Source organism: Arenibacter antarcticus, assembly GCF_041320605.1.
Classification (GTDB): domain Bacteria; phylum Bacteroidota; class Bacteroidia; order Flavobacteriales; family Flavobacteriaceae; genus Arenibacter; species Arenibacter antarcticus.
Genome location: NZ_CP166679.1, coordinates 230,685 through 692,057, shown reverse-complemented (window position 1 = coordinate 692,057; position 461,373 = coordinate 230,685). Strand labels below are relative to the sequence as shown.

Below are 461,373 nucleotides of genomic sequence, written 5' to 3'. Positions count from 1 at the left end.
TAGCATAACTGTAAATGGCGACCTTGATCTGGAGCCGAATGAAACCTTTACAGTAACAATTAGCAATCCTTTTCCTGCAACTATAAATCTAGGCACTACTGCGGCCATTGGAACTATTGAAAATGACGATAGTGGCATTTCGCTTGACGGTCCTATCACATTGGACGAGGGCGATGCAGCTGCTACTGCGTTTGTTTTTGGTGTTACCCGTACCGGAAATCTCACTGGTCTTGCTAGTGCCGATTTTGTGGTAACGGGGAGTGGAACTAGTCCGGCCGATACGGCGGATTTTGGTGGCGCCTTTCCTTCTAGTACTGTGAGTTTTGCAGATGGAGTTGATACCGCTACAATTACGATTAATGTTAGCGGTGATATTAATGCAGAACCCGACGAAACTTTTACTGTAACCCTATTAAATCCTGTTAATACGAGTATCGGAACAGCTACTGCGATCGGTACTATTACTAATGACGACAGCAATGTAATAACCATTGGGGACGATGTATCCCAAAACGAGGGTAGTTCGGGTCCTAATTCCTTTAACTTTATAGTCTCACGAACTGGAGATACAAGCTTAGCTGCTAGTGTTACGTATACTGTTGCAGGTACAGGTGGCCTAGGCGTTGCTGCCACTGCTAATGATTTTGTTGGAAACGCCTTTCCCACTGCTCAGGTAGATTTCCCAGCGAACTCGTCAACGGTCACAATTACCATAAATGTAAATGGCGATTCTACCGTAGAGCAAGACGAAACTTTCACGGTGACCCTTAGTAATCAAAGTACAGGCTATATTTTAGGCACGGCAACGGCACAGGGCACAATTCTTAACGATGACAACGAAATAATAACTATAGGGCCAGACGTGGTTGTCGAGGAAGGCAATTCCGGTACAACGGCTTTTGCATTTACCGTTACGCGTACAGGGAGTACCACCGCAGCTGTAACGGTAAATTATAGTGTGACTGCTGGTCCAACAAATCCAGCCAATGCATCTGATTTTTTTGGTAACACACTTCCAACTGATATAGCGTTGGTAATTCCTGTCGGGGAGACCTCCGCTAGCATTGTTGTCAGTGTTAACGGCGATACCCAGGTGGAACCCAATGAAACCTTTACAGTAACCCTCAGCACGCCCGGTTCGGGATATGGGCTTGGTACTAGAATTGTTGCACAGGGTACCATAACCAACGATGATGCTAATACCATATCTATAGGTGGTAACTTGGCGTTTAATGAAGGGAATCCAGGTGCTACGGCCTTTAATTTCACAGCAACACGTACTGGAGTTCCAACTTCCCCCGCAACTGTAAACTATACTGTTACACCAAGTGGTAGTAATGCCGCAAGTGGAAGCGATTTTGTTGGTGGGACTTTTCCTTCTGGTCAAGTTACCTTCCCTGCTGGTGCTGCAACCGTTCCAATTGTTATAAATGTCAATGGAGACCTTGCCGTGGAACCTAATGAAACCTTTACAGTTACCTTAAACACTCCCAGTTTTGGGTATGTCATTGGGAACCAAACGGCACAGGGTACCATTGTAAACGATGACAGCTACACAGCATCTATCACGGCTACAAGTCCAAATGCAACGGAAAATCCAGTTACATCAGGAGTTCTTGACGTACGACTGAATACACCGAATACTACAGGAAATGATATAGTAATAAACTATACCGATCAAGGTGGGACGGCCACATCAGGCTCCGATTATATTCCACTTTCCGGAACTGTGTCTATATCCCCCAACCAAATAAGCAGTACTATAACCGTCACACCAATCAATGATACCGAGGTGGAGGCCAATATTGAAACCGTGTTTGTCGCTCTAGATCCAGGAAGTGGTTATAGTATTGGAGCACCTAACCGGGCCATAGTAAATATTGCAAGTGATGATACCGCTGGGGTTTCCATTAACAACATAACAATTAGTGAAGGTGGTGGGAATGCAATCTTTACAGTCACTTTAAATGGAGCTGTTTTAGGGGGGACTATTGTAAGCTATACCACTGTCAATAATACAGCTATAGCAGGTATCGATTATAGAAGCACCTCATTTCCTCCACTTGCGTTCTTAGGGTTTGATGGGGAGGAGCGGCTCATAACTGTGGAAATAATTGATGATAATGTCGCTGAGGGCACGGAAACTTTTTTTGTGAATCTAACCAATGCCACCGGTTTTGCACAAATTGACAAGGGAGTAGGAATCGGTACTATAACAGACAACGATAACTGTATAGAGGCACCATTGATGAATGTTGATACTTCCACTGTATTTTGTGAGGACTTCAGTCAGGATCTAAATGCCTATAACAGTAGCGATATCCCCTTAGGTTTTGCTTTAATTTGGAGTAGTAGTGATGATTTCGCTAATTTAAACGCCAGATTAGCCAGTAGCATTGTAAGTATTTCTGCTACCTTCTATGGCTATCTTTATAATTCTGGGACTGGTTGTGTGAGTCCGCCATTAGAGGTCACCTTGGTACAGAACAGCCCTCCTGAAATACTGGAGACCACGGGAGCATCTATTTGTGGCTCGGGACAGGCAACCCTTACCGCATCGGCGTCGGATGACGGCAGCTTATTTTGGTATTCGTCTAATATAGCTACAACTCCCCTTGGGCAGGGCAGTAGTTTTACGACCCCAAATAATACAGCTACAACAGTCTATTATGTAGAAGCTACCGCTAACGGCTGTGTTACAGGTAGGGTTGCAGTTACTGTTACCGTTGAAGCTCCTTTAGTTGTCGGTACTACCGAAAATACCTTTGCCTGTAGTATTGCAGGCGAAGGCCCTACAACCATAGACTTGGATAATACAAGGATAAATGGACTAGCTACTGGGGTATGGAGCGTTGTAGGTACTCCTCCGGGTACGGTGAGTATAGCGGCAGATAATAATGTGAATTTTGAAGGCGTTGCTGACGGGGATTATGTGTTTAGGTTTACTACCAACTCCGCCGTTGCCCCTTGTGTGAATATAAGTGTAGACGTTACCATCTCGGTAAGCAACTGCTTGGTAGATACTGATGGGGATGGTCTGTTTGATAGGGATGAGTTAGTACTAGGACTAGATCCAAATAATCCCGATACGGACGGGGACGGAATAAGCGATGGTGTAGAAGTAGGTCCGGATATTACGAATCCAATAGACACGGATGGGGATGGAATAATAGATGCCCTGGAATCCAATATTTTGGATGCCGATAATGATGGGGTAGTGGATCAATTAGATCCCGCTAATGACAATCCCTGTGTTCCCAATATTTCCGATACCTGCCTAGTTGATCTAGAAATTGTAAAAACAGTGGATAAAGAGACCCAATTGGTAGGTCAGAATATAACCTTTACCATTACTCTGACAAACCTAAGCTCCATTATGGTGACCAATGTGAGGGTAAACGAGCTTATAAATCCTGGATTAGGATTTGTATACGTGAGTAGCAGCGTTACCAAGGGTAACTATGATGAAGTTGCCGGAGTGTGGCAATTGGACGAAATAATGGGCGATGAGGTGAATACGCTTACCATTGTAGCTACTGTGCCACAGCAAGGCAGTTTTCAGAATATTGCTTCCATGGTAGACAGCTTTCCCGAAGACGGAAATACCACTAATAACACCGCTACGGTGACCGTAACGGTAGTAGCACGGTCTACAAACGAATGTGGATTTATTTTTAATATGATTTCGCCCAATGGAGACGGTGATAATGATATGTTAGTTATAAACTGTATCGAGCAATACCCTAATAATACCCTTCAGGTCTATGATCGTTATGGAAATGAGGTCTTTGCCCAAAGTGGCTACGATAATTCTTGGAGGGGGACAGGTAAAAATGGTGATTTACCAAAAGGAACTTATTTTTATATACTTAATCTTGGAGATGGGACGGCCATTAAAAAGGGTTGGCTCCAAATCATTAGATGATAAAACCTATGCACTACAGAGTTAATAGTATACGATATTGGAAAGCCTGGTGTTCTGGGCTTTTGTTGTTGGCTACCCTGATGGGTTATGGGCAGAAGGAACCCCAATACACCCAATATATGTATAATATTGGAAGTTTTAATCCCGCCTATGTTGGTTCGGTAGAAACACCGGATATTACTGGACTGTATAGGGTGCAATGGTCTGGAATTCCCGGTGCGCCTAGAACCCTAAGGTTTGGTGCAAATGTTCCCCTTGCGAATGAAAAGCACGGGTTGGGACTTAATGTTGTTAGCGACCAATTGGGGCCTACTTCCCAAACCTATATAGATTTCGCCTATTCGTTTCAAGTGAAATTATCGGATGAGACCAAGTTGTCTTTTGGAATAGACGCAGGAGGATCGCTCCTAGATGTGGATTATTCCAAAGGTGATTTTGAAAACCCTAATGAACCCTTATTAAATGGACAGGATACTTTTAATAAATTTTACCCAACCATTGGAGCCGGGATGTTCATGTATCAGCAAAATTGGTATTTCGGTCTGTCCGTACCCAATTTTCTGACCAACGGTATTTATGCAGATGAGGTGGCCAATATTGTGGAAGATAAGGTCCAGTTTAATTTTATTGGAGGGTATATATTTGAATTGTCGGAGGGTTTAAAATTTAAACCTGCATTTTTGGTCAATTACCTAAATGGTGCCCCCCTAAATGTAAACCTATCCACCAATTTTTTAATTAATGATATAGTTACCTTGGGAGCATCCTATAGATGGGAAAATGCTGTTAGTGGATTAGCGGGATTACAAATATCTAGCGGTTTGTTTTTGGGATATTCCTATGATTATAATACCAATGGATTAGGAGACTATAGTCAAGGTTCACACGAGGTAATCTTAAAATTTTATTTAGGGAAAGGTGGATCTAAAGATTTGAAAGACAAGAAGCGCGAATCAAATGGGAAACCTAAGCAGATTGATAGTCCCAGGTTTTTCTAATATTATATATAAATCATCATGAGATTCTGGAGTATATTCCTATTTTTATTAATTTTTCCTTACACAAGTTTTGCACAGCAAAAGAGGTCCAAGGGAGATATTTCATTTTTTGAATACTCTTATCGAAAAGCCATAAAGGAATATCAGAAAGAGTTGGAAAAAGGATCACTTACTAGCGACCAGTACCTAAATCTTGCGGATTCTTATCTTAAAGTAGGTAACTTTAAAAATGCCTCTAAAATTTATGTGGATATTTTTAAGAAAGACACTATAATGACTGCGCATCATTTTAATATGTTGCTGCAGTCCATTGCTAGGACTTCTGGTATGGAAGAGGTAAAAGCATTTCTGGGTGAAAATAAGCAGAAATTTTCACGGGAATTATTGGAAAATACCGAATTTAACTATGAGCTCCTTCAACTCAAAAATGAGCTGGCATTGACCTATGAGATTTTTAATGTCAGTAGCAATAGTCCTCAGGCCGATTTTTCACCTGCCTTTTTTAAAGACAAGGTTTTGTTTTCTAGTGCTCGGCCAGGGGGATCTAAGAAGGTCTATAGTCCATCGGGCGAGTCCTATTTAAATATTTACGAAGCTGAAGTTGATTCTAATGGGGACATGAAAGCACCAAGAGAATTTGGTGGCCTAAAGACCTCAAAATTTCATAAGTCCACCCCTTTCTATAGCGAGGAGTTGAAAAGTTTATTTTATAGTCTTTCTAATGCAGTTGGGTCAGAGTTGCTTTTTAGCGCTAATGGGAAAAATTCTATGTCTATTGCTATGAGTAGTGGTTCGGATGCCTATAAGTATATTCTTCGTGATTTGGATACTTCCTTTTATTACCCTTTTTATGAAGCTGCGACAGGGCGTCTCTTTTTTGCGGCAAATTTTGAAGATAGTTATGGGGGGACCGACCTTTATTTTGTGTACACCAACGATGGAATTATAATGTCCTCCCCCGTTAATTTAGGACCTCGGATTAATACCCCGGGGAATGAAATTGCACCGTTTATTTTCGAAAACACTCTCTATTTTGCGTCTGATGTTTTCTATGGCTTAGGTGGGATGGATATCTATAAATCCAATTTACAAGACTACAATAATTTCAGTATTCCCGTAAATCTAGGGACAGATATAAATTCTAAAGAAGACGATTTTGGTTTGATTATTAAAAATAATGACACCAATGGGCTCTTGGGTTATTTTGCTTCAAATCGGTACGGGGGAAAGGGAAATGATGATGTTTACGGATTTAAAGTGGATGAAAAACCTGGTCTTAAGACCTTGGCTTTTAAGGGAAAGGTTCAAAAACCAAATGATGGAATAGGAATTGGCGGAGCGGTGGTTACCCTATCCGATGATGAAGGGACCGTTCTTAAAGAGGTAACGACAGATGGGTATGGAAATTATCAGTTGGAAATTCCTTGGCGCCACAAAATTAGTTTGAAAGCTGAAAAAGAGCGTTACTCCACCTATTTGATGGATTTCAATTCAGAGGAACTTGATAAAATGAGTACTTCTAAATTTAACCTAGAATTGGTGCTTATAGACGATATCCTATCGGAGAGTGAAGCCCAGGTTGTGATTAAAATGAATAAGTTCTACTTTAACAAAGGGAGAGCGGAAATATCACCTGAGATAGCCATGGAGCTGGAAAAGGTAGTTGCCGCTATTAAAAGTTTTCCCAAATTACAATTAAGGATAGAATCCCATACGGATAGTAGGGGAGGAAGCAGCTACAACTTTACCCTTTCGCAAAAGCGATCGAATGCCATTGAAAATTATTTATTGGAACAAGGCGTGCCTAAAAGCAATATACTATACGCTGTTGGCTATGGGGAAGAAAAAATACTGAACAATTGTAAAAATGGGGTCTTCTGCCTAGAAATGTTGCATAATAAAAATGAAAGATCCCTTGTGGTGGTCCTAAATTATAACGTTTTATTCTAATATAAAGCACATTATAACGTATCACATAATCCACTTTAATTTGTCCGCCATTCTAGGTGTTACTGCAAAGAAAATTAGCCCCATTTTAAAATAAGGCCTTAAAACTTGTTAGGAAAACTACTACTTCAGCTTTATTTGTTCAATACGCATTTGTCGCAATCCTTTACTTTGCCGTAATAAGTTTCTCGGTACTTGTGGAGGGTATTGATGGGAATAATACCCAAAACAACTTTTTTAATGTAGGTTACTTTGGTATAAAGGATGCCCATCTTTTGGTTAAACCTTTTTTCTTGTTTAGTGTTTCTGGTAATTGTAATCAGTTTCATTTTAATTCACTTATCATTGAAGACAAAGATTATAGTTACAAGGCCCAATTACAAATTAAGAATGTTAATATTTAGTTAAAATATGATTATTTTAGTTGATAATCAGTTGTTTGTGAGTTTTAATTGTTCAGGGTAGTAGCTTGTTAAAGCAAATGAAAGTGGTAAAGCAGCGTCATATAGAAAGAATTAAAACAATACCATCCAGCAATAATAAATAGAAAATAAGGAAAGGAATACGATCCCCGTATAGGTCAATATTTGAAGATTTCTTTTAGGGCGATATATTTCTGGTATTTCATGGCTCATCACGTTTTTTAGATTCATATATCCTATTATAGGAGCTACAACAAAGGAAACAAAGGTGGCAATTGCGATAAGCAATCCCATATTTGCAGAAAAGATAGTGATTACCACAAAATTGATGATTGCCAAAAGTATAATGGCAATGGGGATTCCTATTTTCTTAATGCCTTCTACCTTAGGAAGTAACAGACCCAAGGTGTCCACACTAACCCTCGAAATAGCATCATGAGCGGTCATACAGGTGCTAAACATAGTGGCAAACGCAGAAATAGCAATAAGTGCATATGCCCAAGCTCCAATACTATTTGTGAATATTTGCACCAATTGGTCAGCAAAAATAACCGCATTTCCACTAAGTTCAGTTTGGGTTCCATACAGGGTATACCACCCTATTAAAAGGAAAAATACGGCAAGCAGCGCCGTGATAAAATATCCGAATTTAAATTCTGCTAAAGCTTCTTTTAAGCTTGGCTTCTTGCGGGATAATTTAAATTTTTCCACGGTCCATAAGCTAATCCAACTAGAGGCTTCTACCGTGGTGGGCATCCACCCCATTAAACCGATTAAGAAAAGGATGCCTAGCTCATTAAGAATTGGTGGCGCTATAAAATTTGGGGCGGTAGCTACTTTTCCATTCATTATTACCAATACGGTTGTGGCCAACAAAGCCACAAATAAAATTGTCACCACGTATTTCAGGGAAATTTCCAGAAACCGATAGCGTCCTAGAATAAGTAATATGGAGATAAGTATAAAGAGTCCTCCAGCAGCCATGCTTACAGAAATATGGGGTAATTGAAACAAGTTGATCAATAATCCGGCCGTTACCACATATAATGCCGCTAGGATGGTGAAAGTAGTTATAAAGGTAATAATGGCGTAAAAGATAAGATATGGCATCCCTCTATTTAAATACCCTTCAATAAGTGTTTTATCGGTAATATTGGTGTAGCGTACCCCAAATTCGAAAAACGGATATTTAAGAACATTGGCCAGAATAATTGGGATGATCATAATCCATCCATATTGCGCCCCTGCCTTGGTGGATAATACCAAATGGGAAGTGCCTATTGCCATACTTGCAAAAAGTAGGCCCGGACCTAGGTTTTTAATGAGCTTTTTTAAAGCGGACATGGTTGGTCTTTCAATAAGTAAATTTAAATAATTCTTATTAACCTATCACTAAGGAGTTTTGTAGAAAGTTAAATTAAAATTGCTGTTTTCGTATAATACCATCGGAATTGGTACTTATTTGGAAAAGAAGGTCCAGTATAGCTATAAACAATATCGATCCACAGTATTAAAGATTGGAATATGGATTCTAGTAGGGTGTAATTTTACCTTTTATTCTATCGTAATATGTTCGCCGTAAAATTTGGGTTGTATATTCAGGGCTATATCAATAAACACTTTTACCCTAGCGAAATACTCCCTTATTTTAATTTTTAGCCCATGTTTCAAGGAGGGGTTCTCCGCATTATATCCAATAGCCTTTAACCCCTTTTTTTCTGCCAGATAAATGGCTCGTTTGTTGTGAAACTTTTGGGATATTACAGTAACCTGGTCCAGACCAAAAATCACCTTAGCACGAACCATGGAGTCTAAGGTTCTAAATCCTGCAAAATCCAAGAAAATGCATTCTTCGGGAATTCCTCCTTTTACGAGATCCTTTTTAAAAACAATCGGTTCATTGTAATATGGCGTGCCATTATCGCCGCTCACTAGAACATAATCTATTTTCCCAGCTTTAAATAATGAAATCGTGGCAGTTATTCTGTTGGTGTAATAGGGGTTGGATTTTCCTCCTAACAATTTATTGGAGGTTCCAAGGACCAAGCCCACTTTATTCTTGGGTATTTGATCAATATCCCCATAGGTTTTCCCCATAGTCCCCAATTCTATGGTCATATTGCAAACAATTAAAACGAGAGAAAAGCTTATCAGAATAATAAGACAAGCATAGCCAATTTTCTTTTTCATTTCTCCTATAAATCATCTTTAAAGGTAATGATTATCTTTGGATAACTGGGCGTCCAAGTCAGGTGAGGCTAGTAAGACGTTTCTTGCTTTGCCGTATTTAACTTTACAAAAATAAACCTTGTAGAGGTAGTAATTTTCTTGTAAAATCTGTCTGTCAGTAAATTACAAAAATAAACCCCGACCATTTAAGTCAGGGTTTATTTAAATTATTTTCAGGGTATTGAGTGGTTTATTCTAAGTAAGTCCTAGTTGAAATTGGCTCCAATATTGCCCTGTGCTAGAATTATTTCAAGGTGGTCGGCATTTTGATGAATACTTATATGGGCATCCAATTTTAAAAGTTGTTCATAGGTAATGGCGGTACCATCGTCCATAGTTTTAATAACAGTACTGCTAGATTCACAATCACAATCGATATACTCTAAAGTAATTGCCACTGCTCCTGGGTTGGTTTTGTCACCTAAGTAAATAAAAGCAGGATGAATGTCTAAGGAAGCGCCATTGATTTCCAAGAGGACGGTTGTAGATCCGTTTTCATTTTTTGTAAATGTTACCTTTCCTGAAATATTGGAATTGGCAACGGCATTAAGAGGGAATACCTTAACGCTTGTGGTGGGGTCGGAAGAATCATTATCCTTGCTACACCCTGATAATACTAGCGCCATCGTTGAAAGTAATAGATAGATATATTTTTTCATATTCTCGGAGGATTAAATATTTATACCCAAAGGTTATGAAATATTAACGTTATTCTTGTTTTAAAACTTTAAACGGTTTATATATTCGATAAACTAATCTAAAATGCCTCAGAGTGGTCTAGATAGCGTAGCTAATTGACAGGTATACCCCTAAAGGATAAGTTTATATTCTAGAAAATAAAATAGCTCAATAGTAAGTATTCGCATTTGTATAGGTCCAATTATTATAGTTATCTAAGTATCTTAATATTAATTGAATGATATAGTTTATATAAACTTTTATTAAATTGGTATGACGCAAGTCATTTCGTGTTTCCAATGGTTTAGTTACCTTTAAAGAATAGGGGGGGTATGCAAGATAATTGAAATTACTGTTAACCATTTTAAACTGCCCAGGATGATCAAGGATATGAAAGAACAGCAGTGCCTTTTGTTATTGCAGAATAACTATTTGGGACATTTGGCTTATATAGGTCATAATTCTCCTTATATTCTTCCGATCACCTATTATTATGACCCAGAAAAACATTGTATAATAAGTATTTCCGGAGAAGGGCACAAAATAGAAAGCGTCCGGGAGCAACCTTTGGTCTCCTTGAATGTAAGCAATATTTTATCGCTCAATAATTGGCAGTCCGTCCTTATTCATGGAGAATATGAGGAGTTAAAGGGTATCGATGCAAAGTATCAGCTCCATCATTTTCTGCAGGGTGTAAAAAGAATATCTGAAATTAAAGAGAAATTAAACCTGCAATTTGTCGGTGATTTTTCCAGCAAGATCACGTCGGATGAAACCACTTTGGTCTTCCGAATTAAAATTGTGGATATAACTGGTAAGCAGAGGACACCCAGCTAGGAAAAGCTATGGGAGTAGTAGTGGGGTGAGACTAATTATTTCTGGTCTAATCCTATTTTATATTATGATCTTAAACTGAATCTTAAAATTGAACACATGGAATATTATTTTGACAAAACGCTATCCAATATAACTTTCGATCAAGCTGTGGAGAAAACCAAGGAAGCTTTAATGAAGGAAGGTTTTGGCGTACTCTCTGAAATTGATTTAAAAGCTACCTTAAAGAATAAAATTCAGGTAGATTTCTACAACTATAAAATTTTAGGGGCCTGTAATGCACCATTTGCCTATAAGGCGCTTCAGGCCGAGGATAAAATTGGGACTATGCTCCCATGTAATGTCATTGTACAGGAAAGGGAAGCCGGCTTTATTGAAATTTCGGCTGTTAATCCAACCGCATCAATGCAGGCGGTCATTAATTTAGATCTGATGGAGATCGCTGATGAGGTTTCGGAAAAATTGAAGAACGTGATCAAGAATATTAAATAAATAGGGGCTTTAGGTAATGTTAAGGGCTATTTCTATCATATTGCCAAAAGTAGATTCCCGTTCTATAGTAGTAGATTTTGCACCTGTCACCAATGAATCGGATATGGTAAGTATGGCCAACGCATTAACTTGATGCTTTGCGGCTAAGGTATACAGGCCTGCAGCCTCCATTTCCACACAAAGTACTCCAAATTTCGCCCACAGTTTGTACTCATCTTCATCGTCGTTATAGAAAATATCCGAAGAAAGTACATTTCCAGCCTTTATGGGTATTTTCATTTTTTTTGCATAATCCGCAGCTTTAAGTAATAAATTGAAATTGGCTGTTGGCGCGTAATAGGAATTCCTAAATATTTTATTATTGATGCCAGAGTTTGTAGATGCCGCCATGGCTAATACAATATCCCCTAATGCTAGATCTTTTTGTAGGGCGCCCGCTGTTCCTACCCTAATTAAATTTTTGGCACCGTAGTGGTTGACCAGTTCGTGATAATAGATCATTGCTGATGGGATGCCCATACCGCTACCCTGCACCGAAACAAGTTTCCCTTGATAAGTACCCGTGTACCCCAACATCCCCCTAATGTTATTGTAGCAGTAAGGGTTTTCCAAAAAAGTTTGGGCAATCCATTTTGCACGCAGCGGGTCTCCTGGTAATAGTACGGTATCCGCAATCTCTCCTTCTTTCGCTTGTATGTGTAAACTCATTATTTTTTCTTTGTTCTAGCAGCCAACATCAATGTTCCAGAGGAAGTCCCAATTCTGGAAGCGCCCAGTTCTATATATTTAAGCGCTGTGGCCCTATCTTTTATTCCTCCAGAGGCTTTTATCTGTAACGAATCCCCAACCGTTTGTTTTAATAATAGAACGTCTTTAAAAGTTGCCCCTGCAGGACCAAAACCGGTAGAGGTCTTAACAAGGTCGGCATTAGCCTCCATTGCCAATCTGCAGGCTATTTGCTTCTCCTCATCCGTTAAATAGCAGGTTTCCAAGATTACCTTTAACACCTTAGTCCCTATCCCAGATTTTACTTGGGCAATATCTTCCTTCACCTGTATCAATTTACCCGATTTTAGCCAGCCGATATTGAGTACCATATCTATCTCATCGGCGCCTTGGTCACTATAATCCTCTGCCTCCATGACTTTGGACTTTGTAGTCATGGCGCCTAACGGAAATCCTACTACAGCAGCTATTTTAATAGGAGAGCCTTTTAACCTTGACTTCACTAATGGTATATGGGCGCCGTTTATACAAACGGCATAGAAATTAAACTTTAGTGCTTCATCGCATAGCTCAAGGATATCTTTCTCGGTAGCTGAAGCCTTTAAAAGGGTGTGATCTATATATTTTTGAAGCTGCATGTAGTCTTTTGCTTGTGGCTTTTTTGATGTATTAGATTCAAAGCTAGGTATTCCGTTGTACTATTTATATGATAACCATCAGCTGTGTAAAAGTATTTTAAGACTGACCAAAATCATGTTTTTTGACATGGTAATTACCTACTTTGTTGTGAAGGAATGAATGTTATACTCCCAATCCCCTACGGCAATGATCTTGTGGACAATTCAGTGGTAAGTTGATTTGGTTTTTGGAGCTTACATCCATTTTTATCCCACTTAAAGATTGGGAGTTTAACTACTAATAAAAAAAGCGATGAAGATAATTCTTTTGCCCACCGATTTTTCAGATAGTGCTTGGAATGCTATGTTCACTGCATTGAAGCTATATGCCGATCTGGCTTGCCATTTTATTATTTTAAACTCCTATGAGCCAGATTTCGCTAATATTCTGGGGGACAAGGGAAAACAACGATTAGGGGTGATTTATGACTCCATGGGAAAACAATCGCAATTGGAATTGGATAAAATCCTTGAGTATTTAGGACAGCATCACAAGAATCAAAATCATACTTTCGAAAAGGTTTCTATTGCAGCTAATCTTTTAACCGCCATTAAAGAAACAATGGTTGCTAAACATATTGATTGTATAGTGATGGGTACCACGGGAGCAACTGGGGCAAAGGAAGTATTTATGGGTAGCAATACAGTAAAGGTATTAAATGCAATTAGAAATAGGCCCCTAATAGTGGTTCCTATTGAGTATAATTTCCAAAGTCTAAAGCGACTTGTTTTTCCAACTAATTTTCTCAAGTACTTTGAAGCTTCAGAACTAAATCCCATGTTGGAATTGGCGAAAATGTGGGAGGCAGAAACTTTTATTTTTCAGGTTGGAACGGACTTTTTACTAAGCGATTTCCAGCTGTCAAACCAATCAGTGTTGAAAAAATATTTTGGTTCACTTTCCCATAGTTTTTTTACGGTTAAATGGAAGGTTAACGTGGCTAAAACCATAACTGGTTTTGCAATGGAGAACAATGCTGATATGATTTCCTTGATCCATTATGGCCATAGCTTTTTTGAAAAACTAACCCGGGAGGCGGTAGTGAAAAAAATGGGCTTTCATACCTCTATTCCTCTTTTGGTATTATCAGAACGATAATCATATGAAGACCATAATGAAAGCTGATTTGGTGGTTCGACTTTAACTTTTAGGGAGTGATTTGGGTCTAAAAAGGGAAAAATTGTAATTGTTGTCAGGGGTATTTTTATTAGACAGGAAGAGGATATCTCTTATGCTAAGGTGCCATGGTCCTTATCCATTCCACTATGAAGTAGGGGAATGCGGTTAGGAAAGGAATAGGACATTATGGGGAGTCCTGCTTCCAATAATTTTTTTTCTACCATTGCCAAGACCATGCGACTATTGTAGTTAAAAAGGAGGAGCCCCTTTTCCAAATCAAGGTCCAATACCTGAATATCAAAAATAGGATTCAAGGCGGTAAGGATAACCTCATTTTCCTTTGGTGTTAGGGGACTTTTTAAATGTGCCATTGCTTTCATAAGGTTGTATCTGGTATGAAGTTAAGCTAAAATTATCAAATAATTTACGATTGGGTGTACGTGATTTTAACCTTAGGGTACCACTAATAATTTTTGGTCTCCTATAGATTATTGATATTTAATTCTAGGGAGGTTGTTCTAAACAGTATTCAGTAGTCCTGACAACTTATAGCTTTGATAATGAAAAGTGCTATGACCAAAGTCATTGTTCCCTTAACTATAATCGAATATTTTTAAAGTATTAAAATTTTCATTATGATGAATACTGTATTTTATGCTACTGATAGATCGGAGAGAGAGGTTCCGGTATTAAAATTCGCTTATAATCTTAGTAGGGAGATGGGAGCCAAACTCATTGTTTTATATGTGCATAAAATGGAGCCTCTAAGGGTTTCGGTCAGCCGTCCGTTAGAACAGATAGCGTATCATGTGATCCAAGAACAAAAGGAGATCCTTAAAGCTTATTGTGAAAAACATATCGGTTCAGGTTTAGACCCTGCAAACATTGTATTGGAAGTGGTTCAGAGAGACTCCATTACCAATGCAATATTAGAGGCATCCAAAGAATTTAAATCAGATTTAATTTTAATAGGTAGAAAGGACAAGCATTCAGAACGTGGTTTATTAGTAGGTGATATAGGAAAGGAGCTTCAAGATAAAGTAAGCTGTCCGCTGTTGATCATTCCCAACACTAAGTTTTCAAAAGCGATTGATACTATTCTGTATGCCACTGATTTTGAGGAAGCAGATATCTTGGCCATTAAAACATTGGTACCCATGGCCAAATTGCTAAAATCGAAAATAGAAATCATTCATATTTCTACGGAAAAGGAATACGCTGGAAAAGAACAAATGGAGTGGTTTAAAGAAATGTTGGAACAGCAGGTAGATTATGAAAATATAGGCTTTCAACTTATTTTCTCTGATGCTATTGAAGAAAAACTCAAGACGTTTTCCGATGAGATCGGAGCAGATATACTGGTCTTATTGGAAAGGAAGGAAAAAGGATTCTTTCAGAAAATATTTCATAAAAGCTTGGTAAAAAAAATGGAATCACATATCTCCATTCCGTTGATGAGTTTTAATGAGGTTAACCTTTAAACGGGTACGCAAAATACAACTTGCTAAGATTAGAAAGGACACTTAAATCTATGGATGGAAAGGGGGGCAGGTGTGTTGGTGATCCATTGTGGCTTATGCAACAGACGTACCTGCGGTCGGTCGGGTTTTGGGAATCCATCTAACGTGGTATTGAAAGACCCTAGGATAGCGTGATTTTCAACTTGTTCAGGAGAATCAGTTCAGATTTGTTTTTATGGGCATAGGAGGAGGCAATGTCGTCTGCTGTTTTCCAAATGAGTTTTTTTATTTGCGGACTAAAAAAATTGGGATGCTCCTCGTAAAAATCCATAAATTCCGTAAAATATTCATCGCCTTCTTTTTCTTGATCCTGCAGCCAGTCAAAAACAATTTCTATTTGGAATGCGGCATCGGTGCCAAACTCGTCCTTACTATCGTCTATAGCGAGCCAATATCTTTTCACATCCTTTCTTAAGGAATCAATTTCGTTCGGCATGATTTTCTTATCGGCCATGGCTATGGCATAAAAGAGTTTGCCCAAACATTGATAAAATTCCTTGATCTGTTGTTTTGTTGGTGACATAGATTGTGGTTTAGGAACGTTCATGTCTTCCAAAGAAAGCTTATTAAAAAATTTCCGCTATGTTGCTATTCCTTGGTAATTCTGGTGTGTAAATGGTCTGCCTAAGCTCCACATACAACTTTTTTTATGATCGCCTTGATTCAGTATTAAAAATAGCAATGATTATTTTATTCAGATTTAAAGTCGCTATTTATCTCCGTGGTGGTACTTTATTTGCAATTAAAAGTACAAAATGATTTTAAGAGTTACTACAATTAGGGAAGGAATCACACTTTTAGGCGGTTTTAAAGAATCTGTTGTGGACTTAAGGAAATACGAGTTCGGGTGTAGTTTCACTTTGCTACAGCTAAAGGGACTAGGACGAAATCTATAAAACTTCGTAAATTAATGTAACTTTATCATATGCGTGCATTTGAGAAAAGCAAGAATGTTTTAAAACTGTTGTCCGAGGCCGTATCCGAAGGGATTTTGTTGGTGAGTGAACAACAGATCATTATTGGGACCAACACCCGTACCAATGAAATGTTCGGTTATGGGGAGGGGGAATTAAAGGGGCAACCTTTACATCTGTTAATTCCTGAAAGTTTTCACAATGCACACGATAAATACGTGGAAGATTTTCATAAAAAACAAGGGCAAAGGAGAATGGCCCATGGGAGAACGCTTTTTGGAAAACGCATGAACGGTGAGGAATTCCCAATAGAGGTAGGCCTCAATCCGTTTTCGTTGTTGGGGAAAACGTATGTTATGGCCTTAGTCATAGATGTCTCGGAAAAAAAAGAACAGGAACGGCAGATAAGGGAACTAAATTCGCGATTGGAAGAAAAGATCGAGGCCCGTACCAAGGAATTGGAGAAAACCGTGGTTAAACTTACCAGGGAGATAAAGTTGCGGGAGAATGCGGAGTCAAAAATAAAGAGTGCACTGCATAGGGAACGGGAATTAAATGATCTTAAAACCGAATTTCTCTCTTTGGTTTCCCACGAGTTTAAGACTCCGTTGAGTGGGATACTGACATCGGCTACACTAGTAGGGAAATACAGTAGGGATGATCAGCAAGATAAACGGGAGAAACACTTAAATACAATTATTAGTGGTGTACATCATCTAAATGGTATACTAAACGATTTTTTATCTGTGGAGAGATTGGAGAAAGGGAAAGAAGTGTACAGGTATACCGATTTTTCACTAAGCAAAGTAGTGAACGAGGTAGTTTATAATGCCAATATGCTATTAAAGGACGGACAGAAAATAATTTATCCTGAAAACATTGATGAGATCGATATAAATCAGGATGAACGAATAGTTTCCTTAGTCTTGACCAATCTTTTGCACAACGCTATAAAATATTCCCCAGAGGAGACTGATATAGATATTAAAGTGGAATTGCTTCCAAGTAAAATTGTATTCCATATAATTGATCTAGGGATAGGGATTCCCGAAAAGAATCAGAAGCATATTTTTGAAAGGTATTATAGAGCAGAAAATGCACGACTTATTCAAGGGACTGGCATAGGATTGAATATTGTAAAAGTTCATGTGGAGAACATTGGTGGGGCAATTTACTTTAAAAGCAAATCAGGTAAAGGAAGTGTGTTTTCGGTAGAATTCCCCCTAGAACATAATGCAGGGTAGTTAACCAATACGCATGATATGTGATAAAGGGCGGTACTTATTTAAATACAGCAATAGATGAAACGAGTGTTGATCATAGAGGACGATTCGGTTTTGCGGGAGAATACGGCCGAGCTTTTAGAATTGAGCTATTTCCAGGTGTATACCGCCTCCAACGGGAGTAAGGGATTACTGCTGGCCAAACAACATTTGCCAGATTTAATCATCTGTGATATTATGATGCCCGAATTGGATGGATATGGGGTGCTAATGGCGTTATCCCAAGAAGAAACAACCAAGCAAATTCCCTTTGTTTTTCTTTCTGCCAAGACCGAAAGGCAGGATATTCGTAAGGGTATGGACCTAGGAGCAGACGATTATATTACCAAACCCTTTACAGAATCCGAACTATTGGGAGCTATTAATAGTAGGTTAGCAAGAATGGCAATTGTTAGGGAAAATAGTGGTTTGGGTAGATCCGTTACTGAAGTTGGCAGTTTGGGGATGCAGACCATTAATCAACTTAAAAATTATATAGTAGATGAGGGACGTACCTATGAATTTGTCCTTGGGGATGTTATTTACAAGGAAGGAAGTAACTCCAACCTTATTTATTTGGTTCTTAATGGAGTTGTTAAAACCCATAGATTGGATGAATGGGGCAAGGAATTGATTACCGAAATTTATAAAGCCGATGATTTTTTTGGTTTCACCTGTTTTAGCAAAAATCTTACGTATCAGGAATTTGCAACGGCAATGGGAGAAGTAAGATTGGTAGGGCTGGGAAAAGATGAATTTAAAGTCGTGCTCGAAGAAAATCCCCAGTTAACGATGGAGCTCATGGCAATATTGACAGAAAATCTATCTGAGACCAAGGAACAATTATTGGAAATGGCATACGGGTCTGTGAGAAAAAAAACGGCAACTACAATATTGAAATTTGCCAATAAGCTTGAAAAGGACTCCCAGGGGAGATTACATATTCTGCGGAGCGATCTGGCCAGTGTTGCTGGTATGGCAACGGAGACATTAATTAGGACGTTGTCTAGTTTTAAAAAAGAAGGTTTAATTCGAATAGAGAATAAAAACATCCAAATTCTAGATATGGAAGGCCTTAGTAAGGTAAATTAATGACTTAGGGAGAAAGGCTAGCCCCTAGGTTTTACGTTCCCAAAATATGGGATTGTAGGTTAATTAAACTATTTATTTCACTTTTGCTGCTTTTTGTAGTGGGTACATGATATTGGTCATTTAGATTGCGGTTTTTGCGACTTAATTTTGGAGGAGTAAAGCAAAACTCGGTTGAAATGAAAAATATTTTAGTTCCTACAGATTTTTCCGAAAATTCCTTTAATGCGGTGAAATATGGGTTGGAGCTGTTCCAAGAACACAGATGTACCTTTTATATGTTACACGTTAATCCCGTGCCTAGTTATTCTGGTACAGAATCCAATTTAAAATCCTCCATAGCTAATTTTCAGGATGCTTTGTTATCCGATAGTCGCGAGCAATTAAAGAAACTGATCAAAAGAATTGAAGAGTCTGCTCCAAATTCCAACCATACTTATGTGCCCATCGCAGTTTATGATTATTTTGTTGACACGGTAAAGCGAGAGGTTCAAAATAAGAATATCCAACTAATAATTATGGGGACCAAGGGGGCCACAGGATTTAAAAAAGTGGCCATAGGGAGCAATACTGGAGATATTATTACCAAGGTAAAATGTCCGTTATTGGCGATTCCTGAAAAAGCTAAATTTAGTAAGCCCAAGGAAATTGCCTTTCCAACCGATTACCATATTGGGTACGACATAAATGTTTTGGACAACCTTTTGGAAATGGCGGAAATCAATAAGTCTGCCCTAAGTATACTTCATATTTCTAAAAAAGGGGAGGAGTTAAGTCAGGAGCAATTGACTAATAAAGAGTTTCTGAGTGACTATTTTAAAGATGTAGCGCATAGTTTTCACTCACTAACAGGTGCGAAATTGGAAACGGCGGTTCAATGTTTTACAGAGAGTAGAGAAATTGATATGATTGCTATGGTGGCCAAGAATTTGAATTTTTTTCAAAGAATTTTGTTCAGGCCTGCAGTAGAAGAGATAAGTTATCATACCAAAGTTCCATTTCTGGTACTTCATGAATAGGAGGAGCTTAATTTAAATGAATTTGAAAAGATACCTTTGAGATGGTCCAATAGGAATATGTCAGGAATTGTTTAAGTAAATCACAAATACTATACTTATGAGAAAAGTTTTAGTGCCCACAGATTTTTCGGAAAATGCCTTCAACGCACTAAAATATGCCTGTCAGGTATTTAAGTATGAAAAATGTGAATTTTTTATTGTTCATACCTATGCGGATGAAGTCTATAGGAAAGCAGCAGAAATGGCCCAAGACCATGTAGACGAATTAAAGGAAGCAACTCTTCGGAAATCTGATAAGTCGATGAAACGAGTTTTAAAGGACTTAAAGGAATATTCTCCAAATCCACATCATAAATTAAAGGAAATCACAATTTTTGGTGACCTTGTGGACGAGGTAAATGACCTTGTTAACCAAGAAAATATCGATATTGTTGTTATGGGTACCCGTGGCGCTACCAATGATAGTAGGCTGACTTTCGGCAGTAATACCCTGCATCTTCTAAAATACGTTCATTGCCCTGTGCTTGCCATCCCAGAGGGGTATGAATATCATCCTCCCAAAGAAATACTTTTTCCTACCAATTTTTTGGTGCAAAATAGACGAAGGGAACTAAAATTGCTGTGTGATATGACGGGGTCTTTCCGCTCTACGGTACATATATTGCACATAGATCCGATTACAAATTTATCCTGGCGACAGCAAGACAATAAGGAATTTTTGAAAAATTGCATGCGAAAGCCCAAACTCACCTTTGAGACTACTTTGGAAAAGGACAAAACTACCGCTATCACTAAATACATTGTCCATCACGCCATTAATATGTTAGTTTTGGTGAATTCCAGACACTCCTATATGGAGGATATGTTATATTTATCTACGATTGATAAAATAGGGTTGCATATCAAGATCCCTTTTATGGTGCTTCAAAACGTATCCAGATAATTTAATAGTTACCAAATGAAACGAATTGTATTGCCTACCGATTTTTCGGAGAATGCTTTTAATGCTATAAAGTACGCCCTTCAGCTTTTTAAGGATGAGGAGTGTACTTTTTATCTATTGAATACGTATTCTCCAGCAGCCTATCAGTCGGAATATATTTTGTTTAGCCCTGGACAAATTGGATTGGGAGATGTATATCAGGTTAATTCCACGACCCGTTTGGAGAAGTTAAAGTTGCGTCTAGAAAATGATTTTAAAAACCCTAAGCACCATTTCATACTGCGCTCGGCCTTTAGCCAGCTTGTAGATGAAATTGTACAGACCGTTGCCAAGGAAAATGCAGACCTAGTAATTATGGGAACCCATGGGGCTACGGGGGCACAAGAAATTTTTATGGGCACCAATACCGTTCACCTGATCAAGAGCGCGAATTTTCCAGTTATTGCCGTGCCTGCGCGATACGATTATGTGCCACCTAAGGAAATTTTATTTCCAACAGATTATGAGGTTTCCTATTGTGAAGATCAATTAAAAGCATTGTTGCAGTTGCAACAATTACACCAGTCCCATGTAGAAGTGGTGCATATTTCCAGGGGTTATGAGCTGGCTGAAAACCAATTAAAAAACAAACAAAAATTGGAGGTTATAATGAAAAACACCTCCCATCTGTTTCACAACCTGCCCGATCAAGGGGTTATTGAAGGCATAAATAATTTTCAATTGAATAGAAAATTAAACCTGTTGGTGATGATCCAAAATAAGCATACTTTTTTGGAGCGACTATTTATTGAGCCAGTTATTAAAAAGATTGGGCTTCATGTGAGTATCCCATTTATGGTGCTGCAGGGCTAATTCCATTCGGCATTTTTTTTAACCCCGTTTTGGGATCCAACCTATAAGGGCGGCCCTTAAAGTGGATCCCGTCGTTTTAGGACTTTCCGATCTAAACTGATTTTAATCATGCCTAGACTGGAATTTGTCGGTTACATTAGTACTGTTGTAAACGATATAAACAATATGCCTAAACAAATATTAGTACCGACGGATTTTTCTAAAAATGCCCTAAACGCCATTAATTATGCCCTAAAACTTTTTAAAGGGCAAGAGTGCGACTTCTACTTGTTGAATGTTTTTGGGGTAAGTGGATATAGTTTGGATAATATGATGGTGCCCGAGCCTGGGGAAATGGCCTATGAGGCTGCAAAAAATAAATCTGAAGAGGAGCTCCAGAAATTGTTGCGCCAATTGCAGTTTTCCTCGGAACATACCTTTCACACCATTTCGGTTTATAACTCCCTTTTAGATGCTATTAGACATACTTTAACAAATCAAGAAATAGATATGATAGTAATGGGGACTAAGGGCAGTAGCGGTGCTGCACGTGTGTTTTTTGGATCTAATACTGTTGAGGTTATGGAGAAAATAACTACAAGTCCTGTATTGGCCGTACCCGAGAATGAAATGATTGTAGTTCCTGAGGAGATAGTTTTTCCAACCGATTTTTTAACTGGTTTTAAACACATTGAATTGCAATATCTCCTAGAAATTGCCATGCTGCAAAAGGCCGTTATAAAGATCCTCCACATAGGTCTAGAATCTGATCTGAATAAGGCACAACAAGAAAATAGGGCTTTGTTGGAATCCTTATTTCAGGAAGTTGAACATACCTTCCATTTCCGAGATGGGAATAAAATCTCCGCTGAGATTAAGGATTTTATAAAAGATAGTGGGTGTAATATGCTTGCATTTGTGAATAGGAAACATGGTTTTTTTGAGAACATCTTTTATAAACCCTTAGTAAAGGAAATAGGTTATCAATCAGAAATACCCATTTTAGCGCTGCACGATTCACCTTAAAACTATAACAATGAAGAAAGTAGGGATTTGGATGGATAAGGAAAAGGCGTACATCGTTCGTTTAAAAGAGACTGGCGAAAAATTTGAAACATTATTTTCCAATCTAGAATTTTTTAGTTTAAAAAACGGATCAACATCAAGAATGAAATCTAGTGGTGCACAGCAAATTATACATGAAAGCCGCTATTTGGAACGGGAAAAACATCAATTGCGAACTTACTTTTCTGAATTGGCCTTTAAAATCAAAAATGCAGAGGAAGTTGTTGTTTTTGGTCCCGGGGATACCAATGAAAAATTCAGGAAATCATTATTAAAAAACTATAGATCCATTGCTGCTAAAGTCAAGGTGGTGGCCAAGGCAGATAGTAAGACCGAGAACCAGATAAGGGCATTGGTCAGGAAGTATTACCATGCAAAGTAATACCTGTAACTAACAATACTAAACTAAAAAGAAATAACTGTGGATGAAGTTCTTATAGATATCATTAAATCTTCTGGGGAGAAAGATAAATTCTCCACAAGTAAGTTGCGCAATTCCTTAAGGAAGTGTGGTGCGGGGGAAGAATTGGTTGAACAAATAGTTGGGCAGGTAAGGGAAGAGCTTTATAAAGGGATAACTTCCAAGGAAATTTACAACCGTGCCTTTGCATTGTTAAAGAATAAAGGGGCAATTTTTGCAGCCAAGTACAAGTTAAAAAAAGCCATATATGAATTGGGACCCACTGGATTCCCATTCGAAAAATTCGTTGCGGCCATTTTGGAGTATTCGGGCTATAAAACAAAAGTCGGCAAAATTATGCCTGGCCTATGTGTAACCCATGAAATTGATGTTTTTGCGGAGAAAAATGGTGAGCTGTACCTTCTGGAATGTAAATTTCATGGAGAGGAAGGGCGCAATTGTAATGTGAGGGTTCCACTTTATATCCATTCGCGTTTTCAGGATGTAAAACAACAATGGGAAAAAAATGGGAAGCATGATGTAAAGTTGGTAAGTGGAGGTGTTGTTACCAATACCCGTTTTACTGAAGATGCCATTAAATACGGTACATGCATAGGATTGCACTTATTGAGTTGGGATTATCCCAAAGACAATGGTCTAAAGGACCGTATTTATCGGCTGGGCCTGTATCCCATTACCGTATCTCAGTTATTGACCAAAAGGGAAAAGCAGTTTTTATTGAGTAGGGATGTGGTGCTGTGTAGGCAGCTTATTAAAGATCAATTTTTTCTGGATCATTTGGGGATTTCCAAGACTCGAAAACAAAATATAATTAGGGAACTAAGCCAACTCAGCAGTCATGGGAGCCACTGAATAAAGGGTTGAGCTGGGCAAATTAGTGCATTTAATTTCTAAGGGTTTATTTTCTAACAAACAACAGTTTAAAGTCACGCTAAAACAGTATTTATGAACAAGGTAAAGATTCATTTTTTGGGTGCTTCGGGTACGGTTACAGGGTCCAAGTTTTATCTTGAAACCCCTGAACAGAATATATTGGTAGACTGCGGAATGTTCCAAGGCGTAAAGGAATTACGGGAACTTAACTGGGAACCTTTACCAATAGACGCTTCCAAAATAAATTGCGTGCTGCTGACCCACGGTCATCTAGATCATACGGGGTATTTACCCCGCCTTGTGAAAGAAGGTTTTAAGGGAGATATAATAGGGACGCCACCCACCTTGGCCATTGCTGGTATCATCCTAAGGGATAGTGCCAAAATACATGAGGAAGAAGCGGAAAGAGCCAATAAAGAGGAATATAGCAAACATAATCCCGCACTGCCTTATTACAATCATAAGGATGCTGAGAAAACTATAGGGATGTTTTCATATAGTGAAAAGGACGAATGGATCCCATTGTCCGAAAACATCAGGTTTAGGTTTAGATATAACGGTCATATTATTGGAGCTACTTTTATAGAGGTGGATCTCTATGGTAAAATGTTTGTATTTTCTGGAGATGTTGGTCGTAGTGAGGATTTGTTGTTATTTCCGCCAGAACGTCCGGAATGGGCAGATTATCTGTTTTTGGAAAGTACTTATGGCAATAAGCTGCATCCCGAAGAGGATGTGGAAAATATACTGGCAGAGTTAATTACTAGAACCATTAGAGAAGGCGGAAATTTAATTATACCGTCCTTTGCCGTAGAACGACTGCAGTCTTTAATGTATCTATTGTGGAAGCTGTACCAGGAAAATAAAATTCCCAATATCCCTATTTTCATCGATAGTCCCATGGGGAATAATGTGTTGTCGGTATTTGAAACTTATCCGCAATGGCACAAATTGTCTATAAAGGAATACAAGGCCATGTGCAATCATTTCAATATAATTACATCTTATGGGGATACTTGGAAAACCATAGACGACCCTAGACCAAAGGTGGTTATTGCTGGAAGTGGGATGGTAACCGGAGGTAGGGTGCTTACGTATCTTAAACAGATGGTGGACAGGACTTCTACAACGGTTTTGTTGGTGGGCTATCAGGCCGAGGGAACTAGGGGTAGGCAATTGTATGACGGGGCCCATGAAATAAAAATATTCGGAAAATATATCCCGGTCAAAGCTACGGTCAAACATCTAGAAAGTCTGTCGGCACATGCGGATCAGAATGAATTATTGCACTGGATCCAGAAAATTAAAAATATTCCAGAACGCACTTTTTTAATACATGGAGAACCCGCATCCCTAGATGCATTTAGAGTTAAAATTAAAACGAGCAACGGTTGGCAAGTTCATGTGCCCCACCTTCATGAAGTAGTGGAATTGTCTCTTTGATCCAAGCAATTCCCTAGTGGCACTACCGAGTTTTCGTAGTTGCTTTTACCAACACCGTTAATGCTTCTGGGGCGGGAGGGAGGTGAAGAAAGACCATGTGGAGGGGTATGTTGGTCGTAGAGGAAGGTCAATTTGTATTGAACGGTACTTGAAATGATATGCAAATAGGAAAGCACTAAAGCTATTATTGAGCTCAACACTATTATAAGTTAGCCTAATACTTGTAGTTGTGCCTATATTAAAAGATATTTATAACCAAAATTTAGAAAGTTGAAAAAATTAGTGGTATTTGCAATCGTATGCTTAATGGGATGTTCCTCCGTAGAGATGGTGGAAAATTATAAGAATCCGGATATTGTATTGTTTGATGCCTATAAGGTGCTGATTGTTGGGATGGCCAACGATAGTGCCGTTAGGCAAGATTTTGAGACACGTCTTAAAAAGGAATTTGATAAAAGAGGCGTGGAGGCTATGAGAAGTATAGACCTCTTTGACGTGGCCTTTACGAACACCAAAAAAACGGAGAAGGAGCTAGACAGATTGGAGGAGCAGTTATTAGACAAGGATTTTGATGCTATATTATTTACCAAGGTGGCCGGTACTGAAGATAAGCAGACTTTCCGTAAAATTATGTCCAATCTCAATAATTTCTATGGCGGATTTAAGGACGATTATATGGGTAGCCAAGGTATTTATTATGACCAGGATTATTATGATCAATTTAAGATCTACCATGCAGAAACCTCTTTGTATTGTATATGTGTAGGCAAAGAAAGATCATTGATATGGAGAGGGGCCTTAGATATTAAGGACCCAAATAATATTGGTAAGACCATGGATGATTATATTAAATTGGTAGTAATAGCAATGGAAAAACAGGACCTTGTATTCAGAAATAAATAAAATCCTTTTTTAGGGAGCATTACAACGAAAAGAACCTCCCAGAAAGGGAGGTTCTACACTACTATTTTTATTTGAAATCTTACTGTTGTGGAATGCGTTTTTCAGCCATTAATTTGTCAATGGCTTGCTGAAGCTTTACTGGATCATCCGCAACTTTCTCCAAGTTTACTATTTCGACTTTTCTGAAGTCTACTGGATGACTTTCACTTTGAAGGGAAATAGTACCACCTTTTAATAGTTGTCCTTCCTCTTCACCTTTTACAGGGTCTAACTGGGGCCTGTTGTAGCGCATTACTTCTTCACCATTGGCGTAGTGTACAATTAAGGAATCGTTCAAAACCAATACTTCTACCCGTACCCATTGGTCACCCTGAAAGGTTTTGGAGGTAGAATTGGCGCAATGTGGTTTCATTACTTTGCCATCTTTTACATATTGGGTTCCGGGGGTACAAAGGTTGGCATTAGAGCGCTCGTCCTTTCCGTTCCCACCCAATAGCTGTACTTCTATGGAATTTGGAAAATCTTGGTCTAAGGTCATTTCTGCGGGATCTTGGCCGTGTACCATTATCCCACTATTCCTATAGGCCCAACCAGGACCTCCCTTCACTTGATCCCCAACAAAGCGGTACTCTACACCTATGAGATAGGAAGAAAATGGCTTCTCGTAGAACAGATGTCCAAATTGCTCATCAAAATTGGTGTATTCATCGTAACGCACTTGTATGTTTCCATCATTTACCTGAAAAGTATTGGCGAAATTATCACCCAATTCATGGTTCCTGATCTTAATTTTCCAATTGCTTAGGTCTTTCCCATTATACATTTGCTCCCACTTTAAATTAGACGCAGTACCACAGCTATTTAGAAAGAGAGATAGCACCATAATTAAAGTTAGCACCGGAACAGAATTGTAAAAGTTGTTTTTCATGGATAAGGTTTAAAAATATTCGATTTAATTTATTGATTTGTGGCCCCCAAGGGAATTCTCTAAACGATAAAATTATCATTTTTAATTGGAAATACCCCCAATTGGTAGGTTTGTGATCTATAAAAATCATATGTTAGTATGAAAACTGCCAATAATCACCTTTTTATATTTAATCGCTATTGCTTTCCAATTAAATTTCAAACTGGATGTTCGGGAATGCCTATCCCTTCAAAGCCTAATTTCCCTATGTATTGGTCAACATCTGTGCTATTCTTCAGATCATGGCGCCAAGTTTCTCCTGGGATTATCGTGAGCGGGTTTACCATGGATAATGATGTTTCCCATATAATTTTCACATGGGATCAATGAGATAAGTAGCAACTTATTTTATGTAAAAGGGCCATTCTGTACAGAATGGCCCTTTTACATTGACATTTATTTTTGACTATCTCTTGCAATTGGCAACCCAATTCTTGCCGTCTTTGTTGTAGCCAATGAGCAAGGTACCTTCGTCAATTTTGATCGCACCATCTAAGGATAGAAGTACACTTTGATTTTTCTCCATTTTTATTCCTTTTAAGCTCGGAATACCGTCCGAAAAATCAAAATTATAAGTATCACCTACCTTAACGAGTGTAACCTTCCCGTCAGAGGTGGAGATGGTAGTATCGCTGTCTGACTCTGAGAAGCTTACCGATCCTTTATATGTTCCAACAAAAAAATTGTCATCCACAGGGTCATTTTCTTTGCTACACGATGCAACTAAAATTGTTGTGATAAACAGTAGGCCTAAAATTTTTATCGATTTTTTCATATTCATATTTTTAATTATTCTACAAAGCTATATCCTTCATTTAAGATATGAAACACCCTATTGTTATTGTGTTAACCTTTTATGCATTGAAGCTAGAATGCGAGTTGCAATTGTTGCGAAGTGAATTGGTTTTCCCGTTTCTATGTTCTTATCAGATCAGGGTTTGGGGGCTTACTCTGGAGACGCAAGTAAGCGTTTTGAGAAGCTCAATAGAATAGTTTCAAAAGTACGATGGGAACGCCTATTTCCCTACATGGGTAATCTCGAGATTGCGGTGTATTCCATGACATATATCATTTATTCTGCCAGTCTATACCACTACCTTGATAGGTGAGATATCTGCCTATTGGAGATGGTCAAAATAAGCATCGTTCCATTTACTCCTTCACCTTGGGGAATAACCTGTAGTATAGGTATCTAGTTGCACGTTAAGAATAATTATAAACAATAAATACATAAAAATATGAAAGCATTAGTTTATTATGGCGATCATAATATCGCTTTGGAAGAAAGACCAAAACCTACGATCCTTAAGCCCACAGATGTAATTGTAAAAGTATTAAAAACAACGATTTGTGGAACTGACTTAGGTATTTACAAAGGTAAAAACCCAGAAGTTGAAAGTGGACGTATTCTCGGCCACGAAGGTGTGGGTATTATTGAAGAAATTGGGGATAGTGTTTCTCAGTTTAAAAAGGGAGACAAAGTGATAATTTCATGTATTACTTCTTGTGGTTCTTGTGAATATTGTAAAAAACAAATGTATTCACATTGTAAAGATGGAGGCTGGATTTTAGGTTATATGATTGATGGGGTACAAGCGGAATATGTTAGAATCCCACATGCCGACAATAGTTTGCACAAAATACCAGCAACTATTGATGATGAAATAGCAGTTTTACTAAGTGATATCTTGCCAACAGGTCATGAAATAGGCGTTCAATATGGTAAGGTGAAACCTGGAGATGAAATTGCCATTATTGGCGCAGGCCCTATTGGTATGTCTGCCCTTTTAACAGCACAGTTCTACTCTCCTTCTAAAATCATCATGGTCGACCTAGATGATAATAGGCTTAAATTGGCCAAAGAACTAGGTGCTACACATACCATTAATTCTGGAACTACAGATGTAGAAGCTGCTATTAAAGCAATAGTTGATGGCGATGGTGTTGATGTTGCTATAGAAGCTGTTGGAATTCCTCAAACTTGGGATATTTGCCAAAAAATAGTAAAACCAGGTGCTCACATTGCCAATGTAGGAGTACATGGCAAAAAGGTAGATTTTGAAATCAACAAACTATGGATTAAAAATCTTACTATAACCACTGGACTTGTTAACACGAATACAACTCCTATGCTATTAAAAGCGGTTTCTACGAATAGTTTGGATCTAAAGAAAATGATTACACATCATTTCCCGCTTTCAGAGCTTGAGCATGCTTATCAAGTGTTTTTAAACGGTGCCGAAGAAAAAGCACTGAAAATTATTATTACCAATGAATAACTATTGCTAATAACTAAGAAGCGTTCGTGCGGCCATTGAAGCCTAACATGAACGCTTCTTAGGTATTAGCATACATCTATTTGGAGTCTTTTAGTGGTTTAAAGTCCTGATTGCTGAAAGGAGAACTATCGGGTGTTTTCACTACATTATATCCTAAGTCCACTGCTTGATGACATTTATTACAACTAATTGTCAGTAAGGTGTAACTATTTTCGAATAACACGGGATCTTTCTTTTCAATGGCATTGTTGATACTATCTAACGCAGGATTTATCATTCCTATCATTTCGGTTTCCTTTCGGCCAGCTTGAAATTTCTGAATGTCTTCAATGGCTTCCATTATTTCGTGCACTTCAAAGTCGGCAAGTTTCCAGTTTTGGTTTTGTCCTGCAAACCATAGTTTAGAGTGATGTGCCTGTATGCTACTCATAAAGTCTCCGAAGCCAGGTTTGTACGTATTTGCGATTTTGATTTCCAAACTGTCAATACGGTTTTGTAATATTTTTGTGTTGTCTTTCTGCTGGTTACAGGCAAAAAGTCCAAATGTCAATAGAATTAAAAATATCTTTCTCATTTTGGTGTCTGTTTAATGTTTGCACTAGCATTATGCGGAACAATGGGATAAAATTAATCATCACCTTATATTTGTATACGAACATAGTAAATCAATACTGATTCCTAAAAAAAAAGAATGGATGAACCTCCATTCTGAACTAAATAGGCTCCAATTTTAATTTCCAAATCACCTTTTTACCCGTAATCGGTTAGGAAAGTGGCTTTGGGCGAGCCAAACTTCATCCGCACTCCAGTCCGTAGTAAGCGTAGCCGACTACTTACTTATATAGGAAGCCTTTAAAATGTGCTTTAAAGTTTCAATTCTGTGTTCATAATTTGATCGACCGCTTTTCTGTATTTTATTGGATTATCAGCCTTTTTTATGGCTTTGTATGTTTTTTGTGGGTTTGAGGTAGATTGGGAAAAGTACTCCCAAAAACCTAGCATTTTCATTTTTATAGGTGTTGGCCCAGATAAGTACTCGTCGTATTGCTGGTAAATGGTGTCATGAAATTCCGAAAAAATAGACCATCGGTTTTTGGGATATTCCGTAGTGTTATTTTTTATCATACTTGGTAAAAATGGATCGGCAATTAAACCACGACCAATCATAAAATGATCGATATTAGGAAAACGTTTTTCAATGGCTTTAAAAGCAGAAACGCTAGTAATGTCCCCGTTATAGTACAACTTGTGTTTGGTGCTGCTGATGCATTTTTCAAAAGCATCCAAGTCTACTGGTCCTTTGTAGAGTTGTTTTCCAATTCTTGCGTGAATAGCGATGTTTTTAAGCGGGTATTGATCTAAAATAGGAAAGGCGTCTAGAATTTCTTCTGCGTTTTCGTATCCCATTCTCATTTTCATAGAAACCAAAATATCTGTTTCGTTATGTGCTCTGTGTAAAACCTCGTTAATTCTATTAGGATTGCAAATTAAGCCAGAGCCCATTCCAGATTTAGTAACCATTGGATAAGGGCAACCTAAATTCCAATTTAATTCGTTATAGCCTAAACTCTGTACGTATTTGGCAACATATAAAAACTCGTCTGGATCGTTAGTGATTACCTGGGGAATTACCTCTAAAGTAGTATTGTTTTCTGGTAAAAGGTCGTTTTGATAGGATTGCTTAATTTTTAGCTTTCCATTTAACCTAATGTAAGGGGCGTAAAAAGTATCTATACCACCAAAGTAATGATTGAAGGCATTACGAAACCTGAAATCTGTAAAGCCTTGTAAAGGGGATGAAAGTAGAGTAGGAGCCATCTTGTTGTTTAGCTGGACAAAGATAGGTTAATTGGTTGATGGTTTTGACTTAGGTTTACTCCCTATTGTGCTTTTTCCAGGTTTTATAAGTCATTTCAAATTTTATTTCGCCAATTCCGTGAGTCCCAATTTCTGTCCATCCAGCCTTTCTGTAAAATGTTTCCGCTCTTGTTTTTGGAGACGTTCCTAGCCAAAGGCTGGATTTTGTTTGTTTAAAATACCAATGGAGCATTATACCGAGAAGCTTTTTCCCGATACCCTTTTTTTTAAATTCGGGGCTTATAAATAACGCCCAAACATTCTTTTCTTTTAAATCCACTATGGAAAAACCTACAATCTGATGGTTAATTTCACATACCCATCCTTTGCCTCTTTTTGTTATAAATGCTAAACATTCTTCATCTGTTACTAAATCGGGATTTGATAACGTGTTTTCGGTCACAGAGTTCCTTACTACTTGCATCTGTTTTATGTCATTCACTTTTGCCGCTCTAAAAATCATTCTAATCGAAAGTTTATTTTTAAACTAGGTTGTTCGGTATCGGTAGGTTGAACTTTAGTAAAATGACTTATAAGGCACTAGCGGAGCAGTTGTATGCCGACATAGGCAGGCTCACGTAGCTTTGGGCCCTCCAAATGCTGCTATACCCAATTATATTCTTAGAAGTCCTGAATGTTAGAATGTAAATACGATGAAATTAGCTACTTTAAACAACTCATAGTTGTATTACTAGCAATACACTAGTTGCCATATAGGTCTATAAGAATTAAAGAAACCATCATATTAATAAAAATTTTGAAATTATTCCGAAAGCTTTGTTAACCTGAAATATATAAAAATGAAATTTAAAACCATAGGTAGTATCGTAATTTGTTTCTTGTTAGCCTTGGTGTCTTTTTCTCAATCTTTGGATACTAAGGAGCCCAAAAAAGTCTTAGCTCTAAATCCTGGATTGGATAATCCACGCAATAGTGAAGGTGATTTTATTACTTTAAAAGACGGCACTATCATGTTTATATATAGTAAGTATTATGGAGAATCGACCAGTGATCATGCTCCGGCATCCTTGGTTGCAAGGTATTCAAAAGATGAAGGTGATTCCTGGTCTACAGAAGATAAAACTATTGTACCGAATGAAGGAGGAATGAATGTGATGTCGGTTTCATTGCTCCGTTTACAAAACGGCGAAATTGCACTTTTTTACTTGCTCAAAAACTCCACGAAAGATTGTATTCCCATGATGCGGATTTCAAAGGATGAAGGAATAACTTGGAGCAATCCTATAAAATGCATACAGGATAAACAAGGATATTTCGTACTCAATAATGACCGGGTCATACAACTTAAAGATGGTCGACTAATGATGGCCGTGGCATTGCACAGTGTTCCTGGGGGCGGGGAGTTTAAAAATAAGGGTGATTTATATACCTATTATTCGGATGATAACGGTAGGTCTTGGACTTCGAGTGGGAACGTACCCAATGCAATGGATATAATCACTCAGGAACCTGGTTTAATAGAGATGAAGGACGGCAGGGTAATGATGTACATTAGAGCCAGTGGAGGTTTCCAGCAATTGTCATTCTCTTCAGACAGAGGACATTCTTGGAGTCCTATTCAGTCTAGTACTATTCCTTCCCCTTTGTCACCTGCTACCATCGAAATAATTCCGGCAACAGGGGATTGGCTAATGGTATGGAACAATAACGACGGCAGCAACACTAATTTAATTGGGAAACGAACACCTTTAACAGTAGCGCTATCGAATAATGAAGGTGCTACTTGGAAATATGTAAAAAATATAGAAGATGATCCGGATGGATGGTATTGTTATATGGCTGTTCATTTTATAGAAGGAGGTGAAAATGTGTTGCTGAGTTACTGTGCCGGAGACAAACCTTCGGGAACTGGGCTTTCAGTTACCGATATCACAAAACTAAATATCGACTGGATTTATGAAAAATAATTGTTTCTCCAATTTATTCTTGTGCCCATTTTATCGGCTTGTAGCGCAAATACAGCGTTGACCTTGAAAAGTTGGGGACTTTTTAATTATATGAATTGCTTTAGAGGTATAACAACAGGACTAGATTTACGATATAGGGCGTAATTAGGGCGGTCAGCAACCCATTTACACACATGGCTAATCCAGCATAGGCCCCTGGAAGCTTTCCTTCATCCAAGGCTCTGGCGGTACCAATTCCGTGGGCAGCAGTTCCTAGGGCTGCACCTATTGCATTTTTGTTATTTATTCCCATACTGCGTAAAATGGCTGGGCCAAAAGCATTTCCAAAGATTCCCACTGCAATAACTATACCGGCGGAGATGTAGGGGACACCACCAATTATTTTAGCGATTTCCAAAGCTATAGGTGTTGTGACAGATTTTGGGGCGATAGATCTTATAATCGGTTCTGAGGCACCTAGTACTAGTGCTATGGCACACACTGAAATAATACTTATGGTTCCTCCAATAACTACAGCAGAGACAAAAGGCAGCATATTTGCTTTTATCTGTTCATATTTTTCATAAAAGAGAACTCCTAGAGCTACAACCGTAGGCCCTAATAAAAACCCTAAATATTGCCCACCAATATTATAGGCTTCAAAATCAATCTCAAAAATGACTAAAAAACAAATTATAGATACTACAGAAAGTAAAACTGGATTAAAAAGGACAAATTTCCATCTGCGTCCTATGAGTTTGGACAGTTGAAAAGCCAGTAGGGTAATAAAAATTCCGAAAAGAGGTTGCAGATAGATTTCACTCATTCTTTCCAAATTTTTGTAAAAGGATGCCAGTTATATATAGAGTTAGAATGGTACTTATAATTGTGCTGACAACAATGGCGAGCCAATGAATTTTTAGTACGTCATAAAAGGTCATTAGCCCCACCCCGTAAGGTATAAAAAATAATACCATATACTTTATAAACTGATCAGAGGCGGGTTTAACATCATTCAACTTTATGACCTTCAACTTTAGGGCCATGAAAATTGCTACCATACCCACAATGTTACCTGCTATTGGAAGATTAAATAGATATACTATTAATTCTCCGATCACTAGGAATAAAAATATGAATAGAACTCCTTTAAACATTTTTAATTTTTTGAATCGTTCTAGATGAAAATATGTTTTATAGTAATAGTGAAGAGCAATATAATAAGCTAAAGGTTGATTTATGTGTTTTTTTTGAATTTTGAACGGTACCGTTTATAGATGGTAAAATTAATCATCTGTTAATCAGTATTTTGAACATTTTTGTTGATGTGATTTATTTTCAGAAGTAGGTGAATTACAATCTTACTTTTTGCTGTTTTGACCTTTCTATATTTTCCTATATAGGCACGGGGATAAATCTATAGTTTTAAATTTTCACGGTTTATAAGATAGTTCGTTGTAGTAATATTATCGACTTTTAAAAGTCGAAATAAACCCAAAATTACTTTACCACAATGCTACGTTCAATTATGTAGTCCGCACCCTATAATTTACTACCTTTCTATACTCAATATTTTAATTGGTGTTTATGAAAGCAGCTTGTTTGGTGAAATATGGGTCATCCCATACTGCATTTGAAATCAGGGAAGTGGATATTCCCCAACCATCTTCCGAGGAAATACTGATCAAAGTGGAGGCATTTGGGCTTAATTATGCAGATGTTATGGCTCGCTTGGGCCTCTATAAAGCAGCGCCGCCTTTACCCGCGATACTAGGTTATGATGTGGTAGGGTATGTGACTAAATGTGGTGCAGATGTTCAAAATATAAAAATTGGGGATCGTGTTACCGCACTTACCCGTTTTGGAGGATATGCAGAATATGCAATCGCTAAAAATGAAGTCGCAAATATTATACCAGATTCAATGGAAGCAGGGGTTGCAGTCGCATTGGCAACGCAGTATGCCACCGCGTATTTTTTGGCATATGATATGGCCAATCTTCAGGAAAACGATACCGTTTTGGTACATGCTGCTGCAGGTGGAGTCGGTACAGCCCTAGTTCAAATGGCATTAGATAGAAATTGTACTGTTTTTGGTACTTGTAGCTCAGCTGAAAAGATAGACTATCTAGTTAAAAATGGGGTGCATCATCCTATAAATTATCTGGAAACCGATTTTGGATCCAGTGTTAAAACTATACTTAAAAAAAAGGGATTAGACGTGATTTTTGACCCAGTAGGTGGAAAATCAGTAAAAAAGGGATATCAACTACTAGCCTCAGGAGGAAGGTTGTTTTCATTCGGGGTGTCGTCTATGAGCAAGGCAAAATCTATTTTCGGAAAATTAAAGGTATTGGCTCAATTTGGTATATACCATCCGCTTCAATTTTTAGGCGGATCCAAAGGAATTATCGGAGTGAATATGCTAAAGATCGCTGATGAAAATCCCGAAAAAATTGGAAGGGCTATGAAAGCCGTTATCCAACTAGCGGAGCAAAGTGTGTTGAAACCACATGTAGGTGGTGAGTTTGAAATTCATCAATTGACAGAAGCACACCAATTATTGGAATCGCGACAATCCATGGGAAAAATTGTAGTTAAATGGTAATTATAACATTGATATACCGATGACTAATTAGCCCTTCAAAAACAAGGTTGCCTTGGTAAGTGGGGCTATTTGCCCAAAAGAAAAAATGTAAGTCTGGCAAAACTACAATCTGAAGGCGGGAAGATGGCCTAACTGTATCCTTCCTAAAAACAGGACTATTTAAATTTTAAAACTCAAAGATAATTCCTATTGTAGGAAGAGGATGCCCGCTTTTATTATCTAAAATTACAGGAATGGCATTGCTTCCATCCATTTGAATGGGTTGACCGTCTGTTGTTTGAAATCCTGTGTTATCAGCATTGCGTTGAAAGGTATAATCTGGATTTGATTCATTCTTCTGAATCAATAAATTTTGAACATCCAAATAGGCCACAAGCGAAGTTTTTTTGAAATTGAACTTTTTATCTACTCGTAAATCCAACTGATTATAATTTGACAACCTGTTTTGATTCAGCAAATCAACATCTGGTACGCCTTGGCCCAGCAGTAAGTAATTTTGTTGGGAAGCAGGCATGTTAAATGGGGTAAACGGGTTCCCTCCTGCGAAGCGATATTTTAGACCTAGATCCCAGTTATTATTGAATTGATATCCCAGTGTTGTAGAGAATAAATGACGATTATCCCATGATGATCGTTTTAAAACGCTATCAGAACCAGAGAATTTGCTCACCACATAGGAGTAGCTTGCCACGTAAAATAGTCTGTCTGTCATTTTTTGTTGCGCGAAGAATTCTACTCCATAGGCTTGTCCGTTGCCTATAGATAAAATGCGTTCGCTTCCTACAGATCCAAATTGGGTACCTTGATTTGCTAGAGATACTCCTGTGGATTCTGATACTGGATAATCCGAATAACGCTTAAAGTACCCCTCAAATGTAAATCTCAAAGATCTATTTGGAAGATATTCCGTACCCAATACGTAATGCGTTGAACGGGTGTATTCTAAGTCTTTATTTATAAAATTACCTGCTTCATCTTTAAAACCCAATGTGGTGTAAATAGGTGCCTTGAAATATGTGCCTATAGAACCGTTAAGGTTCCATTGCTCATTTATGCCATAAGACGCAGACAAGCGCGGTGATAGCGTTTTTAAAGGATTTTTGCCTGTATTCGTAAAACTATTCATATCACTACGAATACCGCCAGAAAGCAGTAATCTATCATTATAGAAGCGCTTGGCTGCTTGTGCAAATAGGCCATATTTCAAGAAGTCTATTTGGCTGTCAAATACAATTGTCCGTTCAGGCGAAATAACTGTGCCAGTATCGTCTTTGATCTCGTTACTTATTTTATTAAATACGTCTCCAGAATATGTAACATACTGCGCATCTAAGCCTGAAGAAAAGCGCCATCCGTTCACAAATTTATTGTAATCGAATCTAAATTTATTTTCAATTTCATTAGAGTTAATTAATAAAGTCCGATTTTGTTCTATTTTTTGCTCATCTTCATATTTGTCAATAGTAGTATGAAACATATTTCTGCTGAGCGCGAAATTCATATAACCATTTTTGATTTTTCTATTGAGATTAAAACCTGTGGTATAGGTCCATTGATTAATATATGGAGTTGAGCGAAGCACATAAGTGTCCTCTGGAGTAGACTCCTTGGTGGGAGCAAAGCTAAAATTATCTATCGCACCAATGCCAATAGCGGTTAAGGTAGTTTTGTTATCAAACTCATGGTTTACCTTGTACTGAAAATCGTAAAAATCTGGACGAATTGGCAAATCAACGATTTTGAAAAGTAAACCTAAATAGGATTTTCTAACAGAGCTTAAGAAAGTAGTTTTAGGGGATAACGGCCCTTCCAATGTTAAGGCAGTTTCTGTTAAACTCACACGAACATTTCCAGAAAATCGATCAGGATTTCCATTGCGTTGTTTAATGACGAACGTAGAGGAAAGAGCATCGCTATACTTGGAGTCAAAGGCAGATGTAGTAAGTTTTAAACTCTCAATAAAAGACACATTTAAGATGCCTTGTGCACCCCCCGAACTTCCTTGGGTTTGAAAGTGGTTTAAAACTGGAATTTCTATGCCGTCTAAATAGTAAACATTTTCATTTGGCGCCCCTCCGCGAACTATAATATCGTTACGTTCTCCTACTCCATTACTAAGACCAACACCAGGCAAGGTTTGTACAACTTTAGAAACATCAAAGTTGCCTCCCGGATTGGATTTGATTTCTTGGGAAGTCAATTGCTGAACAGAAAGCGGAGTGATCATATCCGTAGTTTTTACCGATGTATTTCTGTTATAGCTAATCACAACACCTTCTAGTGCTTCCGATTCTGGCTCCATTTCAAAGTTAATAATACGATCATTCCCAGAGGTTAACTCGATATTGTATAAGGTAGCTGTTTTATACCCTAAAAAAGATGCGGTAACAGTATATGTTCCAACCGGTAACATTAAATTAAACCGTCCAGTATCGTCTGTTATAGTTCCCAGCGAAGTTCCTTCGATAGATATATTAACACCAATAAGTCTCTCCAAAGTATTTTTATCCTGAATATTTCCAATAATTCGGCCGTTTTTTTGTGAAAAACTAGAAAAGGTGAGCAATAAAAAAGAATAGAAAAACAAGACATATTTATTCATAACCAATTAACTTTAGTGAAATGTAAAATAAATGCTCTAAATAATTAATGTTTAATCGCTTTTAAAGGGAAGTGACGAGAGTAGATTAATTCACTGATAATAAATAATTAGTCATATTTCAGCACTTAGAACCTACCCTTTTCATCTTCTATACCTGTATCCTTACTTCGCTCTTTTTTGATATCTTTTCTGCCAAAATTATAAATCAAGTTAAATTGGACCTGTCTGCTACCACCCTCCATTTTTACATCACCAGACTGAGTAGTGCCTCGCCACGATGACGTATAAAGGATAACAATAAACCCTTGTTTTGTAGAAAGTTTCTCGTCAAAAAAACACTTCTGGAATGCCATATTTAAACCCCTAATACTTTTAGTTTTAAAAGTTCTATTCCAAAAGGAAAGAGAACTATACCAAGCTGAAAATTCAGCATTAAAACTTTTGACAATTTTAAAGGTGTTTTGCGCAAACATACTTAATGTATTTTGTTCAGTTGAAAGAAAGTCCTCTTTTGTTGCCTCATAGATACTTCTAAACGCGTTTACGGGTGGAAAACATGTACTAAAATACCTACCCCTTCCAATCATTTTTAATTTTATTATTAAAAATATTTATTCGTCTATTTTTTTGCATAGATTTGCACTGTATTAGAAAAACAATGAAAAATATAACTATAATTTCTTCAATTATTAGTGCAATTGTGATTATCGCATCTGCAGAGGGAAAGCTATAGATATATTTTTAATAAAAATATAAAAAAGCCTCCCGAGAAATCAGGAGGCTTTTTTATTTATCCAAAATCAATAAATGAAAACCAGTGCCATCATTAGTATCATTATTATTTGCCCATCTGGGTGAGTCAGGCTGGTATTGTCCAATTTTAAGCCTTTCTCATTCATTTGAGAAAGGCTTTTTTTATTTGATGAAGTAGCAATTACATCAATGTGTTTCATGTACCACCACAGGTTGTGGAACCGATAATTAATTTTAATAGAATAATAAATGAACTCAATAAAAACAACAGGTGCACAAGCGGTAATGAAATCGTTAGTAGCGGAGCAAGTGGATACTATATTTGGATATCCTGGAGGAGCGATTATGCCCATTTATGATGCTTTGTACGATTATGTGAGTACTATAAATCACGTCTTGGTGCGTCACGAACAAGGTGCTATTCACGCAGCTCAGGGCTACGCCAGAACTTCCAAAAAGACAGGTGTGGTGTTTGCAACTTCGGGCCCGGGTGCTACTAATTTAATAACTGGGCTGGCTGACGCCTTAATTGATTCAACCCCATTGGTTTGCATTACCGGACAAGTGGCTTCCCATCTTTTAGGTAGCGATGCTTTTCAGGAAACGGATGTGGTAGGAATTTCCATGCCTATAACAAAGTGGAATTGTCAAGTTACCAAGGCAGAAGAAATTCCTGCTGCCATAGCAAAAGCATTTTATATTGCACGATCCGGTCGGCCAGGTCCTGTGTTGGTCGACATAACCAAGGATGCACAATTTGGGGTAATGGAGTTTCAGTATGAAAAACGTACCCGTATCCGAAGTTATCGAGCGAAACCCAAGATAAGTAAAACAAACGTTGAAGCAGCAGCATTATTAATCAATAATGCCCAAAAGCCGTTCTTATTAATTGGTCAGGGAATTATGTTATCCAATGCAGAAAAGGACTTATTAAGATTTGTTGAAAAATCTGGAGTTCCTGTTGCATCAACATTGTTAGGATTAGGTGCATTCCCAAATAATCATCCACAATATGTTGGATTTTTAGGAATGCATGGTGATTATGCACCCAATATTAAAACAAATGAATGCGATGTGCTTATTGCCATAGGGATGCGTTTCGATGACAGAGTTACAGGTGATGTTTCTAGGTACGCCAAGCAAGCTAAGGTTGTGCATATTGATATTGATGCCTCTGAATTGAATAAAATTATCCATGCAGATGTTGCTGTTCATGCCGATGCGAAAGAAGCCTTGTCAATATTATCTGAACTGGTACAAGAGAAACAACATACTGCTTGGTTGCAGGAATTTAAAGACGCTAAAAAAGTTGAAGTTGAAACCTTACAAGTAAGCGCGAAGGAATTACACTCCGAAGAGATCAAAATGGACGAAGTCATCAAAATACTTTCAGATATAACTAATGGAGAAGCGGTTGTAGTGACAGATGTTGGCCAACATCAGATGATGACTGCGCGCTATTATCAATACAACAAAACAAAAAGCAATGTTACATCTGGAGGCTTGGGTACTATGGGATTTGCACTTCCCGCAGCTATTGGAGCAAAATTTGGCGCTCCAGAAAAACCTGTGGTAGCAATCATTGGAGATGGAGGTTTTCAGATGACGTTGCAAGAATTGGGGACTATTTTACAAAGTAAAGTAGATGTGAAAATTATCATTTTGAATAATAGATTTCTCGGAATGGTGCGTCAATGGCAACAAATGTTCTTTGAAAAACGCTATTCCTTTACTGAAATGATAAGTCCCGATTTCGTAGCTCTTGCCAAAGCTTATAGTATTGAAGCCTCGAAATTTGAAGCAAGAACAGATTTAAAAGAAACCTTAGTAAAAATGCTGAACCATAAGGGATCTTACTTATTGGAAATCATGGTTGCAAAAGAGGAAAATGTTTTCCCAATGATACCCACCGGAGCATCCGTATCAGAAGTACGTTTAAACTAATTGAAAATGGAAAAAACATATACAGTATCGGTCTTTACAGAAAACAGCATCGGGATGATGAATCGCATTACTATCATTTTTACGCGCAGACATTTAAATATTGATAGTATCACAGCGTCGGAATCGGAAATAAAAGGAGTTTTTCGATATACTATCGTATTAAGAACTAGTAGAGAGCAAGTAGATAAAGTAGTTGGACAACTGGAAAAATTAATTGATGTTTTTAAAGCCTTTGTACACGAAGACTCTGAAATAGTGCATCAGGAAATTGCATTGTATAAGATTAGAACGGAAACCTTGACCAATGGTGATGTAGAAAAAGTGATACGGGAACATCACGCAAGAATCCTTACGGTGGATCCTAAATTTATGGTCATCGAAAAAACAGGACACGTTGAAGAAACACAATTGCTATTTGAAAACTTACAGCCCTACGGGGTGCTAGAATTTGTACGCTCGGGAAGAGTAGCGGTAACAAAACCTATGAAGGAATTAAGTGCCTATTTAGAAGAATTATAAAATCTAAATAACGATTAATAACAACAAAGTATAAACAATTAATACTAAGAATTATGGCAACCATAAATTTTGAGGGAGTATTGGAGATGGGGTTTCTAGATAAAGTATATCAAGCAAAAGAGCGAATAAAAAACGTTGCGATACATACACCATTGATGAAAAATGAAAACCTGAGCGAAGAATTTGCTGCTGAGGTTTGGTTAAAACGAGAGGATTTACAGCCTGTTCGCTCCTACAAGCTAAGAGGTGCATACAATAAAATTTTTTCCCTTTCAGATGTCGATAAAAATAAACAAGTTGTTTGTGCCAGTGCCGGTAATCATGCCCAAGGCGTTGCTTATGCCTGTTTTAAGCTCAATATAAAGGCAACTATATTTATGCCGGCTACTACACCTCCACAAAAAATAAAACAAGTAAACCTCTTTGGCAAAGATAAAGTTGAGGTGGTTTTAAAAGGAGATACATTTGATGAAGCATTTCAACACGCAAGGAAGTATTGTGAGGAACAATCCGCAACCTTCATTCACCCATTTGATGATGAAAAAGTAATTGCCGGACAAGGAACTTTAGCATTAGAATTATTGGATGATCAACAAACATCGATAGATTATTTGTTTGTCCCCATTGGCGGTGGTGGTTTAGCGGCGGGTGTATGCACGGTATTTAAACAACTAAGTCCACATACCAAAATAATTGGAGTGGAACCTGCCGGTGCCGCATCAATGGATACCTCCATAAGAAATGGGGTTAATACCTCATTGGAAAATGTCAATAAATTTATAGATGGAGCGGCAGTAAAGCGTGTTGGTACTCTAACCTATGAAATATGTAAGAATTATTTGACCGACATTATTCTGGTTCCTGAGGGTAAAGTGTGCACAACCATTCTGCGATTGTATAATGAGGAAGCCATAGTGGTAGAGCCTGCCGGAGCATTAACCATTGCCGCACTTGATTTTTACAAAGAAAAAATAAAAGGAAAAAATATAGTATGCGTTGTTAGCGGAGGGAATAATGATATTTCCAGAACCGAAGAAATAAAAGAGAGATCATTGTTATATGAAGGATTGAAGCATTATTTTATTATCAACTTCCCGCAACGCCCCAGTGCGCTAAAAGAATTTGTGAATTCGGTTTTGGGCCCCGATGATGACATAACCTATTTTCAATTTTCTAAAACGAATAATCGTGAAAGTGGCCCTGCAGTAGTGGGAATTGAATTGAAAAACCACAATGATTTTCCTAAGATTGAAGAACAATTAAAATATAGAAAATACAATTATCAATACTTGAATGAGAATGAAGATTTGTTTACACTCCTTATTTAATACCTAAAATTAAAAGTATTCTGTTTTAACACAACGCAAGAAATTATGCGGAAAATGACAATGTTTTAAAATGTAAAATGAAGATATGTGTTTAGCTTGAATGGATGTTTAGGAATTAGGGCATATATAAAATAGGATAGGCACTTATATAAATTGCACGAGTAGGACGCCTGTCTGCTGGCATAGGCAGGCTCGCTCCAGCTGGCAGTCCTAAATCTACACCCTAATCTCCCTGTTTCTTGTTTGTAACAAGTCTAAATAAGCTTACCTTTGTGGATTAAATAAAAACAAAAATAATGAGTAATAGCTTAAAATTTGGTTTTATACTGATCCTGATGACTTTTTTCGTGGCATGTGGGGATTCTACAAATTCCACGGAAGTGGTCAATGTCTATACGCACCGACATTATAAGGCCGATGACGAACTTTTTTTCAAATTTGCGGAAGAGACCGGTATTAAGGTCAATATTGTAAACGCCAGTGCTGATGAACTTATCCAACGATTGGAAACGGAAGGGAAAGATTCCAATGCAGATATTCTGATTACCGTGGATGCGGGCAGACTTTATCGCGCTCAGTCAAAAGATCTATTGCAGCCCATCCGTTCTAAGATCCTAGAGGCCAATATTGGGCCTAAGTTTCGGGAGAAAGAGGGGTACTGGTACGGGCTTACCTACAGGGCAAGGATTATTGCCTATGCCAAAGACAGGGTGAATCCAGAGGATATTAAAACTTATGAAGATCTGGCAGATCCAAAATGGAACGGTAAAGTAGTAATCCGTTCTTCCGAGAATGTTTATAACCAATCTTTGATGGCTTCTATAATTTTGGCCGATGGCGAAGAAAAGGCCAAGGAGTGGGCAGAAGGGGTAGTCGAAAATATGGCTAGAAATCCAAAGGGCAGCGATCGTGACCAAGTAAAGGCAGTGGCTTCCGGAGAGGGAGATATAGCAGTGGTAAACACTTATTATATTGGACTGATGTTGAACGATGAGAACGTGGAAGAGCGCAAGGCCGGAGAGAGTGTAGGGATTATTTTCCCGAACCAGGACGGAAGAGGTACCCATATTAACGTTAGCGGGATAGGGGTGACCAAATATGCACCAAATAAGGACAATGCCGTTAAGCTTATGGAGTTCCTTTCAGGAGAAAAAGCTCAGCAAACCTTGGCAAACTTAAACTACGAATACCCAATTAATCCGAAGGCCGCTAAGGCTTCCATTTTAAAGACCTGGGGTGATTTTAAAGCAGATTCCGTGGAGCTCTATAAACTTGGGGAATACAATAGCAAGGCCGTTATGATTTTTGATGAGGCTGGCTGGAAATAATAGGGAAAAGGGATTAAGATCTAGGGAAGTGGGTTTGTTTCTTGTTTGTATTGATATAGACCTGCCTTGATTTTTATCTAAAAGTATTAAATGTTTTGGTTTTCTAATAGAAGCCCAAAACAATGATTCACATAATTAAATGGCAAAAAGAACCACCTATTGGTGGAATAAGTGGACGGGAGGGGCAATTGTAATATTGCTTCTAGTACTGACCCCAATCTTCACTATTCTGATCAAGCTCTTCGATAAGCCCGGAGAGCATTGGGGGCATATTGCGTCTAATTTATTGCCCTCTTATTTCATCAATTCCTTTCTTTTATTGCTCGGGGTAGGCGTCTTTACTTTTCTTATCGGGGTGAGTATGGCGTGGTTGGTCTCTGTGTACGATTTTCCCGGACGTAAGTATTTTGAGTGGCTTTTAATTCTTCCCCTTGCTTTTCCTTCCTATATGATGGGTTATAGTTATGTGGGAATATTGGAATATACTGGACCAATACAGGCGTTTTTTCGCAATAACTTCGATATACATTTTAAAGGGGCCATCATCGATATCATGAATATGCCGGGGGCCATTTTTATTCTTTCTATAAGTCTGTTCCCCTACGTTTATGTAATTTGTAGGGCATCTTTTATGCGCCAATCCAGTGCCATGCAAGAGGCGGCCTTTCTTTTGGGCAGCAATCGGATGCAGATGTTCGCAAAGATTGCCCTTCCTATGGCCAGACCGGCAGTAGCGGGAGGAATAGCCTTGGTGGGTATGGAAGTTTTAAATGATTACGGTACGGTGAAATACTTTGGGGTAGATACTTTTACCTCCGGGATCTTTAGGGCCTGGTTTTCTTTTGGGGACATTAATACCGCTATTTATCTCTCCGCAATTTTGACCGTAATAGTTTTAGTGCTGATCTGGTTGGAGAATATCCAAAGAGGGCGTCGGAATTGGAATGCTGGCAGTGCTGGTACCAAGCCGGCAATTAGGATCATGCCTAGACGTAAAAGTACACGATGGTTGTATACAGTCCTGTGCATGGTAGTTTTACTGATTAGCTTTATTTTTCCACTGTCACAACTTTTTTATTGGGTATCCCTTACCTGGCGCAATGTGGTGGACTCTGAATTCGGTATCTTAATTTTCAGAAGTTTCTCCCTAGCAATCGGTTCCGCGGTGGCCATTGCCGTTATTTCCATATTTCTATTGTATGCCACCCGACTAAGTCCCCTGAGATGGACTAAACATATTGCGCGTACCGCTTCCTTGGGCTATGCTATCCCTGGTGCGGTTATTGCAGTTGGAGTTATGATCCCGATGATGGGCCTAGATCGGAAAATTAACTGGGCAATATCACATGAGCTAGGGATGATTTTATCGGGAACATTGTTTATCTTGGTGGTGGCGTATATTGTTCGGTTTATGGCGGTAGGTTATAACGCTATTGACGCAGGTTTTCAGAAAACTGGGGCCTCGGTAAATGAGGTGGCACGATCCTTGGGCGCTTCACCCCTAAGGACCTTGTGGAAAATAGATTTACCTTTGATAAAGAACAGTATTGCAGGAGCGGTGTTATTGGCCTTTGTAGATATATTAAAGGAACTCCCGCTGACCTTGATTTTGAGACCATTCAACTTCCATACCCTAGCGACCAAAGCTTTTGATATGGCGACCAATGAGATGATAGCAGAATCGGCAAACGCTTCCCTGGTGGTGGTGTTAACGGGAGTGATACCTATTATAGTGCTGAATAATATGATTAGTAGAAAGGAATGATAGGAGGAGAAGGAGGGACAATAGCTTTTGATGAAAGACGATACGAAGGAACAGCTGCTTTCTTATCGGAAGACAAAAGCAGATAAAACGAATGAAAATGGCGATTATTGAATTAAATAATATTAGTAAACGATATCAGAACGCCGACACCTATGCGGTGGATGAGGTGTCTTTTTCATTGGAGAAAGGGGAGATATTGGCGCTTGTTGGAGAAAGCGGTTCGGGGAAAACAACCTTATTGCGGTTGATTGCAGGACTGGAGCATCCCAATTCGGGAACTATTCAACTGAGTGGAGAAATTATTGTGAGCGGTCGTAAATCCTTACCCGCCAATAAGCGAAAAACGGGGATGGTTTTTCAAGATTATGCCTTGTTCCCACACCTGACCATTTTTGAAAATGTTGCATTTGGATTAAAAGGTCTCAAAAAAAAGGAGGCCGAGCAACGGGTTTATGAAACTATTAATCTGACCGGTTTAAAGGAGGATGTAAAAAAATACCCCCATCAACTTTCTGGGGGTCAGCAGCAACGAGTTGCATTGGCTAGGGCACTTGCGCCAAGACCAGAACTGTTGTTGATGGATGAGCCATTTAGTAATTTAGATACTATTCTGCGCGATCAAGTACGTGAGGAAGTGCGACAGATAATCAAAGCCATGGGTATCACCGCCATCTTGGTGACACACGATACTAAGGATGCCTTCTCTACGGCCGATAAAATTGCGGTAATGCTGAACGGGAAATTATTGCAGATAGATACCCCGGATGCTTTATATAACGACCCTAACTCTTCCTATGTAGCGGAGCTGTTCGGGAAATCGAACAACGTGGTGGCTACCGTTGCGCCAGGAGGATTTAAAACTCCCTTTGGTTTTGTGTCGGGACCAAAGAATTGTCCGCTATCGGTAAATAGAGATAAGGTGAATTTGTTTTTTAGGGCCGAGGAAACCGATTTTTGCAACGCAGAGGAGCCACACCTCTGTGGGATGGTAGAACAGTGTATGTACCTGGGCGATCATATGCAGTTAAAAGTATGCTGTAACCGATGTACTAGTTGTGCCAACGATTGCGAGGGCACCACAATGGACGATACGCAGCGTATTTTGCTGAGGTCTTCAGTACAATCTTGGAAGCCTGGGGATATAGTGCGGTTTAAACTCAAGAATTTTAAGGTCAAAGAAACCGAATCCTAATACCCATTTTAAGTTGAGCCCTGTTAGTCTAGTTTTTAGATACAGCAGCACATCTCATTCCCTCCCCCTGCATGAGCTTCATGGAACCCGTGGCCGTTGCGTATTGACGCCGGTAATGTTCCTGTCATTTTTTTCTACGACATAAGTCTTGGTTAATTTATCCTATAAATTTTGATTTTTATCATCCCAAAGAACCCAAATAATGGGAAGAACATTGTGGAAAAAAATAATAAACGCCAAAAAGTTATTGATATATTACATACCTTTGTAGGATTATGAAATCATTTTTCCATAAAATGTTATCTGTAGCTATGGCGACCCTAGTGTTATTTACCACTATGTCGTTCGCACTGGATATGCATTATTGTGGAGAGACTTTGGTTGATTTTTCTTTGGCCCAAAATACCCATACCTGCGGGATGGAGATATCACAATCTGAAAATGATTGCGAAAGTGAGGTTCCCGAACAATCCTGTTGTACAGATAAACAAATAATTGTCGAGGGTCTGGATAATCTTAAACTTTCATTTGATAAATTATCTTTCGAGCAACAAACTTTCGTTGCTACTTTTTTCTACTCGTATATAAATCTTTTTGAGGATCTGGACAAAAATACCATTCCGTTCAGGGATTATAAACCTCCATACCTCATACAGGATATACAAAAACTTCACGAGACCTATTTAATTTGATTTTAAACAGTTTCCGGTCCGATAACTAATCGGATTGGAAAAATTGCCCTGTGGTTCCTGCCATTTTGGGCTTATTTCGTTGTCCTTAATTTTCTGATGTTATCAGGATCTTATTCAATGTTTAACTGTTTAACAATTGATTCAAATGCTAAATAAAAGCATCAAATTTCTCATAGAGAATAAACTTATTGCCGTATTACTACTTGTTTTGTTTGTAGGGTGGGGAGTCATAAATGCGCCCTTTGATTGGAATACAGGTCCATTGCCACGTAACCCTGTAGCCGTAGATGCCATCCCTGATATTGGTGAAAACCAACAAATTGTATTTACGAAATGGGATGGCCGTTCTCCACAAGATATTGAGGACCAAATTACCTATCCGTTAACCACATCGCTTTTAGGAATTCCAGGAGTTAAGACCATACGTAGTTCATCTATGTTCGGTTTTTCAAGTATCTACATCATTTTTGAAGAGGATATCGAATTCTACTGGAGCCGAAGCCGAATACTGGAGAAGTTAAATTCACTCCCAGCAGGACTACTACCTGATGCAGTGAATCCGGCACTAGGACCGGATGCTACTGGACTTGGCCAAATATATTGGTACACGCTCGAAGGCCGGGATGAAAACGGAAACGTAACAGGTGGCTGGGATTTACATGAATTGAGAAGTATCCAAGATTTCTACGTGAAATATGCACTGTCTTCGGCAAGCGGTGTATCTGAAGTGGCCTCTATTGGGGGTTACGTTTTGGAATACCAAGTGGATGTCAACCCAGAGTTGATGAAACAGTACAAAATCGGATTAGATGATGTTGTAAAAGCAGTTAAACAAAGTAATAAGGATGTAGGTGCCCAAACCATAGAAATTAATCAGGCGGAATATTTGATACGTGGTTTGGGCTATGTTAAATCCATTGCCGACCTGGAAAATGCTGTGGTGACATCAGAAAATTTCACCTCTATACGCTTAAAGGACATTGCAAAAGTTTCTCATGGACCCGCTACAAGAAGAGGAATTTTAGATAAAGAAGGGGCAGAAGTTGTAGGTGGTGTTGTGGTGGCGCGTTATGGTGCCAACCCAATGGAGGTCATTAATAACGTTAAGGAGAAAATAAAGGAGCTGAGCTCAGGCCTTCCCTCTAAAGTTTTGAGTGATGGCAGGACTTCCCAGCTTACCGTGGTTCCCTTTTATGACAGAACGGAGCTCATTCAAGAAACATTGGGAACGTTGGACGAGGCACTGTCATTGGAGATTTTAATCACCATTTTCGTAATCATTATAATGGTATTCAATTTAAGGGCTTCGGTGTTAATATCCGGTCTCTTACCAGTAGCTGTATTGATGGTTTTTATTTCCATGAAACTGTTTAATGTAGATGCCAATATTGTTGCGCTATCCGGTATTGCAATTGCTATTGGTACCATGGTTGATGTGGGTGTTATTCTTACGGAAAATGTGCTGCGGCATATCGATGAAAACGACGATGATGTACCCATGAATACCGTTGTGTACAATGCAACTTCCGAAGTTTCAGGGGCTATATTGACAGCGGTAATGACCACTATTATAAGTTTCATTCCAGTGTTCACTATGATCGGTGCTGAAGGTAAATTATTTAGGCCGTTGGCATTTACTAAAACAGCAGCCCTAACCGCATCCCTGATCGTGGCCTTATTTTTAATACCCCCGTTTGCAGCCTATTTGTTTAAAAAGCGCAGCTTAAAGACTTCCTTTCGTTATATGCTTAATGGAGCAATGATAATCGTAGGTGTGTTGGCTGTTATTTTTGGATACCCTCTTGGATTAATATTAGTGGCATTTGGTGTAGTAGGCTTCCTATCGTTAAAGGAAAAGATTACCCCAAAACGTGCCAATGACGTTAACATATTTGTGTCTGCCCTTGCCATTATATTTTTATTGGCAGAATATTGGAGGCCCTTGGGAGTAGATCGAAGCTTCTTTATAAATTTAATTTTCGTAGGTCTCATCTGTTTTGGTCTTCTTGGAGTGTTTACACTTTTTAGAAACTATTATGTGCGAATTTTAAATTGGGCATTGCGCAATAAATTGTTATTTCTTTCCGTACCCACAGCCATAGTAATTTTTGGTGTGTTGATTATGCGTAATACCGGTAAGGAATTTATGCCATCCCTGAATGAAGGCTCTTTTCTGTTGATGCCGACTTCCATGCCGCATTCTGGCGTTGAAGAAAATAAACGGGTATTGCAACAATTGGATATGGCAGTAGCTAGCCTTCCTGAGATTGAAACTGTTGTTGGTAAATCCGGTCGTACGGAATCGGCATTGGATCCAGCACCCTTGTCGATGTATGAAAACATAATCCAATACAAATCAGAATACATTCAAAATGAGAAAAGGAAAAGACAGCGATTTAAAGTAAATGAAGATGGATTATTTGTTCTCAAGGATGGAAGTTTGGTTTCAAATCCAAATAACGAAATAGGGGAGGAGAATGCTAATTACGATACATCTAAATTAAAGGACCCATTTTCTGTGGGCAGTTCACAACTTATTCCAGATGATGATGGGGAATACTTTAGAAACTGGCGGCCAGAGATAAAATCCCCAGATGATATTTGGAAGGAAATTGTTAGAGTCACAAAGCTTCCCGGGGTTACCTCGGCGCCTAAATTACAACCTATTGAAACACGATTGGTGATGTTGCAAACAGGGATGCGGGCTCCTATGGGTATTAAGGTGAAAGGGCAAGATTTAAAGGAGATAGAAGCCTTTGGACTGCAGTTGGAGGACATATTAAAACAATCTGAAGGTGTTAAGAATGAAGCGGTCTTTGCTGATCGTATTGTAGGGAAACCTTATCTGTTGTTGGATATTGACAGAGACCGACTTGCCCGATATGGAATTACCGTAGAGCAGGTGCAACAAGTCATACAAGTGTCCATTGGAGGAATGGTGCTTACACAAACGGTAGAAGGTAGGGAGCGTTATGGTATTCGAGTTCGCTATCCAAGGGAATTGCGCGCAAACCCAAATGATCTGAAGGATATTTATGTTCCCGTAGAAAAGGGAAGTCCGGTCCCCTTAAGTGAGCTTGTTACTATTAGATATGAGCAAGGGCCGCAAGTCATAAAGAGTGAGGATACTTTCCTGGTGGGGTACGTTCTTTTTGATAAAATTGATGGTTTTGCCGAAGTAGATGTGGTGGAGAATGCGCAAGCGCTTATCCAGGGAAAAATCGATTCAGGAGAACTGATTGTGCCTAAAGGGATCAACTATCAGTTTACGGGAACCTATGAAAATCAATTACGAGCGGAGAAAACCTTATCGCTTGTGGTGCCTTTGGCCTTGGCAATCATCTTCTTGATCTTGTATTTCCAATTCCGATCGGTAGCCACATCCTTAATGGTTTTTACAGGGATAGCAGTTGCCTTTGCAGGAGGATTTTTGATGATCTGGTTTTACGGGCAGGACTGGTTCCTAAACTTTAACTTCTTTGGAGAGAATTTACGGGACTTATTTCAAATGCACACCATTAATTTAAGTGTCGCCGTTTGGGTTGGTTTTATTGCTTTGTTCGGTATTGCAACAGATGATGGTGTGGTAATGGCAACCTACCTGACCCAAACCTTTGATAGAAATACGCCCGAAACAAAACAGGAAATAAGAGCCTCTGTAGTTGAGGCTGGAGAAAAACGTATTCGTCCTTGTTTAATGACCACGGCAACAACCATATTGGCACTATTACCGGTTTTAACGTCCACAGGACGTGGAAGTGATATTATGATTCCTATGGCAATTCCAAGTTTTGGAGGTATGCTTATAGCATTGATGACCCTATTTGTGGTTCCGGTATTGTATAGCTGGAGAGAAGAATTAAAAGTGAAAAATTAAAAGTGAAGAATTATGGGTAAGAGTATTCTAACAGATAAAAGTTATGCCTTTGCGATCATGGTGGTTAAGTTGTCTCAATATTTAGTTTCTAAAAAAAGGGAATTAGTATTAAGCAAACAGTTTTTAAGAAGTGGTACGGCGATTGGAGCATTAATTAGAGAAGCTGAATTTGCTCAAAGCAAAAAGGATTTTGTAAATAAAATGAGCATTTCCCTCAAAGAAGCTAACGAGACTTTGTATTGGTTGGATTTGTTGAAAGATACTGGTTATATAAAGGAAGAAGAGTATCAAATACATTTTGGTTTAAATAAGGAATTAGTTGCCATGTTAGTAAGTTCTATTAAAACCTCAAAATTAAATATTCAAAAATGAAACAGTTTAAATACATATTAAAAGCAGCTAGTTTTGGTTTTTCATTTTTCACTCTTCCTTTAAGAGGTGTGTTAATTTTAAGTTTTTCACTTTTCACTTTTCACTTTACAAGTGCTCAACAACTAGAGAACCTTATTGAGGAAGCATTGACCAATAATCCAGAGATTCAAAAGTTTGATTATCTGTATCAGATCGCTTTCGAAAAAGTAAATGAAGTGAACAGCTTGCCAAATACCGATTTTAATTTTGGGGTTATGGCCATAGCTCCTGAAATGGATATGCCTATGGAGCAATTTAATGCATCTGTAATGCAAATGTTACCGTGGTTTGGAACCATATCGGCAAGGGAAAATTATGCTATTTCAATGGCAGACGCCCAATTTGTTGAAGTAACCATTGCCAAGCGAAAGTTAGCGCTTTCCGTTTCCCAATTCTATTACCTGCTCTATGAAATAAGAGCCAAGCAGGAAATACTTGACAAGAACATAGCGCTTTTGGAAACCTATGAACGCCTTGCACTCACCTCCTTGGAAGTGGGCAAAGCATCGGCAGTGGATGTATTGCGATTACAGATCAGACAGAACGAGCTAAAACAAGAGAAAGATGTTTTAATGGAGCAAAACAAAGGCATACAGGCCGCTATGAACAGTTTAATGAATCGGGAATATGATATAGAGGTATCTGTGGTTTCTTTATTGGAAATTCCGGAAGACGACAATTTCTTTAGCTTCGAGAGCCTGGCTATAAACCCGGAGTTGCTTAAATATGACAAGCTCTACCAATCTGTTGATCAGGCCGAGTTGTTAAACCAAAAGGAAAGTGGTCCAATGGTAGGGGTTGGCGTGCAATATATCAATCAAGAAAATAGTCCCATGATAACCAGTTCCTATAAAGATATGGTTATGCCCATGGTCTCCTTATCCATCCCTATTTTTAATAATAAGTATAAATCCCAAACCAAGCAAAATGAATTGCGAAAGCAAGAGATACAATCTCAGAAAGAGGTGCGTTTGAACGTGCTAAAGGCAGATTTGTCCAAAGCCATTGCTCAGCGTAATCAGTCGCGAATTAAATTCAATACACAAGACAAGAACCTGAAACAAGCTGAATATGCCGAAGAAATCCTTATCAAGAATTATGAAACAGGAACTATTAATTTTAATGATGTCTTAGACGTTCAGGAATTGCAATTGAAGTTTCAAATGGCACAGGTTGAAACCGTAAAGCAATATTACGTCCAGTCCGCTCTTATCAATTATTTAACGAATTAAAAATTATAGGATTTGAAGTAATCAGAAGAAATAATTTTTAAAATATAGAAAATGAACAACTATAGAATACATAATTCTATTGATTCTAATACTATTGAACAATTTTATATAAACAAGTATTAACCTTAACGTAAATTAAAATGAAAAAAGTAAAATTAACGACAACAATTATGGTAGTGGCTTTTGTAGGCCTAACAACAATGTCTTGTAAGGACAGTAAAAAAGAAAAAGCAACAGATACCCACTCGGAAATGGGCCACGATGAAATGAGTGCATCCCATACTATGAAGGATTCCGATGCACAAAATTCTGCATCCAAGCAGGTATTAGCAGATTATATGTTACTTAAAGATGCATTAGTAGCGACCGATGAAGGTGCTTCTGCAAAAGCTGGTGAGAAGCTTGAAGCTACATTAAAAGATTTTAATGTAGACAACTATACTTCTGAAGAGCAGAACGAGTTGAATGAAATCATTGAAGCTGCAACAGAGCACGCCGCGCATATAATGAAGAGCGACATTGCCCACCAACGTGAACATTTCCAAATGTTGACTAAGGATATTACAGATATGGTGGCTATTATAGGGACGGACAATACACTATACCAACAATTTTGCCCTATGTATGCGGATGGTGGTGCATGGTTAAGTATGGAAAAGGAAATTAAAAACCCTTACTTCGGTAGTAAAATGATGAATTGCGGTAAAGTACAAAAAGAGATTAACTAAGTGAAGATTGTAAAGATCATAGCATTGGTATTATTGGTAGCGTTTGTGGGAATTCAATTTATTCCCACAGAACGCAATCAAAGTGATACGGTTCCAGCAACCGATTTTATGCTGGTTAATAAGGTTCCGGTAGCTATTCAAAAGAAGTTACAGGTTTCTTGCTATGATTGCCACAGTAATAATACCCAATATCCTTGGTATAATAGGATTCAACCTGTCGCTTGGGTTTTGGAAGATCATATTAAAGAAGGAAAATCCGAGCTTAATTTCAGTGATTGGAAGGGGTATTCTAAACGAAGAAAAAACAGCAAACTAAAATCCATCATCAGCCAAATTAAAGATGATGAAATGCCGCTTTTCTCTTACACGTTGCTACATAGGGAAGCTGTGTATTCGGATTCTGAAAAAGCATTAGTGATAAACTATATTAAGCGGATAAAAGATAGTTTATAGGAAAGCTTAATTTAAGAGACAAGGTTCATTCTCATTTGTGAAAGACCTGCTGAATTTTTAGCGTTGAATGGATTGTTTGATATTGTGTTGGAGAAAGTAGATTTATCTCAATTCAGATTTTTAAACTTTTTCATTACAATTTATTTGAATAGGAATAAAATAGACCACGCATGATTCCACCAAACTAGGTTTTATAAACATGTTTGGGGATTTTAGAAAAATCAGTTATAGTGCGGTTCTTTATGCGAAAAAGGTATCAAAACAAGAAATAGAAATTGCAGAAATAAAAGCAATAATAACACGATTGGAGAATAACAAATAAATATACAAACAATGAAAAAGAATATCATTTACATAGGTGTTGCCTTGATTGTTGGGCTGTTGGGTGGCTATCTCCTTTTTGGGGGTGATGCTTCGGATAGGGCTGCAAATTCTAAAGACAACCACGATCATACAGAAGAAATAGCTTCTAACCAAATGTGGACCTGCTCTATGCACCCACAGATTATGCAACCAGAACCAGGAGATTGTCCTCTTTGTGGGATGGATTTAATACCGGCCGAAACTGGTGCAGATGGTCTTAGTGCCAATGAAATTAAAATGACCGAAAATGCAATGGCTTTGGCCAATATCCAAACGTCGGTAGTAGGACAGGGCCAAATGGGAAAGAATTCCCTTAAATTGTCTGGAAAGATAAAAGCCAATGAAGAGACAAATGCCGTACAGGTTACCTATTTTGCAGGAAGAATTGAAAAACTATACGTAAATTCTACAGGGGAACGTGTTGGCATAGGGCAACGCTTGGCCACCATTTATTCCCCAGAATTAGTTGCAGCACAGCAAGAGCTACTTACCGCTTCCTCTTTAAAAGAATCGCAACCAGAACTGTACAAGGCTGTTAGGAACAAGCTTAAATTATGGAAACTTTCGGAAAACCAAATTAATGCAATAGAAGCTGCTGGAAAAGTCCAGGAGAACTTTCCTGTATTTGCAACAGTATCAGGAACAGTAACGGAGAAAATGGTGGAAGAGGGAGATTATTTAAAGCTAGGACAACCCTTATTCAAAATTGCCAATCTTAACACAGTATGGGCAGAATTTGATGCCTACGAAAACCAACTTTCTTCCTTGAAAAAAGGACAAAACATCAAAGTAACTACCAATGCTTATCGCAATGAAGTATTTGATGCCAACGTTACGTTTGTTGATCCCTTATTAAATTCAGCTACAAGAACGGTAGTGGTAAGAGCGGTCTTGAAAAATAAGAATGACCTCTTTAAACCAGGAATGTTTGTTGAAGGTATTATCGAAGGCACGCAAACAAGAACCGAGAATACCGTTTCTGTACCCGCAACAGCTGTTATGTGGACAGGTGAACGCTCTTTAGTATATGTTAAAACAAATCCTAATGAGGCTATTTTTGAAATGAGGGAAGTTCTATTAGGCGATACCAATGGAGACACTTATACGATCCTTAAAGGGCTAGAAAATGGGGATGTAGTGGTAACTAATGGGACCTTTACGGTAGATGCAGCAGCGCAGTTACAAGGGAAAAAAAGCATGATGAATACAGAAGGAAAATTAGAGATAAATCCTATAAATCATTTAGCTGATATAAAAAGATTGGTAGTGCCATCTAAATTCCAAGTGCAGTTAAAAGCAATTTTTGATGATTATATGGTTATTGAAAAGGCTTTGGTCCAAGACAATGCAGAAATACCACAAAAGGCTGCCAGTGCCATGCTTAAGAGCATTCAGAACGTTGACATGAAACTGATAAATGAGGATCCAGCTCATAGTCGTTGGATGCTTTTGGATGAAGAACTTCAGGAATCGGCCACTGCAATATCCAATACTTCAGATATTAAAATGCAGAGGAATCATTTTATTTCACTTTCGGCTCATTTAATTAATGCAGTTAAAACTTTTGGTATTAGCCGAAAAGTCTTTGTGGATTATTGCCCAATGGTGAATAATGATGTAGGAGCGTATTGGTTGAGCACTGAGGAAGAAATCCTAAACCCCTATTTCGGGGCAAGTATGCTTCGATGTGGGGAGGTTACAGATGAAATAAATTAATCCCTAAAAAGGTCCTAGAAGGTGTTGGGATTTTAAATTTCTAATACCTTTTAAGACCTTTTTAAATATCAAAATTTCACCAGACAATCATCGCAATTAGTCCCTAATAATTGATTCTTCCCATGTGGTTGACTGGACAAGTGAAGAAGATTATCAGCCCTAGCCTATTGACGGAGCTATACTTCATAACTATTAAGAGTATTATGAGCTTCTTTTACTTCTAACAATTTTTACAACACGGTTATATACGATCTCCGTTAAATTCCAAGTATATCCTCCACTTGTACTTACAAACTGAACAACGACCGCATCACTATCTTTGTGATACCTTGCAATACTAGAGTATCCTGGCAATAATCCTGTATGTTCATATTCATAAATGGACGAATAAATAGCTTGTTCCTTATCATTTAGCAAAGAACCATCGTTCAATGCTCTCAAGAATATCCCCACATCCTCTGCTGTGGCTACCATTGAGCCTGCAGGGTTTATAAAATCATGATACTTTAGATCACCATCATAACCAACATCATACCCGCTCATAACATCGTCTAAATCCACTTCACTAAGCAAACTGTATGTATTGTTCAGCCCAAGCGGCATCAAAATTTCCTTTTTAATATATTGGTGATGGCTATATCCCAATGTTTTATCAAGGATTTCACCTATCAATAAATAATTCGTATTGGAATACCTATATTTTTTATCAGGTTCAAAGTCCGCAGGGGTATCCAGCACCAACTCCAGATTTTCTCTATTGGTTCTAGGTGGGTGTTGCCAATAGCCAGGGGTGTCGGTGAAATTGGGAATGCCACTCCGATGTTGCACCATCATTCTCAGGGTGATTTTATCTGCATTTTCAATCCTTCCCGCAATTTCTGGAAGGTAGCCAGCGAGCGTTTTATCTAATGACAATTGGTTGTCATTAACCAATTTAGCGACGGCAACAGCGACATATAACTTGCTGATACTAGCAATTTTGAATAAAGCGTGCGGATTGGCGGGTATTTTGTTTTTTCGGTCGTGCCAGCCTGCGGCATAAAACTCCGGTGGCTTCCCTGCTTGGTCTACATAAACAATCATTCCATCAAATCCATGATCAATTGCTTCATTGACTTGTTCCTGAACCGTATCGGGTAGTGGAAAAATCCAAGCTTTTACCAAAATCCATGGTACGAACCACAAAGAGGATATGCTTGCAATAATAAATATTATTCTGAGAATTCGTTTTGATTGTTTCTTCTTCATAATATCATATTTCTTAAGGATGATACACTTTTATTAAATAGCTCAGTACCTATTGTGTTCCTAATAATATAAAAGCTTTCCCTTAATATTTTTCGGGTAAACGTATGTTGGTGTTCTTTTTATATGTTTCGGAAAAGTCTTTCAACGCTAAATCTAATGGATTATCTAAGTTCAGCATATCTTTTCTACTTGATCTATTTAATTCTAATTTTTGCTTGTCTACCATGTTGAATTTCCATGACAGATTCTTAAGTCCAAACAAAGGTCTTAAAAAACCGATTCTTCTGATAATGAACTCATAAATGAGGTAACAAGCTAAACCGGTAAAAGCAACAATGCTTATAAATTTTAACATGATGGGTATGTCCATTGGTAATATGAATATGGCCCCTGCATATAATACAAACATGTGAATGATGTAAACTGGATAGGCAGCTTGACTAAAATAGCTTAGGGTTTTACTTGGTTTGTTCAAGTACTTATAGTCAAAGCCAAATACTCCAAAAATCCAGCAATTGGATTCTATAGCCATGAGATACCCCGGTGCTTCCGTTTTAAATAGCACGAATCGAATACTATACAGAATAACGGCCAGACCAACATACAACCATCTCCATTTCAAAGCGGTTTGCCAGAACGTTTTACCACTATACACTAAAAGAAAGCCATTCAGAAACCCATGCCAAGTCTGGGCATACAATGCAAACAACTGGGGCTTTACCAGCAAAACTTCAATGACAAAAAATAGGGTTATCAACAAATTCCCACCAGGATGGCTCATTAGAGCCGATAACGCTCTTTTGATTTTACCATCCTCTTGCTTCTTCAGATAGTAATATAACGGTAAAAGTAAGAGTACATACACAAAGATATTTAACAGAAACCATAAATGGCCTTGATGGGGATAATAGCCCAAGGGCATATTATAGTATTCTTGAAAAATAAAAATATGCAGTGGAACAATGGCCACTATGCCAAAGGTAAAGGGCAACAAAATTCGTTTTGTCCGTTCCAGAAGCAATTGTTTCCAGTTTCGTTTGCGTATGGCGAAATAGAGCCCCATTATTGAAGGTAAGGTATACTGTGGCACTTTAATAACTGGAACCGTAACACAAACCAATTATATGCTAATACTAATTCAGAGTAAGAATGCCACATTTTAAGTAAATAAGATAATTGTGGTGGGTAACTGTGAAGGAAATGTTTTGCAAACTAGCCGTTTTTAAGTAAATATAGCATCATACTATAATGTGGTAAAACAGACTATTTCAAATCATAATTTAACAATAAATTCACCTATTTTTAGTCTAAGTAACTTTTAGGGCAAAAAAAGTATTGTAATTTGATTGTTGTTTAGTTGACTCACTAAAATAGACCATTTACTTTTGAACACCTCATTTTACGGATGTCTTTCAAGGAGTGTCCTTCAATAGTAGTATTTAGGGCTAGAACCAATCCTTGAAAAAGCGAATTTAATCCATTTGTATTTAACGAGCAGGGCTATAAAAATAGTAACACGATAAATCACTTAAAAAAAGGATGACTATGAAAGCACATTAAAAAAATGAATATTAAAAAAATCACTTCTATAAAAATAGCCGAAAAATGCTCCAGCATTTTTCGGCTTATGCAAGTGAATTAAATAAAAATAATAAAATCACCAAAACTGACGAGCAATATGAAAAAAATAAAAATGCGCAGGCCTTTCCAAGCAAATTGGTTGCGTCAAAAAAACCTAACAATGAAACTCACAACACTATTAGTGGTAGTTTCCATGTTTAAAATTGAGGCGAATACCTATGCCGAGAATACCAGTCTCACATTAAATCTAGAAAACACAGTTCAACAGCATCAGGTAGGTGGCGCCATTACCGATGCTGATGGCACTCCCCTCCCTGGTGCAAATATTGTAGAAAAGGGTACCGCCAATGGAGTAACAGCTGACTTTGACGGTAATTTTTCCATTTCTGTAGCGAGCGAAAATGCTACACTAATTATTTCATACATTGGGTTTGCCACTAAAGAAATTGCCCTAAATGGGCAAACGAGCATTTCTGTTAATTTAGCGGAAGATGCTGCTGGGTTGGATGAAGTGGTAGTAGTAGGTTTTGGAACACAGAAAAAGGTCAACCTAACCGGCTCTGTAGCAACAGTAGATGGGGAAACCTTGACCAAAAGACCCGTTACAAATGCCGCCTCAATGTTACAAGGCCAAGTGGCTGGATTAAGAATAGTTCAGGATACAGGAGAGCCAGGAAATGAAGGATTATCCATACGTATAAGAGGACAAGGTACATTTAGTAACGCCGGCTCTAATCCATTAGTTTTAATAGATGGGGTGGATGGGAATCTAAGTGACTTAAACCCAAATGACATCGACAACATCTCTGTCTTAAAGGATGCCGCATCAGCATCCATTTACGGTTCCAGAGCAGCAAATGGGGTTATTTTAGTAACCACCAAATCTGGTAAGGCAGGGGAGTTTACCGTGGAATATAATGTAAATACTGCTATACACACTCCTACCAAACTCTTTGATGTCATTAGTAATTCTGCTGAATACATGGAATTGTGGAACGAAGCAAGAACAAATACGGGGATCACTACGGGGCATTATCCACAATCCGAAATAGACCTGTACAGAAATGCAACGGATCGTACGCTTTATCCAAATGCCGATTGGCTAGATATTATGTTCAATCCGGCTTTTGTACAATCACACAATATCGGGATAAGCGGGGGTAAGGAGGAAACACATTACAAGTTATCCTTAGGCTATGTGGATCAACCTGGCGTAATGAAAGGTTTTAATTATAAGAAGTTCAATGCCCGTTTAAATTTAGGCTCCAAGATTAATGACTTTATTAAAGTAGGCGCGAACATTGGATTAAAAAAGGGGAATTTGTCCAGACCAAGACAGGGGTCCAACGATTTATTCCTGTCAACCATGTCACAAGCGCCCACTTATTTACCAAAATTACCTGATGGGCGCTATTCCTATAAAGCATATGATTTTGAATCCAATAACAAAAATCCTTTGGCCTTAGTAGAGAATGAAGCGCTAAGAACAATTATAGATTACTCTGTTAACGTACAAGGTTGGGCAGATGTCAATTTAACCAAATCAATAAATTGGTACTCTAAAGCTGCAATAGTAGGTGATTTCGAGAAATGGAAAGATTGGAGGCCTGCTGTCCCGCTTTACAACTACCGTACCGGGGAGTTTGCGACCGATTTGGACGTAGGAGGACGTGGATTACAAGTAAATAATAGTCAAAATATTTTTACCAATATTTTTACTTACCTTAAATTTGAGGATGAGGTTGTTGACGGGCACAACCTAACCGCCCAAGTGGGTTACAGTGAAGAATCTAATAAAGAAGAATACCTGCGTGGATATAGACGAGATTATGCTGGTAACAACCTAAGGGAACTGGACGCTGGTAGCCCGGCCGTACAAAATGCCAATGGATCTACCTATGAATGGGCCTTAAAATCATTTTTTGGTCGCTTAGGCTATAATTTTAAGGACAGGTATCTATTGGAGTTAAATATGAGGTATGATGGATCTTCCAGATTACATAAAGATTCCCGATGGGGAGCATTCCCTTCCATCTCCGCAGCGTGGAGGTTATCCGAAGAGTCTTTTATGAAAAATGGAAGAATGGATTGGCTCAACAGCCTAAAGATCAGAGGGTCTTATGGAGAACTGGGGAACCAGAATATTGGTAATTATCCGTATCAGGACATCCTTGGCTTAACTGGAAACTATTCCTTTAACAATGCTAACCTGTCCTCTGGGGCAGCACAGACAGCTTTGTCTAATCAGAATATTACTTGGGAAACCACAACTATTACGGATATAGGTTTAGATATGACCGTGTTTAACGGACTTTCGCTCACCTTTGACTGGTACAGAAAAACAACCTCGGATATTCTTAGGGGATCCCAGGTTACGGGGCTTGTAGGTTTAGACGCTCCAACCATAAATAATGGTACCATGCAGAACACGGGGATAGAGTTAAATTTACAGTACCGTAATAATGTTAGATCTGGTGTATTTGAAGGGCTAAACTACAATGCAGGGTTTACTATTGATCGCTTTAAGAACGAACTTACCGAATTTGGGGAACGTGAAATTGGTGGCAATACAATTAAGGAAGAAGGCCGTTCTTGGGAAACCTTCTATATGTTGGAATGGGCAGGAATTTTCCAGACCCAGGCCGAGGTAGATGCTGCGCCTAAACAGTTTAATGATAATACCGGACCTGGAGACTTAATTTATAAGGATCAAAACGGGGACAATGTTATAGACGATAAAGATCGAACGTTTATTGATGGGCAGTATCCAGATTTTGAATATGCCATGAACTTTAATGCAAACTGGAAAAACTTTGACCTCTCCCTATTTTTTCAAGGAGTAGAAGGTAGAAGTATTTATGTTAGCGATTGGGGAACCATTCCCTTTGTTCAGGGATCACCCCCAACAACAGATTGGAGAGGTAGATGGACAGAAGATAATCCATCCACCACAATGCCTAAAATTTATTGGGGATTTAATGCCCCGGATAAAGTTAGAAGGACTTCCAGTTACTTTCTACAGGATGCCTCTTACTTAAGGTTAAAGAATATTTCTATAGGATATAACTTACCTAACTCATTAATAGAGAAGATAAAGCTTAAAAAGTTAAGGATTTATCTTTCTGGAGATAACCTTTTGACCTTTACCAATTATCCTGGTCTAGACCCTGAAAGAGGAGGAAGTGGTCGTTTTGTTAACTATCCGCAAAACAAAATATATTCTCTAGGTCTTAACGTTCAATTTTAAAGATAAAATCATGAAAAGATATATTTTACAAATAGTTTTAAGTATCCTCTGTATCAGTTTTGTAGGATGTGAAAAGGATGCACTGGACAAAAATCCCTTGGATAAATTATCTAGCGGTGATTTTTGGAAATCCCAACAGGATTTTGACATGGCGCTTACCGCAATATACGGAGAGATGCAAAATGGAATGTTCTCAGTAGGAGCGCCCAACTGGGATGTTCTTACCGATAACGGATATGGACAACATAGTTATTGGGGTAGTCAGGCAATTGTGCAAGGGAATATTTCGCCAACTTCTGGTGGCTATATTTCTGATGTTTACGGTAGCAGCTATAAGGGAATTGCACGAATCAATATTTTTCTTGAGCAACTAAATAATTTTCAAGGTGATGAAATAGATAGTGCAACCAAATCTAAGTATGAAGGTGAAGCTATGTTTATGCGTGGTTTCTATTATTTTCAACTGTACTCCAATTACGGTTCGGTCCCTATTGTAACCGAACCCCTAACGCTGGAAAATCAGATTCAGCCCAAAGCTCCGGAAAATGAGGTTTTGGCTCGGTCATTGGCCGATCTTGATACCGCAATTGCTAACTTATCTTCTGAATTATATGCAGATAATGGCGGACATGTAGTTAAGTCGTCCGCACAAGCCTTAAAACTTAGGGTGTTGCTATTCGCTGCCTATGGAGACACTGGAACAGCAGATTCTGGAATAATGACCCAAGCAAGAGATCTAGCATTGGAAATAATGGGCGCGGGGTATGAATTAAGCGAAAATTTTGAAGATGTCTTTAGGGACGGAACCCAAGAAGGAAATCCAGAAATTATCTTTTCCATCAAATTTTTGGCACCGGACAATTCTACTTCTATGGATCAATGGTATGGAGATTGGGTGGTAATTAGCCCCCTACAGAATTTAGTGGATGCCTTTGACCCACTAGACCCTAGATTGGATAAAACCATATATGCCGATGAAGTGAATTTTGATGGCAATATTCACAACCCTTCCAACGGCCTGCCCACCGGATATGGGGTGAAGAAATTTCTTAGCCCTAGTCTAATGCCTTATGGTTATTCTACCCAAAGTCAGCAAGATTGGGTACTGTTGAGATATGCGGACGTATTGTTGATGTATGCTGAAGCACAGAATGAACTTGTTGGCCCAGACCAATCTGTTTATGATGCTATTACGGCAATCCGTGATCGCGCTGGTATGTTGGATATCACAGTAGGACTAACAAAAGATCAGATGCGGGAGATTATCCGTTATGAACGGAGAATTGAGCTGGCTTTTGAGGGCTTAAGATATTATGACCTTAAAAGATGGAGAATTGCTGAAGAAGTATTGAATAACATATCGGACGGTGTGCTGGATTATACTTTTGAAGAACGGTTTTATCACTGGCCTTTACCACAATCTGAAATTGATAAGAGCCAAGGAGTGTTGGAGCAGAATCCGGACTACTAAGTTTCTATACAAATACTACTTTCCCTTTTAAACTAGTTTTATAATAGGGAGTTTCAAGATAGTCCAGGAATCTTTTTAGTTCCTGGATTATCTTTATTACGGAGTAAAGCAAAACTAGAATTCCTAGCGATAAATAATTGTTTTTTTTCGGATCGAATTCTACCAATAATTGTTTCCAGCGTATCTGGAAATAATTGTACAACGAAAATGAATATTAAATTGGACTAATGAACTTTAAAAAACGTAGCTATTTCAGCGCCCTTATTACAATCGTTCTTTTTACCACTTACAACCTAGTAGGACAAACAAATGAGCCATTAAAGCTTTGGTATAATCAGCCGGCACAAAAATGGATGACGGAGGCGTTGCCCATCGGTAACGGCTATATGGGAGCCATGATCTTTGGAGGCATAGAGGAAGAACATATCCAGTTTAACGAAGAAACCCTATGGACGGGAGGGAAAGGCGAATGGGACCAATATAACGGAGGCAATCGGGAAAATGCTTATAAACACCTACCAGAGGTTAGACGCTTACTTAATGAGGGTAAATATCAGGAAGCTCATCAACTCGCAAATAAAGAACTTACCGGAATAATCAAGGCCGATGCTGGGAATGATGTTTTAGAAGGGTATGGGGCCTATCAGCCTTTTGGGGACCTGTTTATTAAACCTGCACAAGAGGGGGAGCCAAAAAACTATAAAAGAACACTGGATATTTCCAAAGCGATCTCGGCCATTACCTATACCGTAAATGGAGTGGACCATAAACGTGAGTATTTTGCTAGCTATCCTAGTCGCACTCTGGTTTTCCATTTTGAAAATGACAGTCCAAACGGTATCGATTACGTCATCAAACAAACTACAGTCCATAAGAACGTTTCAATATTTTTGGAAGGTAAAGAACTCGTTATGTCCGGAAGTCTGGAGAATAACGGGATGGGATTGGAAAGTAGGATGCTGATCGATTCTGATGGTAAAAAACTAAGCTTTACAAATGGCGAACTACTGGTGAGATCAGCAAAGAAGCTGACGTTGTACCTAACCGCCGCAACCGATTATAAAAATGAATATCCCAATTATAATGGAAGGGATTATAAGGCGTTAAACCAAAAAACAATTGAAGCCTTAAAAAAGAAGAACTACCACCAACTTTTATCGGAACACATAGAAGATTACACCAACCTATTTTCACGGGTAAATTTTGAATTGGAATCCTCGGACCAAAATAACATTCCCACGGACGAAAGGCTAAAAGCGTACGCTGCAGGCAACGAAGACTCTGCCTTGGAAACCCTATATTTTCAATACGGGCGTTACCTTCTTATCAGCAGTTCCAGACCAGGTACCATGCCTGCCAACTTGCAGGGCAAATGGAACAATAAGACAAATCCGCCCTGGGCCAGCGATTATCACGCTAATATCAACATTCAAATGATCTATTGGCCTGCGGAAATCACCAATTTATCAGAAAGCCATGAGCCATTAATAGACTATATAGATAAATTAAGGGCTCCCGGCCGAAAATCGGCAAAGGACTTTTTCAATGCCGAGGGGTGGATGGTGAATACCATGAACAATCCATTTGGATTTACCGCTCCGGGATGGGATTTTCCATGGGGCTTTTTCCCAGGAGGCGCGGCCTGGTACGGCCGACATGTATGGGAGCATTATGAATTTTCCGGAGACCGTACCTATCTAAAGGAGAAGGGGTATCCCATAATGAAAGAGGCCGCCCAATTTTGGTTGGACTATCTTACTAAAGATGCCGATGGATACTTGGTATCCTCTCCCTCGTATTCTCCCGAACATGGGGGAATTTCCACTGGGGCGTATATGGATATAGAAATTGCATGGGATATCTTTACCAATTGTATTAAGGCCAGCGAAGTTCTGGGTGAAGATAAGGCTTTCAAAGAGAAACTAGTTGCCGCAAAAGCACAGCTTTTACCACTGAGAATAGGGAAGTGGGGCCAGTTACAGGAATGGAAGGAAGATTTGGATGATCCTAATAACAAACACCGCCATGTTTCCCATTTATATGCGCTGTATCCAGGGAGTCAAGTGAATACTTTGGAGACCCCAGCTCTAGTAGACGCTGCAAGAGTATCATTGGATGCAAGAGGCGACGACGGAACCGGATGGTCCATTGGATGGAAAATTAATTTTTGGGCCCGTTTGTTGGATGGAGATCGGTCCTATAAATTGCTGAGAAGGGCCATGAAGTTAGTCCATGAAGATGGCGTAAACATGATGGACGGAGGTGGAGTCTATACCAACTTACTTTCCACTCACCCACCCTTTCAATTGGATGGGAATATGGGGGCAACAGCAGGAATGGCAGAGATGCTCCTACAATCACATTCCGGAGAAGTTCATCTGCTACCGGCGCTTCCCAAGGCATGGCCATCAGGAAAGATTTCTGGGCTGAAAGTAAGGGGTGGAATCCAAGTGGATATGGAATGGAAAGAAGGTGAATTAACCCTGGTGAGATTGTTATCGAATGTAACCCAATCCAAAAAGGTAAAGTATCAAGATAAAACAGTTGAAGTTAATTTAATAGGAGGGCAAGTATTGACCCTGAATGGGGAACTGCAACCATTAAATTAATAAAGGACCGACCACTATCTAAATATTGGAGATTTTATGAAAGTAATTTTTGTTCCCAAGGTATTATTAGAGGTTTCCCGATGGGGAGTGTTCCTATTAATTCTGGGAGCTGCCAATGTGTTGAAAGCCCAAAAGATTATTGATCTTAAGGATGATGCACTTGTATTAAATAGCTCAGTACCTATAATGTACCTAATAATATAACAGCTTTCCCCTTAATATTTTTCGGGTAAACGTATGTTGGTGTTCTTTTTATCTGTTTCGGAAAAGTCTTTCAACGCTAAATCTAATGGGTTATCTAAGTTCAGCATATCTTTTCTACTTGATCTATTTAATTCTAATTTTTGCTTGTCTACCATGTTGAATTTCCATGACAGATTCTTAAGTCCCAACAAAAGTCTTAAAAAACCGATTCTTCTGATAATGAACTCATAAATGAGGTAACACGCTAAACCGGTAAAAGCAACAATGCTTATAAATTTTAACATGATGGGTATGTCCATTGGTAATATAAACATGGCCCCGGCATATAATACAAACATGTGAATAATGTAAACTGGATAGGCAGCTTGACTAAAATAGCTTAGGGTTATACAAACGGTAATATTTATTTGACTATTAATCTAAGACTGAATTATTCGTTTTTCTAAATTCTGTATTTTTATTAGAAAAACTAACAAAAACAAATATTAATGAAACCCATAGATAGAATTGAACTCATTATGAAACCAATATTTCCAACTTTGAAAAGGCTATTGGGGCATCCAACAATAGTATAGGGATTGCTATTAGAAGAAAATCCGCGGTAAAGGACTACAGAACAGTATTTTAAATGGATATCAGGAAATAAGTGCTGAATGGCTATTAACGGGAGAGGGGGAGATGTTAGGAGGTACTGAAACAAGTATCTTAAATGATGTTGAGAATAGTAAAAAGGTGCTGGATAAGTTCAATAATATTACTCCTGAGGATGTAGCCAATTATCTTGTTGCTAACTTTGATGAGCTAAGGAAGAACCCGTTAATAGATTTATTTATTGAAAAGGAGGTTTGGAAAATCAGGTTGAAAAAGGTGTAAATCATACATCAAATGACTAATCTCGGATGTAATTATGTGGGGAAAACATAAGGGTGTAAACTAAAAAACCCTTGAAAATCAGTTGATTAACAAGGGTCTTGGTACTCGAGGCGGGACTTGAACCCGCACGGACTAATGTCCATTGGATTTTAAGTCCAACGTGTCTACCAATTCCACCACTCGAGCCTCTGCTTTATACAGCGTTTCCACATTTGGTAGAACGTGGAAGTTAAATGAGCGAAAAACGGGATTCGAACCCGCGACCTCCACCTTGGCAAGGTGGCGCTCTACCAGCTGAGCTATTTTCGCGTTTTGTTTTATGAACGTCACATCCTACTCGAATGCGGGAGCAAATTTAATATAATTCTCCAAAAAGCAAAGAACTTTTTGCTAAAAAGAATCAAAATAATTGTAATCCCCGCAGGTTGAATATTTTATGATATAAATACTCGCTTTTTAACGCTCGCCTAAAAACCTTAGGCGTTCTTCTTTTTGGTGAGCAATCGCTGTATCTCACTAAGTTTCATCAAGGCTTCTACAGGGGTTAATGTATTGATATCCAAATGGGTAATCTCTTCTTTGATCTGTTCCAATAAGGGGTCGTCCAAGTTAAAGAAGCTAAGTTGCATCTCACTCTGCACCAACTGCAACTTATCTGTAAGCTCCTCACTGGAATGTGATTTTTCTAGTTTCTTTAAAATCTTATTCGCTTTTTGGATCACTTGTTGGGGCATTCCCGCCATTTTAGCAACATGAATCCCAAAGCTATGCTCACTTCCCCCCGGGGTCAGCTTACGTAAAAAGAGCACATTGTCCTTTAATTCCTTTACCGAGACATTGTAGTTTTTAATCCGGTCAAAAGTATTGGTCATTTCGTTCAGCTCGTGGTAATGCGTAGCAAAAAGTGTTTTTGCCCTCGCCGGATGTTCATGCAGGTATTCCGATATGGCCCAGGCGATAGATATACCGTCATAAGTACTGGTCCCACGACCAATCTCATCCAACAGCACCAAACTGCGTTCAGAGAGGTTGTTAAGGATAGAGGCCGTTTCGTTCATTTCTACCATAAAAGTAGATTCGCCCATAGAAATGTTGTCACTGGCTCCTACACGGGTGAATATTTTGTCTACATACCCAATTTTGGCAGAATCAGCTGGTACAAAACTGCCCATCTGCGCCAATAGCACTATAAGGGCGGTTTGTCTTAGTATGGCCGATTTACCACTCATGTTCGGACCTGTGATCATTATAATCTGCTGCTCGTCCCGGTTAAGGGTAACGTCGTTGGTAATATATTGCTCTCCCAAGGGCAATTGTTTTTCAATTACCGGATGGCGACCACCAACAATAGACAGTTCGGTGGAATCGTCCATGACGGGGGCAACGTAGTTATTTTCAATAGCCAATTGGGTAAAACCGCATAGGCAATCTAACTGCGCCACCAAATGGGCGTTATTTTGTACAGGGGCTATATATTCCTGCATCCAAACTACCAGTTGGGAGAATAATTGTTGTTCCAACCCTAGGATTCGTTCCTCCGCACCTAAAATTTTCGCTTCGTATTCTTTGAGCTCCTCAGTGATGTAGCGTTCCGCATTTACCAAGGTCTGCTTGCGGATCCAATCTGCAGGGACCTTGTCCTTATGAGTGTTTCTAACTTCTATATAGTAACCAAAAACGTTGTTGGAAGCTATTTTTAGGGAGGAGATCCCTGTGCGCTTGGTTTCGCGTTCCAACATTTTGTCTAAATAATCCTTTCCTGAAAATGCCAAACCTCTTAGCTCGTCCAATTCTGGGGAATAGCCTTTGGCAATAGTGCCCCCCTTTACCAAATTAACAGGTGCCTCTTCATTCAGCATTTCCTTAATCTTGCTGCGGAGCATTTCGCATCCGTGCATCTGATCCCCTAGGAGGCCAAGGGCCTCGTTCTTGGTTTTTACGGTAAGCTGCTTTATAGGAACAATAGCTTCCAAAGAGTTTTTTAACTGTACCACCTCCTTGGGATTTATTTTGCCCGTAGCCACCTTGGAAATTAATCGCTCCAAGTCCCCAATCATTTTAATGGCGTTCCTCAATTTCTGAAGAATGATCTCATCTTTCTGTAAGTGGGAAATAACCTGATGCCTTCTCCTAATTTTCTCAATATTTTTAAGCGGAAGGGCAAGCCAACGCTTTAACATACGACCTCCCATTGGGGAAAGGGTTCTGTCTATCACCTCTAAAAGGGTAACCGCATTCTGATTGTTGGAGTGGTAGAGTTCCAAATTTCGGATCGTAAACCGATCCATCCAAATATGCTCCTCTTCCGCAATCCGCTGTAGACTGCTTATATGTTTTAATTGTCTGTGCTGAGTGTCGGACAGGTAGTGCATTATTACCCCTGCCGCCACAATCCCATGACTTAAATGATCCACTCCAAACCCCTTTAGGCTTTTGGTTTTAAAGTGATTGGTGAGTGATTCCAGTGCATAATCGTCCTGAAATACCCAATCTTCGGTAAAAAAGGTGTGGAACTGGGTGCCGAAAACCGCTAAAAATTCTTTTTTGTTCGCCTTGGAGACCAATACTTCGTTAGGCGAGAAATTCTGAAGTAATTTGTCAATCTGTTCCTCATTCCCCTCTGAGGTAAGAAACTCCCCCGTGGAAATGTCCACAAAGGCAATGCCCAAGCGATTTCGGCCAAAATGTACCGCACACAGGAAATTGTTGCTTTTTGCGGTTAAAATATCATCGTTCATGGCCACCCCTGGGGTTACCAATTCCGTTACTCCCCTTTTTACAATGGTTTTGGTGAGTTTGGGATCTTCCAATTGATCGCAGATCGCCACGCGTTGCCCAGCCTTTACCAATTTGGGTAGATAGGTGTTAATGGAATGGTGAGGAAACCCTGCCAATTCTGTCCGGACCCCGCCATTATTCCTGTGTGTAAGCGTAATTCCCAATATCTGAGTCGTCTTAACGGCATCTTCCCCAAAAGTCTCATAAAAATCGCCCACTCTGAACAATAGCAGAGCATCGGGATATTTCACCTTTATGGTATTGTACTGTTTCATTAAAGGCGTAACCTTTTTTGTCTTTCCTGAGTCTGCCAAAAGCGATTTTATTAACTTATTTTTGTATCCGAATTATAGGAACGAAAGTAAGGTTTATCTATTGGAATGCCTACTATTGTTGATATTTTAGGGATAACTTTGTGGAATAATATGCCGTTTTTTCTTTCTGAAAGTGAGGAGAATTGGTTGATAATTTAAAATTGAGAATGCGTAAATTAGAAAATAGTGAATTAGACCGACTTAATGTAGAGGAGTTTAAACAGCACAAAAAGACTCCCATCTGTATTGTGTTAGACAATGTGAGGAGCCTTAACAATATTGGTTCTGTTTTTAGAACCGCCGATGCTTTTTTGATCGAAAAAATTTATCTCTGTGGTATTACAGCTACCCCGCCACATAAAGAGATCCATAAGACTGCCCTTGGGGCTACGGACAGTGTGGCCTGGGAATATCATGAGGATGCCTTGGAATTGGTGCAGGATTTACAAAAAAATGGGTATCAGGTATATTCCGTGGAACAGGCAGAGAATGCGCAAATGTTGAGCGACTTTGAATGTGAGCAGGACAAAAAATATGCTGTAGTCTTTGGAAACGAGGTGAAGGGTGTTTCTCAAAAAGTAGTATCCCAAAGTGATGGGGTATTGGAAATCCCCCAATACGGGACAAAGCATTCTTTAAATATTTCGGTAAGTGTTGGGATCGTGGTTTGGGACCTTTGGGCGAAATTGCAGGCGAAGTGATAATTTTGGATGATGCAATACTAGCTCAAAGCGCTAATTTTACCGCATAGGTCTGGATCTTGCTTAGGATTTGTTCGTAATCGGCCGTGTTTTCAATAAAATCCATCTCGCTAATATCGATGAGAAGATTGTTTTGCTCCGGAAAACTCTTGATGTAATCCAAATATCCTTTGTTTATTTTTTCTAAATAGGACGGTTCAATATTCTGTTCATAACTTCTTCCCCTTTGTTTGATATTTTGGAGCAACCTTTCGGTATTCTGGTATAAATAAACAAACATTCTTGGTCTTTGAGCTTCCTTGTACATCATTGTGAACAGCTTTCGGTACAATTTAAATTCCTCTTCTTGAAGGGTTACCTTGGCAAAAATCAGGGATTTATGGATGTCGTAATCACTTATCATAAAATTCTTGAACAAGTCGTACTGCGAAGTGTCGTCCATAAATTGCTGGTACCTATCTGCCAAAAAAGACATTTCCAAGGGGAAGGCAAATCTAGCCTGATCTTCATAGAATTTTGGAAGAAATGGGTTGTCCGCAAATCGTTCCAACACCAACTTTGCATTGTAGTCCTGGCCAATCATAGTGGCCAATGTGGTCTTTCCAGCACCAATATTTCCTTCAATGGAAATAAAATGTAGCTGGGAGAAAAGCTGTGTTCTGTTGGTGAAAAGTTTGTGCGAGGTCCGTAATATTTCACTTTTATCCTGACACTCCTGCAGGAGGTTTCTACTGTCTTTATCAAGTATCGGATGATAATATTGTGGCGCTATATCGGCCAAAGGCCTAAGGACGAATTTTCTTTTAAATAGATTTGGATGGGGAATTTCCAAGCGATCGGTTTTAAGGATTTCCCGGTCGTAATAAATAATATCCAGATCTAGGGTCCTAGAAGCATATCCACTGCTTTGCTTTCGTTCCCTACCTAATAAAATTTCAATCTTTAACAATTCCTCTAGTAGGTCTGAAGGCGATAAATGGGTTTCCACGGAAATGCAGGCGTTGTAAAAAGGCTCCCCTTCAAAACCCCAGGCTGGAGTTTCGTAAAGGTGAGAGGTCTTCGTTACGGTGCCAATTCGGGCATTTATTTGGAATATACCCTCTTGCAAATGATTTAATCGGTCTCCAAGATTGCTCCCTAAGGATAAATATGTTGTTTTCGTTTGGTTCATAACAAGCAGACAAAGTAAATAAAAGAAATCTACTTCATAAAAGGAATGTTATGAACAAAGCGTGAATTTTTAAGATAGAACCCCTTCTAGTTAGTGTCAATTATCAATAAATAGACGGTATTTGTTGAGACTATTTACTTTAGAACCATAATTTGGGACAGGAAATATTAAGTTGAAATTATAATAGCATAAATGTCGTATTGGTTATCTTTGTCTGTTATAGTAAACACCAAGTTGAAATGAACTTTTTAAGAAATTTATTGGCGTCCATTATAGGTGGACTTATAGCATTCGGGATCTTATTTGTAATGTTTCTAATTTTAGCTGCCTTGATGAGTAAGGGCGATGGCGCTGTTGCGGTAAAGGATAATTCCGTCTTGGAGTTACAGTTGCAATATCCGATCAATGATTATGTGGGAATGGATAACGCTGACCCGTTTGCCGGACTTTTTAATATGAATCAAGGTTTAGACGAGGTTTTGCATGCCATTCGCGTTGCCAAAGAAGACGATAAGATAAAAGGGATTAGTATTGCTAATAATGTAATAATGGCCGGACTCTCCCAAACCCATGCTATACGGAATGCGTTAAAAGAGTTTCAGGAAAGCGGGAAGTTTATATATGCCTATGGGGATTTCTTTACGCAGAAAGACTATTATTTGGCCAGTGTTGCTAGTGATATTTATCTTAATCCCGTTGGAGCAATGGAGTTTAAGGGGTTGTCTACTGAAGTCCTATTTTTTAAGGACCTACAGGAGAAATCAGGGATTAAAATGGAGGTGATCCGACACGGGAAGTACAAAAGTGCGGTGGAGCCATTTTTAGCCAATGAAATGAGCGATGCCAATAGAACCCAGATTAAAGAATTACTGGAGGGACTTTGGGCAACCATGCTTTCAGATATTTCTGAGAGTAGGGATATAACTGTGGAAGACCTTAATCAGATTGCGGATACCTTAGGGACAAGAACCACTGAATATGCAACTCGATCTGGACTGATAGACCAGGTGGCTCATTTTGATGAGTATGAAACAATGATGAAGGAAACCTTAGAGATGTCAGAAGACGAAGATATAAATTATGTGGCCATAGCCGATTATATCCATGCCGCTAATAAGAAAAAACTGAACACTGGTAAGGATAAGATTGCCGTGATATATGCCCAAGGAGAAATATGGTACGGTGAGGGCGGACCCAATGTTATTGGCCAAGGAATTATTAACGAGGCGATAAAGAAGGCGAGGGATGATAAGGATGTTAAGGCTATAGTGTTAAGGGTGAATTCCCCAGGTGGTAGCGCCCTGACCTCCGATATTATCTGGCGGGAATTAGAAATTACAAAAGAAGTGAAACCGGTAGTAGTCTCTATGGGAGACGTGGCTGCCTCTGGAGGATATTATATTGCCGCAGGAGCCAATAAAATATTTGCAGAACCAACAACAATCACTGGCTCTATAGGGGTATTCGGTACCATCCCTAATTTAAGTAAATTGGCAGAGAATATTGGCATTAACGCAGAGCAGGTAGGGACCAATAAAAATTCGGTCGAATATTCCCTTTTTGAACCTATGCAAGACAATTTTAGGGGTAATGTACAGGAGGGAATAGAGCAGGTGTACAATACATTCTTGGACAGAGTGGCCCAAGGTAGGGGGATTACTATTGCTCAGGCCGACAGTTTGGCACAAGGCCGCGTTTGGAGTGGTGTTGATGCAAAACGTCTGGGATTGGTAGATGAATTGGGAGGATTGGATGATGCTATTGCCGAAGCAGCAATAATGGTAGGGTTGGAGAAATACAGTATACAGAGATTGCCAAAATACAAAACCGGCTTTGAAAAATTAATGGAAGATATGGGGGGTGCCGGTGCACGGGGCAAGGAAGCTATGATACAAAAAGAAATAGGGGTAGAGGCCTATACCATTTTAAAAGAGGTGCGTTCCGCAATGGAAAACAAAGGAGCGCAGGCACGTATGCCATTTACCTTGCGGATCCAATAAGTTGTGGTAGGTGCGGATTTGAGGATAATGATGAAATAAAACGGACCTTTTGGGGTTATATACAAGATGTTGTATTGCAGTTGTGGATAGGTGTGTAATGACTGAGGTGTCGGTCCGAAAATAGGCGAGATGTTGTAAGTGGTAGGTCGACTTAAAAATGCGTGTTATAAGAACCAAATGAGCCATAATTATAATGAAAATAGGCAATAAGGGGTGTTGTTACAGTGTATATTGTCGAAAATTAAGAAGTGTAAAATGAAAAAAAAGATTGTAAAGATTGTAGGGGGGATTATTTTAGTAGTGGTTTTACTGCTTATTGCGACTCCGTTTTTCTTGAAGGGAAAAATTGCGGACATCATTAAAAATAAAGTCAATAACAGTATTAACGCCTCCTTCGATTTTGCCGATGCAGACCTCACCCTGTTTAGCAGTTTTCCGTACGCAAAAGTAACCTTAACAGATCTTACCATAATAAATAAAGCCCCATTCTTAGGAGATACCCTGTTTGCCGCCAAAGAGGTAGCTCTTAATATGTCTATAAAGGAATTGTTGAAAGATGCCTCTGAGCCTATAGCCCTAAAAAGCCTAAAGGTAGACGGTGGGCTACTCAATATAAAAGTAGATAAGGAAGAGAATGCTAATTACGATATTGCATTAGAGCAAGAGAGTGGGCAAGTAGCGGGTAACGAAGATGCTTCTCAAGCCGGATTTACCTTATCCTTGGAATCCTATGAAATTCTGGATGCTTTAATAAAATATGGGGATGCCTCTACGGGTATTTACCTTACTATAGAGGAGATGAACCACAAGGGGAAGGGAGACCTTTCCTTGGATACCTCAGAGCTGGATACGGAGACCAGTGCCTTAGTGTCTTTTGAGATGGATAGCACCAAGTACCTAAATCGAAATCCAGTGCAGCTAAAGGCGCTTATAGGGGTGGATCTTAATGAGAGTAAATATACTTTCCTGAAGAACGAAGCCTTGGTAAACCAACTGGCCTTGGTTTTCGATGGTTTTGTAAAGTTGAACGAAGACAATCAGGAGGTGGATATTAGATTTAAAACACCATCATCGGATTTTAAAAACTTTTTAGCAGTAATTCCCGAGACCTATTCCAAAAATATAGAAAATGTGACCACTACGGGTAATTTTACGGTTTCTGGTGAATTTAATGGAGTGGTTGATGATACACACATTCCCAAGTTTAAAATCGATATTAAATCGGATAACGCTTCTTTTAAATATCCCGATCTGCCAAAAGCGGTAAGAAACGTTTTTATTGATACGGAAATCACCAATACAACGGGAATAACCGAAGATACCTTTGTGGATATTAGAAGGTTGTCCTTTATGATCGATGAGGATAAATTTAATATGGTGGCCAAAATCCGTGATCTAATGGGTAATACCAAGGTAGATGCACAGGTAGATGGAAGAATGAACCTAGCAAATATATCCAAAGCGTATCCAGTACCTTCAGATTTGGATTTGAAGGGAATCTTAAATGCCGATATTTCTACTGCCTTTGATATGGCTTCAATAGAGCGTAAGAAATATGAAAACACCAAGACCAAGGGGACACTTCAATTAAAAGATTTTGAATATAAATCAGCTGAAATACCCAATCCTGTGTTGTTGAGTTCTACCGCAGTTACTTTTAATCCTACCACGGTTAACCTTACCGAACTTAAGGGGAAGACCGGGAATACGGATTTTGATGTTACCGGTACAATCGATAATCTCTTGGGCTTTATGTTCAATAATGAAAAGGTGGAAGGAAGGTTTAATTTAAAATCGAACACTTTTGATATTGGCGATTTTATGGTTGCTGAAACCGGGGAGGGTAAGCAGAACGATGAGAAATCGGCTTCAACTTCGTCAGTGCCTTCCGCAGAAAAAATTAAGATTCCATCCTTTTTGGACTGTACTATAAATGCAAATGCAAATACGGTAATCTATGATAACCTTCGGTTGAAAGAGGTGAAGGGAACATTAGGTATAAAAGATGAAAAAGCAACGCTTTCCAATATGACCTCCACCTTATTTGATGGGAAATTGGCGCTTAATGGAGAGGTGTCCACCAAGGGTGATACCCCAACTTTTGCAATGAATTTAGGAATGAACAGCTTTAAGATTGAGGAAACCTTTAAAGCGCTGGAATTATTTAGAACGTTAGCGCCCATTGCCAAGGTGCTTCACGGGACCTTAAATTCCGATGTTATTATTTCAGGGAATTTGAAGGACGATTTTACTCCGAACCTAAGTACTATTTCGGGAAATATATTGGCAGAGCTTTTGACTGAAAAAATTGATGCAAAAAATGCTCCCTTACTTTCGGCTTTAAATAGTAAACTGAACTTTTTGGACCTAGAAAAGCTAGATTTAAAGGGGTTAAAAACTATCTTGAACTTTGAGGATGGGATTGTAAAAGTAAAGCCGTTTACAATTAATTATAAGGATTTCGCTATTGATGTTGCTGGGAGCCATTCTTTTGATGAGACCCTTAATTATACTGCAACCATACAGGTGCCTGCCAAATATCTGGGTACTGAAATCAACCAACTTATGGCTAGGATAAGTGAGTCTTCTTTAGAAGCGCTTACTATTCCTGTTACCGCCAATATTGGAGGAGCATATACCAATCCAACAGTTACTACGGACCTTACCTCTGGGATTAAAAATATAACCGCCCAATTGGTGGAAATAGAAAAACAAAAATTGATCAATAAAGGAAAGGACAAGGCTAAGGACGTTATTGGCGATATTCTTGCCAAGAACCAAAAGACTACCGATTCTACCAAAAAGGAGAATGCGGACAAGGTGAAGGATGTCTTGGGAGGACTTTTGGGTGGTAGTGCCAACAAAACCGATTCTACTAAAAAAGATTCTGTTGGCTCCGTAAATAAAGAATCGCAAAAAGATGCTCAGAAAGAAGCTGCTAAAAAAATATTAGGCGGAATCTTTGGGAAGAAAAAGGAAGCAGAGGAACCTAAAAAAGATTCTATCAACTAATTTCTAGTCCAATTACATAACCCTCGTTACTGCGAATATTGAAGACCGTATTGTCTTCAAAAATAAGATACTGCCCCTTAATTCCCTTTAAGATTCCTTGGTAAACAGGGGTTTTATCCAAATTGAGACTTTTTACTTTTGTGGGATATTGAAGCACGGGAAACTCTAAATGGGTTTCCTTGTTGTTTTCAATAAAATAATCGGTGGCCTCCTTGGGAATATATTGTCTAAGCTTGTTCCTTTGTTCCACTAAGTCCTCATCCACTACATCGTTGGTAAGCATTTTTCTCCAATTGGTCTTATCCCCAATATGGTCTTTTAGGGCTACTTCCGTAATTCCTGCCAGATACCTATTGGGAACCTCTACAATTTCTATTGCTTCGTGCGCACCCTGATCTATCCATCTAGTGGGGACTTGAGTTTTTCGGGTAACGCCTACTTTTATAGTACTGGAATTGGCTAAATACACGATATGTGGTTGTAGTTGCACCTTTTTTTCGTACTCTAGATCGCGGTCTTCCTGATCCAGATGTGCAGTACTTAACTCGGGGCGCATAATCCAATCCCCCGCTGAAGGAATATCGAAAAAACAATTTTTACAAAATCCTTGTCTATAAATTGGGCGATCTTCCCCGCAATTTAGGCATTGGTGACCTATAAAGCGTATCTTCAGGTTCTTGTTGATTACCTGGTTGAGGTTTAAGAAATCGCCATCAAATAGTAGGTAATATTGAATGGGGTTCCCGATTTCAGTTTGCATTTTTCTTAAAACTCCTTGGTACTGCATATATTTTTTCTTGGTGTAAATTCTATTTGATTATGAGTTCAATTAAAACTAATTTTAGCTAAAATAAAAAACAACGACCCGATCTAAAAATCTGGATAAAGATACCTAAAAATGCCAATACCATTATTTAATTCAATTGCTTCCTGGTTATTAAAAAAGCGATATCACCAGATAGAACTTTTTTTAAAATACCCTGAGGAAGTCCAAGATGAGGTATTGCACCAGTTGCTGTCCTTCGCCGAGGATACAGAGATTGGTAAGAAGTACGACTTTGAATCCATACCCAATTATGAAACCTTTGTAGAACGGGTGCCAATAACGACCTATGAGGAGGTAGAACCCATGATTGAGCGAACTAGAAGGGGGGAACAGAATATTTTTTGGCCTACTACTATAAAATGGTTTGCCAAAAGTAGTGGTACTACCAACGCCAAAAGTAAATTTATTCCCGTTAGTTCGGAAGCTTTGGAGGATTGCCATTATAAATCGGGCAAGGATTTACTCTGTTTGTATTTGAACAATAATGAGAACTCTCAGCTCTTTACAGGTAAGAGCCTTAGGTTGGGAGGAAGTAAGGAACTGTATCAAGATAACGGCACCTTTTTTGGCGATTTATCCGCAATCTTAATAGATAATATGCCCTTTTGGGCAGAGTTGAGCAGTACCCCTAGCAATAAAGTGTCCCTTATGAGTGAATGGGAGTCCAAGTTGCAGGCAATTATAAAAGAGAGTATCCAAGAAAATGTCACCAGCTTGGCAGGAGTGCCTTCATGGATGTTAGTGCTGTTGAACAATGTTTTGGAAGAAACGGGTAAGGAACATTTGTTTCAGGTCTGGGAAAATCTGGAGGTGTATTTTCACGGAGGGGTTAGTTTTAATCCGTATATGGATCAGTACACTTCATTATTGCCCAAAAAGAGTTTTAATTACTATGAAATCTATAACGCTTCTGAAGGCTTTTTTGCCATTCAGGACAGAAATAATGCTGATGATCTTTTGTTAATGTTAGATTATGGAATATTCTACGAATTTATTCCAATGGATACTTATGATAGCCCAGAAGAGCAAACCCTTCCGCTGTGGAATGTTAAAATAAACACCAACTACGCTATAGTGATCACTACTAATGCGGGACTTTGGCGCTATAAGATTGGGGATACCGTACGCTTTACTTCCATAAATCCCTATAGGATTAAGGTTACTGGAAGAACAAAGCACCATATTAATGTGTTTGGGGAAGAGCTTATCATAGAAAATGCAGAGGAGGCTTTAAAGCAGGTCTGTAAGAAGACGGGGGCAGAGATTAAGGACTATACGGTAGCCCCAATTTTTATGGTCGGCAAAGATAAAGGAGCTCACGAATGGATTATAGAATTTAGAAAGGAACCGGAAAAGCTTAGTTTATTTACCGAATTTTTGGATAATTCGCTAAAAGCATTAAACTCCGATTACGAAGCAAAACGCTATAACAATATTACCTTAAGGATGCCCAACGTGCACACTGCTAGGGAGAACCTCTTCTATGATTGGCTTAAGTCTAAAGGGAAATTGGGCGGTCAACATAAGATTCCCAGACTGTCTAACAAAAGGGATTACATCGAAGAATTACTCCAGATGAACAAATAAATAAGGATTATAATCCAAAAATGTGGACCTTGTCCGTCATTATCACTCCCCTGTTTTATTCATTAATTTAACAATTTAAATAGCAGTGTTATGACGAAAAGATTAGTAATACTTTCGGACATGTGGGGTTCTAAAAAGGGCTTATGGATTACTTCCTATTTAGGGTATTTGCAACAATATTATGATATTACCTTCTATGATTCCCAGCAATTGGCTAACATTCATTTATCGGTAGATTCTGGGGAGAATATTGCGAAGGAGTTTGATTGTGGTGGAATAAATGTCGCAGCAACCCACTTGTTGAAAAGTGAAAAGGAACCCAGTAATTATTTAGCTTTTGGAGCCGGTGGAGCCATAGCTTGGAAGGCGGCATTAAATGGTTTGCCCATGAAATCCTTATATACCGTTTCCAGTACTAGGTTGCGATTAGAGTCCCAGCAGCTGCATAACGATATTAAATTGGTTTACGGGGAGCACGATAAATTTAAGCCTTCACAACTGTGGATAGAGCAAATGGGGGTAACAACCGAAATAATTAAGAATTTTGGTCATGATCTATACACCGATGAAAAAATTATAATTAAAGTCTGTCAAGACCTACTGGCTAAGGTGACGCAAAAGAAATATGTAGCGTAGGCAAATAAAGGTGATAGCTTAAAAGTGATGCCAGAATAATAATCAGCAAAAAAAAAGCAGTCTTAAGAGACTGCTTTTAATTTTTTGATCGTATCATAGGATAATTTTTCCTCTGCATAAGGCCTTGTAACCTTAAACGAGGTTTCATCCGTGCTTGGCATTTCGAACATGGCATCCGTAAATATGGCTTCACATAGGGAGCGGAGTCCCCTTGCACCTAATTTATATTCGATTGCTTTTTCTACGATATATTCTAACGCCTGTTCCGTTATTTCAAAGGAGATATCATCCATCTGGAACAATTTCTCATATTGTTTGATAATGGCGTTTTTAGGCTGGGTTAATATCGCCCTTAATGTTTCCTTGTCTAATGGATTCATATGGGTAAGTACAGGGAGCCTTCCTATTATCTCAGGAATTAAACCAAATTCCTTTAAATCCTTAGGTATTATGTATTGAAGAATATTCTCGTTGTCTACCTTCTCTTCCGCTTTGGAAGCGCTATAGCCAACAGCTTGCATATTCAATCTTTTTGTAATGTGGCGTTCAATACCATCAAATGCACCCCCAGCTATAAATAGGATATTTTCCGTATTGACCTCTATAAATTTCTGGTCTGGATGTTTTCTACCTCCTTTGGGCGGTACATTTACAACAGTGCCTTCCAAAAGTTTTAGAAGACCTTGCTGAACCCCTTCGCCAGAAACGTCCCTAGTAATGGATGGATTGTCGCTCTTACGGGCTATCTTATCTATTTCATCGATAAAAACAATTCCGCGTTGCGCTTTTTCCAAATTGTAATCCGCTGCTTGTAGTAATCTGGTTAAAATGCTTTCTACATCTTCCCCTACATAACCTGCTTCGGTAAGTACGGTGGCATCAACAATGGCCAAAGGAACATTGAGCATTTTGGCAATGGTTTTGGCCATTAAGGTTTTACCGGTCCCAGTTTGCCCTACCATTATAATATTACTCTTCTGGATTTCTATATCGTCCTCTTTGCTCTTGGGTTGCAATAGTCTTTTGTAATGATTGTATACTGCAACGGACATCACTTTTTTGGTTCTGTCCTGTCCAATAATATAAGTGTCCAAAAATTCCTTTATTTCCAAAGGTTTTTTTAGGGTCAATTCGGAAGAGAGGTCCTGATTTTTTGTCTGCTTGGATTCTTCTGCAACTATACCGTGTGCCTGTTCTATACAACGGTCACATATATGTGCGTCCAAACCTGCGATCAATAAATTGGTCTCCGGTTTTTTTCTTCCACAAAAGGAGCATTCTAAATTTTCTTTTGCCATATCATTTTATCACTTTCAATAATAAAAACGAAATAGTTCGTTTTTTATGTTCCGCCTGTTTTGGCAAAACTGTAACTTCATAGCGTTTAGTCGTTGTTATTCGCTACCCCTTACCAAGATTTCGTCAATCATGCCATAGTTCTTGGCTTCATCGGCTTTCATCCAATAATCTCTATCACTGTCATCGCTAACTTTTTCAAGGGGCTGACCAGAATGTTTTGAGATTATTTGGTAAAGTTCATCTTTTAATTTTATAATTTCCCTTGCCGTAATTTCAATATCACTGGCCTGACCTTGGGCTCCTCCCATGGGCTGATGGATCATTACTCTGGAGTGGGTAAGTCCACTGCGTTTGCCTTTTTCACCTGCACATAACAGTACGGCGCCCATAGAGGCGGCCATTCCAGTACAGATTGTGGCTACGTCTGGCTTTATGAACTGCATAGTGTCATAAATACCCAATCCTGCATATACGCTGCCACCAGGGGAATTAATATATATTTGAATGTCCTTGGACGCATCGGTACTTTCTAAAAATAGCAATTGCGCCTGAACAATATTTGCTACTTGGTCGTTAATGCCGGTTCCCAAAAAAATAATCCTGTCCATCATCAATCTAGAGAAAACATCCATTGCAACTGCATTTAGCTGTCTCTCTTCTATAATGTTTGGGGTTAGGTTGGTGGGGTACATGCTGCTTAGAATGGTATCATAGTACATGCTATTGATCCCTTGGTGCTTAATAGCGTAGTTTTTAAATTCTTTCCCGTAATCCATATTTTTAATCGAGGTTTTATAAGATAAAAAAAGTGTCGAAAATAAGTTCTCCGACACTGTAAATATACTTATTTTTCGTGAAACTTGGCTTTAACACCTGTTAAGGAAGGGCCAAATCTTGGTGGTTATCTGGCCTTTCCCAACTAGAGCATTAGTATTGTTAAGTATCGGGTTAATTACCCGTAAACTTCCTTTACAAAGTCTTCATAAGTAACTTCCTTGGTCTTTAAATTGGCCTTTTCCTTGTATAAGGACAATAATTTCTGACTCATCAGTTGTTCGCTCAATCTTTTTACTTCGTCTTGATTAGAAAGTACCCTTGCGGCTATACTGTCTAACTCTTCTTCTTTTGGGTCTAATTGACCAAATTGGGCCATCTGTTGCTTTATAAATCCTTTGGCAAACTCCTTAAGCTCGTCAAATTGAATCTGGATCTCATTATCTTGGATGATCTTTCCTTCGATCAACTGATAACGTAATCCTTTTTCGGATTTCTCAAATTCTTCAGACGCCTCATCTTCGGACAAAGGTTTATCGCCAGTGGTCCTAATCCATTTGGTCAAGAATTCAGTAGGAAGGTCGAACTTGATGTTCTCAATAAAAAATTCCGTAACATCATTTAACAACTTTTGATCGGATTGTTGTTCAAATTGCTTTTCAGAATCTTCCTTGATTCTCGCTTTCAATTCTTTTTCAGAGGTAATTGTATCCTTTCCGAATAATTTATCGAAAAGATCCTGATCGATATTGGCCGGTTCCTTTTCGTTAATTTCCTCTATGGTAAAGTTTACTTCAATAGCCAATTCCTTGGCTCTGTCTGCCTCTATGTCCAAAGCGCTTCCCAACAACTGGTCTTCTTCAAACAAATCCTTGGTGTTAAGGGTAACTACATCCCCAACTTTTTTGCCTAATAGGCTGTCCAAGGCTTTTTTATTTTTTATTTTCCCGATCTCTATAACGGTCTTGCTATCTATCTCCTCAGCTTCGTTGGTGAAAACCCCATTAACTTCGTCTTTCTTACCAACTTCAGTTTTGCTGATCAATTTGCCATATTGCTTCTGAATGCGCTCTATTTGCTCGTTGATCATCTTATCGTCTGCAACGATCTTGTAATGTGTTAATGCCTTTTCGGTTTTTAAGTCAACCTCAAAGCTAGGAGCAAGTCCCAATTCAAATTCAAAAGCAAATTCTTCCGAATCCCAATTGAAATTGTCTTGTTGTTTTGGTAAAGGATTTCCTAGTACGTCTAGTTTTTCTTCTGTAAGATATTTGTTTAAATTGTCTTGCAAAAGCTTGTTTACCTCATCTACCAAAACAGCTTTTCCATATTGCTTCTTGATCAATCCCATAGGCACTTGGCCTTTTCTGAAACCGGGAATATTTGCTTGCTTTCTGTAGTCTTTTAATATTGTTTCTACCTTGTCGAAATAATCCTCCTTGGATACCGCAACTTTTACTACTGCATTTAGTTCGTCAATCTGCTCTTTAGTGATATTCATTTGTTATCTGTATTTTGCTAAAATAAAATGGGATGCAAAAGTACTATATTTTATAATCTTCAACAAGTTTTTAAACTACTGAATGTCAAAAAGGTATCTTAAAGTTTTTTGTCATCCTTTAGAATTGAAAATAATATAGATTGCAAAAAGGATAGTAGTAGGCTGAAAAGTAATGCCCACCATATATTGTCTACCTGAAAACCATCAATTAAATTATCTGCCAAAAGTATGATAATGGCATTGATTACTAGGAGGAAAAGTCCAAGAGTTAAAATGGTTACCGGTAAGGTGAGGATGATCAGGATAGGTTTTACTATAAAATTTAATAAGCTCAAAACTATTGCTACTATTATGGCGGTGGTGTAGCTGTCTACGCCAACTCCAGGCAAAATGTTTGCTAAAATAACTACGGCAACCGCACTAAGGAGTATTCTCAATAATAAATTCATAGGATGTGATTTATGGTTAGATTAGATGGATTTGTAAAATATTTTCGTCTTATAAAATTAATCAATTATATATAATGCTGGTAGATTCGGTTCCTGTTAGACAAAACTTAGAAACTTCTCAATAGTCTATTCCTTAATGAAGGGGATGGATTTTGCCAGAAATTGTTTCGGATTCTCAGCATGCAGCCAATGGCCGGCATTGGAGATGGTGACTAAAGTTGCCCTAGAAAAGTGATTTTTAATTTCCGTGAGATCCGCATCGGTGATATACTCGGATTTATCGCCCCTAAGAAAAAGAGTAGGACCAGAATAAGAATCGGTTGTTCCAATATTTTCTCCAACCTCATCCATTCGCTCACTAAGTACCTCCAAATTAAATCGGAAACCTAGGACTCCTTTCTCTACCCAATATAAATTCTTTAGTAAAAATTGTCGCACGCCCGTTTGTTTTAGGTATTTGGCCAATTGTTCATCTGCCTCCTGTCTAGAACTTATATCGTGGATTTGGATGGCATTTAATCCGTTGATGATGTCCTGGTGGTGTGGTGGATAAAATTTTGGAGCAATATCTGCAACCAGCAATTTTTTTACCATTTCCGGGTGTTTACACGCAAATAACATTGCGGTCTTGCCGCCCATACTATGACCTAGAATTATGGCATTAGGTAGCTTATGATATACCATATAATGGTTTAGGTCCGCTGCCATTACGTCATAATTAAATTGTTCAGAATGGAAGCTTTTTCCGTGGTTCCGCTGATCAATCAAATGGACTTCAAAACCTTCCTCGGCATATTTTGTGCCAATGGATTTCCAGTTGTCTAGCATTCCTAAAAATCCGTGCAGGATCAAGATCGGGTCTCCCTGGCCAATAATGTTGGAATGTAAAATTTGCATTATTTTAATTTATTTATATACATGTTAATTACGTTCTCCAAACCTAAGTAAAGAGATTCTGAAATTAGGGCGTGCCCTATGGAAACTTCTAAAAGATTTGGTACACTTTCCTTGAAAAATTGAATATTGTCCAAGCTTAGATCGTGCCCTGCATTGATTCCCATGCCTAATTCGTGTGCGGCTTTTGCAGCTTCCACGAAAGGAGTTATCCCCGTTTTGTTGCCATTTGCATATGCAATGGCATAACTTTCGGTGTACAACTCTATGCGGTTTGCCCCTGTTAATGCGGCTCCTTGGATCATCTTAAGGTCTGGGTCTACAAAAATGGAAGTCCTTATTCCGTTGCTCTTAAAGGTTTGGATAATCTCTTTAAGAAAATCCATGTGTGTTATAGTGTCCCATCCTGCATTGGAGGTAATAGCGTCTACACCATCTGGCACCAAAGTAACCTGGGTAGGCTTTAGTTCCAAGACCAGCTCCATAAATTTGGGAATTGGATTGCCTTCTATGTTAAATTCTGTGGTGACCACCTTTTTTAGGTCCCTGGCATCCTGGTAGGTGATGTGCCTTTCGTCCGGTCTTGGATGTATGGTTATCCCTTGTGCTCCAAACTCTTCAATGTCTTGGGCTACTTTTATTAGGTTAGGGACGTTTCCTCCCCTCGAATTTCTTAAAGTCGCAATTTTATTTACGTTAACGCTAAGCTTTGTCATAACAAACATCTATGTTTAAGTGGCAAAAATACAAATTAGGCATACCTTTTGATATTTTTATAGTGAAAGAATTTATCCAGCACGAACCTAATTGGTGCATTTTTGGGAATAGGTTATTAAAGTGTACTGCTGGGATGGTTAAGATAGGAGCGCTCCCTTATTTATATTGGGCATTAAGTTTATTCTTTGCGGAATAATACTTGTCTCTAATTTCGTGCTAAGAATATTTTATTAGTAATTTGCGTTATAATACAAACATAGTCATGCATATTCAAGACAGCATATTAACAACATTACCTGTTTTTAAAGTAACGGACTCTTTAAAGAAAGTGATCCAGTTCTTTGAGCAGGCTACCTATTCGCATGTGGCGGTGGTAGATAATGAGGTGTATTTGGGAGTGTTGGAAAAAAATGACCTAGACACTTTTGAGGAGGATAAACAAATTGAGGACTATAGGTATCAGTTAGCTACTTTTTTTGCGAGACCTGAAGCTTCTTGGTTAGATGTGTTGGAGGCTTTTTCGAAGAATGACGCCAATATTTTGCCTGTGGTGGAGGATAGTGGTAAAGTGGTAGGGTATTATGACCTGATAGATGTAGTGAACCTTTTTATTGAAACGCCATTTTTTACAGAACCAGGCGGTATTTTGGTCCTCGCCAAGGGGATTAAGGATTATTCTTTTAGCGAAATCGCACAGATAGTAGAAAGCAATAATCTAAAACTTATTGGTGCTTTTATTACGGATAGTAGGAATGATGTTATTCAGATAACCATTAAAATTGGGGCTACCCATTTAAATGAGGTGATCCAATCCTTTAGACGTTATAATTACACCATTCTATATGGCAACGATGATGATCAGTTTTTAGAGGATTTAAAACAAAGGTCCGATTATTTGGACAAATACCTTAACGTGTAATAATTATGAAGGTAGCCATTTACGGACTAGCTTATCAAGAATCTGCATTGGAGTACGTACTGGAGCTTATAGAAGAGCTTCAAAATGAAAATGCGGAAATTTACTTTGAAGAATTATTTTTTAACTCTCTTTCTTTACGGCACAAGTTGGGCGATTACCCCACTTTCACCGATTTGGTCGGGCTAGATCGAAGCTTTGATATGTTTGTAAGCTTTGGTGGGGATGGTACCATATTGAGGGCAACTACCTATGTTAGGGATTTGGATATTCCAATAGTTGGAGTAAATACTGGTCGCCTTGGGTTCTTGTCCACCTTTAAAAAAGAGGATGTTCGGAAGGTGGTTCGGGAGTTCGTTGCAGGCGCATATACTATTGAGGAAAGGAGTTTGGTTGAAGTGGCTGAGTCTTCTGATATTCCAGAATTTAAAACTTTAAATTTCGCCTTAAATGAAATTACGGTAAGCAGAAAGGATACTACCTCTATGATTACGGTAGAGACTCATCTGAACGATGAATACCTAACGTCGTATTGGGCAGATGGATTAATAGTGTCTACGCCAACAGGTTCTACGGGTTATTCTCTAAGCTGCGGTGGCCCTGTAATGGCGCCTACGGTAAAATCGTTGATTTTGACTCCTATTGCTCCACATAACCTTAATGCAAGGCCATTGGTTATTTCTGATGACACCTTAATCCGACTCAAAGTGTCGGGAAGGGCAAAAAGCCATTTGGTGTCTTTAGACTCTCGGATTGCTACTGTGCCCAACGGTAAGGAAATTTTGGTACGGAAAGCTCCTTTTAATATTAAAATGATAGAATATACTTCCGAGAGCTTTCTGAAAACCTTGAGGAATAAATTGTTGTGGGGTGAAGACAAACGCAATTGATTCTTATCTTTCCAAACAATAAATAAGTACAAAATCTGTTTATCAGGAGAGAACTAAAATATAATTATTTGCTGTCTAAGGGATGGGATTGGTTATATTTGCAAACATTTATAATAAATGCGGTTATTCCTTGTAGTGCTTCTTATGTTTATTTTTGCCGAAACAAGTGGGCAGACCTATGAGGTGGGTCTATTTGCTGGTGGAGCCAATAATATTGGTGATGTGGGAAGATCTAATTTTATTCTGCCTTCGGGACCAGCTTTCGGTGGAATCTTTAAATGGAACAAGAGTAAGCGGTACGCATGGAGAGGAAGTGTTGTTTATGGCGAATTTACGGCTGATGATGCAAAATCTGATATTTCATCCAGACAACAGCGTAACTATAAGATGGACAATAATGTTTTGGAGGTGTCCGCAGGCCTGGAGTTTAATTTTGTAGAGTACAACCTGCATCAGCTAGGACCGGCATTTACACCTTATCTATATACTGGTATTACGTATTTTAGATACGGGTATCATTATTTTAATGCCGGGCAATTACAGGATATAGAACAGAAAGATGGGGCCTTTGCCATCCCCATGACCGTAGGTGCTAAACTCAGGTTGAGTCAGTTTTTTATTTTAGGGGCAGAAATAGGGGCTAGGTATACCTTTACAGATAATTTGGATGCTAGTAACCCCTCTGGGTCCAATTATAAGAACTTTAGATTTGGAAATATTTTCAGTGATGATTGGTATGTTTTTTCCGGTATAACTCTTACGTATACCTTTGGAAGAAAACCTTGTCAGGATTGCTTCGACTAACATATATATGACTACCACAACAGAAGAGAACAAAAAAGCGCTGCCAAAACATATTGCCATTATTATGGATGGTAATGGTAGGTGGGCAAAGCAGCAAGGTAAATTGAGGATTTTTGGCCATGAAAATGGAGTGAAGACCGTGAGGAGGACCGTGGAAGACTGTGCGAAATTGGGCGTTGAATTCCTCACCCTATATACCTTTTCTACCGAAAACTGGAACAGGCCCAAACTGGAAGTGGATATGCTGATGCGTCTATTGGTTTCCTCTCTTAAAAAGGAGCTGGCAACGCTTAAGAAGAACAATATTAGATTAAATACTATTGGGAATATAGCCACTTTGCCAAAAAGGGCTCATAAGGAATTATTGGATGTGATGTCCAAAACCAGCGAAAATACAGGAATGACCTTGACCTTGGCGCTGAGCTATGGTGCACGGGAAGAGCTGAAGAATGCCATTCAGCAGATAGCTATCAAAGTTAAAAATAATATAATTTCTCCTGAAATTATTGATGAAACCATTATAAATAACCATCTTTACACGCATAATTTGCCAGATGTAGACCTCTTGATACGCACTAGTGGCGAGCATAGGATCAGTAATTTTCTACTTTGGCAGATTGCATACGCAGAATTATATTTTATTGATGTATTTTGGCCAGATTTTACGGAGCATCATTTATTGGAAGCCATTAAAAATTACCAGAACAGAGAACGACGATTTGGAAAAACAAGCGAACAACTTATCTAGAGGCATGAAAAGAATCATAGCCCTAAACCTTTTTACTGCATTAACCTTCTTTTTTTTTACTTCCATAAACCACGCTCAGGATCCTTCCTATGAGGACGGGAAGCAATATATTCTTGGCGGTTTGGAAGTCACTGGACTCCAAAGTTATAATGAGCAGACTGTAAAGACCTATACTGGACTAAGGGTAGGACAACCAATAACTGTGCCTGGCGATGAGATCAGTGCGGTAATTAGTAAGCTGTGGGGCTTGGAGTTATTTACGGACATAACCTTTTATATCACCAATATTGAGGGTGAAAATGTGTTTTTGGAACTAAATATCATAGAGCGCCCAACACTTACAGACGTTACTGTATACGGAGTTAAAAAGAGGAAGATTGCCGAAATCCTAAAGGATGCTGATCTTAAAAAAGGCAAGAAAATTACCGAAAGTTTAATTGCCAATACCAAAAATTACCTTCAGAATAAGTACAAAAAGAAAGGCTACCTCAATGCCAATGTTAATATTGCCACTGCAAAGGATACGGTAGATACCAATACCCAGAGTATGGTGATCAATATTAAAAAGGGCGAAAAGGTAAAGGTTAACGATATTGTTTTTGAAGGCAACGAAAAATTGTCAGATAAGAAACTTAGCAAGGCCTTAAAAAACACCAAAAAGAAGAAATTTTATCGTTTCTGGAAAAAATCCAAATACATAGAAGAAGACTACAAGGAAGACTTGGTTACTTTGGTAGATAAATATGCTGAAAAAGGATATAGAGATGCTAGGGTAATTTCTGATACTTTTGTTAGGGTTGGTGATAATCTTATCGATCTAAAAATAAAAGTGGAGGAAGGTAACAAATACTATTTTGGAGAAATAGATTTTGTAGGGAATACCGTGTATAGCGATCGCCAATTGGCCAGAGTATTAGGGCTGAAAAAGGGAGATACCTATAATGGGGTGTTGTTGAGAAAGCGTATAGCGGACGCCTCTGACCCAGATGCTACCGATTTAACCAATGCCTATCAGAACAACGGTTATTTATTTTCTAGTATCAATCCAGTAGAAATGTCTGCTGAAAATGATACCATCAATTTTGAGATTAGGATCATAGAGGGGAAAGAGACCTTCTTGAATCATATAACTGTTGCCGGAAACGATAAGACCAACGATCACGTAATTTTCAGGGAATTGCGAACTAGGCCTGGGCAGCGCTATAATAAATCAGATATTATAAGGAGTATTAGGGAATTGGGTCAGTTGGGCTTTTTTGATGCCGAGCAAATTACACCGGACATCCAGAATCCAAATCCAAATGAAGGAACGGTAGACATCGCTTATAACTTAGTGGAGTCGGGCTCTAGCCAGATCGAATTGCAAGGTGGCTACGGAGGCGGTGGTTTTATTGGTACCTTGGGACTTTCCTTTAGCAATTTCTCAATAAAAAACTTATTTAATGGCGAGGCTTATAAGCCGGTGCCTATGGGTGATGGTCAGACATTTGCCCTGCGTTTACAAGCCAGTAGAACCTATAGGGTGTACAGCCTTAACTTTTCTGAACCTTGGTTGGGAGGCAAGAAGCCCGTGCGTTTTAATATGTCGCTTTCTAGGACCCAGCAATTTTATTACAATCCCTACGTAAGTAGAAAGCCAGATAAAAACAGAACCTTTTCCATTACGGGTATAACCGTTGGTCTGGCAAAAAGGGTGCAATGGCCAGATGATTTCTTTACCATTTCACATTCTATAGGATATCAGTTATACGATTTTAAAAATTATAATTTAGGACTATTTAACTTTGGTAACGGACAATCTAACTCTATAGCTTATAGCTTGGGGATTTCTAGAAATGCGACCGGTGGAGGACGAATTTTCCCTAGATCTGGTTCAAATTTTGAAATAACTGCAAAATTTACGCCGCCATTCTCCTTGTTCAATAACAAAGACTATAAGCAGTTAAATTCCGATTTAAAGATAGCTGTTAAGGAAAAGAACAATGCAGAGGTAGAGCGAATAGACCAAGAGCGATTTAAGTGGTTAGAATTTTATAAGGTAAACTTTAAAGGAGACTGGTATACTACTCTAGTAGGTAAATTAGTACTTAGGACCAATGCCGAATTTGGGTTTTTGGGCAGCTATAACGAAAGAGTGGGCAAAGTGCCTTTTGAGCGTTACTATATTGGAGGAGACGGAATGGGAACCTATACTTTGGATGGTAGGGATGTGATTTCTTTGAGAGGTTATGAAAACCAATCATTAACTCCATATAGTGTAGATCCAATTTCTGGTCAACAAATACAAGACGGTGGAATCGTGTACAATAAATACTCCTTGGAGTTAAGATATCCACTTACCCTAAAACCATCAGCGTCTATTTATGGCCTGGCGTTTTTAGAGGCCGGTAACGCATTCAATACTTTTCAGGACTTTGATCCGTTTGAAATAAAAAGATCGGCCGGGGTGGGTCTGCGAATTTTTATGCCAGCATTTGGACTTTTGGGAATCGATTTTGGTTATGGATTTGATCAAGATTACAATCCAAACTCCGCTGGACCTAGTGGATGGCAAACGCACTTTATTATAGGACAACAGTTCTAATCAATAAAATTAATGTAGCAGTTTTATGCGTTTTAGGGCTCGTTTTAGGATAATTCATTATTTTGGCACGATATTTTCTATAGTATAAAACGAAGATATTATGAATAGTAACGGAAAATTACTTTTAGTCCTTTTGATGGTCATAACCACCGCTAGTCTCACTGCCCAAAGAGGCGTAAGAATAGGGTATGTGGATATGGAGTATATCCTAGAAAATGTAGAGGAATATAGGGAGGCTAACGAGCAATTGGCCAATAAAGTTCATAAGTGGAAACTTGAACTGGAAAAGGAAAAGGCCGTAATAGATCAAATGAAACAAGATCTTATGGCGGAGAAAGTGCTGCTGACGTCCGAATTGATTTCAGAGCGGGAAGAGGAAATACAGATCTTGGAAAAGGAGATGTTGGAATATCAACAAAATAGATTTGGACCTTCTGGCGATTTGGTCTTGCAAAAAAGAAGATTAATACAGCCCATACAAGATCAGGTCTTTAATGAAGTACAGAAAATTGGTGCCAATAAAAAATATGATTTTATTTTTGATAAATCGGCAGATGTTGTAATGTTGTATTCAGAAAAAAGGTACGATATTAGCGACTTGGTATTAAGAGGGATCTCTAGAACTAGGAAAATTAGCGCCCCAAACAGGAAGGACTCTAGAAATAGTTTTGAAGATTTTGAGGACGAAGAGGCTGAAGAGGAGATTAGCGATGCGCTATTGCAACGGCAAGAACTAGCTAAGCAAGCGGAGGAAGCAAGAAATAAAACCGCTGAGGAAAAACGGGAAGAGCAACTAAGGATTAGAGAAGAACGGAAGAAAGCTTACGAGGCAAGAAGAAAACAATTGTTGGACGAAAGAGAGGCTAAAAGGAAACAGGAAGCCGAAGAGAGAAGCGGGAGAAAGGATATCGACGATATAAAAGACAAATAATAGAATAAGGAATCATTACAAACATTTATATAACTAAATTTTTAAAATTAACACTCAAACATTGATGAAAAACATGAAACAAATAAAGAAATTTGCGGTAGCCTTAGTTTTGTTCGTAGCAGCTACTGGTTTTGTAAACGCACAGGCAAAGATTGCTCACATAGATGTACAGAAATTACTTTCTGAAATGCCAGAGATGAAAGCCGCCGATGCGGAACTTAAAAAGTTACAGGAAACCTATAGGGCCGATATCGAGAGTTCTATGACAGAATTGAGAAATAAGTACACTCAGTACTCTAATGAATCCGCTTCTAAATCTGAAGAGGAAAATCAGAAGAGAGCTGCTGAATTGCAAGGATTTGAAAAAAATATTGGAGAGGCTCAACAGACTGCGCAACAAGAATTGCAAAAGAAGCAAGGAGAGCTTTTAGGACCTATTACTGAAAAGGCCAAAAAAGCTATTGAGGCAGTAGCCGCTGCTCAAGGAATAGATTACGTAATGGACGCTACCCAAGGGGGTGGACTTATCGTAGCCAAGGGAAAAGATATTTTACCAGAGGTTAAGAAACAATTGGGTTTCTAAACTAACGGAATTAGAAGAGTAGTAAATAAGAGCCATGCAATTGCATGGCTTTTTTTATTGTTTAGGTTTTTCATTATCGGTAGTATAGCTGATTTGGTTAAATATGGGGCTGTTCAAGAAGCATTTTCCGTTTGGGTGCCTATATCCTATGCCTAGGGTACCCAAATAACCGATTCATATTATTCGTGATAGAAAAGTATTAATAATGTAACTTTAAGCTCTTAAATTTTGTTCAATGAATAAAGGTCCAATAGGTATTTTTGATTCTGGTATTGGTGGCACCTCTATATGGAGGGAAATCCATAAACTGCTTCCGAATGAATCTACCATCTATTTGGCAGATAGTAAAAATGCCCCTTATGGTGAGAAATCACAAGAACAGATCTTAGCGTTGAGTATTAAAAATGTTGACTATCTTATCGGTAAAGGGTGTAAGTTAATTGTGATTGCTTGCAATACTGCCACTACCAATGCCATAGAAGAACTCAGGGCAAAGTACGATCTGCCGATTATTGGAATAGAACCGGCAATAAAAACTGCTGCCCTAAATTCCAAGACCAAAAAAGTGGGGGTCTTGGCAACTAAAGGTACCTTGTCTAGCCGTCTTTTTCATAGTACTTCCGAGAGCCATGCTAACGGGATACGGATTCTGGAACAGAAAGGTACCGGTCTGGTAGAGTTGATAGAGAATGGAGAGCTTACTTCTCTAAAAACAAAGACGCTATTGGAACGCTATTTGGCGCCAATGCTTCAAGAAGGCATAGACCAATTGGTTTTGGGATGTACACACTACCCGTATTTAATCCCTTTGCTTACTAATATTTTACCAAACCATGTCAAAATTATAGATTCCGGAGAGGGGGTGGCTCGTCAAACAAAAAAAGTTTTGGAGAATTATAATTTATGCACACCTCTAACTTCCAAAGCAAAATTTCAATTTTATAGCAATAAGGATGTTGAGGTGTTGGAAAGTTTTGTCAAACCGACGGGTGTGGCCTATGAAATTCGTTTTTTGGATTTTTAAATCGATGTGTTTACTGTGTCCCTTTTAGAATTTATATCCTATCTCCCCGATGCTCAACATAGTTGATTTTCAATAAAGGATATAAATATCCTAAATATGACAGAAGTCATTTTCTGTTCTTCTTGCTACCATTAGGTTTGTATTGGACATTGACTCCCCAAAATGGATATTAAACAAAAAATTCAATTGCTTAAGGCAAAAAAGAATGCGGTTATCTTAGCGCATTACTATCAGCGGCCAGAGATTCAGGAGGTAGCAGATTATGTGGGAGATAGCCTTGGATTATCGCAAAAGGCGGCTGCGGTAGCGGCCGATATCATAGTTTTTGCTGGGGTTCATTTTATGGCAGAAACGGCCAAAATACTTAATCCGACCAAAAAAGTATTATTGCCCGATTTAAACGCTGGATGTTCCTTGGCAGATTCCTGTCCCCCAGATGCTTTTAAACGCTTTAGGAAGCTATACCCAGACCATGTGGTGGTAACCTATATTAATTGTTCCGCAGAAATCAAGGCCATGAGCGATTTGGTCTGTACTTCCTCTAATGCGCTTAAGATTATTTCTTCGATCCCAGAGCATAAACCAATACTATTCGCACCCGATAAGAATTTGGGGAAGTATATTATTAAGAAAACGGGGAGGGATATGTTATTGTGGGACGGAAGTTGTATTGTTCATGAAGCTTTTTCCATAGATAAGCTTTTAAAAGTTTCCCGTCAAAATCCAGATGCCATCATAATTGCGCATCCAGAATCGGAGGAGCATATCCTTCAAGTTGCTCAATATGTCGGATCTACCGCAGGGATGATCGCCTTTGTAAAACAACGTCCATACAATAAATTTATCGTGGCCACAGAGGTTGGTATTTTGCATGAAATGCAGAAGGAAGTACCCAAGGCAACATTGATTCCCGCTCCCATAGAAGAAGATAATACCTGTGCCTGTAGCGAATGTGCATTTATGAAAGTCAATACCATTCAGAAACTTTACGATTGTCTTTTGTTTGAAACGCCTGAAATAACCGTCACTGAAAGAATTAGGAAGAAGGCACTTATCCCCATAGAGAGAATGTTGGAAATTTCTAAGTAGAAACCTATGCGCACTACAGATTATTTAGTGATTGGTTCTGGTGTTGCCGGACTTACATTTGCCATTAAAATGGCTGAAAAACATCCTGATAGGTCTATTTATATCGTTACCAAACAATCGGAGGACGATTCCAATACTACCCATGCCCAAGGTGGTGTAGCTATCGTAATGGATCAGGAAAAAGATTCCTTTAAAAAGCACCTAATGGATACCCTGATCGCAGGTGATGGATGTTGTAATGCCTCTGTAGTGGAGATGGTAGTTAATGAAGGCCCAGAAAGACTGATGGATCTAATGGCTTGGGGCGCAAATTTTGATAGGGACAGCAAGGGTAGGCTAGATCTCGCCAGGGAAGGGGGACATTCAGAAAACCGAATTGTACATAACAGAGATACTACAGGTAGAGAGATAGAAACCATACTGTTGAACAAGGTGCGTCAATTGGCCAATATATCAATCTTAAACTACCATTTTGCCATTGATCTTATCACCCAGCATCACTTAAAAAACACTATAGAAGAAGCACCGGCCTGTTACGGAGCCTATGTCATGGATCAAAAAACGGAAAGGATCTATCCTATAAAAGCAAGGGCTACCATATTGGCTACTGGCGGGATAGGAAGGCTTTATGGGCATACTACCAATCCAATGGTTGCAACGGGAGACGGTATTGGTATGGCGTATAGAGCAAAAGCAAGAATAAAGGAGATGGAGTTTGTTCAGTTTCACCCCACCGCATTATATGAGAAGGTCCAAGGTCGTTTATTTTTAATTTCTGAGGCAGTTAGAGGGTTTGGCGCCTATTTAAGGGATGGTGAAGGGGAGCGGTTTATGCTAAAGTTTGATAAACGGGCGGAACTCGCTTCCAGGGACATTGTATCCCGAGCTATTGATACCGTATTGAAAAAAAACAAAACGTCTTTTGTTTACTTGGATTGCACGCATTTGGACATGTCCGATTTTAAGGTTCATTTTCCGAACATTTTTAACGAATGCCTAAAGCGAAATATAAATGTAGAAAAAGATTGGATTCCCGTAGTTCCAGCTGCCCACTATCTATGTGGAGGTATTGTCGTGGACAAAAATGGGGCTACAAACCTCAAGAATCTTTTTGCATTGGGAGAATGTTCCCGGACAGGATTGCATGGGGCTAATAGGTTGGCATCCAATTCGCTGTTGGAAGCGCTGGTTTATGCACATAAATGCGATACCTATCTTTCCGAAAATGAACCTCAGTTCATGGAAATGGATCAACCCCATTGGATCGAAGTCAATACCCATACCGATAAAAACTTGGGATCCATAATTTTGGATATAACGGAAAGATTACAAGAATTAATGAGGCGGTATGTAGGTATTGTTAGGTGTAATGAGGGCCTTTTAAAGGCTAAAGGGCAATTGGATGAAATTCACAAAGAGGTGGAGGCTCTTTATCATGGATCCAAATTGAATACCCAATTGTGTGAGCTACGCAATATGGTAAATGTGGCACATCTAATTATTGAACAATCCTTAGAGAGAAAAGAAAATAAAGGCGGCTATTTTAACCTGGATTATTTTTTGCATCACCTAGAAGTAACAGCGCATTAATAACGAAATAAAATTATAAAATAATGCAAAACCAATTGATTGAGAAAAACATGGATCAGGCGATGAGTTATAAAGCCTATATTTTCTTGGTAAACAATTTAGTTGCCGAAGAAAAGAGCACAGGTGACGAACAAACCGAACAGCGGATAGAATTCACCAAATTAAATAGCGCTAGAATGCGCAGACTAGATAAGACCATAACTATTCTTGAAGAGGATATGGCCGTATTTAAAGAAATAGGGGAGAAACAAACCTGGTTGGTTCTTTTGGAAAGTTGGTGTGCCGATGGCGCTCAGACCATTCCGATCTTAAATAAGATTTGCTCTGGTATTGACAATTTGGATCTTAAAATAGTATTACGCGATGATAATCCAACACTGATGGACCTATTTCTGACCAATGGGACGCGTTCTATTCCAAAACTTATGGTCCTGGATCGTGATTATGAGGTGGTAACCAGCTGGGGACCTAGATCTACAGTAGCCACAAAGATGGTGGTAGATTATAAGAATGAGAACGGTGCAATAGATACGGCCTTTAAACTATCGCTCCAGAAATGGTACAATAAAGATAAAGGAAGGTCCATTATTAAAGATTTGAAGGAGTTGGTCGCCAAAATGAAGGTCAATTCATAATACCGATAAGACCCTCCGCTATTTTTAAGGGAAACTGGCCTACGTCTTTTTTACGTAGGTTAGATAGGTAAAATCATAATCATGTCGTTCGTCTTTTGGGTGGAATTCCTTTTGGGTAAGTATCCATTCCTTGTCGTTAAAGTTCGGGAAAAAAGTGTCCGCTTCAAAAGATTCATGGACCCTGGTAAGCTCTATTTGATTGGCGTATTCCATTCCAAGATGGTAGATTTCTCCACCGCCAATAATAAAGGAAAGCGATTCGTCTTTTACCAGTTCTAGGGCTTCTTCAAGAGAATGTACCACTATACAATCAGTGAAGGGAATGTGGTAGTTCGGATCTCTAGTAATAACAATATGCACCCGGTTGGGTAGGGGTTTAGGGAAACTTTCAAAAGTTTTTCTTCCCATAATTATTTTATGACCGGAGGTGCGTTTTTTAAAATACTTAAAATCGTCGGGCAAATGCCATAAAAGGTCATTGTCTTTTCCTAGAGCATTGTTTTCAGCTGCTGCAGCTATCATGGATATCGTGTGCACTATTCTATTTTTTTATTGATGCGGGACAATGGGAAGTCCGTTTCTATTTCTTTCTGAATTTCGGCAATTTTTTGTTTCTGTTTTAAGACCAATCTTTCCCTTTGAACCCTTTCCCATTCTGGACCCATGAATTTTGAGGTAAAATAGACGTTAAAGGCATGTATTACAAATAAAAAGGCCCAAAGTACAATTGCCCAGATAAACCAGTCATACGTTTTACCGTAACCTAGAATTTTATTGATCAAGATAAAAAATACACCTCCCACCAAAAAAAACACAAAGTGATTAAATAAACGCTTCTTTTGCTTTATTCTGGCCTGAGCATATTCCAACAGTTGGTGCTGCTCTAAATCTATTTTAAAATCCTTTTTATTTTTGCTGAACATGCTAATAGTTATCTTTAGGGCAAAGATACCAAAATTCAAATTTTTACCACTTCGACTATGAAAAACATAATTAAACAATTCCCTGTTTTAAATCAATATTGCTATGCGGATACGGCCACCTCAGGATTGCTTTACGATGGGCTGTTAGACTGGCGGCAAGAACACGATCTAGATGTACTGATTGGAGGTAGAAAGCTTAGTTCTAAATTGGGCAAAATAGTGTCCGAAACTAGAAATACAGTGTCCAAGTTCTTTAGCTGCAAGAGCGAAAATGTAGCCTTAACTCCCAATTTCTCTATTGGAATCAATCTTTTATTGGAAGGGTTGGGTAAAAAAGAAAAGGTGTTGCTTCTGAAGGGAGATTATCCTTCGGTAAACTGGCCTTTTGAGTCTAGGGATTTTAGTATTTCTTATGTGGATATATCGGCAGATCTAGAGGAGCATATTTTTAATAAGATTAAATCTGACAAGATAACACTACTGGCCTTAAGCTTGGTGCAATGGCTAAATGGCGTTAAAATTGATGTAGAATTCTTAAAAACCTTAAAAAAGGAATATCCAGACTTGATTATTATCGCAGATGGAACTCAATTTTGTGGAACAGAGAGTATAAATTTTGACACTTCAGGTATCGATGTACTTGGTGCAAGTGGCTATAAATGGTTGTTGGGAGGTTCTGGAAATGGTTTTATGTTGTTTTCTGATACCGTAGCTGGGAGATTTAACTGTCCTACCATCGGGTTTAATGCTGCTAGGGGAAATTTGGATGGCAAGGATGCAGTTTCGTTTTCCAATAGGTTTGAACCTGGACACCTAGATAGCATGGCTTTTGGAAGTCTAAACTATTCCCTGAAATTTCTTTCTGAAATTGGTATGGACGTAATATCTGAACAAATAAAGTTACTTTCTAATAAGGCGCTATCAGAATTTGGAAACCTAGGCCTTTTGGAGTCCTATATAATAGATAGAAACGTTCACAGCTCCATATTTAATATAGCAGGGGGAGATAAAGAATATTCGAAATTAATGCAGAATGATGTTTTGTGTGCACAGCGCGGAGGTGGTATACGGCTTGCTTTTCATTTCTATAATACAGAAAATGAAATAGATAGGATTGTGAAAATCTTAAAGTAAGGCTGAGTATTCCGGGTTAATGAAAATTGAGGGGGCTTATTTATAAATGTAGCCCTAAGAGCAATTTTATTTTAAGAAATTGATAAAACTGATTATGGTCATTGGCAAGGAGAAGTTTAATGGTGTAAGTTTGTAAAAACTTAAATAGTAAGGTTATGGCAATTTCTAAACAATATTTAAAAACTAGACCAGTATGTAAAGTTACTTTTTCCGTACCAGCTGAAAAGGCTGTAAAAGTAGCTGTTGTAGGTGATTTCAATGATTGGAGTTCTGAAAAGAGTGTTTTAAAGAGATTAAAGAACGGAACCTTTAAAGGTACATTCGAATTCCCAAAAGATAAAACCTATGAATTTAAGTATTTAGTAGATGGTGAATTTGTGAATGAACAAGAGGCTGACCGTTTACAATGGAATGAGTACGCGGGTACCGAAAATTCAGTGTTGGAATTGTAATCTCCCAATTAAAAATTTTTAAGCCTAGTGTCCTGAGTGATCAATAGGATGATTTTCTCACCAAGTGAGATTTGAATACTGCAAGGCTTGGGTAGAAATGTTATCGGTAGTTTCTGTCCGATGCCTCATGGGCTTGCCTTGAGGTAATTGATTTAAAATTCTGGAATTTCCCCCAATTCCAGATTAAGGTAGAAGTAGAAAAGTAGGGGCGTATTTTAGTTGCTTTAGGGGCAGTTTATAATTCCTAAGCAATAGGCCATTTACAACTCATAAATTGGTCATACTAAAGGTTTACTTCTTGATAAGGATATAGTTTTTGAAATAATTCTTGTCATCCGAAAATTGGGTAAGTATGCGTAGCCCAGCTGCTTGGGCTAAATCTGCTATGTGTGCATCGTCATATTTTTGTGATATTTCTGTATGTATGGTTTCCCATGCCTTAAAATCAATTTCAAGATCCAAACTTTCAATTGTAACCCTTTGAGCAGTTTTGGAAACTAAATAACTTTTTGCGGTTCCTGATTCGGGGTCATAAACCTCCCAGTGTATAAAGTTATCCAGATTAAAATTGGCATTTAAATCCTTGTTTATACGTTCCAATAGATTTTTGTTAAAGGCTTCGGTTACGCCATGTGGGTCGTTATAGGCATTTAATATGGTCTGAGGGTTCTTTTTTTGGTCGCAACCTATAAAAATCATATCGTTTCCATGCATTCCTTTTGCTAATTTGGCTAGAAAAATAATGGCTTGATCACGCGTAAGATTGCCAATGTTGGACCCCAAAAATAGGATTACATTTTTTATGGTTTCGGAAGATTCGATGGTTTCCAACATATTAAAATAAGTACCTTGCTTAGGGATTACTTTTATATTTGGAAATTCCAAGGATAGGGAATTCTTAAGTTTGGCAAGGGCATTATCACTGATATCAATCGGTACATACCTGAATTCTCTATTTGTTTTAAGGAGTTGCTTTAGGATTATTTTCGTTTTCTTACCATTACCGGCCCCTAGTTCCACAAGATTTAAGGAGGCGGCATTTTGTAAGAATAGAGCGGTAATCTGTTCCTTGTTTTTATTCAATATATCAAATTCGCATTCTGTTAAATAATACTCCGAGAGTTCCATAATACGTTCAAATAACATATCTCCTTTCTGGTTGTAGATATATTTGGAGGATAAATGTTTTGGAGAAGCCATAAGTCCGTCCTTCACATCTTGAGCAAACTGAGCCTGGGTTTTTGATATTGTATTTTGTTCCATAGGTGAGTAGTATAATTTATTGGGCCAATCTTACGCCCGTGTATTGCCATCTTAACTTAGTTTGAAAAAAATTGCGATAGCTAATTCTTGCGTGGTTTACAGATGTGGCAACCGAGCTACCTCTCAGTACTTTTTGGTTCACCATAAATTTTCCGTTGTACTCCCCAAGGGCCCCAGCTGCTTTTTTGTAATTGGGGTAGGGCAGGTAAGCGCTTTCTGTCCATTCCCAGCGGGTGCCCCAGTTAAAGTTGGTTGCGGCTATTTCCCATTCAAATTCGGTGGGGAGTCTACAGCCTTTCCATTGGGCAAAAGCAAATGCCTCAAAATAAGATATATGAGTCACGGGCAGGTCTAGCTGTAGTTCTTTTATCCCGCCTAAAGTGTAATGATGCCATTTTCCGTCTATCTGGTGCCAATACATGGGCGCATTTATAGGGTTGCTATTTATCCAGTCCCAGCCTTCAGAATGCCAAAATTGAAATTTGTTATAGCCGTCGTCATTTATAAATTCCAAATATTCCTTATTAGTGACCAATTTATTGGATATGGAATAAGGATGTAGATATACTTTATGTCTTCCTAGTTCATTGTCATAACAGAAACTATTGTCCGAATGACCAATCTCGTAAACCCCTTCTGCTATAGATATCCATTGCTGTTCTTGACCTTCGATAGGATGTTCTTTAAATGAAGTTTCGTAAATGGGGAGCAAGGGGTTATTGCCCAGTATGAATTTAATATCGGTGAGCAATAATTCTTGATGTTGTTTTTCGTGGTGGATCCCTATTTCGGTAAGCTGTAATATTTCCTTGCTAGGTTGGTTGTTTAATAGGGCTTCCATTTGTGAAGTTACAAATTCGCGATACTCATATATCTTGTTTACGGAAGGTCTAGATAGGTTGCCGCGATCGGCCCTAACAACCCTTTTCCCCATGCTTTCATAATAGCTGTTAAAAACAAAGGAATAATCTGGGTCAAAAACTGTGTAATCCTTTATATGGTTTTTAAGAATAAATTCCTCGAAAAACCATGTTGTATGTCCTAGATGCCATTTGGGAGGGGAGACATCCACAATGGGCTGAACCACATAATCTTCAATCTCTAAGGGATTGCATATTTCTTTGGTATGGGTCCTTGTCTCTAAAAAAAAGGTGGTGATATCTGTAGTCTTGGCCATAACGTATTGTTTGTCCTTTAAAATTACGGAATAATGTGAAGATAAGATCGATCTAAAAAAAATAGGATTGACTCAAACAAAAAAATGGGTCATTATCGTTAAAGGATAATGACCCATTCGTTTTGCTAAAGCGATTTAAGGTGTTGCGATATTTAAATGGCGACTGCGCCTTTAATATGTGGGTATGGATCGTAATCTTCTAAACTGAAATCCTCAAACTTAAAATCAAAAATATCCTTTACTTCTGGATTAAGAACCATTTTGGGCAGTGGGTTTGGGGTACGTCCCAATTGAAGGTCCACCTGCTCCAAGTGGTTGTTGTAGATGTGGGCATCTCCAAAAGTATGTATAAAATCCCCTGGTTCCAAGTCACATACCTGGGCCATCATTAGGGTGAACAAGGCATAGGAGGCAATATTGAAGGGAACACCCAAAAATATGTCGGCACTACGCTGGTATAACTGGCAAGATAATTTTCCGTCAGCTACATAAAATTGGAAAAATGCATGACAAGGGGGTAAAGCTACTTTACCGTTGGCTACATTCTCTGCAAAAGAAACGGAGGTATCTGGTAAGACACTTGGGTTCCATGCAGAAACCAACATACGTCTGCTATTGGGGTTGTTTTTAAGAGCGTGAACAATTTCTTTTATTTGATCTATTTCTTCCCCGTTCCAATTTCTCCATTGATAACCGTAAACTGGACCTAGGTTTCCATCTTCATCAGCCCATTCATTCCATATTCTAACGCCATTTTCCTGTAAATATGAAATATTAGTATCGCCCTTTAAAAACCATAACAGTTCGTGAACAATGGATTTTAAATGCAGTTTTTTGGTGGTTACCATGGGGAAGCCTTCGGCTAAATTAAACCGCATCTGATAGCCAAACACACTTTTTGTGCCTGTTCCTGTGCGATCCCCTTTTTGGTTACCGTTTTCCAAAACATGTTTTAGTAAATCGTGGTACTGTTTCATATGCTTATCCTAATTATACTTTTAATCCACTGTAGCCCTAATTTCAGTTGTTACGGCTACAGTGGTGCAAATTAATAAAATCTGTTCTTATAGGACGTTTTGAGCGCCTCAAGTTATCATAAATTATCAACGGGTATATAAAGGAGTTTATGGCATAGTTGGTGTGTACTGGAGAAAGCTATTGCTTCCGTTCGTTGGGCTTAATAATCATTCTAAAGGATTGATCTTTATAAATGTAATACCCAATCCAATTGTACAAGGTCCGTAGTTTGTTTTTAAAATTGACCAATCCCATGATATGGACAAAAATCCATATAAACCAGGCAGAAAATCCTTTTAGAAAGTATTTTTGTTTAGGGGAATCCATAACGGCTTTATTTCTACCTATAATGGCTAAAGAGCCTTTGTCCTTATAGCTAAAGGGTTTCCAGTCCGAACTGTCTAGGCTTAGGTTATAAGCCAAATTTTTAGCCTGTTGGAGGGCTGGTTGAGCCAGTTGAGGATGGCCTTCTGGATAGTGTTCATCTCCAGAGACTAAAGCGCTATCGCCCAACGCATAAATAGTACTATACCCACTGACCAAATTAAAGGCATTGGTTTTTAACCGTTTTCCTTTTCCATAGCTATCCTCCGAAAAACCTTCAAATGTTTTTGCGGAAACTCCTGCCGCCCAAATTAAGTTCTTGGTCGGTATTTCGCCTCCGTCCGACAAATATACGGTCTCATTTTTAAAATCCTTGACCAAGGTATTGAGTCTTATTTTTACGTTCAATTTGGAGAGTTCCGCATGGGTATAGTTTTGAGATTGTTTGGACATGGGGGCCAAGACCGCATCCTGACCGTCTATTACGTAGATGTCCCCCAAATCTTCCTTACTTAATTCAGGGTAATCTTTTCTTAGGATAAACGATCTCATTTCTGCCAATATACCCGATAGTTCCACTCCAGTAGGTCCTGCACCTGCGACCACGAAAGTGAGCAGTTTTTTGCGTTCTTCTTTGTCGCTTAAACGAGTTGCACGATCTAATCTGGTGAGGATTACATTTCTAAGGGAAAGGGCATCACTGATTGTTTTCATTGGTAAACTCCTTTCCTCAATGTTCTTGTTGCCAAAAAAGTTGGTTTCTGCTCCAGTAGCCATAACCAGGATATCGTACTTTATTACGCCATTGTTTAAAATGATCTTATTTTCTGATGGAACTACCTTTATCATTGCCCCTAGTCTAAAGCGGACACTCTTTTTATCCCTCAAAATTTTCCGAAAGGGATAACTGATGGCAGAAGGCTCCATAAAACCTGTAGATACCTGATAGATTAGTGGTGGAAAGAAGTTATAGTTATTGCAATCCACTAGGATGAGTTCGTATTTGCTGGAATTCCCCAATCTTTTTACAAATTCCAGCCCTGCAAATCCACCTCCTACCACTACAATAGTTTGCTTTTCTTTCATATTGTGACATTATATATAAAGGTAGTGGCAAATACTGAAAAAGAACCTAAAATGAGATTATAATTGTGACTCAATTAATTTTCAAGTGGTTTAGAAGTAGCTATAGGTAAGCGTATTTAAGCATTAAACAAAGCGAATAGTAATTCAGTGCGCTCCAAATAAAACACCTAAATTTAACGGAGGTTTGTTGACCGGTTTAAATTCTATTGGGTTTTGCGAATCAGAATCATGCTATTGACCTAGCAAACCAAACGTACGTCAGAATGAATATAACCTTAGCAGAATATATCAAAAGAAGGAATGGGGTATCGGCTGGAAAGCCAAAATCGTTGAGGAACAATCTTTATCGTTCTTTGGGGGCTAAAAATTTTTCTACTTTTTGGAATTATTGGAACCCCATTTTCGGATATTATTTGGGGAAATATATTTTTAAACCGCTAAGAAAAACCTTTCCGGTTTCTATTTCATTAGTTTTTACCTTTATTTTCTGTGGCTTGATTCACGATACTGTCACCTCAATCTTCCGATCAAATATATCACTGTTTTTTACGACTTGGTTTTTGTATATGGGTTTTGCAGTCTTATTGACAAGGATGCTGAAGCATAACTTTTTAAAGCAAATCTGGATGGTACGAACATTAATTAACCTGAGTATAATTAGTGTTTGTCTTGCATTAGCGATCTATAGCAAATATTTAATATTGTTTTACTTTTAACCCAATATCATGCCAGCGATAGCTGCGGAAAGTAGCGATGCCAAGGAGCCACCTAATACGGCTTTCATTCCAAACTCGGAAAGGGTCTTTCGTTGCCCTGGTGCCAAGGAGCCTATGCCGCCAATTTGAATGCCAATAGAGGCGAAATTAGCAAATCCACATAGCATATAGGTCGCCATTATAATAGATTTGTTATATGTGAAATGGGTTGCACTGGTGATATCCTTTAGGTCTGCCAATTGTATGTATCCTATAAATTCGCTTGCAGCAAGTTTAATTCCCAATAACTGTCCCATCAACATAATGTCTATAGATTCTACTCCAATTAGCCACATTAGGGGAGCAAAAAGAGTTCCGAGAATGGCTTCCAATGAAAAATTCTCATAGGGGGAATTGGCAGTTATCCATGAGTTTAGGTCCGTAATTTCTCCGGTCCAATTTAAGATGCCGTTGATCATTGCAATAAAGGCTACAAAAACCAGAAGCATAGCACCGACGTTAACGGCTAATTTAAGGCCCTCGGTAGTACCATTGGAAATAGAATCCAGAATGTTGGTGCCAATTTTTTCGTTGGAAACATGAACATCTGTATTTATGGCTTCGGTCTGTGGGTATAAGATTTTAGAGATGACAATTGCGCCAGGTGCCGCCATAACGGATGCAGCTAAAAGGTGTTTCGCAAACTGAAGTCGCAGAAGTGGGTCATCGCCACCAAGAAAACCGATATAGGCTGCCAATACTGCCCCTGCAACAGTGGCCATACCTCCAATCATTACCAATAGTATTTCTGATCGGGTCATTTTTTCTAAATAGGCCTTGATCAACAAAGGCGCCTCTGTTTGTCCTAAAAAAATATTACCGGTTACGCTTAAACTTTCTGCCCCCGAAATTCCTAGGGATTGCGACAATAACCAAGCCAATGCCTTTACTACTTTTTGAATTATCCCCAAATAGAATAAAACAGAAGTTAGGGCCGAAAAGAAAATAATAGTGGGAAGGACCTGAAATGCGAAAATAAACCCGAAGGTATCCATATCTATTACCAAGCCTTCGAAAAGAAACTTGCTACCTGCTCTTGTAAAGTCTAAAATGCTAACAAAAATTTCCCCTCCAAACTCAAAGATTTTGGAAACGAAGCTGAGGTCAAATCTATATCCAAAGGCATTAAATCCTATTTTTTCACCAATTAGGATGCAAACGGCCAACAGGAGTTGGATTAATAGGCCAATTCCCGCAGTTTTCCAGTTTATAGCTTTTTTATTGTTACTAAAGAGGTAGGCAATAAAAATCAACGAAAACATTCCTAAAATCCCTCTCCAAATACTTTGGAAAGAAAAACCTTGGTTAGGAATGAAGCCAACCGTTTCTACAATTGCGCTCTGAGTGCTGCTTTCTTGGGCTAGGGAGGGGGTTGCGATACAGAATAAAATAAGGAGTACCCAGAGCTTGTTTCTCATTAAGTAATGTTTGGACTATTTGCGTTTGGAAATTTCATCCCTAAGTTTTGCAGCCTTTTCGTAATCTTCGCTGGCAACCGCTTTGTCGAGTTCTGTATACAGTTCCTCCAAGCTAAGTTCTAGGTACATGTCCTTAGAACCAGGATTTATCTCTACTGTTTCCCCTTCTTGTAGTATCTCGTCCACCATAATACTATCATCAGATTCATCCTTTTCCTTTTCTTTGGAAGAAAATTTAAGGAAAATTCCCGCCTTGTCTAGGATGGTCTTATAAGTAAAAATAGGGGCGTTGAACCTAAGGGCCAAAGCAATGGCATCGCTGGTTCTGGCATCTATAATTTCTTCTATTTTATCTCGCTCGCAAATAATACTGGAGTAAAAGACACCATCTACCAATTTATGTATAATGACCTGTTTGATGACAATGTCAAATCGGTCGGCAAAATTCTTAAAAAGATCATGGGTCAAGGGCCTGGGAGGCTTAATTTCTTTCTCCAGAGCAATGGCAATGGATTGGGCTTCAAAGGCACCAATAACAATAGGCAATTTTCGATCACCCTCCACTTCATTCAATATAAGGGCATAGGCACCATTTTGCGTTTGGCTATAGGAAATCCCCTTTATTTTTAATCTAACTAGACTCATAAGTATATAAACTAAAAAAAGGCTGTACAAATTACAGGAAGGACCTAGTGGATTTGCACAGCCCTTTAAGGGGCACAATTTAACGAAAATTAAGCGTTTTGAGTCTTAAATTTCTTTAATTTTTCTATTAGCGTGGGAACTACTTCAAAAGCATCCCCTACCACACCGTAGTCTGCAGCCTTAAAAAATGGGGCTTCAGGGTCGGAGTTGATGACTACTTTTACCTTGGAAGCACTTACTCCTGCCAAATGTTGAATGGCGCCAGATATGCCTATTGCAATATATAAGTTGCTGGCTACCGGCTTCCCAGTTTGCCCTACGTGTTCCCCATGTGGCCTCCAGCCTAGGTCAGAAACAGGTTTGGAGCAAGCAGTAGCAGCTCCTAGTACTTCGGCCAATTCTTCTATCATTCCCCAGTTTTCTGGACCCTTAAGACCTCGTCCACCAGAAACAACAATATCGGCATCAGCGATGGTTGCCTTGCCAACTACCTTATCTATAGATACTGAAGTAGTGCCAAAAATATTCCCATCTAGCGAAGGACTAAAGCTCTCTACGGTGGCAGTGGTCTTGTTTTCAACACTTCCAAAGGCATTGTTGGAAACACCAATTACTTTAATATCGGATTTAAGTTCCGTATGTGCAAAACCTTTGTTACTAAATACGGTTCGCTTTACCTTAAATGGAGAAATACTATCGGGTGCCGCTACCACGTTAGGAACATATCCACCTTTTAGAAGCGCCGTTAAAATTGGAGCCAAAAATTTGGTGTCTGTACTGGAGCTTACTATAATGACCTTGGCACCTTCTTTTTCGGCAGCCTGTTTTAGCACATGGGCGTAGGCCTGAGCGTTAAAGGTCTTTAATTTTTCGTCGGTAACATTCAAAACCTTGGATATCCCATAGTCTCCCATGTTTCCCGAGTCGTTGGCATTGATGGAGACCGCTGTGGCGGTAGTATCCATTTGTCTGGCCACCTCATGGGCGAAAGAGGCTACTTCAGTGGCATTCTTTTTAAATTTTCCGTTTTCGGACTCCGTATATACTAGAACTGACATAGTTGTTTTATTTTTTATTTTTTTAAATCGATTTTGGTAAAAACTCCAATCGATGCATTATTTTATTATGATACCCCATCAATTGGTAAGCTCTATTTTAGATTACCTTGGCCTCGTTGTGCAAAAGATTGATCAACTCGTCCAAATTATCGGCCGCTACCAGTTTGATACTTCCTTTTGGAGCCGGTTTGTCAAAAGCAACATCTTCTGTCGTGATTTCGGTTCCAACGGGTTCTACCACATTTAGTTTTTTCTGTCGAGCCATCATTATCCCTCTCATATTGGGAATCCTAAGGTCGCTTTCGGCCACTAAACCTTTTTGTCCTCCAATAACCAAAGGAAGGCTAGTGGTTAATTTTTCTTTTCCGCCATCTATTTCCCTTACCGCAGTTGCTGTCTCTCCTTCAATTTCTAAACTGATACAGGTATTTATAAAATTCATGCCCAATAAAGTAGCCAATATCCCAGGTACCATACCGCCATTGTAATCTATAGATTCCCTACCGGCAATCACTAGGTCATAGGCCCCGTTTTTTACTACGGCTGCCAATTGTTCTGCAACAAAATATCCGTCTAAGGGTTCCGCATTTACCCTAATGGCCTCGTCCGCTCCAATGGCAAGTGCCTTTCTTATGGTAGGTTCCGTAGTAGGCCCACCTACCGTGGCAACATGTACAGTTGCTCCTTGTTTTTCTTTGAACCACATGGCCCTTGTAAGGCCAAATTCGTCGTTTGGATTAATTACAAATTGCACTCCATTACTATCAAACTTGGTGTTGCCATCGGTAAAATTAATTTTAGACGTAGTATCGGGGACATTACTTATGCATACTAAAATTTTCATATGAATATATTTTTTAAATCGGTTTTTTGAAACATTGCTAAGATACTCAATAATTTTTGAATTACTATGCATGCATAGTATATTTTGAAGCATTTTTAATAATTTACCTCTTAGTATTGATATATTATTTCCTATTTTTGCTTGCACTTTTAGAATTTTAACAAAAGAATTCAAGTTTACAGATGAAAACACTACAGTTTAGGGAAGCTATTCAAGAGGCAATGTCCGAAGAGATGAGAAGGGACGAGTCCATTTACTTGATGGGAGAGGAAGTTGCGGAATACAACGGAGCCTATAAGGCTTCTAAGGGAATGTTGGATGAGTTCGGCCCCGAGAGAGTAATTGACACGCCTATATCAGAGCTTGGCTTTTCAGGTATTGGAATAGGTTCTGCCATGACCGGTAATAGACCCATTATAGAGTTTATGACCTTCAACTTTTCCTTGGTAGGGATAGATCAAATCATAAACAATGCTGCGAAGATCAGACAAATGTCAGGTGGTCAGTTTAATTGTCCTATTGTTTTTCGTGGACCAACCGGTTCTGCAGGGCAATTGGGAGCAACGCATTCACAAGCCTTTGAGAGCTGGTTTGCAAACTGCCCTGGACTAAAAGTTGTGGTTCCCTCCAATCCCAAGGATGCCAAAGGATTGTTGAAATCGGCCATACGTGACAATGATCCGGTTATTTTCATGGAATCCGAGCAAATGTATGGCGATAAAGGTGAGGTTCCTGAAGGGGAATATACCATACCTTTAGGTGTTGCAGATATTAGAAGGGAAGGAACAGATGTTACTATAGTTTCTTTTGGAAAGATAATTAAGGAAGCGGACAAGGCTGCCGATGAATTGGCTAAAGAAGGTATTAGTCTAGAAATAATAGACTTGCGTACGGTAAAGCCATTGGATTACGATATGGTGTTGAAATCCGTAAAGAAAACTAATAGATTGGTCATTTTGGAAGAAGCCTGGCCCTTTGGGAATGTGGCAACTGAAATCACCTATTACATACAAGCAAATGCATTTGATTACTTAGATGCACCGATCGCCAAAATAAACACTGCCGATACTCCGGCGCCATATTCTCCCGTGCTTTTGGCAGAATGGTTGCCTAATCATGAGGACGTGATCAGAGCAGTGAAAAAAGTAATGTATAAAAAATAAGCTACCATTTAAACAAGTTTTTTAGCTTCGTTAGCGTTCAATTATCGTTGACGAAGCTTTTATACTATAAGTATTCCAGTAAAATAAAGTAGGTAGCTGCCGTTTTACCCACCCCTTTCTTTTTTGACATTTCGGCATAATTTTGGTAGGTTTTACAAATAAGACCATGAGAACAATCCTTTTATTCATACTTTTTGGAGCGCTTCAATCCACCTTTTCCCAGACCAAGGTAGGTGGTGTGGTTGTAGATGAAGATGGAGAACCTGTGGCCTTTGCCAATGTCTTGTTCAAAAATTCTTACGAAGGGACCATTACCAATGATAATGGGAGGTTCTATATGGAATCAGACACTACCCATGACACCCTGTTAATTTCGTTTATTGGATACGAATCCCAAGAGATTCCACTTACCAAGAAGGTAACTGTTGCGATGCGAATTGTAATGCTCGAAGCCAGTGAGCAACTCAATGAAGTAGTGGTGTATGTAGGAAAAACAGATAAAAAAAATAATCCAGCCATCGATATCCTTAAAAAGATCTGGGCTAAAAAACGGAACAATGGATTGTATATGTTCGATCAATATCAATACGATAAATACGAAAAGATAGAGTTCGACTTAAATACAATAGACAGTGCTTTAATGAAAAGTAGGGTCTTTAGGGGGTTAGAATTCGTTTTTAATGATTTAGATACTTCTAGGATAACGGGAAAGACTTATTTGCCCATATTTCTGAATGAAACCTTTTCCAAAGTCTATGGGGACAATGTTTCCAAATTGGTGAAAGAGGACGTACTGGGTAGTAAAAACTCGGGATTTAACAATAATCAAGCAATCATCGCCTTTATCGAGGATCTGTATTCAGATTATGATATCTATAATAACTACCTGAAATTTTTTGATAAAAGTTTTACAAGCCCTTTGTCCAGAACGGGTGTGGATACCTATAATTATGTATTGTCCGATAGTGCCTATATCGATAATAAATGGTGCTATAATATTGTTTACTATCCTAGAAGAAAGAACGAATTGACCTTTAAGGGTAACTTTTGGGTAAACGATACCACCTATGCGGTTAAAAATATTAATCTGGCGGTGACCAAGAGCGCCAATATCAACTGGGTCAAGGAAATCTATATAGAACAGGAATTTGATGTGGTAAACGATTCTGTATTCTTGTTGAAAAGGGATCATATGTTGTCCGATTTCAGCTTTTCTAAAAAGGAGGAATCTCGTGGAGTATACGGAAAGCGGACTACCGTGTACGACAATCACCTTTTTAATAAGGCCAATCCAAAAGAATTTTATAAGGCTAAAACCGATCCATTTGATCCCCTAGTGCTGAACAAGGAGGATTCCTTTTGGGAAGCCAATCGATTAGAGTCCTTAAATAAGGATGAAAAGGGAATCTATAAATTATTGGATACCTTAAAAACGGTTCCCAAGTTTAAGAGCTACTATAATTTGGTGAGTATATTGGGTTCCGGATATGTTGAAATAGACAAATGGAACTTGGATTTAGGGGAAGTATTCGGTGTATTCGGGTACAATGAGGCAGAGGGAGTGCGTCTTAGGGCAGGGGCAAGGACCTATTTTGGACAAAATGACCCCTGGCGACTAGAAGGATATATGGCCTATGGTTTTGGGGATGATAAAGTGAAATATGGATTTTCAGCAAAATTCTTGGTAGATAAACGCAGTCGTTTAATACTATCTGGGGGTAACCGGAGGGATGTAGAGCAATTGGGACTTAGTTTAACCGCTACCAACGATGTGTTGGGGCGAAGTATCGCATCGTCTTCGGTCTTTACAGTAGGCTCTAATGACCGACTTACCAATATCAACCTGTCTACCTTTAATATGGAAATGGAGCCGGTCACCAACCTGAGGATCGGTGTGGGTAGTAGCTTTAGAACACTAAGTTCAGCCCTGCCAGAGGTGTTTAGTTTGGATTATTTAGATCCGTTGTCTCCAACCGGGGTGTCTTCGGAAATTAAACAGTTTGATATCAACACCGTTTTAATCTATACCCCCGGAAAACGAACAATAGGTAATGGGGTGGAAAGAAGAAATATCAACGATAATTATAGTACCCTGTTCTTGTCCTATACCAATGGGGTGAAGGATGTTTTGGAAAGCGATTTCGACTATAAGAAAATTCAGTTCAGCTATACTCAGCCTTGGCAGGTGGGAGGCTATGGTAGGTTGTTGAGTACGGTAGAATTAGGAAAGACCTATGGCGAAGTACCCTTGGGTCTTTTAAATGCCATTCCTGGAAATCAGACCTTTTTCTCGGTGTACAATACCTTTTCTAACCTGAATTTTTATGAATTTATTACCGATACCTATGCGTCGGTACATTTGGAGCATAATTTTAATGGGCGACTTTTTTCTAGGATCCCCGTGATTAGGGAATGGAATTTAAGGGAGATAATAGGAGTGAGAGGAGTATGGGGTGAATTGTCTGATGAAAATAAAGTATTGAGCGGCCCGGTAAATATTCCGTTAATGGCGCCCTCAGGTACTCCTTATTGGGAATATTCCGTTGGAGTAGGTAATATTTTTAAGTTCTTGAGGATCGATTTTAATTTTAGGGGCAACTATTTGAATGCTCCCGATGCAAGGCCTTTTGGAGTGACCGGATCGTTTGGGTTTCATTTCTAAATAGATTTTTAAGGGTTGCCAAAGAATTATTTATTAAATTGAAATATAAAAATTAAATAGTATAAAAATAAGCTTATGAATAGTGATGAGATTACCTCGTTCGACGTATTGATTGAAATTCCAAAAGGTAGCAGGAATAAGTATGAATACGATTTTGAATTAAAGAAGATTCGTTATGATAGGATGATATTTTCCTCTATGATGTATCCTGCTGATTACGGTTTTATACCGGAAACACTTGCATTGGACGGAGATCCGTTAGATGTGTTGGTGTTAGTTACAGAGGCCACTTTTCCCGGATGTGTTATGGAGGTAAAGCCAATAGGTGTATTTCATATGACCGATGAAAAAGGTCCGGATGAAAAAGTAATATGTGTACCAGTATCTGATCCCGTGTGGAATAGGGTCAATGATTTAAATGAGTTAAATCCACATCTTATAAAGGAGATTGAACACTTTTTTAAGGTGTACAAGGATTTGGAAAAAAAGAAGGTAGATGTTGGCGGATGGGGGCAATTGCAAGATGCTAAGGATATTGTGGCCAAATGTATACAAAGATTTAAGGATAGTGATGTTCCAGTTAAAGATGTGAGCATAAAGTATTAAACCTTAAAATTTAAATAGTTTTAAAGCAATATTGTCTAAATAATATTGCTTTTTTTATTCTCGCTTATTTTATTACTTTTATCCCCCTAAATAATCAACTAATAATCAATAAATGGAATCAATAATTATTTATGTGCCAATAATAATGGCATTGATCGGCCTCGTCTTTATGGCGGTAAAAAGGTCTTGGGTATTAAAACAAGATGCCGGGGACGGTAGAATGAAAGAAATTTCAGATTATATCTATGAAGGTGCCCTAGCTTTTTTGAAAGCCGAATATAAATTATTGACATACTTTGTAATAGGTGCCAGTATTGCCTTGGCGGCAGTGTCCTTTATTGTGCCAACAACCCATATACTTATTGTTGTGGCCTTTGTTTTTGGAGCATTTTTCTCTGCACTTGCAGGAAACATGGGGATGAAAATAGCTACTAAGACTAACGTTAGGACTACACAGGCCGCGAGGACAAGTTTACCACAGGCCCTAAAGGTGTCCTTTGGTGGAGGAACCGTAATGGGACTTGGTGTTGCCGGATTGGCGGTATTGGGATTGACAACTGCATTTATTCTTTTGTTCCAGTACTTTATGAATGGTACTTGGAGTTCTACTGAGGATATGACGATAGTGTTGGAAACCTTGGCAGGATTTTCCCTTGGGGCAGAATCCATTGCCTTGTTCGCTAGAGTTGGAGGTGGAATTTACACCAAGGCTGCGGATGTTGGGGCAGATTTAGTAGGTAAGGTAGAAGCTGGTATCCCGGAAGACGATCCGCGTAACCCTGCTACCATCGCAGACAACGTAGGAGATAATGTGGGCGATGTGGCCGGTATGGGTGCAGATTTGTTCGGTTCCTATGTGGCTACCGTTTTGGCGGCCATGGTATTGGGGAACTATGTGATAAAGGATATGGGGGGTGCTATAGATGATGCCTTTGGTGGGATCGGACCTATTTTGTTGCCTATGACCATTGCTGGTTTCGGAATCTTATTTTCCATAATCGGTACTATGTTGGTAAAGATTAATAGTAATGATGCCAAGGAAAAGCAAGTACAAGGTGCTTTAAACGTGGGGAATTGGGTTTCTATAGCGCTTACTTTAATCGCTTCCTATGTGTTGGTAACCTATATGTTGCCAGAAACCATGAAAATGGAATTTTTTGGTGAAGGGTTAAAAGATATTTCCTCAATTAGAGTATTCTATGCTACTGTGATTGGTTTGGTCGTAGGTGGTGTTATTTCCTCTATTACGGAATATTATACTGGTTTAGGTACAAAACCCGTATTGGCAATAGTTCAAAAATCGAGTACTGGAGCGGGAACCAACGTTATTGCTGGTCTGGCTACCGGGATGATTTCTACATTCCCTACAGTATTGGTTTTTGCTGCTGCAATATGGTCTTCTTATGCCCTAGCAGGTTTCTATGGGGTGGCATTGGCTGCCTCCGCTATGATGGCAACAACAGCTATGCAATTGGCTATTGACGCCTTTGGCCCTATTGCCGACAACGCAGGAGGTATTGCCGAAATGAGTGAGCAAGACCCCATTGTAAGAGAACGTACAGATATTTTGGATTCCGTAGGGAATACCACAGCAGCAACTGGAAAAGGATTTGCAATTGCCTCAGCGGCATTGACCTCCCTAGCCCTATTTGCAGCCTATGTAACCTTTACCGGGATAGATGGGATAAATATTTTTAAGGCACCTGTATTGGCGATGCTTTTTGTTGGGGGAATGATTCCAGTAGTATTTTCTGCATTGGCAATGAATTCTGTAGGGAAGGCCGCCATGGACATGGTTTATGAGGTGCGAAGACAGTTTAAAGAAATCCCAGGAATTATGGAAGGAACTGCGAAGCCGGACTATGCTAAATGCGTGGATATTTCTACCAAAGCGGCTTTGCGCGAAATGATGTTGCCTGGAATATTGACTATCGGATTTCCTATCGCTATTGTGCTTTTGGGAAAATTGGTCTATGGTAGCGACAACCAATTGATCGCAGAAATGTTAGGAGGATATATGGCAGGTGTTACCGTATCTGGTGTGTTGTGGGCCATATTCCAGAACAACGCTGGTGGTGCTTGGGACAATGCTAAGAAATCATTTGAAGCTGGAGTGGAGATTAATGGAGAAATGACCTATAAAGGATCTGAGGCACATAAGGCTGCTGTTACTGGAGATACTGTAGGAGATCCTTTTAAAGATACTTCCGGTCCTTCTATGAACATCCTAATAAAACTTACCTGTTTAATTGGTTTGGTTATTGCACCTATTTTAGGAGGTCATGAAATTGAGACAGGCGTAGCCAAGAAAGAAGTGAAAGTTGAAATGCTTTCGGAATCGGAAGATGTAGCGCAAGCTATTGTAAGTTACACTACCCTTAAAGATGGCAAAGAGCTAAAAGAAGAGACAACCTTTAGGGGAACTCGGGAAGAAGTAAGGGCACAGTTGGAAGCCTTTGAAAAAACTACCGTTATTGGTGACGATGTCAATATTAAAGTTGTTATCGATAAGGTTGAAATTGAAAAGTAAGTTGCAGAATTTATAATTTGATACTATATTAAAACCTCGTTTAAAAGACGGGGTTTTTACTTTTGTAAAGGAAATTTAAATGAACTATAATGATCTAGTAACCCTGGGCATCGCTTTTGGATTGGGGCTCCTAGTGGGACTTCAACGTCAAAAGGCTAATGATGAAATGGCCGGTGTACGTACATTTACCTTAATCGGTGTGCTTGGGGTCCTTTCTGGATTTCTGACCAGAGATTATGGTAATCCATTCATATTGCCAGTTTTAGGGATGGCGGTAACCGCTCTTTTGGTAATCGCGAACTTTATAAAATTAAAATCGATTGCTCAACCAGATGTTGGGCAGACTACAGAGGTAGCGGCCTTATTGATGTTTGCCATTGGGGCATACCTAGTGATGGGCGATAGGGTTTTAGGGGTGATAATCGGAGCCTCCATGGCGGTATTGCTACACCTTAAGGACTGGCTCCATGATTTTATAAATCGATTAAAGGATAAGGATATTGCCGCCATAATGACTTTTGTGGGCATTTCTTTAGTGGTTCTGCCCATTTTGCCCAACAAGACTTTTGGACCCTATGGGGTGTTAAATCCACAGAATATCTGGTTGATGATAACCCTTATAGTGGGGCTAAGCGTATTGGGATATTTTATTTACAAGTTTGTTGGAAAAAAGGTCGGAATAATTTCTAACGGGGTCCTTGGAGGTTTAATCAGTAGTACAGCAACTACGGTGAGCTATGCTAGGAAAACAGCGGATACCGCAGGTATTGGAAAGTTGGCGGCCTTTGTAATCACTACGGCCTCTACTATTGCCCTCGCTAGGGTTATGGTAGAAGTAATCGTTGTTATACCGGAAAAGATTTCTGTAATGCTATTGCCATTAATTTCACAATTTGTGCTAATGGCACTGATCTGTGTAGTTTTGTATTACAATATAACCAGGGATTCCACAGATGAAAAGATGCCAGAACCCAGTAATCCGGCTCAATTTAGGAGCGCATTGGTTTTTGGGTTGCTCTATGGGCTAATTTTGTTGGCTGTGGCCTTTGCAAAGGAAGAGTTTGGTAATGAAGCTTTGTATACTGTTGCTATAATAAGTGGACTCACCGATGTGGACGCTATTACGCTGTCTTTATCTCAACTTATTAAAGGTGGTGCCTTGGAGGTTTCCACAGGATGGCGATTAATCTTGTTGGCCTCACTCTCCAATCTGATCTTTAAAGGGATTTTGGCAGCGATTTTGGGAACAAGGCTATTGGCTAAATGGATTGCCTATTCTTTTGGGGTAGCTGTTATTGTGGGAATATGCATAATTTGGCTGTGGCCATCAACTTGGCATTTTTAGGAAATGGGCTGGTTTACTACAAAAGATCCCTTGCAGATCATCGCTTTTCAGACCTATGGCACTTCTCGGCAATTGTATATAAAAGGTCGTGCGTTAGAAGATGAGAATATAGACCTTTCCAAAAAGAATATTTTTCATCTATTGATTAATTCATGGAAGCGATTTGAAACAGATGTAATTGGGAACGCCAAGCTGGTGCTGAAACTTTCTAATGGGTTGGAATACGAGTTTGAAACGGATAAGGAAGGTTATTTTTTGGAAAAAATCCAAGTTGAGGAGCATCCTTTTACATGTAATGAAGAAGGATGGTTGGCGTACGAACTTTCCTTTTTAGATACCGAACTGAAGAGGGAAATTCAGTTAGAAAACAGGTTCCCTGGTGAGATGTTGGTGCCCTCCGCTACTTCAGATTTTGGGGTTATCAGTGATATAGATGATACAATTTTGCATACGGGATTAGTTTCCCTATTAAAATGGCGGGTAGTGTACAATACATTGTTTGTAACTCCAGGGAAACGATTGCCCCTTGCCGGAGCTGCGGATTTTTACCACCTTTTGCATAGGGGGGCATCGGGAAAGGCTTCAAACCCTATCTTTTATGTGAGCAACAGCCCGTGGAACCTGTATCGCTACCTCGAATTTTTTCTAAGAAACAATAATTTTCCAAAAGGCCCTATTTTATTAAGGAGCCTAAGTTCTTTCTTTAAAAGACGCAAGGTGGAAACTGAGGAGAGCCAGTCCCACAAACCCCGTGAAATAATGAATATTCTTAAGAATTATCCGGAAGTGCCCTTTATTCTTATAGGAGATAGTGGGGAGCGTGATGCTGATATTTATATGAAAATTGCACAACGCTTTCCAGATAGGGTTAAAGCCATATATTTACGGACTGTGTCCCATAAAAAGAAGATGATTAGGGTTAAAAGCTTGTATGCAGATTATAAAACAGTGCCAGTGTTGTTGGTGGCTGATTCCGATCAGGCTATAGCACATGCTAGGGAGCATGGATTTGTCCGTTAGGAATTATTATGATATAATCACAGCTTACCAAGGAGCTAAAAACCCTTTACTAAAATGTGGTAAGAGAAGTTAACCCCGGGAATGTAGGGGCTAGAATAATCCGTTTATCTCAGCGTCGATTTTGTTGATGACCAAGCCGAGATCCTCCGGCTCGTCCACAAAGTTTAGTTTATCTACATCTATTACCAGAAGATTGCCTTTTTTATAGCTTTGTGCCCAAGCTTCGTATCGTTCGTTCAACCTACTTAGATATTCAATGGAAATTGTGTTCTCATATTCCCTTCCTCTTTTGTGAATCTGGTTTACCAAATTGGGAATAGAACTTCTTAAATAGATCAATAGATCTGGAGGTTGTACCAAAGTTTCCATCAACTCAAAAAGACTGGTATAATTTTTAAAATCCCTATTGGTCATTAAGCCCATTGCATGTAGGTTGGGCGCAAAAATATGGGCATCCTCGTAAATAGTACGATCTTGGATGGTTTCTTTGCCACTATTTCTGATCTGCAAAATCTGCCTATACCTATTATTAAGGAAATATATTTGGAGATTAAAACTCCAACGTTCCATCTGATTGTAAAAATCATCCAAATAGGGGTTGTCCTCAACATCTTCATATTGAGCCTCCCATTTGTAGTGTTTGGACAAAAGTCTGGTCAAGGTTGTTTTACCAGCTCCAATATTTCCAGCGACAGCAATATGCATAGGTAAGTATGTATTATGGTTAGTGTTTATGGGCACATTTGATTAAGCGGTACAATATACGAGATATAGTGTGCATGTTAAAATCTTTAAGTTAATATCCGATGAAAACCTGAGGAAATAGAATTAAAACTTACTTACTCCTATTTGGATTAAACCAAAACGCTTTTCAATAGTCTTAACTACAATTATAAAATTATAGTATTATGAAGGTTTTATCTTTTTTGCCATTGCTACTGTTTGCGTTTCATTTTGGTGTCCATTCCCAAGACTTTCAGGGGGAGGCAACCTATTTCAGTAAAACTACGGTGGATATGGATTTGGATGGAAGACAGATTCCGGAGGATCGAAAAAAGCAAATAATGGAGCGCATTAAACAAGCCAATGAGCGAACAAATATTTTAACCTTTGATAAGTCTACCTCAATCTATAAGGAAGAAGAGCGTTTGGAGCAGCCAGGTAGCGGAAGGGGAGGCATGAGGTTTGGTATGATGGGCGGTGCAGGTGGAGATTATTACAAAGACGTGAAGGAAGGAAGGTATTTGGTGAAAAATGAGCTTTTGGGGAAGGTATTTTTGGTGGAGGATGAATTGCCCAAATTGGAATGGAAACTGGGAGGAGAAACAAAACAGATCGGGAATTATATGGCCTACAAAGCTACCGCCTTAAAAACGATTAAAAGACCAAACATGAGGGCTGCTTTTCGTAGGGGCAATGATAATACGGAAAATAAGGAAGAAGCATTTTTGGAAAAGGAAGTGGAAGTAGTGGCCTGGTATACGCTAGATATCCCAGTTAATCAAGGTCCAGGTGAATATTGGGGGCTTCCAGGCCTAATCTTGGAGGTAAGTGATGATGTTACCATAACCCTCTGTACGAAAATAGTGCTAAATCCAACAGAGAGGAAAGAAATTAAGGCCCCTACTGGAGGCAAGAAAGTGACGCAGGAGGAGTATGATAAGATTTCTAAGGAAAAGATGTCTGAAATGCGAGACAATTTCCGTCGAGGAAATGGGAACAGGGGAGGAAGGCGACAGTAGGTTTTAAGATCCATTTGGTATTTAAATTTTATAGATGTACAAAAAAACTTGTTTTTCAGTAGTTGTGGTTTTTTGCATTTTTTTATCGGCCTTTGGGCAAGAAATAACATTGACGGGAACCGTTAAGGATACTACTGGATTGGGAGTCGATATGGCGAACGTTATCGCTATAAACTCCGATACCCAAGTATTGGAAGCCTATGGGATTACCAATCATAACGGGCTGTATAAACTGTCCTTAAAAGTGGGTTCAAATTTTAAGATCCGCGTTTCCTATTTGGGGTTTAAAACGGAGGAATTCGCCTTTACGGTGCCATCAGGGAATGTAGAAAAGGACGTTGTGCTATACGAGCAAACCAATGAATTGGACGGGGTAGAGGTTACCTATGAGATGCCAATTTCGGTAAGAGGGGATACCATAGTCTATAATACGGATTCCTTTCTTACGGGGACAGAGAAAAAACTGAAGGACGTGCTCGCAAATTTACCAGGAGTAGCAATAAATGAAGATGGACAAATAGAGGTGGAGGGGAAAAGGGTGACCAAAGTAATGGTAGAGGGAAAGGATTTTTTTGATGGAGATTCCAAACTGGCGTCAGAAAATATCCCAGCCAATGCATTGGATAAAATAGAGGTGTTGAGAAATTATAACGAGGTGTCGCAAATGAAGGGCCTAACCAACGATACGGATAATGTAGCCATAAATATAAAATTAAAAGAAGGAAAGAAGCGGTTTTGGTTTGGGGAAATTACAGCGGGTTATGGAACGGAGGATAGTTATTTGGCGCATCCAAAGTTATTCTATTACAGTCCGGATTACAGTATCAATATAATAACCGATTTAAATAATATTGGAGAGGCGCCCTTTAACCGAAGGGATTACCAGAATTTTACCGGCGGATTTCGGAACCTAGGCAGTGGTAGTGGAAGCGCTATTGATATTGGGGGTGATGGATTGGGTTTGTCGAACCTACAAAACAACAGGGCAAAGGAACTAGACACTAAATTTGCGGCTGTAAATTTTAGTTATTCCCCAAAGGAAAACTGGGATTTAAGCGGATTTGCAATTTATTCCTATACAGCGACTTTAATGGAGAACCAAACTCGAAGAGTGTACATATCCTCCAACGAAACAGAAGATGCTGCAAGGGCAACAGATCAGACCGTGCACTTGGGATTGGTAAAGTTTAGCTCCCTATACAAGCCACATGATAGACTTCAAATTGATTATGATGTGCTTTTAAAGCAATCCGATGACAAGGAGATGGAAAATGTACGTTCTATTTCCAACGTCACCGATGAAATCACAGAAAAAAAGAAACAGAAACCTACATCTGTTAGTCAGAATGCCAATCTGTATTACACCTCTTTAGATTCGAAACATATCTTTGCCTTAGAGGCACAATATATTTATCAGGATGAAGATCCTTTTTATAATGCGGTACGAGATAATTTTGCGTTTGGGGATATTTTTCCCGTAGACCAAGATCAATCTAGTTACAATTTAAATCAGTCCAAAAATACCATTACCAATAAAGTGGATGCCAAGCTCGATTATTATTGGGTTACCGGCCTTAAAAGTAATGTAAACCTTACTTTGGGAACTACTCAAAGCCATCAGAACTTTAATTCTAATATTTTCCAGATATTGGATGGAGGTGATGGGTTAGATTTTACGGAGGATGAATTTAACAATGAGGTGGCTTATAGCATTTCGGATCTATATATGGGAGTGCATTATAAGGTAATATCTGGGATCTTTACTTTTAATCCAGGGGTTACCTTGCATCAATACGGAACTAAAAATAAGCAGTTGGGAACCTCCGTATCGGACAATTTAACTGCTCTGCTGCCTGATTTGTATATTAACGCACAGCTTAAGAAATCGGAAAACATAAGGTTTAACTACAGGGTTACTCGGTCTTTTACGGATGTGAATAAATTTGCAGGAGCATTTGTTTTAAATAACTACAATTCTGTTTATTCTGGAAATAGAGATTTGGAAAGTGCCCTAAACCATAATCTCTCTTTAAATTTCTTTAGTTTTAACATGTTTAATCTCACCAATATTTTTGGAAACCTCACCTATACCAAAAGAATGGATGCCCTTAAAAGTGCATCGGAGATTATTGGAATAAATACGGTTGGCACCACCATAAATTCTAATTTGGAAGACCAGTCCCTTAGTGCTAATGGGAGGTATCAGCGTACTTATGGGAAGATAAAGGCATCGGTAGGGGCTAATATTTATTGGTCTACCACCAATAATTTGGTAGATATGCAACCAAGGAAATCGGAATCTTTTACGCAGAATTATTCCTCGTCCTTGGCAACCAACCTTAAAAATGCTCCTAATTTGGAATTGGGGTATAGGTACACCATCAACAATTATGATAATGGAGGACGGGCCACTACCTATTTTACCAATAGGCCTTTTGCCAAACTTGATGCTACCTTGCTGAAAAGTTTTATTTTCACCTTGGATTATGATTACTATAACTATAGTGACAAGGAAAATACCATTGAGAACACCTATAGTTTTTTGGAGGGTAATTTATCCTATCAGAAAAAAAGCAGTCCTTGGGAATTTGGAGTCAAGGGAACAAACCTTTTAGATACAAAAACTTTGGATAGAGATAGTACTAATGAACTGTTTTTTACCACCTCTTCCTATTTTATCCAGCCGCGATATGTGCTGTTTACTGTAAAATATGATCTGTAGGCTTTTTGGGACCACATTTTAAAATAGTTGTTAAACCAGTTTTGATACCTCAGTATTTCTTGTACTTTTGTACTTGATAATTTAGGAGGAAGGATTTGACTGATTGCAACCTCTGAAGGCCAATAAGAAAATTGGTGTAACAAAATGCTAAAGCAGTTTATGTTGTTGGTGGTTTTTATAACTCTTACATCACCTCTTCTCTAGGCTTCTTCAAATCCTTGTCCTTATTTAGTTATACAACGAATATGGCATATTTATTTACTTCAGAATCGGTCAGTGAAGGACATCCTGACAAAATCGCAGACCAGATAAGTGATGCACTTTTAGATAATTTTTTGGCCTTCGATTCGGATAGCAAGGTAGCTTGTGAAACTTTAGTGACCACAGGTCAGGTGGTATTGGCCGGGGAAGTCAAGAGTCGCACTTATTTAGATGTTCAGCAAATTGCTAGGGACGTCATCAATAGAATTGGTTATACCAATGGCGATTATAAATTTAGCGGCGATTCTTGTGGGGTTATTTCCTTGATCCATGAACAATCCAAAGATATCAATCAGGGTGTAGATAGGGGCTCTAAAGAAGAACAGGGAGCCGGTGACCAAGGGATGATGTTTGGATATGCTACTAAGGAAACCGACAATTACATGCCATTGGCTCTGGATATTTCTCATAAAATCTTACAGGTTTTGGCCCAATTAAGACGGGAAAATACACAGATCGATTATCTAAGACCTGATGCAAAAGCCCAAGTTACCATTGAATATTCCGATGATAATGTGCCGCAGCGGATAGATACTATTGTGGTTTCTACCCAGCACGATGAGTTTGATGCGGACGATGAGGTGATGTTGGCTAAAATTAAAAAGGACATTGTTTCCATTTTAATTCCGAGGGTAATGGAACAAATGCCGGAAAATATCCAGAAATTATTTGATGATAAAATAAAATATCATATAAATCCAACGGGGAAATTTGTCATTGGAGGTCCACATGGCGATACCGGTCTTACTGGTAGAAAAATCATTGTGGATACGTATGGTGGAAAAGGTGCCCACGGTGGAGGCGCGTTTAGTGGTAAGGATCCAAGTAAGGTAGATCGTAGTGCTGCCTATGCGGCAAGACATGCGGCCAAAAACTTGGTGGCTGCAGGTGTTGCGGATGAGATGTTGGTGCAGGTGAGCTACGCCATTGGTGTGGTAGAACCTACCTCTATATTTGTGGATACCTATGGTACTTCAAAAGTTGGTTTAAGCGATGGGGAGATTGCCGGAAAAGTGGCTCAATTGTTTGATATGCGACCATTTGCCATAGAAGAACGACTAAAACTGAGAAATCCGATTTATTTGGAAACCGCTGCCTATGGCCATATGGGAAAAGAATCCATCAAAGTGACCAAAGTATTCGAATCCCCTTATAATGGGAGAGTGGAAAAGGAAGTAGAATTGTTTACATGGGAAAAATTGGATGAATTAGATAAAGTAAAAAAAGCATTTAATCTATAATTTTATGAAAATAGTAGGAAAAAGAAATTTTCCCTACCTATATTTGCATACCTAAAGTTCAAACACTTATTGAATTGTTATCAAGAAAGGTGGAGGGAATAGACCCTTTGAAACCTTAGCAACCCTTTGACCCATATGTCAATGAAGGTGCTACATTCTACCTAACCACAACATTATGCCCTTTGGGTTTTAATGTGGCCCAGGCAGATAACACAAACGATTGCTTCGGCAATTGACTTTCTTTTTAACTTTTTGATTTTATAATAGTGGACTGTCTGCACTATTTGCTTTGGATTTTTATTTGATATTTTAATATTTTAATAATTTAATAAAAAACAAAAAAGATCATGAGTACTCAAAAATTTGCTACCAACGCCTTGCACGCAGGACACGACACAAAATTAACAGGAGGGACTAGAGCGGTGCCAATTTACCAGAATACGGCCTATGTCTTCAACAATACAGATCATGCCGCAAATTTATTTAACTTATCCGAACCGGGATTTATCTATACTAGATTGAACAATCCTACCAACGATATCTTGGAAAAACGATTGGCCACTTTGGAAGGGGGAATTGCTGGGGTAGTTACCGCCACGGGAACTGCTGCTATTTCCACTGCATTATTGGTGCTGTTAAAATCTGGGGATCATATTGTAGCCTCAAGTAGTTTGTATGGGGGTACTTATAACCTATTGGCAGTAACGCTCCCAAGATTGGGAATCACTACTACTTTTGTAGATGCTGGGGATGAGGAAAACTTTAGCAAAGCCATAAAAGATAATACCCGTGCCATTTTTGTGGAATCTTTAGGGAATCCTAAATTGGACGTATTGGACTTAAAAGCCATTTCCGTGGTTGCTAAAAACGCCAAAATTCCATTTATCGTAGACAATACGGTTGCCACAAGTGCTTTGGTGAAACCAATAGAGCACGGAGCCAACATCGTGATCCACTCCCTTACAAAATACATTAACGGAAACGGTACAGCTATGGGAGGTGTCATTGTAGATGCCGGGACTTTTGATTGGAGCAGTGGTAAATTTCCTGAGTTTACGGAACCGTCACCGGGGTATCACGGATTGGTGTATCATGACGTTTTGGGTGCAGCAGCTTTTATCGCCAAAGTGAGGATAGAAGGATTAAGAGATCTTGGAGCTGCATTAAGTCCGTTCAATGCATTTCAAATAATCCAAGGATTGGAAACCTTGGAAATCAGAATCAAAAAGCATAGCGAAAATGCCTTAGAATTGGCAAAATGGCTTCAAGATAGGGAAGAAGTTGCTTGGGTGAATTATCCTGGACTTCCATCGAGCCCTTACTACAAGCTGGCACAACAATACCTTCCAAAAGGGCAAAGTGGTATAGTTACATTTGGAGTTAAAGGAGGATATGAATCGGCCAAAAAAATAGTGGACGAAACAAAACTATTTTCTCTTTTGGCAAATATTGGGGATACCAAGTCTTTAATTATCCATCCGGCAAGTACCACCCATCAACAATTGGATGACAAGGCACAACAAACAACAGGGGTAACCAAAGATATGGTACGCCTTTGTGTTGGATTGGAAGATATTGAAGATATCAAGGCAGATTTAGAGCAGGCATTCGCCGTTTTGGATAAATCGGTTTTGTCCTAATATTTTTTACATCCATACTACTATTCAATATTTAAGGGAGATATGGAGCGCAATTTAAGTGTCCTATCGGCATAGCGCTCCTATATTTTAAAAGACCCCAGACCCGTTATAATTAGAAAATTTATTTTCAATCTTATTTTATGCTACATCAACTTTCAATCCAAAATTACGTTACGGAAAGCGGTTACAAACTGGATATTAATTTGTCATATGAGATTTTTGGACTTCCATTACATACAGCTCCTATAATAGTGGTGAACCATGCACTCACGGGTAATTCTAATGTAGCTGGGGAACAGGGATGGTGGAATTCACTGATTGGAGATGGAAAGTGTATCAATACTAAAAAATACACCATCCTCTCCTTTAATATTCCAGGGAATGGGTATGATAGCTTTGTAATAGATCGTTATAAGGACTTTGTTGCAAGGGATATCGCTAAAATATTTCTTTTGGGATTGGAGGCCCTAAAGGTAAGTCGACTCTATGCTCTTATTGGAGGTTCTTTGGGAGGTGGTATTGCCTGGGAAATGGCTGCCCTCGATCCTAATTTAACAGAGCATTTAATCCCTGTAGCTTCCGATTGGAAGTCTACGGATTGGTTGATTGCCAATTGTCAGATTCAGGAGCAATTCCTGGTGAATTCCAAGCAACCGGTACACGATGCCCGTATGCACGCCATGTTGTGCTATAGGACTCCCGAATCTTTTACAGAGAAATTTAAAAGGAGTACCAATGAGGAGCAAAAGGTATTTAATGTAGAAAGTTGGTTGACACACCATGGCAATAAATTGCAGGAACGGTTTCAGCTCTCGGCTTATAAATTAATGAACCAGTTGTTGAAGACCATAGATATTACCCGAAATGGGGAAGAGGCCTTTGTAGCACTTCAAAATAGCAACACCAATATCCATATTATCGGGGTAGATTCCGATCTTTTTTTTACAGCGAAGGAGAATAAGGATACCTTTAAGAAATTGGCCCAAGCCAATAGCAATGTAACCTATGGAGAAGTTCAGTCCCTACATGGTCATGATGCATTTTTGATCGAATTTAACCAGATGGAAGAACTGTTGAAGGGAATCTTCGATCTAAATGGAATATCCAAAAAGATAAAGGTCCTAAAGTTTGGTGGGAGATCTCTAGCAAATGGAAAAGGCCTGAATTCTGTTGTTCGCATAATATCGGACAAGGTAGCTGCAGGAGAAAATATGGCGGTAGTGGTCTCAGCTAGGAATAAGGCGACTGATGAATTGGAAAACATCCTTGATAAGGCTGCAAGGGGAGTTGATTACAACAAGGATTTTAAAGATTTTGAAAAATATCAGAAACACCAATTTAATACTATCGACAACTCCGAGGAACTAAAAGGATTGTCCAAATTGTTTGAAGGTGTAGCCATGCTTGGGGATTTTAGCCCCAAGATAAAGGATCAGGTTTTGGCCTATGGAGAAATTTTATCGGCTAAATTACTTACCCAATTGTTACAGGAAAAGGGAATTAAAGCACGGTTTGTAGATACCCGAAAGTTAATAAAGACCGACAGTAATTTTGGAGATGCAAAAGTACTGGATACCCTATCCAAGGAAAATGTTGTACGTGAATTTGGAAAGCAGGATACGGATACGGTTTCCATTGCCACCGGATTTATCGCATCCAACCAACTTAATGAAACCACCACCTTGGGAAGGAACGGTAGTAATTATTCTGCAGCTTTATTGGCCAATTATTTAAATGCGGAAGAGTTGCAGAATTATACCCATGTGGATGGGATTTTTACTGCCAATCCTGATTTGGTGGCCGAAGCGAAGCGAATTGATGAATTGTCCTATAGTGAAGCCAGTGAGTTGGCCAATTTTGGGACCACAATTTTACACGCAAAGACCATCATCCCTCTGATCGAAAAAAATATTCCACTGAGGATCCTTAATACTTTTAATGATGATAATAAGGGGACTTTAATCAGTGCAAAAACAAATAAAGAAGGAATTAAGTCCTTATCTGTCATAGAAAACATGGCCTTGATTAATTTGGAAGGGCGTGGTCTTTTGGGCAAGGTTGGGGTAGATGCCCGTATTTTTAGGACCTTGGGGAATAACAATATCAGTGTGAGTATTATTTCACAGGGATCCTCGGAAAGGGGAATCGGACTAGTGGTGGCCGCTAAGAATGCTGCGCTGGCAAAATCGTCTTTGGAAGAGGAATTCCAAACCGATTTTAAGTTACAGGATATCAATAATATCACCGTGGTAGATCAAGTTTCCGTTATATCTATAGTAGGACAGGACTTGAGTACCTTTCACAAACCGTACAATGCCTTAATCAAAAATCAAATTGTACCACTATTGTTCAACAATACCATTACTGGAAAAAATGTGAGTTTGGTCGTTAAAAAATCGGACTTGCACAAGGCGCTTAACGTTATGCACGGGCAGATTTTCGGGATCAGTAAAAAGGTGAATATCGCCATTTTTGGCCATGGAAACGTGGGTGGAACACTTATAGATCAGATTTTGAAATCTAATACAGCCATTGAAAAGCGAAAAGGAATTCATCTCAATGTTTTTGCAGTAGCCAATTCCAAAAAAGTGTTGTTGAACAGGAACGGAATTTCCAAACAATGGAAAAAGGCTATGGATTCTAAAGCGATTCCCTACCAATTGAAGGATATTTTTAAATATGCCAAGGAAAACCATTTGGAAAACCTTATTGCGGTGGATAATACCGCAAATGAGGAGTTTGTAGCTTCTTATTTGGATTTTGTAGCCAACGGATTTGATCTAGTGTCTTCCAATAAGATTGCCAACACCCTTGGGTTTGATTACTATCAATTATTAAGGGCGGAGTTGGTAAGGAATCAAAAGCAGTATTTATATGAAACCAATGTTGGCGCTGGTTTGCCATTGATTGATACTATAAAATTGTTGCATCTTTCGGGTGAGAACATCACTAGGATAAAAGGAGTGTTTTCGGGATCTTTGAGTTATATTTTTAATACTTTTTCGGAGAAAGACGCCTTGTTTTCAGACATATTAAGGGAAGCAATGGACCAAGGATTTACGGAGCCGGACCCTCGAGAGGACCTTTCTGGGAATGATGTGGGTCGAAAATTACTGATTTTAGCAAGGGAATTGGATCTGTGCAATGAATTCTCCGATATAAAAATAGAAAATCTTATTCCTGAAGCCTTGCAAAATGGATCAGTAACGGAATTTTTACAGCAATTGTCTGTATTAGATGAAAAGTTCAGTACAATCAAAGCAGCCCAAAAATCAAATCATGTGTTGCGATATGTAGGAGACCTTTCAGGGGACCTACAAAAAGAGAAAGGGAATTTGGACGTAAAATTAATTTCCGTTCCTAAAGAGAGTGCGTTGGGGCAGATTAAAGGCTCCGACTCCATCATTGAAATCTATACCGAATCTTATGGTCAAAATCCTTTAGTCATCCAGGGAGCTGGCGCAGGTGCCGCCGTAACGGCAAGGGGAGTGTTCGGAGATATTTTGCGGATTGCAGAGAAGGGATAATTATGTGGTGACTTCGGCGCCGCCTACCTCTAGGTTTGTCAGAGATTGAGCTTGCCTGCCGTTAGGGAGGCGTAGTTGAAATCGGATTGTGAAGAGAAGGAAGGCCTATACGAAATCTGATGGGGTTGGATAGAAAAAATAATATCAGAAAGAATTAGTTAGAAATAATAATCATGGCGAAACAACATAAATTTGAAACTGAAGCAATAAGGACCCAAACAGAACGGAGTCAGTTTCTGGAGCATTCTACGCCACTTTACTTAACGTCCAGTTTTGTATTTGAGGACGCTGAGGATATGCGGGCTTCCTTTGCGGAAGAAAAGGAACGCGATATTTATTCTAGATATGGAAACCCCAATTCCACCGAATTTATTGATAAGGTGTGTAAAATGGAGGGGGCAGAGAATGGTTTTGCATTTGCGTCGGGAATGGCAGCAGTCTTCTCTACTTTTGCAACCTTACTGGATAGCGGAGACCATATTATTTCTGCCCGAAATATTTTTGGATCTACCCATAGCCTTTTTACGCAGTTTTTCCCGAAATGGAATATAGACCACAGTTATTTTTCCATTAATGAGTTGGATAAAATTGATGCACTGGTAACGCCGAAAACTAAGATTTTATATGCAGAATCACCTACCAACCCAGGAGTAGACGTTATAGATCTTGAAGTATTGGGGCAAATTGCTAAAAAACACAACCTGATCTTTATAGTGGATAATTGCTTTGCATCGCCCTACTTACAGCAACCCATAAAATTTGGAGCCGACCTAGTAATTCATTCAGGTACTAAATTAATGGATGGACAAGGAAGGGTGTTGGCCGGGATTACTGTTGGAAGTGCTGACCTGATCGATAAAATTTACCGTTTTTCAAGAATGACGGGTCCATCATTATCCCCTTTTAACGCCTGGGTGCTCTCCAAAAGCCTGGAAACCTTGTCGCTGAGAGTGGACAGGCATTGTGAGAATGCCCTTAAACTAGCTCAATTTTTGGAAGGACATCCCAAGGTAAATTGGGTGAAATATCCCTTCCTAAAATCTCATCCTCAATACGAAATAGCAAAGCGGCAGATGAAGGCTGGAGGTTGTGTGGTGGCTTTTGAAATAGAAGGTGGTGTGGGGGCAGGGCGCAACTTTTTTGATGCCATTAAGATGCTATCCCTTTCTGCAAATCTAGGAGATGCCAGGAGTATTGTGACCCATCCCGCATCTACAACCCATAGCAAGCTTTCTACCAAAGATAGGTTGGCAACTGGAATTACGGATGGAATGGTCCGTGTATCGGTAGGTCTAGAGCATATAGACGATATTATTGCCGATATAGAGCAGGCTCTGGATAGCTAGTAGCATTGTCAATGAGGTGAATTAAGGATATTTTTAGCTCTTAATGTTTTACGGGTTTAAATATCCAATTTTCCTTATCTTCGCTCCATGCTTTCAAAAAAAACTAAATACGGTTTAAAAGCGCTTACCTTTCTTGCGACGCAAAAAGGGCGACAGCCCGTTCAAATTTCAGAGATAGCGAAACAGGAGAACATCTCACAAAAATTTTTAGAGAGCATACTTCTCACCCTAAGAAAGACCGGCATCCTTGGTTCTAAAAAAGGAAAGGGCGGTGGCTACTACCTTATTAAGGATCCCAAGGATATTCCCATGACCACCGTGATGCGGGTATTGGAAGGACCTATAGCCATGGTGCCTTGCGTAAGCTTAAATTTCTATGAAAAATGTGACGATTGTCCAGATGAAGCAAACTGTTCGGTACACATACTAATGCTTAAGGTGAGGGATAGTACCTTGGAAGTGTTTAAGAACAATACCCTGGCAGATCTAGTGTCATAAAAGGGAACTTTATTAAATTTTAACGAATAATATTTATCAACTTCCTTCCAAAGGATAGTAAATCTGCATTTTTTTTACTCATTTTTTATTAATCTACTAAAACTATAGGGTAATTGGAAAAATGTTTAGGAATTCATATAAATTTTTTCAAAATAGTTCTATTTTTGCTTACTCTATTAAATCGATAGGATAATAAACTATAAGTATTTTGCCACATGATCGCAGACCAGTTGATTGCCAATAATAACAGTACGGTTTCAAAAAGCTACAAAGCGGATAGTCGATCGGAGAATCCGAAGCGGAGTATCGTTAAGTCTATTAGTTGGAGATTTATTGGGACCTTGGATACCATTATAATTTCATGGTTGGTTACAGGAACCTTATCAGTGGCATTCTCTATCGGGCTGGTAGAGCTTTTTACGAAGATGTTATTGTATTTCTTTCACGAAAGAATTTGGGATAGAATCAATTGGGGGAGGTAGTAGAATAAGATAACGAGGAACAAAATAATTAAGCAATGGCATTTACAGAGCAACAAATACTCAATTTAAATCAGCAGTTTAAAGGTATTCCGCCCGAAGAGATTATTTCATGGGCTATTCAATATGCACAAAGGCCATTGGTGACAACAAACTTTAGACCCTATGAAGTGGCTATTTTAAATGCGGTTACCGAAGTGAGTTCCAATATTCCGGTAATCTGGTGCGATACAGGATACAATACCCCGCAAACCTATCAACATGCCGAGGAATTGATAAAGCGATTACAATTAAACATTAAGTTGTATGTGCCGAAGCAGACATCTGCACATAGGGATGCTATTATGGGAATTCCAGGGATAGATGATCCAAGGCATGCCCTCTTTACGGAACAGGTGAAGTTAGAGCCATTTAAAAGGGCGATGGAGGAACATGGTCCAGATGTCTGGTTCACCAATCTTAGGAAAGGTCAGACTGCACTAAGGGATTCTTTGGATATTTTAAGTCTTAGTAAGGATGGGGTGTTAAAAGTAAGTCCGTTTTATCATTATAATGACAGTCAATTGGACAGTTATTTAAAATTAAAAAACCTCCCCAATGAGCATAAATATTTCGATCCTACCAAGGTTTTGGAACATAGGGAATGTGGATTGCATACATAATAAGAGATTAATAACGGTTGAAAGAAGCTTTTTTTAAAGGTGAAAATAAATCAAATAACAATACTATTTTGAGCATAATAGAATCAGATTTGGACACAGAAATAGACGTTAATCAGTCTAGGGTGCTAGAGGTACTTATAAATAACGATTTGGAGAGCGAGGCTATCTATATTCTTAGGGAGGTAGCGGCGCAATTTGAAAGGCCTGTCCTTTTGTTTTCAGGAGGAAAGGATTCCATTACCTTGGTGAGATTAGCGCAAAAAGCATTTTTCCCCGCAAAGATCCCATTTCCCTTGATGCACATAGATACGGGGCACAATTTTCCAGAAACCATTGCCTTTAGGGATAAATTGGTGAAAGAGCTCGGGGTAGAATTGATTGTAAGGAATGTACAAGATTCTATAGATCAAGGAAAAGTGGTAGAAGAATCTGGTAAATATGCGAGTAGGAATATCTTACAAACGACTACTTTATTGGATGCTATTGAGGAGTTTAAGTTTGATGCCTGTATAGGTGGTGCAAGAAGGGATGAGGAAAAAGCACGTGCCAAGGAACGCATTTTTTCCGTTCGGGACGATTTTGGGCAATGGGATGAAAAAAACCAACGCCCAGAAGTGTTCGATATGTTGAACGGTCAGATTGAGTTGGGACAGAATGTAAGGGTATTTCCTATAAGCAACTGGACGGAATTGGATGTTTGGAGCTATATCCAAAAAGAAGAAATTGAAATTCCATCGATTTATTTTGCGCATAAACGTAAAATATTTTTAAGAGATGGTTTTATCTGGTCTGCAGAAGATGAGGTGGTTTTCCGTGCCAAGGACGAGCTTGTAGAAGAGCGTATGGTCCGTTTTAGAACCGTAGGGGATATGAGCTGTACCTCTGCCGTACTTTCCCATGCCGATACAATAGAAAAGGTGGTAGGGGAAATCAGGGAATCCAAGATTTCGGAAAGAGGGGCTAGAATAGATGATAAACGATCTGAGGCCGCCATGGAAAAAAGAAAGCAACAAGGATACTTTTAGAAGTTCCTATAAGCACAAACAAGAGGAACACTATAAGCTGCTTGACAGATTAATTATACCTCTCAATACTCAATACTTAAGACTGAATAATGGAAGTACTAAAAATAGCAACGGCAGGAAGTGTGGATGATGGTAAAAGTACCCTGATCGGACGATTGCTGTACGATACCAAATCCCTTACCGATGATAAATTGGAGGCCATAGAAAAAACCAGTAAGCAGAAAGGATATGATTATCTGGACTTCTCCTTGGTGACCGATGGTCTAGTGGCCGAAAGGGAGCAGGGAATTACCATAGATGTTGCCCATATATATTTTTCTACCCATACCAAGAGTTATATCATAGCCGATACCCCTGGACATGTAGAATATACTAGAAATATGGTTACCGGTGCCTCTACCTCTCAGGCAGCAATTATACTAATTGATGCTAGAAAAGGAGTAATAGAACAGACCCATAGGCATTTTTTCATCAACAACCTTCTGAGGATTAAAGATGTAATAGTAGCCATAAACAAAATGGATCTTGTAGATTTTTCAGAGGAACGATACCAGGAGATCAAGACCGATTTTGAGGAGCTGATGGGGAAACGTGATTATCAGGATCAGAAAATCACTTTTATTCCAGTTAGTGCCCTAAAAGGCGATAATGTGGTTAACCGCTCAGATCGGATGACTTGGTATAAGGGGCAGACCTTGTTGGAGCATTTTGAAGGCTTGGATAGAGCGGATATTTACAATGTAGGTACTCCAAGATTTCCGGTACAATATGTAATCCGACCTAAAACCGAGGAATTTCACGATTTTAGAGGGTTTGCAGGGAAAGTCTACGGAGGGGAATTGAGTGTTGGTGATGAGGTGGTAGTGCTGCCATCTATGACCAGATCTAGAATAAAGGATATTTATTTCTATGATAAGAAGTATCAAACTGCTACACGAAGGTCCTCTGTTACCATCACATTGGAAGATGAAATTAATGTAAGTAGAGGGGATATGTTGGTGAAAGCAAACGATTTGCCTAAGGTTGAAAAGGAATTTACAGCCACGGTTTCTTGGATGGACTCCAGAGAATTAAGTGTTGGCAATAAGTATGTACTACAACACGGGGTAAACAAAGTATTGGCCAAAGTAGAAAATATCCATCATAAAATAAAGCCAGACTATTCCGGAATAGAAAAAGGAATAAGTGCTTTGGCAATGAACGATATTGCACAAGTAACCTTTAGATTAAACAAGCCTATTTTTTACGATACGTTTAAAGAGCACCGTACCAACGGTTCTTTTATCCTAATAGATAATCAGAGCAATAGTACGGCAGGGGTAGGATTTATTGAGTAAATAACCTATGCCTATCTAACGTGGTAAGGCTGCTTTATAGTAATCTATTATTTCTATAGAGATACTATATAATTAGAAAGTAAATCATTATTTGAATTCATAAAACAAGGATCATGCAGAGTTTCAGGACAGAATTGGAAAACCCGGTAGTAGAAAAGGATATCATTGCCTTAGCTAATAAGATCCATGAATTTCAAGGTGGAAAATTAGACGAGGAAAAATTCCGTAGTCTACGTTTGGCCAGAGGAATTTACGGACAAAGACAACCTGGGGTCCAAATGGTCAGGATAAAATTGCCCTATGGAAAAGTTACTTCCCAACAGCTGAGGAGAATTTGTGAAGTGTCCGAGGAGTATTCCACGGGACGTTTACATATTACTACGCGTCAGGATATACAGATCCATTATGTGGATATTAATCGCACCCCGGAATTATGGGCCCAGTTGGAAAGAGATGCCATTACTATCCGTGAAGCCTGTGGTAACACGGTGCGTAATGTTACGGCTAGCGAAACGGCGGGAATAGATGTAAGTGAGCCATTTGATGTTTCTCCTTATGCCGATGCCTTATTCCAATACTTTTTAAGAAACCCAATAAGTCAGGAAATGGGAAGGAAATTTAAGGTTTCTTTTTCAGCCTCGGATACCGATACTGGACTTTCCTACATGCACGATCTTGGCTTTATTGCTAAAATTGAGAATGGCGTAAGGGGATTTAAGGTGATGTTGGGCGGCGGCTTGGGCTCCCAGCCAAGACTTGCAGATGAAATGTATTCTTTCCTTCCCGCAGATCAAATCATTCCATTGATGGAAGGTGTGGTGCGTGTTTTTGACCGTTATGGGGAACGTAAGAGCAGGGCGAAGGCCAGAATGAAATTTCTTTTGAAGGATATTGGACTGGACGGATTTAAGAAATTATTGGAAGAAGAACAACTGGCTGTTCCATTTAAAACCTATGAAATTGACCCAGAATCCTATCCCAAGATCAACGTAGCAGAAACTGAAGCTCCAAAGGCAATCATAGAGGACCATAATAGTTTTGAACTTTGGAAATCTACCAATTTGGTGCCGCAAAAGCAACAGGGGTATGTTGCAGTCGGAATTAAAGTATTGTTGGGTGATTTTTATATTGATAAGGCAAGACAGTTGGCCGATTTGGTAGAAAAATATGCCGCTGGTGAAGTCAGGTTAACCTTGCGTCAAAATATATTGATTCCCCATGTTAAGGAATCTATATTGCCTTTCTTTTATCAAGAACTAAAAAAACTCGATTTTGTCGAAATCGGATACAATACTGCAGTAGATATCACCGCTTGTCCAGGAACTGATACCTGTAACCTAGGAATTGCCAGTAGTACTGGAATTGCCGATAAATTGGAAAAGGTGATTAAGGCAGAATATCCACATTATATTAATAATCCGGATGTAGTAATAAAAATAAGCGGATGTATGAACGCTTGTGGACAGCACAATATGGCCAATATTGGATTTCAAGGCATGTCGGTGAGGACCAAGAATAAATTAGTAGCGCCTGCCCTACAGGTACTTTTAGGCGGCGGTAATTTGGGTGATGGCAATGGTCGTTATGCAGATAAGGTAATTAAGATCCCAAGTAAACGAGGACCTCAGGCTCTGCGATCAATTTTGGACGACTTTGATCTAAACGGGAATGGGAAGACCTTTGTGGAGTACTACGAAGAAAAAGGACAAATGTATTTCTATGAGTATTTAAAGCCTTTGTCCGATGTGGAAAACCTAAGCCCTTCAGATTTTATCGATTGGGGTAACACGGAAAAATATGAACAGGCTATTGGAGTAGGGGAATGTGCAGGAGTGGTCATCGATTTAATAGCGACCCTATTATTTGACAGTCAGGAAAAATTGGAAACGGCAAAATTGAATTTGGAAGAAGAAAAATGGGCGGCAAGTATTTACCACTCCTATTCTTCTATGGTTAACACTGCAAAAGCGCTTTTGACCTCCGAAAATACCAAGGTAAATACCCATATCAGTATTATTAAAGATTTTGACAAACTGTTCGTGGCCACTGGGAAATTTAAATTGGAAAAAGGATTTGAGAAAACGGTGCTTCAATTAAAGGAGAACGCACCAACGGAATCTTTTGCAAAGTCGTATTTAGAAGATGCAGGGACATTTTTAAGCGAAGTGGAAACGTATAGACAACTAGAACTGACAACAGCCTAAGCGCATGATAAGTAAAATTGAAAACATAGAAACTATACATGCCTTACCCGTACAAGGTTCCAATAGGGTTAAGCGATTGACCGTTGTAGGCGCAGGGCCTGGAGATGTGGAACTCATTACGCTTAAGGCAATACGAGTTTTAAAGTCGGCCAATGTGGTCCTTTATGACGCCCTTGTAGATACTTCCTTGTTGGAATATGCCCCAGATGCCGAACATATTTTTGTCGGGAAAAGAAAAGGGTGTTATGCTTATCAGCAAGATCAAATAAATGAGCTAATTGTTAGCAGGGCATTTTCGCATGGGCATGTGGTTAGATTAAAAGGTGGCGACCCCTTTGTTTTTGGAAGAGGGGCCGAAGAAATGGACTATGCAGCCAGCAAAGGATTGGAAGTAGCCATGATCCCGGGAATCTCATCATCAATGGCAGTGCCAGCATCACAACATATCCCAGTAACGAAAAGAGGAGCTTCTGAAAGTTTTTGGGTGATCACGGGAACTACCAAGAATCATAAAATATCGGCAGATGTGGCCTTGGCCGCGAAATCTAGCGCAACGGTAGTAATACTTATGGGAATGGGGAAGCTTGGCGAGATAGTGGATTTGTTTAAAGGTGAAGGAAAATCGGGACTCCCAATCGCTATAATCCAAAACGGAACCTGTAAAAATGAAAAGGTAGGTATCGGTACCATAGGGTCGATTCAAGAAATAGTAGCCAAAGAGGAATTGAGCAATCCGGCTATCATTATCATAGGCGAGGTAGTAAAACACAGATCCATAGTGATGGACCACGCCAGAAACATAGTAAGTAGTTCGCAACATCAACAAACATTAGTGTAAGAAAAGGTATTGATATAATAGGTGCTAAGTTAAAGCAGATATGACACAAAAGACGCATTGGATTATGCGACACTCTTAACTTAACATTAGATTTAAAAAAAGTAGTATGATAAAGACAGATATACTAATAATAGGAGCTGGACCAACAGGTTTGTTTACCGTTTTTGAAGCAGGATTGTTAAAATTGAAAACACATCTAATAGATGCATTGCCACAACCCGGTGGACAATGTTCAGAAATATATCCCAAAAAACCTATTTACGATATTCCGGCATTTCCCGAGATATTGGCAGGAGATCTAGTTAAAAACCTAATGCAACAGATTCAGCCTTTCGAGCCAGGGTTTACACTTGGCGAGCGAGCAGAAACCTTGGATAAATTGGATGACGGGACCTTTGTAGTAACTACAAACAAAGGCACCAAGCATCATGCGCCTGTGGTGGTTATTGCTGGAGGATTAGGTTCTTTTGAGCCAAGAAAGCCTCTAATTCCATCTTTGGTAGATTTTGAAGACAAGGGAGTAGCATATATCATAAAGGATCCTGAAGTATATCGCAATAAAAAAGTGGTGATTTCGGGTGGAGGAGATTCTGCCCTAGATTGGGCCATTTTCTTAGCCGATGTGGCTTCCGAAGTTTCTCTGGTACATAGAAGGGACGAATTTAGAGGAGCATTGGATTCTGTGGAAAAGGCTGCTGAACTGGCTAAATTGGGAAAAATAAAATTATTTACCCAAGCTGAGGTTGTCCGTCTATATGGGGATGACCATTTGGAAGCGGTAGTGGTAAAGCACAATGATGAGGGGAAAGGGGAATCCTATGTGGAAACAGATTTCTTTATTCCTTTATTCGGTCTGTCGCCTAAATTAGGTCCCATTGGAGATTGGGGATTGGAAATAGAAAAGAATGCCATTAAGGTGAACAATGCCTATGACTATCAGACCAATATTCCAGGAGTTTATGCCATAGGGGACGTAAATACGTATCCTGGTAAACTCAAATTGATCTTATCCGGTTTTCACGAAGCGGCGGTAATGTGTCAAAGTGCTTATCAATTGATCAATCCAGGGAAACGCTATGTTATGAAATACACTACCGTAGGTGGAGTGGAAGGATTTGACGGAAGCAAAAAGGAGGCGAAAAAAGAAGTCGTGCAAAGTATATTGGCTTAAGCTAAAGATTCTCTGGCAGCTATGTCTCAAGACGGGAGTCAGGGATTTTAGGAGAGGCAAAATAAGACCCGTTGAATTGTGATAATCCAACGGGTCTTTATGGTTCCATACCTACCTAACTAGGTCAAAAAAAACTGAGCTTTCCTTGCTTTTACAATTACTGTTACGTTACTTTGTACCCTGTTCATTATCAATTTGAAAACGTTATCAAGAAAGGCGGAGGGATTAGACCCAATGAAGCCTTAGCAACCCTTTGTTTCTCTCCCAATCTTTTAGGAAGTATAAAGAAGGTGCTACGTTCTAATCTGTGTCTAAGACGATAGTATCCGTTTTTTATCCGGAATAGATAACTGAAAGAAAGACCTTGGTCTTAAACTCTTCCTTACTTGATTATACTCCACCCAATTAGAATGTTGGGATTTTAGGAGAATTTATTTTTTAATATTCCTGGACGGTCCAGGGCGATTTTTAATTTAAGGTTTATGCCAAGTGGGCAGCTTATATTTATAAAGTAGATGAAGAATATTCAGGAAGTATTGAAAGAACGTATTTTGGTGTTAGACGGAGCTATGGGTACCATGCTTCAACGCCATAAATTTACGGAAGAAGATTTTAGAGGAGAACGCTTTAAGGATTGGCCCAGTTCATTGCAGGGGAACAATGATCTTTTATCACTAACCCAGCCTGAAGCTATTGCAGAGGTGCACCGCCAATATTTTGCTGCTGGGGCCGATATTGTGGAGACAAATACCTTTTCCAGCACCACAATCGCTATGGCAGATTATGGGATGCAAGAGTTGGTGTACGAATTAAATTATGAGTCGGCCAGATTGGCCAAAGAGGTGGCCAATAAATTTACGGCCAAAGAACCCCATAAGCCACGTTTTGTTGCGGGAAGTATTGGCCCAACCAACAAAACGGCAAGCATGTCACCAGACGTTAACGATCCCGGATTTAGGGGTGTTACCTTTGATGAACTGCGAGTAGCTTACAAATTACAAGTAGAAGCCCTAATAGACGGTGGATCCGATATTTTATTGGTAGAGACCATATTTGACACCCTTAATGCCAAGGCAGCATTGTTTGCCATAGAGGAGGTTAAGGAGGAAAGGAACTTGGATATCCCGATCATGGTAAGTGGCACCATTACCGATGCCTCTGGGCGTACCTTGTCGGGGCAGACAGCAGAAGCATTTTTAATATCCATAAGTCATATCCCTATTTTATCAGTGGGATTCAATTGTGCCTTAGGGGCAAGTCAGTTAGTGCCACATTTGGAGGTATTGTCCGCGAAAACCGAACATGCCGTATCGGCACATCCCAATGCCGGATTGCCAAATGCTTTTGGAGAATACGATGAAACCCCAGAGCAGATGGCCTCCCAAATTAAGGAGTACGCCGAAAAGAAACTGGTAAATATTGTTGGGGGTTGCTGTGGAACCACCCCAGAGCATATTAAGGCCATGGCGGACATAGTAAAGAATTATAGTCCTAGAACACTCAATACTTTGATTACAATAAATTAATGATACCCACTAGAGAAATTATCCAAGAGGCTGGTAATCGCATAGCGCCGTTTGTTCATAGAACTCCGGTGCTTAGCTCTCGTTTATTGGATGACATTTCTGGCGCACAATTATTTTTTAAGTGCGAGAATTTCCAGAAAATGGGGGCTTTTAAAATGAGAGGGGCTATTAATGCCATTCAGCAATTAACGGAGAAGGAGAGAAATGCAGGGGTAGTCACTCATTCCTCAGGAAATTTTGGGCAGGCACTGGCACTTGCAGCAAATAACTTAGGAGTGACCGCTTATATTGTAGTGCCTAGCAGTGCTCCTGCCGTTAAGATTGAAGCCGTTAAGGCCTATGGAGGTAAGGTTGTGATTTCCGAGCCTACACTAGAAGGAAGGGAGCGGGAAGCTAGCAAGATCGTCGCTGAAAAAGGGGCTGTATTTGTACATTCTTCCAATGACCTTAATGTTATTGTAGGTCAAGGTACTGCAGCTATGGAAATGTTACAAGATCAACCTGATCTGGACTATCTATTTAGTCCGGTAGGGGGCGGTGGACTCATTGCCGGTACAGCACTTGCTGCCCGTTATTTTGGACAAGGGTGTAAGGTAATAGGAGGTGAACCCTTTGGGGTAGATGATGCCTACAGATCCCTGAAAAGTGGGAAGATTGAGGTCAATATTACCACCAATACCGTTGCCGATGGTTTAAAAACACAGCTAGGAGATATAAATTTCCCCATTATTAAAGCCTTGGTTTCGGAAATTATCCGAGTAGAGGAACCAGAAATTATAAGTGCAATGATGTTGATTTGGGAACGGATGAAAATTGTAATAGAACCTTCCAGTGCCGTTCCATTTGCTGCATTGTTAAGGGAAAAGGAGCGTTTTAAAAATAAAAAGATAGGAATTATCCTCTCCGGAGGAAATGTGGATTTATTAAAATTACCGTTTTAAGGTTGCCATAGGCAACATTAAGAATACATTATATAAGAATACATGGGCTATACTAAGGAACAGAATACTGCTGATAGATATTTAAAGCTCTCCGGACTGGAGCCATTAGTGGTTACCCCGGAAAGCAATTTTGTAAATGTTGGGGAGCGTACCAATGTGGCAGGTTCCAAGAAATTCCTCAGGCTAATTAAAGAGGAGAAGTTTGAAGAAGCTTTAAATATTGCCAGGGAACAGGTAGAAGGCGGGGCACAGATCATAGACGTGAATATGGATGATGGCCTTATTGACGGTAAGGAGGCAATGGTTAAATTTCTGCACCTTATCGTTTCGGAACCAGATATTGCTAGGGTTCCTATCATGATAGACAGTTCTAAATGGGATATTATTGAAGCAGGTCTTCAAGTGGTTCAAGGAAAATGTGTGGTGAATTCCATCAGCCTTAAAGAAGGGGAGAAAGAATTTGTCCATCATGCCAAATTAATTAGGCGGTATGGTGCCGCTGTAATTGTGATGGCTTTTGATGAGCTTGGTCAAGCCGATAATTATGAGCGGCGGTTGGAGATTTCACAGCGTTCCTATGATATCCTGGTACACCAAGTAGGATTCCCGCCTGAGGATATTATTTTTGACCTTAACGTGTTTCCTGTGGCCACGGGTATGGATGAGCACAAGCTTAATGCCTTAGATTTTATTAAGGCCACGGCTTGGGTTAAGGAAAATTTACCCTATTGTAATGTCAGTGGGGGAATAAGCAATGTGTCCTTCAGTTTTAGGGGGAATAACCCTGTACGGGAAGCCATGCATTCTGTTTTTCTGTATCACGCCATAAAAGCGGGTATGAATATGGGGATCGTAAATCCCAGTATGTTGGAAGTATATGACGATATTCCAAAAGATCTTTTGGAGCGTGTTGAGGATGTTATTCTTAACCGAAGAGACGATGCAACGGAACGTTTGTTGGATTTCGCAGAATCGGTAATTGGAAAGGCCAAAGAAAATAAGGTAGACCTGTCTTGGCGGGAGGAGCCCTTACAAAATAGAATTACCAGGGCTTTGGTAAAGGGGATAGATCAATATATTGTAGAGGATGTAGAAGAGGCAAGGTTAAGTGTGGAAGCAACAATCCACGTAATTGAAGGTCATTTAATGACGGGGATGAACGTGGTTGGCGATCTGTTCCAAAGTGGTAAAATGTTTTTGCCTCAGGTGGTTAAATCGGCTCGGGTAATGAAAAAGGCAGTGGCCTACCTATTACCATTTATTGAAGAAGAAAAGCTAAAGAACCCCTCCGAAGGAAGTAGTTCGTCTGCCGGAAAAATTTTAATGGCAACGGTAAAAGGGGATGTACACGATATTGGAAAGAATATCGTAAGTGTGGTCTTAGCGTGTAATAACTATGAGATTGTGGACCTAGGGGTAATGGTGCCACCCGAAAAGATCATAAATGCGGCCAAGGAACATAATGTGGATATTATTGGGCTAAGTGGACTGATTACTCCTTCTTTGGATGAAATGGTCTTCCTGGCCAAAGAAATGGAACGGCAAAACTTTACCGTTCCCCTGCTAATTGGCGGGGCAACCACCAGTAAAGCCCATACGGCCGTTAAAATAGATACCCATTACAATAGTGCGGTGGTGCATGTGAACGACGCTTCACGGGCCGTGACCGTTGTGGGGGATCTGCTGCAAAAAGATGGATCCACCAAATACAAGGAAAATATTAAATTGGATTATGCCGATTTTAGGAAGAAATTCCTAAATAGAGGCAAGCATAAAGAATACCTAAAACTAGCAGATGCTAGGGCAAATAAATATCAAGTGGATTGGACAAATTCTACTATTGTGAAGCCCAAAAACTTAGGGATACAGATAATTGAAGATTTAGACCTGCGTAAATTGGAACCCTATATAGACTGGTCTCCTTTCTTTAGAAGTTGGGAATTGCATGGCAAATATCCCGATATTTTAGAAGATGAGGTGGTTGGACCACAGGCCAAAGAGCTGTTTGCCGATGCTGAGGTTATGTTGAAAAAGATTTTGGATGAAAACCTTTTCCAAGCGAAGGGAATTTTCGGCCTGTTCCCTGCAAACATGGTCCATGACGATGATATAGAACTTACCCATAATGGGAAGGAAATACATTTTAGGACCCTGAGGCAACAATCCAAGAAATATGTAGGCAAACCCAATTTTGCCCTGTCCGATTTTATAGCCCCTAAAGACAGTGGTATTGAGGACTATATGGGATGCTTTTGTGTTTCCACTGGATTTGGTACCGATGAATTGGCCGATACTTACCGTGAGAACCTAGACGATTACAACAGTATAATGGTAAAAGCCTTGGCCGACAGATTTGCTGAAGCCTTTGCGGAGTATTTGCATAGGGAAGTGAGAATGGAGCATTGGGGCTATGCTTCAGATGAAGGTCTCACGAACGAAGAATTGATCAAGGAGTCCTACAAGGGGATTCGGCCAGCACCAGGATACCCTGCTTGCCCAGACCATTTGGAAAAATTGACCATTTGGGAACTGTTGCAGGTAGAGGAAAAAATAGGGGTACAATTAACGGATAGTTTGGCTATGTGGCCTGCGGCCAGTGTTAGTGGCTATTATTTTGGAAATGATGAAGCCCGATATTTTGGGGTAGGGAAAATAAAAGAGGATCAGGTGGCAGATTTTGCTGCACGAAAAAATATGCCCTTGGAAGAAGCCAGTAGATGGCTGGCACCCAATATTGCGGATGATTAATGTGTAAATCTGTTAATTAGCTAATGTGAAGATTTGTCGATGTGGAAATGAGGTTAGAAATACATTTAATAGGTATATGACCAACGGTGAAGTTTTACTGCGTTAGGGATAGGAGCGATATCTTTTTTAGGTGTTTAATCTAAAAAAATTAAGTGGATAGCCCGGTCCCATTTGGGAAACGCCATAATCTATAATCGGTTTGCCAGGGCCAGTTATTATTTTTCCCATTGTGGGAGCGTAATGATCAAGAGAATATTAAATAATAAAATAAGTTCCCTCTTTTTTGGAGGGCATTGGGAAAGACCATGAAAGTAACAGAGCATTTGGATAACGCAAAGGGAAAAACCTTGTTTTCGTTTGAGATCATTCCGCCAGTTAAGGGGAGAAATATTCAGGAATTGTATAACAATGTGGATCCGTTGATGGAGTTTAAACCGCCATTCATAGACGTTACCACCTCTAGGGAGGAGTATGTGTATTTGGAAAAAAATGGGTTGTTTGATAAAAAACTGACCCGTATGCGACCAGGAACAGTGGGTATTTGCGCTGCCCTACAGCATAAATACGGGGTAGATACCGTGCCCCATGTGCTTTGTGGAGGTTTTACCAAGGAGGAGACCGAATATTTGCTGGTAGATTGCCATTATTTAGGAATAGATAATGTAATGGCCTTAAGGGGAGATGCACGGAAAGAGGAGCAGTATTTTAACCCTACTCTCGGTGGGCATTGCTATGCTACGGAATTGGTAAAGCAGATCCAAAACCTTAATTCCGGAAGTTATTTGCACGAAACCGTGGAGAGCGATAATTGCGCTAATTTCTGTATCGGGGTAGCCGGGTATCCAGAGAAACACATGGAAGCCCCTTCCTTAAAATCCGATCTTAAAAGGTTAAAGGAAAAGGTAGATGCCGGTGCCGATTATGTGGTGACTCAAATGTTTTTTGACAATAAGCGCTTTTTTAAATTTGTAGAGGAGGCTAGGGAAATGGGAATTCAGGTGCCTATAATACCAGGAATTAAACCGCTTGCCGTAAAAAGACATTTACAAATACTGCCCCAGGTTTTTAAAATAGACCTGCCGCAAGACCTAATAGATGCTGTTGATGCTTGCGCTAACAATGTCGCAGTGAGACAAGTGGGTATTGAATGGGCCATTCAGCAATCCAAGGAGTTAAAGGAGGCAGGGGTTCCAGTACTGCATTATTATTCCATGGGGAAATCTGACAATATTAAAGCCATTGCCGAAAAGTTGTTTTAGGGTGGCTTTTTTTATATAATTTCATCATTTTTTATAAAATTGTCCAGTTTCAAGCGCCTTCACAGGAGGGTTTAATGTAGCATCTTTACGATATTTATGAAGCATAAATGAAGCAGTTTATCAATCATAATTGGGCTAAAGCCCTAGTGGAGATAATCTCTAATCGGATCACGGCCTAAAGGCAAGTGGCCATTTAGTCCTTGCTATTTTTTAATAACTCCCGTATTTATCCGGGAGCTTTAGGGGAAAGAACACACAGGGGTTTTAGGACAAACCCGGCATAGGTAGATCTTCTTGGCCCATGGGTATTTCCAGTTATGGTCTATACGCTTAAATCAAATCATTTTTTAAAATCGCCCATTTTTAAATTTTCCCTACATTTGCTGCTCATGAAACTACGCTTATTTCTCTTATGCTGTCTTTGGACGGCATTTTGTATTTCACAGGACCGTAAAGAAACCAAGAGATATACCTTGGATGTCAGCCAGTATTACGGTTCGGTGCTCTTGCACAATAATTATATTTCCCATTTAATTACTTCACATCCCGGCGGACTTATAGCAGGCTTTAACCGTAAGAACTATGGAGACAAGGAATGGCATCAGATCTTTAATTATCCGGATACGGGGGTTTCTTTTGTGTACCAAAATATGAACAATAGTACCCTGGGGGAGAATTTTGGACTGTATGCGCACTATAATTTTTATTTTTTAAATAGGAATCTACAGTTTAGACTGGGGCAAGGGGTGGCCTATAATACCCACCCTTTTGATAAGCATAAAAATTTCAGGAACAACGCTTATGGAACGCATTTGTTGAGTTCTACCTATATTATGCTGAACTACCACAAGGAAAATATTTTTGAGGGCTTGGGGTTTAAGGCTGGTTTGTCGGTAATCCATTATTCTAACGCTAATGTAAGGGCACCTAATACGTCTACAAACACACTTGCGCTTAATGTTGGGCTCACCTATGATTTGGATGGTGGTGTGGAAAAAGAGTATCTAAGAACTACAGATAGGGCAAAAGTAACGGAGCCAGTAAAGCTTAATCTTGCGTTTAGAACTGGGATAAATGAAAGCGATGTAGTAGGTTCGGGTCAATATGCATTTTATGTTTTTTCGGCCTATGCCGATAAACGTTTGGGAAGGCTTAGTGCCATCCAGTTGGGAACCGATGTGTATTTTTCCAATTTTTTAAAGGAATTGATACGGTACCAATCGGTTGCCTTTCCGGAATACGGCGTTCAACCCGATGACGATTTTAAACGTGTAGGGATATTTTTAGGGCATGAATTGTTTGTTAATAAAATGTCGGTGATTTCCCAGGTGGGCTATTATGTGTATTATCCTTTCGATTTTGAAGGAAGGGTGTACAATAGGATGGGATTAAAACGATATTTTTCAGACAAAATCTATGGTGCCATCACCCTAAAATCGCACGGAGCCAAGGCCGAAGCAGTAGAATTTGGAATTGGGATAAGGCTTTAACAAAGCTGTTGTTCCGGAGGGAATAAGAGGGATAGAAGGGCCAAGGAAAACCTAAAGCTCTTGATATTAGATGAGTAAGCCCAATAAAGGACTCGAAAATAATGGTGAACTAGATTAGGATTTAATCAGCCCAGTGCTTTATAAGTGCCTAATTTATTTTAATTTGAATATGACGAATTTACATATAAGGGATTTTTTTAGATGGAGTGTGTTGATGGTTCTTCCTATTTTAGTATGGAACTGCAACAGTGAAAATGCGTCCGACTGCTTTCAAAATGCTGGATCCATCACAAAGGAAACTGTGGAAGTGCCCGAATTCACCAAAATTACCGTCTACGAAAATGTGCAACTTACCATAAAACAGGGGGCAACCACAAAAGTTGAAGTAGAAACAGGAAAATATTTACGGAATGATGTTTCTGTTACGGTAGAAGAAGGGCGATTACTACTTCGGGATACCAACTCCTGTAATTTTACCCGTAAATACGGGATTACCCATGTTTATGTTACCGTGCCTAATCTTACAGAGGTTAGAAGCAGTACGGGGATGGCAATTAAAAGCGATGGGGTGTTGGCCTTTCCTAATCTGGAGCTCATTTCGGAGAGTTTTAACGATCCAGAAGCTAAGTTTACCAGTGGGGAATTTAATTTGGATCTGGATACCCAAAAGGTGAGTATCGTTTCTAATGGTATCTCCTATTATAATTTACGGGGGAAAACCAATAATTTAAGCATTCTATTTGCCGCAGGGGATTCGCGCTTGGAGGCGGAATCGTTAATGGCAAATACAGTAAATTTTAACCATAGGGGCTCCAATGATATGCGTATTAATCCCCAAATATCCTTAAAAGGTACCTTGCGAGGTACTGGGGATGTAGTAAGTTTTAATAGGCCAGCCGAAGTAGATGTGGAGCAATTGTATAAAGGAGCGCTGATCTTTATAGACCAAGAGTAGGACTTATATCCAAATTGGTGTGATTGAGGTGTATCCTGTTCCGGAATTCAAGTAGAAAAGCAGAGGAGCGAACAGCTTTTCTTGAGGGAAACGGGGTCTTAGGTTTGTAAAATAACCCAATTAAACCGATCTGATAATCATCAAAATAGCGTACTAATTCATTAGTCATCACATGAATCCCATTCTGAAATATATACGGAATATTTTTGCTTCCCAACGGGAAATGGGAAGGGATGCGCACTTATCGGGAAAAGAGAAGGCAGATTTATTACTACAACAACTTATTGAAGATAAATGTGTTCCCGGGCTTGCAATTAGTGTGCGTAAAAACAATCGGGTTTATTTTCAAAAAGGCTATGGATTTGCCAATTTGGAACAGGAAATTCCAATAGACCCCCTAAAAACGGTATTTAGGGTGGCCAGTGTTTCCAAACCCATTGCAGCAACTGCCTTGGCCACTATGGTGGCGGACAGAAAATTGGATTTGGATGCTTCTTTTTATAATTATGTCCCCTATTACCCTAAAAAAGAATATGATTTCACCCTACGCCAATTGGCGGGGCATACTGCTGGAATTAGAGGATATAGAGGTGCGGAATACGGACTGAACCTTCCTATGGGAATTAGGGAGAGCCTTAGCCTATTCCAAGACGATGCGCTTGTTTTTAAACCGGGAACCCAATACCTTTATTCGAGTTATGATTGGGTTTTAATTTCCTTGGCCATCGAAGAAGTCAGTGGAATTCCTTTTGCAGATTATGTTCAGGAGAAGGTGCTAAAACGCTTCGAGTTAGTGGACACGTTTCCCGAAATTCCAAGGGAGAACTTTTCCAATAAGGCAACTTTCTATTCTAGGTACAGACTGGGGTTTAGAAAGGCCATTCAAGTAGACAACCGTTTTAAATTGGCCGGAGGCGGATATTTATCCACCTCGTCCGATGTCGCGCATTTTGGGCAGGCATTTTTGGATGCTTCCCTAGGTGAAGATCCAGTGATGTCTCAATTTCTCGCCGCTACGTTTATCAACGGCGAATCTACTTATTACGGATTGGGATGGCAGGTGAGCGAGGATAAAATGGGTAGGCCCTATTTTGGTCACGTAGGTAATGGTATAGGCGGATACGCTGTGTTTTATGTGTATCCAGATGAGGATATGGTGTTTTCTATTCTAATTAATTGCACCAACCCGAGAGTAGAAGAAATTTTGGAGGAGGCAGTGTCCTTGTTGATTTGTGGAAAAAAGGGTTAATAATCTTTTATCATTAATGGGATTAAAAAGAATTTTAATAATAATCGGTGCCTGCGCAACCCAATTGGAAGATAATCGTCTATAGAAGGAACAATATTCAATACTTCCTTTAAATGGAATAGGACAAAGCATCTTTTAGGAGGTTATAATGGAAGGTGTAAAACTCAATTGAAATAAATACAAAATACATGATAAAGCGTTGGATGCTATTTTCTTTGATAGGCGGCTTGGTGATTTCCTGCCATAATAGTGAGGATAACTTCTCGGAAATAAAACAGATTGGTTATGGCACCTCCTTTGGTATGTGTGTTGGATATTGTACTATGAATATACAATTAACACCAGAGAAGGTGGTTTATTCCCGCTCTGGATGGAATGATCAGGTAGCACCTATTAGCTGTTCGGATAACGTGACTAAAGCTAGTTGGAATTCCCTTGTAAATGGGATTGATTTTAAAGAGATAGTTACACTTCCGGAAATTATTGGTTGTCCCGACTGTGCCGATGGAGGTGCGGAATGGGTGGAGCTTGAATTCTCCTCTGGGCAAAGGGCGAAAATAACCTTTGAATATGGAAATGAGCCTGAAAATTTAGAAATGCTTATCAACAAATTACGGGAGCAACAGGAAAAGGCTATCAATTGTGGTGAATTTTTAAAAAAGGAGTAGTGCATTTTGGTTTGTTGGGCAATGCAATTTTAGAATCGAATTAATTTACCAATCCTTAAGGTAGGTTTCTTGGCTAAATTATTTATCTTCATGGCTTGGTTAAAAATTAATAGAAATAAACATGAAAAAAATTATTGCCCTATTTGTATTCGCTCTTGCGATATCTTCTTGTAAAATGAATCCCAAAACGGATTCCGACAAAACCACAGTTGAAACCACAGCGAAAACCGAATCTGAGGATTGGATCTATCTTTTCGACGGTACTACTACTGAAGGATGGCGTGCCTATAACGGTGACTCCTTGCCTCCAGGTTGGGTTGTAAAGGATAGTACGTTGACTTTTGATACCGAACTGGGATTGGAACAGGATTATACCGGTGGAAAGGATATTATCTATGGTACCGAAGAATTCGACAATTTTGAGTTGTATGTGGAATGGAAATTGCCAAAAGGTGGCAATAGTGGTATTTTTTATCACCTAAAAGAAAATATACCCAATGAAGGTCCAGCAACTATTTCCCCGGAATATCAGTTAATCGATGATGAAAATTATGCTTCGATTCACGACCTTACCGAATATAATTTAAGCTTGGGGAATACAGAGAATCCAGCTGCGCTACAGCCGCTACAACAGACAGCATCTGACTATGCCATGCATGCTGCAGATCCGGCTAAAAAAGTTCTGCACCCAGTTGGGGAGTGGAATACTACCAAGATAGTTTTTACCCCAGAAAAAGTAGAACACTGGCTTAATGGACAAAAAGTATTGTCGTTTGTGCCTTGGTCTGACGAGTGGTACAATAAAAAAAATACAGGAAAGTGGAAAAATGCTGAAAACTATGGTCGATTTAAAACTGGCTATATTGGTTTTCAAGATCATTCCAGCCCTATATGGTTTAAGAATGTAAAAATCAGAAAACTATAACCGCAACTTTAGGAATACCGGAGAAAGAGGATACTGAAGGACGTCGACTTTCGTAAAAAAATTGGTTTACGATAATAAGAAGTCTAACCACTAGTACAACTATCCCCACCTATTGATACCAACTAATAATTTCAAGAAATGAAAAAAAGAGACTTTCTAAAAAGCACCGCAGCACTGGGTTTAACAGCGCTTTTGCCTACCTCGCTCTGGGCCTTGTCTAAGAATGGACGACTAAGGACCGCACATATAGGGGTTAGTAATATGGGGGGAGCAGACCTTGCTTCTATATCCTCCCATCCTTTGGTAGATGTAGTTGCCTTGTGCGATGTGGATGCCAATGCTTTGGCCGAGGCCAAAAAATTACACCCCAATGCAACCACCTATAAAGATTATAGGGTGATGTTAAAAGAGTTGAAGAGCGGCATTGATGCTGTTATTGTATCTACTCCGGACCATACCCATGCTCCTGCCTCTATGATGGCTATGGAGATGGGGAAGCCAGTCTACTGTCAAAAACCCCTTACCCATCATGTGGTGGAAGCAAGGGCAATGCGCAAAATGGCAAAAGAAAAGAATTTGGTAACCCAAATGGGAATCCAAGTGCATTCTTTTTACGATTATAAATTAGCTACCTTATTGATCCAATCCGGAATCATCGGAAAAGTAAGCACGGTAAGAGCTTGGTCACCAAAAAATTGGGGTTATGACGGTCCAGAGCCCAAAGGGTCGGATCCAGTACCTGAGAATTTAGATTGGAACCTGTGGTTGGGGACTTCCGCAGAGCGACCTTACAAAGAAGGTTACTACCATCCAGGAAATTGGAGAAAATTGTTGGACTACGGGTGTGGTACCTTGGGAGATATGGGTGTGCATATTTTTGATACTCCTTACAATGCCTTGCAATTGGATGTTCCTATGACCATTACAAATAAATGTAGGAAACCTAATGGATTTGGATTCCCTGAGAAAAATACAGTTACCTATACCTTTCCCGAAACCCCGTATACCGCAGAAACATTAAAATGGGTCTGGTATGATGGCGCTGGAGCCCCCGAAAAGCACAAGGACCTTGTGCTGCCCAATAATGATAAACTTCCAGAACAGGGAGCCATGTTTATAGGTGAAAAAGGAAGCTTGTTGTTGCCTCACTTTATGGAGCTTCCGCGGCATATTGTAGATGGGAAATATCAGGAACTTGATCTTTCTGTTATAAAGGAATCTGACAATTTGGGCGAACCAGTCAAGAGTTATGATGAAGAAGGGAACAAGCATTACCATCAATTTGTGGATGCCTGTTTGGGTAAGGCGGAATGCAGTGCCCCTTTTGAGTACTCGGCGCGACTTACAGAAACTATTTTGTTGGGCGTAATTGCCGGGCGTTTCCCTAATAAAACATTACATTGGGATAGCAAGTCGGCTAAATTTTCAGAACCAGAGGCAAATAAATTTTTGGATGCCCCATACCGGGAGTTTTAATTTTTTATTGCATAATTAAGAAACAGTCCAAATTTAAGGCTTGGTATGCTATCCTTCTAAAGGAAGTGTACCAAGCTTTTTTTGTTCTAGAATTATTGGGATTTCGAAGGCTATGCTGCTATAGCGCAGCCTTTAGTTTACTCGGTTTATCGAAATTTATTATTGTAATTTACATCAAATTTAAATTATGTATCAACTAACGTATCAGTCAACGGCTATGTCGCATATTTCAGAGGAAGACATTAAAGCCATATTGGAATCCGCGCGAAATAGAAATAATATTTTGGAGGTAACTGGTTGTTTGGTATTTCATAATTTTAGATTTGTACAAATCATAGAAGGAAAAAAGAAACAAATCAAAACTTTGTTTGCGGATATTGAGCGAGATAAAAGACACTTCGATGTGGAGTTATTGTGGGAAGGCAATATTCAAGAGAGGGGTTTTAGTGATTGGAATATGGCCTATTATAAGCCTGCTGAGAAGAAGGTAAACGAGTCGGATCTTAGAAATTTTGAACGAAACTTATTGTTGCTTTCAGAGCTTTCAGAATCTACCACTGCAACTTTGGGTATGTTTTGGGTTGGGGTGCAAAAACTTTTAGTAGAGAATGCACATTAAACAGGAGGCCTGTTTTTTAGTCTTAAACTATAATTTGCTTAGTTTATACAATACAATAGAAGAATAGAATGAAGAAAGGGATCAGGTCTTTTTTCTTGTTGGTAACTGCTATCTGGTTTGGAATAGGTTGCCAAGATAAGGACCCAAATAAAATAACAGTTGCTGCCGCTGCCAACATGCAATTACCAATGGAGCAAATTGTGAAAAAATACACCGAGACTTACGGTATTGATTGCGATTTGATCATTGGATCCTCTGGTAAATTAACGGCCCAAATTGTTGAGGGTGCCCCTTATGATATTTTTGTAGCTGCCAATATGAAATATCCTGAAGCGGTATATGCAGCAGGCAAGGCCAAGGATCTACCTAAAATATATGCAAACGGTAAATTAGTGTTATGGTCTTTGACCCATGAAAGCCCTATTTCTATAAACACCCTTAAGGAACCGCAAATAAATCATATTGCTTTGGCGAATCCCAAAACAGCACCCTATGGGGTTGCGGCAAAGCAGGTGCTTCAGTATTATGGCCTTTATGATAGTCTAAAAGACAAACTGGTATATGGTGAGAGCATTGCCCAGACCAATCAATTCATCACCTCTAAAGCGGCGCAAATTGGATTTACCGCTATGTCTACCGTAATGTCACAGGCTATGCGGAACAAGGGGATGTGGGTGGCGATGGACCCAGAGCATTACACTTTAATAAGTCAAGGGATAGTGCTAATAAAAAGAGAAAGGGATAATGAAATGGAGGTACAAGGGTTTTATGACTTTCTTTTCTCTGAGGAAGCCAAAGAGGTATTGAAAGATTTTGGATATTTGATGGATGAATAGTTTTCAGGGCAATATTTCAAAAATAAAAACCAAAGGCAACCTGTCCTTGGTTACGATTACTCTTGGTAATCAGGTAGACTGGGTATCTGTAGTTTTGGATACGCCTAGCACTGCGCCGTATATGATTCTTGGAAATGAGGTGAAAGTGTTGTTTAAGGAAACTGAAGTAATCCTTGGTATTCAGCAAAGGAACCAAATCAGTGTAGAGAATTGTATAGAGGGGATCCTTAAGAGTATAGAAAGAGGGGAAATTTTAAGTAGATTGGTAGTGACTACAGCTATTGGCGAGCTGGTTGCGGTAGTGGGTTCCAATAGTGTAGAAAGATTAGAGTTAGTGGCTAACCAGGATGTAACAGCATTGGTAAAGATGAATGAGATTATACTAGCACCATAATGGATTGGCAACCTCTAATACTAACATTTAAATTGGCCGTTGTTACGACCATTATTCTCTTGGTGCTTTCTATTCCCATCGCCAGTTGGTTGTCCACTACCAAATCCAAGATCAAACCAATTGTAGAAACCTTGGTGAGTATGCCATTGGTGTTACCGCCTACGGTCTTAGGTTTTTATATGCTGGTAGCTTTCAGTCCCTCTAATTTTTTTGGGAACTGGTTAAATGAATGGCTGGGGATAAGACTTATTTTTTCTTTTGGGGGGCTTGTAGTGGCTTCTATAATTTATAGTTTGCCCTTTATGGTACAACCTATTCAAGCTGGGTTGTCTTCGCTTCCAGTTACTTTAAAAGAGGCAGCCTATACTATGGGGAAATCCAAACGTACTACCTTGTTTAAAATATTATTGCCCAATATTAAATCCTCACTATTAACTGGGATTGTGTTGACTTTTGCCCATACGGTGGGCGAATTTGGAGTGGTCCTGATGATCGGGGGCAATATGCCCGGGAAGACCAAAGTGGCATCCATTGCCATATATGATGAGGTAGAAGCCCTTAATTACACCGCCGCCAATAATTATTCTATGATTCTCTTTGCGATTACCTTTATTATTCTGCTCCTGGTATACCTTACTAATGGGGGCTATCTAAAACGCTTTGCCCGATGATTGAAATTAGTCTGTCCAAAAAATTACAATCCTCGGGAGGGAGTATGCTCTTGGATTTGGAATTGAAAATTGAAAAGGGGCAGTTTGTTACGTTGTACGGAGTTTCAGGAGCTGGAAAAACCTGTACCTTACGATTGCTGAGCGGCCTGCTGACTCCAGATAAAGGTCGTATCGTAGTTCATGGAACCCCTTGGTTTGATGGGGAAAAGAAAATAAATCTGCCGCCCCAGCAACGAAAACTAGGGTATGTATTTCAAGATTACGCCCTTTTCCCCAATATGACGGTCCGAGAAAATTTGGAGTTCGCCCTTCAAAAAGGGCAACCTAAATCCATAGTACGGGAATTGGTAGACATTGTGGAATTAGGTGAATTTTTAGATCGAAACCCCAGTAACTTATCTGGAGGGCAACAACAACGAGTAGCACTGGCCAGAGCCTTGGTGCAGCGTCCGGAAATTTTGATTCTGGACGAACCTCTATCCGCTTTGGACCATAAAATGAGATTTAAGCTTCAAGAATATTTATTAAAAGTACATAGTGCATATAACCTGACTACAATTTTGGTTAGTCATAATATTGGGGAAATTGTAAAGCTCTCCGATTTTGTTTACGAGCTGCACAACGGCAGGGTTATTCGTGAAGGAAAGGCCCTGGAGTTTTTTAGTTCGGAAAGGAGCAGTGCTAAATTTCGGTTTACAGGGGAAGTAATACAAATAGAAGAGGAGGAGGTGATCTATGTAGTTTCCGTTTTGGTGGGCAATTCGGTGGTGAAAGTAGTATCCGATAGGGAGGAAGCCCTAAAATTAAAATTGGGGGACCAAGTATTTGTAGCGTCCAAAGCTTTTAATCCACTTATAGAACGGATATAGGCAAGAACTGAAGTACATCTAGTCTCAGGGGATAGGGGAGGAATACAACTGCGTCAGTTGGTGATACTCTTATGAAAATTATCGTTTTCTATGGGCAGTACGGAACCTATTGTGTCAATTCGCTAAAGAGGCTTTCCAAGTTTTTGTTTTTTCTGATTAGCTGTAAGGTTTTAAGTTGGTTGTCATGGGCAAAGTCGAATACCGCTGGCCGCATATCTTTTTGGGTGTCAAAGGTGATTTCATAAACAAAACCTCCTATATTCTTGACTTTTACCGCCTGTTCCAAGTTTTTCAAGAAAGCCTCTTCAACCCTAAAGTCGAACTCCACCACCAAGACTTGTTCTTCCTCCTCTCTAAGGTCCGATAGGGTTTTGTCGGCCACTATTTTTCCCTTGCTAATAATGATTACCCGATCACATACCGCTTCCACTTCTTTCATGACGTGTGTGGATAAAAAAATGGTTTTGTCCTTTCCTATTTCTCTAATCAGATTTCTAATTTCCAGCAGTTGGTTAGGATCCAGTCCGGTAGTAGGTTCGTCCAGTATCAATACCTCGGGGTCGTGCAATAGTGCAGCAGCCAAGCCAACTCTTTGTCGGTATCCTTTGGAAAGTTGCCCTATTTTTTTATGTGCTTCGGGCATTAATCCGGTCTGTTCCAATACTATTTGGATTCTTTCCTTGTCCACTTTGTATACATCGGCATTAAAACCGAGGTATTCCTTTACGTACATATCTAGATAAAGCGGATTGTGTTCTGGAAGGTACCCAATACTTTTTCGAACGTTTTTGGCCTCTGTTGTCACGTTATGGGAATTCACTTCCGCGCTGCCTTGGTCCGGGCTGTAATAGGTGGTCAAGATCTTCATCATCGTAGATTTACCTGCCCCGTTTGGGCCCAAAAAGCCAACAATTTCTCCCTTGTTAATGGTAAACGAAATATCGTTTAATGCTAATTGATCGCCAAAGGATTTAAAAATGTTTTTTGTTACAATAGACATAAAGTTGCTTTTTATCAAAAATAAGGCAAATTCGCCAATCCCTGTTGTTTAGGTGAATTGATCCGTTAAGTTTATCAATAAATTCCCATTGATTTTGCTCTGACGTTTGTCTGTTTTAAGAAGTTTTTTGTTTGGGAAGGGGATGGTAAATATTGGAAATAAGACTATTATGAAATAGTGTAGGTGTGGGATTCGTAATTTAGGTGGGAAATAGGGGCTGATTCCCTAAATTTGCATCCCTAAAACTTATAAATGTAAAAAAAGAATATTTTTGACGCGGAGTTTTAGAATTAATTACTACTTTAGCCCAAGTTTTACGAGAAAATGACAAAGCAATATTTCTGGAATGGTTTTTATTTTTACTTCTTTTTTCAAAGAGGCATGGGACTGTTCTAGCGTATTTTAAATGTATATATAGATAGAAGTCCCGTGAAAACCGGGACTTTTTTTTTGGAATTAACTAGAGTAAATTTTTCTTGGAAATAAATATAAATGGCATTAAAAATTGCAATACAGGGTATAAAGGGTTCTAATCACCACCAAGTGGCCAAGGACTATTTTGGGGATAACGTAGACTTTGTGGAATGTTCTTCCTTTGATGATTTAGTAGATCATTTATTGTTGAAAACTGCAGATAGTGGCGTAATGGCTATAGAGAATTCTATAGCGGGATCCATTATTCCTAATTATGCACTGGTATTCAGTAAAAATTTGCATATAATAGGGGAGCGCTATTTAAAGATTCATCACCATTTAATGGCCTTAAAAGGTCAGACTTTGGAGGATATCAAAGAAGTGCATTCGCATCCAATGGCCTTATTGCAATGTAAGGAGTTTTTTAGGGATTATAGGCATATAAAGTTGGTAGAGGATGTAGATACTGCCGAGACTGCTAAAAGAATCCGAGAGAACCAGTTAACGGGAATTGCTGCCATTGCGCCAAAAGTGGCTGCAGATCTCTACGATCTAGAGGTTATTCAGAGTGATATACAGACCATTAAAGAGAATTCTACACGGTTTATAATTGTTAAAACACAGAACAAGGTTTGGCCAGAAGAGGAGATAAATAAAGCCTCTATACGTTTTTTAACGGATCATAAAAGAGGAAGTTTGGCAACGATTTTAAATGTGATGAGCGATTGTAATCTCAACCTCACCAAAATCCAGTCCTTGCCAGTTATTGAGATGCCGTGGAAATATTCCTTTTTCGTGGATGTGACCTTTGAAAAATTTAAAAACTTTGAAAAAGCAAAAACCTTACTAGAAATTATGGCAGATGAATTTAAAGTATTGGGGGAATATAAAAATGCTAGAGGGTTATGAAAATCGCAGATAGGTTAAATTCGATCGAGGAATACTACTTTTCTAAAAAATTAAGAGAAGTTAGGGGATTAATGGCAGAGGGTAGGCCAGTGATAAATATGGGAATAGGGAGTCCTGATATGGCGCCTTCCCAAGCTGTTTTAGATGCAGTTACGGAGGCAATTGTCCATGAAGGGGCACACCAATATCAGAGTTATCAAGGATTGCCCGAACTTAGGGAATCGTTTGCTGGGTTTTATCGTAATAAGTTTAATGTGACTATAGACCCCCAAACTGAGGTATTGCCATTAATGGGCTCCAAAGAGGGAATTATGCACATCAGTATGGCCTTTTTAAATAAGGGAGATGAAGCGTTGATCCCCAATCCTGGATATCCCACCTATACCTCAGTTACCAACCTTGTAGAGGCTGTACCTCGTTACTATGATCTAGTGGAGGATAATGGATGGTTCCCAGATTTAGTAGCCTTGGAAGCCCAGGACCTTTCCAAAGTAACCATAATGTGGACCAGTTACCCGCATATGCCCACTGGGGCTACGGCTACTGTTGCCCAATTGGAGGAATTGGTGGCCTTTGCTAAAAGGAATGATATTTTATTGGTAAATGACAACCCCTATAGCTTTGTGTTGAACGAACACCCTATCAGTATTTTGAGGATTGAGGGAGCTAAAGAGGTGGCTCTAGAGCTAAACTCTCTTAGTAAGACCTTTAATATGGCTGGATGGAGAGTAGGGATGGTATTGGGAGGTGCTAACCATATCGATGCTATTTTAAAAGTGAAGAGCAATATGGATTCGGGGATGTTCTACGGTATCCAAAAAGGAGCTATAGCTGCCTTGAACAGTGATGATACTTGGTTTCAGGAATTAAGCAGGGTGTATAACGAGCGCAGGGAGCTGATGTTTAAGTTGGCAGATAAATTGAACTGTGTATATGACAAAAATGCCGTTGGAATGTTTGTTTGGGCAAAATTGCCCGAAGGAATCTCCTCAGCGGAAAAATTTATAGATGAGGTGCTTTACGAGAAAAATATCTTTATTACTCCAGGGACTATATTTGGGAGTAATGGGGAGGGGTATATAAGATTCTCCCTTTGTGTATCGACCGATAAAATTAAAGAGGCAATAAATAGATTTTAAAACTTAAAAATAAATGAAGTTGGGTTGGTGATGTGTTAGATGACATTGATCTAGTTTTGTTTGTAGAGGGTATAAGTAACATAGGTATGAATGTATTTGTAGTAGGAATTGGATTAATTGGAGGCTCTTTCGCTAAGGATATTAAGAGAGTGCGACCTAACGTCCGTATTTTTGGGGTAGATACCAATGAGCGTCATTTGGAGGAGGCATTGTCTCTTTCCTTGATCGATGAAAAAGCGGATTATAGTCGACTAGCCGAGGCGGATTTTGTAATTGTGAGTATTCCTGTAGATGTTATGGTGCGGGAACTGCCCATTATTTTAGAAGCCATAAATGAGGACACCATAGTTATGGATGCAGGTTCTACAAAATCGTTAATATGCAAAACCTTGGAGAACCATCCCAATAGAAGGAACTATTTGGCCTGTCATCCCATTGCAGGAACAGAATTCTCTGGGCCCTCTGCGGCAATTGAGGGGTTGTATCAAGGGAAGACGAATATTATTTGCGAGATAGAGAAAACGGCTTTCAAACAGCAGGAAAGGGCGTTAGAGCTGTTTCAGCAGTTGGGAATGAGAATTAGATATATGAATCCCGAAGCGCATGACAAGCATATTGCCTATGTTTCGCATTTATCACATATCAGTTCCTTTATGTTAGGAAAGACGGTTATAGACAAAGAGAGAAATGAACGTGATATTTTTGACATGGCGGGAAGTGGATTTGAAAGCACTGTGCGATTGGCAAAAAGTTCGCCAGCCATGTGGACCCCGATTTTTAAGCAGAACCGGGAAAATGTAATTGAAACCTTAGGAGAGTATATAGGGAACCTAAAACTCTTTAAAAAAATGTTGGAAGAAGATGATTACGAAGGCATTTATAATGAGATGTGCAATACCAATAGAATAAAGGAAATATTAAACGGAATACCACTTAATAAACAATAAGTATAGAAATGGAAAATTCAAAACAAATGAGAACTTGGTTGGACGATATGAAATTGGACCATCCATTAGTAATCGCCGGACCTTGTAGTGCGGAGACGGAAGAGCAGGTAATGCGAATTGCCAACGAATTAAAGGATACCGATGTTAATTACTTTAGGGCCGGAATTTGGAAACCAAGAACGCGTCCTGGTATGTTTGAAGGAGTAGGAGCTTTAGGTTTAAAGTGGTTGCAAAAGGTGAAAAAGGAAACCGGAATGAAAACCGCTACTGAGGTAGCTAACCGAGCACACGTAGAATTAGCTTTGGAGCACGATATAGATTTGCTATGGATCGGAGCCCGTTCTACGGTAAGTCCATTCATTGTTCAAGAAATTGCAGATGCCTTAGAAGGAACTGATAAAATAGTATTGATCAAAAACCCAGTAAATCCAGATTTAGCCTTGTGGTTAGGTGCAGTAGAGCGCTTGTACACGGCTAATATTAAGAACTTGGGAGTAATACACAGAGGGTTTTCTACCTATGAAAAGTCCAAATACAGAAATATCCCTGAATGGCAAATGGCTATTGAATTGCAGACCAAATTTCCAGATCTGCCAATAATCAATGATCCTTCCCATATTACAGGTAAGCGCGATATGATCTTTGATGTTTCCCAAACTGCATTGGACCTCAATTTTGATGGTTTAATGATTGAGACCCATTACGATCCGGACAATGCTTGGAGCGATGCCGCACAGCAAGTTACTCCAGCCAAATTAGTTCAGATAATGAGAGACCTGAAGATTAGGAAGGAAACCAACTTGGAAATGGATTACACAAATAACTTGAACAACCTTAGGGCACAGATAGATGTTATTGATAATCAAGTAATCGAAATTCTTGGAAAAAGAATGAAGATTTCCGACAGTATTGGAGCCTTGAAGAAACAAAAGAATGTTGCTGTATTGCAAAGTAATCGATGGAATGCCATCTTAGGAAATATGATCCTAGAAGGAGAATCTAAAGGGTTGAGCGAAGAGTTCATTTTAAAGATGTTCAAAGCAATCCACCAAGAATCTATTAATCATCAAGAAAAAATCATAAACTTCTAAGTGTTGAGGTAAAGCTTATAAGACACACATGACAAGCGTGGATTAGGTGTCGATTTTAGCGGAACTAAATGCTAAATTTTTGATTTTTAGAGTCATAAAAAAACCCGCTTTTTGCGGGTTTTTTTGTTGGTGGGCATGGAGTTTAGTGGTAGCCGTAAAAATAGAGGCGCCTTTATTAGGGAGCCCTATATTTCTTCAATGGATCCGTTTGTTGGAGATCTGACCAATAACAGCCACGTACCCCAAAAAAAGTTAATTCTTTCCTTAATAAAGTGTAACAAAACAACTTTTGTTACATCTTTATCAAAAATATTAAGTACAAAAACTGCTAAGATTTATTTCTTGGGTAGGTAAAATAGAAGACTATGAAAATAAAAAGTTTAGTTGTTCTGGGTGTAATGTTGGTATCCTTTACCATGGTTTCTCAGCGCATAGTGGAAAAGGCTGTTGGAGATTTTAACGAAATAAAAGTGTACGATCTTATTGCGGTGAACCTTATTAAATCTGATGAAAACAAAGTGTTGATTAAAGGAGATAATGCAGATGACCTACAGCTTATAAACAAAAATGGGACCCTTAAAATAAAAATGGTATTGAATAAAATATTTCATGGGGAAAATACTTTTGTTGAGGTGTATTTTAAGGAGATCGATTTGATCGATGGCAATGAAGGTGCTAGAATTACAGTAAACGAAACTCTCGTTCAGCAGTCTATAACCTTAAAGACTCAGGAAGGGGCTAAAATCAAAGTCGGGCTAAATGTAGGTCAGGTCGACTCAAGATCCGTTACCGGAGGAATTGTGGAGGCATCTGGGAAAACCAAAAATTTAAAGGTGGTACTTAATACCGGTGGTATTTTTGAAGGTAAACCACTGTTGAGTGATAAGGCGAGTGTTAAAATCACCGCTGCTGGGGAGGCTACAATCTATGCCACAGATAAGGTAGATGTAAATGTGAAAGCTGGTGGAGATGTTGTGGTTTACGGAAATCCTAAAGAGGTGAACAAGAATACCTTCGCAGGAGGTAGAGTGAAAATCATGAATTAATTTGCCTAGCAATTGGTAGTGTTTTCAACAAAGGTGTTTGTGTAAGGCTTTTATCGAAAAGGCATAACTAGCGGTATTATAAAACTAAAGTTGTTTCTTTGTAAAATAAAAGTCTAATGCATTTATGAAAGGAACCGTTTATAAATCTACCGGCAGTTGGTACACCGTAAAATCCAAGGAAGGAGTCTTCTATGAATGTCGGATTAAAGGGAAATTTCGACTTAAAGGAATAAAGAGCACCAATCCTATTGCGGTTGGTGATGTGGTAACTTTTGACGAGGATCTCTCTGCAGAAGCACAAGGAGTTATAACGGACATTCAGGACCGCAAGAACTACATTATTAGAAAATCGGTTAACCTTTCCAAGCAAACCCATATTATTGCGGCAAATCTGGATCAGGTGTTCCTAATCGTAACCTTGAATAATCCTACGACATTTACCAGTTTTATAGATCGATTTTTGGTTACGGCAGAGGCCTATCATATCCCCGCAATTTTACTTTTCAATAAGATAGATACCTATACTACTGAAGAACTGAACGAGATTAGATACCTAGCTTCACTTTATAGGGAAGTGGGGTATCAATGTCTCGGTATATCTGCAATTACTGGGAAGAATGTAGATCAAGTGAAAGAAATGATGTTGGGGAAAACAAGTATGTTCTCTGGGCATTCCGGGGTAGGTAAATCTACCTTGGTCAATGCCATAGAACCAAAATTGGACCTAAAGACAAAAAACATATCTAGTCAGCATTTACAGGGACAACACACAACAACTTTTGCGGAAATGTTCGATCTGGAAATAGATGCGAAGATAATAGATACTCCGGGGATCAAAGGTTTTGGTATAGTGGATATGGAGAAGGAGGAGATTGGTGATTACTTTCCAGAATTTTTTAAATTGAAAGGCGAATGCAAGTTTAATAACTGCCTGCACATAGACGAACCCCAATGTGCGGTAAAAGATGCCCTAGATCAGGATAAGGTGGCCTGGAGCAGATATAAAAGCTATGTGCAGATGATTAAAGGGGAAGAAGAGAATTACAGAACTGATATATACGGCGAAAAATAATGAGGGCAGTAATCCAAAGGGTGTCACAAGCAAGTGTTACCGTTGAGGGGAAGTTAATTTCTGAGATTTCCAAGGGACTTCTAGTGCTTTTGGGGATAGAGGAGGCTGATGGGGAGGAAGATGTTGTGTGGCTTTCTAAAAAAATGATAAACCTGAGGGTTTTTGACGATGTCGAAGGGGTGATGAATGAATCCTTATTACAAGTAGATGGTGGGCTGATCATAGTGAGCCAGTTTACCCTTCAGGCCGCTGTAAAAAAAGGGAATAGGCCTAGCTATTTAAAGGCAGCCAAACCCGATATCGCCATTCCACTATATGAGCGTTTTATAGCACAAGTGGAAGCGGACCTAGGTAAAAAAGTAGGAACGGGAGTTTTTGGAGCCAACATGAAGGTGGCCTTAATAAATGATGGTCCCGTAACCATACAAATAGATACAAAGAACAGGGAATAAGTAACTTCTTCGTTTTGTTTTTGTTTATTTTTTGAGAAATGAAAATGAACGAAAATGTAATTTTGTCTAAAAATTTAAAATAATGAACATAAAGGATGCACAGCTAGCAGTTGACGAATGGATTAAGGCCCATGGGGTCCGTTATTTTAATGAGCTTACCAATATGGCCCAACTTACAGAAGAGGTAGGGGAGGTAGCCCGAATCATCGCTAGGAGATATGGGGAACAAAGTGAAAAAGAATCAGATAAAAACAAGGATCTTGGGGAAGAATTGGCAGACGTGCTTTTTGTGGTTCTGTGCTTAGCCAACCAAACTGGTATTGACTTACAGGAATCCTTTGATAAGAAATTAGATCTGAAGGCAACAAGAGATCACGATCGTCACCACAGCAATAAAAAGCTGAAATAATAGTATATTTGTAGCTTGCGTTTTTTGACCCTGATCAAAAGCCACAAAAATAATTACTATTCAGTTGTACTAAATCCCATAAAATTTGAAACTACATTTATCTGCTCCATCCAACACATTAATAAAAACAGAGGTAAAGATAACGGGATCTAAAAGTGAGTCCAATAGACTATTGCTTTTACAAGCCCTCTATCCCGCTATCACGATCAATAATCTTTCCAACTCGGATGATGCCGAGGTAATGCAGAAAGGTCTTAAAATTGAGAAAGGGGTAGTAGATATTCACCATGCGGGTACAGCCATGCGTTTTTTAACCGCCTATTTTGCTTCCCAAGAAAATAAGGAAGTCGTTTTAACGGGATCTAAACGAATGACGGAGCGCCCCATAAAAGTGTTGGTAGATGCCCTAAGAGAATTGGGTGCTGATATCACTTATGAAAATAATGAGGGCTATCCCCCGATAAAAATTAAGGGAAAAAAGCTCGTACAAAATAAAGTAAGCCTCCCTGCCAATATCAGCAGTCAGTATATATCCGCACTGCTATTGGTCGCGCCAAAGTTGGAAAATGGATTGGAGTTGGAGCTGATTGGTGAAATTACGTCTGTCCCCTACATAAAAATGACCTTGGGCCTACTTACCCAAATAGGTGTAGAGAGTTCGTTTAATGGAAATACGATTAAAGTTCTGCCACAAGAAACGCTGCCAGCAGCTACCCTAGTGGTGGAGTCCGATTGGAGCTCCGCATCCTATTTCTACAGTATTGTTTCCCTATGTGAGGTGGGAACGGAAATTACCTTGTCTGCCTATAATAAAAATAGCCTGCAAGGAGATAGTGTGTTGGCTGAAATTTATAAGGATTTTGGGGTTGAATCAACTTTTGGGGAGCATCAGGTAATTTTGAGGAAAACAACATCAACAGTGAACAAAACGATCGAAATTGATCTTGCCAATGCTCCAGATATTGCGCAAACCATAGTAGTGAGCTGTTTCGGTCTTGGAATAGGGTGTTATCTTACAGGGCTACATACCCTTAAAATCAAGGAAACGGACAGGCTGGAGGCCTTAAAGGAGGAATTGGGCAAATTGGGCGCACCAATCTCGGTGACCGACAAAACCCTAACCCTTAAGCCTTCAGATAAAATAAATAAAGATATTGCAATAGATACTTATAATGACCATCGGATGGCTATGGCGTTTGCCCCTTTGGCTCTTAAAACTTCCCTGTATATCAATGACGCGGAAGTAGTGTCCAAATCCTACCCCGATTTTTGGAAGGACATGGAAAGCCTAAAATTTCAGGTGCAAACTAGCTGATTATTATTTAATTGCCAATTTACTTGACATCCCCTATCCCAGCATCGTATATTTGCAGCCGCTTATGTTTAACTAAAATCAAGGAAAATACTAAATGAAATTATCGCACTTCAGTTTTGAGCTTCCAGACGAATTATTGGCAGAGTACCCTGCAGAGAACAGGGATGAATCCAAATTAATGGTGGTACACCGGGAAACTGGCAAGATAGAACACAAGATGTTTAAGGATCTTATAAATTACTTTGATGAGGGAGATGTAATGGTGATCAATAATACCAAAGTATTTCCAGCAAGATTATACGGAAACAAGGAAAAAACTGGTGCTAGAATAGAAGTTTTTCTTCTGCGCGAGCTAAATGAGGAACAGCGACTTTGGGACGTACTGGTAGACCCAGCACGTAAAATAAGGATTGGTAACAAACTGTATTTTGGAGACGATGAGACTTTGGTTGCGGAGGTAATCGACAATACAACCTCTAGGGGAAGAACATTGAGGTTCTTGTATGACGGTTCTTATACCGATTTTAGGAGAAAATTAAAGGAATTGGGAGAAACTCCATTGCCGAAATATATCAAGAGACCCGTAGAGCCGGAAGATGAAAAGCGTTACCAGACTATTTATGCCAAGCATGAAGGGGCTGTTGCCGCACCAACTGCTGGCTTGCATTTTTCCAAACATCTTTTAAAAAGATTGGAAATTAAAGGAATCGATTTTGCCGAGGTTACTCTACATGTAGGTTTGGGAACTTTTAATCCGGTGGAGGTAGAAGACCTTTCCAAGCACAAAATGGATAGCGAGGAGCTAATTATAGATGAGAAAGCTACCGAGATTGTGAACAATGCCAAGCTTAAGAAACGCAGGGTGTGTGCTGTAGGTACCACGGCAATGCGTGGTTTGGAAAGCGCGGTTTCTTCACAACATACCTTAAATACGTTTAATGGTTGGACAAACAAATTTGTTTTCCCTCCTTACGATTTTAGTATTGCAAATGCGATGGTGACCAATTTCCATTTGCCGAAATCTACACTTTTAATGATGGTATCGGCCTTTATGGGGCACGACTTGATGAAGAAGGCGTATAAGGAGGCGATTATGGAAAACTATAAGTTTTATTCTTATGGTGATGCCATGCTGATTATATAACAGACATTAAAATTAGTAGGAAATCCCGTCATTAATGCAGAATAACCTGGATTGACGGGATTTTTTGTAGAATAAATTATCTTTGAACGGTGCAAATGGCAAAGAACAAAAAAGATATTAGGGCGTTTACCAAAGACCAACTCAGGGAGTTCTTTACAACTCAGGGAGACCAGCCTTTTAGAGGCAATCAGGTCTATGAGTGGTTGTGGCAAAAATCGGCCCACAGTTTCGAGGATATGACCAATATCTCCAAGGAAACGAGGCAAATGATGGAGGATAATTTTGTAATCAACCACATTAAGGTTGATCAAATGCAGCGCAGTAGCGATGGTACCATTAAAAATGCGGTTCGTCTACACGATGACCTTATTGTGGAATCGGTATTGATCCCTACCAAATCTAGGACCACGGCCTGTGTATCTAGTCAAGTAGGGTGTAGTCTGGATTGTAAATTCTGTGCTACTTCCCGACTCAAGCGCATGCGAAATCTTAATCCCGACGAAATCTATGATCAGGTTGTGGCCATTGATAATGAAAGTAGGCTGTATTTTGATAGGCCCTTAAGTAACATCGTTTTTATGGGGATGGGAGAGCCATTAATGAACTATAACAATGTATTAAAGGCTATAGATAAGATTACTTCCCCGGAAGGCTTAGGTATGTCGCCAAAGCGGATAACTGTTTCTACCTCGGGTGTCCCTAAAATGATTAGAAAAATGGCAGACGAGGCGGTTAAATTTAAACTAGCCGTTTCCTTACATTCTGCGATAGATGAGATTAGAACCTCTATTATGCCCTTTAATGCCACGTTTACGTTAGCAGATTTACGAGAATCACTGGAATACTGGTATGAGAAGACTAAAAGTAGGATTACCTATGAATATGTGGTTTGGGAAAACATAAATGATAAGCAAAAAGATGTGGATGCCTTAGTGGACTTCTGCAAATTTGCTCCTTCCAAAGTCAATTTAATAGAGTACAACCCAATTGATGACGGACAATTTCAACAGGCCAATAACAAGGCTATTGATATGTATGTAAATACCTTGGAAAGAAACGGGATAACGGTAACCGTTCGTAGATCTCGCGGCAAGGATATAGATGCTGCTTGCGGACAATTGGCCAATAAATCGTAAACCACTGATGCTAATCTTGGCAGCTGCTTTTAAAAATTATGTAACTGCAATACTTTAATCCTTTAAGATTGCCCTTATATTGCCAAAGGGCCACTTTTATTACTTTTTTTGTCTAATTTTACCGCACTGAATCACCAATAAAAAACAGTCCTATCTACCCTTTGAAAATTGTATCCCAAATAAAGGAACCGATAAATATGGAAATGGAACTTTTTGAAAAAAAGTTCTACGAATCCATGTCTTCCAAAGTGGCATTGTTAAATAGGATTACCTATTATATTGTTAACCGTAAGGGAAAGCAAATGCGGCCTATGTTCGTATTCCTAACGGCCAAACTATTGAACAATGGTGAGGTAAATGAAAGGACATATAGGGGCGCATCAGTAATAGAGTTGATTCATACCGCTACCCTTGTCCATGACGATGTAGTAGACGATAGTAATAAACGCAGGGGCTTTTTCTCTGTAAACGCCTTGTGGAAGAACAAGATTGCGGTTTTAGTAGGGGATTATTTGCTTTCCAAAGGTTTGCTGCTCTCTATAGATAATGGAGATTTTGATCTGTTACGGATTATCTCTGTGGCCGTTCGCGAAATGAGCGAAGGGGAACTGCTACAGATAGAGAAGGCACGGCGCCTAGATATTACGGAAGAAATATACTACGAGATTATCAGGCAAAAGACTGCTACCCTTATCGCGGCATGCTGCAGTTTGGGAGCATGTTCCGTTAAACCGGATTCCGAAGATGTAGAAACCTTTAGAAAGTTTGGGGAGCTTATCGGGATGGCCTTCCAGATCAAGGATGATTTGTTCGATTATGGAGAAGAGCGCATCGGGAAACCTACAGGAATCGATATTAAAGAACAAAAAATGACCCTGCCCCTAATATTTGTTCTAAACCATTGTTCCAAGGCAGATAGGAAGTGGTTGATAAATTCCGTCAAGAATCACAACAAGGATAAAAAACGGGTAAAACAGGTAATTGCTTTTGTAAAAGAAAACGGTGGCTTGGATTACGCGGTGAAAAAGATGCTCGCCTACAAGGAAGAAGCTCTGGCTCTATTAGAAACTTACCCTGATTCTGATTACAAAAATTCACTGATCCTAATGGTGAATTATGTAGTGGATCGGAAGAAATAAACCACACTACCCTTATTGTCTGAATTTTCGCCTTTTTTCGAAAAACTTCTTCGGGCTGGGCAACTATTGTGGAACTTGGTTATGCATGGAGAACCAGGGTTTTTAAAAATTCTAATTTCCTAAGGGTCAACTATGGGGTCTCTTTCCAGTTCAATGGTTTAAAGCCAAAGAATAATCAATATTTTGTGAATAACGGAGATCAGACAACCTTGGAAGAATTTCAATTTGATCTGGATAAATCCAAATTTAGGATGGATAATTTGGTTTTCCCTGTGCATTTGGAATTTGGACCCTCAAAAGTTCATAGGACAGAAAAAAGCATTCGATACACTAACCACCATCAATTTAGATTTGGGTTGGGTAGCTATGCTGGATTTAATATAGGGACGAAACAAAAGTTAAAATATAAAAGGGATGGGGATCGTGTAAAGGACAAAATAAAAAGAGATTACAATACCAACAATTTTGTCTATGGTCTAAGTGCGTATACAGGGGTAGGCGGAGCTTTGCTTTATGTGAAGTACGATTTAAATTCTATTTTCAACAATGCCGATGTTGAGCAGCGAAATATATCCGTAGGATTGCGATTTGAACTGTAAGTTTGCCACATTACCCGTTTAAAATATAACTGCGACTAACTTTCCATGCCCTGGATCATTTCAGTATTAAATTCATCCTTAAAATAGGTTTTTTTGCAATGCGAACAGCTTATGGTTGTGCTGGTGCCAATTCGAAAAAGGGAGATCCAGAATAGATGAAAATAGTTGGTAGTGGTTACTGCCATTAAGGTGTTGCGTTGTTCGCAATAGGGGCAAGCAACGTTCGGAATTACTTTGGAAGTGGTTTTCCCCGGTTTGGTTCCTAAAAATAAAATCATGCTATTTTTCGCGTGTTAAAATGAACCGAAAGGTAAGCATTTTGGATATTAAATGAATAGTTTTTCCCTTTTTGAAGGAGCTCTAAATGTAGTATCTTTAGCCATCCTAAATTGTGTGATTTGATTTCGAAAACTACTATAGACAAAGTATATGAGACCGCCAGAGTAGAGGAGGTGATCGGAGAGTTTGTGCAACTAAAAAAATCCGGTTCTAACTTTAAGGGTTTAAGTCCGTTTAGCGATGAACGTTCCCCAAGTTTTATGGTTTCTCCCGTAAAGCAGATCTGGAAGGATTTTAGTAGTGGGAAGGGTGGCAATGTGGTTGCCTTTTTAATGGAACACGAGCATTTTACGTATCCGGAAGCCATAAAATATCTTGCAAAAAAGTACAATATAGAAATAGAGGAAACCCTTCAAACCGATGAGGAGAAGGAGAAAACCAATGAGCGGGAAAGCATGTACTTGGTTTCTGATTATGCTCAAAAATATTTCTCAGAAATTTTATGGGAAAGAGAGCAGGGGAAAGCTATAGGGTTGAGCTATTTTAAGGAGCGTGGCTTTACGGACGATACAATCAAGAAATTTGATTTGGGCTACTGTTTGGACCAATGGGACGGATTTACTAAAACGGCATTGGGTAAAGGGTATCAATTGGATTTCCTAGAAAAAACAGGACTCACCATAGTAAAGGAAGACCCAGGAAATCCTGATAACAAAAAAACATTTGATCGTTTTAAAGGAAGGGTCTTGTTTCCTATTCATAGTATGAGTGGTCGCGTTTTGGGGTTTGGGGGTCGTATTCTTACTAGTGATAAGAAGGCGGCAAAATATGTAAATTCCCCGGAAAGCGATATCTACCATAAAAGTAAGGTGCTCTACGGTATTTATTTAGCCAAACAAGCAATTGCCAAAGAGGATAATTGTTTTTTGGTAGAAGGGTATACGGACGTAATTCAGTTGCACCAGCGTGGGATACACAATGTTGTGGCTTCCAGTGGTACGGCCTTGACTTCCGATCAGATTAGATTGGTCAATAGATTGACCAATAATATTACGGTTTTGTTTGATGGGGATGCGGCCGGCCTAAGGGCTTCATTGAGGGGTATAGACCTTATTTTGGAACAGGGCATGAACGTAAAGGTGTGTACCTTTCCTGCTGGAGATGATCCGGATAGCTTTGCCAAGAACAATGAATATGAGGATGTGGTAGAATATCTTCAGAATAATTCCAAGGATTTTATTCAGTTCAAGGCATCACTGCTGGTGAGCGAAGCTGCAAACGACCCTATTAAAAGAGCTGATACGGTTAGGGATATTGTACATAGTATTTCTAAAATTCCCGATAGGATAAAAAAGGAAATTTATATTCAGGAATGCGCCCAGATCATGAATATATCCGAAGCGGTCCTTTTTAATACCTTGGCCCAGATCGGGAAAAAGGACACTGCCGATTCCCAGAAAATGGCGAAACAGCAGCAGCAGAGCTTTAATGTGGTGAAAAACGAGCCGCAACAACAAAAACTAGATGTACAGTACGAGTTAGAGCGGAAAATTATTGAAATCTTACTGCTCTATGGTACCTTGGAGGAAGAATTTGAGGACCTTGTATTAAAGGAAAATGAGAAGGGCGATTTGGAACTGGAACCCGAATCATTAGGAGCAAAGGTTTTTCAGAAAATATTTTTGGATCTTCAGGATGATGAAATAGAGTTAGCCAATGAAGGCTTCCGTAATATCTACTACAAGTTGATAGAAGAGATGAATGGGAAAGAGAATTTTTCCATCACTTCGTTTATGGCGGGATTAGATCAAGGGTTGGCATCGGAAATATCTTCGATTTTAATGGAAGAAGAAAAATATACCTTACATCAATGGGAGCGCAAGGAAATTTTCCCAAAGGAGAAGAAGGTTGGGGTATCCCAGTTGGTCAGTGAAACGATACTGACATTAAGGTGCTATCTGATTAAGAAAAGGATAGGGTCACTACAGGAAAATACTATGAATAACATGGCAGAAAACACGGAGACCTTGGAGGAAATAATGAATTATATCCAATTAAACGTGCTTCTAAATAAAAAATTGAATAGGGTTTTTTCTTAGGAATTAATCTACTACAAAACAGCGGTTTAAAAGGGAGTGTTATTGCAGGATAACAGACCCTTTTAAACCGCTGTGTATTTTGGTGGACGCTATGGGCTTAATACAGTTCCAATGCTTTGGCTTGCTGAAGAAGATCTACAAGGTTGTCCACATTTAATTTACGCATCAATCGCGCCTTGTAAGTGCTTACGGTTTTCTCATTTAAATTTAACCCTTGTGCAACCTCTTTGTTTCGTTTTCCGCTGGCCAATAATTTAAGGACCTCCACCTCCCTTGTGGAGAGTTTTCTAAAGAACCTTCTTGGCTTTTGAGTACCCTCGTCAAAGGCAAGTCGTTGTGCCAATTCATTGGTAATAAACATATTGCCCTCGCTTACTTTTCTAATGGCACTAATAATATAATCTACATCGGAAGATTTAGAAAGGTAACCAAATGCGCCTGCACGAATAGTGCTTAAGGCATATACGTCTTCAGATTGCCCACTATAGATTAATACCCTTATGCTAGGGTATTCCTTTTTAATTTTTCTAAGTGTAGCAATACCGTTAATTTCTGGAATATCCATCTCTAAAAGGACAATGTCTGGAGAAGTACTATCCAATAGGTTGAATAGCTCGGATGTAGTACTGACATCACCTACTACTTGAATATCAGAAATTGGTTCTAGAACCTGTTTCACCCCTAGTCTTACAATGGGGTGGTTATCTGCAATTAATATTTTAATCATGTTAAATTAGTTTTGTGAATGACAATTTCTTCAATTGCGTCAAAAAATACTGACAAACAATATCAAATACTGACAAGCAACGTCAGGTTTAATTATACGGGTTGTTAAACAAAGCTCACTTATTTTATTGTAAATCGAAAATTTCGGGGATTTTATTCGACTTAACTACTTTGTTCTTAGGTAAGAGGTCATTTTAGGTCAATTGGAACTTCACAAATGGGGATTGGACACATTTTGTGTTGATTTGCTTTATTCAATGTAATAAAGATACGCATAATTTCCTTTTCCCGTCCAGAAAAATCCGCTTCTGTTTTTTCTTCTTCTGCCATTTGCATTGCCCACTCTAGTTCTGGATAGGTAGCTCCTAGCTGATCTTCATCCGTCCTGTCATCTCCCCAAAGGCCATCTGTGGGAGCTGCGCGGATAATTTCGGGCTTAATGCCTAGCACTTTTGCTATTTCGTATACTTCAGATTTTAGCAGGTCTGCAATGGGGCTAAGATCTACTCCGCCATCGCCGTATTTGGTGTAAAAACCAACTCCAAAATCTTCTACTTTATTACCGGTACCCGCAACCAATAGTTGGTCTAGTGCAGCAAAATAGTACAGGGTGGTCATTCGTAATCGCGCCCTAGAATTGGCTAGGGACAGGAATCGGTCATCTTCTTGAGCAACAGCTGGTAAAGTGCCTACAAAGCTGTCGAACACAGGGGTGAGGTCAATAGTATTGCTTCTTACCTTACTGTAATTCTCTTTAAGCCAATCAATATGTGCTGCTGCACGTGCTTCCTGATTTGCCATTTGATGAATGGGCATTTCCAAGCAAAGTAATTCCAATCCGGTCTTTGCGCACAAAGCAGAGGTAACCGCAGAATCTATACCGCCAGAAATTCCGATGATAAATCCCTTCATTTTCGCCTTTTCGGCATAATTCTTTAGCCAGGTTACAATATGCTCTATAACTTTTTCAGATTGCATCTAAAAGGTTTATAAGGTTTAAAAACTTAACTTTGCCCGTTTGCTTGGCAAAAATAACGCCAAAGGATTGAAATAGAAAACAATAACCGAAATAGTTAAAAATGCGAAATCCATTATGGCTCATTTGCTTACTTTTAATAACCTTTTTAGGTTGTAAGGAAACAGATAAAACAGCTGAAGAAGTTGCGAAAATAGAAGTGGAACTGGAAGTGTACAGGTTCGATAGGGAGTTTGCCGAAGCGCAACCTAAGGATATTCCCCAATTGAAGAAAAAGTACCCCTATCTTTTCCCAACGAGCTATCCCGATAGTGTTTGGGTAGCTAAAGTTCAGGACACTCTTCAGGTGCAACTCTCGCAAGCAGTGGACTCTGTATTTCCAAATTTTAAGGAAGAAGAAAGGGAGTTGCAGTCCTTGTTTCGCCATATAAGATATTATTACCCCAACAGCCCGTTGCCTAAAGTGATAACCGTTACATCGGATGTTGATTATAATAACCGGGTTATTTTAACCGACAGCCTTTTGCTTATTGGTCTCGATAACTATTTAGGAACTTCGCACGAGTTTTATAGTGTTATTCCTAATTACGTTGCCAATGACCTAGATAAGAAATTTTTAGCAGCTGACGTGGCAAGTGCCTTTGCTAAAAAAGTGGTTGCGACATCAACAGAGAGAACGTTTTTGTCTCAAGCGGTCTATTATGGGAAGGAACTGTATTTAAAGAATAAATTAATGCCACAGGTGACAGATGATATAATTATAGGGTACACCCCTGAGCAATTGGATTGGGCACATGTTAATGAGGAGCAGGTTTGGCGGTATTTTGTTGAACGTGAACTGCTGTACAGTACCGATAATAAATTGGGACCGCGATTTTTGGATCCTGCTCCTTTTTCTAAATTTCAGTTAGAGCTGGACAATGAATCCCCGGATAGAATAGGGAGATATGTAGGTTGGCAGATTGTAAGGGCCTTTATGAAAAACAATGAGGTAGCACTTCAAGAAATGTTGACCATACCAAGTGAAGAATTGTTTAAAAGATCAAAATACAAGCCTAGAAAATTAGACTAGATCAACTCTTTTAAAAAATATAAATAAATTAAAGCATGGCAAAATTACATACATCGGAAATTAATTTGACAATTTCTTTGGATGAAAACCGAGTACCGGAAAAATTAATATGGTCTGCTGAGGATGGTGGAATCTCTAATGAGGAAGCGAAGGCAGTATTATTATCCGTTTGGGATAGTAAAAATAAAGAATCCTTAAAAATAGATTTATGGACCAAGGATATGCCGGTTGATGAGATGAAGATATTTTTTCATCAAACCCTGGTTTCCTTATCGGATACTTTCTACAAGGCAACCCAGGATGAAAAAATGACGGCTACCATGAAAGATTTTTGCGATTATTTCGCCGAAAAGTTAGAACTTAAAAAGTAGTTTTGTTTTTTCAAAGCTTAAGTGGTCTAATGGATTTAGGTATGGTGTTGGAAAGGTTTAGCTAATGTGAGCGACTGAAAGGCGTACAATGAATCCAATTCATGTTATGGAAAATACAACGAACAAATACTTTGTCTTTGTGTACAATGCCAAGAGTGGCCTAGGGAATGCACTTTTAGACGGTGCCCATAAAATCCTTAGTCCCGATAGTTATTCATGCTCACTCTGTTCCATAACCCACGGTGCTTTTTCGGAAAATAATCGATGGAAAGAATTTAGGGAAAGTTCTGGAATTAAGATGGAATTTCTGCATAAGGACGAGTTTCTAAGGAAATATGCGGACAAGGTAAAGGAGGGGGAGGTCCATTTTCCCATAATATTTGAAGTGGAAAATGGCAGCTTTAAGACATTTTTAGACAGGGAGAATATCGATGGGCTTGGGGACCAAGATGCCCTTATCCAGATTATTCAAAAGCAATGGGTAAAATAGCTTTTAAGCTAGGCCTGTTTTGTATGCTATAATGTTTCCTTAAAAAAACTATCATTAAGCCCATCAATATAGGTGAGCAGTTCTTCTTGACCCATCCCGTTAGAGGCAGATGTAATAAAATACTGGGGTGCTTCTTCCCAAATTCCTTCCAGTAATTTCTGGATATAGTGGTTTACGTGATTTTCGATTGCTTTGGGCCTTAATTTGTCGGCTTTTGTAAAGATTATACAGAACGGAATCTGATTTTCCCCCATCCATTCCAAAAATTCCAAATCTACTTTTTGCGGCTCGTGCCTAATATCGATCAAAACAAAGGCACATACCAATTGTACCCGTTCTAAAAAATAATCGGTAATATATTTTTGAAAGGTTTTTTTGTCTTTTTTGGAAACGCGAGCATAACCATAGCCAGGTAAATCTACCAGAAACCAATTTTCATTTATTTTAAAATGATTAATCAATTGGGTTTTTCCAGGTCTTCCCGAAGTTTTGGCTAGTCCCTTTCTTTGGGTAAGCATATTGATAAGGGATGATTTCCCAACGTTAGATCGACCAATAAAGGCGTATTCAGGTAGGGTGTCTTTTGGGCAATTTGTTACGTTGGAATTGCTCATAACAAAGTCGGCCGACTTTATTTTCATAGGTAGATATTTATTGTTTTTTAACGGTCATATGCGATTCGCATATCTTCATTCGTATTTGCGACCAGATTTCGGTCATGCTCATTTCATAGGTAGGTATTTATTGTTTTTTAACGGTCGTACTTCGGCTGCCCTCAATACAAATATATAAACCTACCTACAGCAGGTAAACTTGCCTTACGGCAGTCAGGTTCACATAACTTCATTGGTATTTGCGACCAATCTTCGGTCATGCTCATTTCATAGGTATAAATGTTTTAATTCCTTAAAAATAATAAAAAACGGACAGGATCACTGCCTTGAAAATTAATTGAAAACAAGAAGCCTTTCCCTATTCGCTAAAAAACAATTTATGAATGATGTATTTTAGCTACTTATTTATGGGGAAATGTACTGTTTAAAAGTTTCGCTTCGTTAACCATGAATCCAAGATGGAGTTAAATTCCATAGGATGCTCCATCATAGGGGCATGTCCACATTTATCAATCCAAAACAATTCTGAATCGGGGAGTAGAGATTGGAATTCCTCTGCTACATTAGGAGGAGTAACACTATCGTTTTTTCCCCAAATAATACAAGTTGGAGTCAGCATATGTGGCAGATCCTTGGACATATTATGTCTTATAGCACTTTTGGCAATGGCCAATGTTTTCACCAATTTAATTCGATTATTAACGGTAGCAAAAACTTCGTCAACAATCTCTTTGGTCGCTACTTCGGGGTCATAAAAAACATCCTGTGCTTTTTTCTTTATAAACTCGTAATCGCCTCTTTTTGGATAACCATCCCCCATAGCGCTTTCATATAATCCGGAACTACCGGTAATAACCAAAGCTTTTACATTTTTTGGGAATAATTTGGTGTGCAATAATCCAATATGTCCACCCAGGGAATTTCCCAAAAGAATTACATCCTTTAGGCCCTTGTGTGTTATAAATTGATCTAAATACTTGGCAAAGCTCTTGACGTTGGTCTTGAGCAAGGGCATATCGTAGATGGGTAGTTCGGGAACAATCACCTTGTATTTCTTGGCAGGAAAGTGATCCATTACGCCGTGGAAATTGCTTAATCCGCCCATAAGTCCGTGGAGAATTATGATCGGTGCTCCTTCACCTATTTCAATATAACGATATTTTCCCTCCTTAATAATTCTTTTTTCCATCCACGATTTCTTGTGATCTTATGTTGGCAAATATAGGCATTTCATTATTACGCAATGGCTACCGAATTATTAAGGAGGAATAATTTTTTGAATTTTACGATTTTTCCATTGTTCGGGCCTTATTCATAAACAGGAGAATACGACTTGTTTTTTGTCACAATTTAGCTTGTGAAGCGGAATTTATCAACAAAGTGGTATTTTGTGGTAAAATGTGGTAATAAATTCTATATATTTGAGTTATCAAATTATAACCCAGCTACTTTAGTGATAAATTTCATCGGAACATATGATTGTAAGGCAGATACCAAAGGAAGGGTCATGCTTCCGGTGGCGCTAAAGAATCAAATGTCACCGATACTTAACGATGGATTCGTGCTTAAGCGATCCGTTTTCCAACCTTGTTTGGAATTGTACCCTATGGCGGAGTGGAATTTGTTGATGCAGAAAATGAAAAAAATGAATCGTTTTAAGAAAAAGAACGACGATTTTATTCGAAGGTTCTCTGCGGGGGTAAAGATAGTGGAAATTGACGCAACGGGACGGCTGCTGATCCCTAAAAATTTGGTGGAAGTAGCAGGGATTACGAAGGAAGTTGTGTTGAGTTCGGCGATTAATATTATAGAGATTTGGGATAAAGACGGTTATGAAAAAGTGTTGAATGACACGGCCGAGGATTTTGCCGGTTTGGCTGAAGAAGTAATGGGAGGGGATGACTATGAGCTATCATAATGCAGTATTGTTAGAGGAGTCTGTAGATGGACTTGGCATAAAGCCAGACGGTGTATATGTGGATGTCACCTTTGGTGGCGGAGGTCATTCTAGGGAGATCTTAAAGCGTTTGGGGGATAAAGGTAGGTTAATAGCTTTTGATCAAGATGAAGATGCTTTGCGCAATACTATTCCTGATGAACGCTTCTTATTGATAAATGAAAATTTTAGATATATAAAACAGTTTTTAAAGTTTTATGGAATTAAGAAAATAGACGGGGTGTTGGCGGATTTTGGAGTTTCATCCCATCAATTTGACAAGGCGGAAAGAGGTTTTTCTACACGTTTTGATGCTGATCTGGATATGAGGATGAGTAAAAAGAACAGTGTGTCGGCCTATGAAGTGGTAAATGGCTATGATTATGATGAATTAAGACGGGTGCTGTTTGAGTATGGCGATCTGCGAAATGCCAATGCGATGGCAAAGACCATTTTGACCCATAGGGAAACCGAGCCTATAAAGACTACCGAGCAATTAAAGCTGGTGCTTGCGGCTTATCTGCCAATACATAGGGAGCATAAGATCTTGGCGCAAATCTATCAGGCCATCAGGATAGAGGTAAATCAAGAAATCCAAGTGATAATGGAGTTCTTGGAGCAGCTTCCTGAAATAATGGAGGAAGGCGGTAGGCTAAGTGTGATAAGTTATCATTCCCTTGAAGATAGGTTGGTAAAGCGATTTGTGAGATCGGGTCGGTTTGAGGGAGAGCCAGAAAAGGATTTCTATGGCAATATAAATGTTCCCTTTAAAAAGGTGGGCAAATTGGTCACCCCCGCCAAGGCAGAGATAAAGCAGAACAATAGGGCGAGGAGTGCCAAGCTTAGGATTGCAGAGCGGATTTAATTTGCGAGCATTTTCTAAATAGAGGTGATTGGTCTTGGAGGGAATTGGAGGCGTGTAATATATAAGGTATAAAACTGTGCGAAAAGGAATATTGGATCTGTTGAAAGGAAAGTTTTTGGTGAGCGGTAGCGCTCCCAAGAATTGGATGTTTATCATTTTTATTTCTTTTTTGGCGACTGTTATGATCGCTAGCTCCCATAGTGCTGATAGTAAGGTGCATAGGATAGCGTTTCTCAATGAGCAAGTAAAGGAGTTGCGAAGCGAGTTTGTGGATGCGCGCTCGGATATGCAAGAATTAAAACTGGAGTCTACCATCTTAAGGATCGTGGAACACAAGGGTTTAATTCCGTCGGAAACCCCTCCCCAGAAAATAAAAGTTAAAACCGTAAAGGATAAATAGTGTCGGTAACAGAAAAAAACATATTAACTAGGTTATATATAGTGGCAGGATGCCTATTTCTGTTTGCCATTGCGGTATTGGTGAAACTTGTCAGTATACAAATGGTAGATGGTGATAAGTATAGGAAACTTGCCATGGAGCGTACGGAGAGAATTTTCACCATTGCCCCAAAAAGGGGAAATCTTTATTCGGATGATGGAAGTTTATTAGCAACATCGGTCTCTAGATATACGATACGATTTGATGCTGTAACCGTAAGAAGCAAGGATTTTGAGGAAAACATTAAACCATTGTCCGATTCTTTGGCGAAATTGTTTGGGAAATCTTCCTCTTATTACCAACAGGTATTACGAAAAGCCAAGGTAAATAAGAATCGATATGCTCTGGTGGCCAGAAACTTAGATTATTCGGATTACGTTGCCGTAAAACAGTTCCCCTTATTTAATAAAGGCCCCTATAAAGGTGGGTTAATCGTAGATCAAAAAATTGTACGGGAACATCCCTTGGGAAAGATTGCAGAGCGCAGCGTAGGGTATGAAAGAGTAGATGAGGACGGATATTACACTAGGGTGGGACTGGAAGGTGCTTTTGGGGAATACCTGAGAGGAGAAGAAGGAAAGCGCTTAAAACAAAAAATAGCAAAAGGACAATGGAAGCCAATTGGCTGGGATAACATTAAAGAGCCTAAAGATGGGTATGATGTGGTTTCAACCATAGATATCAATATACAGGATATTGCGCATCATGCTTTATTGGGGCAATTGGAGAAATATGAGGCAGAACACGGAAGTGTAATTGTAATGGAGACCAAGACAGGGGAAGTCAAGGCTATTTCTAATTTGGGTAGGACTTCCGATGGGAAATATTATGAGCGGTTAAACTACGCCATAGGAGAGTCGCACGAACCTGGGTCGACCTTTAAGTTGATGTCCATGGTAGTGGCTTTAGAAGATAAAGTAATAGATACAAGTACTGTTATCGATACGGAAAATGGATTGTATAAGGTCTATAACCGGACCGTAAGGGACTCTAAATGGGGTGGTTATGGCAAGATAAGCATGGGAAGGGCATTTGAAGTTTCTTCCAATACAGCATTTGCTAAGGTTATAAACACAAACTATAAGAGCAATCCAGAGAAATTTGTAAACCGCTTGATGAATATGAACCTTCATCGCAAATTGGGATTGCCTGTAAAAGGAGAGGGCGAGCCGGTAATCCGTTATCCAGGAGATAAGGGTTGGTCTGGAGTTTCTTTGGCATGGATGTCCTATGGGTACGAGGTGTCATTGACACCATTGCAAACACTTGCTTTTTATAATGCCATTGCCAATGATGGGGAATTGGTGAAACCAAGATTGATTAAAGAGGTAAGGGAATGGGATAAGACCATCATTAAATTTGAGAAAGAAGTCATCAATCCGTCTATATGTTCTAAGGAAACGGCAGCCAAGGTTAGGCAACTGCTAAAGAATGTAGTGGAAAAAAAGCACGGGACGGGACACAAATTATATTCTCCCAATTTTTCTATGGCCGGAAAGACAGGGACCACTCAAAAAAATTACTCGTCCAAGGACCCTGATAAGCTTGCATACATATCTACTTTTGCTGGGTATTTCCCTGCAGATGATCCAAAATATTCCTGTATTGTGGTGATCCACGAGCCAAACAAAAGTGTAGGTTACTACGGGGGCGACGTTTCTGGGCCAGTCTTTAAGTCGGTGGCTCAAAAGATCTATACCAGTTCTCCGGTAGTAGACGAGGTAGATATAAATGAAGCAGGGGATGAGAATTTAAATGAAGCCTATCAAGAATTTTATGCTGCGGCAAATAAAAATTATAACCAAATGCCAAACGTAGAAGGGATGAGCGGTATGGATGCCGTTTCTCTTCTTGAAAATTTGGGTGTAAGGGTTGAAGTAAAGGGAAATGGAAAAGTGAAAAGACAATCCATTTCAAAAGGGACCGACCTAAAAAAGGTCGATAAAATTGTATTAGAGCTATCATGAAGTCTTTAAAAGACATATTGTACGGGGTTGGTCTTTCGGCTGTAAGTGGTTCCACTTCGCAGTCGGTCAATAAAATATGCTTCGATTCCAGAGAAGTTGGGGTGGAGGATGTTTTTGTGGCGATAAAGGGCGTTTTGGTAGATGGACATAAGTTTATTGACAAGGCAATCGATGCAGGGGCAAGATCCATAGTTTGTGAAACACTTCCTGAAAAATTAATCAACGGAATCAGTTATGTTGAGGTAGATAATGCTTATAAGGCATTGTCTATTATGGCGTCAAACTATTACGGTAGCCCTTCCAAGAATCTAAAATTGGTGGGTGTTACGGGTACCAATGGGAAAACCACGATCACTACCCTACTGTATCAATTATTTAAAAAAGCAGGATTTAAGGTAGGTCTACTATCGACCATAAAAATATTGGTAGATGAAAAGGAATTCCCTACCACCCATACTACCCCAGATTCCCTTACCATAAATAAGTATTTGCACTTAATGAACGAGGTGGGAGTAGAGTTTTGTTTTATGGAGGTGAGTTCGCATGGCCTGCATCAAAAAAGAACAGAAGGACTTGTATTTGAAGGAGCAATTTTCACGAATCTCTCCCATGACCATTTGGATTACCATGCCACGTTTGCAGCCTATAGGGATACTAAAAAGATTTTGTTCGATGGGCTTCCGAAAAGAGCTTTCGCACTTACCAATGTTGATGATAAGAACGGTTTGGTGATGATGCAGAACACTAAGGCAAGAAAAGTGACTTACGCCTTAAAATCCTATGCTGATTATAGAGCTCAAATATTGGAAAACCAGTTTGATGGACAATTGTTGAAAATAGGCGACAATGAGCTTTGGTCAAAATTGATAGGTGATTTTAATGCTTATAATATGTTGGCCATCTATGCGGCGGCGGATTTATTGGGATTGGAAAAACTGGAAATATTGAGGCTATTAAGTGAATTGGAGAACGTTGCCGGAAGGTTCCAGCATTATAGATCTCAAGAGGGTATTACGGCAATTGTGGATTATGCCCATACTCCAGATGCCTTGAAGAATGTACTCGAAACGATCAATAAATTAAGAACTGGAAATGAAAATGTCTTCACTGTTGTGGGTTGTGGTGGTGACAGGGATAAGTCTAAACGTCCGGTTATGGGGCATATAGCGAGCACCTTGAGCAATACAGTGATCTTTACCTCTGATAACCCTAGGACAGAATCTCCCTCTAAAATTATCGAGGAAATGGAGGCAGGAGTGGAACCCCAGAATTTTAAGAAAGTCCTGTCTATTGAAAATCGGAAACAGGCTATAAAAACGGCCTGCCAATTGGCAAGGGCTAAAGATATTATCCTTATTGCGGGCAAGGGGCACGAGACGTATCAGGAGACGAATGGGGTGCGTATAGATTTTGATGATTTTAAGATAGTGGGGGAGTTTTTAACCGAGATGGGAAAATAACCTCCTATGAATAGATCAATGGAAACTAGAGTAGTATTTATTAAAAACAAGACCGTAAAACAGTAAAACACAGACCAAAGAATGTTGTATTATTTGTTCGAATATTTAGATAAAGAACACGACCTAATAGGAGCGGGACTCTTCCAGTACCTCTCCTTTCGCGCTTCCTTGGCGGTTTTGCTGTCGTTGCTGATTGCGACGGTCTATGGAAAGAAAATTATAGGGTTTCTACAGAAGCAGCAGATCGGTGAAACTATTCGGGATCTTGGTCTTGATGGGCAGCAGCAAAAGGCTGGTACTCCTACTATGGGAGGACTTATCATTATTTTGGCTACCCTAATTCCCGTGCTCCTATTTGCCGAACTGGGAAATGTGTACGTTCAATTGTTGATAGTTACTATGCTGTGGATGGGTGCTATTGGATTTTTGGACGATTATATAAAAATATTTAAGAAAGATAAGGAAGGATTAAAGGGGAGGTTTAAGGTTTTGGGTCAGGTAGTATTGGGCCTTATTGTAGGTGCTACCCTGTACTTTCATCCAGAGGTGACCATGAAGGAAAGGGCTCATACAGTAATCGTTGAGAATGTGCAGGGAGTGCCAAAGCTGGGGGCAGAAATAAAATCGATTAAAACAACCGTGCCCTTTATTAAGAATAATGAGCTTGATTATACCAGTTTTATTTCTTGGATGGGTGCTGGGGCAAAAGATTACGCTTGGTTGATATTTATACCTATCATAATTATTATAGTAACTGCCGTATCTAATGGAGCCAATCTTACGGATGGTATAGATGGATTGGCGGCAGGGACATCGGCCATTATAGTGGTGACTCTTATGATTTTCACTTGGATTTCCGGGAATATAATTTTCTCCAATTATTTAGATATCATGTTTATTCCACGAGTGGGTGAACTGGTAGTTTTTACCGCCGCATTTGCAGGTGCCTTGGTAGGGTTTTTATGGTATAATGCCTATCCTGCCACTGTTTTTATGGGAGATACTGGTAGCCTCACCATTGGTGGTGTTATAGCGGTAATTGCTATAATTATCAGGAAAGAACTCCTTATTCCTGTGTTGTGCGGGATTTTCTTTGCCGAATCTATTTCGGTGATGTTGCAAGTGGGGTATTTTAAATACACCAAGAAAAGATTTGGAGTAGGGAAGCGCATTTTTCTAATGGCACCTCTGCATCATCATTATCAGAAGAAAGGATATCATGAGAGTAAAATTGTCACCCGGTTTTGGGTGGTGGGTATTCTTTTAGCAGTACTAACCATAGTAACCTTAAAATTGAGGTAAGATGGGTAGGTTGGTGATATTAGGTGGGGGAGAAAGCGGTGTAGGAACCGCAATATTGGCAAAAAAAGAAGGCTTTGATGTTTTTGTTACCGATAAGGGAAACATCAAGGAAAAATATAAAAACGTTCTAAATCATTTTGAGATCAATTGGGAAGATCAGCAGCATACGGAGTCTAAGATTCTAAATGCAGATCTGGTTATGAAGAGCCCAGGTATTCCAGAGACCATTCCATTGGTTGTTGCTATAAGGAAGGCAGGTATTTCCGTTGTTTCGGAAATAGAGTTTGCTTCTAGATATTCCAACGCTAATATCATTGGTATTACGGGTAGTAATGGAAAAACCACGACTACCATGCTTGCTTACCATGTTTTAAAGGAAGCTGGATTGCATGTGGGGATGGCGGGGAACATTGGGGATAGTTATGCTAAAATGGTGGCCGAAAATAGCTTTGACCACTATGTGTTGGAGATAAGCAGTTTTCAATTGGATGATATCGTTCAATTTAGACCGCACATTGCAATCATTACCAATATAACTCCAGACCATTTGGATAGGTATGATTACCAATTTGAAAAATATATAGCGTCTAAATTCAATATAACAAAGAATCAGACGGAGGAAGATTATTTAATATACGATGCAGATGATGAAGTAATTGTAGAGAGGTTGAGGACCAACCCAGTGAGATCAAAATTATTGCCCTTTTCCATAGAAAAAAAGTTATCGGAAGGGGCGTTTATCGAGAATGGAAAAATAATTATTAAAATACAAAATAACACTATAGAGATGAGTACAGAAACTTTAGCCTTGGAGGGTAAGCACAACTTGAAGAATACCATGGCAGCTTCCACAGCGGCTAAATTAATCAGCATCCGAAAGGATACTATACGTCGCAGTATAGAGAACTTTCAGGGAGTAGAGCATAGGTTGGAGAAGGTGCTTAAAATTCACCATGTACAATATATTAACGATTCCAAGGCAACCAATGTAAATGCGGCTTATTATGCGCTGGACAGTATGAAAAGTCCTACTGTTTGGATTGTTGGAGGCGTAGATAAGGGAAATGATTACAAGCAGTTGATGTCTTTGGTGCGCGAAAAAGTAAAGGCGATTATATGTTTGGGGACAGATAATTCAAAGATAAAGGATGTTTTTGGCAATGTAGTGGACCTGATAGTGGAAACCTATGATATGGAGCAGGCTGTAAAGGTGGCCTATAAGATTGCCGAGCGAGGGGATACGGTTTTATTATCGCCTGCTTGTGCCAGTTTTGATTTGTTTGAAAATTATGAGGATAGGGGAAATCAGTTTAAAGAAGCAATAAAAAAATTATAACCTGTGCTGGGACTCTTAAAAAATATTAATGGGGATAAGGCTATTTGGGCAGTGGTTGCCCTATTGTCCTTATTTTCTTTTTTGCCGGTCTACAGTGCCAGTAGTAATTTGGTATATGTGGTGGGCAACGGGACCTCTATTGGATATTTGGTAAAACATGCTATCCTATTGCTTATGGGGTTTGGAATAATTTTTGGAGTCCACCGGATACCTACCCACTTTTTTAAAGGCTTGTCCTTGATCGCCATGCCTATAGTATTGCTTTTATTGCTGTACACCATGGCACAGGGAAATGTGATAGAAGGGGCCAATGCCAGTAGATGGATTCAAATCCCCATAGTTGGATTTACCTTTCAGACTTCCAACTTAGCAGCGGTAGTATTAATGATATATGTGGCGCGGTACCTGACCAAGATTAAGGACCGGACCATTACTTTTAAGGAGAGCATATTGCCACTGTGGCTGCCTGTTTTTTTGGTGATTATACTCATCTTACCGGCAAATTTTTCCACCGCAGCAATTATTTTTTCCATGGTATTGTTATTGTGTTTTCTAGGAGGATACCCCTTTAAATATCTATTGGGTATCGTTGGAGCTGGTATTTTGGGATTAACGCTATTTATCCTTATTGCAAAGGCGGCACCAGATCTGTTCCCGAACCGTGTGGATACCTGGATAAGTAGGATAGAAAATTTCACTAACCCCGAAGATACTGAGGCCGATTATCAGATTGAAAAGGCGAAAATTGCCATTGCAACAGGTGGTATTATGGGTAATGGTGCTGGAAAGAGTGTTATGAAACATAGTTTACCACAGAGCTCTTCAGATTTTATCTATGCCATTATCGTGGAAGAATATGGTTTGGTAGGCGGCTTTGTATTGATGTTTTTTTATATGCTGCTCTTGTTTAGAATTGTGGTCGTGTCCAATGGTGCATCCACTGTTTTTGGGAAATTATTGGTATTGGGAGTAGGGCTCCCAATCGTGTTTCAAGCCTTGATTAATATGGCTGTAGCGGTGGAGCTTTTTCCGGTAACCGGACAGACCTTGCCATTGATAAGTAGTGGAGGAACCTCTAGTTGGATGACCTGTTTGGCAATTGGGATCATTCTTAGTGCCAGTAATAAAAATACGCCTAAGGAATCCGAGGCAATAGATGCAGATAACCCTTTAGAAATATTAAGTGGACAATTATAGATTTATTCTTTCTGGTGGGGGTACGGGCGGACATATTTATCCGGCAATCGCGATTGCCAATGAGTTAAAGGTTCGCTATCCGGATGCAGAGTTTTTGTTCGTCGGAGCAAAAGATAGGATGGAAATGGAAAAAGTGCCACAGGCGGGATATAAAATTGAAGGTCTATGGATTAGTGGCTTACAGCGGAAGCTGAGCCTGACTAATTTAATGTTTCCTTTTAAAGTAATCAGTAGTTTGATGAAAGCAGCAGAAATAGTAAAAAGGTTTCGACCCCATGTAGTGGTGGGGACTGGTGGTTTTGCCAGTGGCCCAATGTTGAGGGTGGCTGCGGGGAAGGGGATTCCCTGTCTCTTGCAGGAACAGAATTCCTATGCTGGGATTACCAACAAGCTACTTGCCAATAAGGTCAGGAAAATTTGTGTGGCCTATGACGGGATGGAAGCGTTTTTTCCAGCTCAAAAAATAGTGAAAACTGGAAACCCAGTAAGGAGTGACCTAGTTTCAATTGGGACGGATGCGTCCGAAGCGATAGCGTTTTTTCAGCTTCAGCCAGGTAAAAATATCGTTTTGGTTCTCGGCGGGAGTTTGGGAGCAAGACGGATAAATGAATTGATAGCGGAAAAATTGCCACTATTTAAAAGTATGGGGATTCAGCTGATATGGCAATGTGGAAAGTTGTACTATGATGAATATATAAAGCATGAAAGCGAAGCGGTGAGGGTCTTCTCCTTTATCAATAGGATGGACCTTGCTTATAGCGCGGCAGGTATTATTATCTCTAGGGCAGGGGCAGGTGCTGTTTCGGAATTGAGCATTGTGGGTAAGCCAGTAGTATTTATACCTTCTCCGAATGTTGCCGAAGATCATCAAACAAAAAATGCCAATTCATTGGCCGTAGTAGATGCAGCAATCTTGATAAAAGAAAAGGATTTAGAGGCTGAATTTGATACTGTGTTTTCCCGTTTGGTGGAATCCAAGGAATATAGGGAAGAGCTGGGGAATAATATTAAAAAATTAGCCATGCCCAACGCAGCAAATGATATCGTAAACGAAATAGAGAAATTATTAAAATAATAGGATTTCATTGTTGGGATCTATAAGGAGCAAAATGAATATAAAAGATATACATAACGTCTACTTTATTGGAATAGGTGGCATAGGTATGTCTGCCCTTGCCAGATATTTTAAATTTATTGGGAAGGCTGTGGCTGGATACGACAAAACAAGTACTCCATTGACCGAGGACTTAATGTCGCACGGAATCGATGTACATTATCAGGATGATCTTGGTTTGATTTCCAAGGATTATTTGGATCCAGAAAAAACGCTTGTGGTTTATACCCCTGCGGTACCTACAGATCATCAAGAGTACATTTATTTTGTCAACAATGGCTTTCAGGTAAAAAAACGTTCAGAGGTGTTGGGGATGATTACAAAGGATACCTTTTGTTTTGCAGTTGCCGGAACCCATGGAAAAACGACTACTTCCAGTATTTTGGCACATATTTTAAAAGAGACTGGAACGCCATTGACTGCTTTTTTGGGAGGTATATCGGAAGATTTTAACAGTAATTTTTTGCTCGAAGGTACGGCGTATTCAGTAGTTGAAGCGGATGAGTTTGATCGCTCTTTTCTCCGCCTGTCCCCTACAATTGCCTGTATAACTTCTATGGATGCGGATCATTTGGACATCTATGGAAATAAGGAGGAATTGGAAAAATCCTTTAGGGATTTTGTAGGTAGGATAAAACCTAACGGTAAGTTGTTTGTGCGCAACGGTTTGCCTCTTGAAGGAATTACTTATGGCATTGAGGACGATTCGGATTATTGTATTGTTAATTTGAGAATAGAAAAGGGTAGTTATCTTTTCGATATTCGGACCCCAGATTCAACGGTTAAGGAAGTGCGATTCAATAAGCCTGGGCATCATAATTTGTTGAACGGATTGGTAGCTTTTGCAATGGCAACACAAGCAGGGGCACCTTTAGGTTCATTAGCAGATGCCTTGGCCACCTTCAAGGGGGTGCAAAGAAGGTTTTCATATCAGATCAAAACGGAAAAATTTACATATATAGATGATTACGCCCATCATCCCACAGAGATAGATGCAGTATATCAAGCGGTTTCAGAAATGCATCCCGGTAAAAGGGTGTTAGTGGTCTTTCAGCCACATTTATTTTCTAGGACCAGAGATTTTATTGAGGATTTTGCTATTAGCCTATCCAAATTTGATAGTGTATTGCTTTTAGATATTTACCCTGCCAGGGAAAAACCAATTGAAGGAGTTACTTCCCAATGGTTGCTAGATAAAATAGAAGGAGCAAATAAGAAGCTAATTGATAAGAGTGGATTGATCGCGGAGATAAAATCTCAAAACCCCGAGGTGCTGGTAACCATTGGGGCAGGTGATATAGGATTGGAAGTGCAAAAAATTAAAAAAGAGTTACAATGAGGCTAAATCTAAATTTCCTAAAAATAGGAGTCTTGTTACTGGTTGTAATGGGGCTTTATGCGTTTTCAAATGCTAGGAATGGCCAAAAAAGGATTGGAAATGTTCAAATAGAGTTTGTAGGGGATCAAAACCTATATATGACCCAAGAAACGGTTGATAAATTGTTAATACAAAGTTATGGCGACCTGACAAACTTGACCAAAGAAAATATAGTTTTGAATACAATAGAAAAAGCGATCGAGGCCAATGAAATGGTTAAAAAAGCTCAGGTTTACCTTACGGTAAACGGGGACCTTGTTGCTAAGGTTGCACAGCGGAAGCCAATAGCAAGAGTAGAAGGGAGTGCAAAATACTATTTAGATGAAGATGGGGAACATATGCCTTTTTCTAGGCATCACTCTGCCAGAGTGCCATTGATTACGGGAAATATAAATGATACATCCCTAAAAGATGTATATAGGATTTTAACATACAGCAATACAGACGAATTCCTGAAAAAGAATATTATAGGGGTTCATATTACCGGGGAGCAAAAATACCTGCTAAATTTTAGGATGGAGAATTTTGTGGTTGATCTTGGAGGTGTGGAGGGTTTGGAAAAAAAGTTCAGCAATTTTAGGGCTTTTTATGTAAAGGCGTATAAGGATAAATCGTTGAACGATTATCATACAGTGAGTTTAGCATTTAACAACCAGGTAGTGTGTACCAAAAATTAAGTTATGGAAGAAGGTAATTATTCAGTTGGGTTGGATATAGGGACCACAAAAATTGTGGCCATTATTGGAAAGGAGAATGAATACGGCAAGATAGAGATTTTGGGTATTGGTAGGTCTAAAAGTTTGGGCGTACACCGCGGGGTAGTGAACAATATTACACAAACTATAAAATCCATACAGCAGGCCGTGGATCAGGCCGAGGCCAATTCTGGCTTAAAAATCAGTTCTGTGGTGGTTGGTATAGCTGGTCAGCATATAAGGAGTTTGCAGCATAGTGATTATATCACAAGGGCAAAATCGGAGGATGTGATCAACGAAGATGATGTTGATAAGCTTTGTAATCAAGTATATAAGCTAGTAATGTTACCTGGAGAAGAAATTATCCATGTACTGCCCCAAGAATTTAAGGTAGATGGGCAGGCGGAGATAAAACAGCCTATGGGAATGTACGGGGGTAGGTTAGAAGCTAATTTTCACGTAGTGGTTGGGCAAGTTTCTTCTATTCGAAACGTGGGCAGATGTATAAAAAGTGCTGGCCTCAATTTGGCCAATATTACGTTGGAACCCTTGGCATCTGCCAATGCGGTTTTAAGTCAGGAAGAAAAGGAAGCTGGAGTGGCCTTGATTGATATAGGTGGAGGTACCACGGACCTTGCAATATTTAAAGATGGAATTATTCGCCATACGGCAGTTATTCCTTTTGGCGGTAATGTAATTACAGAAGATATAAAGGAAGGTTGCTCTATTATAGAAAAACAGGCTGAACTATTAAAAATTAAATTTGGATCCGCTTGGCCGGGGGAGAACAAGGATAATGAAATTGTATCCATACCCGGATTAAGGGGTAGGGAGCCCAAGGAAATTACCTTGAAAAATCTCTCAAAAATTATTCACGCACGTGTAGTGGAGATTGTGGAGCAGGTTTATGTAGAGATAAAAAATTACGGGCACGAGGAACAAAAGAAAAAATTGATCGGTGGAATTGTACTTACTGGTGGAGGTAGTCAGCTGAAGCATTTAAAGCAGTTGGTAGAGTATATCACCGGTATGGATACCAGAATTGGATATCCTAATGAGCATTTGGCGGGCGATTCTGATGAGGAAATTGCCAGCCCATTGTATGCTACCGCAGTTGGTCTTTTAATGAATTCGGTGCAGAACAAGCCGAAGGTGATAAGAGAGCAGCAAACAGAGGAAGCAAATGAGGGTACAGATAGCAAGTCTAAGGAACAGGAGAATCCCATCAAGACAAAACCTGTTGTAAAAAAGGAACGAAGTACCATTTTTGATAAATGGTTTGAAAGGTTCAAAGATTTTTTGGATAATGCAGAATAACGCATAGAGTAAGGACAAAGAAAAGTAAACCAGTAAATTAAGAAAAATGAGCAAGAACACAGAATTTGAAAATATATCCTTTGATTTACCCAAGAATCAAAGTAACGTAATAAAGGTCATTGGCGTTGGTGGTGGAGGTAGTAATGCTATCAATCACATGTTCCAGGCCGGAATAAATGGGGTAGATTTTATTATTTGCAACACGGATTCGCAGGCTTTGGATAACAGCCCTGTGCCCTATAAGATTCAGCTAGGGGTTTCATTGACCGAAGGATTGGGGGCTGGTGCCAACCCAGAGGTAGGTGAACAGGCTGCTATAGAGAGCATGGAAGAAATAAAGGCCATGTTGGATACCACTACAAAAATGATATTCATTACTGCCGGTATGGGCGGGGGAACAGGTACTGGTGCTGCCCCTGTTATTGCCAAGATGGCTAAGGAAATGGATGTTCTTACCGTAGGGATCGTCACCATGCCGTTTTTATTTGAAGGTAAAATGCGTTGCCAACAAGCTCAGTTGGGAATAGAGAAATTACGTGCCAATGTAGATTCCTTAATTGTCATCAATAATAACAAACTTAGGGAAGTATATGGTAATCTTGGGTTTAAGGCCGGCTTTTCCAAAGCAGATGAGGTCTTGGCCACAGCTGCCCGTGGTATTGCTGAGGTAATTACCCATCACTATACCCAAAACATCGATTTACGCGATGCAAAAACGGTGCTGTCCAATAGTGGTACCGCTATTATGGGCTCTGCCACCGCTTCAGGTTCTTCAAGGGCCAACGAGGCGATCATGAGTGCACTGGATTCGCCGTTGTTAAATGATAATAAGATTACCGGGGCGAAAAATGTGCTATTACTTATTGTTTCCGGTTCTCAGGAAATTACGATAGACGAAATTGGAGAGATCAACGATCATATACAAAATGAAGCCGGCTTTGGGGCTAACATCATTATGGGTGTTGGTGAAGATGAAGGGCTAGGAGAGGCAATCGCTGTAACAGTGATTGCAACGGGTTTTAATATAGATCAACAGGATGATATTGTAAATACGGAAACAAAGAAAATCATTCATACGTTAGAAGATGAACAAAAAGCAGAACAAGTTCTGACTTCAAAGCAGGTTGTTCACCAGTTGGTCGAGGAAGTAGAGGAGATTAAACCTGTGGCCGTTAAAAAAGAAGAAGTACAACAAAAATCCAATATGGATCTGATACCGACATCCAATTATATAAAAAACTTCAATGTGTTTTATGAGGAGGTGATCGCAGAACCGGCTGATAATGATTTTATTTTTATCAATGCAACAGAAGAAATAAGGGATATTGATGTAGTAGATCCGACCGTTGTACCTAATAAGGCAATTGCGGAAGATCAATTTGAATTTAGTTTTGATATGCCCTTGGCTAAAAAGCCAGTAGAGGAAGAGGAAGAACAGCATACCATTACTTTCGACCTAGAGGAAGAAGTGAAGGAAATGAAGGTGAGAGATCACGTAGAGGTAGTTCCAGTTTTGGAATATAATAAAAACGGGGAAAAACGCTACAGTTTGGATGATTACATGGAACTGGAGGACAAGCTTACAGGAGCCAAATCCAAGTCCGATAAATCTGATTCCCTTCCTGTAGATGAAGAATTGGTTTTTAGAAGAAAAACAGTTGAAGAGGAGGCCCCAGCACCAGTTAGAGCTCGGCCAGAGGAAATAGACCCTATAAACACCCCTTTGGAGTCTCTTTTAAAGGAGCGTGCCGATGAGCGCCGGAGGAAATTGAAGGATTTTAATTATAAATTCCAGAACAGCCTTAACAATCTAGAGGAAATATCCAAACAACCAGCCTATAAGCGGCAGGGGATTAACTTAAACGATAATCCAAGGGAGAATAAGGTGTCTAGGATGAGTTTGGGAGAAGACAGTAATGATGATATCCAATTGCGATCCAATAACTCTTATTTGCACGACAATGTAGATTAAATTAATCGCAATATTTAATAAAAAGTTTAAACCCGAAAATACTATATATTTTCGGGTTTATTTTTTATCTTCGCAGGGCGAAAAAATAAGCTATGGGATTACAGCAACGGTTAATGGATGATTTGAAGGTGGCAATGAGAGCTAAGGATACCTTAGCCTTAGAATCGTTACGTGCCATTAAATCGGCCATATTGCTTGCGCAGACCGAGACGGGACCTGGAACTGAGCTCTCCGAAGAAGAAGAGGTGAAGTTGGTACAAAGACTTGTTAAGCAGCGTAAGGATAGCGCCGCAATCTATACAGAACAGGGACGTGAAGATTTGGCGGAACCCGAGTTGGCACAGGCTGCTATTATTGAGAAATTTTTGCCGGAGCAATTGTCCGAGGAAGAAATTGAAAAAATAGTAGCACAGATCATAGTTGCAGAAGGAGCTTCAGGAATGAAGGATATGGGAAAAGTAATGGGAATGGCTTCCAAGGAATTGGCTGGAAAGGCAGATGGTAAGACTATTTCCAATATAGTAAAGTCAAAATTAAGTAGTTAATAAATTTAATACGATCATTTAGGTCTATTATTGGCCCCGTGGCGCAATTGAATAGCGCATCAGATTTCGGCTCTGAGGGTTGGGGGTTTGAATCCCTCCGGGGTCACGAATAAACCACAAAAAAAAGTGGTTGTGCAAGCGAGCTTCAAAAATGAAGCTCGCTTCTTTTTTGAAGTGAATCGCAGCATACCTTTTTGTGGTTTTCAAAGCGGAGCTTTGTAGGGAAATGCGGAGCCAATCCCTCGTATCATTATTCCTTAAATAGGGTTGAGCGTGGAGTATAAGCTCGCTTTTTTTTTAAATTGACCTTTCTAAATACAAATTTTAAAGTAAAAAAAGGGATCATGACTAATTGTTGTGTTTATGCAAAATAAAATGCAAGTTATGTGTAAATACAAATTTTACATTTCAAATACCTTTAACAGTGTTTTTATTTGATTGTTCTTTCATTTTACTCAAGGTGATTTTTATTGTTTTTTATCGGTTTTCGTGAATCTCCGATTTCTTTGCTTGTCCGATGAAACCGACGTAGGAGGTTCATGAATACCTTATTATAAAATAACAAGCAATGAATAAAACGAACAGGGCCTTTAAAGCGAAGGTACGGTGTACCTTTGTTTTAAGGAGCCGGCCGTTGCGAAGGCCAACGCACCAACTGGCCCCTTGATGTAAATGCAAATCGTTGCATTCACATCTCGGTCCTCTACGGATCAGGAAAGACAGGCGAGTAGCTTTCAATAAAGGAGAAAGCAGCCTAGATTTTTTTGAATACTTTTTTATTCATATGCTTATCTATTGTTTTTTAATGGAATTCATGAATGCTAAGCATTTCATCAATGGAAAAAGTATTGAAACTCGTAAAAACAAGAAAGATCTTTCAATTGTAACTACCTAACAATTTTATGCACACACAACTTTTGAGCTTGATCCAAAAAAAGTCAGAATAAAAAAGCTTAAAAATATACTACTACATTTTAATTAATTGTTCCTCATGTTTTGGGAGATTCTTAGGATAGAGAATTCCGCAGGTCGTGTTGTCGCTATGCCTATTTCCAGAATCAGCTTCCCTTCGTCCAAATCCTGATCCATCATGGTTTCTCCCAAACCCACCCTCACATAATATGCTTCTTCTTGTTTAGTCCCGTTTAAGGCACCCTCTCGCCATAGACTATGTAGGTAATTTGTGGTCATTGTCTTTACAATATTCCAAGTATTGGCGTCATTAGGCAATTTATCTAAACGCTCCAAAGCATTCCTTACCGATGTTTTAATAGTCAACCCTAATCGACTAGCCTGGATATATTTCCAGTCGTTATCATTGCCAGCCATAGTGCGAGCTCCCCACACCATTATTCCTTTCCCTTTGAAACTTCGAATAGCATTAATGGATTTTCCAGAGCTGTCAACATTAAGGTAGGCTTGTGCGTTATTGTCAATTTCAAGTTTTAGCGCTTTTACTTTGTTCAAAGAAACATTAACCGGTGCTTTCCACACCCCTCTCGAAGCATCTGACTCAACATAGACCCCTGCAATGGCGGCACTGGGAGGTAATTCAAGATTTTTTGCATTTATGATCTGTTTTATTTCTTGGTATCGCTGCCTGTATTTTCCATTTTCAGCATGATACAAGGATTCCTCAGTTTTATTTGAGTCTCTTGATATTGATGCCTCAGTATACCTCAATACGAAGATTTTATGACTATTCTTTAGTTTTACTTGAATCATGTCTTCAGAATAATTGTAATTAAGCGTGGTATGTAAGGATGGAAAGTAAGCAGCGCCATATTTGAGGTTTTCGGTGCCAATAGAAAATCGAAATTTCTCAGCCGATTGTGCAATATCATTATTAGACTCCTCTACATCACAGATAAGAAATCGATCTTTTCTTTCGGCACATTGCGCAAGTGCTGCCTTATAAAGTTCTGCCGGATCGTCAATGTTTTTAGAGCTTGTAGCATCTGGAAAAAGTATAAGAGTAGGTAGGTCTTCATTATTAAGTAATGTGAGTCCATTTAGCATTTTTTCATTTCTGATTGAATTTTCAGTATCATAATGACCTACCGAGGTTATAAAACAATCGCCACCTCCATTAGCAAAAAACAGTTCAAGCATATAATACATCCTATATTTTGGGGTGGTCAATATACTTGGGGAAGTGATTGTCCCGTCACTGTTTATATAAAATTCTCCTATGTCTTCATTGGAAGCACCACCAAATTTATTCCTATAATCTTCCATAGAACTAATCTTTGTGGGATTAATGGAACCTTTTTCGGTATATCCTATAAAGGCAGGAATAGCTGTTTCTACCTGAGCTATTTTATAGTTAGAGCTCGGGACTTCGTGGGAGTATACTTCAGGAGTGCCGGGTCTTTCCAAATCGATTGCCCGCTTAATGTCATGTATTTTGTTTGCTTTCATGACATTCCTTTTAGGAATTCTATGCTCATTTTGGACCTTTTCTTTAATCACCTTATTATTTACTTGGGAAAGGATGGGATAGGAAAAAACAAAAAAAAGGAGAAAACTAAGTGCAAATCGTTTATTCATAATACAGTATTTTAGGTTATGTGATATCTATTTGATGCACCTGTTAAAATTGTAATTGAAAACTTGCTCAATTGTGTTTCATAAAAACTAAAACCAAAACCTCCGGGCCTGATGGTTTTCCTTGATGTCGTTGATGTGTATACTCATCAGGAATCTCCTCAAGTTTTAATGTAGTAGCATTAATTTGAATGATCCTATATTCTGTGATCGGTGGAAATGGACTGTCTTGATTAGGACCACTATTAGCCAAATTAATCTTTAAAGTGTTGCCTTCCACATGGTATTGCCCAATTGAATAATGATTTATCATGCAATTTTCATCATACCAACGCAGGGACATTTTATTATCTGACGAAAAATGCAGTCGATCACTCTCGTTATAACACACATTCCTATAGTCATAAAGATGTTCGTTTGAACCGTTTATTATGGTGCCTGTTTTTATAAACGTCCAGTTACCCCAAAGGCTACCGGGTAATGGTTGCTGCAAAGTGATACAACTCAAGGTCATACTTCCAATAAACATTATTAATAGTAGGCACCTAAATTTCAAGCTTTTCATATTGTGAATTTTTATGTTATTAAAGGCAATATGAATTCTAACCACAGCTGTGCCTTTTTCTTAATAAATCTATCAAAATGGTTAAACTCACCATCAAAAAATAAAGACCTGTAACACATTAAGACCTCTTGATGACAGATGGTTCTTCCTAGATTTTAGACTTTGACCGGAGATAGAAACAAGGTTCAACTTTTTTAAGGAGTCTCAATACGCAGATTTTTACCAGGAAATTTTTATAGCTCACAACCCTAGTTATTACATCAGGCTTAAAAATAAATTGAGCTATGAAAATACCATTAATTTAATTTAGCTTCGAACAACAGAACCTAACGTGTAGGTGGTGTCTTTGGGTACAAGATTCTTTCCGTTTAAAGTGCCCTAAGATGGGTAGCTAAAAGTAAATCCATAATTTTAATAGCTACTGCTTTACGATTTAGAAGTTGTGTATATCATAATGTTAGATTGATTTTGAGGTTATTTCTTCTTGTTTAAAGGGTCCCTTTAGTAAGTGACGGGTATTGTTGTAATACTTTGCTTTTAAAAATACAGATTAGAGTTTCTTTACAATGAGTTTTGCTAGATGAATTGCTTTTGCTTTGTTAGAAGCTGCATCTGCTGACGTTCTCGCATGCACGTGAAATAATTTTCCTTTGTATAAAGAGGTAAGCTGGCTCCTTTTTTTACTCCAGGTGGCCATATCCCCTATGCCAGCTTCTTCTTCGCCATCTTTATAAAATGATACAGAGGTCTCATATTGTTCTTTATTGACATTGGCAACGAGTACAATGCTCAATTCGGCATGATATTCCGCCATCTGATTCCCAATAACTTTATAAGGCCAGGTAATAGATTCCCATTTGTAAAAGCAGGAAGGGAAATTGGTGCTTTTATCTTTCATACTCGTTTTAGTGTCTACCGGGATGGAAAGTGCTTTTTTAATCTCTGTTTCCGTTAATAATTCGCATGGAGACTGAGCTGTGCTTTTACTTAAGGATTTTCCTTTTTTTTCTGTAGACGATTTTTCAGAATTGCCACAAGATAATATGCTTAATAAAATGACGAATAAGAGGAGTGTTTTTTTCATTGTTTAAGATTTAAATGTGTTGCGTATCTAATGGTTGTTTTGATGGAGGCAGGGAGTAATGGTTAATCTGATTTTATAATTGGTCAGGTTCTCTGTTGCTAGTTAGGCAGGAACCGCCAAAAGGAGCGTAAGCGCTACATCGGTATCTTTGGTTTTGAGGCACCATTGTTTTGTTAGAGGCATTCCTTGCGGCATGGTCGTGTAGGTAATGTCTGACTTGAACTAGGTCTTTGCTAGCTTTGTGGACTACAATCTCTTGTGTATCATTTTGAGTATGGCCATCACTGCTATAAGCTGTAAAAATAGCTATGGATGGTAGGAACAATAAATATTGTTTCATTTGAAGCATTGACGAGATCATGTTTAATTTTTTCACAAATTAGGAGTTTAAAGGCGATGCTTTTAACTCATTTCTTGAACGGGGGATTCAACGCTAAAATGCGATACTTAATCTATTCGTAATCGGTTTTAAACTATACTAAAACTCAATTACTAATTCTGTGTTTTAAGAAAGTAAATGGTACTTGTTCCTAACAAATATAGTAGACGTGCTTTCCTATACAATACCAAATCAGAATTTAGCATAGGGTACTTAGTATTTGATGGGTTTGACTTAGAATTCAGTTCTTGGCTATTCTGTAGAATGAGTCCCTAATGCTTGAAAAGTGAATTAAAAAGTGGGTTTTGAGCCAAAAATTCTTAACTAATTCAATCAACTAAAAGCTTTATTGAAAACGGAATCATTTTCGCATTACCACAACAAAAGATAGGTGTTTATCTACTTAAAGCGGATCATAGTTTTTAGTATTTCACTGATCTGTTTTCCTTTCTGTCTTGAAACTGGGATTTCTACGTCGTCATGCATTATAAGACTGCCACCATCTTGCTTTAAGATGCCTTTTACAAATTGTGGATTTATTAAGTGCGATTGATGTATCCTAACGAAACCATGGTCCTGTAAAAGTTCTGCTATTTCTTTTAAGGTTCTACTGATTAAAATTTTGTTTCCATCATTACAGAAAACATAGGTGTAATTGCTATCGGATTGACACCTGACAATATTTTGAATGTCCGAAATCTTATAGCCAACCCCCGTAGGTAATGCAATTTGAGAACAATTTTTATTGGAGTTTTTTAAATTATTCTGTAATAGTTGCCACTGCTCTAAGGTTGTTTTTTTGCGTTGTTTTTCCCAATCGGAAAGTGCTTTTACAATATTTTTTTCGGTTATCGGTTTTAATAGGTAATTCATCGCGCTGTATTGAAAGGCTTTAATAGCATACTGATCATAGGCCGTAGTGAAAATGACATCAAAATCAATAGGCAACAGATTATCCAATAGTGCAAAACCATTCAGGTTAGGCATTTCTATATCTAGAAATAATAGATCTGGTGGATTATCTTTTATGAAATCCAATCCGTCAAGTGGATTTGTGAAAATGCCAATCACCTTATAATCAGGATGGACTTTATTGATTAAATTTTCCAAGACATTAGTACAATGGTCTTCATCGTCTATAATTATTATGTTTGCCATGTCTCAATAGTTATAAGTTAATGTAATGCGTGTTCCTAAAGCTCTATCCTCTTCTTCAAGATCCGTAATTTTATAATAAATAGCGTGGTCATTCAAATGATTATACAATGTCAACCGGTCCTGTAGAATAGTTGTGCCCATTGAATTGTGCAATTTTTTCTTCTTAGCACTTTCTTTTCTGCCTATGCCATTGTCTTCTATGATAATCTTTAAATCGTTGGTAGTATCGAAAAAGATGGTCAATTTTTTTTCACCTCTTAAACTAGGGTGTAGCCCATGCCAAATAGCATTTTCCACAATCGGCTGTAATAATAAGGGTGGAATTTCGTATTGCGAAAGACCCTCCCTTGAATTGACTTGTATGGTGTAGTTAAAATTCTTACCCATCCGACTCTGTTCTAAGGAGAGATATAATTCTAAAACCCCCAATTCTTCTTCCACAGTAATTTTTTTGCGATTACTATTTTGCAAGATCCCACGAAGTAGGCTAGCAAAATCGTCCAGGTAGGTTATAGCGTCGTCATTTCGGGAAGTCATAATTAGATTTTTAATAGCGTTCATGCTATTGAAAATAAAATGAGGATTCATTTGCGAGCGCAAAGCTACCATTTCTGTTTCCTTTAGTTTTTTGTTAAAATTGTCAATGTTTTTTTGATTTCGTTCCCTTTCTATTTCAGAATAGAGTTGAATGAGCTCACTTGTCTTTTCTTGAACCTTTCCATCGAGTTCACGATTCATAGTTTCCTGCAAGTATTGGTTTTCCTGCAGTTGATTTATTAAGGCTGTATTGGCTCGTTCTTTTTCTTTTTGAAGCAGATACACATTCTTACCTAATGCCAATGAGAAACAATATACTTCCGCCAATAATCCGATTTGAAAAATAATATTTGGGGCTTCTTTGAAATTAAAAAGATGGTCTGGAATTAAGTTTATCTCAGAATATGCCACATATGTGCTCAATAATGCTCCAATAAAAAAGAAAGATTGCCCAACTATAAAATAAATCAGTAAGGGGTGCTTTACCTTATATATAATCCAAAAAATTAGAATAAAATTAGTGGGAAGAATAATATAGCGTACGATATAAAAAATTTGGTCGGTGTATTTTCCATTAAGTAAGAAATAGCTAAAAGCAAAATTCGTGAGGGCATATAAAAAACAGAATAGTCCCAAGTAAAAAAGGATCTTCGCGAGTAACTTATCATATGTTTTCACGGTTAAAAGCTGCAATATGAAAAAAATATAAAACCCTATGAAAATAAATTGAATGGGTTCTAGTAAATCAAAAGCAAGACTAGGATTATATTCAAAATAATTGCCGATTGGTGCCATGGTGTTGCGGAGCACCAAAAGGCCATAAACTAGTTGGAAAAATAAATATCCTAAATAATAGAGGTAAAGCTTTTTGCGCAATCGTAACCGAAAAACGAATGCAAAAATAAAAATCGTAATGAGTGAAATAATGTAGAAATAAATAAAAGCTATGGTGTAGGTTTGACTTTTATAATTGCTTGTAGAAGCGTTCCAATAGCCTCTTTCTGAATAGATAACGGGTGTGTCTCGGGGTTTTGAATTATGAAAGTCAAGTCTTATATATAGCAATGATTTTTGAAAAGGTATGAAAATTAATTCGGTGAAAGAACGATCCGATTCATTTGCTCTTTCGGGTAAGGGGATATAAGACCCATTCCTTAGTTTTATATAGTCTTGGCCTATTTGACGATGAATAGTAGTATAATCATACGGGCTATTGAGATAAACCTTAACAGTATTTTGCGATTGGTTTTCAATTTCAAATTTGAGCCAAATAGATGTTTCTATCGTTGCCTCAATTGCGGAATCATATGGCTTCCAAGCTGTTTGTCGCTTTATGTCTTCAAAAGTCCCTTTTCTATCAGATTTTAGGGCTTTGACATTTTTATTGCCGACCAAGTTGATCTTGACTGGAATGACATCGGCCATAATCTGTCCCGAAAGATGCATAGCACCCAATAATAAATAACAGATTATAAAAGTAAAGGAATTCATAATAGCTAAAGTACCATTCTATTTTATAATGCTTAACTAAGGTTTAGTATTCTGCTACTTTGATTTAGTATTTGGTAGGATATTCCTTTTTATTTGCATTTTAAACCATTTTTGGCCTTCCTCTTTAATAGGACATTAAAAATTTCGATGAATTCCATAAAAAGAATTTTTAATCATTACCTGAAAGACGGGAATGAAATTTAAATACAGCCTGTAAATGATACTGTTTTTGATGAAGGTATGTCAGATAGAGTTGGCTCAATAAACCTAAAAGTGTAGTTCTACATGTTTTCTTTATAATTCTGTCATTAAAAAAACGGTGATAGAAATCCCTCGATGATTTTATTTATCAGAGGAGTATAGCCATTTCAGAAATTAAAAGGACGGCTATAAAAACCATAAACATTTAACGACTTTTTCTGGCATATAAGAAAAGAATTAAATTAAGGCTGTCCCAACCCAGAATGTTATAATTAGGTACCCTATAAATCGAATGGTTTTGTATAAGAAATAGTCCAGCATGGTATCATTTGCAGATTTTAATTCTTATCCCTTTTCTTCTTCCTCCAAAGGATATAAAAAATAATCAGTAATACAGGTAGGATTATATAAGTAACAACATCAAACGTGTTTGTAAGATCAATTGGTGAATTGTCATCAGGATTACGTGTCCCTATAGGCAATTGAAGCAGTAAAGAATATAGTTTGTTTAGCATTGTTTATTTTTTGTATGACTATTATGTAATTTACGAAATATATAGTAAGGTTAAAAAACATCGCTACTTCTTTTCATAGGCTAGAGAGTTAGCTCATTTTTTTATTTTCGATATTAACTTTATCGTTCTGTATTTTTTATGAGAATAATGTATATGAAGAGATTCGTCTCTAATCCTACTAATATGATTGTGTGTTTTTTTAAAATTTTAAGGTCCGCTAAACCAATCAATTGTTTACGCTATTTAGGGAGGCCTGGGTGCATATACCTCGCGGCCATTGCCTATAATCTGAAAGACAGACCACAATAGGAGCTGGAAGTTATGAAAAGGAAATGTTATAGTTGGATGGCCATACGTAACAAAATGGAATAATGCATATTCATAAAAGGTCCATAAAAATTGGAGGAGGGCAAGCTTTTCAGATCTTATTAGAATTTGTTAAATCATTCGTATAGCTTTTGGACCAAAGACGATCAACATGACCAATTCGTACTTATTCCCTAATTTTTCCCGTAGGAATTTGAAAGCCTTTGTTATTTGATTTTCGACTGTCTTACTGGATATGGCCAAATATTCGGCAATTTCAATATTATCTAAACCTTCCTTTTTACTTAATAGAAAAATCTGTTTGCATTTTGGGGGAAGGTCATTAATGGCATCCATTACTAGGCTCATTATTTTATCGGTCTCCTCCACTTCTGGTTCCATTTCGAACTGAAAAAGAGTATCCATATACATTTCTTCCAATGCCAGTAAGGATTTGGTGCTCCTGTATTGATCTATAAACTCGTTATGGACAGCGCGGTACAAATAGCCTTTTATTGAAAAACTTTTCTTAAGGCTTTTCCGCTTATTCCATGTTTTTAGAAATACATTCTGGACAATATCCTGTGATCTTGCCGGATCATTCACCAAACTGTTGGCATAAACACATAACCGATGATTATAGTTTTCCACCAAATAGGAAAATGCCTTTTCATTCCCTTTTTCCAGCTGTTCTATTAATACAGAATTAATCTCAAAATCAAAATTCATATCAAAATATACTTCAAGTGTCACTTCAAATATGATAATTTATTTTTAAAAATAATAGGGGACTTGTAAAACGGTTCCGTAATAGGTGAAGAGATGATAAGTTATGAAGTCTAATTATTTTGATAATCTAGTAGTGAAATACCTCAACCATTCTATCAAGGAAGATGAATTGGATGAGCTAATCTTATGGCTAGAGGAGCCAGGGAATAAAGAGGTATTTACAGATTTTGCAAAAATTAATTATTCATTGGATTATAAGTTGGGGCATTACGATACAGAAGGAGTTAAAAGATTCTTACAAGAAAAAATTCGGAAAGATAAAAAATCGTATAAGAGAAGAAAGGTTTTTAGGATTTCTAAATACGCAGCAATATTGGTTGTTGCAGTGGGAGTGCTATTCCTATTTGTAAAGGAGAAACAGGCTGCCTCCATTTCGGAGCCATTTCATAATGAACAAAGAACAACCTTAGAATTGGAGAGAGGACGTTCGATAATTTTAAAGGAGGAAGCTACTCAGGATATTGTTTCGGAAAAGGGAGAAGTAATTGGGAAACATAATCAACAAGGTATCCAATATGAAAAGACTGAATTATCCAATTTAGTTTTTAATACCCTTAAAGTTCCTAAGGGCAGGAAATTTAGGGTAACTCTTTCTGATGGTACCAAGGTGTTCTTGAACTCTGATTCCAATTTGAAATTCCCTGTAAACTTTATTTCTGGTGAGAACCGTACCGTTTTTCTATCGGGAGAGGCATATTTTGAGGTGACAAAAGGTGAATCCCCTTTTGTAGTAAAGGCAGATAATTTGGATGTTCGGGTATTGGGGACTCAATTTAATGTATCGGCTTATTCAGATGACGAAACTATGCGCACTGTATTAGTGGAGGGTTCAGTGGAGCTTCTTTCAAAAAGTTCCAAGAACAATACTAAAACACTTCTTATGCCAGAACAGGGGGCTACTTGGGACAAAGTTAATGAAAACATATCGGTTGCAAAGGCCGATATAGCCTCCACTACTGCTTGGATGAAGGGCCAATTGATTTTTAATGGAGTGCCTTTTAAGGATATTATAAAAAAATTGGAGCGGAGTTATAACTGTACGATAGTGAATAATAACCTGGCTTTAAATGAAGAGGTATTTACTGCAACCTTTCATGTAGAATTGGAAAGCATTGAACAGGTGATGGCCTATATTTCTAAAAACAGCCCTTACCAATATAGTATTGACCAAAACAGAACAATCACCATAAACTAAATCAAGCTAATGAAGTAAAATTTAAAATTAAAATTAGGGATTGTTTTATCACATTAAACGGGGAATGTACGACCATTCCCCGAATTGAGGTAATGTGATTTAACATAGATTATTGTTAAACCGATTAACCAAACAAAAATATGAAAAATATCTGTTTTAAGGGATGGGGTATGCCCAATCCTTTCAAAATAACCCTCAAAATGAAAATTACCACCTTATTGCTTATAGTTTCGCTTTTTAAAATTCAAGCAAATTCTTATTCGCAGAATACCAAGATTTCAATAAACCATGATCAAATTGCTATCGCAGAGGTATTTAGGAATATTGAAAGTAAGAGCGAATTCAAGTTTTTGTACAAAAACAAGGAAATAGATCTTACTAGAAAAGTTTCAATACACGCTAGTAAAGAAACTATCTATAATATCCTAAATCAACTTTTTAAGGGGACTCCTATAGGGTATGAGGTGATGGACAACAGGCAGATTGTACTTACCAAACAACATAAAAATATCCTAAAAATAGTGGAGAGTGTTCCTATTGGGATGTCAATCCAACAATTCACCGTTAATGGAATTATACAAGATGATGAGGGAAGACCACTGTCGGGAGCTAATGTGGTTGAAGCAGGTACAACCAATGGAGTAACTGCGGATTTTGATGGTAACTTCACTATAAATGTTAAAAGTGATAAAGCAATCCTGCTAGTGTCCTATATAGGGTTTGCTACTAAAGAAGTCCCTGTAAATGGACGGGAAAATCTTAGTATTGTATTGGAGGAAAGTGCTGCTGGTTTGGATGAGGTAGTCGTTGTAGGGTATGGAAAACAGAAGAAAGAAAGTGTAGTTGGAGCTCAATCCACGTTGAAAAGAGCAGAGCTTAAGTCTCCAGTCGGAGACCTTACCACTGCTATCGCGGGAAAATTAGCCGGAGTCGTTGCAACTCAGCGTGGAGGTGGTCCTGGAGCTGATGGAGCCACACTATTTATTAGAGGTATTGGTACCTTTGCTTCTAGCCCTCAAACTCCTTTATTGGTGGTTGATGGGGTACCCGACCGTGATATCAATAATATTGATCCAGAGGACATTGAAAGTTTTACAATTTTAAAAGACGCCACGGCCACTGCGGTATATGGTACCAGAGGTGCTAACGGTGTAATTCTTATTAATACCAGGACAGGGAAAAAGGGAAAACCTACTATAAATGTGGAGTTAAACCACGCTGTAACACAATTTACGTCATTGCCTGAATTTGTTGATGGCCCCAACTTTATGAGGTTGTATAATGAAGGATTAGAGGTCCGGGGTAGAAGCCCATTATATACAGAAGAAACCATTAATAAACACGAAAGCGGAGAAGATCCAGATCTATATCCAAATACGGATTGGTATGATGTGCTTTTTAATGATTACGGGAGTAATGATAGAGTTACTGTAAATATTAATGGTGGATCAGAAAATGCAACTTATTATCTCTCGACGGGATACTTTGGGGAAGTTGGTCAATTCAAGAAAGATAGAATACAGGCTTACAACTCGGAATTAATGCTTAATAGGTTTAATTTCACCAGTAACCTTAATCTTAAAATTTCAAAATCCACTAAATTAGATTTTGGAGTGAATGGTTATATTACGGATTACAACAGACCGGCATATGGAGTTAACCAGATCTTTAGCTTAGCATCAGCAACAGCACCTCATATTATTCCACCTCAGTACAGTAATGGAGAATGGCCACAATTAAAGGGAACTCTTGAAAGTCCATATATGGCATTAACTCAATCTGGGGTCACTAATCAATCAAAAAACACCATTCGCTCTAACCTAAGAATATCTCAGGAATTGGATATCCTTACAAAGGGTTTAAGCGCTACAGCTATGTTTGCTTACGATGTGAACAATAGTAACTATTTAACAAGATCAAGAAGCTTGCAGACTTACTTTGCAAACGGACGAGATGATGAAGGAAACCTTATAACTGAAATTTCATCCCCGGGATCTAAGGAGCTAGGGTTTAGTCTGAATCGCTATGGCGATAAAAGATTTTATCTAGAAGCTGCAGGAAATTATTCTCGAAGATTTGGGTTGCATGATGTATCGGCAATGACCCTGTTTAACCAATCGGATTATAGGGATGCATCGGAGCGGGTAAAAAGTTACAAGGCAGCGATTCAGTACCGACAAAGAAATTTTGTAGGCCGTGCAAATTACGGATATGCTGATAAATATTTTGCTGAAGCTAACTTTTCCTATTCGGGATCAGATAATTTTGTGGAAAGCGAACGATATGGATTTTTCCCTTCGTTTGGAGCGGGCTGGATTGCTTCTAAAGAGAAATTCTTTGAGCCACTTGAAGACTTGATTTCACATTTTAAACTCCGCTATAGCTATGGACTTTCTGGTAATGCGGCTGTGAATAACCCCGACCTACGTTTCTTGTATTTGACGACCATTGGAGAAGGCGGGAATTATACTTTTGGAGCACCTGGCTCTCAGCGGAATTTTAAAGGGTATTATGAATCTAGGGTCGGAGGTAACGTACGCTGGGAAACATCTTATCGGCAGAATTTAGGGATTGAACTCAATTTTTTAAATAATAATTTAGAGCTTATAGTTGAGCTATTCAAAGAAAAACGAGAAGGGATTTTACTCCCCAATTATGTAATTCCTTATGCATCAGGTTTTACAACAGGTAATATTCCTTATAATAATATCGGTAAAACCGAAAACAAAGGAATTGATGTAACTGCGGAGTATAACAAAAATTGGGGTACCGATAATTTCTTCTCTTTTAAAGGAACCTTCAATTACAATGAAAATCTCGCGGTTTTTGACGGGCTTCCAGAATGGAAATACCCGTATTTGAACAGGATAGGACAACCCATTAGCCAACGCTTCGGCTATATTGCTACTGGACTATTTGAAACTGAGGATGAGATAGGTAATGCAGCCACTCAGGCTGGAGATATACGTCCTGGAGATATACGCTACAAAGACTTAAATGGAGATGGTGTGATAAATAGCAATGATCAAACCGCTATTGGATATGGAAGCATACCAAAAATTGTTTACGGTCTAAGCTTTGGAGGAGGATTTAAGGGATTTGATATCAGTTTGTTTTTTCAAGGGACAGGTTTGGTTGATTTTAATTATTCCAGTGGTTTTGCAACAACTCCATTTCCAGAAGGAGCAACCTATGGCAATATGTACAGTATGATGTTGAATAGGTGGACCCCCGAGAATCCAAACCCCGATGCATTTTATCCCAGATTATCAACAAGTAGAGATGTTACAACAAATTATTACACTAGCACTTGGTGGATTAAGAGAGCAGACTACTTGAGGCTAAAACAGGCTGAAATAGGATACTCTTTCACCAATAACAGGTTTTTAAATAAATATGCAATCCAGAAACTAAGGGTATTCACTAGTGGAACAAATCTGTTCACTCTAACTCCTTGGAAACATTGGGACCCAGAACTCGGAGACGGGAGAGGGGCCGTTTATCCCAATATTAGTACTTATAACATTGGACTTCGTATTAACTTTCAATAAAAAAAATGAAAAACATAAAGCCAACAAATAAGATAATGGTTTCATTACTAATTATCTTAAGCATTCTTACCGGATGCGATAATGACTACTTTGAAACTCAACCAGACAATCTTTTGTCCATAGATGAGATTTTTACCAACAGGGGCCAAACTGAAAGATGGTGGGCCGGATTGTTTTCGGAAATACCAGATATGTGGGGCCAGCCATATGGTGGATATTATTATAGTATTTCCACAGATGAGTTAGACGCCAGTAATCATTCCAATCCAGCTATTAACAGTGGGGCACTTAATGCAAGTACAACCCCGGTTAATCATTCTGTTTTATATCAGAAAATAAGATTGGCAAGTATCTTCTTGGAAAGAGTAGATGATAATGAAGAAATCTTAAGTCAAAAAGGGGGAGTAACCATTATTCGTCAATATAAAGGAGAGGTAAGATTTCTTCGAGCTTATTACTATTGGCTTTTAATGAAGGAGGTAGGTCCCGTAGTTATTGTTCCAACAGAACCCGGTACTCCAGAATCTGATTTTCAAATTCCAAGAAGTACTTGGGATGAATCTGTAAAGTTTGTATTATCAGAAATTGAAGCTGCCAAAAATAATTTGCCAGATGACTATTACCTAGAAGGAACCACCGTAGATGGAACACAAATTGGTAGAATTAACAAAATTATTGCGACTGCTGTAGAATCACAAATTTTACTTTATCATGCCAGTCCGCTTTATAATGGAAATTCTGAAATGACTGATTTCCGGAATCCTGATGGGACCCAATTGATTAACTCTACTTATGATGCGAGTCGTTGGGAGACGGCAGCTATAAAAGCCAAAGAAGCGATTGATATTGCTGAAGCTGCTGGTAAAGGTTTGTTTGAGGTTGAGGATACGGATCCTTTTAGGGCAGCCTTTCTCTCGGTACGTAACTTATACTGGGATGGCTGGGAAAAAGAAGGGATATGGATAAGACCTTCTTCTTACACTTGGGGTTGGGAAACTAGAACTGCTCCAAGGTCTACACCTGGGACCGCCTTTAACTATCAAAGTCCCGTGCAAAGATTGGTGGATGATTATCGTATGAAAGATGGAACTTCCATTGACGAAAGTCCATTGTATAATGAGAATAAATTTACCAATAACGGAACTCAGTATTATGATAAAGGAACTAATCTGATGTTTACAGAAAGGGAAGCGCGTTTCTATGCTAATATTACTTTTAATGGCGCTAAAAATCCAGGTGCTTCCAAGGCTGGAGACAGTAATTCCCGTGTAGAATTCTTTAGTTCAGGTTCTTCTGGTAAAGCTTCGGCACCTAGGGATTGGCCTACTACTGGTTATACCGCAAGAAAAAATATACATCCTACTTTTAGTGTAAATCCGAAAATTACGGTAAATAGACCTGGGATGATAATTCGTCTAGCTGAATTATACCTGAATTATGCAGAAGCTCTTAATGAGGCAGATCCTGGCAACCCAGACATTACTAAATATTTGAATATGGTACGTTCCCGTGCAGGGTTACCTGAGATAACAACATTGATAAGCCAAGATAGGATGCGCGATGAGATTCGTCTTGAGCGACGGATTGAACTAGTATTTGAAGGTCACCGTTTTTTCGATGTGAGAAGGTGGATGATACCCAATGAGCCAGGTTCTAATCAAGGAGGGCCTTTCTTTGGGATGAATATGGATGCCGGAAGTTATTTATCCGACCCAGACTTTCATAAAAGAACTCATGCTTTCAGTAGAACTGCATGGCAGCGTAAATTTTATTTTATGCCTTATGGCCAAGCAGAAATGGATAGAAATCATCAATTAATAAACTTTCCTGGTTATTAAAATAATAAAATTATGAGAATTATGAAAATCAATAGTTTCGTTGCTCTTCTTATATTATCTGTAGGATTGCATTCCTGTAATACAGAAACTCCAGCTTATGAAAGACTTACCACTTCTAAAGAAGGAGCACAGGTATTTCTAGCCAAAGGTGGCAGTGAATATCATTATTTAAATACGTATTCCCGGGAAGACCAAACTGTATCAGCCCCAGACTCCATTAAATTTAATGCGGGGTTTGGAGCATTAGGGTTACCTGCTAATCCAATTAATGTTAAGCTCACCCAAAACTTGAATGCGATAGATAGCATCAATGAAATTCGAGAAATGAATGGAGAGGCGCCCTACCTGCCATTTCCCGAAAATGCTTATGATATTAATCAACTTAACTTGGATATTCCTTCTAGAAGTGAATATTCAAATTATGCTACTTTGAAGTATTATCCTGAAAAGTTCGATTTTGATAATAACTATTTGTTGGCTATTAGTGTTGATGACGCATCCGGATATGCCATAAACCCTGAGAAAAGAACAATTTTCTTTGCTGTTTCTGAAGTTAAAATCATTAAACCTGGAATTGACCTTACTATTATGTCTTACGGTATTGGTAGTGGTAATAAGAATATGCAAAGTTTAGCCGTTGATATTAACGAATATAATCCAGATTTATTGATCGTAAGGGAAATTGATAGAAATACGACTAGGAGCGGACCCTCAGATTTGCCTGAGATTCTTTCCTCATTAATAGACATGCCTCATTATATTTATGCTAATGGCCTTAATTATCAGGGAGGCGAATATGGAACGGCAATATTTTCCAAATTCCCAATCAACAGTAGTAGCACCGCAATGCTGCCCACTTACGTTAGTGAAAAGGGGCCTTTAGGTATAATAAATGTTCAAATTAATGAACAGGAACAATTAATTTTTGCAGGGACTCATTTAAATGCCATAGAAGATAGAAGGATTACACAAACGCCTGTTTTGGTTGATAGCATGAACAATTATAAATCAATCCCAGTGATACTAGGAGGTAATTTTAATACTCCACCTGGAACTGGTGATCCTTATCAATTGTTATCCGACCAATTTAGTTTTCCTTGTACCTCTTGTCCGCCTAATTTCCCGGCTGATAATCCAGCTTCTTATACTGATTTTATAATGTTTTCTCATCCAGAAAGGTTTGACATCATAAACTATAGAGTGGGAGTTACGTCTGCTAGTAGGCATTTGCCTGTAATTTTAAAAGTACGACTGGAATTTGAGTAAATTCCTATGAAGAGATAAACAATGAAATATATACTAAACCTTAATATCATGAGACTGATGAAAATTCCATTTCTGATACTTTTATTTGGATCTTTAAGTAGTCACTCTTGTAGTAGTGATAACCAAGACCCTGAACCTCCAGCAGAGAATAATCCTGTTGTAAAGGTAATGTCATATAACATTCATATTGGGAACCCACCCTCTAAAGAGTCCGATTTTCGTGACCTTCAGGCAATAGCATATGTTATTAATCTGGCTAAACCTGATCTAGTTGCATTAAGTGAAGTGGACAATAAAACTAGAAGGTCAGGAATTACTATACATCAGGCAAAAGAGTTGGCTAAGCTGACGGATATGCACTATTTTTTCACGAAAGCCATAGATTATCAAGGAGGGGAGTACGGTGATGCAGTTCTATCAAAATTACCTATATTGGATAGTACAAGATATGAATTACCAACTACGGCAAGTAATTTTGAAGCTAGATCCGTTGCCATGATAACCGTGGAAAAAGAGGGGCATAAATTTCATTTTGGTTCCACCCACTTGGACCATACCTCTGATGATGCGAATAGAGTACTACAGGCAAAGGAACTTAACAAGATTATAGAGAAATTATCTCTTCCGGTTATTATTGCAGGCGATTTGAATGCTCTGCCAGATTCAAAACCAATTGAGATTTTACACCAGACTCTTACGCCTACATGTAGGACAAGTTGTCCTTTAACTTTTCCTGCCATAAAACCCAATAGAACTTTGGATTATATTATGTATAGGCCAAAACAGAAGTTTAATGTAGAATCTTTGAAAGTGTTGAATGAAACCTATGCTTCCGATCATTTGCCAGTCCTAGCAGAGCTGAGTTTAATGAGTAAATAAGATATGCTTTGAATTATAGGTAAGAAAAGGTACTAAAGGAAAGCCAGATGATTTTATAATATGGCTGTGGAACTAGCTTTTAAAGTGCTAGTGAACAACTCCGACGCTGAACCCTAGAATTAGCTTTTAACATGGTTACATTTAGGAGTATGCATATCATTATTATCTTGGCATAATAAATCCCGTCGTTTCATTATTCACGGGATTTTTTATGATTTCATTTTTCAAGAAGTTTTAAATTATATTGTTTTCTAAATCGTATTTATAATTATTTAATTTTTTTTATGTCAAAGACTAACTTAGGAAAAACGTGTTTACTGTTTTTCGTTCTTATGATTTCGTTCGCTCAGGCAAAGGCTACCGATATCATACCAAAACCACAACAATATGCGCCCAATGGGGAGGTTTTTTTGCTAAACCAAAAGACAACAATACAGTATGATACTGGATTGGAAGCCCTAGCAGATTATTTGGGAGAAACGCTTTCCCCTGCTACCGGTTGGGATTTTGAGCTATCTTCATCAAATAGGTCTAAAAAAAACAGCATTCACCTTGCCATTGATCCTAAAGGGGATATTGAAGAAGGCTATCGCCTTTTAGTGACCTCTAAAAGAATTGAAATTATTGGTAATAGTGAAGCGGGGGTATTTAACGGTATACAGACGCTTCGGCAAATGCTTCCCGTCAAAATATTCAATTCGAAAAGACAGAAAGATGTAGATTGGACTATAGAAGGAGCCTACGTAGAGGATTACCCAGCGTATCCTTGGCGTGGAATGATGCTAGATGTAAGCCGATATTTTTATGAGGTGTCTTATGTAAAGCAATTGGTAGATATGATGGCGATATATAAAATGAACGTATTACATCTTCATTTGATCGATGATGCTGGATGGCGGATTGAAATAAAAAAATACCCAAAGTTAACCTCTGTAGGCGGATTTAGGGGTGAAGGAGACAAGAGAACAGGGGGGTATTATACTCAAGAGGAAATAAAGGAAATTGTGGCGTATGCGGCCCTAAGAAATATAGAGGTAATCCCTGAAATAGAAATACCTGCTCATACCTTACCAGCCATTGCCGCGTATCCGCATTTATCGTGTACCGAGGCTCCTCAGGTAGTGCAAACCCAACACTCCATTAGTAGGGAACTGTATTGCGTGGGAAAGGAAACTACTTTCGACTTTTTAGAAGATGTGTTTAAAGAGGTTATTGCGTTGTTTCCATCGAAATATATCCACATTGGAGGAGATGAAGCTCGCTACGATCGATGGGAGAAATGTCCACATTGTCAACAGCGGAAAGCAGATCTTGGGTTGGAGAAGGAAGCAGATTTACAAGTGTATTTTACGAATCGGATTCAGAAAATTCTAAAGAAAAGTGGAAAAACCATTGTGGGCTGGGATGAAATCATAGAAAGAGGGCTAGATGATAAGGCCGTTGGAATGGTGTGGCACAACAAGGAAAAGGCCATTTTGGGTGCTCAAGCGGGACATGATATGGTGATGGCACTGTCTAGCCATGCCTATTTTGATGTAGCGGAAAGTAATATTCCTGGAGAGGTTAAAGCTGCAACTTGGTTACCTCCTATTAGTTTAGAGAAGGTATACGGAATGGATCCTATGGTTGAGGGGTTGAAAGAGGAATTCCAATCACAGGTTTTGGGAGTTCACGCTACTCTATGGTCAGATCAATTTATCCATGGTACCATTTTACAGGAAATAAAGCCCATAAATGAAAACCGATCAGAGAAGTATTTTGATTACCTGACCTTTCCGAGAATGGCGGCCTTGGCCGAAGTTGCTTGGACCGAAAGAAGCCGTAAAGATTGGTCAGATTTTGAAGAAAGAATGCGTCAGCATTACAACAGGTACGATGAAGCCGGCTATGGTTATAGAGTGCCACAACCCAAATTGTTGGAAAAAAATGAAATTGATGGGGGTGTAGTGGTTACTTTAGAAAATGTGGTAGAAGGAGCCCATATACGCTATACCGTAGACGGTAGCCAGCCTAATACTTATTCGGAAATTTATAAAGAACCAGTTACAGTGGACAAATTGTCCGATTTAAAGGCCATTACAGTGGTGAACCGTCATCAGTATTCCTTACCGCTATTCTATCTAGATAAAAATCATCAATACAAAGAGTTCGGAACACAGTTGGGTGAATGGAAACCGGCACTTATTAAGGGTGTAGAATTTGGAGAACTAGAAATAGACGCCACCGGAAAAATTAACCGTAATGGGACTTATGAAGTAACTTTTATTTATACTTCCGGAACCCATAAACTGGAGATTGAAGGAATATCTATATATAAAAATCGACAGTTAATTGCCGAAGACAAGCATTTAGGATCTACAGGGATTTATTCTATTGAGAATACCTATCGATTTAAGATCGATGAATATGAAACTGGAGCTGAATTTAAAATTAAGGCTATGGTTAGAGGAGATATCGGGAATAATTCTAATGGAGTGATACTGATAAAAAATAAGGATTAGGAAAAATTGAGTTCTTAGGCGAGAGGCTAAAATCTGAAATAAAAGCCATATTTTTAGTGAGATTTTGGTTGCATCTGCATAATTGGAATAAAAAAAGAGGGCGGAAATCAATTCTGATTTCCGCCCTCTTTTTTGTCATTATTTTGAAGTAACTCCTGTCGTCATTGGTAATTATAGTGTCTTTTTTAAGGCTGTTGAAATCACTTGCCATTGACCCAGTATTTACGGATGTCAATCATAATATTCGGGCCGTATCCTTTTTGTTTTTGGAGAAATATACTCCAGAAGCAACGATTATGGTTTGGATAGGATAGAAAAATCTGATAATTTTCCTTTCTAATTCTCAAATGGCAAGTGATTTATAGTCTATTTCCTCTGTAGTTTTTAAATGCTGTTAGAGGGGTAATTACAGTAGTTATATCTTGGCCAGAGGTTCAAGAAATTTGATCAAATGATTTTTGTCGAAATAAAATAAATAGTATCCCATGGACTTTTTCATCAAGCGATTTTCTTAAAATAAAAAACGCCTTGGTAATATGCGCTTCAACAGACTTTACTGAAACATTCAAATATTCTGCTATTTCTATATTTGTAAGGCCATCCTGTTTGCTCAATAAAAATGTATGCCTACATTTTGGAGGTAGTTTTTCAATTTCTTTTTTGACCATGTGACTCAATTTTTCAAGAGAGTAATCATCATAATCTTCCATTACAGAAGTTAGAGCCTCTAGATGCTTTTTTTCTAGAGGAAGCATATTTTTTTGTTTTCTATATTGATCAATAACCTCATTATAGACTGATTTATATAGGTAACTTTTTAATACCAAATCTCCCTTAAGAGCATTCCTTTTTCTCCAAATATTCATAAATACATTTTGAACAATGTCCTCGGATAAATCGGAATCATTGGTTAAGCTAAAAGCATAAACACAGAGCTTATGATGATAATTATTTACTAAAACAGTATAGGCTTTTACATCGCCTTTTTTTAAGGCATTTAGTAAGGTGAAATCATTGAGGTTTTTAGCTTTCATTTTAGAAAATGATAGTTTGTAATATTGAATGCTGCTAATAAACAAAAAAAAACACAGTTAAAGTTAGGGTTATGCAAATGACTAACGTTTTAGTATTATAGAGTAAACTTATGAGTTCAGAAAATATTAAAAATAGTATAGTAAAGTACCTTACTAAGCAAGCTTCTAATTCAGAATTAGAGGAATTGGAGGAGTGGTCAAGAGATGACTCCAATAAAAGGGAGTTTTCTGAATACGTGAAAGTAAATTACTTAATTAGCTTAAATGCTAAAAAGTTTGATACCACCCAATCTAACAAGAGTTTACTTGAATTTATTCATAAAGAAAAAAAGGTAAAGAGATTAAGGTTATTGTATACTGGTGTAAAATGGGCAGCGGTAATTTTATTGATTTTAGGAGTGGGTTATGTGTTGACTGAAACTGTTTCTAAAAACACTTTGGAAAATAATCTAATTATTGTTGATAGGGAAATACACCCAGGTACAGATAAAGCAACCCTGACCCTAGAGGATGGCACTAGTGTGGTTTTGGTGAAAGGAGATTCTATAAATACAAATAACGCAACAAGTAATGGTGCTCAACTGGTTTATACCTCCACTAATAATACGACTTCGAAAGAAGTAATGAATTATTTGACAGTGCCTAGAGGTGGGGAATTTTTCATTCAGTTATCGGATGGCACCCAAGTATGGCTTAATTCTGAATCTCAGTTGAAATATCCTGTAAATTTTGTTTTAGGAGAAGAGCGAGAGGTTGAACTAGTGTATGGAGAGGCTTATTTTTCGGTATCTCCTAGTTCAGAAAATAAGGGTTCTAAGTTCATAGTACTGAATAAATCACAAGAAATAGAAGTTATAGGAACGGAGTTTAATGTAAAGGCCTATAAGGACGAAACAAATGTATTTACAACTTTAGTTGAGGGAAGCGTCAGTATAAATGTGGACAACCAACAACTAAAGTTGCTGCCCAATCAGCAATTGAATCTTGATTTAAAAGACAGCTCTTTGACGGTAAATACGGTTGACATATTTAATGTTGTATCATGGAAAGAGGGTGTTTTTAGCTTTGAAAAAAAATCCTTAATAGATATTATGCAAGTCTTATCGCGATGGTACGATATTAAAGTTGTTTTTACCAATGATGCAATAAAACACAAGAGGTTTAATGGGGTTCTGAGTAAGGATCAGGATATAGCCGAGATACTTTCAATTATTAAAAATTATAAAATCATCAAGGATTATGAAGTAAATGGTAATACAATAGTATTGAAATAAGAGAAGGGACGAAATTTAAAAATTTGACCGGTTCTAAATTCGTCCCATTAATCATGTATTAATTAATATTTAACCAACACAAATCAAATTTATGGAATTTAAAATTAATGTTCGTACTCTTTTACGAGCACGGCTACCTCTGGCTATTATGAAGGTATTTATCTTTTTTTTATGTGCAGTTTCTTTTGGTTTTAGCCCTGTAACTAGTTTTTCACAAGAAAAAATAACGATTGATTCGGATAAAGTGGTTTCAGTTGATGAAGTCTTTAGGATTGTAAAGCGTCAAACTGATTATCGTTTTCTCTATCCTGAGAACTTATTTGAAAATGCCGCTTTAGTAAAATTGAAAAAAGGAAAAATAAGTTTAAAGGATTTATTGAATCAAAGCCTTTTGAATGGAAACTATAAGTACAGTCTGACAGGTAAGCACACAATTGTTATAGAGAAAAATAAGATAGTACCAATAGCTAAAGCGGTAAATAATCAAGAAATTGAAATCTATGGAATTGTAACGGACGAAACGGGGCATCCTTTACCGGGAGCGAATATTCTCGAGAAAGGAACTCTTAATGGCACGCAAGCCGATTTTGGGGGAAACTTCACTTTAAAGGTGAAAAATGATAATACATTTCTTGTAGTGTCTTATATTGGATTTGCTACCAAAGAGATCCCTGTTAAGGGTAAAAGCAATATAAGCATTGTATTGGTAGAGAGTGCCGCAGGTCTGGATGAAATTGTTGTTGTTGGTTACGGAACTCAAAAGAAAAGTAATTTGACTTCGGCAATATCCACTATAAGTGCCGAGAAGATAATTACTACCACTAGTTCAAGTTTAGCACAGAGTCTGCAAGGTAAAGTGCCTGGGCTTCAAATTCGGCAGCAAAATGGAGAGCCAGGAAGTTTTTCTTCCTATATAAACATTCGCGGTTTTGGAGAGCCCTTGTATGTCATTGACGGCGTTGTTAGAGATGGAGGCTCAGAATTTCAGCAACTGAACCCTAACGATATAGAAAACATTACAGTTCTTAAGGATGCTTCAGCTGCGATCTATGGTTTGAATGCAGCGAATGGAGTGATTCTTGTTACTACTAAATCAGGAAGAATTGGAAAGCCCACCTTCAGCTATACTATGACTACAGGATTCCAGAGACCTACAGACGTTCCAAAAATGTCCAGTGCCTCGCAATACCTGGAAATGTACAATGACGCGGTCTTCTATCGCGATGGGAGGCATTATATAGCGCAGGAAGAATTACAGAACTGGCGCAATGGCGGGCCTGGTTATAAAAGCACCAATTGGTTTGACGAAACTTTTAAAGATCAAGCCATGCAGCAGCAGCATAATTTCTCCGTTCGTGGCGGTAATGAAATGGTGGATTATTTTATAAGTATTGGAACCTTTGCCGAGGATGGCCTTTTCAAAAGCAATGATCTTAATTACAATCGGTACAACTTCCGTAGCAATTTAGGGATCAAGTTATCCAATAACCTAAAAGCTGAGGTGATGCTGTCTGGGAGATACAGTGACAGAGAGTTTCCTGGAGGAGATGGTTTTTTATGGATGTATAAGGGAACTATTATAAGTCTGCCAAATGAACAGCCGTACATAGACGGGAATCCAGATTATCCGGCAAATATTCGTAATCAGCAGAATCCAGTATTGATGTCCCAAAAGAAATATGCCGGTTACACTACAAACGAGAACAAAGACTTTAATTCTACGATAGGACTTATCTGGGATATTCCATTTTTGGAAGGCCTACAAGCCAAAGCCAATTTGTCATATGACAGTAGGAATATGTTTAATAAGAACGTATGGAAAAATTATACGGTATACTCTCAGGATCTTTCCCCCCAAATTATCAATCCGCCAAGAATTGCCAACGCCATTGATGATGTAAATAGGATTGTGTTTCAAGGACAGCTGACCTATGAGAACACTTTTAATAATGTACACAATATAAGTGTAACCACAGTTTTCGAACAAAAACACTATGAGCGGAGATACGCCTACCTTAAAAGGGAATACGATTTTTTCACAACAGATGTTATAGATTTTGCAGGAGGTCAGCAAACGAATTGGGGAAATGAAATAGAGGAGGCTAATATGTCCTATATCGGACGGCTAAATTACAATTACGCTGGGAAGTACCTTGCCGGTCTTGCATTTAGATATGATGGTTCTTACCGGTATGCTCCGGGCAAACGATGGGGTTTTTTCCCTTCAGTATCAGCGGGTTGGAGGATTTCCGAAGAGAACTTTATAAAGGGGAATGTGGATTTTATCAACAATCTTAAAATTAGGGGATCTTACGGAAAGATCGGGGAAAATGTGGGAGCACCCTTTCAGCACGTAATGGGATTTAATCCCGCTCCCAATATGGGTGCAGAATTCTACAATGGAACTGTCACAGGAGGTTTAACCGCACCAGGAGTCATAAATCCCAATTTCACGTGGGTGCAATCCGCAATTACGGATATTGGAATTGAAGCAAGTTTGTTTAATAACAAACTAAGCTTTGAGGCAGACTACTATGAGAGGGAAAAAACAGGAAAACTTAAAATTAGGGAAGGTGGACTCCCCAACACTTTTGGAGGAGATATGCCTATAGAGAATTTGGAAAGTGAACTTACCAGGGGTTTCGATTTTATCCTATCGCATCAAAACAAAATAAACGACTTTAAATACGATGCAAGTTTTAACCTCAATCTTGCTCGTACGATGCATACCGTTGTAGATAAACCAGAGGCGACCAGTAGCTGGGACAGTTGGAGGTATGGCTACCCCAATAGATGGAGAGATTTTGTTTGGGGATATAATAAAACTGGACAATTCCAAAATACCGAAGAAATCAACCAAGGTATTATACACGGTGGAAACAATGGAAATTCAGCAATATTGCCAGGAGACTTTACCTATGAAGATGTTAATGGGGATGGATTGGTGAACAATAAGGATATGATGCCAATATTCCAAAATGGAACACCAAAATTGTTCTATGGATTTAGTCTTTCTGCTTCTTATAAAAATTTTGATATAAATACGGTCTTTCAGGGAGCAGGTCTATATACAATTAGGTTCAATGAAGTTTATAGTCAGATGTTCTTTAACGATGGAAACGTACCTGCTTATTTCCATGACAGATGGCATTTAGCCGATCCATACGATTCAAATTCTGAATGGGTGTCAGGAAAGTGGCCTGCCAACCGATTCTCGGAATATATGCACTCGTCTTATAGAGATAGTGATGCTTGGAGAATGAAGGCAGATTACCTTCGAATGAAGAGCATTGAAATCGGATTTACAATTCCTTCGGAAATTACAGGGAAATATTTTATTGATAATCTTCGGATTTATGCAAATGCACACAATCTATTAACTTTTACCGATTCCTTTTTAAGGCAGTTTGACCCAGAAAAATTTGAAGGCGATTATCAAGCTGGATATAACTATCCGCTAATGCAAAGTTTTAACCTAGGATTGACTGTTTCCTTTTAAAAAATATAATGATGAAAAAAATAATTTTTACATATATGCTTTTTGTAATTCTGTTAGGAACTTCCAGTTCTTGTAGTGATTACCTAGAGGTGGAGCCTAAGAACAAAGTGTCTGCAAATGCGGTGCTTTCAGATCCCGATGGGATTAGGGGCTATTTGGCCAATCTTTATTACCAACTTCCTATTGAGGATTTTGTTTACTTCCCACGTGCTGGATATAATGCTAGGGGAAATACCGGTTCACTATCACTTTCACAGTATAGTTTGGAAGCTATTCACTCTGAGTGGCCTAATTGGAATGAATTCAACAATCAATGGTGGGATAAGGGTTATAAATTAAACCGGAATATTAATTTGCTGGAAGAATCTATTCTTACTGTGGATTTTTCAGAAGCAGAAAGAACTCAAATTGAAGGTGAAATTGCTTTTCTAAGGGCATACACATATTATGGGTTGGTAAAACAATACGGGGGAGTTTCCATTATTACGGAAAATCAAGAGTATACCACAGATTGGGAGAGTTTACGTGTCCCAAGAAGTACCGAGAAGGTGACCTGGGATTTTGTATTAAGTCAGCTTGACATTGCAATTGATAAATTGCCAGAAAGTCGGCATAATGAAGATGAGACAAAAAGGAGAGGAACCAAATGGGCTGCGGCAGGATTAAAAACCAGAGTTGCCCTTCATGCTGCTTCCATAGCGAAATTTTGGAATCAGGCCCCATTGTCCGGAGAGGCAGTTTCTAAAGGTCTAGTGGGAATGAAGGCCTCCGAGGCGGAACATTATTATAAGGAAACCATCGAAGCAGCAGAAATGATTTTAAACTCAGGTAGTTTCAATTTGTATATGCCAGAACCGGCAAGTCCATTGGAAGCTGCAATTAATTACCAGAATTTATTTATGAATCCAAATGTCGCTTCTACTGAGATGCTTTTTATGAGGGGATATGGACATGCTGGCGGACCCTTGGCACACGATTACGATGGATGGAATAATCCAAATCAAACCGGAGAAGGATTCCCTCATGTCGGACGTACCAATCCAGTGCTGGGACTTATAGACCTGTATGAGAACTATAACACTCCAGGTGAATCTTCCCCTATCATTACTACAACCGATGGACAGTTACATGACGGGGAATTTAATGATGCTATACCGTATAAAAGATTCTCCTCTCCTGAAGATATTTTTGAAGGGAAGGATGCGCGTTTATTTGCTTCCATTATTTTCCCAGGATCTATTTGGAAGGGGACTGAAATAGTAATTCAGGGAGGGATCGTAAAGCCAGACGGAAGCGTCATTGGCAGTAAAGACTCTTATGAGCATAATGGGGTTACTTATTATACCTATGGAGCGGAAACTCCTAACAGGTATTCTGGATTTGATGGAACACCTAATATGACTAGAACAGGTTTCTTAATGAAGAAATTTCTCGATGAAGGTTCCCGTATCAACACTTGGTTGCAATCTACCACAGATTTTGCAGATATCCGTTATGCAGAGGTATTGTTAAATTACGCAGAAGCTGTGGCCGAAAGTGGGTATGGGAGCATATTGCTTGCCACTAAAGCACTAAATGATATTCGGAAAAGAGCAGGGCATACAACCATCATCCCTTTAACCTTGGAAAATGTGTTAAGAGAGCGAAGTGTAGAACTGGCTTTTGAAAATAAGGATTATTGGGATTTGATTAGAAGACGTAACTACCACACGATTTTTAATAATTTCATAAAAACAGCCTTAGTGCCGATGATCGACTTACGTGGACCTGAACCAGCGTTTATCTTTGTCAGAAAAAATGTTCCTGGGGCACAGCCCAACACTTTTTCCGAAAGAGATTTTTACCGATCTATTCCAAGAATAAACAATAATGGTCTTATCCAAAATCCGCAACATTAATAAAATAAATATGAAAAGTATTAGAACTTTTAGTATCGCATTAATTGGCCTACTCCTTTTAAACAGTTGTGAACTGACCGAACTGGATAATTATAATGGTCCAAATGCTACCATTCATGGAGGGGTTTATGATCAGGAAACAGGGGAACTCGTCCAACAGGATATCATAAATGGAATGGCAATTGAATATATTGAACATGGCTATGACAATCCCCATACCCAATATATTGTAGTGAAGAACGATGGAACGTTTCGTAATAACATCATGTTCTCTGGAGATTATACCATCCAACCAGTGCGGGGTAATTTTGTGCCGATAGAATCTGTAGAGATTAAGGTAGAGGGCGATAAAATCCAAAATTTCAATGTACAACCCTATATTAGGATTAGGAACGTAGTGATTCAAAAACAGGATAATAAGGTCGTGGCTACTTTTAACCTTGCTCAAACGGTCACAAACAATGTAAATACCATTGGGCTTTTTGCTCACGCGGAAATGAATGTCGGGGAGCCTTTGAATTTGGTGGCTGCCAAAATCAATATTAATGCGGTCTCCAATGATGTATTTCAATATCGTTTGGAAATCAATCTTGAGGCAAATAGTAGTACCCTAAAGTCTGGTAAGGAATATTATTTTAGGGTAGGAGCACTTATAGACGCACCAGAAGCAAAATATAATTATGCTCCTGCATTGAAAATCGCAATATAACACACCAGTCAATAATTATATATCAATAAAATAATTCAGATAATTATGAATAGATTATTTAAGAATAGTAAAGGTATTATACTGAGTTTGGCGGTTGTTGTTTTTTCCTTAACTCTGTTCTCTTGTGATAACGATGATACCGATCAAGTTGTTGAGCAATCTGTAGTGGTTAACATGGATTCCTCGACACTGAATATTGGGGATCAACTAACTGTTAAACCTACTTTTTCGCCAAATGTAAGGCCCCATCGGACTTATAGTTGGGTCACCAGTAACCCTAATGTAGTGGGAATAAAAATGAATGACGACTATTCGGCTACCCTTTCGGCTAATAGAAAGGGTAATTCCAGTATTACTTTTTCTTCATCCGATGGAGATTTGAAGGCAAGTTTCGTTATTACTGTTCCAGGAGTTGATGATGATGGAGTAATTAAAGTTTTAGTCCTCGGAAATAGTTTCTCTGAAGATGCCATTGAGAATTATCTTCACGAGCTGGCCGCAGCAGAAAATTTACCCATGGTAATCGGAAACTTATTCCTTGGCAACGCTTCCCTAGACCTGCATTTGAATAATGCTCAAGAAAATGCCACTGCTTACGAATACAGAAAGATTAGCGAAAATGGGACTAAAACCAATAGTCCAGAAACTTCCATCGAAATTGCGGTTAAGGATGAAAATTGGGATTATATAGGCTTCCAGCAGTTAAGCGGAAATTCTGGAGAATATGAAACATTCGTTACCCCATTACCTACTTTGATCAGTTATGTTAAGGACCGTAGCACTAATCCTGACGTGCAATATATCCTTCATCAGACCTGGGCTTATACGAAGAATTCAAATCATCCTGCTTTTCCAAACTACGGTAACAATCAGGAAGTAATGTATGGCGCCATAGTGAATGCTGTGCGAAAAGCTAAGATTGCCTTTAATATGGACTATGTTATTCCTGCTGGAACCGCCATTCAAAATGGCAGAGCTACCCTGATTGGGGATAATTTTAATCGGGATGGATATCATCTCGATAAGGGAATAGGAAGCTATACCGTTGCAAGCACTTGGTTTGAAGCACTTACTTCCATTAATGTAGTCGGGAACACCTTTAAACCAGATGTTCTTTCTGATATAGATGCTGAAATTGCAAGGCATTCCGCTCACGCTGCTGTCCTTAATCCAGATAAGGTGACGCTACTTTCCGATTATACCGCAGGGGGACCTCAACCATTGGAAGCTCCTGTGCTGATCAATTTTGGAAATAGAAATCCTCCGAAATGGAATACGTTGGACGACTATCTTGAAGGCGCTTCCATTTCCAATTTGAAAGATGAGAATGATGCCTATACTAATATAGAACTGACTTTAATTCAAAGGTTTAGTGGGATTAACGATGCTGGAGAAGGCGTAACCAACACGGACTTTGATATGACTGCTGATATATCTTCTCAATCCTTTTATGGCAATAGTAGAGGGGTGTGGCAAAATGGGGAAATTAGGCAAGGTCAGGTTTCACTTTCTGGTCTAGATGTGAATACCACCTATAATTTGTGCTTCTTTGGATCTCGGTCTGGGGTAGGGGACAATAGAGAAACTAAATTTATTGTCTCTGGTGAAAATTCAAAAACTGTGAACGTGCAAACATCAAATAACACTTCAGAAACAGCCTGTGCTACTAAAATTAAGCCCGATTTTAATGGGGATATTACGATAATAGTAACGGCTGGTGATAATAATAACAACAGTTTCGGTTTCTATTATATTGGAGCTATGAAGCTCTCTCCCGGAGAATAATTTTTTAAATGTTTCAATAAAGCCAGACTAATATTTCTTTTGAAATTTTAGTCTGGCTTTATTATTGAGTATCTTAGACTATTCCAAAAACACAGCAATAGGTGCTCAATGGAAAGGTGGTTTTACTAAACCAAACGACTGTAATACAGTATGACACCGGCTTGGAAACCTTGGTAGATTATTTGAGAGAAAGGCTTTCCCTGACTACTGGTAGGAATATTGAGCTATCTTCATCAAATAGGTCCGAAAAAAAGTATTTACGATACCATAGATCCTAAAGCGGATAAAAAAGAAGGCTATCGCCTTTCGGTGACGTCCTAAAGAATACAAATTTTCGTTAATAGTGAAGCGGATATATTTAACCCCCTCCGATTACCTGCTCAGATAGGATAAAAACAACTTACCCTTTCTACTTCTATTCCTTAGATGTAAACCAACTTCTAGGTTTGCTTTAACGATATTGGATCTCAAGATTTATCTGGATATTTTCCATGGATATCCTTAAGGCCTTTCTTTGCCACTTTTAAGGCTCTTAGTGTGTTCTTGGATTTTTGGGAGTGCGCTTCCATTCTGCCCAATACATTCTTTAAGGTTTTGGTGGCCTCTACAATATAAGGGCCCTTGTTGAGCATTACGCATTCCGCTTGGGCACTAATAGTGGCATCTGAAATCTCTGCCCTTGTTGCCACTCCCTTTTTCGCCATGGTGTCCAAAACCTGGGTAGCCCATACGACCGGAATCTGTGCAGCTTCACATAACCAAAGGATTTCGTTTTGCACCTCGGAGATCCGCTCAAATCCAACCTCCACAGCTAAATCTCCTCTAGCGATCATTACTCCGATCTTTGGCCTGGTCATAGCCCTTAATAGAATTGCCGGTAAATTATTAAAAGCAGTACTGTTCTCTATTTTAAAAATAACTCCGGTATTTTCATCTCCTAATTTTTCAAGTTCCTTATAAAGTAGGGATACATCATCAGCATTCCTTACAAAAGAATAGCCAATCATATCCGAATGCTTTAAAATAAAGGGGAGCAAATCTAAATCCTCAGGAGTTAAGGAGGGGAGGTCTAAATTAGTGTCTGGTAAATTTATCCCCTTTCCAGGCTTTAGCTTTTTCTTATGTGCTTTTTTTATACTTATACTGGCTGCATTGTTTTTTATAGACTCTACCTTGGCCTCAAAAGTACCATCATCAAAAAATACCCGTTGGCCAACTTTAAGATCGTCTATAATCTGAGGTAGGGAGACTTCGATTAAAGGGATTTCTTTGGACGATGTTTGCTTGGATAATAGTGGAGAATCTGGTTTTATTAGCAATAATCGCGATTTCTTTTTCAATTCTATAAAGGGAGTTGCCTCTAGGGGTAGCCCGGGCTGTTCTCGCACATAAATAGTGCTGATCCGTATTTTAGGTCCTGGAAGGTCCATATAAATATGGATTGGAAGATTAAGCTCCTTCTCAACACTTTTAAGTTGCTTCACTATTTTTTCCCATAGTTTTTCATTACCATGACTTAAGTTTAAACGGGCAATACCCATCCCTGCTAGTCTCAGTTTATTTAGTAGGTTTTTGTCTGTAGCTGCTTCATCTGGCATGGTTACCATAATCTCGGTATCCCTAACCTCACTTTCAGATTTAAAAAGGTTATTGGCATGTTGTATCAATAGTTCCTTACTGCCAGAAAAGCCAATGGCTTCCATATTGGTGTTTTTCTCCCAGGTTTTACCGTTTAATAATTTTATCAGTTTTAGTGCTCCGGAAATATTGTTATAGACATATCCTGCTCCACTTCCCAATGAGGATATTCCCAATTCAGATAAGCTGCTTTGGATTTTCCGAATATCGGTACTTCTCAATAGTAAATAGCGATACAGATTTTTTGAACTTGATCTATATTGAGGGTGTACAGAAGCTGCAATAGCATTGGCAACTTCCTCTTTTTCCAGAAGGGTTGTATATAACTTCTCTAGTTCGCTTTCCAGTTTTTCCAGCTTCATAATGATTACCGATTTTGACTATTTTAAAATTACACTTACCGAATGGCAAAGTTGAGATTAATCCCATTTAAAAACACTAATATAAGTCATGTTTTTATAGCTAAATTGCGATAATGATTAAGGCGAATTATACTTTTAAGAGATCTGATAATTGACAAACCCGAAGGAATTATTTTTGCAATAAAATGTCTAGTGTTACTTTTTATTGACTTATTTTTATTTCCGATGATGTTTCAGGTTTTGGAAATCATTTAAATGGCTATATGAAATTATTTCGTACTAAAGTGGGATTGAATAAGGTTGGTAAGATGTTGATGAATAAATGGTTGTACATTTTAAAATATCCCATTAAGTCGGTCTTAATTGCTTTGATGGGAGGGGTGTTGGGTTTGGTTCTCCTGTTTATGTCCATCTATCTCGGACTATTTGGGAAACTACCCACCAAAGCTTATCTCAAAGGTCTGAAAAATCCGGTCACTTCTACTATTTATGCTTCCAACCAAGAACAAATAGGATTCTATTATCTTCAAAACAGATCTAATGCGGATAGTTCACAAATAGGACCTTCACTAAAGGATGCCTTGGTGGCAACCGAGGATGTTCGTTTCTATGAGCATGGGGGTATAGACTATAGGAGTTATGGGAGGGTTTTTGTGAAATCTATTATTTTGCAGCAAAATGCAGGTGGAGGAAGTACAATAACACAACAGATTGCCAAAAATTTATTTGGTCGGGAGGAACAGTTTTTTCTATCTACCCCAATAAATAAGATTCGTGAACTGTTTATCGCTAGGAGACTTGAAAGTATTTATGATAAAGAAGATATACTATTGCTATATTTCAATACGGTTTCCTTTGGTGAAAATACCTACGGTATTGAAAAGGCGTCCCATAGATTTTTTAATAAACTGCCAGAGGAATTGTCCTTACCCGAAAGTGCTACCTTGGTAGGGCTGTTAAAGGCCCCTTCGTACTACAACCCTAGGAAATTTCCCGAACGCGCGGAGCAACGGCGATACGTGGTACTGTCACAAATGTTTAAATACAATTTTATCACCAAAGAGGTTTTTGAAGCGGCTAATACTCCTTTAAAGCTCAACTATCAGTTACCCCAGAAAACTTCTTCCTTTTCCGCCTATTTTAAAGACTATGTGGCAACTGAATTTGCGGTATGGGCAGCTGCAAATCCGGCTCCGGATGGGCATATCTACGATCTAGAGGCAGACGGACTCAATATCTATACAACCTTAAATGCTTCCATACAGAAGTATGCCGAATCGGCACTACAACGTCAGGTAGATAATTTGCAGAAACTTATGGATACCTATTGGGCGGCAGCAACAACAGAAGGAGGGAAGGAGATGTTGCTAAAAAAATTAATAGCCGACAATAAGGAGGTGAAGCAAATGCAACAAAATGGTAAAACCGAAGCCGAAATCGATTCTTTTGCCCAAGTGAAACGAAACAGGAAATATTGGGTGATTGGAGATGGGTATAAAGATCAAATGCAGTCTTTGGAAGATTCCATTGCCAAAAGTATTAATAGGTTGCATGCTGGATTATTAGTGATGAGTAGTGTTTCTGGAAGGATAATGGGGTATGTGGGTGGTATCGATTACGGATTTAGTCAGACAGACAATGTCATTACCCCTCGGCAAGTCGGCTCCACTTTTAAGCCAATCACCTATTTGTCGGCCATGGAATCGGGTGCGGATCCTTGCGATTATTACGATAATAATCTGGTGACCTATTCTAAATATGAGGATTGGAGACCTAGAAATGCCAATAATAAATACGGGGGAAGTTATAGTCTGCACGGGGCCTTGGCAAACTCTATAAATACTGTATCTGTTGCTCTACAGCTTAGGACGGGTGTAGAAAGGGTACATGAACTGGCGAAGAAAATGGGTATAGAGACAGATCTTCCCAGTGTTCCTTCTATTGTACTTGGTACGGCAGATATCAGTTTATTGGAAATGGTGACGGCATATGCCAGTATATCTAATGGGGGTAGTAAAATTAAACCCTATTCCATAGAACGCATTGTAAACGAACAGGGAACAGTTTTGTATGAGGCTAAACCTAAATATGAAGGTCGTGTAGCAAGTTCCCAGAATATTAAAAATCTGCAAAAAATGATGGGTGAAGTGATCACCGAAGGGACAGGAAAACGCCTATTGGGATACGAGATTCCCTATAATATTATTGGCAAAACGGGTACCACTCAAAATAATGGGGATGGTTGGTTTATTGGAGCTTCGCCTGAAGTGGTTATCGGTGCTTGGGTAGGCACCTTTGACAAACGGGTGCAGTTTGCCTCTACCAGTATGGGGTCTGGGGCCAATACAGCACTTCCTATGGTAGCGTCCATATTTAAAAACCTTAGCTATTGGAAACGACCCATTGTGACCAATTTTGAATACGATTTCGATTATTTTCCCTGTATACCCTTTAGCGAATTAAATGCCCAGGAAGCCTATGATTTTGCCAAGACAGATTCTACCTATTTACGACGGTTACAAATCCGTGATACCTTAAATATATTGGTAAATGAACCCATCGCGATCGATTCTGTGCAAGGGATAGTACCCGGAACATCATTGGATTCTATGGTTAAGGATAGTCTGTCCATAGAGTTAGAGATCCCTAAGATATAGAGAAATATGGGTGATTTTTAAAAAATGGTCTCGGGTATAAGTAATGTTTTATCAAACTTTTATGTTTTCGTTAAATTTATTCACTAAGTGAGATTGAAATGCTACGACGTTTGCCTGCCCGTTCCGTTCTGGCGGGCGTCAAAATGTTATTGCTAGTTTCCGTCCAATACCTCATTGGCTTGCACCGAGGTAATTGACTTTTATTTGTTTTGTTGAAGTTTCGATTTACCTATGAAAGGTTTGCCTATATTCAGGAGGTTAAGGTGTTAAATGAGGCGATCCGATATAATTATTTGGCTGAATTTGAAGCCGGTATAAATTGTGCTTTCAAATCGGGTTGTGTCATGGTACTATCCAATGGAAACATAGGTCTATTGATGCGTTTATAGCCCAATCGATGAAGGTTTTGGTCAACACCACCTGGGGTTAAGGCCATAATCCAATCGCCACGCATATCATAGAGTTCTGGCACCAAGTACCCTATCTTTACTACAACGATTTCCGTTTGCTTAGGATTCAAGCCTAAGTTGGTAAAATCCCTTAAGTAATGGTACGGTTTTCTTTTCTTGGTAACGATTACTTGGATACTTCCAATCTTAACAACTACCTCCACTTCTGCGTTCCGATCACCTTCCTTAATTGCTTCTATGGTTCCTTCCAGTTCCAAGGGGCCAGAAAATCGATTATCAACTGCAGCTCCAGCCATTGCCTTAATTTTTCCGCCAACACCTATTTCAAGGGCTTTTGCAACAAATTCAGGACCTGGGATTGAGGCGTAAATTAAAGAAGGGCCTTGGTCCGATTTAAATTCTGGCCGAGCCAATAATTGTTGTAAAGTCCAAGTAACGTCACCCGCACCACCAGCGGTTGGGTTATCTCCCATATCACTGATCATAAACGGATGTTTTTCGCTGGCTAAAGCCATTTTTAAACTTTCTTCCAAGGTGGTCGTTGGGGCAACAAATTCAAATTTATTTCGAACATCCCAAAAGCTTTGCGCCAAGGTTTCTGCTCCTTTTTTAACCTTCTCCTTATCATCACCTGTAACCATTACTACAGCATGGTTGCGCGGTTCATCTGCCCATGCGTAACCAATCCAAATAGCGGCATCGATAACACCTTCTTCATTGGCTACATTGGGGACTTTCGCGTAAAGACTTTTTCCCGGTTCAATACGGGTACTGGTTTTTTCGCCAGGCAATAATATTGGTACAGGAATCCAAGCCTTATATTTCGGTTTGCCTTTGCCATTTTCAAGGCGTTCCAAAAGATTGTCGACTGCTCTTTTCTTGGATTGTATTGCATCCTCGTGGGGTGCCATTCTATAGCAAGTAATTAAATCGGTATGTTTGGCCAATTTTTCAGACACGTTTCCATGTAGGTCCATCGAGGTGGATATAAGTACCTCGGTCCCAATTACGTTTCTAATTCTCTCAATTAAGTCACCCTCTGGGTCATCTAATCCAACCACACTCATCGCCCCATGTATATCAAAGAAAAGTCCGTCATAGGGGCCGTTTTCTTTTAATAATTTCAAGGTTTTGGTTGCCAAAGATTCGTAAGCTTCCCTAGTTACAGTACCTCCTGGCAATGATTTCCCAACTAAGGTAGGCACCCAATTGGCCCTGTTTCTATTTAAAGAATCAATTTGCAGAAATGGGTATTTTGCATATATGGAATCTCCTTCTTTGGCATGAAAAGCTTCTTCATGGGTTAAGGCAGGTGAAAAGGTGCTACTTTCTATTCCTAGACCTGCAATTGCAATCTTTGGCAGTTCTTTTGTTTCTTTTTTCTTATCAACTTGTTTGCATGAGGTTAGAAGGACTAATAGTAAAATATAGCAACTGTAAAGTGGTCTCAAATTTTTTGTTTTAAGTTGGTTAAATGATAAAAAATTAGAAAGAGTTGTAATGTTTCCCTTAATAATCTAAATATAGGATTCGAATATAAGGATTTAAGGAATAGGTTTTGGAATGAATAGTAAACAAAGTTTCATATTCAAAAGACAATTATATTCCCTTAGTGAATCGGTATTGAATATAAAACACGAATTTCATAATAGACACCTTATCTGTTAATTGCAAGGAATTCGGTGAATGTTTTGGAAAAATAAAAGTACTAGTCATATGGTACCTTGTAAAATAATACGCCCTGTAAATCAGATGATTATATAGCTTTTGTATCTAATAGTATTTAGTAGGTGGAGCTGGGGCGGCCAAGCGTTTAGAAAAGGTCAAGTAGACCTTTTTAGCCCTTCGACTCCGCTCAGGACAGGCTCTGGAGCGAGCTGAAGCGTTGGCCTGCGAATCTTGTAGACAAAACAACAAACCAAACTACAGTAGTTTGTTAGGTAGTCCGGGGAGAATACCTGCGGTGTTCACCCCCCTCTACGTCCTGTAAATACAGTTATCTGTCCTTACAGGCCAGGTGTCTAAAAACAACAAAACCCAATCAAGTAAACTTGTTGGGTTTATAATGTTTTAATCCACACATTAACTGTGCTTAATCGTGGAGCCGGGGAGAATACCTGCGGTGTTCACCCCCTCTACATCCTGTAAATACAGTTATCTGTCCTTACAGGCCAGGTGTCTAAAAACAACAAAACCCAATCAAGTAACCTTGTTGGGTTTATAATGTTTTAATCCACACATTAACTGTGCTTAATCGTGGAGCCGGGGAGAATACCTGCGGTGTTCACCCCCTCTACATCCTGTAAATACAGTTATCTGTCCTTACAGGCCAGGTGTCTAAAAACAACAAAACCCAATCAAGTAAACTTGTTGGGTTTATAATGTTTTAATCCACACATTAACTGTGCTTAATCGTGGAGCCGGGGAGAATCGAACTCCCGTCCAAACAAGCAATTACAATGCCTTCTTCATGCTTAGTTCCTAATTAATTTTCGATGCGTACCTGACTAGGAACAGCCCAATACACACTTAGCTTCTTAAGTTTTAGTGATAGTGCCAAAGCTTCACTACCCTTGTGTTGACTTTGATGGTGCTTCTGATAGGGACGCCGTCAACAAGGGCTTCCCAGAAACATCTCGCTTCCCTACCTTGTAGGGACGAGGCTAAATCCTACTGTGATTCGGATTAAGCGGCAAGAGCGTAATTATTTTCGCCAATTAAAAAGTGTGGAAAATGAGATTAACGAGCTGTAGCCCAGCGCTCGGCATGCTTACATTCCAATTGGTCTCGCTGTCAAAACCAGTCGGCCCCTTCAATGAGATAGGTACGCTTTGCGTACCGTAATCGAATTGAATCCCGCTACCAGCGGGATATTTCTATCCAAATCTGTCTGCCTTCAGGCAGGTTGAATCCCGCTACCAGCGGGATATTTCTATCCAAATCTGTCTGCCTTCAGGCAGGTCGAATCCCGCTACCAGCGGGATATTTCTATCCAAATCTTTCAGCCTTCAGGCAGGTTGAATCCCGCTACCAGCGGGATATTTCTATCCAAATCTTTCAGCCTTCAGGCAGGTTGAATCCCGCTACCAGCGGGATATTTCTATCCAAATCTTTCAGCCTTCAGGCAGGTCGAATCCCGCTACCAGCGGGATATTTCTATCCAAACCTTTCGGCCTTCAGGCAGGTTGAATCCCGCTACCAGCGGAATTTCACTCTCATCTTTTTTGTCAATGAACAAATAAAAATCTTAATCTTTAGTTGGGCGTTCCCCTTCGCACCTAATTTACAAGATCTATAGCGACCTTAGGCATGTGCTCCGGGTCGGGCTTTCGGCAGTACAGGCCTGCTTTTTGGCAGGCAGGGTACTTACCTCTATCCCTAACGCGGGTACAAAGGTAGTTCAAAAACTATTCCAAAAAAAGTTTTGTTTCACATGCTGCCAATTGATACATTTACAACTAATAACTTTCCTTAAGTTGTTAAAATTTAATTGAATGAAATTCGGAATTATTAGAGAACGTAAAAATCCACCGGACAGAAGGGTGGTCTTTTCCCCTGAGGCCTGTAAAAAATTATCAGCTACGTTTACCGATGCCCAACTTATTATTGAACCATCACCCATTAGAGTATTTTCGGATGCAGAATATACTACTGCTGGGATTGAGGTAGCGGATAAAATGGAGGAATGTGATGTGCTTATAGGTGTAAAGGAGGTGCCTATTGCCAATTTGATTCCGAATAAAAAATACTTTTTTTTCTCACATACCTTTAAAAAACAGCCCTACAACAAAGCGTTGTTACAAGCTATTTTAACGAAACATATCGAGCTCTTCGATCATGAGGTTATTACTGGTGTCAAGGGGCAGCGATTAGTGGCTTTTGGACGATATGCAGGGATTGTTGGAGCCTATAACGGAATTAGAGCATACGGTCTAAAGTTTAATCTCTTTGTACTGCCCAAGGCGGAAACCTTGGTAGACCAACAGGCGCTTATTGCAGAATTACGGAAAGTTGAACTTCCCAACATAAAAATCCTTCTAACCGGAAAGGGTAGAGTAGGGAATGGGGCAGAAGAGATGCTAAGCGCTATGGGCTTAAAAAAAGTAACTGTTGCCGATTACCTGAATAATGAATTTACACAACCGGTATACTGTCAGATAGACGCCGCCGAATACAATAAGAGACAAGATGGTGTACGAGGTAGTAAGAGCGACTTTTTTAATAATCCAGAAGCGTATAAATCTAACTTCTTTCGCTTTGCAAAGGTTACAGACCTATTTATAGCCGGACATTTTTTTGGGGAAGGTGCTCCCTATCTTTATACCCGAGAAGATGCAAAGAAGTCCGATTTTAAAATTAAGGTAGTGGCCGATATTAGCTGTGACATAGATGGCCCAGTAGGAACAACCATTAGAGCAAGTACCATAGCTGACCCAGTATATGGGTACGACCCGATTACCGAATCCGAGGTCCATTTTAGAGAGCCAAATGCCATTGCAGTAATGGCCGTAGATAATTTGCCCTGCGAATTGCCTAGAGATGCCAGTGTGGGATTTGGGGAGTCTTTTCTAAAATATGTAATTCCCGCTTTCTTTAATGGGGATAAGGATGGCATTCTAGAAAGGGCCCGGATGACCAAAGATGGTAAGCTTACCCAAAAATATGCCTATTTACAAGATTATGTTGATCACGATACAGTGGCTAACTAGGGGGGTAAAATACTTCGGTGGCAGATTTAATAGCATATCCCTAATGTCTTAGATTTTTAGGACAATTAGGGATATGGTATAAGTTATAGGTCTAGCAGTAGGGCTTTAACTTTAGTTGAAAAAAGCATTATTATATTTCTTGCAATTTTATTGCATATTGAAAAAGAGCCACTTATAAACTATTAACGGTTTTACGGATGGCTGTTAGATTGGTCAATAACTTCTCTAAATAATCCAAGTGTAACATATTAGCACCATCGCTTTTTGCATTGGCGGGATCAAAATGAGTTTCCATAAAAATTCCATCTACTCCTGTGACAATTCCTGCGCGGGCAATAGTCTCAATCATATCCGGTCTACCGCCCGTTACACCTGAAGACTGATTGGGTTGTTGTAGGGAGTGGGTAACATCAAGAACTACTGGGGCAAATTGTTTCATGGTGGGTATGCCGCGGAAATCCACAATCATGTCCTGATAGCCGAACATAGTGCCTCTATCGGTTACCATAACTTGTCCATTATTGCTGTCCAAAACCTTTTGTACGGCATGTTTCATGCTTTCTGGACTCATAAACTGTCCTTTTTTAAGGTTGATTACCTTCCCTGTTTCAGCTGCGGCTACTACCAAATCGGTCTGACGAACTAGAAAAGCGGGAATTTGAAGGATATCTACATATTCCGCGGCCATTTTTGCATCAGAAATTTCATGGATATCCGTAATGGTAGGTACCTTAAAAGTCTCGGAAACTTTCCTTAGGATCTTTAGCGCCTTTTCATCCCCAATACCGGTAAAGGAATCTACCCTACTGCGATTTGCCTTTTTAAAGCTTCCTTTAAAAACATAGGGAATATTCAGTTTGTCGGTTATGGTTACCACTCTCTCCGCAATACGCATGGCCATATCTTCCCCTTCAATGGCACAGGGCCCACAGAGGAGGAAAAAGTTATTGCTTTGGTGGTGTTTAATTTGAGGTATTAACGCTAGATCCATTAGTTTTTATTTTGTGGCAAAGATAGGGATTTGATCCCTGTAATTTATTTCAATATCGTTCACTAGCCTCAGATTTTGTAAATTAGGATTGACGCAATGTATTTTTTTAGCACTTTTTAGGTATTAAAACTCGACTAAAAATCGTAAATTAATGGGATAATTATAAAACGGAACATCATGGAGCTGCAAGAATTATTAATTCCGGAATTAAAACACGAAGTAGCAATTACCGAAAAGTTTCTAAAACGTATCCCAAAGGATAAATTGGACTGGAGTCCACACGAAAAATCCATGACACTAAAGGAATTGGGAAGTCATTTGGCAGAAATACCCAGTTGGGTAATTGGTACAATGGTTCATGATGAGATGACGATGGATAAATATGTTCCCCAGATAAAAAACACGGTTGATGAAATGGTTAAAACCCTTAATGCCACTACCGAAGAAGCTATTAATTCTTTAAAAGTGCCCAATGAAGAATACAATAAGAATTGGAAAATGATCCAGGGCGGAAAAACGATAATGGAAATGCCGAAATATCAGGTATTGAGAGCAGTGGTCCTCAATCAACTTCCGCATCACAGGGCACAATTAGGTGTTTATCTTCGATTATTGAACCAATCGGTTCCAGCAACTTATGGGCCTTCCGCCGACGAACAACAGTAAATGCGAATGCATGTCTTTTGGAGTGTAAGTTTTTGGAAAACAGTATTTTATGATGGAATAGGGCTTGGGGTTGACAAGCTTGCGGTACCTTGAAAATCGATGTGGAAAGACTATTGAACCTATTCATTATCAAACAGATAAGAAAAATAAACCTTTTCTAGCAGTCTTAAAAAAAATGAGTATCTTTGCGCCCGCATTTAAGTTACTTAAGTGCAAATAAAAATCATTTATGGCAGCAACAAAAAACATAGCTATTATTGCCCACGTTGACCACGGTAAAACAACCTTGGTAGACAAAATTATGTACCATTGCCAACTGTTCCGGGAAAACCAGAACCATGGCGATCTAATATTGGATAACAACGATCTGGAGCGTGAACGAGGAATTACTATTACCTCTAAAAACGTTTCTGTTATCTACAAGGATACAAAGATCAATATTATTGATACTCCTGGTCACGCCGATTTTGGTGGTGAGGTAGAGCGTGTTCTAAACATGGCCGATGGTGTTCTTTTGTTGGTAGATGCCTTTGAGGGTCCTATGCCGCAAACCCGTTTTGTACTTCAAAAGGCGATAGATTTGGGTCTAAAACCTTGTGTGGTTATCAATAAGGTGGACAAGGAAAACTGTACTCCAGAGGAAGTGCACGAGAAGGTTTTTGATCTTATGTACGAATTGGGTGCTGAAGAATGGCAATTAGATTTTCCAACTGTGTATGGTTCTGCAAAGAACAATTGGATGAGTGATGATTGGAAAAACCAGACTGAAAATATTGAGCCTTTGTTGGATATGGTTATTGAGCATATCCCAACTTTTGAACCTAAGGAAGGGAATACGCAATTGCTGATCACTTCTTTGGATTTCTCTTCTTTTACTGGTAGGATCGCTATTGGTAGACTTCAAAGAGGTACTCTAAAGGAAGGACAGCAAGTTTCTTTGGTAAAAAGGAACGGAGAAATTGTAAAGACAAAAATTAAAGAACTATATACCTTCGAAGGAATGGGCCGATTAAAGGTTCAGGAGGTAGTTGCTGGAGATATTTGTGCCTTGGTAGGTATTGAAGGTTTCGAAATTGGCGACACCGTTGCCGATATTGAAAATCCTGAACAATTGCAAACAATCGCTATTGATGAGCCTACAATGAGTATGTTGTTTACCATTAATGACAGCCCATTTTTTGGTCAAGATGGTAAATTTGTTACCTCTAGACATATCAACGACCGTCTTAAAAGGGAATTGGAAAAGAATTTGGCCTTAAGAGTGAATGCTACTGATAGTGCTGATAAATTTTTGGTTTTTGGACGTGGGGTATTGCACCTTTCTGTTTTGATAGAAACTATGAGAAGGGAAGGATATGAATTGCAAATTGGGCAGCCACAGGTTATCATTAAAGAGGTTGATGGTGTTAAATGTGAGCCAATTGAGCAGTTGACTATAGATCTTCCTGAAGAAGTTTCTGGAAGGGCAGTAGAAATGGTTTCGATGCGAAAAGGTGAGATGACCAGTATGGAAGCTAAAGGGAATCGTATGATTTGTGAGTTTTTAATTCCGTCAAGAGGAATTATTGGTTTGCGAAATCAGTTGTTGACGGCTACCGCTGGTGAGGCAATTATGTCGCACCGCTTTTTGGAATATCAACCCATGAAAGGAGATATTCCACAAAGACAAAATGGTTCCTTGGTTTCTATGGAAAGAGGAAAATCTATTCCTTATTCTATTGATAAATTACAGGATAGAGGTAAGTTTTTCGTTGATCCAGGTGAGGATATTTATGAAGGACAGGTCATTGGAGAAAACTCTAGAGGTGACGATATGACGGTTAACATTACCAAAACCAAGAAGATGTCCAACGTTCGTTCTTCTGGTGCGGATGATAAAGCTAAAATCGTTCCTGCCATTAAGTTTTCCTTGGAGGAGGCGTTAGAGTATATTCAGAAAGATGAGTATGTGGAGGTGACACCAAAACATATCCGTTTAAGAAAAATATATCTAACGGAAAATGAACGTAAACGAAATAAAATAGCCTAGTCTATTAAATCGTGTGTACTAATATAAATCCCAAGGTTAAAACCTTGGGATTTTTTTTTGTACTACTTGAAAGGTTGGACGATAAAAATCGACAAAAACCTTCTGAACGTAATAGTGATGATTATGAATAAGAGTTTACTTTTTATTGTTTCTGGATTGTTGTTGACTGTAGCTGGCTGTAAAGAGCAGCAAAAAAACACTGATGCGGTTGTAGTGGAATCAATATCCAAATACAAAATACCGGAATCTTGGGTACAAAATAGAGTGGATAAAGCCAATAAGCGACTACATGCTACCGAGGCTGGGAAAGTTGTGTGGAAATCGATGGAGGCGCATGGAGGCTTGTATAAATGGTATAGTAATGGCTATTTGTCCTTTAGATTTAACTATCAGCCATTAGATGGCTCAGAACCCCGAGATACATATCAAACCATTGATACATGGAGTAACAAAGCAAGGCATGTTAATGTAGCCGATAGTACTGCCATCTTTGGATGGGATGGGGAAAATGCTTGGGTAAAGGCGAAGGACAGCACTGCGTTTAAATATAATATGCGTTTCTGGGCCTTAACTCCTATATACCTAGCTGCGCAACCCCTTGTATTGGATGGGGAGGGTGTGAATTTGGAATTACTGCCAGGAATTGAATATAAGGGGGTGCCACAGGATGTAGTAAAAGTAACCTTCGTTTCCGGAACTGGTGATGCCCCGGATGATTATTATATATTATACCTAGATGCCAAAACACATTTGTTAAGTGCACTTCGCTATATTGTTTCCTATCCAGGTTATTTTCCGAATGGTGGAAATAATCCTGAAAAATTCATGGAATTGGTCAGTCGTAAAACAATTAATGGTATTACTCTACCATTAAAATTTAATACGTTTTGGTCAACTTCTGGCGGACAGCCAAAAGGAGAGCCTGTTACAACCATCGAATTGAGTAGGATTGAATTCCAAAATCAATTAGAGGAGGATTTTTTTAAACGTCCAAATGGAGCCAAACTGATAGAAGGTTTGTAAATAAGTGTATAAAAAAGGTGGTTACCAATGACTGGAAACTACCTTTTTTGTATATAAATTTAGTAAGTAGTAGGGATGCCTAATTCGGTATTGCCTAAAGATTATTCACCCTAGGAATAATGAAATAGGTTAATTTAGTTTAGCTCGCCTTACTCTACTAATGCTTTTTTATTGTAGGCCGCCGCCGCCGCTCCTATTATTCCGGCGTGATTTTGTAATTTGGCAGGAATTATAGGGGTGTCTATGGTGATATACTCCTTAAACTCTTCCCAGTCTTTAGAAGTCCCCCCTCCCAAAATTATGAGGTCTGGGGAAATGATTAGATCAACATACTCCAAGAATGTATTAAACCGTTTACCCCATTTTTTATAACTGAGTTTCTCCCGTTCTTTTGCAGAAGCCGCCGCCCAAAGTTCTATTTTGTCATGTTTTTTATAGGGAATTTGGCCCAATTCAAAATTAGGAATTAGTTTTCCATTTAAAAAGGCTCCACTTCCTAGACCTGTGCCAATGGTGATCATGACTACCAATCCCTCCTTGTCCTTGCCTACACCATAATTCATGGTAGCATAGCCAGCAGCATCTGCATCGTTTACCACGGTTACCGGTAGTCCAGTGGCTTCGCTAAAAAGCTCATCCACTTTTACTCCCTTCCATTTTTCATGCAGGTTGCCAGGAGTCATGCAGACACCTTTTTTTATTACCGTTGGAAAACCACAGCCTATCGGACCTTTATAGTTGAAATGGGCAACAATTTTCGCAATAACCTTTGCCATTGCCTTAGGTTTACGGGATTCTGGAGTGGGGATTCTAAACCTTTCCGTAACCATTTCACCAGTTTCCATATTCACTAAAGCACCTTTTATACCTGAGCCACCGACATCTATTCCTAGAATTTCCATGTAATTATTTATAATATTTAGGGGCAAAGTAACAAAAAAACTTTTTGTAATACTATAAGTCCCATGTTAGTGTATGTATTCGCTTTCCTTTAAGAAATCGAAAATTAATTTATCAACCTCACTTAACTTTTCCCTATCGCTGTAATTTAACCACACTACCTCAGTATTTAAAGGGTCGGGGGTAATAATTCCAGTATAATTCGCGCTGTAGCAGGTTTTTCGATCTATCAATACTGGTTTTTTAGAAGCGGTCTGGGCCTCAAAAATACCCAAGTACTCCATGTTGGGAATCTCCAAATCGATATTTAATTTTTCCTTGATATGCCAATGAAGTACAGTGGCGTCTGGCTTTCCTTTTATCTTTCCACCTCCGGGAAGGCTGAATGTGCCCTTGTTTTTATCGAAGAGTATCAGAACCTCAAGGTCTATAATATGGATCCAGCTTAAAAGGTCTAAAACCTCCGGGGTTGGTTCAATATAATAGTCAATAGAGTTTAAGGAATGATCCTTGTCTATTAGGTTAAGGAGGTTATCAATAAATTTCCCCAAAAAGGTTAAGGTTCCCAACTTATTATTTCTGCCCAAGGCGCTGGAAATAGTTTCGTCCCTATTTCCAAATTTGTACCCGCTTTTTTTAATCCAAAACACATTCAAGAAATGTTGCATGGCAACGTTGCCCAATTGATCTATAGAAATGGCCATTTTTAAAAGATACTCCCCAATACCTATGATTCCTTTTTTGTAAATAGAATGAAATAGTCCGAATACAAAACCTATGGGAGCTGTAGCTAGGAACAAGATTATGGAGATAAGGAATAGTAGTATTCCAATTAACGGATTGGCTTTTTTGTCAGCGCTATAAACTTGTTTTTTTATAATCATATAGGGCGGTAGTTAGACGTTGTTTTAAAATATGATCAGTAGTGGTCCTAATAAATTTCCCAGGTCAATGCGGTCGTAAGAGTCGCTATTCCAATATGGTGTTTAGCGATTATAGATCAATATTACTAGTGGTTATTGACGGTGATTCCCCAATTAAATTTCTTGAATACGTGTATATCCTTACATGGTTTGAATTTTTTAAAATATGGTAAACCTAGGGTTGAAAAACTGAAATTAATACTATATTTGAAAGGTTTTATAAGAAAACATAATAAATACAGTAAATTTTCCGCTGATATTTCAGTCAAGATACCAAATATGTTTTAAAACTGCGATGTAGATTAAATCCATCTAAATAACCACCTTAATATTTTTTAAATGAAAAACTTTTTTGCATTATTTCTTTGTCTGTTCGTTTTATTGCTCGCTGGATGCGATAGTAAAAAACGGGAGGGCGAACCCCGAGTGCTTGTATTTTCTAAAACAATGGGTTTTAAGCACTCCTCTATTCCAGCCGGAATTGCCGCAATTCAAAAATTGGGGAAAGAAAATCAGTTTATAGTAGATACTACTAAAAATGCAGAATTATTCACCGATGAGGAGCTTAGGAAGTACTCGACTATTATTTTTTGAGTACAACTGGAAATATTTTGGACGCCAAACAAGAAGCTGCGTTTGAAAGGTACATTCAGGCTGGAGGCGGTTTTGTAGGAGTACATGCAGCAGCGGATACCGAGTACGATTGGAACTGGTACGGCAAGTTGGTGGGTGCCTATTTCCAAAGTCACCCTGCAGGGACGCCAGAAGCCGACTTTATTATTACAGATTCTAATTTTAGTGCGACCGAGATGTTTACGGATTCTATCTGGCATCGGGAAGATGAACTTTATAATTTTAAGAAAATTAATCCGGAGGTGAAGGTGGTTATGACCGTCGATGAAAAGAGCTATAAGGGTGGCGAAAATGGATCTCATCATCCTATGAGCTGGTATCACAAATATGATGGAGGTCGTGCATTTTACACCGCATTAGGTCATACAGAAGCCAGTTTCTCCGATGCGTTATACCTAGAGCACCTATTAGGAGGTATTAAATATGCTATCGGAAAAAATGAAAAACTCAATTACGACAAGGTTAGTACGCAGATTCCTCCAGATACGGATCGTTTTACCAAAGTGCCATTAAATGTTGGTGGGTTTTTTGAACCAACCGAAATGGCTATTCTTCCCAATATGGATGTATTGGTATCTCAGCGAAGGGGAGAGGTTATGTTGTACAAACCGGCTACAGGGGAACTGACCCAAGTTGGATTTTTAGATGTTTATCACAAAACATTGAATACTCCCGATGTAAATGCCGAAGAGGGATTGATGGGATTGCAAAAGGATCCGGATTTCGCCAACAACCATTGGATCTACCTTTTTTACAGCCCTTCCGGTGATAAATGGGTGAATAGGTTGTCTCGATTTAAATTTGAGGACGATCTGCTTCAGATGAATTCCGAACAAGTGATTTTGGAGGTGGAGAGTCAGCGCGAGATTTGTTGCCATACAGGGGGATCTATAGCCTTTGGACCAGATAATATGCTTTATTTGTCAACTGGTGATAATAGTACTCCCTTTAATGAAAAGGGTGTTAAATACACGAACAAAGGTTTTGCACCCTTGAACGATATACCGGGACATGAACAGTACGATGCCCAAAGATCTTCGGGCAATACCAATGACCTACGCGGTAAGATATTGCGTATAAAAGTTAATGAAGACGGAAGTTATAGTATCCCAGAAGGAAACTTGTTTCCCAAAGGGACTCCAAAAACGCGTCCCGAGATTTTTACCATGGGGCACCGAAATCCGTATAGGATTTCCGTGGATCCTAAAAAAGGCTATGTGTATTGGGGCGATGTTGGTCCTGATTCGCGAGTAGATAGCTTGCAAACTAGGGGCCCTAGGGGTTATGATGAATTAAACCAGGCGAGGGAAGCAGGAAATTTCGGATGGCCTTTGTTTATTGCTGATAATAAACCATACCGTGCCTACGATTATGAGACTGGAATTAGTGGAGAGGCATTTGATCCCGAAAAGCCTATTAACAACTCCAGAAATAATACTGGGCTTAGGGAGCTTCCCAAAGCCATGCCAGCCTATGCTTTTTATCCCTATGTGGAATCCGAAGAATTTCCACAAACAGGTACAGGGGGCAGAAACGCCATGGCGGGACCCGTGTATTACACTGATCTCTATAAGGGAGAAAATGCGCTGCCAAACTATTATGACGGTAAAGTTTTTGTCTACGATTGGATAAGGGGATGGATGAAGGCTGTTAGCCTCTTCCCTAACGGCGAATTTAACAAAATGGAGCCCTTTGCAGACCAGATAAAATTGAACAACCTTATAGATATGGAAGTTGCGCCAGATGGAAGGATTTACCTTTTGGAATACGGTAGTGGTTGGTTCTCGAAGAATGATGACTCTGCCTTGAGTTATATCGACTATAATGGCGGAAACCGACCTCCGCTGGTTGAAAATTTAACGGTTGATAATACCTCCGGAAAGCTGCCTCTAAATATTGTGGCTAAAGTAACTGCGACGGATAGGGAGAAGGATGCAATGACCTATATGTGGGATCTTGGTAACGGAGAAGTCCAAGAGACCACTGAACCGGAAATTGCGTATGTATATAAGGAAGCAGGAGATTATTTTATTTCAGTTGAAGTGAAAGATGATAAGGGTGCCGCTGCCAAGAGCAACGCCGTTTCTGTAGTGGCGGGGAATTCCAGACCAGTAGTATCCATAGATCTGAAGGGCGGAAATTCTTCCTTTTTTATTCCTGGTGTACCAGTAAATTATAAGGTTACAGTTACTGATCCTGACGGTTCCCAGATAGTGGAGGATAATATTTTTGTTTCAGTAGATTATTTGGAGAGTATGGATGAAGTGTCCCTTTCTTTAGGGCACCAAGAAGTTTCTGCGGCAGTAACCGGTAAAGCACTTACTCAGGCTATGGATTGTAGAACCTGTCATAAGGAGTTGGAAAAATCTATTGGTCCAATGTATGACGAGATCGCAAAAAAATATAAGATGGATAAAAACGCAGCTGCCTATTTGCAAGGAAAAATAATTGCAGGTGGTAGTGGTGTTTGGGGAGAGGTTACTATGCCAGCACATCCCAAAATGACCCAGGACGAAGCTCGACAGATTACAGCCTATATCCTTTCTCTAGTGGATACCGGCCAAAAACAAAAATCCCTACCACCCTCGGGTTCTATTGTGCCTAAGAAGGAAGAAGGCGCCAATGTAATGGTAATTACAGCCTCTTACACAGACCAAGGGGAAAACAATGTTAAACCGCTTACCGGCACAACCTCAGTTGTGTTAAAAGGTAATTCTGTTCCGTTCAGTGCCACAACCAAGGTAGATGCTTTTGAACCTGTCTCTTATAATGGGATGGATCTACTGGTGGTTCCCAAAAAAGAGGGTTGGTTTGTGCTTCCAAAGTTAGATCTTACAGCTGTGAACACCGCCACTATAACCGCGGTTTGGCAAACAGTGCCCAATTATGAACTCGATTTTGAAATGCGATTAAATGCTCCTGATGGGAAATTGATAGGAACAGGAAACATGCCTAAACCGCAAAGTGGTGCGGAAATGGGGAGGATTGCATTAAAGTTGACAGAAACAATAAATGAAAGTGTAGAAGAAGTTTATTTTGTCTACAAACCAACAGCCCAGGCCGCAGAAGCGGAGGGGATGGTGGCCTTGCGCAATGTGCAGTTTTCTAAAAAGTAAGCGTTGTTATTTTGGAAATTAAATCACAGGCTCTATAGGTGTATAAAACTTATGGAGCCTGTTGTTTAATGAAGTGTTAATGGCTTATTGATTCATCCAGTTCTTAAACTCTGACGATTTTGCCCTACTCACTACAATCCTTTCGTGAGAAGGAGGGGTCACATTAACGATAAGCTTGCCATTAAAATACTGTTGTATGCCTTTAATAGCATCTCTTCTAACGATAAACTGACGGTTTATCCTATAGAAAATCGTAGGGTCTAAGTCGTTTTCCAAATCCTCTAAATTTTGTTCCATGGTATAGGTCTGATTTTTATCGGTCACTGCTTTTACAGTGCCGGTTTCAATGTACAGATACGCAATGTTTTCGGTCTTTAAAGGAATCATTTGGTCCCTGTGATTTACCAAGTACATGGACTTATAGGTAGTCTTTTGTTTGTTTATTAGATTTAATAGTCCCGCCACCTGTTCGGTATATAGGCCTTTTCCTTTAAATTGTCCCTTGTACTGTTCCAAGCTTAAAGCTAGCTCGTCTTCGTCTATAGGTTTTAGGAGGTAATCAATACTATTTAGCTTAAAGGCCTGTAGGGCGTATTGGTCATATGCCGTGGTAAAAATAATGGGAGCCTCTATCTCTATTGAATCAAAAATTTCAAAAGAAAGGCCATCGGCCAAATGAATGTCCATAAAAACCAATTCCGCCTCATTGCTTTTGGAAAAGTACGCTATGGATTCCTTTACGGAATCTAGTACAGCTAATATCTCAATGGAGTCTTCTATATTTTTTAGTATAAAAGCAAGATTTTCACTTGCCGCTAATTCGTCTTCTACAATTACAACTTTCATAGCATTTTGTTCAATGGGAGTTTTACACGAAAAAATTCAGTATTCCTATCTATCACTATTTGCTGCTTTCTTATCATATAATAGCGTTTGTATAAATTTAAAAGACCAGTACCAGTTCCTTCTGCCAAAGTGGTTCTTATCCTTACTTTGTTTTCCACAAAAAGAGACTCATTTTCAGAGTATATAGTCACCTTTAATGGATTGGTCTCAGAGATTTCATTGTGTTTTACGGCGTTTTCAACCAATAACTGTAATGCTAAAGGCGGAATTCTTCGCTCCAGATATTTTTCGTCGATATTAATATCAATAAGAAAACGGTTGCGGTACCGTGTTTTTATTAAATAGGTATAACTCTCCAAAAATTTGAGCTCTTCTTTTAATTGTACCAAATCGCGATCACCACTCTGCAAAATATAGCGGTACATAAATGAAAGCTTCTTAACGAACATGGTGGCTTCCTTATTATCGCGAATCAGGTAGTTGAGCGAATTTAAGGAATTGAAAAGAAAGTGCGGATTTATCTGATTTTTTAAAGCTGTAAGTTCGTTTTCGAGGTTCTGTTGTTTTAAATATTCGTTTTCCAAAATACTCTCCCGTTGTATGATCTGAAGACGTAATATTCTAGCAATAAATATGATGATGATATGGACTACGAAAAAAATAGTATTTACAAATCCAGCTTCCCGTTCCGAAATCGCCTTGTCTACAAAATAGGGGTATAGCTTAGTTAATAATGTAGTTGTAATGACCAGTAATAATAGATTTCCTATAAATCTAAGCCCTAAATCTATAAACTTGCTTTCTTTTGGGATCCTATAGATCCAATTGGTATTGAACTGTAATGTAGTCCATGAAAACAAAAAGAAAAACAGCAATTTTAATATAAAATCGTTAAACAAGTCATTGGAGAAAAGTTCATCCGTAAACCAAACTGTTTTAAATAAGCTTAGGGTTAAAGGGAGTGTTACTAATACTGCTATAAGGATAGCGATTTTCGTAATTTCCTGTAAATTAACCTGTTTGTTTCGCTGCATATTTACATTGTAATTTTTAAAGATACCGCTTTAATCTAAATAATTCCACGAGGGTTATAATGCGGACTTAGCTGATATTATACGGAGTTTCCGAATTTACCCATCCTTGGATTTCGATGGCTAAGGCAGGGTAGGAGCACTATTTTGTGGACGCCCTAGAACTTTTTGACGCAACATAGAATGGGCAAGGTAACATCCCTTTAAATTGCAAATGGGAGGCGCTTCAGTTGAAAGCGAAAGGCCTCTGGCAACTTGCCAAAGGCCTAACTTTACTAACCAACTAACCTAGTAAACTAATTTTTATCTGGTGTATGGGTCAAATCCTACAGGTAGGTAATTTTTGACTTCATCACCAAGTTCAATTTCTTCTTCCAACTCCTCTACTACAATATCATTTAGGTCTAACTCCATTCCACTATAGGCGTTAAAACCAATAGGCAGGTATTCTGCAGTATTAAAATTCAGAACTATTTCTTCTTCCAGCTCCTCTACTACAATATCATCTAGGTCTAACTTCATTCCGCTATAGGCGTTGAAACCAATAGGCAGGTAATTTGCAGTATTAAAATTCAGAACAATTTCTTCTTCTGATTCTTCTATTGTTATATCATTGAGGTCTAGATTCATTCCAGCATAGGCATTAAAGCCAATGGGGAGGTATTCTGCGGTATTAAAATTCAGAACAATTTCTTCGTCTTTTTTTTCTACTACCAAGTTATTGATGTCTGGCTCCGTTCCGGCATAGGCATTAAAACCAATGGGCAGATATTCTGCCGTATTAAAGTCAAGAACAACGTCTTCTTCAAGGTCAATTACGGAAATTTCTTCAGGAGATAATTTTCTTGCTGCCTCATCTTTCGAAAGTGTTTCTTCAAAAAGTCCGTAGGTTTCTGTTGTGCTAGAAAAAGTTCCAATATGGCCAACGGATTCTCCGTATTTATTATTAGTGGTAAAGGAAAGAAGAAGGGTAGATAACATCCCAACTCCTAATAGTATATGTATATTTTTCATCTGATCTATATTTTTAATTGTACTCTTTAATTTCATTACAAGTACAAAGATAGCATCATGTATTGCTGATTTCGACGGGAATTGAGTGAAGTGTGGAAATTTGCAAGTGAAACGACTTTAAGGAAAGTTGAAATGTATTTGTCCTGTAAACTATGGGGTTGGCGAGGGGTATCCCGACAAAGTTTTACAGAAATAAGTTGCGGATAATCGTTTTATAAAAATGAACGACTGTAGATAAAATCTGTTTGATATGATGATCGCTCTCGGTGAAAGATCGACATACAATTTTAGTGTTGTACGTGCCTTCAGTCTAAAGATTCCTACGCTTATAATGTACACATACCCGTTTATGGACCTGGTTTTTCGATTAGTCAAAATACAAAATTCCGAGAAATATACTAGTGATTAAACTGCTCTTTGGATTACCTCGAAAACTTTATTGCCATCGCACTTAAGGGTCTTGGAAGGATATTTCAAGATCAGGGCGTAATCGTGTGTAGCCATTAAAATGGTTCTTCCTGTCTTATTTATTTCTTGGAGCACCTTCATAACCTCCACACTGGTCTGCGGATCAAGGTTTCCAGTAGGCTCGTCGGCCAAAATAAGATCGGGGTCGTTCAATAAGGCGCGGGCAATGGCGATCCGTTGTTGTTCCCCACCTGATAATTCGTGTGGAAATTTAAAGCCTTTGGTTTTCATGTCTACCTTTCCCAAAACTTCCTCCACTTTGGCATTCATCAAGCTCTGGTCTTTCCAACCAGTAGCCTTGAGTACAAAGAATAGATTGTTGTTTATATTTCGGTCTGGTAGCAATTTAAAATCTTGGAAAACCACTCCTAACTTTCGCCTTAGATAGGGAATGTCCTTTTCCTTTAATGTCTTAAGGTCAAAATCTACAATGGAACCACTCCCTTGCTTTAAGGGTAGGTCTCCGTAGAGCATTTTCATAAAACTGCTTTTCCCGCTTCCGGTCTTTCCTATAAGATATACGAATTCACCTTTTTTAATTTCTAGGCTTATGTCGTTTAATACTAAATTTTCTCCCTGAAATACTGCTACATCCTTCAGCTTCAATATGCTCTCGCCCATAGTTCTCAATGTTGATATAAATGTAATAAGTTCCTTTGGATTATGGCCCATTCTACTTAAAAAATCTTTTTCTTTATAATATACTTGAGAACAATATTTATCGTTATCTAAATTAATAAACGGTAACTCTTAACTATTAGAGAACATTATGCTAAGAAAAAAAACCGCTGTAATACTGTGCTTTGTCGGATCCATGTTTTATGGTGTTTCCCAAGAGTCAAAAATTTATACGCATGACCAAAAAGACTATCAAGAGGCTTTGGCATTGTATAACAACAAACAGTTTCAAGCAGCACAAACAATCTTTGAATCGGTGCAGCGCAATACTAGGGATGTGGAGACACAGGCCAACAGCGCTTATTATGCGGCAAATGCTGCTATTCGCCTAAATCAGCTTGGTGCGGATAGGTTGATGGAGGATTTTGTAGAAAATTACCCCACTTCAACCAAACGCAATTCGGCCTATATAGATGTAGCGGATTACTATTTTGAAACGGGGAAATATCCCTATGCCTTAAAATGGTATGCCAAGGTAGATCAAAATTCCCTGTCTCGTAAGGATATGGAACGGTTTAACTTTAACAATGGTTATGCCTTGTTTTCCTCAAATAAGCCGGAAGAAGCAGAACGATACTTAAACAAGGTGACCACTTCGCGGACCTACGGTTCCCAAGCGAAGTACTACTTGGGGTATATAGCGTATCAGGAAGACGATTATGTAGGGGCCAATCTGCGTTTCGATCAAATTGCCGACCAGGACATTCTGGACGAAAAATTGTCGTACTATCAGGCAGATATGAACTTTAAACTAGGTAAGTTTGAGGAGGCTATTACTTTGGCCAAGAAGCAATTGGCGAAATCTGACAGGACAGAGGTATCGGAACTCAATAAAATTATTGGGGAGAGTTATTTCAACCTTAAACAGTATGAAAATGCCGTTCCGTATCTAACTGAATACAAGGGGAAAAGAGGTAAATGGAGCAATACGGACTATTATTTGTTGGGCTACTCCTATTATATGCAAGGCGATTATGCCAATGCAATACAGCAGTTCAATAAGATTATTGATGGTAACAGCGATGTTTCGCAGAATGCCTATTATCATTTGGCAGAGTGTTATCTTAAATTGCAAAAAAAGCAGGAAGCCCTGAATGCATTTAAAAATGCTTCCCAAATGGATTTTAATAAAGAAATTCAGAAGGATGCCTACCTAAATTACGCCCGCCTAAGCTACGAGATAGGAAATGCCTATGAACCGGTACCTAAGGTGCTGACCACCTTTTTACAAAAATATCCGAACGGACCACATAAGGAAGAAATTCAGGATCTCTTGGTGGACTCTTATATTACCTCAAAGAATTTTGAAGGGGCTATGTTGCTTTTAGAGACCAACAAAAATTATGCAAGCAAGGCTACCTATCAAAAAGTGGCATTTTATAGAGGCGTAGAATTGTTTTTGGAAACCAATTACGAAGGTGCTTCACTGGCCTTTAAAAAATCCTTGGACAATGCAGAGGATCAAAAATTTAAAGCGAGGGCAAGTTACTGGAAAGCAGAATCCGATTTTTCCATGAACCACTTCGAGGAAGCTGTAGCAGGATATATGGCATTCAAACAAAATGCCGCCTCAAGATCTACCCCAGAATATAAGGATGTAGATTATAATTTGGCCTATGCCTATTTTAAACTGAAAAATTACACTGGGGCAATCACCGCCTTTAGCAATTATGTGGAGGCCAACAGGGCTGAGGTTGAAAAATTAAACGATGCCTATTTGCGTTTGGGCGATAGCTATTTTGTAAGCAGCAAATATTGGCCAGCAATTGAAACCTATAACAAGGCTATAGCCAGGAATATTCCAGAGCGGGATTATGCCGCTTATCAAAAAGCATTGAGTTATGGATTTGTGGATAGAAGTGCCACAAAAATAGAGGAGCTTACCAATTTTGTTTCCAAATATCCCAATTCTACCTTAAAGGATGATGCGCTTTTTGAATTGGCAAATTCCTATATACGTGCTAACAACATAGAGAAGGGATTGCAGTTATACGACCAGTTAATCCGGGAGTATAGAGGAAGTTCCCTAGTGCCTCAGGCAATGATGAGACAGGGATTAGTACATTATAACGCCAATAGGAACGAAGAGGCTTTGGTGAAATTCAAAACCGTGGTAAGAGACCATCCCAATAGCCAAGAAGCACTACAGGCAGTAACCACGGCCAAATTGATCTATGTTGACCTAGGAAGGGTAAATGAGTATGCCCAGTGGGTAGATGGGCTCGACTTTGTAGAGGTGACCGATGCAGAATTGGACAATGCTACCTTTGAATCTGCTGACAAACAAAATATGGAAGGCAAGTTAGATGCCGCTATTAAAGGGTATGAGGGATATGTAAAACAATTCCCTAATGGATTAAATGCCTTAAAGGCCAATTTTAACCTTGCACAACTATATTTTGGGAAAGGACAAAAAGATAAGGCCTTACCGTATTTTAAGAATGTTGCAGGAAAAGGGAACAATGAGTATGCCGAGCAGGCACTTACGCGGGTGTGTGAGATTTATGCAGGCAAAAATGATTATGTAACCGCAATTCCTTATTTAGAGCAATTGGAGGCTAGTGCGCAAATTCAACAGAACGTTACTTTTGCCCGTTCCAATCTTATGAAAGGGTATTATGAGCAGTCCAATTTCAATAAAACGATAGAATATGCGGGGAAAGTATTGGCAACCTCAAAAATTGACAACCGTATTAAGAGCGATGCCCATATTATGATTGCGAGATCGGCAATTAAGACCAATGATGAAAATAGAGCTAAAACCGCTTATGCGGAAGTGCTTAAAATTGCCACTGGCGATTTGGCTGCAGAAGCACTGTTCTATGATGCTTATTTTAAAAATAAGACCCAAAACTATGAGGCCTCCAATGCCTCGGTCCAGAAATTGGCGAAGGATTATGCCGGGTATAAGGAATGGAGTGCAAAAGGCTTGATCCTTATGGCTAAAAACTTCTATGCTTTAGGAGATGCTTTTCAGGCGACCTATATTTTGGATAGCGTAATCGCAAACTTTGGGGAGTATCCTACCATCGTTGATGAAGCTAAAAAAGAGTCGGTCATTATTAAAGCAAAAGAAGCCCAAAGTAATTCCTCAATAAACCCGAATGGGAACTAGAAAATCCCAGCAAAAAGAACATTATATGCACAATTATATAAAATTAAGCCTGTTTGCCTTGGTCGGAGTTTTTCAGACCTCACAAGCACAGGACGAAGACAAAAAAGACATTGGAACAGAGACGGTCACCGTTATTAAAGCGTACACCCCATCAATTTCAGATGCCTTTAAGATCAAGTCCCTCCCAAGCTTGAACGATTCTATAGTACTACAAAAGAAACCAATTACCTATAGTATCTTTTCGGTACCTGTGGCATCAACTTTTACACCTTCCAAGGGGAAGGCTACTGGCGTGAAGAAAACGCCTCCACCAAAATTTTTTAATACCTCAGCCTCCATTGGTTTGGGGAATTATAACAATGCCTTGCTAGATTTTTATACCAGTAGGGCGTTAAATAGGGATGAACGTTTGGATATTTCCCTAAATCATCATTCTTCTCGAGGCGAAATAGATGGTACTGCCTTGGATAATGTGTTTTATAATTCTAAGTTAGATGGTAAGTATTCCAAATACGATAGGGACTTAAGTTGGGGTGCCAATATGGGTTTTCAACATCAGATGTATAACTGGTACGGTATTCCCAATGGGTATTATACTGAGGAATTGGTAAGTGCTATGGACGAAAAACAAAACTATTTTAATGTCCATGCCGGTGCCTATGTTTCTATGGAAGATTCTTTTTTCAAAAGTGCACACCTATTGGTAAGGCGGTTCTGGGATGCAACAAAATCAGGGGAAAATAGAGCTGTTTTAGAGCCTGTTTTAGAAGCCCCAATTGGGGATGAGTTGCTGACTATTAAAACTAAGGTAGATTATTTGGGAGGTAATTTCAAAAATGCTGAGGTTAGTAATGATACCAAAACTCCGGAAATAAAATATTCCTTCTTACAGGTGGGATTAAATCCGAACATCAATATTTTAAAGGACGATTTAACCTTGAATTTAGGGGTAAATCTAGTATATGGGATGGATTTAGAAAATAAAGAAAATAATTTTTATATCTACCCCAAAGTAACTGCGTCCTATAGAATGCTAGATGATGTGGCTATAATCTATGGGGGAATTGAAGGTGGATTAAACCAAAATTCGTTTTACAGTTATGTGGAAGAAAATCCATATGTCTCCCCCACTTTGGAAATTCAGCCCACAGACCAACAATATGACGGATATATTGGGCTTAGAGGTCAATTGTTGCCCAACCTAAGCTATAATATAAAGGGGTCGTATTCCGCAGAAAATAGAAAGCCTTTATTTATGCTGAATCCTGAGAATACCACTAGGGATGATAATAAAGGATATTATTATGGGAATAGTTTCCAGGTCTTTTACGACGACGTAAAAACCTTGGGGATATTTGGGGAATTAAATGTGGATATTAACCGTAATTTCAGCCTGGGGGTCAATGCTCAAGTATATGATTACGATACCGAAACCGATAATCCCGCATGGAACTTGCCCGCATTAACCAGCTCTTTATTTATGGATTATCAGATAGGGGAGCAGTGGTTTGCTGGAGCCAATTTGTTTTATGTAGGAGAAAGGGATGATTTGTACTCCGTGGCATCGCCAGGTACCCAGCCCCAAGATTTTACCATGACATCAATTAGCTTAAAAAGTTATTTTGATGCCAATGCACATGTAGGTTACCGTTTTAATGAACAGATGTCCGTCTTTGTCAAGGCCAATAATATAGCGGATCAAAATTACATGCGTTGGAACAATTTTAAAGTACAAGGTTTTCAGATTTTAGCGGGAGCTACCTACAAATTTGATTTGTAGCTTGGATTTTCTGCTTTAGTGCAGAAATACTTTCGGTTACCGAACAAAAAGTTAAGGGCGTATTTGGTGAATTCCATGTACGCCCTTTTTCTATTTAAAGGTTTGCAAAGCGGGCTAATAGTTACCTGGGTACACCCTTTTTATCATAGCCTTTTAGCCTAAGGAACTTGGGCCTACCTACTTTTTAAGTCCAACTGGAGTTTCCAGAGCAGCTAGGCAAAGCTAATGCCTACTCCCCGTTTATCACAGCCAAAGGTCTTTTGGTCACAGAATTTTGTAAACCGATACGTTATTTGATAGAATACCGTTGTTTTGTTTTAAAGTCAATAACAAACTTAATATAAATACATGATGAAAAAATTTGGACAATTATTTTTTGCAGTTACGTTTTTTATGCTGACAAGTGTCTCCCTTATGGCGACAAACAAAACCAATCCGGTCCCCCATTATTTGGATAGCCCTGAAGTGGAGGCGATAGCCCCAAATACCTTTGTTGGCACTTGGGAATATACAGTAGCAGATGTTCCTTATGAGTATAGTAAAGGCCTTTTAATAATAACTAAAGAAAACAAGGAGTATGTAGTAAAGGTGAAATTGCAATACGATACCAAGCAGGCTACCGAGGTTTCGGTGAATAAAAATAAAATGAACTTTTCAGTTATGGTGGAAGGTGAAAAGGTAATGGTTGCCTTGGAAGTAAAGGATAATTCCATAGCTGGAAAGGCCAATTCTTCGCAAGGGCAGATGTCATTGGCTGGTAAGCGAAGTAAATCCTAATTCCTCCCCATTGTAAGCAAGGAGGTTGTTTTTAAGGCGATTTAAATACAGCACCTAGGCGTTAGTCCGTTCCATTAATGGTACGCAAACATTAAACCTATAATGAACAATAGTGATGCGCACGTTAGCACACTAAAAGGGAGGGTGGAAATCACGATTACTAAAAAAATAGAATACAAGACCTCATCACTTATTGTGCCAAATAATTTTAATAAAAACAGAAAATTTTTCAGTTTAAATGATTGTGGTTCAAACTTTTGGAGCTATATTTGGTTGACAAGTTTTAATTAATTTAATTTTTAGTAATGAGTAGAGGAATAGTAAAATTTTTCAATGATGCCAAGGGATTTGGATTCATCACCGAAGAAGGTTCTAACAAAGAACATTTTGTACACATCTCTGGTTTAATCGACGAAGTTCGCGAAGGCGATGAAGTTGAGTTTGAACTAAAAGAAGGAAAAAAAGGATTAAATGCGGTAAACGTTAAAGTTATTTAATAAGTACTTTTTGATTTCTTAAGACCTAGAGCCTGTCCGTTGGATAGGCTTTTTACGTTTAATAAGGGTTATAAGAACCTTTAGACTCAATCTTTGTTAACTTAAACCCCAACGTAAATATGGGGGCATCCGATTCCTCTTTCCAAATACGCGCAATCAAGTTTTAATCCATTTTTTTTCTATCATTTAAATAGGGAGCTATTTTAAAAGGCGGAAAAACTTCTGCCAATTTCCTTCAGATTATTTTGTTATTTTTAAGCAATTAGATACTTACTTATGAAGAATTTAAAATTTTTACTGTCCTTACTTTTGGTATTGGCGGTATTTTTTGGATTGAACACAAAATTTGGCAGTATTCCCCCTATTGGAAAGTTCTTGGATCCCGTACATGGAGCTTGGCAAAATGAGCATTCCGAAACGGGGGAGGATAAAGAGTTGGTGTTGGAGGGACTTAATGAAGCGGTATCTATAAGCTATGATGCGCAGTTGATCCCGCATATTTTTGCCCAGAACGATACTGATCTTTACAAGGCGCAGGGGTATATAACGGCAAAACACAGGTTGTGGCAAATGGAGTTTCAGACTCATGCTGCTGCAGGAAGGGTTTCCGAAATTGTAGGCGATGCTGCCTTGGAATTTGACAGGGCACAAAGGCGAAAAGGAATGGTGTTCGGAGCAGAAAACAGCTTGATTAAAATGCAGGAAGATCCAGAAACTATGAGTTTTCTGGAAGCCTACAAAGAGGGGGTAAACGCCTATATTGATCAGCTAAAGCCAAAGGACTATCCCGTGGAATATAAATTGCTAGATTACAGCCCCGAACCATGGACCATAAAAAAGACTGCCCTTTTGCTTATGTATATGACCGATATGTTGGCAGGCGGGGATTCCGATTTGGAATACACCAATTTTTTAAACACCTATGGGAAAGAAAGGTTTGATCTTTTTTATCCCGATTTTTTTGATATTGTAGATCCAGTGATTCCCAAAGAGGTAGGATGGGACCATTGGCAGGTAACCTTAAATGAAGTGCCCACAGGTTCGCTTCCCCAAGACTATTTTGTGGAAACTATGGAAAAACCACATCCAGATAACGGTAGTAATAACTGGGCAGTGGGGCCCCAAAAATCATATTCTGGTAATGCGATCCTTGCCAATGATCCTCACCTAGGCCTTAAACTACCTTCTATTTGGTTTGCCATGCAGTTGGCTACTCCCTCTAAAAATACTTATGGAGCAACGCTTCCGGGTGCATTAGGGATAATTATTGGTTTCAATAACGATATTTCATGGGGAGTTACCAATGCTACTAGGGATGTTAAGGACTGGTATAAGATCCAGTTTAGCGATGCAACAAGAACGAAATACCATTATGATGGCCAGTTAAAGGATAGCGATAAACGAATAGAAGCTATTAGGGTGAGGAATAAGGCTACGGTGTATGACACGGTGATCTATACCCATCATGGGCCGGTTAGCTATGATGTCAGTTTTAAGGGCAATGAACAAAAAGTTGGGTATGCTATGAAATGGGTGGGCCATATAGGAGGAAATAACCAACGCACTTTTTTGGATCTGAATAAGGCCAAGAATTACGAGGATTATACATTGGCACTTACCTATTATGTAGCCCCGGCCCAGAATTTTATATTCTCTTCCAAGGATGGGGATATTGCCCTGTGGATTCAAGGTAAATTTCCCAATAAATGGAAAGGACAAGGCAAATTCTTGCTAGACGGTAGTAGACCGGATCACGAATGGCAAAATTTTATTCCCCAAGAGTACAACGCCCAGGTAAAGAACCCTTCTCAGGGGTTTGTGAGTTCAGCAAATCAGCATCCTACGGATGAGTCCTATCCGTATTACGTATTTAATGACGGTTATGAAACCTATAGAAATAGGGTGATCAATGATTTTTTTAGGTCTAAGGAAAAGTTCAATGTTCAGGATTTTAAAGATTTGCACAACAATAATTACAACCTTATGGCCGCGGAATTGTTGCCCCATATGTTTTTGAATATGGATACCAGCCTATTAAGTGCCACTGAAAAGCAGTTTTTAGAGGAAATAAAAACGTGGGACTTTTTTAATGATATAGAGAAATCTGGTCCCAGTATTTGGGAAGCATGGTGGCAGAAATTAAAGGTGCTGCTGTGGGACGAATTTGAAGGGGGAGAATTGGCTATGGATCCACCTTTTAATTATCAGGCCATATATTTACTAAAGAACTATCCGGAGGACGATTTTATGGATCTAAAGTCTACCCCAGAAAAAGAAACAGCAAAAGAGCTGTTTGTAATATCCTTTAAGGAAGCGGTAAATGATTTGGAAAAATGGAAACAGGAAAACGGCAGTTATAATTGGGGAGCCTATAAAGCTACTTTTGTGGGACACCTGCTTCAGGCATTACCGGCATTTTCCCGTTTTAACCTTCCTATAGGAGGGAATAAGAGTGTTGTAAATGCTACTTCCAAAGACCATGGTCCCTCGTGGAGAATGATCGTGGAGATGAGTACGCCTCCTAAGGCATGGGGAATTTATCCTGGGGGACAATCGGGGAATCCAGGAAGTAAATACTATGACGATTTTATTGATAGGTGGGCTGCGGGCGACTATCTGGAACTCAATTTTATGCAAGATAAAAATCAAACTGAAGGAATTATTTTCACCCAAACCCTAAGTCCGTCAAAATGAAAAATAACCTTATAAATTTCGCAATTACCGTATTATTGGCGGTGCTCTTATCCCAATTTCTTCCATGGTGGTCCGTGATGGTCGCTGCGTTTATAACCTCAATTTTTATAAGCTTAAAACATAGCGCAGTCTTTTTTGTGCCCTTTTTAGCCGTAGGGGTGTTTTGGCTGGCTTATGCATGGGGGTTGGCCAATAACAACAATTTTATATTGACACAAAAATTGGCGACCCTATTTCAAATGGAGGGGAATGCTACCCTGTTATTGCTGATCACTGCGCTAATTGGAGGTGTTGCTGCCGGTGTTACCGCAATCTTTGGAAAACAATGTCGCCAATTGGTGATGGGGGATAGGTAGTAGGTAACTCAAAAAAGCAAGTCCACTTTCATTTGTTTTTATATAGATAGGTTTTTTGTAGAAAGCATACTATTTTGATGATAATCAAGCTATTGTAAATAAATAAATTCCCTGATAATTTCATGTCGTACGCTTTTATTTATGACGTAAATTTGTGGAAAATTATAAATGACCATAGAATTTAGGGTAAAGGCAGTCGAGGAATTGTTTGCAGGGTTGGATAAGGAAATTGCGACCTTCCAAACCCAGACAGGATTGGGCTGTAAGGCTGGTTGCGGTAGGTGTTGCACGCATCCTGATGTTGAGGCCTCTCCACTTGAGTTTTTACCTTGGGCTTTCCATGTATTTCTAAATGGAAAGGCAGAAGCCACTTTGGAGGAATTAAAATTAAACAATAGCTCTATCTGTCATTTATACCGACCCCTATCTGTCTTGGATCAAAAAAGCGGTAGGTGCGGAGATTATAAGTATCGTGGATTAATATGTAGACTTTTTGGATATGGTGCCAATAGGGATAAGTTTGGGGAATTGCGTTTGGCAACTTGCAAGATTATAAAAGAGGGGCAGGTAGAAAACTATAACAGCGCTGTGGAGGCTATGAAAAATGGATTGTATGTTCCTATTTTTACGGATTATTATATGAATCTCAATCAAATCGATTTTAAGCTGGGGAATTCTATTCTTCCGATCAATAAGGCCATGAAGGAAGCTCTTGAGGAAGTTCTCCAATATTACGCCTACCGTCCTTTTCCTAATGGATATAAGGATATAGCTTAGGGAAAGGCTAAAATTAACTCGCTCCTTAGTACAGACTTAAGAACTCGGATTTTATCTAATATGGATTTTGGAACCAGAGATTTAATTTGCCTTCCGTTAGGGAGGTGGCGATGAAAACACCCCCCATGAACAATATTTATCTATGTGACCCTTCCGGCCTTTATTCTCGAAAAGAGAACAAAAGCCACATTTTCTTATAGTTCAACTTCGCTCAGCACAGGACAAGGGAAGGCGCTATCTGAATTCCTAAAGGCTTAGCCTTTTAAATCCATTTCTTTTAAGCTCTCGATCCTATTTCGCACTAAAAAGGCATCAATAGTCTCAAAGTGTTCAATAACTCGTTTCTCCTTAAATTCGAAGACCTTTTGCGATAGCCCTTGAAGGAAATCACGGTCGTGGGAGACCAATATCAAAGTACCGTCAAAGGCCAAGAGTGCCTCTTTTAGCACATCTTTAGATTTTAGGTCCAAGTGGTTAGTAGGTTCATCCAAGATCAATAGGTTAACAGGTTCCAAAAGTAGCTTTACCATAGCCAGTCGGGTTTTTTCCCCACCTGATAAAACGCTTACTTTTTTCTCCAAGTCGTCCCCACCAAACATAAATCGGCCTAGAATATTCTTGACCTGTGTTCGTACATCTCCTTCTGCAACCTCGTCCACGGTTTGGAAAATAGTAAGATCTGGGTCTAAAAGAGAGGCCTGGTTCTGGGCAAAATAGCCCACTTTCACATTATGGCCCAAGGTGCAACTTCCTTCTATTTCAATCTCTCCTAATATGGCTTTTATCATGGTAGATTTACCTTCCCCATTTCTTCCAACAAAAGATACTTTTTCTCCTCTGGTGATGGAGAAATTGGCGTTTTTAAATACTACCTGATCCCCATAGCTTTTGGAAAGATCTTCTACGCGTACGGGATAGTCTCCCGATCGGATAGAGGGTGGGAAGCGCAGTTTTAAGGCCGAAGTGTCTATTTCATCAATCTCTATTATCTGTAGTTTTTCTAACATTCGCTCCCGGGAGTTCACCTGATTGGTCTTGGAATAGGTCCCTTTAAAGCGATCGATAAATGTCTGATTATCAGCTATAAATTTTTGCTGCTCCTGAAAGGCTTTTATTTGATGGCTTCGTCTTTCTTCCCGCAATTGTAGGTAATGGGAGTAATTGGCTTTATAATCATAGATTTTACCCATGGTAACCTCTATGGTCCTATTGGTAATATTGTCTATAAAGGTCTTGTCGTGGGAGATGACCACCACCGCCTTAGCCTTGTTCAGTAAGAAATCTTCTAACCAGATCACCGATTCTATATCAACGTGGTTGGTAGGTTCGTCCAATAAGATGAGGTCCGGTTTTTTTAATAAAATTTTCGCCAATTCTATCCGCATTCGCCATCCACCACTAAATTCACTGGTAAGTCTGTGGAAATCTTCTCTTTTAAACCCAAGTCCGCGCAAGGCCTTTTCTACTTCAGCCTCATAGTTAATGTCATCTAGGGCATAGAATTTCTCCCCAAGATCGGAAACCTTCTCTATGATCTTCATATACGAGTCCGATTCATAATCCGTACGGGTTTCCAATTCCTTGTTTAAGCGCGACATTTCATCACGCATTTCAAAGACTTCCTTAAACGCCTTTGATGCTTCCTCAAAAACGGTACAGTTATCATCGGTTAGTAAATGCTGGGGCAAATAAGCGATAACGGCATCCTTTGGATAACGTATATGGCCCCTAGTGGGCTTTTGCTCCTCTGCAATAATCTTCATCATGGTGGATTTTCCCGCCCCATTTTTACCCATCAAGGCAATTTTATCATTCTCATTTATTACAAATGAAACATCACTGAATAAGGTATCACCACTAAACTCAACCGCTATTGCGTCTACAGAAATCATAATCGAATATTAAGTGTGCAAAACTATAAAAAAGGAGCATACGACTGTAAAATAATTATGGGGGATAAGTATTCCCTTCCCAGATGAGGAATCCCTATGGGTTTAATAGTTTTAATTGCTTTTTCCAACTAGATTAATGTGTAATTTTGGAGGCTGAATTTAATGTTATGGAACGTATTTCATTGTCCTCTATATCGGATCCCTATTTTTTGGAAGCATGGCAATTATATGAGACGTCATTCCCTAAGGAGGAAAGGAGGACCTTGGCGGTGCAAGAAAAAATCATGAATTATAAGGCGTATAATTTTGATCTTATACTTTCCGAGGACCTAGTCGTGGGCTTTTTACTTTGGTGGGGCTTTGAAGATGTGGTGTTTGTAGAGCACTTCGCCACCAGCCCTGAACTAAGAGGGCAGGGATATGGTAAAAAGATCTTACAAGGGTTTATAAAGGGGGAAGGAAGACCGGTAATCTTGGAAGTAGAATTGCCAGAACCGGGAATTAAGTTGCGAAGAATAGAATTTTATAAAAGATTGGGCTTTACGTTAAATACGCACCATTATGTGCAACCTCCGATGCAAAAGGCTTGTGGGGCCATACCATTGTACCTCATGTCTTATCCAGAGGAATTTACCGAGGAGTCGGTGGCCCATTTTGTCACTAATTACCATCCGCTGATCTACGACCAAACATTACTTTGATTTTTGTTTCGTCCTTGTTCTTCGCATAAGTTTGGAGATGCGATCCTTGTAATACGCTTTTAATTCCTCTAAAAAGTGCATTGGATTGTCGTATTCCATAAGGACTTTGTAAGTGTGTTTGTTTTTGGCGTGATGTAATTCTTTCTGGAGTCGTTCTAATTCCATCGTTAAAAAGTCGATCCCAGAACCCGTTATCTTTTCGGGCTGTGAGGTTGCGGGTAATAGGGTATTTCCGCTAAAGATATGTGCGTGATACGCTTGGAGGGTTGCTAAGTCACCTTGTTCGTAGATCTGGATCAATTGAGTGGTAATTTCGGTGGCTAGTTCCTGTTTATCGGTTTGCATAGAAAACTTATCCGGATGTACAAACAACATAGCTTCGCGATACAACCGTTTTTTCTGCTGTTGTTCCTCTATATTTTTTACTGGGAGTGGTTCTTTTATGGCAAGTGGGAGATTAGCTGTTGGCCGATAATTTTTCCCGCGTTGTTTCTGTTCCCAACGCTGTTCTTTTTTAGCTTGCTTCTGTTGTTTGTAGCGCAACGAAAGTTCCTGTTCCAAAATTAATTCGTCCTCTATTTTGGAAACCAACAATTTTTCAAATGCCGATGTTCTGTCAACAATATCTTGGAGCTCTAATTGTATGGCCTTTATCTCCTCCTCTAACTTTAGGTTTGGGGAGTGAGGGAAATCGGGGAGGTTTAAATTCATGATTTTTGAATTGCAGTACGATGCTTAATGGACAGCAAAATTAATCATTTCTCTTAATTGAATAGAAGTAGTGTTTGAAGCTTGGGTTTTTAGTAAGTGATTTTTAAAATTATCCCAGAATTGGATGGAATAGGTACGGGGGATTTAAATTCTATAAGTTGTGCAATCCCCCTTTGATAGTATTTTATGTACATTTATCCTTATTGAATAATTGGTCATTAAAAATTTCGATAAGAAAAAATTTGTTACTGTTTTGAAACATACAACGTTTATGCTGGTATTTCTTTTTGGGATCTCCCTCTCTGCCAATAATTATGCGGAACCCAACAAAGAACTATATATACTGATCTCTGACACTATTGGAGAAAAGGATTTTGTGGGGAATTGGCAATATGTCGCCGAAAATGTACCCGTAGAATATAGTGAGGGTATTATCCATATCACCAATGCAGAAGGACCTTTAAACGTGGAGGTAGCCTTGGTGTCGGTTCGGTTTTGGGGCCAGGAAGTCAAAGTAGAAGGGGGCACTTTAAATTTTAAAATTAATGTAAATGGACAGGATGTTGCCATTAAATTAGTTGTCAAAGGTAATAAGATCGGTGGGGAGGGGATGACTCCTGAAGGATTCTTTGCCTTAAGTGGAACAAAACGGGAAGAATCGTAAGGAGTTTTTATTTTAGGGTAAGGAAATTGACAGTGCCTTTAATCACTGCTTTCGATCCCTGCCCTTTATCAATATAAAATTAATAGAGAAGGCTCTAGTTTAAAATAGTGGTGTTATGATTATTTGCCCAGGCGGAGCAAATCTCCTTATCCGCAGAATAGTGGTCGAAAGCTCCGAGAACAGGAGCGGAGGAACGTAGCGACGCGGAGTTTCGTCCACGGTTTTTCGACCTTGTTGTCGAAAAAATTCATCGGAGAAGGCGCCTTTTTTTTTGTTTCGTTTCTTTTGGGCGAGCAAAAGAAATGAAAGGCGGGCAAAGGAGGATACATTGCTTTGGGCTGTTTAAAAAGCCAATTAAAAACCAAAACAAAGCTAAACTAGAGCCATAGAAAACATAAACAGCTACATATGAAATGAGCATGACCGAAATCTGATCGCAAATACGAATGAAGATATGCGAATCGCATATGACCGTTAGAAAACAATAAGCAACTACATATGAAACAGTATTTATTAATAGGATTGGGATTATTAGGCATGGCTTGTGAGGTGCCCAAGGAACAGGCAGACTTAATAGTGCTAAACGCCAATATTTATACTGTGGACGATTCCTTTTCCAAAGCATCAGCTTTTGCCGTGAAGGATGGGAAGTTTATAGGGGTGGGTTCTTCTGAAGAAATTGAGAAGAAATATTCTTCCGATCAAATTATGAATTTGGAAGGAAAGACCATTGTACCCGGTTTAATAGATGCCCACTGTCATTTTTATGGATTGGGCCTTAACCAGCAAGTGGTAGATTTATCGGAGACCACTAGTTTTCAGGAAATATTGGATAAGGTTACGAATTTCCAAGACCAAGACCCAAAAGATTTTATAGTAGGCAGGGGATGGGATCAAAACGATTGGGAGGTAAAGGAATTTCCTACCAAAGAAAAGTTGGATTTACTTTTTCCCGATACTCCTGTAGCCTTAAGGCGTATAGACGGGCATGCGCTTTTGGTTAATCAGAAGGCCTTGGATATGGCTGGAATTACCAAAACCACTAAGGCAGTAGGAGGTGAAATTATTCTAAGAAACGGGGAGATGACCGGAGTATTGGTGGATGGCCCCATGGAATTGGTAGATGCTATTATTCCTAAACCCAACAGGGACACAAAAATTGCGGCGCTAAAGAAAGCCGAGGAGATCTGTTTGGATAACGGTTTAACTACCGTGAACGATGCAGGCTTAGATAGGTCTACCATAGAACTTATTGATAGCTTACAACAGACGGGGGCTCTTTCCATTAGGGTATACGCTATGGTAAGTGCCTCCCAGAAAAATTTGGATTACTATTTACCAAAAGGGATCATGAAGACCGATAAACTAAATGTGGGTTCCTTTAAAGTGTATGGAGATGGAGCATTAGGGTCTAGAGGGGCAGCGCTTAGGGAACCTTATTCCGATCAGGCTGGGCATTTTGGAGCAATGGTTACTCCTGTAGCCACTATAGGCGATATTGCAAGACAAATTGCGGCATCGGACTATCAGATGAATACTCATGCTATAGGTGACTCCGCCAATATTGCGGTCCTTAGGGCGTATAAAGAGGCCTTGCAAGGTAAAACAGATCGCAGATGGAAAATAGAACATGCGCAAATAATTACACCACAAGATTTCGATTTTTTTGCGGAAGGGATTATTCCTTCTGTACAGCCTACACATGCGACTAGCGATATGTATTGGGCCGAGGATAGGATAGGGGAAGATCGACTTAAAGGTGCTTACGCCTATAGTTCGTTGTTGAATAAGGCTGGCGTAATTGCCTTGGGAACAGATTTCCCTGTAGAACAGGTGAGTCCCTTTTTAACGTTCTACGCGGCGGTTGCTAGAAAGGATGTGAAAAATTTTCCAGAGAACGGCTTTCAGATCAAAGAAGCACTTAGTAGGGAAGAGACTTTAAAAGGGATGACGATTTGGGCCGCTTTTTCCAATTTTGAAGAATCGGAAAAAGGAAGCATATCGGTAAATAAATTTGCGGACTTTACTGTTTTAAGTGATGATATTATGACTGTTCCCCTACAGGAAATTCCACAAATTAAGGCTGAAAAAACCTTTATAGGAGGGAAAACAAAATAATTTTCTAAACTTTAGAAGCGGGCTGCCTTATACAGCACACCGATTTCTATATTTCCTAGAGGCAGTCTCCAGTTTTTCAGCCAAATCTTTCAGCCATATTAATTGGTTGTAGATTAAATGTGCCTCTTGAAGGTTCGATAGCATTTCTTCCTCAATGTCAATATTTCCCTGTTCAATTTCAGTTTCACGCTCCTTTACCAGATTATCATAGGAGAATTTTAAATTTTCTTTGGCGTCATCAACATTTTTGGGGCGTTTACTGGGGTTTACCTCAATCTTATCGATCTCTTTTGCAGCATTTTTCAAGGTGAGATCTATATAAATCACCATCTTTCTAAAATGAACCGACGCCTCGGTGGTTTTATGATGCATGATAAAGGTTCCCAAAGAGGCCAAAGTAGAAAGGATGGTATTGTTAAGGGCTACCATTTCATAGATCAAATCCGAGGATTTTTGTTTCGATTTTGGGTCTTGGGTCATCCGCTGAAAGGCAGCATTTAAATTGCTTACCGATAAAAAGGCTTCCTTTCTGGGAATTTTATAATCCAATTCCGTAGTTTGTTTGTTGTGATATAAATGCCGGATGGCAATAAGATATTTGGCATTGGCACGAATGCTGGAAGTGAGGAATTTATCCAAGTTCATAGCTTCCCAGCTAGGCCAGAATAGGTAGTTGGCAACTACCGCCAACACAGCTCCCAAAACGGTGTCTAGCACTCGATACTGAATAACTTCAAACGCATTAGGAGTTATAAGTGAGTAGACAAATATTACATTGATAGTGATGAAAGCAGCGGCAGACCGGTAACTTTGCTGAATTAGAGAGAAGGCAATGGTCAGAGATATTGCAGCTAGCACTCCATACACAACGGGATTTTGCGTTAAAAGGATAATGATCGTTGCAATGACGGCACCGGCTAGGGTCCCTATAATTCTATTGATAGATCGTTCCTTGGTAAGTCCATAGTAAGGTCTCATGATCACAATAAGCGTCAGTAAGATCCAATAGGTGTTTATGATCCCTAGGGCGGTCCCAGATATATAGGCAAGTATTATCGCAGTGGTCAGTCGGAGGGAATGCCTGAAAATCGGCGATTTAATACTCAGGTTTTCAAGGACGATATTGAAGCTATACTCCTGATCAGTGATAAACTGATGGGCATCCTTACTTTTTAAGGATAGTTTGGAATCGTTCCTTACATTGGTAAGTGCCCTGCGAACAGTCCGTATTTTTTGGAGTTGCATGGCCTGATAGTCGTGCAGGTTCTTTAGCATGAGAGCGCCTTCCCTAGCCTGTGGAAGTTTTACCTCGTTTACAAAGTCTGCTATAGCGCGGTTTGCAGCAGATAAGGCCTTGATCATTGGTGCCTTGGAAGGAATGTCCTGTTTTGTGATAATGCAATCCGATAATACTTTTAGCTGCTCACTAAAAACACGATTTACTTTTATGAATTTTTTCAGGGGTTTTTCCTGTCCCTGAAACAAACTGTCAAATTTATGGTAGTCCAAGCTGTTGGCTAAGGCAAGTTCCAAGATATCTACAAGAGATATAAAGATCATTAGATGCTTTTCATCAAAATGGGATCTATTTACCCTTCTTTCCTTAGTAAGTAGTAGCTCTCTCAGAACCTCGTGTTTTTCGCTAATTTCCGATTGTAGCTTAAACAACTTTCGCGATAGTTCATCTCTTTTCTCTGTTTGGGCCAGTAATTGGCCCCTTACCTCCAGATAATCCCCAGTAAGGTCAAGGGTGTCCGAAAGCAATTGGTCTTCATCCTTTTTGGGTATTATTCTATGGGTCAATAGGGAAACGGCCAGATAAAATAGTCCTCCACCCCCGAGCAATAAAACATGCATCCAAAGGGCAATGGAAGAGATCCCATGTGCAAGGCCCAGTACCATTGCCAGAAGTCCTGAAAATGCTACAAGAGAACCTCTAAACCCATAAACGGCTAGCAGGGAAATTGAAAAGGCAAGCAGGGTAATTACAACTAGTAATAACCAGAAGTGTGGTTGGGAAAGGCTAACGATTAAGGTGACCCCCATGGTGAGGGCTATACTTATTAGAATCCCATAGACCTTTCTTTTTAAACTCCCAGGAATATCGCTGGGGGCATTTAAAAATACCCCAATGGCAATAGGTACCGCAAATTCAATGTATCCCAACAGTCCAAGGGTGACTAAAGGCAGCAATACCGCTACGGTAAATTTACAGGCACGGAAAAAGTAGGCGCTTCTAAAATATAGGGAAGATAATCGTAGCCAATCCTTAATCATCCTACAAAAATACGTGCAAAATTTTAGTTAACGGGGTTAATGGGGAATAAGAAGATGAGAAGGAATAGTTTTATTGTAGTAGGGAAGTTTCCTGAAAACATAAAAAACAGAAGACCGAAGTAGCTACTTCGGTCTTTACAAAAGAATTTAATCGTAATACTTCCCCGATGGTTATGCCTCGAGGATAGTCGGTTTTAAAAAACTTCTTATTTAAAATACGATGGGAAGAGATACTCTTGTATTTCCCCATCCTAAGACCAAGTTGGTGCCTTTGTCCATATCTTTATAAGCAATGGAAAACGCATCCAAAGACTCAGAACCACGGCTTACCGTTGCAGGTACCCTAAGGACATCTGCACTTTCTTGGTAGGAATAGGCTCCCCATTGGTTTAAGTTCTTGTTCAAAATAACGGTCCACTCTTTTTCCCCAGGAACTGTAAATAAGGAATAAGTGCCTGCGGCTAACGTCTTACCAGCAACAGTAGCATCTTTGTAAAATGTAATTTCTGCTGCCTCGTTGGCTCCAGTACGCCATACTTTTCCAGCAGGTGCCAATTCGGAGATAGATCTTCCTTTTAGTTGAGGTCTGCTATAAGTAACCTTGATCAACTTGTCTGATACTTTATAATCTGAAGGATAAGAGGCTATGTCGGCTGGACTTTTATCCAATCCGCTAAATTTTTGTGCATTCGCGCCTGTGGTAAAACTCATGGCAATAACCATAAGTGTAATTGTAAAAAGATTTTTCATTTTTGAAATTTTAGTGATTATCAAATTTAAGTAGTATTCCCTATAAACTTGAATTAAAAGTCGCTATTTTTTCAACAACTTACAAAAATGTGTATTAAGTCATTAAAAAGGATGAATTTTATTTTTAATTGATTGTAATATTGAATTTATGGTTTCAAATCATAACCAATATATCAAATTAGCTTTTAGAAATAAAACATAAGTGGGATATTTGCTTTATAATTGATATAAATATTAAATTATGTGTGGAATTGTTTGTGCCTTTGATGTAAAGGAAAGTACGGAGGCTTTAAGGCCCCAGCTTTTAGAAATGTCCAAAAAGATTAGACATAGAGGACCGGATTGGAGTGGTATATTTTCGAACGATAAGGCGATATTGGCCCATGAACGTTTGGCAATTGTAGACCCTGCTTCCGGAAAACAACCTTTGTTGAGTGAGGATGGGAAATTGATCCTTGCAGCAAATGGAGAAATATATAACCACAGGGAGCTGCGTAAACAATTTGAAGGCAATTATAATTTTCAGACCGAATCTGATTGCGAGGTAATTTTGGCCTTGTACAAGGAAAAAGGTGTCGACTTCCTTGATGAAATGAACGGGATTTTTGGCTTCGCCATTTACGATACGGAGAAGGATGAGTATTTTATTGCCAGAGACCATATGGGGATTATTCCACTGTATATTGGATGGGATATTAACGGTACTTTTTATGTGGCTTCGGAACTAAAGGCGCTGGAAGGTACTTGTAGTAAAATACAGTTATTCCCTCCAGGACACTATTTGCACAGTAAGGATGGCGAATTTAAGAGATGGTATTCCAGGGATTGGATGGAGTATGATGCGGTAAAGGATAATGAGACCAGTATAAAAGCTTTAAAAGATGCATTGGAAGCTGCCGTGCACAGGCAATTGATGTCCGACGTGCCTTATGGTGTATTGCTATCCGGTGGATTGGATTCGTCCATTACCTCGGCCGTAGCAAAAAAATATGCTCAAATGCGAATAGAATCGGATGATACTACAGAGGCATGGTGGCCACAATTGCATTCTTTTTCAGTAGGCCTAGAGGGATCTCCGGATCTTGCCGCTGCCAGAAAAGTTGCGGATCATATCGGTACCATCCACCACGAGATAAAATTTACCATCCAGGAAGGATTAGATGCCATTAAAGATGTTGTCTACAACCTGGAAACTTATGATGTTACTACTATTAGGGCCTCTACACCTATGTATCTTATGGCCAGAGTCATAAAGTCTATGGGCATAAAAATGGTATTGTCCGGAGAAGGTGCAGATGAACTTTTAGGGGGGTATCTTTATTTTCACAAGGCGCCAAGCCCAAAAGATTTTCATGAGGAAACGGTACGGAAATTAGATAAGTTGCATATGTACGATTGCCTAAGGGCCAACAAATCTTTGGCTGCTTGGGGTATAGAAGGCAGGGTGCCGTTCTTGGATAAAGAATTTATGGACGTAGCCATGAGGATCAATCCCCAGGATAAAATGATTAATGGCGAACGTATGGAGAAATGGGTGTTGCGTAAGGCTTTTGAGGATATGTTGCCCCCAAGTGTGGCCTGGAGACAGAAAGAGCAATTCTCCGATGGGGTTGGCTACAGTTGGATAGACACTTTAAAAGAAGTGGTGAAAGTTGAGGTTACCGATGAGCAATTGGCAAATGCCAAGTATAGGTTCCCCTTGCAAACCCCTACTTCAAAAGAGGAGTTTTATTACCGTTCTATCTTTGAGGGACATTTTCCATCAGATGCCGCAGCATTATGTGTTCCACAAGAGGCCTCAGTGGCCTGTAGCACCAAAATTGCCCTAGAATGGGATGAAGCATTCAAAAACATGAACGATCCATCAGGTAGAGCGGTGTCTAACGTACACGCTGATGCCTATGTAAAATAAAACCGACTTTATTTTAACGAAACACAAGATTGGTAATGATAATTCTGTTGCGTTAGTTTTTATTTTAATTCGTCAAAAAGAAGCACCCGATAATACCAATTCATTTTGGTGTGAGGGTGCTTTTTTAGTAGAGAAAAAGTGGATTTGGAAATGGGTTAATTGGAAGATTATGAAAGCTGGTGTTCCCTTAGAAGAAAGAGGAAAGTTGATTTGGAAATGGATATGAAGATTCGGTATTGCGATATTATTCCTTCTTACCCATATAAAAATAGTAGTTAGATTTTTCAATATAAAACCAAACCCAAGTCGAGACAGAAGAAATTGCCTGCGGAATACCATGATTTTAGCGGTTTAATGGGATTTTATGCACTACTGATCTCAATTTTCACTCGATAAATCCCGAAGGGGGGTAAACCACCTGTTTTGCACAATTTTTGTTGATAACTTACCAACTAATAGTTGTATCGGCCTTATATTCTACGGGGTATTGCTTATATTTGTAGGATTGCTAAAATTATAATGAAATAAGTATTAATTTATGAGCGAAGAAGCAAATAAAGACGAGCAAAAAAAGCATAATTATTCCGCAGATAGTATCCAGGCCCTAGAGGGAATGGAGCACGTACGTATGCGCCCTTCCATGTATATTGGGGATGTAGGACTAAGGGGATTGCATCATTTGGTCTATGAGGTAGTGGATAACTCTATTGATGAGGCAATGGGCGGCCATTGTGATACAATCGAAGTCACCATAAACGAAGATAATTCTATTACTACCAAGGATAACGGTAGAGGTATTCCAGTAGATTTGCATAAAAAAGAAGGAGTTTCCGCATTGGAGGTCGTTATGACCAAAATTGGTGCTGGAGGTAAATTCGATAAAGATTCCTATAAGGTTTCTGGTGGACTCCACGGTGTTGGGGTATCCTGTGTGAATGCATTGTCTAAGCACCTTAGGGCCACCGTTCACAAGGATGGTGTGGTTTGGGAGCAGGAATACAGCAAAGGAAAGGCACTCTATCCTGTAAAAAGTATAGGGGAGACCGATATTAGAGGTACTGTAGTAACCTTTACTCCTGATGATAGCATTTTCACTCAGACGGTAGAATATAGCTATGATACCTTGGCCAACAGAATGCGCGAGCTTTCGTTCTTGAACAAGGGACTGACCATTACGCTTACCGATAGAAGAACGGTGGATGAAAAGGGGGAGTTCTTAAGTGAGCGTTTCCATTCCGAAGAAGGCTTAAAGGAATTTATACGATTTTTGGACGGAAATAGAGAGATGCTAATTTCTAGCGTAATCTCTATGGAAGGCGAGAAAAACGATATTCCCGTTGAGGTTGCCATGGTGTATAACACTTCTTATACCGAAAACCTTCATTCCTATGTGAACAATATTAACACCCATGAAGGGGGAACTCACTTGTCTGGTTTTAGAAGGGGGTTAACAACTACTCTTAAGAAATATGCCGATGCATCGGGCATGTTGGATAAATTGAAATTTGAAGTACAGGGAGACGATTTTAGAGAGGGATTAACCGCTATTGTATCCGTAAAAGTACAGGAGCCTCAGTTTGAGGGACAGACCAAAACCAAATTGGGAAACCGTGATGTCTCTGCAGCTGTTAGTCAGTCTGTTTCCGAAATGTTGACCAATTATTTGGAGGAGCATCCAGATGATGCTAAGATTATCGTTCAAAAAGTAATTTTGGCCGCACAGGCAAGACATGCCGCTACCAAAGCGCGGGAAATGGTCCAGCGTAAAACGGTAATGAGCATAGGAGGTCTACCCGGGAAATTATCGGATTGTTCCGAACAAGATCCAACACTTTGTGAAGTATTCTTGGTGGAGGGTGATTCGGCAGGGGGTACCGCCAAACAAGGTAGGGATCGAAATTTTCAAGCAATTCTTCCGCTAAGGGGTAAAATTCTTAACGTTGAAAAAGCAATGACCCATAGGGTTTTTGAAAATGAGGAAATAAAAAATATATATACTGCATTAGGGGTTACCATCGGAACAGAAGACGATAGTAAAGCCCTTAACTTGTCAAAATTGCGATACCACAAGGTAGTGATTATGTGTGATGCGGATGTGGATGGTAGTCATATTGAAACCCTGATATTGACGTTTTTCTTCAGATATATGAGAGAGTTGATTGAAGGAGGGCATGTGTATATTGCCACCCCACCACTATATTTGGTTAAAAAAGGAACCAAAAAACGGTATGCGTGGAGCGATAAGGAACGCGATGAGATAGCAGAAAGCTTTAATGGTAGTGTTGGTATTCAACGATACAAGGGTCTTGGGGAGATGAATGCGGAACAATTGTGGGATACCACAATGAATCCAGAATTTAGGACCTTAAGGCAGATTACCATTGAAAACGGTACCGAAACAGATAGGGTATTTTCTATGTTGATGGGGGATGAAGTTCCACCACGACGTGAATTTATTGAGAAGAATGCCGTTTATGCGAATATTGACGTATAGTATTCCGGCTTTTCACAACATAAACTCGCACATTTAGTGCGAGTTTTTTATTTTAAGCAATTAAATTTAATTATTATGAAGTATGTAATTGCAAGTGCATTCTTGTTTTTTGGTTTTGCTGGTTATTCCCAGTCAAATGTAAATGAGGTATTAGCAGCGGGATTAAATGATGCTGAAAAGTTTACCGATAACTATCTGGCTCCAGTTTCCGAAGGTGCTATTTTTAGCTTGGCTAATGGATGGTACAATACGGCCGATTCCAAACCCTTGGGCGGATTTGAAATTTCTATTATTGGAAATATGACCTCCTTTAAAGGTAAGGAAGATAAAATGACTTTTGTATTAAATACTGCCGATTATGAGAACCTAAAGTTCCAGGATGGCAGTGCTTCCAAAGTGGTGTCTACCGCCTTGGGCGATTTAGAAGGTATTGGCGTGTATGTGGAAGGAGAAGTTTTGGGGCTTCCTACCAGAGAAAATTTTGATCTTCCCACGGGATTGGCTTCCGAAGGAATCAATTTTATTCCTACCGGTTTTGTACAAGTAAGTGTGGGACTGGTAAAAGGTTTGGAGGTAAAAGCTAGATTTTTGCCTAAGATAGATACCGATGATGTGAATCTAGGCTTGTACGGGATAGGGGTGCAACAAGAAATTACAAAATGGTTTCCTATAGATAAGATTTTACCAGTGGCTATTTCTGCAGTGGTAGGATATACGCATTTAGATGCAACCTACGATTTTACCAATTCCAATATTGTGGACGGTAGTGATCAGCGGTTAGAAGTGGATATGAACGTATGGAACTTTCAGGCAGTAGCGGCTACGAAATTAAAAATCATCAACTTTTATGGGGGTATAGGATATGTCTCTGGGAAATCTGTTACCGATGTTTTAGGAACCTATAACGTGCGTTCCGGACTATTTCAGCAGAAACCCTATGTTGATCCTTTTAGTTTTACTAAGAAAGCCAGCGGTGTTGCTGCTACCTTGGGAACAAAATTGAAACTTGGTTTCTTTAGGCTAAATGCAGATTACACCTTTGCAGAGTTCAATAACCTTACAGTGGGAGTGAATTTCGGATTTAGATAAAACCTTTCGTTTACAAATTTATAGCACCGATCATGGGAATACTGTGATCGGTTTTTTATGTTAGTATTGAGCCCCGCACTCGGGTGGGTTACACGCCTCATTCTATGATTTTCGATGTCTGTTCTAGTCGCAGTCGAGAACACCTTTTTTGGTTGTTGTGGTTATTAGTAAACACTATCCAGTGCGCAGGATTCAGTAGGCATTGGCGTAATAATTTCAACGTTTAATGTCCAAGGTTCAAATTTGTACTTACTGAGTTATCCTCTTGAGAGGGGTTAGGGGTGTGTACGGTAAACAGCACCTCCCCCGCTAATCGCGGGACTACCCTGCAAAATGACTTTTTGTGACTTTATAGTATAACAAAGAGAGACCCTTACAGACCTTGTATTATGCTGCTGCTAAAAAGCCCATTAAACAGTAGTCAGTTCAAATGAACGATAGTGAAGAGAACTCACACAAGTAGCGGAACGCCCCATTATTGGAGGTGTAATTTGTCTCTCAGTACAATATAGGAATTGTGATTGCAATTGAAAACAGCGTATTAAGTAAGCATATATAGTTACTTTTCATATTTTTAGTAAACAAATATGTTTACTTTTTGTTATATTTGTAATCAGATTGATTTACTTTTTAAATAATAAGTAAACGTAAGTCGTTACAAATAAGATCATGAGAAATAAGAAACAGCTCTTACTTGAACAATTAGACCAAAAACTAAAACCATTTCGCAAAACTGAAATGGTACTGGTCCCGGATAGGGGATGGATAAATACTATCAGAACAGCCCTCAATATGACAATGGCCCAACTTGGGGCAAAAATCAATATAACGAAACAAGGGGTAAAAAGGATTGAAGAAAGTGAGGCAAAAGGCTCAATATCAATAAATTCCTTAAAAGAAATAGGCAATGCTTTGGAGTTGAAACTTGTTTATGGTTTTGTTCCAAAAGACGGAACCTTTGACAATTTAATCGATATAAAAGCGGAGAAATTGGCGAAAAAGATAGTGCTGAGGACAAACCAAAATATGACATTGGAGGACCAAGGAATTGGTGATGAAAACATCCGTAAATCCATAAAAGAATTGTCCCATGAAATAAAAAGAGAAATGAGAAAGTCGCTATGGGATTAGAATTTCAATATGCGCAAGGACAAACACCACTAGATGAAGAAGAAAAGGAAGGTCTAAAGATAAAGTCCATAACTACGCAACGAGAACTCGATGAATTTGAGCAATTAAATATTGAAAAGGCGGTTGAATGGACAATACACGCCAATTTAAAACTTGAAAAAATATTGACCGAAAAATTTATCAAAAACCTACACAAAAGAATGTTTGGTGATATTTGGAAATGGGCTGGGGAATTTAGAAAGTCTGACAAGAATATCGGCGTAAAATGGACCCAAATTGACATAGCATTAAGGACGCTATTGGATGACACAAAATATTGGATTGAAAACAATACTTTTTCACCAGAAGAAATATCCATTAGATTCAAGCACCGAATTGTAGCAATCCATTGTTTTCCAAATGGGAATGGTAGGCATTCAAGAATGATGGCTGATATCTTTATGGAATCTATTTTTGGAAAAGAACTGTTTTCTTGGCATCAATCGAAGATGCTTAAAGCGGACGATATACGAAAAGAATATATTGCTGCCTTGCGGAAAGCGGACAATGGAGACCTAAACCCACTCATCCAATTTGCTATGAACTAAAGCCCAGATGGTGATGCATCGGAGTCGAAATCACGTTATAGTAAACGGTGAACCGGATTCAGGATTCATTTTTTTTCTGCCTATGTCGGTCAGAATTGCTGTCGAGACCTCCTTAGTAATTAGATTTTACGACCAGCTATAAGGGGTACTTATATTAATTTTAACTATCTTACTCGGTTGAAATTTAAAGTAGGGAGGGTGGGTGTAAAGAGGATTAATCTGCTGTGATTTCAGGTGATTAAAGCTTCCAGATTTCAGGATTGAAATTTTCAAATTGAGTTTTCTAGTATCCATTGGAATTATCAGTATATTTAGTCTATGAATTGTAGGGGGAACAAATACATAAAATTGATGAGGTGCCATCTTGTGTACTTCATTTAAAATATAAGCGCTAACAGAAAGCCTGTTAGTGTTTAAAACAGGAAAATTAAAAACAATTAATTAAAAGCTCATATCATGGCAAAAAGTCAAGACGCAAAGAAAAACGTAAAAAAAGAAGCCGCTAAAACTCCAAAGGAAAAAAAAGCGGAAAAGAGAGATAAGAAATCTAAAAGAGATTAAGGAAACGACACTGAAAAGCATCCCGAGTTGTTAGCTCTAAGCTAATCGGCACAATGGGTGTGCATCTTATGGCACTCCTAATTTTTGGTTGAATAAAGGTGGTTTCCATAATGTGTTTGGCAAGGATCATTCAGTAGTTAGACCTAATTAGACGACTTCACAAATGTAAAAAATCCCGAAAAATAACTTTTCGGGATTTTTTTTTGCTTCCAGAGAAGGGTGCCATGGTTTTTCTCCCCACCTAGGTCTACAGGTTTTTGGGGCTTTTACAAGTGACGTTGGTTATAAATAAATAGAATTTTTAGTGTTCTGCCTCAAAGAAGCCTGCCTAATTTTATTACCTTGTTCGGTGATAGGCTAAGCGTGAAAAGGTGGCGTAATGGGAGCGATTCCTGTAGCTTAACCACTTAATAATTAATGATAGATAATGGGATTTAATATTGTATTGATAGAGCCGGAAATACCTATGAACACAGGGAATATTGGTCGACTAAGTTTGGGTTCTGGATCTAAATTGCATCTCGTAAAACCGTTTGGATTCGAGTTAAATGATACCCGATTAAAGCGGGCCGGATTGGATTACTGGAAACATATTTCTCTCTTCATTTATGAGAGTATTGATGACTTTTACGAAAAAAATAAAGGAAAAGATTTTGTGTATTTCTCCAGTCATGGTACTCAAGATTACTGTGCAATTGACTACAAGGACGAGCTATTTCTGATTTTTGGGAAAGAATCCAATGGATTGCCCGAAAATATAGTAACAGAAAATGCTGATTTGGTCTACAATATCCCTATTTACAGTCCTCATATTCGAAGTCTAAACTTGGCCAATGCGGTGAGTATAGTAGTATATGAAGGTATCCGAAATTTAAAATCCCAATAACGAACTACGTTTTAATATACTATAAATAAATCCCCTTCCCTTGGGGGGCAGCTCCTCGGACAGGGTGATGGCTAGTGAATTTATAAGCATAACTAGGAATTTATTCTCTTTCGACCTTTGACTTATAGCTTATGTAGGATTTATAGCTTTTCATAAGTAAGAGGTGTGCTTTATTTTGTTAACTTGTTCAGTTGAAGTTTTGAATGTCTTATAAGCTGTAAGATACGATACAACTTAGAGGTATGTTGAAGTTGCAAGTAGAATAAATTTGATTTAGGCAATGGATGAGAATATCATCGAAATGACTTAAGAAGCGAATAAATATTCAAACGATAATATTCACTTACTAAAGCATATAAAATATTTATAGATTTCGCCAGAGGTCTAGTGAAGCTAAATCACTCAGAATATTTTAAAACTAAATAAGTATAAAGCATTATAATATTATAATAATGATTGAAGTAGTTTGCGCTGTAATATTAAAAGATGATAAAATTCTAATCGCCCAACGAAGTGAAGAGATGAAATTGCCTTTAAAATGGGAGTTTCCTGGAGGTAAATTAAATAAAGGAGAAGACGAAGAACGGGCTATTGTAAGAGAGATTAAAGAAGAATTAAATATTGAAATATCTCCTCTAAAAAGAATATCATCTAATATCCACGATTATGGTTCAATAAAAATAAAATTAACTGCTTATTTATGCGATTATATTGCAGGTGAAATTAAACTTTTAGAACATAAAGACTTCAAGTTTGTAGGCTATGAAAATTTAAAGGATTATGATTTAGCTGATGCTGATATTCCCTTTATTGAGAATTTAAAAACACTTGTGTAATGATTGAAGGTATTTATGAGCAATTAGTAACCAAGATAGTCTCCTCTAAACTTGAAGATCTTAAAACAAGTCAATATTATATAAAAGATTCAGCAATAGACAAAGAGGAAGCGGCACAAGTTTTATCTAAGCACCTTAATAGTACAATTGGTTATGCGCTATCATTAATTAAGGGTGAACATGCAATTGAAAAACAAATTGAGATTGCTAATAAAATTATTCGAGTTTTAAAAGAGGAAATAGACAATGACCTTATTGAAGATGATCTTGTAAAAGCAGAAGGGCGAATTCTAAAAGCTGTTTTCGAAAAAACTGATGCGCATTTTTCTGATTTAGAATTGCACTTAAAAGAAATAACTCCATATACAAGACTAACACACAGTGAATTATTTACAGGTGGTAACGTCGGATTATCTTTAGAAAGCGAATTAAAAAAGGAAATTTTGTCTTCAAACCGAGTAGATTTACTCGTATCTTTTATTAAATGGAAAGGAATAATAATTCTTGAAAGGGAACTTAGAGATTTTACAGAAAGAGGTGGGCAGTTAAGAGTAATCACTACCACATATATGGGTGCAACAGATTATAAAGCAATCCAATTACTATCCAACCTACCAAATACTGAAGTTAAAATTTCATATAATACTGGTAACGAAAGATTACACGCAAAAGCATATTTCTTTTATCGAAATTCAGGATTTCACACAGGCTATATTGGTTCTTCTAATTTTTCACGAACTGCATTAACAGACGGTTTGGAGTGGAATCTTAAAATAACAACCAAAGAAGTTGGGCATATCATTGATAAATTTCAAAAAACATTTGAAGCTTACTGGCAAAATGATGAATTCGAATTATTTGATGACAATACTCATTCTGAAAAATTGATTAGGTCCTTAGGGTCTGGAAAAATGGCTCAACATGGTGTCAACAATTTTGCCTTTTTCGATTTAAAGCCTTACCCCTACCAAAAGGAGATTTTGGAAACACTAGAAGTTGAACGCACTGTTCACAATCGACATAAAAATCTTTTGGTTGCAGCAACTGGAACTGGAAAGACTGTTATTTCAGCATTTGATTATAAAAAGTTTAAAGAAGAAAACAAATCAGCAAAACTTCTATTCGTAGCCCACAGAAAAGAAATTTTAGAACAGGCTGCATCGACCTTTCGAGGAGTTCTAAAAGACAATAATTTTGGTGAGTTATGGGTAGATGGTATGCAACCAGATAAATTCGATTTTGTATTTGCATCAGTTCAAACGTTAAAAAATAAAATCGAGGAACTTTCTTTAAGTTCTACATTTTATGACTTTATCATTATTGATGAAGTTCATCACATTTCTGCTTCAAGCTATCGTCTCATTCTTAATCATTTTTTGCCAACAGTTCTTTTAGGGTTAACTGCTACACCTGAGAGAATGGATAATGAAAATATTTTAGAAGATTTTTGTGGTAGGATTGCCGCAGAAATACGCTTACCTGAAGCCTTAAACAGAAAACTTCTATGTCCATTTCAATACTTTGGAATTTCAGATAGTATAGACTTGTCTAAAGTTAGATGGGAAAATGGAAGATATGTACCAAGCGAATTAACAAAGTTGTATTTAGCTAATGACAGGCGTGTGGGGGAAGTGATCAACAACGTAGAAAAATATTTGAGAGATATTAATGATGTAAGAGCTCTCGGGTTCTGTGTGACTATTGAGCATGCAAAATATATGGCTGAAAAATTCACCTTAGCTAATTTAAAAGCTCATTATCTAACCAGTGAAAACTCAAGAGAAAGAGAAGATATAAGGAGGAAGTTAGGAAGTAAAGAAATCAATTATTTATTCGTTGTGGATATTTTTAATGAAGGAGTTGATATTCCTGAAATCGACACAGTGCTTTTCTTAAGACCCACGGAAAGTTTAACGGTTTTTCTTCAGCAACTGGGTAGGGGACTTAGATTATCTGAGGGAAAAGAATGTTTAACTGTATTAGATTTTGTCGCTAATGCAAGACCTGAATATAACTTTGAAAATAAATTTAGGGCCTTGATAGGTAAAACTGCAACACCCGTTCAAAAAGAAATTGAGGACAACTTCCCTCACTTACCATTGGGATGCTCAATTGTTCTCGAAAAAAAGGCGAAGCAAAGTATTCTAGAGAATATTATTGCTGCAACTACTGTAAATAGAAGACAGCTTATACAAAGGATTCAGAATTTTGAACATCAGACAACCTTACCTCTTACGCTAGCTAATTTTATATCCTTTAATAATCTTAGCCTACAGACAATTTATAAAAGGGGAAGTTGGAATAGGCTTCTTCATCTGGCTGGAAAACACGAAGATTTTGATAGCCACAACGAAAAGAACATTGTTTCTACTATTCTAAAAAAATGGCTATCAACTAATTCCACTAATTATTTTCAATTCTTATTAAAGCTGGCAAATGAAAACTTTAAGCCGGATTTCAGTTTATTTAATGAGGAGGAAAAAGTTATGCTACTGATGTTGCATTACGATGTTTGGAAAGGTTCTGAAGGTTATGGATCATTAAGAGATAGTATTGAAGCAATTGGAGAAAATAAAGTTTTAGTAAATGAAATCATTGATGTTTTGGAGATTCTTCTTGATAAAATTACTTTCAAAGAAATAGATATTCAATTACCATACAAGCAACCTTTAAAATTACATTCAAGATATACTAGAGAACAAATTTTAGCAGCTTTCAGGCTTAGTACATTTAATAAAAAATCAACTAATAGAGAAGGTGTAGCTGAGAACAAAACACTTAATACTGAAATCCTGTTTATAGACCTCATTAAATCTGAAGAAGATTTCTCACCTACCACAATGTATAATGATTACGCAATTAGTGAGACGCTATTTCATTGGCAAAGTCAAAATCAAACAAGAGTTGACCAAGGAAAAGGATTAACTTATATTAATCATCAGCAGCTTAAAAAGAAAATTCTACTCTTCGTACGCGAAAAAGCAAAAGACGAGTTTGGAAATACCATGGGTTATGTGTTTGTAGGAGAGGGTAGCATTCAAGATTATTATGGCTCTAAACCAATAAGTATAAATTGGCATTTAAGTGAACCTCTGCCTCAATATCTATGGAAAGCATCTGCTAAAATGGCTGTCGGGTAGTTTCTTACCCCTCAAAACCTCTAACCCCAACCTCTAAAATCAAAAATGCGCCATAGAAAAGAAAGCCTAAGTTGGTGATTGTTATTAAAACTTTTCTCGAAGCTGGGTTTATCTAGGAATTCAAATGCCCTTATCCGATAAACCTATCTCTAAGGGCCAGCCAATCTATTTATTTAACGCGTTTAGCCACAACAGGTAGGCATTTTGAACACGTTGCCTGATTTGAAAATGGCGTTCCCTTACAATCCATTCTGAACCATATTTGACAGCTTATGGTAAAAGTGTTTCAAATTATGGAAGTACTGCGGGGGTTGCATTTACTTAGTATCTTCGCGAAATTTATTAGATATGGGGGTTCGGGCTATAATAACTGCTCTTTATATTCTTAATGATGGACGGATATCAGGTTGTAAGTAGTATAACCGTATCCTATGGATTAATAATTAATTTAAGGGCATAATTGAGTAGAAGAGTTAGGCGAAAAAGGATAGGGCAGAAGCTGAAAAGAAACATAAGGATCACTAGGTATGTTATCTACAAAGAAACTTTGGTGGATTTTAGTGAGCAGTTTTGGTCCTTTGTGGGAGCGTTTTTTGGAATTGGACTTATTGCTTTGCTTCAAGCTTCCGTTCTAAATACAACGGACCATATTTTCCTTATCGGTTCTTTTGGGGCATCTAGTGTAATTGTTTTTGGAGCTATCCAAAGTCCCATGGCGCAACCGAGGAATCTTATTGGTGGCCATATCATATCGGCCATTATTGGGGTAACCATTTTTAAAATATTTCCCGATATCCTTTGGATTACGGCTCCGCTTGCTGTGGCAACCTCCATCATTGTGATGCAGGTGACCAAAACTTTGCATCCCCCCGGGGGAGCCTCCGCACTTATTGCTGTTACCGGAACAGCAGAATTAAAGGCATTGGGCTATTTTTATGTCCTTTCACCGGTTCTTTCAGGTGCGATGATACTGATGATTGTTACATTTATTTTCAACAATATGACCAAACAACGATCCTATCCCACCAATAGTAAGTTGACCCGGATTTTTAGGACTAGGGGTAACGCTTGATGCTAACAGGTTGGTGGTCCCTAAAACCTTGGTCTTAACTAATGGAAAAGTTCATTATTTATCCAGGGACTTAATTAATGTCGCGGGTTTTCTTTAATAAGGAAGTCGCCGCGTTAGGGGCTGTAGTAAAACCCCCAACGAAGTACAAGAGTAGTCTTGAAACGGATGGTCTGGCCCGTAGGGAAACGCCCAAAAAAATTGAAGACTTCCTCAGAAGTCACAGGAATAGTAGGTACCTTACAGTTAAAGTATTGGCAATGAAAACAACCCCCGAACATAACGAACGGATAGCAAGTATGACCTTCTCTTCCGTATTTCCACACTATGTAACCAAAGTGGAGAAAAAAGGCAGGACGAAAGAGGAATTGTATGAAGTAATCCAGTGGCTTACCGGATATGATGCACAAGCAGTACAGGAGCTTATTGCGGAGAAAGTTACTTTTGAAACCTTCTTTCAGAACGCAAAATTAAATCCCAACGCCCACCTTATTACGGGAGTGATTTGTGGCTATAGGATAGCGGAAATAGACAATACCTTAACGCAGCAGGTACGGTATTTAGATAAGTTGGTGGATGAATTGGCCAAGGGTAGAAAGATGAACAAGATTCTACGAGAGGCCTAAAACCCATGCAACTGTGCAGGAATATTTTTGGTATGTAATAAGTTATTGGTATGACAACGATAATCGCGAAATGGATTGTATTAGTATTTGGATCGTTTATAATTGTCGTGGGTTTTCTTATGCTTTTTGCCCCAGAAAAAGCCAGAGCAACTTTGAGGAAAGCCGGAAGTACCACCTTTATTAATTATGCGGAAATTACCCTCCGATTAATTCCGGCAACAGCCATGATACTGTATGCCAATTCTTCCAAGGTGCCACTAGCTTTTACCATCTTTGGAGGTTTTATGATCATCACCTCCTTGGTGCTTTATTTTGTGCCAAGAAAAACCCATCACAATTTCTCCTTACAAAGTGCTGCCGTACTTAAGCCAAGCTATTTTCAATGGATCTCGCCATTGGCATTTCTTCTAGGAGGACTAATAATTTTCAATACAGTAGGTCCCTAGTACCCTAAACAGAAAGAAGACTTTTTACAAAACCGATAACACTGGCACAAAACGAACCGAAATGAGTCTGGTCACTAGTCAAAAGTGGCACAAAACGAACCGATATACTCAGCTATCAAATTTCTGCGTTAGGGATAGCAGTGAAAAGCCCGCAACGAGGAACGAGGGCGGACTTGTAGCGCATAGCCCGGCCCGTAGGGAAACGCCCAAAAAACAACACAGACACAAATACCAATACCTCATTAGAAAAGTGATCTAATGGGGAGTATCGGCTTTACGGCACAACCCGTATTAAGAGGGCTATAACTTAACTGTATTGTGGGCTTTAAATATTGTATATTACACCTATTGGCTATTCGCCTTTAGACTTTAGACTTTAGACTTTGGACCTTTGACTTTAGACTATCTGGTATCTATTCGCGTATCGCGAAAATAGATCCTTTGGTGTAACTAAGCACGGTGATGCTATCGGAACTGCTGATACTTACCACATCTTCCTTCCGATCTAATCCTGGGTAGGAAATGGTATAGGCGTTGTCCTTATGCGTCCATTTGAAATCTGAAATAATCGTTAATTCGCGGTTGCTGTAACTGTGGTACCGACCAAGATAAGCGTCGTTAAAGATCCATTCTTCTTTTACCGTCTGCTTTTGCGTTTTACTATCGCTTCCAGTGGTTATATTAGACCATATCCCGATGACAGGATCATTGTTTTCCGCTATTCTTGTGCATTTGCTGGAAAGTAGGATGCCTATAAGGATCAAAAATATATAGAGCTTTCTCATTATGTAGGTTTTTTCCGATTTGGGTGCTATTGTGTTTAACGCATAGTTGCAGGGATCTATTGTATTCTATCGTTGTATGGTGGAAAGTTTTAACTTTTTGGGTGAAATAGTATGATCAGCGTAATCGGTTGGTTTTTTAGGAGCTATTCCCAATACCAGTTTCCATTCCTATTTTTTAGCTTCAAATTGCTAAGTTGACTATACTATGCGAAATTTTAAGTGGTTTCTGTAAACTACCTAACCGTTTTCTGTTTAAAATCTGTATTTTTGGGAGATTAAAATTAATCTTAAAAAAATAATCTTATAATGAAAGTTACCATAGTTGGGGCAGGTGCTGTTGGCGCAAGTTGTGCAGAGTACATCGCAATAAAGAATTTTGCATCGGAAGTGGTTGTATTGGATATTAAAGAGGGTTTTGCCGAAGGGAAGGCCATGGATCTTATGCAAACGGCTTCTTTAATGGGTTTTGATACCAAAATTACTGGAATTACCAACGATTATAGTAAAACGGCTGGGAGCCATGTTGCTGTAATTACTTCAGGAATTCCCCGTAAACCTGGCATGACTCGTGAGGAATTAATCGGGATTAATGCAGGGATCGTTAAAACCGTAGCTGCTAACCTTATTGAGCATTCGCCAAACGTTATCCTTATAGTAGTGAGTAATCCAATGGATACCATGACCTACTTGGTTCATAAGTCTACCGATTTGCCTAAAAACAGAATTATAGGTATGGGCGGAGCTTTGGACAGTGCCCGTTTTAAATATAGATTGGCAGAGGCCATGGAAGCACCCATTTCCGATATAGACGGAATGGTAATAGGTGGACATAGCGATACCGGAATGGTGCCGTTAACCGCACACGCAACCAGAAACAGTATTAAGGTATCCGAATTTTTATCCGAGGAACGCTTAAACCAAGTGGCCGAAGATACTAAGGTAGGTGGTGCTACATTAACCAAGTTGCTGGGTACTAGTGCATGGTATGCGCCAGGTGCTGCAGTCTCTTCCATGGTTCAGGCAATTGCATGTGACCAGAAAAAAATGTTTCCTTGTTCTGCCTATTTGGAAGGGGAATATAATTTGGAAGATATTTGTATAGGGGTGCCAGTACTTTTAGGCAAGAATGGCTTGGAAAAAATTGTAAACATAGAACTAACTGCAGCTGAAAAAGCTAAAATGCAAGAAAGTGCAGAAGGAGTAAGGAAAACAAACGACCTCCTAGAACTATAAAACACGGGCGCTGATAAAAATTCAGGGCATCCTTTCTATTGGTTTCCGATAGGTGTCGGAACAGAGAGGATGCCCTTGTTTTATAAATTCTCCAAATATATTGTTAATTCCTATGGGAAATAATATATTTGCACGCTATTTAAGAATACCATTTTATAAATTATACAACCAATGCAGAATAAAGGACTTATAAAGCTTTTCGCTTTTTTGTTTGGGCTAGTTAGTATTTATCAGCTATCCTACACTTTTATTACCAATAAAGTAGAAAAGGATGCGACTGTCTTTGCTACCAACCAAGTTTCGGAGTCCGACGAGGATTATCTGGAAAAAAGGGAAGAGCTAGAAGCGCAATATTTAGATTCTATAGGGGATAATTCCATTTTGGGATATACAAGCTATAACGATTCCAAGAAAAAAGAACTTAATAAAGGTCTGGATTTAAAGGGAGGTATTAACGTTACCCTTCAGATTTCTGTTAAGGATATTTTGAAAGGACTTGCTAACAATTCCAAAAATCCGGTTTTCAACAAGGCCTTGGCCGATGCAGATGCCGCTTCAAAAAGTAGCGATGCTACCTATGTGGACCTGTTCTTTGAGTCTTTTGATAAAATAAAAGGAGATACTAAATTGGCTTCTCCAGATATTTTTGCCAATAAGACCTTAAGTGATGTCATTAATTTTCAGATGACAGATGAGCAGGTAAAACCAATCATCAGAACAAAAATTGATGAATCTATCGTTTCTGCTTTTGAAGTATTACGGGAACGTATCGATGGTTTTGGAGTTACTCAGCCAAATATCCAAAGGGAAGGAAAGTCGGGTCGTATCTTGGTAGAATTACCAGGAGCCAGAGACATCGCAAGATCTCAGGATCTGCTATCTAGTACTGCCCAATTGGAATTTTGGGAAACTTATAAGCAAAATAATCCTAGCCTTGGAAGCTTTTTACAAGCTGCCAATGAGCGTTTAAAAACATTGGTTAAGGTTGAAAAGCCTGAAGTAAATGTAAAACCAGAATCTGAATTAGATTCTTTATTGTCCGACGTTTCACAGGGCGAAGATGATTTCTCACCAGCAGCAAATCCACTTTTCAGTTTATTAATGCCGGCTAATCCTAACGGAAATGCCCTAGTTAGTGCTGCTATTAAGGATACTGCTACAATAGGCGAGTACTTAAGGATGAAAGAAATCCGCAGGTTGATTCCTTCGGATGTACAATTTGTGAAATTCCTATGGGAGCGCCCAAGTGAAGGTTCCGAAGTGGTAGAATTGTTCGCATTAAAATCCAATAGGGAAAACTTGCCGAGGATCAGTGGAGACGTTGTTTCCGATGCCTCTGATGTCTTTGACCAATTTAATAAGCCCGCGGTTTCCATGACCATGAATACTAGGGGAGCCAAGGAATGGGAGAAATTAACAGGGGATGCCTTTAATAACCAAACAGGAATCGCTATTGTATTGGATAATAAGGTGTATACCGCTCCAGGTGTTTCTTCAGGTCCAATTTCTGGTGGTCGTTCAGAAATCACAGGAAATTTCACCATCAACGAAACTAAGGATATCGCCAACGTATTAAGAGCTGGTAAATTACCTGCCTCTGCAGAGATAATCCAATCAGAAATTGTAGGTCCATCTTTAGGACAAGAAGCGATTAGTAGTGGTTTCTTCTCCTTTATGATTGCCATGGCAATTGTATTGTTATGGATGGTTTTCTACTATGGTAAGGCCGGTATTTTTGCCGATATAGCCTTATTGTTAAACATCTTATTAATTTTTGGGGTACTGGTTAGTTTAAATGCCGTGCTCACACTCCCTGGAATTGCAGGTATCGTGTTGACCATTGGTATGTCCGTGGATGCCAACGTACTTATATTTGAAAGGATCAAAGAAGAACTTGCTAAAGGCAAAGGCCGTAGCCAAGCTATTGCAGATGGATTTGCAAATGCACTTTCCTCTATTTTAGATGCCAACATTACCACAGGTCTTACCGCACTTATCTTATTCATATTTGGTTCTGGTCCTATCAAAGGATTTGCCACAACCTTACTTATTGGTATCGTAACCTCTTTATTTACGGCCATCTTTATTACTAGGTTGTTAGTAGATTGGTATTCTTCAGGAAAAGGAAGGGATTTGGATTTCTCTACAACGATTACCAAAAACCTATTTAAGAATATCAACATAGATTTCTTGGCTAAAAGAAAGATTTCTTATGCGGTGTCCGCCATTTTAATCGGAGTTGCCTTGTTCTCATTGTTTACGAAAGGATTACAGGAAGGTGTCGATTTTGTTGGAGGTAGATCATATACTGTTCGATTTGAAAAGGCAGTGAATCCTTCAGAAATCGCTTCCGAATTGAACGTCGTATTTGGTAGTGGTACCAATGTGAAGACTTTTGGGGATGCCAATCAGATAAAGATTACTACGCCTTATAAAGTAGAGGTGGAAGGAATTGAAGTGGATAACGAAATTCAGGATAAATTGTATACTTCGCTACAGAAATACATGCCAGATGGTACAAGCTTTGATAATTTTATTATCGGTAGTAGTGTCGGAGAGAAGCCAATTGGTATCCTGCAATCTGTAAAGGTAGGTCCTACCATTGCTGATGATATTAAAAATAACGCCTTCTTGGCAATCATTGGATCCTTGGCAGTAGTATTCCTTTACATCTTGTTAAGGTTCCGTAAATGGCAGTTCTCATTAGGAGCGGTTACCGCGGTTATACATGATATATTGGTTGTACTTGGGGTGTTCTCTATCTTTGGAAAACTAATGCCTTTCAACATGGAAATAGACCAGGCATTCATTGCAGCGATACTTACCGTTATTGGTTACTCCCTGAATGATACCGTGGTAGTGTTCGACCGTATTAGGGAGATTGTCGCGGAAAAAGGATGGAAAGCTGGTGAGAATACCAACTTGGCCTTGAATAGTACGCTAAGTAGAACCTTAAATACTTCCTTAACCACTTTGGTGGTATTATTAGCCATTTTCATCTTCGGAGGGGAATCGTTAAGAGGATTTATGTTCGCTATGATCATTGGTATCATAGTAGGTACTTATTCTTCCTTGTTCATCGCAACACCAGTTATGTACGATACCTTGACGAAGAAAGTCAAAGAAGGTAATGAAGACATAGTTGCTTAATAAGAAGCATTAATTATTGTTATAAAAGAAAGGCCGCTAATTTAGCGGCCTTTCTTGTTTTAAAGGGGTTTCCAAATGATTCTCCAGATCTTTTGGGCGTTCCCCTATCGGGTCGCTTCTTTCGCTTATATATTGATACAATTTTCGTTATCCTGAGCCACAGACTGTGCCGAAGTCACAATTAATAGTATTGAGATATGAGTTTTGAGTATTAAGTATAAAGTATTGAGAAACCTTCCCCTAAGTAGGGAGGTCATTAATACAAAAATATCTGGAGAATACTAGGGATAAGCTTTTTGAAATTTGGAGTACATAAATAATATTCCCGCTTAATCTCGCTTTAAACTTTAAGATAGGTATTCTTTACTCTATTTAATCAATTATATAGGTCTCTAAATCAGGTTTCATTTATTGTTCTATATAATGTGTCCAACTGAGCCGTTGGGTGTTGCGCTTAGTTCGTAGGTGTATGTTGGTTTTAGGCCAGGTTCCGTTCTATGGGATACAAAAACAATGGCGGTCTTGCTCTCTTCGGCAATTTTATTTACCAATGCAATGAACAGAGTGGCGCTCTCGTCATCCAATCCCGCTGTTGGTTCGTCCAAGATCAGTAAGGGTGGGTGTTTAACCATGGCTCTAGCGGTCATTATTAAACGTTGCTGACCTCTGGTCAGTTCGGCAAAGTTAACGTCCCTGAGATGCCATAGGTTCAGAATTAACAGCCATTCCTTGGCCAAGGCTATCTGGTTCTCTGTCGCCCTTAGATACAGTCCAATGGAGTCGTTCATTCCGGAAATGATCATGTTTAGGGAGGTGTGAAGACCAGAAAAATTATCGGTCATGGCAGGAGTGTAATAGCCGATGTTCTTTTTAATATCCCAAACACTCTCCCCACTGCCCTTGCGCTTTCCAAATAAATAGAGTTCCTGTCCGTATCCCTTATGGTTGTCGCCCGTAATCATGGATAATAAGGTAGATTTCCCGCTGCCGTTACGGCCTTTTAATTGCCAAAATTCCCCAAGTTTGATGGTCCAGTTGATATTGTTTAGTATTTTTTTATCGCCATAGGAAACTGAAATATTTTTACACTGGATTAATATGGGCTCCTGTTGTTCATTGGAACGGTAGGGCACAGGGATTTGTCCTTTAAAATGGACTAGATGCTGTCCTTGCGTCTTTGTGGCTTCTTGGTGGGTGTTGTATGGTTTTAGTTGAGATCGTTCTAGAAATAAACTAATGTCGCAAAACGGAAGGAGATCTGTCTTCCTGCTTAGTAGCTGTATGATCGGGGTGTGGCTGGCAACTTCTTCCAAACTCTTGCGTAGGCTAATTTGAGATTCCTGATCTAGATTGTCGAACGGATTGTCTAGAATTAAAAAGCCGGGTTTTATATGGAGCAGGTACTGCAATAACGCCTTCTTTTGTTCGCCGCTAGACATGGTGCTCAACCGTTGATCGGTGTCCAATGTAATTATTTTCCGATCGTGTTTTTCTTCCTCGTCTATAAATTCCTCCAATGTAATTTTAGAAAATAAGGCTCCTTCCTTATTGGTGAGAAAGGCCAGCTCCTCAGGAAACTTCCCTTCCATTAAACGTTCAATAAGCGGCCCCTTTTTGGAATTGTTGTCGGTGAAGATGGCCCAATGGCTATTAGGAATCATACATAATTTCTTTTAAACGTTGTCATTAATACATTTTCATCGCGTGGCTTTTGTGCTAGATGACTCGCCTTACTTGTTAAACCAATAGGTGAATTTTAAGGTCAAGGCCCAATTTCTGCCTTCAAATGGTTCAATAAGGTAATTGTTGCTATAGACCAAGAATAAGTCGGACGCCGGCTTATAGCGCCATTGAAACCTAGAGTTTAAATTAAAATTCTTCGATTGTTCGTTGTATTGGAATAGGGTGGCGAAAAATAATTTATTGGTAAATGTGATATCCACTTCAGAGCCAATAAGCCAAAACTCTGTATTGTTCCAAGGAGCCGGTAGGTGAATGTGGTTAAAGCTGATATTACTGCTTAAACTGACAAAGGGTTGGAAACGATATCCCACTTCGCTGATTAGGCTTGTTCTGTTACCACCAGAATAGTATCCTCCAAAACGACTCCCCAAGGAATAGGTGAACATGCTTTGTGGTTTGGAGACAAAATCAATCATGTAGGCGTTCCAGTGATGCTTACTGCCAATGTCCAAGGTGGCCTTGTTTGCCCGTGTAGGGTCAAAAGGAGCTAGTAGTTCCACATACTCATCGGACAGGGATAAGTTTAAGCTAGAACGGTCTCGAAAACTAAAGAGATACTCAAATAGGTTGATATTATCTGTGCGTTCCAACTTCTCATTAAAGAAATAACTAGTACGTATTTTGGGTCCGTGGCTCAAGATGACACTTTTTTCGGGAAAGAAGAGGTGCCCTAGATACGAAGAGATGTTTACATAGCCGTTTCTAGGAACAAAGCCAACCTCGGCGGTATAGTCTTCCTCAACCGATTCTTCCTGTATGCGCCAATTCCATTTTCGACTCTTATATTCCAAGTGGGCAGCTTGGGTAATCCCATTGCCCTCCTTTTTTGGGGCAAAGGATTTTAGTAAAAATGCTTTGCCCGTCCATTGATTATTGGGGGATGCCAAATTGTATTCCAATCCTATATTTCTATTAAACTTAGGGAATGCTGTTCTAAGAGAATCCGTGTCCTGGGGGTAATTTATAGCTTGCTTGTTTACCACTATTAACCCAATGCTGGAGCGGGAAAAAATTCTTCGTTGTAAGGAGAGGACCCCAAAATTATGGCTCGGGAGCCCTGTTTCCTCCACACTGGCGGTTTGCATGTCCATTAGCCCCATTCGCCACTTATTGTTAAGGTTGCCACTGACCCTTGCTCCAGCCTGTATGGGCACGCCCAAACCTATTCTCCTCGAGAAAAATGGGCGTATGGTGGCGTAACCGAAGTTGGCAAATAGATCACCATTTTCTAAAAAGAACTGCCTCTTTTCGGGGAAAAATAGTTCAAATCGGTCAAGATTGGTTACCTGCCGATCTACCTCTACCTGAGAAAAATCGGGGTTTATTGTTAAATCTAAATTTAAAGAGGTGCTTAGGCTAAACTTAATGTCGCCACCAATTTTTTTGTCGAATTCAGTGTCCTCCCCATTTTCTAAATTCCTATTTACACTTGCAGATACATAGGGAATGACAGAAAAATTGGTACGGGGAGATGGGGGAGGTGCATCCCAGACCAATGTTCCTGTATAGGCAAGGGATGCTGTTGGGAACTGCCGTGGAATGGGTGTCCAACTCGATTTTTCGCCCGACTTCAGATCTAAACGACTAAAATTAATGCCCCATTCAGAAACACCCTCTTCATAGCGTATGGATTTGAAAGGAATGGCCATCTCAAACACCCATTTATCATCATCGCTTGTTACTTCTGAAATCCATTTGCTGTCCCAATTTAAGTCCACACTTCCACCGTCGTACATGGTGCCGTCCCATTGTGCACCAGCGGCATTGGAACCAAAGGAATAGCCCGTGGTCTGGTTGTTAAAGGGGTCTATAAACAGTAAGAAATTGTCGTTTTTGCCAAAACTAAAATCCCGTCGCAATGATTCTACATAGTACGGCCCTTTGGTAGTGTTGTAAAAGGTGGCTAATAGGTATAAGTTGTTTTCGTCATAGGTCATGCGAATTTCCGATGGTTCATTGGCTTTTCCGGTGTCCATGGGCAATACCATAAAGAAATCGGTTGTTACATCAGTATCCTGCCAGGCCTTATCATCACCTATGCCATCTATGGTAATAGGGAGGGAAGTTTTTTTAATGTTAAGTCGAAATGCGCCATTTTTTTTCTGGGCATAGAGAGGAAGGGAAAGAATGACAATCAGAAAGCTTAGCGATATACTTTTTTTCGTTGTCAATGGTCGGTGTTATTTATGGGTTAATTTCTAACTAATAAAATAATAATGGTGGGGGTATCCAAACCATAAGTCGGGATAACCCTTTATTGTCAATAGATAGCCTTGTTTTAAGGGGCTATGGTGTTTTTTCGTATGCGATGGAATCGCCAATAGCTAACTTCCATTTATCGGACATTCCTGCATTTATTTCCAATACGTACTTGGCGGGAACTTTTGAACTTAGCCCCGATTCATTAAAGGGCTGTGCATTTTTTTGAAAACTGACGATCTTTTTGTTATCATCAATATAGAGGATGTCCAACGCTATCTCGGTATTTTTCATATAAAATGAGCGCATGGCCACATCCTCGAAGATAAATAACATGGCTTGCTTAGCCTCCATGGAGCTCCTGTACATCAGTCCTGTTGCAGTCTCATACTCGTTATCGGCAATCTCTATGTCTAGGCTAGCCAAAATAGAATCGGTTTCCTGTTGCACTATTTTGAGGGAGCCTTCTTTTTTAAATGCGATGGATTCCGTTTTTATGATTGCCTTTTCGTCCTCTTTACAAGAAACCACTATCGTAAAAATAGCAATCAATATGAATACTACTTTGCTATACTTCATCTGTTTCACCTTAATTATCCGTAATTGGGTAATGTTAATAATTTTAAAATTTGTTTAGACAATGTGCTCCAATTCCGTTCATTTTTCCTGACTATTTGGAACAAAAAATTCAATTGCCACTTAAATCATTCGAATAGCCACGGGGCTTTAGCCCGTGGAAAACTTTGTGTCCTATCTTGGCATTAGTCAAACTCTTCCTCAATTAAGCCTTGGCTACTTTGCGGTTGTCGATGTGGGTCGGAACATAAAATAAAGACCTACCAGGATAAAGGGGATGCTCAACCATTGTCCAGTAGATAATAGCCCCAAGGATTCCTCAAATCCACCTTGACTTTTCTTAACGAACTCCACAAAGAACCGAACGGACCATAACAATACAAGGAACAATCCAAAAAGATATCCTAATTTGTTTTTCTTGTTGGTTTTCCAGTATAGATAATACAATATGGCAAATACAAAAATATAACAGACTCCCTCGTATAATTGTGCTGGATGCCTGTAGGGGATTGCCTCTAAATATTCGACGAAACGCGGATCCTTTTCTATAAGATCATAAGCTGCATTTACCGTTTTTTCCTTGGTAATGGCCAAGGCTTTTGCTGGGTGTAAATCATCGGAATCCCTGATAAAACGGGTAGCGAATAAAAAAGATTTGTCTACTATTTTACCATTGATCTCGGAGTTGAAAAAATTCCCCAATCGCACGCAAAAAGCACCTATGGATACGGGAATTACAATGCGATCCAAGATCCAAAGTATTTTAAATTCAGGGTATTTCCGAGTATAGAGATACATGCCTATGATAATTCCAATGGCGGCACCGTGACTTGCCAAGCCGGTGAATCCTGTAAATTCATAGCCGTTAATGATCCCGAAAAGCGCAGTTCCCTCAGTTTCCCGTATAGGAAGCAATATTTCCAACAAATGATTTTGATAATAGGCCCAATCATAGAAGATGACATGTCCCAATCTGGCGCCCAACATGGTGGCAAGGACGGTATAGATGAATAGGGAATCTAATTGTTCTATGGATTTGTTCTCCTTTACAAAGATTTTTTTCATGATATACCACCCTAGTGCAAAGGCAGTTATCCAAAGAAGATTATAATATTTTATTTGTAATACCCCAATTTGAAACAAAGTGTCGGCGGGATTCCAGGTGAAACCTAAAAAATACATTGGCAATTTTTTTTAAGGGACTAAGATAAGTAAATAGTGGGAAGTATCATCCCTAGATAATTAGTAATTAATGGAAGACCGAAGAATTGGGTTTTACCTCCATTTAAGTTTAATAAACAGGTGTTGATAATAGCGGGCTACGGGTAGGGTAAACTAACGGAGTATACATCTAAGCAAGGAGTCAGTTGGTGCGTTGGCCTTCGCTACGGCTGCCTCTTCTACACTTAGGTGCACTATACCTCAGTTTTTAGACCCTGAGTGCTATGGATATGAAAAGAAATTAGAGATTCACGAAAACCTAAGGTACTGGATCATATCCGCTGCCACCCCAGGGATGACAACTAAATATTCTTTTCAACGCCAACCATCCGCCCTTGAACAAGCCGTGTTTTTTAAGCGCTTCCAGAGTGTATTGGGAGCAGGTAGGGGAGTAGCGGCAACTTGCCGGGGTAAAGGGCGATATGAGCGTCTGATATGCTCTTACCAAAAACACAAATGGGGCAATTAGTATTTTTTTCATAAATGCCTTGGTGTTTTTAATGTTGGTCCTTTTTAAGATAGATTAAAGGTGGTGCCGTCTTTCCCGTCCTTCAGCTGAATGCCCATTTCTGCCAGTTGATCTCTAATTTGATCCGAGGTGGCAAAATCCTTATTGGCACGCGCTTCGTTTCTCATTTGTATTAAAAGACCTACCACATTGGATAGTTTATCCGAATTCAACACAGCAGTATTTAGATTCTCCAAACCTAGGATATCATATACAAAACTGTGCAAGGCCTCGGTTAAAACAGTTTTGTCTGTTGCAGATATACTTTCTTTTCCCTCCTTTATTAAATTGATGTATTTAACTGCCTCAAAGAGGTTTGCTATTAGGATAGGGGTATTAAAATCATCGTTCATAGCATCATATCCCTTCTGTACCCATGCGGACACATCAAAACTTGAGCTAGTTCCTGTTTCCAGTTTTTCTAAGTTATTAATGCCTTCCATTAATCTATGGTAGCCCTTTTCCGAGGCTAAAAGTGCATCATCGCTTAGGTCCAAAATACTGGTATAATGTGCCTGCATCATAAAGAAACGCACCACTGGAGGCGCGTATGGTTTGCTGAGCAGGGGATTTTCTCCGGAAAACATTTCATTGGGTAAAATGTTGTTACCAGTAGATTTTGCCATCTTCTTTCCGTTCAAAGTCAGCATATTTGCATGCAACCAGTAATTTACCGGTGCCTGTCCGTTCCATGCTTCTGCTTGGGCGATCTCACACTCGTGATGCGGAAATTTAAGGTCCATTCCACCGCCGTGTATGTCAAAGGTTTCGCCAAGATACTTGGTGCTCATTGCTGTACATTCTAAATGCCAGCCCGGAAAGCCGTCGCCCCATGGTGATGGCCATCGCATAATATGCTGGGTCTCGGCCTTTTTCCACAAAGCAAAATCCTGTGGGCTCTTTTTCTCGTCCTGTGCGGTAAGCTCCCTAGTATTGGCGATCATGTCCTCCAATTTTCTACCGCTTAACTTTCCGTATTCGTTGGTCTTATTAAATTTTTCTACATCAAAATATACAGATCCATTTATGGCATACGCAAAGCCCTTGTCTATAATGGCTTTTATAATTTCAATCTGCTCAATAATATGTCCGGTTGCCGTTGGCTCTATACTAGGGGGTAGAAAATTAAACTTGTTTAATATGTTGTGGAAATCCAAGGTATATCGTTGTACCACCTCCATGGGTTCCAATTGTTCCAAACGTGCTTTTTTGGCAATCTTGTCCTCACCTTCCTCTCCGTCGTTTTCAAGATGCCCGGCATCGGTGATATTCCGTACGTAGCGTACTTTGTAGCCAAGGTGTTTAAAATACCTAAAGATCATGTCAAAGGACATAAAAGTACGGCAATTGCCCAAGTGTACATTGCTGTAAACAGTAGGGCCACAGACATACATTCCTAAATGTCCTTCATTTATAGGTATGAAATCTTCTTTTTTTCCAGAAAGGGAATTGTATATTTTTAATTTTTGTGTTTGGTACAACTGCATCTTTTAGACAGGCCGATTAAAACTTAGTATCAATATTTATATAATCCAAAAATTCGCGCCTTACAGCCTCCTCTTTAAATCTACCGCCATATTCTGCGGTTATAGTACTGCTCTCAATATCGCGAATTCCTCTGGAGTTTACACATAAATGTTTGGCGTCCATAACGCAGGCAACATCCTCGGTCCCTAAAACTCTCTGAAGTTCCCTAACGACTTGAATATTTAAACGTTCCTGTACCTGGGGCCTTTTGGCATAATAATCCACAATTCGGTTCATTTTGGATAAACCTACCACACTTCCGTTGGAGATATATGCAATATGTGCCTTTCCTACAATAGGAAGCAAATGGTGCTCACAGGTGGAATACAGAGTGATGTTTTTTTCTACCAACATCTCACCATATTTGTATTTGTTGTCGAAAGTAGAGGACTTTGGCTTGCGATCTGGATGTAGGCCGCTAAATATCTCGGTTACAAACATTTTGGCCACCCTGTTAGGGGTGCCTTTCAGGCTGTCATCTTCTAGGTCTAATCCTAGCGTAAGCATAATTTCAGTTACGTTGTTTTTGATAAGGGCTATCTTTTCCTCATCGCTAAGAACAAAGGCATCTTTACGTAAGGGAGTGTTTTCTCCTGCAGAAGCGTGATCGTCTCCCAAGTCTTCAAAATGCTTTTCCAATGCGTTGTCTATTTTCATTAAAATATGGCTTTTTAAGGCAGCAAAGATATACATTATATGCCACTTTATACCAATTTCGCTTAGTTACACAACATAAATTAGTGTTAACTAAGTCTGAAGCTTAGTTTTATTATTCTCGGATTTTTGGATTGATAAATGAAGCAGTTGGTTATTGTTTATGTGGTGATTTGTTATTTTGGCACTTGTTTGGCCATGGGACAGGTGGCACCAGATTGTAGTAATGCAGTGCCCATCTGTAGTAATACTCCCATTAATGGAGGAACTCTAGGATACGGTATTGACGATTTTGGCGGGGAAACCAAATCTGGCTGTTTGGAAAAAACGCTGGACTCTGGAGTCATAGAATCCAACTCTGCCTGGTACCGATTTAGAACGGGAGCCTCTGGGAAATTGGGCTTCAATATTGGTATTGATCCCAATGAAGATTGGGACTTTGCTTTGTATAAGGCCAGTCATTGTGGTGCCTTGGGAACTCCTATAAGATGCAATTTTTACGACAATAGAGAAAAGAACAGTTTTCTTGGGGTGGGCGAAAATCCTACAGCACCTAAGGTTAACGTTCAATACGAAGCGTGGTTAGAGGTGCAACCCGGGGAAGATTATTACCTATTGGTAAATAATTTCAGTAATATCAATTCTGGTTTCTCCATTCAATTTACAGGGAATATTTTTGTCACCAACCCTTATAATGCCTTGGATTGCTCCATTGTAAGCAATCTGTTGGGGCCGCCCATTTCAGCTTGTGAGAATGAAAATGTGGTACTGGATGCTACTACCCAGAATGCAATTTCCTATGCTTGGTACAAGGATGTAGGGAGCGGATATTTCCTTATTCCAAGTGAAAACTTGGCAACCCTGCCCGTGTCTGAGGCCGCGTATTACAGGGTAGGGGTCTTTGTTCCGCCACAGAATACAATTATTAGCGATGTGCAAGTGGGTTTTTTCCCAGCCCCGACGAGCAATTTTGTGACTTCGGAAAGTATGTGTCTCGATCAGGGGTATATGGATTTAAATAAAAAAGATCAAGAAGCCTTGGGAGGGCAATCACCAGAAAAGGTGCTGATTACCTATCATACCTCCAGTGCAGATGCCTATGAAGGAAAAAATGCCCTAGATAAAAATCACCAATTGCAGGCAGGGGAACAGACTATTTATATTAGGGCTACCGCTGCGCAAAATCCGACCTGTATAGAGGCTTCTCAAAATTTTAAAATAAATGCCTATCAACCTTATGTAGTTGATTTTCCTTTGGAGATATTTCTCTGTGAAGGAGAGCCTACGGTAGTCATAGGGGATACCTCGCCAAATCTCGATTACGATTATCAATGGAATACCGGAGCACAAACATCCAGCATTTTGGTTTCAGAGGCGGGAAAATACAGTGTAGTGATTAGAGATAAGCTTGGTTTGGGAGTCTGTGACGCCTCCATTGTTGTTGCCGTCTATTCCTCTATGCCGCCCAGTATTAGCGAGGTCCTTATCGATGAATTAAAGGATTTAAATACAATTACTATAATTATGGGGTCGAAGGGGGATTTTGAATACCAATTAAATGATGGGCCCTATCAAGAAAACAATGTGTTTTATGGGGTGCTTCCCGGGGAGCATCGGGTTACCGTAAATGATTTAAATGGTTGCGGTGCCATTACCGAGACTGTAATAGTGGTTGGCTATTTTAAATTTTTCTCCCCAAATGGGGACGGAATTAATGACAGTTGGAGTATCCAAGGTATTTCTAACTTGACGGAACCTCTAGTTTCAATTTTTGACCGATATGGTAAATTACTAAAACAAATTACCCAGAATAATAAAGGTTGGGACGGTACTTATAATGGCCTGTCCATGCCAGCCGATGATTATTGGTTTAGCTTGAGTTTTGTGGATAGGGACGGAAATCGCATTATGGCGAAATATATCAACAATCATTTTGCCTTGAAACGCTAGATCTACCTAGCATAGGGTATACCCATTATCTCCTGTATTGTGTGCAAATGTCCATTTTAATTCTTAGATTGCTGTTAAGCTGTAGTATGATTAAATGAAGTCATGTGAGCCCTCACCCAAAATGAAACTGCTGATAATCCCATCGGTTGCATGATTTTCGGCTTTGAGAAAGTTTATTTAGTAAAGGTTGATTAGTAATATAAAAGGCCTGATGCAATATTGATTTTATTTTGCCATTAACCAGTTTTAATTTATACTATTTCTTTTCTAAAAGAGTTATTATAAGTGATTCAAATTTATAACTAGCCTCCATTGTCAATGCGAATACTTAGCTATTCTTTAGGTATATTATTACTATTTATGGGCAGTTTATATGCGCAAAACTCACCCGATTGTAGGACTGCCATCCCCGTTTGTGCGGATGCTCCTATAGCTGGGGTAGCAGATGGTGGTGGAATCGATGATTTTGACCCGGATTTTGTTAGGTATTCGGGATGCTTGGAGAAAGGAAGTAATACCTCAGAAAACATAGAGAACAATACTTCTTGGTATGTGTTTCGGGCAGGTAAGGACGGACAGATAGGTTTTAATATAAAGGCTTTGCCAGTAACGGGTGGACCCAATATTGTTACCGCGGAATGGGATTTTGCCGTTTATGGTCCAGATGTAGATTGCTTGGCTATAGGAGCTGGCATTATAGACCCTATCCGTTGCAATTTTGAAACTAATGACACTCCGTATACTGGAATTGGGATCAATCCCGAAAATGGGGAAGTGGGTGCGCCCTTTGTAAAACAAAGTCGAAATACTTATGACGAGTGGCTAGAGGTGCAGGAAGGGGAAATCTATTATATCTTGATCAATAATTGGAATACCAATTTTGATGACGAAGCGGAATCTTTTGAACTGACTTTTACCGGTAGTTCCGTGGATGCCGACCAGAACAATGCGCTGGATTGTACCCTTAGGGACGAGTTTTTGGGATTGGATATCACAGTCTGTGAAGGTGATCCACCTATTGTCTTGTCTGCGCGAAATTCACCAGCTGGAACTGATATTGCCAATATTACCTGGTCTGTTGATTATGAAGATGATGGTATTATAGATAATCCTAATCTTGCTTCAGGACCTACGGAATTTGAGTATACGGTAACTAGTCCCAATGCTGGGCGCTATTTTGTGGAGATAACAACTGTTTCAGGAACTCCGCCAACAGTGGAAGATGATATTTTGATCACCTTTTTTAAAAACCCGAGGTGGTATTTTCAGGAAGTAATCTCTCGGGATGATCTTTCCGATAATAATATTGTGGAAATTGTAATGGCTAACCCTGATGGGGATTATGAATTCGCCATAAATGGAGGTGAATTCCAAGACGACCCCATCTTTGCCAATGTGGCTCCAGGGGAAAATACCGTTATAATAAACGATAAATACGGTTGTGGTACAACCGAGTCTATTCCATTTCTAGTGGTGGGCTATCCCAAATTCTTTACTCCAAACGGCGATGGGATTCATGACCATTGGAACGTTCTTGGGATATCGACCCTGATTAACCCTGTAGTGTCTATTTTTGATCGATATGGGAAACTATTGAAGCAACTAGATGAGACTAGCATAGGATGGGACGGCACCTTTAACGGTAAACCTATGCCTTCTTCCGACTATTGGTTTAGAATGGATTATTTTAAGGATGCCAGTGGAATTATAGTAGCGAGGTCCGTTCGAACGCACTTTACCTTAAAAAGATAGGCTGCAGTTTAAATTTAGTGCTTGGATCAAGGCTCTGAAATAGGATAATAAGTGATTATAAAAAAGTCGGAGAATTCTCCGACTTTTTTATGTGCTATAGTTTTCTGTATTTAGAAATTTAAGGTATACCCCAAACTGATTACAGAATTTTTATTGGTGATGTTGGCAGGGGTAGGAAACCCTGTCTCATAAAGTGACTTTCTGGTATCCTGTGAGGCATAGCTATAGGATAGGTCCAGTCTGCTTCCTCCAAAATTATAACCCAATCCACCAGAATATCCATTTAGGTCTCCTATGGTATTCCCGTTGGCGTACGGACTTTGTTCAAATCGGTACCCGGCTCTTAGGCTTAAGGCGGCTAATCGGTATTCGCCACCCAACCTAAGTGAGGAGACTGCACCTAATTGATCGGCAATAAAAGCGTTTTCCGTTGCGAAGCTGGGATCTGTGGAAGGTTTTAACTTTGCATTTGACATGTCCTGGTAGCCATAGTCAACACTAATAAGTCCTTGTTTTCCTAGAACTAAGGCTAAACTACCCGTTAATTTAGCGGGGGTTTGGATAGTGTAATCCTCAAATATATTTATGATGTTAAAATTGATAAAGGAGATGTCCTCGTCCGCTAAATCCGAATTTATTTTTTGTGAGGTTTCGTCAGATAGTCGGTACCAAGTAGGGGATTGATAGCTACCCCCAACCCTAACATAGTCATTTAATTTGGCTATGGCTCCAAGGCTAAAGGAGAATCCAGCTCCTTGGGTCCTGAGTAAATTGTCAAAAGAAATGTTCTGGATTTCCGAATCGGAATCGAAACCACGCTCAGTAAGCTGAGTTAGTTTTTCATATAAAATGTTGTGAACGTTCAGTGAAGCACCCAGATAAATGTTATCACCATATTGAGAGGCTACATTGGCAGTGAATTTGCTATTGTACCCTGTGGTGTTCTGCAAAAAGCGCTGGTTAACGGTGCTGTACTTGGCATTGGAAATATATTGGGTGTTGTTATTGTTAGATTCGTCCATGGGGTCTATGACGCCCCCATAATAACCCAAAAATGCCTGTTGGTCCATATATCCAAAGCTAGAGCCTATGTCCAGATAAGCGTCCTCAATAAACTCGCCGTCCTGTAGGAGTATGTCTCCAAAGGGGAGACCACCGGCATAATCTAAAAAGAAATTGTCTACTCCTTGGTCACTATTTCCAGTTACAAAAACTTCGTCATCAAAATTTTTGGCCAAATCGTAATTAAAGGCCAAGGAAATCTTTTTCCAGTTAGAATCGTTGCTTTTAAAAACGAAAACTCCACCAACTTGATTTAGATCAAAGGAATTTAGCGAAGTAGTACTGTTTGTTGAAAAATAGGAAGCATCGTTCTTTTGGTGATAATTGGATGCGGTAACGGAGAACAGTCCATTGTTGAATACTGCAGATCCGGCCGGATTGACGTTTAGTGAGGAAAGATCGCCTCCAAGTGCGCCAAAAGCACCACTCATACCTTGAAATCGAGCTGTACCCTGAAGGGATTCGTTGCTATATCGCAATACATCGTTTATGTTCTGAGCGCTTACGAATGCGCATGCCAAGAATAGAATGAAAGTATGGTATCTCTTCATCTTTTTTTAATTTTTGAAATTTTCAATTGGATTGCAGTTCAGAATTATTTTAGTTACCACGACTTCTTCCACCAGACGATCTTGTAGAGGAACTACTGCTCCTTACGCTTCCGGATGAGGATCTAGATGGACTGCTTGTGCTTCTGATAGTACTGCTAGAAGAACGTGTGCTGCTGGAGCTTCTCACGTTACTGCTAGATGGCCTATTTGTGCTAGTAGAACTTCTTGTAGTAGTGGTTCTCGGAGCAGTGGTGCTTCGACTACTTCTATACGTGTTGTTGCCGGGTTCAGATCTTTTATAAGTCTGACTGCTACGTGTGCTGGTAGGTGCCACCCTAGTACTTCTGCTGGTCCTGTAGGAGCTGTTTCTTTCCTGAGCATCGACTCCAACCTTTCTGGTACTGGCGCTAGTCCTATAGCGACTGGTGTTATTGGTGGTGCTTCTATTTACATTGCTGCGGTTTGCGGTGCTCCTATATCTAGAGGTGTTGCTATTGGAATTTAGGGTAGACCTTCCTCTTAAAGCATTACTGTTAAGTTGTGAGTTAGATCGGTAAACTCCTCTTCTGCTGGAATTATAGGCATAATTTCTGTTGTAGTAATTGTAACCGGGTCTGTAATTATTGTAATAATAAGGTCTGTAATAAGGGCTGTAATGATGTCCCCATCCATAGCTATAGCCATAACCACCCCAACCCCAATTGTTGTAGCCGTAGCCTGGATATCCGTAATGACCATAACCGCCCCATCTCCATGGATTGTACTGGCCATAGTAACCGCCGTAGTATCCGCTGTAGTACCAAGGGCTTCCCCATCCGTAATTATATCCTCCGTACCCCACATTGTCGTAGATGTTAATGTTCACGCTGGTAGGATTGTCTCCCCAAGCGGCATAACCCCTATAATCATTGTTGGCGTCATACGTGTCCATGTCGGCATTTGCATTTAAGCTGTCGCTTTCCATATTACCATAATACCCATCAATATCGGTAAATACTTCGCTCTCCAGAATTTCCCCAAATTCATTAGCTCTTTGTCCAAAATATTCTCCATAGCTATTTTGTTCAGGCTGAGCTTGCTGCCTATTTGGCTGCTCAATAACCTGAACTCTCTGATTGCCTTCCGTTCCGCCTGCATATATGCCGTCATTGTCATAATAGGAAGCCGATTGGTACGAGCCGCACGATACGGCGAACAGACCTAAAAGAACTAGGGAAATCGATATACGTATTCTTTGTTGGGGTAGAGAATGTATCATGGTTTTAAATTTAATTGTTGAACATAGTAAAAATAGTTAGTTTTGTTGAACTATTTTATATTAATATAAGGTCGCAAGTTTTGTGCCAAACTTACTAGCATGGGTAAAAATTTAACGAAAAGAGCAGAGGACTATTCTAAATGGTATAACGAGCTGGTGGTAAAGGCAGATTTAGCTGAGAATTCGGGAGTTAGGGGATGTATGGTCATTAAACCTTATGGCTATGCCATTTGGGAGAAGATACAGGCACAATTAGATAAGATGTTTAAGGAAACCGGGCATGAAAATGCGTATTTTCCCTTGTTTATCCCTAAATCCTATTTAAGTAAAGAAGCAAGTCACGTTGAGGGCTTTGCCAAGGAATGTGCCGTGGTTACTCATTATAGATTAAAAAATGCTGAAGATGGCAGTGGAATTATTGTTGATCCCGATGCCAAATTGGAAGAGGAATTAATTGTGAGACCTACCTCCGAAACAATTATATGGGATACCTATAGAAGGTGGATCCAGTCTTATCGCGATTTGCCGCTTTTAATCAATCAATGGGCCAATGTGGTGCGTTGGGAAATGAGAACGCGACTTTTTCTTAGAACGACAGAATTTTTATGGCAAGAAGGCCATACCGCACATGCAACGGAAAGTGAAGCCATAATCGAAGCGAAGCAGATGATGGATGTCTATGCTGAATTTGCAGAAGAATATATGGCAGTTCCCGTGATAAAAGGGACCAAAACTGCCAGTGAACGATTTGCTGGTGCCTTGGAGACCTATTGTATAGAAGCTTTAATGCAGGACGGAAAAGCTTTGCAAGCAGGAACCTCACACTTTTTAGGGCAAAATTTCGCGAAGGCCTTTGATGTGAAGTTTGCGAACAAGGAAGGGAAACAAGAATATGTGTGGGCTACCTCATGGGGGGTTTCTACTCGCTTAATGGGAGCCTTAATCATGACTCATAGCGATGATAATGGTCTGGTATTGCCTCCGAAATTGGCACCCATCCAGGTGGTTATTGTTCCTATCTATAAAGGAGAGGACCAATTGGATGCAATCTCTGAAAGAGTGGCTCCGTTGGTAAAAGAATTGCGTTCCAAGGGAATTTCGGTTAAATACGATAATAGGGATACGCATAAACCTGGGTTTAAATTTAACGAGTATGAGTTAAAAGGGGTGCCTGTGCGTTTGGCTATTGGTCAACGCGATATGGATAACGGTACTTATGAGGTGGCAAGAAGGGATACCTTTGAAAAAGAAACCGTTTCTGCCGATGCAGTTGTTGCTAAAATTGAGTTTCTAATGGAAGATATCCAGGAGAATGTCTATAAAAAAGCATTGGCGTATAGGGAATCCCATATTACTGAAGTGGAGTCTTATAAAGAGTTTAAAGAGGTCTTAGAGGCTAAAGGTGGGTTTATCTCTGCCCATTGGGACGGAAGTGCAGAAACAGAAGAGCTTGTTAAAGAGGAGACTAAAGCAACTATCCGTTGCATTCCAATTGCAAGTGAAAATGAGGATGGAGTATGTATGGTTACGGGAAAACCCTCAACAAAAAGGGTGCTTTTTGCAAAGGCATATTAAAAAATTAAAAATTTTTTATTTAGGGCTTGCGATAGTTAAAAATAATTGTATTTTTGCATCCGCAATTAAGTAGTAGAATGGTCCGTTCGTCTAGGGGTTAGGACGCCAGGTTTTCATCCTGGTAACAGGGGTTCGATTCCCCTACGGACTACTAAGATTGTTTTGAAATATTAATATTGGATTTTGGTGATGCTTAGGTAGTGCCAGATCTTTTATTAAAATGGTCCGTTCGTCTAGGGGTTAGGACGCCAGGTTTTCATCCTGGTAACAGGGGTTCGATTCCCCTACGGACTACATAGTGAAGTTAAGGGCATGTCCCAATAAAAAAAACATAATTAGATAGAAATGGCAAATCATAAGTCAGCATTAAAGAGGATTAGAAGAGACGAAGCAGTGCGTTTACGTAACAGGTATCAGCATAAAACTACCCGTAATGCAATTAAAAAATTGCGTAGCGAGGAAGACAAGAAAGCTGCTGAGACTTTATTGCCAAGTGTAGTAAGTATGATCGATAGATTAGCGAAACGCAATATCATTCATACCAACAAGGCTTCAAACCTAAAGAGCAAACTTTCCCAGAAGGTAGCTGCACTTTAAGTGCTTATAAAATATTGGATTAACGCTCTTTCTTTTATAAGAAGGGGCGTTTTTTATTGATTTTTTTTAAGCTTTGGAACCTGTTTTGATTAAATCCAAAATTTGCGCCTCATCCTGTATAGGCCTATTATAAAGCAGGAATAGAGTATGCATATCAGAAGCAAGTGAATTCTCCTGAGGTGGATATATTCATTTATTTTATATAAATAATTGTAATATCTAGAAGCCTTTATGGGAAGGTATCCTAGGTAAAATATAAATAGACCTATACTGATCCATTTAATACTGGCATACCTATAATTGTGCTTTTCTTGTATTTTTTTTCGTTCCAAAAAGAAAAGTATAGTGCAGTAAATAATAAGTAGCCCCCCAACCAAATAACTATAAAGCTGAGATTCCAGTGTAAAGCTCTCAAAAGTTGTGTTTATTACGGTTATGATTAAAAACAATACGCCGCCATAAAGGATTTGATTCTTATACTTTTTATTGTCGATATAGCTCCAGTACACATAGAAAAAATAGCAGAAAAATATGATATTGTAAATATTGTATATAATGACGTTGTATTCTACGAAAGTTGAAAAAAGGGAGATGTTGTAAACCTCATAATTTTTAGTAATGTATCCCAATATCTCTGTTAGGAGGGTGTACATAAGTATTACGGGAAACAGTCCTAAGGGTGTGTTGTAATATTTGGGGTATTTAACTAATGCAATAAGTACCGAAAGTGCATATAGGGGTTTGTATAAATTCTCTAGCAAAAGGTCTAAAAATTCCATTTTGGTTTAAAAGGATAATTGGTTAAGTCCCTGGTTAAAATTAATTGGCCTTATAGGGTGGTGGAATCATATCCCCCTCGTTTAGGATTAAGCTTTTGTCTTTGGCGTACATCAGGCTGGTAGAAATACTGGGTATAAAGGAGGCTTCCGATTTTTGGCTTGCTGCTCCTTGCTCGGTGTCCATATTTTCCTGTTTTTTAGGATTTAGGTTATCGGTGAGTAACATGGGTGTATTTCTACCATTGTCATCTTCACGAATGTAAAAAGCATAGTCCCCATTATTGCCCTCTTTTATAGTTGGGATCATAAAGAACGAATTTTGTCTGGGATGTTTAATTTCCCTTCCATTTTCAAAGGTTTTTTGGTCGGGATAATTGGAGAAATAAAAGCGAAGTGTGGAGATTTCTACGTTGGCATTTTTAGCTTCTTGTTCAATATAGGCCAAATATGTTTTAATAGTCTTATAATCATAAGATCCGAAACGTGCTACATCGAATTTTTTTTCCGGACTTTGTTCATTCTCAAATTTCTCTATTAGTCCTACCCTTCGTTCCCCATAGGCATCGTACATGGTCTTTGCTTGTGCAACAGTTACAATTTGTGCTGGAGCCTTAACGGGTGCAGGTTCTGGGGCCGGTGTAGGCTCTTTTTCTTTTTCTGGTTTACAGGAGGTGATGCCGAAAACTAGAATGGCCATCAGAAATAATAAGCGCGCTGCTCTTTTCGAATTTTTCATAGGATTGGTTTATTTGATTTGTTAAAATATAAGGGATGGGGGAAAACCCTTGTTAAAGTACTGATAAAAAAACGTTCCTATAAAAATACTAAAAAATAATTAGGGACTAATTTAATTGTACATCCCTATTTTTTCATCAATATTCAGTGATCTTGGCTGCTATAAGAGGTTGTTGGCTTTCTTTTGAGGCTTGCGCTCCACGATTGATGTAGACGAACTTTAAGGCAACAAAAAACTCCCATTTGACATTTGTCAAATGGGAGTTTTTTAGTATTGATGGTTCAAAAACTAACCGCTACTGATTCATGGTCAGTAAAAACTCTTCGTTGTTCTTGGTTTGTTTAAAACGTCGTTCTATAAATTCCATGGCTTCTACAGGATTCATATCGGCCAAATACTTTCTCATGATCCACATACGCTGAATGGTATTCTCATCCAATAATAGGTCGTCCCTTCTGGTGCTCGATGAGGTAAGGTCGATGGCTGGGAAAATTCTTCTATTCGATATTTTTCTATCCAATTGCAATTCCATATTACCAGTTCCCTTGAATTCTTCAAAGATCACTTCATCCATTTTAGACCCAGTTTCGGTAAGTGCTGTAGCAATAATGGTTAAGGAGCCTCCTCCTTCAATATTACGTGCTGCACCAAAGAAACGCTTTGGTTTGTGAAGCGCATTGGCATCCACACCCCCACTAAGGACTTTTCCAGAGGCAGGTTGAACGGTATTGTACGCTCGGGCAAGTCGTGTAATTGAATCTAATAAGATAACCACATCGTGTCCACATTCTACCAATCGTTTTGCTTTTTCTAAAACAATATTGGCAACTCTTACATGTTCTGTAGCTTCCTTGTCAAAAGTAGAAGCAACGACCTCACCGCGAACATTACGCTGCATGTCTGTAACTTCCTCAGGACGTTCATCTATCAAAAGAATAATTTGGTACACTTCAGGATGATTGGCTGCAATACCATTGGCAATATCCTTTAAGAGCATGGTCTTACCAGTTTTAGGCTGGGAAACAATCATACCCCTTTGTCCTTTTCCAATAGGAGAGAACAAATCAATTATTCTCGTGGAAATGGTGCTTTGTCTTTCAGCAAGATTAAATTTTTCCTGTGGGAATAAGGGGGTCAAGTGTTCAAATGAAACCCTATCCCTTACTATCTGAGGGTCAATTCCATTTATTCTATTCACCTTTATAAGTGGAAAATACTTTTCGCCTTCTTTTGGTGGACGTACATTTCCAAGTACAGTATCGCCAGTTTTTAGTCCAAATAATCTTATTTGAGACTGGGATACATAAATATCATCTGGAGAAGAAAGGTAGTTGTAATCCGAAGATCTTAAAAATCCGTAACCATCTTGCATAATATCCAAGACCCCTTCGCTTTCAATAATACTATCGAATTCAAATTCTGGTTCCTTGTATTTATTTTTTAAATCCTTATCAAAATTACTGTTGATTTTGTCAACGGTCGACTTTTGATGTTGGGGGCTTTTTTTATGCTGTGGTTTGTTGGGTTGGGAAGTGTTCTGGTGAGTGGTGTTTTGCTGGGCAGAACTTTTTTGATGCTCCCTTTTTATAGGACCAGCGGTGTTTTGCACGCGAGGATTTCTTACAGGCTTAGTTTTTTCCTGTTTGTTTTCCTCTGTGGGTGGTTTTGATGGAATCTCACGTTTCTTTTCTTCGACTACCACATTTTCACCTTCCGATTTGATCGGGGCGGGATCATTTTTCACCACTGGAGCAGGTTTTTCTTTAACGACTCGCGAACGCTTTACCTTAGGAGTATTATCTTCTGGTATGGTTGCAGGAGTGTTTTCTTGAACAATCTTTGGGTTTGAAGCCTGTACGTCCAATATTTGGTAGACCAAATCTAGTTTTTTCAAGGTTTTAAACTTGGCTACATTTAGGCCTTTGGCTATTTCCTGAAGCTCAGGAAGCTTTTTTGATTTTAAATCTGAAATCTCAAACATTAAGTTTTGAATAAATTATACTTATTTCGAAAATTATGAAGTGTACTGTACTTGTTTTTTGGGTAATAAAAAGGACATGAAAGCCCTTGTTGGTAAGTAATCTGACTTATAATAGAGCAATATTACAAATTTTTTTCAATATTTAGTCGATAAATTTTAAAAAGACGCTTATTTTTGTCTTTCAATTAGTGCGAAAAAACATGATTCAAAGAATTCAGACTGTTTATTTAATCGTTGTTATCATTCTTGGGGCCGTTTTGCCCTTTTTTGTGAATCTTTGGTCAGATGCAGCTGGGAATGAAATATTTTCAGACAATGCGGTGTTTATTTCATTGGTTTTTTACGGAAGCGCAGTTTTGGCGCTAGTCGCTATGTTATTGTTTAAAAATAGGAAAAATCAATTTGTGGTAAACAGATTGAATATGATATTGAATCTTTTTTTACTAGGATTTTTCGTTTATCGATCACTAAATTTATCCGGAGAAACTACGGTTTCAGAGAAGGGTATTGGGATGCTGATTCCTGTATTTTCTATCGTTTTTTTAGTCCTGGCCAACAGGGCAATAAAAAAGGATGAAGATCTTGTAAAATCTGTGGATCGTTTGCGTTAAGCCTAACATCTTAGTAGTATTAGTGCGTTAAACCCGGGGTTGTTCCCGGGTTTTTTATTATTGAAATTTTGTTTTAATAAATTGCTTTGAAACAAATTTATAGCTGTTAATTGAACCAATCTCGCTTTTTTAACGGGTTATAGTGGTTTAAAACTTTAGTATTATAGAGGTCCCTAAGAATTATCCTCTTTTTCCGAGCTCTATAATCTCCAGGTCTTTTATTTCTTCCTTGTCTATAACAAAGCGGAGCATGGTTCTGATCTGATGGAAACCATGGATGCCACATGCACCTGGGTTCATGTGAAGCAGGTTTAATTTTTTATCCCACATTACTTTTAATATATGTGAATGTCCCGAGATAAATAATTTCGGTGGATTTGCTTTTATTTGCTCCCGTACCCTTGGATTGTATCTGTTGGGATAACCCCCAATATGGGTAATCCAAACCTCCACTCCTTCGCATTTAAATCTATTGTCCAAAGGGAATTCTAGCTGAATTCTGTTTTCGTCTATATTGCCATAAACCCCTTTTAAAGGTTTTATTTTTTGAATGGTATCGGTGACTTCTAGGCTTCCAATATCGCCAGCATGCCATACTTCGTCTGCCTGCTTTACATATTTTAATATCTTATCGTCCATATGGCTATGGGTGTCGCTCAGTAGTAATATTCTTGTCATTGTTGTTCGTTTTGTGTTTTTGGAAATCCCATTATTGCTAATGTTCTTCAATTTCCTATTAAATACCATGATAGGGCGGTGAACCGGTATTACGGTTTTTTAGATATTACAAATGAATCTATTGTTGCTCTTATATAGATACTCTAGCGTATCTTTTTTCTATTTTCTAATACAGAACAAGTATCTTTGTGAACCACAAAACTAAATCATTCAGTTGAGATATTTTATCCAATTTGCATATCACGGTAAAAGGTATCACGGTTCCCAAATTCAACCAAATGCTATTACAGTGCAAGAGGTTTTGCAAACCGCTCTGTCCCTGATCTTAAAAGAATCCATACAGATTATGGCTGCCGGAAGAACAGATGCCGGAGTGCATGCAAGAGTAATGTATGCCCATTTTGATTTTAGTTCAGTATTGGAAAGTGGTCCGTTGTTATATAGGTTAAATGCATTCTTGCCCGCTGATGTAGTGGTGCAGCAAATTTTCCCTGTACCGGATGATGCGCATGCGCGTTTTGATGCCGAGGAGCGTACCTATGAATATTGGGTGACGGGCAAGAAAGATCCTTTTTTGTTCGACGCAGCCTATTATGTGAAATATCCGTTAAATATTGCGGAGATGAACAAAGCGGCCACTATTTTAGTGGGACATAGGGATTTTCAGTGCTTTTCGAAATCAAAAACCGATGTAAGGACCTATATATGTGATCTGCGTAGCGCAATTTGGACAACGGATGAGGAGAAAATGGTATTTACAATTAGAGCGGATCGGTTTTTGCGAAATATGGTGCGTGCCGTTGTGGGAACGTTGATCAATGTAGGGACGGGTAAAACGCCCTTGAAGGATATTCCCGCTATTATAGAAAGTAAGGATAGAAGTAAGGCAGGGATATCAGTGCCCGCAAAAGGATTATATTTAACTGCGATAAAATATCCAGATAATATTATTAATAACCATGGATAAGGATACAGGTAAAGCTTTTGATTTTAGATTATTCAAGCGTTTGTTAAGGCATGTAAAGCCTTATTCGGGAACCTTCTATGGGGTGGCTTTGGCGGCCATATTGTTGTCCGGATTCGCCGTGCTTACCCCTGTTTTAGTGGGTGAAATCGTGGACAATGCCATTACCAACAAGGATAGTGAAAAGTTGCTCATGCTTATCTTGGCCATGATCGGAGTTTTGTTTGGGGAGGTAATATGTCAGCTGTTGTTTAATTACTATGCCAATTGGTTGGGGGAGTCGGTAATTAAGGATATTCGCATTAAGCTCTTTAAGCATTTGATGGGGTTTAAGATGAAATATTATGATAATTCCTCCATTGGGTTATTGGTGACTAGGGCTGTTACCGATATGCAAAGAATAGGGGAAATTTTTAGTGAAGGCTTCTTTGTTATAGTTTCCGATCTTTTGAAAATGGTGGTAGTAGCAGCCGTTATGGTTTATTCCAATTGGAAATTGTCCTTGATCGTTTTTGCGGTCTTACCAATAATTCTCTACGCCACCCGATTGTTTCAAAAAGCCATGAAAGTTGCTTTTATTGAGGTAAGGGCGCAGGTTTCCAATTTAAATTCCTTTGTGCAGGAACGTATTACGGGAATGAAAATAGTCCAACTATTTACCCGCGAGGAAATTGAAAAGGAAAAATTCAGGGAAATCAACGAAAAACACCAAAATGCCTGGCTAAAAACTGTGTGGTACAACTCTATCTTTTTTCCTATCGCAGAAATAGTGTCTTCTATTACGGTAGGGTTGATTGTTTGGTATGGAGGTCTTCAGAATGTGGCAAATATAAATAAAGAGGAATATGGAACTATCTTTATGTTCATCTTACTCTCCAGCATGCTTTTTAGACCCCTTAGGCAAATTGCAGACAAATTTAATACCCTTCAAATGGGGATGGTAGCCGCCAATCGTGTGTTTAAAATTTTGGATACCGAAAGTAATATTGAAGATTTGGGTACGGTAGACAAGGAACATATAAAAGGAGATATTGAATTTTCTAATGTCCGTTTTGGGTATTTGGAGGATGAGGAAGTATTGCACGGGATCTCATTCAAGGTAGAGGCGGGGGAAACCATTGCCATTGTAGGGGCAACAGGTGCCGGAAAATCGACTATAATTAATTTGCTGAATCGTTTTTATGAAATTAATTCGGGCAGTATTAAGGTAGATGGAGTAGATATTAAGGAGTATAGGTTAAACTCCCTGCGGTCAAAAATAGCAGTCGTTTTACAAGATGTGTTTCTTTTTGCCGATACTATTGCCAATAATATCTCCTTGAAAAATGATGAAATTACAGAGTCGCATCTAGAGCAGGCGGCCATACAGATTGGGGTGCACGATTTTATCATGAGTCTCCCTGGGGGGTATAGTTACAACATTAAGGAGCGCGGGACCATGCTTTCTAGTGGTCAGCGGCAACTTATCGCATTTTTAAGGGCTTATGTAAGCAATCCCAGTATTTTGGTGCTGGACGAAGCTACCTCTTCGGTAGATACTTATTCGGAACAGTTGATACAACGAGCCACGGAAAAAATAACCGAAGGCCGCACATCAATTATCATAGCCCATAGATTGGCTACTATTAGGAAGGCCGATAAAATTTTGGTAATGCACCAGGGTGAAATTGTGGAAACGGGTACCCATGAGGAGCTTTTAAAGCAAAAGGGGTATTATCAGAATTTGTACGAAGCACAATTTTTGGCAGAGGAAGTTCTGTAAGAGAATTGGAAGCTTGCGTCAGACTTTGCTTTATTCTAAAAAAATAGAGGCAATTCTTAATCTAGCGGATTAAATAAGATCCTCTTTAATAAGACTTGCCAACTCAGAAAGGTCATTGAACAGAATAAACTCACCATTTTTAATATAGGAGATCAGTCCTGTTTCTTCACTGACAATCAATGCTAACGAGTCCGTTTTTTCAGTTATGCCCACTGCTGCTCTATGCCTTAAGCCAAAACGCAAAGGAATGTTGCGTTCATTAGATACAGGTAGAATTACACGGGTAGCCACTATATAATTATCTTGGATAACGGCAGCACCATCATGTAGGGGGCTGTTCTTGTAAAATATACTTTCAATGATAGGCTGTGTAATTTCAATATTCATCTTGTCGCCCGTGACCTTTACAAAATCCAAGGAATTATTCCGTTCAATTACCAAAAGCGCACCCGTTTTTGTTTCACTCATTTTTTCACAGGCACCTAAAATAGCATCCACATTGGGTCCGGTAGTAAGACCATCTTCGCGCGTAAATTTAAAGTGTTTTAGAAAGTTGCGCTTGGAAGCGAAATTGGTGGAGCCAACCATCAATAGGAATTTTCGAATTTCTTGTTGAAAGACTATAATAAGGGCAATAAGACCCACCTGCATGAAGCCTCCGACCATGCTGCTGATCATTTTCATGTCCAGGACTTCTGTTAATTTCCAAAAAGCCCAAACAATTACGATCCCAATAAAAATATTGATCGCTACCGTTCTGCGCACTAACTTGTAAATATAATACAACAGTATGGCCACCAGAAAGATGTCTATGATGTCGGTAATGCTAAAATCTAAAAAGTTTAAAAAATCCAATCTTTGGGGTTTTTGTAAAATTAGGAAATAAGGGATAACCACAAATTAATTTCATAAAAAATGTTTAATCCCTTTTGGCACCCATAATTATGGATCGATTTAAGGAGGTTTCTTGGGGTCGTTGCCTATTAGTATTGATGGCATTGTATAGGGTAATGCACTCTACAGCCTCCTTAACATCGTGTACCCGTAATAGGTTGGTTTTCTTTGAAAGCGCATACATATTAAGGGCGGTACTGCCATTTAAAGCCTCACTTGGGCTGGTGTTAAGAAGTTTGTAGATCATGGATTTTCTGCTGATTCCAGTTAAGATGGGTAATTCTAGCTGATGTAGCAATTCCATTTTCTGAAAGATCTCATAATTCTGTTCCAAGGTTTTGGCAAAGCCAAATCCAGGGTCAATTATAATATCGTTTATTCCTGCCTGCCGTGCCAAAAGGATTTTTTCTGAAAAATAGTATAAAATTTCACCCAGTAAATCTTGGTAATCTGTTTGTTGTGCCATATTCCTAGGGTTTCCCCTGGTGTGCATCAAAATATAGGGCACTTTGTGCGCTCCTACTGTAGCTAACATTTTTGGGTCTAAGGCACCTCCTGAAATGTCGTTTATCAAGGCAGCGCCTTCCTGTAAGCATTCATGAGCTACCCTGCTCCTAAAAGTGTCTATAGACAGTAAAATATTTGGAAAGGAACTTACAAGAAACTTTACTATCGGTACAATCCGTAGGCATTCTTCTTCTTCACTGATATGCTGGGCTCCTGGTCTGCTGCTATAGGCTCCTAAATCTATAAAAGTGGCCCCATCGGTAAGCATTTTATCCACCTGGGCCTTAATTTCACTGTCATTTTTGTATTGTCCCCCGTCATAAAATGAATCTGGGGTAACATTTAGGATTCCCATCACTTTAGGAGTGCTAAGATCCACTAAATTTCCATTGCAATTAATAGTCATTTCTTTAATAAGATAAAAGGGCTTAAAACTTTGGGAAGTAAACTAAAAACCCGATTTTTGATTACTTTAATAATTTAAGCGAAATTTACACAAATTAGATCGATTACATGCATAATACCTCTGAGCAATACGATGCCGTAGTAAAAATTTGTAGGGACCTGTTCCAGAAAAAAATGCAAGATTACGGAAGTGCATGGCGAATTTTGCGCCTTCCATCCCTTACCGATCAGATTTATATCAAAGCGCAACGTATTAGAGGTTTGCAAGAGAATCTTGTGCGTAAGGTTGATGAGGATGAGAGGTCAGAATTTATTGGAATCATTAACTATTCCGTAATGGCACTGATCCAACTGCAAAAAGGAGTGGTGGATCAACCCGATCTTTCTGCTTCCGAAGCGGTTGCCCTTTATGATGAGCACATATCGGTAGCCAAAACCTTAATGGAGAATAAAAATCACGATTATGGGGAGGCTTGGCGAGATATGAGGGTTAGTTCCTTAACGGATCTAATTTTGCAAAAATTATTACGGGTAAAACAAATAGAGGACAATAAGGGGAAAACATTGGTGAGCGAAGGTATCGACGCCAATTATCAGGATATGATCAATTATGCGGTATTTGCAATGATCCATCTTGATGATAAGGAATAATAGAATGTTGCATTTATAAATTGATATGAAATATTTAGTAGGATTTAGTCGAGCTGTTGTTGGGTTGTTATTTATCATCAGCGGATTTATAAAATTGAACGACCCCGTTGGATTTTCCTTTAAACTGGAAGAATACTTTAGTAGTGGGGTTTTAAATCTTCCATTTTTGGAACCTATAGCCTTAGAGATTTCCATTGCCGTGGTTATCTTGGAAGTGCTGCTGGGAGTTATGCTCTTGGTAGGATTCCGAATTAAATTTACAATATGGAGTCTGTTGGTGATGATTGTTTTTTTCACCTTCCTTACCTTTTATTCGGCCTATTTTAACAAAGTTACAGATTGTGGCTGTTTTGGTGATGCTATTAAACTTACCCCTTGGGAGTCCTTTACCAAGGACGTGATATTATTGGTGCTTATCATAATCTTAGTAGTTGGGGTAAATACCATTAGGCCTATTTTAAGGAATGGCGCAAAAAGAGTTATTGTAGGGATTACTTTATTTGCATGTGCTATCTTTGCATATCACGTGCTCCATCATTTGCCAGCAATAGATTTTAGGCCCTATAAAATTGGAGCCAATATAGAGGATGGAATGAATGTTCCTGAAGATGCACCGGTGGCAATTTTTGACTATGCCTGGAAATTTAAGGTAGATGGGGAGGAAATAATAATAGTAACTCAGGGCGATTACCCAACTGTTGAGGGAGAGTTTATAGGTGTGGAAACTACGGAAGTACAGAAAGGGTACGAGCCGCCAATCCACGATTTTACCATAGAGCAAGAGGGAGAAGATTTTGCGGTAACCCTTTTACAGGAGCCTAAGTTGGTAATGATAGTGGCCTATGACCTAAGAAAAAGTAACCTCAATGTTTTTGGGGATATTAAAACCTTGTCGGATAGCGCAATTAAAAGTGGGTATAAAGTAATTGGAGTGTCTGCTTCTGGACCGGAGTATACTGAAGATATTAAAAATAAATATCGATTGAATTTCGAATTTTATTTTACCGATGAAACGACCTTAAAAACCATAGTAAGGTCCAATCCAGGAATTTTGGTCCTAGAGAAAGGTACCATACTGGAAAAAGTGCATTATAATGATATGAAGAAACTTAAGTTTGATTAGATTTTTGTTCCTGATATAAACATACAAATAGAATACCAACATAATTAGAAAGAAAATGAGAAGTAAAATTGTAGCTGGAAATTGGAAAATGAATATGAACTTGGTGGAAACCGAAGCGTTGTTGGCCCAACTTTCCGCTAAAATGCCGGATACTAAGGCAGAAGTAATGGTAGCGCCTACCTATGTTAACTTAACCGCTGCTAAACAAGCTTTGAAAGCCTCGGCTATACAGGTAATTGCCCAAAATATGCACTTCGCCGAAAGCGGTGCCTATACAGGAGAGATTTCTGCTGATATGTTATTGGGAATAGGAGTAGATACGGTAATTATTGGGCACTCCGAAAGAAGGGCCTATTTTGGGGAAACCGATGAAATTCTCGCAAAAAAGGTTAAGGCTGCCTTGGCCAAGAATATGAGGGTTATGTTCTGTTTTGGTGAAGAGCTGGCAGACAGAAAATCCGACAATCATTTTGCAATCGTAGAAAGTCAGTTGAAAAATGCTTTGTTCAATTTAGAAGCCTCGGCCTGGAGTAAGATAATTTTAGCCTATGAGCCAGTTTGGGCCATAGGAACAGGTGAAACCGCCTCCGCGGAACAAGCACAGGAAATGCACGCTTTTATACGTACATCCATCACCAAAGCGGTAAACGCAGATGTGGCTAACAACGTATCCATTCTCTATGGTGGTAGTGTGAAACCTGGCAATGCGGTAGAAATTTTTTCTAAGCCCGATGTAGATGGTGGATTAATTGGAGGAGCTGCATTAGTAGCGGACGATTTTATAGCGATCGTCAAAGCCATATAATCTATAACTCATCCGACTGCTATGCTTAGTAGATAGTCAGTTTAAAGGAATTATATGTTTAGGGTGATATAAGAAGATTGGTCCAGGTGAATGCCAAATCGGTTCGGAGGTTAAGCTTTCCGTAGGATTGGTTTTATTTGGACCACTAGTTACATTTGCCCTTAATAATTCTGTATTTGATGCCCGGATAGGGAGAAAACCAGATTCCGAACAACTAAATTCATTAAGATATTGCTATGTCCAATTCCATTTATATAGAATACAATTTTACGGTAACACCATTGCAGCCTGCATCGGATATTTTGATCGCCGAATTGGGTGAACGCGGTTTTGAAAGCTTTTTGGAAACCGAGGAGGGAGTACAGGCATATATAAAAAAGGAGGAGTGGAATCCTGAAATCCTAACAGGTCTTGCTATTCTTGAGAATTCTTTGTTTACCATTGTACACAACTATGTAGAGATTGAACAGGAGAACTGGAACGCCACTTGGGAAAAGAATTTTAATCCTATTCAAGTAGGGGATAAGTGTGTGGTGCGTGCCCCTTTTCACGATAAGCCCGATGTACAATTCGATATTGTTATTGAGCCTAAAATGAGTTTTGGGACTGGACATCATGAAACTACCCATATGATGATGCAGCATATTTTGGATCACGATTTTAAGGATAAATCGGTCTTGGATATGGGGAGCGGTACCGGAGTGTTGGCCATTTTAGCTGCCAAGAAAGATGCTAAAACCATTGATGCCATCGATATTGATAATTGGTGCTACCTAAATGCCCTAGAAAATGTAGAGCGGAACAATTGTAGCCATATCAAGGTTTATGAAGGTACGGCCGACTTATTGGTGGATCAGAAATATGATATTATCATAGCCAATATTAACAGGAACATCCTTTTAGAGGATATTCCTTCTTATGTAAAATGTCTAGCAAAGGACGGGATGTTGTTTTTAAGCGGATTTTATGTACAGGATATTCCCCAAATCACTAATAAGTGCGAGGAAGTAGGACTGAAATTCGAAAATAATCTAGAAAAGAATAATTGGGTTGCAGTAAAATACGTATTTTAGATAGTTATAAAAATTGATTCTATGAGTACCAGGGAAAAAGTCTCGGAAGAATTACTTTTGGAGGAAGAGACGGTTAATCAGAATGAAATAGTGCTATTTAATGATGAGGTCAACACTTTTGACCATGTTATTGATACACTGATCAGTGTTTGTGAACACACACCAGAACAGGCAGAGCAGTGTTCTTTAATTGTGCATTACAATGGAAAATGCACTGTTAAGACAGGTGAATACAAAGACTTGGAGCCTAAGTGTACCATGCTTTTACAAGCTGGGCTAAGTGCCGAAATCATGTAGGAATCCAATTGTCAAAATCATCATTTTTATCTTATGGACAAGGCTATTCTATGCAACTTTCCTAAATTCTAACGGATTGGGTAGAAGTTTAGGGGTTTTAATAATCTTAAAAAAGGTCAAAACCCCATCCCTCCTAATTATTCCCGTTAATGTGGTAATTTGTTTTTTAGAACTCCATAGGCAAAGGTGCCTAAAACCGCTGCAGCAATTACAATGAGCATACTGAATACCCCAGTGCCCACTAACACATACATTGGTCCGGGACATGCTCCTGCCAAGGCCCAACCCAGGCCAAAAATGGTGCCACCAAGTATATAGCGGGTAAACCCCTTGTCTTTGGGCTGTAGGTTAATTTCCTTGCCCGCTACGCTTTGTACTTTATATTTCTTAAAGAGCCATATAAATAAGATGCCCAAGGATACTGCTGACCCAATGATGCCATACATGTGGAAGGATTGAAATTTAAACATTTCAAAAATCCTGTACCAAGAGACGGCTTCAGATTTAACCAGTACAATTCCAAAGAAGATGCCGACCAATAAAAATTTTAGATATTTCATTTTTAGAATATTAGGGGTAGAATAAAAAAGGTCATAATGAGTCCGCCAATAAAAAATCCGATAACGGCTATCAAGGAGGGCAATTGGAGATTGCTTAAGCCTGTAATGGCGTGTCCAGAGGTACAACCCCCAGCATATCTAGTGCCAAAACCAACTAAAAATCCCGCTATGATCAAAATAGACAAACCCTTTATAGATAATACATAATCCCAACTAAAGATTTCAGGAGGTAGTAAGGTCTCCCCAATTTGAGTAAATCCAAATTCCGATAAATCTGAAACCGTTTCTGGATTTAAGGCCATAGTGGAGCCGTCGGAAAGATATTGGGTGGCTAAAAATCCACCAATGACAGCGCCAAGAACTACGGTAAGGTTCCACCGCTGATCACGCCAATTGAACCTAAAGTAATCGGAATATTTTCCCGCACCTGCAATACTGCAAAATGTACGGAGATTGGACGACATGCCAAAAGTTTTTCCAAAATAGACCAATAATAACATGGTGGTCGCAAGTAGTGGGCCCGATATGTACCACGGCCATGGCTGCAAGATTACTTCCATTTTAAAAAATGTTTTTGCAAAGATAGAGATTCAAATATTAGTATGGCAATTATTGCATTAGGGAGGGAGTTGTAGTTTTGTGAATAGGAGTGTTGGACTGTGCAAAGTATAGTTCATTTGGGATTAAAATTGTTACTTGCCCCATTTGAAATTCCCGTTTACTCACTAAGTGAGGATTGAATGTTCTGACGTTTGCGATAAAATTTTATCAGTGGTTTCTGTCCGATGCCTCATGGGCTTGTCTTGAGATAATTTATCAGGTATTTATCGTTTTTTGTAAATCGCTAATGGCTATATTGTTGTTAATTGCATAATAAATTATTGGAGTAGCCTATACTTATTGGAGTAGCCTATATTTAAGGATATAAAATATTTATGTTATGAGGAATTTAGTTAAAAATAAAAGTGGATGGTGGATGGTCCTTTTGTTCGTCCTTTTAGGGATTTTCGCAATAAATGCCCAAAATATTCCAAGAAGTTATATTGCTTATAATACAAATGATGTAATGGTAATTGATGGGAAAATGGATGAAAACGCGTGGAAACTAGCGCCATGGTCTGAGGATTATATTGATATTGAGGGCGAATTGACACCTACCTATACAACCCGAATGAAAATGTTATGGGATAATAACTATCTGTATGTTTTGGCCCAAATGGAGGAACCCCATATTTGGGCGACCTTAAAACAACGAGATACGGTTATATTTTACAATAACGATTTTGAAATCTTTATTAATCCTGATGGAGATACCCATAATTATTATGAATTTGAAATGAATGCTCATAACACCCTGTGGGATCTTTTTATTACTAAACCCTACCGAAATAATGGTAATAAGGTCATAGATAGTTGGGATATTCAGGGGATTAAGTCCGCCGTGGACATTAGAGGGACTCTTAATAATTCTTCTGATACGGATGAAGGATGGACGGTAGAAATTGCCCTTCCTTGGAGTGTCATTACAGAGGCTTCTAAGGATGGTAAAATTCCAGAAAACGATTTTTGGCGCCTAAATTTTTCAAGAGTGAATTGGGATTTTGATATTACCAACGGCCGCTATTCAAGAAAAAAAGACGCTAAAGGAAGCTACATGCCAGAATACAATTGGGTTTGGTCCCCGCAAGGCGTTGTTAATATGCATGAACCCGAACATTGGGGCTATGTTTATTTCTCTTCTGAACCAGCGGGAGGCAAGGCCGAGTTCACAATTCCTCAGGACGATCATATTAAATGGTATCTGTATTCACTTCACAGAGCGGTGTTACACAAGGAGAAGGATGCCGAGAAACGTATTGTACAACCTAAGGAGATTTTGGGCAGTGTTCTGATGCCACGTATGGAAAAACACAAATCAGGATGGAATATTTGGGTTAAGAGTCCATTTACTGGAAAGATTTTGTTGGTAAAGGAAGATGGACAGTTTCAGAGTCTTGAGGGGAATAAGTAAAAAATTAATCAATACTTTTTGTCATCGATCTGAAACAACTACCATTAGACATATTAATTTGGTAGATATTAATTTGGGAGCGCTTCTGGCCGATAAGGAAATGAGGATTTTTAGCAAGGAAATTCTCTAAGGATTCCTAGAACTTACAATGCAAACAAAATCCACAAAAACCCAAAAGTGGAGTTGGAAGTAGTATTTAACCATAAAACCCAATCACAATGACTACGGCAAAAGATCTTGCAGATTACCATCAGTTGGTTTCGGACCTATTTAATTGGCCCAATAGAGAAGAAGAATGGGAGCAGTATAAGCTGACCACTAATCAGATTGCTCATTATAATGAGTATGGATATGTGTCAGGAATTAAATTATTGGAAGAATGGCAAGTAGATGTACTCAGGGGGGAGTTAGCACAGCTAATGGACCCTAAACACCCAGCCCATCATTTGTTCTATGAGTTTCACAGTAATGAGTCCGAAGATCCCAATTCCGTTTTGTTCCATTCCTTAGGGCATTGGCGAATTGCCAAAGGGTTCCATGATGTGCTCTGGAATCCTGCTTTTGTAATGGCCGCTCATCAATTATTGGAGAATAAGCCAGTTCGTTTTTGGCACGATCAATTATTCTGTAAACCTGCCTTACACGGTGGCGTAGTGGCTTGGCATCAAGATTATTCCTATTGGACCAGAACCGTGGCCATGCAACACCTTACTTGTTGGACTGCATTAGATGATGCCAATGTAGCTAACGGATGTCTGCAATATATCCCCAAGAGCCATAAATGGGGTTTATTGCAAAAACCTGCCCTGGCTGGTGATATGGATGGATTAAAACAATTTCTTTCTCCTGAACAAAATAAAGCCTTTAATCCTGAAACCATAGAATTAAAAAAAGGATATGCCACTTTTCATCATCCTTTGATGGTTCATGGTTCCTATGCTAACAAATCCGAAAGGAGCAGACGTGCCTTTGTGTTGAACGTTTTTGCTGATGGTACCTTAAGCAATACCAATGATGAACTGCTACAAGGTGTTCCCGCGATTCCCAAAGGGGGAAAAATGCAGGGAAAATTCTTTCCTTTACTGCAATAATTATTCTTTGAGGTGGACTACAATTTGGAAGCTTAATAATTGATCTCCTATTCCTAATGAAAAAGTTTATTATCTTGGAGAAATGTTAATCGGTGCAACACCTCAATTGGTAATCCACTTGGGGTATTATTCCAAGATAAGATAGATCTAAAATCTCGATAGATATGGAAGAGAACAGTGAAAAAAAACTCCGGAGCAGTAATTGGTTTGGCCGTAGTGGTAAGGACGGATTTATTTACCGTGCTTGGATGAAGAACCAAGGAATTCCGGATTCTGAGTTTAATGGGAAACCGGTAATCGGTATTTGCAACACCTGGTCTGAATTGACGCCCTGTAACGGTCATTTTAGGGAACTGGCAGCCTCCGTTAAAAAAGGAATTTTGCAGGCTGGTGGCTTTCCGGTAGAATTTCCCGTAATGTCTTTGGGAGAAACCCTTATGAAACCCACCGCAATGTTATACAGAAACTTGGCCAGTATGGATGTGGAAGAAAGTATAAGGGCGAATCCCTTGGATGGGGTAGTATTGCTATGCGGATGTGATAAGACCACCCCTTCCCTAGTCATGGGAGCGTGTAGTGTGGACATCCCCACTATTGTGGTATCCGGAGGTCCTATGTTGACGGGGAAATACAGAGGTAAAAATATTGGTACCAGTGATGTCTGGCGCTATCATGACGATGTTAGGGAGGGCAAGTTGCAATCCTCGGAGTTGCGGAATATTGAAGCGGCTATGTGTAGAAGCGATGGACATTGCGCCGTTATGGGCACCGCCTCCTCTATGGCTTGTATGGTAGAAGCCTTGGGAATCACCCTGCCTGAAAATGCGGCTATTCCTGCTGCAGATGCCCGTAGAAAGGTATTGGCTCAGTTGTCAGGACAAAGGATTGTGGAGATGGTGAAAGAAGATCTAAAACCTTCCGATATTTTGACCCTTAAAGCTTTTGAAAATGCCATCAAAGTAAATGCGGCTATTGGGGGGTCTACTAATTTTGTAATCCACCTTCTTGCCATTGCGGGAAGGGTAGGGGTGCCTCTTAAGTTGGATGATTTTAATCGCCTGTCAAAAAATATTCCCCTGCTTGCTAATCTTCAGCCGTCCGGAAAACATTTTATGGAAGACCTTTTTTATGCCGGTGGTTTGCCAGCAGTTCTCAAAGAACTTAGGGGTATCTTACATAATGAATGTATTACCGTAAATGGAAAAACAATTGAAGAGAATTATAAAAATGCCGAGAACTATGATACGGATGTAATAGGAAGTTTTGATTGTCCCTTTAATGATGCTACAGGATTGGCAGTGCTGCATGGGAACGTTTGCGAAAATGGAGCGGTAATAAAGCCTTCAGCAGCCAGTGCCCATTTAATGGTGCATTCGGGAAAGGCCGTGGTCTTTGAGAATATCGAGGATTATAAGGCCAGAATAGATACGGATGACTTGCAAGTTGATGCAAATAGCATTTTGGTGTTGAAAAATGTAGGACCTAAAGGCTATCCAGGGATGCCCGAAGTGGGGAATATGGGACTGCCTAAAAAGCTATTGGAAAAAGGGGTTAGAGATATGGTGCGTATCTCAGATGGACGTATGAGTGGAACTGGTTTTGGTACCGTTGTACTACACGTATCTCCAGAAGCTGCTATGGGAGGGAACTTCTCGGTTATTCAAAATGGGGATGTCATTACGCTAAATGTAAAAGAACGCAGCCTAAACATAGCTCTTACCGATGAAGAGTTAGAATTGCGGAAACGGAATATCACATTGTCTTCTCCATTAGTGGATAGGGGATATGTAAATTTATATATCAACCATGTAGAACAAGCACATTTGGGGGCTGATATGGATTTTTTAAAAGGAAAATCGGGGGCAAATGTGCCTAGGGATTCCCACTAAGTTAAAATATAAGCGTATGAATCTTAAGAATAAGGTGGCCATTGTAACAGGGGCTGGTCAAGGTATAGGATTGGAAATCTGCAAGCAATTGTTGACTCATGGTGCTATGGTAGTTTTGAACGATATTGATACCGTATTGGCAGAAAAAACTGTTATTTCCCTCCAATCTAGTGGAAAGTGCACTGCCGTGGTTGGAGATTCTAGTGATTTGGCCATTATCCAAAAAATGGTTGATATAGCGGTAAGCACCTATGGGAAATTGGATATCGTTATTGCAAATGCTGGAATCACCCATTTTGGAGACTTTCTGACCTATTCAGCAGAATCCTTTTTTAAAGTAATGGAAGTCAATTTGGGTGGAAGTTTCTTTTTGGCACAGGCGGCAGCCAACCAGATGAAAGAGCAGCGCAGTGGAGGAGCAATCGTGTTTATGTCTTCCGTAACCGCACATCAGGCCCATAAAAATTTGTCCGCTTATGGGATGAGTAAAGCGGCACTGGAAATGCTGGCGAAAAACCTGGTGATCGAATTATCACCTTATAAAATAAATGTCAATACCGTTGCACCCGGTGCTACCCTCACGGAACGTACGCTTAAGGAAGAAAACTATTCCGAAACATGGCAAGGATTGACCCCTTTGGGAAGAGCGGCAAATGTGCAGGATATTGCGCAGGCAGTTTTATTTTTGGTATCGGACAATGCTAAACATATTACAGGTCAAAGTCTTATCGTAGATGGTGGTTGGAGTTCCTTAAGTCCATCGCCTTACCAGAATTAAATAATCAACCATAAATAAATAATAATGAGATCAGTAGAGGTTGTATGTGACCAAAAAAGTGAATTGGGAGAAGGGCCTGTCTGGGATGTGGCAAGAGGACTTATCTGTTGGGTGGATATTTTAAATGGCCATATTCATGAATGGGATGCAGAAGGAAATTCGTTGAATACCATAAAAGTAGATCAAATGATCGGAGCTATAGCGGTCTGTGTCGATGGGAATTATGTGGCGGCACTGAAAAATGGATTTGGGATTATTGATTGTAAAAGCGGGAATGTTCAGATGATCGCAGATCCAGAAGAGCATTTGCCTGAAAATAGGTTTAACGACGGAAAATGTGATCCTTCAGGACGATTTTGGGCAGGAACCATGCCACTCTCGGAAGATAAAGCTTCTGGGAGCCTTTATGTGTTTAATAAAGATAGGTCCGTGATAAAAATGGAAGATAATATCACTATTTCCAATGGATTGGCTTGGAGTAAGGCAGAAAAAGCCTTCTACTATATAGATACCCCTACCTTAAAAGTGGTGCGTTATGATTATGCAGCGGAAAATGGAACTATTACCAATAAAAGAACCGTCATCCATATCCCTAAAGAAGCGGGATTCCCCGATGGGATGACCATTGATCGGGAGGGAATGCTGTGGATTGCACATTGGGGGGGCTGGCAGGTGACGAGGTGGAATCCTATAACAGGGGAACAGTTGACTTCCTTTAAACTCCCAGCATCAAATATTACTTCTTGTACCTTTGGAGGTAGCGCCTTTAAGGATCTATATATTACATCGGCAAGGAAGGGGCTCAGTGAAGAGGAATTAAAGCAGCAGCCGTTGGCTGGCTCCCTCTTTGTTATTCGCAACTGTGGGTATACTGGGGTTCCAGCAAATGAATTTAAGAATTGAAAAAATACAAAAGGTCCATGAAATTTTATTCATGGACCTTTTGAAAGAATGATCTAACGAAATGAAAAGCATTATATTCCCAATAGTGCTAGACTCTGGATTTACGTTTTTTCATTTGTTTGTCTTCCATTTTTTTTAATATTTTATCTTGTTTTTTAGCTTTTACATCCGCTTTGGATTCTTTCATCTTTTTGGCCACGATAGAATTATTTAATGATTGAAAATAGTTGAAATAAGATTATCCAATGTAAGGTAACTTTATGCAACGAGTAGACCATTTCGAACAACTGGGTTGCTGGAATAGGGAATTAAATAAAGTTAATAGGATAATTGGAAGCACACTCGTCGGTGCTTGTTAATTCGGGAAGATAATTTTCATTTTGTTGGATTTAACGGGCATAAAATAAAGGTTAATATAAACTCCCATAATTGTATTGCAATGGTGGTTTAAAATAAAATTTTTAATGTCGAAAATCATACTGGTAATCACTTTGTTGTTGAAAAATGAATCACACTTTCTACAAAAAATGAAGATAAGGATATATATCCCATTTACCTAATATTGAGGGATTTCCTATAGGCTTGGAGGAGCGTAAAGGGATTCTAAAAATGATAGAGTCAAAAGGTGTTTCTGCCATGGAATATCGATATGATATATGAGGCTAGAGGTTCAGGGAACGGAATTTTAGCCACTTTATTGAGGGATTTGGATTGTGGATAATCACCCAAGTATGCGCGTTTCCAATATATTGTATTTAAATGTATAATAGTGGGTTAAAAATTCTTAGGATTTCAAAAAAGATATGATATTTGTAAAAAATTTGGCAGCATACCATGGATGTCGCAATCTTGAAGATTTTTGGAACCTAAAAATTGAGGGATTGATAAATATGGCTGGTGTTGGTAATTCCAAAAGGTGCTTTAGACAGGTTGGCTTGGATGAAATATTAGCAGCTAATGGAGTTTTTATATAATGCCATATATTCAGCAAACTAGGTTGTAATATGTTTAGGGTGCTTGGATATTGATATCTAGTGTTTTGATTAAATTAATAACTTTTAAATTATACCTATGAAAGTTCGTGAACGGTTTATGATTATCTCAGTGATCGTGATTGTTATTATTGCTGGCGTTGCCCTATTTTGGCCCCCAATTTTATGGATTTTACTGATAGTCGGTCCCTTGGTTGTTATGGGAATCTTTGATATTGTCCAGAAAAAGCATACCATTAGGCGAAATTTTCCACTTATTGGCCGTTTCAGATATATGCTGGAGTCGATACGACCCGAAATCATGCAATATTTTGTGGAAACCGATACACAGGGAAGGCCGTTGAATAGAATATTGCGGTCCTTGATTTATAGGAGGGCGAAAAAGCAGACCGATACCGAACCTTTCGGTACTCAAATGGACCTGTACCACGCAGGTTATGAATGGATGGAACATTCTATGTATGCGAAACATAACCCTAAGGAAATTGGAGAGTTCCCCAGATTAGTGATCGGAGGAAAAGACTGTAAGCAGCCTTATTCTTCCAGTTTGTTGAATATTTCTGCCATGAGTTTTGGATCCTTAAGTAATAATGCGATCCTCGCCATGAACAAAGGGGCGAAAATGGGGAATTTTGCGCACAATACTGGAGAGGGAGGTATCAGTGATTATCATTTGGAACACGAGGGAGATCTTATCTGGCAGATTGGTACTGGATATTTTGGGTGTAGGAATGATGATGGAACCTTTAATGGAGAGAGTTTTAGAGAAAGTGCATTACGGCCCCAGGTGAAGATGATTGAGATTAAATTGTCCCAAGGGGCCAAGCCTGGTCATGGAGGTATATTGCCTGCTGCTAAAAACACCGAGGAAATAGCCAGAATCAGACATATAAAACCTCACATGGCAGTTCATTCGCCTCCAGCTCATAGTGCTTTTTCGGATCCGATTCAATTTATGTACTTCATTAAGAAATTACGTGAACTTTCCGATGGTAAACCTATTGGATTTAAGTTATGTATTGGTAGGAAACAAGAATTTATGGATTTCTGTGAGGCCATGGTTTATACAGGAATTACCCCAGACTTTATTACCGTAGATGGTGGGGAAGGGGGTACTGGTGCCGCTCCGGTGGAGTTCTCGAACAGTATGGGGATGCCTTTGAGGGAAGGTCTCGTCTTTGTGCATGATACCCTAGTAGGGTTTGCCCTTAGAAAGGAAATAAAGGTGATTGTTGCAGGAAAAATCATTACAGGATTTAGTATGGCGCGTGCTATTGCCCTTGGGGCCGATGGTTGTAATAGTGCTAGGGCCATGATGATGGCAGTAGGTTGCATACAGGCACTACAATGTAATTTAAATACCTGCCCCACAGGAGTGGCCACCCAGAATAAATCCTTGGCAAAAGGTTTGGTAGTAGAGGATAAGGCCCCAAGGGTATATAATTATCATGAGGCTACCATTCATAGTTTCTTGGAGTTAATAGCAGCTGCTGGCTTAGATGGTCCTTACGAGTTAAGTCGTGAGCATATCAGTAAGAGAATTGGCATGTATAACGTTCGTACCTATGATGAAATCTATCCCTATATGGAAGAAGGTTCGTTATTGAAGATAGATACCATACCAGAACACTACAAGCGTTATTATCAGTTGACTAGGATTATGAAATAAAGTATTTAGGAACCGATTTTGTTTCGTTTCAAGAACCAAATTTGGTGGTATTGAGTGAATTTAAGTTTGCGTATACAGTACTTTGCTGGCAAGGGCGTAAGCTTTTGGTGTTATTGGCTGGTCAGACACCGCAACGTTTTATTGATGGTATGGTTTTACCTATTTTTCTGATTTAATCCTTAATTTTAAGGTAATTTCACTTAGAAATATATACTTTAATGGCGGCTACATGGGGAAGCAATTAAAAATAGGGACGATTAAAATATTGACAGTAGTAGGACTGCTTTTGGGGCTGTTGGCAATATTTATGGGATTTAGTAGAAATTGGACGTCAACTGATCCCATAGAAACCTCCTATGAAATATTGCAAAAATGGGAACTTCCTCCCCAATTACGGGAAATATCGGCTATTGCATGGTTGTCCAACGATAAAATTGCAGCGGTTCAGGATGAAGTGGGAATCATTTATGTCTATGACCTAAAAACAAATAGGGTAACAGAGGAGTATAAATTTGGTGATTTCGGAGATTATGAAGGGTTGGCGGTTTACGGTGAGGATGCCTTTGTACTGCGCAGCGATGGGGCAATATTTGAAGTGAAGAAATTTAAGGGCCCAAGACCTGAGGTAGTGGTTTATAAGACCGCTTTTTCAAGTAAAAATAATATGGAAACCTTGGTCTTTGATAAGGAACGCAATAGCCTGCTACTGGTGCCGAAAGACCGGGATTTGAAATCGGACAACTACAAAAGGATATACGCCTTTTCCTTGGATACCTATGAAATGGCTGCGGAACCTATATTAAAAATAGACCTTAAGGACGTAGCACTTAAGCCGTACTTTCAAAAAAATAAATTTAAGACGTTTAGACCATCGGCTATGGCCATTCATCCAGATACAGGGGATATGTATATTTTGGAGGCTACTAGACCAAAATTGATGGTAATGGATCCTAGTGGTAAAATTAGTGCCATTTACCCTTTTGATCGTCATCTATTTCCTCAGCCAGAAGGTATTACCTTTGGAGATGATGGAAGCCTCTACATTTCTACTGAAGGTGAAAAAAAATCCCGAGGAGTGATTTATAAAGTGAGTTTAAAATAGGAATAGGTTTATAAAACCTACCCTTACTGAAGCTTAGAAATCCGGCTGCTATTGTATATTTTTTCAAGAAAGAATAAAGAAAGTTATTTTCACAGTGGACGAAGGTTTCGTTACTTTATCTAAGATCATTTTAAAATTAATGACGGGGAATATCTGGTAGAGTTTACTACCGGATAGACAGGCGCTGTCGAAACCTTAACTGAATTGTCTGGATCTTTTTAGTAAAAGCTCCGCTTTGAAAATCAGCAAAAAACAACTTGACTTACTCCAATTGCGACATTTTCGGACGATTTCCTGCTGAGGTGCTGTTCTTTTAGAGGCTTTATATCGTGCTAATTACGGGCAATCATAATCAAATACCACAACATCTTCCTCGGTCATAATCCCGTCTGGGTTGTATGGGTTCACGGCATTGTACTGTACAAATTGTATGGAATTAATCTCACCCTCTAAATATGCCCTAACAAACATTTCATCATAATCCAACGGAACAACTACTTCATACAATAATTCGCCCCAAAGGAATATTTCGGGGTATCGATATCTATCTACTTCCACCGTTACTTGGTGGATGCATTCGGGGTCGAGCACCGCAAACCATAAAGATTGTACCCGCATGGGATCGAAGCCTCCATTTATCAAGCCTTCTAAATCGGGTGCAGGATGTTGGTCAAAGCAAAATACAGTTCCGTTTATCGTTTCTGTTCCGGCTACCGTTATGTCTATAGGCAGCGTTGTGTCCCAATAAGGGGATAGTTGTAGTTCGTCTACCGTTGGCAACGCAAATATAGTGTCGTTCCCATTCATCAATGACACATTGTTTACCCTGTAGTTTCCAAACAAAATGGGATTACTGGGATTGCTTACATACCTATTTCCTATCTTTTCTAAGGTTGAGGTATAGGTGTAGTCTTCGCCCCGTGAATTTGTTACGTTGTACCAAACTTCAGTTGGGTCTATATCCTTACAGGATGGGACCTTTGATGTAGTGTTGGCCTTTAAGGTTGGTGTACCCATCGAAAATTGCAATGTCCCTATGCCTCCCGGTCTTGCGGTCAGCTCGTCCTTTTGACACCCGAAAGCTGAGATTGCCAGCAATAAGATCAATTTTTTCATTGATTCTATTTTTTAGTGGGTCCTCTATTTCATCTCTAAATGATATTTAGAGTAGCATAGTGTCTCCATTAGTTATTTTCGGGAACATTTTATCAAACTGGAGGAGTAAAAGAAAAATAGTTTTACGTTTGATAATTTTAACTATTTAAATATATGATATTTATTTCGTTTTTCGCTAACTTACTTGCTTTATCTTTCTCAATATCAGGCATCTATTGGGGTGTCTGAGTAGTGGGGGATGCTAAAATAAAAGCCTTAAGGGCCTAGTTCAGAGGGGTCAGGAATATAGAATTCTTCCTATTTTGGTTAACGCAACTATTTGCAAAAATATCTCGCTGCGCTAAGTCTCCAGACTTAGTGCCGACTTTGTGCCGGCTTAGTGCCGGATTCACTTCCTACACTGGAAAATGTAATCCTGTATAAGAATGGAAACCAAAACAAGCTATGGCTTGCTATTTTTTGTTTTTCTTCCGGCTAGTGTGATTCGTTGAAAACTCGCTGCGCTAAGTCTAGTGTCGTTCCCATTCATCAATGACACATTGTTTGCTCGCTGCGCTAAGTCTCTCGACTTAGTGCCGACTTGATCCGTTATTGATCCGAAATTAAGTAGTTGCAAATTGCTTTAAATAAAAAAAAGTTAAGCGCTAACTTAACTTTTTTTTTGTGACCGGGCTGGGGCTCGAACCCAGGACCCTCTCCTTAAAAGGGAGATGCTCTACCAACTGAGCTACCAGGTCATTCTGTGTTTTAAATACAGTATTGTTTGGGGCTGCAAATATAAAATCATTTGTTTGTTTTGCAAAGTTTTTATTGTTTAAATTAAATTTGGAGATTTGGAGTGGTTTAAAAATGAAAAAAGTGCGATTAAATAATAAACCGTTAGCCTAAATAAAATTTAGTGCTAACGGTTACAGTGCCCACGACTAGATTCGAACTAGCACATCCTTGCGAACACTACCCCCTCAAGGTAGCGTGTCTACCAATTTCACCACGTGGGCTTTTTGATAATGTATTTGGAATTCACTTTAATGCTGATTCTAAATACAAAATTAAGTAATTTCAAATAACTTTAAACAAAAAAAGTTAAGCGCGAACTTAACTTTTTTGTGACCGGGCTGGGGCTCGAACCCAGGACCCTCTCCTTAAAAGGGAGATGCTCTACCAACTGAGCTACCAGGTCAATATGTGATGCAAATACGTGTTGTTTGCGGGTGCAAATATAAAATCATTTGTTTGTATAACAAGGCTTTTTTATTATTTTTTTATTTTTTTTTATTTACCACCAATTTAAGCCAAATTTACAAAAAATTTGAACCGTGAAAATAGTATTGATAGGGTATATGGGTAGTGGGAAGTCTACCATAGGGAAATTGTTGGCTAAGGAATTGAAATGTAGATTTTTAGACTTGGACGATGTCTTGGAAAACAATCTTGGGACCTCCATTTCTGAGCTCTTTAAAACCAAGGGAGAAGTGTTTTTTAGGAATAAAGAGCATCATTTTTTAAATGAACTTTTAACTGAAGATTCCAACTTTATTTTGTCAACTGGGGGTGGAACTCCATGTTATTCCGGAAATATGGACAGTATGTTGCAATATGCAGATGCTGTTTTTTACCTAAAAGTTTCCATTCCGGGATTGATTGAACGATTAATACCTGAAAAGGAACACAGACCCCTTATCAAGGATATTGCGAATGAAGACCTGCCAGAGTTTATTGGCAAGCATTTATTTGAACGCAATAACTTCTACTTAAAAGCAAATCATATTGTGGAATGTGATAATAAATCGCCTCAGCACATTGCTGATGAGATTATCGGCTTACTCGGATAGGTACACGGAATCGTTATTGTTTTTGAATTCTACAATAATGTGTTCCAGTAATGATGTAGAAAGGGAAATTCCTTTATAATCGGCTTTAACGGGATATTTCTTGTGGTTTCTATTGACCAATACCGCCGTTTTTAGCTGTTTTAATGGGACTTTTAAAAAATGGTGCACTCCATAGATCAGGGTAGTGCCAGAGTTTAATACGTCGTCTACTAATACCACAGATCGATTCGTGTACCCAGATTCAGGGATAGAGGTGCTTACCCCGCTGTTTAACGGGTTCTTTTTGTCCATATGTACTTTGCACAAGGTAATATTGGCATCGGTTATCTGTTGTAGTACAGATTGAATTTTTTTCGCAAAACTCAATCCGCCGCCTTCTATACCTGCAATAATAATCTCCTCCTCATTTACATTGGCCTCGTAGATCTGATAGGCAATGCGTTTAATTTTGTGCTGTATTTCTTCGTGGGATAATATTCTGTTGGACATAGTACTTCTTATTTGGATTCAAATATAAAAAACAGTTCCTTATCTTCTCTCGGTTTTATAGAATTGTAGGCAGTTTCCAATACCTTAAATTGGAAATAGTCCGAAAAATGAGCCTTGTATTCGGTTATACTTCCCCCATAGGGTGGCCCTGACTCGGTTAGTGGGAAAGTAAAAAACAATCCTACCAGCTTGCCCTTTGGCCTTAAAAGTTCTTTTATTTTAAGTACATATTGCGGTCTTAAGCTGGGAGCTATGGCACAAAAAAAAGTCTGTTCTATAATTAAATCAAAACCCGTCAGGTCTAGGTCAAAGAAATCACCTTCTATAAGTTGGTCCTCGGGGTAATTGGGTAACTGCATTTTTATGCGGTCTAGGGGTGCTTTGGCAATATCAACAATATATACGTTCTTAAAGCCATGTTGAACCAGATATAGGAGTTCGTATGCGTTTCCAGCACCGGGGATAAGGATTTTTATATCCTTGTTGGGCAATTGGTCCAAATAGGCAGTAAGGGGAGGGGAGGCGTATCCAATATCCCAACCCAAATTCCCGCTGTTGTATTTGTTTTCCCAGAAATTCTTATTCTGTTCCTTCATCAGTTTTTTTTACTGGTCCATCTACTGGATCTTCCTCCAAGTAGTCCGTAATATCTCTTCTATCTTTTTTCGTAGGTCTGCCCATCCCTTTTTTTCTATAGTAATCCTTGGAATACTGTAACAGCTCATTGTGCTCAAAAGCCTCCTTAGGCGTGGTATCCTTTCTATAGATATCCACTAATTTGGCGCCAACCCTGCTTGGTGGGATGTCCAAGACGGTAAACTGATACTTAATCTGGTTTTTCCTAACCACAATCTTATCTGTGGGATACACCTCCCTAGAGGGTTTTACCACCTGCTCGTTTATTCTAATATGGCCCTTTTTACAAGCTTCGGTTGCTATATTGCGGGTCTTATAATAGCGGGTGCTCCATAAGTATTTGTCAATTCGCATAAACTATTCAAATTCTTTGTTAAGGTCTCCTACAAAAATAGGGGAAAATTGTATCTTGCCGCCTTTAAATAAGAAATCAATGATTTTAAAGAGAGTTCTGTTGTTCGCTTTTGTATTTGTTACTATTTGGTCCTGTAAGAAGGATGACGGCCCCTCAGTAGTGGTGGTGCCTCCAAAGAATTTGGAGGAAGTGATTCCACTAGATGACACTAGTATTAAAGATTTTTTGGAAACACATTTCTATAACTATGAGGAATTTGAAAGTCCTGCTGAAGGCTTCAATTTTAAAATAAAGATAGATACCCTCGCTGGGGACAATGCGGATAAGACAAGCCTAATGAGCCAGGTTACTGCTAAAACCATTTCCGTACCTGCCAATAGGTTTGGATCGGAAGGAGAAGGTATGGTAGACCATACTTATTATTATTTGGTAGCCAGAGAAGGAGTAGGTAAAGCAATTACCGTAGCCGATTCTGCATTTGTTAGATATGAGGGAATGTTGTTGAATGGTAAAAGATTTGATGCTTCCGGTAATTCACCGGTATGGTTCGATTTGGCTGGAATTCAAGGAGGAGGTGCACGTGGATTTGCGGAAGGGACATCCCATCTTAAGACAGGGGGAGCGCCTATAATTAATGCGGATGGAACCTTTTCTGTGGAAGAGTATGGAGTAGGGTTGGTTATTTTTCCTTCAGGATTGGGTTATTATAACTCTAGTGTTCCCAATATTCCAGCTTATAGCCCTTTAGTGTTTACAATCGATCTTTTTGCAATGAGTCAAATTGACCATGATAATGATGGGATTCCGTCATTTATGGAAGATTTAAATGGAAATGGGTATTTGTATGACGATAACACAGATATAGAGAAAGAGATAAAAGATAAGGTTCAATTTACAGCCAACTTTATGGACCCCGATGATGACGGTGATGGAAAACCTACAAGAGAGGAGATTCTTATAGATGCGGATGGAAATATAAGCTTCCCTGATACCAATGGAAACGGAACTCCGGATTATTTGGATCCCACTACCAAATAATCCAAAATTAAAATTCACTAAAAACCGACTTTTGAATCTGATTCAGGAGTCGGTTTTTTTATTCCTTTTAGTGATGTTCTCATGGTTTTTTATTTAATGTGGCATCCTACATCAAGGAAGTGTAAATGGATAAATGTCAAACTTGCTTCTGGATACATTTTTATTCCGCTGCGCTCCATAAAGCCACTCTAAGTAACGGGGAGGTTTAAATAGAATATTTTATTAATGTAAAAATGCACCAGTTAATTAATTTACTAATGTGTTGATATGTCAATTTGGAAATGTGCCTATAAGGGAAGCATTCAGGCTTTGGCTAAAGCCGTTTTTCTGATTCGTTAGTAATCCCCGTGATAAATCACGGGGCAATTCAATTCGATCAGCATTGTTAAAAGGGTATGAAGATGCGGAGTATTGAAGTTACGGAGGGAATACTATGAAAATATAACAATTTGTTAATTTGCTAATGTGTGGAATTGTCAATTTGGAAATGTTTTACGTCATTTCGAAATGAGCCTTATTTTTGGGCGATTGAGAAATCTCACCTTCTAGGGTGAATTGTTAAAAGGTTATGAGAATACGGAGTTATCAAGTTATGTGGTAGAGGTCCAATTGAATTGGTTGAGCTATATCAGGGAAATATAACGGACACAATACTGAATACTCAGAACTGTGTACTTAATACTAATCTCTGCGTTAGCTTGTGCAGCGGCATCCTTTTTTGATCTTTTTGGACTTGTATTTCCTAATCCTGCAAGGTTTAGCAAACCTTGCAGGTATTGTGGACAATGCCTAAATAGAGCCACATAATGGATGGTGTAGAGCGACAATCAAAAAAGATATAGCGAAAAAAGCGACCCAATAGGGGAACGCCCAACATAGAATTGATTTTTTAAATGATTTCCCGGTTAATGAGGTCTAAAAAAAAACCGTCCATCAAATTAATTTGATGGACGGTTCCAATAACTTTTAAGCAAGTAAAACTCTAGTGCGACTTCTTGCTAAGTACTATTAAAGGCTAATTCCCAAGCTCAAGATCAATTGATCGGGTCTGGTGTCGATTCTGTCTCCAGAAAATACACCATCAACTACAGTTACCTCATTCTCGCTAAATCCTCTTTCATACCTTAGATCGATTCCGAATTTTCCGAATGCGATTCCAACGCCCACATTGAGTCCTACAGTGAAATCATCTTCTACATCCCCTATAGTGATACCATCGTAATCTGTATCCAAAATATACTGGAACGCAGGACCTGCGAAAACTTGAAGTGGCCCAATAAGGTTAACGCCTAATAAAAGGGGAGCATCTAATTTGCTCATCGCCAAACTATTGTTGTCATAATCCGATTTGGTCTTGGTATATACCAATTCGGGACGGAAATAAATTTTGTCCCCCAGCTTGCCGAAAATCCCAACATGGTAGCCCACGTTGCTCTTGGGGTCCTTATATGCGTTTTCGGTAGACTCAAAATAATCCCCGTTGGCGCCATAGTTTAGACCTGCCTTTATTCCAAAGCCCGGATCTTTTTGTGCGAATGCAGTTATACTTATTAAAGCAAAAGCTGCCAATAAAACTGTTTTTTTCATCATAGGTGTGTTCTTTTAAATTAGAAAACATTGTACAATTATAGGCACAATATTTTTCATGGTTTATCTCAAAAAAAAATATACTTGACACAAAAAAAGTGGTGGACTATAAGATTGCCTTAGAGTAATACTCTTTAATAAAGTATTGTCTCTTTGTTGCGCTCTTATGTATTCACCAAATTTTAGATCAAGCGATGTCATCTACCCAAGGGCATTAGAATTACTTTCTTTTTAACACTTTTAAAACGGCTTTTTCTATGGCTTTAGTATCCAAACCATACTTAGCCATTAATTCTTCTGGGGTGCCACTTTCTCCAAAAGTATCTTTTGTCCCAACAAATTCCTGGGGCGTAGGATGCGTAGTAGCAAGGTATCCGGCAACACTTTCACCAAGTCCTCCCAAATAGTTATGCTCTTCCGCACTCACGACACAGCCGGTTTTTTTAACAGACTTTAACACTGCTTCTCCGTCAAAAGGCTTAATGGTATGTATGTTGATGACTTCTGCAGAAATTCCTTGTTTCTCCAAATTTTCGGCAGCGACCAATGCTTCCCAGACCAAATGGCCGGTGGCAACAATGGTTACATCGGTACCTTCACTAAGCATAAGGGCCTTCCCAATTTCAAATTTCTGATCTACAGGGGTGAAATTAGCTACTTTTGGACGACCGAATCTCAGGTAAACTGGGCCTTCGTGTTCCGCAATGGCAATAGTAGCTGCTTTTGTCTGGTTGTAATCACATGGATTGATAACGGTCATTCCAGGTAACATTTTCATCATTCCCAAATCCTCCAAAATCTGGTGTGTGGCACCGTCCTCACCTAAGGTAACTCCAGCATGGGAGGCACAGATCTTTACGTTTTTACCAGAATAGGCAATAGACTGGCGGATTTGATCGTAGACGCGTCCAGTAGAAAAATTAGCGAAAGTTCCTGTAAAAGGTATTTTCCCTCCTATAGTGAGTCCCGCTGCAATGCCCATCATATTGGCCTCGGCAATTCCTATTTGGAAAAATCGCTCTGGATTTTCCTCAATAAACTTTTCCATTTTTAGGGAACCAACCAAATCTGCACATAAAGCAACTACATTGGGGTTGCTTCTGCCAAGTTCGGCTAGTCCGGCACCAAATCCACTTCTTGTATCGTTTTTTCCTTGATCTATATATTTTTTCATCGTGTACTTTCTTTATCGTTAATAGAAATGGGTTGGATTAATAATCTCCGAGGGTTACTGGATTTTGTGATAGGGCGTTCTCCAATTGCTCATCATTGGGAGCCTTTCCGTGCCATGCGTGGGTGTACATCATAAAGTCTACCCCATGTCCCATTACCGTGTGTAACAAAACACATACTGGTTTGCCTTTTCCAGTCCTGCTTTTGGCCTCTTTCATTCCTTTTATAACGGCTTCTAAATTGTTGCCTTCCTCAATGTCAACAACATCCCAGCCAAATGCCTCGAATTTCTTTCTTAAATCGCCCATTGGCAAAACGTCTTCGGTTGCCCCATCTATCTGCTGTCCATTGTAATCAATGGTAGATATAAGGTTGTCTACCTTTTTACCAGCAGCATACATAATGGCTTCCCAGTTCTGTCCTTCCTGTAATTCACCGTCACCGTGTAGGGTATACACTAGTTTGGGATCCTTATTTAGTTTTTTAGCCTGTGCCGCGCCTAAAGCTACGGACATACCTTGACCTAAAGATCCGGAGGCAATACGCACCCCAGGTAACCCTTCATGAGTAGTTGGGTGACCCTGTAAACGCGAGTTGATAAGTCTGAATGTATTTAATTCATCAACAGGAAAATATCCTTTTCTTGCTAAAACACTATAGAATACTGGGGAGATATGGCCGTTGGATAAAAAGAATAGATCTTCTCCTTCCCCATCCATATCAAACCCATCCTTAAGCTCCATAATGTCATTGTATAGTGCTACCATATATTCAGTACAACCCAATGAACCTCCTGGATGTCCGGAGTTAACCTTGTGGACCATTCTCAATATGTCTCTGCGTACCTGAACGGTCAAATCTTGTAATTCTTGAAGTTTTGGCATTTTTGTCTATTTTTTTAAACTCCCCCAAAAGTAGTGGCTATCTTTTGTGTATACAAGTAGGAGTTGTTATATTTTGTTAACTTTAGCAATGATTAGGCCAACTTTATTTTTTTGTTGGCAACTTAATGACAAGGAGTTGACTATATTTGCGGCTTTAAATCACTTTTTTTTGAAATTCACTTTACAGCACTCAGATACTAGAACAAAGGCCAGGGCCGCAGAACTTATTACGGACCACGGTAAAATAGAAACCCCCATATTTATGCCTGTAGGAACAGTTGCATCGGTAAAGGGAGTTCATCAAAAGGAACTTAAGGAAGAGATAAACCCAGATGTAATTCTAGGGAATACCTACCATTTATACCTTAGGCCTAAAACTAATATTTTACAACAGGCAGGGGGACTCCATAAATTTATGGGCTGGGACCGGAATATATTAACCGATAGCGGGGGATACCAAGTGTATTCCTTATCCGAGAACAGGAAGATCAAGGAGGAAGGGGTTAAGTTTAAATCCCATATAGATGGATCCTACCATGTGTTTACCCCAGAGAACGTAATGGAAATCCAAAGGGTGATAGGGGCCGATATTATTATGGCCTTTGATGAATGTACACCTTATCCTTGCGATTATAATTACGCCAAAAGATCTATGCATATGACGCATAGGTGGTTGGATCGATGTATAAAACATCTAGATAAAACCCCTTTAGCCTATGATTATGAGCAGACTTTTTTTCCTATCGTTCAAGGCTCTACCTATAAGGACCTTAGAAGGCAATCTGCTGAGTATATCGCCGGAGTGGGGGCAGAGGGGAATGCTATAGGTGGATTATCTGTAGGGGAGCCCGCAGATGAAATGTACGCTATGACCGAGGTTGTATGCGATATTTTACCTGAGGACAAGCCTAGATATCTTATGGGAGTAGGGACGCCTATCAATATTTTAGAAAATATTGCGTTGGGTGTTGATATGTTTGATTGTGTGATGCCTACTAGAAATGCAAGGAACGGGATGCTATTTACCGCTCATGGCACCATCAATATAAAAAATAAAAAGTGGGAGGACGATTTTTCTGCCTTGGATGAAATGGGTACTACTTTTGTAGATAGAGAGTACTCCAAAGCCTATCTAAGACATTTATTTGCTGCAAACGAATATTTGGGGAAGCAAATTGCTACTATTCACAATCTCGGATTTTATATGTGGTTGGTGCGTGAAGCAAGAAAGCGTATTATAGCAGGAGATTTCTACGAATGGAAAACCATGATGGTAAAACAAATGGATAAAAGATTATAGGTGCTGACCATAATAGATAAATACATATTAAAACGCTATCTGGTAACCTTTTTTGTGATGTTAATGTTATTTGTGCCGATAGGCATAATGGCAAATTTGGCAGAACAAATTGGAAAGATGATAGACAATGAAGTTCCGTTAGCGGAAATTATCATGTATTACTGGAATTTCACGCTGGTTATTGGAAACTTATTGTTCCCTATCTTTCTTTTTTTATCGGTAATTTTCTTTACGTCCAAATTAGCTAACAATACCGAGATCGTGGCTATATTAAGTTCCGGGGTTTCTTATGGTCGCTTCTTAAGACCTTATATGATAGGGGCTACCATAATTGCGCTTATCATGTTTTTTATGAATATGTTTATTGTACCTCCGGCAAGTGTAGGGTACAACGAATTTAAATTTGAATATTTAAAAAAGGGGAAACAGGATCGGGTTACCACTAATATCTTCAATCAATTAAATGAGACCGATTATATCTACGTGAGTACTTTTGATCCGGCCAGACAAATTGGTTATAATTTTACCATGGAGCGTTTTAACCCGGACAATACACTAAATTTTAAGATATCCGCAGCCAATATTAGGTGGGTGGAAAAGGATAGTGTGTACAGACTTACATCTTACTCCAAACGAAAACTGGTCAATGGTACCGAAATAATGGAGACCAAGAAAAGGTTGGATACCCTTTTTAATTTTAAAATAGACGATCTAACCCCCGTTTCCTACATAGCGGAGACCAAAAATATGTTTGAGTTAAACAAATTTATTGAGGCACAAAAAAGAAAGGGAGCTTCCAATATTAACAGTTATGTATTGGTGAAATATAAGCGATGGTCATTGCCTATTGCGGCCTTTATACTTACCATTATTGCGGTTGCTGTATCCTCCGTAAAAAGACGGGGTGGCATGGGAGTAAACTTGGCTTTTGGAATAGGGGTAGCATTCATCTATATCTTTTTTGATAAGGTATTTGGAACCTTGGCAGAACAGTCGGGCTTTTCCCCCTTATTGGCGGTTATTATCCCCAATGTGTTGTTTGGTATTATTGGTTTTTACTTATTGAAAAATGCCAAGCGTTAAACTAAAAAACTACTTTCACCTCCATTTTATTGTTTTTATATGGGGCTTTACAGCTGTCTTGGGTAAACTAATCACCTTAGACGCCCTTCCATTGGTCTGGTATAGAATGGGTATCGCCCTTTTATTGATCTTGGCATACGTGCTTCTTCGGAAATTCCCCTTAAAAGTGCCGCCAAAAACCTTGTTATTATTATTGGTTGCAGGGGTAGTGATTGCTCTACACTGGGTTACTTTTTTTATGGCCATAAAGGTGTCTAATGTATCCGTTGCCTTAGCTACTATGTCTACGGGAGCTTTCTTTGCGGCATTGTTGGAACCTATGTGGTACGGTCGTAAGATGATATGGTACGAGCTTGTTTTCGGTTTGGTGGTGATGCTAGGGCTTTATGTGATGTTCAATGTAGAGACTAATTACCTCTATGGTATTGTACTGGCATTGGTTTCAGCATTTTTATCTGCGGTCTTTACCTTGATCAACGGCAAACTTACCCAAACCCAAAAACCCGCTATTATATCCTTGTACGAATTGGGAAGTGGAGTGTTATTGCTCACTATATATCTTGCTTTTAGAGGGAGATTTGTCCCAGAGTTTTTTGTATTATCTGCGGCAGATTGGCTTTATATGTTTATTCTGGCCTCTGCCTGTACCGCATATGCTTTTATTGCATCGGTGAAGGTAATGAGGTTTATTAGTCCCTATACCGTTATGCTGACGACCAATATGGAGCCCATATATGGGATTTTTCTAGCCTTCCTGATTTTGGGAGATAGTGAGAAAATGAATTCCTTTTTTTATATCGGTGCCTTAATTATCCTAGCAACAGTAGTGGCTAACGGTATTTTAAAGAATAGAAACAAATTAAAAAAAACGTCTAAGGAGGTAGCTTCCCTTTAAAGTTTTATATTTGCATGTTGAAAAGAACTAAACCTTTAAACCTATGGAGTATTTAGATTTTGAACTTCCCATTAAGGAGCTCGAAGATCAGTTTGATAAGTGCATGATAATCGGTGAGGAAAGTGAAGTTGATGTTTCGGAAACCTGTAAGCAGATACAGAAAAAATTGACTGATACTCGAAAGGAAATATATAAGAACCTTACTGCTTGGCAACGAGTGCAATTATCCAGGCATCCCAATAGGCCATATACCCTAGATTATATTAGGGCTATCTGTGGCGAAACATTTTTGGAATTGCATGGAGATCGCAACGTAAAGGATGATAAGGCCATGATTGGTGGTCTTGGTAAAATTGGCGATCAAACGTATATGTTTGTTGGGCAACAAAAAGGCTATAATACCAAAACAAGGCAGTTCCGTAATTTCGGAATGGCGAACCCTGAAGGATATAGAAAAGCCTTGAGGCTCATGAAATCGGCGGAGAAATTTGGTGTTCCAGTGGTCTGTTTAATAGATACTCCTGGTGCCTATCCCGGTATAGAAGCCGAAGAAAGGGGACAAGGGGAGGCCATTGCAAGGAATATTTTGGAAATGACCCGTTTAAAAGTGCCGATTATTGTTGTCATTATAGGTGAGGGAGCCTCTGGTGGTGCCTTGGGAATAGGTGTAGGGGATAGGGTATTGATGTTGGAAAACACATGGTACTCCGTTATTTCTCCGGAATCTTGTTCCTCCATTCTGTGGAGAAGCTGGGAATACAAGGAGCAAGCGGCAGAAGCCTTAAAACTTACGGCAATCGACATGAAGAAAATGAAATTGATCGATGAGATTGTAAAGGAACCTGTAGGTGGAGCGCATTCTAACCGCGAAAAGACTTTCGAAATCGTAAAAAATAAAATTACTTCCCATTTCGAGGAATTAAAAAAGTTATCACCAAAAGAACTGGTAGATAATCGAATGGATAAATATGCCAACATGGGTGTATTCAACGAATAGCATCCCTTTTTGTGTAGCCGAAATAAAACTGGAGCGGTAATTCTCCAGTTTTTTTATGCTTATAAACAAATTCCGTAACTTATCAACAAGGTAATTGTTGAGCAATTGTTAATATCCCGAACAGCGATTTAATTCTTAATCCTTAATTTAGTACTCATGGAAAAAACGAACCCAGTTATTGGTCATCGGATCGACAAATCTACAATCATTAGCCTTGAGAAGGGAAAAATACCGCCTCAAGCAGTTGATTTAGAGGAGGTTGTATTGGGTGCGATGATGATTGATAAAAAAGGGGTCGATGAGGTGATTGATATATTACATCCCGATGTATTTTATAAGGAAGCCCATAAATACATCTATGAGGCGATATTTAAGCTGTTTGAGAACTCCGAACCGGTGGATTTATTAACCGTTTCCTCACAACTAAAAAAAGACGGACGCCTAGAAAGTGCAGGTGGGGATTTTTACCTCATAAAACTCACTCAAAAGGTGGCTTCATCTGCGCATATTGAATTCCATGCGCGTATTATTCTCCAAAAATTTATACAGCGGAGCCTTATTAAAATCTCCAATGAGATAATTGAAGAGGCATATGAAGATTCTACCGATGTGTTTGATCTTTTGGATGCTGCGGAATCCAAATTATACGATGTTACCCAAGGTAACCTAAAGCGTTCTGCCGAAACGGCCCAGAACTTGGTGATCCAAGCGAAGAAAAGAATAGAGGAAATTGCCGGGAAAGAAGGGTTGAGTGGAATCCCTTCTGGGTTTGATAAATTGGACAAACTTACCTCTGGCTGGCAGCCCAGTGATTTGATCATTGTTGCAGCACGTCCAGGTATGGGTAAAACCGCTCTTACCTTGTCTATGGCTAGAAATATTGCGGTTAATTCCAATATTGGAGTGGCATTCTTCTCCTTGGAGATGTCCTCTGTGCAGTTGATTACTAGGTTGATATCTTCCGAAACTGGATTGTCTTCAGAAAAATTAAGGACCGGTAGGTTGGAAAAACACGAATGGGAACAGTTGAACGTGAAGGTGAAATCTTTGGAATCTGCTCCATTGTTTATAGATGACACCCCTTCCCTTTCTATATTTGACCTTAGGGCAAAGGCAAGACGATTGGCTTCCCAGCACGATATAAAGATGATTGTTATAGATTACCTTCAGCTGATGACAGCAGGAGGCACCCAAAAAGGGGGTAACCGTGAACAGGAAATTTCTACCATTTCCCGAAACTTAAAGGCTCTGGCAAAGGAATTGAGTATTCCAGTAATAGCGCTATCACAGTTGTCTCGAGCAGTGGAAACTAGGGGAGGGAGTAAACGTCCTATTCTTTCGGATTTAAGGGAATCTGGAGCTATTGAACAGGATGCGGATATCGTTTCCTTTATCTATAGGCCAGAATATTATAAGATTGATGAGTGGGACGATGAGGAACGCTCCCCAACAGCAGGTCAGGCGGAATTCATTGTTGCAAAACACAGGAATGGTGGCTTGGAGAATATCAGATTGAAGTTTATTGGTAATTTAGGTAAATTTGATAACTTGGATGATTTTGATTCTCCCTTCGAATTTCAGTCCAAAATGAATGCAGAAGATGATAATCCATTTATAACCAAAGGATTGCCCAATGCTAATGAGGCTTTCGGTAGTGCAATGAACAACGATTCCATACAAGACGAAAACGATGTGCCGTTTTAATGGGATTGAAAGTTAATTTATAAAAGAGTTCCCTTTCCTAATTGATTGGGTATTATAATTATTTCAATATATAGTGTAATGGAAAATAGTATTCGGCCCCAGATTTCATTTGGTGGCCTTTTTTTTTTAATTTTTTGTTTTCTATGGTGTAGCTCTATTTACGGGACCAATATCTTAATTCCAATGGATGCCGAGGGTCAAAAAAACCATTTAAAGGCATATGGAATCACGTATTGGGTGTTGGCAAAACAACAAAAAGTGCACTGGTTGCTAAATTATAGAGGTGGTTCATTTTTGCTACCCGATGGGGAGAATATTCGTAAGGAATGCCAAATAAGGGGCGTTTCCTATGAAATACTGTCGGAGTCGCAGACCCGGGAAATATTGGACGGAATTAGTAGTCCCTCCCAGAACCAAGAAGCGGTAGTTTTGGAGAAGGCACCTAAAATTGCGGTTTATACGCCCAAGGATAATCCTCCATGGGATGATGCCGTTACAATGGTGCTTGCCTATGCGGAAATTCCCTATGAAAAGGTGTATGACGAAGAGGTGTTGCAAGACCAACTGGTGCTTTATGATTGGTTGCACCTTCATCATGAAGACTTTACGGGGCAGTACGGGAAATTTTATGGTGCCTATAGGGCTGCCCCATGGTATATTGAGGGGAAGTTGAATGCGGAGTCTATGGCGCAAAAATTAGGATATGATAAGGTTTCCGAACAGAAGGGAGCAGTAGCTCAAAAAATTAGAAAATATGTAATGGGGGGAGGTTTTATGTTTGCCATGTGTTCCGCCACAGATAGTTTTGATATTGCCCTAGCTGCAGAAGGAGTCGATATTTGTGAGCCAATGTTCGATGGAGATCCTTCGGATGCCAACTATCAGGCCAATTTGGATTACGGTAATACTTTTGCATTTACCAATTTCACCTTGGAGCGTAATCCGTTGACTTATGAATTTAGTTCCATAGATATGACTAGGAAACGAAGTAATGTTCCTAAGGAATCTGATTATTTTTCTTTGATGGAGTTCTCTGCAAAATGGGACCCAGTACCTACTATGTTGTGCCAGAACCACACTTCATTAGTCAAGGGGTTTATGGGACAGACCACAGCATTTACCAGAAATGAGATCAAACCAACAGTGTTGGTATTGGGGGAAAATAAAATTAATGGGGAGGCGCGTTATATTCACGGGATTAAAGGGAAGGGCTTCTTTACATTTTATGGGGGGCACGACCCTGAAGATTACCAGCATAAGGTAGGAGATCCAAAAACGGAACTGGAATTGCACCCTTCATCACCAGGATACCGACTTATCTTAAACAATGTACTGTTCCCGGCCGCAAAGAAAAAAAATCAAAAAACCTAATAAGAAGATTCTAGGCTATATACTGTGATCGGATTGAGTATTTAGAGTTGAAGTAAGTGTGTTTTTAGTTGCTAAATATTTGGTGCTATTCCGATCCTGTATGGAACTAAACTTCACCTCCTACTTAAAATCCAATAAGTCCCCATTTCTTTATAATCCCAATACGGGTAATTGTTTCACCTTATGATAGGTTAAGGCTGTAGAAATGCAGGTTTTTAATGCTTCTTGTGGTATAGTATCTTCCATTTTAAAAATAATGGCCCTATTTCCTTCGAAAGTAAATAGGTCTTTGAAAACCAATTTGAAGGTTGGCACCAATCTGCTAGAACAGTTGAAGTACATGGCATATTCCTCTGGTTTATGTTGCTTCCAATCTATTCTAATAGTGCTGCCATTTTTTGTTAGATAGCTTGGTTCTCCCCACTTTAAGGTTTCTTCCAAAGCCGTTATTTCTTCAATGTTGTTGGCTGACTCTAAGACCAAATTTCTTAAATTCATTAGCTTTTTTCGTACCGCATCGGGATAGGTGTTGAAAATTAACGCTACCTCAGGGTTTGTTATTACTTTTAAGCTCTTCATATGGGCCCATTTAAAAATTATGGATTCAGCTACCTTGTCCGAAATATTTTGATAATAAGGGTATAACCCTTGTGCTTTACTCACTAAGTGAGAGTTCAACCTCCTACTCTTACGTCGAGATTTTATAGGTAGTTTCCCTCTGATGCCTCATGGGCTTTACCAAGGGGTATTGACTATAGGAAGCAGCTTTAATTCCCTAAGGTAAAGCTGCCATTGATCCTGATTATGAGTAATTCTGCTCGCGAAATCTGTAAGATACAACAGAGTTGCTAGTTACTAAGATAATAAATACCTAGGAATATCTAGAACGAACTACAGTACTTGATGACCTGTAGTCGGAGATTCTTATGCTCGGTAGGTTAATGTACGGTAGGGCATTCACAAATTCCCTTCCCAGAATTAGCTTTTGTCATTTGAAAGTGTTGATTTATAAAAAAAATCCCCGAAAGCATTGCTTCGGGGATAGGTAATTTCTGATGATTTCGTATTGATGAAAATTTGCCCTACGGCGTATTGGTGTAGGAGGCGTTTTTGGTTTTACTTAAAACTAGCTGTTCCAATACTCGTTCTACCCCAAAATCGTCGTTGCTGCTGGTCATAAAATTAGCAGTTTCAATCACGTTGGGATGAGCATTGGCCATTGCAAAACTAAAATGTCCCATTGTCAACATTTCTAGATCATTGTTATAATCGCCAAAAACCATGGTTTCTTCTTTACTTATCCCATATTTCCGCTGCAATTGTTCCAGGGCATATCCTTTATGGGCATTCATATTGGAAAGATCTAACCAATTTTCTCCAGATACTTTAACTTTTAGTTTACTCTCTAAATGTTTTACTAAGGGGTATATATGCTTCTCTGAGTTTACAGAATGATAGAGGGCAATCTTTAGAATCTCACCTTTAAAGGTAGACAGGTCATCTATGATGCTGAATTCGCTATAATACTCCTTTAATTTAGTCCGAAACAATTCAGATTCACCGTCTATATAGGCGTTTTCCTTACCACAAAGGACAGTATGGATCCCGGAGGTATCTTTCAATATATCCAAAACCTCTTTAATTGTTCCATTCTCCAAGGGAGTAGCAAGCATTTCCTTCTGCTGTTTCCTGATATAAGCGCCATTTTCTGCTACCACAATGATATCATCCTTAATGGCATCCAATTTTTCTACAATACTATTGTATTGGCGTCCGCTGGCTGCTACAAATATTATGTCTTTCTCCTTTAATTGTTGGAACAGGGTAAAGAATTTAGAGCTTACTTCATGGTTAGTATTTAATAAGGTGCCATCCATGTCTGTCACCACCATTCTTACTTTTGATAAATCCATTCATCTTCATTTTATCTGCAAAGGTATTGGATATATTCTACATGGAGCCCTAGTTGTTATAAGTTTCACATATGGCACTATCACCCATTTTTATGGTATGTAGAAAGCCTGATAGCTTTAGGTTGTAATCTAATACTCCATAAAATAATCTACCTTGAGAAAGGATTTATAAGCTGTAGAATTATTAAATGGTTCTTGATTTATGATTGTGGATTATTCTATGATTATCCCGAAATTAGCGGTCACTAACAAAACACATCAAATGCATTTTTATCAGAAGGAAATTATCTTACGTCCTCGCAAAAGGGGATTTCATATTATCACCGAAGAGGTTTTGAACACTATGTCTGAGTTGAGTCGGATTAACCAGGGGATGTTACAGGTATTTATAAAACATACTTCGGCTAGTTTAACTATAAATGAAAATGCGGACCCTACGGTTAGGACCGATTTTGAATCTCATATCAACATTATGGTCCCAGAAGATGCGCCTTATTATGTTCATAATTACGAAGGGTCTGACGATATGCCTGCTCATATTAAATCCTCATTGATGGGGGCATCCGTACAGATTCCAGTTACCAATGGAAGGCTTAATCTGGGAATATGGCAGGGGATATATTTATGCGAACACCGTGACCATGCCAGTGGAAGAAAGTTGGTGGTGAGTTGTTTTGGGGTGTAATGGTTGTGTAATAAACTATTAATCCCCATTTGAATTATGGGTAAAAAAAAATCCTGCTCCGAAACGGAACAGGATTTTATAAGCGAGAGATGTTATTTAATCTATTTTACTTTGTTTACGATAGCCTTAAAAGCGTCTGGGTGGTTCATAGCCAAATCTGCCAATACCTTACGGTTTAGCTCTATGTTGTTGGCTTTTACCTTACCCATAAACTGGGAATAGGACAATCCGTGCAATCTGGCCCCGGCGTTGATACGGGTAATCCATAGCGAACGGAAAGTTCTTTTCTTGTTTCTACGGTCTCTGTAAGCATATAACATTGCTTTTTCAACCGCATTTTTTGCAACTGTCCAAACGTTTTTACGTCTTCCAAAGTAACCTTTGGCTTGCTTCATTACTTTTTTTCTTCTAGCTCTAGAAGCAACTGCATTTACTGATCTTGGCATAATTTTAATTGTTTTTTGTAGTAGGCGGTCAATTATTGACACTTTTATGTTTATTTAAGTCGTAAAGAATAATTCTACGATCGTAAATTGTTTGGCCTATCTCCAGGGTTAATAATTACCGAATAAACGATTACGTTAAACGCAATTGTTCTTTAATACTGTTAACGTCTGACTTGTGAACAAGACCAGAATGGGTTAACGCTAGCTTACGCTTTTTAGACTTCTTCGTTAGAATGTGGCTTTTATAGGCGTGCTTTCTTTTAATTTTACCTGTACCTGTAAGCTTAAAACGCTTTTTGGCACTGGATTTTGTTTTCTGTTTAGGCATTTGATTCCTATTTATTAATTATCTCGCTTACTATTTTCAATCCGACATTAGCCGGTAATTTTCCATTTATATCCCCTATTTTAAATAGGTGGATTTACTTTTTGGTCTTGGGAGCAATGAACATTGTCATCCTTTTGCCTTCCAATTTAGGCATCTGTTCTACCTTGCCTAAATCTTCCAATTCGGAAGCTAATTTAAGTAAGAGAATTTCACCCTGATCTTTATAAACAATAGATCTTCCTTTAAAGAATACATAGGCCTTTAATTTAGCACCATCCTTCAAGAATTTCTCGGCATGTTTCTTTTTAAATTCGTAGTCGTGATCATCAGTTTGTGGACCAAATCTAATTTCTTTTACGATAACCTTAGTAGCTTTGGCCTTCATGACCTTTTCACGCTTCTTTTGTTCGTATAGAAACTTCTTGTAATCTATAATTTTACAAACTGGTGGATCGGCCTTAGGGGAGATTTCAACCAAATCCAATTCCAATTCCTTGGCCTTGGTTAAGGCATCCCTTGTGCTGTACACTCCTACTTCAATATTGTCGCCAACCAACCTTACTTTGGGCGATAAAATTTTCTCATTAATATTATGGGGATTTTTATTCTCCCTCCTAGGCTGTGGTCTAAAACGTTTTCTTATTGCTATGACTCTGCTTTTTTAATTAAACTTATATATTTTTTTAAAACGACTTTAAGGTACTGTTTATTTCACTATTTACCAAGTCGGAAAAGGCTTCTAGGGTAATGGAGCCAAGATCTTCACCACCATGACGTCTAACAGAAATGGTTTCCTCTTTTTCTTCATTCTCACCAACAATCAACATAAATGGGATCTTATTCATCTCTGCTTCCCTTATTTTTTTGCCAACTGTCTCATTTCTATTATCAATGAGGGCGCGAATGTCGTTATTTTCCAAGGAATTTAAAACTTTTTTCGCATATATTTCATGTTTTTCGCTTACTGGAAGGATAATTGCCTGTTCTGGCATTAACCAAAGCGGGAAATTTCCACCCGTATGTTCAAGTAATAAGGCAATAAATCGCTCCATACTTCCAAAGGGTGCACGGTGGATCATAACAGGTCTATGCAACTCATTATCGCTTCCTTTATAAGTAAGGTCAAACCGCTCAGGAAGGTTGTAGTCTACCTGTATAGTTCCCAACTGCCAATTTCTACCCAAGGCATCCTTCACCATAAAGTCGAGCTTTGGCCCGTAAAAGGCGGCTTCCCCACTTTCAATTACGAAATCCAATCCCTTTTCCTTAGCGGCATTTATGATGGCATTTTCTGCCTTTTCCCAGTTCTCAAGGGACCCAATATATTTTTCAGGTTTTTCCAGATCTCTTATGGAGACTTGGGCGGTAAAATTATCAAAGCCCAATGAACCTAATACATATAAAGTAAGGTCTATAACATTTTTAAATTCGTCTGCCAATTGGTCTGGAGTACAGAAGATGTGGGCATCATCTTGTGTAAAGCCACGTACCCTGGTTAAACCGTGAAGCTCTCCGCTCTGTTCATACCGGTATACGGTACCAAATTCAGCATACCTCTTCGGTAGCTCCCTATAACTAAAAGGTTTGGCGTTGTATATTTCACAGTGATGTGGGCAATTCATTGGTTTTAACAAAAACTCCTCACCTTCTTTGGGTGTTTTTATAGGTTGAAAACTATCTTCCCCATATTTTTCGTAATGCCCAGAGGTGATGTAAAGCTCCTTTTGACCGATATGTGGGGTGACCACCATTTCATAACCGGCTTTTTTTTGTGCCTTTTTAAGAAATTGTTCTAGTCTGTCGCGTAACGCTGCCCCTTTTGGCAACCATAGCGGAAGACCTTGACCCACTTTTTGGGAGAAGGTAAATAGTTCCAATTCCTTTCCTAATTTTCTATGATCGCGTTTTTTGGCCTCCTCCAATAGTTCTAGGTACTCGGTAAGCTCTTTCTGTTTTGGAAAGGAAATGCCGTATACCCTAGTTAATTGGTTATTCTTTTCGTTCCCTCTCCAATAAGCACCTGCTACGCTTAATATTTTAATAGCCTTAATGATACCTGTATTTGGGATATGGCCCCCTCTACATAAATCTGTAAAGGTGTCATGATCACAGAAAGTAATGGTGCCATCTTCTAGATTTTCAATAAGTTCTACCTTGTATTGGTTTCCCTGTGAGCGGTAGAGGTCTAGGGCTTCTGCCTTAGAGGCCGAACGCATTTTAAATTCGTGTTTCCCCCTGGCGATTTCCAAGGCTCTTTTTTCAATCATCGGGAAATCCTTTTCCGATATTGTGCCCTCCCCTAAATCAACATCGTAATAAAATCCGTTTTCAATAGCGGGACCAATGGTTAGTTTTACACCTGGATATAATTCTTCCAATGCCTGTGCAACCACATGGGAACTGGAATGCCAAAAGGCAGTTTTTCCTTCCTTATCGTTCCAGCTAAAAAGAACCAAGGAGCCATCTTCATGTAAGGGGCTAACGGTCTCAACTGTTACACCATTGAATTTTGCAGAAATAATATTTCTTGCCAAACCTTCACTAATGCTTTTGGCCACCTCTAATGGAGAGGTTCCTTTTGCGTATTCTCTAACACTTCCGTCCGGTAGAGTAATTTTGATCATAGGATTCTTTTTAACAGTTGCAAAGATATTGTAAAGGGATTAGTTGGGCAACGTTGTATTGGATTGAATTTTGTTTTTTAGGAGAAATTTGCTGTTTTGAATAATTCATTGTGCTGGTAAGCTAAAGTCGATTTGAATATTAGGGGTATATTTATGTTTTTGTCTTAGACCTATTATAGTGACATAGATAGTCAAAAGATAAAGTTGTTACTTTTGTGTATTTATGGTGCGTTATCAAAAACTTGGATTCTAAATTATGAGAAGTCAAGAGGCAAGAAAATCCACTACCAAAAAACCTATAATCGACCTATTGATAAGTTTATGAAACATATCTTTCTATTGCTATCACTTTGTATCCTCTTTTCAAGTTGTGTTACTTCACGTCTCATCAAGCCAATTAAGAATTCAGAAGTATTTAAACAAGGGTTTACAGGCATTGTTATTTATGATCCCAATAAGGATAAGGTGCTATATGCACAGAACGAGGATAAGTATTTTATTCCTGCATCCAACACCAAAATGTTTACCTTTTATACCGCTTATAAAATCCTAGGCGATACAGTAAATAGCCTTAATTATAGGGAAACAAAAGATTCACTTGTATTTTGGGGTACTGGGAACCCTGCCTTTCTGCATCCTGATTTTAATGATGTTAGTGCATTGGAATTGTTAAGGTCTACTAATAAAAAGTTGTATTGGGCCGATAATTCGGAGGAGGTTACGGCTTACGGTTCGGGTTGGTCCTGGAATTGGTATAAGTATTATTACGGACCTCAAAGAACAGCGCTTCCTATGTATGGTAATATCGTTCGCTTCACAAAAGGCGCGGGGGATAGAGATCTCAGCTATTCGCCCCATTTTTTCGCAAAGGATATTCGACTCAACAAAGATATGTCTACCCTTAAGTATACTATAGATAGGGATAGTGATGCCAACCTTTTCCAATATAATATTGTTTTGGATACGGTGGAGATAGAAACCGACAGGCCATTTGCCACTTCGTCGGAACTGACTTTAGAAATGCTAATGGACACTCTTGGTAAGGAAGTGCATAAAATAGAGTACAAATTGGTAGCGGGGCTTCCGCATACTAAATTAAAAGGAGTGGAGACCGATTCCTTATTTAAGCAAATGATGACCATTAGCGATAATTTCCTGGCGGAACAATTATTGGTATTGGCATCTGATAAATTGTTCGATTCTTTAAATATTGGAAAGGTAATAGAGTATGCTGAAAAAAATTATTTAAGTGATCTGCCAGATAAGCCTGTATGGGTAGATGGATCTGGACTCTCCAGTCATAATAAATTTACGCCAAGAAGTATCATAGCCCTCTTAAAGAAAATACGGGAAGAAATACCCGAAGAAAAGATCTACGCCTTTTTTCCTGCCGGCGGAAAATCAGGAACCATAAAATCCTGGTATGCCTCGGGGAATGCAAAACCATATATCTATGCTAAGACTGGAACCTTAGACGGAACGCATTGCTTAAGTGGATATCTCCTTACCAAAAGCAATAAGATGCTCTACTTTAGTTTTATGCACAATAACTATATAATAGGTACCAATGCGTTGAAACAGGAAATGCAAAAGCTGTTGTTTCCTTTTTATGAAAGATATTAAGGCCTTGTTGCTGTGTAGATGGCGTTTTTGAACTTACCTGCGGGCTATGTATTAGTGTTTATTTGGGCGTTCCCTCCTTCGTCGGGTCGGGCTTTCCGCTGTATCCCTTGCGATGCTTCGGGGATGCCGCTTCAATCCCTGCCTATCGGCTGGCGAGCCTAACGCGGTGCGTTTAACGTTTCCGCTCCGCGATTGTCTATCTTCTTATAAAGTAGTTGCTTCATTACTTGATGTGGTGTGATTGATGTTTGACCACTATGCGGCCGTGGCAGGCCACAGGGCGCTTTGCTTTGGGGGTGGGGCGTATAATGTCCCAGGTGTAATTCCGCATCCTAAGCTCGCCATGCCTATTCAACACCTATATATAGATGTCCTAGGCTTTTCTTAGTATTGAAAAGACAGCTCGCTTTAGCGACAACGCCTAGGTCGCGCATCATCCAAAGCCCTGTTCCGTACATCTGTCTCAATACTCAATACTAATATCTCAATACTTTAGTATTGCAAAAACCTGTTTTACAGTCTTTTGTGTTGTGGTATTAAAAAAAGGAAAAAAACTTATTAAAAAAGCTTGTGGGATTTAAAAAGGGGTGGTAGATTTGCACCCCGCAAACGAAGTGAAAGTGAGTGAGCGGCAGGTGAGCAGATCACCACGTTATTTGAAATTCCTGATTCGAAGTTGCCGAGTAAAAAAAGAAATTAATTTTTCTCAAAAAAAAGCTTGTCAATTTAAAAAAGGGTTGTACATTTGCAGCCGCTTACGGAAACGGAGTGAAGGAAAATAAAGAGATTAAAAGTTCTTGGACATATTGTAAAGACAGCGTATCATGATCTGGCGACAGATTGTGATACAGAAAAGAAAACCGAAAATACGGGCCGGGCATTCTACTCCTGATGGTTGATCGAAGTAATTTAAGAATCAACGATGAAGAGTTTGATCCTGGCTCAGGATGAACGCTAGCGGCAGGCCTAACACATGCAAGTCGAGGGGTAACAGGGAGCTTGCTCCGCTGACGACCGGCGCACGGGTGAGTAACGCGTATAGAATCTGCCCTTCACTGGGGAATAGCCCGAAGAAATTTGGATTAATGCCCCATGGTCCCTTAGTATGGCATCATATTAAGGGTAAAGATTACGGTGGAGGATGACTATGCGTCCCATTAGTTAGTTGGTAGGGTAACGGCCTACCAAGACTGCGATGGGTAGGGGCCCTGAGAGGGGGATCCCCCACACTGGTACTGAGACACGGACCAGACTCCTACGGGAGGCAGCAGTGAGGAATATTGGACAATGGGCGAGAGCCTGATCCAGCCATGCCGCGTGCAGGAAGACGGTCCTATGGATTGTAAACTGCTTTTGTACGGGAAGAACAAGGGGCACGAGTGCCCCTCTGACGGTACCGTAAGAATAAGGATCGGCTAACTCCGTGCCAGCAGCCGCGGTAATACGGAGGATCCAAGCGTTATCCGGAATCATTGGGTTTAAAGGGTCCGTAGGCGGGCCATTAAGTCAGGGGTGAAAGTCTGCAGCTCAACTGTAGAATTGCCCTTGATACTGGTGGTCTTGAGTTATAGTGAAGTAACTAGAATATGTGGTGTAGCGGTGAAATGCATAGATATCACATAGAATACCGATTGCGAAGGCAGGTTACTAACTATATACTGACGCTGATGGACGAAAGCGTGGGGAGCGAACAGGATTAGATACCCTGGTAGTCCACGCCGTAAACGATGGATACTAGCTGTCCGGCAGCAATGCTGGGTGGCCAAGCGAAAGTGATAAGTATCCCACCTGGGGAGTACGTCCGCAAGGATGAAACTCAAAGGAATTGACGGGGGCCCGCACAAGCGGTGGAGCATGTGGTTTAATTCGATGATACGCGAGGAACCTTACCAGGGCTTAAATGTGGTCTGACAGCTTTAGAGATAGAGTTTCCTTCGGGCAGATCACAAGGTGCTGCATGGTTGTCGTCAGCTCGTGCCGTGAGGTGTCAGGTTAAGTCCTATAACGAGCGCAACCCCTGCCGTTAGTTGCCAGCATGTAATGATGGGGACTCTAACGGGACTGCCGGTGCAAACCGCGAGGAAGGTGGGGATGACGTCAAATCATCACGGCCCTTACGTCCTGGGCCACACACGTGCTACAATGGCCGGTACAGAGAGCAGCCATGCCGCAAGGCAGAGCGAATCTATAAAACCGGTCACAGTTCGGATCGGGGTCTGCAACTCGACCCCGTGAAGCTGGAATCGCTAGTAATCGGATATCAGCCATGATCCGGTGAATACGTTCCCGGGCCTTGTACACACCGCCCGTCAAGCCATGGAAGCTGGGAGTGCCTGAAGTCCGTCACCGTAAGGAGCGGCCTAGGGCAAGATCGGTAACTAGGGCTAAGTCGTAACAAGGTAGCCGTACCGGAAGGTGCGGCTGGAACACCTCCTTTCTAGAGTATTTGCCATTGGGAGTAGGGCGCAAGCGCCCGTTTATTCGGTTTTCTGTTTTTACATATACTAATATAGTGAGTCTCATAGCTCAGCTGGTTAGAGCGCTACACTGATAATGTAGAGGTCGGCAGTTCGAGTCTGCCTGAGACTACAAATTACAACGTAGGCGAGGTGCGGACAAGAAGTTCATACTGCTGTAAGCAGTAAGTCTGCCTGAGACTACAAATTACAATTTTGTTCTTCGGGACACACGTTCATTGATTGAAAGTATTGAATTAGGAAATTCTAGAAGTTGGGAAACCTGACGACTGTAAAGTGGCATCTGCCGACTTATAGAACACGGGGGATTAGCTCAGCTGGCTAGAGCGCCTGCCTTGCACGCAGGAGGTCATCGGTTCGACTCCGATATTCTCCACCAAAACGCCAAAGGTGCAAACCTATGGCAGAGAACGGCAAGTTCTTGGTCTTTTTTTTTAGACCATGGGCGAACTGTTGGAAAGTTCATTGACATATTGGGACAGGGTGCGCAACAGATTCAGGTCTTTGCGTACACTGAAAAAGAAACACAAAAGTAAAGTAAAGTACAAGTACAAGAGTGTCCCCTAAGGCAGCCGCCAAGGGGGGCGTATAATATAAAAGGTCTGGCGACAAGCTAGATAAGGGCGTATGGGGAATGCCTAGGCTCTCAGAGGCGATGAAGGACGCGATAAGCTGCGAAAAGCTGCGGGGATCGGCACACACGATATGATCCGCAGGTATCCGAATGGGGCAACCCACCATATTGAAGATATGGTACTCCGCAAGGAGGGCAAACCCGGTGAACTGAAACATCTAAGTAGCCGGAGGAGAAGAAAACAAAAGTGATTCCGTAAGTAGTGGCGAGCGAAAGCGGATTAGTCCAAACCGATGTTGTTCCGGCAATATCGGGGTTGTAGGACCGCGACATTTAATGTGTAATGAATCAGAATCCTTTGGAAAGAGGAACCATAGAGGGTGATAGTCCCGTAAGAGCAAAGAGCATAATTGATAGCGGTATCCTGAGTAGCGCGGGGCACGTGAAACCCTGTGTGAATCCGGCGGGACCATCCGCCAAGACTAAATACTCCTGAGAGACCGATAGTGAACCAGTACCGTGAGGGAAAGGTGAAAAGAACCCTGAACAAGGGAGTGAAAAAGATCCTGAAACCATACGCCTACAAGCGGTCGGAGCCCCTTCGTGGGGTGACGGCGTGCCTTTTGCATAATGAGCCTACGAGTTACTTTTACTGGCAAGGTTAAGCACTTCAGGTGCGGATCCGTAGCGAAAGCGAGTCTGAATAGGGCGCCATAGTCAGTAGTAGTAGACGCGAAACCGTGTGATCTACCCATGGGCAGGTTGAAGCAGTGGTAACACACTGTGGAGGACCGAACCCGTTGACGTTGAAAAGTCTTGGGATGACCTGTGGGTAGGGGTGAAAGGCCAATCAAACTCGGAAATAGCTCGTACTCCCCGAAATGCATTTAGGTGCAGCGTATACATAGTTTTATAGAGGTAGAGCTACTGATTGGATGCGGGGGCTTCACCGCCTACCAATTCCTGACAAACTCCGAATGCTATAAAATGTTTGTGTGCAGTGAGGGCATGGGTGCTAAGGTCCATGTCCGAGAGGGAAAGAACCCAGATCACCAGCTAAGGTCCCCAAGTATATACTAAGTTGATATAACGCGGTGGAACTGCATTGACAGCCAGGATGTTGGCTTGGAAGCAGCCATTCATTTAAAGAGTGCGTAACAGCTCACTGGTCGAGCGGTTCCGCATGGATAATAATCGGGCATAAGTATATCACCGAAGCTGTGACTTCCATTAATTTGGAGGGGTAGGGGAGCATTCCAGGGGTGTTGAAGCGGATCTGTAAGGCTCCGTGGAACGCCTGGAAACGAAAATGTAGGCATAAGTAACGATAATGCGGGCGAGAAACCCGCACGCCGAAAGACCAAGGTTTCCCCAGCTATGCTAATCAGCTGGGGGTCAGTCGGGACCTAACGCGAACCCGAAGGGGGTAGTGGATGGACAACAGATTAATATTTCTGTACCTGCTCACATTAAAAGTGACGGGGATGTGGCGTTGGTGCGTACTGACGGAATAGTACGTTGAAGGGAGCGGTAACGCCCCGATAGTACACCGAGGCTTCGGCCAAGGTGATAATCCAGCTTAACATCCTCCGAGAAAACCAAGTGAAGCAGCCCGTACCGCAAACCGACACAGGTGGTTGGGATGAGTATTCTAAGGCGCTCGAGAGATTCATGGCTAAGGAACTAGGCAAAATAGACGCGTAACTTCGGGAGAAGCGTCGCCCCCCTCCGGGGGGGCCGCAGTGAAAGAGTCCAGGCGACTGTTTATCAAAAACACAGGGCTCTGCAAAATCGAAAGATGAAGTATAGGGCCTGACACCTGCCCGGTGCTGGAAGGTTAAGAGGAGATGTCATTCCTTCGGGGAGAAGCATTGAATTGAAGCCCCAGTAAACGGCGGCCGTAACTATAACGGTCCTAAGGTAGCGAAATTCCTTGTCGGGTAAGTTCCGACCTGCACGAATGGTGCAACGATCTGGACACTGTCTCGGCCATGAGCTCGGTGAAATTGTAGTATCGGTGAAGATGCCGGTTACCCGCAGTGGGACGAAAAGACCCCGTGCACCTTTACTATAGCTTCGTATTGACCTTGGGCAACCAATGTGTAGGATAGCTGGGAGACTTTGAAGCTGCGCCGCTAGGCGTGGTGGAGTCATTGTTGAAATACCAGCCTTTGTTTGTCCGGGGCCTAACTCCCTTATGGGAGGACAATGCGTGGTGGGTAGTTTGACTGGGGTGGTCGCCTCCAAAAGAGTAACGGAGGCTTCTAAAGGTGCCCTCAATACGGTTGGCAATCGTGTGCAGAGTGCAATGGCACAAGGGCGCTTGACTGAGAGACATACAGGTCGATCAGGTACGAAAGTAGAGCATAGTGATCCGGTGGTTCCGCATGGAAGGGCCATCGCTCAAAGGATAAAAGGTACGCCGGGGATAACAGGCTGATCTCCCCCAAGAGCTCATATCGACGGGGGGGTTTGGCACCTCGATGTCGGCTCGTCACATCCTGGGGCTGGAGAAGGTCCCAAGGGTTGGGCTGTTCGCCCATTAAAGTGGCACGCGAGCTGGGTTCAGAACGTCGTGAGACAGTTCGGTCTCTATCTACTGTGGGCGTTAGAAATTTGAGTGGACCTGACCCTAGTACGAGAGGACCGGGTCGGACTGACCGCTGGTGCACCAGTTGTTCCGCCAGGAGCATCGCTGGGTAGCTATGTCGGGATGGGATAAGCGCTGAAAGCATATAAGCGCGAAACCCGCCACAAGATGAGATTTCTTTAAAGGGCCGTGGGAGATGACCACGTTGATAGGCCATAGGTAGAAGTGCAGCAATGTACGTAGCCGAGTGGTACTAATTGCCCGTTGGCTTGCGCAAACGTCGCCCCGTGGGAAACTGCGGGGCGCAACAAACCTTTTTTTTTCAAGAACAAGTACCTTACCTTATATTTGCCGTTTCCAGTGTCATCCTGTCCCTTTAATATGTCAACGATATTGCGCCCTAGTGGCGCGGTGAACACCTCCCGTAATAGCGGGTTGTGCTAACCAACGATTTAAGGTGGCCATGGCGACGGGGCCCACCCCTTACCATTCCGAACAGGGAAGTTAAGCCCGTCTGCGCCGATGGTACTGCTACACTAAGTGGGAGAGTAGGCCGCTGCCTTTTTTTAAGAGTCCCTTCATGATTTCATGGAGGGACTTTTTTTTTGTTTTATAATTCTTATAGTGGCACGCCCTTGGCGTGATCAGTTCCTGTGGCCCTTTGTGCTTCGCTTCGCTTGCACCCAGGGACAGTCACTGATGGCTAATTTTATCTATTTATGGTTTAACTTATAATGGCACGCCTTTGGCGTGATCAGTTCCTGTTACCACCTCTACTGCGTTTCACTTGTAGATGTGGACAGTCACGGATAGGCCGCTGCCTTTTTTTAAGAGTCCCTTCATGATTTCATGGAGGGACTTTTTTTGTTTTATAATTCTTATAATGGCACGCCCTTGGCGTGATCAGTTCCTGTTACCACCTCTACTGCGTTTTACTTGTAGATGTGGACAGTCACGGATAGGCCGCTGCCTTTTTTTAAGAGTCCCTTCATGATTTCGGATCAAGCAATATTTTTGGGGAGTGCCATAAATTAGGCATATAATTTAGTTAGTCTAAACAAGAAAAACCTAACATCTCTTACCCCTCTGAACATTGCCCTGAACTCTTTAATTTTTGCATTAAAAGATTCCGCAGAAGCATTGGTACTCCTATTATTAAAATAGTTCAAAATCGGTTTGTAATGCATTTGTATAGACCTTGCTATGGTATTGAACGACTTAAAGTTTGAGTTTTCTACTTCGTTATACCAATGTGCCAATTTTAGTCTTGCTACATCCTTGTTCGTATTGTTTTCATAGATAAAGCATAATGCTTGGGCCAACTTATAAGCTTTTTCAATACTTGGGTATAGTTGAAATAATACTTCCGCTCTTTCTATTTGTCCCACAGTCCATTTGGTCTTTGATTTAAATAACAGATATCGACTTCTGGTCAGCAACTGTCTATGGGTATCTCCGTTAGTGAGAAGTTCTGGTCTATATGTTTTTTCTGTTTTCCGAGCTTCCTCAATGGCTTTGTTTTCCACTTCTATAACTTCCCATCTTAATCGGATACGTTCTTCCTGGACGGCTTCTGAGGCTAGTTTTTGAACATGAAAATACTTGCATGGTAATCTGTATGCACAATAGCCCGGACAGGAGGGGTTGTGAAATTGTTTTATACCGGCAAATAGGAGATTTGGTCTTTTTTGCAGTACCAAATAAAGGCGTGCTAAATAGGATCAAGCAATATTTTTGGGGAGTGCCATAAATTAGGCATATAATTTAGTTAGTCTAAACAAGAAAAACGTGACATCTCTTACTCCTCTGAACATTGCCCTGAACTCTTTAATTTTTGCATTAAAAGATTCCGCAGAAGCATTGGTGCTCCTATTATTAAAATAGTTCAAAATCGGTTTGTAATGCATTTGTATAGACCTTGCTATGGTATTGAACGACTTAAAGTTTGAGTTTTCTACTTCATTATACCAATGTGCCAATTTTAGTCTTGCTACATCCTTGTTCGTATTGTTTTCATAGATAAAGCATAATGCTTGGGCCAACTTATAAGCCTTTTCAATACTTGGGTAAAGTTGAAATAATACTTCCGCTCTTTCTATTTGTCCCACAGTCCATTTGGTCTTTGATTTAAATAACAGATATCGACTTCTGGCCAGCAACTGTCTATGGGTATCTCCGTTAGTGAGAAGTTCTGGTCTATATGTTTTTTCTGTTTTCCGAGCTTCCTCAATGGCTTTGTTTTCCACTTCTATAACTTCCCATCTTAATCGGATACGTTCTTCCTGGACGGCTTCTGAGGCTAGTTTTTGGACATGAAATCTATCGGTCACGATTTCTGTTTTAGGGAAACATTTTTTAGCGATCAAATTCATATTTCCGGCCATATCGACAGTAACTTCTTTGACCATATTTCGTCTTTCCACAGGGATTTTATCAAGTACATTGATGACGTCATCCGCTTTAGTTCCCTTGATAATGGCCACTATACAACCTTTCTTTCCGTTAGCTCCTTTATTGGTTAAAATCGTGTAGAGCTCACCGTTGGACAAAGAGGTTTCATCCAAACTTAAATAGTAGCCTAAATTTTTTCCAAAGAGCAACCAATCTTGTGAATGTTTCTTTTGTGGCCAATCCTTGAAGTCGCTAAGATGGTTTTTGTAGTGATACTGTAGGGTTTTGCCATTAATTTTATAATAGTCGCCAAACCGTTTAGCGCTTACGGCATGGGTGTCAAGCGATACCTTTTAAAAAAGAGGCAAACTCGCTGGTTATCCGAGTGCCTTTAGCTATTAAATTCCAATCTCTTTTTATGATCTTTCCCGTATCCATAAGAGTCCAGCGCCTACGCTTTATATGGAGCAGTACCGATTTACCTCTTAAGGGGAAGTCCTCAACTGTTATCTCTGGCAGGAAGCCTTTGGACTGGGCTATTTCTGATTGGTGCTCTTTGGGGAGCACGTTCTTTTCTTCTAAGTAAAAATGAATCTTACCTTCTGATGATTTATGGCCTACAATTTCAAAGTAATCCAAAACGCCTTCTGGCAATAAATACCGCACTAATTCTATATCCAAGATCTAATCTCTTTGTTGTCAAAGATAAAGATTCTCCCCAAGTTTTACACTTGACGCGCTAAATAGTGTTCGATTTGGAGACCTTATTAGTAATTTCACGGCCATTTTTTAGCGGACTAATCTGAACCTAGGGATAATATTTTATACCATTGAAAATATATGATATATTCTTTTTATGGGACATTATGATATAGTCGCTATGGCTTAATGATATCCTCAAACTCCGTATAAAAAGCTTCTATTTTCAACATAGTATCCCTTAAGAACTCCATAGTCTCTTGCCAAGTGTTTTTGTTGTGTATAGAAACATTGGTTTTAGTAACCCATATTCTGGAGATTTCCTTCCCATTTTCAAGGATGATACTATCATTAAAATTGGCATTTGGTAGGTATTCCATAATTAAAATGGAACGAAGGGATTCTAATTTTTCCCATAACTCTATTCGCTTTTCCAAATCCTGATTTTCAACATCTATGGAAACCATGGCCTGTTTCTGGTCAAAGTGGAACTTAAAAGAGAAATCTTTTATAGTGGTTTGATATAAGGTCCATTTCCTGGGAAACGATTTTCCAAATGAAACCCAAAATTCTTGTCGTAGCTGTTTAGATTCTTCCTTGCTGAACATAAAGTGTTAAATTAAAGCTGAAATGACACACAAGGTAATCATGGATTTTTGGTAAATCTAGGCAAAAAATCATCGCATGGCCGTAGCTGATGACTTGTTTTTTAACGATGATAACCCGCAAAAAACGTATTGGATTAGGGGTAACTTAGGCTTAATGTAACACTAGAAAGCATAGGCGATTGCAATCCCAATAATGATGACTAACAATTTGCGTAAGTTAAATTTATGAGCCTCTGAGCTTTCAAATAAGATGACCGTTGAAATATGTAAAAAGACTCCTATTACAAGTGAATTTAGATAAACGGCATAGGTTTCCACGAAGGTGAAATTTGCCGCTATCAGGGTTCCAAGGGGTGTCATCAATGAAAAGAGCCCAATAAATAATATGGAGGGGACCAATTTAATTTTGGAAGCCAAAAGGAATATACTTAAAATGATTGCTATAGGGATCTTATGTACTAAAATCCCGTAAAGAATGTTGTGGTGGTTTTCTATGGGTAGCCCTTCTAATAAGGAGTGTATTGAAAGGCTAACGAATAACATCCATGGAAATTCCTTGTTATCTGGGTCCAAATGTACATGGCCGTGTTCTGCTCCTTTGGAAAAAAACTCTAAGAATATCTGTAATAATATACCTAGCATAATAAAAACGCCAACCATTTTGGAATCGGTATCAGTATATACTTCAGGGAAAAGTTCAAAAACGGTCAATGCCAATAAAAATGCACCGCTAAACGCAAGTAATAATTTAAAGACTTCTTTGTTTTTTGGTTTGGTGATATAAACAAATAGAAAACTCAACATTACCGCTAGTATGGGTAGTAAATAATTCATGGACGATTAATTAGGTGTTGTACTAATTAGGGAAATTGCCTAATGGGGGCTAAAATTAATGTATTTTTGCGGTAATTTTAAAGGTAGGTATGAACAATAATTTTAAAATGGTTGCTAAAACCATGTTTGGATTCGAGGAAATGTTGGCAAAGGAGTTGCGGAACCTCGGTGCCAGCAACGTAGAAGAGGGGATAAGAAGCGTTTCTTTTGAAGGAGATACAGGATTTATGTACAAGGCTAATTTGTGTCTTAGAACCGCTATTAAGATTATAAAACCAATCTACTCTTTTAAAGTTAGGAACGAAGATGACCTTTACAAGAAAATCTACGATATGGATTGGTTTAATTACCTCTCCATTGATACTACATTTGCTATTGATGCCACGGTGAATTCGGAGAATTTCACACATTCCTTATATGTTTCCCAAAAAACTAAAGATGCCATTGTAGATAGGTTTAGGGATACGGATGGCAGTAGGCCAGATGTTGATATTAAATTCCCAGATGTGCGAATCAACATACATATCCAAAATGATCATTGTAACGTATCCTTGGATTCTTCAGGGAGATCCTTGCATCAACGTGGATACAGAACGGCAACTAATATTGCACCTATTAACGAGGTGTTGGCAGCTGGCTTATTGTTATTGAGTGGTTGGGACGGGCAATGCGATTTTCTAGATCCAATGTGCGGTAGCGGTACCTTATTGACCGAAGCGGCCATGATTGCCTGTAATATTCCAGCAAACATAAACAGAAAGGAATTTGCATTCGAAAAATGGCACGATTATGACGAAGCACTTTTTGATAAGATCGTGGAGAGTAGTCTTAATAGAACTAGAGATTTTCATCATAAGATCATTGGGTATGACAAAGCCCCATCCGCAGTTAGAAAGGCCATTGATAACGTTGAAAACGCCAATTTATCTGAATATATCACAATAGAGAGAAAGAATTTTTTCGACACGGAAAAATTCACAGAGAACCATTTGCATATGGTATTTAATCCGCCTTATGGAGAGCGATTGGATATTGAAATGGAAGATTTTTATGCCGATATTGGTAATACCTTAAAAAGAAATTATCCTGGTACCGATGCCTGGTTTATAACCTCTAATTTGGAAGCTTTAAAGTTTGTGGGATTGCGTCCTTCTAGAAAGATAAAAGTTTTTAATAGTCATTTAGAGTCGCGCTTGGTGAAATACGTTATGTATGAAGGGAGCAAGAAGGCTAAATTCAATAAAATGGAGTAGCCTGTAAACATTTTTAAATTAATACCATTCGTATCTTGAAACCAAAACACAAAGCATTTCTTTATAATTTTCTAAGCTTCGCAATTTTATTTGTAGCAGGCAGATTACTACTCGGCATGTTTTTGTCATTAGACACTCTTGTGCTGGCGATAATAGCTGCGGTAGTGGCTAGTATACTGGCACCTAAGTTTGCAGTTGTTAAAACTCAAACCGGGAAAAAATTAATGATGAAATGGATCTTTCTAAAAGGGGTGCGGGAGATATAAATTAATTTAAGGGGGCTTCTTCCGCTGTTTTAGTTTTCTTCTTTTCCTCTTTATTTTTTTTCGCTTTTTTGTACAGGGGCAAGAAGTAGGTCAGGGTGTAGTTATATCCTACCCCAAAATTACTGTCGTCGGTAACCTTGTTGAAGCCGGGTATCCATAAATTGCGAAAACCTTCGGGATCCTTATTAGTAACCAAATAACCTATCCTTACGCTGGCACCCAAGAATATATTGGCAAAAAGTTCTGCCTTGACACCTATGACAGCTTCCAGCCAACTAGCATTTAAGCTGCTGAATTCTTGTGCAACATTAGATCCAATTGGAAAATCGTTTGTGGCATTCGGGTCTGGGTCAATTTGATAGGCTGGATTGGACCAATATCGGTTGGAATCAAATATTTGGTAATTGTTAAGGGTCTGGCTAAAGCTACTAAGGGCATACCTTCCCCCAACGTGGATAATATTGTGCATCCCGTACCAATTACCATAAGTATTGTAATCTGCTCCTAATTTTAGATAGCTTCCGGAGGTAGTAAAATTAAAAAGGTCTTCTTGTTTGGTGTTCTTTTCATTTCCCAACTCTGCCGCCAAATACCAATTATTGGTAAGGCGATAATCTCCTACTATTTCCACGCCGGTATAATCCTCCTTTAGTGTGGATAAAAGGAGTTTACTGAGATCTATACCTACCCTGATTCCATAAGGGTCGGTTCTACTCACCGTATCCTTGGGTTGAAGATCTAGGGGTTTTGTTTGTGAATGCCCCAAAAGAAAACCAAAGAATAAAAAACTACTAATGATATATTTTAACATGGGCTTCGGTTGAATTATCTACCAAGGGGGTTATAAATTCGATGTCCTTTATCCAATTTTCACTTTCCAATTTTAAATCGCTACTTAGATTTTCGTAATTAGCAATATGACCACAGGCTCTGGAAACAAATTTCTCTGTCCTATTGTAATTAAAATACAAGCTATCTATGTCTCCGCCCTCGACCTTTATAGGTTCTCCGTCCGAGTCCTGGGTATCTACATCTGCTGAATTGGCAATAAAATAAAAACCAGTAGTGTTTTCAGTAACTTTTAAGGGTATGGCAATGGAATCCAAATCGGACCGATCAGCAATTCCAATAACTGTAGTGTTCTGACCTATGCCTACTATCCTAAAACTGGGTACTTTTTTTAATTCAGTCCTATTGGCCACATCATAAAACCGCACAACCAATAATGGAGTGCTTCCATCTACACATATATCGTCTTTTTCACAACTTAATACAGTTATGGTGAAAACAACGATAAGGCCCAGAAGGAGCGCGAAGGGCAGTTTAGTGCTGATCATTACGATTGAATCGGGTTTTTGCGTTTTTTCAAAAGTACAACATTTTCCACATGGTGGGTCTGGGGAAACATGTCTACAGGCTGTACCTTGGCAACTTCATAATCATCCTTCATCAGCTCTAGATCCCTTGCCTGTGTGGCACTGTTACAACTTACGTAAACCACTTTTTCTGGGGAAATATTGAGGATTTGTTGCACCACATCCTTATGCATTCCATCCCTTGGGGGGTCTGTGATTATAATATCGGGCTTGCCGTGGGTAGCAATGAAGGTCTCATTGAAAACATTTTTCATGTCCCCGACAAAAAACTCTACATTGGAAATGTTGTTTCTTTCTGCATTTGCTTTTGCATCGGCAATCGCCTCTGGGACGGATTCTATACCAACTACCTTTTTGGAATTTTTTGCTACAAATTGGGCTATAGTACCCGTGCCGGTATAAAGATCGTATACCAACTCTTCTCCCGTGAGAGCAGCAAATTCCCTTGTTATTTTGTATAGTTCAAAGGCTTGGTCCGAGTTGGTTTGGTAAAAAGATTTTGCAGTTATCTTAAACTGAAGACCTTCCATTGCCTCAAATATATGATCTCTTCCTGCATAACAGACAATTTCTTGATCGTAGATGGTATCGTTTTGCTTCGAGTTAACAACGTAAAGTAATGCCGTAATCTCTGGGAATTTGGCGGCGAGATGATCCATTAAAAGCTGACGCTTTTCTTGGTCATTCTCAAAAAATTGGACCAATACCATAATTTCACCAGTAGATGACGTACGTATCATAACTGTTCGTAATAAACCATGCTGATTTCGTGGATTAAAAAATGAAAGGTCATTTTCTATCGCAAATTCTTTAATGGCCAAACGAATGGCATTGGATGGGTCATCCTGTAAATGACATTTTTTAATGTCGAGAATTTTATCCCACATGCCTGGAATATGGAAGCCTAAGGCATTCTTATCTTCGATATCTTTACCAGAATTTATTTCCTCCAAGGTTAACCATCGGCTATCCGAAAAAGAAAATTCCATTTTATTTCTATAGAAATATTGTTTTTTGGAACCTAAAATTGGCAGGGTTTCTGGGAGTTCCAAATGCCCTATCCTACGTAAATTATTTTCCACCTCTTTTTGTTTGTAAAACAACTGGTGTTCATATCCCATATCCTGCCACTTGCATCCGCCACAAACCCCAAAATGCTCACATACGGGGGTTGTTCTTTTTTGGGATAAGCTGTGAAAATGGATCGCTTCACCCTCAAAATAGGCTTTTCTTTTTTTTGTGGTCTGTACGTCTACAACATCACCGGGAACGGTATTGGTAAGGAAAATTACCCTGCCATCAGGAGCTTTGCCTATAGTCTTGCCTTTTGCTCCGGCATCTACCACCTCTACGTTTTCAAAAATCTGTCTTTTATTCTTTCTGCGCATGGCGCAAAAATAGGGGAATTTTTCAGGATTTAATCCCATTTCAGATGAACTTTAAGTAATTTTGGGAAGATTGCATTTTTATTAATAATTACTCCTAATTGCCAAGAATATTTGATGCTGCATTTCGCAGTAGATTGCGGAAGTTATTTTAAAATGGCAATTTAGTTCAATTTGGATGTTGTTTTGACAGTATTCTACCTGTAAAACTCTCTTTTTATCAGAAAGAATGGTAATGTGGAAATTTAATATTTTGTAATTTAGCAGCACTACGAAGGATGATTTCTCTCCCCAAGAAGGAATTGCTATAGTTTTATTTAAAAATTTATAAATTCATGTCAGTATTGGAAAAGTTATCTTCTAGCGATGCAATAGCATTGGAAGAAAAGTATGGAGCACATAACTACCATCCGTTGCCTGTAGTTTTAAGCAGGGGAGAGGGAGTGTATGTATGGGATGTTGAAGGAAAGAAGTATTATGATTTCTTGTCGGCCTATTCTGCTGTAAACCAAGGGCATTGCCATCCTAAAATTGTAAATGCCATGACAAGTCAAGCGCAAACATTGACTTTGACCTCTAGGGCGTTTTATAATGATATCCTGGGGAAATTTGAAAAGTATGCTTGTGAAACCTTTGGCTACGATAAGTTGCTGCCTATGAATACGGGGGCAGAAGCGGTTGAGACTGCTTTAAAAATTTGTAGGAAATGGGCCTATGAGAAAAAAGGAGTGGCAGAGAACGAAGCTGAGATAATAGTTTGCGAGAACAATTTTCATGGCCGTACCACCACTATAATCTCCTTTTCCAACGATCCTATAGCGAGGAAAAACTTTGGGCCCTACACCAAGGGATTCATTAAGATTGAATATGATAATTTATCCGTCTTGGAAGAGACGTTGAAGACCAATGATAATGTAGCTGGATTTTTAGTGGAGCCCATTCAAGGGGAAGCGGGAGTTTACGTCCCCTCCGAAGGGTATTTGGCTAAAGCTAAGGCACTCTGTGAAAAATACGATGTTCTCTTTATTGCCGATGAAGTACAGACTGGGATTGGCAGAACGGGAAAGATGTTGGCGGTGGATCATGAGAACGTTAAGGCTGATATCTTAATTTTAGGAAAAGCACTTTCTGGAGGTGCCTACCCTGTATCTTGCGTATTGGCAGATAATGAAATCATGGATGTGATTGGGCCTGGAAACCACGGGAGTACATTTGGAGGTAACCCAGTAGCTGCGGCTGTAGGTATTGCCGCGTTGGAGGTTGTTAAAGAGGAAAAATTGGCGGAAAATGCACAGGTATTGGGTGCACTTTTTAGAGCAGCGCTAAATAAATTTATACCTAGTAGTGCTATAGTGAATGCAGTAAGGGGAAAAGGTCTCTTAAACGCCATTCTGATCAATGATACCGAAAACAGCTCTACTGCTTGGGATATTTGTTTGGCTTTACGAGATAATGGTCTATTGGCAAAACCCACCCATGGGAACATCATTAGATTTGCACCGCCTTTGGTGATGACACGGGAGCAATTGTTGGACTGTGTGGCGATAATTATAAAAACCCTAAACAAGTTCGAAAAATAAAAGGATTAATGTAGTAATTTTTAATAAAGGCCCGCTAATTTTAGTGGGCTTTTTTTATCCGGCAGGAGCAAGGAGGGAAAATGGAAACAAAGGAATGTTTCTAAAAATCGTGAAGAGCACCACGATCAAAAAAACAATTACCGGTGTTTTGGGGTGATAGACAATATCAGGATATTTTTTGCTATTCTTAAAGGGAAAGTATTTTATGGTCCAATGGTAAGCGATCAATAACAAAGCCGGGATGAAAAGGGCATTGTGCCTCATTACACCGGCAATATCCAAGTGTAATAAATTATGAAGTGCCCTTTGGCTGCCACATCCCGTACAGTAATATCCGGTAATATGGTAGAAAGGACATTTTAGGAAATATGGAGAACTACTGGGGTCCATAAAATAATAAAGGAGTACTATTCCTGTGATTAGTACTCCCAAAAGTATAATTATTGGTTTTTTGTACGTTTTAGAAATCACCACTACTCATTAAGCCACCAATAATGGCGAATCCGAAAATGGCAATATAGATTATCCAGAAAAACACTGCAATCCCGATGCTAACAAGGGCCCATGTTTTTGCATTTTTAGATGCCTTTTCGGCAGCTTCATAATTTTCAAGGGCATAAGCTTCATTTACTTTAGCAGCATGGACTATGCTGACAATGCCAGGGATTATACAGCATAGGACCGTACTAAATATGGCTAGAATCAAATAGTTGTTTGGTTTTGGTCTTTGAATGTTTTCCATTGGTTTGGTTGAATTTATTTTTATATAACGAATAAGATTACTCCATATTTTGTAGGTAGTCTTCCAGTCGCTCTCTCATTAGCTCCTCATTTTGCATGGAGTCCCAGCCGATGATAGAAATTATCCAAATGAAAAATATAACTACCAGAATATTTAATACAATACCTATAATGGATAAGGTTTTTCCCAGCTTCACATTGTTGTACCCTTCATATAATGCCGGATCTAGAGCGTATATATTGGTAGCCTTGTTCGCTAGTACCAAGCCTATTATTCCGAAAATAAGTCCAATAATACCGTAGCAACAGCAGGTTACTATTGAAATTATTCCAAAGACCAATATTAGCGTTGCATTGGGTAGTTTTTGTTGTTCCATAGTTTTAGTTTAATAGATTATTTGTAGCATTTTAAATATATAACTAATGATCATGATACCCGCATTTAGGTACAATAAGTATAACTTTATTTTAAAGCCATTTTTCACTTCAAAAACTAGGCTAAATCCCAAAAAGGCTATCAATAATAAAATGGTGTAAATAGCGGGAAACATTTTAAAGGCCGCTATAAAATCACCCTCAAGAATAAAGGAAATAGATCGTTGTATACCGCAACCTGGACAGTCAATACCAAAAACTTGCCTGTTTAAACAAGGTAGCATGTAGTTCTCCATCTGTGACAGGGGTATCATTATATACCTTTTTTTAAGTGCTAATATAATTGTTTGCGGAAAATTACTATTATTTTTGGGCAATGAAAATAAAACGAACTATTTATTTAGTGCTGGTCATAATAGGAGGGTTAATTGCCGGTTATGGTGATAAGTTTATGGAAGAGGAGTTTGCGTTGATGATTGGTTTTGTATTATTAATGTTCGGACTCTATAAATCTACCCAACTGTGGAGTAGTGTACAATTGGATGAACGGGAACGGAATAAAGAAGATGGCGATGGATTTTAAGAAAGGGGACAAGGTAGAAGCCATAGACGATACCGTAAGCGGAACTATCGTAAGAATTGAGGGTGAGGAAATTACTGTGGAAAGTACCGATGGATTTCTATTAAAATATTCTTACAAGGAATTGCTTTCCATACCCGATGATCAGGAAATATCAGTTTCCAATTTTGAGGTTGCCCAAATTAAAGCCGAAAAGGAGGTTCCCAAGCGGCGTAATCGGCCGGTGTCTAAACCCAAAGAACGCAATGCTCCCAAAATGGAAATAGATCTCCATATAGAAAAGTTAACCACTAAGGCCAAAGGGATGTCCAATTTTGATATAATGAATATTCAGTTGGAAACGGCAAAAAGACAACTGGATTTTGCCATGCGCAAACGAATTCAAAAAGTTGTATTTATCCACGGAGTGGGAGAAGGGGTGCTAAAAGAGGAACTCTATTATTTATTCCGGAAGTACGAGAATGTAAAATATTACGATGCCGATTACCAAAAATACGGGATGGGTGCCACGGAAGTCTATTTTTATCAGAACTAATATTTGTCTGTAATAGGAGCCTTCTTATTTGGTAGTGACCGTACCAAATTCGTTTATTCTCAGATCTGTAATACGTTGATCGTTGCTCTTGTTTACTAGCGATATTTCACTTAATCTTATGGTGTGTTCGTAAGTGGTAGTCTCGCCTTCTATCTTGGCAGTGGTCGTTATTAATACAAATCCGCCTTGAGCTTCAATTTCTTGGGTTACGGTAGGAGTGGTTGGTGGAACTACATCACAAAAGTAATTTTTGCTCAACTTATCTGAAAAGATGCGATACGTGACCTTAGTGTCTCCAGATACTGGATATTGTACCTCCCCATCCGATGCTTCGTTTTTTAAAGTGCCGCTTTTTATTGTAAGAATCAATGCCTCATTGCCCGCTATTTTAAAAAATAGGTCGCTAGAGGTGGTTGGAGCACTTTCGCAAAATTGGATTTCACTATCGTCAAAATTTATCGTTTCAATCTGTAGGTCTCCATCGTCGCAGGAATAAAGGCTTATCAATAAAACGAATAACAAAATATTTTTCATGCTTCAAATTTAATCGAAATTTAAGTTATAAACCTAGACCTCTACCCGTATTTTACAGTAAATTAACTTTATTTCAAGTATTTTTGTACTCCTGTATTTTGGTATGGGAATTTTTATGAATTCAATATTTTTCAATGAAAAGAGTATATTTGGATAGCGCCGCAACAACCCAGGTTAGGCCAGAGGTAATAGTGAAAATGCAGGAAGCCTTGACGAACTGTTATGGGAATCCTTCTTCTTCCCACAGTTTTGGCAGATCCGCAAAAACAGGTATCGAAAAGGCTAGAAAAACGATTGCAAAACAACTTAATGCCCATCCATCCGAAATTATTTTCACCTCTGGTGGTACCGAGGCAGATAATATGGTGCTGCGTTGTGCGGTGAGGGATCTTGGGGTTAAAACCCTAATCACTTCAAAAATAGAGCATCATGCGGTCTTGCATACGGCTTGGGAATTGGAGCAGGAGTATGGGATTAGCCTTCAATATGTGGAATTGGACGAATTTGGTAATCCAGACTTAGGACATTTAGAATCTTTGCTAAAAAAAGACGACCATAAAAAACTGGTTAGTTTAATGCACGTGAACAATGAGATTGGAAACGTGCTGGATATTGATGCTGTAGGGAAGCTTTGTGCGCAATATGAAGCCTTGTTTCATTCCGATACCGTGCAGTCTATTGGTCATTTTTCTTGGGACTTGCAGAAAACACATATTCATTTTCTTACGGCTGCTGCTCATAAATTTCATGGACCAAAAGGAATTGGCTTTGCTTATATCAAAAGAAATTCGGGTCTAAAACCTATGATTTTGGGCGGTTCCCAGGAACGCGGATTTAGGGCGGGGACAGAACCGTTTCACAATATTGTGGGCTTGGAAGAGGCTTTTGTTTTGGCGTATCAAAATCTAGTGGAGGAGAGAGAATATATAAGTAGTCTAAAGCAATACTTTTTGGAGAAATTACAGGCGGCCATTCCAGAGGTGCAATTTAATGGGCATTCTGGTAAAATGGTAAAAAGTACGTATACGTTGGTAAATGTCTGTCTTCCATTTGATCCAGAAAAGGCCCTGATGTTATTGTTTCACTTAGATATCAATGGAATAGCGTGTTCCGCCGGAAGTGCTTGTCAGTCTGGAAGTAATCTTGGTTCGCATGTGCTTATGGAGATACTTTCTGCGGAAAATAGTAAAAAGCCCTCCTTGAGATTCTCATTTTCCAAATACAATACCAAGGAAGAATTGGATTATGTGATCCAAGTATTGCAAGAGTTTGATAAAAACTAGCTCTTTCTTCTATCCCGTGGACGTTCCCGATCATACGGGAACTTCCTTGTGGTCATTTTCATCATTTGTTCTATAAGATCGGTAGTGTTTTTGCCCGATTTTTTATTGATCTGTTTTTCGTATTTCCAAAGTAATTTACCTGTGGATCCATCGCTTATTTTTACCCCTATCCTACCGTAATTGGCATCTCCGTTAATATAGTCCATTAGTCTAAAATCTGTAGAGACCCCTTTAGATAAAAGTACGTTGAGATCTAGACTGCCGCTGATAAGACCATCTACCCCTAAAATTTCGCAGAGCTGTTTTACGGTATAGATGTCTATATTTTCATAGGTTATGTTCTCCTGATTTAATAGAGCGTTGGTGTTCTTGGTGTTTTGAAATTCCACTGAGAATTTCTTTTTTTTCTTTCTTTTGGAAAAATAGGTCTCTAAGGCATTTTGTACCTCGTAGCCCTCTTTTTGTTCCAAGTGTTTCAATTCTATTGCTGAAATTTTGTCTTTGAGTTCCAAATTCGTAATAAAGGGGATAATAGCCAAGGTTTCGTGCTTTTGGCTAAGCTCGTCAAATTTATCGCTCTCGTATATGTTCTTTTGGGCATTTAGGCTGAAACATATTAGGGCAAATAGGAATAGAAACTTATTTTTCATCCGAAGGTTTTATTTTAAAAGTTTTTAATACGATCCCTATTTTGGACAGCCCAATTAAGTATGGAAAGTGAGTTGCTGAAATAGATCTTCATTTTATTTCTTTCCCTCTCCTAAAGGGAAAGCTCATTTTTAGGAATAGAATTTATGCAATTGCAAAAATATGGGAATTTCCTAAACCAATTCCCTAATGATTTCTTAATGTATTCATTTAAAAACGGTGCGCTTTAGAAATTAAAACCCTTGTATGGCTAAAGTTATTTAGTTCCACTTTTAAAAGTTGTCCAAATTTCCTTTAATTTTTATTTTCGATAAAAGGTACTGGTAAATGTGCTGCTGTTGCCTACGTTATCGGTAACGATAACTTTTAAGTCGCACTGTTTCTTATCCAGAATAACATCATCAAAGTTATAGGTTATGGTATTGTCCTTTGGTTCATACTCCATAAGTATCCACTCCCCGTTTAAGGTAGCTGTATACGTGTCTATCCCGCTTAAATTATCGTCTATTCTAAGGCTTAAATAATTATAATTGGTAAGCCACTGCTTGTCCTTAAAATTTTTCGGACGTATCCTAGGGGCTACGGTATCCTTTGCAAGTGTATACGTCCCCAAATTTCGTGTCCTAGATGTAAAGGTATTCCCTCGTTTATAGGTGGATGAATAATTAGGGGTTAGGTTCTTGTCCAATCTGCCTATAAACATCTGACTTCTTTCTTCATTGGAGTATTTTGAAACGTCAAAAGTTATTGTAAAATTCCTATGTACGGGAACTTTGCTATTGTGGATAGTTACCGTATCCTTTCCTTTCTTTAGGTCGATATAGAAATTATCATAGAAGGTATTGGCAGGGAAATATACCTTGGCGCCATCCAGGTCAAAATTATTCGGTTTTTTGGCAATGATGTAAGTATCAGTCTTTTCGTCCTTTCTTGGGATTTTAATTTCTTGAATTTTCCCTTCCACCGGAATAATCAATTTTGTCGTATTTCCCGCCAAATCACTGATGTGAATTTCCACATTGTATGAAAGTCCTTCGGTAATTGCTATTTTTCCGTCGTTGTAAATAGTATTGTAAATGCTCAATAAATTACTGGGGTCTTTATAGCATTTTTGAATCCTTTCTTGATGCGTTGCATAATGGGCATAATCTATAAGCGTATTTATGTATCTCCCTTCGGGAAAGGAAAAGGTTTCAAAAGCATAATCCGTGTATAATTTTCCATTCACAAATTGTTTTATTGAATATGGTCCATTCTTGTTCGCGGCCAGATCCTGTCTATCGTAGGTGTTTATTCCAAATCCTAGGAGTCCGGTAGCGGTTACCTTATCTGCCAAATAGGAACCGTCTGCCTGGCGGTGGTACATTAATTTCACCTTGTCCCGACTTTGGTTTACCTGCGCATCATCTGATAAAGGATAGGCATAGGCGGCAAGCAGGGTGGGGTTTGTGGCATCACGGACCTCTAACCCGTAAAGTAAGGGATTTGTGGGCATCTCCGACGCGCTGCTTCTAATTTCGAAATGGAGATGGGGCCCGGCAGATCCACCTGTATTTCCAGAATAGGCAATAAGCGACCCTTTAAGGAGTGGTAGTTCGGTTATTTCGGGAAATATCTCAACGGCGAACGACTTTTTTTGGTATTGTACTTTCTTTACATAAGCTTCAATTTCTGGAGAAAACTTTTGAAGATGGCCGTAGACCGAAGTATAACCATTGGGATGGGCAATATAAATGGCCTTGCCGTACCCCCATGGTGAAACCTTTATTCTAGTAATCCTTCCGTCACCAATGGAGTACACAGGGATTCCTTCTCTTTGTTGTGTCTTTATATCTACCCCAGCATGAAAATGATTGGATCGTAATTCCCCGAAAGTTCCCGATAAAATTATGGGAATATCCAATGGGGGCCTAAAAACATCCGTAGGATATTCTGCTTGTCCATAACCAAAAAGTGCAAGTAATAAATAAAATCCTAAAATAGTCCCTCTCATAGTATTTCTAAATTGAAGCGAAAGTAATTAATACCTTTCAAAATCAAAAAAAAGTCTTAGTTTTAAATAAGTTACAAGTTGCATAGATAGGGTAGTTACAAGTTGTTGAATTATTACTTTCAGAATAATCGAAAAAAGAATTGCTTAGTAGAGCGAGGTATATTAACTTTGTGTAAAATGCATTGCTATTTGCATATGAGTGAATTGGTTGATATTGTAGATTCTTTAGAGAATAAAATAAGTAAGTTGTTGCACCAGCTAACGCTTTTACAGCAAACGAACCTTAAATTAGAAGAGGAATTGCTTGCTGTTAAGAATGATCACGAAGCAACAACAGCTTCGGTAGTTGAATGGCAGGAGAAATACAATTCACTGAAGTTGGCAAGTACAATGCTGGGCAGTGATACAAATAAAACTGAAGCGAAGCTTAAAATAAATACATTAATAAGGGAATTGGATCATTGTATTGTACAACTTTCGGAATAATGTAAATCGATAATATGGCAGAAAAGCTCAAAATTAAGCTTTCTATAGCAGATAGGGTATATCCGCTAACCATAGACCCCTCACAAGAAGAGGGTCTAAGAAAGGCCGCTAAGAATATAGAGCAGTTGGCAAAGAAATTTGAGCAAAACTATGCTGTACGGGATAAACAGGATGTGTTGGCCATGTGCGCACTACAGTTTGCCTCTAAGATTGAGCAAAAGGGAATAGATGAAATGGATGGTGTGGCGGAAACCGCTGAGCGACTCAAAGCATTAGACCAGTTGATAGATTCCAAGCTAGGGATAAAATAACGTTCTTTAAAATAAATATAGTTACTGCCCACATTGGTAATTAATTTTTGACAAACTCAACACTAATTTGTTTGAAAAGGGTGAGTTTAGATTGTAAAAGCAAGCCTTACTAGTATAAGGATCCTTGATCAGTCTGGTAGCCCTAAACCTGTTTATCGGGGTTTGTACAAATCTTCCGTCAATGTGGGCTTTTTTTTTATTAAATTTTAACATATATATGGAGAGTATAGCAATAATAATGGGTTTGGTTGGACTGGTGATCGGTTTTGCCATTGCAAAGTTTATGGAGAAGGGCAAGGGGTCCAAGATCATTTCCAACGCAAAAAAAGAAGGAGCCAACATCGTTAAGGAGGCTCAAATTGAAGGTGATAATATTAAAAAAGACAAAATTTTCCAGGCCAAAGAAAAGTTTTTGGAGCTTAAGGCCGAACATGAAAAGGTTATAATAAACAAGGATAAAAAGATCTCCGAAGCAGAAAAACGCACAAGAGATAAAGAATCTCAAGTGAGTAGTGAACTTGCTAAGGGGAAGAAAATGAGTGATCAACTGGAAAGCAAGTTGAAAGAAGTCGATTATAAAAGCGAGTTTTTCGACAAGAAACAATCCGAGTTAGAAAAACTTCATAAAAGCCAAGTGCAACAGTTGGAAGTTATTTCTGGATTGTCTGCAGATGATGCGAAATCACAATTGTTGGAATCCCTAAAGGAAACCGCCAAATCCGATGCCATGTCCTTTATACAGAACACTATTGAGGAAGCTAAACTTACGGCGCATCAGGAGGCTAAGAAAATTGTAATAAATACGATACAGCGAATTGGAACTGAAGAGGCCGTTGAAAATTGTGTCTCTGTGTTTAATTTGGAATCCGATGATGTTAAGGGTAGAATTATAGGCCGTGAGGGTAGAAATATTAGGGCTTTGGAAGCGGCAACAGGCGTAGAGATCATTGTAGACGATACCCCAGAGGCTATTATCCTTTCGTGTTTCGATTCCGTTAGAAGGGAAGTTGCCCGACTATCACTTCATAAATTAGTTACCGACGGAAGGATACATCCGGCACGTATTGAGGAGGTCGTGAAAAAGACAGAGAAACAGATAGAGGAAGAGATAGTTGAAATTGGTAAACGTACCGTAATCGATCTTGGAATACATGGACTGCATCCAGAATTGATTAAAGCCGTGGGGAGAATGAAATACAGATCCTCTTATGGTCAGAATCTTTTACAACACTCTAGAGAGGTAGCTAAACTCTGTGGAGTTATGGCGGCCGAACTAGGTTTAAACCCAAAATTGGCAAAACGTGCAGGTCTATTGCACGATATTGGTAAGGTGCCCAACACAGAAGCCGAAGTAGAGACCCCACATGCTATCCTTGGAATGCAATGGGCGGAGAAATTTGGTGAAAAAGAAGATGTTTGCAACGCTATAGGAGCTCACCACGATGAGATTGAGATGAAGACCTTGATCGCTCCTATCGTACAGGTGTGTGATGCTATTAGCGGTGCCAGGCCGGGTGCAAGAAGACAGGTGTTGGATTCCTATATCCAACGTCTAAAAGACTTAGAAGAGATCGCTTTCGGATTTGGTGGGGTGCAAAAAGCATATGCCATCCAAGCGGGGAGAGAACTTAGGGTTATCGTGGAAAGTGAAAGAGTTAGCGATGACAGAGCAGCAGAACTTTCTTTTGAAATTTCTCAAAAAATACAGACCGATATGACCTATCCTGGGCAGGTGAAAGTTACCGTTATCCGGGAAACAAGGGCTGTAAACGTCGCTAAATAGATGATAGCAGGTATCCTTGAAGGAGCAGCTTAAAAGCGTGTAAATCGCTTAATTTAAGACTACATCAAGTCATTCTTAATGTGTGGGTTTCCCCGCATTTAGAGTGACTTTTTTTATTGTGTTTAATACATAGTACAAAGTATTTCCAAGAATGGGAAAGTGTAATGTCTCTAACAAGTTAGAAGAGGTGGTAGGAGGTGTCTAAAATAAAGCAAAACTAGTGGGCTGGTGTATTGCTGCTACCTCATTTAAATATAACACCCCATTTACCGACGGTAAATGGGGTGTTTGTACATAATTGTGCACAGATCCTTGCTTATCGCAATGGACCCGGTTCAACCAAATTAGGCCTCCTCTTCGGTTGCGCTTTGCTCCCCCTCCGATTCTTCGGCTTCCTTGATTAAATTATTTTCTAATATATTCAATTTCTTGAGCTTTGCCTTCCAAGTGGCCAATGAATCTTTGTGGTTATTTATGTTTTTAATAACCTCCTTGACTACAGGGTTGTCCTCGGAAGCATTGGAGAAGAACTGAAGGTTATTCTCCAATTGCCTGATCTCGTTCTTGCTGTCGTCTATTTTTCTTCTTATAAAAGTACGCTCGTTAGAAATAGCATAGTCGTTGTCATTGTTGGCCAACTGCTGAATCTTGTTTCCGTATTTTAGAAGTTCGGCCTCTTGTCGGTTGATGTCCAATTTCTTGAAAATGGCATCCAAAATCTTGTTGAACTTAGCATTAATGCTCTTTTTGTTGTAGGGTACTTTGCCAGATTCCTTCCATTCGGCAATTAATTCCTTAAGGGTGGTCAAATCCTTGTTCTTGTTACCGCTCAATTCAAATTGCTTCAATTTTTCCAAGCAGGCATTCTTAAGGTCAAAATTTTCGGCTTCCTCCTTATGTGCCTCATTTTTTAAGGCGTGGAAACGATCAAAATAATGGTTGCAAGCAGTTTTGAATTCTTTCCAGATTTTATCGGAATATTTTCTAGGTACGTGTCCAATTTTTTTCCATTCATTTTGGATCCTTTTCATTTCTTGGGTCGTGCTATCCCAATCCTCGCTTTCCTTAAGGGATATGGCAAGGTCTAATAAGGCCCTTTTTTTATCTAAATTAACCTGTTGTTCTTTCTTTAGATTTTTATAATAGTTGTTCTTATTCCTATTAAATTCTCGAACAGCATCCTTAAAATTTGCCCAAGTTTGTTCGTTTACCTTTTGTGGGACCTTTCCAGCTTTAAAAAATTGATCTCTGAGTTTTTCTATTTCCCCGATCTGCTGTTGTAGGTCTTTGTGTTTGGTGGCAATATTGGAGACTATATTTTTTATGGATTCGATTATTTGGTTTTTCTTAACCAAATTAACCTCATAATCCTTTTCGAGTTCCTTGTAGTGTTCCTGCCTTCTTTGGTGAAGTTGTTTTGTAGCCTTGCTAAAGCGATCCCATATTTCCTCTCTATTCTCTTTTCCTACAGGCCCAATATCTTCTTTCCAAATCTTGTGAAGGCTTTGTAACTCTTGAAAGGCTGCACTTAAGTCCTCTACCGTTACTAAAACTTCGGCACGTTCTACTATTTTTAATTTTTCTTCATAATTATGCTTAAAGTCAAGGTCCCGAAGCTCCCTGTTTAAATGAAGAAAATCATAAAATATTTCAATATGATGTTGATAGGTTCGCCAAACATCGTTGTAGTTGGTACGTGGTATTGGTCCTGCAATCTTCCATCGTTCCTGAATGTCCTTGAAATTCTTATACGTAGTGTTGATGTCTTCCTCAATATTCACCAACCCTTTTAAATCATTTATGATTTCTAACCTATTGGCTAAATTAGCTTTCAGTCCTTGTTCTAGGTTTTTATAATATGTATTTCTCTTTTCCCTGTAATCTGAATAGACTTCGTTAAATTGTCTTTTGGTTACGGAATTATATCTGAAATCTATTTCGTTACCACCACTACTGATGAACTCTTCCTTTTTTTCGTCAATAAGCTCTTGGAATTTTAAATCGAATTCATATTTAATTCCATCTACATGCTTTTTTATGGCCTGCACCTTTTCATTCCGCACCAAGCGCTGTAGTTCCCCTACCAAGTTTTCCATGGACATGGAATGGTAGTCTGGCATATGGATCTGATGACGTTGTTCATTATCCTTGTCCTCGGCATCCTCTGCATTGGATTCGTCAATTTCCTCCAGTACATCTTCTTCTTTTTCCGTGGAGTCCAACTTAGGACTGCTCTGTGGAGAAGATTTTTCTGTTGCGGAATCTGAATTGTCCTTTATCGCTGAGGGTTGAGTGCTTTCAACATCATCGTTTTTAGGTGATGTTGTCTCCTTTTCTTCTTCTACTTCTATACCTTCACCTACATTGGTTGTGTCATCTTCCGGCTTTGCCGTTAAATTTTGGTCTCCAGAATCTTCATCGCTACCAGATCCCTCATTTTCATGGTCCGAAATAGCGGGTGTTACCTCACTATTAGTCAAATTATTTGAGGTTTCAGTTTTCCCTGGATTTTCCTCTTCACCTACATTATTCTGTAGTTTATCTTCTTTGTCTTCTAACATTTTATGAATGTTTATAGCTATTTGGGCGTAATGTACAATAATATAATTACAACCTATTTATTAACAAAGATAATGAAACTTCTGTTTAGGGCTATTATAACAACACTTTTGAGGGCTGTTATTTAGGAATCAATGGTTTATTGGTCTGTAGCTGATAAATTCCAGATTTCCCAAGCTTTTTCAGCCTGGAATTCTAGCATTTTGGATCCATTGCAGATTCTTGCACCCTGTAGTTCTCCTTCCAGTAAAAATGCCGTTTTTTCGGGATTATAAATAAGATCAAATAATAGGTGTTTGGTCGTAATGTTCTTGTAGGGAATATTAGGTTTGTCCGTTATATTTGGAAAAGTTCCCAAAGGAGTACAATTAATTATGAGGGTATTTTTTTGCAACAATTCCGCATTTAGTTCACTGTAGTTTAATTGGCCCTTTGCTGGATTTCTGGATACAAATACATAGGATATCCTTAATCTTTCAAGAACATAAGATATGGCCTTAGAGGCTCCTCCTGTACCTAAAATCAATGCATTTTTGTGATGTTCCTCTAAGTGTGGGGCAATGGATTTATAAAAACCGTAAGCATCTGTGTTGTAGCCTATAGTTTGGCCTTTCACTATCCTTATGGTGTTTACCGCTCCGATAGCTTTTGCCTCTAAATCTATTTTGGTTAAAAATGGCATTATCTTTTCCTTGTAGGGAATGGTGACATTAAACCCTTTAATATTTTTGTTCTGGCTCATAATATCTGGGAACTGTTCAATGGTGTCCAGATCAAAATTCTCATAGGAATGAGTATGCAAACCTAATCCTGAAAATTTTTCAGTGAAATATCCTTGGGAAAACGAGTAGGAAATATTTCTTCCTATCAATCCATATCTATGCGTCTTTTGCTCTGTTTTTTCCATACCAATCCAAGGCTAATAAAATGAATATTCCAAAAATGATAAAAAAGATGGCCCACCAAGTTTCGCCATCTGTTATATTGGGTAAATACCGTTTGTAATTCTTTATAATGGGATTGTTGTTGGAATCCAAAAGTAATTTCCCCATATGGTCTGTTTTAAATAACGTTTGCTTCCAAGGCCAAACAACTCCCAAAGAGCCACTGATAAAGCCAATTATCACGGCGGTAGTGATGTGTTTGTAGTGCTTAAGAACGTAACTTAGCAGGTGGGAAAGGCTTACCAATCCTACTGCTGAACCGGCGGTGAAAACTCCGAGGATTTTCAAGGTATTCAAACGCTTGCTATTATCTATAAAACCGTAATCACCTTTAAGTATTTCTGAAAAAGTGTCGTACAATGCATTTACGGAATCTACTAATAGCAGCACATAATTCCCTAAAAGTATCAGTATAAATGATCCGGACAGGCCAGGGAGCGTCATTCCGGAAACACTGATAATACCACAGAAAAAGATGAAAATTAAGTTGTCATTTTCCGTGGCGGGATTAAGGAAGCTTATAGATATACCAATCATGAGTCCAATTATACCAGCAGGAATTGTCTTTTTTCCCCAATGGTCGAAATCCTTGGAGATATAGTAAATAGATCCCAAGATCATTCCAAAAAAAGCGGCCCATACGAATAGTTCCTTCCTTGCCAGAAAATAATCAAGAACTTTGGAAACGCTGAAATAACTTACCAACATCCCAAATATAAGCAACGATAAAAACTGCCCGTTGGTATAGCGATAGAAGCTTTTGAACCTCCCGCTCAACAGTAGTTTGAAGGCTTTGGCATTTATTTTTTGTAGGGAGTAGATAAACTCTTCGTAAAACCCACCAACAAAAGCCACAATACCTCCGGAAACACCTGGAACCTTGTTCGCGGCACCCATAAAAAGACCCTTCATCACTAAAAAGAATTTATCCGAAATAGTTCTGTGGTTTTTCATTTAAGGATTGCTATTTACTTTTTAGTGGCCAATTTTTCCAATATAAAAATAAGAGAAAAACCACTGATAGCTAGGAGAATGGCATATATAATTTGTGGGTCGCCATCAAAGGAATAGGGGGAGATATTTTGCTCCTTTAATACAATGAGCTTGTCGCCGAACAGTTTGGATTCCAAAACTTCCTTCCAAGGCCATATCTTGTTTAAGGAGCCTATAATAAACCCAGTCAATAAGGCCAAGGTTATATTTTTGTAGTGGGTAAACATCCATTTTAAAAGCTTGGCAAAACTCAAAAGTCCAAATATAGCGCCTAAGCCAACGGTGAGTACAATTTTTATGTCGCGCTCATGTACCGCATCCAAAATCGTTTTATACGATCCTAATAGTACAAGGATAAAAGCTCCCGAAATACCTGGCAGTATCATGGCACAAATGGCTAGTGCACCAGAAAAAAATAAATAGGGGAGGGAGTCAATATTTTCAGAAGGGGGGAGCGTGGTTACATAATAGGCGATGGCAGCTCCGAAGATCAACATAAGGACTGTGGCCAATGTCCATTTTTTTATTTCTTTTCCTACGAAAAAAATACTAGCGACCACTAGGCCAAAGAAAAAAGACCATAAAGGAATAGGTTGGTTCTCTAGTAGCCAGCTAATGAATTTCGCCAAGGAAAGTATACTAATGGCTATTCCAAGTAAAAGGGATAATAAAAAACTACCGTTCAATTTAATCCAGAACGCCTTAAATCCTTCTCTTCTCCAGATCTTTAAGAGCGATGGATTAACATTGTTGATACTGGTGATCAATTCTTCGTATATACCGGATATAAATGCGATAGTACCTCCTGAAACCCCAGGCACCACGTCTGCGGCGCCCATAGCCATTCCTTTTAAAGTAATGATAAGGTAATTGAAAAGATTGCGATTTTCCATAAATGATAAAACGACAAAAATAGTGTAATTATCTGGAAGCCTTTTTCACATCGTCAATTAAGTTTGTAACCCATTCGGTATTGTAGAATTGAGGAAACTCGTCCTTAAATAAATGTAGTTTTTCTATATCAATTTTTAAAGCGTTGATCAGGCGGTATTGTGCCCTTGGATAATCGCTAATCAATAGGTAATATCCCGCCATTTTATATTGCATCTCGCACCGTAGTGGATAAAATTCATGTCCTTGGAGGAGTATTTCGATGGCAGAATTCACATCTAAATTTTGTACGGCAACGTCGGCCCAATGAAACCAGGTGTCAAATTCGTAATTCCCAAGATCTACCGCTTGTTTGTAGGCGTAGTAGGCCTCATCATTTTGGTTTAACGAAGCGTGTATCCTGGCGCATTTTTTCCAGTATTTGGCATTTTCACCATCAATATTAATGGCCTTATTGATGTAGTGAAGGGCTTTTTCATAATTTTTTTGCCTAAAGTAATACCCAGTAATGGCCAGCCATCCCTTATCTAACATAGGGTCTTCGTGAACGGTGCGATAGTAGTAGGATTTCGCTTGTTCTTCCTCGTTTAATTTCTCGTAACACCTGCCTATCCTAAGGTAGGCATGAGAAGTAGGGTCTTCTATTGCAATTGTAATCTCATAATTCTCAATAGCCTCTGCATACCGGCCTATTTTTTCGAGTACTTTTCCTTTTTCATAATAGGCCCCTATAAAGGTGTCGTCAGAAATGATAGCAAAATCAAAAGCCGCAAGAGCCTCCTGATACATCTTTTTCGGGAAATACATTTTACCCAGTTGATGCCATGCCACTTCGCTATAGGGGTTGCGTTCCAAATAATCGTTTAAATATATAATGGCACCGTCATAATCTTCCAAAAACTCAAAGCAGTAGATAACGTTGTACAGGGAAGAATAATCCTGTTCATCGAACGATACGCACATCATAAAATTCTTTTTGGCCTCGTCAAAATTGTCCATAAACAAATACTCCATTCCCAATAAGGAGTGAATATCAAAACTGTCGTCCGTAAGATTCAGCGCATGGTGCAATAAGGAAACCGCTGCCTCATGATTGTCTTTTTTAGAGTAAATATTGGCCCGTTGAATATAGATTTCCTCGTTACTACTATCAATAATCTGAAGCTCATCGAGCATGACCTCTGCCTGCTCTAGATTGTTTTCAAAAACCATCACCTCTATGGAAAGCAATTTCAGCTCCACATTATCGGGGTGTTGTTGCAAGCCTATTTTTATGGCCTTTTTGGCCAAAGCTATCTTTCCATTGTTTAAATAGTGGTGAATAATATCCTGAAAGTCCTCTGCATCAAAGAAGTAGATGTCATCAGTCTTCAGCATGGATTCAAACTTAGCAATGGGATGCCCTGATCTTTCGTTTGGTTCTAACGCCATAGGAACTTCTCGTTATTCATTTGGAACTAAAATAGTCTTTACACTACTAGAATCCCGTTGGATTTATCTATATTATTAACAAATTAGTTAACAAATTATTGTTTTGTCTTATTTAATACGTCTAGGATGATGTTGCAGCCTAGACTAATTTCAGCTTTTGAGATGGTCAATGGAGGGGATATACGTACCGCTTTGGATTCAAAAAGTAACCAGAAAAGTATAAGTCCGTTCTTGCTGCATGACAATATCAATTCATTTACAACTTCTGCATTTTCCATAATTATGGCCAGCATTAGTCCTTTTCCCCGTATCTCTTTTATAAGGGGGTGTACCAATAGCGACCTAAAAAGCATTTCTTTTTCCAAGGTCTCCGGTATTAGGGATGTTTCGGTCAATTCTTGTAGCGTTGCCAAACAAGCTGCTGCAATAACAGGATTTCCCCCAAAAGTGGTAATATGGCCTAGCTTTGGTTGATCTTGCAATGACAGCATCATTTTTTGAGATGCCACAAAGGCCCCAACGGGCATGCCGCCGGCCATTCCTTTTCCAAGGACCAAAATATCGGGAATACAATTAAAATGTTCAAAGGCAAAAAGTTTTCCGGTACGTCCAAATCCTGGCTGTATCTCGTCTAAGATGAGCATGGCGCCAACGGCGGTACAGCGGTCCCTTATTTTTTTTAAATAGTCATTTTCAGGCAGGATAAAACCCGCGCCACCTTGGATGGTCTCTAGCACCACAGCAGCCGTTTTATCTGTGATTTTCAGTGCGTCTTCTTCCTTGTTAAATTGAATGAAACCAACATCGGGGATAAGGGGCCGAAAAGCACTTTTGCGTTCTTCATAGCCCATAATACTTAGGCTACCCATAGTATTGCCATGATATGCCCATTTAGCGGAGATTATTTGACTCCGTCCCGTGGTTCTTCGTGCCAACTTTAATGCCCCCTCCATGGCTTCCGTTCCAGAATTCACCAAATAAGTAGTTTCCAATGGAGCTGGAAGGTGTGCTGCCAAAAGTTTGGTATACTGTACTGCAGGTTGCTGGATATACTCTCCATAGACCATAACATGCATATATTTTTCCGTCTGATCTTGGATGGCGCTTACCACCCTAGGATGACAATGGCCCAGACTACAGGCGGAAACCCCGGCGACAAAATCTAAATGAGCTTTGCCTTGAGTGTCATAGATATAGCTTCCCTTGGCATGAGAGATTTCCAAAGCCAATGGGTGAGGGGAAGTTTGTGCCTGATATTTAAGAAAATCCTCTTTCATGCTAGTTGTTAATTGTCTAAAACCCTAAATATCCAAATACTAGCCTCTTTATAACGACCATCAAAATGGTTGTTTTTGGATCTATTCGCTTCATCCAAAGTATCGTACCGATCTAAATAGACATAATAGGAATTGGTTAACTTACGGTGGAAGTATCTTGGCTCCAAGCCTTGTTCCTTTAAACGCAGCATAAAACTTTCGTAATCTTCCTTAGTTTTGAAATCTTTGGCAATTAGGTAATAGCCAGGGATTAGACCTTCTTCTCTCTTCCCTTCTTCATAGCGACCTTCAACTTTGATTTCTGCTACTGTGGAATCTTTTTTTATGGTATCTAGTGCTATTAATTTCGTTATAGGTTTTAGAGAAAGGGGTGGTGCCACCGTTGTTGTGGTGCTAATGGAATCGCGTTGTCTTTCCTGCTCTATGGCTTCCGAAGCTTCAATATCGGTATCTATGGGGTTGTTCACCCCTTGTATAACTACTAGTTTGATATTGTTGTCATCTTCGTCAAAGATATCGTCCTTACTTAAGATCCGCTCTTCCCCGCGCCAGATAAATCCCTTTAACTTTCTACTGTTATCTGGAAGGTCTTTTTCGGGGAAAATATCGCCATCCGGATTGGTGATAAAAGTGATGTCCTCTATTTGATTTTCGGCCATAGTCATCCGTATGGCACTGCAAATGGTTTTATTTATCCCTATAAGATCTTGATCATCATTGTACATATAGTAAATTACTTCCGTATTCTTTACTAGGTCGATGATGCTCAACTTGTTGTCTATAAATTGGCCAAAGAGGTCCTTGCCTTTTGCTTGATTATAACCTACTTTGCTAATACTGTCCAACGAAATTATAAAGGCATTATTGATTACTTTTAAAGAATCAAGCTTTTCTGTTTCTAAGTTGGAGAGCAGATGGATGCTGTCTCCGGTCATCTGATTCTCGCCGTTCCAAATAATGGGGCTTGTAATAAGTTGGGTAACCCCTGTTCTTTGGTCGAAATGAATAGAATCGCATTTTCCACTTAAATCCGTCTTGTAGAATTTAGCATTTCTAAAAGCCCTTAAAATACGTTGTTCCGGTTTACCAGTAATCATTAGGGTGTCTCCGTGCATGTATAGGGAGTCTTGCTCTACAAGATTGATGGAAACTGCCCTTTTAGTGGCGAAAACGGAGTCTTTTGCTTTGAAAACCTCTGCGTAATGGGCGCGTATCAATCCATTGTTGATGGTATCCTTAATAACAATGTTATTGGTTGCCGATGCAAATTCTGTGTTTTTGTCAAAAAAGACACTATCCCCGTGTATGATCCGGTTATTGTAATCTATTCTCGTGTTTTTTATGCCATATCCACTTTCTATATTGGTATCGTAAAAACCACGTTCGCAATATATTTTATAGCCCTCACCGGTAATGGTGGAAGGGCCGTATAAATAGGCGTTTTTAGTTTCGGTATAATAATCCAGTTGTTTGGATACCAACTGGAACTCTGGATTGGTGAGGTTAACACTGTCCAAGAACTGGGATTTTTTTAACTGGGTAAAATAACGTCCAATTTTACTGGTAAGTGTATTGGTAGAATCTACAATAGTGCCATAATCCTTATAATAGGCCTCCTGATTCGCCCTATCAAACCTTAGAGTGTCCGTGGTTAGGGTCATCCCGGTATGGTTTAGGATTACATTCTCCCAGGCTTTGGCGAGGTTTGTGTCGCCGTTATAATCTATTCGACCACTTGTTAATTGAACCGAATCTCCCTGTTGTAACCTAATATTGCCTATGGCCTTAAGTCTGTTCTCCTTTTGATAATAAATGGCAAGGTCGCACCATAGATCTGCCCCTTCGTGTTCAAATTGTACTTGTTGTTCGTCTTTGCTAAATATTGCAGCACCTGGATACCTCTCCTCATCCTTGGTAAAGTTGGCGCCATAAACAATATTTATCATTTTGCTTTCCGACGGCGGTTGCTGCGCTTGGCTATTCCAAATGATGGAAAATGCAAATAATAGGAATACTAGTTTGTGCAAATCATTAAAATTTTGATCAAAAATAGTATATTTTAGACGAGGATAATATTGTTTGGGATAGTTTTAGTAAAGTGCTATATGTAAAAAGCCATCACTAGGATGGCTTTTTTTTTATCGGTATATGGTTTGTGTTCTATCGGGCCCAACAGATACGATCTTAATGGGTACTTCCAATTCTTTTTCCAAAAATAATATGTAATCTAGTAAGGCGTCCGGAAGTTCATCGGCCTTGCTCATTTTTGTAAGGTCTTTTGCCCAGCCTTTCATTTCGGTATATACTGGAGTTACGTATTCCGGTTCTATACTGTAGGGTAAATGTGTTATTTGGGTTCCCTTGTAGTTGTAGGCGGTACATACTTTTAAGGTCTCAAATCCGCTTAGGACATCCGCCTTCATCATTATCAATTCCGTTACCCCATTTATTTCTACGGCATATTTTAATGCGATCAGATCTAACCAACCGCAACGTCTTGGTCTCCCTGTAGTAGCTCCGAATTCCTTACCAACGCGACCCATGGTTTCCCCATCGGCATCAAAAAGTTCTGTGGGGAAGGGACCGCTACCTACTCTAGTGGTGTACGCCTTAAATATCCCAAATACCTCTTTTATTTTATTTGGTGCCACACCAAGACCGGTACAAGCCCCAGCAGCAGTTGTATTGGAGGAAGTTACAAACGGATAGGTACCAAAATCGATATCCAACAAGGACCCTTGAGCCCCTTCTGCCAAAATCTTTTTACCTTCCTTATAAGCCTTAAAAATATACTCCTCGCTATCTATAAAGGTAAGTTTCTTTAATTCTTCCACAGCTAGGAAGAAATCGGTCTCCAATTCCTTTAGATCATATTGTATTTCTACATTATAGAACGCAATCATGGCCTCGTGTTTGTTGGCCAATGCTCTGTATTTCTCTTTCCAGTTGGGAAACTCCAAGTCCCCTACGCGCATCCCGTTTCTTCCAGTCTTATCCATATAAGTAGGACCAATCCCCTTTAGGGTAGAACCAATCTTAGCCTTTCCTTTAGAGGTTTCTGAAGCGGCATCCAATAAGCGGTGGGTGGGCAAAATAAGATGGGCTTTTCTCGAAATTAGAAGTTTCGACTTAATGTCTAGGTTAAACTTCTTTAAATTGTCTAACTCCTTCTTAAAAATAACGGGATCGATGACCACGCCATTGCCAACGATATTGATCGCGGTTTTATGAAAAATCCCGGAAGGTATGGTGTGCAAAACATGTTTAATACCATCAAATTCCAACGTATGTCCTGCATTAGGGCCGCCTTGGAAACGTGCAATAATATCGTAGTTTTTGGTTAAAACATCAACTATTTTTCCTTTCCCTTCGTCTCCCCATTGGAGTCCAAGTAGTAAATCTACTGCCATTCTTTATGTAATTGGATTAATTATTTGTGTTCTCTTCTGTGTTACGGGTTCCATAGAAATAGAGGGAATGAGTGTTGATCTTAATATTGAAAACTTCCTCTATGGTCTTTTTTATAATTTGGATACGGGGATCACAAAACTCCATCACTTCCCCTGTGTCCGTTAATATTACATGATCGTGTTGCCTATCAAAATAAGATTTTTCATATTGGGCCTGGTTCTTTCCGAATTGATGCTTCCTTACCAATTTGGATTCCAATAAAAGTTCTATGGTGTTGTATAAAGTAGCCCTACTGACCCTATAGTTCTTGTTTTTCATTTTGATGTAGAGCGACTCTATATCAAAATGATCCTCGCTTTTATAGATTTCATGTAGAATTGCGTAACGTTCAGGTGTCTTCCTATGTCCGTTACCTTCTAGAAAAGCGGTGAATACACTTTTTACAATTTCTTGATTTTTATTATCCCCCATAGCAATGTACCCTGCATTTAAGTACAAATGTACAGTTAAAATTTAAATTCTGGTTACTTTATCGATCCCGTTGATCTGCTTTAGTTTTTCTATAACTTTTTTTAGGATCGCATTATTTTTTACTACCAGTGTAATTCTACCCGTAAATGTACCTCCGTCAGTGCTAAAGTTCAAATTTCGCATATTTACGTGTAAATTCCCCGAGATAAGTTCAGTAATTTTGCTAATCAAGCCCAGGTTGTCTATTCCCGTCAGCATTATTTCGACGGTAAATTCCTCATGGGAGGAGTCTATCCATTTCGCCGATATGATCCGATAGGCATAATTGGATTGTAGGGAAATGGCATTGGGACAATTTTTTTTATGCACCTTTATACCTTCATTAACACTGACAAATCCAAAAACTTCATCCCCTGGTATTGGATTACAGCACTGGGAAAGTTTATACTCTAGCTTATCTTCCTCCTTCCCAAATACAAGGGTGTCATACTTAATGGTTATCTCATCTTTATGGATATCAGTAGGTGCAGGAGTTCTCCTTATTTTATTCTTGAAGAAGCTGATAAAGGCATTGCTGTAAGATGCAGCAAAATCCTTGATCATCTGATTATCTATGACCCCTATAGCCACCCTATAGAAAAGATCCAAGCTCGTCTTTAGCTTAAAAAAGATCACCATTTTATTAATAGTATCCTCGTTGAGACTAATTTTCTGGGTTTTTAATTTTCTTCTTAAAATCTCCCTCCCGTCTAATGCGGCAACTTTCTTTTCTTCTCTCAGAGATGATTTAATTTTCGACCGGGCTCTGGCCGTGGTGGCATAGTCTAGCCAACTTTGATTTGGGAATGCGGTATCCGAGGTAATGATATCTACCTGATCCCCACTATTCAAAGTGGTGTTTAAAGGCACCAATTTGCCATTTACTTTGGCACCTCTGGTGTGCATCCCTACTTCGGTATGTATGTTAAATGCGAAATCTAAGGGAGTGGCCCCTTTGGGAAGTGATTTTAATTCTCCTTTTGGTGTAAAAACATAGATTTCTTTGGAATATAGATTTAACTTAAACTCCTCAACAAAGTCAACTGCATTGGCATTTGCATTTTCCAATGCTTCCTGAAGTTTGTTTAGCCAATCCTCAATACCTTGTTCTTTTTGATCGCCATGTTTGTATTTAAAGTGTGCGGCATATCCCTTTTCAGCAATCTCGTGCATCCTTTCGCTTCGGATCTGTACCTCGACCCACCTACCTTTTGGACCCATTACAGTAATATGCAAAGCTTCATATCCGGTAGATTTTGGTGAGGAAATCCAGTCGCGCAATCGTATTGGGTTTGGGGTGTAGTGATCAGTTACGATGGAATAGATTTTCCAAGCGATGAATTTTTCGTTTTGCTTGTCCGATTGATATATGATCCTCAGGGCAAACTTATCGTAAATCTCATCAAAGGTTACGTTTTGGACCTTCATTTTACGACGAATGGAGAAAATAGATTTCATCCGGCCCTTTATGCTATACTTTAGATTTTCCTTGTCCAAAGAGTTGCTTATGGTCTCCGAAAATGCATCGATATAGGCCTTTTGATCCTCTTTTGATTCTTCTATTTTACTTAAGATGTCATTATAAACCTCTGGTTCGGTGTATTTTAGGTTAAGGTCTTCCAGTTCGGTCTTAATATTGTAGAGGCCTATTCTGTGGGCCAATGGGGCGTAAATGTATAAGGTTTCGGATGCAATCTTTACCTGTTTGTGCTCTGGCATAGAATCCATTGTGAGCATATTGTGGTAACGATCTGCAATTTTTATGATGATGACCCTAACATCATCATTGAGGGTTAAGAGCATTTTCCTAAAATTCTCTGCCTGTTGGGATATATTCATATCCTTTTTTAGGTGCGCAATTTTCGTAAGACCATCTACAATACGAGCCACAGTCTCCCCAAACATCCGTTCTATATCTACCAGGGAATACTCCGTGTCCTCCACCACGTCGTGTAGTAGGGCAGAGGCAATGGATACAGCATCCAAACCGATTTCTGAGGCAACAATTTTGGCAACTGCTATGGGGTGGAATATATAGGCTTCTCCAGATTTTCTCCTTTGGTTTTTATGAGCGTCCACGGCAACGTCGAAGGCAGAGCGTATCAATTTCTTATCCTCATCGGTAAGGGTCTGATAGCTTATGCGAAGCAATTCCTTGTATTGCTTTGCAATGTCCTTGTTTTCCTTTTCTAATGCAGCTTCGGTCATCATATTTTAAAATTAACATTAACTAGCGTAAAAGACAACAAAAATTATGCCTTTAAGTTCCTAATCCTTGCAATTAACGGAGGATGGGAGTAATGCATAAAAACATAGGCGGGATGCGGTGTAAGATTACTCAGACTATTCTTGGATAATTTTTTTAAGGAACTGATCAATGGCTTAGAAGCAAAAGTATTTTTCGCATAATTGTCCGCCTGATATTCAAAAGCTCTGGACATAAAGTTCATGACTAGGCCAGTGATTTCTGAAATAGGACTGTATAAAATTCCGAAACCGATTAGTGCCGCATGAAAACTTGGTTGGGAAACGCCTATAGCAAAGGATACCTCTGGATTATTTATAAAAATAGAGAGAATAAAGAGCGTTAAACCAGTCAATAATATGGAGATTGAGATGTTGTAAATAATATGTTTGCGTTTGTAATGGCCTACCTCATGGGCCAAAACCGCTACAATTTCCTCCTCTTCCAAATCGTTTACTAAGGTGTCAAACAGTGTTATCCGTTTTTCCTTTCCAAAGCCAGAAAAATAGGCATTTGCCTTGGTAGACCTTTTGGAGCCATCGATCACGAAAATATTTTTTATCTCAAATCCAACTTTATTGGCGTAGTCCTCGATCATGTTTTTAAGACTACCATTGTCTAATGGGGTCTGTTTATTGAAAATGGGGACAATAAGTCTGCTGTAAAACAAGTTCATAAATAGGGAAACTGCTGCCACCAAGGCCCATGTGTAAATCCAAAAGTTGGTTCCCGACCATTCAAAAAACCAGATGATCAAAGCCAAAATAACACCCCCCAGCACAATGGTCATTAACCACCCCTTAACCTTATCTATCCAAAACAATTTTTTGGTGCTCCTGTTAAAACCAAATTTTTCTTCGATAACAAAAGTTTTGTAATAGGAAAATGGAGTAGTGAGAATGTCATTGCCGATCATTATGATTCCAAAAAAGATTAGGGCGTTAAGGATTGGGTTTGTGCTAATGCTTCTGGCCATGGAATCTATCCATTCAAATCCTCCAAATATTAAGAACGACAAAGTTATCACGATGGAGAAAGTGGCGGTAATCCATCCAAACTTATAATTGACTTTTTTGTATTCCTGGGATTTTTTATACTCCTTTTTATCGAACACATCGTCCAGTTCTTTTGGGATGATATCGTTATAACGTTTAGCATTCAAATATTCCAATACCCTGTCAATGGAAAACTGGATTATTAAAATGGCGATAATTATATAGAAAAGGAAATTAGCGTTCATTTAGAGTTGGGAGAATTAGTGTAACAATATATTAGCGTCCTGATTTGTATTCCATATCTTATGGTTTACGTTGTCTTATAGCCTCAAAGATAAGTATTGCAGCGGAGACGGAAACATTCATGGAGTCTATTTCCCCCTGCATGGGTATAATTATATTTTGGTCGGACTCTTGTAACCATTCCTCCGATAATCCGGTAGCTTCAGTGCCTACCACTATAGCAGTGGGTTGGGTGAAATCTACAGAGGTGTACTCTTTGGAGGCGGTCAATGCCGCGCAGTTGATGGTAATGTTATTATTCTTTAGGTATCGTATTACTTCTTCCGTGGTGCCCATCCCGATGTTGGTGGTGAATAAGCAGCCTACACTGGAACGTATGATATTGGGATTATAGAGATCGCTTTTGGCATTGGTAATAATGACTGCATCTAATCCTGCTGCATCCGAAGTCCTCAGTAGCGCCCCAATATTTCCTGGTTTTTCAGGGGCTTCCGCAACTAAAATCAATGGATTTTTACTTGATATTTTAAGGTGGTCCAATGCGTGCTCTTTGGTTTTTGCAATGGCTATGATGCCTCCAGTGCTATCCCGATACGCAATTTTTTGAAAAACTCCCTTGGAAATGGATACCAATTCAGGTGGGTCTTCAACCCCTTTCAAGTACTCCAAGAGGGTGTCATATGAGATTAATTCGGGATAATAAAAAAGGGTCTTTAGGGCATAACCACCCTTTATAGCCAGTTCCAATTCTTTGATTCCCTCAATTATGAAAAGTCCTTTTTTCTTTCGCTCCCGCGATTTTTCCATTAATACAAGCGTTTGCCTTACCAATGGGTTATTAACGCTGTTTATTTCCTTAATATAGCTCATTGGAACAAAATTAAGCTATTGGTCGGACTTAGCATACCTAAATCAGTAGCTTGATGTGCTCTTGTAGTTCGCGAAATTCACTCATTTTTATCCACTCCAATTAAAATGCTCAGTACAACCTCTAATGGGTGCCATTGAATATTTTATGACCAGAGTACCTGAGACGTATATATTGTCTATTTAAACCAAAATAGCAAATCGCTATTACACTATGGCTTAACACTAGTTTTTTTAAATAAAAAGGGTTGGAAATATTAAACTGTTCCAACCCCTTTTTATTGATTTTATGTCAATGCCCTATTTGCCCTCATATTTCCCCATATACCTTTTCCAAAGTACGGTCTGGTGTGTTTCCAATGAAATGTCCCTTCCATCGATAAAGGCACGCGTCAACTGATTGGTGCGCATATCAAGCGCATCACCCTCAGAAATAAATAGGGTAGCACTTTTGCCTACTTCCAAAGATCCGTAGTCTTGGTCTATACCCAAAATTTTGGCCGGATTGGAGGTGATCAATTCCAAGGCTTCTTCAGGAGACATGCCTTGTTGTACCAATTGGCCGGCATAAAAGGGGAGGTTTCTATTCTGGAAGTTCGACTCGTCCATATTCTGTAAAGCCACTAAAAGGCCGGCATCTGCTAACAGTTTAGGTAGTTTATAGGGTAGGTCGTAATCGTCATCTTCAAATTCCGGCAAATTGTGGGGTGCCCTTACTAAAACAGGGATCTGATGCTTTTTAAGGAAATCAGTGATTTTATGGGCGTCGTATCCGCCTACCAAAACAACATGTTTTACCCCGAGGTTTTTTATAAGGGTAATGGCATCCAATATTTCTTTTTCCCCATCGGCAGATACATACAATTTTTGAGTGCCCTGGAACAATCCTTGAGTTGCAGCATAAGCCGGATTGTTCTCCTTAGCTGTGCTTTTGCCATAGGCCTCGGCATTTTTAAGGAAGCTTTCTATTTTTGCCGTTTCCTCACTGTAGTCCTTGTTGGGTTTGTAACCCCGGTCTTCACCCATCCACCAGCGGCCCTGCTTAAAGCTGTTGGGCCATTTCATATGGATGCCGTCATCTACTTTAACGGCAGCGTCTTCCCAGTTCCAGGCATCGAATTGCATAATGGAAGAGGTGCCGGAAATAGTGCCGCCTTTTGGAGATATTTGCCCTAGAAGTACTCCGTTGGGCCGCATGCTTTCTACTACTTTAGATTCGGCATTATAAGCGATCAGACTTCTTACATGTGGAATTATTTCCCCTATTTCGGCCTTGTCGTTAGTGGCCCGTACAGCATCTACCTCTACCAATCCCAAGGAAGAACAGCTTATGATAAATCCGGGATAAACATGTTTTCCCTTGGCGTCTATGATCGTACCGGTCCTAGCGATTTTGGTATTGGCATTACCTACAAAAGTAAGTTTGCCATTTTCAAACATTATAAGGGAGTTTTCAATAACCTCCCCATTTCCCAAATGCGCAACTGCTCCCTCTATGGAGATGCCCGTTTTTTGTTCGGATGCCGGTGTTTGCTGGGCAAAATTTTGATATGTGCACATTAGTAGTGCAATGGCTATAGTAATCTTTAATTTTTTCATCTTGTATAGATTTTTAAAGGCTGTCACAATGAAATTCTTCTTTATTGCTCTTTTTAGGTTCTTGGGTAGCACTGCCCTTATCCTTTTCCTTTAACATTAGGTTGATTAGCTGCGCTTTTTCGACTCTGATGGCTTTGCGTTGTTGTTTGTCTTTTTCCAAATCAAAATATACAGCTCCATCTATTAGGGTTTTCTCGGCTTTGGAGTACACGGACAAAGGGTTATGACTCCATAAAACAACATCTGCGTCTTTCCCTTCCTTTATACTGCCTACCTTCTGATCTATATGTAAGAGTTTTGCTGGGTTTATAGTAACCATTTTCCATGCTTCTAACTCGGTCATACCGCCATATTTTATTGTCTTTGCCGCTTCTTGGTTAAGTCTTCTGGACATTTCCGCATCATCACTGTTAAGGGCTACAGTAATTCCTTGCTGCTGCATAATTGCCGCATTGTAGGGGATGGCATGGTTAACCTCATATTTGTACGCCCACCAATCACTAAAGGTGGAAGCACCTACCCCATGCGCCTTCATTTTATCGGCCACCTTATAACCTTCTAAAATATGCGTGAAGGTATTTATTCTAAAATCGAATTTTTCGGCAACTTTCATGAGCATATTTATTTCACTTTGTACATAAGAGTGACAGCTAATGAATCGCTCCCCGTTTAAGATTTCTGCCAGAGTTTCCATTTCTTCGTCTACCCTATAGGCTTGACCGCTTTTTTTCTTGAGATCGTACTCTTTGGCGCGCTGAAAGTAATTGATGAACATTTGTTCTACTCCCATTCTACTTTGTGGGAATCTGCTAAAACTGTTCCAGTTGGATTGTTTTACATTTTCACCTAAGGCAAATTTTATAAATTTGGGCGAGTTGTCATAAATCATATCCGCTGCACTGGCTCCCCATTTTAATTTAATGATTGCCGATCTCCCGCCAATGGGATTTGCAGAACCGTGCAATAGCTGTGCGGAGGTAACCCCACCTGCTAGATTACGATAGATCCCTATGTGTTCTGGGTCTATAACATCTTCCATTTTCACTTCTGCTGAGGAATTCTGCCCCCCTTCGTTAACCGATAGTAATGCAATATGGGTATGCTCGTCTATTATTCCGGCCGTTAGGTGTTTTCCCGTTGCGTCTATTACTGTGGCGCCACCAGTAGTAAGGTTTTTCCCAATTTTGGAGATTTTTCCATTTTTGATCAGTACATCTGTGGACTCCAAAATTCCTGAATCCTCACTGGTCCATACCGTAGCGTTTTTAAACAAAATGGATTCCTGCTTCGGCTTATTGGCATAGCCGTAGCCCACATTGGGGTAGGCGACGGGTTGTATCAGAGGTTTTTTGTCTTGTTTATCTTCTTTTTCTTTTTCTGAAAAAGCCGAGGTCTTGGTTGCTGTGAAGGTAGATTCGGTGCCGTTGGGCAGTAATAGTTTTCCGGATAGTTTATCCGAAGCTGGGTCTACTTTTCCAGTCATCCTATATATTTCATCTCCCACCTTGCTGTGAAAAGTAAGCGCCATCCAATTGTTATCGTAGCTTAAATTGGAGCTGCGTTTTTCATCACCTTCCTTAATTTCAGATTTGGGTTTTGCGGGCTCACCGCTAATAGAGAGGTTGTAAGTGTTGCCACCGGCGCTAAGTTCATAGTCGCCCCTAATATCCTTAAGTTCCTTATCGTTAATGATATGTTGCTGTCCCTGTACCCAATTTTCATACAATACGGTGCCCTTGTCGAAAATATCCCCAGAGGTAATTAGAAAATTGGCCTGACTACCAGATTGTAATGTTCCAATCTCAGCGGATTTCCCTAGAATGGCTGCAGGTACCGTAGTTAGTGCCTCTAGCGCCTTTGTTTTGGAAAGACCGTATTCTATGGCTGTGGCTAATTTGCCTTTAAATTCTGCAGGAGTTTTTAGATCGTGTAAGGTAAGGCTGAAAGTGATTTTGTTGTCTTCCAGTGCTTTGGGATTGGAAGGAGCCTGATTCCAAAATCGCATATCTTTTAAGCTTACAAATTCAGCTTGGAAAGGATTAGATACGTCATAGGCCTTTGGGAAATTGATGGGTACTATTAAACTGGCATTGGTAGCCTTGATATCGGAAATGTTTTCAAATTCGTTGCCTCCAGCCAAGATTACATAAGGGATGTTAAAGGTGTCACCTATTTTGTCGGCCCGCAACACATTACCCTTGTCCCCGGCCTCAAAAATCTGGACTAGGTTTTTATTGGCGATCAAGGATTCCAAGGATCGATCTTTGGTTTCTACATTGCCCTTGGCATACCAATCCGCGTCGTAGTACATTTGCCTTAATAAAGCCAGTGAGCCCATTAAGGAGCTAGGGTAGGATTGTTGTTGCGCTACGCTCTTGGTTAACGAAAAATATTGAGCAGATTTGTCGTCCAATATCCGGTCTGCATCGCTACCCTTGCCGTTTAGCGCAATTAGCGCCCCTGTACCGCGGGCAATACCATCCTGAATATGGGTATTTACGGTGCCAAAGCCAACTTTTCGCAATTCTTCTGCTTGTTTGTCGTCGTATTTAAATACACCAATAGCATTGTTTTCTGGCATAATATGGTCGTTCCAGTAAAACCCTTCTCTTGAAGGTTCATATTGGGCTGTACGCCTTCCACTGGAAGAGCTTTTGGGTTTTTCTATCCCAAAATCACTATATATATCGATAAAGGAAGGGTAAATAAATTTTCCGTCCAGATCTATGGATACGGTATTCTTTGGTAGGGTAACCGATTTGCCGGCCTGCACCACTTTTCCATTTAGAATAAGTAAGGTAGCCTTATCCAACACATTGGTGGGTGTAATATAGATTTTAGCATTGGTCAAGGCTGTGTAATTGTTGTTGTCTGCTTTAACACCGTCGTTTTTTGGAAAGTAATCCTGTGCAAACATAGAAATTCCACACCACAAGGTGGCGAGTGCAAAAAAGCGCATTTTCATAGTATAGGGTATTAGTTTTATTAGTGGATTTAAAAATAGCTTATCCCTGAGGATTGAGTAAATCGTTAAGGTTTTTTTAACATTTAAAAGTGATGGTTTAAAAATCAGGTTTTCAAATTTATATCCCTACCGCTATTGGAGGTTGTGACCCAATACTTCTCGGTTATAGTGGATTTACTTGATAATAGTTAACCAAAAGGGAAACAACGGCATGATAGCTTTTAATTCCTTTGGTTTGGTTATTGGCTTTTAAAAAGGAGTTGAAAATTGATTTAAAAATGGGTTCCATCGGATTTTCATGTGCTTTCCAAAAATCGGAGACCTCTTGGTAATTTTTAATCACTCCCGGATTTAATTTTTTATAGGCGGTATCGAAAATTTTTCGATCTCTAATTGCGAGGTCATTTAAACAATAGCTCAGTGCATAGGCATAGGCTGCGTATTTAAAATAGGGGTCTTTATTTTTTACGGTTACCAGATACCCAATAAAGTTGGTTTCGTTTTCTGCAGAATAGCCCAGTTGATGCCCAATTTCATGTCCGCTTATAATGGGGAACCTAAAATTTGGTAACCGTCCGTTTGCTTGGGCCTCATTGGTAAACGGATTTAAATAGCCACCGTATCCCATATAAGTGAGCGGGGTGCTAAAAAGAGATATTTTTATACTGGGTTTGTGATAGGTGAATAAAGGAAGTTGTTTTCCTAAAGATCGATATCCATCGATTGTAATATTAAAAATCTCCTTTTTGCTGTATGGAATATTGACCATCTTGGTAGTATCCCCAGTAATCTGAAACTGGGCAGCATTGGTTTTTGCTATTAGCTGGTCTACAAAATCCACCAGATCCTGTTCGCTGTGCTTATCCTTTAATTCTAAGGTTTTGGCCAAAGGTTCCCTATAGTAATTAAATCCCCATAAAATATGAAAACTGAAATAGGCCACAGAAGCTACCATTACAATATCCCTTAAGAAAAACAAAGGTTTTTTTAGAATTCCAATACGATTAACGATTAGATATCCAATGGCAATAAGGATTAATAGGGCGTAGAGGATGTCGCCAATGGAAAATGGTATCCATCCCAAAAGGCTTCGCCAAAATCCGGATATTATGGGGTATATTCCTTTGCTGTAATATTTTTCTACGAACTCAGGATAATTCCCCAGCCATTTTACCAAGATTATTTGAGGTAGGAGCGAAATGGCGATGAGGTTTTTAATATTTTGCTTCATCCACCCAAAATTAACCAATATTCTCGCATAGTTGTTTTTCTATCTGTATTTTTGGGGCCTAGATTTATAGCTATGGGAAAAGAAATACGGGAATTGGAACCCAAAAGGGTATGGAACAAATTTGCAGATCTTAATGCAGTGCCTAGGCCATCCAAAAAGGAAGAGCGAGTAATTGAGTTTATGATGGATTTCGGAAAAAATCTTGGATTAAAAACCATTGTGGATGAGGTGGGCAACGTCATCATAAAAAAACCTGCCACTAAGGGAATGGAAGATCGCAAGACGGTTATCCTACAATCCCACCTGGACATGGTGCATCAGAAAAACAACGATACGGAATTCGATTTTGATACCCAAGGAATACAAATGTATGTTGATGGGGATTGGGTTAGGGCCAAAGGCACTACTCTAGGAGCAGATAATGGTTTGGGAGTGGCAACGATTATGGCTATTTTAGAAAGTAAGGACATTCCACACCCCGCTCTGGAAGCACTTTTTACTATTGATGAGGAGACCGGTATGACGGGAGCTAAAGGCTTAAAAGGAGGATTGCTGGAAGGGGCTATTCTATTGAATCTGGACACGGAAGAAGATGATGAAATAGACATAGGATGTGCCGGGGGAATTGATGTTACTGCCAAAGGAAACTATAGGGAGGAAAATAGCACTCAAGATTCAGGGGCATTTTTGATCTCGGTAAAAGGGTTGAGCGGCGGCCATAGCGGAATGGAAATACATAAGGGGTTGGGCAATGCCAACAAGCTTATGAACGCCCTACTTGTGAAGGCGTCGGATCAATATAATTTAAAGATTGCTGAAATTAATGGAGGTGGATTAAGAAATGCCATTCCAAGGGAAAGTACGGCATTGGTAACCGTTTCAGGCTCTAATGTAAAGGCATTTGCACAAGATATTTCGGATTGGGGACAAGCTGTTAAAAAGGAGTTTTTCACAACAGATCCCGGTTTAAAAATAGCGGCACAACCTACCGAAATGCCTGCAAAGGTAATGGAAGCCAAAGCTCAAAAGAGCTTGTTGCAAGCTTTGGAAGCGGCTCATAATGGGGTATTTGCCATGAGTGCTTCCATGGAGGGTCTAGTGGAGACTTCCAATAATATTGCTAGAGTTGAGGTTAAAGGGGGAGGCCTTAAAATTGCGTGCCTTACCAGGTCATCGGTAGAAGAGGGTAAAAAAGAGTTGGCGAGCTCCCTGCAATCGGTTTTTGAAAGTGCCGGGTATGAGGTGGTGCTGAGTGGCGATTATCCTGGATGGAATCCAAATCCAGATTCGGATATTTTAAAAGTATTGCAATCCAAATATGTAGAATTGTTCAAGGAACAACCCAATGTGGTAGCCTGCCATGCAGGATTGGAATGTGGTATTTTAGGCCAAAATTATCCCGAGGTAGATATGATTAGTTTTGGTCCTACCATATTAGGTGCCCATTCTCCTGATGAAAGAGCAAGTATCTCATCGGTGCAGAAATTTTGGAAGTATACATTGCATATTTTGGAAAGCATTCCTACCTCCTAATTTTTTGGTTGCGAAATATAGGTTTCGGATACCAAGTAACGGCCTAGAAACAAGGCTATTCTTTAAACGATGTTATTTTTTTTAGGATTGAATCTTAAATTTCGTTATATTACAGGGAACGTTTAAACCGCTACGGATATGGGAATCAAAAGTTTTCAGGGACCTAGGAGCGAGCAACCCAATGAGGTAGTGCTGTTACGGGTGTGCGACTATATGACTAGGGATCTAATTACCTTTAGGCCCGATCAATCTGTAGAGGAGGTTATTGTAGCGCTATTGAAATACAAAATTTCTGGGGGTCCCGTGGTAAATGAAAATTACGAGTTAGTCGGCATTATCTCCGAAGGGGACTGTATAAAACATATCAGTGAAAATAGATACCACAATATGCCTAGTTCCAATATGAGTGTGGAGGGGCATATGATAAAGAATGTGGAAACCATTGATGGCAACATGAATATATTTGATGCGGCCAATAAGTTTTTAAATGAAAAACGAAGACGTTTTCCCATTGTTGAAAATGGTAAATTGATTGGACAAATTTCCCAAAAAGACATCCTAAAAGCTACTGTAAAACTGAAACCTCAAAACTGGTAATGGAGTATTTCATTTCCGAACTACTTTATGCCATTTAGCAATTGCCAAAGCGATGTGATCGCAACACAAAAAATAACCGCCACTTATAGAATGCCGGGTTAAGGCTTTCTAAAAGTGGCGGTTTAATAATAGTAGTATATTCCTTACCTAGCTATTTCAGTAATTTCCAAATCAAATACGAGTTCTGCATTTGGTGGGATAACGTTTCCTGCTCCAGCTTCGCCGTAGCCCAAATGTGAAGGAATAAATAAGCGTACCTTGTCGCCTACCTTCATCTCCAGTAAACCTTCCTTAAAACCAGCAATCAATCTAGCCTCGGTACTGTAGTCCATTGGGATAGCTGCGTAACCTCCGCCTTGCTTTCTTGCAGGATTAAAGACACCGTATTTGGTAGCTACCTCTTCGTAGTTGCTGTCAAACAAGGAACCATCGGACAGGTAGCCTGCATAAAACACATTCACTTTTTGTCCTATTTTTGGCTTTTCGCCTTCACCTTCTTTTAAGGTGAGAATTTTTAATCCAGAAGGAAGTTCCTTAGCTTCGGGTTCACCCTGAGAAAACTCGGCTACCATATCGCTAATCATTTTTTCCTTGGCCTTAATCCTTTCCTCTTCCTGCGCAAAATAATCGCTCATCACCTTTACGGCATCAAATTTTCTGGCTTCTTTTCCGTTCCTGATAATTTCTACTGAATTCATTACAACTTCCGTAACTGGTCTGTCTGCTTCTGCTGTCTGTACATTGGCAATGGAGTCTACCACATCCATCCCTGCTACTACATTTCCGAATACGGTGTGTTTTCCGTCCAAAAAGGGAGTCTCTTTATGAGTGATAAAAAACTGGCTTCCGTTGGTAATGGGTCCTGCATTGGCCATGGAAAGGATCCCTGCCTTATTGTGCCTCAGGGAATCATTAATTTCATCCTTAAACTTGTAACCTGGATTTCCACTTCCAGTACCTGTTGGATCTCCACTTTGAATCATAAAATCCTTTATTACGCGGTGAAATATAATGCCATCATAGTATTTTTTACCTTTTAGACTGTCGCTAACAAATGGACTTTTCCCTTCGGCAAGGGAAATAAAGTTGGCAACGGTCAAGGGGGTTTTTTCATATTCCAATTTAAGGATTATCTCCCCTTTATTGGTAGTGATATCAGCAAAAATACCATCGCCCAACTCGGCGTGCTTGCTAGATTTGCAACTAGATACCGCTATGGATACTATTAGTAATAGAAAATACGCTCTTCTCATCTTTTGTAGTTTTAATTTTGGTTTTTATCGATTTTTAAAATAGTAATTGTGGTTTTAATCGGAACGTTGGTTCCAATTTTATTTTTGTCCCCATGATACCCATAGGCTAGGGAGGAGGGTATTAAGAATGTGGCGCTTTCTTGTTCCTTTAAAAGCTTTACGCTATTTCTTAATCCAGGGAAAAGCTGCTCTTTGTCCACTTTATAGGTAATGGTCCCAATTTCCTGCTGGGTATAAATGGTGTCGTTATCCAAGCTTATAATATTGTAATGTAAGGTAACGAGATCGTCTGGTTGAGGGGTGTAGTTGCTGTCGTCGTTTTTGTTGATATAGTAATACCATGTGCCGCCACCGCTAGAAAAATAGCTATTGTCGCTGTCAATGGTAATGATTTCCTGAATTTGCTTCTCTTCTTTGCTTAGCAATGCTTTATTGCGCGCTACAGATGCTTTTAGGATACTTCCAGTTTTGACCTTGACCGGTCTTCGGGCTTCCGGAACACCACATTGGCTAAACAGGGTGAGCAAGAGCAAAAAATAAAATGTTCTCATGAGTTTAGTTGGTCTTTATAGGAGGGCAATAAAGAGGTGAAATACTCGGTAGTTTCCTCAAGACTCAGCTCGCTTCTACCACCAGAGGCATTATTATGACCTCCTCCGTTAAAATGGGCCCTTGCAAATTCATTTACTGAGAAATCCCCTTCAGATCGAAGTGAAATCTTGATTATGCCTTCTTCTTTATTTTCAATAAAGATTACCGCAAATATAATTCCGTCTAGGGTAAGTCCGTAGTTAACGAATCCTTCAGTATCCCCCTTTTTAAAATCGTAATTATCCAACTCTTCTTGGGATAAGGTGATGTAAGCAGTGCAAAACTCTTCCAAAATCACCATGTTTTTTAGGGCGCAGCCTAAAAGATGTAATCGGCTTGGGGTGTTGGTATCGTAGACTTTACTATGTGCTTTGGTGTTGTTAGCTCCTTTCTCTATCAATTTAGCGACCACAATATGTGTTCTGCTGGTAGTGGAGGCAAATTTAAAAGAACCGGTATCGGTCATTATACCAGTGTAAAGACAAATAGCAATTTCTGGGGTAATACGGTTTATACCGTTTAGGCCCTCTATTAGGTTGTATACCATTTCACATGTTGAGCTCATACTAACATCTGAGTACATGATTTTGGCATAATCGGAAGGCTCTTGGTGATGGTCTATCATCACAAAGGTGGCTGAGGCCTCTTCTAATAGGGGTTGCAACTGACCAATCCTTCCCAGATGATTGAAGTCCAAGGTGAAAATAACCGTGGCATTTGTGATTAATTCCTTAGCCGTTGCAGCCTCTTTTTCAAAGTTGATTATCTGCTCGTTTTTTGGTAGCCATTTTAAAAATTTCGGATAATCATTGGGTGCAATTACCGTTGCGTCCTGCCCCATATCATTTAAATAGTGCCATAAGGCCAAGGTGGATCCTACAGCATCACCGTCGGGATTTTTATGTGGGATTATTACAATACGCTGGGGTTCTCCAAGAAGCGTGTTAATTGCTTTACTTATTTCTAAATTCATGGGGGCAAAGATACAATTTATAAATATATGCAAATATCCTGATTCATTATTTTGATATGGGTATTTCTATCCTGTGAATCAGTGGTTTGAACGTTTTTTTTTAGTTGATATTGTCTGTTTGATGTTTTATAGGGAATACAGAATTGTTGTTAGGGGTGCTTACTCCCAATTCCCTAAGAACAATAGTTAGGAGTATAGTAAGGCTTCGGTAATGTAGGTTATGCCAATTTTTTGTTATTGCAAGTTGAATAATAAAATGTATTTTTGCGCAAAATTCTAAAGAAATGAGTACAAATAGAACATTTACCATGATAAAGCCAGATGCCGTAAAAAACGGACATATAGGTGGCATTTTGGACAAAATTACCTCTGCCGGTTTTAAGATTGTTGCAATGAAATATACTCAATTGAGCAAAAGAGACGCTCAGGAGTTTTATGCAGTACACAATGAACGCCCATTTTTTGGTGAGTTGGTAGACTTTATGAGCAGTGGACCTATTGTAGCTGCTATTCTAGAAAAGGATAATGCCGTTGAGGATTTTCGTGCCTTGATCGGTGCTACTAACCCAGCAGATGCTGCCGAAGGTACAATTCGGAAACTATATGCAACCTCTATTGGAGAAAATGCCGTTCACGGTTCTGATAGCGACGAAAATGCGGCATTGGAAGGTGCTTTTCATTTTGCTGGAAGGGAAATATTCTAAGAAATATATATTAGATAAACAAAAAAAGCCGACCATGTGTCGGCTTTTTTTGTTCGAACTTGTCATGTGTTTATCGCAGTACAATTTTCGTTATAAGATTGCGGCCCATTTCTTCATTCAACATTTTTATGATTTTCGATTTCCCATGGCTTAGTTCTTCTCGTAGAACAGAAGAGGAAAGGGATACAAAAAGGGTGTCGTTACGCAGCTCAATGGCCGTAGTATAATTGTTTACACCATTGCCCATCATTTGTTTCCATGCTTCACGGGCATTCACCCGATCCATTCCTTTTTGGAGTCTATTCTCCGAAATGAATTCTTTTAAAGCTTCGCCCATATTAAGGTTGGTATTTTTTCTTTTCGCCATAATTATTCGAGATTAATAGGTTCAAATCTTTTGTAGTGATAGGTGATTTGTTCCTTATTGGTAACACTAAAGCTATTCTGGCCTATAGTGGTGATTTCTTCTTCCCATTCACTCAGTTCGTTTTTATAGTACATACCGATATTGTCGCCTTTTTCCAAGAGGGTAAAGGCTTCCGCATCATCGGAGGTGTCGTAGGTTCCTGATAGTGTGGGTTGTACTTTTTTTCGAAACCCTTGTTTGTCATTTAATTCAATATAATCTATGCTGGTGTTTACGGTATACTTTTTTTCCGAACCATCGGGGAAGGTTACTTTTTCTATTTCCCAATAGCCATTAAGATTTGGGATTTGATCCCAGGTCACTTTTTGATTGCATGCGCTAATGACTAAAAAGACTAAAAGGAATTTAAGCGATTTCATATGTAGATATTTATTGATTTTTAACGGTCTTACTTCGGCTGTGCTTACCTATCTTTATTGGTTTTTACAACCAGGAACCTGTTATGCTCATTGCGTATTATAATTTAAATATTTTATAGGACTGATGTGTGTTTTTAACTGCATTCTCGGTTCTATCGGCATGGGTGTCACTTAGAAATATCTGTCCAAAATTATCCTCGTCCACTAGACGAATAATATGTGCTACCCTGTTCTCGTCCAGTTTGTCAAAAATATCGTCCAATAACAATAATGGAGTAGTGCCAGCCTGCTTTTTTATAAAATAAAACTGGGCTAATTTTAAGGCGATCAAAAAGGATTTTTGCTGTCCCTGGCTCCCGAATTTTTTTATGGGATGGCCATCTATAACAAACATCAGGTCGTCTTTATGAGTCCCTGTACTGGTGTATTGCAGCGCTCTGTCCTTCTCTAAACTTTCCTCTAATAAAGTTACTAGATTATCCTCTAACAACCTGCTTTGATATGTTAAATCTACGGGTTCCTTACCTCCGGAAATTACGAGATATTGTTCCTTGAAAATGGGGATAAAGGACTCTAAAAACAGCAGTCTTTTATTAAATATTTCTTGGCCATACTGTTGGAGTTGTTCGTTGTATATGCCCAAGGTGGTCTTGTCAAAAGTGTGGTTAACCGAAAAGTATTTTAACAAGGAATTTCGTTGTGCTAGAACCTTGTTGTATTTAATTAAATTTTGGAGATAATTTTTGTCCGATTGTGATATTACCCCGTCCATAAACTTACGTCTGGTTTCACTTCCTTCAATAATGAGGTCTCGGTCTGCCGGAGAGATGATAACCAAAGGGATAAATCCAATATGGTCCGAGAATTTATCGTACACCTTGGCATTGCGTTTAATTACTTTTTTCATGCCTCTTTTAAGGCTGCATAATATTTTTTCTTCCCTTTGTTCCTTTTGAAATTCACCTTCGATCACAAAAAAATCGGCTTCGTGTTTTATATTCTGCGTTGCAATAGGATTAAAATAGCTTTTTCCAAAGGAAAGATGGTAAATAGCATCGAGGACATTGGTTTTTCCAACCCCGTTATCACCCACAAAACAATTGATCTTTGTGTCAAAGTCAAAGTCTTGAGAGGCAAAGTTTTTATAATTTATAAGCGATAATTTCTTTAGAAACATTCTGCGAAGTAAAAATTTTATTTTCCAATAGTCAAGCAAACTGCAAAATATCGAAAATTAACCATAAATACAGCGCGGGTTTTGGATAAAATCTATATTTTTGCGCGACTAATAAAAATCTATAATGGCAACTTACAAGAAAAGAGGTTTTAAACCGAAAAATAAAGAGGAGGAGAATCTGTTGGATAAGCAGGAGAGTACCACTGCTGAAGTATTTAGTTCTTTGGATGAAGGGGCCTCGAAATCCGAGGAATGGGTTTCTAGGAACCAGAATTATATCCTTGGAGTGATTGGTGTAATTGCTGTTAGCGTATTGGGATATATGGCTTATTATCAGTTTGTGGAAAAGCCGAATGCAGAAAGTGCCGCCAATGAGATGATGTATCCCCAACAATATTTTGACCAAGCCCTTTACGCAACTGCGGAAAAGGATTCTTTATTTACATTGGCCTTGAACGGTGCTGAGGGTAAATTTGGATTTTTGGATATTATTGATGAATACAACGGAACTCCGGCCGCAAATTTAGCCAAGTATTCTGCAGGGATGGCATACTTGAACATGCAAAAGTATGACGAGGCTATTAAGTATTTAGAAGGATTTTCTACCAAGGATATCATTTTAGGTGCCGTTGCCAAAGGGGGTATCGGTGATGCTTTCTTACAATTGAACCAACCAGAAGACGCTTTGGGGTACTACGAAAAAGCAGTGTCGCACAGTACCAACGAATATACTACGCCTAAATTTTTGTACAAAGCAGGAGTTACAGCGATGGAATTGAATAAAAAAGACAAAGCGCTTAAATATTTCCAAAGAATTAAGGACGAATTCTCCTCTTCTGAAGAAGCTAAGACAATAGATGCCTTTATAGGCAAGGCAAAAAGTATTTAATATGGCAACTGTTAATAAAAATTTATCGGTTTATGATAAAGCTACAATCCCAAATGCGAAAGATTTTCGATTTGGGATTGTCGTTTCAGAATGGAACGATACCATTACGGAAGGACTTTATCAAGGGGCTATTGAGACATTGTTAGACTGTGGGGCCAAAGAAGAGAATGTTATTCGATGGAACGTTCCTGGAAGTTTTGAACTTACCTATGGTGCAAAGAAAATGATCAATACCCAAAAGGTAGATGCCGTAATCGCCATTGGTAGTGTTATAAAAGGGGAAACCATGCATTTCGAATTTGTCTGTGAGGCCACAGCTCAGGGAATTATGGATTTGAACGTTGGCACCGATACGCCTGTTATTTTCTGTGTTCTAACAGATAATACTATGGATCAGGCTATTGCCCGTAGTGGTGGTGAGCATGGAAATAAAGGTACGGAAGCTGCTATTGCTGCAATTAAGATGGTTCATCTGGGGAGATAATTACTTCCAATTCTTTTTTTTATTCCAAATAACAGGTGGGTACGTGTGGAAAGCTGGCATAACCCTAAATGTTAACATTTTTTAGCAACTGTAATACGGCATATTTTTCGATTTTGAGTAACTTTGAGATAACTATGGCTATGGGAAAGTTTTCAAGATTACGTAAAAATAAAAAGTTCGGGTATTCACCGCGTTATTATAACGATAAAGGTGAGGGGAATCCCTATAAAATTGAACATAAATTGGACAAATTTAGACCTACCATGGACGGCCGTTCTGGTCTTAAAGGTAAATTTTCCAGAGCTATAGGAGATTTTAAGCGTTCGGGTAATCGAAGTCAGACCATTAGATTGGTTGTTATCATAGCTATCTTAGTACTTATATTTCTCTACATTATAGATTTCGATCTATCCATTTTTATTTCTAAATAATGGCAGATATTATTCAGCTTTTGCCAGATCATGTAGCTAACCAAATTGCTGCAGGGGAAGTGGTGCAACGTCCAGCCTCCGTTGTTAAGGAATTAATGGAAAATGCTATAGATGCAGGTGGATCTACCGTTAAATTAATAGTGAAAGACGGGGGAAAGACCCTGATCCAAGTTATAGATGACGGTGTGGGCATGAGCGCTACCGATGCGCGACTCAGTTTTGAGCGGCATGCTACCTCCAAAATAAGGAAGGCCGAAGATCTATTTAATCTTAATACCAATGGTTTTAGGGGGGAGGCGTTGGCATCCATAGCGGCAATTGCCCATGTGGAAATGCAGACCAGAACTGAACAGGATGAGGTGGCTTCCCATATTAGGATAGAAGGGAGTAAAATAATTTTTCAGGAAGTTGCGGTAGGTCCCAAAGGAACCTCTATGATGGTTAAAAATTTATTTTTTAATATTCCCGCTAGACGCAATTTTTTAAAATCTACCCAAGTAGAGCTACGGCATATCATAGACGAGTTTCAACGTGTGGCACTAGCCCACCCGTCTATTGCCTTTCATCTGTACAATAATGGGAGTGAAATATTTAACCTGCCCAGCTCTAACATACGGCAGCGTATTGTAAATATATTTGGTGGCAAAACCAACGAAAAGTTGGTCCCCGTGCAAGAGGAAACTCAAGTTGTGACTATCAGCGGATTTATTAGTAAGCCAGAATTCGCGAAAAAGAGTAGGGGGGAGCAGTTCTTCTTTGTCAACAATAGATTCATAAGGAGTCCCTACCTGCATCACGCCATTGTGGCGGCTTTTGATGGCCTAATTAAAAAGGAGAGTCATCCAGGGTATTTTCTATATCTTACTGTAGATCCCGCTTCCATCGATATTAATATTCACCCTACCAAAACCGAGATAAAATTTGATGATGAACACACCTTATATGCTATTTTACGGTCTACCGTGAAACATAGTCTAGGGCAGTTCAACGTAATTCCGGCCTTGGATTTTGAGCAGGATCAAAATTTAGAAACCCCTTATGATTACAAAAACAAATCGGCACATCAACCAGGGGTGATCGTAGATGCTGGATTTAATCCCTTTAAGGAAGAAAATTGGACCACGGGAGGAAGGCCTAATTTTCAGAAACAATCTACAAAGGGGTGGGAATCGCTTTATGTGGGAATGGAATCTCAAGGGAATAAAAATCACGAGTTCAGCAGTGTTAGTTTCGAATCCGATACTATAACTGGCTCTATCTTTGACGATAGTAAAATTGGCGTGGATAGCGTTACTACTACCTTTCAGTTAAGGCGAAAATATATTGTTGCCACCATAAAATCTGGAATGGTAGTCATAGATCAAAGTAGGGCCCATCAACGGGTGCTCTATGAAAAATTCCTAAAGAACATTACCGTTAAGGGGGCAATTAGCCAACAACTACTATTTCCATTATCTTTGACCTTTTCCAAATCGGACCGTGCCATTATCGTAGAAATTCAGGAGAATTTGACCACTATTGGTTTTGTGTTTGAGGCTATCGGTGAGGAAGAGATTACGATTACTGGGGTTCCATTATCGGTGCCCGAAAGTGGCGTGAGCATGATTCTGGAGCAGCTGATTTCGGACTATCAACAAGATTTTGTGGTAGACGGATTTTCTCAGACCGATGTGCTGTCTAAAACATTGGCTAAATCCTTGGCTGTAAAGACTGGGGAAATGCTAGACAGTGAGTCGCAATTGGCTTTGGTAAACGATTTGTTTGCGTGTAAGGAGTCTCAATTAAGTCCTTTTAATAAATCAATATACGTCACCATTACCGAGAGCGATATTGATAAAAAATTTATGTAGATGGGTAGAATTACTGACGCAGTAAAGCATTTGATCATTATTAATGTGCTATTTTTCGTAGCCACACAGGTTTATGGGGACCAAATGTACCAATGGTTTTCTCTTTGGTTTCCCAAGAATGAAAATTTTGCTATTTGGCAGGTGGTGTCTCATATGTTTATGCATGGCGGGTTTATGCATATCTTATTTAATATGTACGCCCTATGGGCATTTGGCTCCCCATTGGAACGAATGTGGGGGCGGAACAAATTTTTCTTTTTCTATTTTTCAGCTGGCCTTGGTGCGGCTTTGATCCATACTGGAGTTAATTATTATTATTTCAATCAGGGTTTGGATGCCTTAGTCAATACAGGAATTCCCAAAGAACAAATAATGGAAATAATTACCAGTGGAAAATACAGCCCCAATTGGTACAATATAGCTCCAAAGGATACTATAGATAGTTTTTTAAGCGCAATTAATACCCCAGCAGTGGGAGCTTCTGGAGCAATTTACGGGGTATTGGTGGCTTTTGGGATGTCTTATCCCAACAGTGAGCTTTTCTTGATGTTTATACCGGTCCCGGTAAAGGCAAAGTACTTTATTCCTGTGCTGATTGGCCTCGATTTGTTTTCGGGAGTTACCGGGTATTCTATTTTTGGAAACGGAATTGCACATTTTGCTCATGTGGGCGGGGCTTTATTTGGATTCTTGATGATGTGGTATTGGAAAAAAAATCAGTTTAACAGCAACCGATGGGATCGATAATGGGTAATAAAAATATTACATATTTGTACAGTAGGTTAAACATTGCCGAAAAGCTGATTGTATTTAATGTTGCGATATTTATTATTGTGGGACTGATCAATGTGCTGTTCGGACTGGCTAATAATGCTGGTATAGCACGTTGGTTCGAATTGCCTAAGGACTTTTTCGATTTCCTTTCCCAGCCGTGGTCCTTGGTTACATACTCCTTTTTCCATTCCGGTTTCGGGCATATTTTCTGGAACATGATTATGCTTTATTTTTCCGGTAAGATTTTTCTAAACCTCTTTGACATGAAAAGGTTTATAAATGTTTATTTTTTAGGGGTTATCCTTGGAGGATTGATCTTTTTATTGAGCTACAATATTTTTCCTGCGCTAATTGGTCAAAACACTTCTTTAATTGGCGCCTCCGCCGGTGTTACCGCCGTATTGATATTTATTTGTACTTATTTGCCGAACCAAGAGGTGCGCGTTATATTTTTCAATGTTAAACTATGGCATATTGGCGTATTGGTGGTGTTGTTAGATTTGGTGCAGATTTCCCTAGGCCAAAATATTGGAGGGCATATGGCCCACTTGGGAGGTGCCCTCCTGGGTTATTATTACGCTACGCAGCTCCCAAAAGGAAATGATATAGGAAGCTGGTTTTCCGGATTTCTAAACAGCATATCAAATATGTTTAAAGGAAAAGAAAAGAAAGCGTCCATGAAGACCGTATATAAAAAGGAAGGTGCTGGTGGTGGGAAAACAGTGAACTATGATAAAGAAAGCCGTCAGCGAAAAATTGATGCCATTTTGGATAAAATTAGTAAGTCGGGTTACGAAAGTCTTTCTAAGACCGAAAAGGATTTTTTGTTCAAGGCGGGTAAGGAAGATTAGGTAAATATGCGGTATTTAATCAATAAGTTAGTATTTCTTGTCAATGGACTTTTTGCCTTCTTACTAGCCATGTCTTGCTTTGTACCCCAAATTCCAGTAACGCATTTCCCCTTTCTTTCTATATTATCCCTTATGGTACCTTTGTTGGTGCTTACTAACGTTATCTTCTTTTGTTATTGGTTGCTTCTAGGGAGTCGTAATTTATGGATGTCCGCTATTGTTTTGGGTATTGGCTATCTCGTTATGGGTACATTTTTTAGGTTTCAACCGTCCGAAGAGCCAATTAGCAAGGGCGAGATTAGTATTATGAGTTTTAATGCCCGTGGATTTAATCGTTCGGGAATGATAAGTGATAAGACGATAAGTACACAAATAGTAGCTCTTGTAAAAGCTGAGGACCCAGATATAGTCTGTTTTCAAGAGTTTGATTATACAAAAAAGAAGAGTGCGGATTTTAATGCTTATAAGTATAGCTTTATTGATTATGAATATGGGCATAAAAAAGTGGTTCTTGCCATTTACTCCAAATTTCCAATTCTTAATAATGGATCTCTAGATTTTCCCGAAAGTGCAAACAGCGCTATTTATGCCGATGTAGTCACCCAAAAGGATACGGTTCGTGTTTATAACCTCCACTTGGAATCGCATAAGGTAATCCCCAGTGTAAGAAGACTAAGTGATGAGCCAAAGGCCCGACTTTACAAGCGAATGAGTAGGTCCTTTGCAAAACAGCAGGAACAAGCTGCAATTTTTAACGCACACCGAAATGCTACTCCCTATAAGAAAATTGTCTCTGGCGATTTTAATAATACCCAGTTTTCCAATGTCTACCAAGTTATTAAAGATGATATGCAGGATTCCTTTTTGGAACAAGGGTCTGGTTATGGTCGGACTTATAACTTCAAATACTATCCCGTTAGAATAGATTTTATCTTTTTGGACAAGGCTTTTGAAGTTAAAGCGCACAAAAATTTTGATGTAAAATTGTCAGATCATTTTCCCTTAATGGCCTCTTTCAATATTGGTGCTCAATAGTTCTAATTGGTAAGAAACCCCCATATTAACTTTTATTCAACCCCTTGGGTTAGGTTAAAATAATTTCTTGGTCCTTTGCTATGCCAGGGTTACTCATGGGGGTAGTACTAGGATCTAATAGTTTATAAATTGGATCTCAGCTCCTTCAGATTCCATACTGTTGTTTCTTTTTTTATTTATGATTGATTTAAATAAATTTTGTTTTACCAGGAATGGCCACTGGAGAAGTGGGCCATACTAGATCCCAATTGTATTCGTCTATTTTGGGCCCCAAAGACTCTTTGGAATTAAAGACTTGCTCCCAAGTTAGGGTTTGTCCAGTGTAGGCTACCATACGAGCCCAGATTGCCAGCATAGTACTCTTGGCCATCCATTCTCCGTCGTTCATGGGTTTGCCATTTCTGATTGACGCAAATAGTTCATCGTGCTCGGTTTGGAACATATTGTTCCTTTCCCCATCGTAGGTATAGCTGTTCTTACCGGTTATTTCATATCGACGTCCAATATGGGTAATGGAAGAACCTTCACTGCCATGGACTTCCACGCTATTTTTGTGGGAAGTATCGCTTTGTTGTCTTGTGAAATGGTATCCTTTTGCCCCGTTTTCATATTCGAATTCCACCGCAAAATGGTCGTAAATATTTCCATACTTCTTGTCCACTCGCACCTGTCTTCCTCCGGTTCCAGTGGCACTTATCGGCATTTTATCACCCATCACCCAAGACATCATATCCAAGCTATGTACCGCTTGTTCTACAATAAAATCGCCCGATAACCAATTGTAATAGTACCAGTTCCGCATATTATAGGTCATGTCTGTCCAATCTGGTTGCCGTTCTTTATACCAAGCTTCTCCGCCATGGCGAAAAGTGGTAACGGTCTTTATATCCCCAATTTGACCATCTAACACTCGTTCAAAGATAGCTCTGTTAGGGTAATCGTAGCGAAAACAGAAGCCTGAGACTAAGGATAGACCTTTCTCTTTTGCTTTTTTGGCCGCAGCCAATACTTTGTGTATTCCTGGGGCATCTACCGCTACAGGTTTCTCACAAAATACATGTTTTCCTGCATCAATAGCGGCAGTGAGATGGTCTGGTCTAAATGCTGGAGGAGTGGTTAGTATTACTACGTCTACCCCCGAATCAATTACTTTTTGGTAGGCGTCAAATCCAATGAATTTGTTTTTCTGATCTACCTTTATCTTATTTCCAGACACTTTCAATAGTTCGGTATGGGCCAAATTCAATCGGTCTTCAAAAACATCCCCCATGGCGTAGAGAATTACGTTGGGATCGGCTTCTAAAGCTTGGGCAGCTGCACCAGTACCACGACCTCCACAGCCAATTAATCCTACTTTTATGGTAGAGTCCATAAACGGATTGATGGCTCCAAAAGATAAAGCTGGGTACGCTAGAGATCCCCCGATTAAGGTGATGCCAGATTTTTTGATGAATTCCCTTCTTCCCGAGGAAAGGGATTTAAAGGTCTTATTATTTCCCATAGGATTTTTTAAGTTTGTGTTATTGTTTCCAAATCAAGAGTACAAATTAGTAATAATATTTTATAAAACGGAATCAATTACGTTTTTTACCATTTGCTTTTGCTCTGGGAGGTTAAATAAACTTCTCGTGTTCAACTATCTTCCCTCCCGTTAGGAGTTTGGAGCGATTCTTAAGAGGAACTTATATCTAGGTGATAAATTTCGATTTAAAAAAACCTATTGGTTTTGCTATAGGGATCCATTCTGTTTTTACATAAGTAGGCAGTCCGTAAAATCCGCTACAATATGTATTACGAGCGCAAGGCCAAATATTCTGGTCCTTTGGGGAATCAACATCAGGAAATAGATGGCAATGGCCCAATAGGTGTGTAATGGGTGAAAGTTTATGCTACAGCGATTTGGATCGAACAAGGGATCTGCCCATAAATGGTCTAGATCAATGCTAATACCGGCCAGAAGAATTAGTATGGCCTTCCATCTGTATTCCTTATAAAATAGTAGGCCAACAAGGATGGGAACTAGAAAATGTATTCCATAATGAAGGCACCATCTAAGCATGGGAAAAATGTAATTTTAAATTTTTAAGATAGGAAAGGGTATTGGTACCCTCATTGAACAGGAGGTCCAATATACTGAGATTGGCAATAAAGGGATTTCTATCACTGAAAACCTGAACATAATCTGGTTGGTGAAAGTGAAGTTCCGATTTTGAATTTATTAAATGACGTCCGTCCATTTTATCGGTTGCTTTGGATTGGTATGCTTCGGTCCTTTCCGTGGGCATGGTTATTTGTAAGCAATCACAAATGGTTTCAATAGTCTTTAGGTTAAACTCCATTAGCGATGTGAAGGTGCCTTTGTACAATGGGGCTATGTCATCTTCGTAAAATTCGAAGAAGGGGGAAGTCCGGTAGGCTGTTTGTAAGGTACGCCAATGTTGGCGTTGCCACTTGTAGTCGTTGTCTATTACTACATCTGAGAAGGTTTGTTTTTTATTTTCACCTCCGATATGTTTTATAGGAATGTTTAACATATGCCTTCCTAAATCGGTGCAGATATAGCATCGGTTCCGAAAAGTTTGCTTTTGATAATTATCTTTAACCTCCCAACAAATTTCATTCTGGGCAAGAGCCGCGAAATTGGCTATATTCGGAAAATAACCGGGATGAAGAAGCAATTGCATTGTTTAATTTTTTAAGGTACTAATGTAACAATGAATCAAATATCTTAAGTAAAAATAGGTGATGGGTTAATGTTAGAGTTCGTTATTAATGCTTTTTGTAACACTAAGCCTTAGATGGAAATTTCACTTAAGGCTTAGAGTTACAGTAGACTATTTTTTGTCCGTTTTCTTCCTTTTTCTAAAATAATCAAATGCAAACCATCCGGCAAGTGCAATCAGGAAGTACTTAAAGTAAGAAGTAGGTTCCCCTTCTCCGTTGACCGTAGTGAAAACTCTATCCCATCTAATTTTCCAGTTGCTCATTCCATCGTTTATACCATCAATACTCATCCAAATAAATATGGGTGTGCCCACTACGTGGTCTTCAGGTACATAACCCCAGAACCTACTGTCTTCTGACCGGTGCCTATTGTCGCCCATCATCCAATAATAATCCTGCTTAAAGGTGTAGGTGTCTGCAATTTTTCCGTTGATCAAAATTTGATTTCCGTTCACTTTTAGCGTGTTCCCTTCATATTCCTCAATTATTTTTTCATAGATAGGCAGTACATCAAGGTTCAGTGCTACTGTTTTTCCTTCTTCAGGGATATAGATCGCATCCATATTGTCTACAGTGCCTGGGTGAGCTGCATTTTGAGGGAAAACCGAGCTGTCCTTATTGGTATAGGCAAATTTTTGGATGGAAGTAATGCCTTCTTTTCCAGTAAAATTTTTAGCTTCCTCCTCCGTTAGATTGAAGAGAGCCATGTTGTTCATATCTTCAGACTTTAAATATTCCTTAACCCTTGTATTACTTATGTTTCCAGAATAATACGTGTAGGAAGAGTCGGTCTTTATTACCTCCATATGCATTGCGGTGATTACTTCCTTCGCCCGATCTTGTTGTAAGGAGCTGTTTGGTACACGTACCACGTTGCCGGAAATATTCTGTCTTCCCAAAAGTTCAATTGCAGCATTGGAAAACTGTCCGTCTACAGTTACGGTTTGTAGAAACTGAGGTTTTGCTCTATAGGGCAATACTGTTTTCTGACCGTTAATATATACATAACCGTCTACTATGGAGAGGGAATCCCCTGGTATGCCCACAGCACGTTTTACGTAATTCGATTTTTTGTCGATGGGCTTACGGACTCCCGCTTGCCTTTTGAAAAATTGGTACACCGTATCGGCTGGCCAGCTGAACACTACAATTTCGTTGCGTTTTATTTTTTTAAAGCCAGGAAGGCGCATATAGGGAAGCTGTAGCTTGTTCCATATAGAAGTTCTATATGTTGCCGGATCTACATCGGCAACATAAGACCTCGTTTTTAAAATTGGAAGGGTGTCGTGCACCATAGGAGCAGCTATGGTAGTCATTGGTACCCTTGCCCCATAATGGAACTTACTTACAAAAAGGAAATCTCCTACAAGCAGGGTTTTTTCCAAAGAGCTGGTAGGAATAACAAAGGGTTGTATTACATAAGTATGTACCAAAGTGGCGGCCACAATAGCAAATACAATGGAGCTTACCCACTCTCCTAAGGCAGTTCTTGGATGTAACTCCCTATCTTCAACATAGTTTACCGCTACAAAATAGTTAATATAGTAGATATATAGCCCCAAGGTGAGAATGGCCAACCAAGTGTCCAATAGGCTGTTTTTTCCAAAACTCCGCAGGGTTTCTACCCATACCACGGGAAACATCAATAAATTAATGATGGGGATAAACAGTAAAATCACCCACCATTTCGGCCTATTGATAATCTTCATGAGTACTATGGCATTATATACTGGGATTGCTGCTTCCCAAGATTTTCTACCCGCCTTTACGTATAATTTCCATGTTCCCAGGAAATGTATTAGCTGAATAACCAAAATAAAAATAATCCACTGTGTACCGTTCATATCCGTTCTTGTTAGTTTAGGATTGCTGTTTATAGTTAACAATCAATCTGTAAGTCTGTATTAATTGTTGGGCGTTACGTTCCTTAACTTAGGTTTAACACGTCTTTCATGGAGAATACTCCGTTTTTACCCAGAATCCATTCTGCTGCTACTACTGCTCCTAGGGCAAATCCTTCTCGATTATGGGCGGTGTGAATAATTTCTATGCCGTCTACCTCACTGTTGTAAGATACGGTATGGGTTCCTGGGGTATCGGCAATTCGTTTGGCTGTGATCGGGATTTCGTTGGCTTTTGCAGTGTCCAATTTCCAATCGGAATAGTCAGTCTCTTTAATGATGCCTTCTGCCAAGGTAATGGCCGTTCCGCTAGGGGCGTCCAATTTTTGGGTATGATGGATCTCCTCCATGCTGACCTGATATTGTTTTAGATTGCCCATCATTTTAGCTAGATAGGAATTAAGTTCAAAGAATAGATTTACTCCTAGGCTAAAATTGGAAGCGTATATAAAGGCGCCATTATTTTCTTTGCAAATCTGTACGGCATTATCATAATCCTTTAGCCAACCAGTGGTACCGCAGATTACAGGGATGTTGTTCTCCATACATTGTTTAATGTTGTCGAAGGCGGCACTGGGCATACTGAAATCTATGGCTACATCTATATCCGAAAAGTTTATTTCGGTAGTGTCCAAGTCAATTTTCGCTACTATTTTATGGTTTCTGTTAAGGGCGATCTGCTCGATCATTTTTCCCATCTTACCATATCCGAACAAGGCTATGTTCATTGATTAAAATTTAATGGTTAATGCCAATCCATAGACCGGATTAGCGGTAATTGCGTCAGTATTTAAGTATGGTTTTACCTTCATGCTTAAATCATCATCTACGTTGAATTGTTTTAAATGGGCGTCTACGTTGGCATCCACAATATTTAGGGCATACATGGCAATGGTAACTAAGAGCCAAAGGTCTCTGTCCCGCTGGTACCTTTCCTGTGCATTTTCCAAAGCCTGATTGGAGAAATCTGGAGGGGCTCCCGGGGCATTTGGCGCGCCAAGATCGTAGAACTCGTCATCGGTGTAACCTGCTTGCCTGCGTTTAAAAGCGGTCCGGAATCTGTCGTATAGCCCGTCATTGTATGTATAGGCATATATTCCTGTTCCTATCACCGCATAGACAATAGGGGCTTTCCAATAGCGCTTGTTATAGATTTGACCGAGGCCGGGGAAAACGGCAGAATAGAATGCAGCTTTACTAGGAGCCAACGGATTGATAGCCTTTTTTTTGATCTTTAACGTGTCTATCACTGTTATCCCCTGTTCCTTTAGGGCCACCTGTACAGAATCGGATGCTTGTTCCCCCTCTTGAGCAGTCCCAAAAGTTAAAACAAGAAAAAAGACGACTAACGATAGAAAACATTTATTCACCCGTAATCAATTTTTTTAATCGATTGAATTCTTCCTGGGAATGAAAGGGGATGGTTATTTTGCCTTTCCCTTTTTCAGATGCTTTAATATCTACCTTCACGGCTAAATAATCTGAAAATTTACCTAGGTTTTTGGTTATAAATTCTGGGTTGGTCTTAGATGTATTTTTATTTTTTGATTCGGGAGAGGAATTTTGGTTTGGGTTGGACTTCGCTTCTTGGTAGTCCTTTACCGCCTTCTCGGTATCCCTTACAGAAAGATTTTCGCCAACGATTTTTTCATATAAAGCAATTTGGTCTTGCTTTTCTACCACATTAACCAAAGCTCTTCCGTGGCCCATGCTCACGAAACCATCTCTAATTCCAGTCTGAATAATGGGGTCTAAACGTAATAATCGCAGATAGTTGGTAATAGTAGATCGCTTTTTTCCTACCCTTTCGCTCATCTTTTCTTGGGTCAATTGAATTTCATCAATCAACCGTTGATAAGAAATGGCAATTTCTATCGGGTCCAGATCCTGACGCTGAATATTTTCAACCAAGGCCATTTCTAGAGACTCTTGGTCATTGGCAATACGGATATAGGCGGGAATGGTCTCTAGTCCAATTAATTTGGAGGCTCTAAATCGTCGTTCCCCAGAAACCAATTGGTATTGGTTAAAATCCAACTTTCTAACGGTAATAGGCTGTATAACACCCAATTCCCTGATAGAGGAAGCAAGTTCATGCAAGGCTTCATCGTTAAAATTGGAACGGGGTTGAAATGGGTTTACCTCTATGGCACTCAGTTCCAATTCCACAATATTACCCACCACCTTATCAGCATTCTTATCGGTAGCCGATTGAATGTCGTTGTTGGGATCTTTTAATAAGGCCGATAATCCGCGGCCCAACGCTTGTTTTTTTGTCGCTTTCGCCATTATGCTATTTCCTTGTTTTTCATAACTACTTCATGGGCCAAATTTAAATAATTGGCTGCTCCTGTACTACTAGCATCATATTTAATAATGCTTTCGCCATAACTTGGTGCTTCGCTTAATCTAACATTTCTTTGAATGATGGTATTAAATACCATCTCAGAAAAATGTTTTTTAACTTCTTCCACTACCTGATTGGACAGGCGTAGCCTGGAATCGTACATAGTGAGTACCATACCTTCTATATCCAGATCGGGATTGTGTATTTTTTGAACGCTTTTTATAGTATTCAATAATTTCCCCAAACCTTCCAGTGCAAAATATTCGCATTGAATAGGAATCATTACTGAATCTGCTGCAGTTAGGGCATTTAATGTTAATAGTCCCAGGGAGGGAGCGCAATCGATAAGAATATAATCGTAATCCTCCTTGAGGTCACGGATAGCTTTCTTCATCATATATTCCCGATCTTCTTTGTCCACCAATTCTATTTCGATGGCTACCAAGTCGATATGTGAGGGAATCAGGTCTACATTAGGGGAGGTTGTGGCTACTATGGTTTCCTTGGCAGTTTTGGTGTGTTCCAATAATTGATAGGTGCCCATTTCTATGTTATCAACGTCCAAACCTAATCCCGAAGTAGCGTTTGCTTGGGGGTCGGCATCAATTAACAAGACTTTTTTTTCCAAAACACCCAATGCGGCAGCTAAATTTACCGAAGTGGTAGTTTTTCCTACGCCACCTTTTTGATTTGCAATAGCAATTATTTTGCCCATTATCATAGTAAGTTAGTGGGTAAAAATACGATTATTTAACTTGTTATAAAATGTATTTTGTTAACAGCAAGTGAAAAACCCTTTGGTCAGGGGTTTGTAAGTGCTAACAAGTGCAGCTATATAGTGGCTAAGAGGCTGTAGGCCGACCCCTAGGCACTTAGGATATCCAGAATTTGGATCGCCGTCTCGCTTATTTTTGTTCCCGGTCCAAAAACGGCCACTGCCCCTGCATTATATAGATAATCATAATCTTGTTTGGGTACTACCCCACCAACAATTACCATAATATCCTCACGTCCATAAGATTTTAACGCCTCCAATACTTGGGGTACCAAAGTTTTATGTCCACCTGCTAAGGAGGATATTCCTAAAATATGAACATCGTTTTCTACGGCTTGTTTTGCTGCTTCGGCTGGAGTTTGGAACAACGGTCCAATATCTACATCAAAACCAAGATCAGCATATCCAGTAGCAACTACTTTTGCACCACGATCATGACCATCCTGTCCCATTTTTGCAATCATGATCCTAGGTCTGCGTCCTTCTAGTTCCGCAAACCTATTGGCCATTTGCTTGGCTTTTTCAAAACTATGATCTTCTTTTATCTCTTTTGAATACACCCCTGTGAACGATTTTATTTCTGCCCTATGTCTGCCAAAAGCAGCTTCTAAGGCACTACTGATTTCTCCTAAGGTTGCTCTTGCCCTAGCGGCCTTTACTGCTAAAGCTAATAAATTATTATCGACTTCTGGGGTATCGGCTGCCTTTTTGGAAAGAATAGGCTGCATCTTATATTTTGCCTTCAAAGTAAGTTGTTCCAATGCGCGTTGCACTGCTTCATTGTTTCTATCGGTTTTTAATTGCTGCAGCCTAGCTAACTGTTGTTTTCGCACTTCGGTATTATCTACTTCCAAAATTTGAAAACTGTCCTCTTCCTCTATTGTTTGATATTTATTAACTCCCACAATTATATCTTGACCACTGTCTATACGGGCCTGTTTTTTGGCTGCCGCTTCCTCAATTCTCAGTTTTGGAATCCCAGCATCTATAGCTTTTGTCATGCCGCCCAATTCTTCCACCTCTTGGATCAATTCCCATGCCTTCTGTGCTAATTCTTGGGTAAGGGTTTCTACATAATAACTGCCCGCCCATGGGTCCACGGTTTTAGTGATTCCCGTTTCTTCTTGCAGAAATAATTGCGTGTTGCGGGCAATACGTGCAGAAAAATCTGTTGGCAGGGCTATGGCCTCGTCCAAGGCATTGGTATGTAAACTCTGGGTTCCCCCAAATACCGCTGCCGCTGCCTCTATTGTGGTCCTTGCAACATTGTTAAAGGGATCTTGTGCGGTAAGGCTCCAACCACTGGTCTGACTGTGGGTACGTAGGATTAAGGATTTATTTTTTTTAGGGTTGAATTGTTTTACCATTTTAGCCCATAACATACGACCCGCCCTCATTTTTGCTATTTCCATAAAATGGTTCATTCCTATCCCCCAAAAGAAGGAGAGTCTTGGTGCAAACTGGTCAATATCCAATCCAGATTTTAGACCTGTCCTAATATATTCCAACCCATCAGCGAGGGTATAGGCCAATTCTAGATCAGCTGTGGCTCCGGCCTCGTGCATATGGTAACCAGAGATACTAATGCTGTTAAATTGGGGCATATACCTACTGGTGTATTCAAAAATATCGGCTACAATTTGCATGGAGGGTGCAGGAGGGTAGATATAGGTATTCCTGACCATAAATTCTTTAAGGATGTCATTTTGAATGGTACCCACCAATTGGTCTAGAGAAACACCTTGCTCTTCGGCGGCCACTATATAAAAAGCCATAATTGGGAGTACAGCGCCATTCATGGTCATAGAAACAGACATTTCGTTTAAGGGGATGTCCTTAAAGAGGATTTTCATGTCTTCTACAGAATCTATGGCAACACCTGCCTTTCCCACATCGCCCACTACACGTTCATGATCGCTATCATAACCTCTATGGGTAGGAAGGTCGAAGGCCACGGACAGCCCTTTTTGTCCCGCTTTTAAATTTCGCTGATAAAAAGCATTACTTTCTTCAGCTGTTGAAAAACCGGCGTATTGTCTAATGGTCCATGGGCGCTTTACATACATTGTGCTATAGGGCCCCCTGAGATAGGGCGGAATTCCTGCTGCAAAATTTAAATGCTCCATACCCTCCGTATCATGTGCAGAATAAGCTAATTTTAATGGAATACCTTCGGCAGTAGTACTTTGACCCCCTGATAATTTTTGATTTTGGGATTCCAAGTGCACATCCTCACTGTTGCCTAATTTTATATGTTGGAGATTTTTTCTAGCCATTGTGTTCAATTAGTTTTATAATGCAGCTTGTAATTTCAATCTAGCGATTACCAGAAGTCTACGCATTGGGTTCCAGTTGGAGCAAAACAGCCAACCTGTGCTTAAAACGTAGTGGATTATTCCTGTTCCAACCGCTTTTGTTCCCCTTCTTCCGATAATCTTTTTTCTATGATCGGTATAATCAACGTTTTTCTAGCATTGGTCTTTACAAAAGGATACAACTCTAAATTATTTTTCATTTTATCTTCAGTAGTAAAGTATTTATTGGCTCCAACAAGAATGGTTTCTTTTTTATTGAACCGTTCTTGTTCCTTTTGGGAACTTTCCTTTATTTTTTTCTGAATGAGATGATCTTTCAATTGCACCAAGAATCCACCTCCGACCTCTATCTGCTTAAATAGCTCCAAGGCCTTGGAAGCTAATTGTTGGGTAAGTGTCTCTATATAATAACTGCCATCCGGGGCATTGCCAACCTTATTCAAATAGGCCTCTTCTTTCAGGAGCAGCAGCTGGTTTCTTGCCATTCTAGTCCCAAATTCATTTTCTTTTTTATAAATCGCATCATAGGGCAAATTGCAAACCGTATCGGCTCCCCCCAAAATGGCGGACATGCATTCTGTTGTGGTGCGAAGCATATTATTGTTGTAATCGTAAAGGGTCTTGTTTCTTTTTGTGGGGACGGCAATAATATGGCAGTAGGGAAGAGCACCATATTCTTTGGCTAAGGTACTGAACAACATCCTTAGGGCCCTAAGTTTGGCAATCTCAAAGAAATAATTTCCACCAATTGCGACTTTAAAAGTAATCAGTGCTTTTTTTAAAAACGCTTTATTGGTCCGCTCCAAATGGTTCAGATATTCATTGGTATGGGCAAGCGCATAGGCCAGTTGTTGTACCCTATTAGCTCCGGCATTTTCATATAAGCCAAGGTCAATGCTTAGGGTGGCCTTGTGGTTTAGGCCAAGAATCATATCCATCTGCTTATGGTCTTGGTTTAAGTTGGAAAACCAATTGCCGCTACGTGCCAAATTTCCAATGATATCGATATTTAGAAAAATATTTCGGGGATTTTTGCCTGTCAACTCTAAAATTGATCTGCAATACGTATCCGATAGGAATTGCAGGTTAAAGTAGATGGTAGTTGTTTTTAAATCGATGTTCTTCAGTAATTCTTTAGGGGCTATGTCAATAGAAGGAACGGTAAAATGGATGCTTTCCGCACCTCTATTTATGGCATCCACGGCATTTTTATTGGCTATGGCCGTATTTCCAGCATAGATGGCCTGCCCAATTCCCCAAGAATTGTTCGTTTGGTAATTCGGTAAATTTAAGGTGGCCATATCCTCAGAATGGTAGAAGGGTTTTATTTTTATTCCTTCCGGCGACTCCCAGATCAATTGCTCATTATAGTCCTCTCCCTTAAGGTCTACCTGTATTTTTTGTTTCCATTCTTTAGCGGAAATTTCTCGAAAATCACCAAACAAATCAGAATTACTCATCTTTTTTTGATTTTATACTGTCCTCGTATTCAATTAAATAAATCTCCTCGTTCTTCTTTTTTAGATAGTAGTGTTCCCTAGCAAATTTTTCCAGTTCCTCCGGATCCGTAAGCTTTTTAATTATTTTTTTATCCCTAGAAATCTCCTCTTTCAAAAATTCTTGTTGTTTTTCCAGGTTTTTAATTTCTTTTTTAAGTTCCCAATGAATGAGTAGGGAATTGGTGTCAAAAAAAATCATCCATACCAAAAACACCGAAAGTACCAATACGTACATATTAGTAAGTACAGCAAACCACTTATTCTTTTTTAATCTTTTTAATCCCATATATGGTTACGCTAATTTTTCGTTGATAATGGTCCTAACAATATCTACGGCAACGGTATTGTATTTATTATTGGGGATGATGATATCTGCAAATTCTTTGGTTGGCTCAATAAACTGATTGTGCATCGGTTTCAAGGTGTTCTGGTATCTGGACAGTACCTCGTCCAAGTCTCTTCCACGCTCATTAATATCTCGCTTTAACCTACGGATCAATCGCTCGTCAGAATCTGCGTGCACAAAAATTTTAATGTCGAACATTTCCCTAATCTGTGGATTCGTCATAATTAAGATACCCTCAACAATCATTACCTTTCTAGGATGGGTGAGGATGGTATCCTTGGTTCGATTGTGCTTTACAAAGGAATAGACCGGTTGATGGATTGGTATGCCTTTTTTTAGCTCCTGTAAATGTTTTCCCAACAGCTCAAAATCGATTGCACGTGGGTGATCAAAGTTAACTTGCGTTCGCTCATCGTAGGAAAGATGGGAGAGGTCGCTATAATATGAGTCCTGGGAAATTACGCCCACTTCCTCGTTTGGCAATTCGTTGATGATTTGGTTTACCACGGTTGTTTTTCCACATCCGGTTCCCCCTGCAATCCCTATAATAAGCATTTATAAATAATTTGTTCCAAAAATAACGATTTGGGATGAAAACAGTGTAATTATAATTTTCAAGAAACTAAGTGAGGAACGGTACACTGCCTATTATTGCGAGCTGAGGTTTTAAGTAAGAATATAAGGTTTTCAGCTATACTGTATCCCTAATTTAGCAATGTGAATCCAAAATTTAACATTGCAAAGCCATATTTTGACTTTATATCCATATAAATATGGGAAAATAATATTTTTTATAACCACAAAAATTAACACCGGGGGGACTCTTAAATTGAATAATTTTGGTTATTATATTTATATACATAAAATGTTATGGGGAAGGGGCTAAACTTTTTAATATTCGCATTGCTGTTTTCTATGGGCTTATTGGCCCAAAAGGAACTTCCTATCAGGACTGGAGGTTCAGAGGTAAAACCCCTTACCAGTTTGTTGAGCACTAGTCTGCAGCAAGGTTTGGAACGCGAACTTATGTCCAATCCCCAGTGGAAGGCCTTAATGAATAATCGGAAGATGGCTGTCGGAATTGTGGATTTAAAAAACCCCGATCAGGCAAAATACGCTAGTATAAATGGTAATTATATGATGTATGCGGCAAGTTTACCCAAAATTGCCATCTTATTATCCTCTATGGATGCTTTGGAAAAAGGGGAGCTTAAGGACAATAAGGAAATACGGGACGATATGCGTCTTATGATCAGTAAATCTAACAACGCGGCCTCTACAAGAATGATTGATCGTTTGGGCTATGAGAAGATCCAATCCGTAATGACAGATCCCAGATATAAGTTTTATGATGAAGATCTTGGTGGCGGACTCTGGGTGGGCAAGCGCTACGGTGGGGGCGGGGATACCAATAGGGAACCCCTAAAGAACTTATCGCATGCTGCTACGGTGAATCAGGTGTGTCGCTATTACTATTTATTGGCCAACGGACAATTGGTAAACAGGGCAAGATCTAAACAGATGTTAGATATTATGGTCGATCCCGAATTACATCATAAATTTGTTAATACCTTAGACGATATTGCACCCAGTGCAAAACTGTATCGCAAATCGGGATCCTGGAAAAACTTTCATTCGGATTCGGTGTTGGTATGGGGAAACAATCCAAATAGACGATATATCTTAGTAGCTTTGATAGATGATCCTGCCGGAGAGCAAATAATCCGTGATCTGGTAAAACCTGTGGAAAGAGTATTGCGGGCCGGACGCACCCTAGTGGCCAACAATTAAAAAGTGCCGCAACATCCGCTTAAGGGAACTATCGGATATCAGTTTTCAGCACTTATTTTCGTAAATTAGTTTTAGTTGGACAAGTTGAAGGGCATATAATTATCACAATAAAGAATTGCATTTGATCTACCTATTATCACTGGTTAAAACATATATTTTAAAAGCTTTTGATCTTAAGGAGGAGGAATTGACAAAAACGCTCCTGCTGCAACTGAACATATTTCTTATTATAACGGTTTTATTAATTGTAAAACCTACTATAAATTCCTTATTTCTTTCAGAACTGTCTTCCAGCGCGCTTCCTTTGGGGTATGTGCTAACGGCCATTACGGCCATTGTGGGTTCATTTTTTTATGACCGTGCCATGGAAAAGTACTCCTTGAACATTATAATGGATAAAACCCTTATTGGTTCCATTATTTCACTAGTGCTATTCGCTATTGCCTTCAGTTTTAACCTCACTAATGGATACATTCTGTATATACCCTATGTTTGGGTAGCACTATTTGGGCTTCTTACCGCTTCCCAGTTTTGGATAATGGCAAATCTGGTGTACAATGTCCGGGAGGCTAAGCGGGTTTTTGGTTTTATTGGAGCTGGAGCTATAGCCGGTGGTATTTTTGGGGGATATTTAACCTCATTATTGACCACGTTCTTTTATACGGAGAATTTGTTGTTCGTCGCTGCGGCCCTACTTTTGTGCTGTCTACCTATTACAAGATATATTTGGAGAAATGAGGTAGTAAAACTAAATTCGTTCCAAGTTTCCAGTAGGTCCGCCCCTAAGGGAGAATCGCCTTTTAGGCTCATTAAACAATCCAAATTATTGAGTTTAATTGCCTTAGTCATTGGAGTTAGTGTGTTGATTGCCAAACTTGTGGATTACCAATATAGTGATTATGCCTCCAGGTTTATCCAAGATCAGGATGCCCTGACCTCATTTTTCGGATTTTGGTTTTCCACCCTTAGTGTAATTTCCCTCTTGATACAATTATTTCTTACCAAACGAATAGTTGGAACCTTTGGGGTAGGTAAATCACTATTGTGGCTGCCTACAGGTATTTTGATAGGCTCAATCCTATTATTGGTCCTTCCACAGCTGTGGGTAGTGGTATTTATCAAGATAGTGGACGGGAGCTTAAAACAATCAGTAAATAAGGCCGCAACAGAGCTTCTCTCCATTCCCATTCCCATAGAAATTAAAAAGAGGACCAAAACTTTTACAGATGTGGTTGTAGATAGTATTGCAACCGGATTGGCGGGCTTTATCCTGATTTTCTTTATCAATGCACTGGAAATACCCTCTACCTATATCAGTTTAATCATTATTGTGCTGATCTCTATATGGCTGTATTTTATTTATCACCTGAGAAGGGAATATATAGTTGCGTTTAAAGGCCTGTTGGAGCAATCCGATGTTAAAAAGAAAAAGACAAACAAGGAAGAAATAAAGGTCACTTCCATTATTGACACGGTAAACCGAGTGCTGGAAATGGGTCCTGAAAATCAGATCCTACACATGCTTCAAAAGACCTTAGAAGTGAAGGATGAACGATTTTTTTATACCATTAAAAATCTTCTAAATAACCCCTCGGCCAAGGTAAGGGCCCTTGCTATAGAAAATTTGTATTTTCTGAACACGGAAAATTTATGTGTAACAGTTCAGGAAATGATTTTTGACAAAGATCAACAAGTGACTACTTCCGCTTTTAGATACCTGTTGAAAAATTACAATCAAGATCAGATTCAACTTTTTGATAAATATCTCAATGTGGACGATACTACAATAGCAAATGCTGCCTTGGTAGGTTTATCCTTGGAATTGAGGAACAATCAATTGCTGCAAGAAAGATTTAATCTGGAGAACCGTATAGAAAAAGCCCTGTCACAACTTACCTTCCTAAGTAGCGAACAGGAGAAAACCAACAAAATTCAAGCCATTTTGGAAGCGATTGGTAATGCCAAGATGGAACGGTTTTATCATATACTAATAACAAACATTAATTCCTCCAATATCGCTGTGACCAATACCGCAATAACAGCGGCATCCAAAACCTTGGAAGAGTGCTTTATAAGTGTCATAATTGAAAAGTTATCAGGGAAGGAAACAAGAAATACTTGTATAGAGGCCCTGTTTTTCTTTGGAGAGCCAATAATAGATATTCTATTCGATAAGATGTCTAAAGACCATGTTATTGACTTGGAAGATGCTGCCGTTTTGGTTTTGGTATTGGAAAAATTCGCCTCTCAAAAAGCGGTGAATACCCTAATTAAATTGACTGGGGAAATGGAACATACGGTGAAAATTGAAGCTATTGAAGCCTTAAAGAGATTGAAATGGAAGTATCCACATCTAAAAATTAACGACCGATTTATAGTGGATAGAATTTTGGACGAATGTAATCTCTATCAGAATACTCTTTCTGTAATCCATTCCCAAATCATAATTCGGTATAAAAAAAATGCCGAGAATCCAGAATCTCGAGAAGAAAACGATGCGAGGAACGCCCTGATACATTTATTGGAATTGCGATTGGACAGGCAATTACAGCGAATTTTTCAATTTCTGGGCATAAAATATCCCCCACAAGATGTAGATCCCATACTAAACACCATCTTACATGGAAAGGAGGAGCAACGGATACATGCCATTGAATTTCTAGACAATATCCTAGATATTCAACTTAAAAAAGAATTGATTCCCGTTGCCGAATCCATCCTTGTGGAAACCTTTTCCGAAAAAAAACTAAAGAACATCAATATTAAGGTGCTAAGTGAATCTGAATGTTATAATGTCCTCTTAAAAAGAAAAGATGTCAAGCTGAAATTATCAGTGCTTTACCTCATTGAAAAAATTAATGATCCAAAATTTAATTCCATATTGGAAATGGTTTTGGAAGATTCCCATGAAAAGGTAAAAAGAAAGGCTGCTGAAATTTTGCAAACTATGAAAAAGCCTATTTCTTAATAATCTTATCGATACTGCTGGCTAGGGTCATATGGTCCGTTGCCGAATTTTTGCGCAATACATTGGTCATTAGGACCACCATATACGTACAATTATCGGGATGCTCCACAATGGCCACGGAATTCATAAAATTACTGATGTTTCCCATATATTTTCCACAGGGTTCACCACTGGTCTTATTGCATTGGTATAAACTTCCCGATTTAAAATAAACCCCTGCCTCCTTTAGGGTAGGCGATTGCGCATATCTTATCCTGCGGTCCGTCATATACATTAAGCGTTTCATCTCTAGACTAGAGGCTTCGTCTATGACCTTCCCTTGTTCCAATTGGATCAAAAACTTCATCAATCCCAAGGTAGAACCTATACTTCCCCCTTTGTCCCCAACATATTTATTGGCCCCAGAAGTAAAAAAGCTGCCCAAACGCCATTCATTGGCACTTATATCTAAACTGCGCAAAGGAAGGTTTACAATATCGTTCGATAAATCAGTAAGTTCTTTTCTTGGGGTGTTGTTAAAATAAGCATCGGCCTCCTCCTGACTGAGTTCGGGATAGGCGGGTCCAAAGGCAGACATGAGTAGGGCTTCACGCCATACTATACTGGCAGCACCGTTATTGCTCACAGACATCATATGGTCTGCCCATTCAAACAAGGTAAAGACGTCACTGGTAACCACCTGCCTTTTTATGAGTTTATTGGTCTCAATATTGAAAATTGGGATGGTGTGCGCATCGGTTAAACCCCAAACCCCTGATTTAACAGATTTTGAACGCAATAAGTCGAGCCGTTTTTCAAAAGAATTCGGGTAAATTTTAGCCAATTGATCAAATAGCGCTACAAGTACGGCGAGTTTACCAACGCTTCCCGGTTGATAGCCCGCGGTCTCATTTCTATGGGCATAGCGAATCTGATTTACATCGGAGATATCCACTACCGCAAGTGAATAACTTTTGTCCAAGCCTCTAAAAAGTCCGTTTATCTCTTTCTGAAAATTATCATCTATAGTTAAAATGCTACCTAGGCTATCGTCTTTTTTTGCTAGAAGGTTAAGTTTAATATCCTCATAAGACTTTAAAGCTCCTTTCGGAAGCGTGGAAGTAGATTTAATTTCCCCATTTTTAACCAGTTCCAAATACTTTAAACGCTTGATCCCTGTGCGTTCATAGCCGTCAATTGGGTAATAGTGAACCACGGTAAAGGCCGAACAGATAAGTATTAAAAAGGGGTACACAATATATTTCCGCATCCTATATTTTTTTTGAGAGATCAATTTTTTTGGACATATCTATTTTTGGGGCAATAGATTCTAAATAATCAGAGCTTTGGGCTTTTTTATTTTCCACAAATGGTCTGATCTGGAACAACCATAACTTATTATTTTGAAAGCCTAATTCTACATCATAGGCACCTTCATAATCAGAGTTGGTTTCTTTGGGCATAGTTTCTCGAATGGAATTCGCAAGATTTCTAATGTCCTGAATATTTTGATCGTTCAGAATAAAATTTTCAAAGGTGGATGTTTTTTTTTCTGTACCACCAGTAGTGGGCAGTCTGTTGTGATAGGTTTCCCTGGCAGGGGCAAGTAATTGTACGCCTCCAGCCTCGTAAATTTCATAGGTTTCAGCAGACTGTCCGTCCACCGCACCCCCAGCACCTCTACTGAAGGCTATGGTTAAATCTAGTGGCCTACCAGAATTGATTCCCTTGGTAATTAAAACCCCAGAATAATCCACATCTACACTAGGTATGACTAATATTGATGGGAATACATTTTCGGGATTCAACAGGAATTTTTGTCTCCATTTAAAACTGCGTTCCGTATATGGGGAGGCCCAAACATCTTTAATTCCCGCAATTATTTTTTCCTTTGTCACCACATTGAAGATGGTTAGATTTAGGCCTGCTCCTGTAAAGTCCTTTAGATCTTCCATATTGGTATCACTTCTGAGGAATACGGGGATTTCTCCTAAATTTTTTCCAAGTATCCCAGTGAACCCTTTTTCTAGTTGCGCTAGGAATTCTGCTTGCAGGGGTATTAGTTTTATGGCCCCCCTTAAGGTTTCCAACTTTCGTAACTGAAAATTCTCTACTTCACCTTCGCTTATTCCTTGGGTGCGCATGGTTTCCGCATCTTTGAAGATGGTGTTTAAAAACTCCCAATAACTAACTTTTCCCTCTGGCATAAGTTGATCCATATGCGATCTGAAAATCCCGAACGGGATTACTAAACCTTCTACAACCTTGTTGGGGAACATTTTTTTTAATTGACCTAGATTAGCAGCTTTGGGACCACAAAGCTTTCCTGAATCGCTCGCATCCACTTCTCTAAGATCTAGTATTTTATTTTCCTGCAATCGTATATTGTCTATGGGGACTCGTACTCTTTCCTCTCTACGTTCTTTTTTAGAAAAAAGGTTGCGTTCTTCCGGAGTCATATCACTTTCGGGTTTCATAATCACATTTCCTCTATTGGATACTGCATAAAAAACACGTTTCCCATCATATTTGATGAGGTTTCTAAGGTTGTCATCGGCTAGTACTGCATTCGGAATTCCCAAATTCCTAGCCAAAAGTTGTACATGAGAGACCATATTTCCTTCAGAAACGGTAGCTATTCCGGCCACAGGTTTTAAATCTGCTGGTGGGCGCTGAAAAACATAAATCTTGTCTGAAGCCACTTCAATTTCATCTGGAGATCCATTTACTACGACCAATTCTCCCAACGCATAACCAGAATTTAGTCCACGGAATCCGCTTTGGTTATCAATATCCATTATAGCATTGGTCAAGGCAGACTCCCTAGCAATTAAATCGCCCAATTCACCAACGGTCTTACCTAGATATAGGGCTATGGACCCCCTTATCATATCGTCTATATATCCATAAGCCTTGGGTTCAAAACCGGTATATATATCCACAATATCTTGATAATTGGCCTTTACCATGGAAGAACTCCATTCTACTTCCCTACGAGCATGTTCTAGTGTAGCGCTAAGATCGCCCAAGGAGTTTTGCTTAGAAGCCAAGTTTAATTGGTGCCATTCCTCAAGTTCTATATATCCCGCACCGGCGTTGGCCATACCCAAATAGCACACCTTATCCAAGAGTCCATTTATATCTTCTGGTTGCCATTCGGGCGATTTTTTAAAGATAATCTCTTCTAATTTTAAGGAGGCGTCCAACAATTGCAATCTGGCTGCTGCGGAATGTTCTGCTATTAGGGCCTGTCTGATGGAAAGTAGCAATTCTGCCGTTGCTGGTATTAGAAAGGCGGTGTTTTTTTCCTTGGAATAAAGGGTCGCAAACGCGCTTATATCCAAACCAATTTGTTTTTCTAGGACAAGTGGGGTTCTTTTAGGTAAAGCTGAAATATCTACTGGTTGGTAGAAACTGGTCATGATACGTGATAAGTTTTCAATTTTATCTTTGACCTCTAAACTTAGTTTACCACTATTATTTGATTTAAAAGTGTTTACTTTAGCAACATCTCCCGCATCGGGCTGGCTATGGATCTTCACCCGTAAATCCATAAAACTTGGGGCCATATCAGAAATCACCTTGGATTCGCTTCTAATCTTTTGGGCCAAATTATCATCTCCTTGGTGGGGTATGTCCTTAAGAGATTGTCGGATAAGGAAAAAATGCTTTTTTAAATTATCGGTATCGGAGAGCAGCCATTTATAAAATTCAATCCCCCAAGCCTCTTCATCTTCGGATTGTATTGCTCCCCTATAATACTGCCCTTTTTGTAGCGCCCATCCGTCATCTACAGACCTTAAATACTTATCTAACTGATACTGTTTTAGGCGCGAATAATTATTTTCCTTATCCCAGAATTCTTCTTTTTCGGTATAGGCAAGAATTTGGCCAAGATATATATGGTTGCTTTTTCCAAGATCCACTACCGAACTCTTATAGGTGGCATGCTGCACTCCGGGACCAATTTTATCTGGACAGGGATCTTTGGGCTGACGAATACTGCCATCTGTACAAAACCATCGTATTTCTTTGTATGGACCCCGAATATCCATTTTGTAGGAGCTGATTAGTTCTTTAATGTTTTGATTACTAAGTTTTTGCCCACTTGCCAAATGAGAAAAGTGAAATATTAAAAGGCAGATAATCAGTTGTTTTATCATAATTCGTATATCGAAAATGGAAATGATGGATTAAAAATAATGCCCATAGGAATGCATTGCAATTTTGGCTGCTTCTTAATAAGGTTGATCAACTTGTTAAGAATATTTTATGGCTGCTTTAGGTAAAGGTAAATTCCAAGTTTATTTTTTTTATTAAACTAATAGCTTATAAATTAACTTGTTTTGATTAATTAAACAAATAATCACCCTCTTTTAATAGTGTCAATTTATTTTATATAATTGCGCTATAGTGCTGTATTGGGGATAGTCCGTTTCAAATAATTTTTTATGTTAGGAACGATGATCGATAACCACAACGGGCTTTCTGCTCATTTTTGGAAATCGCAATTCTTGAATAGTTTTAAAATCGTGAAATTCTATTTTGGGCGTTACCCGCAACTTTGCCCTAAAATGATCTTTAATATTTTGCAACAATCCCTCTGAAGGATTTTGTGCCGCAATTTTGATACAAATCTCATCGGTGCCAATACTGTTGTGATCTATTTCTATAACGAAGGCTTCTATATCATTGAAATGGTTGAGGACGTTGTACATTGCAGGTGGGTACAGGGTTGTTCCCTTATATTTAATCATCTGTTTTTTCCGACCTATAACTGGCCCTAACCTCATAGTATTTCTTCCACAACTACAGGGAGCGGAATGGGCCTGTACAATATCACCGGTCTTAAATCTTATCAAGGGCATGGCTTCCACTCCTAGAGTGGTGATCGTAAGTTCACCGGGCTTCCCGTCGGCCACCTGTTTTCCGGCCTCATCCAAAATCTCAATAATGATCAATTCTGGTTGGTGATGGCCACCTTGTTGCGCTTCACATTCTGTAAATGCCGTGCTCATTTCGGTAGAAGCGTAGGTAGAATAAAGGGAAATATCCCAATCTTCCTTTATTTTGGAGGCGAGTGTGTTTAGGGTGAAATCCTCATTCCTTAAGGATTCCCCTATACAAATAGCTCCCTTTATCCCAGATTCGTTTGGGTTAATTCCTTGTTGGTGGGCGTATTCTATCAACTTTAATAAAAAAGAAGGGACTACGATTAAATAGGTAGGCTTAAATCTTAGAATAGAATCCCATTGTAGTTCTGGAATTCCTGCCCCTACACGAATAATTCCCGCTCCTAGCTGTCTAGCACCCAAAAAATAGGCTAATCCCGCCATAAATCGCCGGTCTATGGTTGTGGTGAGCTGTAAAATATCATCCGAAGTAATACCGGCACAACCAAACGATATGGCCTCATTATAAGCCAATCGGTCTAAATCCATATCCGTTAAGGCAAAAGTTACCGGCTCACCAAGGGTGCCCGAGGTGGTGACGTAGTCTATTATTTTTTTTCGGTCTACACAGAGAAAATCATCGTTATATTTTTGCAGGTCCTCCTTTGTGGTAACAGGTATTTTATTTAGGTCAGATAGTGTGTTGATCTCCATTGGATTAATGTTGTAATCCTTAAAAATTCTTTTGTAGTAGGTAGAGTACTCACTGACGTATAACATGAGTTCCTGTAAGCGTTGCTCCTGTAATCGCTGAATCACTGCTGTACTTTCTAGATCTATGTTTGGGGTCATAGGTTTATTTTGCGTTTTGTTTTTTTAATATAGGAATGTACCTTTTCTTCCTGTGGGACCGTGGTTATTTCTTTAGTACTTGCTACCAAAAAAGCATAGTAGGCTGCGGTGTAATATTTTTTTTCGTAATAGTAACGTCCAATCCAATAGTGGGTCTCCCAAAATTCTGGGTTCAATTTTTTAAAGGTTTCCAGAAAAGAAGGGGATAGGGGATTCTTTTCTGTAATTGCCATTTGGATTTGTAGGCTATATTCTCGGTATTTTTCGTAATCGAGATAGGTCTGGGTGTAAAGGAAAGAGTCTTTTTCAATATTTTTCCAGGGCGATGACAATGATTTTCTTGGATTTTGATTATTAGAATCCTTAAAGATCTCTTTCAGGTCATAGGCCACAAATTCGCCCAATTGATAGGGATTGGAAGAAACCCAAACCATACGATCTTTCGGCTTAAATACTACACCGTGATGGGCCAATAATTGATTTAACGCCTTTTCATTTCCCAAACCGATATTGGCATCATTAATACCTTTCTTATTTCTAAGCAAATCTACTGCTATTGTTGGGGTTATTTTGTTTTGATTTCCCAAAAGTTCATCTATACGCTGGTACCGATAAAACGAATGACTTTCCTGAATATGTTTTAAGTTGTTTTTATCTTGGGCGTAAGCGGTACTTTGAAAATGGTTGGAACATATTAATTGATCCGAATTGGGTACTTCGTAGACCCCAAAATTATGGGGCGATATCTCTATAATTTTCGCATTTTGGTCCTTCGCACTTCCTATTAATATAGATTCTGAAACAAATACCTGCCGTTTCTTGGCAATCGCAATTGCCTCTTCCAGGGTAGTCGCGTATTGTAATATTTCTCTGGTAAGGATGCTAATGGGTGTTTTGGCTACTACAGGAATTTTGGATTTCCCCGCATTTATAGTTACCGTTAGACCATGTTCGTTCATCCCAGAAACCACTCCGATCATGCCGCCCCAAGAAACGGACATAAAGTTGTATCCTTCGGTAGGGGCTACAAAGGAAATGATCTTGTTTTTGGCAAATTCATCCCCTGCATAGAAATCAAAATTCCTACCGATGATCAGGTTGCCATCCTCTGTCTTATCGCCCCAAACAGCAAATGAGGAGCAGCCCACTAAAGCCAGATCTTGTAGGGCGTGACCAATATCATGGGCTCCGTGGAGGTAGAGCACTCGTAAATACGGATCTGCGATATGGTTGTAACTATCCGAGGCATACCGGGATAGTCCCAGTATCTCCGCCTTGTATTCCTCAGGAATGTTGAGGTGAATTTTTCTATTGTACCAGGCCAAAAATTTTCTAAGTAGAGCTCTTTTTAATTTGGAAGGGACCATTTGTTCTACCTTGGACAGAAAAATAGCTTCCTGGGCCTGAAATAGTTCTTCGGTAAGGGCCCCAGTAATAAGTCCTCTTTCCATGGGGTCTCCAGAAACATACAGTTCCCATTGTCCTTGTTTATTTTTTCGAAGGGAATTATTGCCAAGGATAAAAGTGGAATCCGAAATTTTATTTATCTCTGGGATTTTTGAGTTATAGGAACTAATATCGGGTCTGTCCTTAATCGATTTTGAGATTCCGCACGATCCCAATAGGGCAAGCATTGCCACATAGAAGACTCCCCGTTTTATGTGTTGCCATATGTTCATTCCCGCCTATTGTTTCCCATACTTTTTGTTGATGTTGCGTACCATCCTTGTTTCCTTATAGGCAACCCATTTTTCTCCCCATAGTTTTCGCATAATATTTTCGAAAGGTCGCATTAGAAGGATGTTCTTTAACATTTTTAGCAGTACTATTGGTCGTCTTGGAAGTGCCCTTAGCGTAATTGAAAATCCCCCGTCCAGATATTTTATATAATGCCAGTAGCCGCTGGGCATATAAAGGGCGTCTCCGTGTTTCATCTCCACAACAAGTCCCTCGGCCCGTTTTAGTGCGGGATAGGTGGCAACATCTGGGTCGTCCATATTAATGGTTTCCAGATTGTGCACAGAATAGGGAACCTTGTACAGGTATTTGGTCTGTTCAGGTGAAAATAAAAGCACACTTTTATTTCCGTGAAAATGAAAATGAAGTAAATCGGACAAATCCATGTCATAATGTGGTAATACCTTGGAGCCCTCGCCGCCAAAAAACATGACGGGCAAACGTTTAAAAAGTTTCAATCCAATATCCGGATACTTTATATCTTGGAGTAACTGGGGCATCTTGTCCATGATGTTGAAGAAGAAAATACGTAGATCCGTTGGACCTTTTTTTAGCAGTTCCAAATAATCGTATAATTTCATCTCCATTACCGGGGCTGCAGAATTCTGTTTTCCCTTGGTAGGTTCGTTATTGTACAACGGGACAATCTGGTCCCCTGCCATTGCCTGTATGTAGTCTAGGTTCCATTTTTCGCGGGCGTTCCAATCCATGGTTAAATTTTCTATTAAAACGGGCCGCTGTGGCTTATAATAGTTTTTAATGAAGTCTTCCTTGCTTATATTACTTACCCGGTCAATTGCTGTTGTTTTGATCTTTCCCATACTAGATCATTTATACTTCTTGTGTTTTGTTTTCTTCCAAAATTTTATTCAAAAGGTAATCTTTTCCCAATACTTCCGAACAGGTGATTACCGCACCAATAGTAACCCCTAATATACCATGCATATTTAAACTTTGCCCCGTAAATAATAGATTGGGAATCCTAGTCCTAGGGGAAACAAAAGAACGGAGAGGGTTGTTAACGTCCTTAACATAGCCGTACATAGACCCGTTGTGTGACCCAATATAATCCCTGTAGGATAGGGGAGTGGATGTGTAAACGGTCTGAATACAATTCCTTAGGTTCGGAAATTTTTTCTCTAATTCCTGAAGAAATACTTCTGTTTTGTAGGCTTTAAATTCTTCATAGGTCTGTCCTCTATCATTTTTATGGGCTACTGTATTAAAGGTCTCTTGCCAAATCTTTACCTCCTCAAAATCCATATAGGTCATGGCAATTAAACTATCACCAAATCCGTCGTCCTTTTTCTTGACTCCCATAGAGACCATATAGCCTTCGGGCCAGCTTTCCTGGGTGTAATGCTGGGCATTCCAAACCCGATTTTCGTCTTTAAAATGATAGAAATTTTTATTGTAATACTTAAAGGAATCTGGTTTTAATACAATATAAAGGCTAAAGGCGGCAATAGTGCTTTCAATTTGATTGATCCTATTGGTATAGGATTTTCTGAAATTTTCTTCCCCCACCAATTTTAAGGTCAACTTAGGTTCTATATTGGAAATAAAGATTTTCCCATTTATTTGTTTCCCTTTTTTGGTATCTACCGAAATTATTTCTCCATCCTTCAGATTAAAATTGGAAACCTCCTGATGCTTATAGGTCTCCCCACCAAATTTCTTTAATTGTTTAATGAGGACCTTAGTGATTTGGCTTCCACCGTTAATACACCTGTAGGCACTTTCTATATAGGAGTTAACGGAAAGCGCATGCACATAAAGGGGGGATCGTTCCCCATCACCGGCATACAGAAAATTGGTGCCTGCTAAAACGGCCTGTAATTTTTTATTATCGGTTAGGGAATTAATATAGGTCTTGGCATTTAACTTCAGGGCCTCGTCCGATTCATAAGGAGGTTTGCCCTTATTTAAATTGTAAAGGGGAAATTTGGAACAGGTATCCCTTAGTTTTTCGCTATAGGTTTTTATGGCTTTTTCCTCCTCAGGAAATTGGTCTATCAAGCTATTTTCAAATAACTCATAACCTTGCGCATGACGGTATTCGGTAGGGTCGCCATCAAAAGTGACGATATCGAAGCCATTTTTATCAAGTTTTTTAAGCTTTAGTTGATCCATGATTCCCAAATAGGTGAAATATTGATGCAGGTTTTGCCCTTCTGAGAGCCCTCCAATATAATGTACCCCGGTATCAAAAATGGTCTTATCGCGTACAAAGGTTTGAAGATTACCCCCAAACTGATTGTTCTTTTCTAGGACACAGACGCTATAACCCTCCTTGGCCAAAATTAGTGCAGATACCAATCCGCCTAATCCGCTTCCAATAATTACAACATCATAGTGCTCTTTCATATGTAGCTATTTATTTTTTTTAACGGTCATGCTCATTTCATAAGTGTTGATTAATTCAAATTTGAATTAAATAAGCCGCTCTAAATTTATTGGCTCTGCCAATTTTCGTCTTACCATATATACATTTTCATCCTAGTTGTGAATATTATTTCATGTGCTATGACCATCCTTTATAAGGGTTTGGATTTTTCTAAAACAATTAGGTCTTCTTGTATCGAAACAGGTATAAATGCGGTGCTTGTTTTTATAAAATCCAGCATTTTTGTCCCCTCTTTTAATAATATGAGGACCTCAATATCCCTATCAAAATTAGAAATCACCTGATCTAAATTCTCCTTTTCCAGATTTATGATCAATACTTTTGCCGGATGTTTCAATGCGACATCAACCGTATTTACCAAGGTTAATTTAGCAATCTGCTGCGCTATAAAACTGTTTTTAATAATAGGTCTAACCGATTCGTCCTCTAGATAGGTAATCATTTTTCGGTCTACGGCATTTAAAGATAACAGAAAATCCACTTGCCCATAATCTTTTGAAAGATGAATTATAGAATCTGAAACTCCAATTAGAGTACAAAGTTGCGCATAAATTCCCGAATTTGCCTTCAGATCCCTTTTAACACTCTTAAATATAGCGTCTCCTTTATATCTATAATCTTCCAGAATGGTCCTAAAAAAATATGTATTCCCTTCAGTTTCCTCTCTAAGGAGTTGAAACTGCTTCCTAAAATGGGCTGCGATGGTTTTGGACCGTTCCCGATAGGTATCTCCATAATAGGGGTTGTTGCACCTAATCCTTTCCAATATTTTTATGGTGATACTTCCATTTTTGATCACAAAACTGCCTTTGGGAAGTACTTCAGAATTACCATGGATAAGTACGGCTACAATATCCAAATCAAATTGTTCTGCTAAATAAAAGGCACCTTTATGAAATCGTCTTATTTTATTAGTTTTAGACCTGGTGCCTTCCGGGAATGCCATTAAGGAGTAGCCTTGATCCACTTTATTCCTTAAATGTTCCAAGCCATTTTCTATTCCTGCCGAAACAGGGTAGAATCCTGCTAATTGTACCGCTTTGCCAAAAATTGGGGATTGATAAACCCAGTCGTTTACCAAGAAAATAATTTTTGGATGTAACATTCCCACCGCCAAAATGTCTAGAAAAGACGTGTGATTGGCAATAATAATTGCTGGTTTGCTAAAATTTTCCCCGGTAGGGTTAATTATTTTTTTCGTAACGAAGGGATTGGTGTACAATACCGATTTCATAAATTTTGATATCGTTTTGTGAAACCATTTCATTTTCACTTTCTTCTTGAAAGGGAGTATTTTCATGAAGGTAATACTGCATATGGACAAGATAAAACCACCACCACCGTAATACCCAAAGGAGAGCACGGAATGGATAAGTAGCCTCATGTTTATTGGCCGTTTTGCATGGCTACCTATAAACAACAGAAATAATAGTGGTTGTATGCTAAAAGCAATAAATACTGCCGAAAGTATCCCGATAAGCGATACCAAACTTATAGAGTAAAGGGCCGGGTGTTTTGCGAAAACAAGTACGCCTATCCCTAAAATTGTAGTAATAACCGAAAGTAGTATAGAGGTGCGATGGGTATGCAATGCTTTCTCTCCGGTTTGGTGTTCCTTTAACAATCCAGTAGTCACAAATATGCTGTAATCGATTCCAAGCCCAAATATAAAAGTGGAAATAATAATATTAAATATATTGAATTCGATATTAAACACCCCCATAATACCGATGGTAAGCCACCAAGTTATAAAAATGGGAATTCCTGTGACCAAGGTCAGGGAAAAGCTTTTAAAGAAAAGGAACAATATTAATAGTACGGCAAAGAGAGAGTATAAAATTAGGGAGTTGAAATCGTTTTTAAGATTACCCAAAAAGGCCTCGTTCATCTCCTGCCTATCAATGACTAGGGTATTGGGGCTATTCTTAAAGATTTCCTTTACTTTAAGACTGTGTTCGTCGTTTAGTTTTACTAGGGACGTTATGGTGGTCAGATCTCCATCGGTGGAAATATAATCGTCCAACGGTAGGGCTCCGGCCTCGTTGTAATCGGTTAGTTTTAACGGTTGAAAATCTTTACTTATCAATGTGTAGAAAGGGTCAAAGGTGCTTGGTTTAAAGCCTAGGCTTCCCCCTGTTGCAATTAGATTTCTTTTTATAGAATTTTTGGTGCTATCGTCCCAAAACCTATTCCATTGTTCAATTTTTTCCTGTTGATTTTTTTGTGGTAGTACAACAGGACCTATTGAGGAATAACTAAGTATTTTTTGCTCTTCTTTTAGTGTTTTTAAAGTGTTGTAGATCCGATCATTGGTTTGTAACACCAATTGGTCCTCGGTTCCGTAAGCTGCCAAATAAATAGATTTAGAGGACATGTCGGTAAGGGCATCTAAATTCTCTCTTGCCTGTACCAAGTTTTTAGGTTCGTAATTAAGCTTACTGATATCCTTATTGAATTCCACTCGGTTAAAAGTAAAGGCACTCATGATCATTAAGCCTATAAGTACCGCTATGCCCCATTTGTTCCTATGAAAGTCATAGGCGGCAATTTTATCCAGAACTGTAGCGCTGCTTTTTAACTTTTCCGTACTCCTGTACACATGAGGAATTAATAACAGTGCAAAAACAGACGCGCCAATGACACTTACGGCGGCAAAAAGGCCCAGGTCCTGTAACGCTTGAGAGTCTAGGAACATTAGGCATATAAAGGCTAGGGCGGTGGTAATACTGCTCATCAGTACCGGTTTGGTCACATCCCTGTACATTATTCTAATGGAAGGATTACTGCGGATCTGGGTAAGTATGTGCAGGGAGTAATCCAAGGTAACCCCTAGAAGTACGGATCCTATCCCTAAGGATATTGCAGATATTTTTCCTCTAGTCCAATAAAGCACGGCAACCGATAGTATGGCGCCGAAAAGGGTGGGTAAAAAAAGGATTATGGGGATGCTTATCTTTTTGTAAAAAAGGATCAATATTCCCATTAAAATGGTCAGCGCAATACTGACGGTCAATTGTATATCCTTTTTTATCTGTTGGGCATTAGCCACGGCAATAAGGGTAGCCCCAAAATATTCACTATTTACCTTCCCTTCGAACATTTTGTCCAAATGCTTTTGCGTTTCCAACAAATCTGCTACGAATATGGCATTTTCAGCGGTCTCACTAGAGGGATAGGTAGGGGATATAAAGAGCAGTATATGCTGTTGGTCCTTGCTTAAAAGAAAGCCATTTTTAAGCTCAAACTGGTCGCCAACCCCCAATTTCCTTAATTGTTTTAGGGCCATAAAAGAGATTCCCAATGGGTCTTTAAGGATCATTTCCTTAGCAACTATCCCCGTGGGGGAAATTAAAGTCCTGTAATTCCGTTCCGTGATTTTAGAAATGCTATCCTTGCTTAGCCTATTGGAAATCTGATCATAATCGGTGTTATCCAAAAATAAAGGGACATTCCCATAAACAAAATTTAAGGTGTTAGAAACATCCTCATCGTTCACCTTACCTTGTATGCTTTTAATAAAGGTGGCGGATTTGTGGGAAATGCTATCCAAGAAGAGGGTTGCATACTGGCTAAGATCGTCCACAGATGCTCCTTGATTTCGCTTAATGTTGACGATAATCTTATCCGAGAAATTCACCGATTTTAAAACTTCCTGTATTTCCTTGGTTTTGCTATTGGTGGGGATCAACTTGGTTATGTCCTCTTCAAACTTAATTTTGGAGGCGAAATAAACAAGCCCAACCAGAAAGAATAGAAGTACTAAAAAGCTAGTAAACTTCCTTATGGCAATAAATTGATAAATCCTGTAGAAAAAACTATCCATTATGGAACTCCATTTTATTCCTGTCAAAAATAGTCAAGAAAAGGTATCCAAAGACTCCCATGATCAGGGCTCCAAAAAACGACAGTGTTAAACTGCCTACAATATAGGGTTGCAAGTGTCTTATAATTTCCAAATTTTCCCCTACTTCTTCAAAGTTGAATTCAAATTCACTCCCCATGATCCAATGTCCTATTTTTAAACTAAAATACAGTACAAAAGGAATGAAGGGGGGTAAACTTACGTTAGAAAATGCGAAGGCAATTGCTTTGTTCAGTTTAAATAATATGGCCAAAAATATAACGATCAACGTATGAAATCCCCATAATGGACATAAGCCGATAAATACCCCTAGCGCTATGGACAGGGCTTTTTTTTCATGGGAATCGTTACTGCCCAAAAGATCTTCTTGGACAAACCGCTTAAAGCCTTTTTTTTTCAATTTTTGGATCAAGTCCCGTGGAAATATATAAAGGATGGTTACCAGTACCAAATAAGTGTTTAATATACTGATCCGCGTAAAATCTGTAAAAGGCCTAAAATGCGAGACCCTTTCAGCGGCGTCATAATGTACCTTTATAGGGACGTTTTTAACCAGTATGCCATTCCATGCGGCCTTTACAATAATTTCAATTTCAAATTCAAATTTATTGGTGTAAAGGCTTAGGCTTTTCAACTCCGTTAAAGGATAAAGTCGATACCCAGATTGGGTGTCCTGTAGTTTATTCCCTGTTTCTACCCAAAACCAAAAATTGGAAAATTTATTGCCGAAACTGCTTTTTTTGGGAACACCTTCCTGCCCCATATTTCTGGCCCCAATAAAAAGAACATTTTTATCTTTTTCCTGGTTTAGGGCATTTATTAAGACCGGTATGTCATCTGGGTAATGCTGTCCGTCAGAGTCTATGGTAATGGCAAAATGATAACCAAGTTCCAAAGCCATCCTAAAACCCTGCTTTAAAGCGAAACCTTTGCCTTTATTGTTGGGGTAGTGTAGTTGCTTTAGTTCAGTAAATTCCATTAAGATCTCTGCAGTATTATCGGTAGAGCCATCGTCTACAATAATAATATCCGTTGTATACTGTAATACCCCCTCTATGATTCTTTTTAGGGTTTTGGGATTGTTATAGGTAGGTATAATTACGCAGCATTTAAGTTGCTGCATAATTGCTGCGGTAGCGATAGTAGGTTTGGTATTTGGTGGCACGGTCTTTTGGGGTTTAAACGTTACACTTTATAGGAAAGTACAAAATTTGAACCGCAAAAATAGGAATTCCAAAAATTATAAGCTCTCTTTTTCCTCTGTATTAAATCCGGCGGACTGCATAATATAGGATTTTACAAAATCCCTGACCGCTTTTGAAGTCGTCTTTTTATAGTTGGTCAGGATAAATAATTTATCCGCTTCCAAGTTAGATTTGTATTTTAAAAATTTAGGAGTGTTTTCCTGTATACTGAGCCTAAGGCATCGTATTTCAATATTGTTCGGTTCTTGAGAAACTGCATACTCTAACAATTCTACACCAGATTTAAACCTGTTTTTTCGCTCTTGGTTATCTTTGGTGTATTTTGCCGTAATCGCCATAACTGTTCCTTTATAGGCAACCAACACCTTTTGGTCCTCTTTGGTGACCGAGGTAAGCTTCTCCAATAAAGTAAAGGCCGACTCCCTTTCTTTGCTAGCCAGTTTAAAATCTTCCCGTACTTGGGCAATATCTAGATACGTAAAACCCGATAGAAGACCTATAAAAAGAATGTAAACTATTTTCATTTATTCCATAATTTTAAAGGTTGCGCTAAGCTTAAGGGCAATAGTATCCCCAAAATGGGTGGTGTTTTTTACTTTAATCAATTGATCGTCTTCATTGACTTCAAGTTCCAAGCGTAGAACGGGGTCCGTTGTTGGATTAATGATCGCCATAAACTTTACATTGGAGGCAATGGATAGGAACAGCTCCTTCTCTAAAGCGCGTTCAGTAAGTTCCTTGATTATTTGAATCATACATACTCCGGGCATCACTGGTTTTCCAGGAAAATGCCCATCAAAAATTGGATGTCTTGGATTAATCTTGATCTGGGCGGTGATTCCCCTTTCGGTTTTATTAAATATTTCGGTGGTGTAAAGTCCTTCGATCAGCATATAACTTACATTTTTAATTTAATGGCGAGCACAATTTGGAGCTCCCTTTTTAACTCATTCTCCACCGTATGGTTTTCATTGGTAACAACATCATTAAAATCGATATCTAAAACTACCCTGCAAACAATGCAAGCATGTTGTCTAGACCCTAATTTAGTACTTAGGAATTATTTAAACCCATTTTATGCCGAAACTGAATTTGTTTTGAGCAAAAATAGGAGTGATAAAACAGGAATACCACGGAAAATAGAATATTCTTCATCCTTAGATAGATTTTAAATGGATATTCAACTTAATCTTTTTATGTGTAATATCAATTTCATTTGCACTATTATCCTCCACTTGAGAAAATATATAGACCGATTTTTCCTTAGCATTTTTTGTACGGATCACCTTGTTTAAGCGGTTGTCATGATATATATAAAAGTAGGTGTTCTTGTTGAATTCAGTTTTCAAAAGGGTAGTGTCCCCAGGTTTTGAGAATTGTTGGAGCATGCGGGGCGTTTCGTGTATTACTACAAAAAAATCTTGTTTTAGGAGGTCCATCACTATCTTCTTATTTATTTCCTCTACAATATAATTTACCTCAACATGATTACCAATAAACGAGAAATCTAATATTTTGTTTCCCATTTCGGTGGTGAAAACAACCCTGTGGTGGTCCTTTTCCAACTTCTTTACTATAAAAATTCCCCCAAAAGATTTTTGGCGAAAATTAATTTTCGCCTTGTAAATATAATCTTTCTCCATATCCGAGAAGTAAGGATTGATTATTTCTACTGCGGGGCGTTCCACCTTTTTGTAATCATTTTTCTTGGGATAGGAGCCGCAGGAAAATAATAGGAAAACAAGGCTAATTACTAAATACCTCATCGGCCAGGGGTTTGTTGATCATACGGTTTTTAAAGACAATTCGGGTAAAGTCATTCGAAGGTTCTACCATCTTTACCTCTTTAACATAGCCTTGATCTTTGTCGAATATCAATATAAAACTGGCAATATATTTTTTTATTTTTTCATCCTTGGGGGTAAAAACAACTTTATTGTAGTCCATATCATGGAAATAGGAAGTCTTAAAATCGGCGTCGTTAAACAAATTGCCCTTTACACTGTTCACAATCAACTGGTTCAGTTTTTTAAATAAGGTGCTGTTTCCAAGGTCAACATTGCTTTTGGTGCCCCCGTCATTGATCAGCAGCTGATCCTCCATAAAAATCACACTGTATTTGAAGGGTTTGGTATACTCCCATTTCACCTTATTAGGGGTCTTGAATGCCATGGAGCCTTCGGTAATGATATCGTTGGTAAGAAAATCCATATGCTTGTATTGTACAAATTCACTTTGGATCGTATTGGTGGCCTCGGAAGTTCTGGTAACCAAGGATTTAAAGCTGTCGATTTCTCCTTGGTTCATAGGTGAGTCCTGCCCGTTTAGGGAATATAAACCAACTAAAAGAAGGGTTGTAAAAAGGATATTACGCATAGGCTTCTAGGTCTAGCAGTTGATTTACCGTAACCGACCGCATATTGTTTTTTTGTAAAAATAGCAATAACTGTTCCAATACTTCTACCGTCTTTTCACTGGTGTCATGTAAAAGGATAATATCGCCCTTATTTAGCTTTCTGGTAATGCGGTGCAGCACTTTTTTTGTAGACAGGTTGGTGGTGTCTAGGGATCTAATGCTCCATCCTATGGTCTGAAGACTTAAATGGTGGACTGCTTTCTTAATATTGGGATTGGTCACTCCAAAAGCGGGCCTATATAAGCGTGTTTCCAAACCGGTCATTGCTTTTATGATTTCCTTAGTCTGTTTAAGTTCTGTAATCACTTTTTCAGTGCCAAAGAATCCGAAGTCATTGGCATGGGAATAGGTGTGGTTCCCAAGGGTATGCCCTTGGGTCACGATTTCTTCTGTTAACTCTCCATTTTGTTCTAGCTGTTTCCCTACGCAGAAAAATGTAGCTTTGGCATCGTGCATTTGTAATAGCTTTAAAATTTTGGGTGTAAATTCTGGATGTGGCCCATCATCAAAAGTGATGGCTACCCAATTGTCTTTAATCCCCTTGTTTTGATGGATTGCTTTCAGATGGTAGTTCCAGCGAATATGGAAAGCGCCTACAGTGGTTAAAGTGATCCATAAAACGCCCATCAGTCCATATATCCAGCTAGACAAATTAAAAAAATAGTCCAACAACACTATTAGGATCAAAACAATCCCAAAAATTAAGTTTATGGTCTTAAATCTTAGCATTTGCATAGCAGGGTAAAACTATGGTTTTCTCCACGGTATTGGTTGTAGAGCAATACCGTTTTAAAGCCGGTGTCTTTAACTCTATTTAAGGTGATTATTTCCGGGATATGTTGGGACTTAATAATTTTGGCCGCCAACCAAAATCCGAATGCCGATGCAGTATTAAACTCCCCGCTGAGATGTTTGTAATATGCCTGTTGGGTATTTTTAAAAGCCGATGAGGTTAATTCCCGGTAATATTGGTCATAGGTAACATCTCCATTATGGCCACAAATAACAATATCTATATCATCTAGTTGCAGTTTGTTATCCAATAGGAATTCCATGAGCTTTTCTACAAGCTGGGATTTTGGTAACGTATTAAAGGTTCGTACATCCAAAACCTGGGCATAGCTATTCCTTTGTTTGCTATTGGACAATGCGAAAAAATTGGCACCTTCCCCAAAAACGGAGCCTTCGGTCTTGGATTCCAACAATTTGGAAAAATCCACTTTTTCCTGTTTTATATGCTTTATCAGGTGGTGGATAGCATTGGTGTGTTTTCCAGATTCGTCCACCCCTCCAATCAAAATAGTTTCAGCTTCTTGGGCCTGTAGCTGCATTAAGGCATCTAACAAGGCTGATTCAAAAGAAATGCTGCTATGCACATAGGTGAAATTGTAGCCCTTGCAGTTGATGCCCAAAGCAATTTGTCCGGCTACCGTATTGTGGGTAGATTGTATAAAGGAGGTAGGGGTAAGGAACTGTTCTTTATTGTCTAAAATTGCGGATACAAATTTCTCTGAATCCCGTACGCACCCCATTCCTGTCCCGGTAATAATAGCATCTACCTTATCTAGACCTGCCTCGTCCATAGCTATTTGTGCAGCCACAACACCCATTTTTATTCCCTTGGCCATTCTTCTTGCGGCTGCAGGTGGAATATAATCCTTGTAATTGGGCTCTACAGCAGCAATAACATGGTCATGATAGGGGGTAATTTCCTCCAAGAACTCCTTATTGTCGAATGTTTTTTGGGCAGATATGGACCCGATACCGTTAATATAGACTTTTTGCATGCTGTGTTAAAATACCGATTTTAGGTGTGAAATCTGATAAAATCCTGAAAGTATATACTTGTAAATATAATACTATCCAATTAAGGCCGATTTGAAAATATTATGGTGGAGCAATTCCCACCAAATCCTAATGAATTGGAAAGAACTGTATTAAGATCCTTTTCTTTTAAGGTTGTTTCCGGGATCAGCGTAAACTCTTTCATGGGAGTTTTAAAATTTAAATTGGGGTAAATTACGTTATTCTGTAAAGCAAGAATGGAAAAAACGGCTTCAATAGCACCAGCTGCCGCCAAGGTATGGCCCGTATAGGCTTTTGTGGAACTAAATTCGGGCACCTTGTCGCCAAAGACCCTTATAATGGCCCTTCCTTCTGATAGGTCGTTATTGCCGGTGGCAGTGCCATGAGCATTAATATAATCTATATCCTTGGGGTCTAAACCGGCTACCTCAAGTGCCTTTTGCATGGAAAGAGTTGCACCATCGCCATTTTCCGAGGAGGCCGTTTGGTGGAAGGCATCATTTGCGTTGCCATATCCCAAGACATAACCCAATACTTTTTTGTTTTCCTTTTTTACCACCTCTTCCGATTCCAACACTAAAAAAGCCGCTGCCTCCCCTAAATTTAGTCCTTTTCTATCTTCATCAAAAGGAGTGCTATAAGTGTCCGACAAAATCATCAGGGTATTAAAACCGTTAATGGTGAATTTGGATAAACAATCGGTTCCACCAACTATAACTCGGTCTAACTTTCCCGTTTTTATCAATCGGGCACCAAACATTATTGCATTGGCGGCCGAGGAGCAGGCGGTACTTATTGTAGTGACCAAACTTTGATCGATACCCAATAGTGAGGCGATTTTTTGTGTGGAATCCCCAGCGTGATGACCCTCTATGTATTTTCTGTGCTCGTCGCTTTCCAGATAATCGTAATAATATTTTTCGGTCATATCCATCCCACCAACACTGGTAGCGGAAACCAATCCAGTTTTATAGGTGTCATCATCGGAAATGTTGGCATCTTGGAAAGCCTCCCTAGCCGCAACAGCACCCAAAAGAGCAGTCCTGGAATAGTTGTTACTTGGATCTAATCCCAAAAGTTGCTCCAACTCCTGGTTAGTGTAATCTATTTCACCCACCATAATACTATCCTGGAGAATCGTTTCTATTTTGGAAACCCTCGAAATTCCTTTTCTCCCCTCAATTAGCGAATTGTAATTCTCCACAACATTGTTCCCAATGGCGGAAATGATACCCATTCCCGTAATGGCTACTCCTTTTGACATATGAGTTTTGTTAGGTTACCTTTCCCTATTCCTGTTGATTTTATGGATTGGGCATGGTAAGGTTCATTCTAATGGGGTAGGTTTATTTGCTACGATGTTCAGAAATATAGGCAGCCATTATCTCAATGGATTCGAATATCTTTTTACCTTCCTTAGGATCGGTCAATTTAATGCCGTAATCTTTGTCCAGCATCACGATAAGTTCTAAAGCATCTATGGAATCCAATCCTAGGCCATCACCAAAAAGTGGGTCGTTATCCGCTATTTCCTCAATTGCAATGTCTTCTAAGTTCAATTGCGTTATAATCTTTTCCTTCAGTTCTTGTTTTAATTCGCTCATTTGATGTTGTAGAGTTTTAAAATTTCTTCCTTAGTATGTGGTATAGTGCCTTCAGTGGAAACTAGGTATACAAATGCCTCGTAATCTTCCCCATCGCAGTTTACCCAACCGCAAAGCACTTCATCTGCTTTGTTGGATAGTATTAAATTATTTGCATAGTCAAATAAATACCCAGTATTAATGTGGTTAAAGATAAAAAAACTATTTTCAGAATACAGTTTATGTTTAATACTTATCTCCCCCAGACATATATTGGGCAGGGTGTAGACAAAAACGGCTGGACTGGGAAAATAATTATCCTTGTCCTGTATTGATTTTTGATGTTTCCTATCCGTATCAAGACTGGAGGCGCTATTAGAGAAAACTAAAGCGGTATTACGTTCCAAATCTGGTTCTTTCTGGGTGCTTTTTAGGATAATATCAGCTGCTAGAAACCCTAACTTACTCAATGCGTCCATTTTAAAAAACTTAGAATAATTGGTATCCAAGCTTTTGTAGGCCTGTTTTAAAAAAGCGGATAAGTCATTTTTTTCCTCACTGAATACTATTCCATCGTTAAGAGACACCCTATTATTGGCTATGCTGGCATAGGCCTTTATTTTTAGTAGTTGTCGCTTCATGGTGTTACTTTTTTAAATACCGCAGCGGTATTACATCCTCCAAAACCCGAGGCTGTCTTTAAAAAGATGGCCAATTTCTTAGGGGTCGATTTTGTAATTACATTGATTGGTTGAGATACTCCTAATTCGCTGAATCCCAGGGTAGAGTATAGCGTGTTGTTGTAAAGGGAATGCATCCCTACTATGGTCTCCAAGAGGCCCGAAGCACCCAAAGTGTGTCCAAAATATCCTTTGAGGCTATTTAATGGGGTTTTTTCCAATTGAAGCCTGTTTAGGGTAATGGCCTCCATCTCATCGTTAAAAATAGTAGCCGTTCCATGAGCGGAGATATAATCGATATCGACTGCGGATACCCCTGCTTCCTTAAATGCGGAACCAATACTTCGGTATAGTCCTTCCCCCGTTCTGGACGGACCAGAAATATGATTGGCATCGTTGCAGGTACCTTCTCCTAAAATTGCAACGGCCTCGGGAGCTAAATTTTCTTTTTCTTTTGTTACCAGTACACTAGCCGCCACTTCCCCAATATTGATTCCCGATCGCTGTTTGCAATAGGGTTTGCAAGGCTGTGGGCTCAATGCCTGAAACGAGTTAAATCCCGAAAGAATAAATGGAGTCACTACATCGCCTCCAACAATAAAAACGTGATCAAAAGTGCCTTGGGCAATAAATCGCTTGGCCACAGATATGGCTAATAAGCCAGATACACAAGCATTGGATAGGACAATGGGTTCCGTTTTAAATCCAAAATAACTTTTTACAATATGTCCCAAGGTCCCTAAATAGGCCCGCTCTTCGGGCATAGGGTGGGAGGGATCAAGGGTATCTATATTTCCTTTGGTGGTAGATATGATTAAACCGACCCTATCGGTTAATTTTATCTTGGAAGCTTTTAGGGTAGCCTCCAAAGAAATAATCAACATTTGTTCCAATCGGGTGTACTCCTCTATATTTCCCAAATTGGCAAATTTATTCTCCAAACGCTCGGTATTGATTAAGGAAGAACAGAAAGGAGTTGGAAAAATGGAGGTATCCGCTACTAGTTTTAATCCGGATTCGCCATTCCGAATCTTTTCTATAACCGTAGGGCTATCAAAACCAAGGGAAGAAACAATATTGTTATATGAGAGGTAGGTATTATTCATGCAGCAATCCAACTTTTCGTTTCCAATCCAAAAAAAACTCGGGCATGGTCAACGATAGGGAACCCTGATCTTCTACAAAGACCTGAATGGTTTCACCTGTACAGACCAATTTATTTTTTGGATTATAAATTTCGTATTTAAAGATCATCTTTGCTGCAGGAGAATCAATAAAAATAGTCTTAATAGTGGCGATGTCCCCATAGCTTAAGGGGAGTTTGTGCTCACATACGGATTTTACGATAGGGGTGGTGTACCCATTGGCCTTATGGTCCAGATAGGAAATACCATGATGGCGCCCAAAGGCTTCTCTGCCATCCTCAAAATATTGGATGTAATTTCCGTGCCATACTATTCCCAAAGGATCTGTTTCCGCAAAGCGGACCCGGATTTCACTGGTAAAACTGATTTCCATTTTTATTTCAGACGACATTTTTTCGCTCATTATATAGAATAGAAATTGTAGTGGTGGTGATAAAAAATATAAATAACAACAATATTTCTGGCAATACTCCTACCAAACCCACATTTCTTAAAAATACATCATAGAATGCATTTAAGCCCCAATTCATGGGAGATAAATTAGAGAGTAGCTGCATAAAGCTCGGCATAATAAACACGGGTACCCAAACTCCGCCCATGGCAGCCAAGATAACCACAAAAGTGGCGCCAAAGGGAGCCGATTGTTCTTGGGTCTTAGCTATGGTTCCCAACAGAAGACCAAGCCCAATTGCGGCCAGACCAGCAAAAATAGCTACTAAGAATAAAAGTGGGAGTTTACCGCTAACCTCTAGGCTAGGAAGTCCGATTGATGGGAAAAAATACACCCCAATACAGAGCATAAGTGCAAATTGAATTAAACATACCGTTAGGTAGACCAAGGTTTTTCCACCCAATACGGTAAGATAAGAAACCGGATTGGTCCTAAGTCGTACAAAAGTGCCTTGGGTTTTTTCCTTTACCATATTAATGGACAAGGGAACAATGATAAAGAAAATAGCGAAAAGGGTCCATGCCGGAACGTTGTGCTGAACCGAGTTGGGTTTAATTTCCTTCTCTCCAATATTGGGCATCACCTCCTTAAATGTGATAAAACTTTCGGTATCAAAGATCCCTTCTGAAGGATCGTCAGATACTTGACTCTGGAAAGCTTTGTAAATGGTCTGTGTCTCTATTTTAAAGATCATCTTATCGATCCCATTTTTAATACTATTTTTAAAGGCCATTTGTGTAGCTGGGTCAAAGTAGAGAATAACCTCCTTTTTTTCTACGCCCTCCTTCAATGCTTTTGGAGTTTCCCCTTCCAGACCAAACTTAGAGAGCATGCCCACTACATTATTGTTCACCTTGTTTTCCAGTTCCACAGTAAGTTGTGGTGGAATTATTATCGCTAATTGATATTTTCCTAAAAACACCAGTTCCTTGGCCTCTAATTCCGATGTTTTCTTAATTATGGTAAATGAATTGGACTGGTCTAGGCCTTGGTAGATATTTTTGGATACCTCAGCTTGGTCATGATCTACCCAAAGTATTGGAATCTTGGTGTCGTTGATTGATCTGAAGGTACTGTCCTGTATCAAGGTTATTGTCACCACTAAGATTAACGGCATAATAAATAGGATGGCCAAGCCACCTATATCCCTAGACAACAACAATGCTTCCTTATATGTTGAGGCCCAGAGTTTATGCATGATCTCTAAGTTTTTTCCCCGTTAACGTCAAAAAAACATCTTCCAGATTATGTGCGTCCCTATAGTGCATAACAAGCTCTTTTGGCGTTCCCTTTACCACAATTTCGCCCTTATCGATAATGGCTACTTTTGTACAGAAGGTTTCTGCTTCATTTAGATGATGGGAAGTGTATACAATAGTAGTTCCTTGTTCGTTCAATTGTTTTAAATATTGGATAATTACGTTTTTCGATTGCACGTCTACTCCAACAGTAGGTTCGTCCAAGAACAATACTTTGGGTTCGTGTAAAATGCTAGCCATAAGATTAACCCTCCTTTTCATTCCTCCCGAAAAGGTCTCCACCCGTTTATGGGCAAATTTCTCCAATCCTAAGGTCTGTAATTGTAACTCTATTTTTTCCTTTAGTATTTTGCCGTGTAGTCCATACATGCTCCCCAAATAATGTAAATTTTCATAGGCGGTTAGGGTAGGGTAGAGGGCGTATTCTTGGGGGACGATTCCAATAAGTTGCTTTAACTTCTTTTGATTTTTTTGATAGGTTAGTCCATTTATGGTAAAGCTTCCGGAGCTGGGTTTTATCAGGGAGCTCAACATGGATATCAAGGTTGTTTTTCCAGCTCCATTGGGTCCCAAGAGTCCAAATATTTCCCCGTCCCCAATATTGAGATCCAGTTGGTATACCGAATAATTATCGGCATTTTTATATTTTTTGGAAAGTTGGGAGATCTTGATCATCTGTGTGTTAGATCGATTTTTTAAGTTGTTTGAAAAAGACTTCTTCTCTGTTGGCTAAGGCTTCCAATTGGGAGGCTACCTCATGGTATTGCTCGCTGGGGTTGGTATTGCTCCTGTTCTTATAGATACGGGATGCCTCCACCGCAAAATCCCTCCATTGGTCTCCAATAAGTGTCATTTCCTTGGAGCGTTCCAACAATTTATCATTTCCCAATAGTTTGCCCGACTCTTGCAGGAAGGCGGCATAAATATATCTAAAGCCACCTCCACCAGTCCCGATCTCTTCTTGCATACGGACAATCTGTCCCAAATAATGGTTGGCAGTTTTTGTTCCTTTAGATTTTGGCCACTTGCGAATGAGCTTGGCAATAGTCCTCATTCCTTTAACGCCAACTATAGGGACAGGAGCCAGCATATCCCTACAGGTATGTTTTATCCCTTTTAAGATTGCGTTCTCCAAATCTAATTTTTTCGGAAAATCTATCGGGTAATAAATATGTCCTTTAGGGGCAAAGGCCCCCTTTGCGAAGCGGACTTTCTCCAGTTCCTTTTCAGAAAGGGAGGTAGTCGTTTCCATAACCGGGTCACTTATTAAGTACCTGCCATCCTTTTTACCATAAACGACTAGGTTATGGCCATTGAAATGAAACCGGTATTCATCTGGAAAATAGGGCAGGTTAAAAACCCCTACTTGGAGTCCAACGGGATTGTTCCTTTCCAGATTTTCATCCAACCTGGCCTTGGCAGTCTGGGCAGATCTAAATTTTTCTTTTTTTATCTTGATACCTACTCGCTTGGCAAACCTTTTAAAGATTATTCCTGGCAAAGCCCTATAGGAAACAACGGGGGCGTAGTTAACTTTTAAAAAAGGGATATAACTGAACAAGAGACCAGATCCTATTCCAAAGACCATGGGCTCACTAATGTTAAATCCGTTGTAGTTCATTAGGTTGGCCACCACCCCATTTTCACAGTGTGCAGCTTGTTGGTGTTTAAAATCTATTTCCATGTATCAGAGGTCGATGCGTTTGAGTTCTTCGATGGAAATATCGAATACATCCGCATATTTTTGTAAGATTTTGGTATTTAATTTTTTAAAAACCTTGGGTTTAAAATGTCTTTTTACTCGCCATTGCCATAGGCCTACATAGCTCGATAGTATGGGAAGGTCCATTTTATAGAGTTCCATATAATATTCCAACGGACTTGTTTCTTGGTCCAAAACACGTTGTTTGGCTAAAGCAATTCGCTCGTTAAGAACATCTATGGCATTGTCCAAGGCGATGGTTTTTGGGTTCCATCCGGTACTGAGTTCTGTAGTATATTCGCCATTTTCATCAACAGCATAACACAATTCCCTGAAATTTGCAGACTCCAAATTGCTTTTGTCTTGTGGTACCTCATTTTTCTTCATCCCCTAGGTGTTTATAATTTTGGGTCCCTTGCAAATGGGCAAACTTTGTGTGCATTATTAATGTGTTTCCTTTTTGTTATTGCAGCTATACCTCCTGAATAAGGAAATTTATAGTAGCGTCTACTATTATGTCCTCATCTATATAGGTTTTGCAAGCGATGGTGCACAGACTAAAACTATCCGAATCGAAACGCGATATTAATTGCGCTTTGGTGATCAGGGTGTCGTTTACCGATGGCAATTTATAAATACTGACTTTTTTTATCCCGCTAATAAAACCAATAATTGTGTTGCCTTCCCCTTCCAGGTCGTCTTCTTCAAAAAAGCTCTGCCCTACAATGGAGGAACATGCCTGAGCTGCATTTTCAAGAATTCCAGTTTCGGATAACCGATCGTTATTTACAAAAATACAATCTTTGGTGATCTTAAATTCTGTGGTCACCGTTTCCTTATCTATAGCAATTATTTTTGTGACCATGAGCATGGGGGCTCTATGGGGCAAAAATTTACTGATATCTATATATTTACGGGTCGCCTTCAATTAGTTTAGTTGGCCAATACGGTTTTTAGTTCGCTGGTGGCAATGATTGCACCGTTGCATTCTACCTGTACCTGTACTAGGGTTACCCCTAGGATTTCGTGCAAAATGGTTGCGGTGGTGGTCAGTTCCTGGTCTATTTTTGGCAACTCCAATATGTTGGCCATTTTTATGGCTCCTATATAACCTGTTGGAGCCGCTTCATTTTTTAAGAAAAATTGATATCCGGTGTGCAAAGCAACCGACTGTGCCATATGTTCTATAAGACCGGCAGCCATAAAAGCACCATGTTTTACGAATATATTTGTAGCCAGAACTTTAAGACCTGTAATTACTTGCGTTTCAGAATAATGGTGTAGTTTATCTACCATTATAAAGGGATATTTCTGCGGAATAAGGTTTTCGATCACACTTTTTTCCTGAATTGTTTTGTTCAGTAGATTCATTTAACAGACCGTTAGGTAAGCATAGGCGTAAGAAAATCTTGCGCTCTCGGGGACATGTAATAATATTTTGTCTCCTGTTTGTAATTTCCCCGAAGCTACTAGTTCTTCTAACATTATAAAAATGGAGGCTGCACCAACATTCCCTACTTTACTCAAATTCATAAACCACTTCTCCCAAGGAATTTCTACCCCTTGTTTTTTTAATTCTCCATACAATTGTTCCTTAAAATAATAGGAGGAGATATGTGGGAGGTAATAATCAAAATCTTCGGTGGTGATTTTGTGTTTTTTCATGGCCAATTTAAGGCTATCCACCCCTTTTACGAGAATATTTTCACCCAATAATTTAACGTCCTGTTTCATAGCGAAAAGAGATCGCTTGCCCCATTCCTCAGCGGGATATTCGCTCCATGGTTTTAGATGACCATTTTCCAATTTATCGCCCCCGGCATACATACAGGTCTCCATTTCGTAAGCATAGGAATACCCTTCCATCCACTCTATTTTTAAGGCGGCCCCTTTGGGTTCGCTCTCCAATAGTACGGCAGCTGCCCCATCAGAAAGCATCCAACGTAAAAACTCCTTGTTAAAGGCAAGAATAGGATTGTCTTCCAATTCTTTTAAATGTTCCACTTCATTCTCGAAAATTTCGGATTTCATCCAGGTAGAGGTCCTTTCAGATCCGGTACATACGGCATTGGGCGCTTCTCCCGCTTTAATGGCCATATAACCGTACTTCAAGGCGTTCATTCCCGAACAACAGGCCCCTGAAGGCGAGTTGATTTCCAGATTGCCGTTCTTTAAAAAACCGTGGACCATTGCCGCATGAGAAGGCAATATTTGATCTGGGCTACTAGTACCACAAGATAAGATTGCAATGTCTTTGGTGGTAAAGCTCTCATCGCATAAACGCTCTATGGCCTCCTTGGTCAATTGGGCATTGTTATGGGTAATATTCCCGTCGTCATCTATGGCGTAATACCGAGTCTTTATTTGATTATTGCGCAATACAATACGCCTAGCCTTGGAATTTTTACCATTGATTATTCCGAGTTTTTCTTCCATCT

At 39.2% G+C, this 461,373-nt stretch carries 383 protein-coding genes, 10 tRNA genes, 3 rRNA genes, 2 other RNA genes, 1 pseudogene and 2 riboswitches (2 of these 401 running past the window's edge); of the genes and pseudogenes, 222 read left to right on the top strand and 177 right to left on the bottom strand.

The window, feature by feature from the left end:
* The 3 genes in view from KCTC52924_RS02945 to KCTC52924_RS02935 are tightly spaced (at most 18 nt apart) and all read left to right on the top strand, a layout consistent with a single transcriptional unit that may run on beyond the window.
* On the top strand, positions 1-3,925 hold the 3' portion of the coding sequence (locus KCTC52924_RS02945) for a Calx-beta domain-containing protein (protein ID WP_251808918.1). The gene continues 1,031 nt to the left of window position 1, outside the view; 3,925 of the gene's 4,956 nt are visible here — the last part of the coding sequence; its start codon lies off the left edge, out of view; the stop codon is at positions 3,923-3,925.
* Between the two features lie 8 nt (positions 3,926-3,933).
* Positions 3,934-4,923, top strand: coding sequence for a type IX secretion system membrane protein PorP/SprF (locus tag KCTC52924_RS02940; RefSeq protein WP_285903411.1), 990 nt, complete (start codon positions 3,934-3,936; stop codon positions 4,921-4,923).
* Positions 4,924-4,941: 18 nt separating this feature from the next.
* A complete protein-coding gene (locus KCTC52924_RS02935) occupies positions 4,942-6,873 on the top strand; it encodes an OmpA family protein (RefSeq protein ID WP_251808919.1) in 1,932 nt (643 codons plus the stop codon).
* Between the two features lie 131 nt (positions 6,874-7,004).
* On the opposite strand, the gene KCTC52924_RS02930 is transcribed toward KCTC52924_RS02935, so the two are convergent.
* The 4 genes from KCTC52924_RS02930 to KCTC52924_RS02915 form a co-directional block, all read right to left on the bottom strand.
* Positions 7,005-7,199: a hypothetical protein gene (locus KCTC52924_RS02930; RefSeq protein ID WP_251808920.1), complete on the bottom strand. Its 195-nt coding sequence runs from the start codon at positions 7,197-7,199 to the stop codon at positions 7,005-7,007.
* Positions 7,200-7,385: 186 nt separating this feature from the next.
* Entirely contained in the window at positions 7,386-8,636 is a 1,251-nt protein-coding gene (locus tag KCTC52924_RS02925; RefSeq protein WP_251808921.1) for an NRAMP family divalent metal transporter, read from the bottom strand.
* A gap of 210 nt (positions 8,637-8,846) precedes the next feature.
* On the bottom strand, positions 8,847-9,410 hold the full coding sequence (locus tag KCTC52924_RS02920; protein WP_251808922.1) for a vancomycin high temperature exclusion protein: 564 nt from the start codon (positions 9,408-9,410) through the stop codon (positions 8,847-8,849).
* A 317-nt stretch (positions 9,411-9,727) separates the two neighbouring features.
* Positions 9,728-10,180 (bottom strand): hypothetical protein, encoded by a 453-nt coding sequence (locus KCTC52924_RS02915; RefSeq protein ID WP_251808923.1) that lies wholly within the window; start codon positions 10,178-10,180, stop codon positions 9,728-9,730.
* 397 nt (positions 10,181-10,577) lie between these two features.
* Here KCTC52924_RS02915 and KCTC52924_RS02910 point away from each other — a divergent pair, with 397 nt between their 5' ends.
* The gene (locus KCTC52924_RS02910; RefSeq protein ID WP_251808924.1) at positions 10,578-11,036 is read left to right on the top strand and encodes a pyridoxamine 5'-phosphate oxidase family protein; all 459 of its coding nucleotides are present in this window, start codon (positions 10,578-10,580) and stop codon (positions 11,034-11,036) included.
* A gap of 96 nt (positions 11,037-11,132) precedes the next feature.
* The gene (locus tag KCTC52924_RS02905; protein WP_251808925.1) at positions 11,133-11,525 is read left to right on the top strand and encodes a DUF302 domain-containing protein; all 393 of its coding nucleotides are present in this window, start codon (positions 11,133-11,135) and stop codon (positions 11,523-11,525) included.
* A 9-nt stretch (positions 11,526-11,534) separates the two neighbouring features.
* On the opposite strand, the gene deoD is transcribed toward KCTC52924_RS02905, so the two are convergent.
* Positions 11,535-12,233, bottom strand: coding sequence for a purine-nucleoside phosphorylase (gene deoD, locus KCTC52924_RS02900; protein WP_251808926.1), 699 nt, complete (start codon positions 12,231-12,233; stop codon positions 11,535-11,537).
* Positions 12,233-12,889 carry a deoxyribose-phosphate aldolase gene (gene deoC, locus KCTC52924_RS02895; RefSeq protein ID WP_251808927.1) on the bottom strand — a complete coding sequence of 219 codons (657 nt, stop codon included), beginning with the start codon at positions 12,887-12,889 and terminating at the stop codon, positions 12,233-12,235. The genes deoD and deoC overlap by 1 nt, the downstream gene beginning before the upstream one ends.
* 292 nt (positions 12,890-13,181) lie before the next feature.
* On the opposite strand from deoC, the gene KCTC52924_RS02890 reads away from it, so the two are divergent.
* Positions 13,182-14,027 (top strand): universal stress protein, encoded by an 846-nt coding sequence (locus KCTC52924_RS02890; protein WP_251808928.1) that lies wholly within the window; start codon positions 13,182-13,184, stop codon positions 14,025-14,027.
* A gap of 131 nt (positions 14,028-14,158) precedes the next feature.
* Here KCTC52924_RS02890 and KCTC52924_RS02885 read toward each other — a convergent pair whose 3' ends face one another.
* Positions 14,159-14,428: a hypothetical protein gene (locus KCTC52924_RS02885; RefSeq protein WP_251808929.1), complete on the bottom strand. Its 270-nt coding sequence runs from the start codon at positions 14,426-14,428 to the stop codon at positions 14,159-14,161.
* Between the two features lie 255 nt (positions 14,429-14,683).
* On the opposite strand from KCTC52924_RS02885, the gene KCTC52924_RS02880 reads away from it, so the two are divergent.
* Positions 14,684-15,529 carry a universal stress protein gene (locus tag KCTC52924_RS02880; RefSeq protein ID WP_251808930.1) on the top strand — a complete coding sequence of 282 codons (846 nt, stop codon included), beginning with the start codon at positions 14,684-14,686 and terminating at the stop codon, positions 15,527-15,529.
* A gap of 160 nt (positions 15,530-15,689) precedes the next feature.
* Here the strand turns inward: KCTC52924_RS02880 and KCTC52924_RS02875 are convergent, their stop codons facing one another.
* Complete coding sequence (locus KCTC52924_RS02875; RefSeq protein ID WP_251808931.1) at positions 15,690-16,091, bottom strand: hypothetical protein; 402 nt, start codon at positions 16,089-16,091, stop codon at positions 15,690-15,692.
* Positions 16,092-16,493: 402 nt separating this feature from the next.
* On the opposite strand from KCTC52924_RS02875, the gene KCTC52924_RS02870 reads away from it, so the two are divergent.
* The 10 genes from KCTC52924_RS02870 (at position 16,494) to KCTC52924_RS02825 (ending at position 26,331) form a co-directional block, all read left to right on the top strand.
* Positions 16,494-17,726, top strand: a complete 1,233-nt coding sequence (locus KCTC52924_RS02870) for a PAS domain-containing sensor histidine kinase (protein ID WP_251808932.1) — start codon at positions 16,494-16,496, stop codon at positions 17,724-17,726.
* A gap of 57 nt (positions 17,727-17,783) precedes the next feature.
* Positions 17,784-18,836, top strand: coding sequence for a response regulator (locus tag KCTC52924_RS02865; protein ID WP_251808933.1), 1,053 nt, complete (start codon positions 17,784-17,786; stop codon positions 18,834-18,836).
* Between the two features lie 176 nt (positions 18,837-19,012).
* The gene (locus KCTC52924_RS02860) at positions 19,013-19,852 is read left to right on the top strand and encodes a universal stress protein (RefSeq protein ID WP_251808934.1); all 840 of its coding nucleotides are present in this window, start codon (positions 19,013-19,015) and stop codon (positions 19,850-19,852) included.
* A gap of 97 nt (positions 19,853-19,949) precedes the next feature.
* Positions 19,950-20,795, top strand: coding sequence for a universal stress protein (locus tag KCTC52924_RS02855; RefSeq protein ID WP_251808935.1), 846 nt, complete (start codon positions 19,950-19,952; stop codon positions 20,793-20,795).
* Positions 20,796-20,810: 15 nt separating this feature from the next.
* Positions 20,811-21,647 (top strand): universal stress protein, encoded by an 837-nt coding sequence (locus tag KCTC52924_RS02850; RefSeq protein ID WP_251808936.1) that lies wholly within the window; start codon positions 20,811-20,813, stop codon positions 21,645-21,647.
* A 108-nt stretch (positions 21,648-21,755) separates the two neighbouring features.
* Positions 21,756-22,652, top strand: a complete 897-nt coding sequence (locus KCTC52924_RS02845) for a universal stress protein (protein ID WP_251808937.1) — start codon at positions 21,756-21,758, stop codon at positions 22,650-22,652.
* A 10-nt stretch (positions 22,653-22,662) separates the two neighbouring features.
* Positions 22,663-23,073 carry a hypothetical protein gene (locus tag KCTC52924_RS02840; RefSeq protein WP_251808938.1) on the top strand — a complete coding sequence of 137 codons (411 nt, stop codon included), beginning with the start codon at positions 22,663-22,665 and terminating at the stop codon, positions 23,071-23,073.
* A gap of 39 nt (positions 23,074-23,112) precedes the next feature.
* Complete coding sequence (locus KCTC52924_RS02835; protein ID WP_251808939.1) at positions 23,113-23,964, top strand: ATP cone domain-containing protein; 852 nt, start codon at positions 23,113-23,115, stop codon at positions 23,962-23,964.
* Between the two features lie 93 nt (positions 23,965-24,057).
* A complete protein-coding gene (locus KCTC52924_RS02830) occupies positions 24,058-25,428 on the top strand; it encodes an MBL fold metallo-hydrolase RNA specificity domain-containing protein (protein ID WP_251808940.1) in 1,371 nt (456 codons plus the stop codon).
* 270 nt (positions 25,429-25,698) lie between these two features.
* Positions 25,699-26,331: a hypothetical protein gene (locus KCTC52924_RS02825; protein WP_251808941.1), complete on the top strand. Its 633-nt coding sequence runs from the start codon at positions 25,699-25,701 to the stop codon at positions 26,329-26,331.
* Positions 26,332-26,410: 79 nt separating this feature from the next.
* On the opposite strand, the gene KCTC52924_RS02820 is transcribed toward KCTC52924_RS02825, so the two are convergent.
* Together KCTC52924_RS02820 and KCTC52924_RS02815 are read right to left on the bottom strand one after the other, a co-directional pair.
* Complete coding sequence (locus tag KCTC52924_RS02820) at positions 26,411-27,259, bottom strand: DUF1080 domain-containing protein (protein WP_251808942.1); 849 nt, start codon at positions 27,257-27,259, stop codon at positions 26,411-26,413.
* Between the two features lie 445 nt (positions 27,260-27,704).
* Positions 27,705-28,073, bottom strand: a complete 369-nt coding sequence (locus tag KCTC52924_RS02815; protein ID WP_251808943.1) for a hypothetical protein — start codon at positions 28,071-28,073, stop codon at positions 27,705-27,707.
* A 463-nt stretch (positions 28,074-28,536) separates the two neighbouring features.
* Here KCTC52924_RS02815 and KCTC52924_RS02810 point away from each other — a divergent pair, with 463 nt between their 5' ends.
* Complete coding sequence (locus tag KCTC52924_RS02810; protein WP_251808944.1) at positions 28,537-29,577, top strand: zinc-dependent alcohol dehydrogenase family protein; 1,041 nt, start codon at positions 28,537-28,539, stop codon at positions 29,575-29,577.
* A gap of 76 nt (positions 29,578-29,653) precedes the next feature.
* Here the strand turns inward: KCTC52924_RS02810 and KCTC52924_RS02805 are convergent, their stop codons facing one another.
* The 3 genes from KCTC52924_RS02805 to KCTC52924_RS02795 form a co-directional block, all read right to left on the bottom strand.
* Positions 29,654-30,151: a hypothetical protein gene (locus tag KCTC52924_RS02805; RefSeq protein WP_251808945.1), complete on the bottom strand. Its 498-nt coding sequence runs from the start codon at positions 30,149-30,151 to the stop codon at positions 29,654-29,656.
* Between the two features lie 290 nt (positions 30,152-30,441).
* Complete coding sequence (locus tag KCTC52924_RS02800; RefSeq protein ID WP_251808946.1) at positions 30,442-31,395, bottom strand: tRNA-dihydrouridine synthase; 954 nt, start codon at positions 31,393-31,395, stop codon at positions 30,442-30,444.
* A gap of 55 nt (positions 31,396-31,450) precedes the next feature.
* A complete protein-coding gene (locus KCTC52924_RS02795) occupies positions 31,451-31,897 on the bottom strand; it encodes a GNAT family N-acetyltransferase (protein ID WP_251808947.1) in 447 nt (148 codons plus the stop codon).
* A 337-nt stretch (positions 31,898-32,234) separates the two neighbouring features.
* Here KCTC52924_RS02795 and KCTC52924_RS02790 point away from each other — a divergent pair, with 337 nt between their 5' ends.
* Complete coding sequence (locus KCTC52924_RS02790; protein ID WP_251808948.1) at positions 32,235-33,362, top strand: sialidase family protein; 1,128 nt, start codon at positions 32,235-32,237, stop codon at positions 33,360-33,362.
* Positions 33,363-33,462: 100 nt separating this feature from the next.
* Here KCTC52924_RS02790 and KCTC52924_RS02785 read toward each other — a convergent pair whose 3' ends face one another.
* Together KCTC52924_RS02785 and KCTC52924_RS02780 are read right to left on the bottom strand one after the other, a co-directional pair.
* Positions 33,463-34,167, bottom strand: coding sequence for an LrgB family protein (locus tag KCTC52924_RS02785; protein WP_251808949.1), 705 nt, complete (start codon positions 34,165-34,167; stop codon positions 33,463-33,465).
* Positions 34,160-34,498, bottom strand: coding sequence for a CidA/LrgA family protein (locus KCTC52924_RS02780; protein ID WP_251808950.1), 339 nt, complete (start codon positions 34,496-34,498; stop codon positions 34,160-34,162). The genes KCTC52924_RS02785 and KCTC52924_RS02780 overlap by 8 nt, the downstream gene beginning before the upstream one ends.
* Positions 34,499-34,928: 430 nt before the next feature.
* On the opposite strand from KCTC52924_RS02780, the gene KCTC52924_RS02775 reads away from it, so the two are divergent.
* On the top strand, positions 34,929-35,948 hold the full coding sequence (locus KCTC52924_RS02775) for a zinc-binding dehydrogenase (RefSeq protein WP_251808951.1): 1,020 nt from the start codon (positions 34,929-34,931) through the stop codon (positions 35,946-35,948).
* Between the two features lie 166 nt (positions 35,949-36,114).
* On the opposite strand, the gene KCTC52924_RS02770 is transcribed toward KCTC52924_RS02775, so the two are convergent.
* A complete protein-coding gene (locus KCTC52924_RS02770) occupies positions 36,115-38,550 on the bottom strand; it encodes a TonB-dependent receptor (protein WP_251808952.1) in 2,436 nt (811 codons plus the stop codon).
* Positions 38,551-38,675: 125 nt separating this feature from the next.
* Positions 38,676-39,137 carry an outer membrane beta-barrel protein gene (locus KCTC52924_RS02765; RefSeq protein WP_251808953.1) on the bottom strand — a complete coding sequence of 154 codons (462 nt, stop codon included), beginning with the start codon at positions 39,135-39,137 and terminating at the stop codon, positions 38,676-38,678.
* A gap of 415 nt (positions 39,138-39,552) precedes the next feature.
* On the opposite strand from KCTC52924_RS02765, the gene ilvB reads away from it, so the two are divergent.
* The 13 genes from ilvB (at position 39,553) to KCTC52924_RS02700 (ending at position 56,851) form a co-directional block, all read left to right on the top strand.
* Entirely contained in the window at positions 39,553-41,247 is a 1,695-nt protein-coding gene (ilvB, locus tag KCTC52924_RS02760) for a biosynthetic-type acetolactate synthase large subunit (RefSeq protein ID WP_251808955.1), read from the top strand.
* 6 nt (positions 41,248-41,253) lie between these two features.
* Positions 41,254-41,766 carry an acetolactate synthase small subunit gene (gene ilvN, locus KCTC52924_RS02755; RefSeq protein ID WP_251808956.1) on the top strand — a complete coding sequence of 171 codons (513 nt, stop codon included), beginning with the start codon at positions 41,254-41,256 and terminating at the stop codon, positions 41,764-41,766.
* Between the two features lie 86 nt (positions 41,767-41,852).
* Positions 41,853-43,094: a threonine ammonia-lyase IlvA gene (ilvA, locus tag KCTC52924_RS02750; protein ID WP_251808966.1), complete on the top strand. Its 1,242-nt coding sequence runs from the start codon at positions 41,853-41,855 to the stop codon at positions 43,092-43,094.
* Between the two features lie 296 nt (positions 43,095-43,390).
* The gene (locus KCTC52924_RS02745; protein WP_251808957.1) at positions 43,391-44,422 is read left to right on the top strand and encodes a Fe(3+) ABC transporter substrate-binding protein; all 1,032 of its coding nucleotides are present in this window, start codon (positions 43,391-43,393) and stop codon (positions 44,420-44,422) included.
* Positions 44,423-44,561: 139 nt separating this feature from the next.
* Positions 44,562-46,187, top strand: coding sequence for an iron ABC transporter permease (locus tag KCTC52924_RS02740; protein ID WP_251808958.1), 1,626 nt, complete (start codon positions 44,562-44,564; stop codon positions 46,185-46,187).
* A 97-nt stretch (positions 46,188-46,284) separates the two neighbouring features.
* Entirely contained in the window at positions 46,285-47,379 is a 1,095-nt protein-coding gene (locus tag KCTC52924_RS02735; RefSeq protein WP_251808959.1) for an ABC transporter ATP-binding protein, read from the top strand.
* Positions 47,380-47,654: 275 nt separating this feature from the next.
* Positions 47,655-48,071, top strand: a complete 417-nt coding sequence (locus tag KCTC52924_RS02730) for an HYC_CC_PP family protein (RefSeq protein WP_251808960.1) — start codon at positions 47,655-47,657, stop codon at positions 48,069-48,071.
* Between the two features lie 145 nt (positions 48,072-48,216).
* Complete coding sequence (locus tag KCTC52924_RS02725; RefSeq protein WP_370671502.1) at positions 48,217-51,948, top strand: efflux RND transporter permease subunit; 3,732 nt, start codon at positions 48,217-48,219, stop codon at positions 51,946-51,948.
* 12 nt (positions 51,949-51,960) lie between these two features.
* Positions 51,961-52,320, top strand: a complete 360-nt coding sequence (locus tag KCTC52924_RS02720; RefSeq protein WP_251809115.1) for a four helix bundle protein — start codon at positions 51,961-51,963, stop codon at positions 52,318-52,320.
* Positions 52,317-53,591, top strand: coding sequence for a TolC family protein (locus KCTC52924_RS02715; RefSeq protein ID WP_251809114.1), 1,275 nt, complete (start codon positions 52,317-52,319; stop codon positions 53,589-53,591). The genes KCTC52924_RS02720 and KCTC52924_RS02715 overlap by 4 nt, the downstream gene beginning before the upstream one ends.
* A 170-nt stretch (positions 53,592-53,761) precedes the next feature.
* A complete protein-coding gene (locus tag KCTC52924_RS02710) occupies positions 53,762-54,319 on the top strand; it encodes a DUF3347 domain-containing protein (protein WP_353057510.1) in 558 nt (185 codons plus the stop codon).
* Positions 54,320-54,772 carry a heme-binding domain-containing protein gene (locus KCTC52924_RS02705; protein WP_251809112.1) on the top strand — a complete coding sequence of 151 codons (453 nt, stop codon included), beginning with the start codon at positions 54,320-54,322 and terminating at the stop codon, positions 54,770-54,772.
* 333 nt (positions 54,773-55,105) lie between these two features.
* On the top strand, positions 55,106-56,851 hold the full coding sequence (locus KCTC52924_RS02700; RefSeq protein WP_370671501.1) for an efflux RND transporter periplasmic adaptor subunit: 1,746 nt from the start codon (positions 55,106-55,108) through the stop codon (positions 56,849-56,851).
* Between the two features lie 201 nt (positions 56,852-57,052).
* Here KCTC52924_RS02700 and KCTC52924_RS02695 read toward each other — a convergent pair whose 3' ends face one another.
* Both KCTC52924_RS02695 and KCTC52924_RS02690 read right to left on the bottom strand, forming a co-directional pair.
* Positions 57,053-58,099 carry a serine hydrolase gene (locus KCTC52924_RS02695; RefSeq protein ID WP_251809110.1) on the bottom strand — a complete coding sequence of 349 codons (1,047 nt, stop codon included), beginning with the start codon at positions 58,097-58,099 and terminating at the stop codon, positions 57,053-57,055.
* Positions 58,100-58,181: 82 nt separating this feature from the next.
* Entirely contained in the window at positions 58,182-59,162 is a 981-nt protein-coding gene (locus KCTC52924_RS02690; protein WP_251809109.1) for an acyltransferase family protein, read from the bottom strand.
* 678 nt (positions 59,163-59,840) lie between these two features.
* Between KCTC52924_RS02690 and KCTC52924_RS02685 the strand changes: the two genes are divergently transcribed.
* From KCTC52924_RS02685 to KCTC52924_RS02670, 4 genes are all read left to right on the top strand, one after another.
* Positions 59,841-62,927 (top strand): TonB-dependent receptor, encoded by a 3,087-nt coding sequence (locus KCTC52924_RS02685; protein WP_251809108.1) that lies wholly within the window; start codon positions 59,841-59,843, stop codon positions 62,925-62,927.
* 10 nt (positions 62,928-62,937) lie between these two features.
* Positions 62,938-64,398: a RagB/SusD family nutrient uptake outer membrane protein gene (locus tag KCTC52924_RS02680; RefSeq protein WP_251809107.1), complete on the top strand. Its 1,461-nt coding sequence runs from the start codon at positions 62,938-62,940 to the stop codon at positions 64,396-64,398.
* Between the two features lie 227 nt (positions 64,399-64,625).
* Positions 64,626-67,007 (top strand): glycosyl hydrolase family 95 catalytic domain-containing protein, encoded by a 2,382-nt coding sequence (locus KCTC52924_RS02675; RefSeq protein WP_251809106.1) that lies wholly within the window; start codon positions 64,626-64,628, stop codon positions 67,005-67,007.
* Positions 67,008-67,043: 36 nt separating this feature from the next.
* The gene (locus KCTC52924_RS02670; RefSeq protein ID WP_251809105.1) at positions 67,044-67,211 is read left to right on the top strand and encodes a hypothetical protein; all 168 of its coding nucleotides are present in this window, start codon (positions 67,044-67,046) and stop codon (positions 67,209-67,211) included.
* Positions 67,212-67,222: 11 nt separating this feature from the next.
* On the opposite strand, the gene KCTC52924_RS02665 is transcribed toward KCTC52924_RS02670, so the two are convergent.
* A complete protein-coding gene (locus KCTC52924_RS02665; protein ID WP_251809104.1) occupies positions 67,223-67,549 on the bottom strand; it encodes a hypothetical protein in 327 nt (108 codons plus the stop codon).
* 340 nt (positions 67,550-67,889) lie between these two features.
* On the opposite strand from KCTC52924_RS02665, the gene KCTC52924_RS02660 reads away from it, so the two are divergent.
* The gene (locus tag KCTC52924_RS02660; protein ID WP_251809103.1) at positions 67,890-68,084 is read left to right on the top strand and encodes a hypothetical protein; all 195 of its coding nucleotides are present in this window, start codon (positions 67,890-67,892) and stop codon (positions 68,082-68,084) included.
* Between the two features lie 99 nt (positions 68,085-68,183).
* Here KCTC52924_RS02660 and KCTC52924_RS02655 read toward each other — a convergent pair.
* The 3 genes from KCTC52924_RS02655 to mutS form a co-directional block, all read right to left on the bottom strand.
* Positions 68,184-68,270 (bottom strand) — tRNA-Leu (locus KCTC52924_RS02655).
* A 50-nt stretch (positions 68,271-68,320) separates the two neighbouring features.
* Positions 68,321-68,393 (bottom strand) — tRNA-Gly (locus KCTC52924_RS02650).
* A 167-nt stretch (positions 68,394-68,560) separates the two neighbouring features.
* On the bottom strand, positions 68,561-71,137 hold the full coding sequence (mutS, locus tag KCTC52924_RS02645; protein WP_251809102.1) for a DNA mismatch repair protein MutS: 2,577 nt from the start codon (positions 71,135-71,137) through the stop codon (positions 68,561-68,563).
* Between the two features lie 206 nt (positions 71,138-71,343).
* Here mutS and KCTC52924_RS02640 point away from each other — a divergent pair, with 206 nt between their 5' ends.
* Complete coding sequence (locus KCTC52924_RS02640; protein WP_251809101.1) at positions 71,344-71,877, top strand: RNA methyltransferase; 534 nt, start codon at positions 71,344-71,346, stop codon at positions 71,875-71,877.
* A gap of 25 nt (positions 71,878-71,902) precedes the next feature.
* On the opposite strand, the gene folK is transcribed toward KCTC52924_RS02640, so the two are convergent.
* On the bottom strand, positions 71,903-73,048 hold the full coding sequence (folK, locus tag KCTC52924_RS02635) for a 2-amino-4-hydroxy-6-hydroxymethyldihydropteridine diphosphokinase (protein WP_251809100.1): 1,146 nt from the start codon (positions 73,046-73,048) through the stop codon (positions 71,903-71,905).
* A gap of 239 nt (positions 73,049-73,287) precedes the next feature.
* Here folK and sppA point away from each other — a divergent pair, with 239 nt between their 5' ends.
* Together sppA and KCTC52924_RS02625 are read left to right on the top strand one after the other, a co-directional pair.
* On the top strand, positions 73,288-75,048 hold the full coding sequence (gene sppA / locus KCTC52924_RS02630; protein ID WP_251809099.1) for a signal peptide peptidase SppA: 1,761 nt from the start codon (positions 73,288-73,290) through the stop codon (positions 75,046-75,048).
* Between the two features lie 255 nt (positions 75,049-75,303).
* Positions 75,304-78,060: an AsmA-like C-terminal region-containing protein gene (locus KCTC52924_RS02625; RefSeq protein ID WP_251809098.1), complete on the top strand. Its 2,757-nt coding sequence runs from the start codon at positions 75,304-75,306 to the stop codon at positions 78,058-78,060.
* Here the strand turns inward: KCTC52924_RS02625 and KCTC52924_RS02620 are convergent.
* Positions 78,053-78,847 (bottom strand): DUF2797 domain-containing protein, encoded by a 795-nt coding sequence (locus tag KCTC52924_RS02620; protein WP_251809097.1) that lies wholly within the window; start codon positions 78,845-78,847, stop codon positions 78,053-78,055. The genes KCTC52924_RS02625 and KCTC52924_RS02620 overlap by 8 nt on opposite strands.
* A 111-nt stretch (positions 78,848-78,958) precedes the next feature.
* On the opposite strand from KCTC52924_RS02620, the gene KCTC52924_RS02615 reads away from it, so the two are divergent.
* Positions 78,959-80,473, top strand: coding sequence for a GH3 auxin-responsive promoter family protein (locus KCTC52924_RS02615; protein WP_251809096.1), 1,515 nt, complete (start codon positions 78,959-78,961; stop codon positions 80,471-80,473).
* A 90-nt stretch (positions 80,474-80,563) separates the two neighbouring features.
* Positions 80,564-81,109, top strand: a complete 546-nt coding sequence (locus KCTC52924_RS02610; RefSeq protein ID WP_251809095.1) for a hypothetical protein — start codon at positions 80,564-80,566, stop codon at positions 81,107-81,109.
* A 62-nt stretch (positions 81,110-81,171) separates the two neighbouring features.
* Here KCTC52924_RS02610 and clpX read toward each other — a convergent pair whose 3' ends face one another.
* The 6 genes from clpX to KCTC52924_RS02580 all read right to left on the bottom strand — a co-directional run bounded on the left by clpX (position 81,172) and on the right by KCTC52924_RS02580 (position 86,742).
* Complete coding sequence (clpX, locus tag KCTC52924_RS02605) at positions 81,172-82,407, bottom strand: ATP-dependent Clp protease ATP-binding subunit ClpX (protein ID WP_251809094.1); 1,236 nt, start codon at positions 82,405-82,407, stop codon at positions 81,172-81,174.
* Positions 82,408-82,503: 96 nt separating this feature from the next.
* Positions 82,504-83,184: an ATP-dependent Clp endopeptidase proteolytic subunit ClpP gene (clpP, locus tag KCTC52924_RS02600; RefSeq protein ID WP_251809093.1), complete on the bottom strand. Its 681-nt coding sequence runs from the start codon at positions 83,182-83,184 to the stop codon at positions 82,504-82,506.
* A 176-nt stretch (positions 83,185-83,360) separates the two neighbouring features.
* Positions 83,361-84,683 (bottom strand): trigger factor, encoded by a 1,323-nt coding sequence (tig, locus tag KCTC52924_RS02595; protein WP_251809092.1) that lies wholly within the window; start codon positions 84,681-84,683, stop codon positions 83,361-83,363.
* A gap of 98 nt (positions 84,684-84,781) precedes the next feature.
* On the bottom strand, positions 84,782-85,132 hold the full coding sequence (locus KCTC52924_RS02590) for a phage holin family protein (RefSeq protein WP_251809091.1): 351 nt from the start codon (positions 85,130-85,132) through the stop codon (positions 84,782-84,784).
* 126 nt (positions 85,133-85,258) lie between these two features.
* Complete coding sequence (locus KCTC52924_RS02585; protein WP_251809090.1) at positions 85,259-86,029, bottom strand: alpha/beta fold hydrolase; 771 nt, start codon at positions 86,027-86,029, stop codon at positions 85,259-85,261.
* The gene (locus KCTC52924_RS02580) at positions 86,029-86,742 is read right to left on the bottom strand and encodes a pyridoxine 5'-phosphate synthase (RefSeq protein ID WP_251809089.1); all 714 of its coding nucleotides are present in this window, start codon (positions 86,740-86,742) and stop codon (positions 86,029-86,031) included. The genes KCTC52924_RS02585 and KCTC52924_RS02580 overlap by 1 nt, the downstream gene beginning before the upstream one ends.
* A 263-nt stretch (positions 86,743-87,005) precedes the next feature.
* Here KCTC52924_RS02580 and KCTC52924_RS02575 point away from each other — a divergent pair, with 263 nt between their 5' ends.
* The 11 genes from KCTC52924_RS02575 (at position 87,006) to KCTC52924_RS02525 (ending at position 98,537) form a co-directional block, all read left to right on the top strand.
* Positions 87,006-87,662 (top strand): CBS domain-containing protein, encoded by a 657-nt coding sequence (locus tag KCTC52924_RS02575; RefSeq protein WP_251809088.1) that lies wholly within the window; start codon positions 87,006-87,008, stop codon positions 87,660-87,662.
* Between the two features lie 5 nt (positions 87,663-87,667).
* On the top strand, positions 87,668-88,549 hold the full coding sequence (locus KCTC52924_RS02570) for an NAD kinase (RefSeq protein WP_251809087.1): 882 nt from the start codon (positions 87,668-87,670) through the stop codon (positions 88,547-88,549).
* Between the two features lie 117 nt (positions 88,550-88,666).
* A complete protein-coding gene (locus tag KCTC52924_RS02565; RefSeq protein WP_251809086.1) occupies positions 88,667-89,353 on the top strand; it encodes a DUF6089 family protein in 687 nt (228 codons plus the stop codon).
* A gap of 7 nt (positions 89,354-89,360) precedes the next feature.
* Positions 89,361-90,101: an isoprenyl transferase gene (locus tag KCTC52924_RS02560; RefSeq protein WP_251809085.1), complete on the top strand. Its 741-nt coding sequence runs from the start codon at positions 89,361-89,363 to the stop codon at positions 90,099-90,101.
* A 4-nt stretch (positions 90,102-90,105) separates the two neighbouring features.
* On the top strand, positions 90,106-92,685 hold the full coding sequence (locus KCTC52924_RS02555) for an outer membrane protein assembly factor (protein ID WP_251809084.1): 2,580 nt from the start codon (positions 90,106-90,108) through the stop codon (positions 92,683-92,685).
* A gap of 100 nt (positions 92,686-92,785) precedes the next feature.
* Positions 92,786-93,616 carry an OmpH family outer membrane protein gene (locus KCTC52924_RS02550; RefSeq protein WP_251809083.1) on the top strand — a complete coding sequence of 277 codons (831 nt, stop codon included), beginning with the start codon at positions 92,786-92,788 and terminating at the stop codon, positions 93,614-93,616.
* 73 nt (positions 93,617-93,689) lie between these two features.
* A complete protein-coding gene (locus KCTC52924_RS02545; protein WP_251809082.1) occupies positions 93,690-94,199 on the top strand; it encodes an OmpH family outer membrane protein in 510 nt (169 codons plus the stop codon).
* A gap of 235 nt (positions 94,200-94,434) precedes the next feature.
* A complete protein-coding gene (gene murI, locus KCTC52924_RS02540) occupies positions 94,435-95,223 on the top strand; it encodes a glutamate racemase (protein WP_251809081.1) in 789 nt (262 codons plus the stop codon).
* A gap of 162 nt (positions 95,224-95,385) precedes the next feature.
* Positions 95,386-96,312, top strand: a complete 927-nt coding sequence (nadA, locus tag KCTC52924_RS02535) for a quinolinate synthase NadA (protein ID WP_251809080.1) — start codon at positions 95,386-95,388, stop codon at positions 96,310-96,312.
* A 6-nt stretch (positions 96,313-96,318) separates the two neighbouring features.
* Complete coding sequence (nadB, locus tag KCTC52924_RS02530) at positions 96,319-97,902, top strand: L-aspartate oxidase (RefSeq protein WP_251809079.1); 1,584 nt, start codon at positions 96,319-96,321, stop codon at positions 97,900-97,902.
* 23 nt (positions 97,903-97,925) lie between these two features.
* Positions 97,926-98,537 (top strand): thioredoxin family protein, encoded by a 612-nt coding sequence (locus tag KCTC52924_RS02525; RefSeq protein ID WP_251809078.1) that lies wholly within the window; start codon positions 97,926-97,928, stop codon positions 98,535-98,537.
* A gap of 39 nt (positions 98,538-98,576) precedes the next feature.
* Here the strand turns inward: KCTC52924_RS02525 and KCTC52924_RS02520 are convergent, their stop codons facing one another.
* Positions 98,577-99,059, bottom strand: a complete 483-nt coding sequence (locus tag KCTC52924_RS02520) for a dihydrofolate reductase (protein ID WP_251809119.1) — start codon at positions 99,057-99,059, stop codon at positions 98,577-98,579.
* A 14-nt stretch (positions 99,060-99,073) separates the two neighbouring features.
* Positions 99,074-99,460, bottom strand: coding sequence for a 2TM domain-containing protein (locus KCTC52924_RS02515; RefSeq protein WP_251809077.1), 387 nt, complete (start codon positions 99,458-99,460; stop codon positions 99,074-99,076).
* A gap of 57 nt (positions 99,461-99,517) precedes the next feature.
* Between KCTC52924_RS02515 and KCTC52924_RS02510 the strand changes: the two genes are divergently transcribed.
* Together KCTC52924_RS02510 and KCTC52924_RS02505 are read left to right on the top strand one after the other, a co-directional pair.
* Positions 99,518-100,594: an aminotransferase class V-fold PLP-dependent enzyme gene (locus KCTC52924_RS02510; protein ID WP_251809076.1), complete on the top strand. Its 1,077-nt coding sequence runs from the start codon at positions 99,518-99,520 to the stop codon at positions 100,592-100,594.
* A gap of 155 nt (positions 100,595-100,749) precedes the next feature.
* Complete coding sequence (locus tag KCTC52924_RS02505) at positions 100,750-101,046, top strand: isoamylase early set domain-containing protein (protein ID WP_251809075.1); 297 nt, start codon at positions 100,750-100,752, stop codon at positions 101,044-101,046.
* 291 nt (positions 101,047-101,337) lie between these two features.
* On the opposite strand, the gene KCTC52924_RS02500 is transcribed toward KCTC52924_RS02505, so the two are convergent.
* The 8 genes from KCTC52924_RS02500 to KCTC52924_RS02465 all read right to left on the bottom strand — a co-directional run bounded on the left by KCTC52924_RS02500 (position 101,338) and on the right by KCTC52924_RS02465 (position 110,633).
* Positions 101,338-102,309, bottom strand: a complete 972-nt coding sequence (locus KCTC52924_RS02500; protein ID WP_251809074.1) for an L-histidine N(alpha)-methyltransferase — start codon at positions 102,307-102,309, stop codon at positions 101,338-101,340.
* Positions 102,310-102,325: 16 nt separating this feature from the next.
* Entirely contained in the window at positions 102,326-103,486 is a 1,161-nt protein-coding gene (egtB, locus tag KCTC52924_RS02495; protein WP_251809073.1) for an ergothioneine biosynthesis protein EgtB, read from the bottom strand.
* 152 nt (positions 103,487-103,638) lie between these two features.
* On the bottom strand, positions 103,639-104,463 hold the full coding sequence (locus KCTC52924_RS02490; RefSeq protein ID WP_251809072.1) for a thymidylate synthase: 825 nt from the start codon (positions 104,461-104,463) through the stop codon (positions 103,639-103,641).
* A gap of 178 nt (positions 104,464-104,641) precedes the next feature.
* Positions 104,642-105,913 carry an NAD(P)/FAD-dependent oxidoreductase gene (locus tag KCTC52924_RS02485; RefSeq protein WP_251809071.1) on the bottom strand — a complete coding sequence of 424 codons (1,272 nt, stop codon included), beginning with the start codon at positions 105,911-105,913 and terminating at the stop codon, positions 104,642-104,644.
* 712 nt (positions 105,914-106,625) lie between these two features.
* Positions 106,626-108,086 (bottom strand): NupC/NupG family nucleoside CNT transporter, encoded by a 1,461-nt coding sequence (locus KCTC52924_RS02480; protein ID WP_251809070.1) that lies wholly within the window; start codon positions 108,084-108,086, stop codon positions 106,626-106,628.
* Positions 108,087-108,101: 15 nt separating this feature from the next.
* Positions 108,102-108,731: a bifunctional nuclease family protein gene (locus KCTC52924_RS02475; protein ID WP_251809069.1), complete on the bottom strand. Its 630-nt coding sequence runs from the start codon at positions 108,729-108,731 to the stop codon at positions 108,102-108,104.
* Positions 108,732-108,820: 89 nt separating this feature from the next.
* Positions 108,821-109,789, bottom strand: coding sequence for an electron transfer flavoprotein subunit alpha/FixB family protein (locus KCTC52924_RS02470; protein WP_251809068.1), 969 nt, complete (start codon positions 109,787-109,789; stop codon positions 108,821-108,823).
* 97 nt (positions 109,790-109,886) lie between these two features.
* On the bottom strand, positions 109,887-110,633 hold the full coding sequence (locus KCTC52924_RS02465; RefSeq protein ID WP_251809067.1) for an electron transfer flavoprotein subunit beta/FixA family protein: 747 nt from the start codon (positions 110,631-110,633) through the stop codon (positions 109,887-109,889).
* A gap of 182 nt (positions 110,634-110,815) precedes the next feature.
* Here KCTC52924_RS02465 and KCTC52924_RS02460 point away from each other — a divergent pair, with 182 nt between their 5' ends.
* From KCTC52924_RS02460 to KCTC52924_RS02435, 6 genes are all read left to right on the top strand, one after another.
* Positions 110,816-111,796, top strand: a complete 981-nt coding sequence (locus tag KCTC52924_RS02460) for a pyruvate dehydrogenase complex E1 component subunit beta (protein WP_251809066.1) — start codon at positions 110,816-110,818, stop codon at positions 111,794-111,796.
* A 166-nt stretch (positions 111,797-111,962) separates the two neighbouring features.
* Positions 111,963-114,458: a DUF5686 family protein gene (locus tag KCTC52924_RS02455; RefSeq protein ID WP_251809065.1), complete on the top strand. Its 2,496-nt coding sequence runs from the start codon at positions 111,963-111,965 to the stop codon at positions 114,456-114,458.
* Between the two features lie 75 nt (positions 114,459-114,533).
* On the top strand, positions 114,534-115,064 hold the full coding sequence (locus tag KCTC52924_RS02450; RefSeq protein WP_251809064.1) for an inorganic diphosphatase: 531 nt from the start codon (positions 114,534-114,536) through the stop codon (positions 115,062-115,064).
* Between the two features lie 112 nt (positions 115,065-115,176).
* Positions 115,177-117,594: a sodium-translocating pyrophosphatase gene (locus KCTC52924_RS02445; RefSeq protein WP_251809063.1), complete on the top strand. Its 2,418-nt coding sequence runs from the start codon at positions 115,177-115,179 to the stop codon at positions 117,592-117,594.
* A gap of 79 nt (positions 117,595-117,673) precedes the next feature.
* Positions 117,674-118,939, top strand: a complete 1,266-nt coding sequence (locus KCTC52924_RS02440) for an MgtC/SapB family protein (RefSeq protein ID WP_251809062.1) — start codon at positions 117,674-117,676, stop codon at positions 118,937-118,939.
* Between the two features lie 3 nt (positions 118,940-118,942).
* Positions 118,943-119,959: an App1 family protein gene (locus KCTC52924_RS02435; RefSeq protein ID WP_251809061.1), complete on the top strand. Its 1,017-nt coding sequence runs from the start codon at positions 118,943-118,945 to the stop codon at positions 119,957-119,959.
* A 90-nt stretch (positions 119,960-120,049) separates the two neighbouring features.
* On the opposite strand, the gene KCTC52924_RS02430 is transcribed toward KCTC52924_RS02435, so the two are convergent.
* Positions 120,050-120,664: a deoxynucleoside kinase gene (locus tag KCTC52924_RS02430; protein WP_251809060.1), complete on the bottom strand. Its 615-nt coding sequence runs from the start codon at positions 120,662-120,664 to the stop codon at positions 120,050-120,052.
* Between the two features lie 203 nt (positions 120,665-120,867).
* On the opposite strand from KCTC52924_RS02430, the gene KCTC52924_RS02425 reads away from it, so the two are divergent.
* From KCTC52924_RS02425 to KCTC52924_RS02285, 29 genes are all read left to right on the top strand, one after another.
* Complete coding sequence (locus KCTC52924_RS02425) at positions 120,868-121,701, top strand: GLPGLI family protein (protein ID WP_251809059.1); 834 nt, start codon at positions 120,868-120,870, stop codon at positions 121,699-121,701.
* A gap of 34 nt (positions 121,702-121,735) precedes the next feature.
* Positions 121,736-124,423 (top strand): TonB-dependent receptor, encoded by a 2,688-nt coding sequence (locus KCTC52924_RS02420; RefSeq protein WP_251809058.1) that lies wholly within the window; start codon positions 121,736-121,738, stop codon positions 124,421-124,423.
* Positions 124,424-124,668: 245 nt separating this feature from the next.
* Entirely contained in the window at positions 124,669-125,925 is a 1,257-nt protein-coding gene (gene metK / locus KCTC52924_RS02415; protein WP_251809057.1) for a methionine adenosyltransferase, read from the top strand.
* Between the two features lie 74 nt (positions 125,926-125,999).
* Positions 126,000-126,139: riboswitch (SAM riboswitch) on the top strand.
* 133 nt (positions 126,140-126,272) lie between these two features.
* Entirely contained in the window at positions 126,273-127,565 is a 1,293-nt protein-coding gene (locus KCTC52924_RS02410) for an O-acetylhomoserine aminocarboxypropyltransferase/cysteine synthase family protein (RefSeq protein WP_251809056.1), read from the top strand.
* 140 nt (positions 127,566-127,705) lie between these two features.
* Positions 127,706-131,092 carry a bifunctional aspartate kinase/homoserine dehydrogenase I gene (thrA, locus tag KCTC52924_RS02405; protein ID WP_251809055.1) on the top strand — a complete coding sequence of 1,129 codons (3,387 nt, stop codon included), beginning with the start codon at positions 127,706-127,708 and terminating at the stop codon, positions 131,090-131,092.
* Between the two features lie 173 nt (positions 131,093-131,265).
* Positions 131,266-132,438 (top strand): PLP-dependent aspartate aminotransferase family protein, encoded by a 1,173-nt coding sequence (locus tag KCTC52924_RS02400; RefSeq protein WP_251809054.1) that lies wholly within the window; start codon positions 131,266-131,268, stop codon positions 132,436-132,438.
* 87 nt (positions 132,439-132,525) lie between these two features.
* Positions 132,526-132,936, top strand: coding sequence for an Rrf2 family transcriptional regulator (locus KCTC52924_RS02395; RefSeq protein WP_251809053.1), 411 nt, complete (start codon positions 132,526-132,528; stop codon positions 132,934-132,936).
* A gap of 215 nt (positions 132,937-133,151) precedes the next feature.
* Positions 133,152-133,418 (top strand): DUF2061 domain-containing protein, encoded by a 267-nt coding sequence (locus tag KCTC52924_RS02390; protein ID WP_251809052.1) that lies wholly within the window; start codon positions 133,152-133,154, stop codon positions 133,416-133,418.
* 35 nt (positions 133,419-133,453) lie between these two features.
* The gene (locus KCTC52924_RS02385; RefSeq protein ID WP_251809051.1) at positions 133,454-134,077 is read left to right on the top strand and encodes a phosphoadenosine phosphosulfate reductase family protein; all 624 of its coding nucleotides are present in this window, start codon (positions 133,454-133,456) and stop codon (positions 134,075-134,077) included.
* A gap of 122 nt (positions 134,078-134,199) precedes the next feature.
* On the top strand, positions 134,200-135,102 hold the full coding sequence (cysD, locus tag KCTC52924_RS02380) for a sulfate adenylyltransferase subunit CysD (RefSeq protein ID WP_251809118.1): 903 nt from the start codon (positions 134,200-134,202) through the stop codon (positions 135,100-135,102).
* An 89-nt stretch (positions 135,103-135,191) separates the two neighbouring features.
* Positions 135,192-136,439 (top strand): sulfate adenylyltransferase subunit 1, encoded by a 1,248-nt coding sequence (locus tag KCTC52924_RS02375; RefSeq protein ID WP_251809050.1) that lies wholly within the window; start codon positions 135,192-135,194, stop codon positions 136,437-136,439.
* Positions 136,440-136,552: 113 nt separating this feature from the next.
* The gene (locus tag KCTC52924_RS02370) at positions 136,553-138,643 is read left to right on the top strand and encodes a HEPN domain-containing protein (protein WP_251809049.1); all 2,091 of its coding nucleotides are present in this window, start codon (positions 136,553-136,555) and stop codon (positions 138,641-138,643) included.
* Between the two features lie 4 nt (positions 138,644-138,647).
* Positions 138,648-139,481: a uroporphyrinogen-III C-methyltransferase gene (cobA, locus tag KCTC52924_RS02365; RefSeq protein WP_251809048.1), complete on the top strand. Its 834-nt coding sequence runs from the start codon at positions 138,648-138,650 to the stop codon at positions 139,479-139,481.
* A 106-nt stretch (positions 139,482-139,587) separates the two neighbouring features.
* On the top strand, positions 139,588-140,652 hold the full coding sequence (locus tag KCTC52924_RS02360; protein ID WP_251809047.1) for an NAD(P)/FAD-dependent oxidoreductase: 1,065 nt from the start codon (positions 139,588-139,590) through the stop codon (positions 140,650-140,652).
* A 201-nt stretch (positions 140,653-140,853) separates the two neighbouring features.
* Positions 140,854-141,005, top strand: a riboswitch (SAM riboswitch).
* 162 nt (positions 141,006-141,167) lie between these two features.
* Positions 141,168-142,178: a homocysteine S-methyltransferase family protein gene (locus KCTC52924_RS02355; RefSeq protein ID WP_251809046.1), complete on the top strand. Its 1,011-nt coding sequence runs from the start codon at positions 141,168-141,170 to the stop codon at positions 142,176-142,178.
* A complete protein-coding gene (locus KCTC52924_RS02350; RefSeq protein WP_251809045.1) occupies positions 142,178-143,119 on the top strand; it encodes a pyridoxal-phosphate dependent enzyme in 942 nt (313 codons plus the stop codon). The genes KCTC52924_RS02355 and KCTC52924_RS02350 overlap by 1 nt, the downstream gene beginning before the upstream one ends.
* A gap of 42 nt (positions 143,120-143,161) precedes the next feature.
* Positions 143,162-145,867 (top strand): methionine synthase, encoded by a 2,706-nt coding sequence (metH, locus tag KCTC52924_RS02345; RefSeq protein ID WP_251809044.1) that lies wholly within the window; start codon positions 143,162-143,164, stop codon positions 145,865-145,867.
* 305 nt (positions 145,868-146,172) lie between these two features.
* Entirely contained in the window at positions 146,173-147,126 is a 954-nt protein-coding gene (gene metF, locus KCTC52924_RS02340; RefSeq protein ID WP_251809043.1) for a methylenetetrahydrofolate reductase [NAD(P)H], read from the top strand.
* Positions 147,127-147,515: 389 nt separating this feature from the next.
* Entirely contained in the window at positions 147,516-148,616 is a 1,101-nt protein-coding gene (locus tag KCTC52924_RS02335; protein WP_251809042.1) for an acyloxyacyl hydrolase, read from the top strand.
* A gap of 169 nt (positions 148,617-148,785) precedes the next feature.
* Positions 148,786-149,571: a head GIN domain-containing protein gene (locus tag KCTC52924_RS02330; RefSeq protein ID WP_251809041.1), complete on the top strand. Its 786-nt coding sequence runs from the start codon at positions 148,786-148,788 to the stop codon at positions 149,569-149,571.
* 172 nt (positions 149,572-149,743) lie between these two features.
* Positions 149,744-150,820 (top strand): serine hydrolase, encoded by a 1,077-nt coding sequence (locus KCTC52924_RS02325; RefSeq protein WP_251809040.1) that lies wholly within the window; start codon positions 149,744-149,746, stop codon positions 150,818-150,820.
* Between the two features lie 188 nt (positions 150,821-151,008).
* Complete coding sequence (locus tag KCTC52924_RS02320) at positions 151,009-151,488, top strand: hypothetical protein (RefSeq protein ID WP_251809039.1); 480 nt, start codon at positions 151,009-151,011, stop codon at positions 151,486-151,488.
* 121 nt (positions 151,489-151,609) lie between these two features.
* On the top strand, positions 151,610-152,413 hold the full coding sequence (locus tag KCTC52924_RS02315) for a DUF1080 domain-containing protein (RefSeq protein ID WP_251809038.1): 804 nt from the start codon (positions 151,610-151,612) through the stop codon (positions 152,411-152,413).
* Positions 152,414-152,551: 138 nt separating this feature from the next.
* Positions 152,552-153,889 carry a Gfo/Idh/MocA family protein gene (locus KCTC52924_RS02310; RefSeq protein ID WP_251809037.1) on the top strand — a complete coding sequence of 446 codons (1,338 nt, stop codon included), beginning with the start codon at positions 152,552-152,554 and terminating at the stop codon, positions 153,887-153,889.
* Positions 153,890-154,076: 187 nt separating this feature from the next.
* A complete protein-coding gene (locus KCTC52924_RS02305; protein ID WP_251809036.1) occupies positions 154,077-154,508 on the top strand; it encodes a BLUF domain-containing protein in 432 nt (143 codons plus the stop codon).
* A gap of 68 nt (positions 154,509-154,576) precedes the next feature.
* On the top strand, positions 154,577-155,344 hold the full coding sequence (modA, locus tag KCTC52924_RS02300; protein WP_251809035.1) for a molybdate ABC transporter substrate-binding protein: 768 nt from the start codon (positions 154,577-154,579) through the stop codon (positions 155,342-155,344).
* Positions 155,337-155,738, top strand: a complete 402-nt coding sequence (locus tag KCTC52924_RS02295; protein WP_251809033.1) for a molybdopterin-binding protein — start codon at positions 155,337-155,339, stop codon at positions 155,736-155,738. The genes modA and KCTC52924_RS02295 overlap by 8 nt, the downstream gene beginning before the upstream one ends.
* Positions 155,738-156,409, top strand: coding sequence for a molybdate ABC transporter permease subunit (gene modB, locus KCTC52924_RS02290; protein WP_251809032.1), 672 nt, complete (start codon positions 155,738-155,740; stop codon positions 156,407-156,409). The genes KCTC52924_RS02295 and modB overlap by 1 nt, the downstream gene beginning before the upstream one ends.
* Positions 156,406-157,278 (top strand): sulfate/molybdate ABC transporter ATP-binding protein, encoded by an 873-nt coding sequence (locus tag KCTC52924_RS02285; RefSeq protein WP_251809031.1) that lies wholly within the window; start codon positions 156,406-156,408, stop codon positions 157,276-157,278. Before modB ends, KCTC52924_RS02285 begins: the two co-directional genes overlap by 4 nt.
* 106 nt (positions 157,279-157,384) lie before the next feature.
* On the opposite strand, the gene gldA is transcribed toward KCTC52924_RS02285, so the two are convergent.
* The gene (gldA, locus tag KCTC52924_RS02280; RefSeq protein ID WP_251809030.1) at positions 157,385-158,278 is read right to left on the bottom strand and encodes a gliding motility-associated ABC transporter ATP-binding subunit GldA; all 894 of its coding nucleotides are present in this window, start codon (positions 158,276-158,278) and stop codon (positions 157,385-157,387) included.
* 492 nt (positions 158,279-158,770) lie between these two features.
* Here gldA and KCTC52924_RS02275 point away from each other — a divergent pair, with 492 nt between their 5' ends.
* The 13 genes from KCTC52924_RS02275 to KCTC52924_RS02215 all read left to right on the top strand — a co-directional run bounded on the left by KCTC52924_RS02275 (position 158,771) and on the right by KCTC52924_RS02215 (position 171,090).
* On the top strand, positions 158,771-159,601 hold the full coding sequence (locus KCTC52924_RS02275) for a prephenate dehydratase (protein WP_251809029.1): 831 nt from the start codon (positions 158,771-158,773) through the stop codon (positions 159,599-159,601).
* Positions 159,598-160,740, top strand: coding sequence for a pyridoxal phosphate-dependent aminotransferase (locus tag KCTC52924_RS02270; RefSeq protein ID WP_251809028.1), 1,143 nt, complete (start codon positions 159,598-159,600; stop codon positions 160,738-160,740). The genes KCTC52924_RS02275 and KCTC52924_RS02270 overlap by 4 nt, the downstream gene beginning before the upstream one ends.
* Before the next feature lie 86 nt (positions 160,741-160,826).
* On the top strand, positions 160,827-161,687 hold the full coding sequence (locus KCTC52924_RS02265) for a prephenate dehydrogenase (protein WP_251809026.1): 861 nt from the start codon (positions 160,827-160,829) through the stop codon (positions 161,685-161,687).
* Positions 161,688-161,695: 8 nt separating this feature from the next.
* On the top strand, positions 161,696-162,778 hold the full coding sequence (locus KCTC52924_RS02260; protein WP_251809025.1) for a bifunctional 3-deoxy-7-phosphoheptulonate synthase/chorismate mutase type II: 1,083 nt from the start codon (positions 161,696-161,698) through the stop codon (positions 162,776-162,778).
* 365 nt (positions 162,779-163,143) lie between these two features.
* On the top strand, positions 163,144-163,824 hold the full coding sequence (locus tag KCTC52924_RS02255) for a head GIN domain-containing protein (protein WP_285903416.1): 681 nt from the start codon (positions 163,144-163,146) through the stop codon (positions 163,822-163,824).
* Between the two features lie 124 nt (positions 163,825-163,948).
* Positions 163,949-164,896 carry a ribosome small subunit-dependent GTPase A gene (rsgA, locus tag KCTC52924_RS02250; protein WP_251809023.1) on the top strand — a complete coding sequence of 316 codons (948 nt, stop codon included), beginning with the start codon at positions 163,949-163,951 and terminating at the stop codon, positions 164,894-164,896.
* Entirely contained in the window at positions 164,896-165,348 is a 453-nt protein-coding gene (dtd, locus tag KCTC52924_RS02245) for a D-aminoacyl-tRNA deacylase (protein WP_251809022.1), read from the top strand. The genes rsgA and dtd overlap by 1 nt, the downstream gene beginning before the upstream one ends.
* Before the next feature lie 82 nt (positions 165,349-165,430).
* On the top strand, positions 165,431-165,757 hold the full coding sequence (locus KCTC52924_RS02240; protein WP_251809020.1) for a nucleotide pyrophosphohydrolase: 327 nt from the start codon (positions 165,431-165,433) through the stop codon (positions 165,755-165,757).
* Between the two features lie 85 nt (positions 165,758-165,842).
* A complete protein-coding gene (locus tag KCTC52924_RS02235; protein ID WP_251809019.1) occupies positions 165,843-167,072 on the top strand; it encodes a 3-phosphoshikimate 1-carboxyvinyltransferase in 1,230 nt (409 codons plus the stop codon).
* A gap of 94 nt (positions 167,073-167,166) precedes the next feature.
* Complete coding sequence (queA, locus tag KCTC52924_RS02230; protein WP_251809018.1) at positions 167,167-168,216, top strand: tRNA preQ1(34) S-adenosylmethionine ribosyltransferase-isomerase QueA; 1,050 nt, start codon at positions 167,167-167,169, stop codon at positions 168,214-168,216.
* Between the two features lie 95 nt (positions 168,217-168,311).
* Positions 168,312-169,352 (top strand): 23S rRNA (adenine(2503)-C(2))-methyltransferase RlmN, encoded by a 1,041-nt coding sequence (rlmN, locus tag KCTC52924_RS02225; protein ID WP_251809017.1) that lies wholly within the window; start codon positions 168,312-168,314, stop codon positions 169,350-169,352.
* A 161-nt stretch (positions 169,353-169,513) separates the two neighbouring features.
* Entirely contained in the window at positions 169,514-170,491 is a 978-nt protein-coding gene (locus tag KCTC52924_RS02220) for a polyprenyl synthetase family protein (protein WP_251809016.1), read from the top strand.
* A 185-nt stretch (positions 170,492-170,676) separates the two neighbouring features.
* Entirely contained in the window at positions 170,677-171,090 is a 414-nt protein-coding gene (locus tag KCTC52924_RS02215; RefSeq protein WP_370671500.1) for a hypothetical protein, read from the top strand.
* A gap of 35 nt (positions 171,091-171,125) precedes the next feature.
* Here the strand turns inward: KCTC52924_RS02215 and KCTC52924_RS02210 are convergent, their stop codons facing one another.
* The gene (locus tag KCTC52924_RS02210) at positions 171,126-171,368 is read right to left on the bottom strand and encodes a zinc-ribbon domain-containing protein (protein WP_251809015.1); all 243 of its coding nucleotides are present in this window, start codon (positions 171,366-171,368) and stop codon (positions 171,126-171,128) included.
* Between the two features lie 120 nt (positions 171,369-171,488).
* Between KCTC52924_RS02210 and dnaG the strand changes: the two genes are divergently transcribed.
* The gene (dnaG, locus tag KCTC52924_RS02205) at positions 171,489-173,468 is read left to right on the top strand and encodes a DNA primase (protein WP_251809013.1); all 1,980 of its coding nucleotides are present in this window, start codon (positions 171,489-171,491) and stop codon (positions 173,466-173,468) included.
* Between the two features lie 97 nt (positions 173,469-173,565).
* Here the strand turns inward: dnaG and KCTC52924_RS02200 are convergent, their stop codons facing one another.
* Both KCTC52924_RS02200 and nadE read right to left on the bottom strand, forming a co-directional pair.
* Positions 173,566-174,195, bottom strand: coding sequence for a response regulator transcription factor (locus KCTC52924_RS02200; protein WP_251809011.1), 630 nt, complete (start codon positions 174,193-174,195; stop codon positions 173,566-173,568).
* A 188-nt stretch (positions 174,196-174,383) separates the two neighbouring features.
* Entirely contained in the window at positions 174,384-175,172 is a 789-nt protein-coding gene (gene nadE, locus KCTC52924_RS02195; RefSeq protein ID WP_251809010.1) for an NAD(+) synthase, read from the bottom strand.
* Between the two features lie 101 nt (positions 175,173-175,273).
* On the opposite strand from nadE, the gene gldB reads away from it, so the two are divergent.
* From gldB to KCTC52924_RS02180, 3 genes are all read left to right on the top strand, one after another.
* On the top strand, positions 175,274-176,242 hold the full coding sequence (gene gldB, locus KCTC52924_RS02190) for a gliding motility lipoprotein GldB (RefSeq protein ID WP_251809009.1): 969 nt from the start codon (positions 175,274-175,276) through the stop codon (positions 176,240-176,242).
* A 35-nt stretch (positions 176,243-176,277) separates the two neighbouring features.
* Positions 176,278-176,613 (top strand): gliding motility protein GldC, encoded by a 336-nt coding sequence (gene gldC / locus KCTC52924_RS02185; RefSeq protein WP_251809008.1) that lies wholly within the window; start codon positions 176,278-176,280, stop codon positions 176,611-176,613.
* A gap of 88 nt (positions 176,614-176,701) precedes the next feature.
* Positions 176,702-177,103, top strand: coding sequence for a GTPase (locus tag KCTC52924_RS02180; RefSeq protein WP_370671499.1), 402 nt, complete (start codon positions 176,702-176,704; stop codon positions 177,101-177,103).
* Between the two features lie 26 nt (positions 177,104-177,129).
* Here the strand turns inward: KCTC52924_RS02180 and yihA are convergent, their stop codons facing one another.
* Both yihA and KCTC52924_RS02170 read right to left on the bottom strand, forming a co-directional pair.
* Positions 177,130-177,744 (bottom strand): ribosome biogenesis GTP-binding protein YihA/YsxC, encoded by a 615-nt coding sequence (gene yihA / locus KCTC52924_RS02175; RefSeq protein ID WP_251809004.1) that lies wholly within the window; start codon positions 177,742-177,744, stop codon positions 177,130-177,132.
* A gap of 397 nt (positions 177,745-178,141) precedes the next feature.
* Positions 178,142-178,906 (bottom strand): alpha/beta fold hydrolase, encoded by a 765-nt coding sequence (locus KCTC52924_RS02170; protein WP_251809003.1) that lies wholly within the window; start codon positions 178,904-178,906, stop codon positions 178,142-178,144.
* A 264-nt stretch (positions 178,907-179,170) separates the two neighbouring features.
* Between KCTC52924_RS02170 and mraZ the strand changes: the two genes are divergently transcribed.
* The 15 genes from mraZ to KCTC52924_RS02095 all read left to right on the top strand — a co-directional run bounded on the left by mraZ (position 179,171) and on the right by KCTC52924_RS02095 (position 195,346).
* Positions 179,171-179,635, top strand: a complete 465-nt coding sequence (mraZ, locus tag KCTC52924_RS02165) for a division/cell wall cluster transcriptional repressor MraZ (RefSeq protein WP_251809002.1) — start codon at positions 179,171-179,173, stop codon at positions 179,633-179,635.
* Entirely contained in the window at positions 179,616-180,518 is a 903-nt protein-coding gene (rsmH, locus tag KCTC52924_RS02160; RefSeq protein WP_251809001.1) for a 16S rRNA (cytosine(1402)-N(4))-methyltransferase RsmH, read from the top strand. Before mraZ ends, rsmH begins: the two co-directional genes overlap by 20 nt.
* Before the next feature lie 76 nt (positions 180,519-180,594).
* Complete coding sequence (locus KCTC52924_RS02155) at positions 180,595-180,918, top strand: FtsL-like putative cell division protein (protein ID WP_251809000.1); 324 nt, start codon at positions 180,595-180,597, stop codon at positions 180,916-180,918.
* Entirely contained in the window at positions 180,918-182,924 is a 2,007-nt protein-coding gene (locus KCTC52924_RS02150) for a penicillin-binding protein (protein ID WP_251808999.1), read from the top strand. Before KCTC52924_RS02155 ends, KCTC52924_RS02150 begins: the two co-directional genes overlap by 1 nt.
* A complete protein-coding gene (locus KCTC52924_RS02145) occupies positions 182,921-184,384 on the top strand; it encodes a UDP-N-acetylmuramoyl-L-alanyl-D-glutamate--2,6-diaminopimelate ligase (RefSeq protein WP_251808998.1) in 1,464 nt (487 codons plus the stop codon). The genes KCTC52924_RS02150 and KCTC52924_RS02145 overlap by 4 nt, the downstream gene beginning before the upstream one ends.
* Before the next feature lie 81 nt (positions 184,385-184,465).
* Positions 184,466-185,686 carry a phospho-N-acetylmuramoyl-pentapeptide-transferase gene (mraY, locus tag KCTC52924_RS02140; RefSeq protein WP_251808997.1) on the top strand — a complete coding sequence of 407 codons (1,221 nt, stop codon included), beginning with the start codon at positions 184,466-184,468 and terminating at the stop codon, positions 185,684-185,686.
* 1 nt (position 185,687) lies between these two features.
* The gene (murD, locus tag KCTC52924_RS02135) at positions 185,688-187,022 is read left to right on the top strand and encodes a UDP-N-acetylmuramoyl-L-alanine--D-glutamate ligase (RefSeq protein ID WP_251808996.1); all 1,335 of its coding nucleotides are present in this window, start codon (positions 185,688-185,690) and stop codon (positions 187,020-187,022) included.
* Positions 187,023-187,025: 3 nt separating this feature from the next.
* On the top strand, positions 187,026-188,219 hold the full coding sequence (locus KCTC52924_RS02130; protein ID WP_251808995.1) for an FtsW/RodA/SpoVE family cell cycle protein: 1,194 nt from the start codon (positions 187,026-187,028) through the stop codon (positions 188,217-188,219).
* Positions 188,206-189,294 carry an undecaprenyldiphospho-muramoylpentapeptide beta-N-acetylglucosaminyltransferase gene (gene murG / locus KCTC52924_RS02125; protein WP_251808994.1) on the top strand — a complete coding sequence of 363 codons (1,089 nt, stop codon included), beginning with the start codon at positions 188,206-188,208 and terminating at the stop codon, positions 189,292-189,294. Before KCTC52924_RS02130 ends, murG begins: the two co-directional genes overlap by 14 nt.
* 34 nt (positions 189,295-189,328) lie before the next feature.
* Entirely contained in the window at positions 189,329-190,672 is a 1,344-nt protein-coding gene (gene murC, locus KCTC52924_RS02120; RefSeq protein WP_251808993.1) for a UDP-N-acetylmuramate--L-alanine ligase, read from the top strand.
* The gene (locus KCTC52924_RS02115; protein WP_251808992.1) at positions 190,669-191,388 is read left to right on the top strand and encodes a cell division protein FtsQ/DivIB; all 720 of its coding nucleotides are present in this window, start codon (positions 190,669-190,671) and stop codon (positions 191,386-191,388) included. Before murC ends, KCTC52924_RS02115 begins: the two co-directional genes overlap by 4 nt.
* A 3-nt stretch (positions 191,389-191,391) precedes the next feature.
* Positions 191,392-192,723 carry a cell division protein FtsA gene (gene ftsA, locus KCTC52924_RS02110; protein ID WP_251808991.1) on the top strand — a complete coding sequence of 444 codons (1,332 nt, stop codon included), beginning with the start codon at positions 191,392-191,394 and terminating at the stop codon, positions 192,721-192,723.
* A 46-nt stretch (positions 192,724-192,769) separates the two neighbouring features.
* Positions 192,770-194,695: a cell division protein FtsZ gene (gene ftsZ, locus KCTC52924_RS02105; protein WP_251808990.1), complete on the top strand. Its 1,926-nt coding sequence runs from the start codon at positions 192,770-192,772 to the stop codon at positions 194,693-194,695.
* A 92-nt stretch (positions 194,696-194,787) separates the two neighbouring features.
* Positions 194,788-195,240 (top strand): GatB/YqeY domain-containing protein, encoded by a 453-nt coding sequence (locus KCTC52924_RS02100; protein ID WP_251808989.1) that lies wholly within the window; start codon positions 194,788-194,790, stop codon positions 195,238-195,240.
* 32 nt (positions 195,241-195,272) lie between these two features.
* Positions 195,273-195,346 (top strand) — tRNA-Arg (locus KCTC52924_RS02095).
* A gap of 872 nt (positions 195,347-196,218) precedes the next feature.
* Here KCTC52924_RS02095 and KCTC52924_RS02090 read toward each other — a convergent pair.
* The 7 genes from KCTC52924_RS02090 to KCTC52924_RS02060 all read right to left on the bottom strand — a co-directional run bounded on the left by KCTC52924_RS02090 (position 196,219) and on the right by KCTC52924_RS02060 (position 204,776).
* Positions 196,219-197,790 (bottom strand): phage tail sheath C-terminal domain-containing protein, encoded by a 1,572-nt coding sequence (locus KCTC52924_RS02090; protein ID WP_251808988.1) that lies wholly within the window; start codon positions 197,788-197,790, stop codon positions 196,219-196,221.
* Between the two features lie 67 nt (positions 197,791-197,857).
* Complete coding sequence (locus tag KCTC52924_RS02085; RefSeq protein ID WP_251808987.1) at positions 197,858-198,352, bottom strand: lipocalin family protein; 495 nt, start codon at positions 198,350-198,352, stop codon at positions 197,858-197,860.
* Positions 198,353-198,902: 550 nt separating this feature from the next.
* Positions 198,903-199,436, bottom strand: coding sequence for a hypothetical protein (locus KCTC52924_RS02080; RefSeq protein WP_251808986.1), 534 nt, complete (start codon positions 199,434-199,436; stop codon positions 198,903-198,905).
* Between the two features lie 73 nt (positions 199,437-199,509).
* A complete protein-coding gene (locus KCTC52924_RS02075) occupies positions 199,510-199,812 on the bottom strand; it encodes a hypothetical protein (protein ID WP_251808985.1) in 303 nt (100 codons plus the stop codon).
* A 402-nt stretch (positions 199,813-200,214) separates the two neighbouring features.
* Entirely contained in the window at positions 200,215-200,973 is a 759-nt protein-coding gene (locus tag KCTC52924_RS02070) for a LytTR family DNA-binding domain-containing protein (RefSeq protein ID WP_251808984.1), read from the bottom strand.
* A gap of 3 nt (positions 200,974-200,976) precedes the next feature.
* Positions 200,977-202,935 (bottom strand): histidine kinase, encoded by a 1,959-nt coding sequence (locus KCTC52924_RS02065; RefSeq protein ID WP_251809116.1) that lies wholly within the window; start codon positions 202,933-202,935, stop codon positions 200,977-200,979.
* Positions 202,936-204,155: 1,220 nt separating this feature from the next.
* The gene (locus KCTC52924_RS02060) at positions 204,156-204,776 is read right to left on the bottom strand and encodes an RNA polymerase sigma-70 factor (RefSeq protein ID WP_251808983.1); all 621 of its coding nucleotides are present in this window, start codon (positions 204,774-204,776) and stop codon (positions 204,156-204,158) included.
* Positions 204,777-204,855: 79 nt separating this feature from the next.
* Here KCTC52924_RS02060 and KCTC52924_RS02055 point away from each other — a divergent pair, with 79 nt between their 5' ends.
* The 6 genes from KCTC52924_RS02055 to KCTC52924_RS02030 all read left to right on the top strand — a co-directional run bounded on the left by KCTC52924_RS02055 (position 204,856) and on the right by KCTC52924_RS02030 (position 216,042).
* On the top strand, positions 204,856-206,007 hold the full coding sequence (locus tag KCTC52924_RS02055; protein WP_251808982.1) for a FecR family protein: 1,152 nt from the start codon (positions 204,856-204,858) through the stop codon (positions 206,005-206,007).
* A gap of 140 nt (positions 206,008-206,147) precedes the next feature.
* A complete protein-coding gene (locus tag KCTC52924_RS02050; RefSeq protein ID WP_251808981.1) occupies positions 206,148-209,558 on the top strand; it encodes a TonB-dependent receptor in 3,411 nt (1,136 codons plus the stop codon).
* A 5-nt stretch (positions 209,559-209,563) separates the two neighbouring features.
* Positions 209,564-211,396, top strand: coding sequence for a RagB/SusD family nutrient uptake outer membrane protein (locus KCTC52924_RS02045; RefSeq protein WP_251808980.1), 1,833 nt, complete (start codon positions 209,564-209,566; stop codon positions 211,394-211,396).
* Positions 211,397-211,408: 12 nt separating this feature from the next.
* Positions 211,409-212,662, top strand: a complete 1,254-nt coding sequence (locus tag KCTC52924_RS02040; protein WP_251808979.1) for an endonuclease/exonuclease/phosphatase family protein — start codon at positions 211,409-211,411, stop codon at positions 212,660-212,662.
* Positions 212,663-212,710: 48 nt separating this feature from the next.
* Positions 212,711-213,541, top strand: coding sequence for an endonuclease/exonuclease/phosphatase family protein (locus tag KCTC52924_RS02035; protein ID WP_251808978.1), 831 nt, complete (start codon positions 212,711-212,713; stop codon positions 213,539-213,541).
* Between the two features lie 284 nt (positions 213,542-213,825).
* On the top strand, positions 213,826-216,042 hold the full coding sequence (locus tag KCTC52924_RS02030; RefSeq protein WP_251808977.1) for a beta-N-acetylhexosaminidase: 2,217 nt from the start codon (positions 213,826-213,828) through the stop codon (positions 216,040-216,042).
* 434 nt (positions 216,043-216,476) lie between these two features.
* Here the strand turns inward: KCTC52924_RS02030 and KCTC52924_RS02025 are convergent, their stop codons facing one another.
* A complete protein-coding gene (locus KCTC52924_RS02025) occupies positions 216,477-217,076 on the bottom strand; it encodes an RNA polymerase sigma factor (RefSeq protein ID WP_251808976.1) in 600 nt (199 codons plus the stop codon).
* A 110-nt stretch (positions 217,077-217,186) separates the two neighbouring features.
* Here KCTC52924_RS02025 and KCTC52924_RS02020 point away from each other — a divergent pair, with 110 nt between their 5' ends.
* The 5 genes from KCTC52924_RS02020 to KCTC52924_RS02000 all read left to right on the top strand — a co-directional run bounded on the left by KCTC52924_RS02020 (position 217,187) and on the right by KCTC52924_RS02000 (position 226,241).
* On the top strand, positions 217,187-218,350 hold the full coding sequence (locus KCTC52924_RS02020; protein WP_251808975.1) for a FecR family protein: 1,164 nt from the start codon (positions 217,187-217,189) through the stop codon (positions 218,348-218,350).
* Between the two features lie 91 nt (positions 218,351-218,441).
* Entirely contained in the window at positions 218,442-221,849 is a 3,408-nt protein-coding gene (locus tag KCTC52924_RS02015; RefSeq protein WP_251808974.1) for a TonB-dependent receptor, read from the top strand.
* A gap of 8 nt (positions 221,850-221,857) precedes the next feature.
* On the top strand, positions 221,858-223,747 hold the full coding sequence (locus tag KCTC52924_RS02010) for a RagB/SusD family nutrient uptake outer membrane protein (protein WP_251808973.1): 1,890 nt from the start codon (positions 221,858-221,860) through the stop codon (positions 223,745-223,747).
* Positions 223,748-223,757: 10 nt separating this feature from the next.
* Positions 223,758-224,456 (top strand): DUF3823 domain-containing protein, encoded by a 699-nt coding sequence (locus tag KCTC52924_RS02005; protein WP_251808971.1) that lies wholly within the window; start codon positions 223,758-223,760, stop codon positions 224,454-224,456.
* A 45-nt stretch (positions 224,457-224,501) separates the two neighbouring features.
* Positions 224,502-226,241, top strand: a complete 1,740-nt coding sequence (locus KCTC52924_RS02000) for a DUF4886 domain-containing protein (protein WP_251808970.1) — start codon at positions 224,502-224,504, stop codon at positions 226,239-226,241.
* 467 nt (positions 226,242-226,708) lie between these two features.
* On the opposite strand, the gene KCTC52924_RS01995 is transcribed toward KCTC52924_RS02000, so the two are convergent.
* On the bottom strand, positions 226,709-228,241 hold the full coding sequence (locus KCTC52924_RS01995; protein WP_251808969.1) for a pyruvate kinase: 1,533 nt from the start codon (positions 228,239-228,241) through the stop codon (positions 226,709-226,711).
* Between the two features lie 263 nt (positions 228,242-228,504).
* On the opposite strand from KCTC52924_RS01995, the gene KCTC52924_RS01990 reads away from it, so the two are divergent.
* The gene (locus KCTC52924_RS01990) at positions 228,505-230,898 is read left to right on the top strand and encodes a transglycosylase domain-containing protein (RefSeq protein ID WP_251808968.1); all 2,394 of its coding nucleotides are present in this window, start codon (positions 228,505-228,507) and stop codon (positions 230,896-230,898) included.
* Between the two features lie 289 nt (positions 230,899-231,187).
* Here KCTC52924_RS01990 and KCTC52924_RS01985 read toward each other — a convergent pair whose 3' ends face one another.
* Positions 231,188-232,759, bottom strand: a complete 1,572-nt coding sequence (locus tag KCTC52924_RS01985; protein ID WP_251808967.1) for a M81 family metallopeptidase — start codon at positions 232,757-232,759, stop codon at positions 231,188-231,190.
* Between the two features lie 961 nt (positions 232,760-233,720).
* Positions 233,721-234,119, bottom strand: a transfer-messenger RNA (tmRNA) gene (gene ssrA, locus KCTC52924_RS01980).
* A 683-nt stretch (positions 234,120-234,802) separates the two neighbouring features.
* Here ssrA and KCTC52924_RS01975 point away from each other — a divergent pair.
* A complete protein-coding gene (locus tag KCTC52924_RS01975; protein ID WP_251809210.1) occupies positions 234,803-236,017 on the top strand; it encodes an NAD(P)-dependent oxidoreductase in 1,215 nt (404 codons plus the stop codon).
* A 172-nt stretch (positions 236,018-236,189) separates the two neighbouring features.
* Here KCTC52924_RS01975 and kdsA read toward each other — a convergent pair whose 3' ends face one another.
* Complete coding sequence (kdsA, locus tag KCTC52924_RS01970; RefSeq protein ID WP_251809209.1) at positions 236,190-237,008, bottom strand: 3-deoxy-8-phosphooctulonate synthase; 819 nt, start codon at positions 237,006-237,008, stop codon at positions 236,190-236,192.
* Positions 237,009-237,185: 177 nt separating this feature from the next.
* Here kdsA and KCTC52924_RS01965 point away from each other — a divergent pair, with 177 nt between their 5' ends.
* From KCTC52924_RS01965 to KCTC52924_RS01955, 3 genes are all read left to right on the top strand, one after another.
* Positions 237,186-237,674, top strand: coding sequence for a DinB family protein (locus KCTC52924_RS01965; protein WP_251809208.1), 489 nt, complete (start codon positions 237,186-237,188; stop codon positions 237,672-237,674).
* Between the two features lie 229 nt (positions 237,675-237,903).
* Positions 237,904-239,703: a translational GTPase TypA gene (gene typA, locus KCTC52924_RS01960; RefSeq protein ID WP_251809207.1), complete on the top strand. Its 1,800-nt coding sequence runs from the start codon at positions 237,904-237,906 to the stop codon at positions 239,701-239,703.
* 123 nt (positions 239,704-239,826) lie between these two features.
* Positions 239,827-240,726, top strand: coding sequence for a hypothetical protein (locus KCTC52924_RS01955; RefSeq protein ID WP_251809206.1), 900 nt, complete (start codon positions 239,827-239,829; stop codon positions 240,724-240,726).
* 149 nt (positions 240,727-240,875) lie between these two features.
* Here KCTC52924_RS01955 and ppgK read toward each other — a convergent pair whose 3' ends face one another.
* Complete coding sequence (gene ppgK / locus KCTC52924_RS01950) at positions 240,876-241,628, bottom strand: polyphosphate--glucose phosphotransferase (RefSeq protein WP_251809205.1); 753 nt, start codon at positions 241,626-241,628, stop codon at positions 240,876-240,878.
* A gap of 66 nt (positions 241,629-241,694) precedes the next feature.
* Positions 241,695-242,510: an NUDIX hydrolase gene (locus tag KCTC52924_RS01945; protein WP_251809204.1), complete on the bottom strand. Its 816-nt coding sequence runs from the start codon at positions 242,508-242,510 to the stop codon at positions 241,695-241,697.
* 378 nt (positions 242,511-242,888) lie between these two features.
* On the opposite strand from KCTC52924_RS01945, the pseudogene KCTC52924_RS01940 reads away from it, so the two are divergent.
* Positions 242,889-243,550, top strand: a pseudogene (locus tag KCTC52924_RS01940) (ThuA domain-containing protein); the annotation flags it as partial.
* 174 nt (positions 243,551-243,724) lie between these two features.
* Positions 243,725-246,298: a PQQ-dependent sugar dehydrogenase gene (locus tag KCTC52924_RS01935; RefSeq protein ID WP_370671540.1), complete on the top strand. Its 2,574-nt coding sequence runs from the start codon at positions 243,725-243,727 to the stop codon at positions 246,296-246,298.
* An 84-nt stretch (positions 246,299-246,382) separates the two neighbouring features.
* Here the strand turns inward: KCTC52924_RS01935 and KCTC52924_RS01930 are convergent, their stop codons facing one another.
* The 4 genes from KCTC52924_RS01930 to KCTC52924_RS01915 all read right to left on the bottom strand — a co-directional run bounded on the left by KCTC52924_RS01930 (position 246,383) and on the right by KCTC52924_RS01915 (position 250,278).
* Positions 246,383-247,144, bottom strand: a complete 762-nt coding sequence (locus KCTC52924_RS01930) for a LytTR family DNA-binding domain-containing protein (protein ID WP_251809202.1) — start codon at positions 247,142-247,144, stop codon at positions 246,383-246,385.
* On the bottom strand, positions 247,141-248,178 hold the full coding sequence (locus KCTC52924_RS01925) for a sensor histidine kinase (protein WP_251809201.1): 1,038 nt from the start codon (positions 248,176-248,178) through the stop codon (positions 247,141-247,143). The genes KCTC52924_RS01930 and KCTC52924_RS01925 overlap by 4 nt, the downstream gene beginning before the upstream one ends.
* A 300-nt stretch (positions 248,179-248,478) precedes the next feature.
* A complete protein-coding gene (locus KCTC52924_RS01920; protein WP_251809200.1) occupies positions 248,479-249,189 on the bottom strand; it encodes a hypothetical protein in 711 nt (236 codons plus the stop codon).
* A 405-nt stretch (positions 249,190-249,594) separates the two neighbouring features.
* Positions 249,595-250,278: a cell division ATP-binding protein FtsE gene (locus KCTC52924_RS01915; RefSeq protein WP_251809199.1), complete on the bottom strand. Its 684-nt coding sequence runs from the start codon at positions 250,276-250,278 to the stop codon at positions 249,595-249,597.
* Positions 250,279-250,426: 148 nt separating this feature from the next.
* Between KCTC52924_RS01915 and KCTC52924_RS01910 the strand changes: the two genes are divergently transcribed.
* The 7 genes from KCTC52924_RS01910 (at position 250,427) to KCTC52924_RS01880 (ending at position 260,331) form a co-directional block, all read left to right on the top strand.
* Positions 250,427-253,450 carry a tetratricopeptide repeat protein gene (locus tag KCTC52924_RS01910; RefSeq protein WP_251809198.1) on the top strand — a complete coding sequence of 1,008 codons (3,024 nt, stop codon included), beginning with the start codon at positions 250,427-250,429 and terminating at the stop codon, positions 253,448-253,450.
* The gene (locus tag KCTC52924_RS01905) at positions 253,440-255,230 is read left to right on the top strand and encodes a TonB-dependent receptor domain-containing protein (RefSeq protein WP_251809197.1); all 1,791 of its coding nucleotides are present in this window, start codon (positions 253,440-253,442) and stop codon (positions 255,228-255,230) included. Before KCTC52924_RS01910 ends, KCTC52924_RS01905 begins: the two co-directional genes overlap by 11 nt.
* A 348-nt stretch (positions 255,231-255,578) precedes the next feature.
* Positions 255,579-256,007 carry a hypothetical protein gene (locus tag KCTC52924_RS01900; protein WP_251809196.1) on the top strand — a complete coding sequence of 143 codons (429 nt, stop codon included), beginning with the start codon at positions 255,579-255,581 and terminating at the stop codon, positions 256,005-256,007.
* A 305-nt stretch (positions 256,008-256,312) separates the two neighbouring features.
* Positions 256,313-256,504, top strand: a complete 192-nt coding sequence (locus KCTC52924_RS01895) for a cold-shock protein (RefSeq protein WP_251809195.1) — start codon at positions 256,313-256,315, stop codon at positions 256,502-256,504.
* A gap of 276 nt (positions 256,505-256,780) precedes the next feature.
* Complete coding sequence (locus KCTC52924_RS01890) at positions 256,781-259,198, top strand: penicillin acylase family protein (protein ID WP_251809194.1); 2,418 nt, start codon at positions 256,781-256,783, stop codon at positions 259,196-259,198.
* The gene (locus KCTC52924_RS01885; protein ID WP_251809193.1) at positions 259,195-259,554 is read left to right on the top strand and encodes a hypothetical protein; all 360 of its coding nucleotides are present in this window, start codon (positions 259,195-259,197) and stop codon (positions 259,552-259,554) included. Before KCTC52924_RS01890 ends, KCTC52924_RS01885 begins: the two co-directional genes overlap by 4 nt.
* A gap of 168 nt (positions 259,555-259,722) precedes the next feature.
* On the top strand, positions 259,723-260,331 hold the full coding sequence (locus KCTC52924_RS01880) for a YkgJ family cysteine cluster protein (protein WP_251809192.1): 609 nt from the start codon (positions 259,723-259,725) through the stop codon (positions 260,329-260,331).
* A 254-nt stretch (positions 260,332-260,585) separates the two neighbouring features.
* On the opposite strand, the gene KCTC52924_RS01875 is transcribed toward KCTC52924_RS01880, so the two are convergent.
* Positions 260,586-262,223, bottom strand: coding sequence for an ABC-F family ATP-binding cassette domain-containing protein (locus tag KCTC52924_RS01875; protein ID WP_251809191.1), 1,638 nt, complete (start codon positions 262,221-262,223; stop codon positions 260,586-260,588).
* 167 nt (positions 262,224-262,390) lie between these two features.
* Between KCTC52924_RS01875 and KCTC52924_RS01870 the strand changes: the two genes are divergently transcribed.
* Positions 262,391-262,924, top strand: a complete 534-nt coding sequence (locus tag KCTC52924_RS01870) for a GNAT family N-acetyltransferase (RefSeq protein ID WP_251809190.1) — start codon at positions 262,391-262,393, stop codon at positions 262,922-262,924.
* Here the strand turns inward: KCTC52924_RS01870 and KCTC52924_RS01865 are convergent.
* Positions 262,916-263,635 carry a hypothetical protein gene (locus KCTC52924_RS01865; RefSeq protein WP_251809189.1) on the bottom strand — a complete coding sequence of 240 codons (720 nt, stop codon included), beginning with the start codon at positions 263,633-263,635 and terminating at the stop codon, positions 262,916-262,918. The genes KCTC52924_RS01870 and KCTC52924_RS01865 overlap by 9 nt on opposite strands.
* A gap of 253 nt (positions 263,636-263,888) precedes the next feature.
* On the opposite strand from KCTC52924_RS01865, the gene KCTC52924_RS01860 reads away from it, so the two are divergent.
* Positions 263,889-264,299 carry a hypothetical protein gene (locus tag KCTC52924_RS01860; protein WP_251809188.1) on the top strand — a complete coding sequence of 137 codons (411 nt, stop codon included), beginning with the start codon at positions 263,889-263,891 and terminating at the stop codon, positions 264,297-264,299.
* A 498-nt stretch (positions 264,300-264,797) separates the two neighbouring features.
* Positions 264,798-266,417, top strand: coding sequence for an amidohydrolase (locus tag KCTC52924_RS01855; RefSeq protein ID WP_251809187.1), 1,620 nt, complete (start codon positions 264,798-264,800; stop codon positions 266,415-266,417).
* A gap of 27 nt (positions 266,418-266,444) precedes the next feature.
* Here the strand turns inward: KCTC52924_RS01855 and KCTC52924_RS01850 are convergent, their stop codons facing one another.
* Positions 266,445-268,694 carry an FUSC family membrane protein gene (locus KCTC52924_RS01850; protein ID WP_251809186.1) on the bottom strand — a complete coding sequence of 750 codons (2,250 nt, stop codon included), beginning with the start codon at positions 268,692-268,694 and terminating at the stop codon, positions 266,445-266,447.
* 210 nt (positions 268,695-268,904) lie between these two features.
* The gene (locus KCTC52924_RS01845; RefSeq protein ID WP_251809185.1) at positions 268,905-269,444 is read right to left on the bottom strand and encodes a DUF2911 domain-containing protein; all 540 of its coding nucleotides are present in this window, start codon (positions 269,442-269,444) and stop codon (positions 268,905-268,907) included.
* Positions 269,445-269,685: 241 nt separating this feature from the next.
* On the opposite strand from KCTC52924_RS01845, the gene asnB reads away from it, so the two are divergent.
* The 11 genes from asnB (at position 269,686) to KCTC52924_RS01790 (ending at position 284,221) form a co-directional block, all read left to right on the top strand.
* Entirely contained in the window at positions 269,686-271,356 is a 1,671-nt protein-coding gene (gene asnB, locus KCTC52924_RS01840; protein ID WP_251809184.1) for an asparagine synthase B, read from the top strand.
* A gap of 538 nt (positions 271,357-271,894) precedes the next feature.
* Positions 271,895-273,850: a DNA topoisomerase (ATP-hydrolyzing) subunit B gene (gene gyrB, locus KCTC52924_RS01835; RefSeq protein WP_251809183.1), complete on the top strand. Its 1,956-nt coding sequence runs from the start codon at positions 271,895-271,897 to the stop codon at positions 273,848-273,850.
* Positions 273,851-273,925: 75 nt separating this feature from the next.
* The gene (locus tag KCTC52924_RS01830) at positions 273,926-274,939 is read left to right on the top strand and encodes a DUF6588 family protein (protein WP_251809182.1); all 1,014 of its coding nucleotides are present in this window, start codon (positions 273,926-273,928) and stop codon (positions 274,937-274,939) included.
* A 669-nt stretch (positions 274,940-275,608) separates the two neighbouring features.
* Complete coding sequence (locus KCTC52924_RS01825; RefSeq protein WP_251809181.1) at positions 275,609-276,070, top strand: mobile mystery protein A; 462 nt, start codon at positions 275,609-275,611, stop codon at positions 276,068-276,070.
* Positions 276,061-276,657: a mobile mystery protein B gene (locus tag KCTC52924_RS01820; RefSeq protein ID WP_251809180.1), complete on the top strand. Its 597-nt coding sequence runs from the start codon at positions 276,061-276,063 to the stop codon at positions 276,655-276,657. The genes KCTC52924_RS01825 and KCTC52924_RS01820 overlap by 10 nt, the downstream gene beginning before the upstream one ends.
* 988 nt (positions 276,658-277,645) lie before the next feature.
* Positions 277,646-278,104, top strand: a complete 459-nt coding sequence (locus KCTC52924_RS01815) for a tRNA (cytidine(34)-2'-O)-methyltransferase (protein WP_251809179.1) — start codon at positions 277,646-277,648, stop codon at positions 278,102-278,104.
* Between the two features lie 452 nt (positions 278,105-278,556).
* Positions 278,557-278,940 carry a (deoxy)nucleoside triphosphate pyrophosphohydrolase gene (locus KCTC52924_RS01810; protein ID WP_251809178.1) on the top strand — a complete coding sequence of 128 codons (384 nt, stop codon included), beginning with the start codon at positions 278,557-278,559 and terminating at the stop codon, positions 278,938-278,940.
* Positions 278,940-282,080 carry a DUF3427 domain-containing protein gene (locus KCTC52924_RS01805; RefSeq protein WP_251809177.1) on the top strand — a complete coding sequence of 1,047 codons (3,141 nt, stop codon included), beginning with the start codon at positions 278,940-278,942 and terminating at the stop codon, positions 282,078-282,080. The genes KCTC52924_RS01810 and KCTC52924_RS01805 overlap by 1 nt, the downstream gene beginning before the upstream one ends.
* A gap of 460 nt (positions 282,081-282,540) precedes the next feature.
* Positions 282,541-283,152, top strand: a complete 612-nt coding sequence (locus tag KCTC52924_RS01800) for an HPP family protein (protein ID WP_251809176.1) — start codon at positions 282,541-282,543, stop codon at positions 283,150-283,152.
* A 257-nt stretch (positions 283,153-283,409) separates the two neighbouring features.
* A complete protein-coding gene (locus KCTC52924_RS01795) occupies positions 283,410-283,775 on the top strand; it encodes a DUF2200 domain-containing protein (RefSeq protein WP_251809216.1) in 366 nt (121 codons plus the stop codon).
* A 50-nt stretch (positions 283,776-283,825) separates the two neighbouring features.
* On the top strand, positions 283,826-284,221 hold the full coding sequence (locus KCTC52924_RS01790) for a hypothetical protein (RefSeq protein WP_251809175.1): 396 nt from the start codon (positions 283,826-283,828) through the stop codon (positions 284,219-284,221).
* Positions 284,222-284,634: 413 nt separating this feature from the next.
* On the opposite strand, the gene KCTC52924_RS01785 is transcribed toward KCTC52924_RS01790, so the two are convergent.
* Positions 284,635-285,006 (bottom strand): hypothetical protein, encoded by a 372-nt coding sequence (locus tag KCTC52924_RS01785; RefSeq protein ID WP_251809174.1) that lies wholly within the window; start codon positions 285,004-285,006, stop codon positions 284,635-284,637.
* A gap of 306 nt (positions 285,007-285,312) precedes the next feature.
* Between KCTC52924_RS01785 and KCTC52924_RS01780 the strand changes: the two genes are divergently transcribed.
* Both KCTC52924_RS01780 and secDF read left to right on the top strand, forming a co-directional pair.
* The gene (locus KCTC52924_RS01780; RefSeq protein ID WP_251809173.1) at positions 285,313-286,239 is read left to right on the top strand and encodes a malate dehydrogenase; all 927 of its coding nucleotides are present in this window, start codon (positions 285,313-285,315) and stop codon (positions 286,237-286,239) included.
* 171 nt (positions 286,240-286,410) lie between these two features.
* Positions 286,411-289,389 carry a protein translocase subunit SecDF gene (gene secDF / locus KCTC52924_RS01775; RefSeq protein ID WP_251809172.1) on the top strand — a complete coding sequence of 993 codons (2,979 nt, stop codon included), beginning with the start codon at positions 286,411-286,413 and terminating at the stop codon, positions 289,387-289,389.
* 416 nt (positions 289,390-289,805) lie between these two features.
* Here secDF and KCTC52924_RS01770 read toward each other — a convergent pair whose 3' ends face one another.
* From KCTC52924_RS01770 to folE, 7 genes are all read right to left on the bottom strand, one after another.
* Positions 289,806-291,050 (bottom strand): ATP-binding cassette domain-containing protein, encoded by a 1,245-nt coding sequence (locus KCTC52924_RS01770; RefSeq protein WP_251809171.1) that lies wholly within the window; start codon positions 291,048-291,050, stop codon positions 289,806-289,808.
* 69 nt (positions 291,051-291,119) lie between these two features.
* Positions 291,120-293,303 (bottom strand): carbohydrate binding family 9 domain-containing protein, encoded by a 2,184-nt coding sequence (locus KCTC52924_RS01765; RefSeq protein WP_251809170.1) that lies wholly within the window; start codon positions 293,301-293,303, stop codon positions 291,120-291,122.
* Positions 293,304-293,418: 115 nt separating this feature from the next.
* Positions 293,419-293,910, bottom strand: coding sequence for a DUF192 domain-containing protein (locus KCTC52924_RS01760; RefSeq protein ID WP_251809169.1), 492 nt, complete (start codon positions 293,908-293,910; stop codon positions 293,419-293,421).
* 213 nt (positions 293,911-294,123) lie between these two features.
* Positions 294,124-295,089 carry a prolipoprotein diacylglyceryl transferase gene (lgt, locus tag KCTC52924_RS01755; RefSeq protein WP_251809168.1) on the bottom strand — a complete coding sequence of 322 codons (966 nt, stop codon included), beginning with the start codon at positions 295,087-295,089 and terminating at the stop codon, positions 294,124-294,126.
* Positions 295,090-295,387: 298 nt separating this feature from the next.
* Positions 295,388-295,609 carry a membrane protein insertion efficiency factor YidD gene (yidD, locus tag KCTC52924_RS01750; RefSeq protein WP_251809167.1) on the bottom strand — a complete coding sequence of 74 codons (222 nt, stop codon included), beginning with the start codon at positions 295,607-295,609 and terminating at the stop codon, positions 295,388-295,390.
* A gap of 32 nt (positions 295,610-295,641) precedes the next feature.
* Positions 295,642-297,123 (bottom strand): cysteine--tRNA ligase, encoded by a 1,482-nt coding sequence (cysS, locus tag KCTC52924_RS01745; RefSeq protein WP_251809166.1) that lies wholly within the window; start codon positions 297,121-297,123, stop codon positions 295,642-295,644.
* A 16-nt stretch (positions 297,124-297,139) separates the two neighbouring features.
* Positions 297,140-297,820, bottom strand: coding sequence for a GTP cyclohydrolase I FolE (gene folE / locus KCTC52924_RS01740; protein ID WP_251809165.1), 681 nt, complete (start codon positions 297,818-297,820; stop codon positions 297,140-297,142).
* A 138-nt stretch (positions 297,821-297,958) separates the two neighbouring features.
* Here folE and KCTC52924_RS01735 point away from each other — a divergent pair, with 138 nt between their 5' ends.
* Both KCTC52924_RS01735 and KCTC52924_RS01730 read left to right on the top strand, forming a co-directional pair.
* Entirely contained in the window at positions 297,959-299,767 is a 1,809-nt protein-coding gene (locus KCTC52924_RS01735; protein ID WP_251809164.1) for a T9SS type B sorting domain-containing protein, read from the top strand.
* A gap of 360 nt (positions 299,768-300,127) precedes the next feature.
* Positions 300,128-301,519, top strand: coding sequence for a T9SS type B sorting domain-containing protein (locus KCTC52924_RS01730; RefSeq protein ID WP_251809163.1), 1,392 nt, complete (start codon positions 300,128-300,130; stop codon positions 301,517-301,519).
* A 110-nt stretch (positions 301,520-301,629) separates the two neighbouring features.
* On the opposite strand, the gene KCTC52924_RS01725 is transcribed toward KCTC52924_RS01730, so the two are convergent.
* Positions 301,630-303,132: an OmpP1/FadL family transporter gene (locus KCTC52924_RS01725; protein WP_251809162.1), complete on the bottom strand. Its 1,503-nt coding sequence runs from the start codon at positions 303,130-303,132 to the stop codon at positions 301,630-301,632.
* A 49-nt stretch (positions 303,133-303,181) separates the two neighbouring features.
* The gene (locus tag KCTC52924_RS01720; protein ID WP_251809217.1) at positions 303,182-304,390 is read right to left on the bottom strand and encodes a hypothetical protein; all 1,209 of its coding nucleotides are present in this window, start codon (positions 304,388-304,390) and stop codon (positions 303,182-303,184) included.
* A 99-nt stretch (positions 304,391-304,489) separates the two neighbouring features.
* On the opposite strand from KCTC52924_RS01720, the gene proS reads away from it, so the two are divergent.
* From proS to rpsT, 4 genes are all read left to right on the top strand, one after another.
* Entirely contained in the window at positions 304,490-305,965 is a 1,476-nt protein-coding gene (gene proS / locus KCTC52924_RS01715) for a proline--tRNA ligase (RefSeq protein WP_251809161.1), read from the top strand.
* Positions 305,966-306,044: 79 nt separating this feature from the next.
* Positions 306,045-306,116, top strand: a tRNA-Glu gene (locus tag KCTC52924_RS01710).
* Positions 306,117-306,187: 71 nt separating this feature from the next.
* Positions 306,188-306,259, top strand: a tRNA-Glu gene (locus KCTC52924_RS01705).
* 51 nt (positions 306,260-306,310) lie between these two features.
* Entirely contained in the window at positions 306,311-306,562 is a 252-nt protein-coding gene (gene rpsT / locus KCTC52924_RS01700) for a 30S ribosomal protein S20 (protein WP_251809160.1), read from the top strand.
* Between the two features lie 819 nt (positions 306,563-307,381).
* Here rpsT and KCTC52924_RS01695 read toward each other — a convergent pair.
* The gene (locus KCTC52924_RS01695; protein WP_251809159.1) at positions 307,382-308,077 is read right to left on the bottom strand and encodes a hypothetical protein; all 696 of its coding nucleotides are present in this window, start codon (positions 308,075-308,077) and stop codon (positions 307,382-307,384) included.
* Between the two features lie 295 nt (positions 308,078-308,372).
* The gene (gene rho, locus KCTC52924_RS01690; RefSeq protein ID WP_251809158.1) at positions 308,373-310,058 is read right to left on the bottom strand and encodes a transcription termination factor Rho; all 1,686 of its coding nucleotides are present in this window, start codon (positions 310,056-310,058) and stop codon (positions 308,373-308,375) included.
* Positions 310,059-310,258: 200 nt separating this feature from the next.
* On the opposite strand from rho, the gene KCTC52924_RS01685 reads away from it, so the two are divergent.
* Positions 310,259-310,669: a DUF4293 domain-containing protein gene (locus KCTC52924_RS01685; RefSeq protein WP_251809157.1), complete on the top strand. Its 411-nt coding sequence runs from the start codon at positions 310,259-310,261 to the stop codon at positions 310,667-310,669.
* A gap of 180 nt (positions 310,670-310,849) precedes the next feature.
* Here the strand turns inward: KCTC52924_RS01685 and KCTC52924_RS01680 are convergent, their stop codons facing one another.
* Positions 310,850-311,347 carry a metallophosphoesterase gene (locus KCTC52924_RS01680; RefSeq protein ID WP_251809156.1) on the bottom strand — a complete coding sequence of 166 codons (498 nt, stop codon included), beginning with the start codon at positions 311,345-311,347 and terminating at the stop codon, positions 310,850-310,852.
* Between the two features lie 214 nt (positions 311,348-311,561).
* Between KCTC52924_RS01680 and truA the strand changes: the two genes are divergently transcribed.
* Complete coding sequence (truA, locus tag KCTC52924_RS01675) at positions 311,562-312,314, top strand: tRNA pseudouridine(38-40) synthase TruA (RefSeq protein ID WP_251809155.1); 753 nt, start codon at positions 311,562-311,564, stop codon at positions 312,312-312,314.
* Positions 312,307-314,073, top strand: coding sequence for an ABC transporter ATP-binding protein (locus KCTC52924_RS01670; RefSeq protein WP_251809154.1), 1,767 nt, complete (start codon positions 312,307-312,309; stop codon positions 314,071-314,073). The genes truA and KCTC52924_RS01670 overlap by 8 nt, the downstream gene beginning before the upstream one ends.
* 69 nt (positions 314,074-314,142) lie before the next feature.
* On the opposite strand, the gene cdaA is transcribed toward KCTC52924_RS01670, so the two are convergent.
* Both cdaA and folP read right to left on the bottom strand, forming a co-directional pair.
* Entirely contained in the window at positions 314,143-314,928 is a 786-nt protein-coding gene (gene cdaA / locus KCTC52924_RS01665; RefSeq protein WP_251809153.1) for a diadenylate cyclase CdaA, read from the bottom strand.
* Positions 314,929-314,992: 64 nt separating this feature from the next.
* Positions 314,993-315,880 carry a dihydropteroate synthase gene (gene folP / locus KCTC52924_RS01660; protein WP_251809152.1) on the bottom strand — a complete coding sequence of 296 codons (888 nt, stop codon included), beginning with the start codon at positions 315,878-315,880 and terminating at the stop codon, positions 314,993-314,995.
* Between the two features lie 107 nt (positions 315,881-315,987).
* Between folP and KCTC52924_RS01655 the strand changes: the two genes are divergently transcribed.
* The 5 genes from KCTC52924_RS01655 to KCTC52924_RS01635 all read left to right on the top strand — a co-directional run bounded on the left by KCTC52924_RS01655 (position 315,988) and on the right by KCTC52924_RS01635 (position 319,828).
* The gene (locus tag KCTC52924_RS01655; RefSeq protein ID WP_251809151.1) at positions 315,988-316,530 is read left to right on the top strand and encodes a DUF1599 domain-containing protein; all 543 of its coding nucleotides are present in this window, start codon (positions 315,988-315,990) and stop codon (positions 316,528-316,530) included.
* A 25-nt stretch (positions 316,531-316,555) separates the two neighbouring features.
* Positions 316,556-317,653, top strand: coding sequence for a BT_3928 family protein (locus KCTC52924_RS01650; RefSeq protein ID WP_251809150.1), 1,098 nt, complete (start codon positions 316,556-316,558; stop codon positions 317,651-317,653).
* Positions 317,654-317,708: 55 nt separating this feature from the next.
* On the top strand, positions 317,709-318,458 hold the full coding sequence (gene tpiA / locus KCTC52924_RS01645) for a triose-phosphate isomerase (protein WP_251809149.1): 750 nt from the start codon (positions 317,709-317,711) through the stop codon (positions 318,456-318,458).
* A gap of 236 nt (positions 318,459-318,694) precedes the next feature.
* Positions 318,695-319,531 carry a 50S ribosomal protein L11 methyltransferase gene (gene prmA / locus KCTC52924_RS01640; protein WP_251809148.1) on the top strand — a complete coding sequence of 279 codons (837 nt, stop codon included), beginning with the start codon at positions 318,695-318,697 and terminating at the stop codon, positions 319,529-319,531.
* 21 nt (positions 319,532-319,552) lie between these two features.
* Positions 319,553-319,828 (top strand): ATP-dependent Clp protease adaptor ClpS, encoded by a 276-nt coding sequence (locus tag KCTC52924_RS01635; protein WP_251809147.1) that lies wholly within the window; start codon positions 319,553-319,555, stop codon positions 319,826-319,828.
* Positions 319,829-319,974: 146 nt separating this feature from the next.
* On the opposite strand, the gene KCTC52924_RS01630 is transcribed toward KCTC52924_RS01635, so the two are convergent.
* Together KCTC52924_RS01630 and KCTC52924_RS01625 are read right to left on the bottom strand one after the other, a co-directional pair.
* Positions 319,975-320,388 (bottom strand): DUF6691 family protein, encoded by a 414-nt coding sequence (locus KCTC52924_RS01630; protein ID WP_251809146.1) that lies wholly within the window; start codon positions 320,386-320,388, stop codon positions 319,975-319,977.
* A 2-nt stretch (positions 320,389-320,390) separates the two neighbouring features.
* Positions 320,391-320,948, bottom strand: coding sequence for a YeeE/YedE family protein (locus KCTC52924_RS01625; RefSeq protein WP_251809145.1), 558 nt, complete (start codon positions 320,946-320,948; stop codon positions 320,391-320,393).
* 380 nt (positions 320,949-321,328) lie between these two features.
* Between KCTC52924_RS01625 and KCTC52924_RS01620 the strand changes: the two genes are divergently transcribed.
* The 7 genes from KCTC52924_RS01620 to KCTC52924_RS01590 all read left to right on the top strand — a co-directional run bounded on the left by KCTC52924_RS01620 (position 321,329) and on the right by KCTC52924_RS01590 (position 330,823).
* Complete coding sequence (locus tag KCTC52924_RS01620; RefSeq protein WP_251809144.1) at positions 321,329-322,399, top strand: carbohydrate-binding family 9-like protein; 1,071 nt, start codon at positions 321,329-321,331, stop codon at positions 322,397-322,399.
* A 218-nt stretch (positions 322,400-322,617) separates the two neighbouring features.
* Positions 322,618-323,490, top strand: a complete 873-nt coding sequence (locus KCTC52924_RS01615; RefSeq protein WP_251809143.1) for a phytanoyl-CoA dioxygenase family protein — start codon at positions 322,618-322,620, stop codon at positions 323,488-323,490.
* A 164-nt stretch (positions 323,491-323,654) separates the two neighbouring features.
* The gene (locus KCTC52924_RS01610; RefSeq protein ID WP_251809142.1) at positions 323,655-325,379 is read left to right on the top strand and encodes an IlvD/Edd family dehydratase; all 1,725 of its coding nucleotides are present in this window, start codon (positions 323,655-323,657) and stop codon (positions 325,377-325,379) included.
* A gap of 16 nt (positions 325,380-325,395) precedes the next feature.
* Entirely contained in the window at positions 325,396-326,157 is a 762-nt protein-coding gene (locus KCTC52924_RS01605) for an SDR family NAD(P)-dependent oxidoreductase (RefSeq protein WP_251809141.1), read from the top strand.
* Positions 326,158-326,181: 24 nt separating this feature from the next.
* Positions 326,182-327,060, top strand: coding sequence for an SMP-30/gluconolactonase/LRE family protein (locus KCTC52924_RS01600; protein ID WP_251809140.1), 879 nt, complete (start codon positions 326,182-326,184; stop codon positions 327,058-327,060).
* 1,071 nt (positions 327,061-328,131) lie between these two features.
* On the top strand, positions 328,132-329,721 hold the full coding sequence (locus KCTC52924_RS01595; protein ID WP_251809139.1) for an FMN-binding glutamate synthase family protein: 1,590 nt from the start codon (positions 328,132-328,134) through the stop codon (positions 329,719-329,721).
* 229 nt (positions 329,722-329,950) lie between these two features.
* On the top strand, positions 329,951-330,823 hold the full coding sequence (locus KCTC52924_RS01590; protein WP_251809138.1) for an SdiA-regulated domain-containing protein: 873 nt from the start codon (positions 329,951-329,953) through the stop codon (positions 330,821-330,823).
* Between the two features lie 336 nt (positions 330,824-331,159).
* Here KCTC52924_RS01590 and KCTC52924_RS01585 read toward each other — a convergent pair whose 3' ends face one another.
* The 4 genes from KCTC52924_RS01585 to KCTC52924_RS01570 form a co-directional block, all read right to left on the bottom strand.
* Positions 331,160-331,939 carry a hypothetical protein gene (locus KCTC52924_RS01585; protein ID WP_251809137.1) on the bottom strand — a complete coding sequence of 260 codons (780 nt, stop codon included), beginning with the start codon at positions 331,937-331,939 and terminating at the stop codon, positions 331,160-331,162.
* Between the two features lie 664 nt (positions 331,940-332,603).
* Positions 332,604-332,676: transfer RNA gene (locus KCTC52924_RS01580), tRNA-Lys, on the bottom strand.
* A 177-nt stretch (positions 332,677-332,853) separates the two neighbouring features.
* A tRNA-Leu gene (locus KCTC52924_RS01575) sits at positions 332,854-332,937 on the bottom strand.
* A gap of 109 nt (positions 332,938-333,046) precedes the next feature.
* Positions 333,047-333,119 (bottom strand) — tRNA-Lys (locus KCTC52924_RS01570).
* Between the two features lie 136 nt (positions 333,120-333,255).
* Here KCTC52924_RS01570 and KCTC52924_RS01565 point away from each other — a divergent pair.
* On the top strand, positions 333,256-333,771 hold the full coding sequence (locus KCTC52924_RS01565) for a shikimate kinase (RefSeq protein ID WP_251809136.1): 516 nt from the start codon (positions 333,256-333,258) through the stop codon (positions 333,769-333,771).
* On the opposite strand, the gene KCTC52924_RS01560 is transcribed toward KCTC52924_RS01565, so the two are convergent.
* The 3 genes from KCTC52924_RS01560 to KCTC52924_RS01550 are packed head-to-tail and all read right to left on the bottom strand — an operon-like array spanning position 333,760 to position 335,250.
* Positions 333,760-334,260: a phosphoribosyltransferase family protein gene (locus KCTC52924_RS01560; protein ID WP_251809135.1), complete on the bottom strand. Its 501-nt coding sequence runs from the start codon at positions 334,258-334,260 to the stop codon at positions 333,760-333,762. The two genes, KCTC52924_RS01565 and KCTC52924_RS01560, sit on opposite strands and share 12 nt — an antisense overlap.
* An 8-nt stretch (positions 334,261-334,268) precedes the next feature.
* On the bottom strand, positions 334,269-334,856 hold the full coding sequence (locus KCTC52924_RS01555; RefSeq protein WP_251809134.1) for a methyltransferase domain-containing protein: 588 nt from the start codon (positions 334,854-334,856) through the stop codon (positions 334,269-334,271).
* Positions 334,840-335,250 (bottom strand): RNA-binding S4 domain-containing protein, encoded by a 411-nt coding sequence (locus KCTC52924_RS01550; RefSeq protein WP_251809133.1) that lies wholly within the window; start codon positions 335,248-335,250, stop codon positions 334,840-334,842. The genes KCTC52924_RS01555 and KCTC52924_RS01550 overlap by 17 nt, the downstream gene beginning before the upstream one ends.
* Before the next feature lie 79 nt (positions 335,251-335,329).
* Between KCTC52924_RS01550 and KCTC52924_RS01545 the strand changes: the two genes are divergently transcribed.
* Entirely contained in the window at positions 335,330-336,289 is a 960-nt protein-coding gene (locus KCTC52924_RS01545) for an FKBP-type peptidyl-prolyl cis-trans isomerase (RefSeq protein WP_251809132.1), read from the top strand.
* A 1,008-nt stretch (positions 336,290-337,297) separates the two neighbouring features.
* Here the strand turns inward: KCTC52924_RS01545 and KCTC52924_RS01540 are convergent.
* From KCTC52924_RS01540 to KCTC52924_RS01530, 3 genes are all read right to left on the bottom strand, one after another.
* A complete protein-coding gene (locus tag KCTC52924_RS01540; protein ID WP_251809215.1) occupies positions 337,298-337,876 on the bottom strand; it encodes an outer membrane beta-barrel protein in 579 nt (192 codons plus the stop codon).
* 220 nt (positions 337,877-338,096) lie between these two features.
* Entirely contained in the window at positions 338,097-339,050 is a 954-nt protein-coding gene (locus KCTC52924_RS01535) for a transketolase family protein (protein WP_251809131.1), read from the bottom strand.
* 37 nt (positions 339,051-339,087) lie between these two features.
* Positions 339,088-339,933: a transketolase gene (locus KCTC52924_RS01530; RefSeq protein WP_251809130.1), complete on the bottom strand. Its 846-nt coding sequence runs from the start codon at positions 339,931-339,933 to the stop codon at positions 339,088-339,090.
* A gap of 169 nt (positions 339,934-340,102) precedes the next feature.
* Here KCTC52924_RS01530 and tgt point away from each other — a divergent pair, with 169 nt between their 5' ends.
* The 6 genes from tgt (at position 340,103) to KCTC52924_RS01500 (ending at position 347,283) form a co-directional block, all read left to right on the top strand.
* On the top strand, positions 340,103-341,233 hold the full coding sequence (gene tgt / locus KCTC52924_RS01525; protein ID WP_251809129.1) for a tRNA guanosine(34) transglycosylase Tgt: 1,131 nt from the start codon (positions 340,103-340,105) through the stop codon (positions 341,231-341,233).
* Positions 341,234-341,236: 3 nt separating this feature from the next.
* Complete coding sequence (locus KCTC52924_RS01520; RefSeq protein WP_251809214.1) at positions 341,237-342,316, top strand: LptF/LptG family permease; 1,080 nt, start codon at positions 341,237-341,239, stop codon at positions 342,314-342,316.
* Entirely contained in the window at positions 342,303-343,211 is a 909-nt protein-coding gene (locus tag KCTC52924_RS01515; protein ID WP_251809128.1) for a DMT family transporter, read from the top strand. The genes KCTC52924_RS01520 and KCTC52924_RS01515 overlap by 14 nt, the downstream gene beginning before the upstream one ends.
* A gap of 43 nt (positions 343,212-343,254) precedes the next feature.
* Positions 343,255-344,208: an acetyl-CoA carboxylase carboxyltransferase subunit alpha gene (locus KCTC52924_RS01510; protein ID WP_251809127.1), complete on the top strand. Its 954-nt coding sequence runs from the start codon at positions 343,255-343,257 to the stop codon at positions 344,206-344,208.
* A gap of 156 nt (positions 344,209-344,364) precedes the next feature.
* On the top strand, positions 344,365-345,912 hold the full coding sequence (dnaB, locus tag KCTC52924_RS01505; RefSeq protein ID WP_251809126.1) for a replicative DNA helicase: 1,548 nt from the start codon (positions 344,365-344,367) through the stop codon (positions 345,910-345,912).
* A 183-nt stretch (positions 345,913-346,095) separates the two neighbouring features.
* Positions 346,096-347,283, top strand: coding sequence for an asparagine synthetase B (locus KCTC52924_RS01500; protein WP_251809213.1), 1,188 nt, complete (start codon positions 346,096-346,098; stop codon positions 347,281-347,283).
* Positions 347,284-347,433: 150 nt separating this feature from the next.
* Here KCTC52924_RS01500 and KCTC52924_RS01495 read toward each other — a convergent pair whose 3' ends face one another.
* Together KCTC52924_RS01495 and KCTC52924_RS01490 are read right to left on the bottom strand one after the other, a co-directional pair.
* On the bottom strand, positions 347,434-347,862 hold the full coding sequence (locus KCTC52924_RS01495; protein ID WP_251809125.1) for a DUF1801 domain-containing protein: 429 nt from the start codon (positions 347,860-347,862) through the stop codon (positions 347,434-347,436).
* A gap of 503 nt (positions 347,863-348,365) precedes the next feature.
* Positions 348,366-349,196, bottom strand: coding sequence for an HAD family hydrolase (locus KCTC52924_RS01490; protein WP_251809124.1), 831 nt, complete (start codon positions 349,194-349,196; stop codon positions 348,366-348,368).
* Between the two features lie 262 nt (positions 349,197-349,458).
* On the opposite strand from KCTC52924_RS01490, the gene KCTC52924_RS01485 reads away from it, so the two are divergent.
* Positions 349,459-349,881, top strand: a complete 423-nt coding sequence (locus KCTC52924_RS01485; RefSeq protein WP_251809212.1) for a secondary thiamine-phosphate synthase enzyme YjbQ — start codon at positions 349,459-349,461, stop codon at positions 349,879-349,881.
* A 101-nt stretch (positions 349,882-349,982) separates the two neighbouring features.
* Here KCTC52924_RS01485 and rplT read toward each other — a convergent pair whose 3' ends face one another.
* The 4 genes from rplT to thrS form a co-directional block, all read right to left on the bottom strand.
* Complete coding sequence (gene rplT / locus KCTC52924_RS01480; protein WP_251809123.1) at positions 349,983-350,327, bottom strand: 50S ribosomal protein L20; 345 nt, start codon at positions 350,325-350,327, stop codon at positions 349,983-349,985.
* 130 nt (positions 350,328-350,457) lie between these two features.
* Positions 350,458-350,655, bottom strand: a complete 198-nt coding sequence (gene rpmI, locus KCTC52924_RS01475) for a 50S ribosomal protein L35 (protein WP_251809122.1) — start codon at positions 350,653-350,655, stop codon at positions 350,458-350,460.
* Positions 350,656-350,749: 94 nt separating this feature from the next.
* Entirely contained in the window at positions 350,750-351,304 is a 555-nt protein-coding gene (gene infC / locus KCTC52924_RS01470; protein ID WP_370671539.1) for a translation initiation factor IF-3, read from the bottom strand.
* Positions 351,305-351,338: 34 nt separating this feature from the next.
* The gene (gene thrS / locus KCTC52924_RS01465; protein WP_251809121.1) at positions 351,339-353,279 is read right to left on the bottom strand and encodes a threonine--tRNA ligase; all 1,941 of its coding nucleotides are present in this window, start codon (positions 353,277-353,279) and stop codon (positions 351,339-351,341) included.
* Between the two features lie 321 nt (positions 353,280-353,600).
* Between thrS and KCTC52924_RS01460 the strand changes: the two genes are divergently transcribed.
* The 6 genes from KCTC52924_RS01460 (at position 353,601) to rrf (ending at position 361,108) form a co-directional block, all read left to right on the top strand.
* A complete protein-coding gene (locus KCTC52924_RS01460) occupies positions 353,601-354,902 on the top strand; it encodes a D-alanyl-D-alanine carboxypeptidase (protein WP_251809120.1) in 1,302 nt (433 codons plus the stop codon).
* Between the two features lie 919 nt (positions 354,903-355,821).
* Positions 355,822-357,339 (top strand): 16S ribosomal RNA (locus KCTC52924_RS01455).
* Positions 357,340-357,417: 78 nt separating this feature from the next.
* Positions 357,418-357,491: transfer RNA gene (locus tag KCTC52924_RS01450), tRNA-Ile, on the top strand.
* 190 nt (positions 357,492-357,681) lie between these two features.
* Positions 357,682-357,758 (top strand) — tRNA-Ala (locus KCTC52924_RS01445).
* Positions 357,759-357,984: 226 nt separating this feature from the next.
* A 23S ribosomal RNA gene (locus KCTC52924_RS01440) occupies positions 357,985-360,820 on the top strand.
* A 176-nt stretch (positions 360,821-360,996) separates the two neighbouring features.
* A 5S ribosomal RNA gene (gene rrf, locus KCTC52924_RS01435) occupies positions 360,997-361,108 on the top strand.
* Together the 16S, 23S and 5S rRNA genes with 2 tRNA genes alongside form the textbook arrangement of a ribosomal RNA operon.
* A 466-nt stretch (positions 361,109-361,574) precedes the next feature.
* On the opposite strand, the gene KCTC52924_RS01430 is transcribed toward rrf, so the two are convergent.
* From KCTC52924_RS01430 to KCTC52924_RS01410, 5 genes are all read right to left on the bottom strand, one after another.
* Positions 361,575-362,243, bottom strand: coding sequence for a transposase (locus tag KCTC52924_RS01430; protein WP_370671498.1), 669 nt, complete (start codon positions 362,241-362,243; stop codon positions 361,575-361,577).
* Between the two features lie 51 nt (positions 362,244-362,294).
* Positions 362,295-363,230 carry a transposase gene (locus KCTC52924_RS01425; RefSeq protein ID WP_370671538.1) on the bottom strand — a complete coding sequence of 312 codons (936 nt, stop codon included), beginning with the start codon at positions 363,228-363,230 and terminating at the stop codon, positions 362,295-362,297.
* A 43-nt stretch (positions 363,231-363,273) separates the two neighbouring features.
* A complete protein-coding gene (locus KCTC52924_RS01420) occupies positions 363,274-363,615 on the bottom strand; it encodes a hypothetical protein (RefSeq protein WP_026812320.1) in 342 nt (113 codons plus the stop codon).
* A 197-nt stretch (positions 363,616-363,812) separates the two neighbouring features.
* Positions 363,813-364,241, bottom strand: coding sequence for a DUF4268 domain-containing protein (locus KCTC52924_RS01415; protein WP_251808546.1), 429 nt, complete (start codon positions 364,239-364,241; stop codon positions 363,813-363,815).
* A gap of 162 nt (positions 364,242-364,403) precedes the next feature.
* Positions 364,404-365,075 (bottom strand): ZIP family metal transporter, encoded by a 672-nt coding sequence (locus KCTC52924_RS01410; protein WP_251808547.1) that lies wholly within the window; start codon positions 365,073-365,075, stop codon positions 364,404-364,406.
* 89 nt (positions 365,076-365,164) lie between these two features.
* Here KCTC52924_RS01410 and KCTC52924_RS01405 point away from each other — a divergent pair, with 89 nt between their 5' ends.
* A complete protein-coding gene (locus KCTC52924_RS01405) occupies positions 365,165-366,328 on the top strand; it encodes a class I SAM-dependent RNA methyltransferase (RefSeq protein ID WP_251808548.1) in 1,164 nt (387 codons plus the stop codon).
* Positions 366,329-366,363: 35 nt separating this feature from the next.
* Positions 366,364-366,594, top strand: a complete 231-nt coding sequence (locus KCTC52924_RS01400; protein ID WP_370671497.1) for a hypothetical protein — start codon at positions 366,364-366,366, stop codon at positions 366,592-366,594.
* Position 366,595: 1 nt separating this feature from the next.
* Here the strand turns inward: KCTC52924_RS01400 and KCTC52924_RS01395 are convergent, their stop codons facing one another.
* From KCTC52924_RS01395 to rlmD, 3 genes are read right to left on the bottom strand one after another with little or no spacing between them, the layout of a single operon-like run.
* Positions 366,596-367,405 carry a DUF6048 family protein gene (locus KCTC52924_RS01395; RefSeq protein ID WP_251808549.1) on the bottom strand — a complete coding sequence of 270 codons (810 nt, stop codon included), beginning with the start codon at positions 367,403-367,405 and terminating at the stop codon, positions 366,596-366,598.
* Complete coding sequence (locus KCTC52924_RS01390) at positions 367,386-367,931, bottom strand: DUF6452 family protein (RefSeq protein WP_251808550.1); 546 nt, start codon at positions 367,929-367,931, stop codon at positions 367,386-367,388. Before KCTC52924_RS01390 ends, KCTC52924_RS01395 begins: the two co-directional genes overlap by 20 nt.
* Complete coding sequence (gene rlmD, locus KCTC52924_RS01385; RefSeq protein WP_251808788.1) at positions 367,931-369,358, bottom strand: 23S rRNA (uracil(1939)-C(5))-methyltransferase RlmD; 1,428 nt, start codon at positions 369,356-369,358, stop codon at positions 367,931-367,933. Before rlmD ends, KCTC52924_RS01390 begins: the two co-directional genes overlap by 1 nt.
* A gap of 332 nt (positions 369,359-369,690) precedes the next feature.
* Between rlmD and rocD the strand changes: the two genes are divergently transcribed.
* Positions 369,691-370,935: an ornithine--oxo-acid transaminase gene (gene rocD, locus KCTC52924_RS01380; RefSeq protein WP_251808551.1), complete on the top strand. Its 1,245-nt coding sequence runs from the start codon at positions 369,691-369,693 to the stop codon at positions 370,933-370,935.
* A 54-nt stretch (positions 370,936-370,989) separates the two neighbouring features.
* Here the strand turns inward: rocD and KCTC52924_RS01375 are convergent, their stop codons facing one another.
* The 4 genes from KCTC52924_RS01375 to KCTC52924_RS01360 are packed head-to-tail and all read right to left on the bottom strand — an operon-like array spanning position 370,990 to position 372,365.
* The gene (locus KCTC52924_RS01375; protein WP_251808552.1) at positions 370,990-371,367 is read right to left on the bottom strand and encodes a DUF2752 domain-containing protein; all 378 of its coding nucleotides are present in this window, start codon (positions 371,365-371,367) and stop codon (positions 370,990-370,992) included.
* A 28-nt stretch (positions 371,368-371,395) separates the two neighbouring features.
* Complete coding sequence (locus tag KCTC52924_RS01370) at positions 371,396-371,677, bottom strand: CD225/dispanin family protein (RefSeq protein ID WP_251808553.1); 282 nt, start codon at positions 371,675-371,677, stop codon at positions 371,396-371,398.
* A gap of 37 nt (positions 371,678-371,714) precedes the next feature.
* Positions 371,715-372,053 (bottom strand): CCC motif membrane protein, encoded by a 339-nt coding sequence (locus KCTC52924_RS01365; protein ID WP_251808554.1) that lies wholly within the window; start codon positions 372,051-372,053, stop codon positions 371,715-371,717.
* A 9-nt stretch (positions 372,054-372,062) separates the two neighbouring features.
* Complete coding sequence (locus KCTC52924_RS01360) at positions 372,063-372,365, bottom strand: DUF2752 domain-containing protein (RefSeq protein WP_251808555.1); 303 nt, start codon at positions 372,363-372,365, stop codon at positions 372,063-372,065.
* Positions 372,366-372,427: 62 nt separating this feature from the next.
* On the opposite strand from KCTC52924_RS01360, the gene KCTC52924_RS01355 reads away from it, so the two are divergent.
* Both KCTC52924_RS01355 and KCTC52924_RS01350 read left to right on the top strand, forming a co-directional pair.
* Entirely contained in the window at positions 372,428-372,634 is a 207-nt protein-coding gene (locus KCTC52924_RS01355) for a hypothetical protein (RefSeq protein WP_251808556.1), read from the top strand.
* Positions 372,624-373,166 carry a Smr/MutS family protein gene (locus tag KCTC52924_RS01350; protein ID WP_251808557.1) on the top strand — a complete coding sequence of 181 codons (543 nt, stop codon included), beginning with the start codon at positions 372,624-372,626 and terminating at the stop codon, positions 373,164-373,166. Before KCTC52924_RS01355 ends, KCTC52924_RS01350 begins: the two co-directional genes overlap by 11 nt.
* Positions 373,167-373,190: 24 nt before the next feature.
* Here KCTC52924_RS01350 and KCTC52924_RS01345 read toward each other — a convergent pair whose 3' ends face one another.
* Positions 373,191-373,700, bottom strand: a complete 510-nt coding sequence (locus KCTC52924_RS01345) for a hypothetical protein (RefSeq protein ID WP_251808558.1) — start codon at positions 373,698-373,700, stop codon at positions 373,191-373,193.
* Between the two features lie 134 nt (positions 373,701-373,834).
* Here KCTC52924_RS01345 and KCTC52924_RS01340 point away from each other — a divergent pair, with 134 nt between their 5' ends.
* On the top strand, positions 373,835-374,983 hold the full coding sequence (locus tag KCTC52924_RS01340; RefSeq protein ID WP_251808559.1) for a cysteine desulfurase family protein: 1,149 nt from the start codon (positions 373,835-373,837) through the stop codon (positions 374,981-374,983).
* Here KCTC52924_RS01340 and KCTC52924_RS01335 read toward each other — a convergent pair.
* Together KCTC52924_RS01335 and KCTC52924_RS01330 are read right to left on the bottom strand one after the other, a co-directional pair.
* Entirely contained in the window at positions 374,980-375,633 is a 654-nt protein-coding gene (locus tag KCTC52924_RS01335) for a hypothetical protein (RefSeq protein WP_251808560.1), read from the bottom strand. The genes KCTC52924_RS01340 and KCTC52924_RS01335 overlap by 4 nt on opposite strands.
* A gap of 299 nt (positions 375,634-375,932) precedes the next feature.
* Positions 375,933-377,624, bottom strand: a complete 1,692-nt coding sequence (locus KCTC52924_RS01330; RefSeq protein ID WP_251808561.1) for a M23 family metallopeptidase — start codon at positions 377,622-377,624, stop codon at positions 375,933-375,935.
* 195 nt (positions 377,625-377,819) lie between these two features.
* Here KCTC52924_RS01330 and KCTC52924_RS01325 point away from each other — a divergent pair, with 195 nt between their 5' ends.
* The 4 genes from KCTC52924_RS01325 to rny all read left to right on the top strand — a co-directional run bounded on the left by KCTC52924_RS01325 (position 377,820) and on the right by rny (position 380,204).
* Positions 377,820-378,110, top strand: coding sequence for a hypothetical protein (locus KCTC52924_RS01325; RefSeq protein ID WP_251808789.1), 291 nt, complete (start codon positions 377,820-377,822; stop codon positions 378,108-378,110).
* 14 nt (positions 378,111-378,124) lie between these two features.
* On the top strand, positions 378,125-378,421 hold the full coding sequence (locus KCTC52924_RS01320) for a cell division protein ZapA (RefSeq protein WP_251808562.1): 297 nt from the start codon (positions 378,125-378,127) through the stop codon (positions 378,419-378,421).
* A gap of 54 nt (positions 378,422-378,475) precedes the next feature.
* A non-coding RNA gene (gene ssrS / locus KCTC52924_RS01315) (6S RNA) lies at positions 378,476-378,585 on the top strand.
* Positions 378,586-378,638: 53 nt separating this feature from the next.
* Positions 378,639-380,204: a ribonuclease Y gene (rny, locus tag KCTC52924_RS01310; RefSeq protein ID WP_251808563.1), complete on the top strand. Its 1,566-nt coding sequence runs from the start codon at positions 378,639-378,641 to the stop codon at positions 380,202-380,204.
* 344 nt (positions 380,205-380,548) lie between these two features.
* Here the strand turns inward: rny and KCTC52924_RS01305 are convergent, their stop codons facing one another.
* The 15 genes from KCTC52924_RS01305 to KCTC52924_RS01235 form a co-directional block, all read right to left on the bottom strand.
* A complete protein-coding gene (locus KCTC52924_RS01305; RefSeq protein ID WP_251808564.1) occupies positions 380,549-382,765 on the bottom strand; it encodes a DUF349 domain-containing protein in 2,217 nt (738 codons plus the stop codon).
* 137 nt (positions 382,766-382,902) lie between these two features.
* The gene (locus KCTC52924_RS01300) at positions 382,903-383,670 is read right to left on the bottom strand and encodes a shikimate dehydrogenase (RefSeq protein ID WP_251808565.1); all 768 of its coding nucleotides are present in this window, start codon (positions 383,668-383,670) and stop codon (positions 382,903-382,905) included.
* Positions 383,642-384,661, bottom strand: a complete 1,020-nt coding sequence (locus KCTC52924_RS01295) for a DUF368 domain-containing protein (protein ID WP_251808566.1) — start codon at positions 384,659-384,661, stop codon at positions 383,642-383,644. Before KCTC52924_RS01295 ends, KCTC52924_RS01300 begins: the two co-directional genes overlap by 29 nt.
* 14 nt (positions 384,662-384,675) lie before the next feature.
* Positions 384,676-385,593 carry a DUF368 domain-containing protein gene (locus KCTC52924_RS01290; protein WP_251808567.1) on the bottom strand — a complete coding sequence of 306 codons (918 nt, stop codon included), beginning with the start codon at positions 385,591-385,593 and terminating at the stop codon, positions 384,676-384,678.
* Between the two features lie 28 nt (positions 385,594-385,621).
* Positions 385,622-387,022: a tetratricopeptide repeat protein gene (locus tag KCTC52924_RS01285; protein ID WP_251808568.1), complete on the bottom strand. Its 1,401-nt coding sequence runs from the start codon at positions 387,020-387,022 to the stop codon at positions 385,622-385,624.
* A gap of 95 nt (positions 387,023-387,117) precedes the next feature.
* Positions 387,118-388,299, bottom strand: a complete 1,182-nt coding sequence (locus KCTC52924_RS01280; RefSeq protein ID WP_251808569.1) for an aspartate aminotransferase family protein — start codon at positions 388,297-388,299, stop codon at positions 387,118-387,120.
* 8 nt (positions 388,300-388,307) lie between these two features.
* Positions 388,308-390,245 carry an OstA-like protein gene (locus KCTC52924_RS01275; RefSeq protein ID WP_370671537.1) on the bottom strand — a complete coding sequence of 646 codons (1,938 nt, stop codon included), beginning with the start codon at positions 390,243-390,245 and terminating at the stop codon, positions 388,308-388,310.
* A 192-nt stretch (positions 390,246-390,437) separates the two neighbouring features.
* Positions 390,438-391,709, bottom strand: coding sequence for an adenylosuccinate synthase (locus KCTC52924_RS01270; protein WP_251808570.1), 1,272 nt, complete (start codon positions 391,707-391,709; stop codon positions 390,438-390,440).
* Between the two features lie 16 nt (positions 391,710-391,725).
* A complete protein-coding gene (locus tag KCTC52924_RS01265) occupies positions 391,726-392,181 on the bottom strand; it encodes a Fur family transcriptional regulator (RefSeq protein ID WP_251808571.1) in 456 nt (151 codons plus the stop codon).
* Between the two features lie 42 nt (positions 392,182-392,223).
* Positions 392,224-394,428: a bifunctional (p)ppGpp synthetase/guanosine-3',5'-bis(diphosphate) 3'-pyrophosphohydrolase gene (locus KCTC52924_RS01260; protein WP_370671536.1), complete on the bottom strand. Its 2,205-nt coding sequence runs from the start codon at positions 394,426-394,428 to the stop codon at positions 392,224-392,226.
* A 44-nt stretch (positions 394,429-394,472) separates the two neighbouring features.
* Positions 394,473-395,705 (bottom strand): M48 family metallopeptidase, encoded by a 1,233-nt coding sequence (locus KCTC52924_RS01255; protein ID WP_251808572.1) that lies wholly within the window; start codon positions 395,703-395,705, stop codon positions 394,473-394,475.
* A 58-nt stretch (positions 395,706-395,763) separates the two neighbouring features.
* A complete protein-coding gene (locus KCTC52924_RS01250) occupies positions 395,764-396,573 on the bottom strand; it encodes an RNA methyltransferase (RefSeq protein WP_251808573.1) in 810 nt (269 codons plus the stop codon).
* A 297-nt stretch (positions 396,574-396,870) separates the two neighbouring features.
* Positions 396,871-398,169 carry an amidohydrolase family protein gene (locus KCTC52924_RS01245; RefSeq protein WP_251808574.1) on the bottom strand — a complete coding sequence of 433 codons (1,299 nt, stop codon included), beginning with the start codon at positions 398,167-398,169 and terminating at the stop codon, positions 396,871-396,873.
* Between the two features lie 13 nt (positions 398,170-398,182).
* Positions 398,183-401,134 carry an amidohydrolase family protein gene (locus tag KCTC52924_RS01240; protein ID WP_251808575.1) on the bottom strand — a complete coding sequence of 984 codons (2,952 nt, stop codon included), beginning with the start codon at positions 401,132-401,134 and terminating at the stop codon, positions 398,183-398,185.
* 163 nt (positions 401,135-401,297) lie between these two features.
* The gene (locus tag KCTC52924_RS01235) at positions 401,298-402,365 is read right to left on the bottom strand and encodes a DUF3810 domain-containing protein (protein ID WP_251808576.1); all 1,068 of its coding nucleotides are present in this window, start codon (positions 402,363-402,365) and stop codon (positions 401,298-401,300) included.
* Positions 402,366-402,437: 72 nt separating this feature from the next.
* On the opposite strand from KCTC52924_RS01235, the gene KCTC52924_RS01230 reads away from it, so the two are divergent.
* Together KCTC52924_RS01230 and KCTC52924_RS01225 are read left to right on the top strand one after the other, a co-directional pair.
* Positions 402,438-403,898: an aminoacyl-histidine dipeptidase gene (locus KCTC52924_RS01230; RefSeq protein WP_251808577.1), complete on the top strand. Its 1,461-nt coding sequence runs from the start codon at positions 402,438-402,440 to the stop codon at positions 403,896-403,898.
* A 138-nt stretch (positions 403,899-404,036) separates the two neighbouring features.
* On the top strand, positions 404,037-404,495 hold the full coding sequence (locus tag KCTC52924_RS01225; protein WP_251808578.1) for a CBS domain-containing protein: 459 nt from the start codon (positions 404,037-404,039) through the stop codon (positions 404,493-404,495).
* A 143-nt stretch (positions 404,496-404,638) separates the two neighbouring features.
* Here KCTC52924_RS01225 and KCTC52924_RS01220 read toward each other — a convergent pair whose 3' ends face one another.
* Genes KCTC52924_RS01220 through KCTC52924_RS01210 form a run of 3 tightly spaced genes read right to left on the bottom strand, consistent with a single transcriptional unit; the run spans position 404,639 to position 407,312 of the window.
* Positions 404,639-405,748, bottom strand: a complete 1,110-nt coding sequence (locus KCTC52924_RS01220; protein WP_251808579.1) for a peptidylprolyl isomerase — start codon at positions 405,746-405,748, stop codon at positions 404,639-404,641.
* Positions 405,749-405,759: 11 nt separating this feature from the next.
* Entirely contained in the window at positions 405,760-406,299 is a 540-nt protein-coding gene (gene gldI, locus KCTC52924_RS01215; protein WP_251808580.1) for a gliding motility-associated peptidyl-prolyl isomerase GldI, read from the bottom strand.
* Complete coding sequence (locus tag KCTC52924_RS01210; RefSeq protein ID WP_251808581.1) at positions 406,296-407,312, bottom strand: bifunctional oligoribonuclease/PAP phosphatase NrnA; 1,017 nt, start codon at positions 407,310-407,312, stop codon at positions 406,296-406,298. Before KCTC52924_RS01210 ends, gldI begins: the two co-directional genes overlap by 4 nt.
* Before the next feature lie 284 nt (positions 407,313-407,596).
* Between KCTC52924_RS01210 and KCTC52924_RS01205 the strand changes: the two genes are divergently transcribed.
* Positions 407,597-408,016 (top strand): nucleoside-diphosphate kinase, encoded by a 420-nt coding sequence (locus tag KCTC52924_RS01205; RefSeq protein ID WP_251808582.1) that lies wholly within the window; start codon positions 407,597-407,599, stop codon positions 408,014-408,016.
* A 70-nt stretch (positions 408,017-408,086) separates the two neighbouring features.
* Here KCTC52924_RS01205 and KCTC52924_RS01200 read toward each other — a convergent pair whose 3' ends face one another.
* From KCTC52924_RS01200 to recF, 3 genes are all read right to left on the bottom strand, one after another.
* Entirely contained in the window at positions 408,087-408,383 is a 297-nt protein-coding gene (locus KCTC52924_RS01200) for a DUF721 domain-containing protein (RefSeq protein ID WP_251808583.1), read from the bottom strand.
* Positions 408,384-408,385: 2 nt separating this feature from the next.
* A complete protein-coding gene (locus tag KCTC52924_RS01195; protein ID WP_251808584.1) occupies positions 408,386-408,802 on the bottom strand; it encodes a lipocalin family protein in 417 nt (138 codons plus the stop codon).
* A gap of 97 nt (positions 408,803-408,899) precedes the next feature.
* Positions 408,900-409,979 (bottom strand): DNA replication/repair protein RecF, encoded by a 1,080-nt coding sequence (recF, locus tag KCTC52924_RS01190; RefSeq protein ID WP_251808585.1) that lies wholly within the window; start codon positions 409,977-409,979, stop codon positions 408,900-408,902.
* 124 nt (positions 409,980-410,103) lie between these two features.
* Between recF and KCTC52924_RS01185 the strand changes: the two genes are divergently transcribed.
* The 7 genes from KCTC52924_RS01185 (at position 410,104) to KCTC52924_RS01155 (ending at position 416,293) form a co-directional block, all read left to right on the top strand.
* The gene (locus KCTC52924_RS01185) at positions 410,104-410,868 is read left to right on the top strand and encodes a tetratricopeptide repeat protein (RefSeq protein WP_251808586.1); all 765 of its coding nucleotides are present in this window, start codon (positions 410,104-410,106) and stop codon (positions 410,866-410,868) included.
* Position 410,869: 1 nt separating this feature from the next.
* Positions 410,870-411,352, top strand: coding sequence for a 6,7-dimethyl-8-ribityllumazine synthase (gene ribH / locus KCTC52924_RS01180; RefSeq protein WP_251808587.1), 483 nt, complete (start codon positions 410,870-410,872; stop codon positions 411,350-411,352).
* Between the two features lie 140 nt (positions 411,353-411,492).
* A complete protein-coding gene (locus tag KCTC52924_RS01175; protein ID WP_251808588.1) occupies positions 411,493-411,783 on the top strand; it encodes a riboflavin synthase subunit beta in 291 nt (96 codons plus the stop codon).
* Positions 411,783-413,633 (top strand): DNA mismatch repair endonuclease MutL, encoded by a 1,851-nt coding sequence (gene mutL, locus KCTC52924_RS01170; protein ID WP_251808589.1) that lies wholly within the window; start codon positions 411,783-411,785, stop codon positions 413,631-413,633. The genes KCTC52924_RS01175 and mutL overlap by 1 nt, the downstream gene beginning before the upstream one ends.
* Positions 413,634-414,380, top strand: a complete 747-nt coding sequence (locus KCTC52924_RS01165; protein WP_251808590.1) for a rhomboid family intramembrane serine protease — start codon at positions 413,634-413,636, stop codon at positions 414,378-414,380.
* On the top strand, positions 414,380-415,258 hold the full coding sequence (locus KCTC52924_RS01160; protein ID WP_251808791.1) for a rhomboid family intramembrane serine protease: 879 nt from the start codon (positions 414,380-414,382) through the stop codon (positions 415,256-415,258). Before KCTC52924_RS01165 ends, KCTC52924_RS01160 begins: the two co-directional genes overlap by 1 nt.
* Before the next feature lie 6 nt (positions 415,259-415,264).
* Positions 415,265-416,293, top strand: a complete 1,029-nt coding sequence (locus KCTC52924_RS01155) for an endonuclease/exonuclease/phosphatase family protein (protein WP_251808591.1) — start codon at positions 415,265-415,267, stop codon at positions 416,291-416,293.
* A 187-nt stretch (positions 416,294-416,480) separates the two neighbouring features.
* On the opposite strand, the gene KCTC52924_RS01150 is transcribed toward KCTC52924_RS01155, so the two are convergent.
* From KCTC52924_RS01150 to udk, 12 genes are all read right to left on the bottom strand, one after another.
* Positions 416,481-417,794 (bottom strand): Gfo/Idh/MocA family protein, encoded by a 1,314-nt coding sequence (locus tag KCTC52924_RS01150; protein WP_251808592.1) that lies wholly within the window; start codon positions 417,792-417,794, stop codon positions 416,481-416,483.
* Between the two features lie 249 nt (positions 417,795-418,043).
* Entirely contained in the window at positions 418,044-418,352 is a 309-nt protein-coding gene (locus KCTC52924_RS01145; RefSeq protein ID WP_251808593.1) for a DUF6122 family protein, read from the bottom strand.
* Entirely contained in the window at positions 418,345-418,977 is a 633-nt protein-coding gene (locus tag KCTC52924_RS01140) for a WbqC family protein (RefSeq protein ID WP_251808594.1), read from the bottom strand. The genes KCTC52924_RS01145 and KCTC52924_RS01140 overlap by 8 nt, the downstream gene beginning before the upstream one ends.
* A gap of 150 nt (positions 418,978-419,127) precedes the next feature.
* On the bottom strand, positions 419,128-420,861 hold the full coding sequence (gene lepB / locus KCTC52924_RS01135) for a signal peptidase I (protein ID WP_251808595.1): 1,734 nt from the start codon (positions 420,859-420,861) through the stop codon (positions 419,128-419,130).
* An 83-nt stretch (positions 420,862-420,944) separates the two neighbouring features.
* Positions 420,945-421,646, bottom strand: a complete 702-nt coding sequence (dapB, locus tag KCTC52924_RS01130) for a 4-hydroxy-tetrahydrodipicolinate reductase (RefSeq protein ID WP_251808596.1) — start codon at positions 421,644-421,646, stop codon at positions 420,945-420,947.
* A 3-nt stretch (positions 421,647-421,649) separates the two neighbouring features.
* Complete coding sequence (locus tag KCTC52924_RS01125) at positions 421,650-422,288, bottom strand: DUF5683 domain-containing protein (RefSeq protein WP_251808597.1); 639 nt, start codon at positions 422,286-422,288, stop codon at positions 421,650-421,652.
* Complete coding sequence (locus tag KCTC52924_RS01120; protein ID WP_251808598.1) at positions 422,281-423,207, bottom strand: ParB/RepB/Spo0J family partition protein; 927 nt, start codon at positions 423,205-423,207, stop codon at positions 422,281-422,283. The genes KCTC52924_RS01125 and KCTC52924_RS01120 overlap by 8 nt, the downstream gene beginning before the upstream one ends.
* On the bottom strand, positions 423,207-423,980 hold the full coding sequence (locus tag KCTC52924_RS01115) for a ParA family protein (RefSeq protein WP_251808599.1): 774 nt from the start codon (positions 423,978-423,980) through the stop codon (positions 423,207-423,209). The genes KCTC52924_RS01120 and KCTC52924_RS01115 overlap by 1 nt, the downstream gene beginning before the upstream one ends.
* A gap of 149 nt (positions 423,981-424,129) precedes the next feature.
* Entirely contained in the window at positions 424,130-426,316 is a 2,187-nt protein-coding gene (gene scpA / locus KCTC52924_RS01110) for a methylmalonyl-CoA mutase (RefSeq protein ID WP_251808600.1), read from the bottom strand.
* 116 nt (positions 426,317-426,432) lie between these two features.
* Complete coding sequence (locus tag KCTC52924_RS01105; RefSeq protein WP_251808601.1) at positions 426,433-427,815, bottom strand: methylmalonyl-CoA mutase subunit beta; 1,383 nt, start codon at positions 427,813-427,815, stop codon at positions 426,433-426,435.
* The gene (locus tag KCTC52924_RS01100) at positions 427,808-428,140 is read right to left on the bottom strand and encodes a septum formation initiator family protein (RefSeq protein WP_251808602.1); all 333 of its coding nucleotides are present in this window, start codon (positions 428,138-428,140) and stop codon (positions 427,808-427,810) included. The genes KCTC52924_RS01105 and KCTC52924_RS01100 overlap by 8 nt, the downstream gene beginning before the upstream one ends.
* A gap of 6 nt (positions 428,141-428,146) precedes the next feature.
* Entirely contained in the window at positions 428,147-428,755 is a 609-nt protein-coding gene (gene udk / locus KCTC52924_RS01095; protein WP_251808603.1) for a uridine kinase, read from the bottom strand.
* A 315-nt stretch (positions 428,756-429,070) separates the two neighbouring features.
* Here udk and KCTC52924_RS01090 point away from each other — a divergent pair, with 315 nt between their 5' ends.
* Both KCTC52924_RS01090 and KCTC52924_RS01085 read left to right on the top strand, forming a co-directional pair.
* Positions 429,071-429,991: a serine hydrolase gene (locus tag KCTC52924_RS01090; RefSeq protein WP_251808604.1), complete on the top strand. Its 921-nt coding sequence runs from the start codon at positions 429,071-429,073 to the stop codon at positions 429,989-429,991.
* Between the two features lie 121 nt (positions 429,992-430,112).
* Positions 430,113-432,959, top strand: a complete 2,847-nt coding sequence (locus KCTC52924_RS01085; protein ID WP_251808605.1) for an Npt1/Npt2 family nucleotide transporter — start codon at positions 430,113-430,115, stop codon at positions 432,957-432,959.
* Here KCTC52924_RS01085 and KCTC52924_RS01080 read toward each other — a convergent pair.
* The 26 genes from KCTC52924_RS01080 to KCTC52924_RS00955 all read right to left on the bottom strand — a co-directional run.
* A complete protein-coding gene (locus KCTC52924_RS01080) occupies positions 432,949-434,208 on the bottom strand; it encodes a serine hydrolase (RefSeq protein WP_251808606.1) in 1,260 nt (419 codons plus the stop codon). The genes KCTC52924_RS01085 and KCTC52924_RS01080 overlap by 11 nt on opposite strands.
* A 1-nt stretch (position 434,209) precedes the next feature.
* Positions 434,210-437,101, bottom strand: a complete 2,892-nt coding sequence (locus KCTC52924_RS01075) for a PEP/pyruvate-binding domain-containing protein (protein WP_251808607.1) — start codon at positions 437,099-437,101, stop codon at positions 434,210-434,212.
* A gap of 291 nt (positions 437,102-437,392) precedes the next feature.
* Positions 437,393-438,682 carry a phenylacetate--CoA ligase family protein gene (locus KCTC52924_RS01070; protein ID WP_251808608.1) on the bottom strand — a complete coding sequence of 430 codons (1,290 nt, stop codon included), beginning with the start codon at positions 438,680-438,682 and terminating at the stop codon, positions 437,393-437,395.
* Positions 438,679-440,361, bottom strand: a complete 1,683-nt coding sequence (locus tag KCTC52924_RS01065) for a C45 family peptidase (protein WP_251808609.1) — start codon at positions 440,359-440,361, stop codon at positions 438,679-438,681. The genes KCTC52924_RS01070 and KCTC52924_RS01065 overlap by 4 nt, the downstream gene beginning before the upstream one ends.
* 6 nt (positions 440,362-440,367) lie before the next feature.
* Positions 440,368-441,240: a cupin-like domain-containing protein gene (locus KCTC52924_RS01060; RefSeq protein ID WP_251808610.1), complete on the bottom strand. Its 873-nt coding sequence runs from the start codon at positions 441,238-441,240 to the stop codon at positions 440,368-440,370.
* 10 nt (positions 441,241-441,250) lie between these two features.
* Positions 441,251-442,786 (bottom strand): NAD(P)/FAD-dependent oxidoreductase, encoded by a 1,536-nt coding sequence (locus KCTC52924_RS01055; protein WP_251808611.1) that lies wholly within the window; start codon positions 442,784-442,786, stop codon positions 441,251-441,253.
* Between the two features lie 170 nt (positions 442,787-442,956).
* Positions 442,957-446,649 carry a 1-acyl-sn-glycerol-3-phosphate acyltransferase gene (locus KCTC52924_RS01050; protein WP_251808612.1) on the bottom strand — a complete coding sequence of 1,231 codons (3,693 nt, stop codon included), beginning with the start codon at positions 446,647-446,649 and terminating at the stop codon, positions 442,957-442,959.
* Positions 446,642-447,811, bottom strand: coding sequence for a DUF2062 domain-containing protein (locus KCTC52924_RS01045; protein WP_251808792.1), 1,170 nt, complete (start codon positions 447,809-447,811; stop codon positions 446,642-446,644). Before KCTC52924_RS01045 ends, KCTC52924_RS01050 begins: the two co-directional genes overlap by 8 nt.
* Before the next feature lie 117 nt (positions 447,812-447,928).
* On the bottom strand, positions 447,929-448,417 hold the full coding sequence (locus tag KCTC52924_RS01040; protein ID WP_251808613.1) for a hypothetical protein: 489 nt from the start codon (positions 448,415-448,417) through the stop codon (positions 447,929-447,931).
* On the bottom strand, positions 448,418-448,786 hold the full coding sequence (locus KCTC52924_RS01035) for a 3-hydroxyacyl-ACP dehydratase (RefSeq protein ID WP_251808614.1): 369 nt from the start codon (positions 448,784-448,786) through the stop codon (positions 448,418-448,420).
* 264 nt (positions 448,787-449,050) lie between these two features.
* On the bottom strand, positions 449,051-449,659 hold the full coding sequence (locus KCTC52924_RS01030; protein ID WP_251808615.1) for a hypothetical protein: 609 nt from the start codon (positions 449,657-449,659) through the stop codon (positions 449,051-449,053).
* The gene (locus KCTC52924_RS01025) at positions 449,640-450,269 is read right to left on the bottom strand and encodes an outer membrane lipoprotein carrier protein LolA (protein WP_370671496.1); all 630 of its coding nucleotides are present in this window, start codon (positions 450,267-450,269) and stop codon (positions 449,640-449,642) included. Before KCTC52924_RS01025 ends, KCTC52924_RS01030 begins: the two co-directional genes overlap by 20 nt.
* A complete protein-coding gene (locus KCTC52924_RS01020; protein WP_251808617.1) occupies positions 450,262-451,038 on the bottom strand; it encodes a polysaccharide deacetylase family protein in 777 nt (258 codons plus the stop codon). Before KCTC52924_RS01020 ends, KCTC52924_RS01025 begins: the two co-directional genes overlap by 8 nt.
* On the bottom strand, positions 451,032-452,096 hold the full coding sequence (locus KCTC52924_RS01015; protein WP_251808618.1) for a beta-ketoacyl synthase N-terminal-like domain-containing protein: 1,065 nt from the start codon (positions 452,094-452,096) through the stop codon (positions 451,032-451,034). Before KCTC52924_RS01015 ends, KCTC52924_RS01020 begins: the two co-directional genes overlap by 7 nt.
* 80 nt (positions 452,097-452,176) lie before the next feature.
* A complete protein-coding gene (locus KCTC52924_RS01010; protein WP_251808619.1) occupies positions 452,177-453,379 on the bottom strand; it encodes a beta-ketoacyl synthase in 1,203 nt (400 codons plus the stop codon).
* An 82-nt stretch (positions 453,380-453,461) separates the two neighbouring features.
* The gene (locus KCTC52924_RS01005) at positions 453,462-453,719 is read right to left on the bottom strand and encodes a phosphopantetheine-binding protein (RefSeq protein WP_251808620.1); all 258 of its coding nucleotides are present in this window, start codon (positions 453,717-453,719) and stop codon (positions 453,462-453,464) included.
* On the bottom strand, positions 453,716-454,339 hold the full coding sequence (locus KCTC52924_RS01000; protein WP_251808621.1) for a 3-oxoacyl-ACP synthase: 624 nt from the start codon (positions 454,337-454,339) through the stop codon (positions 453,716-453,718). The genes KCTC52924_RS01005 and KCTC52924_RS01000 overlap by 4 nt, the downstream gene beginning before the upstream one ends.
* Complete coding sequence (locus KCTC52924_RS00995) at positions 454,336-455,484, bottom strand: beta-ketoacyl synthase (RefSeq protein ID WP_251808622.1); 1,149 nt, start codon at positions 455,482-455,484, stop codon at positions 454,336-454,338. Before KCTC52924_RS00995 ends, KCTC52924_RS01000 begins: the two co-directional genes overlap by 4 nt.
* Positions 455,477-455,914, bottom strand: a complete 438-nt coding sequence (locus tag KCTC52924_RS00990; RefSeq protein WP_251808623.1) for a thioesterase family protein — start codon at positions 455,912-455,914, stop codon at positions 455,477-455,479. The genes KCTC52924_RS00995 and KCTC52924_RS00990 overlap by 8 nt, the downstream gene beginning before the upstream one ends.
* Positions 455,904-457,172, bottom strand: coding sequence for an ABC transporter permease (locus KCTC52924_RS00985; protein WP_251808624.1), 1,269 nt, complete (start codon positions 457,170-457,172; stop codon positions 455,904-455,906). Before KCTC52924_RS00985 ends, KCTC52924_RS00990 begins: the two co-directional genes overlap by 11 nt.
* On the bottom strand, positions 457,165-457,908 hold the full coding sequence (locus KCTC52924_RS00980; RefSeq protein WP_251808625.1) for an ABC transporter ATP-binding protein: 744 nt from the start codon (positions 457,906-457,908) through the stop codon (positions 457,165-457,167). Before KCTC52924_RS00980 ends, KCTC52924_RS00985 begins: the two co-directional genes overlap by 8 nt.
* 7 nt (positions 457,909-457,915) lie before the next feature.
* Entirely contained in the window at positions 457,916-458,917 is a 1,002-nt protein-coding gene (locus KCTC52924_RS00975) for a BtrH N-terminal domain-containing protein (RefSeq protein WP_251808626.1), read from the bottom strand.
* A gap of 3 nt (positions 458,918-458,920) precedes the next feature.
* Positions 458,921-459,322 carry a hypothetical protein gene (locus KCTC52924_RS00970; protein WP_251808627.1) on the bottom strand — a complete coding sequence of 134 codons (402 nt, stop codon included), beginning with the start codon at positions 459,320-459,322 and terminating at the stop codon, positions 458,921-458,923.
* An 85-nt stretch (positions 459,323-459,407) separates the two neighbouring features.
* Entirely contained in the window at positions 459,408-459,800 is a 393-nt protein-coding gene (locus KCTC52924_RS00965) for an ABC transporter permease (protein WP_251808628.1), read from the bottom strand.
* 68 nt (positions 459,801-459,868) lie between these two features.
* The gene (locus tag KCTC52924_RS00960; protein ID WP_251808629.1) at positions 459,869-460,306 is read right to left on the bottom strand and encodes a hypothetical protein; all 438 of its coding nucleotides are present in this window, start codon (positions 460,304-460,306) and stop codon (positions 459,869-459,871) included.
* Positions 460,307-461,373, bottom strand: partial view of a beta-ketoacyl-ACP synthase III gene (locus KCTC52924_RS00955; RefSeq protein WP_251808630.1) — the 3' portion only. The gene runs 64 nt beyond the window's last position; the window shows 1,067 of its 1,131 coding nt (coding positions 65-1,131); its start codon lies off the right edge, out of view; its stop codon occupies positions 460,307-460,309.

Coding starts and splice junctions, on each gene's coding strand:
- rlmN (WP_251809017.1), top strand. CDS start 168,312: ATGGCAAAGAACAAAAAAGATATTAGGGCGTTTACCAAAGACCAACTC.
- rlmD (WP_251808788.1), bottom strand. CDS start 369,358: ATGCGCAGAAAGAATAAAAGACAGATTTTTGAAAACGTAGAGGTGGTA.
- KCTC52924_RS01735 (WP_251809164.1), top strand. CDS start 297,959: ATGAAGCAGTTGGTTATTGTTTATGTGGTGATTTGTTATTTTGGCACT.
- tig (WP_251809092.1), bottom strand. CDS start 84,683: ATGAATATCACTAAAGAGCAGATTGACGAACTAAATGCAGTAGTAAAA.
- KCTC52924_RS01175 (WP_251808588.1), top strand. CDS start 411,493: ATGGGAAAGTTTTCAAGATTACGTAAAAATAAAAAGTTCGGGTATTCA.
- KCTC52924_RS02480 (WP_251809070.1), bottom strand. CDS start 108,086: ATGAGAAACAAGCTCTGGGTACTCCTTATTTTATTCTGTATCGCAACC.
- KCTC52924_RS01890 (WP_251809194.1), top strand. CDS start 256,781: ATGAAGAATTTAAAATTTTTACTGTCCTTACTTTTGGTATTGGCGGTA.
- dnaB (WP_251809126.1), top strand. CDS start 344,365: ATGGAAAAAACGAACCCAGTTATTGGTCATCGGATCGACAAATCTACA.
- KCTC52924_RS02020 (WP_251808975.1), top strand. CDS start 217,187: ATGAGTTCAGAAAATATTAAAAATAGTATAGTAAAGTACCTTACTAAG.
- KCTC52924_RS01880 (WP_251809192.1), top strand. CDS start 259,723: ATGACCATAGAATTTAGGGTAAAGGCAGTCGAGGAATTGTTTGCAGGG.
- KCTC52924_RS02565 (WP_251809086.1), top strand. CDS start 88,667: ATGCGGTTATTCCTTGTAGTGCTTCTTATGTTTATTTTTGCCGAAACA.
- KCTC52924_RS02620 (WP_251809097.1), bottom strand. CDS start 78,847: ATGCAGTACCAAGGAGTTTTAAGAAAAATGCAAACTGAAATCGGGAAC.
- KCTC52924_RS01165 (WP_251808590.1), top strand. CDS start 413,634: ATGGGTAGAATTACTGACGCAGTAAAGCATTTGATCATTATTAATGTG.
- KCTC52924_RS02030 (WP_251808977.1), top strand. CDS start 213,826: ATGTCAAAGACTAACTTAGGAAAAACGTGTTTACTGTTTTTCGTTCTT.
- folP (WP_251809152.1), bottom strand. CDS start 315,880: ATGACTATTAATTGCAATGGAAATTTAGTGGATCTTAGCACTCCTAAA.
- KCTC52924_RS02115 (WP_251808992.1), top strand. CDS start 190,669: ATGAGGCTAAATCTAAATTTCCTAAAAATAGGAGTCTTGTTACTGGTT.
- metK (WP_251809057.1), top strand. CDS start 124,669: ATGGCATATTTATTTACTTCAGAATCGGTCAGTGAAGGACATCCTGAC.
- KCTC52924_RS02840 (WP_251808938.1), top strand. CDS start 22,663: ATGAAGAAAGTAGGGATTTGGATGGATAAGGAAAAGGCGTACATCGTT.
- KCTC52924_RS01150 (WP_251808592.1), bottom strand. CDS start 417,794: ATGGGAAATAATAAGACCTTTAAATCCCTTTCCTCGGGAAGAAGGGAA.
- thrS (WP_251809121.1), bottom strand. CDS start 353,279: ATGATCAAAATTACTCTACCGGACGGAAGTGTTAGAGAATACGCAAAA.
- KCTC52924_RS01295 (WP_251808566.1), bottom strand. CDS start 384,661: ATGAAAAACCACAGAACTATTTCGGATAAATTCTTTTTAGTGATGAAG.
- KCTC52924_RS02875 (WP_251808931.1), bottom strand. CDS start 16,091: ATGTCACCAACAAAACAACAGATCAAGGAATTTTATCAATGTTTGGGC.
- rsmH (WP_251809001.1), top strand. CDS start 179,616: ATGACTATGAGCTATCATAATGCAGTATTGTTAGAGGAGTCTGTAGAT.
- KCTC52924_RS01930 (WP_251809202.1), bottom strand. CDS start 247,144: ATGAAAGTTGTAATTGTAGAAGACGAATTAGCGGCAAGTGAAAATCTT.
- KCTC52924_RS02715 (WP_251809114.1), top strand. CDS start 52,317: ATGAAACAGTTTAAATACATATTAAAAGCAGCTAGTTTTGGTTTTTCA.
- KCTC52924_RS02090 (WP_251808988.1), bottom strand. CDS start 197,790: ATGAATAAACGATTTGCACTTAGTTTTCTCCTTTTTTTTGTTTTTTCC.
- KCTC52924_RS01075 (WP_251808607.1), bottom strand. CDS start 437,101: ATGATAAAACAACTGATTATCTGCCTTTTAATATTTCACTTTTCTCAT.
- KCTC52924_RS01965 (WP_251809208.1), top strand. CDS start 237,186: ATGGAGCTGCAAGAATTATTAATTCCGGAATTAAAACACGAAGTAGCA.
- KCTC52924_RS02515 (WP_251809077.1), bottom strand. CDS start 99,460: ATGTTCAGCAAAAATAAAAAGGATTTTAAAATAGATTTAGAGCAGCAC.
- proS (WP_251809161.1), top strand. CDS start 304,490: ATGGGTAAAAATTTAACGAAAAGAGCAGAGGACTATTCTAAATGGTAT.
- KCTC52924_RS02010 (WP_251808973.1), top strand. CDS start 221,858: ATGATGAAAAAAATAATTTTTACATATATGCTTTTTGTAATTCTGTTA.
- KCTC52924_RS01605 (WP_251809141.1), top strand. CDS start 325,396: ATGAATCTTAAGAATAAGGTGGCCATTGTAACAGGGGCTGGTCAAGGT.
- KCTC52924_RS02460 (WP_251809066.1), top strand. CDS start 110,816: ATGAAAACACTACAGTTTAGGGAAGCTATTCAAGAGGCAATGTCCGAA.
- KCTC52924_RS01995 (WP_251808969.1), bottom strand. CDS start 228,241: ATGAAGCTGGAAAAACTGGAAAGCGAACTAGAGAAGTTATATACAACC.
- KCTC52924_RS01515 (WP_251809128.1), top strand. CDS start 342,303: ATGCCAAGCGTTAAACTAAAAAACTACTTTCACCTCCATTTTATTGTT.
- KCTC52924_RS01825 (WP_251809181.1), top strand. CDS start 275,609: ATGAGAAATAAGAAACAGCTCTTACTTGAACAATTAGACCAAAAACTA.
- KCTC52924_RS02295 (WP_251809033.1), top strand. CDS start 155,337: ATGAATAGTTTTCAGGGCAATATTTCAAAAATAAAAACCAAAGGCAAC.
- KCTC52924_RS02915 (WP_251808923.1), bottom strand. CDS start 10,180: ATGAAAAAATATATCTATCTATTACTTTCAACGATGGCGCTAGTATTA.
- KCTC52924_RS00985 (WP_251808624.1), bottom strand. CDS start 457,172: ATGCATAAACTCTGGGCCTCAACATATAAGGAAGCATTGTTGTTGTCT.
- KCTC52924_RS01235 (WP_251808576.1), bottom strand. CDS start 402,365: ATGAAGCAAAATATTAAAAACCTCATCGCCATTTCGCTCCTACCTCAA.
- KCTC52924_RS02355 (WP_251809046.1), top strand. CDS start 141,168: ATGAAGAATATTCAGGAAGTATTGAAAGAACGTATTTTGGTGTTAGAC.
- KCTC52924_RS01055 (WP_251808611.1), bottom strand. CDS start 442,786: ATGAAAGAGCACTATGATGTTGTAATTATTGGAAGCGGATTAGGCGGA.
- KCTC52924_RS01090 (WP_251808604.1), top strand. CDS start 429,071: ATGGGGAAGGGGCTAAACTTTTTAATATTCGCATTGCTGTTTTCTATG.
- KCTC52924_RS01120 (WP_251808598.1), bottom strand. CDS start 423,207: ATGGCGAAAGCGACAAAAAAACAAGCGTTGGGCCGCGGATTATCGGCC.
- KCTC52924_RS01625 (WP_251809145.1), bottom strand. CDS start 320,948: ATGGAAGTAATCTTGCAGCCATGGCCGTGGTACATATCGGGCCCACTA.
- clpP (WP_251809093.1), bottom strand. CDS start 83,184: ATGGATTACGGGAAAGAATTTAAAAACTACGCTATTAAGCACCAAGGG.
- KCTC52924_RS02035 (WP_251808978.1), top strand. CDS start 212,711: ATGAGACTGATGAAAATTCCATTTCTGATACTTTTATTTGGATCTTTA.
- KCTC52924_RS02265 (WP_251809026.1), top strand. CDS start 160,827: ATGAATGTATTTGTAGTAGGAATTGGATTAATTGGAGGCTCTTTCGCT.
- KCTC52924_RS01050 (WP_251808612.1), bottom strand. CDS start 446,649: ATGGATAGTTTTTTCTACAGGATTTATCAATTTATTGCCATAAGGAAG.
- KCTC52924_RS01555 (WP_251809134.1), bottom strand. CDS start 334,856: ATGAAGGAACAGAATAAGAATTTCTGGGAAAACAAATACAACAGCGGG.
- KCTC52924_RS01250 (WP_251808573.1), bottom strand. CDS start 396,573: ATGAGCTATATTAAGGAAATAAACAGCGTTAATAACCCATTGGTAAGG.
- KCTC52924_RS01325 (WP_251808789.1), top strand. CDS start 377,820: ATGAGTGAATTGGTTGATATTGTAGATTCTTTAGAGAATAAAATAAGT.
- murD (WP_251808996.1), top strand. CDS start 185,688: ATGGGTAGGTTGGTGATATTAGGTGGGGGAGAAAGCGGTGTAGGAACC.
- KCTC52924_RS01540 (WP_251809215.1), bottom strand. CDS start 337,876: ATGAAAAAAACAGTTTTATTGGCAGCTTTTGCTTTAATAAGTATAACT.
- folE (WP_251809165.1), bottom strand. CDS start 297,820: ATGAAAATAGACAACGCATTGGAAAAGCATTTTGAAGACTTGGGAGAC.
- KCTC52924_RS01830 (WP_251809182.1), top strand. CDS start 273,926: ATGAAGTATGTAATTGCAAGTGCATTCTTGTTTTTTGGTTTTGCTGGT.
- KCTC52924_RS01635 (WP_251809147.1), top strand. CDS start 319,553: ATGAGTACCAGGGAAAAAGTCTCGGAAGAATTACTTTTGGAGGAAGAG.
- rplT (WP_251809123.1), bottom strand. CDS start 350,327: ATGCCAAGATCAGTAAATGCAGTTGCTTCTAGAGCTAGAAGAAAAAAA.
- KCTC52924_RS01220 (WP_251808579.1), bottom strand. CDS start 405,748: ATGAGAAGAGCGTATTTTCTATTACTAATAGTATCCATAGCGGTATCT.
- KCTC52924_RS01500 (WP_251809213.1), top strand. CDS start 346,096: ATGGATGCCGAGGGTCAAAAAAACCATTTAAAGGCATATGGAATCACG.
- KCTC52924_RS01955 (WP_251809206.1), top strand. CDS start 239,827: ATGAATAAGAGTTTACTTTTTATTGTTTCTGGATTGTTGTTGACTGTA.
- nadE (WP_251809010.1), bottom strand. CDS start 175,172: ATGCAATCTGAAAAAGTTATAGAGCATATTGTAACCTGGCTAAAGAAT.
- KCTC52924_RS02880 (WP_251808930.1), top strand. CDS start 14,684: ATGATGAATACTGTATTTTATGCTACTGATAGATCGGAGAGAGAGGTT.
- gldI (WP_251808580.1), bottom strand. CDS start 406,299: ATGAGAACATTTTATTTTTTGCTCTTGCTCACCCTGTTTAGCCAATGT.
- KCTC52924_RS02445 (WP_251809063.1), top strand. CDS start 115,177: ATGGAATCAATAATTATTTATGTGCCAATAATAATGGCATTGATCGGC.
- KCTC52924_RS01895 (WP_251809195.1), top strand. CDS start 256,313: ATGAGTAGAGGAATAGTAAAATTTTTCAATGATGCCAAGGGATTTGGA.
- KCTC52924_RS02820 (WP_251808942.1), bottom strand. CDS start 27,259: ATGAAAAACAACTTTTACAATTCTGTTCCGGTGCTAACTTTAATTATG.
- KCTC52924_RS02435 (WP_251809061.1), top strand. CDS start 118,943: ATGGGCTGGTTTACTACAAAAGATCCCTTGCAGATCATCGCTTTTCAG.
- sppA (WP_251809099.1), top strand. CDS start 73,288: ATGAACTTTTTAAGAAATTTATTGGCGTCCATTATAGGTGGACTTATA.
- KCTC52924_RS01195 (WP_251808584.1), bottom strand. CDS start 408,802: ATGAAATCGCTTAAATTCCTTTTAGTCTTTTTAGTCATTAGCGCATGC.
- KCTC52924_RS02890 (WP_251808928.1), top strand. CDS start 13,182: ATGAAGATAATTCTTTTGCCCACCGATTTTTCAGATAGTGCTTGGAAT.
- KCTC52924_RS01495 (WP_251809125.1), bottom strand. CDS start 347,862: ATGAAGAGCTTAAAAGTAATAACAAACCCTGAGGTAGCGTTAATTTTC.
- KCTC52924_RS02470 (WP_251809068.1), bottom strand. CDS start 109,789: ATGTCAGTTCTAGTATATACGGAGTCCGAAAACGGAAAATTTAAAAAG.
- KCTC52924_RS01245 (WP_251808574.1), bottom strand. CDS start 398,169: ATGAAAAAATTAAAGATTACTATAGCCATTGCACTACTAATGTGCACA.
- KCTC52924_RS02400 (WP_251809054.1), top strand. CDS start 131,266: ATGGCGAAACAACATAAATTTGAAACTGAAGCAATAAGGACCCAAACA.
- KCTC52924_RS02465 (WP_251809067.1), bottom strand. CDS start 110,633: ATGAAAATTTTAGTATGCATAAGTAATGTCCCCGATACTACGTCTAAA.
- ppgK (WP_251809205.1), bottom strand. CDS start 241,628: ATGGAAATTCTAGGAATAGATGTCGGTGGCTCAGGTATAAAAGGTGCT.
- KCTC52924_RS02625 (WP_251809098.1), top strand. CDS start 75,304: ATGAAAAAAAAGATTGTAAAGATTGTAGGGGGGATTATTTTAGTAGTG.
- yihA (WP_251809004.1), bottom strand. CDS start 177,744: ATGAAAATAAAGTCGGCCGACTTTGTTATGAGCAATTCCAACGTAACA.
- KCTC52924_RS02525 (WP_251809078.1), top strand. CDS start 97,926: ATGCAAAACCAATTGATTGAGAAAAACATGGATCAGGCGATGAGTTAT.
- KCTC52924_RS01550 (WP_251809133.1), bottom strand. CDS start 335,250: ATGCGAATTGACAAATACTTATGGAGCACCCGCTATTATAAGACCCGC.
- KCTC52924_RS01320 (WP_251808562.1), top strand. CDS start 378,125: ATGGCAGAAAAGCTCAAAATTAAGCTTTCTATAGCAGATAGGGTATAT.
- rocD (WP_251808551.1), top strand. CDS start 369,691: ATGTCAGTATTGGAAAAGTTATCTTCTAGCGATGCAATAGCATTGGAA.
- KCTC52924_RS01360 (WP_251808555.1), bottom strand. CDS start 372,365: ATGATACCCCTGTCACAGATGGAGAACTACATGCTACCTTGTTTAAAC.
- KCTC52924_RS02590 (WP_251809091.1), bottom strand. CDS start 85,132: ATGAATTTATTATTGAGAATACTCCTTAGTGCGGTTGCCGTAGTTATT.
- KCTC52924_RS01395 (WP_251808549.1), bottom strand. CDS start 367,405: ATGTTAAAATATATCATTAGTAGTTTTTTATTCTTTGGTTTTCTTTTG.
- KCTC52924_RS02905 (WP_251808925.1), top strand. CDS start 11,133: ATGGAATATTATTTTGACAAAACGCTATCCAATATAACTTTCGATCAA.
- KCTC52924_RS01730 (WP_251809163.1), top strand. CDS start 300,128: ATGGGCAGTTTATATGCGCAAAACTCACCCGATTGTAGGACTGCCATC.
- KCTC52924_RS01140 (WP_251808594.1), bottom strand. CDS start 418,977: ATGCAATTGCTTCTTCATCCCGGTTATTTTCCGAATATAGCCAATTTC.
- KCTC52924_RS02285 (WP_251809031.1), top strand. CDS start 156,406: ATGATTGAAATTAGTCTGTCCAAAAAATTACAATCCTCGGGAGGGAGT.
- KCTC52924_RS02545 (WP_251809082.1), top strand. CDS start 93,690: ATGAAACAAATAAAGAAATTTGCGGTAGCCTTAGTTTTGTTCGTAGCA.
- rho (WP_251809158.1), bottom strand. CDS start 310,058: ATGTTTGAGATTTCAGATTTAAAATCAAAAAAGCTTCCTGAGCTTCAG.
- mutS (WP_251809102.1), bottom strand. CDS start 71,137: ATGAAACAGTACAATACCATAAAGGTGAAATATCCCGATGCTCTGCTA.
- KCTC52924_RS02615 (WP_251809096.1), top strand. CDS start 78,959: ATGCCAATACCATTATTTAATTCAATTGCTTCCTGGTTATTAAAAAAG.
- nadB (WP_251809079.1), top strand. CDS start 96,319: ATGCGCACTACAGATTATTTAGTGATTGGTTCTGGTGTTGCCGGACTT.
- KCTC52924_RS02815 (WP_251808943.1), bottom strand. CDS start 28,073: ATGAAAAAATCGATAAAAATTTTAGGCCTACTGTTTATCACAACAATT.
- deoD (WP_251808926.1), bottom strand. CDS start 12,233: ATGAGTTTACACATACAAGCGAAAGAAGGAGAGATTGCGGATACCGTA.
- KCTC52924_RS01845 (WP_251809185.1), bottom strand. CDS start 269,444: ATGAAAAATCTTTTTACAATTACACTTATGGTTATTGCCATGAGTTTT.
- KCTC52924_RS02850 (WP_251808936.1), top strand. CDS start 20,811: ATGAAACGAATTGTATTGCCTACCGATTTTTCGGAGAATGCTTTTAAT.
- KCTC52924_RS02015 (WP_251808974.1), top strand. CDS start 218,442: ATGGAATTTAAAATTAATGTTCGTACTCTTTTACGAGCACGGCTACCT.
- KCTC52924_RS02310 (WP_251809037.1), top strand. CDS start 152,552: ATGAAAAAAAGAGACTTTCTAAAAAGCACCGCAGCACTGGGTTTAACA.
- KCTC52924_RS01910 (WP_251809198.1), top strand. CDS start 250,427: ATGCTAAGAAAAAAAACCGCTGTAATACTGTGCTTTGTCGGATCCATG.
- KCTC52924_RS02275 (WP_251809029.1), top strand. CDS start 158,771: ATGGCATTAAAAATTGCAATACAGGGTATAAAGGGTTCTAATCACCAC.
- KCTC52924_RS01020 (WP_251808617.1), bottom strand. CDS start 451,038: ATGCTAAGATTTAAGACCATAAACTTAATTTTTGGGATTGTTTTGATC.
- KCTC52924_RS02350 (WP_251809045.1), top strand. CDS start 142,178: ATGATACCCACTAGAGAAATTATCCAAGAGGCTGGTAATCGCATAGCG.
- KCTC52924_RS02925 (WP_251808921.1), bottom strand. CDS start 8,636: ATGTCCGCTTTAAAAAAGCTCATTAAAAACCTAGGTCCGGGCCTACTT.
- KCTC52924_RS01225 (WP_251808578.1), top strand. CDS start 404,037: ATGGGAATCAAAAGTTTTCAGGGACCTAGGAGCGAGCAACCCAATGAG.
- KCTC52924_RS01870 (WP_251809190.1), top strand. CDS start 262,391: ATGGAACGTATTTCATTGTCCTCTATATCGGATCCCTATTTTTTGGAA.
- KCTC52924_RS01900 (WP_251809196.1), top strand. CDS start 255,579: ATGATGAAAAAATTTGGACAATTATTTTTTGCAGTTACGTTTTTTATG.
- KCTC52924_RS02570 (WP_251809087.1), top strand. CDS start 87,668: ATGAAGGTAGCCATTTACGGACTAGCTTATCAAGAATCTGCATTGGAG.
- KCTC52924_RS01210 (WP_251808581.1), bottom strand. CDS start 407,312: ATGAATTTAGAAATAAGTAAAGCAATTAACACGCTTCTTGGAGAACCC.
- KCTC52924_RS01585 (WP_251809137.1), bottom strand. CDS start 331,939: ATGAAAAAATTGATCTTATTGCTGGCAATCTCAGCTTTCGGGTGTCAA.
- KCTC52924_RS02070 (WP_251808984.1), bottom strand. CDS start 200,973: ATGGCAAACATAATAATTATAGACGATGAAGACCATTGTACTAATGTC.
- KCTC52924_RS01330 (WP_251808561.1), bottom strand. CDS start 377,624: ATGAGAGGGACTATTTTAGGATTTTATTTATTACTTGCACTTTTTGGT.
- KCTC52924_RS01485 (WP_251809212.1), top strand. CDS start 349,459: ATGCATTTTTATCAGAAGGAAATTATCTTACGTCCTCGCAAAAGGGGA.
- KCTC52924_RS01040 (WP_251808613.1), bottom strand. CDS start 448,417: ATGAAAATAGTTTACATTCTTTTTATAGGTCTTCTATCGGGTTTTACG.
- KCTC52924_RS01285 (WP_251808568.1), bottom strand. CDS start 387,022: ATGGCGTTAGAACCAAACGAAAGATCAGGGCATCCCATTGCTAAGTTT.
- KCTC52924_RS02040 (WP_251808979.1), top strand. CDS start 211,409: ATGAGAATTATGAAAATCAATAGTTTCGTTGCTCTTCTTATATTATCT.
- dtd (WP_251809022.1), top strand. CDS start 164,896: ATGAGGGCAGTAATCCAAAGGGTGTCACAAGCAAGTGTTACCGTTGAG.
- KCTC52924_RS02210 (WP_251809015.1), bottom strand. CDS start 171,368: ATGATTTTATTTTTAGGAACCAAACCGGGGAAAACCACTTCCAAAGTA.
- KCTC52924_RS02490 (WP_251809072.1), bottom strand. CDS start 104,463: ATGAAACAGTACCACGATTTACTAAAACATGTTTTGGAAAACGGTAAC.
- KCTC52924_RS02520 (WP_251809119.1), bottom strand. CDS start 99,059: ATGATAGCTGCAGCAGCTGAAAACAATGCTCTAGGAAAAGACAATGAC.
- KCTC52924_RS02410 (WP_251809056.1), top strand. CDS start 126,273: ATGAGTACTCAAAAATTTGCTACCAACGCCTTGCACGCAGGACACGAC.
- KCTC52924_RS01810 (WP_251809178.1), top strand. CDS start 278,557: ATGATTGAAGTAGTTTGCGCTGTAATATTAAAAGATGATAAAATTCTA.
- KCTC52924_RS02580 (WP_251809089.1), bottom strand. CDS start 86,742: ATGACAAAGCTTAGCGTTAACGTAAATAAAATTGCGACTTTAAGAAAT.
- metF (WP_251809043.1), top strand. CDS start 146,173: ATGAAAGTAACAGAGCATTTGGATAACGCAAAGGGAAAAACCTTGTTT.
- KCTC52924_RS02920 (WP_251808922.1), bottom strand. CDS start 9,410: ATGACCATAGAATTGGGGACTATGGGGAAAACCTATGGGGATATTGAT.
- nadA (WP_251809080.1), top strand. CDS start 95,386: ATGGATATTAAACAAAAAATTCAATTGCTTAAGGCAAAAAAGAATGCG.
- KCTC52924_RS01155 (WP_251808591.1), top strand. CDS start 415,265: ATGCGGTATTTAATCAATAAGTTAGTATTTCTTGTCAATGGACTTTTT.
- KCTC52924_RS01010 (WP_251808619.1), bottom strand. CDS start 453,379: ATGTCAAAAGGAGTAGCCATTACGGGAATGGGTATCATTTCCGCCATT.
- KCTC52924_RS01275 (WP_370671537.1), bottom strand. CDS start 390,245: ATGATAAATATTGTTTATGGCGCCAACTTTACCAAGGATGAGGAGAGG.
- rpmI (WP_251809122.1), bottom strand. CDS start 350,655: ATGCCTAAACAGAAAACAAAATCCAGTGCCAAAAAGCGTTTTAAGCTT.
- KCTC52924_RS01145 (WP_251808593.1), bottom strand. CDS start 418,352: ATGCTTAGATGGTGCCTTCATTATGGAATACATTTTCTAGTTCCCATC.
- KCTC52924_RS01990 (WP_251808968.1), top strand. CDS start 228,505: ATGAAATTATTTCGTACTAAAGTGGGATTGAATAAGGTTGGTAAGATG.
- KCTC52924_RS02695 (WP_251809110.1), bottom strand. CDS start 58,099: ATGAAGAAGAAACAATCAAAACGAATTCTCAGAATAATATTTATTATT.
- KCTC52924_RS01945 (WP_251809204.1), bottom strand. CDS start 242,510: ATGATTATAAAAAAACAAGTTTATAGCGCTGACAAAAAAGCCAATCCG.
- KCTC52924_RS01255 (WP_251808572.1), bottom strand. CDS start 395,705: ATGAACGCTAATTTCCTTTTCTATATAATTATCGCCATTTTAATAATC.
- KCTC52924_RS01530 (WP_251809130.1), bottom strand. CDS start 339,933: ATGCCAAAACTTCAAGAATTACAAGATTTGACCGTTCAGGTACGCAGA.
- metH (WP_251809044.1), top strand. CDS start 143,162: ATGGGCTATACTAAGGAACAGAATACTGCTGATAGATATTTAAAGCTC.
- KCTC52924_RS01725 (WP_251809162.1), bottom strand. CDS start 303,132: ATGAAGAGATACCATACTTTCATTCTATTCTTGGCATGCGCATTCGTA.
- KCTC52924_RS01905 (WP_251809197.1), top strand. CDS start 253,440: ATGGGAACTAGAAAATCCCAGCAAAAAGAACATTATATGCACAATTAT.
- murI (WP_251809081.1), top strand. CDS start 94,435: ATGAATAAAGGTCCAATAGGTATTTTTGATTCTGGTATTGGTGGCACC.
- KCTC52924_RS01000 (WP_251808621.1), bottom strand. CDS start 454,339: ATGAAGCGACAACTACTAAAAATAAAGGCCTATGCCAGCATAGCCAAT.
- ftsZ (WP_251808990.1), top strand. CDS start 192,770: ATGAGCAAGAACACAGAATTTGAAAATATATCCTTTGATTTACCCAAG.
- KCTC52924_RS02745 (WP_251808957.1), top strand. CDS start 43,391: ATGAGTAATAGCTTAAAATTTGGTTTTATACTGATCCTGATGACTTTT.
- KCTC52924_RS01370 (WP_251808553.1), bottom strand. CDS start 371,677: ATGGAAAACATTCAAAGACCAAAACCAAACAACTATTTGATTCTAGCC.
- KCTC52924_RS02740 (WP_251808958.1), top strand. CDS start 44,562: ATGGCAAAAAGAACCACCTATTGGTGGAATAAGTGGACGGGAGGGGCA.
- KCTC52924_RS01885 (WP_251809193.1), top strand. CDS start 259,195: ATGAAAAATAACCTTATAAATTTCGCAATTACCGTATTATTGGCGGTG.
- KCTC52924_RS01780 (WP_251809173.1), top strand. CDS start 285,313: ATGAAAGTTACCATAGTTGGGGCAGGTGCTGTTGGCGCAAGTTGTGCA.
- KCTC52924_RS02585 (WP_251809090.1), bottom strand. CDS start 86,029: ATGCAAATTTTACATTCCAACATTATTGGCCAGGGAGACCCGATCTTG.
- gldB (WP_251809009.1), top strand. CDS start 175,274: ATGCGAAATCCATTATGGCTCATTTGCTTACTTTTAATAACCTTTTTA.
- KCTC52924_RS00970 (WP_251808627.1), bottom strand. CDS start 459,322: ATGAAGAAAAATGAGGTACCACAAGACAAAAGCAATTTGGAGTCTGCA.
- KCTC52924_RS02550 (WP_251809083.1), top strand. CDS start 92,786: ATGAATAGTAACGGAAAATTACTTTTAGTCCTTTTGATGGTCATAACC.
- gldA (WP_251809030.1), bottom strand. CDS start 158,278: ATGTCTATTGTAACAAAAAACATTTTTAAATCCTTTGGCGATCAATTA.
- KCTC52924_RS00965 (WP_251808628.1), bottom strand. CDS start 459,800: ATGGTCACAAAAATAATTGCTATAGATAAGGAAACGGTGACCACAGAA.
- KCTC52924_RS01630 (WP_251809146.1), bottom strand. CDS start 320,388: ATGAAATATCTAAAATTTTTATTGGTCGGCATCTTCTTTGGAATTGTA.
- KCTC52924_RS02240 (WP_251809020.1), top strand. CDS start 165,431: ATGAACATAAAGGATGCACAGCTAGCAGTTGACGAATGGATTAAGGCC.
- KCTC52924_RS01065 (WP_251808609.1), bottom strand. CDS start 440,361: ATGAACATATGGCAACACATAAAACGGGGAGTCTTCTATGTGGCAATG.
- KCTC52924_RS01615 (WP_251809143.1), top strand. CDS start 322,618: ATGACTACGGCAAAAGATCTTGCAGATTACCATCAGTTGGTTTCGGAC.
- KCTC52924_RS01405 (WP_251808548.1), top strand. CDS start 365,165: ATGAACAATAATTTTAAAATGGTTGCTAAAACCATGTTTGGATTCGAG.
- KCTC52924_RS02375 (WP_251809050.1), top strand. CDS start 135,192: ATGGAAGTACTAAAAATAGCAACGGCAGGAAGTGTGGATGATGGTAAA.
- KCTC52924_RS01610 (WP_251809142.1), top strand. CDS start 323,655: ATGGAAGAGAACAGTGAAAAAAAACTCCGGAGCAGTAATTGGTTTGGC.
- KCTC52924_RS01290 (WP_251808567.1), bottom strand. CDS start 385,593: ATGGAAAATCGCAATCTTTTCAATTACCTTATCATTACTTTAAAAGGA.
- KCTC52924_RS01920 (WP_251809200.1), bottom strand. CDS start 249,189: ATGAAAAATATACATATACTATTAGGAGTTGGGATGTTATCTACCCTT.
- lgt (WP_251809168.1), bottom strand. CDS start 295,089: ATGTATTTTTTAGGTTTCACCTGGAATCCCGCCGACACTTTGTTTCAA.
- KCTC52924_RS02100 (WP_251808989.1), top strand. CDS start 194,788: ATGGGATTACAGCAACGGTTAATGGATGATTTGAAGGTGGCAATGAGA.
- KCTC52924_RS01280 (WP_251808569.1), bottom strand. CDS start 388,299: ATGAAAGAGGATTTTCTTAAATATCAGGCACAAACTTCCCCTCACCCA.
- KCTC52924_RS02560 (WP_251809085.1), top strand. CDS start 89,361: ATGACTACCACAACAGAAGAGAACAAAAAAGCGCTGCCAAAACATATT.
- KCTC52924_RS01720 (WP_251809217.1), bottom strand. CDS start 304,390: ATGATACATTCTCTACCCCAACAAAGAATACGTATATCGATTTCCCTA.
- KCTC52924_RS02770 (WP_251808952.1), bottom strand. CDS start 38,550: ATGAATAAATATGTCTTGTTTTTCTATTCTTTTTTATTGCTCACCTTT.
- ilvA (WP_251808966.1), top strand. CDS start 41,853: ATGGGGTTTCTAGATAAAGTATATCAAGCAAAAGAGCGAATAAAAAAC.
- KCTC52924_RS02700 (WP_370671501.1), top strand. CDS start 55,106: ATGAAAAAGAATATCATTTACATAGGTGTTGCCTTGATTGTTGGGCTG.
- lepB (WP_251808595.1), bottom strand. CDS start 420,861: ATGAACGGTACACAGTGGATTATTTTTATTTTGGTTATTCAGCTAATA.
- KCTC52924_RS02865 (WP_251808933.1), top strand. CDS start 17,784: ATGAAACGAGTGTTGATCATAGAGGACGATTCGGTTTTGCGGGAGAAT.
- KCTC52924_RS02320 (WP_251809039.1), top strand. CDS start 151,009: ATGATAAAGCGTTGGATGCTATTTTCTTTGATAGGCGGCTTGGTGATT.
- KCTC52924_RS02790 (WP_251808948.1), top strand. CDS start 32,235: ATGAAATTTAAAACCATAGGTAGTATCGTAATTTGTTTCTTGTTAGCC.
- KCTC52924_RS02940 (WP_285903411.1), top strand. CDS start 3,934: ATGCACTACAGAGTTAATAGTATACGATATTGGAAAGCCTGGTGTTCT.
- KCTC52924_RS01820 (WP_251809180.1), top strand. CDS start 276,061: ATGGGATTAGAATTTCAATATGCGCAAGGACAAACACCACTAGATGAA.
- recF (WP_251808585.1), bottom strand. CDS start 409,979: ATGTTTCTAAAGAAATTATCGCTTATAAATTATAAAAACTTTGCCTCT.
- rny (WP_251808563.1), top strand. CDS start 378,639: ATGGAGAGTATAGCAATAATAATGGGTTTGGTTGGACTGGTGATCGGT.
- KCTC52924_RS02730 (WP_251808960.1), top strand. CDS start 47,655: ATGAAATCATTTTTCCATAAAATGTTATCTGTAGCTATGGCGACCCTA.
- KCTC52924_RS02440 (WP_251809062.1), top strand. CDS start 117,674: ATGAACTATAATGATCTAGTAACCCTGGGCATCGCTTTTGGATTGGGG.
- KCTC52924_RS02420 (WP_251809058.1), top strand. CDS start 121,736: ATGTACAAAAAAACTTGTTTTTCAGTAGTTGTGGTTTTTTGCATTTTT.
- KCTC52924_RS01035 (WP_251808614.1), bottom strand. CDS start 448,786: ATGCTGATCGAAGGACTTTACACCACCGAAATATTTAATAAAACCGAA.
- KCTC52924_RS00980 (WP_251808625.1), bottom strand. CDS start 457,908: ATGATCAAGATCTCCCAACTTTCCAAAAAATATAAAAATGCCGATAAT.
- KCTC52924_RS02260 (WP_251809025.1), top strand. CDS start 161,696: ATGGAAAATTCAAAACAAATGAGAACTTGGTTGGACGATATGAAATTG.
- KCTC52924_RS02710 (WP_353057510.1), top strand. CDS start 53,762: ATGGTAGTGGCTTTTGTAGGCCTAACAACAATGTCTTGTAAGGACAGT.
- KCTC52924_RS01015 (WP_251808618.1), bottom strand. CDS start 452,096: ATGCAAAAAGTCTATATTAACGGTATCGGGTCCATATCTGCCCAAAAA.
- KCTC52924_RS01670 (WP_251809154.1), top strand. CDS start 312,307: ATGGATAAGGATACAGGTAAAGCTTTTGATTTTAGATTATTCAAGCGT.
- KCTC52924_RS01415 (WP_251808546.1), bottom strand. CDS start 364,241: ATGTTCAGCAAGGAAGAATCTAAACAGCTACGACAAGAATTTTGGGTT.
- KCTC52924_RS02000 (WP_251808970.1), top strand. CDS start 224,502: ATGAATAGATTATTTAAGAATAGTAAAGGTATTATACTGAGTTTGGCG.
- modB (WP_251809032.1), top strand. CDS start 155,738: ATGGATTGGCAACCTCTAATACTAACATTTAAATTGGCCGTTGTTACG.
- KCTC52924_RS02330 (WP_251809041.1), top strand. CDS start 148,786: ATGACGAATTTACATATAAGGGATTTTTTTAGATGGAGTGTGTTGATG.
- rsgA (WP_251809023.1), top strand. CDS start 163,949: ATGAAAGGAACCGTTTATAAATCTACCGGCAGTTGGTACACCGTAAAA.
- KCTC52924_RS02180 (WP_370671499.1), top strand. CDS start 176,702: ATGAATCCAATTCATGTTATGGAAAATACAACGAACAAATACTTTGTC.
- folK (WP_251809100.1), bottom strand. CDS start 73,048: ATGAACCAAACGAAAACAACATATTTATCCTTAGGGAGCAATCTTGGA.
- KCTC52924_RS01545 (WP_251809132.1), top strand. CDS start 335,330: ATGATTTTAAAGAGAGTTCTGTTGTTCGCTTTTGTATTTGTTACTATT.
- KCTC52924_RS01390 (WP_251808550.1), bottom strand. CDS start 367,931: ATGATCAGCACTAAACTGCCCTTCGCGCTCCTTCTGGGCCTTATCGTT.
- KCTC52924_RS02845 (WP_251808937.1), top strand. CDS start 21,756: ATGCCTAGACTGGAATTTGTCGGTTACATTAGTACTGTTGTAAACGAT.
- KCTC52924_RS02610 (WP_251809095.1), top strand. CDS start 80,564: ATGACGAAAAGATTAGTAATACTTTCGGACATGTGGGGTTCTAAAAAG.
- ftsA (WP_251808991.1), top strand. CDS start 191,392: ATGGAAGAAGGTAATTATTCAGTTGGGTTGGATATAGGGACCACAAAA.
- KCTC52924_RS01060 (WP_251808610.1), bottom strand. CDS start 441,240: ATGGGAAAGATCAAAACAACAGCAATTGACCGGGTAAGTAATATAAGC.
- KCTC52924_RS01115 (WP_251808599.1), bottom strand. CDS start 423,980: ATGGGCAAAATAATTGCTATTGCAAATCAAAAAGGTGGCGTAGGAAAA.
- KCTC52924_RS01975 (WP_251809210.1), top strand. CDS start 234,803: ATGAAATTCGGAATTATTAGAGAACGTAAAAATCCACCGGACAGAAGG.
- KCTC52924_RS01100 (WP_251808602.1), bottom strand. CDS start 428,140: ATGGGATTAAAAAGATTAAAAAAGAATAAGTGGTTTGCTGTACTTACT.
- KCTC52924_RS01785 (WP_251809174.1), bottom strand. CDS start 285,006: ATGAGAAAGCTCTATATATTTTTGATCCTTATAGGCATCCTACTTTCC.
- KCTC52924_RS01270 (WP_251808570.1), bottom strand. CDS start 391,709: ATGGCAGTAGATTTACTACTTGGACTCCAATGGGGAGACGAAGGGAAA.
- KCTC52924_RS02500 (WP_251809074.1), bottom strand. CDS start 102,309: ATGGAACAAAATACAATATCAAAAACCCAGGCTCAGTTTGCTCAAGAT.
- KCTC52924_RS00960 (WP_251808629.1), bottom strand. CDS start 460,306: ATGAATCTACTGAACAAAACAATTCAGGAAAAAAGTGTGATCGAAAAC.
- KCTC52924_RS02335 (WP_251809042.1), top strand. CDS start 147,516: ATGAAACTACGCTTATTTCTCTTATGCTGTCTTTGGACGGCATTTTGT.
- KCTC52924_RS02735 (WP_251808959.1), top strand. CDS start 46,285: ATGGCGATTATTGAATTAAATAATATTAGTAAACGATATCAGAACGCC.
- KCTC52924_RS02505 (WP_251809075.1), top strand. CDS start 100,750: ATGGCAATTTCTAAACAATATTTAAAAACTAGACCAGTATGTAAAGTT.
- KCTC52924_RS01915 (WP_251809199.1), bottom strand. CDS start 250,278: ATGGGCGAGAGCATATTGAAGCTGAAGGATGTAGCAGTATTTCAGGGA.
- KCTC52924_RS01240 (WP_251808575.1), bottom strand. CDS start 401,134: ATGAAAATGCGCTTTTTTGCACTCGCCACCTTGTGGTGTGGAATTTCT.
- KCTC52924_RS02255 (WP_285903416.1), top strand. CDS start 163,144: ATGAAAATAAAAAGTTTAGTTGTTCTGGGTGTAATGTTGGTATCCTTT.
- scpA (WP_251808600.1), bottom strand. CDS start 426,316: ATGGCTAGAAAAAATCTCCAACATATAAAATTAGGCAACAGTGAGGAT.
- ilvN (WP_251808956.1), top strand. CDS start 41,254: ATGGAAAAAACATATACAGTATCGGTCTTTACAGAAAACAGCATCGGG.
- KCTC52924_RS01790 (WP_251809175.1), top strand. CDS start 283,826: ATGACAACGATAATCGCGAAATGGATTGTATTAGTATTTGGATCGTTT.
- secDF (WP_251809172.1), top strand. CDS start 286,411: ATGCAGAATAAAGGACTTATAAAGCTTTTCGCTTTTTTGTTTGGGCTA.
- KCTC52924_RS02685 (WP_251809108.1), top strand. CDS start 59,841: ATGAAACTCACAACACTATTAGTGGTAGTTTCCATGTTTAAAATTGAG.
- KCTC52924_RS01925 (WP_251809201.1), bottom strand. CDS start 248,178: ATGCAGCGAAACAAACAGGTTAATTTACAGGAAATTACGAAAATCGCT.
- KCTC52924_RS02045 (WP_251808980.1), top strand. CDS start 209,564: ATGAAAAACATAAAGCCAACAAATAAGATAATGGTTTCATTACTAATT.
- KCTC52924_RS01875 (WP_251809191.1), bottom strand. CDS start 262,223: ATGATTTCTGTAGACGCAATAGCGGTTGAGTTTAGTGGTGATACCTTA.
- KCTC52924_RS01410 (WP_251808547.1), bottom strand. CDS start 365,075: ATGAATTATTTACTACCCATACTAGCGGTAATGTTGAGTTTTCTATTT.
- KCTC52924_RS01760 (WP_251809169.1), bottom strand. CDS start 293,910: ATGAAGTATAGCAAAGTAGTATTCATATTGATTGCTATTTTTACGATA.
- deoC (WP_251808927.1), bottom strand. CDS start 12,889: ATGCAGCTTCAAAAATATATAGATCACACCCTTTTAAAGGCTTCAGCT.
- KCTC52924_RS01680 (WP_251809156.1), bottom strand. CDS start 311,347: ATGACAAGAATATTACTACTGAGCGACACCCATAGCCATATGGACGAT.
- KCTC52924_RS01620 (WP_251809144.1), top strand. CDS start 321,329: ATGAGGAATTTAGTTAAAAATAAAAGTGGATGGTGGATGGTCCTTTTG.
- KCTC52924_RS02930 (WP_251808920.1), bottom strand. CDS start 7,199: ATGAAACTGATTACAATTACCAGAAACACTAAACAAGAAAAAAGGTTT.
- KCTC52924_RS02065 (WP_251809116.1), bottom strand. CDS start 202,935: ATGGCCGATGTCATTCCAGTCAAGATCAACTTGGTCGGCAATAAAAAT.
- KCTC52924_RS02510 (WP_251809076.1), top strand. CDS start 99,518: ATGAAAAACATAATTAAACAATTCCCTGTTTTAAATCAATATTGCTAT.
- KCTC52924_RS02055 (WP_251808982.1), top strand. CDS start 204,856: ATGAAGTCTAATTATTTTGATAATCTAGTAGTGAAATACCTCAACCAT.
- KCTC52924_RS01200 (WP_251808583.1), bottom strand. CDS start 408,383: ATGGCGAAAAGAAAAAATACCAACCTTAATATGGGCGAAGCTTTAAAA.
- KCTC52924_RS01030 (WP_251808615.1), bottom strand. CDS start 449,659: ATGAGGTATTTAGTAATTAGCCTTGTTTTCCTATTATTTTCCTGCGGC.
- KCTC52924_RS01795 (WP_251809216.1), top strand. CDS start 283,410: ATGAAAACAACCCCCGAACATAACGAACGGATAGCAAGTATGACCTTC.
- KCTC52924_RS02475 (WP_251809069.1), bottom strand. CDS start 108,731: ATGAGTCTAGTTAGATTAAAAATAAAGGGGATTTCCTATAGCCAAACG.
- mutL (WP_251808589.1), top strand. CDS start 411,783: ATGGCAGATATTATTCAGCTTTTGCCAGATCATGTAGCTAACCAAATT.
- KCTC52924_RS02085 (WP_251808987.1), bottom strand. CDS start 198,352: ATGAAAAGCTTGAAATTTAGGTGCCTACTATTAATAATGTTTATTGGA.
- tpiA (WP_251809149.1), top strand. CDS start 317,709: ATGAGAAGTAAAATTGTAGCTGGAAATTGGAAAATGAATATGAACTTG.
- KCTC52924_RS02660 (WP_251809103.1), top strand. CDS start 67,890: ATGTTAGGAGGTACTGAAACAAGTATCTTAAATGATGTTGAGAATAGT.
- KCTC52924_RS02305 (WP_251809036.1), top strand. CDS start 154,077: ATGTATCAACTAACGTATCAGTCAACGGCTATGTCGCATATTTCAGAG.
- KCTC52924_RS02910 (WP_251808924.1), top strand. CDS start 10,578: ATGATCAAGGATATGAAAGAACAGCAGTGCCTTTTGTTATTGCAGAAT.
- cysS (WP_251809166.1), bottom strand. CDS start 297,123: ATGCAGTTGTACCAAACACAAAAATTAAAAATATACAATTCCCTTTCT.
- KCTC52924_RS02005 (WP_251808971.1), top strand. CDS start 223,758: ATGAAAAGTATTAGAACTTTTAGTATCGCATTAATTGGCCTACTCCTT.
- KCTC52924_RS00990 (WP_251808623.1), bottom strand. CDS start 455,914: ATGTCGTCTGAAATAAAAATGGAAATCAGTTTTACCAGTGAAATCCGG.
- KCTC52924_RS02200 (WP_251809011.1), bottom strand. CDS start 174,195: ATGATTAAAATATTAATTGCAGATAACCACCCCATTGTAAGACTAGGG.
- KCTC52924_RS01855 (WP_251809187.1), top strand. CDS start 264,798: ATGAAACAGTATTTATTAATAGGATTGGGATTATTAGGCATGGCTTGT.
- queA (WP_251809018.1), top strand. CDS start 167,167: ATGAAATTATCGCACTTCAGTTTTGAGCTTCCAGACGAATTATTGGCA.
- KCTC52924_RS02670 (WP_251809105.1), top strand. CDS start 67,044: ATGAAAGTAATTTTTGTTCCCAAGGTATTATTAGAGGTTTCCCGATGG.
- KCTC52924_RS02935 (WP_251808919.1), top strand. CDS start 4,942: ATGAGATTCTGGAGTATATTCCTATTTTTATTAATTTTTCCTTACACA.
- KCTC52924_RS01025 (WP_370671496.1), bottom strand. CDS start 450,269: ATGCGTAATATCCTTTTTACAACCCTTCTTTTAGTTGGTTTATATTCC.
- modA (WP_251809035.1), top strand. CDS start 154,577: ATGAAGAAAGGGATCAGGTCTTTTTTCTTGTTGGTAACTGCTATCTGG.
- KCTC52924_RS02860 (WP_251808934.1), top strand. CDS start 19,013: ATGAAAAATATTTTAGTTCCTACAGATTTTTCCGAAAATTCCTTTAAT.
- KCTC52924_RS01460 (WP_251809120.1), top strand. CDS start 353,601: ATGAAACATATCTTTCTATTGCTATCACTTTGTATCCTCTTTTCAAGT.
- KCTC52924_RS01265 (WP_251808571.1), bottom strand. CDS start 392,181: ATGGGGGATAATAAAAATCAAGAAATTGTAAAAAGTGTATTCACCGCT.
- KCTC52924_RS02360 (WP_251809047.1), top strand. CDS start 139,588: ATGATAAAGACAGATATACTAATAATAGGAGCTGGACCAACAGGTTTG.
- KCTC52924_RS02830 (WP_251808940.1), top strand. CDS start 24,058: ATGAACAAGGTAAAGATTCATTTTTTGGGTGCTTCGGGTACGGTTACA.
- KCTC52924_RS01205 (WP_251808582.1), top strand. CDS start 407,597: ATGAGTACAAATAGAACATTTACCATGATAAAGCCAGATGCCGTAAAA.
- KCTC52924_RS02025 (WP_251808976.1), bottom strand. CDS start 217,076: ATGAAAGCTAAAAACCTCAATGATTTCACCTTACTAAATGCCTTAAAA.
- KCTC52924_RS01510 (WP_251809127.1), top strand. CDS start 343,255: ATGGAGTATTTAGATTTTGAACTTCCCATTAAGGAGCTCGAAGATCAG.
- gldC (WP_251809008.1), top strand. CDS start 176,278: ATGGCAAAATTACATACATCGGAAATTAATTTGACAATTTCTTTGGAT.
- mraY (WP_251808997.1), top strand. CDS start 184,466: ATGTTGTATTATTTGTTCGAATATTTAGATAAAGAACACGACCTAATA.
- KCTC52924_RS01355 (WP_251808556.1), top strand. CDS start 372,428: ATGAAAATAAAACGAACTATTTATTTAGTGCTGGTCATAATAGGAGGG.
- KCTC52924_RS02775 (WP_251808951.1), top strand. CDS start 34,929: ATGAAAGCAGCTTGTTTGGTGAAATATGGGTCATCCCATACTGCATTT.
- KCTC52924_RS02315 (WP_251809038.1), top strand. CDS start 151,610: ATGAAAAAAATTATTGCCCTATTTGTATTCGCTCTTGCGATATCTTCT.
- KCTC52924_RS01260 (WP_370671536.1), bottom strand. CDS start 394,428: ATGACCGAAGCTGCATTAGAAAAGGAAAACAAGGACATTGCAAAGCAA.
- KCTC52924_RS01695 (WP_251809159.1), bottom strand. CDS start 308,077: ATGAAAAATTCGAAAAGAGCAGCGCGCTTATTATTTCTGATGGCCATT.
- KCTC52924_RS02765 (WP_251808953.1), bottom strand. CDS start 39,137: ATGATTGGAAGGGGTAGGTATTTTAGTACATGTTTTCCACCCGTAAAC.
- KCTC52924_RS01595 (WP_251809139.1), top strand. CDS start 328,132: ATGAAAGTTCGTGAACGGTTTATGATTATCTCAGTGATCGTGATTGTT.
- KCTC52924_RS01350 (WP_251808557.1), top strand. CDS start 372,624: ATGGATTTTAAGAAAGGGGACAAGGTAGAAGCCATAGACGATACCGTA.
- cobA (WP_251809048.1), top strand. CDS start 138,648: ATGATAAGTAAAATTGAAAACATAGAAACTATACATGCCTTACCCGTA.
- kdsA (WP_251809209.1), bottom strand. CDS start 237,008: ATGGATCTAGCGTTAATACCTCAAATTAAACACCACCAAAGCAATAAC.
- KCTC52924_RS01935 (WP_370671540.1), top strand. CDS start 243,725: ATGGCTATTCTTCCCAATATGGATGTATTGGTATCTCAGCGAAGGGGA.
- KCTC52924_RS01300 (WP_251808565.1), bottom strand. CDS start 383,670: ATGGAAAAAACAGAGCAAAAGACGCATAGATATGGATTGATAGGAAGA.
- KCTC52924_RS01655 (WP_251809151.1), top strand. CDS start 315,988: ATGCATAATACCTCTGAGCAATACGATGCCGTAGTAAAAATTTGTAGG.
- egtB (WP_251809073.1), bottom strand. CDS start 103,486: ATGGCCAAGACTACAGATATCACCACCTTTTTTTTAGAGACAAGGACC.
- KCTC52924_RS02785 (WP_251808949.1), bottom strand. CDS start 34,167: ATGAGTGAAATCTATCTGCAACCTCTTTTCGGAATTTTTATTACCCTA.
- KCTC52924_RS02810 (WP_251808944.1), top strand. CDS start 28,537: ATGAAAGCATTAGTTTATTATGGCGATCATAATATCGCTTTGGAAGAA.
- KCTC52924_RS01365 (WP_251808554.1), bottom strand. CDS start 372,053: ATGGAACAACAAAAACTACCCAATGCAACGCTAATATTGGTCTTTGGA.
- ribH (WP_251808587.1), top strand. CDS start 410,870: ATGGCAACTGTTAATAAAAATTTATCGGTTTATGATAAAGCTACAATC.
- KCTC52924_RS01850 (WP_251809186.1), bottom strand. CDS start 268,694: ATGATTAAGGATTGGCTACGATTATCTTCCCTATATTTTAGAAGCGCC.
- KCTC52924_RS02430 (WP_251809060.1), bottom strand. CDS start 120,664: ATGCATATTGCTGTCGCTGGAAATATTGGAGCTGGTAAAACAACCTTG.
- KCTC52924_RS02080 (WP_251808986.1), bottom strand. CDS start 199,436: ATGAAAAAAACACTCCTCTTATTCGTCATTTTATTAAGCATATTATCT.
- KCTC52924_RS02885 (WP_251808929.1), bottom strand. CDS start 14,428: ATGAAAGCAATGGCACATTTAAAAAGTCCCCTAACACCAAAGGAAAAT.
- clpX (WP_251809094.1), bottom strand. CDS start 82,407: ATGGCAAAAGAAAATTTAGAATGCTCCTTTTGTGGAAGAAAAAAACCG.
- KCTC52924_RS01345 (WP_251808558.1), bottom strand. CDS start 373,700: ATGAAAAATATTTTGTTATTCGTTTTATTGATAAGCCTTTATTCCTGC.
- KCTC52924_RS01590 (WP_251809138.1), top strand. CDS start 329,951: ATGGGGAAGCAATTAAAAATAGGGACGATTAAAATATTGACAGTAGTA.
- KCTC52924_RS01340 (WP_251808559.1), top strand. CDS start 373,835: ATGAAAAGAGTATATTTGGATAGCGCCGCAACAACCCAGGTTAGGCCA.
- KCTC52924_RS02270 (WP_251809028.1), top strand. CDS start 159,598: ATGAAAATCGCAGATAGGTTAAATTCGATCGAGGAATACTACTTTTCT.
- KCTC52924_RS02145 (WP_251808998.1), top strand. CDS start 182,921: ATGAAGTCTTTAAAAGACATATTGTACGGGGTTGGTCTTTCGGCTGTA.
- KCTC52924_RS02425 (WP_251809059.1), top strand. CDS start 120,868: ATGAAGGTTTTATCTTTTTTGCCATTGCTACTGTTTGCGTTTCATTTT.
- KCTC52924_RS02390 (WP_251809052.1), top strand. CDS start 133,152: ATGATCGCAGACCAGTTGATTGCCAATAATAACAGTACGGTTTCAAAA.
- KCTC52924_RS02725 (WP_370671502.1), top strand. CDS start 48,217: ATGCTAAATAAAAGCATCAAATTTCTCATAGAGAATAAACTTATTGCC.
- KCTC52924_RS01105 (WP_251808601.1), bottom strand. CDS start 427,815: ATGAGTAATTCTGATTTGTTTGGTGATTTTCGAGAAATTTCCGCTAAA.
- KCTC52924_RS02050 (WP_251808981.1), top strand. CDS start 206,148: ATGAAAAATATCTGTTTTAAGGGATGGGGTATGCCCAATCCTTTCAAA.
- KCTC52924_RS00975 (WP_251808626.1), bottom strand. CDS start 458,917: ATGGAAATAGATTTTAAACACCAACAAGCTGCACACTGTGAAAATGGG.
- rpsT (WP_251809160.1), top strand. CDS start 306,311: ATGGCAAATCATAAGTCAGCATTAAAGAGGATTAGAAGAGACGAAGCA.
- KCTC52924_RS02450 (WP_251809064.1), top strand. CDS start 114,534: ATGAATAGTGATGAGATTACCTCGTTCGACGTATTGATTGAAATTCCA.
- KCTC52924_RS01815 (WP_251809179.1), top strand. CDS start 277,646: ATGGGATTTAATATTGTATTGATAGAGCCGGAAATACCTATGAACACA.
- KCTC52924_RS01685 (WP_251809157.1), top strand. CDS start 310,259: ATGATTCAAAGAATTCAGACTGTTTATTTAATCGTTGTTATCATTCTT.
- thrA (WP_251809055.1), top strand. CDS start 127,706: ATGCTACATCAACTTTCAATCCAAAATTACGTTACGGAAAGCGGTTAC.
- KCTC52924_RS02855 (WP_251808935.1), top strand. CDS start 19,950: ATGAGAAAAGTTTTAGTGCCCACAGATTTTTCGGAAAATGCCTTCAAC.
- KCTC52924_RS02575 (WP_251809088.1), top strand. CDS start 87,006: ATGCATATTCAAGACAGCATATTAACAACATTACCTGTTTTTAAAGTA.
- KCTC52924_RS01070 (WP_251808608.1), bottom strand. CDS start 438,682: ATGACCCCAAACATAGATCTAGAAAGTACAGCAGTGATTCAGCGATTA.
- KCTC52924_RS02795 (WP_251808947.1), bottom strand. CDS start 31,897: ATGATTTTTAGAGCGGCAAAAGTGAATGACATAAAACAGATGCAAGTA.
- KCTC52924_RS01650 (WP_251809150.1), top strand. CDS start 316,556: ATGAAATATTTAGTAGGATTTAGTCGAGCTGTTGTTGGGTTGTTATTT.
- KCTC52924_RS01045 (WP_251808792.1), bottom strand. CDS start 447,811: ATGCAGCAACTTAAATGCTGCGTAATTATACCTACCTATAACAATCCC.
- udk (WP_251808603.1), bottom strand. CDS start 428,755: ATGCTTATTATAGGGATTGCAGGGGGAACCGGATGTGGAAAAACAACC.
- KCTC52924_RS01490 (WP_251809124.1), bottom strand. CDS start 349,196: ATGGATTTATCAAAAGTAAGAATGGTGGTGACAGACATGGATGGCACC.
- KCTC52924_RS02455 (WP_251809065.1), top strand. CDS start 111,963: ATGAGAACAATCCTTTTATTCATACTTTTTGGAGCGCTTCAATCCACC.
- KCTC52924_RS02690 (WP_251809109.1), bottom strand. CDS start 59,162: ATGGGGCTCTATTTCGCCATACGCAAACGAAACTGGAAACAATTGCTT.
- KCTC52924_RS02325 (WP_251809040.1), top strand. CDS start 149,744: ATGAATCCCATTCTGAAATATATACGGAATATTTTTGCTTCCCAACGG.
- KCTC52924_RS00995 (WP_251808622.1), bottom strand. CDS start 455,484: ATGAATAATACCTACCTCTCATATAACAATATTGTTTCTTCCCTTGGT.
- murC (WP_251808993.1), top strand. CDS start 189,329: ATGAATATAAAAGATATACATAACGTCTACTTTATTGGAATAGGTGGC.
- KCTC52924_RS02555 (WP_251809084.1), top strand. CDS start 90,106: ATGAAAAGAATCATAGCCCTAAACCTTTTTACTGCATTAACCTTCTTT.
- KCTC52924_RS02805 (WP_251808945.1), bottom strand. CDS start 30,151: ATGAGAAAGATATTTTTAATTCTATTGACATTTGGACTTTTTGCCTGT.
- KCTC52924_RS01005 (WP_251808620.1), bottom strand. CDS start 453,719: ATGAGCGAATTAAAACAAGAACTGAAGGAAAAGATTATAACGCAATTG.
- KCTC52924_RS02720 (WP_251809115.1), top strand. CDS start 51,961: ATGGGTAAGAGTATTCTAACAGATAAAAGTTATGCCTTTGCGATCATG.
- KCTC52924_RS02665 (WP_251809104.1), bottom strand. CDS start 67,549: ATGTTTGTATTATATGCCGGGGCCATGTTTATATTACCAATGGACATA.
- KCTC52924_RS02385 (WP_251809051.1), top strand. CDS start 133,454: ATGGCATTTACAGAGCAACAAATACTCAATTTAAATCAGCAGTTTAAA.
- KCTC52924_RS02680 (WP_251809107.1), top strand. CDS start 62,938: ATGAAAAGATATATTTTACAAATAGTTTTAAGTATCCTCTGTATCAGT.
- asnB (WP_251809184.1), top strand. CDS start 269,686: ATGTGTGGAATTGTTTGTGCCTTTGATGTAAAGGAAAGTACGGAGGCT.
- KCTC52924_RS01805 (WP_251809177.1), top strand. CDS start 278,940: ATGATTGAAGGTATTTATGAGCAATTAGTAACCAAGATAGTCTCCTCT.
- KCTC52924_RS02870 (WP_251808932.1), top strand. CDS start 16,494: ATGCGTGCATTTGAGAAAAGCAAGAATGTTTTAAAACTGTTGTCCGAG.
- ilvB (WP_251808955.1), top strand. CDS start 39,553: ATGAACTCAATAAAAACAACAGGTGCACAAGCGGTAATGAAATCGTTA.
- KCTC52924_RS01080 (WP_251808606.1), bottom strand. CDS start 434,208: ATGCGGAAATATATTGTGTACCCCTTTTTAATACTTATCTGTTCGGCC.
- KCTC52924_RS01865 (WP_251809189.1), bottom strand. CDS start 263,635: ATGAATTTAAACCTCCCCGATTTCCCTCACTCCCCAAACCTAAAGTTA.
- KCTC52924_RS02675 (WP_251809106.1), top strand. CDS start 64,626: ATGAACTTTAAAAAACGTAGCTATTTCAGCGCCCTTATTACAATCGTT.
- gyrB (WP_251809183.1), top strand. CDS start 271,895: ATGAGCGAAGAAGCAAATAAAGACGAGCAAAAAAAGCATAATTATTCC.
- KCTC52924_RS01160 (WP_251808791.1), top strand. CDS start 414,380: ATGGGTAATAAAAATATTACATATTTGTACAGTAGGTTAAACATTGCC.
- KCTC52924_RS02800 (WP_251808946.1), bottom strand. CDS start 31,395: ATGGCTCCTACTCTACTTTCATCCCCTTTACAAGGCTTTACAGATTTC.
- KCTC52924_RS02485 (WP_251809071.1), bottom strand. CDS start 105,913: ATGAAAGAAAAGCAAACTATTGTAGTGGTAGGAGGTGGATTTGCAGGG.
- KCTC52924_RS02370 (WP_251809049.1), top strand. CDS start 136,553: ATGCAGAGTTTCAGGACAGAATTGGAAAACCCGGTAGTAGAAAAGGAT.
- KCTC52924_RS02780 (WP_251808950.1), bottom strand. CDS start 34,498: ATGTTTAAAGGAGTTCTATTCATATTTTTATTCCTAGTGATCGGAGAA.
- KCTC52924_RS01560 (WP_251809135.1), bottom strand. CDS start 334,260: ATGTCCAACAGAATATTATCCCACGAAGAAATACAGCACAAAATTAAA.
- typA (WP_251809207.1), top strand. CDS start 237,904: ATGGCAGCAACAAAAAACATAGCTATTATTGCCCACGTTGACCACGGT.
- KCTC52924_RS02170 (WP_251809003.1), bottom strand. CDS start 178,906: ATGGAAAAAAGAATTATTAAGGAGGGAAAATATCGTTATATTGAAATA.
- yidD (WP_251809167.1), bottom strand. CDS start 295,609: ATGAAAAAAATACTAATTGCCCCATTTGTGTTTTTGGTAAGAGCATAT.
- KCTC52924_RS01600 (WP_251809140.1), top strand. CDS start 326,182: ATGAGATCAGTAGAGGTTGTATGTGACCAAAAAAGTGAATTGGGAGAA.
- KCTC52924_RS01185 (WP_251808586.1), top strand. CDS start 410,104: ATGGCAACTTACAAGAAAAGAGGTTTTAAACCGAAAAATAAAGAGGAG.
- KCTC52924_RS01230 (WP_251808577.1), top strand. CDS start 402,438: ATGGGAAAAGAAATACGGGAATTGGAACCCAAAAGGGTATGGAACAAA.
- KCTC52924_RS01535 (WP_251809131.1), bottom strand. CDS start 339,050: ATGAAAAAATATATAGATCAAGGAAAAAACGATACAAGAAGTGGATTT.
- KCTC52924_RS02640 (WP_251809101.1), top strand. CDS start 71,344: ATGCGTAAATTAGAAAATAGTGAATTAGACCGACTTAATGTAGAGGAG.
- KCTC52924_RS02395 (WP_251809053.1), top strand. CDS start 132,526: ATGCTTTCAAAAAAAACTAAATACGGTTTAAAAGCGCTTACCTTTCTT.
- prmA (WP_251809148.1), top strand. CDS start 318,695: ATGTCCAATTCCATTTATATAGAATACAATTTTACGGTAACACCATTG.
- KCTC52924_RS01335 (WP_251808560.1), bottom strand. CDS start 375,633: ATGAAAAATAAGTTTCTATTCCTATTTGCCCTAATATGTTTCAGCCTA.
- KCTC52924_RS01770 (WP_251809171.1), bottom strand. CDS start 291,050: ATGATTCCTAATAGCCATTGGGCCATCTTCACCGACAACAATTCCAAA.
- KCTC52924_RS01305 (WP_251808564.1), bottom strand. CDS start 382,765: ATGTTAGAAGACAAAGAAGATAAACTACAGAATAATGTAGGTGAAGAG.
- dapB (WP_251808596.1), bottom strand. CDS start 421,646: ATGAACATAGCCTTGTTCGGATATGGTAAGATGGGAAAAATGATCGAG.